This is a genomic window from Brasilonema sennae CENA114 (assembly GCF_006968745.1).
Classification (GTDB): domain Bacteria; phylum Cyanobacteriota; class Cyanobacteriia; order Cyanobacteriales; family Nostocaceae; genus Brasilonema; species Brasilonema sennae.
This window is the reverse complement of record NZ_CP030118.1, coordinates 634,387-1,095,759: the sequence shown is the minus strand read 5'-3', so window position 1 is coordinate 1,095,759 and position 461,373 is coordinate 634,387. Positions and strand designations below refer to the sequence as shown.

The window sequence follows — 461,373 nt, the reverse complement described above, 5'->3', positions numbered from 1 at the left end:
CGTTACTTTCAAGCAAGGTGATCAAGTTCAAGAAATTACCTCAAAAACTATATTATGGGCAGCAGGTGTGAAAGGTTCCGCTTTGGGGCAAGTTTTAGCAAACCGCACAGGTGTAGAGTGCGATCGCTCCGGACGTGTCATTGTAGAACCAGACTTGACGATAAAGGGTTATAAAAACATCTTTGTCATCGGAGATTTAGGCAACTTCTCTCATCAAGATGGAAAACCCTTACCTGGTGTTGCACCCGTAGCCAAACAAGAAGGAGAGTATGTAGCTAAACTCATTAAAAAACGCCTTCAAGGTAAAACGCTACCACAATTTCGTTACAATGACGTAGGTAGTTTGGCGATGATTGGCAAAAATTTAGCTGTTGTAGATTTAAGCTTCATCAAACTCCAAGGTTTCCTTGCTTGGATATTTTGGTTAGTCGTTCATATCTACTTCTTAATCGAGTTCGACACTAAATTACTAGTAGTATTTCAGTGGGCATGGAATTATCTGACTCGTAGTCGTCGCTCTAGATTGATTACAGGCAGAGAAGCTTTTGAAGATGCGAAAACTGTTACCAACGATGTTCCTTCGACCACTAGAAAAATGCAAGACACTTACAAGGTAGGAGTTTGAAAAGTACGTTCGATTTATTTGTGCCGACTTACTTATAGCAATCCTATTTGATTTGTGTGAAAGTGGCTGCGCGTAGCGCATAAATTGAGAGACACAGATCCCCGACAACTTTTAAGAAGTCGGGGATCTTGTTGTTTACAAATGATTTCGGACTGCTATATTTTATTAATGATTTACGGCGGGTTTGTCAGCCTGACTTTTCACGTCATGTGGAAAAACCAACGCAAAACCTAACCCCCCAGCCCCCTTCCCACCTCTCCCTAACCCTCTCCTAAAAGGAGAGGGAAGCGGAAAAACTTTTTTTGCGGGAAGGGGGAGAATTCAAAGCCTCTCTCCGCGCTGACGCGCCGCTTCGCTAATGCAGGAGAGAGGAATGGAAGCGAGGTTTTCCAGATCCCGTGAAAAGTAAGGTTTGTCGGTTGGATTCACAGTGACGGATTAAACCAGGCGTTAACTGGCATCATAAGAAACCTTACTTAAGGGAGTAGTACTTAGTGGCTCGTGGTCAGAAAAAAACCGAACAGAAAAACGGCAATGGGGCGACTTTAGGCTTTGAGCAAGCCCTTTGGGCATCTGCGGATAAGCAGCGGGGTCACATGGACGCAGCAGAGTATAAGCACGTCGTCTTGGGGTTGATTTTTCTTAAGTATATTTCCGATGCTTTCGGTGAAGTTTACGACATCCTGGCAAAGCAACCTTACGCTGATCCGGAAGATCGCGACGAGTACACAGCAGAAAATGTTTTCTGGGTTCCCAAAGAAGCACGATGGTCATTTTTACAAGCTAACGCCAAACAACCCACCATTGGGAAACTGCTAGATGAGGCAATGGATGCAATTGAGAAGGAGAACCCATCGCTCAAAGGCGTGTTACCTAAGGATTACAATAAGCCAGCTTTAGATAAACAACTGCTGGGAGAAATCATTGACCTGATTGCCAAAATTGGGTTAGGAGATGAAGCCAGCCGTTCTAAGGATGTTTTGGGGCGAGTTTACGAGTATTTTCTGGGACAGTTCGCCACTGCGGAAGGAAAGAGAGGCGGACAATTTTATACACCGCGTTGTGTGGTGCAGCTGTTAGTGGAAATGATTGAACCCTACAAAGGGCGAATTTATGACCCCTGTTGCGGTTCTGGGGGAATGTTTGTGCAGTCGGAGAAGTTTGTCGAAGCGCATGGGGGAAAGATTGGCGATATTTCTATCTATGGGCAAGAGTCAAACCCGACAACTTGGAAGCTGTGCAAGATGAATTTGGCAATTCGCGGCATTGATGGGAATATTGGCGATCGCAATGCTGATACTTTCCACAACGACTTGCACAAAGACCTCAAAGCTGATTTTATCCTAGCTAATCCCCCATTTAATATGAGCGATTGGGGCGGGGAGAGGTTGCGAGAAGATACCCGTTGGAAATATGGCACACCACCCGTAGGTAATGCTAACTACGGTTGGGTACAGCAGATGATTCACCATTTGTCAAGTAACGGCATTGCTGGTTTTGTGTTGGCGAATGGTTCGATGAGTTCTAACTCTTCGGGAGAGGGTGATATCCGCAAAACCATTATTGATGCGGATTTGGTCGATTGTATGGTGGCATTGCCAGGGCAGTTATTTTACAACACCCAGATTCCGGCTTGTCTGTGGTTTTTTGCGCGGAATAAGAAAAATGGCAAGTTTCGTAACCGGACTGGGGAGACATTATTTATCGATGCACGGAAGATGGGAGTTTTACTTGACCGAGTACATCGGGAATTGACAGATGAGGAAATAAAGCGGATTGCTCAAACTTACCATGCTTGGCGGGGTGAAAAGGAAGCGGGTAAGTATGAAGATATCCCCGGTTTTTGTAAGAGTGCCAAGTTAGATGAGATTGTCTCACATGGTTATGTTCTCACGCCTGGGCGATATGTGGGAGCAGAGGAAGTTGAGGATGATGATGAGGCGTTTGAGGAGAAGATGTTGCATTTGACTAAAAAATTAGAGCAGCAGTTTATTGAAAGTGCCAAGCTAGAGGCAATAATTAAAGAGAATTTACGCGGGTTGGGGTATGGCGGATAAGTTATCACCAATGGATGGCTATGATGACTTTTTACGGGATTTAAAAGAACGCATACGCAGCGCCCAAGTAAAAGCAGCTTTGTCTGTAAACCGTGAGTTAGTGTTACTTTATTGGCAAATCGGGCGCGAAATTATCGTCAGACAGCAGCAGCAGGGATGGGGTGCAAAAGTTATCGAACGTCTCGCCAGAGATTTAAAAGCAGCTTTCCCAGATATGAAGGGATTCTCGCGTACAAACCTGCTTTATATGAGAGCCTTTGCAGAAGCTTACCCCGATCAACAAATTGTCCAACAAGTTGTTGGACAAATACCTTGGGGGCATAATGTCCGTATTTTGGATGCTGTCAAAGATTCTTCAGCAAAGCTATGGTATGTACAAAAAACTATAGAAAATGGCTGGAGTAGAAATATATTAATGCATCAGACTAGTTTTGATTTGTGCAGCAGTCTGCTGCACAAATTATTGATGATAAATCTGCCACAGGTTGTGGCAGAAATTTCTTATTTGAATGATAGCTATGTTCTCACGCCGGGGCGATATGTGGGGGCAGAGGAAGTTGAAGATGATGAGGTGTTTGAGGAGAAGATATTGCATTTGACGAAGAAGTTAGGGCAGCAGTTTGAGGAGTCGGCAAGGTTGGAAACTGCTATTAGAGAAAATTTGCGGAGACTGGGGTATGGCAAGTGAGTTTTTGTGGACAACAATACGGGATGTATGCTCTGTTGGAGATGGTGCCCATTCCAAAGTTACTCGTCAAACTTTTGGTATTCCGTATTTAACATCTAAAAATATAGGCTCCGGTAATCTCAAACTAGATGATGTTGATTTTATAAGTGAAGAAGACTTTGAAAAACTATTTTCTAAAAAGTCGAAAGCAACACGTAGACTTCAAACTGGGGATGTCTTAATAGGTATTATTGGAACTTTTGGAAACGCATATAGATATAAAGATACAGACTATTTTGGTGTATCAAGTTCAGTAGCCATTTTACGACCAGATCAATCAGTCCTACATCCAGATTTTTTGTACTACGTAGTAACTAGTAATTTGTTTAAACAAGCACACTCTGCTTACAAAAGTGGTTCTGTTCAAGGATACACAAATATCCCAACTATAAAATGCTTGCCTATTCCTCTTCCTCCCCTGCCTGAACAAAAAGCGATCGCCCAAATCCTCTCCTCTCTCGACGACAAAATCGAACTAAACCGGGAGATGAACCAAACGCTGGAAGCGATCGCACGGGCAATCTTTAATTCCTGGTTTAAAGATGATAGCTTTCCTGACACCTGGCAAATACTGCCATTAGAAGACTGTATGGCTGCAATAATTGATTACCGAGGAAAAACCCCTACAAAAACTTTATCTGGTATTCCTTTAATTACAGCCAAAATTGTTAAAGACGGGCGAATTAACGAACCACAGGAATATATTGCACCCAAAAATTATGATTTGTGGATGCGTCGGGGATTTCCAGAACGTGGTGATGTTCTGATGACAACGGAAGCTCCACTAGGAGAAATTGCACAACTTGATGGGCGAAAAGTTGCACTTGCTCAACGTTTAATAACACTTCGGGGTAAGCCTGGAGTTATGGATAATACTTATTTAAAATTTTTAATGCTGTCATCGTTCGTACAAGAACAACTTCATGCTAGAGCTACTGGTACAACTGTTCTTGGTATACGCCAAAGTGAATTGCGTAAGGTTGATTTAGTTATTCCACCTTTTTTTGAACAACAAAAAATTAGTCAACCTCTTAGAATTATCGAAGATAAAATTGGCGCGAATGAGCAAGAATCACAGACACTCGCATCTATCCGCGACACCCTACTACCCAAACTCCTATCAGGCGAAATCCGTGTCAAAGAAGCTGAGAAAGTATTAGAGGCGGCGACATGACCAGGGTTTATTTAGATATAAGTATTTATAACCGCCCCTTTGATGACCAAACACAGCCAAAAATATTTCTAGAAACACAAGCGGTCATCTTAATTTTACAAATGGTCGAAGCAAAATTAATAGAATTAGTTAGTTCTTCAGTTCTAGAATATGAAAATAGCCGTAACCCGTTTCCTGTAAACCAACAGTCAATGGAGCGATACTTACAAATAGCTACATTGAGAGTATTACTAGATGAAAACATTAGAGCGAGAGCAAAACAACTAGAACAACAAGGGATTAAAGCCATTGATGCTCTCCACGTTGCTTGTGCCGAAGCTTCTCAAAGTGATTATTTTATCACTTGCGATAAGAGATTAATCAATCGCTCTCAAAGCTTAACACTTAAAACAATCAACCCTACTGATTTTATTTTGGATATAGAAGATGACAATTAAAGTTATTAATGAACAGCAAAATTTACAAGAAGTAATACAAGTTCTACTCACACATCTAGAGCCATCCAAAGTGATGAAATTCTGGGCTGCTTGTAAATTAGGCGAAGGTGATTATTTACAACTAAAAGAAAAACTGTTTGTTCAGGAGGATGTTGATAGTTTGTATGAAAAAATTAAAGCTTATCAAGACGATGAGTGATAAGTTACAATTTTTAGATGTGGTTGCCCTAAATAATTCTATTTCCCCCCTTCCCTAGCAGGGAAGGGGGCAGGGGGGTTAGGTTCCTTATGCCAAAATAGATACCAACAGCAAGTTTCAAAGGACTCATAACGGTGTCAGGAAAATTAACCGAAGGCGATGTAGAAGCCGCTACTCTCGAATGGTTTGAACAATTAAACTACACTACCCTCAACGCCTCGGAAATTGCCCCTGGTGAACCCAACGCGGAACGCCAAGACTACGCCGATGTTGTCCTCATTAACCGTCTGCGTTCTTCCCTAGAAACAATTAACCCTCAAATTCCCGCCGACGCAATAGAAGAAGCCATTCGCAAACTTACCCGCACTGACACACCTAATTTATTTGAAAACAATCGCCGCTTCCACAAATTGCTCACCGATGGGGTAAATGTTGAATACCAAACATCAGAAAGAATTGTCTACGACCAAGTTAAATTAATCGACTTTACCAACCCAGACAATAACGACTGGCTGGTAGTTAATCAATTTACTGTTATTGAAAATAAAAAAGAACGCCGTCCTGATGTTGTAGTCTTCATCAACGGCTTACCTTTAGCTGCAATTGAACTCAAAAATCCAGTCACCGAAAACGCCACAATTAAAGGCGCATTTAACCAACTCCAAACCTATAAACAAGATATCCCTAGTTTATTTCCCTACAACGAAATATTAGTAGTTTCCGACGGCACAGAAGCCAGAGTCGGAACCCTCACCGCCGACTGGGAACGCTTCATGCCTTGGCGCACAATTGATGGAGAAGACATCGCCCCTAAAAAAACCGCAGAACTGGAAGTTTTAATTAAAGGTATCTTTGAAAAACACCGTTTTCTCGACTTACTGCAACACTTCATTGTTTTTGAAGTAGACGGTAGCGACATTACCAAAAAAATGGCAGGATACCACCAATTCCATGCAGTCAATAAAGCCATTGAACGCACTGTGATAGCCACATCACCCGTAGGTGATAAACGTGTGGGTGTGGTGTGGCACACTCAAGGTAGCGGTAAGAGTTTAACAATGGCATTCTACGCCGGAAAAATTATCCAGAATCCAGAAATGGCAAACCCCACTCTGGTAATTCTCACAGATCGCAACGATTTAGACGACCAATTATTTAATACCTTTGCTTACTGTTCTGACTTACTGCGCCAGAACCCAGTCCAAGCGCAAGATAGGGAAAATTTAACAGAACTTCTACAAGTGTCCTCTGGTGGCGTTGTCTTTACCACCATTCAGAAATTCGCACCAGAACCAAGGCAACAATACCCCGAACTTTCTCCCCGTCGCAACATCGTTGTGATTGCTGATGAAGCACACCGTAGCCAATATGGATTAGAGGCGCGTGTAGTCACAACTCAAGATGAAAGCAACACGTATATAGCTTATGGCTTTGCGAAACATTTAAGAGATGCTTTACCTAACGCCTCATTTATTGGCTTTACAGGAACTCCCATAGAATCAACTGATATTAATACACCAGCAATATTTGGTGAATATATTGATATTTACGATATTCAAAGAGCAGTTGAAGATGAAGCCACTGTCCGCATTTACTATGAAGGACGCATGGCAAGATTGGAACTATCAGAATCAGAACGTCCTCATATTGACCCAGAATTTGAAGAAGTCACCGAAGGTGAGGAACAGTCAACCAGAGAACAGTTAAAAACCAAATGGGCAAAATTAGCAGCTTTGGTAGGAGCAGAAAAACGCATTGCCCTAGTTGCAAAAGACATTGTAGAACATTTTGAACGTCGCCAAGAAATTATCGACGGGAAGGCAATGATTGTCTGCATGAGTCGTCAAATTTGCGTAAATTTGTACGATGCAATTATCAAAATTCGCCCTGATTGGCATCATCTCGACGACGACAAAGGAAACCTGAAAGTTGTAATGACAGGTTCCGCAGCAGATCCTCTAGAATTTCAACCCCATATCCGCAATAAATCCAGACGTAAAGCACTAGCAAAGCGATTTAAAAATGAACATGACCCGATGAAATTGGTAATTGTCCGGGATATGTGGCTAACAGGATTTGATGCGCCATGTTTGCACAGTATCTACATAGATAAACCAATGCGTGGTCATGGTTTAATGCAAGCTATAGCCAGAGTTAACCGCGTCTTCAAAGACAAACCAGGCGGTTTAGTTGTGGACTACTTGGGTATTGCTGACCAACTCAGATCAGCTCTGAGAGATTATACTGCTGACAGCCAAGGTCAAACAGGCATTCCTCAAGAACAAGCGATCGCTCTCATGCTATCAAAATACGAAAACGTCACAGCACTGTTAGACGGTTTCGACTATTCGCTGTTCTTTACAGGTACTGCAACCCAGCGTGTCTCCATCATCCCCGCCGCAATGGATCATATTCTCGGACTGGAAGATGGACAACAGCAGTTTATCCAAGTTGTGAATGAATTAGCCAAAGCTTTTGCATTGTGCAGTTCCAGTGATGAAGCCATAGAAATTCGGGATGAAGTCGGTTTATTTCAGGCAATCCGCGCTGCCTTCGTGAAACATACCACAACTGGGGGTAAAAGTCCCGAAGATGTAGATACTGCAATTCGCCAAATTGTCTCTAACGCCGTTGCGAGTAATGAGGTGCTAGATATTTTCGCTGCTGCTGGGGTGAAGAATCCTGATATTTCCATCCTCTCCGATGAATTTTTAGCAGATGTCCGCCAATTACCCCAACGTCACCTAGCTTTAGAACTGCTGCGGAAATTAATCAACGACGAAATCAAAACGCGATCGCATCGTAACTTGGTACAGTCCCGTTCCTTTGCCGAAATGCTAGAACACACAATTCAACGTTACCAGAACCGGGCTATTGAAACCGCCCAAGTGATGAGCGAATTAATTGCACTAGCAAAAGAAATCCGGGAAGCGACAAAGCGAGGCGAAAATCTGGGGTTATCTGAAGATGAACTCGCTTTTTACGATGCCCTGGATTTAACTGATACCTCAGTCCAAGCATTAGGCGATGATACCCTCAAAGCGATCGCTCGTGACCTAATAGATACAGTTCGCCGCAACGTTACTATTGACTGGACACAGAAAGAAAGCGTCAAAGCCAATCTCCGGCGCTTAGTCAAGCGCTTACTGCGGAAATACGGCTATCCACCAGAAAAGCAAGAGAAGGCGATGGTGACAGTCCTGCAACAAGCAGAGTTACTGTGTAAGGATTGGGCTGCGTGAGGGGGCGTTCTGCACGCAGCGCAGCAGTGAACCTATCGCTACTCACCAAGGGCTATGAAAGACCGATAAAGCTTCACGACATTAATCTGTTAACGACGACAAATAATCTCGTTATTCGACAATAACTATTCCAAATTTTGCAGTCCCATAGCAATCTTGCTGTGCTTTTCAATTTGCCCCATCACTTGTTTTGCCCGTGCAATCACAACCTTAGGTAAACCCGCCAACCTTCCCGCTTCAATTCCGTAAGACTTATCAGCACCTCCTGGTTGGACTTGGTGCAAAAAGATAATTTGGTCAGCTAACTCCTTCACCGTCACTTGGTAATTAGCAATATTTGGCAATAGCGAAGCCAATTCATTTAACTCATGGTAGTGCGTCGCAAAAATCGTCCGCGCCAGAATCTCCGTTGCAATGTACTCCGCCACAGCCCAAGCAATAGAAAGACCATCAAACGTTGCGGTTCCCCTGCCAATCTCATCCAACAACACGAGTGATCTCGACGTTGCATGGTTGAGAATATTCGCCGTCTCATTCATCTCCACCATAAAAGTCGATTGACCCGTCGCCAAGTCATCTACTGCACCTACACGAGTAAAAATGCGATCGCACACTCCCAACCTAGCAGACCCAGCAGGCACAAAACTACCAATCTGCGCCATCAGCTGAATTAACCCCACCTGACGCAAATAACAACTCTTACCACTCGCATTCGGACCAGTAAGGATAATCAAATCAGGATGGGGCGAGTCAGGGAGTGAGGGAATGAGAGAACTTTCCTTCCCTCCTCTTTCTCCTTGTCTCTTTCTTCCCTTCTCCTCTTCCTCCTCTGCGTTCTCTGCGCCTCTGCGGTTCGTTTCCCCTCCTAATGACGTCGAATTCGGCACAAAGAAACCCGCAGGCAAAGACTGTTCCACCACCGGATGACGTCCATCCACAATATTAATTTCTCGTCCCTCCACCATCTCCGGACGACAATAACCTTGATAAACCGCCAACTCAGCCAACCCACACAACACATCCGCCGCTGCTACCGCACGGGAAATATTGCGAATAACTTCCGCTTCTCCCCCCACTTCTTCCCGCAACGCCACAAAAATCTCATATTCCAACTGATTCAAATCATCTCGCGCCGTGAGAATCCGCGCTTCCCGTTCTTTCAACTCTGGCGTGATGTAGCGTTCTTCATTCACCAGCGTTTGCTTGCGTATATAATTAGACGGAACTTGGTCAGCTTTTGCACGAGAAATGCTGATGTAATAACCAAAAGTTTTGTTAAATCCCACTTTCAGCGTCGGAATTCCCGTCTTTGCTCTCTCGTCAACTTCCAAATTGGCAATCCATTTTTGGTCGTCTTCGACAGTTGCACGTCTTTCGTCCAATTGAGTATTTATCCCAGAGCGAATCAACCCGCCTTCTTTGATATGTATAGGTGGTGACTCCACCAGATGAGCGCGAATTTTCTGTGCCAATTCTTCTAAAACAGGTGGTACCTTCTGCAATGCTTTGAGAAATGGAGAATGAGCACTAGCCACCAAGCGGGATAATTCTGGTAAACGAGAGAGTGAGTCTGCCAAAGCAACTAAATCTCTTGCATGAGCAGTACCAGAACCTGCCCGTCCCGTCAGCCGTTCTAAGTCATAAATTTGACGTAACAACTGCCGTAGTTCTTGACGAAGAGTTGTATTTTCTACCAATTCTTGGATAGTGTCTTGCCGGGAACGAATACCCTTAACATCTAGTAACGGTTGCAATAACCACCGTCGTAACGCACGACTGCCCATCGCTGTACTGGTTCTATCCAAAGCCCATAAAAGCGAACCAACAAAACTACCATCGCGGACTGTTTGCGTAATTTCTAGGTTACGTCGAGTTTGATAATCAACAATTAAAAAGTCAGTGAGGGTATAGGTGCGTAACAACTGTAAAGGAATCGCGTTTTCTTTTTGTGTATCTTCTAAATATTCCAGCAACCCACCTGCAGCGCGGACGGCTAGGGGGAGTTGGTCACAGCCAAGTCCTTCTAAGGAGCGCACTTTAAATTTTTGCAACAATCTTGCTCTTGCTTCTGCTTGAGAGAAGGGAATTTGCGATCGCAAACAATAACAAAAAGATGGTGGCAAACATTCAGGTAAATGTTCCGATTTTTCTCCTGCACGCAGCAGTAAACTTCTCAAGTCTGGTGCGTTCGTCGGAACGAGGACTTCCGCAGGCTGCAAGCGCATCAGTTCCTGTGTCAAATGCTCTAAATTGCTACCTTGCGTAGTGAGGAATTCACCAGTAGAAATATCTGCATAAGCCAAACCCCAATGCTCTCCAGCAATCACCACAGCCGCAAGGTAATTATTGCGACTTGACTTGAGCATTCCTTCTTCTAGCAAAGTTCCAGGGGTGAGGATACGGGTAACTTCCCGCCGCACCAATCGACCAGCCGCTTCAGCAGCATCTTCCACTTGGTCGCAAATAACAACCGCATACCCTTTTTCCACCAATTGCGTCGCGTGGCGTTCCCAGGCGTGATGCGGTACACCACTCATCGCCACCCGTCCGACGTCCCCTACAAGCTTACTGGTGAGGGAGAGTTCTAATTCCTGCGCCAAAGTCACAGCATCTTCAAAGTAGCATTCAAAGAAATCTCCCACTCGATACAGTAGCATCGCGTGAGGATACTTATCCTTGATATCCACATAATGCTGGAACATTTGAGTCAGCTTACTGCGATCCACCAGCCGATGGTCAGCGTGAGGTGCAGTTGGGTTACTGGGTTGGGTTGTTTGGGATGCAGAGTAAGAAGCGCTCATTGATGTCTACCAATACACATGGCAACCTGCCAATATCCGATGATACCTTGATATCGAGGATACTCTCAAATTGTTCAAGGTTTTTAACTCTTCGACGACTTTGCCTAGGAATCTGGATAAGAACTGCTGGTTGGTCAGCTTTCATCAATTGTTTCAACAACAGACAAAGCGACTGCTGTGGATGCACTCGCGATTTTATTCAACCAGCCTGCCCAGAGGGCATACTTTAAATTAAGCGAATACTCATGCTGAGTGTCAAAAGCGATTAGTGAGTGGCGGTTTGATATCCTCCAGTGAACGTGAATGCCAAAGTCCTTCGAGTATGTCCTTCAGACTACGATAGCCGTCAGGCGTGGCGTCAGCCATAGATAGCCAGTTCCCTGGTAACTGTTTACTGTTCATTGATTTGGGGGAAATTTCTAAGTTTCAGATTTTTCTTTGCGGAATGAACTAATCAGCCAGTGGTTCTAAGCATACAAACACATTGAGAAAGAACAATGACCATTACAAATGAAGCTGCTTCTGCTCAACTTAACAAGCCTGTTCTCAAGGAAGGTTCAAAAGGTGACGCTGTTAAAGAACTGCAAAAACTGTTATTAAAATCGGGTGCTTTTGTATCTCTCAATGACGAGGGTGCTTGTGTATTTCCTGGTGAAGAAGTTGTTGACGGTGTATTTGGTTCCAAGACAAAAAATGCGGTTATACTCTTCCAAGGTAAGGTGTTTCTTCTACAAGATGGAATTGTTGCAGATAAAACTTGGCGAGCACTTTTTAAAAATGCGCCAGTTGATATGCCTATCCTGAAGAAAGATAGCAAGGGAGAACTTGTAAAGAAGGTTCAAGAAAGATTAGCACTCGGCGACTTTTACGAGGGTAAAATTGACGGTAATTTTGGTAATAATACAGAAAAAGCAGTCAAAGCTTTGCAAAAGCGCACAGGGTTAACTGTGGATGGAGTGATTGGCGAACGCACCTGGTTTGAATTAAGCAAGATTAATACAATCTTCTGTTAATTCATTCGCGGTCAAAGACCCAATTTCTTTGAGAAATTGGGTCTTTTTAATTGTGGAACTTCTAGAAACTAACACCAAGTTTGTACAACTCGACCTGTCAATTGCTGTCCCAGCCAAAATGTATTACTAGAAAGTGTATGTAGATTTTGCTTTTCGACTTTCCAGTTTTGCTGGGGATCAAATAAAGTGAGTTCGGCTTTTTGATCTGGCGCGATCGCACTTATTCTCTGTTGTAAACACTCCGCCGGACGAGTACTAAAAGCTTTCCACAATTCTAATGCTGTAAATTCTCCTGTTTCTACTAGATGCTGCCATAAAAGGGGTAATGCTAACTCGTAACCAATTGCCCCTGGTGGAGCTTCGGCAAAGGCAACGGTTTTCTCTTCGTAGGTGTACGGTCTGTGGTCTATGGCTATTGCATCTATAACACCTGTGCGTACTGCTTGCCGTAACGCTGCTACGTCATTAGAAGTCCCCAAAGGTGGTTCTAAACGCAGGTTCGTATTATTATAGCTTTGAATTTTTTGCATGTCAAGTAAAAGGTGCATCCAAGTGGTACTGACGGTAATCGGTACACCTCTGGCTTTAGCGGATGCAATCAGTTCGACACTGCGAGCAGTGGAAACACGCATGATATGTACTGGCGTATTTGTGGCGGTGACTAATTCCAACAAAGCGGCGATCGCAGAGGTTTCCGCACTAGAAGGTATAAAAGGCAGGCCAAAACGGATAGCATCTCGACCTTCCCGGATGACGCCATTTCCCATCAATTGGCGATCGCAACACCAAAATGCAACTGGTTTCCTCAAAGGTTGGATATATTCCAACACCCGACGTACCAGCCCAAAATTTTCCCAAGGCTGACTATCAGTAAAGCCAACCACTCCAACTGCAGCCAAGTTTGCCAATTCAGTCATTTGCTTGCCAGCAACATCCAAACTAATTGCACCCCAGACATTGACTTGGGGAGAAGACAATGAGGACAAGGGAGAATTTTGCTTCTCCCTGATTTCTACACCAGTCACCTGCTCTGGTAAATCTTCCCGGAGTTTACGCTCACCCTGGCGCTGGCTTTTCATGTGGCTCATCACCTCCAACTCCCCTCCTCGCTTCTGCAGCTGTGCTACCACAGCCGGATTATCAATCACTGGGGATGTATCGGGTAAGATACTAATTCGTGTGAAGCCCCCAGCAGCAGCAGCTTGTAAGAGAGACTGGAGGGTTTCGCGTTCTTCAAATCCTGGTTCTCCAGAGTGGCTATACAAATCTACCAACCCTGGTCCTAATATCAACCCTTGACAATCTCTGACACGGGTGTTGTCCGGCACATCAGATCTGTGATGCATCACAGATCTGATATAGCCATCCTCAATAAGGACATCAGCAATTTGGTCAGTTCCAGAAACAGGGTTGATAACCCTTACTTGTTGTAGCAGTTCACTTGCCATTTTAGCTACCAGCTATCAAATCTCAGCTATCACCTTTTTAACTTTTTTATTTTGTTAACTGTGCGTTTGTGTTACATAACCCAAGAATCAACTAACAGCAAAAGGCTGACATATTATACATTACAATGCCCCTGCCGCAGTTTTATCAAGTACGCCACCGCCTAAGTGAGCGGTGATGTTCATCGCTTGCAATACTGGTTTCCCATTTTTTCCTAGGGCGTAGTCAATAACACTTACTGCACCGTTACCCTGACGAAAATTCCAAAAATGTTCTGATGATAAACCCAGAACGTGACACAGCAGAGTTTTGTTAGTCGCATCATGAGCAACAACTAATCCGATTTTGAGTTCATTTGCCAATGCAGTTTGAACAATAGACTCCCACGCTGCGACACTACGTTCCCACACTTGTTGCAAGTTTTCTCCTTCTGGCATTTGGACTTGCGCTGGTGTTGTGCGCCAGCGATCCAACTCTCCTGGAAATTCCTGCTCTATTTCTTTTTCTAATTTTCCTTCCCAAAGTCCGTGACTAATTTCCCTTAAACCATCCAGCAATTCCAAATTGACATCAGTATGGTACTGCAAAATAATTTCTGCAGTTTCTTTAGGACGCACCATTGTGCTACTGACTGCAAAATCAATTTCTACGTCTTTGAGAAACTGAGCAGCTTTTTGTGCCTGCTGTCTACCATTGTCGTTGAGAGGAACATCAATTTGCCCCTGAAATCTGGTTTGGCGGTTCCACTCAGTTTCTCCGTGACGCACCAGCAACAACCTTACACCTTTGTGATTTGGGCGCAAGGAGGGTAGAAGATCTCCTAAATGTTGCGTCTGATTCAGAGATTCTAGTTGGACAGGTTCTCCCAATCCTCCAGAAAAATTAAGTACACTGATGCAACAGTTAGATTGTTGTATGGAATGGTAACGTTCTGGAGGAATTTCCAGTGCCGTGCCCAAAAGAGCACGATTAATGCCATTATGCCCCACAACAAGTATTGTTTCGTTTTGATGGCGAGCTAAAACTTCTTGCCAAAACTGCCGCGCCTGTTCATACAAAGCCACAACAGGAAAATGTTCTGTTGTTTGCTCACCGTCTTTTACAGACATCCGCAGTAGCTGGGGAGTTTCCTGCCAAATGCGGTAGTCTTCACGAAACTTCTCTTTAACTTCAGCAGAAAGCATTCCCTGCCATAAAGGCAGGTCAATTTCCATCAACAGATCAGAAGTTTGGGGAATAGCAGACTGCTCAGTATGAATTGTCAACTCACGGTGAATAATATCTACTGTATCTTTTGCACGTTGCAAAGGACTGCTATATATTGCGTTAAATAGGAAATTACTGAGGGCTTTGCCTACTTGAGTAGAATCACTACGACCTTTTTCAGTTAATCTAGAAGCATCCGAGCGTCCTTGTACGCGTTTTTCGGTATTATAAGTACTTTGACCGTGGCGCACGATAATTACACGAGTCACGTTTTACCCTCCTGTATCTAAAGGAATCATTCTACTGTAAAGTGTTAGCAGAATAATCTCTTGACAGAAGTCTACTTCATGTGTTTATTACTCTTGTAATTAGCTGAAAATGAAGAACCCTCCAAGCTTATAGGCATTTTCGCCCAAAATTTGGAGGGGATCTGAGTCTTTCGCATTTTTATGGAGATTTTACCCAAATATTTCCGTAAAATAACAAGAAAACTCATTATTTCTACTAATTTCCATCTCTATCTAAGTCAACCTGTACTTTCACCCCATCATTGCTGTAAAACGAGTCATCTCCTTGGGGGAAAAGCAGATTGTTTGGAGTTGTTAACGGTTCTCTACGGCGTAATTCGACTTGATCGCCCAGTTGCAAAACTTCACCTGGAGATACAGTTTCTGCATAATTTTTTTGTGGGACATTATTTTGAGAATTTAGTCCTGTAAAAAATCTTGCGAAATCACCTTGGGCTGTTCTATTATTTACGCCAGTTAAAGAATTTCCTTGAATTGTGTAATTCCCAGTTTTTGAGTTTGATGGGACTGAGGACTGTGCGTAAACTTTGGTTTGTAATCCACCAGTTGCTGCCACTATAGCTAAGGCAGCGAATATCTTGATATTCATTGTTTTTCCCCAAACTTTATATTATTTTTAGGACAAAATTGTATAAGAAAGCTCTTTTACTCTGATTAGAGAGTAAACTTGACAAACAAAAGGTACTGGAATATACACTTGTTAAAGTTGAGAAAATGCTGTTATTGCCAGAAAGCTGAACGAAAGTAAGACATTTTTCATGGTTTCTGGTTGAAAACCCATTACGGCTCTTGACAGTTTTCTCTTAAAATTTCCTGGTCAATTGGGTTAGATAGCTAGTTTTCATCATTGCTGTTATCTCCAATCACAAATCAATAACTATTTTTCTAGGTTATTAAATATTTGTAAATTTTTCATCTCATTTGAGAGATATGTCTACAAGCATAGTTGAGATTTGCTAGTTTTCAAGAAGAAAAACTTTATGGACAAAAAGAAGAAACCGCGAAGCACGCGATCGTTGAACTGGTTAGCAGGCGCTCTGTATGTTTTTTGCTTGGTGTCTATCTCCCCTACCAAGGCTGGATCACTAGCGGACACCTCTACCCTGCAACGGAACTTGGAAGTTGTTGCAAAGGGGTCTGATGGTCGGGTTGGAATCTGTGCAGAGCAGATAAAATCGGGCGTCATTACCTGCGTCAACGGTGACCAACGTTTCTCGCTTCAGAGTGTTATGAAGTTGGTCGTTGCTGCTGCCGTGATGGATGCAATTGATCGTGGCCAGATGCGTCTTGAGGATGTTGTAACTGTCCGCAAGAACGATCTAAGCCTTTATGTCCAGCCGATTGCCGATCTTGTTGCAGAACGTGGAGAAGTAAAGACAACTGTCGCCGATTTGATCTCTGGTGCAGTTATCGAGAGCGATAGTGCCGCGACAGATCTTCTTTTTGCGCGGGTTGGCGGTGCGGAAGGTATTAGGACGTTTTTGAAAACGAAGAGGATTTCAGGTCTTAGCGTGGATAGGGACGAGAAACACCTCCAAACTGAGATTGTCGGTTTGATTTGGCGGCCTGAGTATGTTGATGCAAATGTACTTGAGAAAGCGATAAAAGCTGTACCGTCCGGTCGTCGCGATGCGTCTTTTGCTGCGTACTTGAAAGACAAGCGTGATACGGCGACGCCACGAGGAATGGTGAGCTTTCTAAGTGCTCTTGCCACCGGGAAACTCCTTTCAGCCAAATCAACTGCGCATCTGTTAAAAGTGATGCAGGAAACCGTAACCTTTCCAGATCGCTTGAAAGCAGGGGTGCCGGAAGGCTGGACACTTGGCCATAAAACAGGAACTAGCCTTACCTGGAGGGGCGTTACTGCGGTGACCAATGATGTCGGAATACTAACCGCACCGGACGGCGGTACGATCTCAGTTGCTGTTTTTGTGGCAGAGTCACGGCGATCCTCAAAGGAGCGTGCAAAAGTCATCGCAGCGACAGCTAAAACGATTACGAGTTCTTATCGCTAAAATCTCTTGGCAAAAATGCTGCACCATCTCGGTTACGCGATGTGCATTGACTTCTGACTTTTGGATTTTCCTTAAAACACACTTATTCCTTGCTTGAATGATATAGTACGAAAAAAAACCAGCAATGTCCTTTGATACCCAACTGCTACCCCGCATCAATGCCAAATCAATGCGGGAAAATGGTAAACAATATTACGTGGATGCTCAGGGAAATCGCTTCCCTAGTGTGACGACAATACTTAACGCCACCAAACCGCAAGAAGACCGTGATCGGCTGTTAAATTGGAAAGCACGTGTTGGAGGTGAAGAAGCCACACGAATTACAACAGGAGCCAGTCGTCGAGGAACACAAACCCACAAACAAATTGAACGCTCTCTGCTGGGAGAAAACCCTATTTGTCCTGAAGCGAGTCGTCCTTATTGGGAAAGCATCAAACCTGTTTTAGAAGAAATTGATACAGTCAAACTTGTGGAAGGCTCAGTCTTTCACTACAACATGAGCTATTCCGGCAAAGTAGATTGTGTTGCAAGTTATAAAGGTATTCCCTGTATTTGCGAGTGGAAAACAGCAGATAAACCTAAAGGTTCAATTGAGCGTTTATATGAACATCCTCTGCAATTAACAGCTTACCTAGGAGCAGTTAATCAGTGTTATCAAGAGTATAGTATTGACCTAAATCATGCTTTATTGGTTGTAGCAATACCAAACACAGAAGCTGAGGTATTTTGGTTTGAGCCAGAAGTCATGAAAGATTACTGGAAGCAATGGGAACAACGAGTTGCTGAGTATTGGAAACGTAGAAACAGTTGGAGTCGCTAAAGCAGAGTTCACACATTGACTATACAACGAAATCCAATATGACAAGTTGAGGTATCTACTGTTTCTGGATGACGTGCGGCTGGTCGATAACGCTGGCAGTAGTTAGGGGCACACAGAAAGGAACCACCTTTGAGTACCTTTCTAGGTATTTGAGATGGTGTATTTGGATCAAAGCTCTCTTGTTGGGTTCCACCTCTGGGGTTGACTGGAATACAGCAAGATTTAGTCTTATTTTCCGGGTGAGAGTCTCGATACCAATCAGTTGTCCACTCCCAAACGTTGCCGATCATATCGTACAAACCATAACCATTTGCAGGATACGAGCCGACAGATTCTGGTCCAGGAGAGCGCCGCTTTAGGTTTTGCCAAGGAAACTCACCGGACCAAGTGTTAGCCATGCGCTTACCTTTAGGAGCAAATTCATTTCCCCAGGAGTAGACAGCACCCTCCAGCCCACCGCGAGCCGCAAATTCCCACTGTGCTTCCGTCGGTAACAATTTACCAGCCCAAGCTGCGTAAGCTTCAGCATCTTCATAGGCAATATGTACCACAGGATAATTTTCTCGCCCTTTGATAGAACTTCCAGGTCCGGCTGGATGTCGCCAGTTTGCACCTGGTACATAAACCCACCAGCTACAAGTTTGTAAATTCACTGGATGTTTCGGCTGCTGAAATACAGCCGAACCTGGTACTAAAAGTTCCGGTATCGCTCCAGGATAATCTTCTGGCTTTGGTGGACGTTCTGCTACTGTCACGTAACCAGTTGCTTTCACAAAACGTTGAAACTGCTTGTTAGTAACACCATAACGATCCATCCAAAAGCCATCTACACGGACAAGATGGGCTGGACTTTCCTCTGGGTAATGGTGGTCAGACCCCATCACAAAAGCGCCACCTGGTATCCAGACGATATCTTTATCAGGTGCTTTACCAGGACGCTTAATCGCGATTTGCCTGTCAGATTTACCAGATGAAACCTCTTGATGTACTGTACGTTCCTGCATGAATGACTTTTCCTTAAGCTGGGTAAGGCAGAACTTGTTCGTTCCATTCCTCAAAGCGATCGCGCAACCGCTGCAACACTTTAGGATTGTTATCTTTGAGGTCAGTTTGTTCGCCTTCGTCATTGGCAAGATTAAACAGATATTCGTTCTCTCCCTGGCGCAAGTACTTCCAATCCCCGCTTCGGACTGCTGCTTGAAGAGTCCCTGAAGGACGCCCAGCGATATTGGATTTGTAGCGCCAGAACAGCGTTCGAGGGGAAACAGGTTTTTTACCCAGAAGGACAGGGAGCAAATTCCGACCATCAAGTGGATAGTTGGGGTCGGGTGAAGTACCTGTTGCTGTCAGAATTGTTGCTGTCAAGTCAAACGTGATAAGAACTTGGCTGTTCACTTGGTTGGGTTGAATCACTCCCGGCCACCGGATTAAAGTGGGAACTCGTATACCACCTTCATACAAACCACCCTTTCTCCCTTGAAAAGGTCCAATATCAGAGTACCTCTCACCCCCGTTATCACTGACAAAAATAACTATGGTGTTATCAGCCTGCCCAGACTCCTTTAAAGCTTGCAAGACTTTACCAACTCCGTCGTCTAGACTTTTTAGGATTGCAGCGTAAGTTTCTTTTGACCCTCCGGCAGTGAAAGCATTTGAATTGTAGAAAGTTCGACTCAACTCTTCATCATTTGGTCCTTCCCAAGGCCAATGGGGCGCATTGTAATGAAGGCTTAGGTAAAACGGTTGATTGCGGGGTCTTTTGAGGAATTCAACAGCACGCTCAGTATACAAGTCTGTAGCATAACCAGGTTTTTCTACAGGCACCTCACCTTCATAGAAGTCAAGTTTTCCACTTCCATCTTTGTGGGTAAAGTAGTCGATCGCCCCACTATAATTTCCAAAAAACTCATCAAAACCACTCTTAAGTGGACCGTAATCGGGAAGAAAGCCAGTGTGCCATTTACCAACCAATGCTGTCTGGTAACCATTGGCTTTTAAAAGGGAAGCGATTGTTGGGTGTTCCGGCGGTAATCCTACAGTCTCGCCTCCAGCTAAAGGTTCTTGAAGACCAACTGGCAATCGCGCTGGATAACGACCTGTAAAAAAGCCGATCCGTGTTGGCGTGCAAACAGTTTGCGCTGCATAGGCATTGGTGAAGCGTGTACCTTCCCTTGCCAACTGGTCTAAATTTGGCGTCTGATAGGTTTTTCCATAAATACCAATGTCGCCCCAGCCCAAGTCATCCGTCAAAATGAACAGTATGTTCGGACGCTTTCGTTTGGCAGCGACAGCAGAAAACACACTTGAGCCTCCTAATGTCAAGACTGTGCTGGCAAGTGCAGTCCCCACAAACTGACGACGACCAATTGCTGGTAGTTTGCGTTTATTCATTGATTTCTCCTGATCAGTTTTTGATTACCTAGGTTAAGCATGGTGATTCGAGCCTGAGTGATGAAACTTCAGACTTGTTGGACACACATTTGTGACCTATAGGCTACAAATTGATTGGTGCTATGTCCCTGCTAATATTCCGGTAATAAGCTCGATTAACAGTATTTTAACTACAGACATAATTGCACATATAGAATGCGCAAAGCAAGTATTTTTATAACAAATTGTGTAGAAGATGACAGGAAAATAAATTAGTAGCCTTCACTCCTATTTTCAAGTTAGGCTGAAGTGGATTCCGTTTTAGGAAAAATTGCCTTTCAAGCCCTTGCAGCAATTTTTCTCTGAAGGTAGAGATATATCCATTGACAGAAAACAGAAATAATAGGAATATAAGCGCCGGTCAAGTCAATAGTAAGCTGCTTGACCATCAAAGGTCAGAGGTTAAAGACGAATGGGGCGATACGAAAGGCGACCAGATAACCCACGAGAAAAAGGCGATCCATATGGGACAGCAGAAACTGCTTTACGAGCTGTCACTGAGGAATTGCAAATCCTCCAACGGAATTTGCTTAGATCCTTACAGGAAGATACCAAGCGGTTGCAAGCAGAAAAAGACCGCTTAACTCAAGACATTAGACGGCTGGAAGAGGAAAAAGAACATCTTCAACAGGCGTATCAAATTAATGAGCAGCAAACGTTGATTCGTCAATTGTCACAAGTATTAGCTAATCATATATCAACGCAGCTGCAATCTTCTTTGGAAACTTTAGCTACCCAAGCTATGGAGCGTGTTTCCCAACCAGTGGGAAGTTCTGAATTCACACAAACCACAAGTCGCTCCACAAGTGAAGCAAATGAGTATGCCCAAAAACTTCTGGGTTCTTTGGATGACACCCTCACTATTACCTTTAACTCACTGCAGCAGGAGTTGAAAAACTATCAAGGCGGTCTTTCTCAACAGTTATCCCGAATGATAGTCCAACAAAGGGAAGGCGAAGCAATTTTAATAGAATTAGTGAATTCTCTGCGTAGAGAACTGGAACAAACACCACAAAATTCTACAATTGCAGCAGTTCCCCCTCCTGAGATTGAACAAATTCTACAACAGCAACAGCTGACTTCTGAGGAAGTACCAACAAAGTTGCAAAGAGAAATTCCTCCAGAAACTACAGTTTTACCTAGGAGTTTACCCCAGGAAGAAACCCCTGCTTGGAATTCTCTTTCCCAAAGTATAGTCTCGCCAAGCGAAACAACTCAGTCTCCTCCTGTGTCAGAAGAACCAACTCCGGTAGCATCTCCAAGACGCAGCGAAACAACTCAGTCTCGACAGGTGTTAGAAGAACCAACTCCGGTAGCATCTCCAAGACGCGCCGTTTTAGAGCCAGAAACATCTCCTCCACCAGAACCACAACTCACACCAAGGCAGAGGGGAATTTCTTCTTTACAAATCACAGGAATTATGCTGCTAGCATTGTCAACAGTCGCAACAGCGCTGTACAACGTAGCTATTAAGGTAATTTTCCTGCCTGGCTCCCAAATTTTGGGTGTGTTTGATGCACAACGCCTGATATCACCAAATTTGGGTAATTCACTTTTCATTTTGATGCTCAGGATGCTGGTGGTTCTACCGCTAATGTTGCTTTTGGCTCCCATGCTACATTCACGAGTATGGCAAGATCTGCAATACCTGGGTGACTCAGTTCGAGGGAACTCCAGTAATCCGAGTACAAAACGAGTGTTGATACTGTCAATTGTCAGTGGATGCTTTTTGTTTCTCTCTCAGGTACTCATCTACCTTGCTATCGGTCAAATTCCGACTGGGATGGCGATCGCACTTTTCTTTGTCTATCCAATTATCAACGGACTGGTGTCATGGTTTTTGTTCCGCGATCGCCTAACTTTATTTAGTTCTGGCGCTATAGCTGTTATTGGCATGGGTGAATTATTCGTTTTAGGAAGTTCTAACAGTAGTGTCATTGGTAATACTCGTATCGGCAGCATTGCAGCAATTGCTGCAGGAGGTGCTTTTGCTGTGTACCTCCTAGTTTCCCGCATGTGTGCAGCTAAAGTGCATCCAGTGTCTCTTACGTTAATTAACTTTGCTACGATGTTGCTGTTGTCTGTCTTCGGTTTGATACTGCCTTTACCCACAAGTTGGAACTTGCAACTAAACCGTGGTTACCTGCTAGAACTTGTTTTATGTGCTTTCCTATTGGGTGTACTAACGCTCTTCAGCTATTTGTTCAATAATTTTGGAATTCGTAAAATTGGTGCCTCACGCTCAGCAATTATCGGTGCCAGTATCCCTGCTCTAACGGTCATTTTTGCTGGGTTGATTCTTCAGGAAACCTTGCAACTTGAGCAAGTTTTGGGAGTGCTGCTGGTTAGCTTTGGAGCAGGAGCTCTGTGTTTTGAGAAAATCCGCAGGACTAAGCCTTTTCATCAGTCTTCGTAGTGAATGAGTCCCCGTCCTAATACGGTTCGGTTAAACCGAACCGTATTGGGCAGGTGGATAGTGTGCTTCACAATTGTTGAAAAGCGCTGTAAGAAGGAGTCATACCATTTCTTTTTTGGTAAGCTACATATAATGGTGGTTAAAATTATTAGGCTTGGAATATGGTTAGGGTTTGCCAACTAAACATAAAGGAGACAGGGGAAGAACTTCATACCCTTTTAAATCAGCAAAAAACAGCCATAGGTTTTCAAAAAGTGCAAACGTTGTACTTGTTCAAAACTGGTCAGCTAAAAACAATCAAAGATATAGCTGTAGCAATCGGTTCCCACCGAGTAACTGTACAAAATTGGTTACATAAATACCGCCAAGCTGGGATTTTAGGACTGTTGGAGGTGCGTCACGGTGGAGGTAGGCAAAAGATTATTCCTCCAGAAGCGATCGCCGTTTTAGAAGAACGCCTAAAAGACCCAAACAACGGCTTTAAAAGCTATGGTGAAATTCACAAGTGGTTGCAAGAATTTTACGGCGTAAAGGTTGATTATAAAACGGTCTATGCAACAGTACGTTATCAGCTAAAAGCAAAACTTAAAGTCCCTCGACGCCAAAGTGTGAAAAAAGACTCGCAGTTAGCAATTTCCTTTAAAAAAAACTGCCTTTCGTCCTCAAAGTCATTCAATGGTTAAAACAGTATTGTCCTGAAGCTACAAAATCTTTAGCGTCAGTTCGCTATTGGTGTCAAGACGAAACTCGTTTGGGATTAAAAACCATTGAGAGACGACGGATTACAGGTTTGGGGGTGAAGCCTATCGGCACAGTGAGCGTGGGACTTTAAAGCATTTTATATCTATGGGGTAATTGAACCAAGAACAGGGGTTGGGTGAAACCATGACAAAACCGGACAACCTTCCCCCACGAGTACTCTTGAAGCTCCCACAGATATCTGTGGTGGGGGCAAAAAAGGCGTTGATTCTCAATTACTCGTACTTGTTGACAGATCAACCCGCCTTTTTTGCCAAGGTTGTCCGGTTTTGTCTAGGAAAAATGTAGCGGAAAGTTTTTTCTTAGAGTTTTCTCATCTAGATACCGATTGCTTTCAAATTTATTTGAATAAATTATCAGAGCAATATCCAGAACAACTGAATATTATTCAACTAGATAATGGTAGCTTTCACACTACCAAAGCTCTGCAGGTTCCTCCGAATATTATTTTCTTATTTCAACCACCTCACAGCCCAGAACTGAATCCGATAGAGAGGCTCTGGCAGTATATTAAAAACCACGATTTGTTGGGGGATTTACGACAATTTAGAACAGCTGCGATCGCATACAAGAACGGTGTTAAATAACCGCACTCCAGAAGTGATAGCTTCTTTGACTGGATGGGACTACATTCTTCAAGCGCTAAATGTAGCCACTATTTAGAGAAATGGTATTAACTCGTGGGACAACGAACCAACCCAATCTAAAATCTAAAATCGCAAATCTAAAATTGACGGATTGAGGAATTAATTCCGTCCTAGAAGGACGGGGCTTGTACCGACCAACCCCCAATCTAAAATCTAAAATTTAAAATCTAAAATCGTCCCGGTCAGGAAATTCTCGTGCGCAGTGCTGGCTCCTCGTGGCGACTGACGCCTCTATTCTTCTGAGGTAAGTGTCCTACATAACCTAACCATCTGTCGCATTATTTTTTGAAATCAGTATTACCCATTATGGCAGCACGGGAAGCTTAACCGAGCAGTTCTTGAACTCCGGAGAAAAAAAGGAAATCTTATACCGCAAACCCACTAAGCATTTAGTTAATAAACAGTTAGCTCTAAATTCTGAACTTTAGTGCTAAATCCGGAAAATTTACAAAAAAGTTTGTCTTTTACACATTTCATTTATGTACTGTTAGCAATTTAATACTTATTACAAGGAGGGTTTCATTCAGAATTTTGTCTTGTTAAGACTGAGGGGTTAAACCCCACACCCTTTTCTTCCACTTATTAAGATATACATTTATGTTGTTTGCTCCTAAAAATGCCTACAAGTACTAACAAGTCAAGCATTTATTAGACAAATAAGTTGTTAATTTGTACCTTTTGTTGATTTTTTTTTGAAAATCTGAGTTACATTTATACCATAAATTAGACTTTTTATTTAATAAAAAATATTTAAATATATTTAATACTATAAATCAATTGTCATATATATTGTTTCAAAAAAATACTTGAATATTTTGTATCTTGTCTAACATTACTCTCTCAGCCAGATTGATAAAATTAACAAAAATTGTCGAAACAGGAAGGTAGTTTGAACCTTGGATTATCTTTTCAACGTAAGGTCAGCGATTTTCCCGAAAAGAAGTTGCTTTTACACCCAAAACATAACTATCAGTTTTGAGCAGCATAGCAATTTGCAAAGAGCCGCACCACCTGTTATTGTGTCAACTTTATTACCAAGGCAGGTGAAACACTGAAACCTGGATTCTATGGGGATCTATATTGAGGCAGGCTAAAACTGTAGGGAAGATATCGAATAAATGCGGTTCGGGAGTAACTCGCTTACAATTATCTTGCTCTACCTAGTACTACCTAAATTCGGAAGAACCCTTCGCAAGTCAGGGTAAACCCCACGAAAGTTACCTTTGTTTAAAAGATACATCATCCATTAGCCGTACGTACTAGCTAGTTGTTGAACTGAAACAATCCCTTCAAAGCAGGGATTCTCCTTGAAACCATGCCTTCTTTGTCGGAACTAATTTTCTATTGTGTTGGTTCAAGCCTCTAGAGGAAAGGTGCGCTTACGAAATGGTTGGCAGTTTATCCTGCGTATATGCTCTATATGATACCTGCGATTAAGTGACAGAAATTTTCGGTTTTTTCCTAAGGGAATTCTACATATAGAGTGCAAGCTCGGATTTTTTGCTTGAAAACACGCATGAATTACCAACGATGACTACCATCAACACTCATACTTAACGCATAATAGATGATCTAAGGGAAACACATTACCCTAACGTGGGTGTATACTACTTACTTTCCATTGACTGACAATTTTGTAAACGTGCTATTCAACTGTTTGTAATATGAGTAACGACGTAGATCTGATCAAACGTCTCGGCCCCAGTGCAATGGATCAGATCATGCTATATCTAGCTTTTAGCGCTATGCGCACAAGTGGGCATAGGCATGGGGCATTTTTAGATGCAGCAGCAACGGCTGCAAAGTGTGCAATTTACATGACCTATCTGGAACAGGGACAAAACCTGCGAATGACAGGGCATTTGCACCACCTTGAGCCGAAACGAGTCAAAATCATTGTTGAGGAAGTTAGACAAGCGCTAACTGAGGGTAAATTACTGAAGATGCTCGGTTCTCAAGAACCGGGCTATCTGATTCAGTTGCCTTATGTATGGATGGAAAAACATCCTTGGCAACCAGGACGATCGCGCGTTCCAGGGACAAATCTGACATCAGAAGAGAAAAAACATATTGAGCAAAAACTGCCATCTAATCTACCAGATGCTCAGTTAATCACTTCTTTTGAATTTTTGGAGTTAATCGAATTTCTGCACAAGCGCTCTCAGGATGATTTGCCTCCAGAACATCGTATGGAACTGAGTGAAGCATTGGCAGAACACATCAAGCGCCGTCTGCTCTACTCTGGTACGGTGACACGCATTGATTCACCTTGGGGAATGCCTTTCTATGCTCTGACTCGTCCTTTTTATGCTCCAGTTGATGAGCAAGAGCGGACTTACATCATGGTCGAAGATACTGCCCGGTATTTTCGGATGATGAGAGATTGGGCAGAACGCAGACCAAACACAATGCGTGTTTTGGAAGAGCTAGATATCCCACCAGAGCGATTTGAGAGAGCTATGGAAGAATTGGATGAAATTATCCGTGCTTGGGCAGATAGATATCACCAAGACGGAGGAGTTCCGATGATTCTACAAATGGTGTTTGGCAAGAAAGAAGACTAAAAGCCTGTTAACAGTTAACAGTTAGCAGTATAAAGTTGACTGATAGCCCTTCGGGTATGTCCTTCGGACACGCTACTTTGTAAGTCCCAAAGGGACACGCTTACGCGTTCGCTCGATTCGTGCGCTTGCGCTTACGCAGTCGCCTCTGTCGGGAGATCCTCTGCGAAGTTGCCACAACGCTTAAAGTCGCGCAAGGCACAACTCTTGGCAGCGCTGTCTCACTGATAACTGATAACTGTTAGTAGAGCTTATCTGTTACTGGGATTTACCGGGATTTGAGATGGTTGAGATGGGATTGGATTAACCTCAAAAGTTGGTCTAAAATCCGTAGGTTGCCGATTTGACGGAATAAAAGAAGGCAAAAAGCCGCTAACTTTGTCGCTGGCGTCGATACAACTCTCCATTGCTTGAGTCGGGGTAAAATCTATTTCAGCACGCAAACCGACTACACATTGAGCAAAACGTACAGGTAACAAGCTACGACCACAATAATTTAAAACTTCCAGACCAACGGCTTCACGAGTGTAGCGGCTGATACCAACAACACAACTCCCTAGCTCTTCAGGACGCCGTGCTTGCCGACAACTTGCTAGGGCTTCAGATGCTGCAATTTGTGTTTGTCGTCCAATTCCGGTCACACAGGCAGACAAGTCCCCAGGACGTACCGCTTCAGCACAAGCTTGTGACGCTGTTTGTGCTGCAACACCCACACTCAAAAGTCGTCCAGCACATAAACGAAAATCATTTGTGTATGTAGTTGTGACAGCCAACCCTGATGAAGTCATTGCAAACCATCCAGCCACAGCAAACATTGGTGTGGCTAGCCCTGCAGTGACTCTAAAAATAACTGCTTTTAAGGCGTCTGCGCTTGCTTCAAGATGCTGTGCAGTATGTCCGGATCTGTGCCCAAGCGTGTGGGTATCTTTACTTTTTCTCTTGCCTAACATTATTTTTCCTTCTCCAAACACCCAAAGGTATGCTACCTCATGATAAAAGCCCACTTTGATGCTTGCAATACAGAGCAGCGAAGATGAGGGAGTGAGGGAGTGAGAAACTGGGGGGGAGTGAGGAAGTTAAAGACCATTTCTGAGCTTTCCTGTTTGGGTCCTCATCATTCAATGCCTGATATCACAATCTTATTTAGGACTGCTATATAATTGTATGTCTGGGTAAAGTTAAGCAAGATAAAATTTAGGAAGCTCATGTCCCGATACAGAGGACCACGCCTTAGGGTTGTACGTCGCTTAGGCGACTTACCAGGATTAACTCGTAAAAGCGCTAGACGCGCCTATCCGCCAGGGCAACATGGTCAGAACCGCAAAAAACGTTCTGAATACGCCATCCGGTTGGAAGAAAAGCAAAAACTCCGTTTTAACTACGGTGTGACGGAAAAGCAATTGCTGCGTTATATACGCAAAGCGAGACGCGTTACCGGTTCTACTGGACAAGTGCTGCTACAATTGCTAGAAATGCGCTTGGATAATACTGTTTTCCGCATGGGTATGGCTCCCACTATTCCGGCGGCTCGCCAACTGGTGAATCACGGTCATGTTACAGTTAATGGTCGCGCTGTCAATATTGCCAGTTACCAATGCCGTCCTGGAGAGGAAATTGCCGTCAGAAACCGGGAGGGTTCACGGAAGTTGGTCGAAGCTAACTTACAATACCCTGGTTTGGCAAACTTACCTAACCATCTGGAGTTTGACAAAAACAAGTTGGTTGGCAAAGTCAACAGCGTTATTGAGCGCGAGTGGGTGGCGCTACAAATTAACGAACTGCTTGTGGTGGAATACTACTCACGTCAAGCGTAAAAAAGGCAAAAGGCAAAAGGCAAAAGTAAAAAGAAAAGATTTCTTTCTTTTTACTTTTGCCTTGCGGAAGGTTATCCACCAATTTGTGACATGGTGCGAGTATAAACACCAGTCGCTGTACCTGAATAACGTTGCTTAAAGTTAATATCTGGCTTAATTGCCAATAAGTTCCTAACCTGCTCCCGCAATTCGATAGTGCTGATACCTGCACGCAGAGCAGTTTTTAAGTCAATTTGATCAGTTTCATTTAATAAACAGGGACGCAGCCAGCCATCAGCGGAAAGACGCATCCGGTTGCAGCGATCGCAAAAACACTCCGACATCTGACTGATAAATCCCAGTGTCCCTTTCGCTCCCGGAATCTGAAACACATCAGCAGGTCCATTACCACGAACTTGGGATTCTGTCAATCCCCAACGTTCGCGGATGCGTTGGCGTAACTCTTCTGAAGATATCCAACTGCGATCGCCAAACAACTGCGAATTACCAATTGGCATAAACTCAATAAATCGCACGTGCCATTGTTTATCAATCGTCAACGCCGCAAGATCCAGAACTTCGTGGTCGTTGACACCAGGAATGACCACCACATTTAGCTTCAACGGGTCAAATCCTAGGCGATAAGCCGCATGAATCCCCTGCCAAACTTGTTCCCAGCGTGGACGACCGCGATTACCAATAATTTGGTCAAAGGTATCGGGATCAAGGGAATCTAAGCTAATATTGACGCGTCGCAAACCAGCATCATACAGGTTTTGCGCCATTGGAGCGAGTAAAAAGCCGTTTGTTGTCATTGAGAGGTCTTGAGTTTGGGGGAGAGAGGCTATTGCTTTCACCAATTCCACCACACGGGGACGCAGTAAAGGTTCTCCCCCAGTCAAACGAAACCTAGTAAATCCAACGGGGATAAACACTTCTTCAATCAGGATCAGCAGTTCTTTATCAGTCAACAACTGCTGCTTGAGGATATAGTCAAGTTCCGCTCCCTCTGGCATACAGTATTGACAGCGGAAGTTACAGCGGTCTATTAAACTTATGCGGAGGTAATCTACCTGGTTCATGGTTTTATAGAATTATCTTATCGTCTAATTACACGAGATGATGTTTTTGTCAAGCTGTACAAGTTTGCTTTACGAATTTTATTTATATTCTTTTAAGGTAGCGTGTACTAAATGTCTTTGCGAAATAGCAATCCTAAATCATTAATTGGATAGAGGAGATTTTCGCTCGAACTTTGTGCTGATGTTGTATATACAAAATTGGTATATTCATTGTGTGGATATTTGGAAGAGATTGAGTGATACAACCGCAATCAAGTGAATCGGCAAACCGAAACCGCGATGTAACCATCAACATCCCGGCGTACCAAGCACAACGTGATTTAATTGACCGTGCAGCAGAAGCGTTTGTCTAATTTGTATCCACAAATAATGTGATCACAGTTAACATCTAGATCAATAATTCTATTTTCCTAAATGCGCTGGTTCAACCAAGACAGAAAATGAAACAAACAAAACAACTCACCGCAATCATTGAGCGCGAAGGAGACGGCTATGTATCTCTGTGTCCTGAACTTGATATTGCAAGCCAAGGTAGGACAATTGAGGAAGCACGGGATAATCTGGTTGAGGCGTTAGAACTCTTCTTTGAAACAGCAGCCCCCTCTGAAATCCAAGAACGACTGCATACAGAAGTTTTTGTGACACGCCTAGAGGTAAGCCTTGGGTAAGCTGCGTATTCTTTCTGGTGGGGAAGTTTGCAAAATTCTAGAGCAGCATGGCTTTGTACAGGTACGTCAGCGTGGTAGTCATATTATTATGCAACTGCAAACAGAAGACTCAACAATAACTGTTCCTGTCCCTGATCACGATGAGCTACGTACTGGCACTTTACGGTCTATTATTCGCCAGTCAGGACTTGCTCGCACCCTTTTTGAAGTGGACTAACTAATGCCAATGTGGCGTTTGCGTAGCGCCTGCTTTGCAGCATCGCCCCTAGATGCTTTGCACCATCGCACTACTGCATTAACAGCCAAAAGAAGTGCCATCGCTCCCCACCATCGCACTCCTTTCAACTTTATCTCCTGATTCTTCCTCTCTAATTTCCTCGCAAAGCTGGTTGTATGCGAGATATCTCAACTGCGCGGTTTAATTTAAGTCCGTTAACTTTGTTCCAGCCAGAATGCAAAGCGAGAACATAATAATTACCGCCAATATTGCCGATAATTGCGCCGCCAGAAGCCCCGCCTTTAGTATCGCAGTTGTGGTACAGTAAGTTATCTTTTTGCCGGAGAATGCTGCATCCCAAGTGAACGCCAGCAGTCATGCTTTCTCCAGCTGTAAATTCTTGATATTCCTTTTGCTTGGAGTTAGGAAAATCAGCAGAATAACCAACCAGAGCAAATTTTTGAATATCCCCTACAAGGTCGAAAGATGGTAAAGATTTCAAAGGGATAACACCGTATTTTTTCCCAAGAGGTCTGTCAAGTTTGATAATAGCCCAGTCATCTACATAATCTGCCATTGTCCCGCTTTTGAAGTATGTTCCAGGCGTAACAGTGGTTGCGTAAGCGATATCATTTTTATCGCGTACTTGACCGTTAATTAAATTTGGTAGAAAGGCCATCCCCCGACTAAGTTTACCAGTTTCAGGATTAACTACGCAGTGAGAATTAGTCAACACCAAATTATCAGCTATCAGCGTACCCGTGCAACTGTAGCCTTGACCGTCAGCATCTATCCCTTCGATTTTACCAGTTGAGTATGCCGTGGGTTGCAAAAAGTAGGTAGCGGTATTGGCTAAGTTGTGGGTTAGTTGCCCAGGTATAGTTCGCATCGAAATCAAATGCATTTAATGTGTCTGACTGGGGCACTAGTTTCATAATTTCCTCAGCCTCTTTCCGCGTTCCTTCGAGTCGCGGAATATTGCCCATGTCTATGTCTCTAGTTGCCCGCGTTAAGGCAGACTTGTCTAGATCAAGTGCGGAAGATGTATTCTGGGATGCCCCACGCTGGTTATTGTTTTTGAGAGAACGGTTTTGGGTAACTCTTGTAAAACGTTTATCTTTGTTGCTAAACACTGGATCAGCAAGAATGGCTAGGGACTTTGGTGCTTTTTGCCGTCCTTTTAGTTCTTGCCGGAGAATGTCAATGGTTGTAGCGGAAGGTAAACTAACTATTTCGTGGTTGAGTAGCAATGGTTGGTAATTTTCTGCGCTAACAGATGATTTTGGCACTGTCAGCACAGTGAAAGGAATGTATTGCAATGCACCATCAGCAACAATTAGCAAGCGTTTTTGACCCAAATCTTTTGCAACAGGAGCAAGAATGAGTTGACTAAGTTGATCGGCGGCTTTTGCTGTTTGTTCTGGGGAAACTTTATTCATCCCAGGGTCTCGTAAGAGTTTGCGTAACTCCTCTACTTTTTGCTCTATTTCTTTGCGTCCTGGGAGTTTGTAGCTTTGCATAGAATTTGGAGTCACCGCCCAAAGGTAGCTGCGTTCTTCACCGAGAGAATATTGCAATAGCAGCGTGTCCTTATCTAGCTGTTGCTGAATTTGTGGCAAAGTCAGGGGGTTGGGATACTTTAAATTTGCGTATTTTGGGCTAGTGGTGCGGATTTTTACTTGCAGTTCCTGGTATTGGTTGAGGAGATTTTCAATTTCTGTTTTCAGGGCTGCGGCTTGGCGTTCGTTTGCTTCGGTATTAGACAATGATAATAACCGTTTCTGTCGCGCTTCCAAACGAAACTGTAAGCGGCGTTCTTCTGCTAACAGCTGCGAGTTAGCACCTTTGCGGATATTAGCATTAGCTTCAGTTAAAAGTTCGATCAAACCACGAGCGCGGGAGCGTTCGCTGATGTGCAGTGCAAGAGCATCATATCCTTTTGATGGATTCTTTTTGTGCAACTGCATCAACAGGTCAATGTAGAATTTGTAATAACCTTGCACTGAGGCAAAGTAGGAAGTTCGCAAGTCTTGGTTGACAACTTTCGTGCGTAAATCTTCGATAATTTCAATAGCAGCTGAGATTTGTTTGAGGGATTGTTCTAAGTTGCCTCGGTTACGTTCTAGGGAAGCTATGTTACTAAGAGTAGTAGCTTCTGCACCCCTGTCGCCCACCGCACGAAGCAGTGGAAGTGCTTGGTTGTAGAATTCAAGTGCTTTTTGTTTTTCTCCTAAAGCGGAGTAAACTAGCCCGATATTGTTGAGTGTTGTAGCTTCTCCACCCCTGTCGCCCACCGCACGAAACAGTGGAAGTGCTTGGTTGTAAAATTCAAGTGCTTTTTGTTTTTCTCCTAAAGTGTCGTAAACTCGCCCGATATTGTTGAGTGTTCTAGCTTCTCCACGCCTGTCGCCCACCGCACGAAACAGTGGAAGTGCTTGATTGTAAAATTCAAGTGCTTTTTGTTTTTCTCCTAAAGCGGAGTAAACTCCCCCGATATTATTGAGTGTTGTAGCTTCTCCACCCCTGTCGCCCACCGCACGAAACAGTGGAAGTGCTTGGTTGTAAAATTCAAGTGCTTTTTGTTTTTCTCCTAAAGTGTCGTAAACTCGCCCGATATTGTTGAGTGTTGTAGCTTCTCCACCCCTGTCGCCCACCGCACGAAACAGTGGAAGTGCTTGGTTGTAAAATTCAAGTGCTTTTTGTTTTTCTCCTAAAGTGTCGTAAACTCGCCCGATATTGTTGAGTGTTGTAGCTTCTCCACCCCTGTCGCCCACCGCACGAAACAGTGGAAGTGCTTGGTTGTAAAATTCAAGTGCTTTTTGTTTTTCTCCTAAAGTGTCGTAAACTCGCCCGATATTGTTGAGTGTTGTAGCTTCTCCACCCCTGTCGCCCACCGCACGAAACAGTGGAAGTGCTTGGTTGTAAAATTCAAGTGCTTTTTGTTTTTCTCCTAAAGTGTCGTAAACTCGCCCGATACTAAGAGAAGTAAGAGCTTGTTTTGCTTCATCCCCCACTTTCTGCCACAGTTGCAAAGCTACTTCCCATTTTTTAATCGCCTGTCTTAATGACTCTGCGCTACCTTCTTTGAAAAATGCAAGCCCTTCATCAAAAGCTTTTTGTGCTGCAGCACGAGTTGCATCTTGCGAATTTGTTACTGGCTGTTGTGCTATCTGCAAATTTGTGCTTCTAAATGTCGCCTCCACTGAGTCAGATAACAAAACCACACCCATCAACACAGCTAAACTATAACGAGAAAAATTGGAAAATGAGCAGCAAAAAATACATCGAAGCTTTTCACTTATGTTCATCTTAAAGCCTTAATAATTTATCAATAGCAGTGATGTGAATGCAAACGCAAATCCTGATATTTGTTGTTTCTTTAATTGTTTGAGAGATTCTCCGGCGAATGTAATGTTGATTGTACGACGCTCATTAACGCAAGCTAATATTGGTTTCTGTTTTCGTAACAAAATTATCAATAACCTTCAGAACATCAAGCTAATTGCAGTTTTGATGTAGCGAAAGCAGAACCCAACAAGTTGATTGATTTTCGCTTGGGTAAAGAAATGAAATGGGGAAAATAAAATAGGGATAAAAAATATAATCATTGGGAGGCAGCAGCCCACAGAAGTGCATTCCCATGCTGAGCATGGGAACGAGAGAAAACCGCCCCACCCCTTGGTAAGGGGTTGAAACCTTGGCAAGATCTTCTTCTGCAACTTAACCCAGACAGCAACTAAAATTGACATATCCCTATTCTGGTTGCTAAAGTGTCTGACTCTCTGCCGTTGCGCGAAAAGTATCTCGCCTTAATCGACGAAATTGTCCAAACCACGCTCAAGGGCAAGATTAGCTCTCAAGAGCAGGTTTATCAAATGTTGCTCAAAGGTGTGACTGCTGATACGGGGGAAGTTTTTGAACTGGTTTTGAGCGATCGCCTTAATTCCACTCAGCAACAAGTAGACACGGAAAAAGATGAACTCAAGCAAGCCAAAGCAACCCGGAGTCTGCGGGCAATCAAAACCATTCAAAGTCAATGGCAACGCGCTCAACAGCAAAATAAAACTACAGAAGCCATTGTCTCAGCATTTAGAGAAGTGACGACAGCCGAAGTCGGAAGTCGTCTGGCTGCATTCTTAGGTGCTATCGACTTCAACCGCAAGAATCCACTGAATTTGCAACAAATCCAGCAAGTGTCAAAATCCTTACAACAATTTGCCCAAGCTGATTCGGATTTCCAGGAAATATCAGATGGTATAAACCGTGGCATTATTGGTTGGCAGCGACTGCAAGACCACTTAGTCAGTTGGATGTACGAGCAAAGCCGGGAATCACTAGGATTTGGTGGTGTACCTGGAGAACGTGGTCCTTGGGCAACTTGGGCAAAGCAAGTGAATAGCGAGTTTCCTAAAGCACTGTTTCGCTACTTAGCTTTGGAGAAGTCTGCAATTGAATTTGCACAACAGCATACCAGTGTCAGCCTGCGTGATTGGGTGGAGATGGCAGTCATTTTGCAGTACTTGCAACGGGGCTTAATCAACTGGTTTGACCAACAGCCTTACAATGTTAAAGCAGGCTCTAAGTTGTCGATTTCGACTTTCTTGACGTTTGCAGTGATTTGGAGTCAACTAGCAAGTGGCTTTGGTAGTGCTGCATCAATATACAGCGCTGGTTGTTCTCAAGTGATGGTGCAAATTCTGCGAACCTTTGCACAGCGTTCATACTTTCCCTTGTACGGCGGAATTTTTGCTTCTTTTTCTGGGAAGTACTTACGAGATGCGCTGAATTATTTGGATGAACCGTTGCGTCAAGTGGAAGGAACTCAAGAAAAAGCACGAATTTTGACACTTTTAGGCTCTTCTCAACGAGCATTCGGGCAATATAAGCGTTCTGTGCAATTTCATCAACAAGCTTTGGAGATAGCACGCAGTGCAGGCGATCGCGTTTGTGAAATTGCCAATCTCAACCACCTCAGCCGTACCCACGTTGCCCAAAAAATGTATCCTGAAGCAATTGACTTTAGCCAACGCGCCTTAATACTGAGTCGGCAAACAGGCGATCGCACAGGCGAAGCAAATGCCTTGGTAAACTTGGGATACAGCGAAGTTATGCAAGCCCAGCAACTGGAACAACTAGAACCAGAAGTTTATGAGACAGCAATTAACTACTTGCAACAAGGTTTAACACTCTCGGAACGGCTGGGCGATGTTCAAAGTAAAGCTTTGTGTTTCAGTAGTTTGGGTGTAGCCTATGTCATCATCGAGCAACCTCAAACAGCAATTAAATATTTAGAAGACGGCTTTCAAGCAGCACAAATTTCTGGTGATTTGTATCTTCAAGGTTTGAACTTATCTAATTTAGGCGAAGCTTATTATTATTTACCAGACCAAGAAAAAGCAATTTATGCTGGTTGTTTGGGAATGTATTTATTAAACCAAATCGCTTCAAATGAATGGCAAAAATCTGCGGGTTGGCTCATAATTTTACAAGGACAAATAGGGGAAGAATCTTTCAGAAATTTATTGCAGAAAAATCGTTCTAAAATAATTGCTGTCATTGGTGTAGATGGGTATGATTACATTCCACAACTGTTGGAGGAATATAGGAATCCGAAGAACTGATTTGTCAAAAATTAAAGGTGTAATACCCTTTCACAAAAATCCTGATACATTTGACATCCCCTACATCCCCTACTCCCCCTACATCCCCTACTCCCCCTACTCCCCTTTTTTTACTACTTCACCAGCATATTCGCACACAAAATCCCAGACGCTGCTACTGCAGGTACACCAATTCCTGGCGTAGTGCTATCACCGACGCGATATAATCCCTGTATTGGTGTGTGTGATCCCGGAAACATGCCCTGTCCCGCTTGAATAGCCGGACCATAAGTTCCCTGATACCTTCGTAGATAATAAGCATGGGTTAAGGGTGTGCCAATAAGTTCCAACACAACACGCTCTCTGATATCTGGAATAATTTGCTCTAAGGCACGATATAAAGTTTGCGCTTTCTGTTGCTTCTTGTGTTCATATTCGTCGTTCCGTTCCCATCCCGCATATGGTTCTAGGGTGTAAGCGTGAACCACATGATGTCCCTCTGGGGCAAGTGTTGCATCCCACACACTAGGAATTGAGATCATGCAAGTATTTCCCGGTACTGTGATATCCTTGTCACTGTCGTGAACGACGACATGATGTCCTGTTAAGTTTTCCAAACCATCTGCACGAATACCTAAATGTAAATGCATAAAGCTATCAACTGGTGGTGTATTCAATGCAGCTTTGCTAAAAGACGAGGGCAAATCCTCAGGACGTAACAGTTTGGTGTAAGTGTCCCAAATACTGGCATTGGAAATCACAATGGGTGCTTTGAGGATTTCACCTTTTGTCAACTGGACACCAAGAACTTTGCGATTCTCAACTAAGATTTGCTCTACATGATGTCCCAAAAGCAACTGACTACCCCAACGTTCCAAGCCCCGCACCAAAGCCTTGACAATAGCCGCACTCCCACCCACAGGATACTCAACCCCAGCACGGGAGCGTTCACCTAACACAAAAGCTACTTCTGGAGCAATCGTGCCATGTGCTTTTAAACCAGATAGTAAAAAGCATTCTAGGTCGATAAGTCGCCGTATCCACGGGTCTTGTACTGTTGCATCCATCACAGAACCGACAGATGCTTGAACAAGAGGCAAATGAGGTACCATCTTTAACAAAGAGGGTAAGTAACGTCCGATTAATATGGGAATCACCTGCCAATCTGCTCGTAAAGCTAGGGTAGGAATACCTTTCATCGCGTCGTACAATGGTAACAAGCGTTCCTCAAAGCGCTTGAGTTCCTTCGCTCCTTGGGGCGTAATTTTCGCAATTTCTTCACGAGTTAGGTCAGCGTTACTATAAACAGGTAAACTCGCTTCAGGAAAATGGTAGAGTCCAAGGGGGTCGTAAGGTACAGATTCTAAAGATTCGCCCAAAACGTCAAGAACTTGTTTGACGGGATTCAAACTTCCGGTACTTGTCAGACCACAATAGAATGAGGGACCGGAATCAAATTCAAATCCCCGTCGTCTGAAGGTATGAGCAGCACCCCCAGGGATTGTATGGCTTTCACAGACAATTACTCGCTTACCGTAACGAGCAAGTAATGCAGCAGCTGTTAACCCGCCAATACCACTACCGATAACAATGACATCACTATCCTGCATTTTTGTTATTTGTCCGCTGCTTTGCGAAGTCCAGGGTCAAGAGTTCAAAATTTAGAGTAACTTATTTTAACTAATGACTAATGTCTAATGACTAATGACTAATGACTGAACCTTTGATTGAACTAAAAGGCGTTTCTAAATCCTTTGGTAGCAATAAGGTTTTAGATAACGTGGATTTGACGATTTACCGAGGCGAAGCACTAGGAATTATCGGTCCTAGTGGAACTGGTAAATCAACAATTTTACGGGTGATTGCTGGGTTAACAGCTCTTGATTCTGGGGACGTTTTTATTAAAGGTGTGCACCGAGAAGGATTGATTGAAGATGGGACAGATCCACTTGGTATTGGTATGGTGTTTCAGCAAGCGGCGTTGTTCGATTCTTTAACGGTGGAGGAGAATGTGGGTTTTTCACTTTATCAATACTCAAAACTGCGGCGTTCTCGGATTCAAGAACTTGTTCATGAGAAATTGGAGATGGTGGGGTTATCAGAAATAGGCGATCGCTACCCAGCCGAACTATCTGGAGGTATGCGAAAACGAGTCAGCTTTGCTCGTGCTATTATGTCTAACCCCGATAATCCCAAATCAGCTCCAGAAGTTTTACTGTACGATGAACCAACAGCCGGACTTGATCCCATTGCTTCTACTGTGATAGAAGATTTGATTCGGCAGTTGCAATGTATACAGGGAAGCTGTAATACCTACGCTATTGTCACTCATCAACAAAGCACTATTCGTCGCACAGCTGACAAGGTGGTGTTTCTCTACGAAGGTAAAGTGCAATGGGAAGGTAGTGTCAGTGAAATAGATACTACAGACGATCCTTTGATTCGACAATTTATTAGTGGAAATGTTTCTGGACCAATTCACATTGCTGGTTAGAGTAATTTTGGATTTGGGATTTTAGATAGAAGAAAAACCTACAACCTCAAATCTACAATCTAAAATCCATAGCTGAGGAAAAAGAAAATGCGAGGTTTATTAACAAGCCGCTTCGCCTCTGCGCGAACTTTTCGAGAAGGTTCTGTTGGGTTGTTGCTTTTGTTGGGACTGGGAGTGTTTGGGTTAATCATATTATGGCTAACTAAATTTAGTCTTGATCGTAATTCATACAAAGCTATTGTGGAATTTGCGAATGCAGGCGGTATTCAAAAAGGAGCACCAGTCCGGTACAGGGGTGTAAAAGTAGGCACCATTTCTGCCATTCGACCAGGAGCAAATAACGTTGAGGTGGAAATTGAAATTACCAAACCCAAGCTGATTATGCCTAGCAATGTCTCAGTTGAAGCTAATCAGTCTGGATTGATTGGCGAAAACATTCTTGACATCACACCCAAAACGGAGCTCCCTCCTGGATCTGTAGTAGGCAAACCCTTAGATAAAAATTGTAACCCTCAAATTATTGTCTGTAATAATTCTCGCTTAAAAGGTCAGATTGGAATCAGTACAGATGAACTTATTCGTTCAAGCACTCAGTTAGCAACTGTATACAGTGACCAGAAATTCTACAGTAATGTGAATAGAGCTGTAGAAAATACTGCTGTTGCTGCTGCAAATATTGCTGAGTTAAGTCGTAACTTCACTGTTTTAAGCAAAAACCTTCAACAACAACTAAACTCCTTTTCAGCGACGACTAATACAGTTCAAAAAGCAACAACTCAACTGAGTGCATCCAGTACTAAAACTCTGAGTCAATTCGGTAATACTGCAGACCAATTTAGTTCCACCGCAAAAGAACTTCGTTTAACAAACACTCAAGTTAGTAAGCTGATTAATAATCTTGATAATCTAGTTACTAGCAACCGCTCTTCACTTGTTGCAGCCTTAAACAATATCACCGAAACTAGCAATCAATTACGTAAAACAGTTAGCAGTCTTTCACCTGCTGTTAATCGTGTAACTCAAGGAGAATTAATCAAAAATTTAGAAACTTTGTCTGCAAATGCTGCACAAGCTTCTGCTAATTTGCGCCAAATCTCCAACAGCCTCAACAACCCTAATAACGTGGTGGTTCTGCAACAAACTTTAGATTCTGCACGGGTGACATTTGAAAACACCCAAAAGATTACATCTGATTTAGATGAGTTGACAGGAGATCCAGCTTTTCGGAAAAATTTACGACAACTTGTTAATGGTTTAAGTAGCTTGGTCTCCTCCACACAGCAGATACAAGAGCACACACAAATTGCTAGTACTCTAGACTCAGTCAAAGCTGTTGTTAACAATTCTAATGTGGCAATTTCCGTACCCAAGACAAACCAAGAGCAGACGTCATTTAGTATGCCATTGACAGTTACCAAAAGTGCTGAGAAAACGTTTCAACCTAGCACTATTACTGTGACGAATTCCACCCCAAGCACTCGTCAACAGCAGATGATGTTCGATCTCTCACCTGGTGCAGCCAAAAGTGCTGAGAAAACCTTTCAGCCTACTACTATTACTGTGACGAATTCCACCCCAAGCACTCGTCAACAGCAGATGATGTTTGATCTCTCACCTGGTGCGACTAAAAGTGCCAAGAAAACGTTTGAGCCTACTACTATTACTGTGACGAATTCCACACCAAGCACTCGTCAACAATCAGTTGATACTAAGAGTGCTAGTAAGCAGCCTCAACCTACTAGTGTTGAGGTGACTCCCTCTTTAGCTCAAGAAAACCTGTTGAGGAAATTGAGGGAACATCGTCAGCAGGAGAAGTTGGGAGAGTAGAGGACAAACCTAGGAAAATCCCAGAACTTGGAGGTTTTTCCAATTCTTGCCAGTACTAATTCCAATCTTCTTCTTCTTTTTTCCCGCGACTTTTGTAAATACCCCCACGACTGTGTAAGGCGCGTGTTTTCTCAAAAAGTTCCTCTTCGCTTAGATTCCACTGCACCAGAATCTTATCCAAATCGCTTTGAATATCTCTTGCACCAGGAAAACTGGAATAGCGAATTCGCAATCTAGCTAATTCTGCTAAATTATAATCAGTTGCCTCACCAACCAATAAATTCTCAATGATGGGGCGATCGCGATTGTACAACGGGTGCTGTTGGTCTTTATTAGCTTTACTCATCACAGATTCTAGGTTCTCTACGGGGAGTTGTAAGTGAAGCGCTCTTTGTTGTAATATAAACTACTACTCACCATTAACTCCTGACTACTAATTATTATCCGTCTGTTCGCTTGTATTCGCGCTCCTGACGGGTAACACGCCTAAACTCTTACGGCTCTCACTACTGTCACTCGACTTTAAATAAAGATACATTATCTATAAGAAAGTACACAAAAATTCAGGTGAGGGTGAATCTTAGATAGTGATGAGTGCGAATTGTGTGCTGAGTGACGAGAACCGAGTGCTAAATAAAATGTATCAAACTAGCACCCGCCATTCACATTCCTCAGAACTACCGTCAAGCTTCATTCTCTATACTACTGAAATCACCTTTAGCCCAAGCAGCAAGGGAGCACAAACCCAATATGTTTGAACACTTCACATCCGAAGCCATTAAAGTTATTATGCTAGCCCAGGAAGAGGCGCGCCGCCTGGGACACAATTTCGTAGGGACGGAGCAAATTCTCCTCGGGCTGATTGGAGAAGGATCAGGGGTTGCTGCCAAAGTGCTGACCGACTTGGGCGTTACCCTCAAAGATGCACGTCGCGAAGTCGAAAGAATTATAGGTCGGGGTTCTGGTTTTGTACCCCCGGAAATTCCTTTTACTCCCAAGGTGAAAAGTTTATTTGAGCAAGGCTTTAAGGAAGCTCGCAGCCTGGGAAATAATTATATAGGTACTGAACACTTACTCTTGGGATTGACTGAAGCTGGTGAGGGTGTCGCCGCTAAAGTCCTGCAAAATTTGGGGCTTGATTTGTCGCAAATCCGTACTGCAGTGATTCGTCAGTTGGGTGAGGCGACATCTGTTTCCGGTTCCCGTGGCGGCGGTTCAAAACGTACCCAAAATTTAACTTTAGAGGAATTTGGTAGAAATCTTACCAAACAAGCGCAAGAAGGCAATCTCGACCCTGTTGTCGGTCGTGAGAAGGAAATTGAGCGTGCTGTCCAGATTTTGGGACGCCGCACTAAGAATAATCCTGTGCTGATTGGGGAACCAGGTGTTGGTAAAACAGCGATCGCCGAAGGTCTTGCCCAACGCATTGTAAACCAAGATGTTCCCGACATTCTACAAGACAAACAAGTCATCAGCCTCGACATGGGGTCACTAGTGGCTGGTACTCGCTTCCGTGGCGATTTTGAAGAACGCCTCAAGAAAATCATGGATGAAATCCGCACAGCGGGTAATATCATCCTGGTGATAGATGAAGTTCACACTTTGGTTGGTGCAGGTGGCACAGAAGGTGGTATGGATGCAGCTAACATCCTGAAACCCGCATTGGCACGAGGTGAACTCCAGTGTATTGGCGCAACCACTCTTGATGAGTACCGTCAACACATTGAGCGCGATGCAGCCCTAGAGCGTCGTTTCCAACCGATTATGATCGGTGAACCATCGGTTGAAGAAACCATCCAGATATTATACGGGTTGCGCTCTGCTTACGAGCAGCACCACAAAGTTCAAATCTCTGATGCGGCTGTTGTTGCTGCAGCTAACTTGTCAGATCGCTACATTAGCGATCGCTTCTTACCTGATAAAGCCATTGACTTGATTGATGAAGCAGGTTCTCGTGTTCACCTACGGAACTCTATCAAGTCCGAAGATCGCGAACTCAAGCGCGAATTGGCGCTAGTGACTAAGCAAAAACAGGAAGCTGTTAAAACTCAGGACTTTGATAAAGCTGGTAAACTGCGCGATCAAGAGTTGGAACTCGAAACAAAATTGCGCCTTGCACAAGATGCTCAATCTGTCAATAGCCCAATTGTTGATGAGGAAGATATTGCTCAGATTGTCGCTTCTTGGACTGGTGTCCCAGTCAACAAGTTGACTGAATCGGAATCAGAGATGCTGCTGCACTTAGAAGACACTCTTCACCAGCGTCTCATCGGTCAAGAGCAAGCAGTGACTGCAGTTTCTAAATCCATCCGTCGCGCTAGAGTTGGGTTAAAGAATCCTAACCGACCGATTGCAAGCTTTATCTTCTCTGGTCCCACAGGAGTTGGTAAGACAGAACTAGCTAAAGCATTGGCTTCTTACTTCTTTGGTGCTGAAGATGCGATGATTCGTGTGGATATGTCCGAATTCATGGAACGCCACACCGTTTCTAAGCTGATTGGTTCACCTCCTGGTTTCGTTGGATACGACGAAGGCGGACAACTGACTGAAGCAGTACGGCGCAAACCCTATACGGTAGTGCTTTTCGACGAAATCGAAAAAGCGCATCCCGATGTGTTCAATATGCTGCTGCAAATCTTGGATGACGGTCGTCTTACTGATGCGAAAGGTCGGACTGTGGACTTCAAGAACACGCTGATTATCATGACCTCTAACATCGGTTCTAAGGTGATTGAAAAAGGTGGCGGCGGTTTGGGCTTCCAGTTTAGCGAAGATGAAGCTGAGGCGACTTACAACCGCATCAAAATGCTGGTGAATGAAGAACTGAAATCATACTTCCGTCCAGAATTCCTCAACCGTCTTGATGAGATTATTGTCTTCACTCAACTTAAGAAAGATGAAGTTAAGCAAATTGCTGATATAATGCTGCGCGAAGTAGGAAGCCGCTTGACTGAGAAGGGAATAAGTTTGGAAGTGAGCGATCGCTTCAAAGACCGTGTACTACAAGAAGGCTACAACCCCAGCTACGGCGCAAGACCGTTACGTCGGGCGATTATGCGCCTCTTGGAAGATTCTCTGGCTGAAGCCATGCTTTCAGGTGAGATTACAGAAGGTGACACAGCTATTGTGGATGTGGACGATGACGGTCAAGTCAAAGTCAACAAGTCTGAGAAGCGAGAGCTGTTACTGGCAAATCTTGGCTAAGATTCGGTAAAATATCGCTTTTTGGAGTCACATTCTGAATAGATGCGCTTTTGAATTGACTCTGTATACACATCTGGTGTAGGGTGGGCATGGGTTATGCTCACCCTATTCTTGTCAAGATGACTTTTTTGCCAAAGAAGATGTTCAGGCATCAGAAGCTCAAGATTAGATTGCCAAATGTACGAACCGTTGCGCTTGTTTATTCAGGAAATTTCTCCTAACTTCAAAATTGACTGGATACTGGTTGAACCTCTTTTAGAGTCAAGAAAGCTTAATAAGGGAGAGTTCCTGTTTCGAGAGGGTGATATTTGTGAGTTTGTTGGTTTGACGCTAAAAGGCTGTCTAAGAATGTTTTTTCTAAAAGACGGCAAAGAACTGACGTTGTTTTTTCATCCTGAAAATCATACCTTAGGTGACTACGAAAGTTTCCGGCTGCAACGTCCCGCTTGTTTTTCCTGTCAGGCGATTGAAGATTCACAAGTGTTAATTGTGAATCAACAGGTTATTCAAGCCTTAGAGTCAGCGCCGGATGGTCAGAAGTTATTGCGGCTGATAGTAGAATATTTAGCTTTTCGGTTGCGTGATCGCCTAATGTCTTTGTACCGGGATACTCCTGAACAGCGTTATCTTCACCTACTCAAGACTGAGCCACATCTATTAGAGCGCATTCCGCAACACTATCTTGCGTCGCATCTTGGTATTGAACCGGAATCGCTAAGCCGTTTGAAGCGGAGAGTTTATCACAGGGGTATTTCTTAACCCAAGTCAATGCAGGGGGTGATATGCGCCTTGTAGTATGAGACTGCCGCAACAGAGATACATTATGGAAATTAACTCCAAAGCACCAGCTATTTCTCGACATGAAATTATGATTAACGCCTCAAGCGAGACGATATGGCAGACCCTTACTGACATCAATCATTGGAATGTTTGGTATCCGAATATTTCAGAGTCCAAACTAGAAGGACTGCTTGAGCCTGGTTCTGTATTTCGTTGGAAATCAGGTGGGACTGCTATTCTATCAACACTACAAGAAGTTGAACCATCACGTCGAATTAGCTGGACAGGTAAGGCAATAGGCACGCAAGCCATTCACATATGGATACTTGAACCGCATGAAAAAGGTGTGCTCGTCAGAACTGAGGAATCATTTGAAGGTTGGTTGGTACGTCTGTTAAGAGGCATGATGCAACAGATGCTTGATACGTCGCTTCAAACATGGTTACAACATCTCAAACAGAAGGTTGAACAGGCAGCCTAACAACTGTGTTGCTGCGGGTCGTAATTTGCCAGTACATGAAATTGCAGAGGGTGATCCCAATCGGGGATTTTGATCAGCACTTCATCGTGATACTCATAGTCCAAAATCTTCAGCCAAAGATTGGGATGCACCTCAATGTCTCGTACATAACCTGTACCAAGCTGCCTAGGTATTTGACCAACAAATTCATGAGGTTCTGGATTTTGCAAAGTATTTTGGTCAGCTTCTGCCCATAGTTCCAGCTCTTCTTTCATGGTTAGGGTAATGGTCATAGTTAGAATTAAATAATAAAATTTATCATTTATCAAAAAGTATACAGTAAGGGCGATCATCGCCCCTAATCTCATCCAACAATGTAATACTGAATCTGCGTTCATCAAGTTAAAAACTTGATTGGTTAGCGTTGCTGAATGAGAGTTTTATATTAGACATCTCCGAAAAAGAATGTAGAGACGTTACATGTAACGTCTCTACAAGGGTTTCAGGTAACGCATCATTAATTTCTGGAGATGTCTCTTTCTAAGTTTTGCAAAAAAGGTACAAGAGTCATTCATACTGCTATTAAGCAGTGGCGATCTTTTAGAGTTGCGCGCTAAGACAAACTCATTCCCCTGAAAAACTAGCCTTGAAAACAGACAGTATTTTTTATCGTATCTTCCAGAGCATCCCTAGCACTTTCTTTGAACTGATTAACCAACCACCACAATTAGCTCAGGCTTACCAATTTTCTTCAGTAGAAGTCAAACAACTGGCATTTAGAATCGATGGTGTTTTCTTACCAAACGCAGCAGAACTACTTACCCATCTATTTTGTGGAGGTGCAATTTCAACCAGACAAAAAATTCTACTCACGTTTATTCACAGAAATCTTTAACTATCTCAATCAAACTGAATTAACTAATACTCTTGCTAGTGTGATCATCTTTCCTAACCGTAGTGTTGACAATGGAGATACACAAAGATACGCAGAATTATTTAATTCACCCAGAGTGAGTCGTGTCTATCTTGATGAATTAAGCTCAATAGGGACATCATCAATCGGGATTGATACAGTTAAACTAATCATCGAACCAGAATCAACAGCGACAATAAAAGCTACACAGATAGTAAACAGCGCTCGAAAAGAAATTAGAGATGCCGCCCAACAGAGGGAAATTATAGAATTGATAGAGACGATATTAATTTATAAATTGCCGCGCTTGAGCCGGGAGGAGATCGGAAAAATGTTCGGATTAAGCGAGTTAAAACAAACTAGATTTTACCAAGAAGTTTTTGCAGAAGGCAAAGAAGAAGGCAAAGAAGAAGGGAAGTTGGAAACGCTACCCCAGTTATTGGCGTTGGGGTTGAGTATTGAGCAGATAGCCCAAGCGTTAGGTTTGGACGAACAAGTTGTTAGGCAAGCTGCACAAACGAAATCGTAAGCATTATCAACTCTCAGCTACCGTTGTTATGGATTTTACCGCAATATGCGTACGACGACTTGTGCAAGCCTGCTGCAACATTTGAACTAATATTCTAAGTTGTAAACTGGGAGCCAACAAGCATTGTACCGATACCAACATCAGTGAAGATTTCCAGTAGCAGTGCGTGTGGAATGCGACCATCAATGATATGAGCTGCACGGACTCCTTGGGCCAGCGATCGCACACAACAATTAACTTTAGGAATCATCCCACCACTAACAACACCTGTTGTAATCAACTCGCGTGCTTCTTGAATGTCTACTCTTTGAATCAGGGTAGAAGGATCTTTATAATCTTTGAGAATTCCCCTGGTATCCGTCAGCAAAATCAACTTTTCCGCCCCTATTGCTGCTGCTATCTCTCCTGCAACAGTATCTGCATTAATATTGTAAGGTTGTCCTGTCTCGTCTGCTGCAACGCTAGACACGACAGGAATATAGCCATTATTAACTAGTGTTTCCAAGATTTTGGTATCGACAGAGCAAACTTCTCCCACAAAACCGATACCTTCTTCACCTTGAGGTCTAGCCCTGATTAAGTTACCATCTTTGCCGCACATTCCCACTGCTGAACCACCAGCTTTGCTAATCAAGGTAACTATTTCTTTATTAACTCGACCAACTAACACCATTTCCACAACATCCATTGTAGGAGCATCAGTCACTCGCAAACCATTTTTAAATTGGGCTTCGATTCCCAGTTTACCCAGCCAACTATTAATTTCTGGTCCACCGCCATGCACCACAATTGGTCGTAAACCAACACAAGATAGGAATACGATGTCACGGATGACTTTATCTTTAAGATTACTATCTTTCATTGCCGCGCCACCGTATTTGACGACAATGGTTCGACCACTAAATTGTTGAATATAGGGTAGTGCTTCGCTTAGCACTTCTACCCGGCTGGCGGCATCCTGCTTGATCATGTACTCAGTTTCGCTGACCATCATGGGAAGCTATTGTATAGATATTGCGGTTTTAGTTTCGCTCAAGAAAATCCTAATATTATAGTTAAAGTATTATCTACCTACAAAATTAAAATTTTCATATTTACTAAAAATTGTTAACTTTTATGATTATTCAGTAGACAAAACTCCAGGTTTAAGAACGCTAGGAATTTGCTCTATAATTTTTGTGGCAATTTCTTCTGGGGTTTCTCCTTCGTTTACGGTAATTCGCAAATCTGCTTGTCGGTAAAGATGTTGTCTTTGTTCCAGGAGAAATTGCAGCTTTGCCTTGCGGTCAACATTTTGCAGCAGTGGTCTTGTTGTATCTTCTGCTAATCGAGCGCAAAGTATTTCCACTGATGCATCCAGCCAGACAATTAAACCATGGTGTAGGTAACTCCAGTTTTGTTGCTGTACGACAATACCTCCACCTGTTGCGATGACAAGCTTGGTGAAAGCACAAACTTGTGAGAGTACCTGACTTTCCAATTGGCGAAACGCTGGTTCTCCAAGTTCGGCAAATAATTCAGTTATCGATTTTCCACCGCCAGCCTTCTCTACACAAGTGTCAATATCAACAAATCCGTAACCCAAATGCTGCCCTAATAAGCGTCCTACAGTCGTTTTGCCAACGCCCATCATGCCAATTAGGTACAGATTAACGCCTTTTAACAAGTCAATAGTCATGTTTGTTTGTAGTTGCGCTTCAGCATTAAGACGAACTACTTCTGACTCTACTTTAAATCTATTTTTAGCTTCTGTAAATTCCTTGTCTACTTTATTGAAACGACATACCATCACTACCGTTATTTATTTCAAGTTGCTGAACCAAAAAATATAATTATTATTTATAAAAAATTAGCTTTTAAATGCAATGAACTTATATCATTTTAGTAATATTTGTTAGGTTACTTGCCTATTGTTACTTGCGTATTTTTGGGCTTATATACAAATTCAATAAATCTTGATTGAAACTTTATCGTGATTATGTCGGTCAACATATACGAGCGTGACTACCACTGAACGGTACACTTGTGTGTACGAAATAAGACCATACTTATCACGACACTACATTGGTGTCACACGAATGAGTTGCACTAACTTGTAGTCAACAAACCAGTGTTTTCGATCAAGGTGTAAAAGATGACAACATTTCATAACAAATACAAAAAATATCTCTTAACTAAGCCGTTGAGGCACAAAGCCATTGCATATTTTATCAAGAACAACCTGATTAAATAACTGTGCCATAACTGTGGTCGTTTGAGGTTTCAACCATGATTCGGATTCGAGATGTTGTGCAAAAAGCTTTAGCAACTGGCTATTTGACCGTTGAGGCAGAAAATGAATTGCGACAGCTGCTGACAACCCGGTATGATCTTGAAGATTTAAATGCTTTCATGACCTTGCAGGAAGCTGCCATGACCGGAAAAGTTAAGCAGGAGTCACGTGGGGGATGTGGAATTTAATAGGTAGTATTCTATTCTACTCAACGACGGGGACGCTTGTCTTGATCTTCAATATCCTCATCGAGAAATCCCCAATCATCATCCTGAGCTTGATTGGTTTGAGCTTGATTGGTCGTTGGTGGTTGATAAGGGGGGATAATAACTCGATAATCAGCATCGTAAACGGATTCAGTTTTCCCGACGCCAGAATTTTTCGGTTCGCGGTAGCTGTAGGAGTAAGCTGAATCTGACTTGTTAGTGCTTGATGGTTGTTGTTGAGGTTCATAAGTCTTAGAGTCCCTCACCTGTGTGTTTTGAGAATTGGGTGTAGGTGCTTGTTCTTTTTTTTCTTCAAAGTCCCAATCATCTGTGCTGTTATCTGTTTCCCAATCATTAAGTGGATCACTATTTCGTGTTGACTCACTTTTACGACTTGATGATGAAGGAGAAGGACGAGGTGTTGGTTCTTCCTTAGGAGTTTGACTCTTTGCTGTGGAAGTTGTGGCTGTTCTGACTGGGGTTTGACGTTGTTGTCCCGCGAAAAAGTTAGAGAAGTTAAATAAGCTTGTGACGAATACAGTGGTAAAAGCACCCGCTGTAGTACTGAATAAAATCCAAATCGCCAGTGGTAATGCTTTAGATTTCATTCCCAAAAATACCAATGGGAGGACAGGTGACAAGTTTTGCACCACTAAAAGCGTTAGTCCTCCTAACACGGTCATTAACAAAAATAAACGAAATACAGCCATAGTTGTTTAGTCATTAGTCATTAGTCATTAGTCATTAGTCATTAGTGAGACCAGTGCTGCGGGAGGGTTTCCCTCCGCAGGCATCTGGTGAGTCCAGCGCTGCGGGAGGGTTTCCCTCCGCAGGCGACTGGCGAACCCGAAGGGCGAACCCGAAGGGTCATGAGCCATTAGTCAAATTTTGACTTTTGACCTTTACGGGGAAGATCTCCTGTCTCGCTGTGATAGCCCTGCGGGTAACTCAATAGCCCTATCTCCCCTATTTTGACTAATCTTGACGACCTTGCCATCTTTGAATAGGTATACAATCGATATCTAGTTGATCCAATGCACGGGCAACCACAAAATCAACTAAATCCTCAATGGTTTTGGGATTGTGATACCAGGCAGGAATGGCAGGAACAATTCTGGCTCCGGCTTCGGCTAAAGTCGTTAAATTACGAAGGTGAATTAAGCTAAAGGGAGTTTCACGAGGAACGAGAATCAATTTTCGTCCCTCCTTAAGTTGGACATCCGCTGCTCGTTCGAGTAAGTCGGAACTTAAACCAGCTGCCAGTTTGGCTACAGTAGCCATACTGCATGGCATCACAATCATTCCTAGAGTGCGAAAGGAACCACTGGCAATGTTTGCCCCAACATTACTCCAAGAATGACAACATAGTTTGCCGATCCCTTCGACTCCGGTTTGCTGTCGCCAAAATTGCTCTTGTTGAGTCGGTTCTGGTGGCATACGAATATTCTGCTCAGATTGCCAAACCATGTAAGTTGACTTGGAAGCAACTAATTCAACTGCATACTCAGCTTCTAGCAGAAATTTAAGAGCACGAACCGCGTAAATCAGACCAGATGCACCTGATACGCCTAAAATGAGTGGTTTTGTATGAATTGACACGTATTTTTATAGCAAGACTTACTGGAGATTGGAAATTAGGAATGTTGTTACTTCTTAATTGTTAGTTGTTAATTATTAAGTAGTTCAATAGTGCGGAGTGCAACCCAAGGGGTGTTAGTGGGAATTGAGATCCCCACTAATTTTTTCCCCTAGGCGCGACGCCACAATAAGTGTGTTCGCGTAGCGTCTTTGTCAGGAAAGGGAAACAAGGACTATGGCACAAAGTGCTACGCTACGCGCTTGCTGTACTGGCTCACGCCACATGCCTCAACGCTTAAAGTCGCGGACGGCAGTGGCTCCCCTATTGCCTTATCCCCCATACTCTTAGTTTTTGACAAAATATCAAAAACCAAAAACACAAAATTTTTTGAATCAGCGTAAAATGGGTGCCCGTAGCGGCTCAGGGCATATTTTGAATTCCGTAAAGCGGTGCTCGTCTTTTTATTCCTCCTCAGGATACAGGTCTAACTCATCAGGCTCAATAGTTTCATGTGATAAGTAAAGGTTTGTATCTTCTCCATTCGAGAAGCTGACATCTTTACCAAAAACTGGCATGCCATCGCTGCCAACAGTGACTAAATCGATTTGCTGGCGATAATAATCAACACTCTTAACCTGTACAGCTACGCGATCGCCTAATCTATAGGATGCACGATTTTTGCGACCAAATAACGCCTGCTGTCTGGCGCGATACTCATACCAATCGTCTTTGAGAGAACTGACGTGGACAAGTCCTTCTACTCGTAGAGGTACGCGAGGATTGCTAACTGAGTTTGACACAGTTGGTGGAACTTCAATTTCTACAAAGAACCCGTAGGACTGCACACCTGTGATCACACCAGTGAAAACTTCGCTGATACGCTGTTTCATCAGTGAGGCTCTTTGCAATCCTGCTAAATCGGCTTCTGCTTCTTGAACTTCTTTTTCTCTATCGTTGAGCTGAATAATCACCCTTGTCAAATCGCTTTGGAGTTCTTGTTGCAATTCTGGCGGTAGGACGTTCCAGTTGATTTCACCGTGGCTGTTTGAGTGGCGCAGGTTAACACGCTCTTTGACACGGGTGGTGCGGCGATCGCGTCCGTGTTCAAGTAATGTATAAAATACCCTTTGCATCAGTAAATCTGGGTAACGCCGCAAAGGAGAAGTGAAATGAACGTACTCTGGTAAAGACAAGCCAAAGTGAGGTCCTTTGGTTGTACTATACGTAGCTGGCTTGAGTGTATCTTGCAACAAATAGGTCAGAACTTGCTCGGATGCTGAATCTGCGAAAACTCTGGTCAACTGTTGATAGTCGAGGGGTTGGACATCTGTTTCTGGATCTAGTGACAATTCGACGCCCAAGTTAATTGCTAATTTCAGCATTTCTTGCACATCTTCGGCATCAGGTGCGCTTTGAACTCGCCAAATAGCTGGGATACCCAAAGCATTAAAGTGGGTTGCTATAAGTTGGTTAACCAGTAGCACAAACTCAGTTAACAAGGAGTGCACAGGTAAGTCATTCACCATCACACACCCCATAGCGCCTTCATCATAGTATGGGTTTTGGTTTGGTGGCAAATTTAACTGCAAGCACCCACGGTTCGATCGTACCTCTTTTAACAAGTAGCGCAAACTATCGAGTTGTTGCACCATCTCTACAAAGGAGGATGAGACTTTGGTTGACTCGTTTGTGAGAATTGCTTCTACTTGTTCTTCACTCAGTGAGGCGTCTACTTTGACAACGCTGGGTTGTACTTCCCATTCTCCAACTTGTCCTGATTTTGAATCAATTGTTATTAAGAATGAAATCGCTAAGCGATCGGTTTTAGGTACTAAAGCACAGCGTTCAGCAACACCTTCTGGCAACATTGACAGTACCAGTTCTCCCAGATAAACTGAGCGACCGCGCTTTAGTGCTTCTCGGTCTAGGGCTTCGTCTGGTTGAATAAAATGAGAAAGATCTGCAATATGAAAGCCCAACTGCCAATGTTCTTCGCTTGTTTTTTCCAAGGTGAAAGCATTTTCGACCATCGTTGAGTCATTACTGTTGCCAATAATACTCAATGTTAACAGAGGTCGCAAATCGAGGCGATTCTTTAAATCAGCTTTTAGCAGCTTTTTGGGTAATTTTGAGGCTGCTTCCTGTACGGATTCTGGAAAAGTACGAGAAAGATCATGCTTACAGGTGACTAAATCGATGTCCGCCGCCGCTTCAGCATCACTGCCAAGAATTTGTACTACCCGACCAAGTGGAGGATATTGTGCTAGTGGGTAACGTAGAACTTCCACATGAGCTAGGTGGTCAATTGCTTGTTCCAACTTAGCGCTGTTTAGTTGCAGTTTGAGTTCAAACAGTAATCTATCATCCAAAGGTACAGCACGAAATCCACTTTCTACTTGCTTAATCCGCGCTAGTAAAGTGTGATTGGAGCGTTCTAAGATTAACTTAACCTCTCCTTCTGGGGAGCGACGACGACTACCTTCTTTGAGAACTCTAACCAAAACGCGATCGCCATTCCAGGCGTTACTGAGATGACTTTCGCGGATGTAAATATCTTCGGAACCTTCCACGTCTTGAATTGCAAAGCAAAAGCCTTTACTGGAACAACGGAGTTTTGCTTCAATCAGCCCTTCTTCTGTGACTCGACGATATTTGCCACGTTCTTTGATTAAAACCCCGATTTTTTCCAGTATCTCTAAAGCAATATGAAGTTTTTGTAAACTAACTTCATCTTCACAACCAAGTTTCTTTTCCAAGAGTTTACGAGCCACCAATTTATCATCAGTGAAATTGGCGAGAAGTGTAGCGATTGAAAATTCCATGCAGTGAACCGGCCTTTGGTCAAAAGATCATTTTTTTTTTCTGGTTTTTTGCTCGTGTACCCTCACGACTACAAACACCCTTGGGCAAACGAATTGCCCAATCATAGAGGGCACTGCACGAACATTTCAGAGTGTTGATGTGTCCAAGCTCCTTGTTCAAGACTATCTTCCAAAGTACGCCCGTTTGAGATTTTGCCCCCTTGCTAATAACGTAACGGGTTTTTAAGTGACGTACGTTGCACAATTCTCCACGCTGCCCAAAAGCTCTCTTTAGGGAAACTGCAGGTGTTCGATTGTCTTGTGTGAAGGTACTTCTACGCCATGTAACTCTGATTTTTAACTAGGAGAAACTGCCGATATATCTAATTGACCCATATGTAGGATCGGAAACAATTAGCTCAGCAGTCCATAATAGGTGAGGATGAACCATTACTTCATTATTGTAGATATATAGCGCACTTACAGGAAATAGTTCCACATCACTAATTAGGTAATTAGTATAGCAGCAAGCATGAAATCGCTCTTCCTCAACAAGCACTCAGGAAAAATTTACCCCAAAAGCTCATGCTACAATCAGGGCACGGATGAAGTCAGTCGTCGGTCATCGGTTATCTGTAAGCAGGCGGATGAAACTCCTTAAGCGTTAGACTTGGCTAAATTAACTTGGAGTATAGTCCATAACAAAACCAGAGCTAAAGCTTGGAGTCACAAGTTGGGCGCAAACGTTTGTTTTACAGTCGCCTTTTCGGCGTAGAAATGTCAAAGATTTTAGATTGGTAGCAGTATTATGTTGGCTCAATTTCAGAGCAAATATCCCCAAGGCAGTCTTATTTCTGAATTAGTACAAATTTATCACGGTAAGTATATTGTCCGGGCAAGCGTACAAATTGATGGCGTGACACGCGCCACTGGAATGGCTGCAGCAGAAACAGTCGAGGAAGCAGAAGACCAAGCCAGGAATAGAGCGCTTGTCGTTTTGGGAATGAGTCATTCGCCAGATTCGGTTGTCATTTCCCCAGAACCAGTGAAGCAGGTTCAGCCAACTTTGACAACAACAAAATTAAATGAGTCTGCGTATCCCGCCGCTGTCAATACGTTTCCTCAAACACAAACAACCCCAACATCACCAGTCATCTCATCTGTTGTCAGTAAAAACGATATTAAAAATGAGGAGATAATTGAACGTTTTTCTACAACTGACAACCAGGAAACTCAGTTATTTGAGACGCCGTTCCAAAATTTGGAGATGATGTTTGGTAACCAAGCAGAAAATGATATGATGCCGGAGACTTCTGCTAGTAATGTGACACCGTTTCCATCACGCAGTTACAGTACTTCAATTGAGGATGTGCCAACTCAGACGACCACAGGTAAGAAAAAGAAGAAGAGCGAACCTGTGGATCAGTCCGACGATATCGCTAAAATTGGTCTTGAAATGCAGCGCCTAGGTTGGACAACAGAACAGGGGCGAGATTATTTGATTAAAGCTTATGGGAAGCGATCGCGTCATTTACTAACTGACGAAGAATTACACGATTTCCTCAGATATCTAGAATCTCAACCCACCCCTCCAGATCCATTAGCCGGATTTTGAAACAGTGAACAGTGAACAGTTATCAGTGAGCCAGCGCGAATGACGGCTTTCCCGACCTAGGCGACGGGCGTTCCCGAAGGGTTATCAGTAAATCACTGATATAGCTGTTGCCAGGTGTTTTAGGACAGAAACTGAACATAAAACTCAGACACTGAGAGAGTTTCAAGCCTGTTCCCTGTTAAGCGTTCCCTGTTCCCTGTTCCCTGTTCCCTGACTACACCATCGCCATTGGACGGCTACCAGCAGCGTGACGATCAATCACTTGGTCGATTAATCCATAATCCTTTGATTCCTCAGGCGACATAAAGAAGTCCCTTTCTGTATCCTCAGCAATTTTGTCATACGGCTGACCTGTGTGTTCGGCTAAATATTCATTTAGCTTGCGCTTGTGATAGAGGATTTCGCGCGCCTGAATTTCGATATCAGTCGCTTGTCCTTGAGCGCCACCCAAAGGTTGGTGAATCATAATCCGAGAATGAGGTAAACTCATCCGCTTACCTTTGGTTCCAGCGCTGAGAAGGAAAGCGCCCATACTCGCCGCCAATCCGGTACAAATTGTACAGACATTCGGGCGGATATGCTTCATAGTATCGAAGATCCCCATACCCGCTGTTACCGAACCTCCAGGAGAGTTTATGTACATATAAATGTCTTTCTCCGAGTCTTCTGCATCCAAGAACAGCAGCTGAGCAACAATCAAGTTAGCGACGTTGCTATCAATCGGCTGTCCCAAAAAAAGGATGCGCTCACGTAACAGCCGTGAGTAAATATCAAAGGCGCGTTCGCCACGACCTGATTGTTCAATAACGATAGGAATCATGCAGACTGCTTGTCACTAATTTACATACATTTTATCGATTGCAACGGCTGATTGTTTTCAAAGAACCACAAACCGAATTTTTAAAACGAACCAAGTTTTTATACGGAAGGTTTCAGTTTGTGACTTTTTCATAACATTGTCACCATTTTTACAGCCTTTTCCGGAATCTAACTACTTCTTGCGGTAGATAGATATATCAGGAGTCATCTTATTACATAAATTCTATTTGAGATGTCACCCACCAAAAGTTAGAGGAAGTCGCCATGTTAGAAAAATTTGTGCAAGCCGCCATCATTACCTTTTTACTCCACCTACTGGCAGGTCTTAGCCCAACAACTATCAAAACACAAGCGACACCATCTTTAAGTACGTTGTCAGCACCGATCGCCAGAACTCTGTCCAACAATCTTGAATAAGATGAATAATTCTTATTTCGTCTAAGATGAGAAAACTGTTAGCTTCTAAGGTTATAAAGATATATTAGTGCGGAGTGGTTTAAGGCTAGTAAGTGAATGTCTCTCAAACACAAGCTAGACTGAGCAAAGAAGGCTGTCATCAAGAATTTTATCATGACTAATCGTCTAGCTCAAGCTAAAAGCCTCTACCTCCGCAAACACGCCGAAAACCCTATTGATTGGTGGTCTTGGTGCGACGAAGCACTCGCAACGGCAAAGGCACAGAATAAACCGATATTTCTTTCGATTGGTTACTCCAGTTGCCACTGGTGTACTGTTATGGAAGGTGAAGCTTTTTCTAACCTAGCTATAGCCGAGTACATGAACGCCAACTTTCTTCCGATAAAAGTAGATAGAGAAGAAAGACCAGATATTGACAGCATCTATATGCAAGCTTTGCAGATGATGAGTGGTCAAGGGGGTTGGCCTTTAAACGTTTTTCTCACCCCAGATGATTTAATACCATTCTACGCTGGTACTTACTTCCCAGTTGAACCACGCTACGGTCGTCCTGGGTTTTTGCAAGTTCTGCAAGCAATTCGTCATTATTACGACACAGAAAAACAAGATTTAAGTGAACGCAAAGCAGCTATTGTTGAGTCACTCCTCACCTCTGCTGTATTACAGTCAGATGGGATCACAGAATCTCAAGATAAAGAATTGTTGCACAAAGGTTGGGAAACTTCAACCAGCATTATTACACCCAATCAATATGGTAACAGCTTCCCGATGATTCCCTACGCCGAACTCGCATTGAGGGGAAGTCGGTTCTTGTTCCCTGGCTCAGCCTGGGAACGATCGCAGTATGATGGCAATAAAGTTTGTACCCAGCGGGGACTAGACCTGGCATTGGGTGGAATTTATGATCATGTGGCTGGTGGATTTCATCGCTACACGGTTGACCACACTTGGACAGTACCGCACTTTGAAAAGATGCTCTACGACAACGGACAGATTGTAGAGTATTTGGCGAACTTGTGGAGCGCAGGTGTACAAGAAGCAGCTTTTGAAAGAGCTATCGCCACAACTGTCCAATGGCTGAAACGCGAAATGACAGCGCCATCTGGATACTTTTATGCAGCGCAAGACGCAGATAGTTTCACCACTCCCACAGAAGTAGAACCAGAAGAAGGCGCGTTTTACGTCTGGAGTTACAGCGAATTGCAACAACTTCTGACTCCCGAAGAACTAACAGAATTACAACAACAGTTTACAGTCACGCCTGACGGTAACTTTGAAAGTCAGAATGTGTTGCAAAGGCGTAACGCTGGAAAACTGAGTCAAACCCTCGAAAGCACACTCGCAAAACTGTTTGCTGTTCGCTACGGTGCTGCACCTGAGTCCGTGGAAACTTTCCCACCCGCACGCAATAACCAAGAAGCGAAAACAGAAAACTGGAAAGGACGCATTCCCGCAGTCACAGATACAAAGATGATTGTCGCCTGGAATAGCTTGATGATTTCCGGTTTAGCAAGGGCGTATGCAGTCTTCCAACAACCAGAGTATCTGGAACTTGCAGCGAAAGCGGCGAACTTTATCTTGGATAATCAGTTTGTCGATGGGCGTTTTTACCGATTGAATTATGAGGGACAAGTTACTGTCTTAGCTCAATCTGAAGATTACGCCTTTTTTATCAAAGCACTACTGGATTTACACAGCAGTTCTCCTGAGCAAAAAAACTGGTTGGAAAGAGCGATCGCAATCCAAGAAGACTTCCACGAATATCTGTGGAGTGTAGAACTCGGCGGATACCACAACACATCAAGCGACGCTAGTCAAGACTTGATTGTGCGAGAGCGCAGCTATGTAGATAACGCGACACCTTCGGCAAATGGAGTGGCGATCGCCAACCTTGTTCGGCTTGCTCTTGTCACCGACAATCTTCATTACTTGGATTTAGCCGAGCAAGGATTAAAAGCATTTAGAAGCGTGATGAGCCGTGCTCCCCAAGCTTGTCCCAGTTTGTTTACAGCCTTGGATTGGTATCGTAACTGTACCTTAATCCGCACGACAGCAGAGCAGATACACTCTATTAACTCCATGTATTTACCGAGTACTGCGTTCGTTGAGATATCGAAGTTACCAGAGGGAAGTATTGGGTTGGTTTGCCAAGGTTTGAAGTGTCTAGCACCAGCGGAAAGTTTGGAGAAGTTGTTGCAGCAAGTGCAGCAGAGTCAGGTGAGAGGGTGATGGCTAAGATATTGCACTATTCTTCATCAGCCAACTCACCCGCCCAGAACTAAAGTTCCGGGCTAATAGGCAAAGTCGGTTAAAACCGACTAAAAGCATTAACAGACTTTGTTTTTAGTCCTCTTAAGAGGACTTTCACTATCAGCCAAGGGTTTACTAACCCTTGGCTGTTGTTTTTCCTCGTTCCCTGGCTCTGCCGGGGAATGCATAACTGTGGGCTGCTGCCTCAATATAATCATATGGAAATATTTAGTTTTTTCTTGTATTTTACATTCAGCAACACCCTGATCTCATTTATCCTGCCGCGACCAATCCTCAATATTTAACCCTGATACTTGAGAAAAATCTCGATCGATAGTTTCGCGTTACCACAACTGCATCATTCACCAAGGCAATTGCAGCAATTCGCATATCCTTCTGCAATCGCTGTTTCGATAACGTCGGATTTTCTTTTAGTGTTCGCTCAAACATTTCTCCTGCTTTCTCATCAAAATCCAACACTCTCACCCGTCCGAATAGAGCAACTGTCCGGCTCAACTTTCCATACAACCGCACAACATGTTCAACTTCCCGTGCACTATTGATTCGCACTACCCAACCATTAAACAATTCCTGAACTGTGACGATGGAAATCGCAACCTCCGCTCCCAGAACAGCCACCCGACGGCTTACCTGTGGATGCCGTTCCAATAGCAGCGACACATGATCCGTATCTAATAACCAAAGGCTCATGCTGTACCGTTTATATCCAACTCGCGCTCTGCCCGCAGTTGGGCCGCAAGTTCTGCAAACTCATTATCCCCCTCAAACATCCCAATAAATTCTGTCCAGGGATTATTTGTAACTTCTAGCGTCAAAACCTCAATATTCAAAAGCCTTACTCTCAGCTTCTCCTGTAGAGCGGCGATAGCTTCGCTGCTGCGCTCCGCGCAGATCGCCTCCTCACGGGTTTGAGCCAATGCCACACAATCAGGCAACTCTGGCACTGATGCCATAAAATACCCCGACTCAACCCGTTCAACCAGAACATGAAGGGACATTTTATTTAAACTTGGAATTGCTTGAAAATTCATAGACGGCGATACCAGGTTACCTTTGACCATAATAATGCCTCCGCCACCCTTATTATAAACTCGCCCACGAGTTCCAAACACTCAACGCCGAGTTGTAAATTCTCGCCCACGCGGAAATTACGGAGACTATGGGAGAAATCAAATCATCAACAGGTGTTCCACAGTTAATTAAACTCTTAGAACATGAAGACTTCTTAGTGCGTTCTAGTGTGGCATTTGCCTTAGGATAAATCAAATCATAAACGGCAATCCCACAGTTAATTAAACTCTTAGAAGATGAAGACTACTCAGTGCGTTCTAGTGCGGCAGATGCCTTAGGAGAAATCAAATCATCAGCGGCGGTTCCACAGTTAATTAAACTCTTAGAACATGAAGACTTCTTAGTGCGTTCTAATGCGGCAGATGCCATAGGAGAAATCAAATCATAAACGCCGGTTCCACTGTTAATTAAACTCTTAGAACATGAAGACTTCTTAGTGCGTTTTAATGCGGCAGATGCCATAGGAGAAATCAAATCATAAACGGCTGTGCCACAGTTAATTAAATTATTAGAAGATGAAAAATACTATGTGCGTTCTAGTGCGACAGATGCCTTAGGATAAATTAAATCAGAAGCGGCAATTCCACAGTTAATTAAACTCTTAGAAGATGAAGACTTCTCAGTGCGTTCTAGTGCGCCATCTGCTATAAAAAAAATCAAATCAGAAGCCGCGATTCCACAGTTAATTAAACTCTTAGAAGATGACCGTTTTGTAGCCGCTAATAATGGAAATACACTCTATAACGCCTTTCAAATACTTGAAGCAATTCAAGAACACGCTCGATACTACAAGCCAACTTTAATACAATCAGAAGCAACAATCAACGGCTACGAAAATAAGAATCATTCAATGGAACAAAAACGTATTTTACGAGTTGTTGTGGCATCACCCAATGATGTGAAGCCTGAAAGAGATATTTTACCCAATATAATTGATGAATTAAATCGTGGTATTGCCGCAGACAAGCATTTAATCCTAGAACTCTCCCGGTGGGAGACAGATACTTACCCAGGGTTTCATCCAGAGGGACCACAAGGTTTGATAGATCCTATATTAGATATTAAAAATTGCGACATTTTGATAGGAATTTTTTGGAAGCGATTTGGCACACCTGTCACAGATGCTCAATCTGGTACAGAACATGAATTTCTTTGTGCTTATGATTCTTGGAAAAAGAATGGTAGTCCTGAGATTATGTTCTACTTCTCTAAGAAAGCTTATACACCTCAATCAGAAGAAGAAGCACTGCAGTGAAGCAAAGTTCTAGGATTCAAGAAAAGATTTCCGCAAGAAGGCTTATCATGGAACTACAAAAGCAAGCCTGAGTTTGAAAAGTTCATTCGTAATCATTTAACACAACTGATTCGACAAAAGTGGGGCGATGGCAAGAATTTATAGAGTGGTCATTCTTTCTGTACCCCTTAGACTATCACGAGCAGTACACATCACCAAATCAAGGTAATATAATTTGGTATCAAGCTACATCATTCAACGGAAGTTTAGGAATTTGATTGTAAACCTCTGCATTCTCTTCAAGAGCTTGACGCAAATCGTATTGCGTTTGTAAATTCAACCAAAACTGAGCGCTGTTACCAAAATAGCGAGATAAACGCAAAGCTGTGTCTGCTGTAATACTGCGTTTTCCAGATAAAATTTCACTAATTCGTGTCTGAGCTACACCTATATCTTTGCTCAATCGATAAGGGGTGATATTGAGTGGCTCTAAAAATTCTAGCTGCAGGATTTCGCCAGGGTGGATATTTGGCAGACGGTTGTTGTTCATGATTATTTGTATGCGTCAGTGGTAATCTACTATTTCAACTTCCAAAGCATTGTTCTCATCTGTCCAAACAAAGCAGATTCGCCATTGATCGTTAATACGAATACTGTACTGTCCTTTTCTGTCGCCAACTAGCTTTTCTAAACGATTACCAGGTGGAAGGCGCAAATCGTTAATGGATGTTGCTGCGTCAAGGATAAGCAGTTTTCGTAAAGCAGTTTTTTGGATATTGGACGGATATTGAGAAGATGTAAAGCCCTCAAAGATAAGCTTTGTCTCTTCAGATTTAAAACTAACAATCACAATACTATCGCTATGCGTTACTATCGTCAAACGTTAGTATACACTTCAAGGTGAATAGGTAGCTACATAGCAATAAGTAACGCCCCACCATGACAGCGTTAAAATAAACCCATAAATAGCTGATACCATACAAGCCATGTCCCTCGCCAAGGAACTAGATTTTCCTCAAGACATCCCAGAAGATGTTATCCTTCCTCCAAGTGATTTATATAGCAACGAACCTCCCTTAGAAACAGAACTGCATTTAGAGCAAATAATTCTACTTTTCAAATGCTTGGAATGGTTGTGGCGAGACAGGACTGATTTTTACGCTGCTGGCAATCTGACTATTTATTACAGCTTAGAGCATTTTCAGTTATCAGTTATCAGTTATCAGTTATCAGGTAAGTGAATGCACCTTTCAAGCATAGTCTTAGCAGGCGGAAAAAGTTCTCGCATGGGACGGGATAAAGCATTGATTCCCATTCAAGGCGTACCTCTGTTGCAATTGGTTTGTCGAATTGCTGAAAGTTGTGCTGATACACTGTATGTAGTCACACCCTGGCAAGAACGCTATCAACGTTTGTTACCATCTACAGTTCAGTTTATCAAAGAAGTGCCTTTGTTTGGTGAAACTGGCAGTGAAAAACTACCTCACGGACCAATTATTGGATTTGCTCAAGCACTAGCGTATATACAAACAGATTGGGTGCTGCTGCTAGCTTGCGATTTACCTAAGTTGCGCGTTGAGGTGTTGCAAGAATGGGCGGCGACATTAGATAGTGTGGAGGGTGAGGCTATCGCTGCTCTAGTTCCTCAAGCTAAAGGATGGGAACCACTGTGCGGTTTTTATCGCCGTCGCTGTTTACCAAGTTTGGTGGAGTATATTAATCAAGGGGGGCGATCGTTTCAGGAGTGGCTGAAGCAACATCCCGTGCAAGCTTTGCCTTTACCAGATCCAGAAATGTTTTTTAACTGTAATACACAAGAAGACTTATTTCGACTCCAATCTCAGGTACAATAAGGGGTCATACCAAGTTGTGTTCAAAAACTTCACCCTATCCCCTCTCCTTTATAAGGAGAGGGGTGCCCGTCAGGGCGGGGTGAGGTGAGACAGCGCTGCAGGAGGGGAGCCAGTGCGTTGCGGTGAGACCAGTGCTGCAGGAGGGTTTCCCTCCGTAGGCATCTGGCGAACCCGAAGGGGGGTTCCCAAGGCAGCTTTTGGGGGGAAGCGGGGGAACATAACGTGCCGCCCCGTTGTAGCACCTGGCGTTCTCCCGACCTAGGCGACTGCGTTCGCGTAGCGTCTCCGCAGGAGATACCCGGAGGGTAACAGGTATGAATGCAACAGTGCATGTAGCTCGACTACACACTGAATATCTCTGTTATTTATAACTTACTTTCTCTAGCCTGTGTTGGCGACGATGAAACATACCTTATCAGTACTTGTCGAAGATGAAGCGGGAGTTCTTTCCCGTATTTCTAGCTTATTTGCCCGTCGCGGCTTTAACATAGAAAGCCTTGCCGTTGGTCCTGCTGAGAAATCAGGTATTTCTCGGATTACAATGGTAGTCCCTGGTGATGACCGTGTGATTGAACAACTCATCAAGCAACTATATAAGCTGATCAACGTTTTGAAAGTGCAGAACGTTACGGAAGTTCCTTGCGTGGAACGAGAATTGATGTTGCTTAAAGTGAATGCAACCAGCAGCACGCGTTCAGAAATTGTCGAACTGTCTCAAATTTTCCGGGCGAGAGTCGTGGACGTGGCAGAAGATTCTGTTACCCTCGAAGTTGTGGGAGATCCAGGTAAAATGGTGGCGATTGTACAAGTGCTGCAAAAATTTGGCTTAAAAGAAATCGCTCGCACCGGCAAAATTGCTTTAACTCGTGAGTCTGGTGTAAATACTGAGTTGCTGAAGTCTTTGGAAGCGAAGGTTTCCTGAGAAGGCGATTCGCGTACGTTACGCTTTGCAACATCGCCCCTTGTGGAGCTAAGAACTAGGAGCATCGGTTGTTTTGCGTGACTGTGTTCTTCCCAGAACAAACTGCCCCTAAAAGCTTTGGGGCAAAATAGCTCCTTTGAAGCTTCCAGAGGAAGGCATCCAAAGGTTCAGAAATAAAGCAATTGTAAAATTTTTTTGAAGCATAACCTACACGAGAACTATCCGACTCCTCAAGGGTGCGGGATAGTTGACTGTTGCTATTCAGTAAAAACCTTTTTTTTATTGTTCTTTACAGTTCTTTGACATAAAATTCAGTCAAATCACTGAGGACGTAATACAGCAAATGCCTGTTTAGCATACATCTGAGTCAAATTCTACGTAAATAACACGGTTATTAAATTTGATTTTTTATTAAAGTGGTGTTGATAACACAGTAAAGTGTTGTAAGTTAAACATATGGCTGTAATTAACAACAGCACTTTCAACCAGGGTTACAAGCAGTCAACAAGTAAATGATTCTCTTTTCTGGGAAGCTTAAATGCTTCAAGAGGTCAATTTACAATGGTAATTATATGACTACTTAGAGACACAAAGTTATTCTGTCTCTTAGAAGTAAACTTATGGGTCTTGCTCTACCTTAGACTCTGTTGATTTTTTAGTTAAGTCGCTTTGTTTCTTGTGTAATTGATTTAATACTAGGGTTTTTATCTTCACGTCTATCTACCCAGGGTTTTTTACATTTACGTCTACCTACAGACTACTCTTATTAGTCAGTGCAAACGAGCATGATAAATAGATCATAGATGCTGTTTAATCAATTCACTAGAAACAATTGTCTCAACACTTTTATATAAAAAGAAAAAATGAAGACATGATTCCTAGGCTTGTCATATCAGGAGTCATTGTAATTCAACAGCGCATTATTCATGCGCGGAGTTGGGCTTCGATGGTCTTTGCGATCTCAGTCCCTCCAACGTAACCTTTTTTGTCGTGCGTCCACTGATAAGAAGGTCGAATTGCGGAGATAGTGTCACTGAAATTAGAAACATTTAAGGGTGATCGAATTGCACAAAAGGTGTGAGCGAAATCGCAAACGTTCAAAGCAACGGGCTATTTATTGTCCAACTCATCAATGCCATCTCAACAGCATAAGTCAAAAGTATCCATTGTTTAGTGATCGGGCTGAACAACTACAGCAACGGGGAATTAGCAGACAAAAAGCCTTAATGTTAATGGCGAAAAAGACTGCAATTTCCCTAGAATGTGAATGGTTAGAAGCATTCTGGTGTGAGCAGTGTAATAAACCAAAGTGGTATCACCTCAAAAAGCAGGGTTGTATCTATCACGTATCAGTAGCATTGCCAGAACTTTGGCGACAAGCAGTGGGTGTCATGCATCTCGAAGGAAATCCTTCGGTTAGTGAGTTTACCCGCCGACACGCACGGAAAGCTGGATATAACAGCAAGGATTTCTGATTTCGAGGTTGAGCCAGTTGCGATCGCCCAAGCCGCGCGCCCTACGCCCGAGGCACAAAGTGCCTCCCCTGAACTTCGTTCAGGGAACCAAGCGTTGCAAGAGCGTGTCCGCAGGACTCAGCTTGGTTGGGCGTATACGGGCGATCGCAATTGAATGTATCACTAGGATTAATATCTGCCAATATGAATGATCTATCAAAATTTGAAGAAATTGATTTTCACAAATATTTGCAGGTTCTGCAACGACGCTGGATACCAGGGGCAGGAGTTTTTGGAGCAGTTGTTACCCTTGCATCCTTGAATGCACTCTCCTTGAAACCTACATATAAGGCAGAGGCAAATCTCCTGATTAAGACGAATCAAACTTCCTCACTAACAGGGTTGGGGGAAGCTATAGGAGCTATAGGACGGCTTGAATCTTTGGGTTTGACAAACAATCCGTTAGATACTCAGGCAAAAATAGTTGCATCTGTTCCAGTTATTGAGGAAACAATTCATTCACTTGCTCTCAAAGATGACAAAGGCAAAGAGCTTAAAATCCGAGATTTTACTAAAAGACTTAAGACAGAAAGTGTAAAAGGAACCGATATCCTGCAAATTTCCTATACAGATAAAAATCCTAACCTAGCTGCAGAAGTCGTCAACAAAGTTATCGAGATTTATATCAGGAATAATATAGAGGCGAATCGGGCTGAGACTGCCTCAGCTGGCAAGTTTATTAAGCAGCAGCTTCCCGATACTGAAGACGCCGTAAGAAGAGCAGAGACAGCTTTGCGTAGATTCAAAGAGAAAAATAAAGTAATCGTTCTGCAAGAAGAAGCCACTGCATCAGTCAATAGGATTTCCAAGTTAGAAGAGGAAATTTCTCAAGCCCAAGCTCAACTAGTTGATGTTACTGCTCAATCGCAAAAGTTACAGAATCAGGCGAAAATTAATTCCCAGCAAGCTGTAAACGTTGCACAGTTGAGTCAAATACCAGGAACTCAAAAACTACTGGAGCAGCTTCAGGAAGCTCAAAGCCAACTTGCGGTTGAGCAAACTCGTTTACAGCCAGAACACCCTACTATTATTAATTTGTCAGAAAAAATTGCTGCTCTTAAGAGCTTGCTACAACAGCGGACAGAGCAGGTTCTTGGCAGTAAACAGCAAGTTAGTATAAGTAATTTACAGATTGGAGAACTGCGACAAAAGCTAATTGAAGATTTTGCTCGCTCTGAGGCAAAGCGCGTCGGTTTAGAAAGACAAATTACTACACTCTCTAATGAGAGATCTGCCTACAAAGAACGAGCAAACATTTTGCCTCAGCTAGAACAGACACAGCGACAGCTTGAGCGGAGGCTCAAAGCTGCTCAAACGACTTACGAAACTCTTTTGACGAGACTGCAAGAAGTCCGGGTTGCAGAGAATCAAAATATTGGAAATGCTCGTGTCATCTCCGCTGCTTTGGTACCCGATCTACCATCTGGTTCTCAAAAAAAACTGATTATCGGCGGTGGAGCAGTTGCTGGTATCTTGCTTGGTGTAATTGCTGCCTTCAGTTTAGATGTAATCGACCGCTCAGTTAAGACGGTTAAAGAAGCGAGGGAATTATTCCAATACACCTTGCTGGGTGTTATTCCTTCAGTAACTAAGAGTGGCAAAAAGAGTAATTCTCTTCCCAAAGTGATTGGTAGGGACATTCCTCACTTTCCTGTGGGTGATGCGTACCAAATGTTGCAAGCGAACTTGAAGTTCTTGAGTTCGGATAAAAAGCCAAAAGCGATTGTGGTTACGAGTTCCGCCTCCAAAGAGGGAAAGTCTGAGGTGGCTGCAAATTTAGCTGTGGCAATGGCTCAAGTGGGGTGTCGGGTACTGTTGGTGGATGCGGATATGCGTCATCCAGTTCAGCATCATGTCTGGGAGATGACGAATGCAGTGGGTCTGTCTAATGTCATTGTTGAGCAACTTCCCATAGATAGAGCTGTGCAGGAAGTTATGCCCAACCTCTACGTTCTTCCCTCTGGAGTTTTGCCTCCTAACCCAGTAGCGCTGCTAGATTCCAAGCGGATGGCTGCATTAGTCGCCTCTTTTGCAGAAGAATACGACTTCGTCATTTTCGATACCCCAACCTTAGCAGGAACAGCGGATGCTGCTGTTTTAAGCAAGCTATCTGACGGCATCTTATTAGTAGTTCGTCCTGGGGTAAGTGACTATGGCAGTGCCAATGCGGCTAAAGAGTTTTTGAATCAGTCCGGTCAAAATGTTTTGGGCATGGTGATTAACGGGGTGAATGTGAAACGTGAACCTGACAGCTATTTCTATTACACGAAAGATTCGGCTGAGGCAGGTTTTGCACCTGGAAATTCTGTACTCACAGAAATAAATACATCAGGGTTTATACGAAAGGAGGATGTCTAATGCACAGGCTAGCTGTGTATTTACGCTCAAAAAGCAACGATTTTGACAAACTACAACAAATTTGATGCTACCTAAGTTCAAAATTCAGAAGTTATCACTTCTCAAATCTAACTCTGGGCTACGCGCGATTATTGCAAATACAGGTTGGCTATTTGCTGACCGCATTCTTCGCATGGGTGTAGGTCTTCTGGTTGGAGTCTGGATTGCACGCTATTTAGGAGTGCAGCAGTATGGTCTTTTAAACTATGCAATTGCCTTTGTCTCCCTGTTCAGTCCATTTGCCACCTTAGGGTTAGACAACGTGGTAGTTCGCGATCTTGTGAGAGACTCATCGCACAAGAAGCAAATTTTAGGGACAACTTTCTGGCTGAAACTACTTGGTGGAGTCGGCTCTGTATTGTTATCAGTTGGTTTCATCTGTTTGATACGTCAGGATGAAAACTCGACTGTCTGGTTAGTAGCGATTTTGGCAACCGCAGGAATTTTTCAGGCTTTGGACACAATTGACCTTTGGTTTCAGTCTCAAGTGCAATCAAAGTATACAGTAGTTGCTAAAAATACAGCTTTTGTAATCATTACTCTTATCAAAATTGCTTTACTCAAGATGCAGGCATCATTGATTGCTTTCGCCTGGGCGAGTTTGGCAGAGATTGGATTAGGTGCTGTGGGTTTAGCGATCACTTACAAAGTCAAGGGTCACTCACTGTGGGTGTGGCGTTGGAGTTTTCCTCTTGCTAAAGCTCTCCTCAAGGAAAGTTTACCTCACCTTTTTTCCGGTTTAGCCATTCTCATTTACATGAAAATTGATTTAATTATGCTAGGTCAAATGCTTGGGGATAATGCTGTAGGTATTTATTCAGCTGCCACTCGTATTTCTGAGGTTTGGTATTTTATTCCGACAGCGATTACTTCTTCAGTCTCTCCCTCAATTTATACAGCAAGGCAAACAAATGAAGATTTGTACTATCGGCGCATAGGGCAATTACTTCGTCTACTAGTGTTGCTTTCTCTAGCAATTGCCTTACCGATGACATTCTTGTCAGGAACAATAACTTCTATGCTGTTTGGTAATGCTTATGCAGGAGCAGGACCTATTTTGGCAATTCATATCTGGGCTGCATTGTTCGTCTTTATGGGGGTTGCCACATCACCTTGGTTTAATGCTGAGAGATTGGCTCACCTTTCTATGTACAGGATTATTATGGGAGCAATTATCAATGTGCTGTTGAATTTATTCCTTATTCCTTCCTACGCTGGAGTTGGTGCAGCAATTGCAACCGTAATTTCTTACGCCTATGCCTCATTTTTAAGCAATGCTATTCATCCTAGCACTCACAAAATCTTTCAGTATCAAATGAAATCTCTTTTCATAATGCGTTAATCAACTACCTTTTTTTACGCAAAGGATTATAACAAAAAGATTACTATAAAATTTAATCTGGAGTTAAAATAATATGAATGATCAATATCAAAATCGTGCAACTATTTCATCAATACTAAATGGAACACCGCGACCTTTATGGTCTGTAATGATTCCCAATTACAATAGTGCCAACTATCTGCGCCAAACACTAAAAAGTGTGTTAGACCAAGACCCTGGTCCTGACATTATGCAAATCGAGGTGATTGACGATCATTCAACCAAAGATGATCCAAAAGCAGTTGTTGAAGAAGTAGGTCGTGGACGAGTAGGTTTCTATCAACAGCCGCAGAATGTAGGTTTTATTAGAAATTTCGAGACTTGCTTGCAAAGAGCACGTGGTCAATTGATTCACCAGCTACATGGTGATGATTGTGTACAGGATGGTTTTTATCGGAAAATGCAACAAGTCTTTGAGCACAATCCAGAGATAGGTGCTGCCTTTTGCCGACATATTTACATAGATGCAGATGGACATTGGCATACTATTTCTCGCTTAGAAAAACCTGAAAGTGGTGTTTTAAGTAATTGGTTGGAGCAAATTGCTATAGAACAACGCATTGCTACACCATCAATAGTAGTTCGTCGTAGTGTTTATGAACATCTAGGAGGTTTTGACCGTCGAATCGTTTGCTGTGGTGAGGATTGGGAAATGTGGGTTCGCATTGCTGCTCACTATCCAGTAGCATATGAGCCTGAACCATTAGCGCTATATCGCTTCAAGCCTTTAGAGTCGTTAACTCCAAAGCGGATTCAGCAAATTATGCAGGATATGCGGATGGCTAGTGAAATTATCCAATCTTACTTGCCCAATTATCTTCCTCAGTCTACTGCTGCCAAACTATTGAATAAAGCCAGAAAAAATTATGCACTATGGTCTATTGAAAAAACAAGCCAAATGTTATCCAAAGGAGATATAGGTGCTGGATTTGAACTGTTTCATGAAGTCCTTAAGTGTCATAAATCATTTGAAACAGTTGTAAGAGCAATCCTGAAATTATTAAAATCTCAATTGATTCATACGTTGACCCAAACACGTAACTAAAATTTCGCTTTTTCTATTATTCATAATTTCCTGGTTATAGAAAATATTCTATTAAGTGAAATGCGAGATAAAAAGCTATTGTAGATTATATATCTGAAATTATACAAATAATCATATCAACTTTATTAATATGATTATTTGTATAATTTTAAGTACACTAATAAAGAAATAGGATGTAACCGTTTCTGGATCCCTATATATGTGTACCAATTTTGGGGAAGTTTTTCTGTAAAGCTCTTTGAAATAAAGTGAAACTAATGCATAATTTTCAACTAAAAACGCCCGTTGCTTTTCTCATTTTCAAGCGGACTGAATCTACGGAGAGAGTATTTGAAGCAATTCGCCAAGCAAAACCTCCTAAGCTTTTGGTGATTGCAGATGGACCTCGCACAGATCGACCTGGTGAAGCAGACAAGTGCGCTGCCACCCGAGCAATTATTGATCGCGTTGATTGGGACTGTGAAGTTTTGAAAAACTATTCCGACGTAAATATGGGGATGAAGAAGCGTGAAGCTAGCGGATTTGATTGGGTTTTTGAGACTGTTGAAGAAGCAATTATTCTCGAAGATGATACTTTGCCACATCCCACTTTTTTCAGATATTGTGAAGAGTTGCTACATTATTATCGCCATGACGAACGGATAATGCTCATTTCTGGAAACAACTTCCAGTTTGGGCGTAAACGTACAGAGTATAGCTATTACTTTTCCCGCTACCCCAATACTTGGGGCTGGGCGTCATGGAGACGAGCTTGGCAGCATTATGATATTGAAATGAAGCTTTGGCCAAAAATTCGAGATGGTGAATGGCTTAAATTTATATTAGAAGAACCTAAAACTGTGAAATTTTGGTTCAAAAAGTTTCAAGAAACCTATAAGGAAAAAATTAGTACTTGGGATTACCAGTGGATATTGACTTGTTGGGTTAATAATGGTTTTTCTATCGTTCCAGATGTTAATTTAGTTACCAATCTTGGTTTTGGTTCAGAAGCTACTAACACAAAAGATAGCACCAGCCCTTTCTCTAATATTCCTACACAAAAAATATGTTTACCCTTACAGCATCCACCATTTGTAATTCGTCATGTTCAAGCAGATTATTTCATCCAAAAGACTCATTATCAGTATCAGCCAAATATACTTTGGCGTGCTTTTAACAAAAGTAGAAAAATTATAAACAAGATGATGAAGTAATTCTTTAGTTTAGTAATTAGCAATCAAGTAACAAGGGAAAAGTTCGTAAACCTAATTCCCCATTTATGGAAGTTATTAAACCATGAAGGCTCTGATACTCAGCAATTCTGATATTTATGGTGGAGCTGCTCGTGCTACTTATCGACTGCATCAAGGTCTTCAGGATATTAATTTTAACTCTCAGATGCTAGTGCAAGTCAAAAACAGTGACGATCAAGCAGTCATTGGCTCACGAGCTGTATCTGGAATCGGACAAGTTGTCACTGGCTTGAGATTGGTTTTAGATCAACTACCTTTAAAGTTTTACGACAATCGCGTCAGTACTACTTTTTCACCTCAATGGCTTCCAGACACAATCCACTCTAAAATTGCTCGACTTGCTCCAGATATCATTAACTTACATTGGGTGAGTGCTGGTTACCTCCAGATTGAAACAATCGCTAAATTTAATAAACCTATAGTCTGGACATTTCACGATATGTGGGCATTTACTGGAGGATGCCACTACAATCAAGACTGCGATCGCTACACATTATCTTGCGGTGCTTGTCCTCAACTAAATAGCAGTAGAGACAGGGATTTATCTCGTTGGATATGGGAGCGTAAAGCCAAGGCATGGAAAAACTTAAATTTAACCATTGTCACTCCTAGCTCTTGGCTTGCTCAATGCGTCAAAGTAAGCTCTCTATTGAAGGAAAGGCGAGTTGAGGTGATTCCCTATGGTCTTGATACTCAAAAGTATAAACCAATCAACAAACAGGTTGCTCGATCGCTACTCAATTTGCCTCAAGATAAACAGCTTCTTCTTTTTGGGGCACTACAAGCAACCAGCGATAAAAGAAAGGGATTTCACCTATTGCAACCAGCACTTCATGAATTGAATGAATCTGAGTGGAAAGATAGACTGGAATTGGTTGTTTTTGGTTCTTCCAAGGCAGAAAGTTCCACTAACTTCGGTTTTAAGTCTCATTATTTGGGTATGTTAGGGGATGATTTGTCTTTAGCATTAGCATATTCAGCCGCAGATGTTTTCATTGCACCGTCAGATCAGGATAATTTGCCAAATACTGTGTTGGAGGCGGTCGCCTGTGGCACACCCTGTGTTGCTTTTGACATTGGCGGTATGCCAGATATGATTGAACACCAGAAAAATGGCTACTTAGCTCAACCTTATAAAATAGAAGATTTGGCTGGTGGAATTGCTTGGGTGCTAGAGAACACAGAGCGGCATCAGAAACTTTCTTACCGCGCCCGTGAGAAAGCAGAACAAGAATTTACCTTGGAAATCCAAGCACGTCGCTACTTATCTCTTTTTAAATCTCTTGTGATGGAATCTGAGGTATCAAAACACTGAATATTAGTAATTTTTTATCATCTTAATTACTAATAAATGCAAATGAACAATCAATTGATGAATCGCTGGGTGAGGAATTTAGAATTTGGAGTTTCCGTTATCTGGCTTCTGTATTTCATGGGTGTTAAGCTACCATCACCTTTCACCACGTTGCTGAATGCTTTAAGCTATCCAATTATTGCTATTTTGGTTATTTTACGATGGAAGCGTTTACCCTATGTTGCTACTAGAGATATACCTCTGTTGCTCTTTATTGGAACTACTCTGGCTTCTGTTTTATGGTCTGGCAATCAGAACATGACCTTAAAAGGTATTGGCGGTTTGTTGCGTATGTTGATGTTTGGGGCATACTTTGCAACTCGCTATAGCATTAAGGAGCAGATGAAAATCTTGTCTTGGGTGTTTGGCATAGCAGCAATTTTAAGTTTAGCACTTGCTTTAGTCATACCAAGTTACGGAATAGATAAAGAAGGATGGACAGGTATTTTTCCTTACAAAAACTTTTTAGGTTACACAATGAGTCTAGCAGCCATCCTTTTTTTGCTGACTGCTTTCAAAGAGCGAAGCCAAAACTGGTTTGCTTGGATCGGATTTGGTCTTGCGGTTAGCCTTATTATGCTAGCTCACAGTTCCGGTAGTTTAGTCAACATATTACTGTTAGTGTCACTAATCCCTCTTTATCAGCTTGTTAAACAGCACTATAAACTGCGGGTGATTTTTCTGGGCATAGTATGCGTTTTGGTGGGAGGTACAGCTTTATTTATTTTAGGTAATTTGGAAACTATCTTAGTTGATATTCTTGGAAAAAGTCTTGAATTGAACGGACGTACACCAATATGGACTTTAGCTATTGAGAAGGGAATGGAAAAACTTTGGCTAGGCTACGGGTATAACGCTTTCTGGAGTTCAGATGCTGGTATCTACATCATGATTAATACATGGTCTGGGTTACGTGAAACAGGCTTTAACTCTCATAACAGTTATTTAGAATTGTTTTTGAATTTAGGCTTTATAGGTTTGTTCCTGTATGCAATTAGTTTAGTAATTGTATTCATCAAAGCAGTTATTCTGTTACGTTCAACTCAACAAATAGAATTTATTTGGCATATTCAATTACTTATATTTCTTAGTGTAGCTAGTATGGCAGATACCAACTTCATTATGTCGGCTGCTAGTTCATATTGTTGCATTTATATCTCAACATCTCTATCAACTGCTATTGAATTTGAGAGAATTAGAAGAAAAAGCAACTTAAAAAAACTATATGCTCATTCAGGATAAGCTAATCGATAATCAAGGAGAAAAGATGTCAATACCTATAGCTTTTTTAATTTGCACAGAGCCTGGTCGTTTGGAAGGTCAATCTCTACTTTTAGCAGAAAGTATTCGTAAATATTGCGGCAACTTAAAAGATACACCTATATACAGTTTCCATCCCAGAATAGGTGAACCGATCTCTATCCAAACCCAGAAAGCATTTGAAACCTTGAAAGTTATTCATCAACAACTTCCCATAAATATAGATTTCCATGATTACTATTTGGCAAATAAGCCTTTGGTTTGCGCTTATGCAGAACAAACTATAGATGCAGACATTCTTGTCTTTCTAGATAGTGACAAATGCTTTTTCTCTGAGCCTAAAGAGTTTTTACTTCCACCTGGTTGTAATGTTGCTATACGTCCTGAGTATGGTAGAGGTATTGGCTCTACTGGGAGTCAAGATCCTCAAGATGAGTATTGGAAGAAACTGTATGAGGTGGTTGGTGTTAAGCGTGAGATATTTGTCAACACACCTATTGGCAACAAAAGAATTAGAGGATACTGGAATGCTGGATTGGTAGCTGTGAGAAGAAGTGCTGGTATCTTTAGCGCTTGGAAGGAAAATTTTGAGAAAGTAATGTACCTAAAGCTTAGCCCTACTCAGGGAAATTATTATGTTGAGCAATCAGTCTTATCTGCTACTTTATGTTCCTTTGAAGAGAACGTATTTAACTTACCTTTTTCTTATAATTACCCGTTGCCATTACATAACCGTTTATCTAAACAAGCACAAATAAACAGTTTTGATGAAATGGTGTCGATTCATTATTTTAATATGTTTTATTATCATGACTGGAAAAAACAGTTATTAAATTTAAAAAATCTTGAGACAAAATCAGAAAAATATCAATGGCTCTGCGAAGGAGTTATGAGACACAATATGCCATTTAAACCAGTTTTACATCGATATATATTGCAACTCAGAAAAATCGAAAAAAACCTGCATTTTTTTAAGATGAATATTCACTTAAGTGATTGGATAGAACGCGTAGCTCAACTCTAAAGTAACGGGAGCATCCCAATTTTGCAAAAATATGTTTGTCATTGCGAAGCGGAGTGAAGCAATCGCAAACTTTTGGAATTGCTTCGCTACCCTATGGCTGACGCCACGCCCCTAAGGGGGCGCGGAGCTAACGCGTCTACACTCCGTTACGCTCGCTGCGGACAATTAATCATCTGAGTTTGATATGACTTAAACATTTGGGATGCTTCCAAAGTAACTAGCTAACAGCAGATGAATGAAATATTAGTTGAATTTAAATTCGGAGTATGTTGGGGTTTGATGTAAAGGGAGAACTAATAACTTATGAAGCAGCCATTAGCAGTCATTATGACCTGTTATAACAGGCGCGATACAACTCTCGCCTGTCTGCGTGCATTGTATCAACAGACAAAGCCTTTTGATGTTTACTTAACTGATGATGGTAGTTCTGACGGCACTTCAGATGCGATTAAGGCTTCCTATCCACAAGTTCACATTCTTAAGGGTAATGGAAATTTGTTTTGGGTTGGAGGAATGAGACTCGCATTCGCTGAAGCTATGCAAAGGGGTTATGAGTATTATCTTTGGTTAAATGATGACACAATTCTTGAACCAGGCACCCTTGAGCATCTCTTAGCTATCTATAGAGGTTTATCCGAGCATGGTCATTCTAACTCCATAGTAGTAGGTTCAACAAAAGACCCACTAACAGGAAAACCTACGTACGGCGGTGCAGTAAGGTCAAAGCGTTGGTACTCCAATAAGTTTGAATTTTTAGAACCCTCTGAGCTTCTCCAAGAATGCGACACTATGTACGGTAATTGTGTGTTGATTTCACAGTTTGTAGCCAGAAAAGTAGGAAACTTAGACGCTGCATTTATTCATAGCTTTGGGGATCTTGATTATGGTCTAAGAGCGCGGAAATTAGGCTGTTCTATATGGGTTGCACCTGGTTATATCGGTACCTGTACCAAGAACTCAGTCCGCAATAGCTGGGCAGATACCGATTCACCTTTGTTAGAACGTTTGAAAAAGGTAGTTCAGGTTAAAGGATTTCCATTCAAACCCTGGACTGTATTTTGTAGTCGGCACTCTGGTCCATTCTGGCTCGCTTATTGGTTCTTACCTTATATACGTGCAGTAATAGGTTACAAAAATTTAGCAGCCTCTCCCACTTTTGCTGAGAAAACTTAAAAATGTAGCTCACCTTAATGCCTTATTAGCTTATTTGACAGCATAAGAACAGTGATTTAGGTACAGTAAAAACTGCGAAAGATAGCAAATGCTCAAACAAACAGAAAGATTAATAAAAGCTGTTGCAAAGGAAAGATTTTATCGCGTATTGAATAGCGTAAAGCTAATCAATACGCGACAGATTGACCAACTTATTTTAATGAATCAGTATCGACAACTGGCAGATGCAAAGGCTCTGCCAAAATTTCATGAAGTAGGCTTTCATACCTATTCACAAACTGATGAAGATGGTTTTTTGCTGTATATATTTTCTATTATTGGCACGACAAATAAAAAAGTAGTAGAAGTTTGTTGTGGAGATGGTGTTGAGTGTAATGCAGCAAATCTCATCATTAATCATGGTTGGAAAGGGCTGTTATTTGATGGAGATGCAGCACAGCTAAAAATCGGTAGGAAAATATATAACTTCATAAAAACTACAAGTAACAATCCTCCTCAACTGGTACAAGCCTGGATAACGGCTGAAAATGTCAATGAACTTATAGTTAATCACGGGTTTGAAGGTGAAATAGATCTTTTATCACTGGATTTAGACGGAATAGACTACTGGTTATGGAAGTCACTTAATTGTATTAAACCCAGAGTTGTTGTCCTTGAATACAACACTTATTGGGGAGCAGAAAAATCTGTTACTGTCCCCTATGACTCAAACTTTAGAGCTAAAGTGATTAACGGTGCATACTACTGTGGAGCATCGTTGAGAGCATTTGTTAATTTAGGTAATAAATTAGGTTATAGATTAGTTGGTTCAAATACAAGACAGTTCAATGCTTTCTTCATCAGGAATGATGTGGGTATAGATATTTTGCCAGAAGTAAGTGTTGATAGCTGTCTCTCATTGTATGACGATTGTTCAAAATCGCTCAATCAATATAACTTTCCATATATAGGTGAACTACCGTGGGAAGAAGTTTAAAAAATTTCAGTTTTCATTAGCTAGTTTTGCAAATCTATCCACAAATATGTTATGGGTAAACGCTTACTTCTCGTCTCTACTCTTGATTCAAGTCAACCATTCGGTGCCTTTACTAGACCGTTCTACCTTGGAGAATATCTGGTCAAATATTTTGAGGTTTGTCAGCTAGGTTTGGATTGTTCAGCAGTTAACTATGCACCTTCTGTATCTCTTGGCTCAAGAAGTTTGCGTTCATATGTTCAGGCTATTCAAAAGTGTATAGAGGAGTTCTGTCCTGATATCGTATACGCTCAAGAAACGCTACCTGGATTAGCTGCTCTAATTGCACTCACACTCACAAAACAGAAAAAATGCTCTCTTGTATTAGATTTTCATACTTTTTCTGCCTTTGAATACTGGAGCCGCTTGTCGTCTGTCGCAAATCCGTTCAAGGAATTTCTGCAATTTATTAAGACATACATTGCTCAGGGACTGCTGATCTTCTCTGGTAATCCAATTATTGCCGCCGGTGAATTAACTCCTCAACTCATCTCGCAGTGGTACGCTAAGAAGCCACACAATATTTACTGCATAGGTAATGGAGTTGCCGAAGACCTTCTGAATGCTCAGTTACCTCTAGCTATAGACCCTTACAAGGCACTACGACCTGCCAAGATAGCTGTTGTTGTGGCTCCCAAAACATTTCAGTTTCCCACTAACGACATGTCTGTATCTATGGCTATTGAAGTAGCTAAGTACCTTGAACATCAGCAAAAAGTACACTTTGTCGTTATTGGTCGTGATGCTAACGACATCAAGGAGGCACTACCATCGAACATAACTTTTGTTGGTTTTGTGCCAGAAAGAAAAGATTTTGTTGCTTATCTGAGGTATGCAGATGTAGGTCTTCTTCCATTTCCCAAACAGGCGGTTGCAGGTGGAGCTCGTAATAAAGCACTAGATTATTTCGCCAGTAGAAAATTGGTAGTATCAACACCTGAAGGCTTGAGAGGTTTAGAGGAATTTCATCATCTACAACATCTCTTAATAGCAGGATTCTCTGTCGAAGAATTTGCAAATGTAGTGCTTGATGCCGCCTTAAACCTGGAGAAATATCAGCCACTTACAGAAGCAGCGTATACATTGATTCGAGACAAATACTCTTGGAGTGCAAAAGCGCAGATAGTTGCTGAAGTTTTGATGCAAACAGTAAAGCATTAGCTACAACCAGCCAATTCATTACATAGTCACGCTCGGTAGCCCTGAAAGCGAAGTTTTGATCGTAGCTTCTGTCTTTTAGGGTGAATTTATTTTGTGGTTACTAAATAACAACCTAGGAGCAGCCTTTATGAAGGAAACATCATTAAAATTTCTTGGTGTTCAAGTCGATGCACTCTCCATCTCTGAACTCAACTCGTTAATTGCAGAATCGATTAAGCGAAATCAAAAGTGGATAATTGCCCATCACAACTTGCATAGCCTTCATATCTACCATCATGATCCTAAAATGCGCTCCTTCTATGCCTTGGCAGACTATGCGCATATTGACGGTATGCCTTTAATCCTTCTTGGGAGATTGCTTGGTTTTGCATTAAAGCGAGAGCAAAGAGTCACCTATGCTGACTGGGTATGGTCTCTAATGTCAGAGGCTGCTCAAAAGGGTTGGCGGGTGTTCTACCTTGGTTCAAAGCCAGGAGTTGCGGAACGAGGAGCGAGGATTTTGCGGGAGAAGTTTGCTTCTTTGCAGATTGCAACAGCCCACGGCTATATTGATATGCGAAAAGATAGCCAAGACAACCTTGCTACCTTGGCAGCCATAAAAGCTTATCAACCCCATGTGTTGATGGTGGGAATGGGCATGCCACGCCAAGAGTACTGGATTTTAAACAACCTAGAGCATATCCATGCCAATGCCATTTTGACTAGTGGTGCTTGCATGGACTATGTAGCTGGAGTGGTTCCAACTCCACCTCGCTGGATGGGAAAGTTAGGCTTGGAGTGGTCTTATCGCTTGTTAAGTGAGCCAAAAAGACTCTGGCGGCGGTATTTACTAGAGCCTTGGTTTGTAGCCAGACTATTCTTGCGAGAAATGTGGGCTTCTTACGATCAAGCAAGATAGAACTTTCAAGGATATAGATAAAACAGCACAGGTTTAATTGGTGCTTTAAATGTCAAAGAAGCGATCGCTACACCTGGTTAGCAACGTATGAGCCTCGCTCAGATGGTCTGCCAGTGCGTACCTTGCCACTAGACTCAAACTTCAAACCCAAGTTGGCATGGAATGCTATGGCAAGAGCGTTTGACCACGCTCCAAAACGTTGATTTTTTCACACAAAATTATTCTATTTTTTTCTCTTGGTGCAAGAGGGAGATGCTCCTGCGTTTATTCAACTTTCAAGCTGGCTTGCAATAATTCTATTTTATGAAGATTTTAGGAGCAACTTACAGCAATCCCAATCGCTTCGTCAAGCTACGATGTTTGACTAATCTGTTGAATCTCAAATTACCCCAGATCTATACATACAAAGGAAATGAGAATTATGTCTCATAGAAATATTTCACCTGGAGTGACTTTTAAACGAGACTTAAGGTCAGGAGACGTAAGAATACAGAGAGGAATAGCTATAAGATTACTACGAATAGTAACACTTGTATTACTAGATATTATTTTTCTCAGCTTAGCATGGAAGTTTGCAGTCTTTTATGGAACTTCATTAGACTCCCCTTGGACACAAAAAACATCTTTTCTACTACTAATTATCACAATTGAGATAGGCGTCATTGGAGTACAGGGTTTATATAAAGCTGGTATTCATCGTCGTAACTATTTTGGTCTAATCAAAGCCGTTTCGCTGTCAGAAGTTTTCCTCTTACTAATTGCTTTTCTTTACGAACCAGATAGCTATGTTTCGCGCTCAACTTTTATACTATTTTGGTTATCTTCCATAGCCCTTCTTTGTATTGGGCGGACTATTTTTGATGTGATAACTAAATTGATGCGTCAGAAAGGAGCAATTCGCTATCCCGTTTTTTTAATTGCTGAAACAGAAGCTCAAGAGGATTACATTAAGTTAATAGAACAAGAAAATTGCTACATAGTACAGGGGATTGCTGACTCTACCTGTCTTGATAAAGCTAACAGAGAAGTAACATTAGAATCTCTTCGCAATCAAGGGATAGTAGAGGCTTTTGTTTCTTGGAAGGCAGTTAAAAATCGTCTATATGTTTGCTGGCGTTTTCAGACAGCCGGCATTATCCTAAGAATACTCCCAACCGAGAGTATAGTTCGTTATCCTAAAACCATGTCATGGATCATTGGGATTGCTAAAATTCCCTGTCTGACAATTCCAATACCAATTATTGTAGGTAGTAGTTTTTGGGTAAAACGAAGTTTTGACCTATGTTGCTGCACTATTTTGTTAATCATTATTTTACCTGTCTATCTGGTGATTGCCTTGCTCATCAAGTTAGATTCTCCGGGTGCGGTCTTTTTCAGGCAAGAGCGTATTGGTCTGCATTCTAAGAAGTTCAAGATTTGGAAGTTTCGTACAATGGTTAGCAATGCGGAAAAAATGCAAAAAGACCTAGAAGCGAAGAATGAAATCAAAGATGGGGTTCTATTTAAAATGAAAGAAGACCCTCGCGTCACACGAGTTGGTAAATTCCTCCGCCGCTACAGTTTAGACGAATTACCGCAACTATTCAATGTTGTACTTGGGCAGATGAGTCTTGTTGGTCCCCGTCCTCTCCCCATTAGGGACGTAGAAAAGTTCCAGACATCTCACCTACTCCGACAAGAAGTTCTGCCTGGTATTACAGGATTGTGGCAAGTCTCTGGTCGCTCCAATATTGATAACTTTGAAGATGCAGTAAAATTAGATATTGTCTATATTGAGAATTGGTCTGTTTGGCTAGATTTGACAATTTTATTGAAAACTATCAAAGTTGTGATTTCAAAGACAGGTGCGTATTAACTATGAACGAATGGCAATAAGATAAGTAAGTCAACCTAATTAAATATAAAACGTTCTACCTGATAACTCCCTCGCTTTACTCTGGCTTGAATCTAGAGTTATTTTATTATGATTTACTATCCTTGTTGGATGTGTAACACGCAAGAAGGCACTACTAAACCAGAAGCAGTGAACACTGTAGAGTCACAGAAATGGAAAATTGGTAATCGCTGAAAAACGTTACTTGAGATAAATCAACAAATTCAATCCCGGAATTGTCCGAGACAGAGTCCACAAAAGTAGCGTGATGTAGAGTATACCCAAAATCCACTGATACCAGGCAAGTGTCGTGATGATGCCAGGAAGGTGTTCATCTCGCAAACGAATATCATTAAAGCCTAATTTCAGTAAGTTGTTAAGGCTAAAGTCGTAATAGTTAAGCCAATTCCAGCGGCGATTGCACAACAAAGGCAAATATCGCTCACGAAACATTTCATACCTAGGTATGACTGGCAAACGTCCAATCAGTAATCGTAACTGTCGCAAAGTTCCATCTTCTTTGAAGTAGGAAACGTCCATTAAGTTATGGTAGCGTCCTTGTTGGTAAAGTCGGAAGAATAAAGTTATTGGTAAGGGGACAATAATAACGAAAACACACCCTAGTGTGAGGCAAGGCTGTTCTCCACTCCAAAAGATAGCTAGGATACCAAAGAGTGAAAGAAGACTGAAACTACTTAGCATCCAAAAAGTTTCGTAACTTGTGGGAAGAATTGGTGCTGGAAGCAGGCGACGGAAACGATCAAGAAGCCAAAATAGGAATCCAAAGTAGGCGATCGCAATCAACCCCACACCAATCACCAACCAAAAATCTGTACCATACCCAGAAAGCAGCAGCAGTAAACTCAACATTAACCAATTCCGTGCTTGCAGCAACCAGTTAAATGGTGAAAGGGGTTCATCAACTATTAACAGTGAACTGACTCGCGTGTATGTGTCATAATCCATATCAGCCAAAGTGAGTAACTCAGTTTTGTGATGAAATAGTTGTTGAAAACGTTGGGTGGCGATCGCTGTTGCTTGAGTTTTTGAAAAACCCAGATTCATCAAACGTTCTTGGGAAGCAGTGTTTATATTCGTACCTATCAGACGACGGCTTAAATCTTCTAATTGCAAACGCTGCTTTTTATACTCAAACTCATTAGCATCACTGATTTGCTGTAACTGACGGAAATTTTCTCCTAAATTCCGCAAGACGCTTTGATTTCCTTGTAATCCAGATACCACAAGCTTTTTACCAATTTGACCTGGATTGCCTAAAATCTTTGCTTGGTTAGAGTTAAAAATGAGACTGGAGACATTCACATAAGCACTTTTTGCAAATCCAGCATCACTAAAATCTGCAGAGTTGATAATATTAGCACCTTGCAGATTGACATATTTGTTAAATTGTGTATTTACAAAAGTGACAGCTTGCTCAAATGTTGCTTCTACAAAAAAGAGAAACTGTCTGAACATAGCTTTTGTAAACTGTGCTTGAGCGCAAAAATGTGCATTAGAAAAATCAGCATTTCCTTGCCATTGTACACGACTAAATTTAGCCAATTGCTTAAAATCTACCTGAGTAAAATTGGCTATATCCTCAAAAGTGCTGTCTTGGAAATTCGCACTTTCCTGAAATTGCGCTTGCTTAAAATTAGCTTTCTCAAAAAATATACTACCTTGAAAGTGGCTTTCTTTCTTAAAAGTTGCACTGCCAAAGCTAACTGCACGGCTGAATCTTGTTTCAGTCCAATTTACCTGCTGATTAAAAATAGCACCTTGAGCATCCACAGGCTGAAGGAAAAATGTATTCGCAAACTGTACAGTTCCGTCGAAGTGAGTTTCCAGCAGTGTCAGCGAACCACGAAAAACACTGATTTCACTTGATAAAGGTAACTGAGTTGCTAAAAGCGACTTACAATCTTTAGAACTAGGAAAAGCCAAGGCAAGTGACTGCAAACAAATTTCGCGTAGACGTTCTAATTGTTCTTGTTCGGTTGAGATCAAAATGGGGGCGACCGCTTGAGTATACAAAGGCGTTCTCAAACTCAAATTACTACCAATAAAATCTCCCTGAATCAGAGAACGACTTAAGTCTAAACCCAAAGGTTTTGAGCCTGCTTTTTGCAATTCCTTTCGCAAAATTTGATAAAAATTATCTCGAAAGCTGGCATTTTCTGGTCCTAAATCTATCACCATTTTCCGTAAATCTACCACAACACTACCTTCACGAAGAATGGGTGTATGCAGCCGTTCTTGTAATAATTCTGGAGTTAAAGGAGTACGTTCTATTTGTGCAGGTGCACCCCATGCGGGTGAAGGTTGTAAAAACAACAACAGCGCACATAGACTCATCAACCAGCCAGCGGTTTTGAGCCAATTTACCCAGAAAACCTCGTTCCTGGGCTGCTGCCTGGTAATGCATTCAAAGAGGCTCCGCCTCGTCATAATATAAAAATGGAGGTAAAACCTCCGAGTTTTTATTCCCTGGTAGAACCAGAGAACGAGGAAATAAAAATTTCTCAAAAGAATGTTCGTATCATTTATCTTCTACTAGTAAGATAATTTTACCTGTTACAGACCCCGTTTCGAGCAAATGGTGAGCTTTTGCTGCTTCTTCTAGCGAAAAAGTATGACTAACTTGGATTTGCAATTTGCCTGCATCAATCCATTTCGCACACTGTTCTAAAATTTCTGCTTGATGTTGCTGCGCCTCTACAATTCCTTGCAACATTGGTATCAGCATGAATTCTAAACCAATACGAAGATTACGTTGTCTGGCAGATTTCCAAACGGTATTGGCATCTGGTTCTAGTATTGTGACTATATCGCCATAAACTCGCACTGCTGGAAAAGTTTTGTGCAAAGTCTCTGAACCTACGGTGTCAAAAGCTAAGTCTACACCTTCCCCATTTGTCCAATCGAGTGCGGCTTGCACAAAGTCTCTCTGTTTGTAAAAAATAACATGGTCTGCACCGAGCTTGTGAACAAAATCTGCTTTCTCTTGAGTACTTACAGTCGTGCAGACACTAGCACCTTTGAGCTTTGCCAATTGAATTGCTACATGCCCGACTCCACCAGCACCAGCATGAATTAATACTCTTTCTCCAGGTTCCAAGCGTCCCCGTTCGTATAAAGCTTCCCAGGCGGTGATTAACACTAACGGTGCTGCTGCTGCTTCTGCAAAGGATACAGAAGCGGGTTTACGAGCAACAAATCGCTCATCAATAGTTGTATACTCAGCATAATTGCCTTGGTGTGCGCCCAAGCCACCATTACAGAAATAGACTTCATCGCCGACGCGAAACTTCTGAACGCCAGCACCCACAGCCTCGACAACACCTGCACCATCACATCCTAAAATAGCGGGCATTTTATCGGGATAGAAAGTGCCACGTTTACGAAGTTTGGTGTCAATAGGGTTAATGCCTGCTGCTCGTAAGTGTACCAGAAGTTCAGTTTCTCCTAAACGAACGCCAGGGTTTTGTATATCCTGCAGTTGCAGAACTTCGGGATCGCCAGCTGCTGTCATTAAAACTGCTTTCATGATTTCTTCCTCTGTGCTAAAGGTAGTTGCACTTGACAATTTAGCGCAAAGGGGAGTGAGGGAGTGAGGGAACCAGAGAGTGACGGAGGGAGTGAGGGAGTGAGGGATAGGGTTTGACGTTTTTGTTCAAAGTTAAAAATATGCAGATTAAAAGCGCGACAGTTTATGAGCAATTCAAAATTCAAAATCTGCTCTACAAGTACGCTTGTTCTACAAAATTCATGTATTACTTTATATATAAAAATCGAAGCTTTATTACGGCTGTGGGTTGATGTATAGAAAGGATTATTAATCCTTTGATTATCCAACCTTAAGCATCTCTATATTTCCGAGAATAAAACATCTTCGTAAACCTCTGCGAGTGAACAGGAAAAATTTATACTCGTTAACTCTAAATCTTGATTAATTCTATAGCTGTAAAGCACCCATCTTCCTTCAGAATTGCGTCGAAAACAATCAACACGCTGGCGAGTTTGACGGATTTTGACATATTCTTGCAATGTTTCTAATTCTTGATAGTCACTAAATTTATCGCCCCGGTCAAAAGCTTCTGTCGATGGTGATAAAACTTCTATAATTAAGCTGGGATAGCGTTTGAAATATTCAAATTTTGTATCTCGTTGGTCGCAAGTTACCACGATATCAGGATAGTAGAAAATATTCAGTGTTTCAATGCGGGCTTTCATGTCAGCGACGTAAACACGACACCCTGTTCCTCGGATGTGATTTCTTAGCAGGGTAAGTAAGTTAGCTGTAATTGTTACATGGGCATCACTTGCACCGGACATTGCATAAATCTGCCCTTGAATATATTCATGTTTAATCGGGCTAGATTTTTCGGTTTCTAAGTACTGTTCTGGGGAAAGATAGGGATGAGATTGACTAAGAGTCATTGAATAACTCCAGTTATATAGCTGTGGTTTATCGTTGCTAGGGTTGTTTCTATTTTAAGTTGATCCTTTGATTTATTTTCCGCTTTGATTTTTGAGAATCACTTGTGGAAACTCTTAACAGCGAATAGGGAAAAAGGTTTACCTAGTTGAGCGAAAATCAAATAGGAGTCTTATAGTAACATAAAAAAATGGCTAGAATTATTTACGAAACTGAAAATAGCTTAGAAATAACACAACTCAGAGCAGAAGTTTTGTCAAAACGTAATTGTGGAGAGGTTTTGTTTGAAATCCAAAAAATAATTTCAGATGAAACTCTTGAAACCTCTAAAAACATGACTGCAATTCTTGATTTATTTGTGAGCCAATTCGGGTATTCTGGTCTTGGGGTGCGCTGGAAAGAAGTGAATCAAGAAGATGCGCAAAAAATCCTAAGTTTTATTATGACGAAAGATTTGGCTTACTCTGTGCAATTAATGAGCTTAGAAGAAGCAGAGAACATTATTGTTAAATTATTTGAATTTTTCCCAGAGCATTGCAAATTTTTCACCAATGCATCATTTCGGAACAATTACTCTGGCATCAGTGGATGGGATTCAATTACAAAAGCCACATTCGACACAGGGATTATTGTTGTCAGTGATAGACGAATTGGTATTCTCTGGGTTCAAGATGAAGATTAAGCAGAAGTCAGTGAAGAAGTGGGGAAGCACCCGAGCAGCGGGCAGGGGGAGGAGAGTATACTTCGATTGAACTCATAAAATTTTTAAAAATCTCACACGTGTAGAGATGTTGCATGCAACGTCTCTACATATAGTAGTCCTAAATGATTCATAAAATTCTTTGTTTCTTGTCTTGGCGACGCCAGTCGCCTCAAGTCGGGGAACCCGCCCAGGCGAAAGCGGCTCCTCTTTGCGTCTTGGCGGTTCGATAATTTTTACAACTCAAATAGGATTCCTATAGATGAGCGTTTGTGCAAATTATCTGATTTGAACCATATTGAAATGATCAATTCAAGAAAAGTTAGCATTGAAATGGTTAATAACTTGTTAATCAACAATTAATCAAACAATAAATGATTGATAACGTTATAACTATCAATTCCTATTTCAATGAGTAATGAGTTAAGCATTAACCCTGTTAAATATGTCTAAGTTAGCATTACCATTGAAGATAGCAGGAGGAGCCATCTTACTCCTTTCCTTTTTTTCATCTAGAGTAAATAGTGTTACTATTTCAGAGGGATTTGAGAACGGTACGAAAGGCAGTTATACAGCAGGTGATGTCACCCTGAGTACAGGCGTTTGGAATTTTAATGATGCCCTAATCGGTAATCTTTCAACGGATGTTAAGAGCGGAACACAATCTGCTCGCATTCGCAATAACGGCAAAGTGACGATGAAATTTGATCGTACGGGTGCTGGTACAGTTACTATCAAACATGCCAAGTTTGGTTCTGATGCTAGCACCACTTGGGAGTTGTGGTGTTCAACCAATAGCGGATCTTCATGGGCAAAAATAGGTTCGACAATTACCACAAGCTCTACATCACTTCAAACAGCAACTTTCGCTCCTAATCTTTCTGGAACAGTTCGCTGTGAAGTCCGCAAAACTGATGGAAGTTCAAACAGAACCAATATTGATGACATTGAAATTACCGATTATGGCTCTTCTCCTCCTTCTTCCTCTCTACCTCCCGGTTCTGTACCATTCTTTGACAATATCAACAACCCTGTCTCTGGTTTAGCTTACGGTAGCCCAGCCGATGTCACACCTCCCGCGCCAGTACCAAACAGCTTTGACACAGCAGTGACTAATCTTTGTGGAGCACCTGGTACAGTCGTCAGTCGTGCGGGTTTCCAGTCTATGATGCAGAACAACTCTACTGTCTTGGCAAATATCAAGCAATCTGTGGGAGGATATCTTAAACCAGGACGCACCACAGATGCAGCTTTCTTGGATGACTTGACTGATGTCTGGTTTAATGCGCAGGCTTTTGATCATATCTTTTGCGGGGAACCAGTTCAAGGCGGTTCAATTGGGGGACTCCACTTTGTCGCTCGTTATGTAGAGCTTCAGCAGAAGGGTTTAGCTGGGCGGTTAGACAACAATACATCCAGAGAAGAGGTTGTTCCCGGTACAATTTACACTATGGGCGTTGTGATGAAAGTTGGTAGTGGTACTGCTCAGTCTTCTATCAAAGGTTATCCCTACACCCTCAACGCTGAAGAGATTCTATCGAAAGCATCTCTAGGTTACAAGAACAACCCAAATACCACCTCGACTAACACGGTTTGTAATTTGAGCGTAACTGACGAGGGTAAAACATTTACAGCCATCTTTGTCAGGAGAGATGGCGGGATTCGCACTTTCTATCCTGATGCTACCCCCGATAGTAACCCCAATTGTACGCAGTAATGATGAAGTCTGGTTAATCGGCTATCTATCAAGAACCGCGCCTCGTACTGCGCTCGCTAGGGTGTCTCAGATCTTGCACCATAATTCTCGTCCGCCAAGAAATAAATTCTGAGGCTAAGAGTTTAAGTCCGTTTTAACGGACTTTGGCTATGAGCCTTGAACTTAAGTTCAAGGCGTACTAAAGTCAAGGTGCAACATCTCAGGTGTGAGGAGATTTCAACTCCGCATCCATCCCAAAAAAATAAAAGCCGTGAAACATTCAATTTCACGGCTTTTGTTGTAGTGTGAGGAGCTAAACTTTCTATCATCATAATGCTAACTGACGAGTATAAACACGCTCGTAACGATTTTGGTAACAGAAATTTTTCTGCCAGTATTCACAACCTTTCTCGCCTGTGGTGAACTCACACCCTTGCGTACCATCCTCAGATGGGGTGACTTTGTGTTTACACATCAAAAAATAAATAACCGTGGAAGCTGAGATTAGTCCACGGCTATAAATGTGGTGTGAGGAGACTTAACTTAGGATCATCATAAACTTATTCAACTCTTGGTTAGGCGCTCGTAACAGTTTTGGTAACGAGATTATTTTGAAGCCGCACAAATCAGTTGTTCAAGCCTTTCTCAGACAATCATGCAAGAAATTTACACCAAAGCGCCACCACAGCTCGAACCAGTACCAGCTGTACAGCCATAACAATAAGCTGCTGTCTGTACCTGATTTATCAAGTCCAAAGAACCAGTTTCTAGCAACTTGGCGACTGTCAGGTTTTCCCCGTCGCGAGTTTTTGCAGGTACATTCATCATTTGGTTGAAGTCGCAGTCATACACATTACCCAGATAATCAATTGAAATTTCATCGAGACACATCAAATGTTCAACTGTACCAGCATTGAAGTGAGATTCTAAAAACTGCAAATAAGGAGTATAGAGTTTCTTTCTTTCTAGAGACAGTTTTGTTCTCCCGACTGGTAAGTTGGTAATCGTAAATAGATTGTTAAAAGTAATATCAAAGTTCTCTTGTAAATATTGCTTGTAATCTCTTTCCAGCTTTGTTTGGTTTGGAGTTAGGGAAAATTTCTCATCTTTCGGTAATTGTGGATTATAGACTAAATCCACAATTAAATCTGGCTCTTTCCCATAACCTAGTTGATTCAGCCATTGCAGTGCTTTAATGGAGCCATCATACACACCAGCACCGCGCATTTTATCGACATTATCTGACAAATAGCAGGGCAGAGAAGCAACAACACGAACTTTATGTTTTGCAAAGTATTCTGGTAAATCAGCAAAGCCATCTTCAAAAAAGATAGTCAAATTAGACCGGACAATAACCTGTTTACCTGTTGCTCTTGCTGCTTCTACCAATGGTTTGAAACCATAATTCATTTCTGGTGCGCCACCAGTCAAATCAACAATTTGAATTTGAGGAAATCTCTGAATAATCTCAATCAATTGTTGGCAAGTTTCTGGAGAAAGTTCTTCTGTGCGTTTTGGTCCCGCTTCTACATGACAATGGCTACAAGCAAGGTTACAACGCTTACCTAAGTTAATTTGTAAAACTGTGATTTCTTTTTTTGTTAAAGGAGAGGCGAGTTTTTGTTTGAAAGGTGTGATTGCTGTTTGAATCATTGTCTCATTTCTATAGATAAAATATGTGTTTGATTTTGTCTATTATCTCGTTTATCTCGTTCCCATACAGAGCATGGGAACGAAAAACGAGGAAAGATAAAACACACGCTAAAATTAACAACATCCACCACCGTTATAATACCAAGTTGAATCAGTCATCATTATTTTATCTGGCATTAACGCTGCAAGTTTTGCTGCAGTTTTATCACACACTGATGCTGGTATTCCACGCTGAAGAATATGACCCGCATCATCATCAAAAAATGGTTCTGGACCAGCATAAATGGCTGTTTTTCCTGTAAAAACACAAGCGCCATCTTCAGGAATGATAACTTTGAAAGCGACAGAATCTAGACTTTCTAAAAGAAGATTCTCTTCTATGTCATAAGTTTGGGAATCGAGCAAACGGTAGGGGCGACGGGCGCGAATTTCGACTTGCCCAAAGCCTGCACTTATAATACGCTGAATATACTCTTCATAAGTGAGTGCGCCTGATAAACACATTGCTCGCAGTCGCTCATCTTTTTGCAGATGTTGTGGAATGGGACGAGTCGCAATTGGATCACTCATCTGCAATTTTCCACCTGGTTTTAACACCCGGTATGCTTCTTGCAAAGCACGAGTTAAATCTTCTGGTTCAAAGATATTGAAAAGGCAATTTTGGGCGACGATATCAACAGAATTATCACCAACAGGTAAGTTAAAGGCATCGCCTTCACGAATTTCTACAAAGCTGGTGTCAAACCAAGGATTTTCTTGAGCAGCAATTTCCAAGTTACGTACAGCAGCTTGACGCATTTCTGCTACTGGATCAACCGCAATAACAGCACCAGAACGCTGAGAAAAATAGGCAAATTGCAAAGCTTCTAAACCACCACCAACTCCAACATACAGTACCGTGGGTTGATTCCCGAGTTCGGTGGAATGAACAGTCGTCCCGCAACCATAGTTCATTTCCTGCATTTTCCGAGGAATTTTCAAGCCTGGTAATTGCAAGGGTGTGCTTTGCACACAACAAAGTCCGACTTGCGGTGTTTGGGCGACTTCACTGTAAAACTGCGCCGCTGTTTCAAGATAACTCATTGCACTCGCTGATGTTGACTACCGTCTTTAAGTGTAGCGGGAACTAAATCGGTAATTTCATATCAATTGGGTAATTTAATTATCTAGCAAATGCAGTATGGGGCGTTCAGATTATTCTCGTAGTGCGTAACCAACTCCACGCACAGTTTGAATGAGACGCTTTTCCTCATTCGCCTCCAATCTCAGCCGCAAGTCGCGAATGTAAAACTTATTGATGCTGTAAACCAGGTAGCATCCAGTCCAATATTACTAAATCTGGATGAGACTCTCGTGCAGTCGTTATAACCCTTTCACAACACAACAATCAAAATTGTGTTAAACTTTTTTCAAAAACTTGATTTATTTACGCCACCAAAAGAGCGATTATATTTGGCACTAGATGAAGCTAACAGATTATAAAGGTTCTTAAAATAAATCTTGCTATGTACAAAACCGCAGATGTTGCGGTTATAAAAAAGAGACATTGATGAATTCATTACCTAAATTCTGCCCTTGCTGCAAAATATGTTATGGGCTATCGGACGGAAAGTTGATTTTGAACCAGCAATGAATGAGGTGAAAGTAGAAGAAGCAAAGAGAAATGAAAACAAGTATTTATTAATGTTGTGCGGAATGTATTTGAAGCAATTCCATAAGCAGAGACTGTTAAATCGGAAATTGAGAGTAACACCAATTTCAATCAAGTCTGTTTTCATGTTGACAATGGCACTGAACCTATTTTTCCAGAGATTTTACCCGACCTAACCCAGCAATTTTACTCTACAAAATATTTTGACACTGGGTTCGGACTTGCTATTACCAAATACATTCTGGAAGTTGATAGTGGAGAGCTTTTGATAAAATAAAATCTTGCGCAAAGTACCACGAGCAGCGTGCAATCATCTATAGTAACTGCATAATATAACTAGCAGGCGTACTATTAGCAATAGGCTGTTACATCTTCACCACATTCATCAGCAAGATAACACAAAGCTTTGAAACGCAAGGTCACCACTTCTTCATAAAGAGGATTTAACTTACACATAGGCGGAATGTGAAATAGCTTGCGACCAAATAGTGTAATGTCACGTTCAAAAGGACATTGAGCAGGAATTAGTTTGCAGAGTGAATGAGCTAATTTTGCGTTATGAATTTCTATTGAATCAAGCCATTGACGAACAGGTTGCAGAAGGTCGTGTTGTGGGCGGACTTGAGTAAAGCTAGTCATAATGAATTACCATCACTTGATAGTTGCAAAGTTGGTCTTGTTTGTTGGGTTTGAACCCTTTCCTATATATCTATAGGGAGCAGTTGTCTGTCTTATGCAGTTCTTTTTTGTTCTCTTGTTTGGGAACACTCATTACTACAAACTCTAGCTACAGTGTTCCGGACGATTTCTTCGACATTTTTGTTGCACATAGAATTTTTCGTACTGAAGGCATTTGACATCCTCAGCTATATAAGCAAAACGTACCTTTTCAGTTCCAAATTCTTGGTTTTCTCTTAGTCCACGTAGGTAGTCAGACAGCGATCAGTTCAGAGTCCTTATTTCCCTCCAGAAGAAACAAGGACTCCGAATGATGGTAAAGCCGCGCGCGCGAATGACCAATGATTTCTTGATGGTACAAGCCTCCGCACCCGTCAGTGGAATCAATTCTTTAATCCGTCTTGAAAAGCTTTGAGTCTCCTCTGGAGACGCTGCGCGTATGCCTAACGGCACGCCTTACGGCGAACGCATGATTGCCTGCGCTTTGCGCTTACGGAGGAAACCTCCCTCCGGGTTCGCCAGTCCCCCAAACTCCTGCAAAGACGCACTCGCGTTCGTGACGGAAACCGCCCTATGCCCTGCGGGCACGCTGAGTCCCAAGGGGACACGCGCAAGGGACGCTAACGGGTTCGCCACTTTGCCAATCTCCTGCACCAGACGCACTCGCGTTCGTGACGGGAACCGCCCCTACGGGGTTCACCAGTCACCTGCGGAGGGAAACCCTCCCGCAGTGCTGGTTCACCAAGACGGCAAGTGGACTCACCAAGACGGGGGCTGGACTCACCGCTCAAACTTTTCGCAAAATCCAAAATTGTCTGACGGCTTTTGGTGCGCCAGTCCCTTTTAGGGTAAACTGGGTAAACTGACATCTGTTAAACGGCGATTAATGGAGCGCTACAAGTTGTATATACCAACTGCGAAGGTGACTACATTGATAAGCTAGATTAGTTAGCGATCGCCAATGGTTGCTCCTTCTCCTGCATCGCCATTAGCAGTAAAAATCTGGACAATCGTTGCTGAGTAACGTGACGTGCGCGTGTAGTTGAGTAGGTTTTTGAGTAGTGATACCCTCACCAACCACAGGATCTATTCGTTAAATACTCGCAATTTTGGATACGCTTGCCCAGATTTACCGTAGGTAAAAATGAAGGGGAGTTTACCCGTCAAGTGCTTACTAATGATCTATTGATTCCAGCCCTCGAATCAGTTCTCGAATCACATCTGTTGCAGGTCTTCCTGTTTCATCACAATACTTTTGAAGTTTTTCGGCTTCGGTTGATGCCAAATTTAGGGTCATTCGTTTGACTGCCCATTTTTTCTTGATAGCGATTTCTTGTGTCATTTGTCAGTTTAATAATTATTACTACGAATTGAAGTTGAAGGACTAGTTATGCACCTAGAAAACCTAAATTAAGTTAAATCAATCAACAGGGACTGAGTGTATAACCTGATTTAATACTGATTCTCCATAGCAAAGTATCTTCCCTTTGAAGGAATTCTCTGAAGAAGTTATGTATTGCCCTACACTCGAAAGCTGGTTTTTAGGTGGATATTATCATGCAGTTATAGGATAAAGTATGCCATAGGCTAAATATGTCATTTTGTCAATCAAACGAAACAATAATTACGATAATATTAGCAATAATCCCATTTCCAACCAAGAATTGCAAGTAAAGAGTTAAAATTACACTAAAAATCCTCCCCTGTCTTTATTTGGAGCGGACTTTCACACGACTCCCCATCCCTTCAACAAGAGTCTTGACCGGGACGATTTTAGATTTTAAATTTTAGATTTTAGATTGGGGGTTGGTCGGTACAAGCCCCGTCCTTCTAGGACGGAATTAATTCCTCAATCCGTCAATTTTAGATTTGCGATTTTAGATTTTAGATTGGGTTGGTTCGTTGTCCCACGAGTTAACTTAATCCGTCGATTTTAGATTAAAGAAAAGCCGATTAAAGAATTGAGGTTGGCTCAAAAAAGTCCCTTAATCCGGGAATTCTTCAATTCCTTAATCCAAAATTTAAAATCCAAAATCCAAAATTCGGGAATCCAAAATCCAAAATTCGAGTCACCTTTAGGGTGGAGTCAATCCAAAATCCCAAATCCCAAATCCAAAATTGGCTGACTATCGATCAATCCAAACCACTACTACCAGTAGTATGACTAGGAGCTTTATCTAGGCTGTAAAATCGCTCCAAATACGCAATTGGTGTTACAATAGTATACCATAAGTTTCAATAAGCACAGGGGTGTAAGGGAGCCAGTACTGTAGGAGGGTCTCCCTCCGTAGGTATCTGGCGTGAAAAAGGTGTTTCTGTCATATTTTGCTGGCTGCGAACCTGCTAGTTGGAGGCTCAGATCATAAATTTGAAGACTTGTTAAGTAATTAAGCTGAGTCCATATAATACCAAATCCAGGTCAGTAAGCCTCCGTTTTCTATGATAATCATCACAGCAAAATATACATTAGTATTTATTGATACATATTAATTAAATTTTTGATTCCTTGAAGTTTTATCTACTTTCCATAGTGAGTCATATTTTTGACTATAAACTTTATATAGTTTAGACTTATATTTTTTTTCGATTCCTTGACGCAAAGTGCTTGAAGGATTCAGTAAAAATACCTCAGTATAACCATTGGGAATTTTAGGAATATTTTTGTCCTTCATCAACAGAAATTGTACTTTTGGTTCTACAAGATAACTCAGAGAAAAGACCTTTCCAGGAAGCATTCCAAAAGAATCACTGATCACAAGCGGACGAGAAGCCTGATTGATGATTTTGGCGATTTGTGGATTCCCAGAACTAACACCCTTACTCAACCAAGTTTCTGCTTGAGAACTGACAGCACAAGAAAGCACACCACAGACAATAACTACTACAAATATTATTTGCCAAATTCTCCGGAGTGCGAGAATCCCATCATAGAGCTGATAAGCAAAGAAGTAAGCAACTGCTAGTTGAATTCCCAAATAAGAAGGAATTAAATACTCATATGCTATTGTCCGCGTTCCTCCAAAAAATAAATCTGGAAGCATCAAAGGTAGTGCTGGTACAGCCATCGATAACACGATGAATAACCAAATTTTTGGGTGAGTTGTACGACAAACAAAATAAATTGAATATCCAACTAAAATCAAAAAAATATAGGTTATGGAATAGCTGAAAGGATTTTCTAAGCCAAAGTCGAAATCAAAAAACATCTGACTTAGCTTGAGTAGCCAAGATTGAATTAAAGTAAATGGTGACAATTTACCTGTTGTTTCTGTTATTCCACGATGAAATTGCAACAGGTTGGTTAGAATAACTAAAATCCAAGGCGTAAAAGCTAAAAAGCTCAAAAGTGATGCTGTTGTATAAAGTCTGGCTGTTTTAGTCCAGCGAAATCCTGTGATTGTCATGACATAAATTCCATGAGCAACCGCAACAAATCCACTGAGCAAAGATGTATAAAGACTGAGCGCTAAAGCAAACGTGTAAACTGCCCATGTGACAGTGCGATGATCGCTTACTTGTGGTTTTGATTCTAATCGTAAAGCTCTTAGCAAAGAAGCGTTAGAGATTAATATTGTGACAACCCAAAGAATATATTCTCGTGCTTCTTGAGCGTAGATGAGATGAATTGGGGAGATTGCTGTGAGTGCGATCGCCAAAAAAGGTACTGAAAAAGGTACGTTAAATAATTCTCGACACAGCCAATAAACACAAGGAAATACCAACAAACTAATAATGACAGACAAACTTCTGATGGCTGTCACCGAAGTGCCAAAGATTTGTGCCCACAATCGTGCTATGACATAATAAAGCGGAGGATGGTGAGGGTCTTCAATCGCTAAAGATTTCAGTGTATCACCTAAATTTTTTTCAGGATTAAGACGCTGGAACTTAGCAAAAGCTTCTTTATTAACAACACGATTATTATAAATTTGCTGTCTGATTTCTGTCTTTGTATATCCAGAAATTCGCAATGAGGTGTAAGTTTCATCGTGTCCGTAAACTTTGCCATCAATATTGAAGAAGCGAAAAAACACACCCACCACTAACACCACGACAATGAGAAACCGCAACCAATTTGGAGCGAGTTTGATATGGCGCATAATTTGGTTTCTATTTTATAAGGAACCGCAGAGGACACACAAGGCAGAAAACTAAGAAAATTGAGCGAAGACAGCGTACGCTTACGCAAACACAACTCAATTAGGATTGCCATAGCTGGATGAAGTTGTGCATAACTTAGCAATAAGCACTTTACTATTATCTAGCCTGGAGAGAATTTAGCAAAGTTTTATTGATAATTTGACTAACGCTTGTTGAATTGTAAATTTGGTAACAGACGCACGGGAGGAACAACCATGACAGAAGAAAGCGTTTTTGAAGAAAGTAGTGGTAACGTTTTTGCTGATCTTGGCTTAGAGGATGCAGAAGAACTTTTTACCCGTGGCAAGATTGGGATTGTGGTACTTAACCTGTTAAAACAACGTAACCTGAAACAGCGGGAAATCAGCAAACTTCTTGGGATTCCCCAGCCAGAAGTATCGTATTTGATGAGAGGAGAGTTTCAATAGTTCAGTGAGGGTAAGCTGCTTATTTTCCTCAAGCGCCTCGATACCGAAATCACCCTGCACCTTCGCCCCCGTCATGCGGGAACTCAAATAGCAGAAACAGTGATATCGTTGTAGGGGTTTATTGTGACTTTAACCGTGTTCTGCTGCCAGTTCTGCCTTATCTAAACAAACAAAGCCTGCAGAAGCAGGCTTCGTCTGGTAGTTGAGATCAAAAAGTCTATTGAGAAACTAGAAAACAACTCTCAATTCGCATGACTCGCACTACTATAGCGAATTCTTGTTCCTGCCCACAGCAACTTCTCTCGCAGCGTCTGATAATACGAGTTGTTTTCCCGTAAAATGATAAACTTAGCCCGACAATCTGCCATCCGCACATCAACACGGTGTCCGGGCCAAATCGAAGTTGCTAACACCCCATCAGTCCACAACTTGGTACTTAAATCGTAATCACCCAAAGGCCAAATGCTGACGACAGAACCAGGGGGTAACACGAGGGGACGACTAGAAAGACTCATCGGACAGATGGGAGTGATAGTAATCGCCTCCATACCATCATGTATAATCGGACCATTCGCAGAAACGGTGTAACCCGTAGAACCAGTGGGAGTAGAAATAACTAACCCGTCCCCTTGGTATTGATCGACGATCTCACCATCAATTTCCATCTCTAGAATTGAGGTAATCATCCTATCAGCGGAAGCGGGTTTGACACACATTTCATTTAAAGCCAGGTAGCGTTCAGACACTGGTTCCAAATGTGTCCTATCTCCCTCAAAGACTGAGGCTTGCAACATCATCCGCCGCTGCACAGCGTAACGATCTTCTAAGAGTCGATCCCAAACTCGTTCGGTGTCTTGAAATTCGTCTACAGACTCGGTTAAAAACCCCAGATGACCTCCCACGTTCACTGCTAGTATTGGGACGCCAGCCGGGGCTAGATGTCTTGCACCAGTTAAAACAGTACCATCACCGCCAAGTACCACAGCCAAGTCAATGGGTTGTCCAGCTGAAGCCAAAAATACCGGATATGGGTTATCTTTGGGTCCACTTGGTCCCATCAAAACCTGGCATTGGCGATGTTCTAGTTGCTTTGCACAAATTTCTGCCCAGCGTTTACTTTGGGAATCTCGTGCTTTATAAGCAATAATGACCTGTTTGAGCTCCACAGAATTACCACTTCAGGAGATTAAACTGCTCCATATCAACAGTGTCGCGGTTACGATAAATGGCAAGCACGATCGCTAAACCTACCGCCGCCTCAGCTGCTGCTACGGTAATAACAAATACGGTAAATACCTGACCCTTTATTGCTACTGAGTCTAGGTAATTGGAAAATGCCATTAAGTTGAGATTAACGGCATTAAGCAGCAACTCAATCGACATCAGCACTCTGACAGCATTACGGCTAGTAATTAAGCCATAGATACCGATGCAGAACAAAGCTGCTGCAAGTAGTAAAAAGTATTGGAGCTGCATGAATGTTGGTGTTCCCCCATTGTCAGTTATCAGTTGTCAGTTATCAGTTATCAATGAACAGTGATAACTGTTTACTGAATATTGCGGCTTGATTCACCGATTGAGACCAATTCTCTAGGACGTTCTGGTAACGTCAAAACTTGCTGTTGTTCTGAAGAAATGGTCTGTTCAGGCAGATACTCGCGACGTGCCAAAATTATCGCGCCTACCATTGCTATTAACAGCAAAATGGAAGCGAGTTCAAAAGGCAATAAAAAGTCAGTGAAGAAATGTTGACCGATTAAAACAATAGTGTTGCTTGGAGGTATGTCAGTAGACAGTGACCAAGGAGTTGCTAACACCATCGTACTTAAAAGTGCAAACAATCCCAAACTGACTACACCTGTGAGTGCTTTGCGTACCCAAGCAGTGGGGAAGGGTGCAAAAGCTTGCCGCTTGTTTACCAGCATAATGGCAAACAAAATCAACACGTTCACTGCGCCAACATAAACTAGCAATTGCGCTGCTGCTACAAAGTCACCATTTAGCAATAGGTATAGTCCAGCAATGCTAACAAATACGCCTCCTAGCAAAAAGGCTGAATGGACGATGTTTTCAAACAGCACCACACCGAGTGCTGTTCCAATCAACATCACTGCCAGTATGCCAAATGAAACAATCTGTACTCCTTCCGCAAGATTCACCGTTTTTTGTCCTCACTTAAAAGTTAATAGTCAAAGGTCAAGAGTCAAAAACTATGCACTGTTGACTCTTGACTAATTACCTTTACTTTTCCTGCTCTACAAGGTCTTCTGGACGCGCACCAGGGCGAGGTGCATCAGCAGGCAAACCGTGGGGATCAGTAACACCCTTCGGTAAATAAACGAGCTCACGCAAAGGTGTGACCATTGGGTCTAAAGTGACCTTGTAGGGCAAACGACCAAGCGCCACGCTGTCATAGTTCAATTCATGGCGATCATAAGTAGAAAGTTCATAATCTTCTGTCATTGACAGACAGTTCGTGGGACAAAATTCCACGCAGTTACCACAGAAGATACAAACTCCAAAGTCGATGCTATAGTGTTTGAGTTTTTTCTTTTTGGTTGCCTTATCGAAATCCCAATCCACTACAGGCAGGTTGATCGGACAAACCCGAACACAAACTTCGCAGGCAATGCACTTATCAAACTCAAAGTGAATCCTACCGCGAAATCGTTCGCTAGGAATCAGTTTCTCGTAAGGGTACTGCACGGTGACTGGACGACGCCGCATATGGTCAAAGGTAACAGAAAGACCCTGACCTATATAGCGACCAGCTTGCACCGCTTCTTTGGCGTAATCACCAACTTGCTTAAGGAACTTCAACATATTGTGTCTCTCTCTTTTGAAGTTATCAGCGTCATTTGTCCTTCGTGCTAATGACTAACCACCAAAGGCAAAGGGAAAGGCAAGTTTCAGGGCTGCAGTTAGTAGCAAGTTAACCAAACCAACAGGCAGCAAGAACTTCCATCCTAAATCTAGCAATTGGTCAATACGAACACGTGGTACTGTCCAGCGCAACAGAATTGCTAGAAAGACCAGGAAGTATGCTTTGAGTACAGTCATGGTGATTCCCAAGGAGGCGGTTACAACCTGCAACACGGGATTTGTTTCACTGACTCCCAAAGTGCTCGCTATCAGGTTAATGGGAATCGGAAAATCCCAACCACCCAGATACAAAACTGATACTAGCAGGGCAGAAAGGACCAGGTTAACGTAGGAACTCAGGTAGAAAAGAGCGAATTTCATACCAGAGTATTCAGTCTGATAACCAGCAACCAGTTCTTCTTCTGCTTCGGGTAAGTCGAAGGGTAATCGTTCGCATTCGGCTAGGGCTGCTATCCAAAAGATGATAAACCCAGCTGGTTGACGCCATACGTTCCAGCCAAGAATGCCATAACCGGATTGCTGTTCCACGATGTCGATGGTGCTGAGGCTATTGGACATCATGGCGACCGCCAGCACTGCAAGTGCCAACGGAATCTCATAGCTAATTGACTGCGCTGCTGCCCGCAACCCTCCCAGGAGAGAGTATTTGTTGTTGGATGCATAACCAGCCATCAACAAGCCAATAGGTTGAATGCTAGATAAAGCAATCCACAAGAACACGCCCATCCCAACATCTGTAATCACCAGATTCTGTCCAAATGGCACAATCAGGTAGGACAGAAACACTGGCAACACTACGATAATTGGACCAAGGGTAAATAGTAAGGCGTCGGACTTAGCTGGTACCACGTCTTCTTTGAAAACCAGCTTCATACCATCTGCTACTGGAGCCAGCAAACCTAAAGGACCAATATATTCAGGACCAATCCGCTGCTGTGCGGCTGCAGAAATTTTCCGCTCTAACCAAACGCAGGTTAGGACACCGACTGTAGCACCAATAATCATTAGTATCATCGGCACTGGCATCCAAATTGACTTGGCTAGACCAGCGCTTAGTCCCAAATCCATGAGGGATTCTATAAAAGTTCCTTGCAGATCAATTCCTGAATTCATGTCTTTTGCTCTTCAAGTCCTTTAGATCATTGTCCTTTACAACTATCCACACTTGTTAATAACTGTAAATTCGCTCATTAATATTTCTGCCTAAATCATGCAAAATTTAAGATTTTTTGCAATTCCCATGCCTAGTATATCGTTGGATGGTTTTCGCCCCTTTATCCAGACGAGAATTTCTACTGATGGTAAGGATTGGGATTTACGAAGAAAACCCTTAGTGGTGGGAGTGTGGCAGTCAGGGAGTGAGGGAGTGTAGGAAAATTCTCTGCTTCCCTCATAATCCCCTGATCACTCTACCGCTGGTCGATGGGAGTGTAAGAAACGTCATGCTTACCGTCGTAAACTTGGGTAGGACGGAAAATCCGGTTTTCTTCTAGCTGTTCTTTCCAATGTGCTAACCAACCAGCTACACGGGCGATCGCAAATATTGGCGTAAACAGATCTGTAGGAATTCCCAACTTCCTATACACCAAACCAGAATAAAAGTCAACGTTGGGATAAATTCCTTTGTGACCGAGTTTTTCCTGCACCACCCTTTCCATTTCTACGGCAATGTCATAGTACTTGTCATGCCCAAACTTGGTAAACAGCTGTTCTGCCAAGTTCTGTAAAATCGTGGCGCGTGGGTCTTTCACTTTGTAGACACGATGTCCAAAACCCATAATCTTGGCTTTGCGTTCTAGACAATCTTCTATGTAGGGACGGACATTTTCTACAAAGCCAATGTCTTCCAACATCTCAACGACTTCTTCATTCGCTCCACCGTGTAGCGGTCCTCCTAACGTTCCCACCGCACTAGCTACCACTGCGTATGGATCAGTTAGAGTAGACGCTGTAACCCTTGCACTAAAGGTGGAGGCGTTCATTGTGTGTTCAGCGTGAAGTATCAAGCAGATATCAAAAATCCGCGCCGCCAATGGGTCTGGTACTTTCTCATTCAGCATGTACAGAAAGTTGCCAGAATAGTCTAAGTCCGCATGGGGACGTATTGCATCATTCCCATTTCGCATTAACTGGAACGCCGCCACCATTGTCGGAATCTTTGCTATGAGGCGAACGACAGCATCCCGAATGTAAGCAGGATTATTCAAGTCACGACGTGAATAAAACAAGCCTAATGCTGCGGCTGAGGCTTGGAGTGCATCCATCGGATGACCGCTTTCTGGAAAGCACTTCATCATGTCGCAAATGTGATATTTGATCCGTCTGTGAGAGTGAACTTCATCCTCAAATGCTGCGAGTTCTTTCGATGTAGGCAGCTCACCCCAAATTAGCAGATAAGCAGTTTCCAAAAATGTACTTTTTTCTGCTAGTTCCTCAATCCGGATGCCACGATATTCTAGTATTCCCTTTTGTCCGTCAACATTGCTAATACTGGATTGAGCGGCGGGAATGCCATCCAAACCAGGCTTATATTCGCACACCATCATGGCAACACCATCTGCTTTTTTTTTGAAAGATCTTTTCAGGCTAACTTACCAGAAATTGTTATCACCATAACAGTATCCGTTCTCCTAAAAATTCTTTCAGAAACGTTACTCTACTGTTAGAGCAAGTACTTGGGTGGCGTCAACCAAAACATCTGACTACGACCCAGAGGGGAGCCTTTTTCTGGTAGTTTTACCCCAATCATACCCGCTTTTTTCAAAACTAACGTTGCTTTTGCTTGTCCCCATAAAAGAATTTCTGCCCAAGCGCTCAAATCTGGTTCATGTCCAACCAAAGCAAGTTGGGTTTGGGGTGAATAATTTCTTGGACTCAACCAGTCTACAGCCCAATTTTCAATCCGACCATCTGGAGCGAGATAGGAACATTCCTCTACCTTAGAACTCAGCCCTGCGGCTATAAGAATTTCTGCTGTTTGGCGAGCTCGTATTAAGGGACTACTCGCAATCAAATCAAAATGCAAACCCAGCTTTCGCAATCGCTGGGCTACTTTCTCCGTTTTTTCTCGACCTTCTTTTGTCAGTGAGCGTTCCTCGTCTTTAAGATCTGGTCGCCTTTCTTCAGCTATACCATGACGGATTAAATACAGTTCCACGGCGGAATGTCCTTTGTGAGCGTAAGCTGTTTGGAGGCGAGGCAGTGCGAATAAATGCTCGTGGATGCAAGTGGTGTTTTACCCATACAGTGGAGGAAATATCCCAAGGATATTTAGTCCTTAGTCCTTTGTCTTTGGTTACTAAGGACTAAGGAATGGCAGGTGCTATAACGCGCTTAACCCGCGTTGTAGCACTGCCTCCTGATGATTCTACTCCGACTGTATAGGATTATCCTTCGGATTCACCAATCTTAAAAGCTTCTGCTTAATCTGAGAATCGAAAACTTCCCATTTCATCTTCGCATAAGCAGAATTTTCATTACCTCCTGATAAGAAACCCATCGGAATTTCAAACCCACCTGCGCTTGTCCGTCCACCGCCGAAAAAGCGTCCGCTGCTATCTTGACCGAAGGCTTCTTTAATGAACTCATCAGGATCGAGGGTTAGTTTGGTTGTTCTTAAAGAACCAATCACCACCTCTAGTTCTTCATCTTCATCGTGAACAATACCGTACACCAAAGCTGTGTGGACGTTTTCTTCTGTCACAATAAAATCTGCCGCTTGGGGTATTGCATCGCGGTCATCGTAGCGTAAGTAACCAACACCAGCAATAGAAAAGTTATTTTGCACGATGCGGTTTTTGAGCGATCGCTCTATAACATCCATGACTCGCTTAGAACGATTTGCCTGTAGAATTGCGTTCAGCAACTGCGCGTCATAAAATTTACTCAAATACGCTGCTGCCATAAAATCTTCTTCCTGTGCTTGCATCAGTCTATTAGTATCCGATCGCAAGCCATGCATCAAGGCAGTCGCGCATTTTACATGTTGATTTATACTGCTATCTAGAGTCAGTAGTCCGTACTGTAAGTATTGAGTGAAAATCGTTGCTGTTGCTCGTACAGAGGGACGAACATCAAAAAAATCTGATTTCATGTCACTCTGTAAACTGTGGTGGTCAATAACCGCCACTATTGGTATCCCTACCTCTTGAACAACAGGTACTAGCTGAGAAGTCGTTCCCTGGTTGTCTATAAGAACAAAACCTTGGTAAGAAGATAAGTCCTTGCTTTTTAGTGTTTGTATTGTCCAACGCTGCGCGGGTAAGCCTGTCAGCTTGACCAAAGCGATATTTTCTTGGTGGCTCAAAGCACCAGCGTAAACGATGTCACATTTTATGTCATATTGCTGAGCTATGAGCTGGTAAGCCCAAGCACACGATAAAGCGTCAGGATCTGGAAAATCTTGAAGAATAATTAACTGGCGTTCTTGTTTATGCGCAAGAAACGTGTTGTGCAGCTCTTCTGATTTTTGATTTACCAATGAATTGTTACGCAGACCCACAAAAGAACCATCACCTACGAATGTTGTACCTGAGTGTCTAGTGAGTGGAACTTCTGCTAAATCTTTGTTGTCTATTTCAAAATCGTTTGGAGTAGGATCACCCGTTAATGGCAAACTCGAAATCTGAGTCACAGAAGAATTAAAGTGCATACGAAACGTTTTTATAAGTGTGAGGCTCCTTTTTTTCATCAATAGATACTACAGTTTGTATTTCAACACTTCAGCCACACATTACGATCTTTGCAGAAATATCAGAGCATGACATATTATCTCTGAGCCTCTTTTTTTGTCAAGAACTTATCGTTGCTAACTTGGCAGGAAAACGCCTTTAATACCTACCCCTGATTTTTTGGTAGATTTAGAACGCACCCTGTTGTTTTTGGTGTTGATATGTGTTATTCTAGCAAAAGTGACCTTGGCAATTAAACCGCTTAACTGCTGCTTTTTTGTTAGCTTTTTAGGTTGAGATATGTAAAGCTCTGTAAACAAGCTCAAATATCAAGCAAAGCCAAAAAAACTGACAACTATCTGCCTTGTTTAGATTTTGCAGAAGGTGTCAGAGTCCTATAACGTATTTTTGCCATTCTTGGTGAGTACCACTTTTTAGGTGCTTGGTGACCTCAAAGTAAAGACTACTATAAGGTCGGCGTGGATTATGACGTAAGTTCATGTGAGCTTCGTTGGGTGTACGACTACCCTTTCTAACATTGCAGCGGACACATGCTGTAACAATATTTTCCCAGGTATCGCCGCCTCCACGTGATCGTGGAATGACATGATCCAAAGTTAAATCATCGCCTGTGTAACCGCAATACTGACAAGTGTGACTGTCGCGATGTAGTAGATTTCGACGAGTCAAAGGAATCTCCTTATAAGGAACGCGCACATAGTGGCGTAACCTTATGACTGTCGGAAGCGGAAAGTCTAAGTAGAGTTGCGTGTTATTAAACTCTACTCGCTCTGCTTTGCCTTTAATCAGTAACACGACAGCTCGCCGCCAGCTCGTGATATTGAGCGGTTCGTAAGAGGCGTTTAAAACTAAAACCTTCCCCATTGATAGGCGCTCAGGCTATTATTTTTACATATATTAACACAATTATATTCAGCTTTGGTGATGAAAAAAAATTATACTATCCCAATAGTAAAAACTACAAATAATAAAAAGTCAAGATCTAAAAAGAATTCTCCTTTTTACCTAATTCTCGTGTTCATGATCTTGTGCCAATTGCGAAATCAGAGGTAAACTTCTTGATTAATCACGATTAGGCTTCTAGGAGTGAGAATGATCTAAATGATTTAGAAGCCAAAGACTGGTGTGATAGGAGTCATTCAAGATGTTGAGCCACGAGCAAACGTCCAGTGTAACCTCTAATCAGGAGTCAAATACCTACCCCTGGTTATCCCAACGTGCTTGGGTGGAAATTAACTTGTCAGCATTGTCGTACAACGTCAAGCAGGTTTTAAGGATACTGTCAGCGCACACCCAACTGATGGCAGTGGTAAAAGCCGATGCTTATGGACATGGAGCAGTTACAGTCGCCCAAACTGCGTTAGAATCGGGAGCCAGTTGGTTAGGAGTCGCTACAGTTCCCGAAGGAATTCAATTGCGAGAAGCAGGAATTAAAGCTCCAATTTTGATACTAGGTGCAACCCATACCCCAGAGCAAATTCATGCGATCGCTCAATGGAAACTTCAACCAACACTAATATCTCCCAAACAAGCTTTAGTTTTTTCCAATACTCTAGAAGCCATCAATTGTAAGACTCCACTCCCTGTACACGTTAAATTAGACACGGGAATGTCCAGGTTAGGAACAAATTGGCAGGAGGCTGCTGAGTTTGTTCAGCTTGTGGAACGCTTACCTCATCTGACTATCGCTAGTATATATTCTCACTTAGCAACGGCAGATAGTCTGGACCCTACAACAATGAAACAACAGCAACAACGATTTGAGCAAGTGATTGCTCAACTAAGAACAGTAGGGATAGAACCGCCTTGTCTACATTTAGCAAATTCAGCTGCTACCTTGAGCGATAAAGCATTGCACTACCATATTGTGCGTGTGGGTTTAGCTGTATACGGACTTTACCCAGCTGATCATTTTCGCTTAAACATAGACTTGAAACCCGTTTTACAAGTCAAAGCACGAGTCACGCAAGTCAAAACCATTCCTCCTGGAACTGGCGTCAGCTACAGTCATCAATTTATTGCCTCAGATGAACTCCGTCTTGCTGTGGTGGGAATTGGTTACGCAGATGGAGTTCCTCGCAATCTTTCCAACAAAATGCAAGTCTTAATTCGCGGTCAACGGGTGTCGCAGATTGGCACAATTACAATGGATCAGTTGATGCTAGATGTGAGTGCATTACCAGATGTGCAAGAAGGCGAAGTCGTCACCCTACTTGGAACTGAGGGAAAAGAACAAATTACTGCTGAAGATTGGGCAAATCAGTTAAATACAATTTCTTGGGAAATTCTCTGCGGGTTTAAGCACCGTTTGCCTCGTGTTGCGATGACCTAGCTAATTCCGACACAAGCCCCTTAGCAGGTAGTTAAACAACTAACAACTAACCACGAAATAATTAAGCGTTAGATATTGCAAGACATAACTTTGTTATGATATAGTAGCTAACTGATGCGGATGTGGCGGAATTGGCAGACGCGCTAGATTTAGGTTCTAGTACCGCAAGGTGTGAAGGTTCAAGTCCTTTCATCCGCACTATAAAAGAATGGTAATTGAGTAATTATGTTCGCAGGTGTTTTTTATCACCCGTGTTATGTGTAAGTCTTAATTCTCCAATCCCCCTGATCAATTTTGAATTGATTAAGGGTGTTGGGGAATTGTTTTTTATGATCCCCTATGAATAGCCTGAGAGCGATCGCAAGGGAGCGCGGATCGCTAACCTATTGCCCTGAAGTGCTGTTAAGGTTTACGCTAAAACGTGTATTTTTTGGAGAGGCTAAGTATATTGTGAGATACGCCTCACCAATGCGTTCGCGAGAGTGTATGCCTGCTTCAGGCTAAGCGAACGCGAGTCCAACCAGGGTATCTTGTGGAGGAGATATATACAGTATTTGCCTCTATACACAAGGAATTTGTCCAAAAAGTCGGAAATATGTAGACTGCTAACTGAAAACATTAATTTATCAAAGTATAAAAATATCTAGCAAAAATAAAAGGTGATAATCCGTATCACTTTAAGGTTGATACAAATGGGCAGGATCTTGTGGAGGGTAGTCTCTTACCGGGGGAAATAATTGTAGAAAAATTATTTGTATCAAGCATTTCGTCAAATGATATGAGAGATTTTTTTGCTCTTTGTTTGGAGACTATAATTTTTCTTTAAAACGGCACTTGTCTTAAATGTCTTTTTTGTACTACAAAAGAATCTCTATAAGTAGAAATCGCTACAATGACAGTTGAGACAGTACACTATACACAACAGTCATTACAATTTTTTTTCATTCTTTCTCTTCTTGATCATTTAGTTATAATTCATACAAGTACATATGTCAAAGCTGTATTAAGAATGTGATTGGCAGATTTCACTTTTGGGGTATATAACAGACAGTGACACTGTTCTGTTACCCGGATATTTATGTTAACTTTACACACTTTACAAGTAAAAACACTGTCGTTTTAGCAAAATTTACCTGAGATTTACCTCGGTTCCAAAAACCGTATTATACTTAGGTACGAGTACTAAAGATAGCAGGGTTCCTCTGGCAATAAAAAGCAGTATTATCTCGGTTGGCATTAAACAAGGCTTACTTAGAGGTGATTTGCTTCATCTAGTCTTTACATTTTTTTAACTTGTTATGTAAAGATGTCTGCTAATCTCAGTATAAGTTAGTAAATTTAACTGGAATTTGCGAGTTATCTGAGGTTTTTTCTATCTTGATAGAAGGGTGCTGCCGCTGAGTTTTCCAACAAATCTTAAGGCTAGACTTTTGTACTTTTGATAACAAAAGCTATAAACCGTTTCAACGGACTTGTGGAAAACCCTGCATAAATTTAGCTCACACTAGCAAGAATTTAGCCTAAGTAAAAGCAAAATGAGCACAACTCCTCTAGGTAGCTACAAGTTTTTTCAGAAACTACATCCGCTATCTCTATTAGCACAATTAACAAGTCGGCGTGCTACAGGCTGCTTACAAGTATTTACAGAGTCGGCTTCTTGGTCAATCTATTTAGATGACGGTAAACTGGTTTATGCCTCTTCAGATAAAATGTTTGAACGGCTTGAAAATATTTTGGGGCGTTTGAGGCAGCAAACACATACTCTCAACAGTGCATCTCTTATGCGAGTAAGACTGATATTTGACCAAAATAAAGATCATCAGTCAACACCACAACCAGATTATCAGGCGATTTGCTGGTTAGTAAACGAAGAATACATCACTCCTCCCCAAGCCGCAGTTCTGATAGATGAATTGGCAAGAGAAGTACTGGAGTCATTTCTAATAGTAAAGCAAGGTAGTTATGAATTTAAGAGTGAAACTCTCTTAAATGAACTACCAAAGTTCTGTCGTTTGGACTTGAGATTACTTGTAGAAAATTGTCAAAAGCAGTTACGCCATCGCCAACAGACCCAATCAACCGTTGATAAGCAACTTGCCTCTCATTTCGAGTCTACCACTGAGGTTGCGCCAATGGGGCATCAAGTCAAGCTAGCAGAAGAATTGCCAAAACGGAATAATTTTGAAACGTCTGATATTAAGAACAACAAAGATTCTTACCAATCTCGTGAGAAGAGTGCATACACAGTTGCCTGTATAGATGACAGTCCAACAGTATTAAATTCTATCAAGCACTTTTTGGATGAAAGTACATTTTCTGTTGTGATGATCAACGATCCGGTTAAAGCTTTGATGCAAATTCTCCGCAGCAAACCTGACTTAATTTTGCTAGATGTAGAGATGCCAAATTTAGATGGGTATGAGCTATGTTCTTTGTTACGAAGGCATTCAGCTTTTAAAAATCTCCCTATTATTATGGTGACTGGCAGAACAGGATTGATAGACAGAGCAAAAGCAAAAATGGTAAGAGCCTCAGGCTATTTGACGAAGCCTTTTTCTCAATCAGATTTGTTGAAAATGGTGTTTAAACATATTGATAATTGAGGTAAATGTATAGGAAGAGTCACAAATTTTGATAAACACAATTTACTGATAAAGGAGACGTATAAGTGAGTATTACTTTACTTGGTACAATTTTGATTGTTGAAGATTCTCTAAGTGAATTGGAACTGATGAGCCATTATCTTGTAGAAAGTGGTTATAACGTTATTCAAGCCACTGGTGCAAAGGAAGCTTTAGAAAAAGCACAATCACAAAATCCAGACGTTATCGTTACCGATGTGGTTATGCCAGGAATGAGCGGTTTTGAGTTGTGTCGTTCTCTTAAGAGGAATCCGGTTACTCAAAAAGTGCCAATTGTTATTTGCAGTTCTAAAAATCAGGAGATTGACCGATTGTGGGCAATGAGACAAGGCGCTGATGCATACGTTACAAAGCCTTACACTCGGGAGCAGCTCCTACGAGCTATTAAATCAGTGGTCATTTGAATCAAATGAATAAATCCAAATTAGCACTTTCTATAAAACAAAATCAAAATAGCTTGGGGGATGGCTATCTTAGATTTAGGCTAAATAGACATACAGCTGCCACCCTGCCTATGAGGCACACGCAAGAAGCGATTGTTGTGCCACCTGAAACGATTTCATCGATGCCAAATATGCCTGCCTGTATCATAGGATTGATAAACTGGCGCAGTCGGATAGTTTGGGTGATCGATCTACCAAGGATGTTCAATCTTGAATATCTAGATAATAGGCAACGGATGTATAATGTGATAATTATCCGGGTAGATTCAGTCCTTTTAGGCTTAGTTGTACAAGAAATACAAGGTACAACTAAGTTTTTGCCTGATGAGATTCGCTCTCCCATGGGACAAGTTGCATCAAGCTTAACTCCCTATCTACGTGGTTGCGTTCTTCAACAAAAAGAAATGTTGCTTGTTTTAGATGCACAAGCAATTGTACAGTCTTCTATTCTCCGCTGTGATTAGAGTGTACTCAAAAGAAAACACTGATTTTTCATATGTTCATTCACCACCTTAGGAGAATATCTTTATGTTTAATAAAGCTGATGCAGCTAGGAAGAAGATTGATACTAAAAATGGATCATCTGTTTCTTCATCGGAAGATTTCACAGATGAAAGTAACCCTACAAAAGGATATACTGAAAGACGTGAGAAATATACACAATATCCTGCATCTTTAACTTTGAAGCGGTTAAGTTTAGGAACCAAAGCGACACTAGTTGCGATCGCCATTGGTACACTTCCAGTCTTAGCAATTGGAGCGCTTGCTTACTTAGTGGCCAGTAATTCCTTAACTAATAAAATTACTCAAATTCAGCAAGCAGAAGCCAATAGTCTGGCTGACAAAGTCAACCGTTTCATGATAGAACGGTATAACAATATTCAACTTATATCAAGTCTACCAATTTTTACAGATCCTAATTTTAGCAACACTTTTTCTCAAAAACAGAAACAAGAATTGCTGGATAAATTTGTAGATACTCACAAAGTAGATACTTACAAAGTCTATGATAGCATTGCTGTACTTAATTTAAATGGTGATGTTATTGCACAATCTCAGGGAAATTCAATTCCCAATCAAAGCAATAGTCAGGATTTTAAAGCAGTACGGCAAAACGACCGTTCTTATATCAGTCAACCAGAAGTCACAAAAAATACAGGAAATTCAACGGTTATTATCGCAGCACCTATTAAACGTAGCACAGGACAGACTCTTGCCATAGTCAAAGCTAGGATAGCTGTAAAAGCTCTAGATAATATCGTCAAAAATTATGCAGAATCAGGGCGTAAATACTATCTGACTGATGGTTCCGAAAAAATCTTCTTGGCAACGGATAATAAAGATATAACTAGAAGTGCCATAGCAACTTTTCCGAGCTTAGCACAACGGCAAGCACAAAAAAAAGACGATTCTTTTATTAGTGTTAATCAAGCTGATAACCAACAGCAACTTGTTAGCTACTCATCCAGAACGCAAGATGGATTGCCCAATTTGAACTGGCGATTCATTCTAGCAACAAATACAGCAACTGCATTTGAACCTCAAAGACAATTATTACTAACAGTTGCTGTCGGGACAGGATTGACAGCATTAATTGTCGCCCTGATTGCTGTGTGGTTAGCCAAACGAACCACACAACCAATTGTCAAAGCAACTACAGCAGTAGCAAAACTTGGGTTAGGAGAACTTGATACCCGTTTGGAGGTGCAATCAGAAGACGAACTCGGCATTTTGAGTCATAACATCAACCAAATGGCGTCGCAACTCCAAGCGCTAATCAAAGATCAAGAACTCGACACGCAAAGGGCAAAACTACTTACAGATATTACCCTACGTACTCGTAGAAGCCTAAAAGTTGAGGACATTTATAAAACAGCTGTTAGAGAAGTTCGTCAAGCAATGAAGACAGACAGGGTTATCATCTATAAATTCAACTTAGAAACCTTGGATGGAAATGTAGTCGCGGAATCGATCACAGCTGGTTTACCAAAAATGTTAGGCGTGGAAATCGACGACCCGTGTTTTCGAGAACGTCATGCAGAAAGTTATAAAGATGGTCGAGTGCGGGCAATATCCAACATCTATCAAGATGCTAGTCTGAGCAATGCAGCTTGTTACACCAAAATGTTGGAGAAATTTGCAGTCAAGGCAAATTTGGTAGCACCAATTATTATCGCGGGGCAATTGATAGGTTTGATGATTGCTCATCATTGTGACAGTCCCCGAAATTGGCAACAAACTGAGATAGATTTGTTTAGACAACTCGCCACTCAAGTTGGTTATGCTCTAGAGCAAGCCCAACTTCTTGAAGAGGTAGAAAAAGCACGGCAAGTAGCAGAAACAGTATCACAAGACGAACGCCAACAAAAAGAAACTCTACAAACGCAACTTCTGGAACTTCTTAGTGAAGTAGAAGGTGCAGCCAGTGGTGACTTAACAGTGCGTGCTGAAGTAACAGCAGGAGAAATTGGCACAGTTGCTGACTTTTTTAACTCTATCGTTGAAAGTTTGCGCTTGATTGTAACTCAAGTTCAACAAACTGCTACCCAGGTGAATCAGGCGATCTGGACAAACTCTGGAGCAATCGGTGAACTGACAGAGGAAGCACTGGTTCAAGCCGAAGAAATCAACCGCACACTCTATGCAGTTGATGACATGAGCCAATCGATTCAACAAGTCGCATATAGCGCCCAGCAAGCAGCGAGCATTGCCAATAGCGCCGCCCAAACTGCCAAAAAGAGCGGCGTAGCAATGGATATGACAGTCCAAAACATCTTGTATTTGCGTGAAACAGTCGGCGAAACCGCCAAGAAAGTCAAGCGCTTGGGAGAATCAACCCAACAAATCTCGCGTGTAGTAGCATTAATTAATCAGATTTCCATGCAAACCAACTTGCTGGCGATCAACGCTGGAATCGAAGCCGCACGTGCAGGAGAAGAAGGTCAAGGTTTTGCTGTTGTGGCAGAGGAAGTCGGGGAATTAGCAGCCCGCAGTGCCGCCGCCACCACAGAAATTGAACAAATAGTCGAGAACATCCAACGCGAAACAACTGAAGTTGTGCAAGCGATGGAGATGGGAACCACCACTGTTGTCGAAGGCACACGCATTGTCGAAGATGCCAAGCAAAATCTAGCTCAGATTTTGGAGATTTCACGTCAGATAGACGTTTTGGTGCAGTCGATTTCGACCGCCACAGCATCACAGGCGCAAACTTCGCAAACAGTCAGCCAATTGATGAAAGATATTGCTGCTAGCTCACAACGCACAAGCGATTCTTCTATGAGGGTTTCCCAATCATTGCACGAAACAGTGGAGATTTCCCAGCAATTGCAAGCGACTGTTGGTACTTTCAAGGTGAATTAGTCATCAGTTTTGTGTCTAACTCTACCGAAAGACGCCCTACACAGGCAGAACCAGGGTGAGGCACCGCTTTTTGGAAGGTAAGCTCGAAGATAGGCGACTGTCGTACATAGTTTCACTACTTGAGTAACTGCCGTGGCGTCCATGTCATTTGTGTCTAACTGATCAATGACTAATGAACGGCTGATGCTACAACGCGGGTGACCCGCAAGGGCGCACTGCCTCGTAAGTACTAATGACTCATGACTCATGACTGATAGCAAATATTATGTCACAAGACAAAGAATTAGAAATCCAGATGCAGTTTCTGGAGGAAGCGACTGATTACCTGAATACCCTCGAAGGGATATTGCTGGAACTCAATACCAACAGTCGTATTTCTCTAGAAAAAATCAATGCCGCACTTAGAGCTGCCCACTCAATTAAAGGTGGTGCAGGCATGATGGGATTTCGCGCCCTGAGTGATTTGGCTCACCGTCTGGAAGATTCCTTTAAAGTTTTAAAAACTAGAAAAAACTCTTTAGAAATTAACACGGAGTTACAAAGTTTATTGTTATCTGGAGTAGATTGGCTACGTCAGATAGTGGAATTTTTATCAGAAGGCAATGTTATAGAGGAGGAGTGGTTATCGACTTTCTGTTATCCAGTTTTTGAAGAACTGCATGCGCGTTTGGGTGATCCAACTCCTGAGGATGCAGCAACTATGCTGTCTCCCGAAGATGGGCAAGACATCATTCCTTTACTGTTTCAGACAGAAGTAGAAGGATGTTTGCAACGCTTAGAATCCGTGTTGGCAGATAGCGAACAACCTTGTTTAAAAGAAGAAGTTGCGATTATGGCAGCTGAGTTAGGTGGTTTGGGTGAAATGCTGCAATTACCAGCTTTTACTCAACTTTGCGAATCAGTGGCAAACCACTTAGAAGCAGCTCCTTCCTCTGAGATTGAAACAGTTGCCCGTGTGGCATTGGAAGCATGGCGGCGATCGCAAGCGTTGGTGATGACAAATCAACTAGATAGCTTACCAACAGAAATTCAGCTAGAGGATTTGGCTTTTGAAGCTGCAGCATATACTCAAACAGAACTGCTACAAGTAGAAGTAGCACCCCTGCTAGATCCAGAAACAGAAGTTTTTGAAACAGACATTCTGCAATCAGAGGAAACACAAGAAACTTGGTTGGATCGTCAAATCATTGCAGCTGATTTTGAAGCTTTAGAGGCAGCTTTTGCGGATGAGAGTAACGCTCAAGTTGAAGTGCCACAAAATCCGGAACCAGTTGTTGCTCAAGAAATTCCCACAACAAATTACAAATTTGTTGAACCGAAAGCCGAACAAACTGTTGGTAACAACAATAAGAGTGAACCTCAGGAAAATACAGTTCGAGTTCCTAGCAAGCAACTTGAGCAAATTAATGATTTGTTCGGGGAACTGATTATTCAACGCAACGGATTAAATCTACAACTTGAAAGGTTACGCAAACTGATTCGTAATTTGAATCAGCGAGTGCAAGTTCTCGGCAGGGAAAATCAGCAATTACGTACAGCTTATGACAGGATATCAACTCAGAGTGTAATGTCATCTAGTGTTCCATTCCTGGCATTGCCACCGAGTCAAAACGTGGACGATTTCATCGGATTTGGCGATGACAACCAGACACAACGCCGGTTTGATTCTCTAGAAATGGATAGCTATAACGAATTAAACCTGCTATCTCAAGAAGTGATGGAAACCATCGTTCAAGTCCAAGAAGTCACAAGTGACATTCAACTCGGTCTTGACGATACAGATTTATTTGCCCGCAAACTCACCAAAACATCCAAGCAGTTGCAAAGAAAGCTGACTCAAGTACGGATGCGTCCGCTATCTGATATTGTTGATCGCTTTCCCAGGGCTTTGCGCGACCTGTGTGTAGAGTACGGCAAAAACGTCCAACTGAAAATTGAGGGTGCTGGTGTCTTAATTGAACGTAACATCTTGGAGGCTTTAAATGAGCCTTTGATGCATATGTTGCGAAATGCCTTCGATCATGGTATGGAAGATCCAGAAACACGTCGCGCCTCCGGTAAGTCAGAACAAGGATTAATTGAGATTAAAGGCACACATCAAGACAATCGCACAATCATTACTCTCAGAGATGATGGACGTGGGATTCCATTAGACAAAATCCGTACTCGTGCTATAGCTATGGGGTTAGAGCCTAGTCTAATAGCACAAGCTACTGATGAAGAACTGCTATCGCTGATTTTTGAGCCAGGATTTAGCACCTCTGAGCAAGTCACAGCCTTGTCCGGTCGCGGTGTTGGTATGGATGTGGTTCGCAGTAACCTCAAACAAGTACGGGGAGATATCAAAGTTGATACGGTAGCAGGCAAAGGGACGACTTATACTATATCAGTGCCGTTTACACTGTCAGTAGCAAGAGTCCTACTAATAGAAAGCAACCGAATGCTTTTAGCATTTCCCACAGATGTGGTTTCAGAAATATTCTTGCTGAATCATGAGCAAGTGTTCACAATGGCAACCAGCGAAGTCCTTAATTGGCAAGGAAACATGTTACCGTTGGTTCGTCTGGGTCGGCATTTAGAGTTTAATTGCCCCCGCTACGACAACCCGAATTTAGAAACTCCCCCTGCAATTAATGCTGCTAGTATACTTATCGTCAACCAAGGCAATCAACCAGTGGCGGTGCAAGTAGATCGTTGTTGGGGTGAGCAAGAAGTTGCTATCCGTCAAGTTGAAGGAAATATACCTTTACCCAGTGGCTTTAACAACTGTACGATTCTGGGTGATGGTCGGGTAGTCCCACTGGTCAATGCCAGCGAGTTACTTTACTGGATTGTTACCAACCAACGCACGCCTAAAACAAATCAACTACCATCGCCAAGGTTAAAGACCGTTTTCCTGACGCCAGCTGATGACCAATCACTGCTGCCAATTAATGAAAAAGGTACCGTTTTAATTGTAGATGACTCAATTAATGTCCGGCGCTTCTTAGCCCTGACTCTAGAAAAAGGAGGGTATCAAGTAGAGCAAGCTAAAGATGGTCAAGATGCACTCGAAAAACTTCAGGGTGGTTTAAGAGTTCAGGCTGTTATTTGTGATATTGAAATGCCTCGTGTTGACGGTTATGGCTTTTTAGGTCGGATCAAATCAAATACTGACTTTAGAAATATACCAGTCGCTATGCTAACCTCTCGCAGTAGCGATAAACATCGTCAATTAGCAATGCAATTAGGTGCTAGAGCCTACTTCTCCAAACCCTACAATGAGCAAGAATTACTGAAAACTTTGGATGAAATCATTTTTCCTTTGGCAGGAGCTTCTAACTAAAAAATCATGCTGATTAAAGGTTATGTCAAGAGTTAACAAGAGATAGTGCGTTGCCAGCAGTGATTTTGGTGGGGGAGCAACTACCAATAAAGCGCTTTGCTGATTTGTCTTAAAATATCATATGTAGCAAATTACTCCAATCTAATACTGATATACTGGCAACCTTTCCTAACCTCTAATACTTGAATCTGAACAGTATGCCGTACCCCAAAAAACGCCATGTGAAACTTCATATTCTCAATAAAAATTACATGACGCCTATATTTTCGTACTTTATTGCGACTAAAGGTATATTAATAAGCCAAAGTCTATTTTGAAACTGGCTCTGTGACTAGGTTTTAAACACCTGAATTCTTACATTTTGTTAATTGTAAAAATAATTAGTATATTAAGAATAATTCACAGCTAATCCACCAAACCATTATTGCTTCACTTCCCAAAAAAGTAAAAAATTTATCTATCTGTAGATTGATCATAGATAATTTAATCTAAAAAAAGATTTCAGCCCACAGGACGATTCATCTTTGTGGTATTGAAAGTAGAAAAAGTATGAGGCTGAATCTTGACGAAATTGAAATGGTGGTTGCAATCAAGCTTTGAAAGACACAAGTACAGCTACTTTTTGACACTCTTGTTGGGCTAAGTTAAAGCAGAGGCTTTTCTTTAAAAGTTAAGATTGGTTTGCAACCACTGCTCAAAACTTTTTCGATAGATACCAAATCAGGTAAGCTATAGTGTATCGAAGATTCATGACAGGCTGCGTCTATAATGCTACCCTGCCAATGTTTAAAACTACGCGTGTATTTTGGATAACGATTACTTTGGAGGAGTTTCAATGAAGAATATTAGTTTTGGTTTATCTGTGTTGCGTCCCGTACGCTTTCTTATTGTTGTATTCACTTGTGCCTTGCTGATTTTCTCTAATGCGTTTCCTGCTGCTGCAATTGGTACCAAACAGAGCAGTCCGCAAAAAGCTACTGATCAGCTACTAGAAACTCAGAAGGAAACTGACAAAGCTACTGCAAAACCACCTCTTGGATTGGAAGAGACAACAAGAAAAGCAAACGAGGGACTGAACGAAGTTCAGGGAGCTGCAGATTTGAATAAAATGAATCGTCCTGAGAATTCCCAGAGTGCAGTTTCAGCAGAAGATAAAGTTGAGAGTTTTTTGGAAAAAATCACAGGTAAGAAGTAAGCAATATTTCTTACTTTCCATACCTTTTCATTAAACCAAGGTGTAGTTTTTAAAATTGGGTGTAACAAATAATTGTTGCTCAATGTTCTGGGGTTTTGAGCAATTCATTTTTGATTTCACCATTGGGTAGACATCTCGATTTGTATATTGAGATGTCTATTTATATTTAGTTAGAAAAAACAATCTTTCCTTAGATTGATGATGGTACGAGTTTAATTTGTAAAGGTTAATGAAGAAGCGAGCTAAGGGACTTAAAGTTATGCGCAAGTTAAACATTGGTTTGACAGATGAACAGCGTCAAGGTGTAATTGATCTGTTGAACAAAGATTTGGCAGATGCCTATCTTCTGTTAGTAAAAACTAAAAAGTTCCACTGGGACGTGGTCGGGCCTCAATTCCGCTCCCTTCACCAGCTTTGGGAAGAGCACTACCAAGTACTGACTGAAAATATCGATTCTGTAGCTGAACGGGTACGTGCTTTGGGCGGTTATCCTATTGGCACAATGGAAGGATTTCTCAAAGTTGCCAGTCTCAAGGAAGAAGGTGGTACCGTTCCCACAGCAACTGGTATGGTCAGTCGACTAGTGGAAGACCATGAGCAGGTAATTCGCAACTTGCGGGAGCATATAGATCAGTCGAGTGAGAAATTCCATGACGAGGGAACTGCTGACTTCCTAACTGGATTGATGGAAGGGCATGAACAGATGGCTTGGATGCTGCGCTCATTTATTGAAGGGCAAGAGCTACAGTCAGATGGTTCACAGGCAATAGGACAAACAAAAACTCCTGTAGGCGTGTAATTTGTGTTGGCAGATTTAGCACAAATCAGTGAAGAGTTTTGCGACGTATCGTCAGACAGCCTGCGGCTTTGAGGGCAGATTGTTAGATAGAGGTAAGATACGCTCGCTCCGTCCCTGAGTAATAATTGTTAAACCTAAGGTGTGAGTTTAAATTGGCAGATTGAGGTATGAATAAATTAAGAGCATCTACCCCTCAGTCTGTCAACTGGAAAAACAAAAAGGAGTCTTCAAGTGGTGGAAGCATATAAGGCAGAGCGTACTATCTCAGCTGTTTTTAAAGAACAGAAGCAAGTCGATGACGTTATTCGGCGTTTATTAGACCGGGGTGTGTCCAGAGACCATATTTCGGTTATGGGCAGAAATTTTCAATCAGAAACCCGAATTGCTGGTTTTATTAGCAAAAGAGATGTCATACTGGGAGGCTTGAGAAGCGGAGCAATCTTTGGTTCCTTATTCGGTTCCTTCCTCAGCTTGCTCACAGGTGTAGGCGTACTGTTTATTCCTTTTGTCGGTCCAATTGTCGCAGCAGGGCCGATTGGTGCAGTGCTGTTAGGAGCTGCAAGTGGTGCGATCGCCGGAAGTGCAGGCGCAGGTTTAGTATCTGTTTTGACCACATTGGGAATGCCAGAAGACAAAGCAGCAGTTTACCAAACCCGCTTAGAGGCTGGTGAGTTCTTACTGATGGCAGAAGTGCCTGGCGATCGCTCTGGAGAATACCAAATCCTGATTGAAAGTGCTGGTGGTGAAGAAGTCAACACAATTGAACAAGCGCTACCTCGTGCTTGTACTGCTGGCTGCAACGGTCCAGAGGATTTATCTCCAGAAATTCGCTCTCATCTTTCTGCTGAAGCTCAGAGTACATTCATTGAACGTTATAACACTGCAATAAAAGAGACAAATGATGAATCTAAGGCTGAACAAGCAGCCTGGGAAACTATTCATCAACAATATGATGAAGATGAAAATGGTGTCTGGTCAAAGGCAAAAACAACTGTTTAGCAAATAGTTATGAGTCATTAGTCATGAGTAAAATACTCTAGACTTTTGACTCTTGAGTTTAACCTACTTTTCAAGGTAATTTATAACTAGTCACTCTTATTGTTAACTGACCTTGGCGCGGATCACGCTTAAAGATAAACGCTCCTCGTTCTTTTTCACCACTAGATAAAAAGTCAATCTGTATATCCCCCGTTTCTTTTACTTCGCCGTTAATTTCCAACTGGGCCATAACCTGAACAGATTCGGCTGTTTCTCCTCCAGTATTAACTACCTCGAAAGGAATATAAAATTGTCCATCAGCTTCCCGAATTGTCTTGTTACTAACACCAAGGACAGGAGGTTGATGTTTTTCGTTGAGCCAAGTATAGCCTACCAAACTCACAATAACTGCCAGGATCAATGAAGCAGCACCGAAAGTTACCCATTCTGCAAGTGTTCTTTTCGGTTGCTGTTGTTCTTTTTTGTGATCATTAGATTCATTTGCTTGACTCATACTGCTAACCGTCCTGCTGCACCTCCGATACTCGCAGGTAATCCCAGCAGCAAAGTGTATTCCAGCCAAATTGTCCAGGGATCGCTAAAGGTTACCTTTTGAAAGAACCACAGCATAAAAGCTGCTGCTACTAGCGACACTAAGTATGCCATAATAGTTTCACTAGATGGTCTTTGAAAAATTCCTTGTTGCTGTCTGCGCTTTTGCTGATCTGAAAAACCTGCCTGAAACACAACGCCATAGGAAATAAGTATAGACGTCGCAATAATTGCCAAAAGCCAGAGCGGTGTTACCGCTGCTGCTAGCATAGGAATTTCGTCTGTTGGCGCGATGTTAAATGCAATGACAGTTGCACCAATCAAGGTTGCACCTACATCGGCAAAGGTAGCGTGTAACTCATCTGGTTTCCTTCGGCTTCCGTCGCTTGTTGAATCACCTATTCGCCCTTGCCCATCACCATCACGAGTGTCTCCTAATAACTGGTTTGCCAATGCCACGCCTAAGGTAAATGGTACACCTTCAAAGACGATTTTACCCAAAGCTTCCTTCATCGAAGTTTCAGGTGTTAGTTCTTGCATTAACAGCAGCATGAAGGCGGAGCAAACCAATCCAATTCCCATTGCTTCTATAGTATCTGTGAGTGATCCATAGGGTGGAGAGTTTCGTTTGCTTCTACGAAAACCTTCTGTCCGGTTCAGCAAGAAAACTACCAGAAACATCAAGGCGATCGCCAACATGATCATTGATGGTTTTGCCAGTGATCCTATCCACCAAACCTCCATTGTGTACAGCAAAGGGATACCAAATAAAAAGCCTCCACAAGCACCCCGAATAATGTCATTAATCTCGTTTTTCCAGACATTTTTCCGGCGCTTTCTTCCGATACTCATAGTTTGTTAGTCATAAATACTTGACTGAATATATCTAAAATACTCTTTTGGTATGAGATTTTAAAAAAAACTGCTTTTTGTGTATACCCAATATCTTTCTTAAGATAGGTACACATAAAAAGTAAGTCTGATATTCTATCTTATAGACGCACATAATACCTAAAACTAGAGGTGTCATATGAGTACTGAGGACAGAAGTGCTGAGAACAGAATAGAAGCAACAGCGAAAAATATCGAAGGTAAAATTCAAGAGGTAATTGGTAATATAACAGGAGACCCAAAACAAAAAGCTGAGGGTAAAGCAAAGCAAGCAGAAGCTCAAGTTAGACACACTGCTGAAAACATCAAAGACGAACTGAAGAAAAATTTATAGAATACTATATCCCTTTTGTCATCCAACTAGGTAACGTCGTTAATTAACTAAAGGTTTTACGAAGTCAAAAACTCCACTGTTTCATTTGCAGTGGAGTTTTTTAGTAATTTAAAACAAAAAAGGTTAGTCCTAATAAATTGGCTCTAACCATTGTTTTCACTGTCATTAATTTAAACAGCACTCCTACGAGTAATTAAGCCCCAAATGAAGATAGCAATCATTGCTCCAATCACAGCAACAACCAAACCAGGAATACTTAAGGTAGCTGCAGTTAGGGAAAGGGTTCCGGTTTGTAAAAAGGTAACGAGACTACCCCCAACAAAAGCTCCGACAATACCTAAGACAATTGTGGCGAGAATTCCACCACCTTGAGTACCAGGATAAATAGCCTTAGCTATTGCTCCAGCGATGATACCAAGAACTACCCAAGCAATAATGTTCATAACTCTATATTTCAAATTGATAACTATACTATATATGTTATCAATCTAAACTTGACTTGCTCTTCTATCGCAAGTGCAATAACTGTTCTATCGTAAGAGATAACTGTAAGAAATTCTAGTATAGGAATCAGGTTTGATGAGTGTGAAATTGTTTGCGTAGGGAGGGAACGCTTAACGCTTAACGCTTAACAGGAAAAAAGGCTCTTGAAGTGTACCTAGCTTCGTCAAAAATCAAATAGTAGTCCTAGATGACTTGCCTTTCGTTAAGACACTACATCTATTTCTTAAAGATCAGCCAATCTCATTGTATAGTGTAGAGCAATACAATGTTTTTTGTTTCAAAGAGTTTGTGCTCAACTTCAGGATCTAGATTGTTTCACGACTCAAGAAGATGAAACATAGCACGCACGTTAGAGGAAGTGCAAAGTAGACAGTGAAACTGTTTGAACCACTGTTAATCATTCAATCGCATGTTAGATTGTGAGTATGATTGGCAAAACTCTACAGTGCATTTCCTCTTGAAAGTAGGGTGCTGAGTGTGTGATTTAGACTGGGCTAATATGATAATTGACCGTAGATAATCCAAGATAGCGTATGCTTTATGCCACTAGACCGGAACGTAAAGCTCGAACTGCAGCTTGGGTACGATCATCGGCACAAAGTTTATTTAGGATGTTGCGAACGTGGGTTTTCACGGTACCAACTGTGATGTATAGTCTCTCAGCAATCTGTCCGTTACTACATCCTGCTACTATTAACTCTAGAATCTCCAGTTCTCGTTGTGTGAGTGGATAAGTTTCTAAAACTTGCTCGTATTCTGATGGCAGCGCTTCGATTTTGACAGTTTTAGGCAGTTCAGATGGCTGATTTTCTGGAATACCTTGCCGCATTTGCTGCAATACCACGTTGGCGATCGCCGGATCAATCCAGGAGTTCCCTGTGTGAGTTGCTTGAATTGCTTCGGTCAACTTATCTATACTTGTATCCTTCATATAATAAGAGTCAGCTCCAGCTGCAAAAGCCGCAAGTACTGCATCTTCTGAATGATCCATCGTTAAAACAAGGATTTTGGTTGCTGAATCACCCGTCTGTTTTTGGAACTCTCTAAATCTTCGGGTGAGTTCAATTCCATCAATATCGGGTAAACCAATATCCACAACAGCTACATCTGGCTTAGCTGTTTCCAAAAGTTTTAGTCCTTTTGTTCCATTTGGAGCTTCACCTATAACTCTAAGTGTGTTGCTCGACTGTAATGCAGCCTTTAGCCCCATTCTAGTCAGATCATGATCCTCAATTAAAACAATACTAATTTCACTCATAGTTACACTCTTTACTTTAGGAGATTGCATCTGTCAATATCTGACATTTTGCAGATTGTTTTTTTTATTTTCCAAAACCAAAGATAGATGATATTTTATCAAACTTGCATCCACCGATAGAAAGAAGGAGTTTTTTCTCTTCTTGCTATTTTATACAGACAAATATCTTGTTTGGGAAATATGGGTAATTTCTCAAAAAATTTCAAATATAGTCGGATAATTTTGCAAATGTCCACTAGTACTCCTTGTGATGATGGATCATCAATTGACTAGACGCATAAAACTTATGAGCTTTAACAACAGTTTGTATTTTTCCTGATCAGTAAGTTAGAGTTAGTTATTTGTTACCAGTCTAAAACGAATAAATAACAACAAATGATTTTTTTTATAAAATCATTGTTAAAGTTGATTGACAAAAAAAAGCCTTTTATGGACGAAAAATTCTAAGTATACTCAGTCAACAGCCACACTACCACCTGTTGGGTTGGGCAAACCCTCGACAAGGATGGACAACCCTTGTATTTTTGCGGCGTATCCTTTTAACTAGTTTGATTCAAATTTTTTGGTAAGGGCGCAAAAATACATCCAGATCTCGGGTTTTACGAGTAGACATTGTTGTCGGGTTGTCCATCCAAGGCTCATGGAAAATGAAGCGGCAGGCGAGTACGTCAAATGGAAGATCTCACCAACGGCTTGCTAGCAGAATCACGAGTTGGCAGCACCTAAACTCAATTGTCTTGTCATATATAGTTCTGACTAATGGCTGAAGGCAGGTGTTTGAGTGTCAATTTATAATTGTACTGAAAAATACTAAGTGCGTTATTAGACTACGGTTTTGTTCTGATTTCCACACAAACAATTATTGTTATGCCTGTGAGTCGTGTTTGTTGTTGTGCTTACTGCAATGACAAACCTACAGCATATCTCAAAAGTATCATTTTGTCAGAATCAAGTGGAGCAAAGTCAGATTAGTCCTGCCAATAGTTTTGTTTGTTCCTCTGGCTTCCCTTGAAGTCTGAGTAGCTACTCCCGGTGGTTAGAACTTCGGTGTGCGATGCAAACTTCTGTGAGGGTAACCCGAACCCAAATCGCTGGCGTTAGCGCTTTACGCACGCCAAGGGTGAATATCGTCAGATGTGCCAAGGCATCCCTAAGGACATAAATCCCAGTTTTGCGTTAAATTTTGAGATGCTGAGCGCCCGTACGCACTTACATTCACTGTGCTACCCCTACATATTTTGTAGGAAATAGGGCACGCTCTCGTCGCAAAGCATAACATTTTAGATTTCAAACGACATTTGATTACAGGCAAATAAGTTGCAATTCATTTAAATTGCATGTTTTCCATTAAGCTAACCTTTTGTCATTGATCGTTTGTCTTTACAGAATGAGTGAATGAATTTCAGCTCATCTGTCATCTTAAATTCTGGTGATTTATAGAAATAAACTGGAATATACGTAAAACAGATTGTATGAAATCAAAGAATATGTCAGCCAATTTTGGATTTTGGATTTGGGATTTTGGATTGACTCCACCCTAAAGGTGAGGAGCTTGAAGATGAGCGGATTTGGGATTGAAGAATTAATTTCGTCCTAAAAGGACGAGGCTTGTACCGACTAACCCCAATCTAAAATTTAAAATTTAAAATCTAAAATCTAAAATCATTTAGGTCAAACAAATGAATAACATACTACTTGTGGAGGATGACGAAGTTGATATTATGAATTTCAAACTAGCCTTCAAACAAATTAAGGTTACAAACCCACTTTTTGTTGCTGCCAATCAAATAGAACTACTAGCAATAAGAATTAATCGAAAAAATTCTGTAAAGTAACCTTGAATTTTGCTAGATTTGAATATGCTTGAAATGGGAGGGATAGAGCTACTTTAAAAATGACGTTGCCATCCTCTTTGGAAAACAACTTATGTGGTAGTTATGATAACTTCAAACTAGGATAAAGGGGTGTAGAGACTTCTAAGCTCAATGTATCGCGAGTTTCAATAGCTTTATTAATCTCATGACAACACTAAAGAAATATTGGACATTGTGCAAAATGCCATCAGTTACCAATTTTTTTCCGGAATTTGAAGTTTGAGATGAGTAATTAGTCGTTGCTAGTTATCAAATGTTGATTATGTTACATCCGACAGCAACCATAAAATATAAAATAATTTCAACGTTATACGTCTGCTGCCAAGACATAAGAAATCATAAGAATAAAAACAATTTATTTAATGGCGATGGCTAAAAACAATGAAAGAAAAACTAAAGATTTTAATTATAGATGATGATGAAGTAGACCGGATGGCAGTGCGTTGTATCCTCAGCAAAACAGGCGTTGAAATGGAAGTATCTGAGGTGGGTGACTTAAGAAGTGCGATCGCTATTTTGAGTGATACTTTGTATGATTGCGTCTTTCTCGACTATTGTTTACCAGACCAAGACGGTTTAAGTCTACTCCAAAACCTGCGTTTAAACAATATCGAAGTGCCTGTTATCGTTTTGACAAGTGATGAAGATGAACAGATAGCAGTTGAATTGATGAAAGCAGGTGCTGCTGATTATATATCCAAGTCATCGAGTTTGTCATCAGAAATTTTGCTAAAGCTTTTGCGCAATGCGATCCGCGTTCACCGAGCAGAAATGCAAGTCGCCTTAGTGAATCAACAACTGCACCAAAGCAATGAACTTCTGATTCGTCAAAACCAGGAACTAGAAGTACAGCGACAACATATAGAGTTACAAAACATCAGACTCATCGAAGCATCACACCTCAAGTCGCAGTTTCTAGCAACAATATCTCATGAGTTACGGACTCCGATGAATGCGATCATTGGGTTTTCTCAGCTATTGTTACGTCCTAAGTTTGGTCAACTAACACATCAGCAAAAAGATATGCTAGAGCGTATCCTCAGTAATGCTAAGCACTTGCTGATGCTGCTGAACCAAGTTATTGACTTTTCTAAGCTAGAGGCAGGAAGGTTAGATTTCAAACCAGAAATATTTGATTTATCAAAGGTGGTCAATGCTACTGTGGAAGAGATGCGTTCTCTAGCACAGGAGAAAAATCTGTCTTTATTCATTCAAATGGACTTGCAAAACTCTTTGATGTTCAATGATCCAACACGTATACGGCAGATTTTAACCAACCTGCTTTCAAACGCCATCAAGTTTACAGAGTCTGGCTGTATAAAAGTTGAAGTGAAGGAACTGCCAGAACTAAAAGTGGAGATTGCAGTTCATGATACTGGCATAGGTATTGCTCCTGCGGATTTACAAAAGATTTTTGAACCGTTTCGCCAAGTGGATCAAAGTCTGACTCGCAAATATTCTGGTACAGGTGTGGGTTTGCCAATGATCAAAGCGTTGCTGCAAACGATGGGTGGTAACATCAGCGTGGAAAGTCAGTTGAATAATCATTCAGTCTTTCGGATTCAACTACCACGTCATATATCATCCTCAAGCCAAGAAGCTTCAGATGGAACATCAAACTTTACTCATGCTTCAGCCAGAAAACATTTTTGGAGACAGCAAGCAATTCCTTGTTTTGCTACTGAAGGTGCACACAGTAACAGTAGAGATAATTAACGTTCTCCCCCAAACTTAAGTTTGGGGGATGGTTGGGCTGATCCAGCCTATGTACAGGTTTAGCTTGTTAAAATAAATGGTTATGCTAGCACAAGACAATTCTCAAGTCGAATATATACTTGCTGTTGATGATAATCCCGATAATCTGATCTTACTTGAAACAATTTTAGAGAGTGAAGGGTATAAAGTTGAGTTAATCTCCAATGGTATGCATGCTCTGGAGCAAATTGCCCAAGATCCACCAGACTTAATTTTACTAGATGTCATGATGCCAGAAATGGATGGCTATGAAGTGACACGCCGCATTCGTCAAAATCGAGAAATATCATACATTCCTATACTGTTGATAACAGCCTACCATGATGCGAGTGTTGTCGAAGGCTTAGATGCAGGAGCAGATGATTTTATTCGCAAACCATTCGATCATGAAGAGTTACTGGCAAGAGTACGATCAATGCTACGCCTCAAGCACAGTATTGATGAACAACGAAAAATGGCACGCCAACGAGAGGACTTTGTTTCACGTCTGACTCACGATTTGCGAACCCCGCTAGTAGCCGCAGATCGGATGCTTCATTTGTTTCATCAAGAACTCTTTTGTGCTATTTCGCCAGACATGAAAGAGGCGATATTCGCCATGATTCGCAGCAACCAGAACTTGTTGGAAATGGTGAACAACCTCCTAGAAGTCTACCGCTTTGAGGCAGGTAAAAAAAATCTGCAACTTGAAACCTGCAATCTGCGGCAAATCGTAGAAGAAATTGTTCAAGAACTCACTCCTCTGGTGCTTGAGAAGGGGTTAACTATCAATATAGACTCTAGCAACTTAGATCAAAAAGACGAAACAGCAGGTGTGGTTAAAGGCGATCGCTCAGAATTACGACGAGTCACAGCCAATTTAGTTGGAAATGCCATTAAATTTACAGATACAGGAAGTGTCAACATTCGTGTATCTGAAACACCTGTCGGACCTGAAGGTAATACTTGGGTGATCATTGAAGTCCAAGATACAGGATTTGGCATCGCTCCGGAAGATCAAGCAACAATTTTTGAGCGGTTTCGTCAGGGTAAAAATAAGCGTGCTGGCAGTGGCTTGGGATTGCATCTGTCGCAGCGTATCATTGAATCACATAAGGGAACAATTGACGTTTTTTCTGAACTTGGTAAAGGCAGTCTATTTACTGTACGTCTGCCGAAATAAGCTTCACAGGACTTACGCAAAATCACGTAGTTGTGTCATTGCGACATCAGGAAGTAATCTCACAATCAAGTTCATTAGTAACTCGTGCGTAAGTCCTAGTTAAGCTATTTTCATTTCTAAGTTGCTTACTCCCTGTGATGTGCGATCGCACTTTACGGGGATATATATTAAGTTTTATGCCGATAGGTTGACAAAACTTTACATTAACAGCGATGGGAAATACTGCATTTGGAAGGTGATTTTTAGAAATTTTGACCAATATAATGTTCTCAATAGTTCGGGATTCCCGAGTTTACTAGATTTTCTAGTAAAGTTATACTACTATTGACAACTCAAAGAGTAAAGAGTGAATGTCCCTAGTTTGTCAACCCCAAATCTGAGTGACGCCTGAGAAGTTAAGTAACTAATAGCTTATAACATCACTTTTTGACTTGTCGCTGGTGGTCTAAATCTCTTGGAAAAACAATAAGCACATGACTACACCTACACCTACTCGCGGTCAAGTAGAAAGAACTTTAGCACAACGTATTCAAGCCTTGTATCGTGACCAGCTCGGTCATCAGCCTAGCAAAATCACTTGTCAACTATCGGATCAGAATGTCGTAATTATCATAGAAAATTCTATCACTAAACCAGAAAAATTGCTGCTTAAAACAGGTAACCAAGAATTAGCCGAGGAAGTTCGCTCAGATTTGGATGATGCAATTGGGCCACAACTCAAGGCATTGATTGAAGAAACTTTGAATGTTACAGTGATAGAACTCTTAAGTGATGCTACGTTAGAGACTGGTCGTACTGGCATTATTGCTATTTTGACAGATTCACCGACTATCCGCATTGCGACATCTGACTCTAACAAACTTAGTACAAAAACTTCATTTGATATTAAGTAACACTCCAAAGTCAGCGTGATCTGCTTAATCTTGACAGAGATTATAAGCTGAAGCTGGATTCAACTCTTTACATAGGTAATGGCTAACAAGAGCTTCTAAATCCTCTATCATGTAGGGTTTACTGATGTAGTCGTTAAAACCTGCACTCAAAATGCGTTCTCTATCGTCTGTACTCGCTAATGCTGTGACCGCAATAACTACAATATGACTGGTTAGAGGTTCTTGTTTTAGAGAACGCACTATATCCATGCCACTAAGACCTGGTAATAAAATATCTAGCAGTATGATGTCTGGCTGATATTCTTTTGCAACAAGTAATGTTGTTAAACCATCGTTTTGACGAATAAGCTCACAACCTAGCGACTCAAGAGTATAACTCAATAGCAGTAGGTTATCCTCATTATCTTCCACCGCTAATATTAAGGGTGGTTGAGAATTGTGCTTTTTCTGATGACTGAATAATTGTGCCTGCTTCATGTCTTCTCCAGAAGATTCATCTAAAACTCATCATCTGTCTTGAGAAAATAAACGAGGCACTCCGTAAGCGGTTATCTAGCGCTCACATTAGACTGGCTCGTGTCTCAACTGTACCAAGTTGATTATCTTTACTCACTTAATGAACTTTAAGGAAAAAATACCTCAAGCTTAAGAAGTGAGAATACACTTCCTCATTATAGGCAAAATGGAAAATATGATAGCTAGTAAACTTATAGGCACTAAATATATTTAACAATTATTTAATGTGATACCCGGAAATATACATGTCTGCATTGCTGTATATGATACAAAGTTCATCACATTATTTAGTAAGTATTGGGTTATAAGCGTATGGGTGTAGGCGGCAAAGTGTTACACCTTTAAGCTTGTCATTTTTTGTGATTGTATAAAAATAAAAACTTTTTCTAGAGCCTTGACATACTTTGTAGTAAATATGTAGTATAAAAGTGTCAAGAAACAAAAATAGAAAATTTATAAACTAGATTAGCCTAGTACCTCGGGCGCGCAAATAAAGCTACCATACCCAAGGCGATTGCCTAGCGTCTACAAGGAGGAGCAAAAAGCTTATGATGTAAGCATGCGTGTTAGCGCACCGTGCCGTAGCCAGCGAATGCGTGAATTCCGCCGCCAAGCACTAATCTCTTCTCAGGGTACAGTTCCTTTCAAGTGAGAAACAATGACTGTAGCAACTTACACGTAAGTAGTTTATATTACGATAAAACTTTTGCCAAATCTCCTATATCAGGAGATGACAACTCCACCACTGCTGGACAACTGACAATATGGACTTTGAATACTATAGAAATGACGAAGGCGCTCCTGCTAATAGTAACCGTCAAAGTTTACTAGCAAGTGGCTGGCGACCATTCCATAGAGAGTTGGACTGGGAGTTTGTGTGGCAACTGTTGTGTCACGACAGGCAAGAATTTACGCAAAAAAGTTTTAATTTAGCAAGTAATTTCGCTGAGATATTAGGACGTCATAATTATACTTGGTGGGCTAATTTATTAAGTGTTGTCTCTGATAATACTCGTTATGAAGTAGAAAAATATTGGAATTACATCACACCCGATCCTCTGTCACCAGACTATCGTTACAAAGATATTTTAAGTACCGAAACGCCTATCGTGCAATTTGTCAGCCGCAACAGCATTCCAATTGATTATGTTCTGAATCGTCTTCAAGAAATTACTGTATTGCGCGTTTTAGATGTATTGGGATGTCCTCACATAATCACACAATATTATTTGGAACGAGATTTTTATTTTCCCGTTGAAAAATTTGTAAACTGGGAGCGTTTGGACGTTCTTAACACCGTTTATGCTTATTGGTCAAAAAATGACGTTTGGTTACAAATAAACTCTTTTGACAGAGGACGACGACAGTATACTTTATTAGCAAAAAATCTCGCTCCACTCGTTAACAAAGCGACACATGATTTAGCAATTATGCTGAGTGGATATCAAACTCGTGTGGGTAAACTTTATAGTCAGTTTCCGATTCGGAGTTTTCCTGAAGATATTCAAAACTTTACTGATTTAGTACAACAGGCAATTCTCAATCAGAAGCAGTTAGCAGTTTTGGTACATGGAGAACCAGGTACAGGTAAAACCGCATGGACACAAGCAGTTGCTAAAGAGATTTTAGTACCTTTAGGGTATGTGATTTTTATTTTGGATCATGATGCGATCGCCAACTTTGTCCCACCCACATATCTAGAAAGAATTTGCATCATTATTAACGAGGCAGATAACTTAGCACAAAATCGTGCTACCGAAGTAGCGCAGTACAATAACAAAACCGAACATATATTGAGTTTACTAGACGGCACGCTGTACCAAAGTGTTATTGATGATTCTGGTATTCATATACAGCAGCAGTTAGTTGTGTTGATGACTTGTAACACCACAGAAAGATTAGATCCAGCAATGCTACGTAAGGGGAGAGTGGATTTAATGTGCGAGTTTACGCAACGATTTGTTTGAAGATGGTTTTTGATGATTGGATTAGCAAGCAAATTCTTGAGTGGTAAATATCTGGAATTTGTCTCGAAGGTTTTGTATAAACTATGAAGTGAGTGTCTTCCTAGACAATAACCCAATACCGTTGCTGTTAAGGATTATTTTTGATTTCACACGTGTAGAGACGTTGCCCTTCGGGTATCTCCTTCGGAGACGCTTCGCGAACGCCAGTCGCCTGCTGAGGGAAACCCTCCCGCAGCGCTGGACTCACATGCAACGTCTCTACAGAGGTTATCATTCTTGCTCCACTCGCAATGATATACCTTGAAATTTTTACGCCGACTTAACTTAGCAGTTTGCAGTTGGATGAATACGCCATTGTATGAACTCAGGTAGGCAATGCCCACCCTACCAAAATATGTATTTCAATAAGTTTCAAAGCAATAAAACCATGAAAATTCAACAACTGATTTTAGAAGCACTTAACCTTCCTACGAACGCTATTACCTATCATGTTAGTCAGGAATTAGCAGCGTTTTATCCTAAAAAAGCGTTGCTGGAAGCGAGCGATTCTGCATTTGATGTCCAAAGTTACGCCCAGGCAAACTTCTGTACTATTAAGTATGACACCTCTATCTACAACCAAATTATTTCTGGTTGGGATGGCATGGAAAACAAAATTTACAATTCGACTGAAAATGCCAGCTTTGAGGTGACATGGGAAGAACAGAAACTCGATATCCTACTCATAAGTTTTCAGGAGGGTTATTGTAAAACCAGATATCACTGGATTTTGGCTGAAAGTAAAGATATCGCTCAAAAGTTTTTTGCCGCAGTTTGTGAGTGGAACTCCGAAATCAGAAGTGAAATTTTAGTGTTTGAAGAAGGCTATTGGTCGAAAAATGAAGAGTTGTTTGAGTCTATTCAGAACGCGACTTTTGATAATCTGATTTTGCCAAGCACTCTTAAACAAGAACTTCAAGATGACTTGACAAACTTTTTTGCTTTGCGAGAAACTTACGAAGCTTACGGTTTACCTTGGAAGCGAGGAATTTTATTTATTGGCTCTCCAGGAAATGGCAAGACTCACGCAGTCAAAGCTTTGATTAATAAAATGCAGCAGCCTTGCTTATACGTCAAAAGCTTCAAATCGGAGTATAGTAATCCTCACCACAATATTCGTCAAGTCTTTCGGCAAGCACGACAGTCTGCACCCTGTCTTTTAGTCTTAGAAGATCTTGATTCTTTAGTAGAAGGAGAAAATCGTTCGTTCTTTTTGAATGAACTTGATGGTTTTGCCACAAATCTTGGAATAGTCATATTAGCCACAACTAACCATCCAGATCGTATAGATCCAGCAATTTTAAATCGTCCTAGTCGTTTTGACCGTAAATATTACTTTGAGTTGCCAGCTTTGTCAGAACGCTTAGCCTATATCAACTTGTGGAACGACAGATTTAAACCGACAATGCGCTTGTCTGAAGCCACAATCTCTCAAATTGCCGAGATGACAAATGGCTTCTCCTTCGCTTACCTCAAAGAACTATTTGTCTCATCTATGATGCTTTGGATGCAAGGGATGGAAGCAGGTGGAATCGATAAAAGCATGATTTCACTAGTTGCTGTTTTGCGACAACAAATGAGCAGTGCAACTGGTGAAAACACAGCCGCAGTAAGTACAGCATAATTCTGTCACCACCACAACTGATGTTGATGAAAATTAATCGTTTTGAAGATGTAAGTCAATTTTACGAGCAAGTGAAAGACTACTTGCTCAATCACGAAGCATTGCATAACGTGCAGCTTGCACTTTGCAACAGTTTGATTCAAAATCCCGAACACTTCGACGAAAAGCCCTATTTGACAACTGTTGAAGTAGACGGAGATGTTATTGCTGTGGCGATGAGAACACCTGGGCGAAAATTGCTGTTGTCAAAGATAGAGGATTTTGGGAGTATAGAGGCGATCGCCCAAGACATACGCCACACTCAAGAATTATTGTCAGGAGTCAATGCTCCCACTGCTGAGGCAAAAGCTTTCGTGGAAGCTTGGCATTCCTTAACTGGTCAATCCTACCATCTAAAAATGGCTCTGCGTGCTTTTCAATTGGAACAAGTGCAGCCGATTCCCAAAACAACAGGTGAGTTACGTTTGGCGACACAAAGCTATCGCCAACTTCTCATCCCTTGGTATGAAGCCTTTGCACTGGAAGCCTTGGGCACTGTTGAGTCAGAAGCTGAACGCAAAGTAGAGCGCCTTTTGGATCGAGGTATTGCTTACATTTGGGAAGATGAAATCCCTGTTTCAATGGCGTGCCATGTTCGTGTAATGCCCAACGGTGCAGCGGTGGGTTTAGTTTACACACCACCAGAACACCGCAGAAAAGGTTACGCTAGTGCTTGTGTGGCGGCTTTGAGCCAAACTTTACTGAATCAAGGGCATCGATATTGCTGCTTGTTCACTGATTTGGCAAACCCGACTTCTAATCACATTTACCAGGCGATCGGCTACCAGCCTGTAGGTGATTTGTCTGAATACTCGTTCACTGAAAACAAAGCCGTCAATGTCACAGCATAATTCCGTCACCATCACTGATGTAGAAGCCGCCGCCAAGCGTTTAGCTGGTGTTGCTCACCGCACCCCAGTTCTCACTTCCAGAACTGTTAACGATCGCACCAACGCTCAAGTGTTTTTCAAGTGCGAGAACTTCCAGCGCACCGGATCTTTCAAATTTAGAGGTGCATACAATGCACTATCACAGTTGTCTGAAGAACAAAAGCAAAAAGGCGTCTTGACTTTTTCTTCTGGGAATCATGCTCAAGCAACAGCACTTGCTGGACAACTGCTAAATATTCCTATTACTATCGCGATGCCTGAGGATGCTCCAGCCGTCAAGTTATCTGCGACTCGTGGGTATGGCGGTGAGGTGGTTTTGTATAACCGCAAGCAAACCAACAGAGAAGAATTAGCCCAAACTCTATTAACTGAGCGAGGAGGTGTGATGATTCCTCCTTACGACCATCCTCACATCGTAGCCGGACAAGGTACAGCTGCCAAAGAACTTATTGAGGAAGTTGGTGAACTAGACTTGCTGCTCGTTTGTTGCGGTGGTGGTGGATTACTTTCTGGTTCCGCCATTGCAACCAAAGCCGTATTACCCAAGTGTCGGGTGATAGGAGTAGAACCAGAACTTGCTGACGATGCGACACGTTCCTTTCACACCAAAACTCTACAAACTGTCAATAATCCAGAAACCATTGCTGACGGTGCTCGTACCCCTTATTTAGGTAAAATAACTTTGCCACTGGTGCTACATTATGTCGATGATATGGTCACGGTATCAGAAGAAGCGATTCTACGCACCATGTTCTTTTTGTGGGAACGCCTCAAAATTGTTATTGAACCGACTGGGGTGTTAGCCGCAGCGGCTTTGTTGGAAGGAGTGGTGAAAGTACCGGGGGCTAGGGTTGGTGTAATTATTAGCGGTGGAAATGTGGATTTGGGGAAAGTCGGGCAATTGTTTCTGAACTAGGGGTGTAAGGGGGTGAGGGTATAAGGGGGACTCGGGGTCCCCTCTGGGGATAGGGGGAGAGGGGATGTAATTAGTGGGTGCACCAAACTAAGGGTGTAAAAGGATATGCCCTAAGGGCATTGTACCCCAGAGTTTCGGGGGTATGGTGCACAAAAACATCATCCCTTCTTACCCCTTACACCCCTACACCCTACACCCCTACACCCTTAGCTTTAGTGAACTAATTATTCAATAATATGGAAGTAATAGGCAGCTACAAGGAAATTGATAGCCAGTAGTAACACTGCCCAACCTACACGAAAGGTATAAGGAGCTTTAGCTCCACTTTTAGCAACGTCTTCGCCTACTTTTGCAGCAGTAGCATTAGCAGCAGCTGTCTTAGCATTAGCAGTCATTGTGTTCTCTCCTATTTAAAGACTTCTTAACAAATACCAAAGAGCTGTCATATATTGGCAGATTCTTCAAGAATATTTTTGTAGACTTTGCAGCACAAATCAGCAAAAATAAACAAAATGTAGCACAAAGTCTTTTTTAGGATGGTTTAATGGTGGGTACTTTACTCCTCGACGCCTGCGTGATAAGAACTGCGAACTAGAGGACCAGAACGAACATGGCTAAATCCCATTTCTTGTGCTGTATTGCCTAATTGATCGAATTCTTCAGGTGTCCAATATTTTTGGACGGGCAAATGTTCCAAGGAAGGACGCATATACTGACCGATTGTGATGCGATCGCACCCCACTTTGCGAAGATCCACCATTGCCTCAACAACTTCCTCAACTGTTTCCCCGTGTCCCAGCATCAACCCTGACTTGGTGGGAATGCAAGAGTCGATTTCTTTAACAACTTGCAACACAAAAAGCGAGCGATCGTATTTCGCTCCTCGGCGGACTGGTCCTTGTAACCGTTGGACCGTCTCAATATTGTGATTAAAACAGGCTGGTTTCGCCTTCACTACCTTATATATACGCTCACGTTGACCTTGTTGTCCAGCACCCGCACCACCCCAGAAATCTGGTGTCAATACCTCAATTTGAGTTTCTGGGTTTAGCTGTCGGATAGTTTGCATTGTCTTGACAAAATGACCTGCTCCTTGATCTGGCAAGTCATCTCGTGCTACAGAAGTCAGCACAACATAACGTAATCCTAAAAGCTGCACTGCTTGTGCCACTTTTTGCGGTTCTTCAGAGTCAAGAGGCATGGGTGCATGACCTTTATCGACTTGACAAAATGCACAAGCTCTGGTGCAGGTTGCACCCATAAGTAAGAAAGTTGCAGTTTTTTGAGAGTAACACTCCCCTCGGTTCGGACACCGTCCCTCTTCGCAAATCGTGTGAATTTGGTGCTGCTTGATAATACGCTGTACTGTAGAAAGTTCGCTGGCTTTACCTATTGAACGACGCAACCACGTAGGCATTGCCCTGATCTGAGATTTCAGTTCGGCTTTTTGTGAAGAAGTCATAAGCATTTAACTGATGGGGAGTTTGAAGGGCTATAAGTCCCGCATTATAACGGTACTCCGTTTAGTGCCGGGATACATCGGTCCCTCATGGAAAAAAGAGGTATGGCGCGGAGCTTACGGTGAAGAAGTTAAAAGTTATATTAAATACAATTTAATGTTCTTTATCCGAGAATTTACTCTCCCCTAAATTAAGAAAAGATTGAGTATAGTGTGTTAATTGGCGAAACCACTCTCTCAACCTAAAGTATTTATTACACCAAACACTCGTGGGAACTCATAAAATTCTAGTTATCGATGACACTACAGTTGTCCGGGTAAAAGTACGGGAAATGTTACCACAAGGCAACTTCCAGGTATTGGAAGCAAGAGATGGTCTTGAAGGATTGAATCTTATCCGTCAAGAAAAACTCAGCCTGATTCTGCTGGATTTTGTGCTACCTAAAGTGAGTGGCTGGGAAGTTTTTCAGGAGATTCAATCCCAGCCAGATCTAAAAAAAATTCCTCTGCTCATTATGTCTGGTCGTAAACAAGAGGTGATGGAAAAAATCCCAGAACCCTTTGAGTATTTTGAATTTATCGAAAAGCCTTTTGACCAAAAGCAACTTATTGACGCTGTCAAATCAGCAATGAAAAAGGCTAAACAGCCACGTCAAGAACCAGTTGAGCTTTTAACAGTATCTACTACTATTGAAAAAACGGAAACTTCCAGTCAGGAGACATCAACTACTGACATTCAAATATTAAATCAAAAAATCGCCAGCATGCAAACAGAAATAGATAGTCTAAATAAACAGCTAGCTAAAGTTATGAGGTTTCTTCAACAGAGAATTAAATAATAAAAAATACTTAGAGGATGTTTGAAAAGTCATTGGCGAATATAATTCGCTACTACACAAGCAAAGTCCCTTCGGGTATCTGCTGCACGCCTACGCTACTTTGTAAGTCCCAAAGGGACACGCTTACGCGAAGGCTCAAGCCGCATGCGCTTGCGCTTACGCAGTCGCCGTGAGAGCGCAAACCCTCCTGTAGCGCTGTCTCACCACCTACGTGGACTAATGAAAAATAAGGGGTTTAGTGAACCTGCGGAGGCAGGTTTTGTCTGTGTCGCTGCGATTTCTAATCGCCAGGATATATGAAAATAAACTTTTAAAACATTCTCTTAGAAAAGTATCGTCACTTTTTGAGCTCGCTGTGGAATGTGATGCACAAGATTTTGTTGGTAGTTGCGCTTATGCACAACTACCAAAACACGACTAACTTACTGGTTGTTCATTGCACTTACTTGAGTGGTCACAACTGCTGTCGGTTGCAAAATTGAAGTATGAGCGATGGAATTGTTAGCCAGAGTAAATATGGGATTTGACAAGATTCCAGCGATGGAAGTAGCGACTAATGTCGCGATCAACCCCACCTGTAAAGGTCTATATCCCGGCAAATTCCAACTTACTTCTGGATAATTCTTCACTACCTCAGACATTTCATGAGTTTCTTTAACGACCATCATCCTAACTACGCGGATGTAGTAGTAGATGGAGACGACAGTGGTGACTAAGCCCAGTAAAACTAACCAGTACAGTCCAGCCTGCCAACCTGCCCAGAACAGGTAAATCTTACCGAAAAATCCGGCTAGTGGTGGAATACCACCCAAGGACAGTAGGGAAATACTTAACCCCAGTGTCAGGAGTGGATCTTTGTGATACAAACCAGAGTATTCCACAATTTGGTCAGTTCCTGTGCGCAGGGAGAACAGAATCACGCAGGTAAAGCCGCATAAATTCATGAACAGGTAGACCAGCAGATAAAATACCATGCTGGCATATCCTGCTTGTGTGCCTGCAACTAAGCCAATCATGACGAAGCCGGCTTGACCGATGGAAGAATACGCCAGCATCCGTTTCATGCTGGTTTGAGCAAGGGCGACGACGTTACCCAATATCATACTCAGGACCGCAAGGGCGGTGAAAACAAACTTCCATTCGTCAGCAACCAGAGGGAAGGCTGTTGTCAGCAAGCGAATCGCTAAAGCAAACCCAGCTGCTTTGGAACCAACTGATAAAAACGCAATCACTGGCGTGGGTGCGCCTTCATAAACGTCTGGTGTCCATTGGTGGAAAGGTGCAGCGGAGATTTTGAAGCCAATACCTGCAATTACGAAAACTAAAGCAATCACTAAACCTAGAGATTGACCAAAACCAGATATGGCAATTTCGCTTGCGATCGCACTCAGTTCGGTTTCTCCACCTGATAAACCGTACAACAGCGAAACTCCATACAAAAACACTGCTGTACTCGAAGCACCAATCAACAGATATTTCAGCGCTGCTTCGTTAGAGCGGGGGTCACGCTTGGTGTAACCTGTGAGCAAATAAGAGGAAATACTCAGGCATTCTAGAGAGATGAAAATCATCACCAACTCACTAGCCCCTGATAGGAACATTCCTCCCAGAGTAGCAGTTAGCAAAATCGCGATGAATTCGGCTAAAGCGGTACCACTTTGTTCAATGTAGCGAATCGACATCAAAATGGTGACAGCGGCAGTTAATGCTATGAGAGCGCGAAAGACGATACTCAGATCGTCACCATTAAAGGCACCGCCAAAAGAGATCGGATTTATATTTTCCCATTCAAACAACAGGGCGACGACAGAAGCAAGTAAACCTGCAATTGCTAGATATCCAATCCAGCGTGAGGACGTCCGCCCTAAAATCAAATCAACAATCAAAACTCCCAAGAGGGTGACAATCACAATCCCCTCTGGCAGAATTGTTCCAGCGTTCAGCTGCGATGCGAGATTAGCAAAATCCATGAGCTGTATTGGTTTTGGCTATCAGACATAATGGTCTAACTGTGTTCATTCTATTGTCTTTTACTCGCGTTGCATTCACTCATGTATCAGGTGAGTGGCACCATCAGATTAAATTATGTTTAAGTTTAGTCAGCGCGATTGAAAAAATTGTTCTCATAAAATTAAGCAGACCAGCCATAGACTAATCTGCTTGCATACAAAGTGGTGGCAACAGTTTTTTATAAACTGTTCATTCCGTTAGATATTAAGTTTCGCTTTGCAAATGCTTTTTGTGCCTATTGGCGACAGACCGTGAAGCTTGATTCATCAATCATTTCAGCCCTTAATAGCGTCCCTTACCAGAATATCCACCGTTGCTTCGGTTCCCCCAGTTACCACCACCAGAGCGACCATCTTTTTCCTCACGTGGCCTTGCTTTATTGACTTTCAGCACACGATCCATCCACTCAGCACCATCTAGAGCTTCAATGGCTTTGTCCTCCGCTTGTTCTGAGTCCATTTCTACGAAACCAAAACCACGTAGGCGACCAGTTTCCCGGTCAGTGGGCAATTGAACTCGCTTTACGGTACCATACTCAGAAAAGACTTTGCTGAGGTCTTCTTGGGTAACGCTGTAGGATAGGTTACCTACGTAAATTGACATGAAATTCTCCAGAGTCCGATAGAAACAGATGTATATCCGGAGAGCCGCTTGCAGTTTTTCATCATGACAAGGTTTGAATCGCCGAATTTACCTCTTCAGACCTAATTTTATCACAACTGTATTTAAAAAAAGGTTAAATCTATTCTTTTGTGTTGATTTCAAATATTCTCTTTTACTATATTGTATGTATCAGCCATCACTTACTTAAATACTTCTTAGGACAGATGACTATATGACATTTTTATGTAATTTCTCTTTGAGAAAGTGAATGAATACATAGCAAGAAGAAGCAAGGTATTGTAAGCTTAATTTTTGTTTTTAAGAATTTATTGGAATTTAAACTAATTTGACTTATAAAGCCGCCAAACCCCTATTCAGAGAGCTTTTTCTAATTTATAGGCTTGTTCTGATTCCGAAATATAAAATGTTTGTAACATTTGGGCTGAATTAAAGTTTAGTCTCAACTCCTGCGAATTTAGATTTACACAAAAAATTCTTGTGAATGAAGAAAAACTGAAAGTAGAAGTCGCTCCACCAAGTCAGCTTATACCCTTTCACAAAAATGCTGATACATTTGACTCCCCCAACTTGCCCAACTTGCCCAACTTGCCCAACTTGCCCAACTCCCCCACTTACCTATATGTATCAATTTTCAAGTGAAACGGTATTAGGGGCTTGCCGCAGAGTAGAACACGTAGACGCCCTCCGGTGGGGTGCTTTACGTAGAGTATAAATGAGAGTTTGAGAAAGTTTTTGCGTAAATCCTATAAAATAACGTCACCAAGACAAAATGCTTCTATCGTTTTTTGTCTAGGAAGTTAATTCATACCCCGGATTACAAATGGTGTTAAATTTGATTTCATTTTGGCATAATCGACACAAATCTAGTTGTTATGTAATTCTATAACAATTCAACTTGAGGGATTTTGAAAACAGTAGTCGCCAATTATGCCGATCATAAGTTAAAGATTGAAATAACTAGAAACTCACACACCCACTGTCCCTACCTTCCATCTGGGAGGTAATTGTGCTAAGCATCGGCGACTTTCGCCATTGCGGGCAGTTTGTGTAAGGATAAAATCACAGATCGCTCAGCGTGAGGTTTTAGCTTAACCGATACGCTCTTAACGATTTAATTGACTGTTTAGCTTAGCAGCTATTCTTTGTTTGAAATTTCCATGTCAACTCTTGTCATCGTCGAATCTCCGACCAAAGCTCGTACCATTCGCAACTACCTGCCAAGAGACTACCGGGTGGAAGCGTCTATGGGTCATGTACGTGACCTTCCTCAATCAGCAACTGAAATTCCCGCCAATGTCAAGGGGGAGAAATGGGCACAACTCGGGGTAAATGTAGACGCCGACTTTGAACCGCTGTATGTCGTCCCTAAAGATAAAAAGAAAGTTGTCACTCAGCTCAAAGACGCCCTTAAAGATGTAGATGAACTGATTCTGGCAACGGATGAAGACCGGGAAGGTGAAAGCATCAGTTGGCATTTATACCAGTTGCTCAAGCCAAAAGTTCCTACAAAGCGGATGGTGTTTCACGAAATTACCTCTGACGCCATCAAGAAAGCCTTGAAAAACTGCCGCAATATTGACGAACAGCTAGTTCGTGCTCAAGAAACGCGGCGGATTTTGGATAGACTTGTGGGCTATACCCTGTCTCCCCTGCTGTGGAAAAAAATCGCTTGGGGACTATCTGCTGGACGTGTACAGTCTGTTGCTGTGCGGCTGTTGGTCAACCGGGAACGTCAACGCCGTGCTTTCCGCCAAGGTTCTTACTGGGACTTGAAAGCAACGTTAAATCCCCCTGATTCTCCCAAAGCACAATCATTTACTTCCCAACTGGTAACACTGGGAGGAACAAGGCTGGCGAATGGCGGTGATTTTGATGCCGCCACAGGGAAAATCCCCTCAGATCGCAATGTTATCTTGCTCAATCAAGAGCAAGCACAAGCCCTGAAAGAACGTCTAACAGGAAAAACTTGGAAAGTCACAGACCTTGAGGAACGTCCTGTTACGCGTAAACCCGCGCCACCTTTTACCACCTCGACTCTACAGCAGGAATCTAACCGCAAACTGCGCCTTAGCGCACGGGACACAATGCGAGTTGCCCAGAATTTGTACGAACAAGGATATATTACCTATATGCGTACAGATTCGGTGCATTTGTCGGATCAGGCGATCGCCGCCGCCCGTGACAGTGTAGACAAACTTTACGGCAAAGATTACCTCAGTCCTCAACCGAGGCAATACACCACCAAATCCAAAGGCGCACAAGAAGCCCACGAGGCAATTCGCCCCGCAGGTAGTACCTTCCGCACTCCCCAAGAAACAGGCTTAAGCGGTCGGGAGTACCAAGTGTACGACCTGATTTGGAAGCGTACCGTCGCCAGCCAAATGGCAGACTCTCGCCAAACTCAAATTATCATGCAACTGCTCGTGGAAGATGCTGGTTTTCGCTCTTCTGGCAAACGCATCGACTTTCCGGGATTCTTGCGCGCTTATGTGGAAGGTTCTGACGATCCAGAGGCGGCGCTGGAAGACCAAGAAGTCATCTTGCCTAATCTCAAAGTGGGGGATAGTCCCAAATGCACTGATTTAGAAGCAGTTGGTCACGAAACCCAACCTCCAGCAAGATACACCGAAGCAACCTTAGTGAAAACTCTCGAAAGCGAAGGCATTGGGCGTCCCAGCACCTACGCTAGCATCATTGGCACCATTATTGATAAAGGTTATGCCCAATTGGTGAGTAATGCTCTGGTACCCACCTTTACTGCTTTTGCCGTCACAGAACTGTTGGAAAAATATTTTCCTGATGTTGTTGATCCCAGCTTTACCTCTAAGATGGAGCAAACCCTGGATGACATTTCCACAGGTGAAGCTCAGTGGTTACCCTACCTCAAGGAATTCTATTTGGGAGACAAAGGTTTAGAAACCTTGGTAAAGGAACAGGAAAGCCAAATAGATGCCAATGTTGCCCGGACAGTGGAACTAGAAAACCTAGATGCCAAAGTCCGCATTGGTAAGTATGGTGCTTATATAGAAAAAGAGAATGGTGATGGTGTTGTCACCGCTTCCATTCCCAAAGACCTGACTCCTGCTGATCTTGACCCCGAAAAGGTAGAAACACTGCTGCGGCAAAAAATTGTCGGCCCAGACGAACTAGGTATTCATCCAGAAACGGGTGAAACAATTTACGTCAAAATCGGTCCTTACGGTCCCTACGTACAATTAGGAGATAAAACAGAGGAAAACTCAAAACCCAAACAAGCTTCCTTACCCAAAGGAATAACGTCAGAAAATGTCACCCTTGAGACAGCTATTGGTCTTTTGTCACTACCGCGAACACTGGGGGTTCATCCACAAACAGGCGCTCAAATCCAAGCCAATTTAGGACGCTTTGGACCTTACGTTGTTCATAATCAAACTGGTGAAAAAGATTACCGTTCCCTGAAAGCTAGTGATGACATATTGACAATTTCCTTAGGGCGTGCATTGGAACTGTTGTCTGAACCGAAAAAAGGACGCAGCACCAGAAACAGTAAGTCAAAGGCGGCTGAACGGGAATTAGGTGCTCACCCAGAAGATGGTGAACCAGTTAATATCTACAATGGCCCCTACGGGCCTTACATTAAGCACGGCAAAACTAATGTGAGCATTCCAGAAGGTATATCCGTAAGCGATGTGACTCTTGCTTCAGCCCTGGAGTGGTTAGCATCCAAAGCATCAACAGCAAAATCGACTCGGAAAACTACAACGAAATCAAGCAGTTCTAGCTCTAAATCAAGGACTAAATCGTCAACTACCACCGCAAAAAAAACAAAAAAGGCTAGTTAAGCTAAGAGGTTGACATCATCGAGTCGTATGAACGTTACGAGCTAAATGTTTGATGAATGGCGATCGCATGATTGCGCGGGCTTTGCCCCATCGCGGAGCGCGCCCTACGCCCCAAAGGGGCGCAGCGACTTTGCCCCAAATCTTCGATTTGGGGAGGGGGTTTCCTCCAGAAACCCCCGCTCGCGTGTACGGGCGATCGCTACTCATATAGCGCGAAAATGTTTGATGACACACAAAGAGCGCCCCAAAGGGGCGCTCGCCCTCAGAATCCAGCATAAAGGCGTTAATTATGTACAGAAGAAGGATAAATGCTTTTGTTTACAAGCGCTTGCCAACTTTAAATACACAAAAACAAAAGAATTCATAAAAATGAAAAAATCTTGAACTCCCTTAAGTTCTATACCCATCAAACCTTCCTTAGTAAGATGCGGTCTGTAACAGGGATGATATGATACTCTAAAATGTAGAAGAGAAAACAACATCAAATTGTCACGTATTCACAGAGTGTAAACTATCATAGTATTAAGCTGAGGGTGCAAAAATACTCTGGTTTCTCCGTGAAAAATTATAAACATAGTTGGTAGTATCTCGGGAGCGGTCAGTTCAATGGACTATATAGAAAAGGTGCTAGAAAAGCTAAAGGATTTGGCACGCAAGCTCATAGAAGCTCTTTTGGGACCAGAAGCGGAACCGGAACCAGAACTGATTCCGATTCCAGTTGATGATCGTTCACGCCGTCGATAAGAAGCTAACCGTGCTAGATTTAACCGATCGCCCCATAAGTATTCTGGTACTGCATGGACCAAACCTGAATTTACTGGGACAGCGAGAGCCGGGCATATATGGTTCGTTGACATTGGCTGAAATTGATCGCTCCTTAGAACAAGAAGGAGAAAAATTACAGGCAAAAATCTCTCATCTACAATCAAATTATGAAGGCGCTCTAGTAGATGCGATTCATCAAGCAGTAGGGAAACACCAGGGAATTTTAATCAACGCAGGGGCATACACTCACACGAGTGTAGCTTTGCGGGATGCGATCGCTGGTGTTAATTTACCTACAGTTGAAGTACACCTAAGCAACATCTACCAGCGGGAAGAGTTTCGCCATCATTCATACATAGCCCCAGTAGCCATAGGACAGATTAGTGGTTTTGGGGCACAAAGTTATTTATTAGGGTTGCAGGCATTAGTGCATTATATAAGAAAGTAAAAAAATAAAAAAGTTGTTTTGACTTTTCACTTTCTTTGTGATATGCGCTATTCTCTCGCAAGTCGGTTTAAAGGCACAATACTCGGGGCAATTATTGGAGAACAAATAGCTTTCAGTCGTAGCAAGCAGTTACAGAGTGCCGGGACGTTGAAAGTACCATCATTGCACTGGAGTAACATGGCTATTTTATATGCTGAAAGTTTGATTTCTTTAGGTAGATTAGAGACACAAAATTGGCAAAAACCTCAACAACAAGAGTTTACGAACTTGAAAAATAGCTATGGAGCTATTCTCGCCACATTGCCAGTGGCGCTATTTTTTCATGACAATACAGTAAAACTGCGACAAAACTTACTGCTGGCGACGGAAATTTGGCAGGATGATCCAGTCGTACGAGATGGAACACTAGCAGTGGGCTATGCGATCGCGAGATCTCTGACAGAAAAACTCTCTCCACAAACCCTAATTTCTCAGACTATCTCTTTTGTTGGGGAAACGCAGACAAACTTGCCACAACAATTATTAGAAGTGAATAATTTGTTAGAACATGGTGCGGGGTTAAAAACGGTACAAAGCGAGTTGGGTAAGGAAGAAAAGTTAAGTAACATCATTGCCTTGGCTTTTTACTGCTTTGTTGGTACCATAGAAGACTTTCGTCTTTCAATTTTGCGATCAATTCAAGATAGTTATAGCTATTCGGCAATAGGTGCCATGACTGGTGCTTTATCAGGAGCATACAACAGTGCAGTTGGTATTCCTGTTACTTGGCAACTTATGCTTCTACAACAGAGACCTGCACAAGACAGCAAACTAGCTGACTCTTCTAAGATGGTAGAATTAGCTAACGCAATTATGGCTGTATGGTCAGGAGTATATAACCTTGCTTCGCATCCAGATCAAGTCAAAGAAGAAAGTGGTGCTATGACACCTCCTCTATTGTCTTTACAGGCAACAGCAGCTCCTCACGTCATTCGGTTACGTTAACATTTTTTCATCGCCAAATGTGACTGATTCCAAAATATCAAAGGCTACAAAGTGATTTAAACTCGAATCAATCAACTAACTTTTCATTCTAGTATTAAAAAGAAAATCTCAATTTCATCTGTGTAGGTAGCTATAGTGGCAAATCGGCTTCAAGTATATTCCCGTCCTAGATTGTCTTGTATTAAGTTATCAAAGTAAGTAACTGCGGTCATTGGTGATGAAAACGCAGCAATTTTTTCAGTCCTTGACTCAGAAGCTGACTTTCTGGCGGCGACAGTACAAAGTGCGACATTGTCATACTACATCATCAAAAACAAGCCGAAAAGACGGATACCGATCAGCAAGAGTGTCACGCTCAATTGACAAATCACTCAAAGATAAAAATGGTATTGACGCAGTGAGTTCGCGCTGGGTGAAAGTCAGGCGCTCATGCATTGTTTTCGTGATCACAGTTGTCTGCATAACAGCGGTTATGGGGCAAAAGTTATACAACCAACCACAGTTGCAAGTGGGGACTGTTGCGCCACAGACAATCAGAGCACCAGCTACTGCGAAAATCGAAAATAAGAAAAAAACAGCCCAAAAGCGCCAAGCTGCAACAAAAAGTTCCTTACCAGTTCTCATGGTGGATGAACGCATCAACGCAGAAATTGAGCAAAATTTACAAGAGATTTTGCAAGAGGGGAACGAAATTCGTGCAACAATTGGCTCTTTTCCTTTTTTTGACACTTTGGTTTTATCCGTCTCTACCCAGCGTTACCTGCGTTCGTGTTCTCATTGGGAATGGCAAGCACTGCTCTTAGCTGTAGAAAATACTGACAAGAAAAAATCGACGATGTTGCTTCAAAAGCCGACAAGTCAAAGAGAACAGAAGGATGCGACAACACGGAGAAATGAGAATACAAGACAAGTTTCTGCTTTTGCCTCACCCTATCAGACTGCTTCCATAACAAAAAAAGCTTCTGGTAGTCAAATGCAAGCCTCATCCCCAACATCACAACAACCCTCTGTTTCAGGTTCTTACGCACCTAACACTCAAGACTTAAAAGCAAATGATTTGTTCCAAAACATTGGTTTTGCACAAGCAGTGGCGGAATTACAAGCATACCGCCTCATAAGTTCCAAGCAACATTTTTCTTCCGTAATCGCTCAGATTACAAAAACACGGCAGGGATACGCTCAAGCAAAATCTAAACTGACAGATTTGGTGATTGCCAAACCAGAGATAGTATACGATGAAGCTTCTATTCTCAACTTGTCAGATGAAGATTGGACAAAAATAAAAATAGAAGTCCAGCAAGGTTTAGAGCGAATTCTTACCCAAGGCATTTCACCGGGACTACCACAAAATATCCTACAAAATACAGTCAGTATACAAGTGCAGACGTTCGTACCGAAAGATGCCGAACCCTTAGCAAGTAGACTTTTGTTAGCTGTACTTAAGCCAAATCTGAAAACAGATCAATTACAAACGCAGCTTAGAAGTGCAAAGATAGCTGCTCAAGTAGAACCTGTGACTACTACTGTTTATAAAGGTGAGGTGATTGTCCGTCAACAACAGAAGGTGAGTGCGTGGAATTTTGACGTACTAGAGCATTATCACCTGATTCAGCGTGAGATTTCTTGGCTGGGATTGATACAGTTAGGGAGTCTTGTCAGCGCGTGTGTTGGTGTTTTTGCAATCGTAGAACAGCGGATCAAGCACTCCATTCGGCAAAGGGATCGCCTATTGGTATTGCTGCTAAGCCTAAGTGTACCATTGGTAATTATGATGGGTACACCTTACACCACCTGGAGTGCTGTTGGGTTATTGTTAGGTAGCTTTTATGGACCAACTTTGGGCGTGACTGTTGTAGGATTGCTGTCACTACTGCTACCCATCAGTCTAGAAATAAGTCTAATTGGTCTTGTCGCCGGTGTATCAGGAGGACTTTTAGGCTGTTGCGTTGCACAACGGCTGCGATCGCGTGAAGAATTAGCACTTCTGAGTGTTGCGATCGCCTTAACACAAGGCGGTGTCTACTTAATCATCAAACTTTTGCTCACTGCTGTATTCGGAGTTCCAGTCCACTATCTTGTACTAGAAAAAGCAGGATTATTTGCTTTATCCGGCTTAGTATGGAGCATAGTGGGCATGGGGTTGAGTGCTTATTTAGAAAAACTATTTGACTTAGTCACTCCAATTCGCCTAGCAGAACTGGCAAACCCTAATCGCCTTTTATTGAAAAAACTTGCGACTGAAACTCCTGGGACTTTTCAGCATACCCTTTTTGTCGCGACTCTTGCCGAAGCTGCTGCCAAACAGCTAGGATGCAACGTCGAACTTGTTAGGGCTGGTACATTATACCACGATATCGGCAAAATACACGACCCAATGGCATTTATTGAAAATCAAATGGGGAGACCGAATAAACACGATACAGAAATTAACGATCCTTGGATGAGTGCGTACATTATCAAAAAGCACGTGAGTGAAGGATTGGCGATCGCCCGCAAGCACAGTTTGCCTTCTTTAGTTCAAGCTTTTATTCCAGAACATCAGGGAACAATGCAAATTTCCTATTTCTATCACCAAGCAAAGCAAATGGCGCTCTTAGATCCAAGTTTAAAAGTAAACGAGGCAGATTTCCGCTACGATGGTCCGATACCCCAGTCACGGGAAACAGCAATCGTTATGTTGGCAGATTCTTGTGAAGCGGCGCTGCGATCGCTCACAGACGCCAAACCAGAACAAGCCTTAGCAATGCTGAACAACATCCTCCGCGCCAGATGGCAAGACAATCAAATGGTAGATTCAGGCTTAACACGAGAGGAAATGACCCAAATTGCCGAAATTTTCGTGCAAGTTTGGCAGCAATTCCATCATAAACGCATTGCTTACCCGAAGTTAAGTGTAGCAAAAGAAGGAACGCTTAACAGTGAACAGTCAACAGTCAACAGTAAACAGTGAACGCTTAACAGTGAACAATTGATCACTGGTAACTGGTAACTGATAACTGATAACTGATAAAAATGTACCTAGTTTCACAAAAATCAAATAGGATTGTTATATAAAAAAATCACGCATTTGCTCATTTAAAAGAAAGAAAACCAGTAATAAAAAGTAGTCTAGTTCTTAATAGCTTATGCTTGTGTTTGTCATACCCCTGAAAAGTCCGCAAGCCTCTAAATCTTGGGAACTTGTAACCAAGTTATTTGAAAGATGCATCAAATCAGTTTGCCATCAAACTTCCTCAAATTATCGGGTTATTGTTGTTTGCCACCAAAAGCCAAAAATTGAATTTGATCATCCCCATCTTACATATATCGAAGTTGATTTTCCACCTGCAATTAACGAGCCAGATACCTTCTCTAGAGGGCATACCGACAAAGGGCGAAAAATTTTGAAGGGATTAATCCATGCTCAAGAATTTTCCCCATCTTATACTATGACTGTGGATGCTGACGATTGTGTCAGCAAGTATTTAGCAGAATTTGTTAATCAAAATCATCAGAATAATGGTTGGTTTATAAATAAAGGTTACAAATATCAAAACGAAAGTGATGTTATATATGTCAAAAGAAGAAACTTTTATAAAATGTGTGGCTCTTGTAATATTCTCAGGTACGACTTAAATAATCTACCTGAGAATCCAGAATATAACCGTGGATATGGTTACTATAAATTTTATATAGATCATGAAAAAGTCCGAGAAACTTTGGCGAAAGATGGAAATCATCTTCAGCCATTACCGTTTCCTGGTGCAGTTTATATTATTGCCACCGGAGAAAATCTTTATTATGGAACAAGCCAGTTAACATTTAGCATATTTAACCGTAAAACCTTAAACCCATCAATTCGCGAAGAATTTAATTTGTACCCGTTGAATTTATAGGAATCCAGTTTGGTTATGTTCGCACTTCCTGGCGTCTTTCCTGCGGAAACCCCCTCTCTGGCACTACCTCTCCCCAGTCCTGCCTCCGTTACAAACATGGATACAAACCTTTTTTCCTTGATGGGCACTCGATCCACCTATGTTCAAAGTAGCTTGCCGTTGGCATAGGATTTTCCTCTGCGTCACACCGTTCGGCGATCGCGCTCTAGGCGTTGCTCTTACACCCCTAGTTCTTGACTGACTGCAATTTTTGGATAAATAAGACACACACAGAGATTCTCAAGAATCATTTAGGACTGCTATATTCAAAATAATATGTAAAAAAAACATCTATAGCTAGTGACTTTATGCGCATATCTACAGCAACGCCATGCTGACAGCAAAGTTAAAATCCAACAAATACAAAAAAGCAAAAAAACAGAAGGGTCAGGAAACTCCAACTCTTAGCCTCAAAGAACGTTTAGCCCAAAAGCGTAAAGCTGCACAACAGCGCAAAGAATTCACCAATTTTTTAACGACTGCTGCTTTTGGCGGTATCTTCTTTGGCATTCTCATGGCTTTTGTTGGTGGAATTAAGGCAGCAGTTCCAGGTTTATTGGGAATTGTGACTATCGCTTTGTCTTACAAATATCCCCGCCAGGCCCTTTTTGCTTTTCTTATTTACGTGCCGTTTGCGGGTACTATTACTTACTACCTCGGCAATAGTCCCATACTCCAATTAGCAAAAGACTCGTTTTATATTCCAGCGCTGATTGGACTTTGGCAAATGTGTCGAAAACAGCGATTACCCCTAATCGTTCCCCAAGCTATTAAAACTCCACTGTTTATTTTGTTAGGTATATGTTTACTAACACTAGTATTTGTTAATGGAGCGCAGCAGCTTAACCCATCTTTAACTCAATTATTAAACGATACAACAACAGAAATACCCATAGGCGTGGGGATACTCGGTTTAAAAGTCTTGTTGGGCTATGTACCCTTGATTGGTTGCGCTTACTATCTCATTCGCAATCAGCGGGATTTCCTATTTTTATCGCGCCTGCAAATTGTGCTTATATTAGCGTGCTGTGCGATGGGATTAATTCAATACGTATTACTATCGAAGGGGATATGTCAAGGCACAAGATTCTTAGAAGGGGCGGCCCAATTTAAAGCATCAATCGAAGCGCGATGTTACTTTGGTGGTTCTCTGATTTATAGTCCCGATCAAGGGATAATTCGTCTACCAGGAACTTTTGTTGCGCCTTGGCAGTGGGGATGGTTTTTGATTTCCAGTATCTTTTTTGCCTTTGCTTCCGGCTTTAGTGATCCTTCTAGAATCTGGCGGATTCTAAGTTTAAGCTCTATGGCAGCAGTTATGATTAATGCAATTGTCTCCGGGCAAAGGATAGCCTTAGCATTGGTACCTCTGTGCTTCGTAGTTTTGCTATTGCTGACTGGTCAAATTCGCAACCTCAAACGGTTTCTGCCCATAGGAGTGGGACTGGCGATGATTTTGGGATTTGCGATCGTGAGAAACCCTGAGATTTTCCAAGAAAGGACAGCAAGTCTGAATGAACGTTGGGAAGCTTCCCCACCCCTAGAATTTATCACGCAGCAATTTGCGAACGTTTGGAGAAATTTAGAACCACTAGGACATGGGTTAGGGCGTGCCACTAACTCTGCTCGTGTGCTAGGTAGCACCAGACTAATAGAAACTTACTATCCTAAAATAATATATGAAATTGGACCGTTGGGATTACTGGGATTTTTAGCTTTAGTCACGACTTTAACAATCGTGTGTTTCCAGACTTATCGTTCCATCAGAAATCCTAATCTCCGCAGTTACGCAGCTGCTTTGTGGGTGTTCATATTATTTATTAGTTACAACACCTACTATTATCCTCTTGATGTCGATCCAATTGCTGTCTATTACTGGTTCTTTGCTGGAGTGCTGTTAAAATTACCAGAAATAGACAAGCAAGAAAGACTCCAACAAGCGCAGGTAAAAAAGAAACAGGGTAAGAAGAATAGGGGGAAGGGAGTGAGGGAGAGAGGGATAGAGGAAGCAGGGGAGAATAGTTTTTGACTACTCCCTTTCCGCCACAAGAATACCTAATTTAACGAACCGCCAAGACGAGCCAGCGCCGTGCGGGGGTTCCCCCCCGTTGAGGCGACTGGCGTGCCAAGGACGCCAAGAAAATCAAAAAGAAGATAGGTAATCTTGCACCGGCAAGAGAGTAATGACTAATGACTAATGACTAATGACTGATGACTATTAATATGAATTTACCTTTAATTTCTGTTATTGTCCCGACGTACTGTCGTGAAGAGCCACTGCGCGATAGTCTTGCTGATGTTTTGAAACAGGACTACCCAAATTATGAAGTTTTGGTTGTAGATCAAACTCCAAAACATCAATCAGAAACGGAAGCTTACTTAGAAGAGTTAGCCGAAACTAACAAAATAAAGTGGTTTCGTTTGAATTGGGCAAGTTTGCCTGGGGCGCGAAATTATGCAGTGCGACGTGCAGCAGGTGAAATCATTTTATTTATTGATGATGATGTGCAATTAACCCCTGGATTTTTAGCAGCCCATGCGAAAAACTATTTAGAAAAACCAGAAGTGGGGGCTATTGCTGGACGGGTATTTGACAGAATGAAATTAGGTGACTCTGGGGGAAATTTACAGATTTCATATCTTCCTCCCCAGGCAATGGATCCAGGAATTGCTTGGTATTATATCGATTTGGTACATACAATTAAGCCCCAAGAAGTTCTAACAGCAAGGGGTTGTAATATGTCCTTTCGTCGCGAAATTTTTACCAAATACGGTTTGAAATTTGATGAAAGGTTTCGTGGTAGTGCAGTGCGAGAAGAATCTGATTTTTGTTTAAGGTTGCGGCAAACAGGATATAAAATTTGGTATGACCCAGAAGCAGATTTGGTACATTTAGGAGAAGAGACGGGAGGTTGCCATGATATTAGTATGCGCTCTCTCCAATACCAACTCACTTTTTACCACAACCATTTCTTAATGGGGCTGAAAAACCTCACCACTACTCAAGCTTTACGGCTTTATGCTCGTTTATTTGACTGTCATGTCCTTGGACATCCTCCTTGCAACAAAAGCGGTTCACCCATCAAAATTGTGACTCGTGGCGTTTTCTTCTTTTTGGGGTTTTTAAAAGCCTTGGGTACTGTCATTCAATCAATTTGGAATGATGGTCAAATTTACACTCACATGGATGAGCAAGTTAAGATTATTTAACCGCAGATTGACGGCGATCGGTGCAGATAGATGATAAATTTATCTGCGTTAATTCGCGGGGATCTGCAGTTAAAAAGAAAAAATGAGAACTTATGAGATATCAATGAAGATTTTAGTAGCAAGCCACACTTATATTGTAGACCTTAACTGTGAAAAACTACGCCTTCTCTCTCAACTAGAACCGGAAATTGAAGTCACAGTTGTCGTTCCCAAAAAGTGGAAACCGGGCGGTGTTCAAAATAAAATCATTGAAACTCAATACCGTGAGGAAGGCAAGTTTCGTATTATTCCAATTTCTAACTTGAGTCAAAATCATCAAGGACTCCTGACATTTGGCGCTGATTTGATAGCTTTGTTGTCAGATTTTCGTCCCCAGATTATCCAGGTAGAACAAGGTTCTAAGGGATTAGCTTATACTGAGACGATTACTTTAAATCGGCTTTTAGGACTCAAGGCAAAAAATGTCTTTTTCACCTGGTGGAATTTACCATATAACCTGAAATTTCCAGTTTCTTTATTAGAGAAATATAATCTCAGCCACAGTCATGGCATTATTTCGGGTAACCAAGATGGTGCCGAGATATTACGAGAACATGGATACAAAGGTTCCATCAAAGTTATGCCTCAACTGGGTGTTGACGAAACTCTGTTTACTCCCACACCACAACCAGAATTAGGAAGTAAATTAGGAATTCAACCAGATGATTTTGTTGTGGGATTTGTTGGACGCTTTGTTCCAGAAAAGGGATTACTGACTCTGATAAATGCTTTAGCTAGTTTGAGAGATAAATCTTGGAAAGTTTTGCTTTTGGGACGTGGTTCGTTAAAGTCAGAGTTAATGAACAAAGCAGCAGAATATAATATTCAAGACAAAATCATCTTGGTAGAAAGCGTTCCACATGATGAAGTTCCAAAATATATCAATTTAATGAGTACTTTAGTCCTGCCATCAGAAACAAACTACAGTCTCAAAAATATAACTTCTGCTGGCTGGAAAGAACAATTTGGTCATGTACTCATAGAAGCAATGGCTTGCAAAGTCCCTGTTATTGGTTCTAATTCTGGTGAAATTCCTTATGTGATTGGTGATGCTGGATTAATATTTCCGGAAGGAGATCCGAAAGGGCTGGCTGATTGCATACTCCAATTAATGGAAAAACCTGAAGTTGCTAAGAATTTAGGTGAAATGGGTTATGAAAAAGTAATGACTCAGTATACGAATAAAGCTTTAGCAAAACAGCAATTGGAGTTTTATAAAGAACTTATAACTATATAGAAATCCGGTTTTATTTGGTGAACTAACAAAGTCAGGGCGCTTAACAGGGAACAGGGAACGAGGAGTGCCAACTTTCCGTGCTTTTGTCTAAAGTCCAGCATTAATAATTTCAGCTAAATGTGTATACTATCGGACAAAAAGACAAGACAGCATTGTTTATCATCAATCATTAAGTGTGCAGGTAACACTTAGCTTGTGATGGCTTGGTAGTCGCTCTATCGGATGCCTCAGCAGCGTCAGAAACTGATTTTTTACGAAATCAAATTGCCAAAGCTTTCGGTGTCAAAGCTGGGTTTGGTGTGCCAATTCTTTTTAACTGCCAAGTGCAGTTGGTTTTGGTCTTTTTTATAGTACAAACCCGTCAGCCATACAAACGACTGGTTGAATGCATAATAGCAGCGACAATGCAAGTAAAAAATGTGTTGTCGCACTTCCTAATCTGAAATGAATTTATTGGGACATATACAAAAGCCGATATTTCTTTTGGATTCTTCCTTCGTATCCTCGAAATTCCATAAATGGAGAAAATTTTGTCACTGACAATTCAAACCACGGAGTCTAACCCCATAGTTGAAGGCTTTGCCCAAACTCGTCAACTCACTTACCAGCAAACAATTCTCTGTTCAGTAGTAATCGGGATTGCTGGAGGGTTGGTTGCAACGGCTTACTACTATGTGCTAGAAGCCTGCTTGCATTTTGTATGGCATACCTTACCGGACTTTATCACCCCAAAATTTCCAATTGGGTTTTCACCTCAGAACTATATCTGGATTGTGACTACAATTGGTGGCTTGCTGGTTGGTTTAACCCTCCGCTTTATGGGACTTCCTGGTGAAGTTTCAATGGTAGTTGACAAAGTACACGATCCAGGGCTGATTGAGATCCGTCAAACCCCAGCAATGATTGTTGCCTCTTTATTCTCTATCACTGCAGGGGGTAGTGCGGGACCTGAAGCGCCCTTGGTACAAATCATTGGTAGTTTTGGTGGTTGGCTAGGTAAAAAGCTTAAAGTGACGCTAGTTTCAGCCCGCGTATTGACTTTTTGTGGTATGAGTGCTGCCCTTGGTGCCTTCTTTGGTGCGCCTGTTGGTGGTGCCCTCTTCGCTTTGGAAATTCCTCATCGACGAGGACTGGAATACTATGAAGCACTCATTCCCGCTATCTTGAGCGCAATTCTCAGCTTTTTTGTGTTTCGACTGAATACGGGGCTGGAGATTGGTGCCATATACCACTTTGGGGCTGTTCCTACACTTGAGTTGATAAATCTGGTTGAGGGCGCAATCCTTGGAGTCTTAGGTGCGTTAGTTGCCATTCTCTTTGTTGTTCTTTTCCGCAGCATCGGACACTTTAGCGAGCACATTCGCCACCATATCATTCTGCTTGCCACGCTAGGAGGCTTATCAATTGGGCTGATTGCTTTGGTGTTTCCTCAAACTCTGTTTTTTGGTGAAAAAGAAATTGAAACTATCGTAGAGACAGGTTCACAGCTTGGGATGACGATGTTGCTGATGATTGCCTTTGCTAAGATGCTGGCTATCTGTTGCACCCTCCACTCCGGTTTCCGAGGAGGATTCATTTTCCCTTTATTTTATGTTGGCGCAGCAGTAGGCTTTGCTGTCTCTCTGGGTGTTCCACAAATCCATCCAACAATTGCCATGATCTGCATGATGGCAGCGGTAAATGTGGCAATTACAAAAACACCAATCAGCACGACGGTGATTTTGAGCGTACTTTCTGGCACGGCAATGATACCAGTGATTGCTATTGCTAGTTTTGTCAGCTTCCTCTTGACTATACAAGTTTCTTTGATTAAGACTCAGCGATCGCGCAGTTTTCTAGAATAAAATTTGTGACAACCTAGCATTTTCAGTCAATCATGTCATTAAACTGAATATACGTAATATATGTAAAGTTTTGTCTTGGGCAAGGGTAAAGGTTAAGAAAACCTACTCTTGCCCAAACCTATTATGCAAGTTCTACAGATTATTCCCTCAATTTCACTGATTTACGGTGGTCCTAGTCAAATGATACTAGGACTCGCTCCCGCATTGGCACGGCAAGGAGTGGAAGTTACTGTTCTCACTACTGACAGCAATGGTGATTCTGGGCAAAAACCTTTGGATGTTCCCTTAAGTTGTCCCATCGAACAGGATGGCTATAAGATAATTTATTTTCGTTGTGCCCCTTTTCGTCGCTATAAATTTTCTGTTGACTTACTCAGGTGGTTAAATCGTCATGCAAGTGAGTTTAATTTAGCCCATATTCATGCTCTATTTTCCCCTGTTAGTAGTTTTGCCGCGACTATTTGTCACAGACAAAAACTACCTTACATTTTGCGTCCTCTGGGAACTTTAGATCCTGCTGATTTACGTAAAAAAAAGCAACTGAAACAGCTTTATGCTGCAATTTTAGAACGTCCAAATTTAGCTGCTGCAGCCGCAATTCACTTTACTAGCACTCAGGAAGCCAAGGTGTCAGAAAGATTTGGAGTTTCAACCCGAGATTTGGTGATTCCCTTGGGTGTGAAGCCTATTAAGAGAGTAGGGGAAGCAGAAACAGAAGAGGTGTGTCGTCAGTTAGGTATACCAGAAGATGTGCCTCTAGTGCTGTTTATGTCCCGGATTGATCCAAAAAAAGGTTTGAATCTACTGCTTCCAGCGTTAGAGGCGCTTTTAGCTGAAGGATTAAATTTTCACTTTGTCCTAGCTGGGACTAATCCTCAAGATCCAAGTTATGAAGAAAAGATAAAATTACAAATACAAGCTTCTGAGTTGCGATCGCACTCCACAATCACTGGCTTTGTCACTGGTGAATTAAAATCTACTCTTCTACAAGCTGCTGATATCTTCGTCTTGCCATCCTATTACGAAAATTTTGGTATTGCTGTAGCTGAAGCGATGGCTGCTGGAACACCAGTAGTAATATCAGACCAAGTGCACATTTGTCAAGAAGTGCGTGATAGCGAGTCCGGATGGGTGGGCGCAACAGATGTGTCAGAATTCACTAACATGCTTCGTATAGCATTACAAAATCCTTCGGAACGCCAACGGCGGGGATTGTGTGCTAAAGAGTATGCTCTGAAAAATTATAGTTGGGATGCGATCGCTCATCAAACCCTTGAGGCGTATAATCAAATATTGTCCCACTTAGACGTAAAATAGGAAATCTGTTTGTGCAAACTTGCACAACTTACAATTTTGTTTCATGAGGTTAAACCCCAATCGGCAAACCGGGGTTTTGTGTCATCATGGCAAGATAAAATACATATGGCTTTTTGAACCACAGGGAATGTGACATGGCTCTCCATTTAGGCGACACAGTACCAAACTTTACCCAAGCCTCCTCCACAGGAGACATAGACTTTTACGAATGGGCTGGCGACAGCTGGGTTGTGCTGTTCTCTCACCCCGCAGATTATACACCTGTTTGTACAACAGAGTTAGGGCGAGTGGCTAAGCTAAAGCCAGAATTTGACAAACGCAATGTCAAAGCGATCGCTCTCAGTGTTGATGATGTTGAATCTCACAAAGGATGGATTGGAGATATTGAGGAAACTCAAAGCACCAACCTCAACTATCCAATTTTGGCAGACGCGGATCGTAAAGTTTCTGATCTTTACGACATGATTCACCCGAATGCTAATGCATTGCTGACTGTACGTACAGTCTTCATCATCGATCCCAACAAGAAACTACGTCTGAGCTTAACTTATCCCCCCAGCACAGGACGCAACTTTGATGAAATTCTTCGGGTGATTGACTCGCTGCAGTTGACAGATAACCACAGCGTAGCGACACCAGCTGATTGGAAAGATGGCGATGACTGCGTGATTGTTCCTTCGCTCAAAGATCCAGAAGTGCTCAAGGAGAAGTTTCCTAAGGGATATGAGGAAGTCAAGCCTTATCTGCGGATGACTCCTCAACCTAATAAGTAACACGCGCGTTGCATTCATAACTTACACCTCACCCCTCTCCTTTATAAGGAGAGGGGCAGGGGGTGAGGTAAAATCCGGTAGCATCTGAGTGAGAAAAAACCGCACCAGAGCGAATTTTCGGTGTGGATGTTCCTCCCGCAAAGTTCGCGGTGGGCGCAGAGGAGCCAGTGCGTTGCGGTGAGACCAGTGCTGCAGGAGGGTTTCCCTCCGTAGGCATCTGGCGTTCGCCGTAAGGCGTGCGCTTTGCGCATACCCGAAGGGGGGTTCCCAAGGCAGCTTTTGGGGGGAAGCGGGGGAACATAACGTGCCGCCCCGTTGTAGCACCTGGCGTGACACAGAGAAAGAGGAAGGAGAAATAATTCCGATACAAACGGATTTGATATGAGGTAAAATCCGGAAATAATTTTAGACAAGTGCTGTGTATCCATAGCTATCACCTCACCCCGCCCTGACGGGCACCCCTCTCGTTATAAAGGAGAGGGGCAAACAGATGCGAGATTTCCTGTCTCTACAGCGTTTTTGCGCGAGAATAAAAGCTAGTTGGGTAGGCAATTAGAGAAAATAACTATGCTTTCATCTGCTATTTTTTTACGGATGCCATCAGATTTGCAAATGACAGATGAGCAGTTTTTTGAGTTCTGTCAGGTTAATCGAGATTTACGTATTGAACGTGACAAATTTGGTGAGATTTCAATTATGCCTCCGACTGGTTCAGAGACAGGTAACCGTAATTTTAACGTAGCTCTCCAGTTGGGAATTTGGTCAGAGCAGAATGAAACAGGTATTTGTTTTGACTCTAGTACAGGATTTAAGCTATCAACTGGTGCAGATAGATCGCCTGATGCTTCCTGGATGAAACTTGAACGGTGGAATGCTCTAAGTTCAGAACAACAGCAAAGGTTCGCTCCAATTTGTCCAGATTTTGTTGTAGAACTCCGCTCATCTTCTGATAATCTTCAGCCTTTAAAAGACAAAATGGAAGAATATATGAGAGAGCCAGGGATACAGTTAGGTTGGTTGATTGATCGCAAGCACCGCAAAGTTTATATTTATCGTCCTGGAATGTCAGAGGAATGTTTGGATAATCCTGTTACTGTCAGTGGTGAGTCAGTTTTGCCAGGGTTTGTTTTGAATATGAGTAAGGTTTGGTAGTCAAAGCCTTTCAGGCTGTAACCTTGCTAAGGCACTGTAATGAATCGTCAAAAAATATTACAAATTCAGTATTAGGGCGTACAACCCTGTTATTAATACTTTCATCCACAATTTTATTCGTTCTGTAGTGCTTTTCATTCTTCTGGAACGACAAACCCATGTAGGGGTGCAGCATCAAGGTAAACGCATCTTATAGTCTTGACAAAAATATTAATCAGTGCATCAACTGGAAAACAAGAATTAGTGCTTGACAGGTTTTTTAGGGGTTAAGGCGATGCTACAAGCTTGCCGCAGAGCATCTACGTTGAGAAAATTGTCAAGAACCGAGCAAATACTGCGATTATTTTGGGTTTTATTGACATTTCAAGGTTCTTGTTGACAAAAAGCATTTGCTTTGGGAAAGATCAGACCTTGCATCATTCTCAATAATCGGGAGGCAGAGCCTCCCAACCCTCGTTCCCAGGCTCAGCCTGGGAACGAGATATCGAGGCTCTGCCTCGTTGTTGATACTAGTGCAAGATCTGGGAAACCAAAAGCTTTGTGCACCTACAGTCAACTTGTGAGTAAAAAATTATTTCTAAAATGATGCATCTCGGATGAAAAAGTTATCGCTGTTTGTATTCACCTTACCTCTAGCAACCATAGCAACTATTGCGCCACTCAGCTTCGCAGTTGCACAACAAGTAACTTCTGATGGAACTGTATCCACGACAGTTACCACTCCTGATGGCAAAATTTTCAATATTGATGACGGAACTCGAAGGGGAGGAAATCTTTTTCACAGCTTCAAAGAATTTTCTGTACCCACAGGTGGTTCGGCTAATTTCAATAATGCACTTGATATACAAAACATCATCGGTCGGGTGACGGGTGGTTCTGTTTCTAATATTGATGGTTTGATTAGAACACTGGGCAAGGCAAACTTATTTTTACTCAATCCAGCCGGGATCATTTTTGGACCAAATGCCCAATTAAATATTGGTGGTTCATTTTTTGGGACTACAGCGAATAGTTTTCTATTTGACAATAATTTTGAGTTTAGTGCGACTAACCCACAAGCACCGCCGTTGTTAACTATCAATGTTCCGATTGGGTTGGGATTTCGGAATAATCCTCAAAATATCACCACTCAATCTGCTCTTCTTGGTGTTCCTCAAGGAAACTCTTTAGCACTGGTAGGCGGTAACGTCAGCTTAAATGGTGGGCAAGTGTTAGCACCAGGAGGAAGAATTGAGTTAGGAGGATTATCTACAGCAGGAACAGTTGGACTCAATAGTGATGGGAGTTTGAGTTTTCCTGTGGGAGTGCAACGAGGTGATGTCTCGCTGAGTAATGAGGCTTTTGTAGATGTACGTGCTGGCGGTGGAGGCAGTATAGCGGTTAATGCCCGCAACCTAGATATTTCGGCAGGAAGTAGGATTTCTGCTGGGATTGCTAAAGGATTGACGGCAGATAGCTCAACAGCAGGAGATATTACGCTCAATGCAACTGGAGTGGTAACACTAAATCAGGACAGCCGAGTTACCAATGTGGTGGCTGTAGATGCTACGGGTAATGCAGGTAACATTAATATTCAGGCTGGTGAAATTACTATAAATAATCAGGCTAGGTATCCTGATGCGAAGAATCCTTTTCCTGCAGCACTAGATACTAGTATCCAAGGACAGGGACGTCCCGGAAACATCTCACTTGAAGCAAATGGATCGATCACTTTAATCGGGCAGGATGTCAGTCAGCAGGATCTGGTAATCTCCACCTCCAATGACATATCCCAACTGGGAGCCGGAAATATATCACTCAAGGCAAATGGTTCTATTTTTTTATCAAATGCTGCTATATATGCCCCCAGTGGCACGGGAGATGGAGGAAACATCTTACTAGTTGGCAATAACTCTGTGTCCTTAGCTAAGAATAGCTCGCTTTTTACCGCCTCCACTCAAGGAGTGAATTCTGGAAATATCATTGTCCAATCCGTAGGTCCTGTCTCTATTGAAAATAGCTTGCTTGCCAGCACCGGAGATTATGGAGGTGATATTAAAATAGGCGGGCGGTCTGTTTCTGTAACTGCTGGGACAGAAGTGAGCGCTAGATCGTTTAACGGGCAAAAATCTGGCAATATTGAGATCTCTGCCCCCGATTATGTCGAAATCTCAGGCAAGTCTCCAGCTCCACGCCCATTCAACGATCGCTCACAAAGCATAATATACAGTTCATTACTGACGACCAGTGAGCAAGGAACTATGGGACAGAGCGGTGACATTAGAATTAATACTGGTGTTTTACGTGTATCCGATGGCGCACAATTAAGGGCAGAAAGTGCAGGTAGCTTACGTGGTGGCAATATAAATGTTAATGCCAATGTAGTAGAACTGACTGGTGGTGGACAACTTCTCACCAGTGCCTTTAGCGGAGGCAATGCAGGTGATATCAACCTCCAAGTAAGTGACCGCATTACCATCAATGGCAGTAATCCTAGCAAAGTTGATCTGTTTAACCAAATAGCTGATGGTAAGATTTGGGTGGGACTTCTTTATGCTCCTGAAATAGCTCAAGGAGATGGTAGGACTCAGGCAAGGTTCGTACTTGGTAATGATAATCCGGCTAGTGGGATTTTTGCCAGCACATCTGTTGCTTCCACAGGTCAGGGTGGCAACGTTAAGATTGCGACAGGAAAGTTGCAACTCCAAGATGGTGCGAAAATCAGTGTCAATAGTGATGGTCAAGGAAATGCTGGAAACATTACTTTAGGAGTCCGAGACTTCTTACTCTTGCGTCGCGGTAGTGAAATCTCAACGACTGCGGGTAGGGGTACTGATGGAGATGGCGGCAATATCACGATTAACTCTCCATTAATCGTTGCTTTTCCCTTAGAAAATAGTGACATCACTGCCAATGCTTTCAACGGTAGGGGAGGGAAAATCACAATTAGAACTCAAGGTCTGTTTGGAATCCAGCCTCGCTCCCAATTAACGCCTGAAAGCGACATCACTGCATTTTCGCAACAAAACCCATCCTTAAGTGGGACTATCAACATTATCACTCCAGATATTGACCCCAGCCGTGGGTTGTTTGAATTGACACAAACTGCCATCGACCCCGCACAACAAATTGCCCAAAATCCATGCACAAAAGGTTTTGGTAGTACTTTCACAATCACTGGACGTGGCGGACTCCCAACTGATCCCACAAAAATTCTCAGTAGCGATAATGTGCGCGTTGATTTGGTTGAGCCTGTTGTTAGTACAGTGAATTCAACAAATACAATTCAAAAGCAGCCATCTCAACAGCCACCTGTCAAAAAGATAATACCTGTTCAAGGATGGATATATAACGAAAAAGGTCAGGTGGTGCTGGTAGCTTATGACCCCACCAAGACTGGCCCACAACGCTCCTCACCTGCACCAAATAGTAGTTGTGCTGCAATGAGATAGATACGTTCTTGATACAGGTCTGGCTTTACCTCACCTAGGTTTTGTCTGTTGCCAAACCTTCCTTCCCCTTATCAAGGGCAGGGCTATTTCATTCCACAAGGGCAAGAAGTTTGTCAATCTCATTACAGAGAAATCTATATGAGCAATTGTGATTTCTGTAGCCTTGCTAAGGCACTGTTGCTCATCGTCAAAAATTTTAATATTCAGTATTAGCGCGTACTAAAGATGTTATAAATACTTTCATCCACAATTTGATTCGTTCTGTTGTACTTTTCATTCTTCACAGAACGAAAAATCATATGTAGGGGTACAGTATTGCTTTGTGCCCCTAGAGTCAACTTGTGATTGATAAGAGTCTTTGTCAAAAATTCTTCATATACTGCATCTGGCATGAAAAAGATATCCCTGTTTCTGTTAACTTTACCCCTATCCGCCTTAGCAACTCTTGCGCCACTCGCCATTGCAGTTGCACAACAAGTGACTTCTGATGGAACTGTGTCCACGACAGTTACCACTCCTGATGGCAGAAATTTCAATATTGATGACGGGACTCGAAGGGGAGGAAATCTTTTTCACAGCTTCAAAGAATTTTCTGTACCCACAGGTGGTTCGGCTAATTTCAATAATGCACTTGATATACAAAACATCATCGGTCGGGTGACGGGTGGTTCTGTTTCTAATATTGATGGTTTGATTAGAACACTGGGCAAGGCGAACTTATTTTTACTCAATCCGGCAGGAATTATTTTTGGACCAAATGCGAGTTTGCAAATTGGTGGTTCATTTTTAGGGAGTACGGCGCATAGTTTTCTGTTTGACAATAACTTTGAGTTTAGTGCTACTAACCCACAAGCACCGCCGTTGTTAACTATCAATGTTCCGATTGGGTTGGGATTTAGGAATAATCCTCAAAATATCACGAGTCAATCTGCTGGTCTTGAGGTTCCTCAAGGAAACTCTTTAGCACTAGTAGGCGGTAACGTCAGCTTAAATGGTGGGGGACTGATAGCACAAGGAGGAAGAATTGAGTTAGGAGGATTATCTGCTGCTGGGACGGTGGGACTTAGTGGTGATGGGAGTTTGAGTTTCCCTGTGGGAGTGCAACGAGCTGATGTGTCGCTGAGTAATCGTGCGATCGCTTATGTTCAGGGAGGCGGGGGAGGCAATATTGCAGTTAATGCCCGGAATTTAGACCTTTTGGGAGGAAGTCGTCTTTTTGCGGGGATAGAGTCAGGATTAGGAACACCAGGCGCTCAAGCAGGTGATATTAAAATTGATGCTACAGATAGGGTGAAAATTGAAGGAACTACTAGTGCTTATAGTGCAATCTTTAACCTTACAGGCTTTGGCTCGAACAGTTCCAACATCAAACAATCAGGAAACGCAGGAAATATAGTCATCAACACAGGAACTCTGGAAGGAAACGGCAATATTTATATACTTTCTAGCACTAACGGAGAAGGAAATGCAGGAAAGATAACTATCACAGCTAAGGATAAAGTCTCCTTAACAGGCGAATCTGCGAATAGGTTCGCTTCTGTGGGTGGTTCTGTTGGCTCATTAAGTACAGGCAATGGTCCTGACGTTGTAATCGATACGCCCTCCCTCTCTTTATTCAACGCCGCTATATCCACTTCCACTTTCGGACAAGGGAATACAGGTAATATCCAACTCAAAGTTTCTGAATCTATTTCTCTAGGTGGTAGCTCCCAGTTGGGAGCTAATACCTTTGGTAGAGGAAATGCAGGCAATATAGTTATTGATGCTCCTAATGCTGCTGTTTCCTTTGATGGGACAAACACTTCAGTAAGTACTTTTGTAGATGAAACCAGTACAGGCATTGGTGGTGATATTACAATCAAAGCACGTAATCTCTCTGCAACCAATGGTGCTTCATTGTTCACCACTACCTTCGGACGAGCAGAGGCTGGTAGATTAGCCAATGCGGGAAATATTCAAATTAATGTCTTGGAGGATATTTCTTTCAAAGGAGGTTCTCAGTTTAGCTCTAACACTTTCGGACAGGGGAATGCAGGCAATGTGACTGTTTCTGCAGGTGGGAAAATCTCCTTTGATGGAAGAATCGGTAACTCCATAGGTGGTATTTTCAGTCTCGTAGGCATAGGAGCAGAAGGTAATGCAGGCAATATCAACATCTCGGGGCAATCGGTTTCTTTAACCAATGACGCTGGAGTAAATAGCAGCAGTGCTGGGCAGGGGAATGCAGGCAATATCACAATTCAGGCTCAAGATACTATCTCTGTTGCTAATAGCCTGATCACAAATAATGTGGGAAGCCTTCAAGGACAGCCAGCGAAGGGCAATGTTGGTAATATTGTGCTCGACGCTAAAGAAATTTCTTTAAAGGATACAGCACAACTACAAGCTGGTTTATATTCCGGTGCACAGGGAAATCCGGGAGTTGTATCTGTACGGGCTACCGACTCCATTTCTTTTGTGGGAAAAGACAGTGGTATTTTCACTGATGTAGAATCTGGGGCAGTTGGTAATGGTAGCGATATCCAAATCTTGGCACCGTCGGTTTCTTTAAAAAATGGAGCTGCACTCAAAGCCAGCAACGCTGGACAGGGGAATGGTGGAAATATCGCGATTACGGCAGACTCACTCTTGTTTGATAACAGTACTGCCGCGAGTAGGGTGGAAAAGAGTGGTGTCGGTAACGCAGGCAATATCGAATTCAGGATTGGATCGCTCTCGGTGAATAATGGTGGTCAAGTGAGTACTGCTAGCCTCGGAAAGGGAAATGCAGGGAATGTCATCATTAATGCCACTGGTAATGTCGCTTTTGATGGCTTGGATAACAACGGATTCCCGAGTGCCGTTTTTAGTAGTGTGAATCCGGGGGCTGTGGGGAACGCAGGTAGTATTGACATCAACGCGCGATCGCTCTCTTTAACCAATGACAGTAGAATCTCTACCAGTAACACTGGCACTGGCGCAGCAGGCAATATAAAAGTTACCACTGCCAAAGACATTCGGCTGGACAACCAAGCATCTATTTACGCGAACACAAATGGGGGACAGGGCAACATTACCCTGAATTCAGGCGACTTAATCTTGCGCCGTAACAGCAACATCACTACCAACGCCACAGGAACAGCAACGGGAGGGAACATCAGCATTAACACTGGCAACTTGGTAGCCCTGGAAAATAGCAAAATTACCGCCAATGCCCAACAAGGTTATGGTGGCAATATCTTCATCACAACAAAGGGCGGCAGATTTCTTTCCCCAGACAGCGTCATCTCAGCCATTTCTGAAGCTGGTCCGCAGTTCAATGGCATTGTGCAATTTAATACCCCAGAAGTTGACCCCAGCCGTGGATTATTTGAATTGACAGAAACTGTGATCGATCCCGCACAGCAGATAGCCCAAAATCCATGTGCCAAAGGTTTTGGTAGCACGTTTACCCTCACAGGACGTGGCGGACTTCCAACTGACCCCCAAAAAGTCCTCAGTAGTGACAATGTGCGCGTTGATTTAATTCAGCCTATAACCAGGACAGTAAATTCAACAAGTACAACCTATAAGCAGCCATCTCAACAGCCAAGAGTCAAAAAGATAGTACCCGCTCAAGGTTGGATATATAACGAAAAAGGTCAGGTGGTGCTGGTCGGTTATGATCCTACCAAGACTGGTGTACAACGGGAACAGCCTGCGCCTAATAGTAGTTGTGCTGCAGTGAGATAGATACATTATTGTGAACTCTGTAGCCTTGTTAAGGCACTGTTGTTCATCGTCAAAAATATTAAAAAATTCAGTATTAGCGCGTACTAAAGATGCTATAAATACTTACATCCACAATTTGATTCGTTCTGTTGTGCTTTTCATTCTTCTGGAACGAAAAATCATATGTAGGGGTACAGTATTGCTTTGTGCCCCTAGAGTCAACTTGTGATTGATAAGAGTCTTTGTCAACGGTTCGACTTCGCTCACCGTTGAAAAATTATTTATAAAATGCATATTGTATGAAAAAGATATCCCTGTTTCTGTTAACTTTACCCCTAGCAACCTTAGCAACTCTTGCGCCACTCGCCATTGCAGTTGCACAGCAAGTAACTTCTGATGGAACTGTATCCACCACTGTCATTTGTTAACTATCAATGTTCCGATTGGATTGGGATTTAGGAATAATCCTCAAAATATCACAAGTCAATCTGCTGGTCTTGAGGTTCCTCAAGGAAACTCTGTAGCACTGGTAGGCGGTAACGTCAACTTAAATGGCGGGATACTGTTCGCACCAGCAGGACGAGTTGAGTTAGGAGGATTATCTGCGGCGGGAACGGTGGGACTTAATGGTGATGGAAGTTTGAGTTTTCCTGTGGGAGTGCAACGTGCTGATGTCTCGCTGACTAATCGTGTGATCGCTTACGTTAGCGCAGGTGGCGGCGGCAATATTGCAGTGAATGCCAGAAATTTAGAGCTTTCGGGAGGAAGTCTTCTTTTTGCAGGAATACAAACTGGTTTAGGAACACCAGGCGCTCAAGCAGGCGATATTAAAATTGATGCAAAAGATACTGTTTCTTTAGATGGAAGCGGAGTAGCTAATTTTGTACAAGAGGGAGGCTTGGGCAACGCAGGTAACATTCAAATCACGACTCAAAATCTAACTCTCAAGAATAGAGCTGTGTTGAGTACCGGTACCTCCGGCACAGGCAATGGGGGTATTTTGACAATTAATGCCAAAGGTAGCATTTCCTTGGACAACAGTCCAATAAGGAGCAGCGTAGAATCAACAGGTGTGGGCAATGCAGGTGACATCAATATCACCACTGGTTCTCTAGATCTCAAAAATGGCTCTCAAATTATTGGTGGCACCTTCGGCACAGGAAATGGTGGTATCGTCAAGATTAATGCCAGCGATACCATCTCTGTAGATGGTCGAAACAGCGGTGGAGCTTACAGTGCCATTGGCTCTCGTGTGGAACCTAGCGCTAAGAAGGGTGATGCAGGTAGTGTTCAAATCACGACAAAAGACTTAACTTTGGGCAATGGGAATTTTGTCAGTGCTAAAACTTTCAGTCTTGGTAATGCAGGCAGTGTAGAAATTAATGCCAAAGGTTCTGTTTTGGTTGATGGAGGTGAAATTACCAGCACTGTAGAAGAAAAAGGTGTAGGCAACGCAGGTGGCGTTCAATTAACAACCACGAACCTAACTCTCAAAAATGGCGCAGTAGTGTCTACGAATACACTTGGTGAAGGAAGTGCAGGTAACGTGTTTATCAAAGCCAGTAATGCCTCCTTAGAAGGAAACTTCTCCTTAGGGGGCAATAATACTCGTATCTCCGCCGTTGTACGAGAAGATGCCACAAAAGCCATTAGTCCTGGAAACATCAGCATCATCACAGACAAGCTCTCACTCACAAATGGTGCTCAAGTAGTTGCCAGCACTGCTGGACAGGGGAATGCAGGCAATATCGTTATCACAGCTGGTGAGATTTCGTTTGCAGGAATAGCTACTGATGGCGAAGACAATTATCCCAGTGGCGTTTTCAGTACGGTGAGAGACACAGGCAGAGGTAATGGCGGAGAAATCCGTATTAGTGCAGACAAACTCTCACTCACTGATGGCGCTCGACTTTCTGCCAGTACTTCTGGACAAGGGAATGCCGGAAAGGTAAAGCTTGAGATTCGCAACGGCGTTACAATTGCGGGAGTCAATGATGGTACCAGCAGTGGTATCTTCAATAATGTCAACACCGGAGGTGTGGGTAATGCGGGTGGCGTTGAGATTACCACAGACAACTTCTCACTCACCAATGGCGCTCGACTGTCTACCAGTACTTCTGGACAGGGAAATGGAGGTAATATAACGATTAATGCTAGGGATACTGTTTCCTTGGCAGGAGATGGCACTTCGATCATAACTGATGTCAACCAAGTAGATGCTGAACAAATCAAGCGCAATGGCGGAAACATCAGTATCACCACAGACAAACTCTCACTCACCAATGGTGCTCAACTTTCTGCCAGCACTGGTGGACTAGGAGATGCAGGTAATGTTATCGTTTCCGCTCGTGAGGTTTCGTTTGCAGGAATAAGTAGCGATGGCGAAGACAATTATCCCAGTGGCATTTTCAGTAGGGTGGAAGACACAGGCATAGGTAATGGCGGAGAAATCCGTATTAGCGCAGACAAACTCTCACTCACTGATGGCGCTCTACTTTCTACCAGCACTTTTGGACAAGGGAATGCCGGAAAGGTAAAGCTTGATATTCGCAACGGCATCACAATTACAGGAGTCAATGATGGTACCCGCAGTGGCATCTTCAGTAATGTTAACACTGGGGCTGTGGGTAATGCAGGTGGGATTGATATTAATGCGCGATCGCTCTCTCTAACCAATGGCGGTAGAATCTCTACCACTAACACTAACACTGGCACTGGCGCTGCAGGTAACATCAACATCACAACTGCTAAGGACATCCGATTAGACAACCAGGCATTAATTACCGCCAACACAAATGGGGGAGAGGGCAACATTACCCTGAATTCAGGCGACTTAATCTTGCGCCGCAAGAGCAGCATCACTACTAACGCCACAGGTACAGCAACGGGAGGCAACATTACCATCAACACTGGTAACTTGGTAGCCTTAGAAAATAGCAAAATTACCGCCAATGCTGAACAAGGTTATGGAGGCAATATCTTCATAACAACCACCGGCGGCAGATTTCTTTCACCAGACAGCGTCATCTCAGCCACTTCTGAAGCAGGTCCGCAGTTCAATGGAATTGTGCAATTTAACACACAGCTAACTGACCCCACTCGTGGATTATTTGAATTGTCAGAAGCTGTCATCGACCCCGCTCAGCAGGTTGCCCAAAATCCCTGTTCCAAAGGTTTTGGTAGTAGCTTTACGATCACAGGACGTGGCGGACTTCCAACTGATCCCCAAAAAGTCCTCAGTAGTGACAATGTGCGCGTTGATTTAATTCAGCCTGTCACCAGGACAGTGAATTCAACAAGTACAACCTATAAGCAGCCATCTCAACAGCCTACTGTCAAAAAGATAGTACCCGTTCAAGGATGGATATATAACGAAAAAGGTCAGGTGGTGCTGGTCGGTTATGATCCTACCAAGGTTGGTGTACAACGGGAACAGCCTGCACCTAATAGTAGTTGTGCTGCAGTGAAGTAGATGTGTGGGGTGGCTAAGTTTAAATGTAATATCAAGTTCGCCTAATTAGTTACGATAAAACGACCTCACCCCCAGCCCCTCTCCTTGGTAAGGAGAGGGGAGCGTTTGCGAGAGTCAAATGCGGGGTGAGGTGACGACTGTATTGCACCGAAGTGAGAACCGCTATGATCATTCTGCTAAACTTTTAACTAAAGATAACTGATGTTAGCAACAAAGGCACAAGGAAAGTTTTCATGAATTCCGTTAAAACGGACTCTTGTTAGTCTTTCAGTCCGTTTTAACGGACTTGGCTTATTAGCCTTGAACTTCAGTTCAAGGCGTACTCAGGTCGAGGTGCAAGATCTGAGGTCAAAAACGGATGAGGTAGGAGTATATCAAATGTGTACATTCCTCTCAGATTTCACCTCTTTCTCTCCCTTTTCCCCTCTCCTTACTAACTACGATGTACACACCGGAACGCTCAAAACCTCACCCTCGCTTTTAGCTGCGCTAAAATCTTTCCCTCTCCTTACTAAGGAGAGGGATGCCCGACAGGGCAGGGTGAGGTTTACGATCGCTGTTCGACTTTAGCCACCTCCAACATGGTTTTTAAAACCGAATCCGGATTGAGACTCATAGAGTCAATCCCCTGTTCAACTAAGAACTGGGCAAACTCCGGGTAATCGCTGGGTGCTTGTCCACAAATGCCGATTTTACGATTGTGCTTTTTGGCAGCGGCGATCGCCAACTTCACCATCCGCTTAACACTCTCACTGCGTTCATCAAATAACCGCGCCACTAACCCGGAATCTCTATCTAACCCAAGTGTCAATTGAGTTAAGTCATTGGAACCAATTGAGAATCCGTCAAAAACTTCTGCAAACTCATCAGCCAGCATGACGTTGCTGGGTAACTCGCACATCACATAAACTTGCAAGTCATTCACACCCTGCTGCAAACCATTTTTTGCCATTTCTGCCAAAACGAGACGCCCTTCATCGGGAGTACGACAAAACGGAATCATTACGATCACATTTGTCAACCCCATTTCATCCCTAACTCGCTTGAGGGCGTGACATTCTAGAGCAAAAGCTTCTCTGTAACCTTGATCATAGTAACGCGCTGCGCCTCGCCACCCCAGCATCGGATTTTCTTCTTCAGGTTCAAACTGTCTACCACCCAACAAGTTCGCGTACTCGTTACTCTTAAAATCGGACATCCTGACGACAACTGGTTTGGGATAAAACGCCGCAGCAATTCTACCAATACCTTGAGCTAATTTTTCAACAAAATACTGGGGTTTGTCGTCATAAAGTGCAGTGATTTCAGAAATTTTAGCTTTGACATATTGATCATTTATTTCGTCATGATGAATCAGCGCCATTGGATGAGTTTGGATATGATTGGCGATGATAAACTCAGTTCTCGCCAAACCAACCCCATCATTGGGGATCGCAGACAAACTGAATGCTTCTGAAGGGTTACCCACATTCATGAGAATCTGGGTACGGGTGCGGGGTAAGTCTTCAAGGGGAACTTCTTCGACTTCAAAGGGCAATAACCCAGCATAAACTCGTCCTTCTTCCCCTTCCGCGCAAGAAATCGTGATTTCTTGACCATTTTTCAGAATTTTTGTAGCGTTACCACATCCCACAATTGCAGGTACACCCAATTCTCGCGCAATAATCGCCGCGTGACAGGTGCGTCCACCTTGGTTGGTGATAATCGCACTTGCTCTTTTCATTATCGGTTCCCAGTCGGGGTCAGTTCTATCTGTGACCAAGATTTCCCCTGCTTTGAACTGTTCGATTTTATGCACATCTGTAATCAGGTGCGCTTTACCTTGACTGATGGCTTCCCCAATCGCACGTCCGGTGAGTAGAATATCGGGTGATGAGGAGGATTTTGCTTTCTCATCTGCCTGATCTGTCTTTAAGAAGCGATAAGTCCGCAATACATTCTCCGTCTTCTGAGACTGCACAGTTTCTGGACGGGCTTGCACAACAAACAATTCGTTGGTAATACCATCTTTCGCCCATTCGATGTCCATTGGGGTGTAAGTGTCGTTGACTGTGGAATAATGCTCTTCAATCAAACACGCCCAACGAGCTAGTTGTAAAATCTCATCATCAGTCAGAGCGAATTTGCCTCTTTCACTTTCAGGAACTAGGACGTTTTTCGTAAATTTCGAGCCGTCATCATAAATCATTCTTAATTCTTTACTACCCAATTTTTTATCGACAATTGGGCGAAAATTTTCTTTAAGAGTTGGTTTAAAAACGTAGTATTCGTCTGGGTTGACAGATCCTTGGACAACGTTTTCTCCTAAACCGTATGCCGCGCTAATCAGTGCAGCATCCTTGAAACCTGTTTCTGTTTCAATGGAGAACATGACTCCAGAAGATGCTAAATCGGAACGTACCATTTTTTGCACGCCAACAGCGAGGGCTACACTGAAGTGGTCAAATCCCTTGGTGTGGCGGTAGGAAATTGCCCTGTCTGTAAATATGGAAGCAAAGCATTTGTGACAAGCGCCCAAAACACTTTCTATACCAGTCACGTTGAGGTAACTTTCTTGCTGTCCGGCAAAACTGGCGTCGGGGAGGTCTTCTGCGGTAGCACTTGAGCGCACTGCTACGTCTGTGTCTGGGTTGTATCGCTCACACAAAGTTTGGTATCCTTTAACAATCGCCTCCCTTAGCTCTTTTGGAAAGGGTGTGTGTAACAGGAGCGATCGCGCCTTTTTCGCACGTTCTCGTAAATTTTTTACATCTTCTACATCCAAGTCAGAAAACAGTTTGCGCAGTTTTTCTTCTAGCCCAGCACCTTCAATAAAATAGCGATAAGCGTAAGCTGTAGTCGCAAACCCAATCGGAACATTAATGCCTTTTGGTGTCAATTGTTGAATCATCTCACCTAAAGATGCATTCTTCCCACCAACTATCGGTATGTCGGTAATGCCCACCTCATCAAACCACAGGACGAGCGATCGCTCTTTGGAGGATGAGTGCAATAAAGTCTCTTTTGCTACTGTATCCATCTGTATTGACCTCCTGATTTTGATGCCCTGATTGTTCGACGACGATTGCTTGCCTCTACGTAAGGTATATCACATTCAATCGTAGACGATTTTATAGTTTCTTTAGATTTTGCAAAACAGATTTGCGTTTATATCTATCAGCTAACGCAATTAAGATGTGGTAGAAGTTCACACAGGCGATAAAGTCCGCAGAGCAGTAACTTGATATAAGATAAGAATGCGTTTTACTCGCTTTAGTTCGTCAACTCAAAATTGACGGGTTGAGGCTGACACGGGGACACGGTGAGACAAGGACGCGGAGAATGTTAACTCAGCAGGCGTTACCTTGACAGACTACTACAAGAGTAAAAATATAAATTTTGCAAAGGTTAAATCTACATTGGCGGTTGAGATATAGTAGTTCTGATTTAGCGTTTGAGTACACCTCATAAAAAACCTTTTTGTGAAAATAGAACAACAGGAGACTCACTGATTGCTAAACTACCCATTGATACTAGATTTGTGTTATCACTAGCGAACCATTTTAGGAAGGAGCAGTCGTGGGCAAGTACGACAAGTTTTTTAACTCAAAAAAAACATTACAAGAATCAATCAGTCCAGAAGAAGCAGTTGCGGCGATCGCGGTTGTCACAGCTGCTGCTGATTCTTCATTAGAAGAACTAGATCCAGATCTTTTGGCGGATATCCTCTGGGGACTTGAGATTTTTGAGGAATACTCAGATGATGAATTATTAGAAACGCTGGATAAAGTCGTAGCCATTGCAGAAGAAAGTCAGATAGGAGCACTATTTAACAGTGCAAAAGGTTCTCTGACAGGCGAGTTAGTACTAGATGCTTATGCTGCGGGAGTCAGCGTACTTGTAGACGAAGAGGAAGTGCGTATACCCAAAGGAAAAACGACTTTACTCAAAAAGCTCCAAGAAGCTTTGGGAATTAACGATAAAGATGCGAAAGAAGTGATAGATGAGGTGATCGCCGCCTTTGAAGAGATAGAAGATGAAGACTTGCTAGAAGACGAGGATGAGACAGGATTTGACGAAGACTTAAACCCAAACGTCTATGAATCACCCTCAGGTAATTTTATCGTTCTAATTCCTGTAAATTCTGAACAAGGTGGTAGAGTTGAAACTCAAGAAAGCTCAGTCAGCTTTTCTGATGATTCTGGCAGATTGTTAAGAATCGATTACTTTCCTATCTCCTCAAAACAGACTGAGGAAATGGATTCTGTGGGACACCAAGAATATCTGCGTTCATTTCTCCTGAGTAAGTATGTGCCTCAAACAATTGTTGCTAATTTACCAGATTCTCAGGTAAAGCATACTGAATATCTGGAAGACATCTTAGAAGGGGCTTACTTCGTATTAGTTGATATGCCCCAAGGTTCAACAGTTACGAAAACAGGAAACAACGGTACTGCAACTAAGTTGAATGCATACCGTGGTGTTTTAGCATTTAGCTATGGTGATCTTTTGTATATCGTCAGCAGTCAGCACAGCTTTTTTGACAAAGAAAAACCAAGTTCTCTTGAACAGGAAGCTGAGGATATCAAGCAGAATGTTTTAGGTTTCGTTGATACTATTGAGTTTCTTTAAGCTTAACGAGCTTTTACCAATTTTCACTACAGGGGTAGACGCGTGATGGTTTCTACCCCTGTTGTTTATTCAGCCAAGCAATTAAATCTTCTGCGGTGGAGAAATCCAACAACACCTCAGCTAAATCTTCTAATTGATTGAGCCTGAGTTGACGAATACGTTCTTGTAACTCAGGCTCAACTATACCAATTCGCCGGTTGAGTAGGCGCATAATGACTGCCAGTTCTCCTTCCTGTCTACCTTCCTGTCTACCTTCCTGTCTACCTTCCTGTCTACCTTCCTGCCTACCTTCCTGTCTACCTTCCTGTCTACCTTCCTGTCTACCTTCTTGCCTTCCTTCCTGTCTACCTTGTTGTCTTCCTCGTCGTATCCCTTCTTCCATCCAGCCAGTGACAATTTCCATAACAACCTCCTGTTGAACTGGTTCAAACTTCGCAATCTCTGTTTTAAAAATCTCTTCCTCTTGAGCATTTAGCTTTAGGTAAGTATCAATAAATCCAGAAATCATTTTTGTCCGTGCAGGATCAAGTCGCAAAGTAGCTAACAGCCGCAAACATTCCGACTTAACTCTAGGGCGTTCTTCTGGGGCTATGTTCATTTTAGCCATAAGCGCACTGGCTACGGGATTTTCTTGTCGCAAGAAATTTCGCCAATTTAAACGATTTAACTGTAATACTGCGTAATTAAGTTCTAAAACGACTTTGTCGGGAAATTCCACTCTATATACACTTGGTTGAGGCGTACGTGGAGAATCAAAGGAAAAAATGACAATTGGGTACACAGGAAGCGCAAATTTTTCAAACAATCGAGCAAAATAACGAAACATTCGTCGCCCAAAATCTGCTTGTGAATAAGCTTGGTTTTCTATACGGGGGTCTTACACGTAAAAAAATTGGGCAGCCTTATTACAACGAGTACGCGTCTTGCCCCACAGATCAACAGACAAAGGCTGCCCAATTTTTTAGGGGCGGCAGCTTTCGGGTAAGAAGCTTCTTACCCGAAACGTGCCTTGACAATGCGTCATGAATCAGAAAAAATGACTCTTGCTCTCTAAATCGAGCCTTAACGACTAAATCAGCTTCATACTGCTCACCTGCAGTGATATCAGTAAAAATTTCCTTGTCCAAAAATTCTAAACAATCAGATTCTAAATAAGCAATAACTTCGGGGAAAAATAGCTCTAAAAATTCCACAAAAAATGTGGTCAGCAGTTCCTTAAACAAGCGATCATGATCAATCATGTCAAAATCGCTCCACCCATTAACCGCTCATACCGATACTTCAACTCTTCCTTCATCAAATACCAACGTTCCAAAGTTGGATCTATCTCTATCACCTTCTCAGCGGCTTGTCGCGCCAAAATTAACACTTCTTCATCTTCCACCAAGCTCGCCAAAGTAAAATCTGGTATACCTGATTGACGAGTCCCCAAAACTTGCCCAGGACCACGAAAACGCATATCCATTTCCGAGATGAAAAAGCCATCCTGAGATTGTTCTAAAACCCTCAGACGTTGCTGTGCATCTGAACTTTTGGAACTACTCAGTAAAAGACAATAGGACTTAGCCGCACCTCGACCAACACGTCCCCGGAGTTGGTGCAACTGAGATAAGCCAAACCTCTCTGCATTTTCAATGAGCATAACTGTTGCATTCGGCACATCGACTCCAACCTCTACAACAGTCGTAGAAACCAAAATTTGAGTTTCGTTATCGCGGAACTTCGTAATAGCTTCGTCCTTTTCCGCTGAACTCATCCGACCATGAAGCAGCCCCACCTGAAACTCTGGAAAGATGCTTTCCTGTAACTTTTTATGCTCTTCTACTGCCGATCGCAAATCCAACTTTTCTGATTCTTCCACCAATGGCAAAACCACATAAGTTTGTCGTCCTTGGGCAATTTCCCGGCGAATAAGCTCATAAGCATGGCTACGTTGCTGATTTATGAGCACAGTCGTCTGAATCGTTTGCCTTCCTGGTGGTAATTCATCAATCTGACTCACATCCAAATCCCCGTGTATTGTCAGCGCTAAAGTTCGAGGAATCGGAGTTGCCGTCATAGTTAATACATGAGGTTGCTCGCCTTTTTGTTGCAAACGCGCCCGTTGTTCCACCCCAAAACGGTGTTGCTCATCTATCACAACTAAACCCAATCGCATAAAGTTGACAGGGTCTTGAATTAAGGCATGAGTTCCCACTAAAAGCGGCAATTCACCCGTTTCTAACTGGGCGTGAATTTGTCGTCTTTTGGCAATCTTAGTAGAACCTGTCAGTAATTCCACTGGTAAATGCAGGAGGTTAAACCAACTCACTAACTTGCGATAATGCTGTTCTGCCAAAACCTCTGTGGGAGCCATCAGTGCTGCTTGATACCCAGATTGAAGAGCAGCAAGGATAGCAATTACAGCAACAACAGTTTTACCAGAACCCACATCCCCTTGCACCAAACGATTCATCGGTGCAGGTTTTTGCAAGTCGTTGAGAATTTCGTTAATGACTCGTTGCTGTGCGTTAGTCAGTTTAAACGGCAGTATTTCGGAGAATTTTTCCAGTAATTGACCTTTTGGGGCAAGAATCGCACTGGTTTGAGTTTCCTTGGCTTTCTGTTGACGTTGGAGTAACCCAAGTTGCAGGTAGAAAAATTCATCGAAAACGAGGCGGCGACGGGCAGCTTGCAAACTATCGCTGTCTGGAGGAAAGTGGATATTATGAATTGCTTCCTTCAATTCCATCAAATTATACTTATCTCGCAGACCGCTAGGCAGTGGATCTTTGAGATGGACAGTGGCAGGTAAAGCAGCAATAACTGCTTGTCGTACCAAATCCGCCCCCACTCCCTCTGTCAGTGGATAAATAGGGACTATCCTACCAATTATTAAAGACTCAATTGTATCTCCTGCATGTCCCAAAACCTCCAATTCTGGGTCTTCCAACGTGAGACCATATTTACTTTCTTTCACCAACCCGCATGCTGCTACAATACTGCCATTCGGGTAGCGACGCTTAAAACTTTCCTGCCAAGCACGACTGCTATAGCGTGTACCAGCAAAAAATCGGCTGATTTTGAGCTGACCCGTCTGATCACGCAGCAGCACTTCTAAAATCGTCAATTTGTTGTTTTTGGGAGTTGTAAAGCAGTTACAGCGCTTTACTGTTGCGACTATTGTCACCGTCTCCCCCGCCACCAACTCTTGAATATTCACCTGACGAGCATAGTCAATATGGTCACGAGGATAATAGTAAAGTAAGTCGCGTACAGTGTATAAACCAAGACGTGCTAAATTAGCAGATTTTCTAATGCCTATTTCTGGTAAGTCACTCAGCTTTTGGTCTAGATTGGGAGCAAGGTTCCGACTGACTTCACCAACAATTGGAGATTTTGAGAGTGGGGAATATCCAGAAGAATTTTCTTTTGCTCTCCAACTCCCCTGCTGTTCTGCTTCCCTGGCTTTCCCTGCTTCCCCTTCTCCTTCAACCACTTGCTGAACTTGGTACAGATATCTACGAGTTTCTGCGACTAAGTGTTGTCTATCTTCCAGTTCCAGATTGGGATAATTAGCAAATTCAGCTGCCAATTCTTGCCAGCGACGACGTTCAATACCAGGTAAGTCTATGGGGAATTTGCCAAAAGTCAGGGTAAGAAACTCACTGAAGCGGTATTGTTTACCCAGTAAATCAGCAAAGCCTTTTTCTGCTTCTATTGCCAAAGCTTTCTGTAATCGTATCCAATCTGGTTTGTCAGTAGTCATTACTCATTAGTCAGTAGTCATTAGTCATTTGTCATTTGACTTCGGACAAAGAACAGATCATTAATCCTCAGACCAAATAGCACGCCATGCTGCTTCAGCTTGGGCAACTGAACGTTCCCGCTGTTTTTTGTGATACTCCTGTCCTCGTCTACGAAGCTGAAGTAAGACACTGTGAATCTGCTTGCGATAAGACGAGAGTGTCGGATCAGCAAACTCAATTTCCCCAAGCCGCAGATTAAGAGCCATGATTTGTGTCAAATTAGAGTCTTCTGATTGCGGTTCATTGTCAATTTCAACAACCAAGTTTAGTAGATTGGGTGGCCCTGGCATCACTTCACCAGAAGCTTCTGATGCAGCTGCTGTAGCTGCTTCTAAAATCGGTTCTGGTAATTTTTTAGGTAAAATCCCTGCTTTTTGTAAGCGAAGATTAGCCTCACGAGAAACTCTTTTGAGCTTTTCTTGTGTGAGTCTCTCTATATTCTGTTGCCATTTTACTAGTTCTACAGGGTTAGAGGTGTTTGGAAAAGACGACACGCTTTGCAGCGAGGATAAAGAGAACAAAGTTGAGGGGGTTAGGGAAGTTGGGGGAGTTGAGGAGGTTAGGGAAGTTGGGGGAGTTAGGGAAGTTGGGGGAGTTGGGGAAGTTGGTGAAGTGGTTAGGGGAGTTAGGGAAGTGGGAGAAGTGGGTAGAGTTACGGGAGTATAAGACGAGGGTTGATCTGTTTGCTTATCCTCATCAATTTCCTCGTCTTCGTTGTGTTGTTCCTCTTGTTCCGTCTTGAGAAGGGCTTGCAACTGCTGGGCTGTTTGTTGACCCAACTTACGAATAGCTTGTTGCAATTGTTGTCGCTGATTCAATGACAAACTCAAAAAAGTTTCAGGATACCCTTGGGTACACAAATGATAAGTCGCCAGAATCAACTGCCTCTGTACAGTTTGACCCAAGGCAGCGAGATAATTTATGTAGGCGCTTCGGAGTTCTTTTGCGATCGCCTGTATTGCTTCCTCTAATGCTAATATCTCTCGTTCAATTTGCTCGATTGCTTTCGCCATATCTTCTTGCTATCATGCATCTGAACCTTATTATGGTACAAATGTATTTATAATTTTTCAAAAATCACCCAAAGAACTTTGGAATTTTGGGTTTTTGGATATGAATTTTGGATTGAGACTAAGATACACACTTTAATCTATAGTAACGTTGACTCAATGTGTTGAAAACCTGATATCTCGTTGAGTTTGAATGAAAAACAGGTCAGCTAAACTTGCTTGACCTGTTAAGTTAAATAGTCTTGTGTCACCTATCTTTTGCCGATAACTAATGATAAATGACTCAATTATTTGCTGCCCATTTGTGCTGCTACTTCTTCTGCAAAGTTACTTTCTTGCTTTTCAATGCCTTCCCCGAGGATATAGCGAATGAAGCGACGAACTTGAACACTATCGCCTAGTTTTGACGCGTTTTGCTTAATCAATTCTTCTACCGTGATACTCTGATCGCGAATATAAGGTTGATCTAGCAAACTCATTTCTTGTAGACGTTTTTCAATTCGTCCTTGAACAATCTTTTCTTTGATGTTCTGTGGCTTGTTTGCCAAGTCATCCCGCCCCATTTCAATATCCTTTTCTTTTTGGGCAACCTCAGCGGGAATTTCGTCTACGTTCACGTACTCAACGTTTGGGCAAGCCGCAACTTGCATGGCTACACTCCGCGTGAGAGTTTGAAACTCGCTACGATCGCTCACTGAATCGTTTTGATTGTTTAGTTCGACTAACACACCAACCCGACCACCAGTGTGGATGTAGCTGTCTACTATCCCTTTTGTGCCTGTGGAGAGTGCATATTTGGCGAAGCGACGCAGTTGGATATTTTCACCAAGTTGACCACTCATTTGCTTGATGAAATCTTCTACGTTAACACTTTCATCTTCAATGTAAGGTTGAGCAAGCATTGCCTCAACATTTTCAGCAGTCGTTGCTTGCTTCGCCAGATTTTGAACCAGGGCTTTGAAAGCTTCGTTACGGGCAACAAAATCAGTTTGGCAGTTGACTTCTATGAGTACACCAACCTCACCTCCGGGTTGAATGTATGTATCCACCAAACCTTCTGCCGCAATACGTCCTGCGCCCTTATCGGCTTTAGCGATGCCCTTTTGTCGCAGCCACTCAATGGCTTTTTGTATGTCACCGTCAGTTTCTTTTAGTGCCTTCTTGCAGTCCATCATACCAGCACCGGTTGTCTGACGTAGCTCTTGGACGAGTTTTGCAGATATTTCCGCCATGTTGCCTTAATTCCTACTTCATTGACAGTTTTAATTATTCTCAAATAAAATCTTGAGTTCTGAATTTTAACAAAGTCCTGAGCCATGAGTTGTGAGTACTCAATCAAAAGAACTCACCCTCCGGGTGTGCGCAGAGCGCACGCCTTACGGCGAACGGCAGTTTGCTTATGCCGGGGAACCCTAGTCGAGCAACTGCCTCACAATTTAGCACTAACTTAGGATTATACCTACAGCTAGAAACTCATAAATAGAAAGTACCACTAAGTACCGAGTACTATTATTTTACTCGGCACTCGGCACTCACACTCAAAACTCAGCAGGCAATTATTCTTCTTCTTCGTCGTTGGGAATTCCCAAGCCAGAGTAATCGCCTTCACCTTCCTCGTAGTCGTAGTCTTCCTCTGCGCCGTCGTAATCTTCGTAATCTTCTGAATCCAATTGACCGTGACGACCTTCATAAATGGCGTCCGCCAATTTGCCTACAATCAACTTAATTGACCGGATGGCGTCATCATTTGCTGGGATGGGAATATCAACCACATCTGGGTCACAATTAGTATCCAGCATGGACACAATCGGAATTGACAACTTTTGGCATTCTTGGACTGCGTTATACTCCCGCCGTTGGTCTACAATCACGACCACATCGGGTACTTTGCGCATAGCTTTAATTCCACCCAGGTATTTCTGAAGCTTCGTCATTTCCCGACGTAACATTGAGGCTTCTTTTTTTGGCAGCAAATCGAGAGCGCCATTTTCTTCCCGACGTTCCAAATCTTTGAGGCGATCTACGCGGGTTTTGATAGTTGCCCAGTTAGTGAGCATTCCACCCAACCAACGCTGGTTAATGTAGTAAGAACCACAACGGGCGGCTTCTTGGGCAACGATTCCTGCTGCTTGGCGCTTGGTACCAACAAACAAGAATTTCTTGCCAGCCTCAGCTTGTGACCTCATGTACGCATAAGCTTCTTCCATCAACTGGGCAGTCTGCACCAAGTCGATGATGTGTACTCCATTACGAGCAGTGTAAATGTATGGAGACATTTTCGGGTTCCATCTGCGGGTTTGATGCCCAAAGTGAACCCCAGACTCCATCATTTGAGCCAATGAAACAACAGCCATCTTTTTTACTCCTATTCGGGTTAAACCTCCATTCAGGCGTATTTCCAAAACCAGGAAACACCCGACGTACTCCTGAATGTGCGAGATTAATTAACCATACTAAGGTAACATAGTTGTGCCAGCTATTGGAAAATTAAAAAAGTTGAGAAAATACGACATTTAAAAGAGGAAATTACTACATCTGTACAAGCACAAAGCCGATGTCCCAGAGTTTCTTTTCAAGTTGCCTTTTGCATTTGGGAATAAGCTTGATAAACACCCTTGACGTTGTACCAGTTAAGAAAAATTCGAGCAGCTTCTAAAGCTAACTGTGGTTTTCCTAAATCAATTAGCCATTGCAAAAATGGTGCCATTGTACGTTCGTTGAGGATGCCATTCAATGATAAAATTCCCCAAAGTAAGCGATGTAACCAAGTCATTTGAATCATCATTCGCACTTCCCAAGTAGGATGCTTTTGATAAAACAACACTCCCATGCGTCCACGCTGAATTTCTTTGTCAATCAAGTTGGGCACTTGTTGTAAGTTAAAGGGTGGATGCCAGTGATAGCCAACAGCATCTGGACATTTGATAAGTTTTAACCCAAGACTTTTGAGTCTAACACCCAGCTCTAAATCTTCCCAACCATAAAGTTGAAAACCAGTGTCAAAAAGTCCAGCTTTCTCTAACCAATGCTTGGGGATGGCTACATTTCCTGTGGCAAAAAAAGCTGCGGAAAAATCTGTTATTTTGTACGGTTCAGAAGTGGGGTTGTCAAAATTACAAGTATTAATGACTGCACCATAGGTAAAGAAGCGATCGCTCCCCAATTTCTCCTTTCCTTCCACCAGTGCCGATTCATGGGCTTGCAGGAAATTCTTCGTAACAACTAAATCACTATCAACAAAAATAATAGTGTCCCCTAATGCCTTTTCTACTCCCAAATTTCGGGCGGCTGCTGGTCCTGCGTGGTTTTGATGAAACGTTTTCACATGGGGAAATTCGCCTTTGTGCGCTTTCAACCACTCTAACGTGCCATCATCAGATCCATCGTCCACCAAGACAATTTCGTAACCAGTCATTGAACTTGACGCACTCAGTTGCTGCGTCTCCAAAGCCCTAAGACACTTTTCCAAAATTGGCTTACGATTGTAAGTCGGAATAACAACACTAAAAAACACAGTCTCACCCACAACAGTAAATAATTCAAAATCACCGAAGTTCAGATCGCCGGAAGCCGGCGCTCTGACTTCTCTCAAAGTTCAAAGTTCAAAATAAGAAAACGAGCGTGCTCGTCTACCTCCAGGATAGGACAATAACGACTACAGCACTGTTCCCTAAAGCGAAACCACCTCAGTCCTTCTCGGTTTTGAGGTGGTTTCAATGAATTTTATGGTGCTACAACTTGCAGCTTTTTTAGTTGAAAGTCTTTTTACGATGGTGTTTGCGCAACAAAAAACCTGCTCCAAGTACACCCAAGCCGATTAGTGCTGGAGTGGCTGTTGGTTCTGGAACCGCCCGAGGAGTCCGCAAGGAGAATTTCAGGATAGCGTTACCAATAGAAGGAACCCCTGGGGGAGCAAGTGCGTCCTCCTCAGTAAAATCTATTTTGCCTGTAGCGTTTTGGAATATGCCCGTTCCATTGGTAATAGTTATAGTACCACTACCTTTAATTGTGCCTGCGATCGGGTTAATTTCAGCGCTGTCATTCGCTAGTCCAAATAACTTATTGGCACCATCACCGTAGTATATGTCGCCAAGTGTTTTGCCTTCTATGCCAAATACGGTTGGATCTGAATTGAATCTGGTAAATGTGTTGGCTCCACGAGACTCAGATTGTCCATAAGTATTGCTAATAAATTTAGTCAATCCGTAAGGAGCATCAGCATTTTCCCCTGTGATGGTTGCCCTGAGAATGTTCTGTTCTGGTAGGAACGGGTTAATCTCGACTGATGTCTTATAGTTAGTAGTAAATTCATAGGTATTATAGGTAGCCTGTGCGCTCGCCCTTTGCACATTTAACCCGAAACCACTGAAAGCTAAAGCTACTGGTATAAACCATTTGATGTGTGAACGGAGCATAATTTACCGTATATTCTATGTTAATAGGACACTGAGTATAAACAAATAATTTGTCTTAATTCATAGTACGTAATAATTAGGAAAGTCGTAATAAATTTGTTATAAAGCAGTCGTAAAGTCATTGTGAAATTGAGTTAAACAAAAAATGTGCTATTTAATACACCACAGGAAACGTACTGCAATACAAAACGTCAGTTGTTTAATGATGCCCACGGTAAGCTAATTTGTGGATATTATTAATGCTAAAAATCTCATTTACATGGAGTTATTTGGGTCATGCTTTTAGAGCAAGATTGCAACTGTAGGTGTTTAGATAATTCGGTCAAAACAAATCAAAACAGTCGAAAAACTCAGCTTTTATCAATCACTGTTTGTTTACTTGCTGGGTTTTTTGTTGCTGAGTGGAGTGTCGGTTTGTGGAGTGGAAGTTTATCTCTACGGGCAGATGCAGAACATATTCTTTGTGACATAGTGGCTTTGGGAATATCGCTGTTTGCCAGTTGGTTAGTACAGCAACCTGCAGCTGCGAGGGCAACATTTGGACATCGCCGTATTGAAATTATGGCGGCTTTGGTAAATGGGTTAAGTTTGCTTGTGATTGCTATTTTCATTTGTTGGGAAGCAATTCACCGCTTTCAAAGTCCACAAGAAATTTCAGGCTTGCCCATGTTAGCGGTAGCCATGTTAGGTTTAATCATCAATTTGCTCAATATAACTTTGCTGCATCCCCACTCTCACGATGATCTCAATCTACGGGGTGCTGTGCTTCATATTATCGCTGATACTGCGAGTTCTGTGGGTGTGATGGTTGCTGCTATTGTGATTCACTTCTGGAATTGGTTATGGGCAGATACAGCTATTAGCTTAGTAGTTGCAGGCTTTATGATCTTAAGTGCTTTGCCACTTGTCCAAGAAAGTCTCTCAATTCTTTTGGAGTATGCACCAAAATCTATTAACCCTGCTGATGTAGAAGTTTTTCTGAAATCTTTTCCTGATGTTTTGCAGGTGGAAAAACTCTATATTTGGAGAATAAGCAGAGAACAGATCATGCTTTGTGCTCATCTGAGTGTGGATTGTGCGACGGTTGAACAACGCGATCGCCTACTTGGGCAACTACAAACTCATCTAGAGCAAACTTTTGGGATCAATCAGATAACTTTACAACTCACTCACCCCAAGTCTTTAGCAGTAATGCCAATTCATCCTTTGTTCAAGCAAGATTTAATTTCAATGCTATCCCTAGAAAAGAAATAATGACAATAAATGATTTGGATCACATCACAGATTGATCTAAATTATTGAAAATATAGACACATTATGATAATGTCATTTAGTTGAAAAATAAACGTAAATAGGTTAGATAGTAATGACTCATTGTTGAGTTTTGCTATTGGAGAGACAAATGGGTCGCGCGAAAAAAGTTGTTTTGGCTTATTCTGGTGGTGTAGATACCTCTGTGTGCATTCCTTACCTCAAGCATGAATGGGGTGTGGAAGAAGTGATCACCTTAGCAGCAGATTTAGGACAGGGGGATGAATTAGAACCTGTCAGAGAAAAAGCCCTGAAATCGGGTGCCAGTGAATCGCTGGTGGTGGATGTTAAAGAAGACTTTGTGAAAGACTACGCTTTTCGCGCAATTCAAGCAAACGCTCTTTATGAAAATCGCTATCCTTTAAGTACTGCCCTTGCTCGTCCGTTGATTACCAAAGCATTAGTCGAAGCGGCAGAAAAATATGGTGCTGATGCGATCGCCCACGGATGCACTGGTAAGGGAAATGACCAAGTACGTTTTGATGTCTCAGCTGCCGCGCTTAACCCCAATCTCAAAATTCTTGCCCCAGCGCGAGAATGGGGAATGAGTCGCGAGGAAACTATCGCCTACGGGGAACGGTATGGCATTCCCTCGCCAGTGAAGAAAAAGTCTCCCTACAGCATTGATCGTAACTTGCTCGGTCGGAGTATTGAAGCAGGTCCTCTGGAAGACCCGAATGTGGAACCACCAGAAGAAATTTATTTGATGACGAAGGCGATCGCCGACACTCCCGACAAACCAGAGTATGTTGAAATTGGATTTTCCAGAGGAGTTCCTACCACTCTGAATGGCGAATTCATCAACCCAGTTGATTTGATTCAACAACTCAACCAGGTAGTTGGGAATCACGGTGTTGGACGCATCGACATGGTAGAAAACCGCTTGGTAGGTATCAAATCGCGGGAAATTTATGAAACTCCCGCTTTGCTCGTGTTAATTCAGGCACACCGTGATTTAGAAAGCCTGACTTTGACAGCAGATATTAGCCACTATAAGCGTGGAATTGAGGAGACTTACAGCCAATTAATTTACAACGGTCTGTGGTACAGTCCCTTAAAAGGTGCACTCGATGCCTTTATTCAAAAGACACAAGAGCAAGTGTCTGGAACTGTGCGGGTGAAACTATTCAAAGGCAACGCTACCATAGTTGGGCGTATTTCAGAAAATTCCCTCTACACCCCTGACTTGGCAACCTACGGTGCTGAAGATACATTTGACCATAAGGCAGCAGAAGGTTTTATTTACGTTTGGGGATTACCAACACGCATTTGGTCACAGCAGCAAAACGCTAAATAAATTAGGCTTTGTAGGGGCTGTATGCCCATTAAACCTGTAAAAATCTGGGCGAGAGTTGAACTCTCGCCCAGATTTTTCTAGATTTGACCGAACCCCCAAAGTGGAGTGCAAGTTGCGTGCAAGTCAGGAGTTGATTTATCTGTGTTAACCTGTGTTCATCTGTGGTTCCAAATATTGGAATATCACTTTTGCAAAAGGTTGACTATTGACTAAGAACTAGTGACCAATGAATAAAAAGTGGTTTCGGATTGGCATCGTGGGTGTATTCTTGCTGTCACTCGCCTTGCGATTTTGGGGATTGGGAAGATTTAACACCTTTGTCTTTGACGAAGTTTATTACGCTAAATTTGGTAATAATTACCTTACCCATACACCATTTTTTGATGGTCATCCACCACTAGGTAAGTATATGATTGCACTGGGGATTTGGATTGGTAGCCATATTCCCTTCTGGCAAGATGAGGTGAATGGGTTTACTGGTTCAGTCATGTCACCCGTGACTTACCGTTGGATGAATGCCTTTTCTGGTTCATTTATCCCTATAATAGTCGCTGCCATTGCCTATCAGATAAGTTATCGTCGTGGTTTTGCTTTAGTTGCTGGTTTGTTCACAGCTTGCGACGGCATATTTCTTGTAGAATCTCGCTATGCTCTGATCAACCAGTATATTGTGATCTTTGGATTGCTGGGACAGTGGTTTTTTTTATTGGCATTAGCAAAACAAAGACAACAACGCAGTTTTTGGTTAATACTTTCTGGCATAGCTTTTGGTGCATCAGCCGCTACCAAATGGAATGGTTTGTGGTTTTTGCTAGGGACTTACCTCATCTGGATATTAGCTTGGGGAATTCGTTGGTGGCAATCTTCTAGCTTTCTTGACAACGATACTAACCCTCAAATCCAAAAGGCATTTGTTTCTCATCCTCCCGACATAATCAGTGGAAGAAAACGTAATAAAAGATTTTCTTCTTTATCTTCCTTCGCTTCCTTAAGTGAGTATAACTCTGGCTTATCTGGAAAAAAAAGATATAGAATTTTTCCTGGCAATATTAGCTTGCAATCTTCCAATAATAATGGGCAGGTCAATCTAACCCCATTGCAGAAATTAACTCAACTTAATTTAATTCACATTGTTATTTATTTCGGTTTACTCCCTTTAATAGTTTACAGTTTGATTTGGATACCTCATTTACTCTTAAATACAAAATTTGGATTTCTAGAACTACACCAGCAAATTTTGCTGTTTCATGAACGTCTTGGTGGTAATACTCCTAAGGTCCATCCTTACTGTGCTGCTTGGTATAAATGGCCCTTGATCACTCGACCAATGGCGTATTTTTACCAAACAGCACAAAACCTTAAGGAACCACCACCTGTTATGGGACCTCCTTTGCCTGCAGGTGCTGGGAAAATTATTTATGATGTCCATGCAATGGGCAATCCGTTTTTGTGGTGGTTTGGCGTTGCGGCGCTTTTATTTTTAGTTGGAATGTTGGTGTGGCGATTCCTCATTCCTTTGGTCAGGCAAAAACGCTTTTCTCCTCCAAGGAAACTGAGTGTTGATACTTGGATTGCCTTATACATAGTGACCAATTATATTGCTAATTTACTGCCTTGGGTGGGAGTAAATCGTTGCGTTTTTATCTACCATTACATGACGGCTGTAGTGTTCGCATTTTTAGCGATCGCTTGGCTTGTTGATCAGTGCTTACGTAGTTATCATATTCCACTCCGCGCTGTTGGTATCACCATTACCTTTATTATTGTGAGTGCTTTTGTTTTTTGGATGCCTATTTATTTAGGTTTACCTCTTTCAAATTTTGAATATAGACCAATGCGGATGTGGTTTAATTCTTGGATTTAGAATTATAGGAATCCTATATGAGTTCTGAGAATTATCGTCTTGGCGGTTCGTTAAATTAGGTATTCTTCTGGCGGTAAGAGAGTAAGATCACTCCCCAAAAAGTGGACGCGATAGTGCGGAATTCAACCCGCGATCGCTAGTGTTGACCACATCTTCTTGATGCCTACTTGTATCAACATTAAAGTGAAAGGGTATAAGGAGGTAACAAATGGAAAATATATCTTACTCATCTGACTCTTCAGTAGCGTCACCTGTTTTTCCTAAGTGTGTACGTGTTTGCCAAAATCGCACTTGTCGCAAGCAAGGTGCAGCCAAGGTGTTAGCGGCTTTTGAAGCATCACCAACTCCTGAAGTGACTGTCACTGGTAGTACCTGTTTGGGACAATGCGGTAATGGACCAATGGTGTTAGTGCTACCTGAGATGGTTTGGTACAGTGGTGTTCACCCAAGTGAAGTACCTCTACTGGTAGAACAGCACTTACGCAGTGGTCAAAGAGTGACAAAGATGCTCTATCATCGGTTTCATCCGCAGGGATAATGTTGATTTTTAACAATTTATAGCGATTATAGAGATCTGTACTTTTTTTGACCGAACCAGGACATCTCATTATGAATATTCAGCAGCTACGCCAGTCTTTGAAACTTAAGTGGGTAAGTTACTACTACAAGAATCGTTCGTGGCTGGAAAAAATGCGAGTTTGGGGAACTTACGATGCTCAACGTCGCCCTTCCTCTGGTTTTATTTTGGCAGCTTTGTCTGCTTTAGAACCACAGCTTGAAGAAGTTTTACCCTTGATTTGCGAACTCAACAACGATCCTGATCAGATTGTTGTTGCTTTGGGTCTTAACTTTAATCCTGAGGAGGAATTACACCTTATAGAATCGGCTGATTCTGTAAGTGAAAGCGAGGTTAACTGTGAGTCTGTTCTCCAGAAGTTGCCTGAGTATGAGCTTGTGAGTCCCAGTGTAGTTGCCACAGCAAAAGAAGACAACAGCAAATTTGTACCATCTGTTGCAGTGAGTACCGCAGTTCCTTTTCAAACACTCAATGAGTGTAAATATTTGACTTTTGCTGGAATTGCTAATGAGGAGAAAAGTCAAAGTTATACCAACTTGCAATCTAAGGTAGCACCTGTGATTGCAAGCAGAACGAAGTCGCGGGAAGCAATCTCTCTCGACGAGGCACTACAACAGAGCGCAAAGTGGTATCAACCAGTACAATCTGTTGAAGTTGCTAGCACTCAGAAGGAAAGCAACTCTACGGCTTTGATGACAGTTGCTAGCACTCAGGTGGAAAGCAAAAGCCAGTTTATACCTTTGGTTGCATTTTCAAAAACCGAAATTGAAAGCAAAAGTCAATCCGTGCCATCTGTTAGCCGTGCTACACGCAAAAAAAGTAAAAGCAAACCCAAATCATTGCCTGCTGTTGCTTCTGATGGGCCAAGTAAAAGCAAACCTGTATCATCGACTGCTGTCATTCCAAGGAAAGTGGAAAGCAAAGCTGTTTCATCTCTTCCCCTCGCTAACAAGGTGGAAAGCAAAAGTAGGCTTGTGACAACTCCACACAAAAATCCTGGTCATCAAGTTAACCCACCACCTGCTAAGATTACTCGTTTGGCTAATTGGATAGATGACTCTTGCCAAGGTATCGGATGGGATAGAGAATAAACACGTTTTGTTCCATGAAATGACTCATCAAAACTGCGGGTAGTCGTGAGAAACGAACGGGATTTCTACGACTTCGCCCTCAACTTCTCCTACATGGACTTTCAAACCTGCACCACCAGCCTTGGTGCGGATGTAGCCAAGCCCAAAGTGACTATCAAGGGTTTTGGTGTAACTCGTCAGTTTGCCAAGTTTTTCATCCCCAATGGTGATCACACTTCCTGGTTCAGCATAACCACTTAATTTAATTCCATAAAGGTGCTGTTTAACACCTTTGTATGTGTTGAGTCGGGCGATGGTTTCTTGTCCGATATAACATCCTTTATTAAAAGAAATAGTCTGCCATAAACCCGCTTCCAAGGGGTTGTATTCCTCGGTGAGTTCTTGCTCTGGGGCGGGACGTCCTTGTAATATTCGTAACTTATCCCAAGTCGAATCGCTGATTGGAACTGCCCCAGCTTCCAGAATTTTGCTCCAAACTTCTTGTTTACTAGAAGCAGGCAAAATCAGAGTATAGCCAGGGGAAGCCAAACCACTACCAACGCCTATCAAACTTCCACTAACTGAAGGGATGGAAATGTGATTACCATAAGCTTCACCGATAATTGCTGCAGCCCCCAGCTTTTCTACAACAGCATCACTTTGTGGTCCAATAAGGCTAATGGTGGCAGTTTCGTCAGTCACATCCGTGAGTTGTACCTTGTCAGCAAAGAAGATGTAGCGATCTAGCCATTGCATGAGAAACTCGCGACGGTTTGGCGAAACCAGCAACAACACGGCATCTTCCAGGATGTATGCTGTTGCCAAGTCAAGAGTCCGGGCGGTAGAATTCACAAAAACCGTATCACAGCCTTGTCCTGGCTTGAGGCTTTGGATGTCGTTTGTGCTTTGGTTGTGCAAAAAGCGGAGGCGATCGCCATCAGAAACTTTGATCCGTCCCCAAAAAGAGCGATCAATACACAAAACTCCCTCTTGTGCTGCTTGGATTGCTGCTGCGTCGTTGGTGTCAATGGCAGATGTAGACATAGTTATATCTTCACAGTTTGCCGCTAAGTTGTGAGCATTGAAAATCTTAGCAAATATGGGTTTGCGGGTTCAATCCATTTGTGGGTTGGGGTAGAGAAGTTGCTGGATATTAACCTAACGAGTTGTTTGGGCTTGAATTTCTTGAATAATTTTTAAAACTTCTTCTTCTGATTGTATGTGCCGTGCTAGAACTTGAGCAGTTGATTCAAGCAACCGTTCAGAAAATAATTTTGCTAAATCTTGCCGTAAACCTTGTCCGATATAAAACTTCATTAAAGCTTCAGGTGACATATCTTTACTATTAGCTACTTTTTTTAGCGATTCCAACGTGTCTGTTGGTATTCTTATCGATACTGTTTCTGCTGCACGCGATCGCAAATGTAGTTCTAGTTCTTCTTCAGGTTTGTTCATATAACTTTCTTTCAGCGCGAGTTGCTGGACGAGCAGAAATGATGCGTGTTCGCCTTCCACGTTCTACGTAGACTACTAATAATAAACGTTGAGCAAGAGAATACCCTATGATGAAATCACGTTGCTCATGATTAGCGGTTGCATCACCCGTTTGGTAAAAAGGGTCAAAGAAAACCTCAGCAGCTTCTTCAAATGTAACACTATGTTTTTCGATGTTGCTTCGAGCTTTGTTTTCGTCCCATTCAAACTCTATGCCTTGCAGTCGATAAACAGTATCCATTTATAAATGACTTTGGTTGTGCAAGAAGCGGAGGCGATCGCCATCAGAAACTTTGATCCGTCCCCAAAAAGAGCGATCAATACACAAAACTCCCTCTTGTACCGCTTGGATAGCTGCTGCGTCGTTGGTGTCAATGGCAGATGTAGACATAGTTATATCTTCACAGTTTGCCGCAATGGTTGTGAGCATTGAAAATCTTAGCAAATAAGGGTTTGCAGGTTCAATGGCTATGCTCTTGAATTGCTTGCTGAATCTGTTGAATTAGAGGTTCTAGTTGCTGTCGCTGTTCCTTTTCTGGACGAGTGATAGGCACCAGGGCAAGTCCTTGTTGCAGGTACTCTCTAGCTGAATCAAATCTACCAGCTTTAACTTCTAATTCGGCTAAACTAACACAGGCAGGAAGATTAATTTTTTGTTGCACAGAGTTCTGAAAACACTTATGGGCTTCGTAGCTGTTTTCCATAGTATCCCGTTGGAAACAGCCAAATTCATACCATAAATGACCATTTTTCTCTCTGTCAAACTCAATTGCTTTTAGAAAGTGATTGATGGCTAGAGGGTAAAACTTTTGTCCTTTCACTTGATAGCACTGAGCCATGTACAAGTGAGCAAGGGGATGTTTAGGGTTTTCAGCCAGAATCGGCTTGAGATAGTTAATGGCTTTGTACCATTCTGATGGCTGACGCAGGACTAGGAGACGGGCATAGCTTAAAGATGCAAATTGAATAGCTTTCTGCATATGATTACCATGCTTTATCATGTGCCTCTTTGCTGAATCGATAACTCTTCGATAAATAGCTTCCGCTGTATCTAAGTCACCATAATCTCGAAAAAAGTTAGCAGCATAGACATAATTTTGCCACTTAGATACGTGCAGTCGAGACTGTCTAAAGAAATCAGCCAATTGATAGCAAGTTTCATAATCCAAATAATCTCGGAAGTAGCCAAAAATAAGAAAGATGATACTTATAGTGTCTGGATACTGCTGCAAGGCAAGATTGATAGCTTCTTGAATGAGACTTGGCTGGGCATGGTGATAAAGGACAGGCAGAAATGCAGACCATAGACTTTCCTCTACTATTTTTTGCTGACTTAACCACTGCCACTGTTGATTAATGATAGGTTCAACGTCTATGATTTCCTTTCCTGCCTTTCCAACAAAACTTAGGTATTGGGTGCGAACATCACCAGCTTGTGGATGTAGTTGCAGCCAAGTGGCAGTTTCAAGAATCGCCTGTTGCTGCTGTTCGGGTTTGCCACACTGCCCAATCAGCCCCAGGTATTGGGTGCGAACATTGGAATCCTCAGGATGCAGTTGCAGCCAAGTGGCGGTGTCAGCGATCGCCTGTTGCTTTTGTTCGGGTTTGCCACACTGCCCAATCAGCGCTAGGTATTTAGTGCGAACATTGGAATCCTCTGGATGTACTTGCAGCCAAGTGGCGGTGTCAGCGATCGCCTGTTGCTGTTGTTCGGGTTTGCCACACTGCCCAATCAGCCCCAGGTAGTGTCTGCGAACATAGGAATCCTCTGGATATTGTTGTAGCCAAGTGGCAGTGTCAGCGATCGCCTGTTGTTTGTCTTGTGCTGTTCCATATCTCTCAATCAACCCCAGATATTTGGTGCGAACATCCCAATCATCTGGATGCTGTTGTAGCCAAGTGGTAGTTTGAGCGATCGCCTGTTGTTTGTCTTGTGCTGTTCCATATCTCTCAATCAACCCCAGATATTTGGTGCGAACATCCCAATCATCTGGATGCTGTTGTAGCCAAGTGGTAGTTTGAGCGATCGCCTGTTGTTTGTCTTGTGCTGTTCCATATCTCTCAATCAACCCCAGATATTTGGTGCGAACATCCCAATCATCTGGATGCTGTTGTAGCCAAGTGGTAGTTTGAGCGATCGCCTGTTGTTTGTCTTGTGCTGTTCCATATCTCTCAATCAACCCCAGATATTTGGTGCGAACATCCCAATCATCTGGATGCTGTTGTAGCCAAGTGGTAGTTTGAGCGATCGCCTGTTGTTTGTCTTGTGCTGTTCCATATCTCTCAATCAACCCCAGATATTTGGTGCGAACATCCCAATCATCTGGATGCTGTTGTAGCCAAGTGGTAGTTTGAGCGATCGCCTGTTGTTTGTCTTGTGCTGTTCCATATCTCTCAATCAACCCCAGATATTTGGTGCGAACATCCCAATCATCTGGATGCTGTTGTAGCCAAGTGGTAATTTGAGCGATCGCCTGTTGTTTGTCTTGTGCTGTTCCATATCTCTCAATCAACTCCAGATATTTGGTGCGAACATGCCAATCATCTGGATGCTGTTGTAGCCAAGTGGTAGTTTGAGCGATCGCTTCTTGTTTGTGTTGTGCTGTTCCACATTTGTCAATCAGCGCTAGGTATTTGACGCGAACATCCCTATCATCTGGATGCAGTTGCAGCCAAGTGGCAGTGTTGGTGATCGCCTTTTGTTTGTCTTGTGCTGTTCCACATTTTTCAATCAACTTTAGATATTTGTTACGAACATCCCTATCATCTGGATGCTGTTTTAGCCAAGTAGCGGTGTCAGCGATCGCCTCTTTCTTCTGTTCTTCATTTCCAAACTTTTCTATCACTGACAGCCAATATACCCACTCACTGAAACTTTGTGGAGTAGTTGATATAGTCTGTTCTAGACAGCAATCGCGCTCAGCAAGTAAACCCACTGCTTCAAATATCTTTGCAAAAAGCGATAAATGAAAAACCCTACTCCCTTGCTGTAAAGATTGGATCTGGTCTGGGTAGTCCTTCAAAATCTGATGGACAAGACTTGCTTGATCATTAACAGCCAATAATCTTAGCCCATGACAAGCCCAGCGTTTGTGGGTTTTATTCGTTGTGTCTATAGCCTGAATTGCAGCTCTTAAATATTCTTTTAAGCAGGTGGAAGAATAAGGTTGATTTTCACCTTTGTTGCGTCGGTTTCTCTCAGTCATTGCTGTTTTAGCAATCAATTCGTGAATCGTTGCTAGTCCTTCAAATCCACCTTTAGATACCAGGTTGACCAATCCCTTTAATTCTGCGTCTATGGCAAATTCAACAACATTCTGAACTGCTTTTTTAGAATATTCTGGCAAACACAAGGGCAAGATTTCGGGGGGTGCGGTGATGCCGTATTGATAGAAGCTGCAAATGACTCCGAAAACTTCATATACTGGATAGCGTTCCTCGCTGGGCAAGCGTTTTATGACATCGGCAATGATTAAGTCAAAGGGTTTACCTTCAGATAGCTGCAACATTAATACCAGCATGGAAGCATCATTCATGAGTTCTTCCCGCTCTTTCTTTGTCTTGCTGTCTAATGTGCGTTTAACTGTTTCGTCTTCGCATACTTTAGCTATAATTCGCTTTTTTTCTTCTTGGTTTGGTAGTTTGACATCCCAAGTTTTAATTTCATATCCCAAACCATCTAAGTTTTCATGCTTATCTTCGTTGAAGCGAGTAGTTCCTATCAGCGTAAAGGGAAAATGTGATTTATCTTCGTCTAGTTCACACTGGCGAAATAAGTCATCGGCTATTACATAAAAGTGTTTCTTGCCAATCTTCTCTGAAAACTCCTCTAATTGTTCCCGCCAGTCTGGGTCTTCGGACTGAGTTTTCTCTAAAATCAGATGCCCTTGAAGAAATAATTGATAAACTAACCAGCGCATTATCGCCGTTTTGCCAGCACCTGGTTCACCCCGAATGAGCATTAGGGAAATGCCAGGAAATTGTGCCATTTTTTTAGCAAGATTTAGCGCCTCATCTTGCCCATCTCGTTCAATATAGTTTCCGTGGATTATTAATGACCAAGTTGCTACCCGTAGTTTGAGAATTTGTGCTTCTGGGGTTTTATTTTCATTGTCAAAGAATTTCTGATCCAACACCTTAAAACCGGAAGGAACATACTGTCGCGTCTCTCTCCACGGATCTTTGATGGCGTGTGGATTTTTAGCAATGATAATTTGTCCTTCTTTACCCAATTCCCATTGCTGTGGTGTCTGCTCTGGCTTTTCTTTTCCTATACGTTGATAGACATATTGATATAAATCAACACTGGAAATGAAACCATCTCCATCTATGTCAGCTTCTCCGGTTTTTAGTCCCTGTACCAAGGCGCGGGTGAAGTAAGAAAGCCGCAAGCCTTCTTCATCAGCTTCTTTTTCCTCATAAGATCGCTGCGCTGCTCTAGAAGAAGTCAATACCACTCTCCCGCGCCCTTGAAGAAATTTATCTTCTATAGCAGTACTTTGAGATCCCTTTACTCCTGGCTGTGCAAATGATCCACTGTGGCAGCAGTCTAGCAGTAATACTTGCCCTGATGCCTTTTTTTCTTTGATACTACGGCTCATGATCCCAATAATAAATTGAGATGAAACCGCAGTGGATGCCAAGCGGTTACGTTTGGTGTTGCGAGTTACTAAATAGAGGTTATCATCATCGTCCCTAAACCCATGACCAGAAAAATAGAGGAGCAGTAAATCGCTCTTTTGTTCGTCACCAAAGAAGTCGTCAATTTCTTGTTCTACTTCATGGCGAGATTTGTTTAGTAAAACTTCAACCTCGAAATTACCAATAGCTGGATCTGCTAAAACTTCTGCCAAAGCTTTAGCGTCTTGAGGTGGCGCATACAGTGCTTGCCAGTGAGTGTCTTCAAATTCGTTATTAGCAATGATTAGGGCACGGCGTTTCCCAGTCATTAGCAATTATGGTTTTGTGTGACTGCTAATCCAAGCATCGATTATGCGACGTTGTTCTTTAGAGGAAATGCCCGTCATTTGTAACTTGTCGCCATTTTTCTCCTCTATGGTTACACTTGTGTCACGGGTTAGCCAGGTTTCTATCGTCTTGATTAAAGTTGTAACTACACCGCCTGCTGCAAAAAGCGTCACAATGAGTGTCGTTGTTATGGGTTCACCCTTTGCACCTTTTGATACTTTTTCCTCACTGAGGAAATCGACGGATTCTACATCTAGTTCTAAAAGTCTTTTTCGTAATTGCCGAGTTAATTGCTCCAGTTCTTCGTTATCAGCTTCTGTCCCAGCATCAATATTGAGTTTTAGTTGTATTTTTTCTTCTGTCATGCCATTAATCCAGAAATGACTCGTTGAATATGTGTGTTTAATGCAAAGCCTGATAAGCTATCGCCAAGTTTGTGCAAAATGTCAACCAGTAAAATAACTATATATAAATTATACATAAACTTTTTTGGGATGACCATTTGAGTGCGATCGCGCGCAGCGCAGACGCCTAAAAGCGTATCGCTCTACTTCCCCTCATAATCCGTGCAAGGGGCTTTATTCGGGTAGCTCACATCTTGCACCAAGAATTTTTGATGTGTTTTTATGAGTCAATATTAAACGGAAAACCTTGATTTAGCGATAAAAACCAATAAAAATTAGGTAGCGAATTCGCACATCTTTTTACATTGCCTGGGTTTGTACTTAGAGGTGCAAGATATCAGGTAGCGCCAGAATTCCATTCTGAGCCGCTTTTTTTGTAAATTCAGATCTTGGAAACCTGAGGACATTTTTTACCGTCTTTTGTCTCAGATGGCAAAGAAAGTCCTCAGAACTGTTTTAGCAAAGTTACTCAGGTAAATTTGCAAACACCTGTTCAACTAATTCCTGCGCTTTAGTATCCAAGTTTTGCCAGTCTACATCATCGTTTTCGTCGATTAAATCAGTATCAATGTCAACTGTCTCATCCCCGGAAATGTAGTTGCGAAAACAGACTCGGTAACACAATTCCCATAAATCGATACTGATTTGTTGCTCTTGACGGTGTAGATACAAATGATATCCTGGATGGGGAATTGGCAAACGGGAGAGTGTTTCTCTGATTTCCAAAGCCTGCTCCGGTGTCGCGGCTTCTAGCTCTTGCAGGAGGTTGGTTACTATTGCTTTCGTCTCATCAGTAGTGCCAGTAGGCCAAATCAGGACATCTTGATAAGTTCCCGTCCAAGAAGATACATCAAGCAGCTTGCGAATATGATCGACAACGCGAATGAAAGCAGGTTGCATGAGCAGTTCCGCCTGATCCCATGCTGCTGAGTTGTTAATTTTAGGTGGCATTGGAATTGACTAGGGTTATTGAAACAAAAATTAACAATTGTGTATTTATTAAAAAACTGTGTTTTACATTTAAATCTTTTCTCAAGATAGCGGATTTCATTGAGAAATTATTGGAGATATTTATTACCCTCTCTAAAATTGGGTGTTATCGCTGGGGAGTGAATATGATAGGCAAGCTACTAGACCATCGTTACCGACTGAATAAAGTCCTGGCTACAGGAGGATTTGGTGAAACTTACATCGCCCAAGATACAAAACGACCAGGCAATCCGGTTTGCGTTGTCAAACACCTTAAGCCTGCCAATTCTGAAGCGAAAATGTTTGACACCGCCAAGCGTCTGTTCCAAGGTGAAGCTGAAACCTTAGAATATTTGGGCAATCATGACCAAATTCCTCGGCTTTTGGCTTATTTCGACGAACATCAAGAGTTTTATTTAGTACAAGAATTTATTGAAGGGCATCCTCTGGGTGACGAGTTAGTTCCCAATCAGCGGTGGAGTGAAAGCCAAGTTATTGAATTGCTGGTGGAAGTTCTGGACATCCTGAAATTTGTCCACGGACAAGGCGTGATTCATCGCGATATCAAGCCAGATAATATCATCCGTCGCGCTTCAAATAAAAAACTCGTCCTCGTGGATTTTGGAGCCGTCAAACAATTGCGAGGATCTGGTGGATATGGTGGGCGATCGCAAATGTTTACAGTTCATCACTCTGCGACTGTAGCCATTGGGACTCCTGGCTATATGCCCACGGAACAAGGTCAAGGCAAACCCCGTCCCAACAGTGATATGTACGCTCTCGGCATTATCGCTATTCAGGCGTTAACGGGAATAGCGCCAGTAGATTTTCAGGAAGATCCTAACACTGGGGAAATCCTCTGGGAGCATTTAGTTTCCGTAAGCGATGCTTTGGAAGCCGTGTTAACCAAAATGGTGCATTATCATTTCAAAGACCGCTTTCAAAGTGCATCAGAAGCACTACAAGCATTACAGCCACTTTCCTTCACCAGCTACACACCCAGCGAATATACAAATACAACTTCTAACCATCAACCAAGTAAGTCCTCATCTGCCTTATCTCCACTGTCTCGACAAAAAACGATCGCCGTTGCCCCGGCAAATCCTGTTCTCCAACTAGCACCACCAACTCCCAAATCTCCCTCCAAAGGTTCTAGTGGACCAGATCTATTACAGTTTGTGATTATAGGAATTTTGGTTGCTGGTGCTGCTGCTGTCAGCCCTGGTGTATTTAAAAATGTTCAAAGTTTTGCTTCTACTTTTGCTATTAATAATGACACGCTCTCAGCCGAAAACTGTTTAGCTGTTGTTCAGGAAAATTCTAATATCCGTTCTGAGCCTACTTCTATTAATGATGATTCTATTATCAAAACTGTTAAGAAAGATGCCAAGTTTGAGGTAACAAGCAGACGAACAAAACGCGGTTGGGTAGAGATTAAACTTGACTCTACACAAACAGGTTGGGCAAACTCAGAAATTATCAAAAACAACGAACAATGGGTTTCTTGCCTACGAGACAAGGGAACTGCAATCAAAACAGTTGATGATAATGACCTAATTGTCGCTCACCCTGCACCCAAGCCAAAAGCAGAACCTCTAGTTAATGCACCAACGTCATCATCACCTGAGTCAGAACAATCACAAACATCAAAAAGTTTATCCGCAGATAAATCAACGCCCGCCACTGTACAAGGCGGTTCCACCAAGGTAGTGGAAGAAGCAAAACAGAAGTACGAATCAGGAGATTTACAAGGTGCGATCGCCCTGTTAAAAACAATGACTGCAAATCCTACTGCTGTCAAACAGACAACAGAAATGATATCCCAATGGCAACAAGATTGGTCTAAAGCCGAATCTTTATTCAAAGACCTTGACACAGCCCTTGGTGATGGACAATGGGATAAAGTATTAGCTTATAAAGACCATCCGGAAAAACTACCCAATATTCAATACTGGCGAAACAAAGTAGAGCCATTAGTTCAACAAGCTGCTGCCAATTTAGCAAAACAACAGTTTCCTCAACTAGGCAATCCTACCAACCTATACAAAGCCAAACTGGAACCTCAAAATTCCAGTGAGGATTATGAACTTAACATGATGAATGATTTCGATAACATCGAAACTCCAGAACTACAGGAAACTCCCCAAAATCATCAGTAATCAAATTTATCAATAAACTTTGACTTGTTACTGATAGTTTTTGGTTAGCAGTTAGTAGTTAGTTATTAGCAAAAAACTAATAACTAACTACTAACATTTATTTCACAATTACCAATTAACACTCAATCTATTTGTAGATGCATTGCAGGTTTTGACACTCTCCGAACTAAGCAAACTTCGCGCTTAGCTTGTTCACTTAAAAAGTTCAGAGATTCTTGAAGGGTTCAAGTTTGAACTTTCAATGGTGCTGGCAAAAACACCCTACACACTCAAACTAACTGCCGCTAAGCGCTAGCATTGTGCTTACTTTCGTTTTCACTTTCAGAGTCCACAAAATAAAAAATATAACTACTCCCCAACCTGCCATTACTTGCCCTTTAAGTATTCGCGCGTTGGTCGATATCTCGGTTGCCGGGATTTCTCCGTACTAGGTTGCTTCGTCGTAGACGTGGTTATTCTTACTCGCATCAAAGAGCATTCTATCACGGCAGTTAAAACTGCCGTTCGCTTCTACTCAGGTCTTAAGACACTGAGCTTGTCAGCTTCTCGGAACCGGGTTTTCTGTCAAGCTATTTTTTCGTTGGTGTGGGAGCTATTGGTGCGGGAGGAATTGGCCGCTCTAGACCTGCGTTGAAGAAGTAAACTCGGTCACAGTATTGGCTTGGACTACTACAAACAGCCTCTATGGCAACGTTGCTGGCATTATTAACATCAAGCGTTAATGAAGCTTGCTGTGTAGGACCAACAGCACGTGTTTGTACTGGGTTCCCATCTAAATAAACCCTAACGTCAACACTTGGACTTCTGGTATCATTGTCACGCATTCCAAAACCCAAATTCAAAGTTTGAAACCCAGGTTTAGTGCTTTTTTCTGGCCTAATGTTACAAGTTATTGAGGCAGAGCGGTTGCCAGGTCCGAGGTAAAACCTGCTAGTATAAACTGCTCTCCCTATAGAAACATCAAGATCCTGCTTATTAACGCTGCCAAGTCCACCATTAACGCATTTAGTATTCAGCAGAGAGACAGGACGTGGGACTCGTTGTGCTTGAGCAATTTTTCCTCCAAAGGATAATAAAGAGGACAATAGTAAGGCACCAGTGAGCACCGAACTGATAAGCTGAGTTGTTTGCATTGGGATTTAAGAATCTAGTTTTCAGGCAAAAGACGAAAACAAAATAAAATAATAATAGCTAATTAAGCGTACAAAGACGGGATGAAATATGACGAGGCAGCGCCGCTTGGAAGTTCCTGGGCGTAAAGTGCACGCTTCGTGGTAAAATTCGTCGCTATGGTTTGCCTGCTATGACTGAGTTGGGTGAAGTGCCTGTTGTCCCAATGAATACAGCTACAGCGCGTTCAGATATGCCACATATAAAGATTTATAACCCATCTTCCGCCCCCTCAACTGTCTGTTAGAAGTTTTTACTGTTTTAAAGATGCAAAGATGCTATCTAAAATACTGAACGTACTGAAAAAGTGTATTTCAAACAACATTTTCCCCAGCATCAAGGCATAATTACAGCAGCAATTCAGGAGTCAGGAGGAGACAGTGGGGTGGTGAGGCAGTCCGGTCTTCGGGGTGTCCCCCATGAGAGACTGGTGTTCATAAGTAAAAAGGGCTGATAAGTCTGCCTTTTAGACCTCAGTATTGTCCTTCATCTACTTGCAATGTGCTGTAATTATTCTACAAACGTATTTGTAAGTAATTATGCTGTGTAATAGTTCAAGGTGCGGAATCTGGATTATACAACTGTATTTTGTATTAATACGACTGAACTATGCTCGATAGTAAAAATTAAGACGCCGTGTTCCTAGAATTCAGCGCCCTTATTGCCTTCTAGATCCATAGCATTCTCTCAGGCGCTTGTAACCTTGATAACTCCAAAACAAGAACGCTATGGTGAAAATAGTTTTTAGTCTGAGTAGCACAAATTGGTAGACTAATCTAACAGCCTATGATTAATCAGTATAGGGGTTTATGACTCAGCGTTAACTCTTAACCACTGAAACTTTTAATACATATCATCGTATTCTTGTGCTTCAACTCGTCTTTCGGTACGAGGAGGGAGGAACTCAGCGCGACGTACAGGAGCAAGCGGTGGAGTAGGACCGTTATAGGGATGAATAACTTGTACGGTACGACTGGGACGCTCTTTTGGTGAAAATAAAGCCAAGACACCAGCGACCACAATACCGCCACCTATCGTCAGAGTTATGCCTCCTACTGCCCAAACAGCAGGAGAAGACCACCAGCGATTTTCAGCAGACTGGTGCTGTTGTAACTGGGCTGCATTTTGTTGTTGGTTTTGCTGATTTAATTGGACTTGGTAGTTATAAACTTGTTGGATTTGGGACTGGAGTTGTTGAACTTGGGTTTTGAGACCATTGTTTTCATTCTTGAGTCCTTCATTTTCCATCTTCAGTCGTTCCGCCTGTACGCGCATTTCTTCGTTGTTTGGATTGACTGGCGCTGGATTAGGATATGGCTGCCCAGGATAATTTGCAGTTGGCGGTATCATTGCTGAAGGTGCTACCACAGCTGGTTGTAGTTGTGAGCCAACTGTGTAGTTAGGTAAAGAGCTTCCTCCTGCACCTTTTAGCAACACGAGAGCCGCTAGCCCAGCGACGGCGACTCCGCCGATAAATGCCATGCTCTCACTCATCGCCTTTTCCTCTAGACTGGCACGAAACTACAATGATTAATATCTGACACTCTCTCACACTCATAATAAAACTTTTACCCTACTGCTTACATCATACATACCCAAATTATCGGTCATGGAATAGAATCGTTTTTTACCATCTGACCACTCGATATCTGCTTTATATATTCAAGACGATATCGATGAAATTGTCTACCAAGGAAAGTAACAAAACCCCCTTGTTAAACTTTTTTAATCTACTTCACTTAACTTAACCAGGCTTAACTTATTAAGCATATATCAAGTTGTTGTGATCGCTGCTTTTAGACAAATTATTTTGTCCGCTTGGCGATTTGCTGATCAAGTCCGCTCATCTACTGACAGGATCATTTATGCCATAAATAACATGACTACAATAACAGTAGGTTTGATTGAATGCAAAAAACTTAGGAGCAACTTGAACCCACCCCAGCCAATGCTTAAGTCTGGCGACTTGAAAGGGGGCTGCGCTCAACATTGTCTATTTAAAACGATGATACACCAACGCTCGATAGTTATGACTAGGAGCTACTACGCCGGTAGTAGCTCCTAGTCAAGGACAAAGAACAAATTTACACCTGGGATTGTTCTTGTTCTATTTCGGCTTGAATTTTTGCGAGTTCTTCGGGAGTAAGTTCTTCCAAGCGCTTTTGCAAATAGGCTTCTTCGTATTGTTCCCGTTGTTTGTGGTAGGTCATTTTTTTTCCCACCGCACGGAAAGCATAGGTAAACAACCAGCCAATCAAACCAATAAATAATAAGACTTGGCTCCAAATACCAGCTTTCGAGCTATCTATGCCTACCAAGTTCAGTAAGACATACGCCAAGCCGCCTACAACAAAAATGCCAAAGCCAATTCCGATAGCGTCAATGCGTCGCATGAGAGTTATGACCTACCAATTTCGTTAAACTTCAATTTGTCGGCGTCGGGGTCGCAAGTTTACAAACGGCGACAGGAGCAACAAACCTGGAAAGAAGAAGAATACCAAAAAGTACATGAAGGCACGTTCCAGAGAGCTAGCCACATACCACCGTAAGTTTAAGTAAAACAGGACAGCGGCTGGTACGACCAAAAGATAAGCTCCAGCTAAAATCAGATACAGTAGCGCTACAACCATAATTTCTTGGTTTTCAGTAGAAAACGACCTGTTGGTGGATCTGTTTTCCATGATAGGCTGAATGCCTTGGCTGTTGGAAGTATTGTTGCCCTAGTAGAGGAATCAAGATTGAATAATTTAAAGATAAAAAAAATTGTTTCCATCTTTGCTTTTATTTTTTGATCTATTTTCAAAACATTATGCTATAGTAAACAACCAGTGCAGTACAACGCACACGAGAAATGCTTGAGGAAGGATCTCTAATGGTGAGCGCGCTGCTTTCACGGTAAGTCAAAGGTGAGCGACTAGCAAATCAAAAGGATGCGGCAACGAAAGTAAGAGGCAAGTTAGGAAAACCTAAAACCTCAATTTCGACTCAACAATCTCAAATTTTCCAGTGTAAAAGTGCAAAATTGGACAAATAACGCATTTAATGCTGGAATAGATGAGGAGGTTTTTTCTGACCTCCATAAAACAACTGACTCCCAAACATGTCAGGGGGTGTGGCGGAATGGTAGACGCTACGGACTTAGATAACTGAGCCTTGATGGAGAAATCCAGCAAGTGACTGCTCTCAAATTCAGGGAAACCTAAATCTGATCACAGATACGGCAATCCTGAGCCAAGCCAAATTTGTCTTTTGTCCTTCGTTTTTAGTTAATTGTTACTAGCAAATGACTAACGACAAATGATAAATGACTAATGCGGAAGGTGCAGAGACTCGACGGGAGCTACCCTAACGTAAAGTCGAGGGTAAAGGGAGAGTCCAATTCTCAAAGCCTTATCGGGTTATTTAACCTACTAGGCAGTAGTGAAAGCTGCGAGAGAATGAAAATCCGTTGACCCTAAACGGTCGTGTGGGTTCAAGTCCCTCCACCCCCATTTATAAATTCAAAGTTAAAAATTCAAAATTCAAAGTTCAGAATTCAGAATATTCCCTAGGGACAGGCTAGACATAGTTCGTAGCTTATCTCTCGGGAGGTCTTAAATTCAGAATTTAAAAAGAATTCAAGAATAAAATGGTGCTGGCTCCTCAAAACTGAGGACTATGAGAGGCGTTCGTCAAGCCAGGAGAAGCCAGCACCAGCAGTTTCCGCAAAAATGCTTACGAGACGATATAGAGCAGTTGCGCCCAGAACTACCGCAGTTGGAAAATGTTGCTGCAAGAGCGCGATCGCTGTGGCTTCAAACACGCCTAACCCACCAGGTGCTCCTGGAACCACTAACCCTAGTAACCACGCAAAACTAAAAGCACCAACTAATAAAGGAATTTGACTAAAGTTTAAAGGACTCAAGGCAAATAAAGTTAATATAAACCCTGCGCTGCGTAGTCCCAAAAAGCCCAATTCCCCTATCAAAGGTCCTAGGGGATATCGTTCTAGACTCCAGGGAACGGCTTGCTGAGTGTTGGAAGCAGACTTTTTTACCTTTATACGCTGTAAGAGGTGAGTCGCTCTGTTCAAAAATTTGGGATGTAAAACACAAAGTACTCCTAACAAACCCAGTAGTTGTAGGATGAGTTGAATGATAGTAATTTTTTCGGTTAGAAACTGGCTAGTGAGTAGAACAACAATTAAAGCAGCTGCTGCCATCAGTAGAGGTTCTAGCACTACACTAAGGGTTGCTGCACCAGGAGAAACATTTGCATTTTTTGCTGCTATAATTCTTCCGTAGTAATGCCATATATTACCTGGTATGTACTTAGCAAGATTTGTTTTGAGGTAAACTTGAATAAACTCAAAAGAGTGGACAGGTTGATTTAACTCTCGAAGAACCCAAGTCCATACCCAACCTGCCCAAGTGTGTGCTAGCAATGTCACACCTGTGGCGATCAAAAGAATTGCCCATCCTGCTGCATCAATATGGATGGTAGCTACTTCTCGCCAGTTATCTTTAAAGGCTTTTACTAGAAAAAATAAGGTTCCACCTAAAATTAGCCAGCGTAAAGTTTGCTTGATCATTTTGGTTATTTAATTTATATATTTGCTCACCTACTTAGCTACATCAAATCATATGGTATGTCAATCATATATACCAGTATTTTCGGCAAACTTTTTAAAAGCTTTCGTTGATACATGTAGCTCTTTTGACTATATTTTATATAACTTATAAAAGCACTTCTTTTTTTAATTTATAAGTTTCTCACTACTATTTTATTTATTAAATTATAAAATAAACTATACATTCTGATGATTTAGCAGGTATCTTCTATCCTAACAATTAGTTTCACTTCATTTAATAAACAATTATTTTGCAGCTAAAAGCATTCTAGTTTTTTAGATTACTTTGCATATTTTTTAACTAAGATATTAAGACATTAAATTATACAATATTAACGGCAGCAACTCAGAGGCTAATTATAATAACTTATATACCTCTAAAGTTATAAAAAATCTAACAAAAATGAAAATAAAAAATGTGACTTTTGCTAGAGGCATTGTTTGTTTTTCTCTTTGTAATCTTATGAAGAAAATATTGATCAAATATTAAGAAAATATTTTCTTGTTTGTAGTTGATGGGAGAAATTGGTGAATGGTTTAACTTATTTTATAAAAAAACTGCGACTGCGCCAGATTGTGATAGTGTTTTTAGCTGGGGTGTTGTTGATAGTAAGCACCGCTTGTGGTAATGCAGCAAATACTCAGGGTGCAAATCCAGAGAATCCTGCTGTGCAAGCAGGTGGTGCAAATAATCCTTATAAAGGAGAAGGGGATAAATACACCGAGCAGAAGATGTCTAATTCTGGACGAGACCAAGCAAGCTCACTGCTTAATTCACAATTGCTAATCGCTTCTGGTGTCAACACACAAGGGCAAGGCAGATTAAGCAGCTGATAGACCTGAATTGAAACCCAATTCAGTAGTCAACAAATAAAAATGGTTTTTTGGATTTAGATGTGAAGTAAATCCAAGATGCACAAGTACCGAGTTAATTCTTGGTTAATGTTAAACTTTGTCATACAAGCAAAAGGAGTCGCACTGTGAAAAAAATCGTTGCATTGTTCAAAAACATTCGCCCGATCAAACTTATAACAGTTTTTGTGGCCGGAATGATACTGTTTATTACACAAGCTTGTAGTTCTGTAGCTGCAACAAGTCCTCGTCAAACTGTAGGAGAACAATCTGCACCTCCTAATTCTGAAACATACGTTCCAAAGGGAGCCAATGTAAATTCTGGCTATGAAGGCGGGATGAATAACTTTAGCGATCTTGATCCCAGAACCAGTGACGGTAAATTCAAAGCTGAGGCTGAGGCTCTCAAAGAAAACGCGGAAAAAAACATCCAGAACAGCTCGAGTAACGCAGCAGAAAATATTCGCCGCGTAGCTGAAGATACAGGAAAAGTAGGCAAAAATATTCAGAAAGAAACTGAAAAGATCACAGAAAAACTTCAGAGTGGGGCTGAGAACTTTGCTGAAGGTACCAAGCGAGGTATTGAAAATATCAAAGAAAACACCAGCGATGCTGCTCAGGGTACAGCGAAAACTGTTCAACGTTCTGCTGAAAACACAAAGATAAGTGCTCAACGTGCGGCAGAAGATGCTGGCAATGCAGTGGACAAAAAGTTAACAGATGCCAAGACCACTGCTGATGAGAAAACTCAAGAGGCGGCCCAAAACACTGGTAACATCTTGGAAAAGGCTGGTAATGCGATCAAAGACGCTGTTAATTAACAATCAATAGCCTGTTGTTATCTGCTCACACGCTTCCAGTCTATCAGCAGATAAACCAAGCCCGCCTATGCGGGCTTTTTTGCTGTAGTGTTAAATACACTAAAGAAATTGATCCCCAATAGCTATTTCTGTTTGCGCGTACCAATTCTGTAGCCCTAGCCGCTGAATTTCTCGCCAAGGAATATTGTGTTTTCGCGCAAGTTCTGCACAGTCTTCATATTCTGGTTGGACGTTAGTTATCGCTTTTTCGTTTGCTTGTCCTGTCCATGCTACCTTGACGCGCACAACACCGTATTCAGTTTCCACTTGTTGAATTTCTCGTTGGAGAGTGGTGCGTTGCTGAGTTGAGCGACGAATTCCTAAAGTGGTGGTTTCGCGAAACAAAACAGCTTCACAGCTGTGTAGATTTTCGGGATGACAAATCACACTCAGCAAAATTCCTGGGCGAGATTTTTTCATGCCTACAGACTGGGTAAAGACATCTAAAGCACCTGCGGCAAATAATGCCTCAAACACATAACCTATAGCCTGTGGACTTAAGTCATCAATTTGGGTTTCTAAAACACAGACAGTTTCCAAAGCTGGACTGGTATCACTAGCAATGGATTTTGTAGCGGATGAATTATCTGTCAAACTCACAGTTGATTTATCTGTGATATTCGTTGCCTGATTTATTGGCAAATTTGTTGCTTCACCTAGCCACAGACGTAGAATATTGGGAATAGGTAAATGAATCGAACCAGCACCCAGTCCTACTTGTTTGATGGTCATTGGGGGTGGAGAACCAAAGTCTACGGCAAGAGTTGTTGCGATCGCAGCTCCTGTTGGTGTGACCATTTCCCGTTCGATACCGTTACTATAGACTGGACAGCCGCGCATTTCCCATAACTTCAAGACTGCTGGTACTGGTACAGCCATCTGACCGTGCGCAGCTCGAACTGTTCCCCCACCAGTAGGTAGCGGCGAGCAGAACAATAAAGGTAATCCTTGATCATTGCTCTCGATACCCAACCAATCTAAACCCAAACAAGTGCCAACAATATCGACAATGGCATCAACAGCACCCACTTCATGAAAATGAACTTTTTCGGGCGCAACACCATGTACTGCCCCTTCTGCGATTGCTAGCTGCCTGAATACTGCCAAACTCCAGGCTTCTGCTCGTGATGGTAACTCAGCTTTTTGAATCATCCGCTCAATTTCTGGCAAGTGGCGTCCGTGGTGGTGATTGTGTTCATGGTGGTGGTGATGATGGTGGTCTACTAAATGCACATGAACTTTGGTAGCCTGTTGAGTGTTACGGTGAACAAGTTCTGCTCTCAGTTGATACTCATGCTCAATCCCTAACCCGTTGAGTTTTTGAGTTAAATACTCTAAAGGAACACCCAAACTAACCACAGATCCCAGGCACATATCACCGGAAATTCCTGTCGGACATTGAAGATACGCAATTTTAGTCATAATGAGTCAAACAATTTTGGATTTTAGATTTTGGATTTTGGATTAGGAATTTTGGATTTTGGATTAACATCTCGGCTCCGCTCAACGTTCACAATGGATTTCACGGACGATTTCGGGGGATTGTACCCAAGATTTCATTCTAAGTTTTGCGTTCTAAGTGCTTTTTTGCGTCATTAATTATTAATTGTTTGTTAGTTGCGAGTTGTTAAGTGCTAAAAATACCACTAACGATTAACTACTGGCCTTTTTTTTATTTCTATGGCAAAAATTTTCCAAGTTCATCCTGATAATCCCCAAGTCCGGCGTATAGAGGAAATACAAGCACAACTGCAACGTGGCGCAGTGATGCTTTATCCTACGGATACAGTTTATGCTATTGGTTGTGATTTAAATGCTAAATCAGCAGTGGAGCGAGTAAGACAAATAAAACAGTTGGCAAATGATAAACCACTGACATTTTTATGTCCCTCGCTTTCTAATGTAGCCACTTATGCTTATGTGAGCGATAATGCTTATCGGATGATGAAAAGCTTAATCCCAGGACCGTATACGTTTTTGTTACCTGCTACAAAGTTAGTGCCACGACTGGTACAAAATCCGAAGCGGAAGACCACTGGAATTAGAGTGCCAAATCATACTATGTGTATAGCTTTATTGTCAGCGCTGGCAAACCCAATTATTTCGACTTCAGCACATTTACCACCTAATGATGATATAGATGATGAGTATAATGACAAAGAAGCACAAACTTACCTATCCCGAATAGAATTATTTGACCGTTTGGACAAATTGGTAGATGTGATTGTGGACACTGGCGAGGAACCCAAGTATGAAGTTTCTACTATATTAGATATGACAGGAGAAATACCAACGATAGTGCGGCAGGGTTTAGGCTGGGAAAAAGTCGCTGCATGGGTATAAAAGTATAAATATTTAACTTCACGCCCCCAGTTGTCAATTCCATAAAACAGAGTAGAAATGACTCCAGTTTTTAGATTGTCATACCTACAACATTGGAACTAGGTATGATTTGAAGTGTTAAAAATCTTGGTGCAGTAAGGGTTTGGGGTACTTGGGGAGCATGGCGGATATCCATGTATCTGTCGCTTTTTAGTGGTTTGTAAAAAAACCGACACACCGCTAATACTGTAACTTTTTCAGTTGTTTTACAGTCATATTGTGTGAACAATGCTGACGGCAACTCTTGATGGGTAAAAACCATGAAAGAGATTTGCTTACTGGGGCGTGCCTTGGTAGTGCTGTCTGAGTATTGTTGTACGGTGCAATACCAATTCGAGAATTGTCATGAAACCAAATCTTCCCAACCTACCCATATCCACACCTTCTTTAAATCACCACGTTTCGACGGAACAATTGCAAGTTTGTAATAGTGATGCTTTGGTGCAACTGCTGTGCAACGAAATGCAACCTCAGGTGAAAACAACATCTACGTCGGTGCAAGCTATAGCAAAGCGCATAGCAAAAGAAGTGGAACGCATCTGCAGCAAAAGTTCGCGCATCCAAACATCAGGACAAATTAAGTCTTGGCTGTTAAACTTGGCAAGACATCGTTCGCAAAAATGCCTGCGTTACTACCAATTGGGTTCAAAAAAAGGTCGTGTAGAATTACATAGCCAATTGGGGGCGATGGTTTACCGCCACATTATCATATCAAGTTCTGATTTAGGGTTTGAAGCTCGTTACAACTTGATTGAAGATTTCCTACAAGCATTTTATCTAGAAGCTATAAAAGCTTTCCGGCGTGAAAACGAACTTCCGGAAGATTATACCCCACGTACTCAACTGGAACTGGCAGAATATATGGCGTTTACAGAACAATATGCCAAACGTCGCATTAATCTGCCTAGCGGTAATCAACAGTTGGTTATATTACGTGCTCAAAGTTTTGCTCGTCGTTTACCTCAAGAAACAACAGTAGATATTGAACAGGCTGTTGAATCTGCTAAAACCGAAGAAGCAGAATCTTATCAGCGTCACTCAGCAGTTCAACAAGTTCGCTCTGTGATGACAGCACAATCTCAGTTTGATCCTGCTGAAGATTCTGAGCGCGATCGCGTCATCTCAGAATTAGTAAAATATTTAGAAGCTCACGGTCAAGCTGACTGCATAGATTATCTATCCTTAAAACTGCAGGATCTCTCAGCACCAGAAATTGACCAAATTCTCGGTTTAACCACCCGCCAGCGCGATTATCTACAACAGCGTTTTAAGTATCATGTAGAAAAGTTTGCCAAGCAACACCAGTGGCAGTTGGTACATCAATGGTTAGGCGCAGGGCTAGAACAGAAATTGGGTTTATCCTCCCAACAGTGGGAAGTCTTTGTGAGCCAACTTTCGGAACAGCAGCAGCAAATTTTGCAGCTCAAAACTGCAAAACAAAGTGATCAAGCAATCGCCAGAACAATCAAATGTACTCCCAAACAGCTACAAAAACGCTGGACTCAAATGTTAGAAATTGCATGGACTATCCGCAACGGTAGCACAGGAATGCAGGCAGGCTAAAGTTATAGTGAATTGTATCAACCAAGAAGCTAGTCTTATTCAATTTTCTAGAGTTTATCCTATTTGTTTAATGTTAAACATAGATAGTTTCTTCCTTCTTTTAACTCAAAATCTGCTGTTCTCCTTCCCTTCTCTTTTCTCTATCTGTTTCAGAAGAGAAGGGTAATGTGGAACAAAGGAAGAGTCGCAGATTAGAAAAATTATCAAGTGTTGCAGCAAAAAGTGAATTAATCTTAAAATAGAAGCTATAATCTACAGTCAATTCTTCATTCTCCAGAGCTAGAGAGCAATGACTCAAGGTGGCAGAGCAAATCAGTCTGGCAACGTCTTGGAAAAAACTGTAGAAGGAACTTTGTTAGGGCATGGGTATGAGCTAGTCGGTTCTAATCTCGTAAAGAAGAAGCGTTTAGGACATCTTATAAACTGCACGAGTTTTCCAAAACGATACGCAAGACAAGTTTACATAGGATCAGGGATTTATGGTACTGATATTTATGTAGACTTTTACATCATTGGTTCAGTAACAATTCCTTCTGGTTTTATTATTGAATGTAAATGGCAGCAAATTAGTGGCTCTGTTGATGAAAAACTTCCTTATGTTAATTTGAATATCCAAAATTGCTATCCTGCACCCGCGATTGTTTTGATTGACGGAGGAGGAATGAAACCAGGCTCAATTATCTGGTTAAAAAACCAGGTAGCTGATAACCCCAATTTATTAGCTGTACATAATTTAAGTACTTTTATTGCTTGGACTAACAATCATCTCTAATACGAAGTAATTAACAGTTCGTTAATGACGCCACGTTTTTTGGCATTAGAGTTGATTGATCTCCCAGCTAGCACAGTATGTATATGAAATTCTTTATAAAGATCGCGAATAAATGAAGTGTCTGAATTAGATAACATCACCTTGACGCCACGTTTGGCGAGTTCTCCAAAGACTTCTCTTAGTTGATTTTGCTCTTTTTCATGAAAACTATAACGACTATATGATGTAAAATTACTGGTACTACTGACTGGATAATAAGGTGGATCAAAGTAGACAAAATCATCTTCATTTATAGCATCATCTAGCACATGTTCAAAGCTTCTTACTTTTATTTCTGCTGACTGCAAAGCAAGTGATGCTAAACGTAAGCTAGATGAATCACAAATATTAGGTTTTTTGTATCTGCCCATTGGTACATTAAATTTGCCTTTGGAGTTTTCTCTGTAAAGACCGTTAAAACAAGTTTTGTTCAAATATATTAAACGAGCTGCTTTTTTTACTTCACTATCCTCAACAGTAGTTCGCATTTGATAGTAATAATCTTTATTGTGTTGCTTTTCATGATATTGGAGAATATTAATTAATTCATATAAATGATTTTTGACGCAATTATAAGTATTAATGAGTTCTGAATTAATATCAGTTAAAAATGCTTCCTTCGGTCTGTTGTACAGATAGAAAAAAACTGCTCCCCCTCCTATAAATGGCTCATAATAATTTTGGAAATCATTAGGAAAAAAGGTATGATATGTTGGTATTAGTCTGCTTTTGCCACCAGCCCATTTTAAAAACGGACGTGGTAAATCTTCTTTAGAAACTTGACTTAACATTTCACAAATTAGAATCAATATAATTGTAATCTTTTTGCTCTTTATCTATAATTATATCCTAGTTAAGTAGAACCACCAAATTAAACATAAAATAAGTGGTATCAGAAAGCCGGTTTATTCAATAAACCGGCTTTCTAAATTTTACGTTTTTTTATCCGGCTCTACTTCTTTTAAGTATCAAAAATAAATGTTAAATGAACCGCGAAGACGCAAAGTTCGCTAAGAAAAGAAAGAAAAGAAAAGAGAAGAGTGGTAATTATTCAAATTGGTGTTTTTTTGATGAAATTAAGTAGATAAAGTTTTAAAAACGTAGAAGAAAGTCTTTGCGATGACTTCGCTTAACAGAGTTCCGATGGCAGCGGACATTTTATCTTTCCTTAAGTTGAGCAACTGAGTAATTCTCTCATGTCAGATTACAATGAGAACAAATAAACCAATCAAAAAAAACGTGTCGTCTATAATAAGGTAGTCTAAATCTAGATGTTTGACGGATTCTGGAATAATATTTCTCGCTACGCTCGCTACTTCATTACAATACTTTTGGGTGTGCTTTTGAATGCTTATGCGCCTTTGATACCTCTTTTTAAACGCCCACTCACTTTAATACCTATTTTGGGCTTCTTTTTAGGCGCTCTGGTTTTTATTAGTCTCACGCTGCGTGCGATGCTTGGTTTTAGTACAATTTAGACTATGACTTTGGTGGGAAGTTCACTCCCCTAATAAAGTCGTATTTATGTAATGTGTAGTAGATCCTCTGTGAGGAGACGAATTTTATGGCTACAGATCGCCGCGTTTCCCGCGTTGCTGAGCTAATTAAACGGGAAGTTAGCCAAATGTTACTCAACGGTATCAAGGATGATCGTGTGGGGACAGGAATGGTGAGTGTTACTGACGTTGATGTATCGGGAGATTTGCAACATGCGAAAATCTACGTCAGTATTTATGGCACAGAGGAGGCCAAAGCAGAAACAATGGCTGGGTTAAAGTCAGCGACAGGTTACGTCCGCAGTGAACTGGGTGCACGAGTCCGTCTGCGTCGTACACCAGAGGTAGTGTTTCTAGAAGATCGATCTATAGAACGCGGTACAAAGGTGCTGTCGCTGTTAAACAAGCTTGAGCTAGAACGTCAGCTAGAAAATCCGGCAGAAGAAAACAAAAATAACTTCATTAAAGAATGAAGATTTATGTCTGGAGGATTAAGTAACGTAAACAACAATTAATTAACGTACATCAGCTAAACATTTAACAGACACGACTTGTCGTGTCTGTTTTAATTTGCTTAATGCAAAGCTCACTGAGAGGGCAGTTACAACAATTTACAGGTTAAAGACTACGTTTGAGTCAGGAAATCAAGAGGTTAAGGAGTGAAATAAATTGAAAACGCTGTAAATATATACTCTTTGTATTTGGTTGTCTATTTGGAATCAAAATCTTGCATTCTTGTGATTTAAGTCTGACTGAAAGATTCTGCTTTTTGCTAAAAATGGTGCAATATCTCAGTTTATACCTATTCCAAAAGGCTGAGTACTTTACAAAACTAAATATTGGTAAGTCCTGAGAGTGTCAGCTGTGGGGTTTCGGGTGTAGTGCAAATTCTTTTCCCTACATCTAACATAGGGACAATATCTCTCGGCTGGTGCAACTTGACCCTTGAAGTCGATTTTTGCGTAGCAAACTCCCTTAGTGGCATTTTCACTTGACATGCCATGTACTTTGGAAACAAAGCCATTGGTTTTTGCTTAGCAAACTAAGATAGCTGTCGGTACTCTTGCTTGTTGTGTTGGGTTTTCTGTTTTTAAATTTTGTATTGTAACTGCCTATGCTGCCCGATATAGACAAACTCTCCCTGCCTGAACAGGTGGCTCAGATGATCGTTGTTCGTGCCTCCGGCTTTTTATTTGATCATCAAATTCAGTATCCTGTCTGGGAACCACCAGCAGCGACACTCCAACACTGGGTGCAAGACTTGGGGGTTGGTGGAGTGATTTTACTGGGGGGAAGTGCTGGGGAATTAGCTATCAGGACACAACAATTGCAAAAATGGGCGAAAACTCCTCTACTGATCGCTGCTGATATTGAAGAAGGTGTTGGACAGCGGTTTAGTGGCTCAACTTGGTTTCCGCCACCAATGGCGTTAGCCTCTATCTTCCGCAAGGACCAAAAGTTGGGTTTGGATTATGCCCAAAAAATGGGAGCTATCACTGCACAAGAAGCTTTAGCCATTGGGATTAACTGGGTACTCGCTCCTGTGGTGGATGTGAACAATAATCCTGATAACCCTGTGATTAATGTTCGCGCTTTTGGCGAAACGCCTGATGAGGTTAGTCAGTTGGCTTGCGCTTTTATTCGTGGTGCAAAGACTCATCCTGTGCTGACAACGGCGAAGCATTTCCCAGGACATGGGGACACGGCTGTTGATTCTCATCTGGATTTGCCTGTGATCCCGCACTCGCTACAGCGACTGGCAGAAGTGGAATTACCACCTTTTGCGGCGGCGATCGCCTCCGGTGTGGATACAGTCATGAGCGCTCACTTATTAATACCTAGTTTAGATCCACAATTACCAGCAACCTTGTCACACAAGATATTAACAGGGTTGTTGCGGCAAAAATTAGGCTTTTCAGGCTTGATAACTACAGATGCTTTGGTTATGGGTGCTATTGCCAACCGCTATGGGGCAACTGAAGCTGTTGTGATGGCATTGCTTGCTGGTGCTGATATTTTACTCATGCCTGTTGATCCTGAAGAGGCTATCAGTGCTGTATGTACCGCTGTTGAAAGTGGTCGGATTTCGCGATCACGCATTCGCGAGTCTGTTGAGCGCATTTGGCAAGCAAAGAGCAAAGTCTCTTGTGAACCAGTCACGACTACAGGTTTTATCGAGCGCACCGCCCAAAAGGATTCTCTTGAGATTGTTGGTGAGATTTTGCAGCAAAGCCAAATCATTCACGGCTCTGCGTTAGCATTAGAGCAACTCATAGATGTCATAAAACTTAATAATAAGCAAAAAGTGAATTTATACAATATAATCATTGTTGATGAAATCATAAATTGTGCTTTTTTAGACAAAAATGCACCAGTAATTACACTTACTAACCAGGTGGGATATAAAATCCAAATTGTTGATTCTCAAACTCAAAACACTAGTAACTTGGAGGAAAATCATCCGACTTTACTACAAGTCTTTATCAGAGGAAATCCATTTCGTGGTAGTGCAGGACTCACTAAGGCAGCAGAAGACTTATTTAAGAAATTGTTAACAACCAAGGGCTTACAAGCTTTTGTCTTATACGGTAGCCCATATGTATGGCAACAGTTTATACCTTTACTTCCGATGGATATTCCTGGTGTATTTTCTTATGGGCAAATGCCAGCAGCACAAGACCGCGCTCTACGCACCCTCTTTGGTATGTAGACAATCTGTCTTGTTAAAACATCTTGCCTTGCCAAACCGTGCTTTTTGGTAGGCAACAACTATCTCAACAACGTCAGCAAGATGAATCAACTCTCCTAATGTGTTAATATGCAATACAATTTAAGCAAATGTCATGACTCGTTGATTTTCGTAACATTTCTTCATATAATTTTAGGATGTATAGCGTCAAAATGAAAATAGTTCCGTATATAAAACTACAAAACCCCGACGACTAGTTTTTCATATCTATCAGCCTTTGTTCCTAAGGGATTTTGGGAAATCAATTAAGTGTTAAATTGTGAGCAAAAACCATGAGTGTGAATACGGTGCCTTCTATCAGTTACTATTCTCTAGATGTGATACAAGATGAAGCACGCCGACTGGTGCAAAAGGGCTTGGTAAGCAGACAGCAGCCGATTTATACCTTGTGCCAATACATCCCGGCTAGAGAGTGGGTATGTATTGAATGTGAATTAGAAAAGTGTGATTTCTTGCTGCGCGATCGCATTGCCGATCTGATTGGTCGGGAACAGTGGGAAAACGACTAATCAGTTTTTCATTTTTGATTCTGGAATGGGATATAGAAATTGATAAAAAGGGATTTAACCCTCAATTTGAAATGTAATCTCTGCTTTTTATGAACCTTTTCCAGTCCAAAATCTCAAATATCCCATCTTCCATCGATACAAAAGTGTTTTCTGGAGATTTTTAATCTACATCGGCTTTGCAACCACTTGTCAAAGTAGCCCTAGAAGTGTCGTTGCACTTTGGGTGTAGATATTTTAGGGTGTTAATGCCTTTAGACGTGTGAATTCCGGAGCAGTTCAATTTTATAAACTGCTCCGGAAATTTTGTATCTCTCTTAAGAAAGGGGTGTAAGGGTGTAAGGGTGTAGGGGAGCCACTGCCCTTCGGGTATCTCCTGCACCAAACGCTACTTTGTAAGTCCCAAAGGGACACGCTTACGCGTATCTCCTACGGAGACGCTGCGCGAACGCTCGATTCGTGCGCTTGCGCTTACGCAGTCGCCTAGGTATCTGGCGTGAAAAGAGTGTTTTTTCCATTAGTAGCCGGGGGTGCGCCGCCAGTTTAACTCTGAAGAAACACGCTTAACAGGGAACTCTTAACAGGGAGAGGAAGAATCAATCGACGTTAACTCTTATTTTTCCCGAATATCATTCGCACCTACCATTATCCGACTTGTTCGAGATACTGGTTGATATCTTCTATGACGCGCGTCAGTTCGGCTTCTGTTGTCAAGCGAATAGTTGCATCGCGGACGGTTAGCAGGACTTTGGCTGCAAAAGGAGTAGACCAGATATTGGGATTACAAAAAATTTCTAAAAATACCTCTCCCGTGTAACGATATTCCATTGGACGCTGGGGACTAGGTTTACCACCAGGAGTGGTTTTAGCAGCAACAGCTTTAAGGCTTTGCATCAATTGATCCAGCGCTGCTTTGAATTCTCGTGCTGCTTGAGGTGAAAAACTAAAAGAGACGGAACCTTCTACTAAGTTCAGTGTCAGACGATTTTCGGACATGAGTTACTGATAAAAACTTCTATAGCAATCGTAAATGATTCCTGAACACTCATTTGGGGAGATCAGGGAAGGAGAGTTCGTGCTTGAACAAACAGAGTGAACCTGATACGGATAGTATGCAATTTGATTTTCTATGCGTCTACTGTTTCTTGATAATATGCTTGATGAAAAATAGTAAAGTGCTTTTTTTTGCTTTCATGACAGTAAAAATACAAGGTTTAAAATCAAGAAAACAACAAACGAAAAATTACTAAGAGAACTTTCCAACGAAGAGTTACTCGAAGTATAGATAGATGAGCAACTCATTCGCCATAACTTAGCTTGAAATGACCGCAATACACTCTATCTCTACCAACACGTCCTTGGGTAAACGCGATACCTGTACACACGCACGCGCAGGCGCTGTCGCCTCATCAAAATACTTTGCATATACCGCATTTACCGCGGCAAAATCATTCATATCCGCCAAGAACACAGTTGTTTTCACCACATTCTCAAAACTCGCCCCAGCAGATGTGAGAATTGCTTCTAAATTTGCCATCACCTGTTGAGTCTGCCCAGTCACATCCCCTTCACCAACAATCTTTCCCGTACTGGGATCAAGAGAAATTTGCCCAGCGACAAAAATCATTTCACCAGACGCGACAATCGCTTGATTATACGGTCCCACAGGTGCAGGTGCCTTATCAGTACGAATAACCCTTCTACTCATTTCTCTTCTTCGCGCCCTTCGCGTCTTCGTGGTTTAACAGTTAATCCAACCTGGGACGTATCCCATAATGCCGATATCGCCAATAATCCCGCAAAATTCTATCATGGTCAAAGCATAAATTCACTGGCACACGCCAAGACTCAAAAATTCCCATAGCCTTAGCATCATCCCCTGCTTTGGGTTCACCTGTTGCAGTTGCCAAAAACACAACGCTGAGTGTGTGCTTGCGGGGATCGCGGCTGGGATCAGAATACACATGAAATTGTTCAACCAACTCCACCTGCAAGCTAGTTTCTTCCAAAGCCTCGCGCTGTGCAGCTATCTCAACAGATTCTCCGTAATCTACAAAACCACCGGGGATAGCCCAACCTAAAGGGGGATTATGTCGCTCAATTAACACTATTGGTCGATGAGGACGGTCAATCAATTCGATGATGATATCAACTGTTGGAGCAGGATTTCGGTAAGTCATGAGTTATTAGTCATTAATTGTTAGTCAAGAACTAGGAGTGTAGGGGATAAGGGTGTAAGGGATACAATTATTGAGGGCTTGTATCCGAGAGTTTTGGGGGCACTAGCTCCCCCATACCCTTAGTTTCGGTCATTTAACCAAAGGCAAAGGACAATCAATGTCAGGTTACTGGATGCATCCCCAGTTACTAGTTCTGTGATAGATTCAATGCGATGCTCCCAGAAGGAGCTGCCCAGAGGTAGCATCGTGCATTTGTTCGCTCATTAATAATAGGTTCAGTATGCCTTTTCCTAGATCCAGCGGTATTTTGCTACATCCCACTTCCTTTCCCAGCCGATTTGGCATTGGGGATTTAGGAATCCAAGCTTATGAGTTCATTGATTTTCTCAGAGAAAGCGGCCAACAATTTTGGCAAGTGCTACCTCTAGGACCAACTGGGTATGGTAACTCTCCTTACGCTTCTTATTCAGCAATGGCTGGAAATCCGCTGCTGATTAGTCCAGAAAAATTGGTAGAACTGGGTATGCTATCTGAGGAGGACTTTGCTAATTTACCAGTTTTTCAAGAATCTAAGGTAGATTACGACAAGGTCATACCCATTAAAATCGAACTGTTAAAAAAAGCCTGCGAGAATTTTAAAGATAGGGCAACACCCTTGCAGCAGAAGGAATTTGCTGGTTTTTGTGATAGCAAAGCCTATTGGCTAGAGGATTATGCCTTGTTTATGGCGCTCAAAGATTCCCATAATGGAACAAGTTGGCATACTTGGGACCGAGAACTTGCCAAGCGTCAACCGGAAGCAATAGAACAGGCACAACGGCAGTTGAGTACGGAAATTTTTTATTACAAGTTTACCCAATACGAATTTTTCCGCGAGTGGTCCCAACTCAAAACCTATGCCAATATGAGCGGTATTCAAATTATTGGCGATATTCCTATCTACGTAGCCCATGACAGTGCTGACGTGTGGTCCCATCCCCATATTTTTTGCTTGGACGAACAGACGGGAGAAGCAGCACTGATGGCGGGAGTTCCACCAGATTACTTCAGCGCCACTGGTCAATTATGGGGTAACCCCATTTATAACTGGGAGGGATTGAAAAACCAGGACTTTAGCTGGTGGATAGGACGCTTTGAGGCGATGCTGGATTATCTAGATGTAATCCGTATTGACCACTTCCGAGGATTTGAAGCTTACTGGGCTGTTAAAAAAGGGGAACAAACAGCCATGAATGGAGAATGGATCAAAGCCCCTGGAGAAGAATTGTTTGAGACAATTAAACAGCGATTAGGTAAGCTACCTGTGATGGCGGAGGACTTGGGAGTCATTACGCCAGAAGTAGAAGCGCTGCGAGATAAGTATGAATTTCCTGGAATGAAAATTTTGCAGTTTGGCTTTGGTTCTGACGCTGCTAACCCATTTTTACCTTTCAACTATTCACCCAATTGTATCGTTTACACCGGAACTCACGACAACGACACAACCGTAAACTGGTTCAATACAGCCTCAGAAGAGGAAAGGCAAAACTTGTTGCTTTTCTTGGGTTGTCAAAGTCCTGAAGGGATTCATTGGGATTTGATTCGACTTGCGATGACTTGTGTGGCGAATCAAGCAATTATTCCGTTACAGGATCTTTTGGGCTTAGGAGGTGAAGCGCGGATGAACTTCCCTAGTAAAGCCGAAGGTAACTGGGAGTGGTGCTATCAAGCGAATGCTTTGACTAAGGAATTAAGCGATCGCCTACAAAATCTCACTAAGTTATGTGGACGTGCGCCGCAACCTAAGTGAGGAGATAGCAAACCCAAGAGGGAGTGAAGGATATTTTCCCCCACTCTCTCCCTTTCCTTAAGATCTAGTATTAGCTGCGATCGTCACTTCTTTGACTGTACCCGGTTCTCCGAATTGCTTAGCTTGTTGCTTGTTAACACTCATCAACACGCTACCCGCATTACCTGCTTTAACAGTCAGTTGTCCCTGAGCCATCCAAGTACGTTGAGTCCCCTGTGGGAGTTCACCTTCGTACTGGAGTTTGCCATCGGCTACCACTTTTATCCAAGATGTCTGTTTCAATGTAACACCAATTTGCACCTGCTGCGGTTCTATGGCGTTGTCAGGTAATTTACTGACAGCTTGAACAAGTTGTACTTTTTGATTTTGGGTGGTTTGTTGTTGTGCTAGGGGCTGTGTTTGTTCTTTCTGGTTATTTTGGCTATAAGTTGCTTGTAATGTTGTTGCGTTGAGTAACTTAGACAAACCAGTGACGGAGCAAAAAATTAAAAATACGTATAGCACATAAAGATGGACAGGGCGTAATTGACTCCCTGATGTCCTTTTCCAACCTAAGTTTTGGCTGAACTGGTCTATATCTGTAGGAAAGGTAGTGGAAAACTCTGCGCCATTCAACCCTAGTGCATCAGCAAATTGCCGTATCAAACCCTGAGTGTAAATTGGCTCTGGGAGTTTAGTCAAATCACCTTGTTCTATCGCCTCTAATAGTCGTTGGGGAATTTTGGTCAAAAGCACCATTTCCTCTAGGGATAAACCCTGTCCCAAGCGTAACGCCAACAGTTGAGCACCCATTTGGGCGAGAATTTCGGCTCTTTGTTGCTCGAATGAAGGTATAGATTCATCCTTGTCTTTCTTTGTTTGCCACGTCATATACTGTTAAACTCCTTAACCACACTGAATCTTTAATAGGAAACTGCTGCAATTGCTTTTTTTAAAAAAAGAATTTCAAACTCCTCTAGATGGCGATACTCACCTTCACCTAAGTGACCTTTTCCAGGCGTTTGCAATTGAATAGAACCAATAGCAGTGCGATGTAGTTCAATAACTGGGTATCCCAATTGTTGAGCAACACGGCGAATCTGACGATTTCTCCCCTCCTTCAAAATAATTTCTAAGCAGCAAGAAGAAGCAAACTTTTCTATGATTCGTACTTGTGCTGGTCGCGTTCTTGTCTCATCCAAGACCACACCCTGACGCCACATCTGTAGAACTTCTTGTGGAGGATGTCCTTTGACCAAAACACGGTATGTCTTAGAAATACTATGACTAGGATGAGTTAGACCAAAAGTGAGGTCTCCATCGTTTGTAAGTATTAATGCTCCTGTAGAATCTATATCTAACCGACCTACTGGGTGAATACCTTGACCGGAACTTATTTGTTTAGGAAGTAAGTCTAATACAGTAGGTCTTCCATTTGGATCATCACAAGTAGTCAGCACCCCAAGTGGTTTGTGCAGTAACAGGTAAATGAAAGCTGGGCGCTGTAGGACAGACAGTTGCTTTCCATCAACCGTGATAGTATCTGTTTGAGGATCAGCCTTTTGACCCAAATGTGCCAATTCACCATTGATGAGCACGCGTGAGTGCCTGATCATCTCTTCAGCTTCACGACGTGAGGCTATACCCCATTGAGAAAGAATTTTTTGTAACCGTGCCTGCATGTGTAAATTACTGATGATCAATCAAAATGTTAATCAGCAAATAATATCTCTACATTTTGTCATGAGTTTCCCAAAACGCTACACTAACATACCGTAAAAATTCCTGGTATCTCTCTATTTGGATAATCATAAGCAAAATAGTTCAATGCAAGAGTCTCATTTACACTCGAAAAAATCACACAAGACACGTATTGTCACAAATGTGTTGACAGCAGCACTCAAGCTGTGGTTGAAAACTCAAGTGAGCCAAGTCTCTCAACTGGAAGTCGAAATCAAAGCCAGCGATCGCCAACTTCTGTCTGGTTGCATTCCTTGGGTATCTGTTTTTGCCAGTCATGCTGTATATCGAGGTCTCCATCTTACACAAATTCAACTAGTTGCAGAAAATATTCGTATCAATATTGGCTCAGTACTCAAAGGACAACCACTACGACTATTAGAAACAGTACCAGTAGTTGGCGAGCTGATCCAATCACAGGAGGATCTCAATGCGTCTGTGTCATCTACCTTGTTATCGACTGGTTTATATGAGGTTATGGTTGAACTTTTTCCAGAACACCAGTTTAAATCCAAGTCCATAACTTGGAAAAAAATTGACCTTGAGCAGAGTAAAGCAACACTCTTCGCTATTTTGGCAGACGAAGGCGAGCCTACTCATTTAGATATTAGTATGAGTCCGCAGCTAATTAGCACACAGGAATTGCTACTCTCATCAATCCAAGTCAAAAGCGATATAGGAGCCCTGCTTGAGCCTAGTCACAAAGAACTTTCTTTCAATCTGGGATCGGATGTTGATATCCAAGAGTTAACTCTTATCCCAGGAAAGTTAATATGTCGCGGAAGGATTAACGTCAACCCCTGATGATTAAAAATAAAAAATTAAATCAGTTAATCTTTATGTGTAATTATAGATTTAGCCACAACAATTAGCTAGAAAATTTTTGGTTAATCTGAGTACAGTTTTTTTCATTCCGTAGCAGCGTGGTTTCGGTTGGGATTAGCGGACCTTAACCAACAATCGCTACGAACTTGTGCCATTCTGTACTCAGTGATCAGCGCCCTGGAAATTTTTGAGAGTAGTTTCTTTAGTTATGAGAAGCTACTCGATGATCATCATCAAAGTATGAGTTCATCAGCTGTTCATCCAAAAACCACAAATGCTTGTCAATGACGCTAGAGATTTCGGCGTAGACGTACGCTGTCTCAGCATCCCCCAAAATAGCGGTGCGGTCAATATTCTCCCACAGCAAAGAGGCATAGATGGATAGACGCTCTGCTAGGGATGCTATGTGTTCTTGACTTTGTGTAAGATGAAAGGGGTATTCAGGTAAAACTGAATGTTTGACAGCAGATCGAGCTGTTCCTCTGGCTAAACCACCAAGAACTGTTATTCTCTGGGCAAGCATATCAATATACAACTCTAGTTCAATTGCAATTTCGTGAAATAATTCGTGTGAAGGATGAAAGTTCATGCTTTTCACATTCCAACGGGCTTGCCTGAACTGAGTCTTGAGATCAATAGTAGTTGCCAGCGTTTGGTTGAGGATGTCAATCAGTTGCGCTTGAACTTCTAAAGTTGTACTATGGCGAATAGTATCAGGGCGAGTACAGCGAAGCTTACAATTGTCGCTCATACGCTCTCCTTTATTTCTCCAGATAAGAAAAGGACGTAGTGGTAAAACGTCCAGTAAGCAGTTTTTTGCAAACGTCTCTTTGGAGATGCACCGCAACACTCATCACTCTGATTCGATTTCTCCCAATCCCTTGAATTTGGCAGGACTATCTGTGGGCACCACAACAAGAAATGCGGGGGATAAGGGAGGATTTTATCCCCCAGCCTCCAACTTTTATCGCAAGAGTTGTTAAATGAACAAACTTGCCGAATTTGAGTGGCAATAAATGAGTCCTGTGTTTCCAACGGGAGCTATTAGGAGAATCTTTTGGATCGAATACCACTAGTCGAGATTAATAGGGACATTGATGTTTATTTAAAGGTATATAAAATCCTGATTCCTGCTGTCTAGATGATTCTTGCTATTTTGTGATATTCTTGCTAACTTTTTGCACGAATTTCTTTGGGTGTTACTCCCATTACGCGCTTGAAGTGACGGGTGAATTGACTTTGGTCAGCAAAACCTACTTGTGACGCGACTTCAGAAATTTTTTGTTTATTCTGTAGCAGCAGCATCCTAGCACGCTCAATGCGGCAGTGCATCACATATTGGTAGGGAGAAAGCCCAGTAGACTGCTTGAACAAGCGGCAGAAGTGGTACTGACTTATACCTGCTTCTTTTGCCATGATGTCAAGGAGTAAATTATCTGCTAAATTGTCGATAATAAATTCAATGACTCGCTGTAGTTTATATTTCGGCAATCCTCCTTGATATTCTGGAAATTTGTGCTTAGCCGCAGAGTAATGCTGCAAGAGATGAGCTGATAGCGCAGTCGCCATTGATTCAGCATAAAGACGGCTAGGCGACCTATCTGATTCCAGTGCTGTCTTAAGGGCAAGCCCAATTTGATAAATTAAGGGATCAGGCTTGGAAAAGTGTGGTATAATCTCCACAACATCTTGATTCACTAAGTCACCAGCAATATTTGAGACAAACTCAGAATTTAAACATAAAGCAATAAATTCCGACTCTTGAGAAGAAGATACCTTGTGGATGGTTTGGGGAGGAATAATCGCCACATCGCCAGGGATAGGACTTTCAGTTTTGTGGCAATCACCAAGCGATCGCTCCAAATGTGATTGACTACGCACACGAATAGCAAGTGTATAATGGGATGCATAATGTTCAGGGCTTTCATACTCTGGTTGAAGGTGATACTCCAGATATAAGTTTTCCCATCTAGCATGGTGGCTAGATAACACAGGTCGTCTAGGAAGTATACGCCTGCGACCTTCTACTCTAGTTGCATCAATGGCTAAAGCTTTCTGTGTTGGCATTAATTTCACCTGATCTGTTGGGCTTTTGCTATTAATCGTGCTAAAAATGTGTTGGCTATAGCTTGTAAGCTGTGCCGCATTTGATTTGTATACGGCTATTGGCTAGACTTTTTGCAACGACTGGTTTTTTTCCTTGCACATTCTGAATTGATTAGTAACTTGGTGTTGGTAAATCTAACTTTTTGGGCAAGTCTTGAGTTAGCGTTACTCTCTACAAGAAATACGCTTAACAGGTGAGAGAAGCCCCTCCTGCATTGTGCTGCTCTGACTAATGACTCATAACAAGAAAATTAGCAGTTTAAATGTATGAGATCTGACAAACAAAATTGCAACCGTTTTCTTCTTAAACGCAAGATAACGGAAATATCTCCTTTGCTAATAAATTTGGCTCAAGGCTAGATACCGACAATATCTTGTTGCTTTTAGTAATGGTCATGATTACTATTGGCACAACATACGACTGCTGCTTTGGAATTCACGCATTCGCTGATCACTGTTCACGCAGGTTACCCGTTAGGTGCAGCCGTGCTGTAGGGATAGGGCATAGATTGGAGTCTCCTCCAAAGATGCTGCTTTGTATGCCTACGGCACGCCTTACGCAAGAGCGCATGATTGCGTGCGCTTTGCGCTTACGGAGATTTCCTCCGCAAGGGCAAACCTCTCTCAAAATTCAAAAAGCTTGTATTACAAGCTTTTCGTGGATTTTGAATAGTAGTTTTTTTTTGGCGATCTCTAGTAGGAAGAAATTAAAGTAATTGTTGCAAATACTAATTTAGCTATAAATTCCACATTCAGCACCTTGAACAAGAACACAGCATAATTACTTAGTTTTAGCTATTTGCATAGTAATAAATAATAATGCTATACTTAATTAAATGTTCTTTAAAATACACTTCATTAGTGAGTTGAGTATTTTAAGTAGTATCCTTGCATCTTTAAAAACAGTAAAAACCGATGGTGGCAGTTGAGGGTGCATTTATAGGGGATAAATATATTTACAAAATTTACAAATAGTAAAGATGAAAATTATGAGAGGCAGTATCTGCTGAGGGGACATACGAACGAGTGTTATGCAAGCTTGGGTTTTTTAGTGACTCTCAGGTAAAAAAACTGTTCATTTTGAACAATTATAAGGAAATATATCAACGTAGTTGTGTTGATTGTCGAGAAAGCTATGCTAAGAGCTTAGCTGCCAAAAGCTCAAATCGCTTTGATCCAAAGCACAGGACAAGCAAAGTTTTCTTGTTAGGTTTTTCAATTGTGAGGAATAAACTGTGAAACAGCTTCACGCTAGTGCTAGTAGTTTTGTATTAGGTGCAGCTGCAATGATTGTTTTGGCAGATCAACCAGTATGGGCACAGACTACTCAAATTACTGGAGTGCAGCTAAGTCCAGTTGATGCTGGAATTAACGTCATATTGAAAACTGCTTTGGCTTCGCGCCCACAAATTGTTACAACAAAAATTACGACAAAAAAAGGTAACGCTTTAGTCGTAGGTATTATTAACACTCAATTACGTTTACCAAAAGGAAATACTTTCCGTCAAGATAATCCAGCTTCCGGAATTGCTTCAGTGACAATTCATCAGCTTGATGCCAATAGCATTCAGGTGATAGTTACCGGAACCAGCAGCGCCCCCAACAGTGAACCCGTGGTGCGACAGCAGAATAACATTATTCTGGGCTTTACCTCAACACAGCCAAGACAGGCGAGGACGACTACGCCACAAACAGTACCAATACAAACTGCGTCCCCTGTTTCTCCCTCACCTCAACCTACGCAACCAGCAGCACCAGGTTTAGATACGAACCAAACTTCGCCTATCTTGCCAAAAGCGATCGCACCACCTGTAGGTGATATTGCTATCTCCAATCTCGATGCTTCTTTTAGCAACATTGACTTGGGAACTCAAGAACGGGTGTCTCGCTTGGTATTGCGAGAAGCCCCGGTACGTGAGGTTTTGTCACTGCTGACTCGTGCTGCTGGTCTTAACCTGGCTTTCACGGGAACACAGACATCAGAACAAGCTTCTTCTGGACAGCAAAGTACTACTAGGAGTGATGGACCAACAATCTCGCTGGATATAGAAAACGAGTCAGTTCAAGATGTTTTTAACTATGTCTTGCGTCTGAGTGGTCTTGAAGCAAACCGCAGAGGACGGACAATTTTTGTTGGAACGAAACTGCCTAATGCCGTTCGTGATGTAATTGTACGTAGTGTGCGACTCAATCAGGCAAAGGTGGACACAGCATTAAACTTTTTGGTTGGTTTAGGGGCAGAAAGTGCAGTCAGCCGCGAACGTCAAGTGACTAGTGTTAGTGCTGTACCTGTGGGTGGTACTGTCAACCCCCTCACCCAAAGTCAGACGACAACAGAAACCAAAATTGAACGTTTAAGTCTTGATGACTCCAAATATTCAACACCCTTACTCCGAGGTTTACAAGCACTAGGAGACGAACGCACTAATTCCATTACTTTAATTGGTTCTCCCAGGCAAGTTGAAATGGCGACATCTCAACTAACTCAGCTTGATATCCGCCGTCGGCAAGTTGTCGTTAACGTCAAAATTGTCGATGTTAATTTACTGAACACAAAAGACTTTAACACTAGCTTTTCGTTTGGCATTGGTAACAACTTCTTTACTAATGATGGCGGTGCAGCAGTTCTCAATTTTGGCGGTTCTAGACCAGCTACGAGTTCTGAAGTGAGTGGAAGTGTATCTAGTTCTCCAACAATCAAAAACCCATTGCCAGAAAATCCGCTTAAGTTTCCTAGACGTTTGCTTGTTAACTTACAAGCTCAAGTACAAAATGGTAACGCCAAGATTTTGACTGACCCCACCTTAATTGTTCAAGAAGGTCAAAGCGCAAGTATTAACCTGACTCAGGAAGTAGTAGGTAATATAAAAAGGCAAATCGTTCGCGATCAGAATTTTGCCACAGAAACAATTGCAGCGGATAAAGAACAAGTAGGTTTAACCCTGGCTGTTAAAATTGAACGGATTGATGACAATGGTTTTGTATCTCTCTCAGTAGCTCCCACTATTGCAGCTCCTCAGGCTCCAGCTGAAATTAACTTAGGTTCGAGTGGTAGCCAAAGAATATTTTTAGTTTCTAAGCGTGCTCTTAATTCTGGCTTAATTCGTCTGCGTGATGGTCAGACATTAATTCTCAGTGGTATTATTCAAGATTCAGAGCGAGTAAGTGTCTCTAAGGTTCCTATATTGGGTGATATTCCGCTTCTTGGTTCACTCTTTAGAAGAACAAACAAAACTAACGAACGTAATGAGGTGATTGTATTGCTAACGCCTCAGATTGTAGATGATTCAGAGCGCTCCTCTTTTGGCTATAATTACAGCCCTAGCCCTGAAGTGCGGCAAATGCTAGAACGTAGTGGTTTACAGCTGCCCAAGCGTTAAGGCTTTGAAAAAGTGGGAGTAGAACTTGTGAGCGACGGTGTACACACAAGTCATAGAATCATCCAAAAATCTGGGAAAACCTCACCCTGCCCTATCGGGCATCCCTCACGCCAGGTGCTACAACGGTCAAAGCTCGCCGGGGGAAGCTTCCCCCGGCAGACTTTGGGGGAACCCCAACGCCAGATGCCTGCGACGGGAAACCCGTCTTCAGCACTGGCTCCGCAACGCACTGGCTCTCCTTATCAAGGAGAGGGAAAGATTTTTGCGTCATTAAAAGCAAAGGTGGATGACATAGATGGAGAGTGTGTCACCTCTAGTAACTATAGAGGGAAAGATTTTTGCGTCATTAAAAGCAAAGGTGGTGAGGTTTAATATTTTATTTGAGATACTTACTTATTTCTCGTAAAAATACAACCATTACGAGCGATAATAGTATATAGAGGTAAAAGTACTTGAAATGTTGTTAACCACTTCTGCTTGTTGTGCTGTTAGTCTGATTCAACAACAAGAGCAAAACAATTATAACCATAAAACGCAGTCTGGACAAATGCAATGTATTGATACTCCACTTGACAACTGCAAGAGTATGTCTAAAAATTGCACTGTTGTGGAAAATGGTCGTGTCGTTGTTAAACCAGCACAAATACAATTGTAATACCAATTCTTAATTCAATCCGCTGCCCTGACATTCTTGGTGATAAAACCCACACATGAGTAACGAACAACAACTCAGTCTCTTCGAGGATTCAAGTATTGACTCGAATGACCAAAAAGAGCTGATTCCTAAAGACGCGAAAATTCCCATTCCGACTGGAACCTATGCCAATATGACGGAATTGGCACAGCATTGCAACCAGTGTCACCGTTGTGGATTGGGAAAGACACGTACTCATGCTGTTGTTGGAAGGGGTAATCTTAAAGCACCAATTATGGTTGTGGGGGAAGCACCAGGTCAAACTGAAGATGAAACTGGCTTACCCTTTGTTGGCAAAGCAGGACAGCTGTTAGAGAAAATTTTGGCATCAGTAAAATTAGACACTGAAACTGACGTTTATATCTGTAATATCAACAAGTGTAGACCTCCTGATAACCGAGTTCCTACCATTGAAGAAATGGACGCTTGCAAGCCTTATTTATTGGAACAAATTCGCCTGGTTGATCCAAAAATTATTCTTTTTGTAGGTGCAACGGCTGTTAAAGGGTTAACTGGTGATAAGCGCGCAATTTCCAAAATTCGTGGAGAGTGGATGGAGTGGGATGGGCGTTTGTGTATGCCAATTTTTCACCCGTCTTATTTGCTACGTAACCAATCCCGTGAAGTCGGCAAGCCTAAGTGGTTAACGTGGCAGGATATACAAGCAGTGCGTGCTAAGTTTGATGAAATCCATAAAAACCAGTAGCTGGTAAGTATTTGGTGTTTGAGCAAAAGTTTGGCAGAAAATCCGGAATGCTGTCGCTTCAATTGGTAGCTAAATAACCATCCTCCATCTATCAGGTATTCCCCAATCTGGCGCAGATGGTTGAGCATACAGTCACGCACTATTGCAAAGGAGAAGGCTTATGTTGAAATGGTTATTCATGGAAGATGATGAAAGCATTAAGAAACGCAAAACCCATAAGCGTTCTAGTGGTAGCAGCGACAGCAGTGGGTACACTGGCGATGCTGGAGGACATGACGGTGCTAGCAGCGACAGTGGTTGGTTCGGTGGCGACGCTGGGGGACATGACAGCGGTAGCAACTATGACTCTGGTGGCGGTTGCGACAGTGGAGGCGGTGATGGCGGTGGCGGCGGTTGTGATGGTGGCGGCTTTTGAGACGAACCTTTCAAACTCCGAGAACGCACACGCACACTTCCGGCTTGACAATCTCGTAACCAAGCAACAACTGCTTGAGCAACGACACCATCACTACTATCTCGCGGCGGTGTCGGTGGCTGATTCTTGGGAAACGAACCAATTTGGGAAAACATCATCACAAAACGCCAATCACTTTTTGTTTTTGTGAGAAACAGCCAGTGGAATTCCTGTAATTGAACTGGTTTGCCTGCAGTATATTGTCGCTCTAAAGTCGTAAAAAAAACTTGCTCTACTTTTTCGGAAGCAGTTTTTACTGAATCTGCCGTGTATCCACTAGGATCAAGAGGTAGCGGTGTAAACTCAGGTCTTCCCGCCACTACCATATAACTATAAACGTCAGTTGCCCTGCTCAAGCGACGGGCGCGTTGACTTGCTCTATTCGCATAATTTGGTAAATCTTGCAAGAGTTGAGTCGTTAGTGTTTCTAGATTTTGGTTTGAGCAAGAAAACCTATTAGGATCAATCGGTTTCCCCTCCGATTGGGTGGAGGGGTTGGGAGTGATTTTTTTAGCTTGTACTGGGGTATCTAGAGCATTTGATAATAGCCAGAAGACACAACAAAGAAGCCACAAGCTTTTATTTTTGTTTTTCACTCCTGAGTTCATGTCACCGCCACTAATTCCTCACAAATCCTTTTCCAAGCTAACTCTGGATCAGCCGCTGCGGTGATAGGACGCCCAATGACGAGGTAATTTGCTCCTGCAGCCAAAGCTTGTGCAGGAGTGAGCGATCGCGCCTGATCACCTTTTTGCGCCCAAGTTGGACGTACCCCCGGACAAACCAGCAAAAAATCATCTCCACAACTTTGTCGCAGTTGCGCCACCTCAACAGGAGAGCAAACAGCCCCATCTAAACCCATCTCTTGAGCCATTAGAGCCATCTCCAAAGTATATTCTGGTAATTCTAGAGGTATTTTCAACTCAAACGCCAACTGTCTGGAAGAAAGACTCGTCAACAGCGTAATCGCAATTAACTTAGGCGGTTTCACACCCGCATCTGCTGCTCCTGCTTGTACCGCTTCAGCTGCTGCTTTCAAAGCTTCTTTACCACACGTAGCATGAAGTGTCAATAAATCAACGCCATAACGAGCAGCCGCACGACAAGCACCAGCGACAGTGTTGGGGATATCGTGAAACTTCAAATCCAAGAAAATACGTTTCTGCCGAGATTTTAGCACCTCCAGAATTTTTGGTCCTGTGCTTGTAAATAACTCCAAGCCCACCTTAAAGAAAGTGACTGACTCAAGCTGTTCGATAAGGGCGATCGCCGCTTGTTCATCCGCTACATCCAGAGGTAGGATTATTTGCTCTTGGGCGTTCATCAGCTTTTCTCCTCTACGGTATCAGTCGGACAAACTTGTTTTTTCCCAGCTGCAAAACACGTCCTTGCAATTCACTCTTGTCAGTGAAAGTGGTTTCAATATCGGTGATGCGATCGCCATCTAAGCGCACCCCACCTTCTTGAATTTTGCGTTTACCTTCCCCGCCACTTTTGCACAAGCCACTGACATTCAGCAGGTATGACAGCTTTGCTGGAAACTGCACATCAGCGAGGGAAAACTCTGGGACGTCACCCGCCTCAATCTCCTTGATAGCTTGTTCACCGTGATATTGTCTCACAATTTCTTGTGCTAGGAGTTTTTGGCGATCGCGTGGATTTTCCGGTAGCTGCTCCAATGACAAATCCGTAAGTAGTGTAAAATAATCTTTCAGCAGATTGTCAGGAACTTGTTGCAGCTTTTGGTACTTTTGAGTTTGGTGTTCTAACAAACCCACATAATTACCTAAAGACTTAGACATTTTTTGTACACCATCTAAGCCAATTAAAATTGGCAGCAGTACTCCGTACTGTGGTTTTTGCCCAAAATGGCGTTGTAAATCCCGCCCGACAGCAAGATTAAATTTTTGGTCTGTCCCTCCTAATTCCACATCTGCCTCAATAGCAACAGAATCATAGCCCTGCATCAGGGGGTACAGGAACTCATGAAGGAAAATAGGATTCTCTTTTTTATAGCGCTCAGCAAAACCCTCCTTAGCGAGCATCTGCCCTACTGTCATTGTCGAGAGTAACTCCAAAATTTTGCCCAGGTTCAACTTGGAGAGCCATTCTGAGTTGTAACGTATCTCCAACCTGCCTGGTGTATCAAAATCTAAAATAGGTCGCACCTGCTCAAGGTAAGTCTGGGCGTTTCGCGCCACATCTTCTTCCGTAAGTTGGCGACGTACCTCAGATTTTCCTGTCGGATCACCAATGCGAGCAGTAAAATCGCCAATAATCAGTACTGCCGTATGACCAGCATCTTGAAACGCTCGTAGTTTTCGTACTGGTATACTGTGACCGAGATGAATATCGCTACCCGTTGGATCAATTCCCAATTTCACCCTTAGAGGTCGCTCAGTTGTTGCTAAACGCTTTTCTAAACTTTCAACGTGAGTATCAGAATCAGTCGGTTGTGGGAAAATTTCAACAATACCACGACGCAGCCAAGAAAAATCCTGCGTCATACTACTAGGAGATTGACTGTTAACTATGCTTTGCACTATCAAAGTAGGATTGGTTATGGTCACTGACAATTTGTATGACTTTCGTTTGCCAAACTAATATCATTGCAAAAAATTAACCGCCTTGCTTGATCCAAGACATTACACTATATATTTACTAGTGAGGAAGTAAAACCACCGTGTCGTCAAGGACTTTTGAAGATAAGCAGCCACAACCTCGAGCGTCTGGCTCAGGTTTTGAGTTTCTTAAAGGAGTCGGCCAGGTAGCTGGCGGTACTCTACTTTCCGCCACGATGCTGACAAGTTCTATTGTAGCGGGAGGACTCGTTGGCTTAGCGGTGAGTTTCCGCAACTTGCCAGATGTAAGACAGTTACGCAGCTTCTTGCCATCAGAAACAACTTATATCTATGACATCAAAGGTAAACTGTTAACGAGTATTCACGGAGAAGCCAACCGTGAAGTAATGCCATTAGATAGAATTTCTCCAGATCTCAAGCGAGCAGTATTAGCGAGTGAAGATAGCGACTTCTACTATCACCACGGAATTAATCCCAAAGGCGTTGGACGTGCAGTAGTCACCAACTGGTCAGCAGGCGGCGTGCGAGAGGGTGGTTCAACCATCTCCATGCAGTTAGTGAAAAACTTATTCTTGTCTCACAAGCGTGCCTTTACCCGTAAAATAGCCGAGGCAGTACTGGCAATTCGCTTGGAGCAAATTCTTACCAAAGACCAAATTTTAGAAATGTACCTCAACCAAGTTTATTGGGGTCATAACAACTATGGTGTACAAACAGCAGCACGCAGTTACTTTAACAAGTCAGCAGAAAATTTAAACTTGGCTGAGTCAGCGATGATGGCTGGTTTAATCCAAGCGCCGGAAGACTATAGCCCCTTCATTCACATGAATAAGGCAAAAGAGCAGCAGAAAATAGTTTTAGGTCGAATGAAGGAATTGGGCTGGATTACACAGGAAGAGTACGATAAAGCCCTCAAACAACCAATCAAACTCGGTAAAATTAAGTCTTTCCAAGGAAGCGCCTTGCCTTACGTGACAAACGCTGTAGCGCACGAAATCGCCAAAAAGTTTGGTCGTGAGGCGCTGCTTAAGGGTGGAATGCGAATTCAAACCACGGTTGATACCAAGTTCCAAAACATGGCGGAGGAGACTGTCAAAAATTGGCATGATATTTTGAGGGGGCAAGGGTTATCTAGAAACCAAATTGCTCTGGTTGCCATTGATCCCCGTACACATTTTGTCAAAGCTCTGGTAGGTGGCGTAGATTCTAAAACCAGTGAGTTTAACCGTGCAACTCAAGCTTTACGGCAACCTGGCTCTGCTTTTAAACCGTTTGTTTACTACACTGCCTTTGCAACTGGTAGGTACGGTCCAGAGACAACAGTCTACGATACCCCTGTGGGTTATCGAGATGGTGACGGATGGTACTACCCACGCAACTACGATGGTGGGTATGGGGGAGCAATGTCAATCCGCTATGCGTTGATGCAATCTCGTAACGTTCCCGTCATTAAGCTTGGTAAAGCTGTGGGAATGAATAAGGTTGTCGAAACCTGCCGCACCTTAGGTATTATGAGTCCCATGGAACCAGTCACTTCTCTGCCATTGGGTGCTATTGGTGTCACGCCGTTGGAGATGGCAGGTGCTTATGCTACCTTTGCCAACTATGGCTGGCAGTCTCCAACGACAATTATTGCCCGTGTGACAGATAGTGGTGGTAACATATTACTTGACAACACCCCTAAACCCGTACAAGCTCTCGATCCGTGGGCATCAGCAGCAACTATTGATATCATGCGCGCTGTCATTAATGGAGGCACTGGTAAACATGCTGCAATAGATCGCCCAGCAGCTGGTAAGACAGGAACAACTTCCTCTGAGAAAGATATTTGGTTTGTCGGAACCGTACCTCAATTAACAACTGCTGTTTGGGTTGGTCGAGATGATAACAGAAGTTTAGCTAGTGGTGCGACGGGCGGGACTATGGTTGCTCCAATTTGGCGCAATTTTATGATGAAGGCGCTTAAGGATGTACCTGTGGAGCAATTCAAGTCGCCTTACCAGTTTCCTCGACCTAAATCAAATTAAAGTTAAGAAAGTTAACATAGTTAACATTGAGGAGTTTGGTGTCAATTCCAAACTCTTCATTTTTGCTTTCAATAAAACATGCTTAACAGGCAACGCCTAAAGCGTCAGCGGCTCGACTGAGCGGAAGCTTTAGGCGTCGTTCGCGTAGCGTCTCCGTTCGGCCTCAAGCCGTGCCCGTATGCGCAAAGCGCACGCCCAGAGGGCGAACGCGCAGCGTGTCCCTTTGGGACTCAGGGCTCAGGAGATAGCTTCGCCGAACGTCCGAACGGGAGCAGGGGAGAATCAATGACATCAGTAATATGACATGCAAAAAGGGGATATTCAGAGAAAAATATTACACTGCTATAACAAAATGGTACTCGCTACCAAACTCAACGAAAAGTAGCCCAAAGTGAACGGCAACAGCGTTAACAAATTGCAGCTAAGTTGAGAGAACTGGGAATTACCCTAATCGATATTAAAAACTTCAGTGAGGTATTTGCTCACGGCAATGAGGGCAGGCTTTCCACACGATCGCACGAAGTTTTATGATTGTTGTTCTAGTTCCTTTTTCATCCGCTGTAGAGTGAGATCCATTTGGTCAAACATTTGTTGCGGAGTTACACCAAACTGACTTAACTGTGTCTTAAGTTGCTCTACAGTCATTTGTGCCATGAAATCTTCTGATAGCTCAAAACGCTTCATAAAAACCCGATAGCGATCCATCATGGCTTCCATCTGCTCAATAAACAGCTTTTTGCCATCGCGGTCAAATTTGCCATAGTTACCGCCAAGTTTGATAAGTGCTTGATAGTCTTCAAACAGTTGCTTGGCTTCTTGCTGAATTATGTCAGAATCAAAAAATCCCATCTTGATTACACCCCACTGAGTGTTCAGACTCAGTAGCTCTCTAAATTGATGCCCTTTGCTTATTATAGTTTAGGGACATAATCTAGAAAAGAAACTTCGGTTTGAGTACGGTTTGTTACCGCAATTTCAACACTTGACTTGCGCAACTTAAAATTGAAAACTCCAAGTTCATACAAGGTAATGCGACTTCCTTGCTATGCTTCTTGTTTCCCCTGTGCTCGCGTCCTCCCCATTTGTATTAATCTTAAAATCAAACGGTATTAGGCGTGGGGCAGGCATAGTCTTTGTCGGAGTAGTTCATCAGATAGGATTCAGTTACTATAACAGCAATGCTGAGTTTATTATGGTGCTTTAGTTATGTTTAATCAACGAAAAAGCCGGAGCATTGCCGCTATTTTAGCTTTGTCTGGTACAGTGACAATTTCCGGATTACATAAGTTTTATCTAGGACAGCCACTTTGGGGTGTGCTTTATGTGTTGCTTTCTTGGACACCCATTCCCAAGGTAGCGAGTGCTATTGAAGGAGTTTGGTTTTTAGCGCAAGACGAAGAAGCTTTTGACCGTCATTTTAATTTAGGTAAATCAGCCATCAAAAACTCACAGTTCGCCAGCAATCAAGTTAGTACGGTTGCTCAAGGCTTACGGGAGTTAGAAAGTTTACGTCAAGATGGATTGATTTCTGAGTATGAATTTGAGCAAAAGCGCCGCCAGTTGCTAGAGCATATTTCCTAAACCAAGGAACACTATGAAAAATTGGCTACCTTTAAACTCTAAGTTACAAAAACTACGCTATAAGTTACAGAACGACCCATATTATCGACTACAATCAGCAGAAGAAATTGCGATCGCCGCCCAATTTGGTATCCACATTGATGCCAATCAAGCAACTGTTGATGATTGGTTACGGCTACCAGGGTTATCGATTCACCAAGCGCGATCGCTTGTACAACTTTCTCGCGCTGGTGTCAAATTTTACTGTATTGAAGATATTGCCGCAGCCTTAAGTTTACCAGTACAAAGGCTAGAGCCACTCAAGCCAATTCTGAATTTCAGTTATTACGATGATGAATCTTTAGTTCTTGGTAGCCATAAAATCAACCCTAACACGGCAACAATTGAAACTCTAACAAAAGTGCCATTTATTGATTTATCCCTGGCGCAAGCAGTAGTTGAAAATCGCAGTTTAGCGGGAGCTTATCTTAACTTAGTTGATTTTCAGCAAAGGTTAAATCTTTCGGGTGAGACTATTACCCAGCTTATGTACTACCTACGATTTTAATCTAGACGTAGCGATGCTACGTCTTTACAATTAAATCACCCCAATCCTATTAAAAGGCCAAAAGCGGAACACTGCCCGACCAATAATATTTTCTTTGGGTAAAAACCCCCAGTAACGGGAATCGTTACTATCGTTGCGGTTATCTCCCATAACAAAGAATTCGCCAGGAGGAACTTGCCGCTCTTTCATTGGTAAAATTGGTGGCTCAGCTATATAATCTTCTTGTATTGGTTGCCCATCAATGTAAACCTTTCCACCTGCGATACTCACTTTCTTTCCAGGAGTGCCAATAATACGCTTAATGAAAGCTTGGTCTTTGGGATATCCTCGATGTTGTAATTCTTCTGGTGGCTGAAAAACAACGATATCGCCAAATTGTGGAGGATGAAACAAAGAAGAAATTTTTTCCACAACCAGGCGATCGCCCTTATACAACGTTGGTAACATCGAGTCCGAGGGAATGTAGCGGGGTTCTGCAACAAAAGTCCTAATTAAGAGTGCTAAGCATAAGGCGATCGCAATCAAGATAAGATTTTCCCGTAAAGTTCGCCATCCTCGCGACGATTCTGGGGATTCTTTAGCATCACTTTTCTGATGAGTCATAGAGAGCTGATTAATAAGTTAGACGAATTCTAGATTATTTTGACCCTAAAAGGACGTTTGTAACGGCTTAGGAAGAAACTTCCAGATTGTAATGCTGACAGAGGGTTTTGAGTTTTTCTTTGACGAGCGATACGCGTAGCGTCAAGCCTCCGGCTTATCGCACTGAATCAGGCGACACCACTACACAATCTTCCCCATACCGCAGTACTTTTGGATCTGGTTTGGACTAAAGTTTAGTCAACCGACGACGTTGAGAAACTTACTTTGAGTTTGGCGATACTGTCAATGCTTTGTTTCAATATCATATAACTGACAAAGGTTACGGAGTTTATGCTTAAAGCGATCGCGCATACTTTCAGGTGACACAATCACGCATTCATCCCAATAACGCGCAACTTCCCTAATCAGCCAAAAAGGATTTGCAACTCGCCGTACCACTTGACGCACATCTCCAATGATTTCATCACCAACGTCATCATCTTTGGGTTGATAGCTTTTTTTCAACCAACCATAAAAGTGTAATTGCACTTCTAGATAATCTAGTTTCCCTCGCCAATTTCGATTAATAGGTACAGCTGACTTAATGCTGTTATAGGTTAAACAGCGGTTGTGCCAAAGTTCTGGCAATTCGGGAATATCATTTTCTACATCATGGGTTTCTTCGCACCAGATGAGGAGGTAAAAGCGGTTATCAAAGGAGCGAGGTTCCGCATGACGAACTGTGTATTCCAGTTCTTGACCTTGAGAATTCCGGTAGAGAATGTAAAACGGCTGTTGCTTTTTCATCCAATCTTCAATTTGAATTCGCCACCCTTGAGTAGATTGGCTAATTTGTTTCATGAGAGACTGACGCAAGGGCGGTTCGAGATTACCTCGCTCTAGTAAAAGTGCAAGTACAGTTTGAGCTTCTCCAATACGACCTATATCATTTAAGGCTTTTATTGCTTGTTGCAAAGCGTTAACCTGGTTGGAATCAAGAGTAAAGGGCTTACCAAGTTCCAACGTTTGTTCAGCAATGGCTACTATTAGGCCGGAAATACTGGGTTCTTTTCCCCATAGAATATCAAGGCTACGGGCGATTTCCTCAAGCTTTTCAAGCGTTTGATAGAAAAAGCTAAAGAAGTGCTTTCAACATGGAAGAGTAAGCGAGGCGTTTCTGTGCATTTATCTGATGAAGAATTAGCAAGTGTAATGACTGATGTCGATAATCATTGGTCAGAAGAAGAACGGGATAAATTTTTAAAGCGCTTAAGTCAATCTTACGAACTTTTCCGTCAAGTTCCTGCTGAGTCTAAAAAAGGCAAAAGCAAAGGTAAAAAAGCAGCAGTTGAAGTAGAGAGTTAGGTTATGTTAACAATTCCTTTTCAGCAGGCAAAGCTTGTGGAGTTGCTGTGTTTAGAACCAATCTTTTTTGCCTCCAGGGAGTTGTCGGATACCTACTACACTGAGGGGACGATTGGGAATTATGCTTTAACCTATGCTTTGGGTTTGGTTAATTCCCCTTATCGTCTCCAAGGACAGGCTACAGGACGACCTACCTACAAAGAAGATTTTGCGGCGATCGCACAAACATTCTATATATTACCCGCCTCACCTACTCATGGTCGAGTGACTTTCCGGTTTGAACGTTTCAATGCCCTTTCTGATGCTTATTGGTACGCGATGACTAATAACCGAGTCGCCACAGCACGTGAAGATTTACCATTACAACGCCAAGGGAAAAAACCCAATTCCTTTAGACCAAGTAATTTTCCCCAGACAGGACGATTGCGGATGATTGAACGTGGTAATAAATTCCAAACTTTAGTTTTTGGCAATTATGAATTACCTGACTACATTCGTGTTGGTAAATTTTTAAGCAAAGTTAGAGTCAATATTCTAGAGACATTTGATGTCATTCCATTACCAGAAGGAAATTACCAAACTCGCGCTTACTTGAACGTTGCTGATTTACCACCACAGACTGAAATATTGTCTTTTGATTTAATTTCTATGCCTCCAGCACCAATACTTAAAAATCTTCATTTCCGGGGTGCTGCTTGGCAAGTGGGTGAAATAGTTGTGCCAGCAGGTTTACAATTTTGTGGTAGAGGCAGAATCAATGGTTAATCAAAGATTAGTTACTAAACTTGAACCTCGTAGTATTTTCGCCTGTGCATCATTACCCGATGAACTTTCATTCATGAACAATGCACTTCAACATCAAGTTGAGGTTTTTGAAAAATCTCGCGATGTTGATATTATCCTTGATTTAGCACCGACAGGTACAGGTAAAACAAAAGCGGGATTCACAGTTTTATTGCACCAACCTACGAAAAGTGCTATCTACATTGCCCCGACTAATGCTTTGGTAGAACAGCAACGTGAAGCCGCAGAGAAGTTTGTAAAAGAAGCTGGTTTACCTCATGTCATTAAATCTGCTTCGGCAAGAGAAATTAGAACATGGTCTGATGATAAAGTGGGTAAGCGACCAGGAGAGAAACTATATAACGTTTTGCGAAATCCTGCAACTATATTTTCGGAAGTAGGAGCAAATAAACCAATTATATTAGTGACAAACCCTGATATTTTTTACTACGCTACTTTCTTCGCTTACAATAAGCTAGATAGAAGTAATATCGCCAGTAGTTTTTACACCAAGTTTGGGACAGTCATTTTTGATGAATTTCATCTATATGATGCTAAACAGTTAGTAGGGTTGCTGTTCTATCTCGCTTATTCCCATCTTTTTGGCTTTTTTAAGTATGGAAGACGGGTTGTTTTACTAACAGCTACACCAGAACCAGCTTGTGAATTAGCACTGCAAAGTTTAGAAAAGCAGGCTGTGAGAATAGCCAGAATAGATGGAGAGACTGGTAATGGTAAAAGTTTACCATCTCAAACAACAGTCAATCTAGAATTAAGACCACAACCTGATACTAGGGAGGAGTGGCTAGCAGAGTTAGCGTTTGAAGTTGTCCAACGGTTTCGCGAAAGACCTAAAGAAAATGGTGCAGTCATTCTGGATTCTCTAGATAGTATTAATCGTCTCAAAGAGTTGTTGGACAAGCAAGGACTGACTGATTATATCGGACGCATGACTGGTCCTGCACCTTTTAAAGATAGACAACGGGCAATGGAGTGTCAAATAATTTTGGCAACTAGCACTGTAGATGTTGGATTTAACTTTGAAAGAAATCCTGCACCAACACGACAAAATTTAGATTGGTTGATTTTTTCAGCCCGTAATCGTGCTGCATTTTGGCAAAGAATTGGTAGAGTCGGACGTGTTTTGGGTAAATGTGAGACTAACATAAACTCAGAAGCGATAGCTTATTTACCAGCTATAGCTTGGGAAGAAGGTTTAGCCTCCCTCGATATATCTGGAGGACGTATTGCACTTGAACAAACATTGAAGAATCTTCCTTGTTTAGAGAAACCATTCTTGCTTGCATACTGGCGTTCGGAAGCGTTTTTAGAAATTGCTCGTCCATTATTAGAACTTGAAGAAGCATTTCAGGATATAGCAGGTGCAGAACTCATCCCACAGCTTTTTGAAACAATAAAATCAACTTTAGGAGGAAACCGTACTTGGGATGACTGTCGCTTTAGGATAAAAGTTTTACGAGGTGCTGAGAACCTTAGTAAAGCTTCGCTTAAAGATGTCCAAAACAAATGGAAATTTACTCCTGGTGGTCAAGCTTTTGTGAGAACTTACATTAAAGCTAAATACCCTGAAGATTGGGATGACTTACAAGCAGGACGTGTGAGTTTAGATGACTATGAACGACTATTCAAACAAGATGAGGAAGCGGCAAAGGATTTAAAAGAATTTGCAGAGATTTTCAGTACCAGCTATGCACCATTATTCTCTTTCAGAAATACTTTCTTTGAAAGTCTCCCAATTCGCGATCCTCATGGTTATCTCTTAGATGAATCAGAAGAAACACGCCTCGATCCTATTCATCTCTTACGTCACTACGAATTTGTTCCAAATGGAGAACTTATAGAAGTCACTAGTCGTGCCAAGGAAAATTATGAACTGGTTTTTCGTCTGAGTTATCCTGATACTTGGCAAGAATTTGTCAATACAGAACTCAATAAACTGACTGCTTTCAAAAATTGCCGTATTGAACGACGTTTAGGAGTAGGAGGAGCAATACGACCTACGCCCTTGATTCAAGTGCTAGAAAAACATCTCATACCAGGGATGATTATAGCTGAAAAAGAGAACCAATATATCATCTTCCAAATGCGAAAAGAAGGAATTGTTTCATATCCTATTGTCATTCAATGTAGCAATGCCCAAAAAGAATACAGATTTTTACCTGGGATTGCAGGAATCTTAACAATGGCAATGAAGGGTAAACAATTGCGTCTTCCAGATGATGAACCCTTTATAGTTTAATAACTCTCAATTATGCCCCACAGCCTCGTCCTTAACCTCATCCCCCAATCTCCCATCTACCCCGAATTCCTCACAGGTAGACACTACCACGCCCTATTCCTCACCCTCATCAGTTCAGTCGATAAAGATTTAGGAGACTATTTACACACATCCAACGCCGATAAACCCTTCACCCTTTCCCCCTTACAAATACAACGAAATCATAAAAGCCACCAATACAAACACAATACCTTGCAATTTTCCCATCAACGCCCAATTCCCCCAGGTACATCCTGTTGGTGGCGTATCTCGCTATTAGACGACACACTCTTTAGCAAGCTGACTCCACTGTGGCTCAATCTTAACCCCGAACACCCTTGGCATTTGGGTTCCGCAGACTTGTATATTACTAGCATCTTTGGTACACCCCAATCAACACAACCTTGGGCAAATGCTTGTAGTTATACGCAATTGTACGAGCAAGCAAGTCAGGGCGATCGCACTCTCAACCTCACCCTCGCCACACCCGTCGCCTTCCGCCAAGGAGGATACGACACCGTTTTGCCAAATCGAGAATGTGTCTTCAACAGTCTTCTCAGTCGCTGGAACAAATATAGTGGGATTGAATTTTCCAACATCCCCATCGAGTCAATTTATCCAAGTTTTTGTAACATCCATACAGAAGTTATTCGTAACTATGACACCAAATTTGTTGGTTGTGTTGGCGAAATAAGTTATCGGATTTTAGGAGATATTGAACCAATTGCAATTAAACAAATAAATGCCCTTGCTGACTTTGCTTTATATGCAGGAGTTGGACGTAAAACAACAATGGGTATGGGTATGACACGTCGCCTCTCATCAAACGTTGAAAATTATGAATGAGACAGAATATATTCCTATTGCTTCCTTAAATCAATATGCCTATTGTCCACATCGCTGCTGGCGAATGTTTTGTACCGGAGAATTTATTGATAACCAATACACAATTGAAGGGACAAGTTTACATGAACGCGTCCACACATTAGGGGAAGGACATCGTGAATCAACCTGGCAAGTTCGAGCAATTTGGCTCAAATCAGACAAATACAAACTTATCGGTAAATCTGATTTAATTGAATCAGAAAACGGTGAGTTGTATCCAGTTGAATACAAGCGAGGACGTAAGGGTGAATGGGATAACGATGAGTTACAAGTTTGTGCCCAAGCTTTATGTCTAGAAGAAATCACAGGACAAACAGTTACCACTGGCTATGTTTATTACGCACACTCACATCAACGTCAATTTGTAGAAATAACAGAAGAATTGCGTCAAAGTACAGTCGCCACAATTGAAGCTGTTCAAATGCTTCTACTAACAGGTACTATGCCAAAAGCTATCAAGACAAAGCGCTGCACAGGATGCAGTTTGTACACACGGTGCTTACCAGAAGTTGTGGACAAAGTAGGACGGTATCAAGAAGCTTCTTAATCCAGAGATTTGACATTTAGCATCACTTTCAATGAGCCTCGTAATTGATCGCCTCGGAATTAATTCCGAGGCTCAAAGACCAAGTCTACTAAAGTAGACTAAAAAGCTTATGTAGTCATCTTTAGATGACTTTGACTATGAGCCTGGGATTGAAATCCTAGGCGGACGAGACTTTTGACTGATTCCTTTCACCTCAATTTCTAACACTAACTATGAGCACACTTTACGTTACACAAGACGACGCATTTATCGGCAAAATCGATGAGCGACTGCACGTAAAATACGAGAAAAAGACAATATTAGATGTCCCGCTTATCAAAATTGACGGTGTCGTAGTATTAGGACGCGCCACAGTTTCACCATCTGCTATCAATGAATTATTGCAGCGTCAAATTCCCCTAACATTTCTGACAGGATCTGGTGGTTATTTAGGACGTTTAGAACCAGAAGTCACCAAAAATATTTTTGTACGTAAAGCGCAATGGCAAGCCGCAGGCAATACACCTCAAGCAATTCATCTCGTCCAAGGGTTTGTACGTGGTAAACTCAAGAATTACCGTAACACCCTTGTTCGTCGTCAACGTGAATCCAACGATCTAGATTTATCTGGTGCTATTGAACGTTTAGATAATGTCATTGCACCCATCGACACAACTCAAAACATTGATTCTTTACGCGGGTTGGAAGGTGCTGGTAGCGCTGCTTACTTTGGCTGCTTTAATGAAATGATTCGCAATACACAATTCACCTTTACCAAGCGCGTTCGTCGTCCACCCACCGATCCAGTGAATTCTTTACTCAGCTTTGGTTATTCCTTATTGCGTCATGATGTCCAAAGTGCAGTTAATATTGTTGGGTTTGATCCATATTTGGGATATTTACATTGCGATCGCTATGGTAGACCATCACTAGCATTAGACTTAATGGAAGAATTCCGTCCCCTCGTGGTAGATGCAGTTGTGTTGTCTACGTTAAACAAGCAATTGTTGAAAGTTGAAGATTTTGTCACAGAACCTTTGAGTCATGCTGTTTCCCTCACCAACGAACCAAGAAAAACATTTCTGCGCCTATACGAACAAAAGAAATTATCCGAATTTAAGCATCCCGTTTTGGGACGCAAATGCACTTACCAGGAAGCTTTTGCACTGCAAGCCCGGTTACTGGCTAAATACTTAATGGGCGAAATCGAGAAATATCCACCGTTGGTTTTGAAGTAAGCGTTGAAGTCATCAGTTATCAGTCATCAGTCATCAGTTATCAGTTATCAGTTACCAGCTCATCTTGGCTTGATAACTGTTCACTGTTCACTGTTCACTGTTCAGTGATTCGGTTAATTTGCCAATGAATGTTGTTGTGTCCTACGATATCTCTGAAGACAAGCGCCGTACAAAAATCCACAAAGTCCTCAAGTCTTATGGGCAGTGGGTGCAGTATAGTGTATTTGAGTGTCAGCTGAGCGATACTCAATATGCCAAGTTGCGATCGCGCTTACACAAACTTATCAAGCCTGATACCGATAGTATCAAGTTTTATTTTCTGTGCGCTTGCTGTTTTGGTAAAGTCGAACGTATCGACGGCGAACCACCCCGTGATGAGACGATTTTTTTTGCCGAATGCGCGGATGGGTAGGTGTACAAAAAGAGGTTTCAAAAAAAATGGCTGGATTGCTTACAGGACGAGGATTTCAAGGAAAAATTATTTATAACCATCCGCGCTCCTTGCCTAGACTGGATTTCAGCCATTCGCTGTAAATTGATTTAGTTTTTTTCATGCTATCATTAGATCATCCGCGCTTTGGAACCTTGAAAACTTTATATGGTGCAGTTTTCTGACTGCTGCAGTTGAAATTTCTCTTACTCCCTATTAGGGATTGAAACAACATCACAAATTCATCTCCACTATTTAGCTGAGACAGTTGAAATTTCTCTTACTCCCTATTAGGGATTGAAACAAACGCCAATTTAAAGCGCTCATCCCCACGGTATTATTTGTTGAAATTTCTCTTACTCCCTATTAGGGATTGAAACTGTTTAGTAGTTAAAGAAGCGTACAGATCCTGGGTGTTGAAATTTCTCTTACTCCCTATTAGGGATTGAAACTTGTCATATATCTCTACAATAATTTCCGTGAGAATGGGGGTTGAAATTTCTCTTACTCCCTATTAGGGATTGAAACATATTCAAGATATGCCACTTAAAGAACGGATTTAGTTGAAATTTCTCTTACTCCCTATTAGGGATTGAAACGAAATTTCATCTGGGTAGGCTTTTGCAAAATCAAGTTGAAATTTCTCTTACTCCCTATTAGGGATTGAAACAGTTGTAGTAAGTCTTGTAGGTCGGTGGGGGTACTGTTGAAATTTCTCTTACTCCCTATTAGGGATTGAAACTACTTCCCTGAACTTGATATAGATACCGTACTTAGGTTGAAATTTCTCTTACTCCCTATTAGGGATTGAAACTAAAGCTAAAATGACTCGCAGTCTGGCTGGAAACGTTGAAATTTCTCTTACTCCCTATTAGGGATTGAAACTGAGTTTGCCGAAATAACTCCTACGGGAACTTGGGTTGAAATTTCTCTTACTCCCTATTAGGGATTGAAACAGGAGAGTTATTCTCCAATGGCAGCATGACCTGAAGGTTGAAATTTCTCTTACTCCCTATTAGGGATTGAAACTGTTGCTTAACCCTTTTACCATTCTCGTTGTAATGTTGAAATTTCTCTTACTCCCTATTAGGGATTGAAACGTATCTGTAGACGCTGTGGAAATATCAGTAATGACGTTGAAATTTCTCTTACTCCCTATTAGGGATTGAAACAAAAAGTGTATCCGGCATTGCCAAGTCTCTCACAGGGTTGAAATTTCTCTTACTCCCTATTAGGGATTGAAACTCTTCTATTAACTCTAGAACTCTTGCTTCATCCGTTGAAATTTCTCTTACTCCCTATTAGGGATTGAAACAAGTTCCTCAGGGCTAAGTCGACGACCGGTGGACTGTTGAAATTTCTCTTACTCCCTATTAGGGATTGAAACAGTTTGAAACAGTTGGCTCAACAGGTGGCTACTGCGCGTTGAAATTTCTCTTACTCCCTATTAGGGATTGAAACGAAGTATTCGTTGTTGTTGAACACTTCTTCCATGTGTTGAAATTTCTCTTACTCCCTATTAGGGATTGAAACTATTAGCATCAAAGGTAGTCATTGATACATCATTGTTGAAATTTCTCTTACTCCCTATTAGGGATTGAAACTGTTATTGAAGGGTATTGCAACGTCATTGGTTCAAAGTTGAAATTTCTCTTACTCCCTATTAGGGATTGAAACAGGAATGGAACGTTGCATGGGATAACAATACGATTTGGTTGAAATTTCTCTTACTCCCTATTAGGGATTGAAACATCAAAGCCTTGACCGTCTGACCTATCAGGAGTAGTTGAAATTTCTCTTACTCCCTATTAGGGATTGAAACCTGATTTCGATAAAGCTGCTTTATCGAAATTTTCATCGTTGAAATTTCTCTTACTCCCTATTAGGGATTGAAACATAATGGTCGCACCACACTCATAAACGGAGATATGTTGAAATTTCTCTTACTCCCTATTAGGGATTGAAACCGGAAGCGATCGCAGCAAAACTCCTTCACCAATCGGTTGAAATTTCTCTTACTCCCTATTAGGGATTGAAACAGATTGACATTAGTGGCGAAGTCATTGCTATAGAAGTTGAAATTTCTCTTACTCCCTATTAGGGATTGAAACTTTTAAATCCCTTTTCCAATTAAATAAATCGGTATTGTTGAAATTTCTCTTACTCCCTATTAGGGATTGAAACGAATGCGATCGTTATTGACCCCAATGGTATCTCGTTGAAATTTCTCTTACTCCCTATTAGGGATTGAAACCGCGTACGGGAGAATTACTCGGTCTGTGTTGCGTGGAGGTTGAAATTTCTCTTACTCCCTATTAGGGATTGAAACAATATCGCAATCGCTCTTCAGCAACTGCATTACAACTCGTTGAAATTTCTCTTACTCCCTATTAGGGATTGAAACACTAATGACATAGCTTTTATTTCCTTACTTGAATGGTTGAAATTTCTCTTACTCCCTATTAGGGATTGAAACATCTGTATTTCAAGTTTTGATAAAAAGCATTAAACTGTTTTATCTCTTACTCTGTGCCCTCTGCGCCTCTGCGGTTAAAAATACTATATTCAACTTCCGGCCATTTTCATCGTGCTATATTCAGCTTCATCTATTGCAGTTCGCCATACATCGTAAGCTTGTGTGCTCAAATGAAGCCCGTCTGTCGTCAGTTCTAAACGTAAGTTACCCTGAAAATCTGCAAACCAATCATAAAGATTTAAATAATAAACCCCTTCTTGTCTTGCAATCAGGGAGAGTTGCTCATTGAGATGACGAATGCGAGTATTAGAAATTGTAGATAAACGAGTTGGCAAAATCGATTGAAGAAAAATTATGGTTTTTGGGTGAGTGTGTCGCAACTTGCGAACAATTTCGCGGTGATTGTGTAAGATGATTTCATCTGTCGTACCCTTTCGCAAATCATTAATTCCAACCATGATATAAATGAAATCTGGTCTGGTTTCCCTAAAAACAGATACCCTTCTTAAAACACCAGCGCAAGTATCTCCAGATATTCCCTGATTCAACCACAATTTATCTACAGGCAATTTTTCTTGAGGAAACCACAAACTTAAAGAATCACCCACTAAAATTCCCAGGCGATTATCGCTTTGACTTTGAGTCATTGCTTTGGCTTCCATCGCCAATAAGTTTTTCCAATCCTCGTATGTGAGTTGAGTCTTCCTCGTAGATATCAACGATAACTCTGTCCTGTCTTTTGGTAAGCTTGGATAAATCTGACCCGCTTTGAGTGCGGCTAATCTTGCGTAGTAAAGTTGTTTTCCAGATGTAATTTTGTAGTCAGCTACTTGAGTTTTTGAACTACCATATGATTCTATATGCTTTGTCAACAAAGAGTGACTCAATTCTGATGGATTTATTCCAGCACTAAAGAATACTTTATTAGTGATATTTTGCTTCAAAATATATTTTAAGTTCAAAACGACTCTGCTATTTTCTGAATAAACATTCGACAGATGCACAAGACTTAATGCTGGTATTGTCATTCCTGTCAACAGACTCACTGTCAACAGACAAAGATTTCTCGTCTTTACGTTTTTCATCCCCGCACCGCTTTTTCTCACAGACAGCATTAACTTGTTGAATTTAAGAAAGTTTTTTAAATAACTGTTTGATTATTTTTCATTGATATACATATTTCTGTAAAGCATTTCGAGATGATGTTTACCATCTCTTCAAAATTTTTCCATATTGCTTCTAGCAGTTTTCATTTTTCTTGAAAACTGCCCACATGATTAAATATAGTTACTCATCCGAAACAGGACTTACGCAACGCAAAGAATGTCCGCAGCGTACCGTTAGGCATAGGGGCACGAGCAGAAAAATTTACAAATCTTCAAATCTGTATCGACTACCGATAATATAATCCTCATTGATTTCAAAAGAAATCCATCGACGTTGTAACATTTGTGCAACAAAACCCGTTGTGTTAGAACCCGCGAAGGGAGAAACCATTCTATATATTTTTCTACACTTTCGTTGCCGTATTCTTTCTTACGTGTGAGTGCAAATGGAGGTGAGGTGAGGATTAAGTTAATACTGCTATCCTTAAGATATGTAAGTAATTTTAGGCTTTCACCTATATAAGTAAGTCGCACAATAAAACCAAACTGTGTTAAGAAAAGTAAACAAAGCTCAAACCTTTTCTCTCCCTGCTCCCTGCCTTATTTAAACGATAATTATTTACGCCGACCTACTTATATTGCAATACGGTTCAGTTAAGACTCGATCCTCCCTAACCCTCCTTAAAAAGGAGGGAATTAAGCCCCCCTTTTTAAGGGGAGCCAGTGCGTTGGGGAGCCACTGCCCTTCGGGTTCGCAGTCGCCTACGGAGGGAGACCCTCCTGCAGCGCTGTCTCACCGTGCGCGGGTTCCCCGCGTTGAGGCATGTGGCATGAGCCAGTACTGGAGGAGGGTTTCCCGACAGAGGTATCTGGCGTTCGGGTTTCCCGACTTGTAGCACCTGGCGTGGGTTGGGGGGATCAACAGAATTCAACACTGCTAACTGAACCGTATTGACTTATATTGCTCCATTTTCTTGAGAGTAGTAAGGTGTCAAATCTAATGTTTTTTGTGGTGTTTGCTGTTATTGTGTGAAGAGTTAGAACGTTATTCAATTAGGGCGTAAGCAGACTTATAGAAAGATTGGTTGAAAATTTTCTGCACGTTTACAAGGATGTGAACTTCCGCAGATGAAATCTCACCATTTTTTGTATGGCAGAAATTTTCCAGACATGATGACTTTTACGCGATCGCCTTTAGAATCTTCTTCTTTTTCAATATTCAAAGTAAAGTCTATGGCGCTCATAATCCCATCACCAAACTTCTCGTGAATCACCTCTTTGATCGGCATTCCATAAACCTGCATAATTTCGTAGAAACGATAAATAAGCGGGTCTGTGGGAACAATAGGTCCCAAACCTTTGACAGGGTATTCACTTAATTCCCTAACATAAATCGTATCAAGCCCTAATGCTTCAACCAATAACTTCGCTTCTTCCTCAGAAGCACTAGCTTGACGGTAGAAAACAGATGCAATCCACACTTCGTCACGTCCCAAAATCTTTTCTAAATCAGCAAAGGTTAGTCCTTTTTCTTTTTTTGCCGCCAAAAGCGCTTGAGTTATTTCTGGGATAGACACTGGATAACTCCTGAAATGAATTGTTACTTTTTTGTGACAAACGTTTGTAGCATTTTCACTGCATTATAGTCTCATATTGGCTAAAAGACATCAAAAAAACATTGCTAAATAGAGACATAAAAAATTATGAGTTAGGAAGTTTTCATGAAAAATGCCTAACTCATAACTTACAAATATAACAATTCCAAATGAATTGTGAACTGATTCGGTGAACTACCTTAACCTAGCGATGATGTCATACTAATGCTGGTACAGGAATCGTGATGTGAGAATATAGGGGGAAGCGATCGCACAACGCTTTTACTCGTCGCCGACAATCTTCAGCAATGTCTGCTGAATCTGGATTTAATAAGCGATCAGCAATAATATTGCCAATCTCCGTAAACTCTTCGACTCCCAAGCCACGCGTTGTCATAGCTGGAGAACCCAACCTCAAACCACTAGTCACAAATGGTGACTCTGGGTCAAACGGTACTGTATTCTTGTTGGCAGTAATATTCACACCACTAACCAACTGATCCGCTTGCTTACCCGTCATACCAATCGACCGTAAGTCTACTAGCATTAGATGATTATCAGTTCCATTTGACACCAACTTTAAACCTCGGTCTTGAAGTTGGGTAGCCAAGGCACGAGCATTGTCAATCACCTGAGCAGAATATGCTTTAAACTCTGGCTTGAGGGCTTCAGCGAAAGCAACTGCTTTTGCAGCAATCACATGTTCGAGTGGTCCACCCTGATTACCAGGGAAAACCGATTTATCAAGCTTTTTACCCAGTTCTGGATCGCGGGTTAAGATTAAGCCAGCCCTGGGACCACGTAGAGTTTTGTGTGTTGTTGTAGTTACAACATCACAATAGGGAATGGGGTCGGGGTGAAGACCACTAGCAACCAATCCGGCGATGTGGGCTATATCTGCCAGTAAGTACGCACCGACTTCATCAGCAATACTACGGAATTTTTCAAAATCAATTATGCGAGGATATGCAGAATAACCACAAATCAAAAGCTTTGGACGCTCCCTAAGCGCCAGCTCTCGAATTTGGTCATAGTCTAGTTCTTCTGTTTGCTGATTAACACCGTAGTGGCAAGCCTGGAACCACTTACCAGATACGTTGACAGGTGAACCGTGCGTCAGGTGTCCCCCGTGAGACAAATCCATCCCCATGAATTTATCACCTGGTTCCAGCAGCGTCAAAAACACTGCAAAATTTGCCTGTGCGCCAGAATGCGGTTGTACATTGGCATGAGCAGCACCAAACAACTGTTTAGCACGGTCAATAGCCAGTTGTTCAATTTTGTCTACGAACTCACAACCACCATAGTAACGTTTACCAGGCAATCCCTCAGCATACTTGTTTGTCAGTACGGAACCTTGAGCCGCTAGGACAGCAGCCGAGGTAAAGTTCTCACTAGCAATCAACTCCAAGTGATCGCGTTGACGCTGTAGTTCTTGGTTGATTAACTCCGCTACCGCAGGATCGGAGGAGGCAAGAAAATCTGAGTTAGTCAAAGTCACTAATCGTTATCCTTATGGAAATTTGCACAATAGTCGGTAACTGTCTAGAGGTATGAGTTTATGGTCTAAGAGTTCTTGACTAATGACTCATCATTCATGACATTTATTTAGCCCGACTTACTCAATTATCGCCTGTCCATTCAAACAGTGAACAGTTAACAGTGAACAGTTAAGAAGTTACTTGACATCTCCCCCTTTTAGAAAAAGGGGGATTCTAGACTGTTGCTGCTCCGAGGGCTAAAAGCCCATCTGCGCAGCGTCTACGATATGATTGACTTAAGCGATAAAACAAGTCATATCGTTGTGGCAGTGCCAATACTGCCCTACCTACCTCGACCAGGCTAACGCCTAGCTGTGTAGCTACTTTTCGTGCAATGTTCGCTGCACCGTTGCAATCTGCATTAATTAACAAACCCGTGGCTGTTTTATACAACCCACGTTCTACTCTTCTACCCGATGGCTTCCAATCCTTGGGTTTTTCACCAAACTTGTGGAGACTATCGCCATCTAGAAAAGATGCTTTGCTTGTGTACGCTTCTTCGACCACAGTACAAACGATTCCGTATTCACTCGCCAGTTGTTTTAGCCGCGCAATCAATCGTCCTGTAGGGATGGGTACAAAGTTTTGATTATTGACTTTGGCCATATCAGAACCAACTTTGTGCCCGTCATTCCATCCGATAATGATGTTGCCAATCTTGTCGTTCAAACAGCGATTGACAATGAACCGCGCTGCCTTATTAATCGCATCACGCATTTGGTTGTTGCGTTTACGTTGCACTCGGTTGAGATTGGAGTCCCAGTAGAAATCAGGCTTTCCCTGTTTATACTTCGCAACCAAGCGACAATAACCTTGATTCATCGCTTTAAGCTTGCGACCATCAATAATAAAACTTTTCCCGCGTGTTGAAACGCCCGTTAGCCAGTTTGTTCCTCCGTGGTCGAATGACCAAGCATGACTGTAGTCAAGGTTTGGATTGACTTTAATTGGTTTTTTTTCATCATCAATAACCCAGTCAATCATAAATTCCCCAAGACATGGGCGGATTGTCACTTGTTTGACCCAATCAGAATCAATAAAATCAGGTAGTTTCAACTTGATTTCTATAATAAGTTCTGGTTTTGTTTGTTTGCTGATTGATGGCTTGAAGTACCCATCTTTAAAACTGAGGGCTTGACGTGGAAACGTGACTGCGGCTAATCCTCCTTTTTTGCGGTACTTAGGTAAAGACGGGCGGTCAACTTCTCCCTTGTAATAAGCTTTTACAAGTCCGTTGTAACTTGTGATTGACTCACCGACTGACTTTAAAGTTTGTTGAGCTGCCTGCGCTGCCAGACCTTTGTAGTGCGGGTTGTCTTTAAGAACTTTGTCCAATTCCGGATAAGAACTGTTGCACTGGTAAGTTTTCCAACTGCAACGCAACTCATCAGCGCGCCAGTAAGTTGTGTATGCATTATCCATTTCTTGAAGACGTGTATAATGCGTTTGCCGAATGTGGTAAACAGCACAGTTAATCAAACTACTTGCGTGTTGACACTGGTCTAACCAAAATGCATTTTCTTCCGAAGTAAATCTTGCTCTGACTGGGATAGTCCTGTACAACTAGCATCACCCTATTGTTGTTAATTATCATAGCTACTACAGGCATCAACAACATTATTCCGGAAATATGGCTAAACTATCAAGCAAAGATTATGAGTATCGGCGCACTGAAAATTCAATATCGTCAATCAATTATCATTTTGTATTTGTACCTAAACGAAGAAAGCCTATACTAGTTCAGGATGTGGCGAAACGGCTACAAGAAATTATCTTTGAACTAGTGACAGAACACGGATGGAAGATGATTGCGCTGGAAATCATGCCAGACCATGTTCACTTTTTCATTAATGCTCCCACTAATGAGTCAGCGGCAGATATTGCAAGGTGGGTAAAAGCAAGAGCGTCTCACCACTTGAGAAAAGAATTTCCTGAATTAAAAAAGCTACCCGCTTTGTGGACTCCTACCTATTTTGTGGCGACAACAGGTCAAGTCAGTACTGAGGTAGTCAAAAAGTATATTGAAAATCAACGCGGAAAGTAGAGAAACGCCGGGTTAAAACCCGTCGAGTCGGATTTCATCCCCGCAGCTATTGCCTAGGGGTTCTCATCCTCCCGCTTGCAGCCTGATAGGGGAATTTCACACGCCACATCTGGGGCGTCGGCACAGCCGCCCTACACAAGACTTGGGCGTGATCTCAGTCGAACGCTCAGTCGAGCCGCTGAGCGCTCACACCCCTACACCCTTAGCCTTGATCAAAAAATTCAAAAATTAATTTATGTATTACTTTTGACTACAAAGCAAAACAAGCAACGTACAATAAACTAAACTCAATATATAAATTTTGATGAGATTGTCATGATCCACATTCTTCCAAAGTGAGCATGGGAGGTTGGGCAAAGACAGACAAAAATGTAACAGATGTAACAACGTCCAGCAAAACGGACGAATCATCCGCTACAGCATTTATTGCCATCCTTACCAGTTTTCTCCCCCTGGGTATATGTGGATCATCCTCAGGACTGATAGGAGAAATAGGATGCTAGTAATTCTCATGGATAACCAAATTTTTGCTCCTCAACAGGTATGCCAATCTTGTTTACTTGCTGACGGAAGTGGTCAACCCCGGTGGCGTCAAGGTAAACTCTATTGTGGTCAAGCTATTCGCAAACTGACTGAACAGCAGCCAGACCAGTTTGAGTGTCTTATGGGTTTTCGAGTTGCTAATATTGAATGACCAACAACTATGCTTAATGGTAGAGACTTTATCCTCTACCTAATTAACTGCGTTATCCTTGGCATAGTAACATCAACATTTAACAACGGGAGAAATCAAGATGGCTTGGCGCGGAGGTACCACAACTCAAGACCGCCTTTTGTCTTGCTTGCCTTATCTTTTACCTTTTATTGAAGTTAGTAGTTTTGCTAAGCTGCCTTTGTTGCGATCGCTCTACATACCTTTTATTCCTCTGATTCAACTGTATTATGGGATACCATTTGCCAGTCTAATAATTTTCTTTGCTTTGTTTCTTCTTGTAGTAAGAAACGAAAAAGTTCAACACTTTATCCGCTTCCATACCTTGCAAGCTCTTTTGCTGTCTATATTTGCTTATTTGTGCGGGGCAGTTTTAGACCTTATAGGTATTGTGCAACAGGGTGCGTCAATACCAGAACCTTTGTTTCAAAGTGTGATGTTTACCTTGATTTTCGTAGCAGTTGTCGGTGCATCAATATATAGTATTGTTCAAGCCGTAAGAGGACTCTACGCTGAGATTCCCTTTATCTCTGAAGCTGCTTACAGTGGAACTCGTGACTAGAATAGTCAAAAATTAAGACTCTGGCTTAGAGAAACGATACCCAACTCCCCGTACACTCTCAATCCAAGCCGTTCCACTAATCGGGTCAATCTTTTTGCGAATCCTTTGGATACATACATCAACGACGTTGGTATTGGGGTTGAAATCATAACCCCAGACATGTTCCAGGATTTGCATACGGGTAAAGACTCGTCCAGGAGAGCGCATCAGGTATTCCAGAAGATTAAATTCGCGGGTGGTGAGTTCCACTACCTGTTGATTGCAGGTGACTTCCCGCGTGATACGATCCAATTTGAGCGAGCCGACAGACAACAGGTTTTGGCGATATTCCTGTGGAGTCCCTCCGTTAACGCTTATACTCCGACGCACTACAGCATGAATGCGGGCAACCAACTCCTCAACAAAAAATGGTTTGGCTATATAGTCGTCCGCCCCAAGATTTAAACCTTCAAGTCGATCATCTAGTTCATTGCGAGCAGTTAACAAAATCACTGGCACATTACGCCCTTCTCGTCGCAGGTGTTTAAGGATAAACAGCCCATCCTTCCCTGGAACCATGATGTCCAGCACGATTACATCATACTCATTTTCCATTGCCCTGATGTATCCATCATCACCGTTGTCGCAATAATCAACGACAATTCCCTGTTCCTTCAGTCCAGCTCGGACGAAGCTTGCTATTCTTGATTCATCTTCGACGAACAGGATATGCATGGTTTTTTGATGGTCATTCAAAACTTTGATGTTTTGAACTATCTATTGAGCAAATTAAAGATTAAAAATTTCCACCAAAGCCAGAAGAGCCAGATTTTTTATCGATTACAAAATTGTAATTCAAACAAGGGGCAAGCTGTCATCTTGGATTGATGTAATTGAAAGTATAGACGAATTATAAGTAATTAGGCGGACATGATATGACTGGCGTTAAGCTAGCTGCGCCTCCGGCAATCGCCCCTCAACTCGACTCAATGAGCGATCATTCCGCACTTGGTGGTGTTGAATCAGTGGCGGATCTCAATCTCCCATTGATTGCATTCTGATTTGTGTTCAAAGTAGCGTGTCCGTAGGACATATTCTGTCTTCTGACTTCTTCTTCAATTACTGCGTTACGGAGTGACTAAAATGGCTGCAACAATGATTTGGATGGAATCGATTACGAAAAGTTATCGTTTAGACAACACGGAAGTTCCGATTCTCAAGGGAATTGACTTATCCATTGAAGAAGGCGAATACGTGGCGATTATGGGAATGTCTGGTTCCGGGAAGTCTACCTTGATGAATATTCTCGGTTGCCTTGATCGTCCAACCGCTGGATACTATATTCTGGAGGGACGCAATTTAAGCACATTGGCGAATGATGAACTCGCTTACATTCGTAATCGACGCATTGGCTTTGTGTTTCAACAGTTCAATTTGTTGGCACGTTCCACCGCGCTTGAGAATGTTATGCTACCGATGGTTTATGCCAACGTGCCAAAGTCGAAACGACGCCAACGGGCAATTCAAGCTTTGACTAGGGTAGGACTAGCACAGCGCTTACATAACCGTCCTAGCCAACTTTCAGGGGGACAACAACAGCGAGTTGCGATCGCGCGTGCTCTTGTCAACAATCCCGCTCTTGTACTCGCAGACGAACCCACCGGAGCTTTAGATACCAAAACATCCCAAGATGTCATGGACTTACTGACTGATTTAAATAACCAAGGCATCACTATAGTTATCGTGACTCACGAACCCGATGTTGCTGCTCAAACCAAACGCACAATTCATGTCAGAGATGGCTTAGTCGTGACATAAGGTTGTGTTGCAAAAAATGGTAGTGCTCTGGTGGAAGTACTGAAAAACATGAATTAATAAAGAACTCATTACTGACTTGTTCTAAAAACAGGCAAGTTTGTTGATGCCAATTGCTCTAATAGCTTTGTAGCAAGAGTTGGTGCATCATAGTGACTCATCTCAGTTTTTAAGTTCTCTGCCCTTTGTTTATATTGAGATGAACTAATAATTTTCATGACAGCATCTCGAATTTGTTTAGCTGTAGGTGTACTTGTTTTGAGGTCAATTCCCACACCGGCCCATTGCACTCGCGCACAAATTTCTGGCTTCTCTTCTGTCTGACCAGCAGTAACCATTGGTACACCATTTGCTAAGGCAATTTGTACACCATTGAACCCACCGTTTGTCACCATGACATCAACATAAGGCAAAAGATGCGCGTGAGGAAGAAATTTTTCCACTCTGACATTATCAGGAATTGAAGTGAGTTGTAAATTTTCTACTGGTTGTCCTCCTGTTGTCACAACCAGTAATACATCCTCATTTGCAAAAGCCTGAATTGTGGGGATAATTAAATCTCCTGCCTCAGTTGCAACTGTACCTTGTGTGACATGAATAATAGGTTTTCCACATTTAAGATCATCCCACCAAGGTGGAGGCGTAAAGTCTGATGAAGCACTAGGCAAAAAGGTTCCGATGAAATGGACTTGAGGCGCAATGTCGCTCTTGGGATACTCAAAAGATGGTGTCGTGCCTTGTAAATAAAGAAATGGTGACAGTGCAGCAGTGAAAAAATCTTGCGACTTGGGTGGTAACCCAACTTTCGCTCGAACACTGTCGAGATGAACCCTCACATCACGCATTAAAACATTTTTTGATAACCAATTTAAAAATGTATTTCGTAATCTTCCGAGAGTTGAATTATTTGGCTGCATTCCAAGTCCAAAAGGTGCCACATCACGACTACTAAAAGGTAATGCTGACATTCCAAATGCTGCCCACGGCAAGTCAGTTTTTTCATGTAACCAGGACATACCAAGAAAGAAGACATCACACAACAAAACCTCAGCTGGATATTCGCGCAATATTTGAGTTAAATCCTCCAGTTGTGTAACTGCTGAATCAATAAAGCCGTGCTTGAGATAAAACTTAAACTGATCTAATCCCTTGAGTGCATCTTTTTGCTCTAACCAAGATTGGGGAATGGTGCTGGAGTCGCTCAAATCTATGCCTGTGCGAATTGGAACATGATGTGCGCCAGTAGCTTCAATCTTATCCTTAAATCCAATTCCTGTATACCACCATACTTCGTGACTACTTTCTACAAGCTTTCGAGCAATTGGTAAAGCGGGGTTAACGTGTCCGGTTGCAGCAATTGTACCAATTAGAAAACGAGCCATATAGCTAATAAAAGTTGATTATTTTAGAATATTCGTGCAAATTTCTAATGTTTTAAGCAGGTGTTAAGCGTACCCGTAGTTTATTCTGGGCTTTAGGAGGAACTAGCACGGGCGCAACAGCAGAATACTCTGGCGTTATCACCCAATGATATTTACGTAGCAATGAAGCCAGAAAAATCTTGATTTCCATCAACGCAAATTCTCGACCGATGCAAACGTGGGCACCACCACCAAAACCAAGCAACGAGAACGGTACTTTTTTATCTTCTTCGCGTGGTGGCGCAAAGCGATCTGGGTCAAATTCTTCTGGATTTGTATATATAGAAGACAGCCGATGCGTCACAAATTGCGAAATAATAATCGTCCAACCTGGGGGAATTTGATATCCTGCAAATTCAATCTCCTTAACCACACCCCGCACAATTAAAGAAGTTGGTGGGTAGAGTCGCTCAATCTCTTTCAAAAAATGAGTCATTTGCGGCAATTGTCGCAGTTGCTCAACATTTAAATCACCACTTCCAACAACTTGTTCAAGTTCGCAGCGCAGGCGTTGGCACCACTGGGGACGCGCCGCCAACTCGAACATTGCCCAAGATAATACACCCGCCGTTGTAAAGTGCGAAGCATTTACTAAATGCACTACTTCATCCATAATTTGCTCATCAGGTAATGTCTTCCCTTCTGTATCAACGGCTGCTAAAAATAACCCCAAGGCATCCTGTGAAGCAAGCAGTCTTAACGCTTGTCGTCTTTGGGCAATGATTAAGAGGAGTTGTCGTTTCAACTTTTGGCGTGCAATTTGTCCCTTTCCAAATGTGGTGAATGGTAGATTTAGCCGAAATAGCGTTAACGAAGCTTTTAGCTGTGCTTCATACCATTGCTCAATTTCGTCAATTTCCTGATTTTGAGGTATGCCTAATAACAGTCGCACCCCAACCAGCAAAGTCATCCTTCGCAACGCATCCATTAGAGGAACTTCACCCTGAGTCGCCAAGGTTTTAAGGCTGGCTTGCACAATTTCCTGCATTGTTTGAAAGTAACTAGCTATTGCTGTACTATGAAATGCAGGCATCATTAGCCGGCGCGTGTTTGAGTGTTCTTGTCCATCTTGAATCATCAAGGTTCGCCCGAAGGGAGGCTCTACAAAATATCGCCAACCCAAATACGAAGACAAGCAGTCTGCTTGCTCAACAAGCACGAGTCTGTTTGCTTGGGCACCAATCAAAACGGCACACTTTTGACCCAAAAGTCGCATTTTAAAGGCAGAACCGTACTTTTGCCACTTTTGCAGCAAACAGTACCCTTCACTTGCAGCAAATTGAAGATCACTCAAAATTGGCACGCCGAAATCACCCGGCATTTCCAGAGCCGATTTAAGTCGTTGCATAGCCTAGGTTCAATTAATTAAAAATTTATTTCATAAATATCAGCATGAAACACTCATAGCTTGTCTGTCAAGAGTGAATTAAATTTTTAGTTCATTTTTTCGTAAAAAAGCTTAGATGCTTGTAAAATCTATCTATAGAGGCTTGTCTGTTGCAAAGAAAATTAATTTTTTACTGTCGTGGGTGGAACAGCAAATACCAAATCTTCATCTAAAACCAAACGAGCGATACGTGATGCAGAGGCGACAAAGCAGCAGATTCTTGATGCTGCGGAGGTTGAGTTTGCCAAGCTAGGACTGTTTGGGGCGCGAACTGAGGCGATCGCAAACAGCGCAAAAGTAGCGCCCAGAATGATTTACTACTACTTCCAAAGTAAAGAAGGATTATACCAAGCGGTGTTGCAACGTCCTGCAACCCAATTCCAACAAATACTAGAGCAGCTAAATTTGGAGCAGTTACCAGCACCAGAAGCGCTAAGAATATTTTTGCAAACTATAATCGCTTATGAAATTTCCCACCGCTACCGAGGGATGTTGTTATTTCAAGAAGCGAATCAAAATCAAGGAAAGTATTTCCAGTTAACAAGTTGGCAAGAACCAATTGGATACATAACTCAAATTTTAGAAAAGGGGATGCAAGAAGGAGTTTTCTGTAAGTTAGATCCATATATGACAACACTTACTATCGCTGGCGTATGCGTTTTTTATGCTAATGCCTACGAAAACCTCAAACATCTGACCCCTGATGTCGAATTGCTAAGTTCTGAAATGATTGAGCAGTATACTCAAGCGGCTGTCAATTTGGTTTTAAAGGGTGTACTTTCTCAGTAAGGTGAAAGCTCTTATCAACTGTTCCCAACCCTCCTAACCCGAAACAGTCGCGATTTTGTCTTAGCGCGAAAAGTTTAGCATCTACCTTTTGTTTTCCTTTACCCTGGCGTGTCATTCAGTACTAGCTCTGATTTTAGTGTGTCTGATTTTGTAGGATTTCCCTATCTCTAACGGTATTTTCTAAACGACCAATACCTTCAATTTCCACACGAACCCGATCGCCAGGATTTAACGGTCCTACCCCTAATGGTGTACCTGTTAGTACAATGTCCCCTGGTAGTAGTGTCATCACCTGAGATATATAGGAGACGAGAAAATCTGGGGGAAACACCATCTGGTCAATACAGGCAGATTGTACAGGAGTTGGGTTCTCATTCAAAAAAGTCTGTAATCTGGCTCCAGGGTTGATTTCTCGGACAATCCAAGGTCCCAAAGGGCAGAACGTATCGAAACCCTTGGCTCGCGTCCATTGACTATCCCGTTTTTGTAAATCCCGTGCTGTCACGTCATTAGCAATGGTATAACCCCAAATCTTTGTTTGAGCCTCCTCTGGTGTACACTTAATGGTGCGATCGCCAATCACTAGCGCTAGTTCTCCTTCATAGTCCACTCGCTGCGAGTGCGGTGGATACTGAATTTCTTCCTGTGAAGCGATGATAGATGTAGGCGGCTTGAGAAACAGCAAAGGCTCGGCGGGTACTTCTGTTCCCATTTCTGCTGCGTGCTCTGCATAGTTCTTACCTACCGCTACAATTTTGGAAGGAGCGCAGGGAGCCAAGATTTGATAACTTTCTGGATCCAAAATTAAATCGGTGAGTTGCCCTTGTAGCCAAGGTGCAGCATCTAGCACATGTACCTTAAAAGACAGTTGTAGCAAGCCATAGTATACTTGCCCTTCTAGATTTTGAACTCGCACATACCGCTGCGCCATAACCATTGATTAGTATCCTTTTGTGCAATCGAACTGCCAGTGTGCAATGTTTCAATGAGCGATTTAGCTGCTACATAAAAATGAAAAGCTGGTAAGATTATAAAACCTGAGGGGAGAGTACTAAAACCCGTATCTTTTACCAAAGATAAAGATATAGTAGTTGGCAGACAGATCCCCCAAGCAATCCGTCGTATAGCTCACTCAGAAAAAGGATAAACAATTCCTAAAAGTGAGCAAGTATCCCGGCAACCCCATTGCACGAGAGAACGTCAAAAAGTTCCTTGCTGCTTTGTAATGTTGATTGGTGTTGGTATCGTCAATCGCGAGTGTCAATACAAGTTAACATCGGCAGCCATATAGTCCATGAGGAGATTAAAATCATGCAAATCGTTTACGAAACAATGTACATCCTCCGTCCTGATTTAACTGATGAACAGGTAGAGCAAGCGACCGCTAAATATGAGAACTTGCTGCGGGAACACGGAGCAGACAATTTCGAGATTCAAAATCGAGGTAAACGTCGTCTTGCTTATGAAATTAATAGGCAAAGAGATGGCATCTACATACAAATGAATTACACTGGACCTGGCAACATGATTGCTATTATGGAGCGCTCTATGCGTCTAAGCGAAGAAGTGATTCGCTACCTGACTATCAAGCAAGAGGTCAAAGAAGCACAACAAGCTCAGGCAACAATCCCCGCTGCCTAAAAGCTTTTGATTCATTAATTCTTCACGCGGCTCTGTTGCCCTCAAGTTTGATACTCAAGCCAGAGGAAACGAGCCGCGTCAGTGTATTTCAAGTATCTAGGATTTTTTTTACACAATCTTAAAGTAATGGTATAATAGTTAGCGCCTCAAGCTACCGTATAGACAAATAAAATGAAGCGGATTTCACAAAATAATCTCGCTAATTTTACTTATAAAAATATGTCTTACAAATGTCTAATTGCCGCAGTAGTACATGAAAAACGAAAAGTTCTGAATGGGAGGGCTAAGCCACTGTGAGTCAAAATGATACCTCGATTCAAGACCTCTATGCAGAAGCCTCGAACCTACGCCAAGAATTGCAGTTTCGGGATCAGCTAGTACAACAATTGTCTCAAGAACTCTTCCGATTGGTTAAGGGCAACACTAACTTTATGCCCCAAAGCGAAGCGTCTGAACGTTATGACACTCAACTGCAAGAATTACGAGAACAATTACAAGCTGTAGAGCAGCAGGTAAGTTTTTATCAAGAGCAAATCTCAGCACGTGACGGTGAGATTTATCAACTGCGGCAGTCTGTGCAAGAACTGAGCGATCGCAGTCGGATGCTTGAGCAAGTCGTACAAGAGTTGCCTCAAATCTATCGTCGTAAATTCGAGGAGCGCATGACTCCTGTCAGAGAAAAAGTAGCAATTCTACAACGCGATAATCGCCAACTCCAGGCAGAACTTCAGAGCGTAAGTTACCGTCTGGCGCTGAAAACCCGTACCGATTCTCACGGTGGGATAGATTTGCCAAATTTTCCTCGGGTAGCCTCCCCTCAAAATAATATTTCTACAAGCAATGCGTAAAGTCTTAGTAGTAATCGAATCCGATGGGAGAGAAATCATACAATCTCCCACCGTAAGCAGGATGTTGTCTGCAATAGAGATGGCGATTGCTGAAGACGCGACGCAAGCAACCTCTGTACAAGTGGTTGCAGTGAGGCAGCGCGGACGCCACATGCCTCTGTCGGGAAACCCTCCTATGCCCTACGGGCAGGCTCGCCCCGAAGGGGCAAAGCTCGCCGGGGGGATACTCCCTCCGGCAGACTTTGGCGCTACGCAAACGCCAACAGTACTGGCTCCCCAGGAGCGACGGGCGAACCCCGAAGGGGTGAATAATCTGACTTGTATTGACCAAATAGAAGAATTCCAGCCCTGGGATTTACAAGCCTCGAACGAATTGCAGGAGATTATTTATTGCCCTTTAACCCTCTGTTTGCCTGAAAATCTGGTAGTGCCGTTTGAAGGAATTATTAAAGCTTGTCGGGATATTCCTGGGTTACGTCACAAATTAACACAACACACACAAGTAGCCATTGGCAATGGTAGTTCTTGGTTGCCAGTGGTGTTAACGGCTTATGGACCTCTCTATGGTGAGGCTATTACTTTAGCAGATGAATTCAATGGGAAAAAGTTACCAGACAATTTACTGGCGTCTGACTTAACTTATTACCAGCCCCTGCATTTATCAGATGTGTTGCGTCAAAGCTTGTATCACATGGCACATAATCTCCTGCAACTTTTATTAGCACCACCGGCGACATATTTGATACAGTTTGGACTGGAAAAAAGTGAAATTTGTTTTGACCGTCTTTGGCCATTTCCCACTGCACCTGCTTTGGCTAGCGTTGGTGTTCAAAAGCCAGATTTATTCACTTGCCATTGGTATTGCCTGACAGCAAAGCCAATACTCGACTTGAACATCATTCCCATCGCCCAATCTGGTTTCAGGCGACTGTAACTAAACTTTTTTCTTGAACAACGGTGAAAATGTCTTCGTAAGTGTGAAACATTTCAAATACTGAATCTAGTTGAGTCAGTTCCAAAACTAACCTAACCGGATCTTGAACATTGCAAAGAACGAAACGACAACCGCTTTGACGTGCCAACTTTAAGCTTTTGACTAGGGAAACTAACCCAGAACTATCCATGAAATCAACTTTGGCTAGGTCAAGAACCCAGAGTTGATTAGGCTGAGGAACTATGGCGGACATCTTTTCGCTAAGAGCAATACCACCCTGTAAGTCTATACGTCCTTCGGGTTTAAACAAAACAACTTGACAATTTGATGTGATAGTCATGAATCTTACTGGGTAGTTGAAATATTTTACAAATGCAAAAAACAGACACAACTGCTGATTTTCTCTTCTCAGTAAAAAATGCTGCTTAATTCAGTTTCCTAGAAACTGGCAGCGATTGGGTTAAGACAGAGAATTTCAGTATTTATGCCGTATAATTTGTCCTGACTTTACCCAATATAGGCATAACCATATGATAAATTCGGTAACAACCGTATCTTTTACCAAATTTTTACAATTTCCTCATGAAAATATAAATTTTATATAAAAAGAAATTGTGTGAGGCTAGTAAGTGTACGCATGTGGTATTTTAAGCACCAAGAGTGAAAAATCAATAGTTGCTATAGTAACTATTGATTTTTGTCTATGAGTCCAGAATTTTGTAGAACGACGCAATTGACACCTAGCCCACAAAAGAGTCAACATAGAATAAAAGTAAAATTTTGTAAAGATAACGGAGCTGGATGTCTCTTGAATTTATATCACTAGAAAACATCCAGAAAGTTGCTCATGAATATGGATATTGGGCAATTTTTTTGGGAATATTGTTGGAGAATTTAGGGATTCCTCTTCCAGGTGAAACCGTCACTTTGGTTGGGGGGTTTCTTGCTGGCAGTAAGGAACTTAGTTACTGGCTAGTCCTCAGTGACGCCATTGCAGGTGCTGTTGTGGGAGGTATCTGTGGTTATTGGATTGGTAGAACTGGCGGCTGGTCTTTGCTTGTGCGCCTAGGTAGATTGTTTAGAGTTTCTGAAGCTAGACTTTTGATTATAAGAGAACAATTTAGCGAGAATGCTTCTAAAGCAGTGTTTTTTGGGCGCTTTCTGGCTTTGCTGCGAATTTTTGCCGCACCACTTGCTGGAATTGTTGAGATGCCCTTTGGCAAATTCATGATATACAACATCGCAGGAGCTATCGCATGGGCTAGTGTTATGGTGACACTTGCTTTCTTTGCTGGAAGAATTGTTTCCCTGGAACAGTTGGTTGCTTGGGTTAGTCAATTTGCAATTTTAGCATTGCTGATTCTAGCTGCTGTGATTGCTGTCCCCATATGGTTGGAGTCACGGCAAAACGAAGGTGAGGAGATCGGCAGATGAGGAGCCACTGCCTTGGGGACAATAAACTCCACTGCGGTTACCCTCCGTAGCTGAGTAGTATCGGCAATGCCCTCCTTGTAGTAAGTGGAGTACCAGGCTGCGTTGCTGTGAGGCAGTGCGTTGGGGAGCCACTGCCGTGCGCGGGTTAAGCGCGTTGAGGCATGTGGCGTGAGCCAGTACTTGATGAGGGTTTCCCTCACGCTTGTTCTGGCGTCCGGGTTTCCCGACAGTAGCGCAACTGCCTAATTAGTTCGGGGTAGATCCAACTCTAAACCGACGTTTACCGCCTCCTTCGACTGGATTCTCGTTATACCCTTTCACCAAAATCCTGATACATTTCACTTCCCCCTTCGGGTATCTCCTGCACGCCTACGCTACTTTGTAAGTCCCAAAGGGACACGCTTACGCGTATCTCCTGCACAGACGCTGCTTTGTAAGTCCCAAAGGGACACGCTTGCGCTTAGGCTTGATTCGTGCGCTTGCGCTTACGCAGTCGCCTGGCTGTCGGGAAACCCTACCAAGAGCGCTGTCTCACCTATTCCCCGTACTCCCCCTACTCCCCCTACTTGCCCATATGTATCAACGTTAAAGTGAAACGGTATTAGGCGTTGGGTTCGCTTGATGTACGCAAATTGCTATGAAGTTGTTGAGTTTTCTGTTCTTATTCCAAAAGACTAGATATTGCACCCATTAAATCTACAGGGTTAACTGGCTTGGGCAAGAAAATGTGAAATCCTGCCTCCAGTGCTTCAAGTTTGTCTTCTTCTCTGCTATAAGCAGTGAGTGCAACTGCGGGAATCTTCTGGGTTTGCCCCACCTCCTTAAGCCTGACTTGACGAATCAAAGCATGACCACTCGCTTGTGGCATTCCAATGTCACTAATGAGTACATCACATTTGAATTCTTCCAAAACTTGTAAAGCTGCATTGGTGGATTGAACAGCGGTCACTTTTGCGCCTGCGCCTTGCAAAATTTCTTCCAGTAGTTCCAAATTATCAGTATCATCATCGACCACAAGGATTTGTACGTCATTTAGCTGTGAGTGATGATAAGTTTTTTCGGGACGAACTTTTGGCTGTTGTGTATTCACTTCTATAAGTGGCAGCTTGACAGTAAAGGTTGCTCCTTTCCCTTTTCCTTGACTTTCTGCTGTCACTGTGCCACCTTGCAATTCCACGAGATGCCGAACAATCGCTAATCCCAAACCAAGTCCATTATTGGAACGTGTCATTGTGCTATCAGCTTGACGAAAGTGTTCAAACACATAAGGTAGAAACTCAGAATTGATGCCCTCACCAGTATCGCTGACTTGAATGACTGCCCAGAACCCAGGGCGTTGCCAAAAGTTGTCTGAACCGAAGTTTCCTCCGTTTATAAATTCAGGAGGTTCTGAGCCTTGAGGAGCCAATGCGTTGGAGTGAAGCAGCCCTGCAGGTGGATTTCCCCCCCTTGGGGACTGTGTTCGCGTAGGGTATTTGGAGGAAATCCCAAGGGAGCTTGGAAGTAGGCACTCTTCCGTTTCCCCCCAACCCTTGGGAATGGAAAGCCCCAAGTCTTTTAACTCCGACTTTAGTCGGTTCAAGTCGCGCAATTCATCCAGGCTGCCTCTTCCATAGGAAGCTCCAAGCTCTGGGTTGTCGTAAGTAGCATAGGATTCGTGTTGTTGAGTTTTGAGTAGTGAGTCACAAGAGTTTGACTCAGCGCTAATTGACAGCCTCACTTGCACTCGTCCTTCCACTGGGGTGAACTTTATTGCATTGGAAAGTAAATTCCAAGCAATTTGATACAAGCGATTTTCATCTCCCATCACTACCGCGACTGAGCACTCTAGTACGGATTCCAAAGTAATTGATTTTTCTTGTGCTGATAACTTTATTGTATTGAGCGCGTTCTCAATCACACTGACTAAATTGATAGGAGATATAGATAGCTGCATTTGCCCTCGCATTAAGCGAGATGTATCAAGAATATCATCTATTAACTGGTTCTGTTGAAGGGCACTGCGTTCAATAATTTCTAAACTATGATTTCTAGCTGCTTCATCAAAGTTACGGCTACGCAGTAACTGTGCCCAACCCAAAATTGCGTTTAAAGGAGTGCGAAGTTCGTGGGAGACAATCGCAAGAAATTCATCTTTTAAGCGATTTGCTCGCTCCAGTTCTTCTTCCCGCTGCTTGCGCTCAGTGATGTCCAACACCACTCCAATCATGCGCACAAGCTGACCTGTATCATCATAAAAAAAATTACCTTTACCTAAGATCCAATGAACGCTTCCATCAGACCAAAGAACGCGAAATTCATTGCTGTAGTCAGTTTTTGTATTTATGGCAGAAGTAATAGCTTCAGAAACTTGTTCTCTGTCTTCTGGATGAACGCAGGAAAGAAATCCTTCATAACTTCCTAGAAAGCTTCCTGGTGGTAAACCAAATAATTGTTCATGATTTTTAGACCAAATTACTTGATTTTTTGGTACGTTCCAGTCCCAAGTGCCCAGATGAGCAGCTTCCATTGCCAGGTCTAAACGCTCTTCACTGATTCGTAATTGCTCAACAGCAACAGCATACTCGTCAAGTGATGTCTGCTTTTCTAAACTTTCTTTAACAGCAATGACAAGCAGCTCTAGCCTTCCCTTTAAGACATAATCACTTAGCCCAGACTTCATCCCTAAGACAGCAATTTCTTCGTTGCCGCTATCAGTGTACATAATCACAGGACTGTTTGGATATTTAATTTTAATGGTTTTTAAAACCTCTAAGCCATTAGTCCACTGTAGAGAGTAGTCAGTAATTGCAATATCAAAATCACCTACTGCTAGCGCTTCCTCAAAACTCTTAGCATGAATAATTGAGGTAACTTCTATAGAAGAAAACTCTTGCTTGAGTTGCGGTGTTATCGACAAGTGCACATCAAAGTTGTTATCGATTAGGAGTATGCGAAGCATGATATTTGCTATCCATAAGACTTAACTTAGAAAATTAAGTGTAAATTTTAGTTGACTAGTGAGGTCTCACACCTTTTATATCATCTCCTGTAAAATATCTAGAACTCTCAGCTAATATTGAAGATATCAACAATTTTTTTGTCAGTAATTACACGTATAAAGATGGCACTATTGTTTTCTAAATGGTGACAAATGGGACAAATTGGTGAGAACAATGTTTATCAAAATTTCAGCACTATACTGCTGCTGCACTTTAGGATTAACACTAGACTGCACTGACTGGTTGACGTTTGAAAATTTTTGAGTGTGTAGGGCTAAAGTCTGAATCTTAGAACAAAGACCTCTCTAAAATCAGTATAGGGTCAACAAGGCCTCACGCCTGATGACCAAAAGCATAGTCTCCACCAAGAAGTTCAAACATGGATATCAGAAACGGCTTTGTAGATACTGTAGGTCATACACCACTTATTCGTTTAAACAGCTTTAGTGACGAAACTGGGTGTGAAATTCTTGGTAAAGCAGAATTTCTCAACCCTGGTGGTTCAGTTAAAGATCGGGCAGCACTTTATATTATTCAAGATGCCGAAGAAAAAGGTTTACTAAAACCTGGTGGCACAGTCGTAGAAGGAACAGCTGGTAATACTGGTATTGGATTGGCACATATATGCAACGCCAAAGGTTATAAATGCCTGATTATAATTCCTGACACTCAATCCCAAGAGAAGATGGATGCTTTGAGGGCATTAGGTGCAGAAGTTCGCCCTGTACCTGCTGTACCCTATAAAGACCCTAATAATTACGTCAAACTCTCTGGTAGAGTAGCTGGCGAAATGGAAAATGCTATTTGGGCAAATCAGTTTGATAACTTAGCAAACCGCCAGGCCCATTACCAAACAACAGGACCAGAAATTTGGGCACAGACAGATGGTAAAGTTGACGCTTGGGTCGCTTCAACAGGGACTGGTGGAACTTTTGCTGGTGTAGCAATGTATTTGAAAGAAAAAAATCCAGCAATTAAGTGTGTTGTAGCTGACCCAAAAGGTAGCGGACTTTACAGCTACATTAAAACAGGCGAAATCAATATTGAAGGTAATTCTATTACTGAAGGCATTGGCAATAGTCGTATTACCGCCAATATGGAAGGCGCGCCTAGCGATGATGCTGTCCAGATTGATGACAGGGAAGCCATAAAGGTTGTTTATCAGTTACTACGGAAGGATGGCTTATTTATGGGTGGTTCTACAGGTATAAATGTTGCTGCTGCTGTTGCTTTAGCAAAACAAATGGGACCAGGACACACCATTGTTACTATCTTATGTGACAGCGGTTCCCGTTACCAGTCCCGCATCTTCAACCATGAATGGTTAGAATCTAAAGGTCTTTCTCCAGATTAGTCAGCCCCTGGGAAAGAATTCTACATTCAACACACCCCATCCAACTCTTCGAGTATGGATGAGGATTCTCGCCGTTCATCTGAGTGTTTCAAATAAAGCACGATAAACAGGTTCACCTTTGTTGATTGTTCCTATCTCCCGTTCTGTGGAAACTGGTAGCGGATTTTCTGCTAGCCATTCTCCTGTACCAAGTCTTTGAAAAGCGGGATGATTTGTAAAGCGATCGCACATCTCAACCGCCACAAACTCAATATCCGATTGCAAAAATACAATACCCCCAGGTATGAGAAATTCTGCTAGTTCTGTAACTAATTCTGGTTGCACGACTCGCCGTTTTGCATGGCGGTTTTTAAACCAGGGATCGGGAAATTGAATTGTGACGCGTTGTAGACTTGCTTTAGGTAGGGAAGAGAAAAGCGATCGCAATGAGTTATTCACATTGCAAAACACATAATGGAGATTTGTTAGTCCCAACTCATCCCGCCACTTGTTCGCCTCCACCACCAGAGGTTCCCGAATTTCTAAACCCAAGAAATTCCAGTCTGGTTCAATTTTCGCCATACTTAACAAAAAGCGTCCTCGTGCAGCTCCAATATCCAGATGTAAGGGCGCTTTTGGCTTGGCGTACACTTTTTCCCAGTCTAGGGGATCGATCAGTGTTTGATACTTTTGCGCAAGCGGATTAACGTGTTGACGGACTCTAACAAATGCCAAAATTGACTCTCCTTTTCACCAAACCCAATATCAGTTAACCAAAAACAACCAACAAAATATGGTTATTCCTGATTGTCTCTTAAGCTGTCGGGTTCTGTAAGGATGCGCCGCACCTCATTTTGGGAGTGTTCAATCGCCTCGCGGACACGACGGATTGTGTTTTGATCATCTCGGTTAAGGGCATTTCGTAAGCCGCCCCATACTGTCCGCATCAAGTGTTGTAATTCGTCCTCCAGAAAACCGATTTCGGCTCGAATGGCGGCAGATGTATCGGGTTCAGTAAATCGCGCCCAAAAAGCATTCACTTCCTGCGCGTGGGCCTCCAACTCGGTTCGACCAGTCTCAGTTAGATGATAGACGCGCCGCGCGGCTTCTTGATCGGCACGCACTAGCCCCATATCTTCTAGATATTGCAGGGTTGGATAGACTGTGCCAGGGCTAGGGGCGTACTGTCCAGACGATCGCTCTTCCAGCGCTTTGATAATCTCATACCCGTGTTTGGGTTCGTTGCGCAGTGGTTTGAGTCGAGAGGAGCTATTATGCTCCGTCCCTCTCAGTTAGATCCGGACGTGCCCGTTTCCGTGCATCCGGCTCCCGATGTTCTAAGGTTTCCCCTTGCTCATGTGGATGTAGTTGTGACAACTTTGATGTATGGCTAGAAGATTGTTTGCTTTCCAGTTCTGGTGGTTACCATCTACATGATGTAGGTGGATTGTTTCACCTGGTAGCATCTTCATGCCGCAGTGACCACATGCATGGTTTTGCCGTTTTAAGGCTTTAGAGGTTTCGCCATCGTAGAGCTTGCTGTTACGCTCGCTCCAGTACTGGATGTCTCCGTCGTACGGTGATTTGTTACCTTTGACCATGACATATTTTCTTTCGGAGCAAGAAACTGCTGGGAATGCTTTGTTAGTCAGCGTTGCGCATGACCATCTGTCATTCTTTGTTTCTTTGTTGAATACCTTGAATGCTTTGCGTCTGGTGAACCATAGTGAGAACCGTGCTCCATCCATTTTGCAGAAGCGGTGGTAATTCCTCCATCCTCTAACCAAGGGGGCTAATTTCTCAGCTTTTACCTCGGAACCATAATTAGAGCAGTTGACGATAGTTTTTACTTTTTGACGGAATTTCTTGAAGTTCTCCAGCGAGGGAGTGCTTCTTACTTTCCCGTTGTTCTGTACCTTGAAGTGCCAGCCTAAAAAGTCGAAACCATCTGTCGATGCGGTTATCTTGGTTTTCTTCTCACTGATTTTCATTCCTCTTTCTGCTAGGAATTGGCTTATCTTTTCAAGTATTTCTTTTGCATTATCTTTGGGTTTAAGAAAAATTACCATGTCGTCAGCGTAGCGGACGGTTGGTTCTATTATCTTGTTAGGAGATGTCCTATCGGTTATCTTTGACCCTTGGTTGTGATACCTGTGGACACTTTCTATTCCATTGAGTGCAATATTAGCTAGTAGGGGACTTACCACACCACCTTGGGGGGTTCCTTGTTCTGGAAAGTTGGGATGTATTCCGGCTTTTAGGCATCGAAAGATACCAATTTTCATCCCTTTTGGTGCTATCAAGTTATCCATGATAGTTGTGTGGCTTATCCGGTCGAAGCATTTTTCGATATCGAGTTCTATTACTCGCTTTTCTATTCCATTTGCGTAGGAGTTTAGGCTGTTGAGGACTTGTCTCTGTGCATCATGTGCTGAGCGTCCTGTTCTGAATCCATAGCTCCGTGCATGGAATGTTGCTTCATGTGCTGGTTCTAGAGCAAACTTTGCAAGGCATTGCCATGCTCTGTCTGTGATAGTGGGGACTTTTAAAGTCCGGAATGTTCCGTCCTTTTTAGGTATCGGGATTTCCCGTAATCTGTTATGATGCCAATTAGAGTAATTGAGCTTGAGGTGTTCCTCAAGTGCAAGGCGTTCTTCAAAGTTGAGGGACGCTTTGCCATCAATACCCGCAGTCCTCTTACCAGCATTAAGCTGAGTTACTTGACGTATAGCCAATAGCCGTGCAGCTTTGGATTTCAGAATCAGTTTCTGAAGTGACCGCGCTTTCCGCATGTCTCCTGCTTTAACTGCTTTGAACACTCTAACTTGTAGGCGGAATAAATTGCGCCGGAATTTCTTCCAGGGTAATTTGCTCCAAGATTCACTAGTATTGCTACTGTGTCTAATCATGCTCTGACTCCTAAGAATGTTTTCTGAACACCTTACAGCAATTACGCCGTATCCTACCCGTGTTAGGAGGTTTACACCTCTCGTCTGGTTTACCTGAGTTTTCGACCTTTCTCAAGACTCCTAACCCGTTTTTCTTCGTTCCCTAGATTAGATTGTTTTGTGTATTTTAGGTGTAACCACTTCAACCGTTAGAACCCCTTGTTCTTGTCGCTTGCTGGACTAACATCGACGGGGTTTTGTCTCTAACGAAGTCAGGGGTTTTTATGTTATGCCCTGCTTTACTTTGGGTTGCTTTTTTAGGTTCTGTCTCACCTTGTACACTCCCTGTTAGCGCCAGTGTCAGCCCATAACTGCCGTCTGATTGCGCCCTGCTTCCAGCTTCACTCTGCAAAATTCCGAGTTTGCTCGGTGTGGACAGGTAAGGAGTCACTCCTGAACTTGGAGGATAGGGCTTTCACCTACATCTTTTGTCTAGAGTTCAGTCAAAAATGATTGACTGGATATCTTATTTTGCGGATTTTAACCGTGATTCAGATATCAACGAATCGCACCGTCCAGAAGTAGGTAACGCGCCTCACCACGCCGGACTTTGCCCTCTCCTCTTCTGGGAGGTCCTCCTCTTCCGGCTCTGCGTCCGCCTTCTCCTCTATGAGGATGGTATCCGCGTCTGTAATCATCATGTTCGCCCTCTGGATTGGGAGGTCCTCCTCTTCCGGCTCTGCGTCCACCTTCTTCTCTATAAGGATAGTGTCCGTGTCTGTGCTCATCATGTTCGCCCTGTGGCTCATGTGATCTTATTCGGTCATGCATACGATAATTTTCTCTTTTGTTCAACATATTTTTATAGTGTCGCGATATATCGACAATGTCAAGTATGTTTGTCCCCTGCAACGGAATTTTTAGACGACAGAGGCACAGCAATATATCAGATATGATATAAAGATGGCATGGAACAATCAAGTAAACCTTTGGTTTGGCTGCACGGTGAGGTAAAAACTCCACCTTTCAGTCAAGAAGCGCGGATAGAAGCAGGCGTTTTGCTTAGGCAATTACAGGAAGGCGAAAATCTTGAACTACCTCATTCGCGACCGATGTCAAGTATCGGAGCACACTGTCATGAACTGCGTATTCGAGATGCAGACAAAAACTGGAGAATTATCTACCGAATAGATGATGATGGAATCTTGATTGTTGAAGTCTTTAACAAAACGACGAGAGCAACACCCAAAAACGTGATTGAGATTTGCAAAAAGCGACTTAGCAACTATGACACTGACTAACGGGAGTAATGTTATGGATCAAGCAAAGAGAGAACGCTTAGAATCTAAAGGCTGGAAGATTGGGACAGTCTCAGATTTTTTGGAGTTAACACCGGAAGAAACTATTTTTGTCGAAATTAAGTTAGCTCTGAGTCGAAGCTTAAAGGAACGTCGGCAACAACTGATGACTCAAGCTGAACTTGCCTCCAAAATTAGCTCTAGCCAGCCCCGGATTGCAAAAGCTGAAAATGGAGATGCTTCAGTCTCAATCGAGCTATTAATTCGGGCAATGCTCGCAACAGGTGCAACCCCTCAAGACATTGGACAGGTGATTGCTAATGTCAGTTGACGCTGCCAAAGTGCTTTGTATATTTTTTCTTGGATACTCGCAACACACCAGAAAAATCGCCAATATTTCGCTCAAATTCTGCCTTTTTGTTGATCAACAAGAAAAACTGACAGATTTTGTGTACAAATGTTAAGCGAGATCATTGCCAAGCAGCGTAGCGAAGCAAGGGTTATACTCTTTCTAAAAAGAGTTTTTACACCCCACTTTTGAGATTGTCATAAAATCAATGATTTCAAATTTTCGCTTTGCTGTGGTCAGCGACTTGCACCTTGCGCTTTCCCATACAATCTGGAATCATCCCAGTCGTTTTCATTTGGTGGAAGTTAGTATTCCTGCGTTTGAAAGTGTACTAGAACATTTAACACAACTTAATATAGATTTTCTTTTGCTTCCAGGAGATTTAACCCAGCACGGTGAACCAGAAAATCATGCTTGGTTGCAAGAACGCTTAGCACAGCTTCCCTTTCCTACTTATGTTGTTCCTGGTAATCATGATGTTCCAGTTGTGAAGGCGAATGAGCAATCCATTGCGATCTCAGATTTTCCGCACTATTACCGTAAGTTTGGCTACGAGGATACTGACCAACTTTACTACACTTGTCAGTTACTGCCAGGTGTTAGGCTCATCGGTTTGAATTCTAACTGTTTTGACGACGAAGGACAGCAGATAGGACGTTTAGATACTCAACAGCTACGGTGGTTAGAAGAAGTTTTAGCTGGGACTGGTGATGAATTTGTCTTAGTCATGGTGCATCACAATGTTGTTGAACACCTGCCTAATCAATCACGCCATCCAATGGCAAATCGCTATATGTTAGGAAATGCAACAGAACTATTACAAATTCTAAAGCGGTACGGCGTTCGGCTGGTGTTCACAGGACACTTACACGTTCAAGATGTTGCTGATTCAGATGGTGTATACGATATAACAACAGGTTCTTTAGTGAGCTATCCTCATCCTTACCGGATATTAGAGTGTCATCAGGATAATCACGGTCAGCAATGGTTGCAAATTTTATCATATCGCGTCAGTTCAGTGCCTGATTTCCCGAACTTGCAACAGACATCTAAGAAGTGGATGGGCGATCGCAGTTTTCCCTTTCTCGTCAAGTTCCTAACTCTGCCTCCTTTAAACCTGCCAATGTCGCAGGCAACAGAATTAGCTCCCAGTTTACGCGAGTTTTGGGCAGATATGGCGAATGGGGATGCTGTGTTTGATTATCCCAACTTTCCACCAGAACTGCGTCGCTACTTTGAGAAGTATGGTGCGATCGCCCCTAGTGGAACTCCATCCTTCATCGATAACAACACTACATTGTTACTTTAGTGGACAGGTAAAATCTCTAACTTATTCCTGAGTTGCGATTGCACGGCAAATTCCAAAGACAGAGGTATAATTGTGTAGCAAAGTACTGCCACCTACAGGACCGATTTCACCGCCACAAAAGAAGCCGGCTATTGGAATATCTTTGAGATAACGCCTAAAAAGCTCAGAATCGAAATTAGGTTTTCGGTAGAGTCCTTCACCACGTCCCACACAGGAAAACATCAGCGCACCAACTGCAGACGGCTGTGCAACTTGTTTTGTGTTATAACTTTCTAAAAGGAATTCCAAGTCTTCAGCAGAAGTTTCAGCGTCGCGCAGGTGAAATTGTAGGCGTTGTCCTGGTCGAATATAGTCTGCGATCGCAATTGCCCCGGCTGTTGGATCGACTCCGAGGATGCTACGAATCAAAAAGTCTCCCTGGTGCAAATCTTGCTTGAATCCATCCATCGCCAAACCAACAAATAAAGAATGTTGTGCCAAGATTCGGTCTTCTTCACTTAAATTGGCAATCAGATCTCGCAAGACAACCAGTGGTTTTCGCTCATCGAGTTCGAGAATGATATTGCGATCGCTTTTTGTAACTTGGTGCAGTTTCCCAATCGGTCGGCATCCTTGTGCCACAATCGTTTCCAAGACAATATTACCACTCAAAGCGACGCCAATTATTCCATCTTTATACACTTTGTCATTGTAGAATAAGGCGATACGACCTCCCAAACCGCCGCCACTTGCTTGTCCTCCTATGGTGACCGATCCAGGATAAGCAAAGTCTATCCCTTGTAATAAATCGTTAATTCCAGATGAAAACGAGCCAGACAACAATATGAACTGTGGCGCAGGTGTTGATGGTATACCAATCAAATCAATCCAATCATCTGGCGGACTATCTAGATCAGGTAATTCTTCAGGAACAATATGAAAACCTTTAACACTCACTTCAGGCAGATGCGCTAAGGTCAAACTCAAGGCTGGTTCTGCTTCCAACTCTTGGGTTTGTCCACGCCCAGTTGTCCCAATCACACCACCACCGCTACAACCAATAAGCACAGGTACAGAAAGTCGCTCAGCAAGTAAGGGTAAAAGCCGGGAATACTCACTCGTAAAAGCAGACGAAATAAATACCAGCCCTAAATCAGCAGGTGCTGTTAACGACGAGACAGCTTGTTGTACTACATCTTCAATAGCTGCTTCCAAAGAAGGACGGGTTGATAAGGCGTTTGCCCACTGTATTTGGTCTGCCATGAGTTTTCCACTTTTTTTTCGAGGCTAATCGGTTTTTATTTTTATCCTATCAAGAACCGACGATAGGACTCCTACTAAGCAGATGGTGGAGTTTGGCACCAGCCATAGGTTAGGCGATGTGGTGAACTGCCGAGCAAAATAAATTGTATAATTTATATTGATAGCCAAAATCCAAAATCTTAAAAGATAAAGACGAATACAAAATTATTAATACGGTTTACTGTAATAGTTATACTGGGTAGGCTGAAAACCCCTGAGAAGCAGGTACGTAGTACCGTTCTTCGTACTATGCCCGAAGGGGCACGCTGCGCGAACAGGCAGGGGACGCCACATGCCTCAACGGGGACGGCAGGTGCTCTTGGGGGAGACCAACGCCAGACACCTCTGTCGGGAAACCCTCCTGCATGGCTAGCGCTCCCCAAGACCGCACTGCAGGAGGGAACCCCCCGCACGGCAGTGGCTCATGAAAGCCACTCTTGCTGGGTTTAGCCTGCCGTCAGAAATGAAGGGACAACTACTCGTGTTATGCGACAATACTATTAATGGTCAATGACCCACCCGAGACGATGGAGACATACAGCCTAACACCAAAGTTTGCAATATTTTGCAACGGCGAGGAAAAATCGGTAGACCGGGAAAAGAGGACGGGGCAATGGCAAACATCCCTTGAATCACAAAACATAAGAATTCCTTTTTGGTTTTCGATACATACGGCGGTGGGGCTCATCGTTTCAGTCTGTGGAGCGAACGTAAGACCAAATCTCCTTCGGGAGTGGAGGCAGTTGCTAAGAAGCAGAAACCCTAAGTCGTGAGTCTTAGGAATCCCCGCGCATTTATGCAAAGCTCGCCGCTTGGGTTGCTTCCCCCGGCAGACTTTGCGCCGGGGAGGATGTCAAGGAGGACATTCCCTCACTTACTGGTGAGACGACTTTTGGTCAATTACAGTAAAATGGAAACTATAGTGCAAAAACTGTCATTTTTGAATTTTTTCTATACTTGTATTGAAAACACAACAAGACTAGGAACATGAGCAACAACATACAAGACGCAATCGAACAAGAACGTGAACAAGTTCGTGCCACCTGCGATACCTCAGGTAAAGACTCTCCTGAGTGCGCCGCAGCTTGGGACGCATTAGAAGAACTACAAGCCGAGGCCTCCCACCAAAAGTCAAATCAAAAAACCAAAAACTCTCTTGAAAAGTACTGTGATGATAATCCAGATGCAGATGAGTGCAGAATTTACGATGATTAAAAAGTGATTCGTCTAGCAGTTTGTTTATGGTGCGTTTGCAAATAACCAGAATGAGTTTACTGGCTATCTTGCATCTTCAACACCCCTCATTGTACAAAATCTCACTCCAACCTCATTCCATTTTCTGTAGAAAACTGGAAATGTGTGTAGCGAGTGAGATTTTCATATCATCCTTTATTTAGATAAAGGGCTGGGAATGGCTGTTTCTTTCTAAAGAAAAAAGCACAAGGTTTATGGGTAATATCATATACTGATTGACTATTGACTATACTTGTTGATTTCTCATAAAAAAATTATGAATAATGAACTCTGGTTTCGTCCCTTTGTTTGGATGGATTACCGATTAGCAGTATTATTCGCAGTGATTATCCCGATCATTCTGTTAATTTGGGCATATGTAGAAAAAGCTGAAGGAATACAACGCTTGCTCACGATTTACTGGCGAGTCGCAAGTTTATTGACAATTACCGTGTACTTAATGATTGCGGGCTTTGGAGTAAGTTTTATTTCAGGACTGATTGGTCTGATTTTGATTCCTATTTCTCTGTGGTTCTGGGTGGATCTCAACGATGAAATAGAATATCAGTCAAATGGCCCTTTAAAGCTGCTTTTTACCTCCTGGCGTTGGGCTACGACTGTGTATTGTATTTTGAGCGCAATTGCCTTTATACCTTTTGTGGGTTGTGGTTTTTCCTCAAGTCCGATCGCAACTCCTTATTGTCGCGTTTGGCTTGAAGCTCCATTACTCTTCAAAGATTATTTCCATCCCAACTCCAAACCTGCCTTTCTCGGCTTTCTGGGTATCGTTGGTTTAATTATTTATGTGCTTTACTTAAGTTACTTCGTCGTCGTTAAACTAGGTAAGCAGGGACGCTCAGCAACACCGCAGTAGCTTGAAAAACACAGGGAACAGAGAATAGGGAACAGGGAAGAAGGGAGATTATGTTTCTTTCATTGATAGCACTTACGCAAAACAGATCCCCCAACCCCCTTTCCAAGGCGGCTTTTAAGATTCCATCCTTTCCAAGGGGAGCCAGTGCGTTGGGGAGCCAGTACTGCAGGAGGTGAGACCAGTGCTGCGGGAGGGTCTCCCTCCGCAGGCATCTGGCGAACCCGAAGGGGTTTCCCGACAGAGGTATCTGGCATCCGGCGCAGCCGACTTGTTCGCATGATTGCGTCTCCCCTTGGGAGATAGCACCTGGCGTGCGCTAGCGGGGATCGAGGTTTTGAGTTTTCAGTGCGTAAGTCCTGATTCATAAAGGGTGGTGCGGCGCCCGTGAGGCTGCTTATCAGAAACATTAATGACACGTCATTTTTAAAATGAACAATTCTATCAGCAAGCGCTTGGAACAATATACTGTCAAACGTCCCCAAGAAGTCCTGCTCGTAAGTGTGGAAATTGCGGGTGAGGAAGACCAAATTGCAATTTTTAAAGGCTTTTCTAGCTCTTTGACGCGCCCAACTGCCTTTGATCCCGATGTTCCGGTGCTGCAAGATGAAGCAAAAATTATCAAAATTGACCGCGTAGCCAGTCCTTATAATCCGGAAGCACCCCGCTACATCCAACAAGGACTTTCTTGGGACAATATGCAAGTCCTGTTGTCACAAATGGGAGTTTGATAATAGCAAAATTATGTTAATTTATTATAAATAATCTTAAGATTCACCAATCAGGCTATAATATTTTACCAATCTAAGGTAAGTTTTTTTTCTTAATACCATTTACACATAACTATCGGCTAAGCAGACGCATTCAAAGTCGCGTGTGCAGAGGGTTTCTATTACCATCACAGCCTGACAACGCAGAGAAATGGTATTGTTTTTAACCTGATAAGCCACAATTTCTTCTTACACTCACACCTTCCCTGCCATGAACACTGCGGTGACTCTACCAACAGAACAAGCGCCTGAAAAAGTTGAATCTTTAAAGCCGCTTAATCGCCAAATGATTGTTATTCTCGATTTTGGTTCTCAGTATTCTGAACTGATTGCCCGCCGAATTCGTGAAACCCAAGTATATTCTGAAGTCCTTTCTTATCGCACTACAGCTGAACAACTACGTCAACTCAATCCTAAGGGGATTATCCTTTCTGGAGGTCCCAATTCAGTTTATGACAATGGTGCTCCCCGGTGTCACCCAGAAATCTGGAATATGGGACTTCCGATTTTAGGTGTGTGCTACGGTATGCAACTTATGGTGCAACAGCTAGGCGGGGAAGTGGCAAAGGCTGACCGAGGTGAGTATGGTAAAGCGTCACTCTACATAGATGATCCCACAGATTTGCTCACCAATGTTGAAGATGGTACGACGATGTGGATGAGCCACGCAGACTCTATCACTCAGATGCCAGAACAATTTGAATTACTGGCACATACGGAAAATACTCCGTGTGCAGCTATTGCTCATCACGACAAGAAACTTTACGGCGTCCAATTCCATCCAGAAGTAGTGCATTCTGTTGGTGGTATAGCTTTAATCCGTAACTTTGTGTACCATATCTGCGAGTGTGAACCGACTTGGACAACTGCTGCTTTTGTCGAACAAGCCATTCGAGAAATTCGCGCGAGAGTTGGCGAGAAACGTGTGCTGTTGGCGCTTTCTGGAGGAGTCGATTCTTCTACCTTGGCATTCTTGCTGCATAAAGCTATTGGGGATCAGTTGACTTGTGTTTTTATCGACCAAGGCTTTATGCGAAAATATGAGCCTGAACGACTGATCAAACTGTTCCAAGAACAATTTCACATTCCGGTAGAATATGTCAACGCTAGGGAACGGTTCCTTTCTTCACTATCTGGCATTACTGACCCCGAAGAAAAACGTCGTATGATTGGGTACGAGTTTATCAGTACTTTTGAGGAAACATCCAGACGCCTCGGACCTTTTGATTATCTCGCTCAAGGCACGCTTTATCCAGACGTGATTGAATCTGCTAACACCAATGTTGACCCTCAAACTGGAGAACGGGTAGCAGTGAAAATCAAAAGCCATCACAACGTTGGTGGATTGCCCAAAGACTTGCGATTCAAACTGGTAGAACCGTTACGGAAACTGTTTAAAGATGAAGTCCGTAAAGTAGGACGTGCTATTGGTTTACCAGAAGAAATTGTCCAACGGCATCCTTTTCCTGGACCGGGTTTAGCGATTCGCATTCTAGGCGAAATTACTGCCGAAAGGTTAAATATTTTACGAGATGCAGACTTAATTGTGCGCCAAGAAATTAACAAACGTGATTTGTATCACGATTACTGGCAAGCATTTGCTGTTTTACTACCAATTCGCAGTGTAGGTGTTATGGGCGACCAACGTACTTATGCTTTCCCCATCGTTTTGCGGATTGTCACCAGTGAAGATGGTATGACTGCTGACTGGGCGCGTGTGCCTTATGATGTCTTAGAAGTGATTTCTAACCGGATTGTGAATGAAGTCAAAGGTGTTAACCGAGTGGTTTATGACATCACCTCCAAGCCACCTGGAACTATTGAGTGGGAGTAATTTCAAAGGTAGGGTGGGCATTGCCCACCCAGCCCTTTCAACGCGAACAAATGAACTAGTGAGTCATTCCAATGACACAAGTTGCAGATGAGTAGGAAAATAGATATTTTCGACCAATTTTAGCGTGTGTTAACTCTGAGAGTTATGAGTGGAGTTGAGACTAAAAATCGGCGATCGCCATCGACAGTAGAAACTTCGCTTAGGCGTGAGCAAAAGGTGTGATGAGCGAACAAGCGGAAATGCTCGAGTTGTCTCCAGGAGGCACGAGGGGGGCTGCGCCCTCCCTCAGGACTCCCCCCGTTGCCTGTCGCTGAGCGACCGCCGCTATCAAAATAGCGAGTGAAGCGGCATCGCCTGTCGTGGCGGTCACTCACCCTTCGGGTTCGCAGTCGCTACAACGGGGGGAACCCCCGCAACGCGCTGCGAACCGCTTCGCTGCGACAGGCTCAAAAAAAGATTACTTATCTCAATAGATATCTAAAAGGCGTGCAGTCGAAACATGACGATGTCTATGATCAACAATTAAAGGTTGGCGTTTTTTCTTCGGACTTCTTATGGCTTTGAGAAAACGTTTGAGATTCACGCCAGTCGCCAGCTGTTGTAAAAGTTGTCCCATTTGGTCTAAAGAATATGTCCTGAATATTTCCCACTGCTGGGATGGAATAGCAATCATCATCCCGCGATATGTGCCTTGAATTTCATCTACTAAGTAGAAATCAGACAAACCTGCATCAATTTTGGCGATGCCATGTACGCTTCCTAAGGCGGCTTTTAGAGTGGCGAGAATGTTGTATGTTACTAACGCCATCGAAAACGAGAACAGGGCAGCTTTAGGATAGGCTAACGTTTGAATTTCGGCGTTAAAATTTTCAGTTACGGTTTGAAAAAGGGTTTCTAGACTCCAACGATTACGATATAACTCGGCTATTTTTGCCGCATCAGCGTGGCTTAAGGGTAAGTTTGTCAAAATCGCTATTTCCCATTCTTTGTCTCGTGTTGGCACAAACAACTTCAGCACAACTCGTCGGCATTTTAAACGATTTCCCTCGTAACAAATTTCGATGCACTGCTCAAAAAGATTTCCTGTATCGGTTTGACCCAAAGCTCTTAAGGTGCTCAGTTCTGTCCAACCTAAAGACCCATGTTGCCGAATCACAAAGAAAGCTTTTTGCTGTGCAATCGTCCACAGAAACTTGGCTGTGCAAAAATTCCGGTCTCCAGTCCAAACATCGTTTGGTTGTACACCAGACAGCACATTATCAAATAAACTCCGCTCATTTGCATGACCATCTTGACAAAGAATAATATCTATTACCAGTTTTGATAGTGGATCTAATACAACTATTGCTTTACCTGGCAAAGCTTTAGCTGCAAATAAACGAATTGCATCTAATCGATGGTCTGTAGCAGCCAAACAAGTCCCATCTACAATTTTATGCCGATATCCTGGTAGTGGATTTGGCTGTTCTCCACCCATGATTTCAATTAGCACTCGCAAATCGCTCGCTGTTTCTCTTACCAATGCTTGACTCACACTCAGTTCTACACCGCAGAGCTTTTTATATAGTGCTGTGGTGCTCACAATCAGGTTTGTTGCTCTGGCTTTATAGGCGGCATGAACCGATTTTTGAATTCCACACACCACCAAACTCATCAAATCTACTTGGCTGGAAAATAGTAATTCTTGCTGGTGCTGTACTTTCGCGTGAGTTTCAAATAATTTATCCATCCGTTCCGGGGCAAATACACGCTCCATTAATCCTCGTGCCATTACACTTACTGGACTTTCTTGGACAAATTGTTCAAAAATGGAGCGTAGCATCTTGACACCCAAACTCGCCCTTATATCTTGAGGATACATCGAAGTTGTACCTCAGATTCCTGACTGGCACAGGGTTTTAGATTTCAAAATCCTAGTTCATTTGTTCGCGTTGAAAGGGCTGCCAATAACAACCCCAACTCTGGTGGTGATATTGTGATGGGCTTACCACCACCATTGATGATTCGTTCAACCGCCCCCTGGAGAATTTCAAAACAAGCTATACCTAAAAAAGCAGAAATTCCCAACGCCCCTACTGCTTCAAATTTTAAATGTCCGTATGGATGATCTCACATCTTGCACCTGGAAATATGAATGTCAAAACCACAACTACGTGCGAGGGGAGCTAAGCGTTCAATATCAAGTAAAAGAAGAGACACGACTATTTGGGTAAAAATTGATTCTAAGGCAGTTTGTGCAGCCTGACCCCAATCAGGTGGTGATCCAGACTGAATATGAAGATAAGTCCAATGAGCAATGAGGTAGGCAGTCAGAGAAAGAATCAGCCAGCGATACATGCCAAGGAGAGAACCCTGTCCAAAACGGTGCAAACCAAAACGTTCGCGAAGCGTGACCCTTTGGGTCATTGCTTTGCGGTTTTAAACCATCCCTCAATTTGCCAACGACGCTTACCCCACCACTTGAGAGTAGAAGCTTTAATGGGACGAGTAGACAAGACAAAACGTTTTTCAAGCTTGCCCTTATCGCGCTTTAAGTAATACCAAGATACGGTAACGGGAAACTTTAAACCAACCAAACGGACTTGTTGTCCCTGTTTGTGTAAATGTCTTAAAACTCTTCCATCAACTAATTTACGGTTAATAGCCACACCTGTAACCGCATGATATTTCAACTTGCGTACACCATGAAGAAATTCCACGCTCCCAAAAGCCGTATCAACCAAAATATTCACCCGAAAGCGTTCAGTTAAAGATTTAGGTAAACGCTTAACTAACCTGAGTCCTAGTTGAGCGGGTGAAGGTGTACCCTTACCTCTCCAAACACGGAAGTTCCAAGGTATGCGCCACTTTCCGACAACTAAATAAACTACTACTATATGCAGACCACGTTTACCGTTATAAACTCTTATTAAATCCTCAAAGTTTTTAAATTTACCCCGTTTTTCAAGAGTCGTTAGGTCAATGATAACCTGTAAAAATGGTTTACGTCCTTTCCCTTCTGCTGAAAAAACCTTTAAGCTCGTCTCTAATACATGGTTACGAACAATACGAATCATATCCCTTGTTGACCAAGGATTGATATTTAAAAACCGACTCAATGCACTCGGAGATTTGGTTTGAGAGTGTTCAGGTAAGGGATGCCCTTGCGCTTCCAAAAATCATCCCAGCATTGCATCAAGATTATCTTTTTGGTATTGCGTCGGCATTAACTCTTTGAGATTGTATACTAGCTTTTGGGCGTAGGTAAGCATTGTTCTTGCTATAAAAAATTCGATATTTCACGCCCTTTCTCTCATATTTTCTGCTATCAAAGCAAATTCCGTTTTTGAAATTAAAGTTAGCGCTGGCGCTCCGCGCTCGCCGTAGGCGATCGCACTACAGGATGACGCAAATAGTCATCCCTACATCTTGTATTTTTGGAAGCTTTTTATGTAAAATTACGGCTACTTTAAGTTTCTTTATCACTCTTATGTACTTAAATTATTGATTCATCTTCTGTTATATTTTTGTACTCCTTATTTGCCTTTTACGGGTTTGTTCGGTTAGGTGCAAGATGTGAGTGATCCCGATCTGGTCTTGGGGAAGAAAACCGACTGGCAATTAATCCTAATATATTGTTGGCGCTATCAGTCACACTATGTAAAGCGTCAGCTGTCAAACTCAGAGAACCTGTCAAGTTTCCGACGACAGCTTTTAACACCATGACGAATATATTCAGCAGTAAAGTAATAATTAAAACCTTTCGTACCGTAGTGCGGTTATCCTGAATCATAAAGTATTTTTTTATCAACTTAGATAAATCTAAGTTTAAAACGAGATGTGTCAAAAATCTTTCAAATCCTTACGTGGTAAGGATTTACTTTCTTATTACATCAATAAATAATATAGTTTTCTTGAGAAGATTTTTAGCTAATCTTGAATTTATTCCTCTAATAATTAGCTATAGCTTTTTTCTGGAATTATATTTTTTTGCATTAAAAGTCATTAAAATCTTAATATCTTAATAGGAGTAAGAGAACTTTCAACCTTGAGCGTACCTGCGATTTGCAAGGGAATAGTCTTGTTTCAATCCCTAATAGGGAGTAAGAGAAATTTCAACAACATTTCAGGTTCGTCACCAGTTGTGGTTGATGCTGTAGCTGTTTCAATCCCTAATAGGGAGTAAGAGAAATTTCAACGATGACTCTGATTTTGAGACTTCTCGCTGGGTTGTGTTTCAATCCCTAATAGGGAGTAAGAGAAATTTCAACTCCAGAGTACTTAAGTGTGCTCTATACAATTTCAAAAGAAGTTTCAATCCCTAATAGGGAGTAAGAGAAATTTCAACACCGATTGCTATCTGTTTGTCTACATTATTAAGTTTCAATCCCTAATAGGGAGTAAGAGAAATTTCAACTAAAAATACAGGAATTGCCAGTAGCTGGATTACGCGGGTTTCAATCCCTAATAGGGAGTAAGAGAAATTTCAACTTGTCCGAGAAATACCAAGAAGCGACAAGACCAAAGTTTCAATCCCTAATAGGGAGTAAGAGAAATTTCAACCAGCGCTCCTGAAGGTGTGGAAAGAATCATCCCAGGTTTCAATCCCTAATAGGGAGTAAGAGAAATTTCAACTCACAGATATTCGGAACTTTAAGGAAGTAGACGCAGTTCAAGTTTCAATCCCTAATAGGGAGTAAGAGAAATTTCAACTTCCGACGAGGATAGGTGTCGCTTGGTGTTTGTTTCAATCCCTAATAGGGAGTAAGAGAAATTTCAACAACGCTCTATTTTTTCGGGAGATATTTTGGATAGGCTAGTTTCAATCCCTAATAGGGAGTAAGAGAAATTTCAACGTTCTCGGCTAAAAAATGTCATTTTTATTAATTGGTTTCAATCCCTAATAGGGAGTAAGAGAAATTTCAACGCTGGAATATCTGGTGATGCGCGATCGCTATGAAGTTTCAATCCCTAATAGGGAGTAAGAGAAATTTCAACAGAAGCGATCGCCCGGAAAATTACACGGTAGCAGGTTTCAATCCCTAATAGGGAGTAAGAGAAATTTCAACGTTTTAGTTCGGGTTCCAAAGTTCCAGAATCAGGTTTCAATCCCTAATAGGGAGTAAGAGAAATTTCAACCTTGAGTTCGGTCTTGTAAGCTTGCTTCTGTTGAGTTTCAATCCCTAATAGGGAGTAAGAGAAATTTCAACCTTGCTTCGTACTGTCTTTTGAATTTGTCATTGATGTTTCAATCCCTAATAGGGAGTAAGAGAAATTTCAACTAGGGCTGATCGATTTAAGTTGTTAGCTGGGTTGCTGGTTTCAATCCCTAATAGGGAGTAAGAGAAATTTCAACCTTCCTGTTCTTTGCGACGTCAATATGCCCATGTTGTTTCAATCCCTAATAGGGAGTAAGAGAAATTTCAACGATCGCTTGGTTGATCATGGTCTGCTTGAGTTATGTTTCAATCCCTAATAGGGAGTAAGAGAAATTTCAACCTAAATGGTGAGGTGGTGGAGGTGCGGTTGTTTATTTGTTTCAATCCCTAATAGGGAGTAAGAGAAATTTCAACAAGTTTCTTGGGAAGTACTTCAGAGACCTTTAGACGTTTCAATCCCTAATAGGGAGTAAGAGAAATTTCAACAAGCTGTACAATTCCATCGTGCATCAACCAGACGTGTTTCAATCCCTAATAGGGAGTAAGAGAAATTTCAACTGTTAGTCGTTGGTGGGACTACACTCAAGATAAGTTTCAATCCCTAATAGGGAGTAAGAGAAATTTCAACAATTGTCTCTAAAACGCTGGCGTCTTTTATCTTGTAAGTTTCAATCCCTAATAGGGAGTAAGAGAAATTTCAACCCACTTAAGGTTACCCTGCGTACATCAGTGTTACCTATGTTTCAATCCCTAATAGGGAGTAAGAGAAATTTCAACTATTTATTGAGGTTGTAGCCCTCTTTGATTCTTGGGTTTCAATCCCTAATAGGGAGTAAGAGAAATTTCAACCGACCGGGCTAAAAGTTCCCAGAACAGGCTGGGTAGTAGAGTTTCAATCCCTAATAGGGAGTAAGAGAAATTTCAACTGGGTTGGGTTTATTCCTTCCCCAGGGTTTTGTCATTTGTTTCAATCCCTAATAGGGAGTAAGAGAAATTTCAACCCACTAAGAGACACTTCACCGGACGGGTTTATGGTGTTTCAATCCCTAATAGGGAGTAAGAGAAATTTCAACCAACTCTTCAGTCATTAGCCCTTCATAATGAGGTATTAAAGTTTCAATCCCTAATAGGGAGTAAGAGAAATTTCAACAATGGTATTGTCCCCAGTCAGGTACAGAAGTATTTAGTTTCAATCCCTAATAGGGAGTAAGAGAAATTTCAACATACTTGAGTCTAGAGCGTTAGGTATAGTATGAAGACGTTTCAATCCCTAATAGGGAGTAAGAGAAATTTCAACCACCAATTTTGTCAAATTCACTGTGTGCAAAAATTTTTCTAGTTTCAATCCCTAATAGGGAGTAAGAGAAATTTCAACGTAGAGCTTAACCGTAGACTGGGAAACTCGTCCGATTCGTTTCAATCCCTAATAGGGAGTAAGAGAAATTTCAACATGGTAATATGCTGAAGCCGCCGCCAAATATTGACTTAAAGTTTCAATCCCTAATAGGGAGTAAGAGAAATTTCAACAATTAAATGATGCGTTAGGCGTAGGGATAGATTTGTTTCAATCCCTAATAGGGAGTAAGAGAAATTTCAACACAAATATCAGAAAAAAAACAAACTTCAATGAATAAGTTTCAATCCCTAATAGGGAGTAAGAGAAATTTCAACGCCTGATGTACCAAAAACATTGGGGAATAATTCACCTGTTTCAATCCCTAATAGGGAGTAAGAGAAATTTCAACTTTAGCTGATCTCATCAAAGAACTTTCCAACCTTGTTTCAATCCCTAATAGGGAGTAAGAGAAATTTCAACTGCGGCACTCAGAAAACTGCACCATATAAAGTTTTCAAGGTTCAAAAGCGCGGATGCTCTGATCATAACATGCAAAAAAGTAAATTAATTGACAGGTAAATCGCTGAAATCCAGTCAGGGCAAAGAGCGCGGATGGTTATAAAATAATTTTCTCCGAAATCCTTGTCCTGTAAGCCATCCAAGCATTTTTTTCTAAACCCATTTTTCTACACCTACCCATCCGCGCCATCGGCTAAAAAAATCATCTTATTGCAAGGTTATTAACCACCCATCATTACAAAAACAGCAGCCACACAGCATGGAATTACATAGAATTCGCCGTAGGTTGGGCTTCTTGATAAATAATTTCCTGAAACTGAATCACGTCTCTAAGTGGATCAGCATGAAGGACTTTCACTAACATCTGTTCGCCCAAATTCACAGAACGTTTAAATAACATTGGCAACTGCAAGCCTAAATCTTCTAACAAAATCAGGGCTAAGCCACTATCTTCTCTCAACCACATCAGCACTGTTGTTTCCCAAATTTCATCAGGCTGACGGCGCAAATATTCTAAAGCCCAATATCTATTCGTTTGCCGTTCTACCATTGTCACCTCTTGGGTGATTGAAGATACGGTCATCATGACTTGTTTTAACTGTTCCGCTGAAAAGGGCAACACTTCACCACGTAGGTGTGCTTTCAGTTGAAAGTGAGTCAGCAAATCACTATACCGACGGATGGGAGAAGTGGCTTGGGTGTAAGTGTCTAAACCTAAACCAGAATGACGCACGGGGGTTATGCTCATTTCGCTCTTAGGCATACAACGACGCATCGCGCAAGCCCGGACAAATCCTGCTGGCAGTTGTAGCAGTTCTTGCTCCGGAGGTAACTCCGGCTGTGGTTGACCGCGAAAGGGCAGGGGTATGTTATACTTTTGACCGTAACGAGCAGCAACTTCGCCAGCAACAATCATCATCTCAGCGACCAATTGCCGTGATGTGGAGTCTTGTAATATATCGATGCTGATATTGTCGCCTTTGACTTTAATCATTGCCTCGGGCATGTTGATGCTGATTGCTCCTTGAGAATACCGCCAAGTTTTACGTCGTCGTGCCCAATTGGCGATCGCCGCAATTTCTGATTCTGCCTGCACGCCCAAATCCAACACTTCGTCAACATCTTCGTAAGTCAGGCGATAGGTTGGTTTAATGAAACTTGGATGGATGGTGTAATCTTCTACTGCCCCGCTGTCATCTAAAATAATTCCAAAACTCAAGGCATAACAGATTTTTCCCTGCACCAAGCTCATTGGTCCTGTTGCCAGAATTTCAGGGAACATAGGAACCATGCCTGTCGGCAAATATACTGTACTGCCTCGCTTTCTTGCGTCTAAATCTAACTCATCTTCTGGTATCAACCAGCGTGTCGGATCAGCAATATGCACCCACAACCGTTCTCTGCCATCGCCAAGCAATTCCCAACTTAGACCATCATCTATCTCGGTTGTACTTTCGTCATCGATTGTGTACACCTTAAGATGAGTCAAATCCAGGCGGTTGACGTCTCTGTCTGGTGGATGTGATTCCAATCGCTGTTGCGACACTTCTAATACCTTGCTAGCGAACTGTACCGGAATTGACGAACGACGTAAAAATAAGTTTTCATAAGGACTCCAACAACCCAAATCCACTAACAGTTGAAATGCTCCTTGGGGGGTTGCGGGACGTCCCAGCATATTCATCGTTTCCAAAACCAATGCTGGGGGAGGATAAGCACGAGCTAGGGAGTCATAGTTTAACCCGACACGTACTATATCAGCAACTAACGCTGCATATTTTTCTATGGCTTCTAGGCGGTGGCGATCATAGCGTTGCCATTCTACTGGTTCACCTTTGAGCGCCTGTTCTACTCTAGCCAGAAATTCCTGCTGTCCTTTAGCTTTGAGTGCCTCTATTTCTAGTTGGTGTTTGCGTTCTGCGACTTGAGCTGCACTTCGCGGCTCGTAAGCGTCTCCCTTCTGTTTGAAGTAAATTTTATCATCTGATAATAAAAGATACGCAGCGTAGCAATAAGGTGCTTGTGATTCAGAAAACAGTAAATTTGCCATCTCACAAGGCGTTACTGTTTCCCCACCTTCTACGAGTAATTCCCAAGCTACTTCTAGACTGGAGGGGTCTAAATAAGGCTTAACTTCCTCTAAGAATCCGGAGATTTGTGAAGGTTTGTACGTTTCCCCAGTCACTGCGTAAGTTATTTGCCGAGGTGCGAGACTGTGGGATTGACCACGTTCATCTACTACAAACAAACGAGTTTTGCCGTCTGGGCGGTCTACTACACCCAAACGGCGATCGCTACCAAGTCGAAATTCAACTAGCGTCCCCTTCTCCACAAGCCTCGCAATGATTTATATTCAGAATTTTTATTTGAGATTTTAGTTAGGAGTTAGGAGTTAGGAGTCAATTACTCATTACTCTTAACTCATCACTCTTAACTATTATTAGCCTTCAGCATTGATAAACGGCAACAATGCCATAATACGAGCACGTTTAATTGATAAAGTCAACTCTCGCTGTTGCTGAGATGTCAGTCCTGTAATTCGTCGAGGTAATATCTTGCCTCGCTCAGTGATAAACTTACGCAGCAAATCAACATCTTTGTAATCAATTGGTTCTCCCGGCTTAATCGGGGATAAACGACGGCGGTAATAGCTCATTGTTACTTAATTTCCTTGTGAACGGTATGTTTGTTGCAGTGCGGGCAGAACTTTTTGAGTTCTAGTCGATTGGTGGTGTTTCGACGATTCTTTGTGCTTGTATAACGCGAAACTCCAGGAGACCGCTTATCTGAATTCGTACGACACTCAGTACATTCGAGTGTGATTATTATCCGGGCACCTTTACTCTTGGCCATAATCTTACAAAAAGTGGATTTGGAGGAGAATCAGCAGTTATCAGTTACCAGTTACCAGTTATTTAGTTATGAGTTATCACAGAGGTCAAGAAATCGCTTCTTCTGTTCCCTGTTCCCTGTTCCCTGTTCCCTATTCCCTGTTTCCTGTTCCCTGTTCCCTGATTTAACACAAATAACAATTATCTCATATTTCGCCGCCTTTTTTCAACTAACCGCTTAATTTTTATGTCAAGAGAATAGCCGCGACGCGACGAAACGACCATAGTCTTGGCATAGCGGTCATGCAAAGCTTGCCGCAGTTGGGTATCAGAAAAAGCTGCACCACAGTCTATTGCCAAGGGAACAAATAGCAGTATAGCAGTGGGATTACGTATGATGTTACTCAGAGCGATCGAAACCAGAAGTGCCCCAAGTCCGATTATTCCTTCTCGCTTCAAAAGAGATTGTAAATCAGGAACTCTACCTCGTTCGATTTCTAATACCTTGATATCAAAAGCATAGTGCCCTAAACTTTGCCCTTGATTGTTGTAAGGTACAATAACCCGTAAAATTACCCAAGCAATAGTAAAAACTAGTATCTGAAGAATTTGCACACCGACTTGAGAACTTCCCAATAAGGAACTCACTGTCCAGACACAAAGAAAATCAATGCCTGATGCCATTCCTCTTCGCCCAAAATCAACTTTAGGATAGTGTTTGGGAGGAACTTGTTCAATAGACATATTTAAGATGCGTATTTAGAGGAAGTTTGGAGGTTGGTTTTGTTTTTCCCTCTAGTTTAATGTTAAAGTTACTTACGCATTCTTTCCGGCAGAGAGCCGATGAGATTTGTGCTTCAAACTTTGTAAATCTGAACCACTTTCAATAAGTTCTAAGGACTGCAAACTTTGATGATTCAATGAAAGCTTGACTGTAAATGTTGTCCCTACTCCCACTTGGCTTTCTAAGTCGATCTGACCTTGATGCAGTTCAACACACTTTTTAACTATCGATAGTCCCAGTCCTGTTCCTGGAATAGTACCTACATTGCTGGCACGATGGAAAGTTTCAAACAAAAGTTGTTGGTCTTTGATAGGGATACCAATACCAGAATCTTGGATTTGGAACGTGATAGTATCATCTTGACAAATTACATCAAATCGAATTACTCCTCCTTGAGGAGAATACTTGATGGCATTGGAAAGTAAATTAGTCAAAATGTAACGCAATAAATTTTCATCTACCAGAACTGGAGTACGTTTTCCCTGAAACCTAAAAATAATTTGGTGTTTTCCACTAGCACTTAATTGTAAAGTTTGTGTAAGTTCGCTACAGAAATGTTCTAAATCTTGCAGTGTAGGTTCGTATTGTAGTTTGCCTGCATCACTTCTGCCCCAAAATAAAACTTCATCTAATAATTGCTGCATCTGACGTATGGCAGTTTGAATTTTGCCAAAGTATTTACTTCTTTGCGGGTCAGACAACTGATGGTTATATGATTCGAGTAGTTCTACTGCTGTGCGAATCACGGACATTGGATTGCGAAACTCATGGGAGACCATCGAAACAAAGTTAGATTTCATTTCGTTGAGTTCCCGTTCCTGTTGCCATGCTTTGATCATCTCTGCTTCAGCGCGTTTTTGCTCGCTAACATCACAAGCTTCGACAATCAGTAGCACCACTTTTCCAGTTTCATCTTTTAACGGTCTGACGGAAAAGTCAATCCACTGGATAAAATCGTTTGCGCTGCGTAATTGCAATTCATGGCGGAGAAACTCACCATCAGCAGCTTTGGCAATAATACTTTTCAACCACCCTGGATTTAGAGAAGATAAATTCCAGCTTTCAAGACTCCACAACGGTTTGCCAACACAATCTTGTTGAGTACGCCACAAATTCAGGGCAGATTGGTTCATTTCCACAATCATCCCCTTACAACTAAGTAGCACTATTGATTGAGATGTTTGTTCAAAAACTCCCTGCAAGCGATGCTGACATTCTCGTAGTTCATTCAGAATTTGTCGCCGCTCGATAGCATATCGAATAACATGTTCTAGTAAATTTGGCGTAATTTGTCCTTTTACCAGATAATCTTGTACACTATTAGCCACTGCTTGTAAAGCAATGTTTTCATCGTCAAACTCCGTTAGCACCACTGTTGGGATGTTTGGTGCTGTAGTAGAAAATTTTGCCAAAGTGTTCAATCCTTGAGAATCCGGTAGAGAAAGGTCTAACAAAACTAGATCAAAAACGTTTTTGCTACAGGCTTTGAGCGCATCATTGAGACGCTCCAAATGTACCACACGCCATTTTTCCTTACCTAAATGCCAAAGTGTTTGCTGCAACAACTTGGCATCGGTGGGATTATCTTCTACTAAAAGAATGCTAATTGATGCCTTATTCATAAAATTAAGTTATTTTACTGCTGTGATGTGAACTTGGGATAGTTCTTCGCAGCGAAATATAATGACGACGTTATTATGATGTTGAACTATATGTATGAATTGTGCTGTGTCAGTAGTCACTGTTGCTAAGGGGTTATCGGTAATAATGGCATTGCTTTATACAATCTTTATGGAAACTTTATTTAAAAATGGCTCCTTACCAGCCGCAGTATAAAATAATAATCAGTGACAAAAAGTTTTGAGACTGTAACTAATCCGGCTATTGACCAGCAAGTAGTAAACTAATTGCTGCATCTACATTGACCTTTTCACAATGTAACTCATGTCGTCTTAAGGTGACGAGTCCAGACGCTCTTAGTATTTTGATTGTTTTAGTTTTGTGTTTGGAAAGTTTCTTGGTTAGGTTATTACGAGGACGATATTATGCTATCAGTTAGCGATGCAGAAAATATTATTTTCAATCTAGTACAACCGCTGAATACTCAACAAGATACAGAATTGGTTGATTTGTTATCAACAGGTGATACTCTTTTGGATTTGTCCCCTTGGAGCGATGGCTTCTCTACCAGACGCGCAAGGGACGCTGCTGCGCTCCGCGCAGATCGCATTTTAGCATCACAGGTGACTAGTGAACTGGATTTTCCCCACTGGGACAACTCAGCAATGGATGGCTATGCAGTGCGGTATGAAGATGTGTACAACTGTAACGAGGACAAGCCAGCAGTTTTAGAGATTGTTGAAGAAATTCCTGCTGGGGTTCAACCGAAATCTACTATTCAATCAGGGCAAGCGGCGCGAATTTTTACAGGTGCAGTCATGCCTACGGGTACTGATACAGTTGTGATGCAAGAAAGAACACGTCGGGAAGGAAACCGTGTGATTATCCTTACAGCTCCAAAACTGCAAGAATTTGTGAGAAAACGGGGAATGTACTACCGAGCGGGGGAACAATTACTACCACCAGGTATTCTGTTGAAGGCTTCAGAAATTGCTGTATTAGCTGCATTTCAATGTACCCAACTGAAGGTTTTTCGCCGTCCCCGTGTTGCTATTTTCTCTACAGGAGATGAACTGGTTACACCTGACAAACCATTGCAACCTGGTCAAATTGTAGATTCAAACCGGTATGCCTTGGCAACTTTAATTCGACAAAGTGGTGCTGAGCCTATAATGTTAGGAATTGTTAAGGATAAACCAGAAGCGCTCAAGGAAGCTATTGCTTACGCTATAGCTCATGCTGATATCGTTATCTCTTCGGGGGGTGTCTCTGTGGGAGATTATGATTATGTTGAGCAAATTTTAGAGTCACTGGGAGGCAAAATTCACGTTCGTGATATTGCCACTAAACCTGGTAAACCCCTGACAGTTGCCACATTTGAAAACGATGTACGTCCAATTGTGTACTTTGGTTTACCAGGAAACCCCGTTGCTGCTTTGGTGACTTTTTGGCGATTTGTACAACCAGCTATCAAAAAACTTTCAGGACTTGCTCAAGGTTGGGAACCAGTATATATCAAAGCGCTGGCGCGTCAGGAGTTGTGTTCAGGTGGTAAGCGCGAAACTTATGTTTGGGGTCAGTTGTCCGTCAAAAATGGAGTTTACGAATTTCAGCCAGCAGGTGGTCTTCAAAATTCTGGCAACTTAATTAATTTAGCTCAAACCAATGGCTTAGCGGTTCTACCTGTGGGTACGACACTTATTGCTGCAAAAGAACAAGTGCAAGTCTTACAGATAGGGTCTTGAGACTTCCACAGCTTTGTTAGGATACTTAGCTACACCACAATATTTACGGTAATTCACGCGGGAAGTTGAATTACTGTAAGACCTTTGACGCTTCAGGTGAAGGATTTTGAATTTTAGGAATAGGAGCAATCATTTGCACAGACCAGTAGCTAAAAACCATGAAAATCAAACCAGATACTACGCCCAACATTAAGCCAGTGAGTAAAGTCAGTTTTCCTGGAGAAATACAAATAGTCTGATCGTTTTCTGATGATGGATTAAGAGTTGACTCCTGTGTTGGTGTGTAGAGTTTGGTTACTAACTCCACTATCTCTTGTTCTGAAATATTGTTTGTTTGGTTGTTTAAAAGTGGTGCGGATAGGTTGTTCTCAAAAACTTGGTTAACATTCTGCTCAGGAAAGGAGTTTTGGTACTCGGATCTTACATTTTGTGGTAGAAGAGTAGAAGCCCACTGTTGTGTTGACGTGTAAAAATCAGTGAGTGGCGCAAGCGCTTCTAATGCTTCTTTTGCCGAGTTATATCGGTCTCTAAAGTGGTGACATACCATCTTATTGAGTACTAAAGCAAGCTTCTCATTAACTTGAGCTAACTCTTGCCAAAGAATTTCACCTGTATTGCGGTCTTCAGGTAGTTGTGTCGGATGCACTCCTGTTAGTGCTTGGATAGCAATCATACCTAGGGCATAGATATCACTATTAGGACGTGGTTTGCCTCGTTGTTGCTCATGGGGCATATAGCCTGGTGTACCGATCGCAATGGTTGTATATTCAAGGGGAATGAAGTTTGAAGTTTTTCCTTGATTTATAATCAATTGATTCCAAATTGGCTTGACCGCACCAAAATCAATCAGGACTAACCGATTGTCTTGCTTTCGTCTAAGAATATTACTGGGCTTGACATCTCTGTGGATCAGTCCGCAACTGTGGACAAAATTCAGGATACTCAAGACCTCCCACAGTAGTTGAAAAACTTTGCTTTGGGACCAGCGATCACCAGGTGGCAATTCTACACTGAGGGCATGCCCTTCAATGAACTGTTGCACCAAGTAGAATTCAAGATTGTCTTCAAAATGAGCTAAAAGATGAGGAACCAGGTCATAGTTGTCCAGTTTTTTCAGGGCTTCTACTTCTCGGCTAAAAAGTTTTCTACGTATTTCTACTGAAATTGGAAACTGACTACTAGGTAAGAAATGTTTTACGACACAGGTGGGATAATCCGGGAGGTGGGTATCTTGAACCAAGTAGGTTTGACCGAATAGACTTTTACCTAAAATTTGAACAACCTGGTAACGCTCCCCTTGTAACTTGGTTAACATGTTACGACATACCTGACGGTTGCATTAACTCATTTTACCTAAAAAATCTTTATTGAGCAAAATTATACACGTTTTGCATTCATATTCATCACCTTACCTCACCCCCCGCAAGGGGGTGAGGTTTTGGAACTTAAGTTTCTGTTAGAAATATGCTTTTTACCAAGTCGGCTTTACCTAAATTCGCCAAACCCGTATTTCAACCTCACAAACAGTGCATTTAGTAGTTTCCAGAGGTTTAGTGCCACTAAACCAATGCCAACAAAAGTAAAATCAAATCAACACGAAAGTTATCCAATGGTCTCCAAATTGTTTGTGATTCTTAAGAATAAGGATCGAGAATAGCAAGCAGGTGAAGCCAGCACCACACTTTTACCTAAAGTTCAGGGGCAAAAAGGAATTGATCTGGCTGGGTTGATGGTGCTTTGTTACACCTGCTTAAGTATGGAGAATATGCATAATCGCAGAAACTGTCAAATTTCACCCTACAAAAGCTGGGGCACATTCCAATCAGGACGTAACTCTGCGGCCTGACGCAAATAGGCATGGTAAATTGGGGTGGAGGTCGGGAGATAGGCGTGAACTAAAAACCGGATGCAACGTTTTAAGCTGCCATCAACTTGCATTTCCTGTACATCTAACATAGGTACACTGTCCCAGTAGGGGCGTGAACGTGCAATTGCAGCAGGAAAAGTAGCATTTAAATCCTTTGTTACGGAGAAAGTCACACTAATAATATCTGTTGGATGCAATTGATTCCGTTTTTCTAGTTCATCTAGTAATTCAATTACAGCTTCTCGCATTGCTTCAACCGTATTTTCTGGGACAGTCGTTGCTCCGCGAATAGCCCGCATTCGCCACTCCACTCAAAAATCCTCCTTATTATGAAAGGTCATTAGTCAAATGACCAATGACAAAAAACAAATCACGATTTATGGTCTATACAACCATAGGGGTAAACCACTGGTAGACACCTCGAATTCGACCCAACCGAAACCAGCCCCAAGTCCTGAAGAAGCTTGACGGCTTCCTGGCAAAATGCGGCTCAACAGAGGTTTGGGTTCTTCAAAGGTGTAAACGGGGGCTTTTTCCGGGTCAAGACCAGCCAGCTCCGCAGCCCAACGCCGAGCATCTTCTTCCGTTCCCAGACGATCTACAATACCTAACTCTAAGGCTTGCTGTCCAGTGAAAATTCGACCGTCTGCGAAACTTCTCACAGTTTCTACTGCCAGGGAACGTGCGTCAGCTACTGTCTGAACAAACTGCTGGTAACTTGTATCAATTAATTCTTGCAAAATGCTTTGTTCCGGTTCTGTTAGTTCCCGATCAAACGCCAAAATGTCTTTGTAAGGACCAGACTTTATAACTTTAAAGGAAACACCTACTTTTTGCAACAGACGTTCCAAGTTATTACCACGCAAAATCACACCAATACTACCTGTAATCGTACCAGGGTTAGCCATGACGTGTTGCGCTCCCATGCCTACGTAGACTCCACCAGAAGCAGAAATGTTACCAAAACTAGCAACTATTTTTACTTTCTCGCGCAACCGCTTCAAAGCACTGTAGATTTCTTGAGAATCTCCTACTGTCCCACCAGGACTGTCTATCCGTAGCAGTAAAGCCGGAAATTTTCTTTCTTCTAAAGTTTTTAGGGCTTCTAGTACTCGCTTGCGAGTCGCACCGGCAATGACACCCGTCATTTCAATACGAGCAATTTGTTTACGAAAATTGGGCTTAAAAGGCCAAACCATGAGCAGTAAAAAAACCTCCTAACAAACTTAATCATAAAACGTTAAGCGCTCAAACCACTTGCTTTCCCTATGTTAAGAAAAACAAGCAAGTCGTATACATTATTAAATTTAATAAAAATTTAATAATGTATGTAGATATTGACCTGCTATGATACTTAAGTAAAGAAAAAAAAAGTAAAAAATACTTCAAGCAGTAGAAGACAACAAAAGTTTTTTCTCTTCCCCGAAAGATATAAGCATATATACTTAGAAAAATACTACAGCCTACCCTACAAAGGGTAAGTAGCTTAATATTTATTAGATTGACTTGAACATAGCGCAATGCAATATTAACCTGCAGCATCTGCAAGCTTAACAATTAAAAGGTGTATTTAGCGTATGAGTATATGTAGTGTAGTGGCATTCAACATAAATCATCGCAGTTGATTTATGGCAATTGCGAGTGACGCAGCACTACCAGCGTATGAATTATTGAGAAGTCTAGTTCCTAATCCATCAAGACACAGAACAAAATACAAAGGCAGAAGTAAGTAAAACAGAATAAATCTATCGCAGCATTTGATACCTGTAATAAGCATAAGTATCAAACAGCGCTCCGACAAAACTGCAAGTTGAACAGATAACAAATAATCCTCCAACAGGGGTGCCACTGCCAAATACAGAGAGAAACTCAGTAATTAGACTGGAAACAACTTCTGTAACCTCTTGTAAGCCAGGAATATAACCAGCCAGGGATAAGGCGAATAACACGCCACCAAACAATAACATGGGAGTGACGAAGCTAAAAATAATCGATAGCACCAGTGATCGCAGAAAGTTCATCATAATAGTCATTGGGATAAGCTCCTTAAGTTCACAAGGCAGACAAATTTAGTCTAGTCAGTTGTCACCTTCTACAATAAGCGCGATCGCCCCGGCTCAGACGATAGTTCAAAAATCTTAAGTTTTTATTAAAGTATATACACAATCTCCCCAGGATATGTGGCTAAATGCAAACAGGGTTTGACACAGCCCAAACCCTGAAAAATCAACCTTTAATCATGTCGTTGCAGCTTTTGCCCTAGTGATAAGGCCGCTTGCTAAAGCTTAAATTTCTGAGATTTGCTTTAAACTAAGTTAATCTTTCACGAAAGCAGAGGACTGAGGCAGTGAGGGAGCAGAATAATTTATGACTCATGACCCTTCGGGTTCGCCAGATGCCTGGCTGTCGGGAAACCCTCCCGCAGCACTGGTCTGACTTCTGACTCATAACCTCTTAGAAAAGTGAGATTTTACGAGATCCTGTTAAGCGTTAAGCCTTCCCTACAACTGCCACCAAGTCTGATAACTAGCTCTGGAATTCGCTATGATGGCGGCAGTTACAGAGTTGAGCTTCAACATTGAGTGAAACAACATCCAAATCTGGTTTCGGAGTATGGACTCAGCGATTGCTGGCAGCAATTTTCTTGGCTGGACAAGTCATAGTTCACCTGTTACGGGGGAGAATCAATCGGCGCAATACGCTAGAGCAAATGGCAGCAGTCGGTCCAGATTCCCTGTTTATTGCCCTAGTAACGGCTGTTTTTGTTGGTGCAGTATTTACTATTCAGGTGGCGCGGGAGTTTATTAACTTTGGCGCAGGAAACTCAGTTGGCGGAGTGCTGGCGGTAGCGCTAACACGCGAACTCTCGCCTGTTTTGACAGCTGTGGTTTTAGCAGGACGAGTAGGTTCAGCGTTTGCAGCAGAAATCGCCACAATGCGAGTTACTGAACAAATTGATGCTCTTTTAATGTTAAAAACTGATCCAATTGATTACTTGGTTATCCCTCGTGTACTTGCATGCTGCTTAATGTTACCAATTTTAACGCTCTTATCTCTGGTAACAGGTATGCTAGGGGGATTAATTATTGCAATAAATATATATAATTTGTCGGAAAATGTGTTTCTAGACTCAGCCCGCAGCTTTATTGGCATTTGGGACATTGTGAGCGCCATGATTAAAGCGTGTTGCTTTGGAATTTTAATAGCCGTCATTGGGTGCAGTTGGGGTTTAACGACAACCGGAGGAGCAAAAGGAGTCGGACAATCAACCACAACCGCTGTTGTCACTGCTTTGTTAATTATATTTGTTAGCAATTTCTTTCTTTCTTGGATTATGTTCCAAGGAAGTGGCAGTGCATCATTGCAAGGGTTGTAGACCAGTTACCAGTTACCAGTTACCAGTTATCAGTTAACAGATATTTCAACCTTCTTCGGTTTTAAGAGTTAAGCGTTCCCTGATTGGAGTGAGGATTTATAGTCCTTAGTCTATACACTAGCTCCTAGAATAGAAATAATGTTTACTAAGGAAACAGGAGTTTTGACTGTGACGACTTCATATACGTCTAACCCCGCATCTACCACCGTCGAGCTCAAGTCTAGTTACAATATACCCTTGGTGTTAGTGGTTGCAGCAATCCCAATGCTGATTGTACAACCTTGGGTGGCAGGCTTGATGGGTCTTTTTGGCTTGTTTCTCATGTTTCAAGCTGTCACACTGCGTCTGTTATTTACTCCTACCGATTTGGATATTTACAGAGGTGAAAAATTAATTCGGCGCTTTCCCTACCGGGAATGGCAAAACTGGCGGATATTCTGGAATCGGGTTCCTATTCTGTTTTACTTTAAAGAAGTTAAAAGTATTCACTTTCTGCCGATTTTATTTGATCCTAATACTCTCAAAACTTGCTTAGAACAACGCTGTCCGCGCATTTAGTCCCAAGAGCAAGTTTGCAAATGACTCAGAACAGAGGACTCATTGCTCAGAACTATTTTGGACTTAAGACTTTGATAGCAAGTAAATTATATATTGCTGAAAGCTATTTATTCGCGTCATAGGAATGACACTGTTGTTTATGAACCCAGAGGAATTTCAAACACCACAACCAACTGATGAGTCGTTCAAGCACAAAGAACAACCCAAAGTTAAACAACCAGAAAACTCTAAAGTTGAGTCAGTGGTGGAAATAGCAGCGCAAAACTCCAAAGTTGACACACAGAATAAGCCGCTGTCGTCGTCTTCTGCTGTGTCTCATTCAGGCGCAGCAGAGCAAAATCTTATAGATGAGTTAACGCCAGAGTCAACTGCCGAGGTTGTGACGCTTTTAGAAGAGGAAATTACCGCGCTGGGATCACAAGTAGAATCAGAACCACAAAATTATCGTCAACAAGAGGAACTCACACAACGAGTTGCACAGTTGCAAAGCCAAAAACAAGCGCTGAAAGAAGAAATAGCAAATTTGCAAGCCTCTTACAAAACTCTTTACAGCCAGTTGGGCGAAACTCAAATGACGATGACGCAACTGGTGCAAGAGGCGCTTTCTGGGCTAGAACAACGTAAAGCAGCGCTGCAAATTTCTGTAGAACAGTTGGAACGGCGTCAAGAACGGATTCGCAATGAGATGCGAACCACTTTTGCAGGCACTTCTCAAGACTTAGCAATTCGGGTACAAGGTTTTAAAGACTACCTCACAGGTAGTTTACAAGATCTGGCAGCAGCAGCAGAACAGTTGCAACTCGTGCCAAAACCGAAACCAGAACCAGAAAAGCTAGAAGTAAAAGAGGTCAAGCAAGCCCAAGCGCAAAGCGCAACACCACAATTTGCTCAACAGCAGTTTCAAGATACGACAAAACAAGTGCGCCGTTTGATTGATCAGTATCGCGCGAAACCAGATTATTATGGTCCACCGTGGCAACTGCGTCGCACTTTTGAACCAGTTCATGCAGAACGAGTTTCTAACTGGTTTTTTAGCCAAGGAGGACGAGGTGCTTTGCGGACGACGGGCAGTCGGTTGCAGAATATTCTTATTGCCTCAGCAGTGATTTCGATATTACACCAATTGTATAGCGATCGCCTCCGCACTTTAGTATTAGCAAATACACCAGAACGCTTGGGTGAATGGCGACGAGGTTTACAGGACTGCTTAGGAATTGGTCGTCCAGATTTTGGACCAGACAAGGGTATGGTATTATTTGAAACTCCAGAAGCTTTAGCACAAAAAGCAGACCGACTCGTAAAAGCCAATCAACTACCTTTGATTTTGATTGATGATTCTGAAGAGCAAATTAGTTTGGGACTCTTGCAGTTTCCTTTGTGGTTAGCCTTTGCTCCTGACCCCAAAATGATGAGAAATTATGATGATGACTATTAATGAGTCATTAGTCATTAGTCATTCTTCTTGACTTTTTTGAATTTTGAATTTTGAATTTTGAATTTTGAATTGTTTATGGCTATTTGGTTAAGTTTGTGCGGAGCAGTTTTGGTGTTAGCTTATCTCGTGGGTTCTACACCCACTGGATACACTGTAGCTAAGCGATTGAAAGGTATTGATCTCAGGGAAGTTGGTTCCGGTTCAACTGGTGCAACTAATGTGCTGAGAACTCTGGGAAAAGGGCCAGGGGCTTTTGTTTTAATGATAGATTGCTTGAAGGGAGTGTTAGCGATCGCTCTGGTTTGGTGGTTGTTCAACTTTGCCCCGAGTCAAAATCTTATTCCTTCAGAAGTTAATCCGCAATTGTGGCAACCTTGGATGGTGATTTTATCTGGGTTAGCTGCCATACTTGGACATAGTAAATCAATTTTTCTCGGTTTTGCTGGTGGTAAATCTGTTGCAACTGGTTTAGGTATTTTACTGGCGATGAATTGGCAGGTTGGTTTAGCTACGTTTGGCGTTTTTGCTATTGTCGTGGCTATATCGCGGATGGTCTCTTTGAGTTCGATCACTGCAGCTATTGGCGTTTCTCTTTTTATGGTGCTTGTGCATCAACCTTTACCTTACATCCTCTTTGGTGTTGTTGGTGGCTTGTATGTTATTTTGCGACACAGTAGCAATATTGGGCGTATACTTGCAGGCACTGAACCAAAATTAGGGCAGAACTTACAGTTGGAAGCGGTAGAAAGTGTAAACTCAGCAAGTTAGCTGATGTAGGTTAGTTCTCAGATTTTGGTATTCTCTAACATCTAAGCAAATTGACACTCCCCGATCGCTCACCAGACGGGGATTCTTGGTTAGTTGACTCGCCGTTAGACGACAGGGTTTTCAGCCTACTTTCTTATAAAACTGTCAGCCATTGAATCCAAAATGGCGTAGAGCTATCTGCGTGGAGCGCAGATCGCGTAAGCGCAAAGCGCACGCTAAGAGAGTTCGCGCAGCGTCTGAGCAGGAGATACAAAGCAGCGTCTCGTAGAGAAGCTATCGCTCCTCACAAAAGTGTCAAAGCAACTTGTGAAACTTAGGTTTTTAAAAAACCAACCAGATTTTGTAAAAACGAAGTACTTATCTTGAATGTTTCTGAGTTTTTGGATTTTTTGAATCCGAAAACAGAGGAATTGTCCGAGTTAGAATTCATCGGATCATTTGTTTTATTAACTATAAACTCTGCTACGGAAACTTCTTCTACCAAACCCACAAGCATGAGCCGGAAAGCAGCTTGCTGAACTATGGTTATTGGTTGGTTGAGTTGAGATGCGATCGCACTTAAAGAAATACTACCATCAGCCAATTCCCACACTTGCCACTCTAATGTATTCAAGTGTATCTGGGGTTTGTCATCAGTTTTACTTCTAATTCCAGAACTCACATCTGGGAGTACCTCAGCAAGCATGTTCCAGTTTTTTAACCCTCTGACAGCCATAAGAGCCACTTCTAGTGTTCTCAAGCTGAGTCCTGTCATCTCCTGCAAAGGCAAATTTGCCTTAGTATCTAGTTTAAAAACTCCCTTTTGGATTTCAAAAAGCTCTCGAATTTGGTGTAATTGGCTGGCGAATAATGAATTTAGCTGTTCAATACTTAATATTCCTTGAGTTTTTAATAGTGATCCCAGCGGTAGTGTTGCTGCTGTTTGCGTCCAAACTTCTTCAATAATTTGCTGGTTTACCCAGCCCCGTTGTGTCATCTTGTAAGATAAACCTTGACCATTTAAGTGATTAGCTGCAGCAACAATACAGCCTAATCGAAACCAAATGTAGTAGTAATGGGATTTAGAACCTGGTATATGAATGTCTGGTAAAGTACAAACCGTTAAACAACCGGATTTACGCCCTTGATCAATCAGTTGAAACAATTCAGCCAAGGAAAAATCCGTAAAAGAACTAGATATGCTCATCCGTGCAAATACTATAAAAGAGTCAAATTATACAAACAAACCACCCTGATATTTTTTTAGCCACTATGTTTGATAGGGAGCATCCTAGTTTTGAAAAAAGACGAGTAATGGCGGCAGCTTTTGGGGGGAAGCGGGGGAACATAACGTGCCTTGGAGCATCTTACTCCATACTTGTAGCAGTAGCCGGCTGTCCGGTCTGCACTACAAGATGAAATCAATTTACACTCTTTGATACTTCCTGTTTTATACTTGCTTTTATGAAAAAACTTAAAAGAGATATACCTGCAAAAAGATCGAGTTTCAATAGTCCATTGCAGTCAAAAATGACTATTGACAAATTACGACTATCATGAACAGTTTGACAACTCAAATAGAATTGTTATTCCGATTTTATAATAACAAAGAAATGGAGTGAAATCTTGAATTTTTCGATATTTGAGTTAACTTTTATGAATAAATAGCAATTAAATTTTTAATTGAATAAGTTATGACTCTATTGAAAGTTGATATATTGGCAAAATTTTCTCATGATGTATGTTATGAATGTAATTTGGAGTTTTTGCTTGATTTTTGTATTCCTGGTATTTCAAGCTGAGGCTCAAGCCGGAGAGTTATCTGAACGTTTGGCACATTTTCCCGAATGGGAAAAATTAACTTCCGTGCGACCTGCTGTGGGAGATTTGGTTTATCCTAACTGGATGATGGGTTCTTGGCAGGTGAAAAGTACGCTGATAGATTTAGTCGCACCGTTAGCTCCTGATATCGTCACACCAGGATTTGAGGGTAATCGTGAATATCTCAACAAACCTGTCAGTTTTGAAGTGCGATTTGTTCGGGAAACAACGCCTCATTCTGGATTGAAAATCATCCCCCGAACAACTAGCAAATCAGAAGTCGTGGCAGATAGAGCTTTTAATGGCTTGAATTTGGCACGCTCATATTTAGGTAACAGCGTGTTATCAGTCAAAGTCGATCCAAATTCTCCTAATCGTCAGATTACGTTTTTACGTGGTGAGCGTCAGCTTGTTTCTATTGTTACAGCACGTGCTACAGAAACAACGCCAGATGGTAAATTCATCACAACAGAATTATTTCAACAACTGTTTAAAGGTGGTGGGCGTCCTTATTTCAATACTGTGGAATCTACGACTGCATATCGCAAACTGAACCAGTTAAATCCTACCATAGAGGCAGATCAAGTCACTGCTATTTATTTGTCGCCTCAAGATCCAAATTACTTTGCCGCTCTTTCTCAACCAGTTGCACTTTATCGCTATCACTTGGAATTTTTCGCCCAATAGTCACCGATGAAGAAATACGCTTAACAGGGAACGCTTAACAGGGAATAGGGAACGCTTAACTCTTAACAGAGAGCAGGAGGAAAGAATTAGAGATGAATCATTTGTATCAGGTCCGATCGTGAAATGGTATTGAAATCAATAACTCCTCGCAACTCAACTCCTTCTAAAGGATGATTTACCATTCTTAACTATTGACTGCAATGTAGTATAATTGTAGTATAAGCTTTCAGGAGTTATAGACTAGCGCTCCAAGGGCAGGTGCATCATGGCAAATTTTCGAGATATTCTCAACTATTTCCGTCCCTACTGGTCGCTAAGTATTTTCAGTATCGCAGCAACCAGCATTTACGAGGTTATTGATTTGGTTGTTCCTTATGGGATTGGGCAAATTTTAAACGTTTTGTCTAATCAACCATTAGATAAACCACTTGAAGGAGTGATTGCCACAATCTCAAAGCTAACCAATAACCCAGTCAATAAACCTCTAGAGTTGGGTGTATTGCTGAGTTTAATTTTTCTTGTCACCGTGTTGAAAGCGCCGACTCAGCCTTGGCTAACGACTTGGTTTCACTGGGATATAGCCTTAAGAGCACGTCGTGATCAGAACCAAAAAGCGATTGAGAAAATTCTTACTCTACCACTAGAATTTTATGATGAAAACAACCCCGGACGCATTGCCGGACGAGTCGCAAGAGGTGTCACCAACCACACCTGGAGTTATCCTGAGATTTCTGGACAGTTGATTCCCAAACTGTTCCGCGTATTGGGAATTTTTGTGTTCATCTGGTTTGTTGACTGGCGAGTTGCGGTTCTCTATCTCATTTCCTTTGTCATTATCCTAAGCTTTACCTTAAGAAAATTGCAGCAATTGATTTGGCGCGAAAACCGCCTGGATAAATACATGGAAGATACCGAAAGTCGGACTTCCGAAATCATCTCCAATATCAAAACAGTCAAAGCATTTGCTACTGAAGCAAAAGAACTACAACGGCAAAAACGACGCTTGATTCGTGAACTGAGGGTGATTGAAACTCGTATCCACAAAGGTTATGTCAAGCTCAATACCTGGCAAAAAACTATGATTCAGTTTTGTGTTTTTACAGTGCTAGGTTTGACGTTGGTGGAGACAGTAAAAGGTCAAATTTCCCTAGGTCACTTTGTCATGACTTTAACTCTTTCCAGCATGGCTTATGCCGAGTTGGAACCTATCAGCGTCCTAGCGGAGGTTTTTGCCCGTCGCTATCCTTCAATGATGCGGTTTCACGAGTTCCTCAAAGTCCCAATCAGAGTCGATGGAGTTGGACTTTTAGAAGAGCGAAACATTGCAAATAATCCTTACCAATTTACAGGGAAAGTCGAGTTTTCACACGTCAGTTTTGGATATCAATCTGAACGTCCAGTTTTGGAAGATATCAATCTTTTGATAGAGCCATATCAAACAGTAGCGTTAGTCGGTCGTTCTGGTTCTGGTAAGTCTACCTTAGTGAAGCTGCTTTTGCAGTACTTTGAACCTCAACAAGGTCAAATTCTGATTGACGGTCAAGATATTCGCAGCCTTGATGTCGGAAGCTATAGACGAAGACTGGCTATAGTTCACCAAGAAGTCGATGTTTTCAACGGAACCTTGCTGGATAACCTGAGATACGGGAAGCCTGATGCTAGTTTTAAGCAGGTTCAAGAAGCCTGTAGAATCTCCAGACTAGATGAAGTCATACAGCACCTACCTGAAGGCTATTACACAGTAGTCGGTGAGAGGGGTGTGAGGTTGTCTGGTGGACAAAGACAGCGCTTAGGAATTGCTAGGGCATTAGTTATGGAACCAGACGTGCTGATTTTTGACGAAGCGACTTCCAGCTTAGACTACGAGTCAGAGCGTTCTATTCAACTAGCAATGCGCTCAATTCTGGGAACCCGTACTACAATCATCATTGCCCACCGTCTGAGTACAGTACGGGAAGCAGATAAAATTGTGGTTCTGGATAAGGGCAGGATTGTAGAAATAGGTAACCACGACGAACTCTTGCGCCACAAAGGAATTTACCGCCGCTTGCACTCACTGCAAGAAACAGGTGAACTCGTAAGCTAGGGCACAGGTTGTAGGGTATGGGATGGCTTAACTGTGCCCTATGACTTTTTTTTCAAAAAGAGCTTGCAATTTAAAAGTATTGTGATAACATAAGAAGTCGTGGACAACATGGGTCGATGTCCGAGTGGCTAAAGGAGGCGGACTGTAAATCCGCTGGCTAACGCCTACGCTAGTTCGAATCTAGCTCGGCCCATCTCAAATCTCAATATTATGTGTTGAGTATTGAGTCTGCGAAAAGCTAACGAATCTGTGAGTAGTCAATACTCATTTCTCAAAACTAAACGTTGCCCGTGTGGCTCAGTGGTAGAGCACACCCTTGGTAAGGGTGAGGTCACGAGTTCAATCCTCGTCACGGGCTTTCTATAAAATCACATCCTTCGGCAGCAGTTGTGTACATCAACTAATTATTTGTCACTGTTAACAGATTGATGTCACTTTTAACAAGTTAGTGTCAGTGTTAACAGAATAATTGTCACTTTACCAGACTTCCACGCTTAATCGACAAATAATTACTAGTTTTAACGAATTAAATGTCAACATTGCTGAGTTCATTCTCTAATTCTACTTTCAACGAAGAAGATTGAACTCGTGACCTCTTTCAACCCACCTATATTTAAAGAATATATTGGAATTTTGAGCCTAGCTTGCGGAACATAGTAATGCTCTTTTAACCTGCCCCTATGCGGAAGGTTTGTTGTAACCATGCGCGTTTAAACAACAGAATCAAGACAGCTTCTCTTTCAACCTGCCTCAAGCTAGGAGAGGCGTTGAAACGGTTTGTGAGCGTGATTTCCTCTTTTCTTTGAATGGACTTTCAACCCACCTCTTGCTAGGAGGGGCGTTGAAACTCAGGTGTGCAACGTTTGCCAGCTTCAAAAGCATAGCTTTCAACCCGCCTCAAGCTAGTAGTCCACCAAGGAAACTTTGCAGGGTTAAACTGAAGGATATAACCGCTCAAGTTTGTTCCGTGCATCTGTAGTTTGAAAGCGCCAGTTTACACTTGCCCGTTCTTGATTACGTTGTTTTTCCCAAGCGAGAATTTAAGATTTTAACATTTGTGCTTGTGGAATTCGTCGCTCTAAGCATTGACGGGACAAAACGGATAATTCAATCTCTACTTGATTTAACGCTCCTTGCGTGTTTTGGCGTATAGTGGAATTCCAGTTTTTGAACAATCCGGCGTGCTTCTTGTGGCTCAAAAACTTCATACAAGGCGGCAGGATTGTGAATATTAAGGTTATCGACTACCAAGCGAATAACATCAGCTTTTGGGCAGTAAACATCAACTAAATCCTTCATTTGCTTTGCGAAATCTACTTTTGTACGCCGTTGCGTAACTTCAATATGCCGCCATCCTGCCAAAGGTTGGAAATACGCAAATATATTAACACTACCGTTACGCTTATACTCGTAATCATAACGCTCGGGCTGGTCGGGTTCGGGAGGTAATGGTTGTCTAATCTCCTCTACAAGTTGATATGGGGTCTCATCAAAACAAATTACTGGGCGCTTGGGGTCATAAGGCTCGTTGTATAAATCTAATACATCTTCCATCCGCAAAACATACTCTGCATTCACTTCTGGAATACACCATTGCTCTCTCAACCACGGTTTGATTTCGTTTTTTTTAGAGTTTGACGCACTGTTTCGTCAGAAATAGAATCGACAACACCAAGGCTTATGAGTTGGTCTGCTAAAAGCTGCATTGTCCAACGCGTTCGTCCTTCAGGTGCAGTCGAACAGGCTGTAGCAACAAGAAAGGCTTCTTGCTTACCGTCAAGTTTACGAGGCTTCGGGGGATGAGGGCGGTCTTGAAGTGTATACTCCAATCCCCCAAGCACAAATTTTTCACGCGTGCGCTCGACAGTTGAAACATTAATTCGTAGGGTAGAAGCGATCACGTTATCTGAATAACCCTCACTCGCCATTAGAAGAATGTTCGCGCGGGTGATGCTTCGTGCCTTATGCTTACCTGTTTTAGTTAGCGATCGCAGTTGGGAAATCTCAGTCTCATTTAAGTCCACTATGTATTTTTTCACGATTATACCACCTTCTAAACCGTGGAAGTAGCTTATCAATAATCGGTATCACCCTGCAAAATTAGTTTGGTGGACTACTAGGAGGGGCGTTGAAACAAAGAATCGACGGTAAATTTCGTGCCAAATTTCTTGACTTTCAACCCGCCTCAAGCGTCGAGGGGCGTTGAAACCTCAAGGTGGGCTGACGTTCCAAAATAGACCATTTGTCCTTTCAACCCGCCTCAAGCGTCGAGGGGCGTTGAAACTTCCCTCTTATTCAGAGGAGAGGGAATGTCCGGATGCTTTCAACCCGCCTCAAGCGTCGAGGGGCGTTGAAACAGGGATGGGCGATTCTCATTTTCTTTCTCTCAAAGACTTTCAACCCGCCTCAAGCGTCGAGGGGCGTTGAAACATCTGCTTTTGAAAATCTTCACTAACAAAATCATGCAACTTTCAACCCGCCTCAAGCGTCGAGGGGCGTTGAAACCCCGCGCCTAAAACCCTTTATTTATCAAGACTTCTAGAAGCACTTTTGGCAAACCAACCAAAATCACTCGCTACTTGAAACTTAAAAAAGTAAATCAAGTGACAGATAACAACCTAGAAACCTTGCCAACAAACAGATTTGAAGATTTGGCAGCAACCCCAGGGAAATTGACTCCGCTTCGATTCGCCAAAAAAATAATTAAGGTGGGTTCCTCCTTGCTCGGAGGTGATTCAGTAGCCACCCTTCGGGTTCGCCACTTTGCCGGAAAGAAAATCTCCCCGGCAAGTGGACTCACCACTGCGGTAAACCCGCACCTCTATTACTGGGGGCGCACCTGATTCCTATCCACAAGGGATAGCAGCTTCAAGGTGGGCAGCTACCAGGGTCAGAAAGCAAAACTGTTTGACAACAGTCAAACTAACCCACATTTACACAGTACAGAGGCTTGTAACAAGCATGAACTGCGGCGCTATTACTAACTCTTATTTTATTTTCAAGGTTCGGTATTTTGTCAATCAGGTTTTTTGACGGGAATGGTAAGCTGCGATCACTAATTCTTTCGCTTTCTGGTGTGGACTACCTCGAATCGGCTGTATTGCAGACTCTATGACAATTCCAGCTTTAGCTGCTTGACTTTGAACGCTAGAAATCAATCTGCCGTAGCTCCACTGATGGACGCTAACTCGGTACTCTTTGGCATACTTTTGTTGAACTTCTATTAAGTCTGATTTTTGTTCGGCTTTGGCTTGAATCTCACTCTGAACTTGCTCCCGCATATCGCTCAACTTGGGGAGAACGATACTTCCCGCAGAGTAAGTTTGGGCGATCGCCACAATTTCAGACGCCAGTAATCTGTCTACATACTGTCCTAACTCTGATTCTCCAAATTGATTCGGTGCAGCAAGCGTTTGGGCGATTTGGCGTTTGTGGGATAAGGAGTGCTTTTGCTTTTGTTGTCGGTTTAAAAGTTTGTAATTGTTGCCTAATAGCTGTTTAATACTGCGGTAGATAAGGACTTTACCTGTTGTGGCATCCACTACCGCTACTGTTGCAGGTTTTTCTAAACCGAGGCTTACACCCACAAGAACGTGGGATTGACCTTTGTGTAAAGGTTTACTTGGACGCGGAAACGGATTGCTGATTCTTGCTAAGGTGGAGTTTTTGCGTTTAATATGGGCTAGCTGTTTCTCATTTAGGTCGCCTTTTTCCTTTGTTTTAGTAATGGTTTTGGCAATTTCTTCTGCTTTTTCTTGTCTAACCAGTCCTGTTCCTTCATCTGTCCACAGACGGGTATCTACACAACAGTAGAGACTCAAGCGGTGAATGTTCCAAGGTACGGCTGCCGCCGCGCTACCGCGAACACGTTTACCTTCCTCTTGGAACCAAGTAATGCGTCCGCTACGGAGGGTGAATAAGCTACTAGAGTGTTGGTTTTTACTTTCATGCTTAATCTGTTGGTCTTCTAGAAAGCGTTGAAACCAGTGCAGATAACGTTGGTCGCAATAAACCTCAAATGTATGCTCGCTCAATCCATTGAATTTTACACAGATGCGTCCTTGGTGGTTTTTAAACCAAGTCATATCTTCGTTGGTTTCGTAAGCAATTGGAAATGGCACAGAACTTGATTGCCTTAAAAGACTGTCTTGCCAAGATATGAATTGTGCTTGATTGTTAGGAACTTGATGAGTAGCGACGAATAGAGTGTCTAACCATTTGGTATCAGTTAAATCTCGACCTTTGGGAATTCGAGCTTCTAGCTGTTCTCGGAGGCGTTCAATCTGAATTTCAATCTTGCGGTGACGTTGAGCAAATTTTTCCGGGTCTTCTTCTTTATCACTGACTTTACAGCCATTTTTGAGCAAATAACTAATAGCGCAACGAGTTAAAATGTCTTCTGTATCGCGGTAAGCCTGAAATAAAGTTGCAGATAAACTGCGATTGTTGTCTGAATTTTGAGATTTTCTGGTCTTTTTGACTGTATTACCTTTTTTCTCCTTAGCTTCCACTAGAGCAGACTGTGGACTCAATTGAGCCAAGATTTCATTAGCTTTTATACGAAGGCTGTCTAAAGTAACACCACTGGCTTCTACCAATTGTTCATCACTTCTAAGCATTTCTAGCCAGCGAGTTTTGCCTTCTAGTTTGTACTGTAACCGCTTCATCAGTGCCAACCAAGAAAAGTAGATGTAATTCACTGTGGCAATCGCACTTGCATAAAACCGTGCTGGTTGACTGATAAAACGAGGGTCAGTTTTCAAAGGTTGGCACAATTCTTTGACAATACCAGTCGGGTGTTTACCCTTTTGTCGCCAAGTCTCAAAGTCTTGATGTTGAGGCACATTGAGCAACAGTTCGTTAATCAGTGGCGTGTTTTTCTCTGCCATTAGCTTCCATAGCTGTTGGCGGGTAGATTCGCTTGCTACTAAACGACACTGAATAGTAATCTGGCTCATACGCTTACTAACATATATGTACACTAATAACATAAATGTTTGATTCGCCGCTGTGTCTACAATGATTTCATGCAAGAAACGTTTTTTACGAGTAAACAGGCGGCTGAAATCACAGGCTGCACCTTGCGTCAACTCCAGTACTGGCGTGAAAAGGGTGTCGTTGTTCCCGTTATCAGTGAGACGGGAACAGGGCGTAGTATTTATTACTCAAAAGCTAATATAGTTGAACTGGCAGCAATGGCATATTTACTGTCTACGGGGTTAAGTTTTGAACTAGCCAGTGAAACCCTTAAAAAGCTGAAAGACCAAGAGCCGGATTTGTTTAATTCAGGTAAGGGAAGGCGTTTTATGTTGCTATGGGATGGGAAAAAACGAACGCTTTTACTTATGGAGTTTGACCGAGAAAAGGCGATCACATCTCTAGATGAAGGTAAATCTGTGATTCCTGTATGGTTGGACGTAATTTATCAGCAGTTGGCGGTTAAGGAGCGAAAATCTTGCAGCGAAGTAAATAACTATGAGCAATGAAGCTAATACCTGTCGTAAGTATGTTGAGCCAAAGTTAGAGGACGCGGGGTGGGAGACACAACCGCTACGGGATGATAACGTTGACACTTATCGTTACTTTGGTAATCCTCTTTATACTTATGCTGTGTTCTTTGAGGGTTAAGGCACTTACAAGAAAAAAAATACCCAACGCAAGTCCTACGCCCTTCGGGCGCTTGACGACCTCCACGCGCCAACTCGTACACCAACTAGTTATTGAAGGTTGGGTATTTTTTTATTTGGATCTCCCTAAATGACTTACTTCTGGAACTAGTAGAAAAGTCTACACATGATACACGGAAACTAGAAACGCTAAAGCTTTTAAATTTCAAAATTCCAGTCCCACCTATCCCGGAACAACGCCGCATCGTCGCCTACCTTGATGAACTTCAAGCCAAGGTAGACACAATAAAACGACTGAGAGAAGAAGCTATGAAAGAACTTGATTCACTGCTACCTTCCATACTTGATAAAGCATTTAAAGGAGAGTTCTGATTAGCTAAAGTAGACTAAAGGCTCACCAGCCGCTAACTGATGAGCCTTTAGCAGTGAATCAGGACAGCCCGTAGAGCTTACTGGTTCTTGTGTTTAGTTGGATCAACTAGTCTGTACCGCTGGTTAGCTTCTGGAGTAGGGGGTAGTGGATTACCTTGCGTGGAGGTAATCTCATGCCCCTTACTACCACCACGCGGACCAGTTACTTCGTACTGTCCACTGGTAGGAGTTTTATCACCAGGTTTATACAGTTTGTCGTCCATTAAAAAAACCTCCTTTCTAGAAATACGACTCAATACTAACACTGTGTTCTACAAAAATGGCTATTTTGTAGAATATAGTTGTCAAAAAGGTAGTTAAGAAATATTAAGTTTTAGATAATTTCAAGAATTTGGTACAATATGAGACTAGCTAAAACCTATGGAGGTTAAAAACTAAATTCTAGAAAGCAAGGGGAAGGCAAGCTGCTATGAGCCAGATGATGGGTTTCACAAGAAAAGAGACAATGCAGTTGACAGGCTGCACATCTAGCCGACTTGCTTATCTAGAAAAAGTAGGTCTAATTATTCCTTACAGATATGGAACGAACAGCGGAAGACCTACTGTGGTTTTTAGTTGGGAGCAGCTTTTAGAAATTCGTGCTATCCGAAATTTAAGACAAGAAGATGTCTCTTTGCAGACAGTCAGAAAAATAATCGAATTTTTAGACCAAAGTGAATACGACAACAGGTTGAGAAATAAACAGTTAGTTGTTGTCGAAGATGAAGTCTTTTGGATAGAGCAAGACTGGTCTGACTTTGGCGCTAATATGCCTACAGCTTTAAAAGTTGCCAGCAAAAAAAATAAGGGAATAGGTCAGTATGTTTTACTGGTAATACCACCATTGATCGATATTGTTAAGGACATTTGGGAAGCGGCTCAAAATTCAAGAGTAATAGACTTTCAAAGCTTTAAAGAAAGGGCAAAAGCTGTACCAGCATAGAATGGGTTCTCAAACGAGCTTTTGATATCCAACCATCTCAACAAAGTTCAGAAAACACCGGTGACACCATCCATCCATCCACAACGCCGGAACCTTAAACCTTGCCCCGCAGTTAGGACACTCAGACAGCAAGCTTAAATTGTGGCTCGCGCATCCCTGCGTCACCTTAAACTGCCACTTAATTTTATGACAAGGTGACTGGGCATAACAAGCCGCACACAACCGAATTGGCTCTATTTTCATCCCCACTCCAGCAGGTGGCAACATCTGCTCTAACCTATCGGCATCAACCCCCACCACAGTAGCTAACGCCTCCAACTGCTGACGAGAAGGAGGAGGATTAAAGCGAAACTTTTCCCAACGTGCGATCGCTCCCCCAAGTCCCGCAGCTTTACCTAACCCAGTAGGCGTTAATTCATTTGCCCGTCGAAAGCGTCCCAAAAAATGACTCAAACTTTCCCCTTCCAATGGTTCAACTTGAAACAACCAGGGTTTAATATCTTCCGCTTCCATCACTTATATTCAGTAGCAACTTCCTTCAAAGTTTCTAAGTCAATCTTTTGTAGTCCGTTTTTCAAAGCCCGAATCGCAGACTCTCGCAAAATCATATCCATCAAACCGATATAGCCACCCGTCGCTTCTCCCAAAGTCTTCAACATCGTCTTACTCGAAAGATTGGAAGCAACTGGTAACTTTAAAATTTGCTTCTCCCAAATATCCACCGTCCGCTTAAAATCTTCCCCCGACATTTTCCCAAAACGGTACCCCCATCCGTATAAAAATGTTGCGGCAAACCAGAAGTACCCCATTCTTCATTAAGTGCATATTCTGAACTATATTGCTTGGGCAAAATTGCATGACGCAGCGCTAAAGCCACAACAGTCGAACTTGGTGCATCGTAGCCCAAGTTAATCCCCATAATGCAGCGCGAATAACTATCAATAACCGTTGTTAACCAAGGACGACTAAGAATTTTGCCTGAGCTGTCTACTAATAAAACATCAACTAGGGTGTGGTCGCATTGCCAAACTTGGTTACTATGTTCTACTTGTAAATCTTTCCCATCACGGGTTTTCACTGATAGCCGCGAACCACGCCAACCGGGAGAGCGAATACTTTTAGCTTTCTCCTCCTTATCAATTAAGGGTTTCAAAACACGGTAGACCGTCATGTGGGAAGGAGGCTTCACCCCTAGTTCATCTGCTCTCGCCTTAACTCTAACGGCTACCTGTTGGCGAGTCATTCTTTTACTGCCTTTATTACCCTCCTTATAGGTCTTCAAAATAAACTCTTGCCAGTTTTCATCGACTCGGTGCTTTCCTTTGTCAGCTCGTTGACCTTGAACTAGCCCAACTAAACCTTCTTGCTCCCACTTATCAATTAGACGCCTAACTGTGCGTACTGATTTGCCAAGTTTTTCTGCTGCTTCCTTGAGCCGTTCAGCGTATGTAGTGCGATCGCCTGCTGAGAGCAAACTTTGAATCACCTCCATTTTCAACTTCGCCTCATCCGAAAGTTCCGACACAATGACATTTGCTTCGGTGAGAGTGCTATTTGAGTTTGCAGGTGTTTTAGAAGAAGGAGCTTCCTGCATATACATATTTGTTTAATTGAAACACATATGTATATTATAACTACGCAGACTATGCAGAGTGACATTTAATCTGTTAAGTTTTCCAAAACTCGGTAATTTTTCTTGTCCCTGTAAAGTGACAGTTAAATTGTTAAAATTCGGCTATTAGACATTTAATTTGTTAATCGGGATTAACAGAGGTTGTGAGAAGTCTAATAATCAAAAACCTGCCATAACCTTGATTACAGCAGGATTTCAGTTATTTGCACGTTATGTGACAATATTTTGTTAAATTGACAAATAATTAGTTAATGTACAAGTTGTGTACAACCAACTACCCCGCTGCTTGAAAATTGTGCGATGTCTATTTACATCCCTAAGTACGTCTGGCAAAAGATGGTGTAACGATTGAATGCGTGACTTCCCCAAGTCAATTTTTCTTCGGCGAACCAGTCCCTAATATATCTAATAACGCTTTTCGATAAATCTTTATACCTTCAGCATTGAGATGGTCGCCATCACTCGTTAAATTGTCTTTTAAAACATTATTTTCATATAAAGGTTGTACACCGGATGATTCAACTGGCACATTTTCTGTTGTTGCAACTTGATTCATCACAGTATTTATTTCTTCCACTTTAGCCAATGGGGCTGAGACACTCGGATCAATACTCGCAGCAACTGTTGAGTAGAAAGCAGGAATCAGAAAAATTTCTTTAGTTCCCATTGCTCTGACTAAGGAAATAGCTTCTTTGAGTTTTTCGGTAAATAACTCATTGCTAAGTCCATACCAAGCATCATTTCCACCAATAGCAATTATAGTTTTTTGGCACTTCACATTAGCAGGAGCTAAAAGTTTCAGTTGTTCAACTAACGAAATTGCACTCAATCCATTTAAGGCAAAATTAAAAGTCCCCTCACCAAGAGAATTCCCGAGTTCAGCAGAAACAGAATCTCCAAATAAGCAACCTGAGAATTGCTTACCTTGGCTTGCTAGTATCTGATACTGGGTTTCGATTTGCCATATAGGTGTAGAACTGAGATTATCTTTTGGTGGTACATTAGGTGAATTTGAAGAAAAATTGGATTTCTTCATAATTTCTAATGCTGCAGGCACATCCACGACTAGTTTGTCACTGGGATAGGCTTCTAGAAAGCTGATGATTCCAAGACCTTCTTTTGAATTTGTTCCCAGGATAACAGCAGCTCTTAATGCCTGTATTCCAGCTTGATCACGACGTGCAATGCCCTTGGAAACCACAGCTAAAAGTCTTTTGCCAAGTTGTGTGTCTAGTAGCTTATCCACAGCCACAATATCAAGAGACATTTTTACCTGAAGAGCCTGTTGTAACATCTGTTGCTGTTTAGGATCCAAGTAATTCAGGAAAGATTTGAGTTCGGAAGAAACCTGCTGAGTTTCGGCATACGTACGTAAATCTTCCACAGGAAGTGACTGCTCAAAAAATCCATACCGGATCACAAATTTTTCAGCAGCAAAACTAGAAGATGAACTAAAAAGACTATCAAAAGTTAAAAATACTGCACAGCCTGATATACACAACAGAAAACGGCACAAAAACTTAATTGCTAAAGATATTTGCAATGACATGAATGATTTTTCCAGGTTTTGAAAAAATTTCGCTTACAGTTCTTTTCAGGTTTCATGAAAATGATGATTTGGCAATTTCACTCCTGAGAAAGAGTGGAAGATGACAAATCCTGCTTGGCAGAAGTAGAGGGGTTTGCCTGCTGCTTCTGAATAATAGCTTGCCGAAAACCCAGCACAACCAAAATATTAGCAAGTGTCAAGAAAAATTCTGCGCTTCCGTGCAGCCAATCAACATTTGCCAAAGACTTTCCATAATGCACTTGAGCATAAATCCCCGCTGGAATGGTGACGGCGACAAAGACAAGAGTACCGTAGAAACCATACAGTGCCAAACGGGGCATTTGCGGACTGCGGCTGAGAAACCACAAGAAACCCAAGTAGGGAAACAGGGAAAGGGCAAACAGGGTTTCTTTTGAAATCATTGCTTTGATTCTATAGTTTTGGTGGAGATGGGATTATTTGCAGTTTCGGCAGACTTAGTGGAACGCCAAATCCACACTGCAGCAGCCCAAAGGGTAAAATTACCCAATAAAGTCATACTAGCTTGCAGTGTTACCAACCATTCTAGAGATTCTGGGTTATCAAAATAGTGCCAAGTGCAAGCACACATGGCGCTGACCAGAGCAGGTAACATAGCAAAAGACAATCCCCACCAAGTACGGTTACCAGTGACTTCACCGTATTTCCAAATTAACCAAATAGCGGCAATCCACTCAATAACACTAGATACGTGAATAATCCAAGTCGGAATCGAAAGAGCGTTCATAAAAGTCAAAAAGTCAAGAGTCAAAAGTCATAAATTAAAAATCAGAAGAAAAATGCGGGTACTACTGTCTGGATATTACGGTAAAGGAAATGGTGGCGACGAAGCTTTGTTAGCAACGCTTTTACAGATGCTACCACCATCAGTCACACCTGTGGTTCTCTCTGGCAATCCAGAAGAAACTAACAGTCGCTATGGTGTGGAAGCGTGCGATCGCATGGCACCTTTCACCGTACTACAAGCTTTGCGCTCCTGTGATGCCTTTATTTGGGGTGGTGGTAGCTTAATTCAAGATACAACCAGTGCCGTGAGTCCATTTTATTATGGGCTAATCATGACATTAGCTCAAAAAATGGGCTTAAAAACCATTGCTTGGGGACAAGGAATTGGTCCTTTGAGGCGTTCTGTCACGCGTTGGTTAGCACAGCAAAATTTTGGTGGTTGTACAAAAGTGAGTGTGCGCGATCGCGCTTCTGCTGCATTACTCACTGATTGGCAAATTCCTTTTATCTTAGCTCCTGATCCAGTTTGGGCGCTACAAAGCAAACCAGTTCCTGGACTTTGGGATTTACCCGCCCCCAGAGTGGCGGTGACTTTGCGAAATCACCCCCAGTTAACCCAAACACGCCTTGCTAACCTAACTCGCGCACTGGTTGATTTTCAAAAAGCCACACAAACCTTTATATTATTGTTGCCATTTCAAAAGAGTGAAGATTTAGAGATCGCCCAAGCGATTCAACCGCAACTTAAAGATGTTAGCAAAATTTTGTGCTTGGAAGAACCGGAACTTTTAAAAGGAGTGTTTCGCGGTGTGGAAATGGCAATTGGAATGCGCCTGCATAGTTTGATTATGGCAGCAAGTGAAGGTTGTCGCTGCTTTGCGTTGAGTTACGATCCCAAGGTAAATCGATTGATGGAAGATGTGGATATGCCTGGTTGGGATTTGGCTAATTTGCCAGATGATCCTAATTTCATTAGCACAACATGGATGGAACATTACGCCAATGGCGATCCATTGTCAGCAGAAAAAATTCAGTATTTAGTCGATAGAGCGCTGATTCACCGTGAAGTGTTAAGGGAAGCGTTAATTGATGATTAATGCTTTTGTTTAACTAAATATTCGGGCAATAGGACAAGTGAACCTTGGTAAGAGTGGTGAACTTAATTCGTCATTGATAACTAACGTTGCTACCAGCACCAGTGTAGCTTGCTGCCGTCGATAAACCTGAATTTGCTGCAACTGCCAATCAACAATCCAGTATTCTTGGACGCCTTGAGTAGCGTAAAGCTTCAGCTTCACTTGTTTATCGCGTCGTTCGTTGTTGTCGCCAGGAGAAAGTACCTCAACCACTAACTCTGGTGCTGCAGTGAGGTGTCCTGCATCATCTATCACCAATGCTAGCCGTTCATTGCTAATCCACACCACATCAGGAATGACGTTATCAGCATCAGTAAAAATAATACCAGCTGCCGTGACAGCTTTTCCCAAACCAGATTGGCGAGACCACAGTTTCAACTCTGTACAAATATTGTCAGCAGCTTGTTGATGTTCCCAATGTGGTGCATGTGTCACAAATAACTCTCCGTCTACAATTTCATAGCGCTTGCCGTTATCTGGGAACAGCTCTAAATCAGCAGTTGTCCAGCGTACCTGGTTAGTCGTAGTCTGGCTCATATGGGCATCTTCTGAAGTCTGTTTTTCTAATGTACCAACAGCAAACAACCCTTAACCCAAATAGCGGCAGAATTATTAAAGTTATTGTCTCTGTAAACTCTGAATACATGGTAGTGTACTCATAAGTCTCTGCCTCAATCACTAACTCTAAACAACGAGCTGCGATAAGCCCGCTTGCTGACTTGTTGTCCGTATCGCTTTGTTTTGCTCATGAGTTAACGAAGCCACATCATCCACCACGAACTCTGAATGCATTAACCCTAAGCTAGCTGGTCAAGCGGTTTTTTATTTCTAAAGTTCAGGAAAAGTAGGAAAAGCTGAAAAAGTAGACAGAACAAACAGCAGTTCAACAAAAAAAAGAAAAAGAGTAATAAAAATAACCAGAGAATAATATAAATTACTGTTTTTTTTTCTGTTTTGTGTTACATAAATTATAAGTGAATATACGCTGTTCCACCTTATACAGTTAGCAGAGGAGTCTCTATGCGTTTTTCCCAGGTTCCAGCAATTCTTGCGGGCACAATAGCCGCTTTTGTATCAATTGCACCCGTACGGGCAGAGGCTGCAACTTATCAGGTGCAGTCTGGAGTCACTAGCGTCTATCATGACCTGAGTTATCTCAGCAGTATCGGGCTAAACTTGACAGGCACGGATAATACAGTGCAACCAATTAATAGTAATTTTTTGGTTGGCTTCAACATTACCCCAGCCACAAACTTCACGTTCAGCGACGCGAATGGTTTGACTCCACTTTTAGGTACAATCGAACACACTGGTACTGTTACCTTCAATAACCAAGTTACTGTTGGTAACTTTTCAGTTGGTTACGACCCGACACGTGCCACCAACAATACCAGCGGTCTTTTTCTAAAAGATACAGTGTCTCTAAATACAGTTTTGTTTGATTTGAGCACTCCAGAAAAATTGGCTTTTGATGGCAAAGACTTAACCCTAAGTAATGTTAAATTGCTGTTTTCTCCAGAATTTGCTGGTATACTTCGCAACCCTAGCTTAGCTGGTGGCTTGGGTGGAATAGTACAGGTTGATGCTAAAGTTGTTCGAGTTGCTACCGTACCTGAAGGAGCAAGTGTACTTGCAATTTTGTCACTCAGTGCGGTTGTTTTGACAACTAAGCGTAGTAAACTGCTTATCCATTAACACTCAAGAACATTATCTTAACTATTTCGTTTTCACCCACTGCTATAACGCTTTCGCATTATAGCAGTGGGTCTTTCGTTGAAATAACTTACCTGAGATCTTGCACCTCACCGATAGTATGCCTTGAACTCAAGTTCAAGGCTAATAACCCAAGTCCGTTAAAACGGAACGGCACATGCGTCTCCCCTTGGGAGAAGCAATCATGCGAACAAGTCGGGAAACCCGAACGCCCTAGTGGGAACGGCCACGCCTTACGGTGAGTCCAGCGCTGCGGGAGGGTCTCCCGACAGCCAGGCGACTGGCGAACCCGGAGGGCTATCGGGTATCTCCTGCACAGACGCTACTTTGTAAGTCCCAAAGGGACACGCTTACGCGTATCTCCGTAGGAGACGCTGCGCGAACGCTCGATTCGTGCGCTTGCGCTTACGCCCAAGCCGCGTGCGCTTTGCGCTTACGCAGTCGCCTCTGTCGGGAGACCCTCCAAAGAGCGCTGTCTCACCAGATACCTCTGTCGGGAAACCCTCATCAAGTACTGGCTCAACGGACAGGTGCGCGACTGTCGGGAAACCCGCCCACGGCACTGTCCTCCCCAACGCAGTGCCTCCTCAAAAACTTATCCAGTCCGTTTTAACGGACTTGAACTTTGAGCCAAGAAATTTATTTCTTGGCGGACGAAAGTTATGGTGCAAGATCTGAGTTACAGTATATTGGAAAGATTCATCAGTTATGAGTGCTTGAGTAGAGACGTAATACCGTTTAAATTTGGCCCAAAGAGTTATTAGGCATTTTATGAAATAGTATTAGATAGACGTGCTTGCAATTTTTATCTTGTTTATCACAAAGAAAATATAGATAAAAAAAAATTCCCCTGTGAAAATGGAAGCAAACAACAGAGGAATTGATATGACGTGGATGTTTTCTCAACTATTAATAATATTTAGTTAATGTCAACGAATATTTAACCACCTATTGATGGATATGATTATTAAGTTTTTGTGTGACGAGCGCTACAATGTATTTTTTAGCACATAAATACTTAACATTAACTCATTCTCACAGAGGAGGTTAGGGATAAACACAATTAATTACTCTGCAGATAGAAGAGTATTGTATTTACGTTGTATTTTGCTAATGGGTGAAGCATATAAAACCATTTTATTAGTCGAAGATGAGCCGGATACAAGATTTCTGATCTTAGCCTCATTTGAATTCGCTAATTTACCACTATCTTTTCAAGTCGTTGAAAATGGGCAAGAAGCTGTAAATTACTTGTCGGGTAAAGAGTCTTACGCTGACAGAGAGTGTTATCCACTACCAGTGATGATAATGACAAATATCAGGCTGCCCTACATGTCTGGTTTTGACTTACTTGAATGGGTTAAGCAGCATTCCAAGCTGAGACATTTACCAGTTCTGGTTATGAGTATCTCCGACGATCCAGATGATCTGGTTCAAGCCGCTAGCTTAGGCGCTTGCTCCTACTTTGTTAAAACATCATCTTATAATGATTTGATAGATATTGTGGCGAAACAAGTATTGTAGATATTTAAGCAGAAGTAACGCTAACAATACCAGACCACTGCACTTTTTTCTGCTTTTCTCGGCGGTAAGAAAAGAAATACTCTGGAGTTTGATAAGTACAATAAGGGGCGATTGCCGGAGGCGCAGCTACGTTTAACGCCAACGCTGAAACTAGCAATCCGGTGGAGCGCAGTGTTAGACTGAAACACGCATTTACGGAAATAAACCTAAACGAATCCATAATTGTCGTGCTGCTACTTGAGAAGAGCTATTTATCTGCAAATACTCCACAGTGACTATTCCAATAGAAGTGATGCCCATAACCGTACCAAACTCCACAATGGCTTGGAAATGCTCATCCCATCGGTTTTGTCTTGGATGAAAGAAACGAGCTTGAGTATTTGAATTAGGTTGAATGCCACTGATGGGAGTTCCTTTACGGAGATTACATGAGCGACATGCAAGGGCTAAATTGGACTCATCATCTGCACCTTGTCTAGAAAGCGGGATAATGTGTTCGACTTCAAACGGAAAGTTGAATATGAGTTCAGGTGCATGACAGTATTCACAACGATGATTCGCTCGTTCTGCAACCACTGTGTAATAAGAATTCATTGACTCAATTGCTGCATTAATGCGGCTGTCCGGGCTGTTGCAGCTCTCAGTTCAGTATCAACGAGAGTATCTAGCTCTGCTTGTTGCTCTGGCGGCAACGCTTGTCCTTGATCTCGTGCTGTCCGCCATAGACTCATCAACTCTGATAACCGTTTTTGTTGATCTGTACTGAAGAACGGATCGGGACGAAAACTTTGAATAACGAGCAGCGCACTGAACTCAGTTTCACCTAACTGAGCCGTCAACCCATCTAGGGCTTGCCCCGCAGTTTTGCCAACCGATTGCTTGTTACCCGCAATAGCGCGATAAGACTTTTCACCGTTTGGATTAGAGATTGGCAAAATAGCTACTGTAGTCATTGTTCCAATTGGGATTCGCTTGCCTCAAATTATAACCCTAAGCAATATCGCTCTGTGAACTGAGGTACGTAGCTTTGATTCAAAATTGATCGCCCCAAACATAACATGGTTGTGAACTCAGCGCGATTATGCCACATCTGTTTCACACTTTGACTCCAAGTACGCTCTTGCTTCTAATCTCAAGGGTAGCGTTTTCAGAGTGGTATTTGATCCACTTTTGTCGAAGAGCTTCATCAGCAAAACTCATAGCGAAATCACCATCACGATGAACTTGGAACAATTGTTCCGATAAGACTAAATCCTCGTTTTTTCTGAATGCTTCTGCCAGTTCTTTAAAGTGTAAAGGTGAATGCGCGACATATGATTCTTTTAAGGTGATTGAGTCACCAGTAGTGTGACATTGCAATATTTCTACCCCCTGAAAAGTTTTTTCTCGATAAGCATTGACATAACTATCTGCAGCCTCTCTACATGCCATGAGAAAATGACTTGTCACTGATGGAGGACTTTCAATACATACTTTGTAACTGAAGTTATCGATTGAACGATCTATACGTTGAAACCAGAAACCTCTCGACTTTCCACGATTGACTACATTTTCTTGTATCCAGATGCTTTCTATACCATCACCAATTTTCTCGTAGGAATCGGGATGATTATTGAGAAGCGACCTGATAAATTGGAAGTGTTCAGGAGACAAGAGTTCGTTTAGCTCGTATGCGTATAAAATTTTTTGAACATATTCTTTTAGTTCTTTTTGCGTTTCAAACTCTTTGTCCAGGATTTGAGTTTTTTTCCTTCTAGCCATTTTCAATCTAAGGTCACTTTGAGTTGAGAGAGAGCTTTTTTTAAATTGTGGGCTGTGCTGGACGAGGGGTACGCAGTCCTCTAGATTTTTGATGCGCTGTTACAGATGAGATGGGCGTCTCACTGATAACAATTGGTGAGTTCCAGACACTCACAGGTAATTGCTAACAATACCCGACCACTGCACTTTTTTCTGCTTTTCTCGGCGGTAAGAAAAGAAATACTCTGGAGTTTGATAAGTACAATAAGGGGCGATCGCCATCTGTTCCGGACTAATCCCCAACTGTTCAAGTTGTAAAGTATTCACCCGCCGCACATCCAACCGTACCCGTTCTGGATTTGGATCGCTGAGTAAAGGTGAATTTGGTAGCTTGTACAATGCAGCTACAATTGTTTTTTCGTCGTTATGTGGTATAATTGTTGCTCCAACTTCAGCTGCAACTTGTTCTGAGACTTGATAAACTTCACCTGCGATCGCTGGTCCCATCGCTATTCGCAAATCTTGAAGTTTGCTACCTTGTGCTTGCATTCGGGCGATCGCTTGCGGTACTATCTTGAGCGCAGTGCCACGCCAACCCGCATGAACAGCTGCAACTTGTCCTGTTTTCTCATCAGCAATTAGTACAGGCGTGCAGTCAGCCGTAGCCACCCATACTGCTTGCAGAGGCTGATTGGATATTAACCCATCTCCTGATACAAGGGCATCATCACCTTCTCCATCGACCTTGTCACCACCTTCAGCTAAAAGAGCGACAATTTCTTTTGGAGTCAGGACAGTATTGCCATGTACCTGTTTTAAGCGATAAGCTGATGCTTCTGGATGCAGCACCTTTGTGAGTTCTGACGGATAACTAGGTGAAAACTGCTGAGTAAAAAAGCCATGATGCCAGGGTTCCAATAGACTACAGGTTAGATAGGGTAACCCTTCCCATGTGCGCCAGTGCCAAGCGTGCATCTTTAACCAAACCTAAAAACAAACATCAATAGCAGTCAATTTATCCTAGCACTAGAAAATTTAGGTAAACTGCTATGGCATTGGATCAACAAAAGTTGGAAACTGCTCTACAAGTAGGGCGCAACAGTCCTTATTTACAATTTTCGCTACATCTTTTTGAAACTGTTTCTTCAACTAACCAAATCCTTTGGGACTTACTCGCCCAAGGCGCTGAACCAGGATGTGTTGTGATTGCGACTGAGCAAACAGCAGGAAGAGGACAATGGGGTCGTCAATGGATATCATCAGCTGGGGGATTATATCTTTCAGTGGCTATTGCAAACGGTAATAAAGCAGCAGAAAATACGACTGCTTTTTGCCTCCCCAAACTATATGCTACCAACAGCTACCAACTCACCCTGGCTACTGCTTGGGGAATTGCTCAACAATTGCGAAACTGCGACGTTCCTGTTGGTATTAAATGGCCTAATGATTTAATCTTAGTCAGCCGAAAGCTTGGCGGTATTTTGACGGAAACCAAAATACACAAGGGTGTCATCACTCAAGCAGTGATTGGTGTAGGGTTAAATTGGGCAAACCCTGTACCAGAAACCGGAATTAATCTCCAAATGTGGCAAGCAAATCAGCAGACCAAATTCGTCTCGTGTTTGGAAACGCTTATTTCTACAGTTTTAATTGGAATCGAATCTGGTATACAGTGCTTGTTGCAAGAAGGAATCAATATACTAATATATCGTTATCTAGAGTTGCTGATGAACATAGGTGAGAAAGTCTATGTTAACAACACTGTAGGTACTATCATTGGCGTGGCAAATACTGGGGAGCTTCGGGTTCGTATGGAAACATCGGAACACAAATCAGTAAAAATATCAGAAATTTACCTTCAGCCCGGTACAATCAGTTTGGGTTACTGTCATTCATCTGATTAACCAATTGACCCTTCGGCTCCGCTCAGGGTCAAAGCTGAGCGGAGCCGAAGCTTTGACATTCCCACGCCTAAAAGGGCGATGGGATTCTTGTTTCATTCAATGTACTAACCGTAATTAGATCAGATTTGGTTCCGAATACTCACTCATGAGTATACCCAACACAGCAACAGCGAATGAGACTCGAAACCTATACTCACACCGAATGCGAGTATAGGTAGTTCATGCTCTACAATACACAAAACATCAAAAAAACAATGACGCAGCGCAATAACTCTGCTGAGAACCGTTTGCATCAATTGTGGCAGCAATGTCTGTCAACAAGACGCTTTGCGTCTACGCTCCCAGCACAAAGTCTCGCTTGGCTTGGCAGCATAGGGCTGCTGAGTAATGGTGGTTTGGTCTTTGCTCAAACTGAATCCGCAATCGATAATATTGTTCCCACTACTGAAAACTCTCAACCAGCATCATCGGCGAATAGAGTCAAAAGAGAAACTTTTGAACACAAAGATAGTAGTCCCGCAGTAGAAGGGACGAAATCACAATCCGACGAATTTTCTCAACGCCGAGTTAGACTCAGACAAAGACTCTCTCAGGCAAAAAGACCAAGTCCTGCTGTCGCTCTGCGGAATTACAAACGTCGTGCACAAGATTCACCAACAGGGGTTGCTATCAGAAAATTCAAACCTCGTGCGGAAGTTTCTGTACGTACCGAAAGTGTGACAAACTGGAGAGCAAGGTTACAGAGAAGACCATCTGTAGATATTCCACAATTCAACATAAGTCTGAGCAAGGAACAACCTCAACAACAGGTTTCCCAAGAGAACAACTCACCTGTTCGACGCCGCCTTGCACACTGGAGGGAACTTTTGCAACCCACCGCCTCCTCTAGTAATGACTCCACCCCAAAAGATTACAACAACGCTTATATCGATCCAGGCGAATACAACGTTGGTGCTACCAATAGGTATCAGGCACCGAATTCTGTAGTAGTTACACAACAGTCTAATACTGAATTACCCCAAAAGAAAGCAAGTTGGATTAGAAAAAGTAAACCTGCCACACTAGCAACTGTTCCGCCCGTCAAGCATGTTGAGACAAAAGAACAAAACTCTCTGCAACGTCCCACTCATAGGAGCGTTTCTCGTGCGGTGACTCCTGTAAGGCATCGCAGTTCTCAAACAGCTTATAGAAGTGTGAGTAAGGATACATATCACCCGAATCGGTTTATCCCCGACTTTTCCTCTCCGACAACAGTGAGTTCTGTACCGATCGCACCACTAGGTGGTACCTTAAGCGCACCAATGACTGCAGAAAATCTTGCTCCTCGCCCCAGTAATGTCACATACGACATTCCACTAGCAGCAGTATTGCCGCAAGTAAACTACGGTGAAGTCTATGGTGGTAAACTCGCAAGTGGTCCGGGATTGATGTATCCCCTTTCTATCCCCTCTGCAATTACTTCTTTGTTTGGTTGGCGAACTCATCCCATTACAGGCGATCGCAGTTTCCACTCTGGTACAGACATCGGCGCAGCGATGGGAACACCTGTTTTGGCAGCCTACCCTGGTAAAGTAGAGAGTGCTGATTGGTTGGGCGGCTACGGTATGACAGTGATACTTAACCACAGCAACGCCCAACAAACTCTTTACGGTCATATGTCAGAAATCTTTGTTCAGCCAGGTCAATGGGTGCAAAAGGGAACCGTTATTGGACAAGTTGGTAGCACTGGTTTGTCCACAGGTCCCCACTTGCACTTTGAGGTGCGCCAGCTCACACCTGAAGGATGGGTTGCGACTGATCCAGGCGCTCGATTAGAGTACGCTCTTGGTCAATTAATGCAATCGTTACATACATCTCAGACTCCTCAAGAACCAGGTAGCTAGTACCGCGCTCGTCCCAAGGGGACACGCTGCGCGAACGCGGAATTCAAAATTCGTCTTGAAAAGTTTTGCGCCGGGAAACCCCTTCGGGTATCTCCTGCACAGACGCTACTTTGTAAGTCCCAAAGGGACACGCTTACGCGTATCTCCTACGGAGACGCTGCGCGAACGCTCGATTCGTGCGCTTGCGCTTACGCCCAAGCCGCGTGCGCTTGCGCTTACGCCCAAGCCGCGTGCGCTTGCGCTTACGCAGTCGCCTCTGTCGGGAGAGCCGTCATTCGCGCTGTCTCACCGGACGCGCAAACTTTTCGCAAAATTCAAAAATCTTAGATCATAAGCTTTTCGTTGATTTTGAATGAGTGCTTTATTTGCGCGCCCGTGTACTAGAAGAGTGTGGGAGTCAAGGAGTGAAGGAGTCAAGCAAGAGAGTCATTAAGCATTAACTTTTTTCTTGCTTTGTCCCTCGCTCCTTTTTCTCCTTGTTTGTTTTTACTTACAAATACCCGTGTTCAACTAAGAATCCAGCTGTGATGTCATTTGGAATTGTCTGTGTAGCTTCTTCCAGATCCGGATTGCCAAAACAAAGGAATTTTTCGACGTATTTGCCAAGAATATCTCCCTCTAAATTCACCCAACTACCCGGACTGATGTGTTGGAGATTAGTTTCTTTGTAAGTGACGGGAATCACTGCTACTTTAAACTGTGATAGTTCAGGCTGATAATCGGCTACTGTTAGGCTGATGCCATTTATAGCAATACTTCCTTTAGAAACTATATAGCGGGCGATCGCACCTGGAGCGGTAAAAATCAATTCCCAAGAGGTTTGTGTCGCTTGTGCTGACACAAGTTGACCAATACCGTCCACGTGTCCCATAACGAAATGACCGCCGACTTTACCCCCCACTTTTAGGGATGCTTCTAAGTTAACGTACCTCTGTTGTGTTTCTTCTTGTCCTAGTGTTGTACGGCGCAAGGTTTCTGGTGAAGCCGTAGCAATAAATCCATCTTTTAAAATTTTTTCTACCGTTAGGCAGATGCCATCTACAGCAACGCTGTCACCCGTCGCTAAATCTTGCATAATGACATTAGATGGCTGAGTCACACAAGTGATTTGCCACGAATCCCCATCCAGAGGTTTTACTGTTCCTAATGCTTGGATTATTCCTGTAAACACGGCTTTTTTGCAAAACTAACTCTATTTTATTGCTTATTTTTGCCCAAAAGCAGCCAGTAATTCTCACAAATATTGATTTTCTTTCAGTATAATTTCAGACTAAATCTTATGTCAAAAGTTCAAAAAATTTATATTTATGACTGCGCACATCTAGGAAAGTAGATTATTGTCGAATTAGGCTTGTTTGACTTACTCTGGTGTTCACATCCATTTAGGAGTTTAATAGAAGCAATTATAGAGAATGAAGACTTATGTTTATCTTAACCCCAAAATCATGACAACACAAGTACTATTTGTTACACATAACTTTAGCGCCCAAAGGATTTTAGAGGCTTAGCCAATGCTTGAAATGAAAGTTGCTGGCATAGCATTAGATGCCATAACCCGTAGCCCGATTGTACTGTTGAAAGATGCTTCAGACCGCCGTGCATTACCAATTTACATTGGTCAAGAACAAGCGAGGGCAATTATGGGCGCACTGGAGAATCAAAAACCTCCAAGACCCCTAACCCATGACCTGATGGTGAATATGTTGGATGCATGGAACATAGTTTTGGAACGGATCATCATTCATTCGTTACAAAAAGATACATTTTATGCAGCTTTAATTGTGAAGCAAGGCGAAGTCAAGAAAGAAATAGACGCGCGTCCTAGTGATGCGATCGCGATCGCCCTCCGTACAAATACTCCTATTTGGGTCATGGAAGAAGTTATTGCGGATGCTTCTATCCCTGTAGATCGGGATGCAGATGAAGCCGAACAGCAAGCCTTTCGGGAATTTATTTCTAATCTGCGACCTGAAGATTTGATTAAGCGCTTTGGTAATGGCGAAACATAAATGAGATATAAACAATGAGTTATGAGTGACTTGCTTAAACTCTTAACTCCGAACTCTGTTAAAAATGAAATACCGACGTTTTGGAAAAACGAATCTACGCTTGTCTGTTTTTTCCTTGGGGACAATGCGCTACTTAGCTTCAGAGGAAAATGCATGGCAAACCATCCACAAAGCTATAGTGTTGGGGATTAATCATTTAGAAACTGCTAGAGGATACGGAAAGAGTGAGCAGTATCTTGGTGAAGCAATTTCCGTTGGGTTACCAGTTAAGCGTTGCCAAGTTCACATCACCACTAAAATTCCACCAACAGCGGATGCTGACACTATGCGTCGGTATATCGATGAATCTCTGGAACGATTAAAGTTGGATTATCTAGATTGCCTAGGGATTCACGGTTTAAACACATGGGAACATCTTGACTGGGTAAAAGCCAAGGGTGGCTGTATGCAGGCGGTGCAGGAAGCTATTGCTGATGGTCGGGTACGACACGTTGGTTTTTCTACCCACGCGCCTTTAGAGATTATCTTGGCTGCAATAGATACAGATTTATTTGAATTTGTCAATCTGCATTATTACTATTTCTTTCAACGCAACGCAGAGGCAATTCAGAAAGCATTTGAGAAAGATATGGGTGTGTTTATTATTTCTCCTGCTGATAAGGGAGGACGCCTGTATACGCCACCCCAAACTTTGAAAGATTTATGTGATCCTCTTTCACCCTTAGAGTTAAACTATCGGTTTTTACTAAATGATTCTCGAATCACGACTCTTAGCGTCGGACCCGCAAACCCAGATGAATTAACAGAACCCTTGCGGGTTGCAGATTGTGATCACAAGCTTACCCCAGAGGAAATAACCGTCTTTCAACGTTTGGAAAATCATCAAAAAACTGTTTTAGGAACAGACAAATGCAGCCAGTGCTATGCGTGCTTACCGTGCCCAGAAAATATCAACATTCCAGAAGTGTTGCGACTACGCAATCTTGCAGTTGCATATGACATGGATGATTTTGGGCAATATCGCTACAGAATGTTTGAAAATGCTGGTCACTGGTTCGGTGGAATGAAAGCTAGCCGTTGTACAGAATGCGGTGACTGTCTCCCCCGGTGTCCCCAAGAGTTGGATATACCAGCTTTGTTACAAGATACTCATAGTAGGCTAAATGGATCATCAGGACGACGATTGTGGGGTTAATTATTCTACCACAAGTTGGGGGGTTTGTATCCTTTTATAATTGCTGAGTTCTGCGTTCTGGAGAATGCAAGGGCGCTGCCCGTTCTGAGTTCTCTGTTCGGTCAGTTCTATGACTTGCTCAAAGTCAAAATTTTCAACCAAAACTTTTAAAGTCTCAATCATATCTACTTTGTCTGCTGGAATTTGTTCCATAAGTTGAAAAATGAGCAAATCGTTGCCAGCAGAAGCAGCATTTTGAAGCTGTTGTATCCACTCGCTAGGCATAGTTTCCATCACAGAAATTAAGTTAGGAGAATTGGTAACAACCTTACAAGTAGGTGGAGTGATCTCTGTATTTGTTGTATTTTCTGGATCAAGAAATTGCACGCCCAAATATTTGCTTATTTTTCCGACAATATCTTGTTCTTGAAAGGGTTTACTTAAAATATCATCACAGCCAGCACTCAAAATTTTGTATTTTTCTTCTTGAAAAGCGTTTGTTGTTGTAGCAATGATGATGGTTTGATGAGAATGCTGGGGTGTGTTCCTTTCCTTTTCTTTGATCAAGCTAGTTGCCTCATAGCCATCCATCAACGGCATCCGTGTATCCATAAAAATTAAGTGCGGGTGCCATATTTCCCAGAGAGTGACAGCATCTTGACCATTACTGGCTTCGTGTACTTGAAAGCCTTGTTTGTCCAGCAGCTTGACCAATAGCATACGGTTGGTTAGCTGGTCATCGACAACTAAAATCCGATAAGCGGGTTGCTCAGAAGCTAAGCGAATGACTTTGTAACTGGTGAACTCAGGAGTTTGTGTTTTCGTTTCTGTTGCCTCCTCCACAGGGATAGAAAAGCTAAACTGAGTTCCAACCCCCAAAGTACTGCTAACCTTGATTTGTCCTCCCATCATTTGCACAAACTTATGACTGATGGATAAACCCAAGCCAGTACCTCCACCAGATTTTAACCCTGTTGCAGTTTGTTCAAAGGCTTGAAATAATTTATGGAATTCATTGGGATGAATGCCACAACCAGTGTCTGTTACCTCAAACAGGAGATGAGGTGTGGTGGTGACATTCTCTGCACATTTGTTTGTCTGGGCTTGCTCGACTGACACCCGAAGAGTGACACTTCCTTTTTCGGTAAATTTAGTGGCATTGTCCAGTAAGTTAATTAAAACTTGACGCAATTTTCCTTCGTCAGTTGTGATATATTGCGGGACTTGAAGGGTACGCTCAAATACCAGGTTTAAGCCTTTAGATTCAGCTTTGAGTTTGAGCATTCCCTCTAAACTCTCAAGCAGGTAAAATAAATCAAACTTATTCTCATTAAATGTCATACCTCCTGCTTCGATTTTAGACATGTCTAAAACGTCGTTAATTAACTCCAACAGATGTTCGCCGCTACGATTAATGATACTCAGGTATTTCTGATGCTCTGCTTTGAGGGAACTGTCGCGGTTCATCAGTTGGGTAAAGCCAAGAATCGCGTTGAGTGGTGTTCTCAGCTCGTGGGTCATATGTGCTAAAAATTCGCTTTTAGCTTGATTTGCTTTATCAGCGACTTCTTTAGCTTGTTTGAGTTCGCTAGATTGTTTTTGCGTTTGTGCTAACAATTGTGCCTGTTGAATTGCTACTCCCAACTGTGCTCCGATCTGAAGGACGATTTTGATTTCTGTTTCTTTCCATTGACGAGGAGCAGAATTTTCATACGTTGCTAGGAAGCCCCAAAGTTGATTGCTGCAAAAGATTGGAACTATGATATACGCGCGTGCTTGAAATTGTTCTAACAATTCAACGTAACAAGAGTCAAATCCAGCTTTGTAAATATCCGGAACGCACCGATAACTTGTGCCAGAATGAAAATCACCGCCCTGGGTGTCGTACAGATAGGTGTCTTGTATGATCTGACGTAGATCTTGTTGTAATTCTTTAATCACACAATCGATTTGGTTAACCGCGACTTGTGTGACTTGGGATTGATTATTTTGTAACCTGATAAGTGCTTTCCAACCTTGTGCTACTGACTCACAGATAATTTCTCCACTCCAGTCAGGATGAAAGCGATAAACCAGGACGCGATCGCAGCTTAAAACTTGTCGCAACTCTTGTGTTGTTGCACGGAAAATTTGGTCAATTTCCAAAGTTTGACGCATGCGTTGAATCACAAAAGAAATTGCTCTTTCTCGTTCTGCACTCTTAGCAAGCAATTCTTCTGCTAGTTTACGTTCTAGTTCAGCCCCTGCGCGAGCAGCAAAAATTTTCAAACAGGACTCTTTGCTTAAATCAATCTCTAGAGGCTTAACATCCATCACCACCAAATAACCGATAGTCTCGCCGTTTGAGTTGACTAGAGGAAGCAAATAGCTGTGAAGATTCAACTGGGCGGCATCTTTTTCTTTAAGTAAAAGTCTTGATAACTCATCGTCACAATGGCAGCAACATGTTCCATCAAAGACGACTTTACAGTGTTCGTGGCTAATAGTAGCTATGTCGTACTTGAAGTTTTGATCAAAATCAACACTATTCCAGAATGCTAGGGTACCAAGTTGAGTTTTCGTTTCCGTAATAAATTCACTTACAAAGACATAAGGAACTTGTAACAGTTTTGCAATATAGCGTACGCATGAGCGAAAGAATTCATCACCAGTTGTATAAGCTGTTCCCTCAACAATTAATTGCAGTGTGGCTTCAACTTGCTTTCTTTGAGTGATATCACTAAAAGTGCAGACAACCCTTTCTACACGATTATCATTTCCGATCTGGGGGTCTGCATTAACTAGCAGCCAACGTTGATTTAGGCTTTTTGGATCCTCAATTCCCACGACCATATTCTGAATGGGTTTTTGTAGAGCGATTGCTTTCTGTACGGGGAATTCTTCTTCACAAAGACGTGTTCCATCTTCACGCAACAACAACCAACCAGCACCAAATACTTGATGCTGTTTATCCTGGAGATTTTGATTTAGGAGATTGTTTGCGGCTTGATTGCTGCTCAGGATTTTAGCATTGCTATTGAGTAATAAAACTCCCACTTGCATCTTTTGGATCAGCATCCGAAAGCGTTTTTCACTCTCTTCTAAAGCCTTTTGTTGTAATAACTGATCTGTTAAAGATTGGTCGAAGAAAGAAGTTAATAAGGCTAAAGTTAAGATGAATAATGTCGCAACTCCGATAGCAATAGCCAACCACAACTGATTAATTACCGGAGATTGCAGTATTGATAAATGTTTATGGGGCATAAAGTGAGTTGCCCACATTCCTGTATAGTGCATTCCACTGATGGCAATTCCCATTAAAAAGGCACTGCCAACCTTCTGCCATTTCGCCCCTTTCAACTCTTGATTTTTTTTCAGTCGAAATGCCAGCCAAAGAGCCGCGAAAGAGGCAATGATGGCAATGATCACTGATAAACTGACTAACTTTAAGTTATAGTCGAGCTTTGCTTGAAGTCGCATAGCTGCCATGCCCGTGTAGTGCATTGAAGCAATGGCTAGTCCCATGCAAACCCCACCACCAATTAAAACTGCTGTTGAAATAGAACGGCTCAACAACGATAAAGCTATGCTAGAAGCAAGCACCGCAAACAGCAGAGACAGCAGAGTCATCCACAGATCGTAACTCACAGGCACAGGTAATTCAAAAGCGATCATGGCAATAAAGTGCATTGACCAAATGCCCATTCCCATTGCGATCGCTCCCCCCAACAGCCAGAGCAAACGCTTGTTCCAACCAAGCTGGACTCTTTTTGATAAGTCTAAAGCTGTGTATGAAGAAATAACTGCGATCGCAAAAGAAAGTCCGACTAATTCTAATTTATATGTGCCTGTTAATTCGCTATACATATTTTTTCTGCGTCTACCCAACAGACTACTCAAATGTGAACTGACTCTTTTTTTAGAAAGTACAATACTGCCACTCTCGGAAGATGCAGCAACATGGCTTCCAATAAGCAAATGAGTCATATCCACAAGCTACAATCTTTAGCTCATTTTATAGTCCACATCTCTACTCTTAAGTAAAGAATGTAAATTTTATAGTTAATTTTAAGTGAGCAAGGGATAAGCAAATTATTTCTTGATGATAAAAAATCAGCAAGATTACGTATTTTGTTCATTCTGTACTAATCTTCTCGCTAACTTCAAGAGCATTGAGTTGATCGAGTATTGACCAAATGTACTGTAACATTGCTTCTAAACCAGTACCTGTAACAGCCGAGATCAGGAAAACAGGAGAGTAACAAAGGTGATTTAATTGCGTTGCCAGCGCTTCCAAATCCTTTGTTTCCCTATCAACAGCATCAATTTTGTTCAGCGCCAAAACTTGCGGACGTTCTGCCAAACCCCGTCCATATACTTGCAATTCTTGTTGAATTATGTTAAAATCACCAATCACATCTTCACTGGTTACATCAATAAGGTGTAGCAGTACACGTGTGCGCTCAATGTGACGTAAGAAATCGTGTCCTAGACCGGCTCCTTGGGAAGCACCTTCAATAAGTCCGGGAATATCAGCAAAAACTGTGCCATCTCCAGTGGGTTTGCGCACGACACCCAAATTTGGAATCAAAGTTGTGAAGGGGTAGTCGGCAATTTTGGGACGTGCAGCGGATAAAGCTGAAATCAAAGTCGATTTTCCGGCATTAGGTAACCCAATAATCCCAACTTCCGCCAAAAGTTTCAACTCCAGACGCAGTGATTTGATTTCCCCTGCTAATCCAGGTAGAGCATACTCAGGGGCGCGGTTACGGTTACTCAAGAAATACTTATTTCCCAGTCCACCCTTACCACCTTCAGCAACGAGCAAAGTTTGTCCTGGTTCGACTAAGTCTCCGATGATATCATCAGTTTCGGCATTATAAGCAACGGTTCCGCAGGGAACTTCAATAATCAAATCCTTGCCATTTGCCCCTGTACAATTATTTGGTCCACCACGAGAACCGTTTTCTGCCTTAAAGAGGTGGTTGTATCTAAAGTCAAGCAAAGTTTGCAGGTTTTCTTTAGCAACGAACAACACGCTTCCGCCTTTTCCCCCATTTCCACCAGAGGGACCACCTGCGGGGACGTACTTTTCTCTGCGGAAGGCGACAATACCATCGCCTCCGTTTCCTGCTTCTACTTCAATTTTTGCTTGATCGATGAATTGCATAGTTAGTTAGTCATTAGTTATTTACTCATAATGACTAAATATACGGCGAAATGTCCTCACCACAGTCATCAGCAAGATAAGATAGAGCGCGAAAACGCAAGCCAACAAGTTGTTCATAAAGTGGGTTGAGTTTGCATAATGGCGGAATGTGAACAACTTTACGTTTAAACAGCTTGACATCACGCTCAAAAGGACACTGTGAAGGTATCATCTTACATAGAAAACGAGCCACTCTGGGGTCATGAATATCTAGCTTGTCAAGCCAGTTGCGCATGGGGCGCAGTGCATCAATTTGACGCTTTGTGGGTGCAGCTTGTAAAGGAACTGGAGTCGCAACAGAATCCTGCGGCTGTGGGGGTTCGAGTGTGTGGCGCAGGGCTTCTAACAGGTTCTCTGGTTGTTCTAAGGCTTTGCATAACTGGTGCAGCAGATAGTCTTCGCTGGAGGAATATATACCGTCTGCGATCGCAACTAACACTGCTGTCCGTAAGAAATTTTCTGCTGTTTTTGTACCTTTGCCCAAAATTGCAGCTAATTCCTCTGGTTCTATTGGGTCAAATGGCTCTATCTTGATGCCAGGAGCGAGTTCATCTTCAGTGATGGTGGTAATTAATTCTTGTTCTTGAGCATCGAAGTCACCATCAGCCCAAGCTATGGTGAGGAGTCCACGTAGCCAAGCGGCAATTTGTTCGCTGGTATAAGGAGATTTCACGGCACTTGTCATAAACTGACGCCTAAAGCAACTCTCAAGTCTATACTAACCTGTGCTAGATGAGAAAGTATGGTGCTTGTTGGCAAAACTTTTTAGGCTCTTGATTGCTGGAGAACACTGTTGTTAGTGATTTTTTCCATCATTCTGTTGTGTTTTACTAAGTATTTCACACTCAGCGTTATCTTACGCTACAATTTCATCTAAAGTACTAATAAGAAACTTTATTATTAAATAATGAAGTGAGTTAGTAGAGGTATTTATGATTAAAACCAAGGTTGACTTAGGTATCGTACAAGAAACACTACTCATCCCACTTTGGGGAAGGGCGTCTGAACTACAGCAAACCGAGCCGATCATCTGTGATCCCAAATCGGCTGAGATTCTTGAGGCAATTGATTACGATTTTGATAAATTTGCTCCTGCTAAAAACTCTCAGATAGGTGTTTGTCTGCGAGGGATGATTCTTGACAATTGGGTACGCACCTACCTCAAGCAGTATCCGCAAGGTTCGGTTGTCGAGATTGGTGCTGGACTGAATACGCGCTTTGAACGAGTGGATAACGGTGAAGTACGGTGGTTTGATTTAGATTTACCAGACTCAATGTTACTACGGAAGCAATTTTTTGAGGAAACCGAACGCCGTAAATTTATCACTGCTTCTGCTTTAGAGACAGACTGGATAGAAAGTGTAAAAGCAGTTAGTACAGAACCTTGCTTGTTTGTAGCAGAAGGAGTCTTGATGTATTTTAACGAACAGCAAGTCAAGCAGTTGTTTACTAATCTTTTAGAGCATTTTCCTGGTTCTTGCTTTGCCTTTGATTGTGTGTCGCAGTTTTGGATAAAAAATCAAAAAAGACATGGTGCGCTTAAGTACACTTCGGCAAAGATGTTTTGGGGTATCTCAGATATTCGCCAGATTCAAGATTGGGATTCCCGATATCAAGTGATGGAAGCTTGTGGGTTTGCAGATCTACCAGCTAAATATTTGCAGCGTTTTCCCTTAATATTTCGCTTGCTGTTTTCGTATATTCCTCTGCTACGAAATTCCTATCGCTTAGCTTTAATGAAATTAGGTTGAATTCAAAATATTTCAAGTTTACACAAGGGCAAAGATATAGCAGTTCTGACAGAACGTGCTTCTACTAAGAAGTAGAGGACAAGACTTGTGAAATTTAATTAAGCTATAAGCTGTAGCTTTCAGCTGTTTGGGTGTTAGGATTAATAGCCAACCTACTCCATCCCTCAAAAGGCAGAATGCTGAAAGCTGCAAGCTAGTAGCGATTAAATGACGGAGATGGATGTAGTGCAAGCGATAAACACAGAAGCCAAACAGCGCGTTCAAGAACTGCGACAATTACTACAAAAGGCGAGCTTAGCCTACTACGTCCTTGATTCTCCCATTATGGAGGACGCAGTTTATGACCAGTTATATCGAGAATTGCAACAACTGGAAAATCAGTATCCAGAATTGGTTGCACCTGATAGCCCCACTCAACGGGTAGGAGAGAAACCAGCAACTCAATTTCTCTCAGTTCGCCACAATGTTCCACTCTATAGTTTAGAAAATGCGTTTAACATTGACGAGTTAAAGGCATGGGAAGGGCGCTGGCGGCGACAAGCACCTAACGTAGGAGAGGTGGAGTATGTCTGCGAACTGAAAATTGATGGTTCTGCCTTAGCGTTGACATATGAAAATGGTATTCTCACCAGAGGTGCAACTAGGGGTGACGGAGTTATGGGTGAAGACATCACCCAAAATGTGCGGACTATTCGCTCAATTCCCTTGCGCTTGAATGTAGAGACATTACGTGAAAACTCTCTTCCAGAGAGGATAGAGGTGCGAGGTGAAGCGTTTTTACCTTTGGAAGTGTTTAAACAAATCAATGAGGAAAGGCAAAAAGTCGGTGAAGCAGTCTTTGCTAATCCTCGAAACGCTGCTGCTGGAACCCTCAGACAATTAGACTCCCGAACTGTAGCCCGACGACGGTTAGATTTCTTTGCCTACACGCTACATATTCCTGGTAGAGATGATGCTAGTATCGCTAATACTCAGTGGGAAGCTCTGGAATTGTTACAAAAGTTGGGGTTTCGCGTCAACCCTAACCATAAGCTTTGTCCTTCTCTGGAAGATGTTGCACAGTATTATGGATACTGGGACACCGAAAGGCTGAATTTGCCTTACATGACAGATGGGGTGGTGGTAAAGCTGAATTCTTTTAAGCTGCAGGAACAACTGGGGTTTACGCAAAAGTTTCCCCGTTGGGCGATCGCCCTAAAATATGCAGCAGAAGAAGCACCCACCCGTGTAGAAAATATTGCTGTCAACGTGGGAAGAACGGGGGCGCTGACTCCTCTTGCTCAAATGCACCCTGTGCAACTCGCAGGGACAACGGTTTCTCGTGCTACCCTACATAATGCTGACCGTATTGCTCAATTAGATATCCGGATTGGTGATACAGTTATTGTCCGTAAAGCTGGGGAAATTATTCCAGAAGTCGTGCGGGTTCTTAAAGAACTCCGTCCTGAGAATGCTCAAAGCTTTGTTATGCCTTCCCATTGTCCGGTTTGCTCAAGTGCAGTGGTTCGGGAGATGGGAGAAGCGGTGACTCGCTGCGTTAATATTTCTTGTCCAGCTATCCTGAAGGGGGCGATCGAACATTGGGTGAGTCGCGATGCTTTGGATATCAAGGGTATGGGCGAAAAACTGGTGCATCAACTTGTGGATAAAGGAGTGGTGCATTCTGTTGCCGATGTGTACAACTTGACAGAAGAAAAGTTATGTGCATTGGAGCGGATGGGGAAAAAGTTGGCACAGAAGTTGGTGGAGGCGATCGCCCAATCAAAAAACCAACCTTGGTCACGCGTGTTGTATGGTTTGGGTATTCGTCACGTTGGTAGCGTGAATGCTCAATTGTTGACACAGAAGTTTCCCACGGTGGAACAGTTGGCGCAAGCTTCACAAGCAGATATTGAAACTGTTCACGGTATCGGTGAGGAAATTGCTCAGTCTGTACACCAGTGGTTCCACATCAGTGCAAATCAAAGTTTGATTTCTCGGTTGAAAGATGCTGGGTTGCAATTTGCTGGTGCTGTGGAGGAAACTGCGGTGAGTCAGAGTCATCAAAAGTTTGCTGGGAAAACTTTTGTGATTACTGGTACGCTTCCTACTTTGAAGCGGGATGAGGCGAAGGAGTTGATTCAGAAGGCTGGTGGAAAGGTGACGGATTCTGTGAGTAAGAAAACAGATTTTTTGGTTGTGGGTGAAGAGGCGGGTTCTAAGTTGGTAAAGGCGCAAGAGTTGGGTGTTCGTCAGTTGAGTGAAGGGGAGTTGTTGGAGTTGTTGGAGGATTAACGAACCGCAGAGGCGCAGAGAACGCAGAGGAGGAGAGTAAACATTCATTGACGCAAATTATAGCCGTCAGCGATGACACTCTGGCGGGCAAGCCACTCGTCATGCAATAAGGCGTAGATATACTCGTCTTGCCATTCGCCTTTGATGAATTGGCTTTGCCGTAAATGCCCTTCACGCCTCATGCCAAGACGTTCCATAAGCCGAAAGGATGCTGTATTACGTGTGTCGCAGATCGAGGTGATTCGGTGTAACTTGCGGTGTGCAAAGCCATAGGTGAGTAATACTTGTGCCGCCTCTGTTGCATAACCATGTCCCTGATAACTCGGGTGAAGTGACCACCCGATTTCGCCCTTACTTTGCGCTTTTGGCAATAGGTTCATGCTAACCTCGCCAATCATTTTGGCGTCGCCTATATGCTGAATGGCAAACGCGATATAACCGCCCTCATCGCCAATTTCCACTACTGCTTGTCGGGTAAGAAAGCCCATTCCTCGCTCTTCGGTAAGTGGTTCTATAGGCGTATATCGTAAAACCTCAGGGTGAGTTTGATATGTCAGAAAATCAAGCAAATCTGTCTGTGCCATACGGCGTATAATTAACCGTTTTGTTACCACTGGTTCCATACTTTTCTTCACCTATTTCCGCAAGGAGGCTCGCGCCAAATCAAAGATTATGGCGTCGAGACGGCAGGCGCTACAAGTCGGGAAACCCGCCCAACGCGCTACCTCAGGAATTGTGGGTTAAAAACGCAACATCCCCCGACTAATAGCAACCGTAGGTAGTTTACTTACAGCATCATCAGCGACCAATTCAAGCTAAGACATGATCAAAGAAGTCGTTGGATGAATAGTGGTTTAATAGCGTTCGCGCAGGGTGTCCCCTTGCGACTCAGCGTGCCGTAGGCATAGCCCCCGGATTCATCCGTGGAGAAGAAAAGCATTTTCGCGCACCTGTTACCTCCGGATTCATCCGTGGGGATATTCTGAATTCTGACTCCTTCTCACACAGCTTGTTGTATTAATCGCCGATAATTCCACCCCACGTGAGTGGACCAACAACCCCTACCGTATTAGAGTCTATCTCACCAGACTTTTGTGTTTTAATGACGGCTGCTTTTGTGTTTGAACCAAATATACCGTCTATGGCACCGGTATAAACATCGTCAGATTTTAAACCTTCCTGGAGTTGTTTCACGACTTCGCCCTTTTCGCCTTCTCTCAAAAATTCTCCTGGTTGTTTCGGCCAATCAGAGCGAGGACGTAAAGCCTCCCACGTTTTTCCCCCTACAATCCCATCAGCAGTAAGCTTTCTACTCTGCTGAAACTTTACCACTGCAGCTTTAGTTTTAGAACCAAACGACCCGTCTGTTACACCTGGATCAAACTCGTTCTTTCCATCTCTAAATTTCAGTATAAACTGCAAATCTATGACTTCTGGTCCCGTAGAGCCTTCCTTGAGAACTGATACTACCATGTGCCCCCCAGTTATTGGCGAAAGTTGTAAATTTACTCAGCTATTATACGTATATTTTTATGTATTTAATAATTTAAAAAAGATTAAGATCAGTCACGATGTTCTAAACCTGTTACGTATGGAGTCGTCGCCCTACTTTTCAACTCAGCAATGAAGCTTAATTAGCAGTGATTTGATGACGTCTGAGACTACATTGCTCAGTACACTCAACGGGCTGCTGATAACCTCCTTATTGCGTGGCTTTGAAAAGTTTCCGGTACTCGCAAAGTTTCGTAGAAGTCACATAAATTTAAGCAACAATGACATATTTACTGAATTGGTATTATATAGATCCTGGTTCTGCCTGAAAGGACAGATGTGTCAAAACGCCCGTGCTCAATACCACATCTACGGCTACGCCTATCACAAACGCTATCAGGGGTTGCCTGCTGATCGATAAATTTTCTGCATATCTAGGCAAATCTTGGAATTTTTGCCAAGATTTTTCCAAAATTTTGCAGATGGAGGTGTATAATACAATTACGCTTGATTAGTGCGGGATGCAAAAGTAACTCAGGCATGAAACCCTTGAAACACTTGGCACAAACTAATAACAAAAAATTGAATATTTTTTTAAGTCTCGTACTGAAATTCATTTCAGTATCTCTAACTGGGGATTAGAGGTCAAGGAACCCGCGCCACGAGGCAAGGGAACCAAGCTCCAAAGGCACTTGTTATTGAGCGAACTTACACCGTAGAGTTGGACTTGCTTATATTTACGAATTTATACGTAGATATGCGTAGGTTTTTAGAAGCGGTTATCATCCTGCCACTTGCACCTGATAGAACTTCCATTTACATCATCACCAATCAATTCAACCTCAAAAACTTCTGCAAAGCACTTTGCCACATGAGCGCGTACCTCCAATAAAGAAATATCAGGAATCCACTGAGCTAAACTACCCACAGGTTTATCAGCAATACCACAGGGTACAATACGCTCAAATCCGCTCATGTCAGGACAAACATTTAATGCAAAGCCGTGCATGGTTATCCAACGGCTGACTTTAATACCGATCGCAGCAACTTTGCGCCCTTCTAACCAAACACCAGTAAAACCAGGATTGCGTTCTCCTTGTAAGCCATACATTTTGAGTGTACGAATTAAGACTTCTTCTAGTTGACGCAAGTACCAATGTAAGTCTTTATGGTAATGTTGCAAATTTAAAATTGGGTATCCTACCAGTTGACCGGGACAATGGTATGTGACTTCGCCACCTCGTTCAACTCGATGCACTTCATAGGTACTTGTCGTCTGGTCAAATTTGAGAAATTCTGAATTGGCTCCTTGCCCCAAAGTGTAGACAGGCGGATGTTCTAGCAAGATTAGCACATCTTCCAGGCTTGGGTTTTGAATGCGCTCAGCTAGAAGGGTGCGCTGCCATATCAGCGCCTCTGAGTATGGTATCACTACTTGGTTATATAGCAAACATCGATTGTTGTGCAAAGACATGTTACAAACAAAGAAAAAATCAACCAGAATACAGAGCAAAATGTATCTCTTGTAACCAATAGGGTGTGAAAAATGTCAAGCTATGCAAAGGATTTTAAAGGAAAGTCAAGGAATTGGTTTTCCAAAATACAAGATGCTAATTTTGAATATATAACCTCAATGGAGTTGGGAGGAATTCTCACAAAAGAACTGTCACACCAACAAAAAAGAAATAAGTCTACTGGGTGATGACGCCTAAACAATGGTTGACAGAAAATACAAAATTAAGAATTGCAAAAAGACTTGTGTATTTTAGGAAAAACGATTAAGGCTTCACCAAGCAAAAAACCAAAGAAATCTGCGTAATCTCTGATTGCTTTTCAACCGATTGGAATCACAGCAGAGGTTCGTGAGGTAAAGATGGGCGAAACCTCACAAAAACTTAGATGTAGTCAGTCTAAATCCGTTGACGATAGATTCTGGCGGCAATCATAGATCTTACCGCATTTCCTTGTCATCCGAAACAAAATTCACAAAAAAACATAGAGCGGGAGAGTTTACATGAAGCTTGTCATCCACAGCAAAAATATTGAAATCACCGATGCGATTAGGGATTATGTGCATCAAAAAATTGAAAAGGCGGCAAGTCATTATCAAAACATCACCCATGAAGTGGATGTGCATTTGAGCGTAGCTCGTAATCCCCGAATTAATCCCAGGCAGGCGGCTGAAGTCACTATTTATGCCAATGGCAGTGTTATTCGTGCTGAGGAGAGTAGCGAGAACCTCTACGCCAGTATAGATTTGGTGTCAGACAAAATTGCCCGTCGGCTGCGTAAATATAAAGAGCGGCGTCAAGAGAAGAAAACACACGCCCAAGAAACAATTGAAGGAGTTGTTCAAGAGGCAGTCGTCACAGATTTAATTGGCGATCGCACTCCAGAACTACCTGAAGAAGTGGTCCGTTGTAAATATTTTGCCATGCCTCCGATGACTATGGCAGAAGCATTAGAACATCTGCAATTGGTAGGACACGACTTTTATATGTTCCACAATGTGGATACTGGCGAAATCAATGTGATTTACGAACGCAATCACGGCGGTTATGGCGTGATTCAACCACGTCATACTAATAATGGTCATACCAACGGCAAGAACGGCAAGACAAGCAATGGTGAGGTTGGTATGCCGGAGAAATCTTTCCACAAGTAAGATCTAAGAGCAAGTAAGGTGAGTGGAGCGATCGCACTTTAGGCGATCGCTCCACTTACCCTATTTTAAAATCTAGCTTTCTTCATCATCCAGGACTTATTAAGCTGTTTGCAGTTGTTGCAACGTTTTGATTGCTTCCTCGACGTGACCTTTGAAGTTAAACATTGAGTCAAAGACATACTGTACAACTCCTTGGTTATCAATAACATAACTCACCCGACCGGGAATCAAACCGAAGGCTGTAGTTGCGCCGTATTGCTTACGCACTTGGTCGCCTTTATCGCTTAAAAGGGTAAAAGGTAGTTGGTACTTGGCGGCAAATTTCTGGTGAGACTCGGGTGAGTCACCACTCACACCAATGACTTCTGCGCCTGCTGTTTTAAAGACTTCGTACTGGTCGCGAAAAGCGCACGACTGAGTTGTACATCCTGGTGTGTCGTCCTTGGGGTAAAAGTACAGGACGACTGGTTTGCCACGAAAATCTTCCAGGCTCACAGGTGTACCGTTCTGGGACGGTAATGTAAAATTGGGGGCTGTGTCTCCTACTTTTACTGGCATAGATTTCAATTCAATTTCAAAATTTCAATTAAAAATTGCATATGGGCAAAAGATACCTAATGCAAAATTTGTGTTAACAAAATTTTAACTTGTATTTCATTCTACGAATTTATCTTGATTATCTATACAAAGCGGAGTAGTTTGTATTATTCAATGCAAAATTCCGCTTATGGGTCGTCTCACTTCACTTGATGTTTTTCGCGGCATCACTATCGCAGCCATGATTCTTGTTAACATGGCGGGTGTTGCCGACGAATCAAAAGTCTACCCTCCATTACTCCATGCAGATTGGCACGGCTGTACCCCAACTGATTTAGTCTTTCCTTTCTTCTTGTTTATCGTTGGTGTGGCGATGACTTTCTCCTTGTCAAAGTACACTGGCGACAATAAACCCACAGCGCCTGTTTACTTGCGTATTTTGCGTCGCGCTGCGATTTTATTCGCTTTAGGATTATTACTCAATGGTTTTTGGAATAAAGGTCCTTGGACTTTTGATTTGAGTAGTATCCGCATTATGGGAGTGTTGCAACGCATTAGCTTGACATATCTCCTTGCTTCTGTTGCTGTCCTTAAACTCCCACGTAAAGGACAATGGATACTGGCAGGAGTGTTACTCATCGGCTACTGGTTAGCAATGATGTATGTACCCGTTCCCGGTTATGGCGCTGGAGTGCTGACGCGAGAGGGAAATTTCGGTGCTTATATAGACCGTTTAATTATTCCTCAAGCACATCTTTACAAGGGTGATGGTTTTAAAAATTTAGGAGATCCAGAGGGACTTTTTGGCACTATTCCCGCTATTGTGAGTGTATTGGCTGGATATTTCGCTGGACAATGGATACGCGCTCAGCCAGTTAAATCTCGTACAAGCATAGGTTTAGTATTATTTGGTATTGGTTGCTTAATTATTGGTTGGGCATGGGGCTGGACATTCCCGATTAACAAAAAGCTATGGACGAGTTCTTATGTAATTTTTACTAGTGGTTGGGCATTATTGTTACTTGCAGCTTGTTATGAACTTATTGAAGTGCGGCGGGTACGGCGTTGGGATAAACCTTTTGAAGTGCTGGGATTAAATGCAATTTCCCTTTTTGTTGCTTCTGTACTGCTGATTAAAATCTTGGTGAGAACTAAAGTTGGTTCTGGGGAAAATGCTCCCAACACTTATGATTGGATTTACCAGAATGTATTCGCATCTTGGGCTGGTGCGATGAATGGTTCTTTACTTTTCGCCATTGTCACTGTGTTACTTTGGGTGGCGATCGCCTATGTGATGTATCAGCGGCGATGGTTTTTCAAAGTCTAAACTCCGTTAAGTCCTACCTTGTTTATAATTAAGCACCCAAGACAATCATTGTGGAAGGATTGAGGCTGAAGTTGCGGCAATTTCATCTGTTTTCAGGATTGATTAAAATAGATTTTGGTTGATTAGCATCAAATAGAGAAGCAGATAATAGAATAATCGGTTTGTTTGTTAGGTTTTCTCCATAATGAACCATTCCAGCAGGTTCAACTAAAGAATCTCCTACTGTAAGCTGTATAGTTTTCCCTTTTTGAAGAATCAATTGTGTGCCATTAGCTTTCGTTACTTTAGCCTCTCCTTGCACAACAGTATAAGTTAAAGTTCCCGCTTCTACTCGTTCAATCTGCATTCCCGGATGAATATGAGTAGGGAGTTTTGTTCTTGGTGCGATTGTATAGCGTACAAGCTCAAGAATCTGCTTTTGATCTTGAGTCGGATAACCACTCGCTAAAACTTCACGCCTAACAGATTGAGTGTAAGTATTGGGTGAGGGGCTTTCTTGGCTGTTAACAACTACACTGCCAAAAGCCAGGATAGCTAAGGGGAGAATCACAGACGCTTTTCTCATCTTAAAAGTTTTTTGTTGGGGTAATTTCATAAATATTAATTTTCCTTAATATCTCTGATACAAATGGTACTAAAGAAAGCTGAAACACTTGTGATTGAAGCAGTTTGCAATTGCTTACGTAATTCATACCGGGGTTTTGTTTGATTCGGGCGTAACTATAGTTTTGTGTTTTTTCATTTTATAGATGTATCGATCAAATCTTCTCTTTAGCTGGTGTGGCGATTCCGCGCCTAACCAGATTCCCCTCAAGTTCTTTGATGAATTTAAAGTCTTCCTCCACCAAAGGCTGACTTGAACTTCCAAATGATTCTTCACATGCCAAAGGTTTCTTCTCAAGGAAAGCAAATGCTTGCCGAAATTGACGGGGAACAGCTTCAATTGCCGAATCAAAGTGACAGGAAATAATTCGCCCAAAATCCCAAGTTGCAACTTTGTCAGCCCAGTTGAGTACTTGTCTCGGTGCTTGGGGAAAAATGAAGATTTGCAGAATCGGTGCGACAAATGGACGCCCATTTCCTCGTAGGGTATCGAATGAGTGCTTCCAGTTCTGTTTCCAGCGAAATGGAAATAAACCAAAGTACGCCTTTGGTGAGTGGTTTGGTGCTTGAAAAGTATCGCGAAACGTCTGCACCATTCCAGTTACCTCTAGCATACTGGGACGAAAGTAAACTGCAAATAAACAAATGCGTTGCCATCCTTTGCGGCGGTTTGCTTGATTGTCCTCGATCGCCTCGAAGGCATTTTCTCTAGCGTGAAACAGCAAGGGATATGGATCTAATTGAGCGATCGCCGGTGGTTCTTCTGGTACAGATAAAACAGAATCAGTTACAAGCACAGTCCGCGATCGCCTGTGGAAAACCGCTACTTCCGCAAAAGAACCCCGTCCCAAGTTGATGTCCAACACTGCATAATCAAACTCATCACCAAAGGGCGCTTGTTTGCTGTCCTCTGGCAGCACTTGGGTTCGTTTTTGAGGAAAGCCAAGCCAACTCAACGGTAGGTTGAACGGCAAACTCCACTGATGCGGGGCAATGAAAACCTGTGCGTTTGGAAAGCGTCTGGCAAAGGGACCAACGAAAACTTTGTGCTCCAAACCAGAACTCGTTGGCAGAATGATATACTTAACTTCACCGTGAACAGCCACCAACTCGTTCACCAAGCGCACACACTCAGTCGTCGGAGCAACAGGGGCATAGACAAGTAGACCCCCTGCCCAGAGCTTTACGACGGTCATACGAATCGGTACGATAGTGTAGAGGATGCCTTGAAGTTGATCGAATGTCCAGATAGTGTCCTTAACTATTTCCCTACGAAGTGTCCGCCGCTTGTTGTAGGGGTAGAGTGGTACAGCAGGCCAAAACGGCCATGACCAATCTCTTGGATGTTCTTGTGGCTGTACCTTCTTTTGACGTTCCTGTGAATTCATCATCCTTCTACCCCTGGAGTGTTTCTTTCCAATTTTTAGCATTGGAAAGGTTTTTGCTTGTCAAGAAGTGTTTGTCGATAATTATGTTGTGGCAGGGCAAGACCTGCTCTGGTTTCATATAATTGAGTTTGCATCCCTTCAGGTTATGTAGTTTATCGAGAACCTGTATGACCATCGCTAAACAGATTTACGAACTCGTCAAATCTCTTCCTCAAGACCAAGCCAGCGAGATTCTCACTTTTGCTGAATCTATTCGTGCTAAATATCTAAATTCTAATCAACCCAGTAGTACAGTCGCTCCAGTACCTTGGGCTGAACTGGTTTATTCCTTAGCTGGAAGTTGGGGAGAGGACTTTCCTACGTTGGAAAACATTCGTGATAATTCGGGGCAGGACATCCTACGGGAGAGGCTCTAAATGTACGTTTTGGATACCAACACCCTGATCTACTACTTCAAAGGTCAAGGACAGGTTGCTCAAAATCTTGCCAATGTCTCTCCCCAAGAAATAGTCATTTCCACAATCGTTTTCTTTGAATTACAAGTCGGTATCGCCAAATCTAACTCACCTGCAAAACGCACCCAACAACTTCAGCAACTGTTGAGCCGAGTTAACCTGGTGTCGTTTGAGCAAGCTCATGCTTTGGCTGCGGCAACCATTCGTGCTCAATTAGAGCAACAAGGTACACCCATAGGTTCGCTCGATATTTTGATTGCTGGGACAGCCATAGCACTTCAGGCAACTCTCGTCACTCATAATGTCAACGAGTTTTCCAGGGTTGCAGGACTTGTGCTCGCAGATTGGTATTTATAATTATGCTGGTGCTCCTAATGCTTTATGCATTGATGTGGGGAACGTACGAACATAAATGTATGATTAGTGGAAAAGACGTTGCAATGCAACGTCTCTACGTACTATGCACCCACAGCTTCTTTCGCAGCGTACATCACTTCCAGAGTAATTTGAGTCATATTCCGCTCGCGAGCAAATTTCTCGGTGTTGCGCTTGACTTTACCACGCACAAAGCCAGGAACCTTGTTCAATTCTGCTTGAGCATCCTTAGTCCATCCCAAATCAGAATCAGCAGAAATGCCCTTGGTAATGACTTCCTTGGTATCATGTCCGCCGAAGATTTCCAACAGGTGGTCTTCCATTCCTAAGGTAAAGGAATTGTAGACCAAATCGGCAATCTGATTTGTTCCTTCGTAACCCATGAATGGTTTGTAACCGATGGGGAAGTTCTGGATGTGAATGGGTGCAGCAATCACACCGCAGGGGATATCCAGACGCTTACCAACGTGGCGTTCCATTTGGGTACCGAAGATCGCAGAAGGTTCGACGCGGGCGATCGCATCCCCAATTGCCCCATGATCCTCGGTGATCAGCACTTCATCACAATACTCGCTCACCTGCTGGCTGAACCACTCCGCATCGTATTTGCAGTAAGTTCCAGCCCAGACAACGTGAATGCCCATTTCTCGTGCCAGAATCTTAGTCATAGCAGCTGCGTGAGTGCTATCACCAAACACAACGGCTTTCTTACCAGTCAAGTTTTGACAGTCAATCGAACGAGAAAACCATGCAGCCTGTGATACATACAGAGTTTGCTGGTTGATAAACTCTTCGTAATCAACATCCGCCCCTTGAGCATTAATTATCTGCTGAATTTTACGGATACAACGAGCCGTTTCTACGACACCCATTGGTGTGATATCTACGGTTGGGATTCCGAATTGTTCTTCAAGGTAACGAGCTGCCATCACACCAAGTTCCCGGTAAGGGACAAGGTTAAACCAGGCGCGGGGCAGGTTCTTCAACTCGTGAACGGAAGCACCTTCTGGAATCACAGCATTCACCTCAATACCCAAGTCAGCCATCAACCGCTTGAGTTCTGTGCAGTCGTGCTGGTTATGGAAACCGAGGGTAGAAATACCGATGATGTTGACAGAAGGCTTTTCGGTTTTACCTTCAGGCAGTTGGCCTTTCTTGCGGGCTTTCTCGATGTAGTATTGGACGATTTGTTGGAGAGTGCGATCGGCAGCTTGGAGTTCATTCACGCGGTAGTGGTTCACGTCTGCCAGTAGCACATCCGCTTTCGCCTCCAGAGATGCCCTTTCCACAAAGTTTGCTAAGTCTTCTTGTAAAATGCTGGAAGTACAGGTGGGAGTTAACACAATCAAGTCTGGGTGTTCTTCCGCGTCTTTGCGGGTGATATTGTCCACCACTTTTTCTTGCGAACCCCGTGCCAAAACGTTGCGATCAACAATACTGGCTGTCACTGGCGTGAAGTTCCTTTCCCGTTCTAGCATAGAGCGCATAACGTTGAAGTAGTCATCACCCAAGGGCGCGTGCATGATCGCATGAACATTTTTAAAGGAACTGGCAACCCGCAGAGTACCAATGTGGGCGGGACCTGCATACATCCAGTAAGCCAATTTCATCTTTGATGTTCTCCCTTTGTATGAAATGAACTATAGCAATCCTATATGAGTTGTGAGAATTATCGTTCGCGCAGCGTGTCCGGAGGACATACCGCCAAGACGCCAAGGACGCCAAGAAAGAGAAGAGAAAATCTTACAAATAATTTAGGACTGCTATATATCTGATAATAAGAGCACTACGAGTGCTTGTTTTTTTTATCGTTTCTGATTTTCGCAGAACTTGTAGCCCTAAGAAATGGGATTTAACAGAATTGTAATAGAGGTGCGATCGTCCGATCGCTCAAACCTGCTGACTAATTGGGATTGGGCTTCTGACTTCAACAACATTTCTGTTGTAAAAGTGATAAGAATCTTAACTTTTAAGCAAATTTATAATGGAGCAATAATTCACATGATAGCCTTTGCAAATCAGCCCATCCCAGTAATACTAGATACAGACGGTGGTGTTGATGATGCCTTAGCTCTGATTATGGCATTGAATTCACCCCAATTAGACCTGAAAGCAGTCACCGTTGTCGCTGGCAATGTTAACGTAGATCTGGCTACTAATAATGTGTTGCGTGTACTGAGTATTGTTGAACCCGAAATTTCACCCATCGTTGCCAAAGGCTGTGAAAAACCATTGGTGAGACCTCCGTTCAATGCAGCGGGGATTCATGGTGCAGACGGTTTGGGTGAATTAGATCAGTTCTTAGAAGCTGATGGTACACCTCGCTATCCTAAACTTGCTATTGAGCCATCTACAGAGAATGCAATTGAGTTGCTTCTCAAAACAGCTCAAGAGTACGGCGACAGTCTAATCATTATTGCTTTAGGACCACTCACGAATCTGGCAACAGCGATTCAGAAAGATGGCGCAACCATGAAAAAAATCGGACGGATTGTGATCATGGGTGGGGCTGTGACTGTACCCGGAAATATTACAGCAGCGGCTGAATTTAACTTTTTTGTCGATCCCCATGCTGCTCAAATTGTGATGGAATCAGGAATTCCCCTCACCCTGGTTGGTTTAGATGTGACGATGAAAGCCCCTATAGCACGTCAAGTTGTTGAAGATAATTTACAGCGTCGTCCTTCTAAAGTCACCCAGTTTATTGTCGATTGCACTGGAATGTATATGGCTTTCCACCGTGACAACGAAAACTTTCACGGATGTTATCTACACGATCCTTTAGCTGTGGCGGTTGCGATTGATCCGAGTTTGGTAACAACAGAATCGCTATATATGATGGTTGAAACTGAAGGAAGATTCACCAGTGGAATGTCACTAGGTGATCGGCGCGATCGCAGAAGTGAGAAAACCAATCCGCCCAATGTAGAGGCTTGCTTAGAGGTGGATACTGAACGCTTTTTACAGCTATTCGATCAACTTGTTTGAGGAATATTTGCTTCTTTAGTATGAAAGGTAATTTTGGAGAGGCAAAGCCTCCCCAACCTATTCCTAAGCAAAGCGTGGGAACGAGAAATCTTCACCAATCATGCAGATACTAAGCGTCGCAAAGATTCAGAACGACGTTTTGCCGTGGCGTTATTTGGCTGAATTTTCAGGGCGTCTTCATAAGCTTGCAGGGCTTGAGCATTTAATTTTTTTCGCTCATATGCATGACCAAGATTATTCATTCCTACCACATAATCAGGTTTGATTTTCAGAGCTTCTTTATACTGACGTATGGCGATGTCAAACTGTTCTTGAGCAAAGTAAGCATAGCCTAACCCGTTGTAAATATAGGCTATATTTTCTTCTTCTTTTTCGCCTTCTTCCCTTTCTTCTTCAGCAGCTTTGATAGCTTTTTGAAAGAGAGTTATCGCTTGGGAAAATAGTTTTTTCTCAGAATAAATACTGGCTAACTCGTAATATTCTTGAGTGGTACCGCTTTCTTTGGTCAGTTTTTTTCGCAACCTTGACATGGAACCTTCAACTCTACGACTTTTGAAGACCTGGCGGAAAACACTGACAACTGCAATTAAGAGCAGACCGACTAAAACTGACAGATAAATAGTTGCTAGATCGTTATCCATTGTATTTAGTAAAATTTTCTTCTTATCTATATATCAGCTTATATGAAACAATGAGAATTATGAATTATGAATACTAAAAAATTTCATTTATAATTTCTAACTGAGAAGTTCCCAATTTAGCGTAATCCCCAATATGTAGCGCGTTGTTTGAGCCACCCAGAATTAATATAACGGGCAATGGCTTGGTTAACCTTTCTTCGTAATGGATCGTACTGCAATCCTTTAGGCATGACTACAGATAACGGTTGAGTTGATAGCTTAGCTGAGAGTAACCGATATTGGGGATATTGTTGCACCCAACCACTTAAAACACTAGCATCTGCAGCAAAGGCATCTGCTGAGTTATTTTCTAACAGCGCCAAGGCTGCTTGATAAGAATCTACTCCCACTAACTCGGCGTTTGGTATATAATAGCGCACATCGGCAATAGTGCTGGAATTGTTGAGCACGGCAACTTTCCGTTTTTCCAAATCACTTAATCTTTTGAATAATGTGTTTTTTGTGACTAATACAGTGCCATCGAAGTAGTAAGGAACACTGAAGCTGACTAAGCGAGAACGTGAGGCAGTTGCTGTAACTCTGGCGATCGCCAGATCAACTTTATGATCCAAGACTGCGGATAGGCGATCGCCATTAGCAACAGGTTGTAGTTTCACCGCATCAGCTTTACCAAGTAAGTCTGCTGCCAATGCCTTAGCTAAATCAATTTCTAAGCCTTGTAAATTACCGTTTGTATCTCTAAATCCTAAGGGAGGCAAGTTATCTTTGACTGCAATTCTGATATAGCCCCGCCGCTGAATTTCGGGCATTTCTTCTGCGGCAGATGCTGATAGTTGTGTATCTGCGACTGTGACAATGGAAAAAGTCAAGAACAAAAAAATGACAGCGGATATGAGCAGATGTAACCAACAACCTGCTTTCGATCTGTTACATCCGATATCCATCTGTTTGCACCTTTATCCTTTAGGTTGGCTTGCCAATTGCGCTACTTTGTCGAAGCTTGCTGGATCAAGAATTGCTAATTGTGCCAACATTTTGCGGTTGAGTTGGACATCAGCTTTTTTCAGATTCCCGATCAACTGGCTGTAACTCAAACCATGTTGGCGTGCAGCGGCGTTGATGCGGGTGATCCAGAGGCGGCGGAAATCGCGCTTACGTTTTTTGCGATCTACATAGGCGTTCCGCAGCGCCTTCATGACTCTTTGATTCGCCGTTCTAAACAGAGTTGAGTGAGAACCGCGAAAACCTTTAGCGAGTTTGAGAATTTTTTTGCGGCGTTTGCGAGCAACGTTACCGCGTTTTACCCGTGTCATATTGTTTTAGTTCCTGAACAAGTTACAAATAAGGGAGCATGAGGCGCACGTTTTCTGCATCGCGCTCATCGACAACTGCCATTTTCGACATATTACGTTTCTTATCAGAGCTTTTGTGCTCTAGCAGGTGGTTTTTGAACGCTTTGCGACGTACAATTTTACCGCTACCTGTAGCGCGGAATCTTTTTGCCGCTGCTTTACGAGTTTTGAGTTTAGGCATGGACTGGCTTTGATTGGACACAATCCATCATTATAAACTAAGAATTTAGAAACAAACGGCATCAGGCGCTGGCAAACGTTTTTTTGTTAAATAAAAAACTTCACAGTATCGAGAGCCATTTAAGAATCCGGGAATGTGGATTAACGCAAGACTATTTTGTGGCGGCACAACTACTAGTAGGCGCTGGCTGCTCGCGTTGTGGACCAGTCTTAGTAGGATCATAACCAACGAGCACCACTTGACCTTTTTCGTTATATATCCAACCTTGAGCAGGTATTATCTGTTTGACAGGTGGCTTTTGAGATGGCTGCTTTTGTGTTCCACTTGTTGAACTTACCGAACTGGCGACAGGCTGAATTAAATCAACGCGCACATTGTCACTACTAAGGATTTTATTTGGGTCAGTTGGAAGTCCGCCACGTCCGGTGATGGTGAAAGTACTACCAAAACCTTTTATGCAGGGATTTTGGGCAACCTGCTGTGCCGGATCAACCACAGTTTCTGTCAATTCAAATAACCCTTGGGTGGGGTCAAGATCGATAGTGGTTACCGTGACTGTTCCAGTAGCGACAATATCACTTTCTGACGTCTGTTGTGGCTGATACTCAATACCAAAAATTCCTCCTGGTTTTGATATATTAACTTGAACATTACTTCCCGCAGTACGTCCAAAGCCAGTAGCAGTGATATCACTATTTTCTTGAGGAAAAGCGACTAACAGTTTTGTATTGATGTTAATATTGCCGTCCCGTCCATCACTTCCAGGAGTACCACTGATAGCGGATATCAGGCTATTACGGCGTAATAGCAGTAAATCTCGTGCTTGCAGTATAATATCGCCTCCGAAACCGTTTGCAGAGTTAGCAGTGAGCTTCCCTTGATTATCAAGCTTGATAGAATTGGCTATGACTTCTAGGTTGCCTGCGTTACCGCTTCCCAGATTGCTTACGGTTCCTTCTGCTCCATTAAGGACATTGAAGCGTCCAGCAACAACTGTCAAATTTCCTCCATTTCCCACAGCCCCAGTTTCTACAGCACTGGATGCACCACTGGGAACACCATTACTACCAACTCCATCAAAGACAACAGCATCGCGGGCTTGAATCGTGATATTGCCTGCATCTCCCCTTCCGCCTAGTTGGTTGTTAGACGCTCCACGAACTGAGGTTAGCAGTTGAGCACCATCTTTGAGGGAGAGCGAAGCAGCGCTGATGTCGATATTGCCACCTTTGCCCAATCCTCCTGATTCCACAGTGCTGAAGATACGTCCATTAACAAGCTCAACAGAACCCGATGCTCGCACCGACACATTGCCTGCATTCCCTTGTCCTCTGGCGCTGGTGACCAGTTGAGCGCCATCAGTTAAAGAGAACGAGCCAGAGGAAATAGTAATATTGCCCCCATTACCTACTCCCGTTATTCCTCCCTGGTTAAAAATTCCACTGGAAAATCCGTCCTTTACCCCAGCAATCGTCACTTTACCTGTGACATCAACAGTGACATTCCCTGCATCCCCTGTTCCAAAAGTGCTGGCGGCTAGTTGAGCACCATCTTTAAGTGAGAGCAAAGCTGCTTGGATATTGATATTTCCCCCCTTGCCCACACCTGCTGCTCCCACAGTGCTGGAGATGTAGCTGTTGACAAGAGAAACAGAATCGGAGGCTCGCACCAACACGCTACCTGCATTTCCTTCTCCGTTGATACTAGCACTTAAAGAACCCTCATTCTTGAGGGTTAGGTTTGTGGTTGTTAATTGAACACCACCTGCGTTGCCTTCACCTGTTGAAAACACACCACTGCTAATGTCACCTCCATCTACTAAAACAGAACCATTGGCATTGATGACTACACTTCCAGCATTGCCTTGACCAAAAGTACCGGCACTGACAAAATTCCCATTGCCCAGAGTTAAGTTTTTTGTCGTGATTTGAATGCCACCTGCATCACCCTTTGCACTACGTTCCACACGAGAGCCAATAGCGCTGTAAGTTCCACTACTGTTTCGACCATCTACGGAGATGGTATCGCTAGCATTAATCTTGACGATGCCACCATTTCCTTGACCGAAAGTACTACTAAGGATTTGAGAGCCATTTTTGAGAACTAAAGAACCAGTTGTGATATCGATACCACCAGCATTGCTCACACCTGTTGGTTGTACACTACTGGTTATGAAACTGTTATCCAAGGAAATGATATCTTTGGCGTTAACTGTCAAAACACCCCCATTACCTATGCCAAATGTTCTGGCACTCAAAAAAGCGCTATTCTTGAGAGTTAAGTTTGTGGTTGTTAATTGAACATCACCAGCATCGCCCATACCCGTTGATTGTTGGTTGCTGCTAATGCTACCCCCATCTACCGAAACAGAACCACTGGCATTGATGACTACACTTCCTGCATTGCCTTGACCAAAAATACTGGCACTGATAAAACTCCCGTTGCCCAAAGTTAAGTCTTTTGTTGTAATTTGAACGCTACCTGCGTTACCCTTAGCGTTAAATTCCACATAACTACCAATGGCGCTGTAAAATCCACTACTGTCTTGACCATCCAAGGAAATAGTATCGCTAGCATTGATCTTAACGATGCCACCATTTCCTGTGCCGAAGGTACCACCAAAGATTTGAGAGCCATTTTTGAGAACTACAGAACCAGTCGTGATATCAATGTTACCTGCATTGCCCACATATGTTCGTTGTACACTACTGGTTATTAAGCTGTTATCCAACAAGGAAATAGTACCTTTGGCATCAATTTTTATATCGCCTGCCTGAGCTTCTGAAGTTCCAAAACCTGACAATATCCCTGAGAAAAGACGACTTCCTCCTGATAGCTCTAAATTTCTGGCATTAACTGCAATATTGCCAGTGTCTCTACCAGCTACATAAGCGATCGCACCATTTGTCAGCGATACATCCGCTCTTTGCACTCCCACAGGAAAACTCAAGCTCCCATCACCATTGATTCCCACCGTCCCAGGAACAGATAATCCTCCTAACTCAACTCGTCCTCCTGGTGCAAACAGTATTCCATTATCTAAGCTGACATTACCACCCACCAGTGTTAGGGAATTTCCTTCTGGAACAGTAAGACCAACAACATTACCACTATCATTAACAGCCCTAGACTGATTGCTGATATTTTTGAAATTCTCCCGATAGCTCAACCCAACCGGAGCAGTTATCGTTAACAATGGCGGTGCTTGGGGATTCGTCGCACTAAACTCAAACCCATTCTTAAATATCAAACTATTTGCCGTACTTCCCAAAAATGAACCACCCACATCCAACCGGGCATTTGGTCCAAAGATAATTCCATTCGGGTTGATTAAAAACAAGTTAGCATTGCCCAACACACCCAAAACACCCTGAATGTTCGAGACATTCCCCCCAGTCACTCTGGTGAGTATGTTTGCAATTCCCCCTGGATTCGAAAAATAAGCCCCTCTACCAGCGTTTATATTAAATTGCTGAAAACTGTGGAACAGGTTGTCCCCACGAATTGCGCCCCCATCAATTCTGTCGCTAGGGATGCCCTTAATCTCAACATTGGGAGCAACAACAGAATTTTCTGCACCGAGACTGTTATCGGGAGTGATTTGTGCTCTGGCGACGGTAAGGTAGCTAAGGCTTGCTAGGGTTGCAAGGGGCAAGCAGAAGAAAAATAATGAGTAACGCACCTAATTTTATACCTTAAAAAATATTGTTAAGAGAAGTCGTCAAATGACGGTTATTGAATACTTTTACCACGTTGGGAGACAAAGTTACTTAATTATTGTAAATATAGGAAATAATTGGGCGATTAGAAATCGCTACTACACAAACAAAGTCCACCTACGTGGACTTCATAAAATAACCCGCGCAGGCGGGTTTCGTCTGTATAGCCGCGATTTCTAATCGCCAATATTAAATCAAATTTTACTTTTACATTGGATGTAAAATCTGCGTATTTTCTCACGATTCAATTCGGATTGCTATAGATTATTTCTCTTTTATTAATCATAGCGATCGCCCTACCAAATATACAAAAGCGAGAACAGAATCACCCAAATCCCATCAACAAAGTGCCAGAACAAAGTTGTTGCACTCACACCAAAGTGACCTTTGTTATAATTACCCCGAATAAAAGAACGAATCACCATCAGTATCTGTAGAAGCACACCCACGAGAACGTGCAAACCGTGGAAGCCAGTCAGCACGTAGAATGTCCCCCCAACGAGTCCGGTAGTCAGCCTGAAGTTGAGCTGACTCCACTCAATTGCTTGAGCGATCAAGAAGTAGGTTCCCATAGCTGAAGTGATCAGCCATAACAAACGAAATCTGCGAATTTTGCGACGCTTCAGAGCATTTTCTGCCAATTGAATGACTATGCTACTGGAAAGGAGCACTAATGTGTTAAAAATCGTAAAACCAGATAATTCTGGTCCCGAGACACCAGGTGGTAGCCAGTTGGGAGTCGTCAACCGCAGAGCAATATATGTAAAGAAAAAACTTAGGAAGACGATGCTTTCCGACAGCAGGAAGACGGTAAAACCAAATAGCGTTTTGCCATGTTCGTCATCAGGTTTCCCCCCACCTATCGGTATGAACCGGTGCAGCCAAATCGGTAGATATCGCCGCAACTTATAGAAGTGGATAGGACTTTCATCTAATATTTCTTCTAATAAATGAATAGGATTTTCCATGATTGCTTCTTAGATAAAATTGCAGCTATTCTTGAATGACAGCTTCTGGCGTCGGTTCGGATCTATCGTTGTAGTGGTAGGGCGGTTCGTTTACAACTGGAATTTCCTCGAAGTTCTCCTTTGGAGGCGGTGAAGAAGTTTTCCATTCCAACCCTGTGGCATGCCAGGGATTATCAGATGCTTTAGAGCCTTGTAGTAAAGAACTTATCATATTTGCAATAAAGGGCAACGTCGCCATCCCAAGCAAGAACGCCCCAACGCTAACAATAACATTCCATCCTTGATAGCGTGGATCGTAGGAGGAAACTCGGCGCAGCATACCCTGTAAACCTAATGCATGCATGGGGAAAAAAGTCAAGTTGGCACCGATGAAAGTTAATAAGAAATGTACCTTGCCCCAGCCCTCGGCGTACATCTTTCCGGTTATCTTAGGAAACCAGAAGTAAATTGCGGCAAAAATTGCCATCGTGATGGTATTGTGGACGACATAGTGGAAGTGACCCACCACGAAGTAAGTGTTGTTGACGTGAATATCAAATGGCACTGAACTGAGCATAACGCCAGTGACACCACCGAAAATAAACATCACTACACCTCCCAAGGCAAACAGCACTGGTGTCAAAAGATGCAGCCTGCCGTTCCAGACTGTAGCAGTCCAAGCGAACACTTTGACACCAGTAGGTATAGCGACCAACATTGAGGAGGCCATGAAGAGTATCCGCATCCAGTCAGGGGTGGCACTGGTGAACATATGGTGTACCCATACGAAAGTGCTCACTATAGCAATTCCAAATGAGGCGATCGCTACTGACCGATAACCAAACAACGGATTACGGGAAAACGCTGGAAGAATCTCCGAGAAAATACCGAAAGCGGGTAGCGCCATAACGTAAACCGCTGGATGGGAATAGAACCAAAACAGGTGCTGGTAGATGATTGGGTCCCCATTTTGCGACGATTTGAAGAAATTTGTCCCGAAACTGAGGTCAAAAAACAGTAGTATCAATGCGCCGGTGAGGGAGGGCAGGCAAAATAGTTGCAGCATCTGCGCACTCAGAACTGTCCAGACGAATATCGGCATACGGAAGAACGTCATACCTGGGGCGCGCATCCAAACAATGGTGGTGATGAAGTTGATGCCCCCTAAAATTGATGAGATGCCCAGCAGTATGACACTCAAAATCCAAATAAATTGGCCATTGACTAACTTATCCGATAAGTTCTGGAGACTAATGGGTGGGTAAGACCACCAGCCAGCTTGCGCAGGACCACCAGGTAGTAAGAAGCTTGAGAGTAGTAGTATACCTGCTGGGGGAATGATCCAGAAGGCGATCGCATTGAGGAGTGGAAAAGCCATATCCCTTGCCCCAATCATCAGCGGTACTAAGTAGTTGGCAAGACCTGCCATGAACGGGATAATCCACAAAAAGATCATCACCGTGCCGTGTAGCGTGAATAACCCATTGTAAAGGGAGCGATCGACCAGATTTGATTCGGGCGTCACCAGTTCGCCACGAATAATCATAGCCAACAGCCCGCCGAACAAGAAGAAAATGAAAGTCGTCACCATGTACTGGACACCGATGACTTTATGGTCTTTGCTAAAGCCCAAGTAATCGCGCCAGTTAGGCTTTTCGGACTCGCTAGCCCTACCCATATCTTCAATAGAGTTATTTGTCATCTTCTTTTTCAACTAGGAGGATTTATATCAACCAGTTATCAGTTATCAGTTATCAGTGTTTTTTGGCAACTGTTCGCTGTTAACTGTTAACTGTTAACTGTTTTAAGTTCGATTCTTAACAGTTGACTTACGGGCAGCAGCCTGGGAAAGCCGTATCATCAGATAGCCCAAAAACGGAGCGCAACGGATTGTTCTGGGAGAAATCAGAACGCGTAATTATATCCATCCATTGAGTGGAGTTTGCTGAACTTGTTGAGTTGTCCACCTATTCTCTGCTTGTTTATACGGATCTCTAAACGGGATGCTGATTGAACTACTATGCGACCAGTTGTTGTGCCGTCAATAAAACGAGCAATATCGCCAGTCTTCCAACCATGCTGATAACGCTGCTTAGGTTTGGCGCAGGGAAATCCGAATTTGTTCGTCCGTGTCATTTGTCGTCCGGAACCGACACCCGTTGATTTAATCATCATTGCCTGTTTGGTCTTTAGAATAACTCCTAAGCCAGATTCACCAACACAACAAGCATCGATCCAGTGATCTTTATCGAAACCGTTTTTTATCCGGTTGTATTTAGTACGACCACCAGTACTGGTAGCGATATTTAATCCAGAAATCTTTTTCAAAGATTGGTACAATTTCCATCTTGTTGAGTTAACAGCTGCTGCATCTTTTAATGGTGCTAATCGTACTACTTTTATCTGACGAAGTAAATCCGGCTTCTTTTTTAGGAAGTCTTCAATAGACTTACTCCCTTTTTTTTGATTACAACGAACACAAGTAATGGTCAAGTTACTAATTCTATCGCTGCCACCATTGGACTTTGGGTGAATATGTTCAACCTGCAATGGGACATCTTGCTTGCCACAATAGACACAATTTCTGCCCCACTTGGCTAACAGGTATTCTTTGACTTCATAACCAAAAAGTTTACCTTGCTGGTATTCCTGACCGGTTATTTCTGGGTTTTGCAAAGCTTGAGTGTCAAACCTTACTAATTCCATTACAATACCCGTTACTGGAACATATCTACAAAGTCTTTTTACCCATGTCTCAATTGTTAAGACGCGGTGCATCAGACTTGGAGGAAGCCACATTTGGGTGCGTTTTCTGTTCAAAAAACGTGCTTTTCTGTACCGAGTCTTTCTATTTCTCCTTGACTTCCTAACAGCAGATCTAGACTCTAAATCTGATTTGATTTCTGCGCCTCTATGCTCAAGATTTGCACCCCATACAACTTCGCCATCTTGTACTAAAGCCAGTCCCGTTACTTTGCTACCAGGGTCGATTTTTAACTCTACTGGTCTTAATACGGGATTCTCTACAACAGTTTTTAGTATGAGGGTAAAGGGATACATTCTTATAACTGCCGCTTTTCCACGCATCAGCAGGGTTCTTGCTCGCTTGGGGCGAATTGGGTTTAGTGGTTGCTTGTTTACATCAATAATGAAAACGTAGTTTTGCATTTTATTCCTGTTAGGAACTCATTGGTAATGTTTGCCTCGATCAGTTAATCTCTCGGTACTTTCTCAATAACACTGACGACGCTAATGAACAAATTCGTCTGTTTAATTATTGAGTTGTAGAGCCTGGGACTGGCTTGAATCTAAGTTAATTCGACATCCCAAGGTACGAACTTTAACACTTGTGAGATAACGGCTACTCTTACTTAAGGAGTGATCTGGAGTTGCCCGTATTGCTACGGATTGTTACGGTTTGTACCGTTTAGCAGCAACCCACTGGTTATAAGCTTCGGGAGAGTCAACGTAAACATCCGCCTGCATCAAGGCGAAGTCAGTACCACTGAATTGGGAATCACTCAGCCGATACTTGCCTTCACGAGTGGGTGATAACACAATCTCAATTTTGCGGTTGGGGACAATGTCCTGCTTCAAACGGAACTCAGGGACATAAAAACCGTGGATAACGTCCTCCGAATGCAGAGTTAAGGCAGTACGCTGATTAAGCGGCAGATGCAATTCGTTACTGGTAACATTTCCTGGATAACGGAAAGACCAAACCCACTGCTTAGCGATTACTTCAATATTTTGAGAAGCAGGTTTGGGGTTTTCGCTAACTGTGACGGCGTAAGCAGGTTCTTCTATAGGTATGTGCAGGTGTACCACTTGTGTTAAACCAAGGATATCCAATTCCTGATAAATTTTATAGCTTTGGATTGCAAGCCACAACACAAGTACAGTCGGAGCCACTGTCCAGAGAATCTCTAGCCTCGCATCATTCCTAACGGGATGACCATGACTCCAGTCTCCTCTGGGGGCACGGCAAGTAATCATCGAAAACACTATCATACCAGTCAGTCCCAGGAAGATGAACGTTCCTATTGATGCTAGGAAGCTAAAGATCTCATCAACCCGTTTCGCTTCTGCTGTTGCTTGAGGAGGCATCCAAGAGTACGCCTGCTGTCCAACCCAACCGCTGGCAATAAGAATTACTGCTATAAAAGCAGCCAATAGCAGTATGTTTAAAATTTTCCTCATAACAAGCCCCTACACCCTTACTTGAGCAGTACGTTAGGATTTTTTCCTTGTCGCAGCAAATTTCCAGCCGTATTATGAATTCCAAAATCACCGCCCAAGTGTGCCCCTAGCGTTCCGTGGACATAAAGGATACCCATTAGCGCAATGCCCACTAACAAATAGCTCCATTGCACCTGCCGAGTTGCATCCTTACGCCAGCGGTAGCGCTGCAATCCTCTCCACACAGTCATAGCAACGATCGCTGCTAACAATAAAATACCACCAACACCGTGCAAAAGCATGGTTGAACCAGCTCCCAATCCCCAAGGACTTTTCACATCAGTTGGTGGATTTGCAAGCAGAATCTCGAAAAAACCTGCTGCAACGGTAAAAAATGTAATCGCCGTACAAGCTAGCAAGTTGTACCAGCCCACATCAAAGAAGCCCGAACGAATAACAGGCAGAGTCAAAAATCTCAGGATTGGTTTTTCTAAGGGAAAAAGTGTGCCTGCAATATCAAATAATATACCGATAATGAATAGACCGAGGGTGAGATGCACTAAATTTGGATGTATTGGAATCTGGTAGGGTAATCCGTTGGCACCCAGCTTGAACCACAACTGGTCAATAAGTTGCGAGTTCATTTTAAAATCCCCTGCTTTGCTGCTTCAACGACTGGTTCCACATGCAACCCATAAACCCAAACTAGTTTGCTTCCTAAATATACCTGCAAAGAAACTAAGCAAATCAAAAATGTGGCAGCACCGAGGTAAGCAACTGGCATCTTCAGTGGATCTCGGGCGCGAATGGCAAAGCGCCATGCTGTGATAGCCACAAGGATAGCTGCCAGTGACCAGCCGGTTATTGTGTGTGAATTTAGTATTGGCTGGACTGCTTGATAGGGTTGGGCTAAACCAGCTTCAAACTGACCAAAGATGACGGCTAGGAAAATGGCGATCGCCGCAACAAAGATATTCCAAAAACTCACTTCAAACAAACGGTGGTTGCGAGTAAAATAGCCCACCACATCGCAAAAAAAGGAAAAAAACACCATCGCAATCACGAAATGAACGATGACGGGATGGATGGGATCGGGATATGGTAGGTTATCACTATTGAGAGGCAAAGCAGGCATTGCTTTCTCCTTTGGTGGATTCTAAATTCTTTTGAAATTATTATTTCTTATTTTTGTCCTCATCTCCTAACATTTTGAGTAATTTTCTTGCAACTAAAACACCTACGACTGCACCACCAACTAACTCAGCTGTCTGCACAACTTTCTTGTTCGCAGTGTTAGGATCAACGTGGTGGCGAAAAATCTGTTCATCTAGCCATTCTTTCGTTGCTTTGAAGTTGTGAACTGGCGTTGGCAGTAGCTCTAAATAAGTTCCTTGACGAATTAAGTGAGCGGCTTCGCCTGTGACTTCAAAAGCGTCGAAAATGTTAGCCGCAGCTTCATTTAACCCAAGTTTTAGCAGAGTACCGCGTAAGCTAACCTTAGCAGTTTTCGGTTCCTTTTCTAAAGCAATGGCTTTAAGGTTGTGGGCAATTGTAGCTCCTAGCTGATATGCAACTTGTGCAGTAGCGGGCATTGATGTATCCTCTACAAAAGCACAATCACCACCTGCAAAAACTTCTGGGAAATCAAACAATTGTAAGGTTTTGGTGACTTTTAATCGACCGTGCTTGTCTCGGTGTTCATCTGAGATTGGCAAGTTTTTGATTAGCGGATTAGTCGCAGTGCCAGCTGTCCAAATTGTAGTGTTTGTTGGCAGCGTAACAGACTTGCCATCGCGCTTATACTCAAGTGTGTTGGGACTAATACCTGTGACTTCTGCCCCCAACAGCATCTCTACTGGTACGGTGCGTTTTTGCAATTGCGTTTCAGCAGTTTCACGTAATTTGCTGTTGACATCGCCCTTAAGAATTTCGTTGCCGTGGTTAATAAGTACTACTCGAATCTCTTGAGGATTGCCTCTGAGTGCTGCATACCAATTCGGTAACAAATCGGCTAAAGTGGCTGCCATTTCCACACCTGAAGCACCACCACCAACGACTGCAAATGTAAGTAATTTTCGACGTTGTTCTGGATCTTCGGTTTGGGCGGCTTTTCGCAAACAGTCATGCAAATGTCGGTCGATAGCGATCGCATCTTTTTCGGTCCAAAAAGGTAGAGCATACTCTTTTGCCCCCTCGACGCCAAAGTAGCCACTTACACTACCTAAAGCTAATACCAAATTGCTGTAATCGTAGCAGGTTCCTGAAGTTAACTTAACTTGTCGTTGATGCAAGTCAATTGATTCCACTGTATCTTGAACAAAAATCACACCGCTTCCTTTGAGCAATTCTGTAAAACGCGGCAATACCTGAAAGGCATCCATCTCACCACTAAAATACTCATACAGTAATGGCTTAAAGCAAAAGCGTTCGTTGCTATCAATTAAGATCACAGAGCGAGGATAGTGTTCGTGGGCAAGCTGCAACGCTGTAAAAAGCCCAGTAAAGCCACCGCCTAAAACAACTGTTTGATAAACTGGATTATTCATAAAACAATTTTTCTCCATTCTTTTGTTCGCAGATACGTTGATTGATAAACTGCTCTGCTATAACGTTAAAAAGAAAACAATCAAAATCACACTGAGGGTAACAGCGAATAAGATAGCGTATTCGACTCTGCGACTAAAATATCCAATCACAGCAATCAGGGCGATCACAAAAGCGAAAATGCCTAGATATTGTCCCTTTTGTAAGCCTTTAGCAATCAAAGGATCATTTTGAGTACCTGGTGGCGGAGTTTCTTGAATTCTGCCTTCATACTGTTTTTGGGGTTGCAACTCTTGCGTTGGTAAAGCCATAAAATTATTTCCTACAAAAAACTAACCAACTTACCATTCTTTAAATAGTGCCTATTTTACCTGCATCCTGTGAATTCCATGATGACTGACTATAACAGTCCCATATGAATCTAATCGTCAATACACTTAAGAATGCAAAGGTATTATTAGACAACGCAATTTTTTTTCATACTCATATGTTTGTACTAGACACTGTTGTTTTATATTTTTATAAGACCACATATCATGTTTATTTTTTATTGATAAGAAACCATAAAAATACTATCTAAAGAGTGATTTTTGGAAGACATTAAAAAGTAAACTTGATTATCTTACAGTATAATATATTTTGATTTATTCCTATCGCCGCAGAAAAGTCACATATTTGCCATATAAAATTCATAGATTGAAACACTCTTTACCAAGTGTTAAACAATCAGATTCAGAATACAAGTGCGGCGGGTAACGTCTGTAGTAAGGTTTTTTTACAGCGTTGATAGCAGAAAGCCCATCTCAAGTAAAATTGGGATTGTTTAGTATATTGAAATATTTCACTCTCCTATGCAACCATCCAAGCTTCAACCAACGGCTACTATTCTCAAAGCCGAGTGGAATGACTTGATTGTCGAGTACGCTTGTTTGGAAGTGGTCGGAAATTTTGACTTTGCGATGCCTAAAGACGCTATCAGTGTAGCATTTTCTCCCCATGAGCGTGTTGCTTGGTAGGTGGATGGGGGTCAAACACAAACCACCGCCTTGCCTCCTGGAAGCGTGTTTGTATATTCATCCCGTGAGTTTGTATGGCATCGCCGGGAAAAGGAGGGCAAATATGTGAATATAATGCTATATCAGCGCTTGCTCAACCAACTGGCAGCCGAGAACGGACTTTCTACTCCCATCGAGTTGGAACACCGCGTGATTTTTCCAGATCCAACTATCATGCATATCGCACAGTTATTGAAATCAGAGGTGATCAGTGGCGGTTTGGCGGGCAACTTGTATGTCAAGTAGCTGCGAAACTTACTAGCAGTGCATCTGCTGCGGAACTACAGTGGAGTAGTGCGGTGGGCGGCTCTGCCGACTTGTAGCATCTGGCGTGTCTCCCCAAGTGAAGCAACTGCCGTAAGCGCAAAGCGCACGCCAAGGGCGAACGCGTAAGCGCAAGCGCACGAATCGAGCGTTCGCGCAGCGTCTCCTACGGAGATACGCGTAGCGTGTCCGTTCGGCTTTGCCGTGCCCGTTCGCGCAGCGTGTCCCTTTGGGACTCAGGGCTCAGGACTCAGCGTCTCCGTTCGCGAGTGCGTGCCCGCAGGGCTTAGGAGATACCCGTAAGGGCAAGGGGTATGGAACGTACCTCTATAGATGCTGATGAGTCAACCTCTACTTGTTGTCGAAGCTATGGCGTTCCGCCACGCTTCGCTATCAAGCAAGTTGCTCAAGTGAAGCGTCACAAACAGCTAGCTCAGCCGAAGGCGGCTAGCTTGTAGTTCATGAGAATTTAGCTGAAGAATTGGCGTTAAGCGAAGCTCTGCCGTAGGCGATCGCCAATCTAGCCGCACTTGTGCCAATGAGTCAGTTTCATTTTGCGCGTACCTTGAAGATGCAGGTAGGAGAAGCGCCACACCGCCACATTCTGCAACGGCGAAAAAGTGTCTAAATATGACAATCCTAAACATCTCGCTAAACATGAGAAGAACCTCAAGCGCAAACAGCAAAAGTTAGCGTGTAAACACAAAGGAAGTAATTCAAGGTACAAATATAGAAAAGTTGTTGCCAAAGTATACGAACGAGTTAGCAATTCGCGGCAAGATTTTCTTCATAAACTTAGTTATAAGTTAGTCAGCGATAGCCAAGCTGTCATAGTGGAGAATCTTCATGTCAAAGGCATGGTATGCGCAGAGCGCACGCTACGCGAACGTAATCACAAGTTAGCAAAAGCAATATCTGATTGTGGATGGGGAACTTTTACTAACTTTTTAGCCTACAAGCTAGAACGTAAAGGTGCAAAGTTGGTTGAAATAGACCGATGGTTTCCTAGTTTCAAACTCTGCTCTAATTGTTTCTATCAAGTGAGCGAGATGCCGCTAGATGTGAGGGGGCGTTGCAGAATAGAAATATGAATCATGCGTTAAGCGTAGCTCTGCCCTAGGCAATCGCCTCAAGCTTGCGGGCGCTATGCCGTATTTTAGATAATGTATTACCAATCGAATGGAATACTTAAGCATTTTCTCTGACTTAGAGTAACAAAAGGTTTTGCGATGTAGTCGCGCAAGATAGTGCTTTAAACGACTGTTTTCTCCTTCCACTCAAGTCAATTAAGTTTTACTAACGATGTGGTCTTCATTGTTAATAAAACAAGGATAAACTGGATAACCGTCTGTAACGTAAAAATAAGAATGCCAACACCTGATTGTCAACAAAAAAAGTTTAAAAGTTTCTGAACTTCTATCCCCGAAAACCCAAGCTATAATTCCCGTAACGCTGTGGTTTACTGCTGTTCACACCCATATTTTGTTTGTTTTTACCGATGAAAGTCTCAAGTTCATCAACTTCTGTAACTTCTGGAATTTCACTCCTATAAGGTGTATCCGGTAAGGCGCTACCAACTTCTCTAACCCAATTTATAACAGTAGTATGGTGTACTTTTTTGACTCTTTCTATTGCCCGAAAACCAGAACCATTAACATACATTTCTAAGCACTCGCGCTTAATATCCTCTGTATATCCTTTCTGATTATAAAACTCAATGAACTGACGTTTACAGTTTACGCAAATGTATTTTTTTTACCTCTTTGTCTTCCATTCTTACGAATGTGACTTGATGCACACCTTGGGCATTTCATGGCGATACGCCTTCGGCGTCTGCGCTCTGCGCAATCGCTCTAATTCATATTTCTATTCTGCAACGCCAGTTTATTTATTCGATTGTCACTATTCTCATAACGCATTGCTTGCAGCAATTGTAACTTGAGGAAGAATTCAGAATTCACAAATGTTGTTTAAATTCGCTAACAACATCATTTACCTCCCAATACTCGCACTATTGATGCGTTCTTTTAAAAAGGAAGCGGTAGCCGTCAGCTAACGCTTCCTCATCTCCCCTAACGTATCTCAATTAGACGAAGAGATACGGTTTGAGTAGAAGCCTGCGTTGGTATAAGTTGTGGTAATCGTATAAGCAAAGTTACTACCCTGTGCAAATGCAAATGCACCCGCGTTTGCCTGGGAAAGAGAATATTGAAATCCACCTTGAACTTCTTTTGCTTGTTGAGCAACCATTTCTATGTGAGATAGATCTTTGATCATCATGATATTGTTCTCCTGAAAATTGCTAGTTCATTCGTCTAAGTTGGTGTCAACATAACAAAAAAGCTATTAGACCTCTCCAAAAATGGCTATGAAACCAATACCCCGCGCTTGCACTAAAAATCATTTTTGGAGAGGTCTATTGAAGAAAACCACCTGTTTTATGGGGCTTCTATTCAATAGCTTCTTGAACAAAAACTTAGTAAAACAAGCTTCAAGAAGTACGTGCACTCGCATAGGAAGTGGTGTAAGTAGGTCCATTAGCAGCAGCACCAGCAGCAGCACTAGCAACAGCGTATTTATATCCATAGTCAATGCTATAGCTATACTTACCAGTTGCAGGGTTAAAGGAATAAGATACGTTGTAACCTGAACCGGAATCAGAGGCAGCATAGGTTGATACACTGCTTGTAGGTGTGCTGAAACTCTGTTGAACTACTTGAAGTCCCCCATGCACTTGAGTATCACTCGAAAGTTCAGTTTCACAAAAGCTTAGGTCAACTATTTTTAATCGACTCATAATCTCTCCTTTTCCTCGCAGACATATCGCTGAAAGTTGCTTAACAACTTTCAGCGATACTTAGTATTTGTTTAAAATGCCTCTGAGCAAAGTTTTCAGCCAATGCGCCAACAACTTGCATATTTTTTCGTGATCACTGTCAGCGTATCACTCGTCATTAGTGAGCCAGCGGGGACGCCACATGCCTCTGTCGGGAGACCCCTATGGCGAACCCGTAAGGCTCATGAGTCAGACAAAGGACTAATCACTAAGGACAATCCAAAGAGTCAATATGCAAGTTCAATGCGTAACAGCTTAGTTATGAAGCAGTGGAGCTAGAGTATGAGCTTGAGCTAGCACTATTGGGGTAGGAGTAGTAGTAGGGGTAGTAGTAGTAAGGGTAGCCAGAAGTCGCACTTGTATAAGTGTTGGTACTTGTAGCAGCGAAATTGCTACCGTTAGCATAAGCACCAGATGATGCACTAGATGTTGCAAATCCACCTTGAACTTGATGATTGTCTGCAGTGGTTTCGAGGTGAGAAAGGTCTGCGATAATCATATGATTCTCCTAGAATTTACTAGTTTTGATCGGAAACTTCTTTGTAATCAAAACTCTCTGTTTGATTACATCTATAAACATAACACTTCTGCCAGAGAAAAACATAAAGTAACGATGAAGATGGATTATTTTCATTTAGATAAACATTTTATTTCATCAACTTTTATCTATTCAAGTAATAAAAGGATATCAGGACAAAATTCTGTGTTTCTTTATTTTTGAAACTCAGTTCATTCGGATTATAATTCAAAAAAATCAACCTAAAGCAAAATGAATTATTGATTTCATTTCAGAAAAAACTTCTTGTTTGTTTATGTTATGGGGTTGAAATTTTTTGCATGAATAGTTCGCCAAGTTTGATTTGCGCTAAATAACCTCCAATATCTCCTAATTTTGGGGTGAAGAACTAATAGCTAAAGTCAAGCCTGCATTAACACATCCTCTGATGCTTGAAGATGAGCGTCGGAATCTAACATGGTCAAGATTTCTATTGATTGAATTTGTTGTTTCAACCAATGATCAAACAATTCTTGCTGAATTTGGTCACGTAAGTGCTGATCCAAGATAGGTTGAACCATTTCTTCTAGCCAAATCAAATAAACTCCTTTGGAGGTTGATATCGGCTTGATAACAGACGGCGGAGCGGCTGCAAATACAGCGGCTGCAATCTCTGGTCGAAAATCTGTACGACGTCGCATTCCTTGATATCCTCCAGCACGTCGAAGTTCAGGCTGTTGAATATATTCACGAGCAATTTCTTGGAAAGTAATTTCGCCTGACTGTAGAGAATAAAACAGTTCTAGAGCTAAATCTCTGTCATCCAAGATGACTTCATAGGTGACAGCAGCAACGTAATTGAGTTGGTTTTCATAAAAGAACCGTTCCACCTGCGTAGCAAACAGGTGATTAGCTAACTTAGTAGCAAGTACGTTGTTATGAATCAATTCTTCAAACTCAGCCAGACAGAGATGATGTTTTTTTAGCCAGTCCCAAGTGTCTTGAGCTTTGACAAGTTTTTTCGCAAAGCGTAATTTATCTCCTTCCTGTTGAAGTTCTTCTTCCGAGACTTGAATCCCTGCCTGTTGGGCCGCCGATGCAATAATTTTTTGGCTTGCTACAGCATAGACAACATCAGGCATTTGGCAAGAAAGTTTCAGACTGCGAACCAAGTCTGCACCGCAAATGATCAAACGTTTTGACACGACACGATTCTCCTAAAAATTTGAAATTTTGGCGTTGGAGAATGGAAGCATGAAATAGGGTTGTTCTGATTTGACTCCTCGTTGATTTATCTGAGGTTGGCTGGGGATTTACGCAGCTTCTCAAGGAAATATACATTTCTTTACATCATCCCCTAATTCAGCAACGCCAAAATTTGAGACTGGTAACGTTAAAACAGTTATCAGTGAACAGTGATCAATTGCTTGATCACTGTTCACTGTTAAAGTTGACTTTTGACTAAACCTCTAAACCACCTTTGTGCAATTTCTGAAATGGATCTAAGATAAAGTGGATGACACGTCGTCGGCGGATAACCACCTCAGCTGTTGCAGTCTGTCCAGGAGTGAGTTGAATAGGTTTGTTGCCATTGTGGATATACTGCTTATCCAAAGTGATTTCTAACTCAAAGTTTTCTACACTCCCTTGAGGTGTTTGGCTAACTTTGGAGTCTGGAGAAATCCAATTGACTTTTCCTGACACGATGCCATACTCACCGAAAGGATAAGCATCAAACTTGGCTTTGACAGGCATACCCGCTTTTAAGAAGCCACTATGCTGATTAGGCATCACAGCCTTGAGTACTAAACCACGATTTAATTGTGCAATTTGAGCAACTCTCTGACCTGGTTGTAGTACAGCTCCTGGCTTGGTAGTCGGGAATTCAAAAATCACACCATCAACGGGCGATCGCAGCACTCGTTGCTGCAGTTGAATCTTGTAAGATATCATCTGGCTTCCTGTTTGGCCAATTTCAGAGTGTAGGGAGTTGATTTGTGATTGCAGTTGTTTGAGTTCTTCTTCAATTTTGAGTTGTGCAAGTTCACCTGTATGAACCAGGCTTTGATAATTGCGTTGTTCTTCTTTGAAACGGAGTTCAGCTTGCTCGATTTGTGATCTCGCTTGCTGAATCGTCCTTTGATAACTGCTTTGTTGCTCTTTTAAGCTGAACTGAGCTTGAGCAATATCAGACTGAGCTTGTACAAGGTGTTCGTAGTTTTCCTTTGCAGACTGTTGGATTTCCTCAAAACGCTCTTGTGGCATAACACCATCTTGATAGGCTTTTTTATAGCGTGGGACTTTTTGTTGAGAGGCTTGAAAACGAACTTCTGCTAATTTATAAGCTGCCTTACTAGAATCAAGAGCTTGCTGCACCTGGTCTACTTTCGCCAGTTTTTCCTCATTCTGTAAGTTATAGACGGCTTTGAGAGCATCTAAATTTTGTCGCGCCTGATCTACTTGGGACTGCTTTGCTAAGAGTTGAGCTTGGTTTTGTTGTTGCTGAGTTTGCACAGAAAGCGTCAATTGATTTTTGACTAGCTGTAGGCTTTCTCGGCGATTTTTTAGTCCGTCCAACTTTGTTTGAACCTGCTTGAATTCAGTTTTGAGAACCTGTGAGTCCAGTTCCAGTAGAACCTGACCTGATTTTACGGTGTCGCCTTCTTTGACGTTGACAGCAGTCACACTTCCACCAACTGGACTATCTAATTTTTGGGTTGCACCTTTGGGTTCAAGACGTCCTCTAGCACTTTCTGTCTCATCCACCTTTGAGAACATCGCCCAAGGTAAAACAGTAATTGCAAAGATTAATAACAAGTACAGCGAAGAACGTGTCCAGGCTCTAGGTAAAGCATCTAACAGTTCTTCTGTTCCGAAATACCAATTTTCTTGTGCCTGATCTATTGGTTCTGCTTGATCTGTTGACTCAATAGATTCGGATACTTCTTCCGAAGGAATGTAGCTTTTATGCTTATCCGACTCCAGTTTGGTAAGTGGATCTGGACGATGACGAGGTGTATTTGCCATAGTTTTCGGCTTTAAGTTCGTCAAATCAATGAATGGTCATGGTGTGCAAACAAGTTGGTTTCTGGTTTGCAGAAGCCTGTATGTAGGGTTGTGGTTAAGTTCTTGGCGCTATCTACACAGTCTGAGTTTGCCACGAAGAACTATATATTGATATGCTGCAATAGTGTCTGTTGTTTTGCAAAAACACTTTGTGAATGCTGGTTCCAGGATTTTTGCTTCCTGCGCTTGCCTTGCTTGCCTTAATCTGGTAATTTTAGCTTTGTCGAGTACTAGATTTGTTGAGCGTAAAGTACACTGTGGTTGAAAAACTGGTTGCTCATCCCAATTTTTTGTGGGCTATAAATCTATTATCTAAGCTTGTTAAAGCTTGCCGTTGAATTGTCCGGTGTAACATAGCATTTTTTTGCTGCACCCTATTGTTTTCAATTTTACTTTAGTAAAAATAATTTTAAAAAGAAAATTCCGGGAAATTCTCAAAACTACTTTTATCTTAATAAAAAAATATAATACTTCATTAAAAAAGCACAACTTCTTAAGTTTAATCAGGCTTTGACTCTAGATAGGCTGCATGTAACAAAAGCTCCTTCCTGGGAGAGAGTCGTAGTTACTATTACTATCATATAGTGTCGTTACTGTTACGAATGAAATCTCAGTAAAATTCTAACACCTAAGGATTTGATTAAGTAACAGACGAAACAACAAACAGTTTTGAGTCTGGTATTTGAGCAAGGAATAATGTTATAGGTTTAGAAAACCGAATCAAAGCAACAGCTAAGAACATTGAGGGCAAAATTTAAGAAGTTGTAGGTGACATCACTGGCAATACACAAAACCAACTGGAGGGGAAAGCTAAGCAAGCCGAGGCGCGCGTTCGTCACGTGGAACCTGAAAGATAAACTTAAACAGATGAAAAATAAACGAGGGCAGAGGGTTTGAATAATTAAAATACTAGGGCTAAAACAGTAGAGTCTAAGAGTGTTCCAGCCATAATCTATTGCTGTTAGAAAATACACTTTCACCAACACATGCATCTGTTGGTGAGAGATATTGTGGTTGATTTTTTATACAGGCCATTCGATGCTTTGAATCGGTTGAATTGGAGTTGTCATAACTCACTGAGTTTTTCTTACGTGGATAGTTATTTTGTGATTTGAATTTTGGAGCAAAGGAGCCATGTCATGCCAAGACTAGTGGGTCGGCGTTCTAACGCAAGTTTATACGTCTTATCTGTTTTTATTGTTGCGATCGCAATAGTAGGAGTACTTCAGTACTCTGGTGTCATTAATATTCAGAACTTGGTTGAGCAGACGAAAGTCAGGTTTCACAAGAGTAGCCTGCCGAATACGTTTGGTATTGCTAATTTACATGATAAACAAATAAGTGCCAAGAGGTTTGAAGATGCGTAAAGGAATCGATTTAATCGGTAAGGCTGTCATTACATACGACACCGGAGAACAAATTGAGCGGGTTCAAGATTTAATTTTCGATCAAGACAGCCATTCGCTTCTGGGACTACTTGTGGATGAGGGAGGGTTATTTCGTGCTACCCGCGTCATTCCATTCACTAGTATACAAGCAATTGGTCCTAATGCAGTCGTTGTACCATCCAAAAAGGCGATTGTGAAACTCAGGGCTGTGCCTGAAATCAGGGCGATAATGAAGCGCAATAATGTGCTTAAGGCAACCCGGATTTTCACAGTAAATGGGCGCGATCTAGGTGCTATGGTTGACCTTTACTTTGACGAGCAGACAGGCTCTGTTGAAGGCTATGAAGTCTCTGGCGGTTTGTTTGCAGATGCCTACTCTGGTCGCTCGTTTCTTCCTGCTCCTCAAACCCTGAAAATCGGTGAAGATGTGGCATTTGTACCAGTAGAAACAGCCGACGTATGGATGCAGGAGCAAGTTGGCGGTATTAAGGGGGCTGTTCAGGCTGCTGGTGATGGCTTGCAAGTCACGACTGCTATAGCTGGTCAGAAGCTTCAGGAAGCGACTCAGACTGCAACAGAAAAATTGCAAGAAACAACAGAGGCTGTTGGTAAGCGACTACAAGATGTTAATCAGGCAACTGTTACCTCTATTACGAATGCGATTGTTGATCCGGCTGCACAGAAAGCCTTCGTGATTAGTAAAGTTGCAGAGCAAAATGTGGTTGCTGCGGATGGAACACTATTAGTTATGCAGGGACAGGCAGTTACCTTCTTGATTGCACATGAGGCTGAGCGCCTTGGTATGCTTGATCAACTCTACCGGGCAACAGGAGGTCCTGTTGTCGAGGTGCTAAGCCGCAAGATACAACAGACAGCCAACACAACCAGCGCACAATTCCAAGAAATTGCAGACACTACCAGTCAAAAGTTACAACAGGGTGCTGACATTGCGAATGAAAAACTACGAGAAATGACTCGTACCGCCGCTGCTAAGTTAACAAATGCAGTGGTTGATCCAGAAGAACAGAAGGCACTTATCATTAACAGAGTAGTTGAGTGTGATGTCATTGCACCAGATGGAACGTTGCTGATTGCTCAAGGTCAGTTAGTCACATTAGAGATTGCTGATGAAGCTGAGCGTCAAGGTGTGCTGGATCAACTGTTTCGCGCAGCAGGAGGTAGCTTATCAAGCGAGTTGAGCAACTTAACAAATAACTTCCTTGCAGGTCATGTGGTTGAACAAGCGTTAGGTCGGCGTGTACATCATATCGTTCAGACTAATGAAGCATTAGTCGTGGCTGCGCCGGGACAAATTGTCACGCCGGAAGTGATCAAACGGGCGCAGACTTATCAACTTGAGCAGACTTTACTCAATGCTGTTGGTTTAAGCTCAACTGAAGCCGCTTATGCCAATGCCAACAAAACATTTGCAGAGGCGAGTGATCTCGTCGTGGATGGTGTCATTCAAATACGGGACAATGCAAGTACTCTGTTAGTAGTGCTCAAAGAAAGGTTTGAATATTTACGTAAACATGCACTTCAAGTCCTAGAAGAACAACGGATGAAGCAAGCCTTGGGACGTCCAGTGAATCGAATTATCCTTGACCACAAGGATAACATCATTCTCAGTCCTGGTGATGTCATCACTCATCGTGCGATTGAACTTGCTCGTCAGGCTGATGTACTTGATATCTTATTTAGTTCTGTATGGAAGACTTCTGAACTTGCAGCTACCGTACTATTGAACTCATCGCCAAAGGCTGAGGTCAAAACAATTCAAAATTCAAAATTCAAAGTTCAAAATTAAGAATCCCAGGGCAAACGCATCTTAATTAGTCTTGACAAAAAGCTTAATTAGTGTGTTAACGGACAAACAAGAATTTATTGTTTGATTGGTTTTTCAGGGGTTAAGCGATACGCCCTTGGCGTCTGCGCTCCGCGCAATCGCTTAACATATTGTCAATAAACGGGCATTAATGCGATTAGTTTGGGGTTTATTGACATTTAGAGGCTCTTGTTGACAAGATGCGTTTGCCCTGTTAAGAATCCCCATCGATTTGGGGGCTTGAAACATTGAGTAGGGTGGGCATTATGCCCACCCTTTTATTTAACTTTTAAGCCCCCCGCTGATTTTGGGATCTAATACCAGTTGTGAACCGGATTCGTTGACATGGTATGTCCAAGATTGTCTGCCAACTTGGATAACAGCTTCCCAGCCTTTAATGGGGTTATATTCTTTGGTGCAAATTTCGCCAAATTTGAATTCGCAGGGATTACCAAAGGTTTTGGGTATGGCTTTGCTAACTTTTAGGTTAGAAGTTGGTATTCTGGAACGCTTGGAGGCATCCCGTAAAATTGTATCTTCGATTTCTTTTGGGAGTGCGCTTGATTGTGATGTACTCACTTTTGGATCTAATACCAGTTGTGAGCCGGATTCGCTAACGTGGTAAGTCCAAGAATTATCTCCCACGCGAACAACCACTTCCCAACCTTTAATAGGGTTGAATTCCCTGGTACACACTTCTCCAAATTTGAAGATGCAAGGATTACTGAAGGTTTTTGCTGTAGCTTCGGTAATTTGTAATTCACGAATTGGTACGCCGGAACGATTGGATGCATCACGCTTAATTGCATTTTCTATCCGTCTTGGCAGATCGTTTGAGTTCTGGTTTGTGGTTTGGGATATTTGAATGGTACTGTAGCTTGAGTTCTGGTTTGTAGTTTGGGATATTTGAACGCTGCTATAACTGCTCTGTATCTGCTCCTCTTCCCCAGAAGCAGCAGCAGGATAGTTTCCAACCACTCCGAGTCCACTTGAGAACAGACTCGTTAAGGTTAAAGTCAACAAAATTCCTTTCGGGGACTTGAGGATTTTGTTAAGTGCAGGATATAGTTTGTTTATGTCTTTCATAGAACACCTTGAAGATTGAATCAATCAAATCGCGACTGAGGGTAATGCCCCTAGCGCGGTTTTTGTCTGTTTTGCTTTCGCTCTATGATTAGAGACTACAAACCCAAGTTTCAAAGTTTCGGCTGATGTGCCGGTTTTGTTTCTGTCTTCTGCTGCATTCCTCCATTCCAAATGAAGCGATTACTAAAGCGATTAATGGTGCAAACACCGATCATAAGCGAGTTTCCTTTGATATGATGGCTTGCCTGGATGACGACTGGAAAGTTAAAAGAGCGCAGGAGTTAGCAGATATGGGAGCGAGCTTAGTCAGTTGTCATACGGGTTAGAGTGAACAAGCGGCTGGAAAGAACCCAAATGTACTGATTAGAAAATTGTCTGAACAACTGAAATATACCTCTACTCAAGTCATCGCTATGGGAGGACTCAAGCCCAGCAATCTAAAAGACTTGAAACCGTATGTTGAGCAGATTTTTGCGATCGCTGTAGGAAGTGCGATTACCAGAAGCAAAGATCCAACGTTGCGATAAGCGAAGCTTAACGGCTAAAGCCGTATCGCACAGTTCCAACTCGAAATGAATCAATTAAATTCACGTCCACTTTCTAATGCTCCGTGGGCTGCGATCAAACGATAACAACAACAGCTAGTACCATTAACCAGGATGAGGAAAAATCTATGCTCATATAAAAGTTGGGTAACGTTTATACTCTACCTAACCGAAATCTCTGTCACATTTTCTTTTGATATTGTATCATTCATAACAAAAAAAACAAGAAATTGTATTATTAAAGACAAATAATAAAAATTATCTATTATTCTAAATTATACAACTAGATATAAGCGAATCGTCGCTATGGCAACATTTTCCTAGTAAAATACCAGTTAAGCTACCAGTTAAGCTTAAAATTACTGGTGTATGGGCTTGAAAGTATTAGTATTATCTATATTAGTTGGTAATAACTTGCATTTGTTGCCCAGTTCAGTTACATTCAAGATGAATACCAAGTTTCAGTTCTTGATCTTTTCATCAAGAACTAAAACTTGGTGGATACCTGAGTAAGACATTCGGAGAGGAAACATGTTAAATCAATTTGAAAAAAATGCTCAAAAGCATTCCCGTTCCAGCAAAATTCAAGTTGAAATCAAAGAATTGGCTCAGCCACTCAGCAAAAATACGACTGCTCAGTTAAATACTGATGCGGATGGCAGTGACTTAAATACTGATGCGGATGGTAGTGATTTGAGCAGCTAATAGTTGCTAATTATCCCACTAGATTTAAACGCTAAGGAGTAGGTGCAATGACACCCCTACTCCGATTTATAATTGATTTTCATTATTTTTTTGTAAATTTATTGAGAAAAATTATAAATTAATCATGTTTAGAGATATACTAAAGCCATATAATGTTGAAGAGTTTTTCAAAAAGAATTGGACAAGCGAAGCAGTGTTTATCTCTAGTGGAGACGAAACGAAATTTGCTAACTTGTTTTCTTGGGAAAAACTCACAGATCTTTTGAACTTTCATCAGTTCAAATACCCTGACCTCCGTTTAGCATTAGATGAAAAAGTCTTGGATGAAAGTGCAAATGCTAATATCATCCAGCGATGCCAAGAAGGTGCAACTCTAATCCTCAACGGAGTACATAAGCTAATTCCAGAACTGGCTACTTTCGCCGAGCAAATCAAATATGATTTTGGATGTGGCGTACAAGTAAATGCCTATTGTTCCTGGCCAAAAAGACAGGGTTTTTCTTCTCACTATGACACCCATGAAGTCTTTATTTTACAAATAGATGGTACAAAGCAATGGTATGTATTTCGTGACACTATAAAGTATCCTTTAGCGGAACAGAAATCATCTTCTTTCTCGCCTCCAGAAGAAGAAGCTTATTTAATTTGCACTCTCAAACCGGGAGATGTTCTTTATATTCCTCGCGGTCATTGGCATTATGCAGTTGCTGTTGATCAACCATCACTGCATTTGACTTTAGGGGTGCATTGCAAAACGGGTGTTGATTTTCTGGAATGGATAGTGAACGAACTGCGTCAGCAGGAAGAATGGCGCAAAAGTCTGCCATTACGTGTAGAGACAGCGGCTGCACAGGGCTATGTAGATAGCTTAATTGAAAAATTAAGTAAACATATTGCTCATAGCGATCTTTATGATGATTATATCAGTTATATCGAGAGCTTCGACAAAGCGATCGCTCGCTACTCTTTACCTTATCAAGCTGGATTTAATATCTTTGAACAAGGGACACAAACCAAGTTCAAAAGTGCCAAGTTTCAGCGATTTAGAATTACCGAACTGCCTGATGGCAGTGGCTACAAAATTGTTGTAGCTGGAAAAGAAGTATCTCTAAAAGGGGTACCTCTCTCTCTTGTGGATAATTTATTCACGGGAGAAATATTTACAGGGAATGATGTGCTCAATTGGTTACCAGATTATGATTGGGAAATTGATATTGTTCCTCTTTTATCTAGCCTGGTCACTGAAGGCATCATTTTTGTTCATACCTCTACGTAATATCCTCATTAATCTCAAAAAAACACTTACTACGACATAAATGAATACTTTGTTTTGTTCTGATAATTCACGCCAAATAGGAGAAGACATTATTGGCAGCGCCACCAATAACGAGACTTACATATTGGTTGAGTGCCCTACTCCCTGGACATCAGAAGCCTTCAATTCTAAATGGGTTCCAGAGAATTTGAAGCTTTTAGTTGAAAAGTGTAAGTCGGCTAAAATTCCGGTAAGATTCCTTTTAATTGCTAATAACTCATCACATAAGGTAGACAGTACAACTGTATTAATTTATCAGAAAAAAGAAGGATTTAGTAACGGATACCACAAACAAGAGTTTCATCTGGCACATATTGAGCAAGCAGCAGGAGTTGTCAGAAAATGGTTATCTGGTCACTCTAGTAATTATGAAGTCAAAAGCAGTGCAACCAGGGATATTTTAGTATGTACCCACGGTAGCCATGATCTTTGCTGTGCTAGGTATGGTAATCCCTTTTATTGCCAAGCTGTAGCGATGTGTGATAACTTGTGCTTGGACAATGTTCGGATTTGGAAATCAAGTCACTTTGGTGGACATCGATTTGCACCAACAATAATAGACTTGCCAGAAGGAAGATTCTATGGTGCCCTCGATCAAGATTCATTTCGGTCGATTTTGACGCGAACTGGTGATATCAACTGTTTGAATAAAGTTTATCGAGGTTGGGGAATTCTGCCAACTTCTATTCAGGTTTTGGAAAGAGAACTCATCCTCCAGTATGGATGGGATTGGTTTGATTACAAAGTTGCAGGCAGAATCATTGAGCAAAGTTCAGATAACACTACAATTCTAGCTGAACTAACTGTTGAAAAACCTGATTGTTCTCTTGACACTTACCAAGCTAAGCTTGTGAAAAATGAGAGTGAGAGTGTTGTGCTGCGGGGTTCTTGCAATGCCAAGAAAGAGTCATTGTTCGTTAAATACTCTGTAGCTAATCTCTCGGTTTTCTCTGAGACTGTTGCAGCTTGTATTGCATAAAAATATGACTCACATTCAAATAATCAAATGGCTCCCCTAGTTCGCAGAATCCTAGTCGCTTGTAAAAGTTGACAGCCTCAATTCGTGACATTAATCTTAAAGTATTAAGATTTTTTTCTGGGGCTATTTCTATCAATTTTTCCATGAGTTTTGTACCAATGCCTTGACGGCGAAACTCAGGTAAGACAGCGAGATAAGCAATACTTCCCAATTCTTTTGACAGTAAGCGCAGTCTCGCTGAACCAATCACTTTGTGATCACAAACAGCAACTAGATGAAAAGCGCTATCTTCATGCTTGTCTTTTTCTGTTCCTTTGTCCATTCCTAAAGGTCCTCTCAAAACAAGCCACCTTTGGTGGAACATATCATCTAGTTCTTGTTTATCTTTGACGGGACGCACCTCGATGTTTTGCATTGAAATAAAAGGGGTGTAAGTGTAGTAGTGTAGGGTGGGCACTGCCAGTCAGATCCTGCCTACTATATTAGGGTTTTAGTAGCAGTGCCCACCCTACGTGTGTTTCTACCTCTGCACAATACCAGATATTTGTCAATGCGTAAGTTCTAGTTTCGTACACTTTTGGGAAACTGCCGCTTTAGTGCTGGAAATACCGGACAAGGGGTTTGTTCTTGTAAGTTTTCTGGTTTACTCCAGGTGAAAGGAGCTTTTTTTGCAGCAGACATCCATAACAGACGCTTTGCTCGTGTCATAGCAACATAGAGTAAGCGGTATTCTTCAGCTGTTTTGAGGTGTTTTGCTTGTTCCCAAGCTGTGGTGATGCTGGGTAAGGTAGATTGACCGTGTAGAGCAGCGCGAATTTGGGCGCGAGCAACTTCTGATAAAGTAAAGTTACCCAGAAACTGGCTTTGAGGAGGAACCCAAAATCTACCAGGAATTAAGTTTTCATGGAGAAAAGGCATGAAAACGTAGTCCCAATCTAGCCCTTTTGCTTTGTGCATGGTGATGATTGTCAGTTGACCGTTACGGGTGTATCGTTTTTCTAAGTCTTCTGTTTCTACTGGTTCAAAGCGTTCGGAACTGACGATTTCACTTAATACATTCAGCATTGAACCCATCGAAGTATTACCAGCTATTTGCTGGATGACTCTTTCTGCGAGTTTGTCGGCTGTTGCGAGTTCTGCTTGCTCATATTTTAATGTTAGGGCGATGAATGAAATTAACTGGTACAAAGGTAGTTCTAAACGAGCACGAAGTAAACTTCGACAAAGATGAGCAGCTTTTTGGACTGGTTGTGGTTGAGGTGAAGCTAAAGGAGTAGGATACAAAAATTCTTCTGGTAAAGTTGCAAGGGCGTTGAAATCCTGGGTTTCAATCAAACGCCGTTGTAGAAGAACTTCTAATGTTCTTTTGAGGTAGTCGGGAGAGTGGGGGCGATCGCAAAATTGTAAAAGTGCTAAAACTTCTTCTGGTACATGAGAATGGCGATCGCGCTCCCCCACATCATACACAGGAATGTTATGCTCTTTACACACAGAACTCAGCGCTTGTGCCAACCACCGTCCCTGACGATGTTCCCGTACTAAAATCGCTGCACTAATATTGTCGGGTTCTTGAGAAAATAACTCTACAATCCTCTGGGACAGCAACTCGACGGTGTGATGAATGTCACGTGGTGTGTACAGTTCCAATCCTAGTCCCACAGCTTGGGGATTGACATCAGCTTCACGGTGATTAGGTTCAACGGGGCGAATTCTTTGGAAACGAAAAGGAGTGGGAGGAGTCTGGGAAAATTCTTTGTTGATCTGTGTTTCCCTGTTATTATCCTCTTGTTGTGTGGTTTTCACGTAAAGACTATTTACCCACTCTAAGACAAAGTTGGCGGCGTCGATGATAATTTTCGTGCTACGACCAGCTTGATCCATTGTTACTAATCGTTGCTGGGCGTCGCAATCTTTGCAGAATTGCCGAAAATAAATCGGATCGGCTGGGGTAAAGCTTGAGTTAATCGCTTGGTTTGGATCACCAACGCGAATCATATTTGGTGGTTCGTCAAGATTATCGGCGTCTTTGGCGAGAATTGTTAATAGCTTTGTTTGCAAGGGACTCGAATCTTGGGCTTCGTCTTCAAAGACGGCGAAAACTTTATTTTGCTCGATTTTACGGGCGTTGTCGTTTTCCAAAACACGCAGGGCGGCTAAAATCATGTCGTCGTAGTCAATGAAGTCACGCGATCGCATCAAATTCTGATATTGCTCGTACAACCCAGCAGCAATACTTAAGATGTTATATTCGTCTGTGCCTTGTTTGCCAGTGGTTTTTTTGCCAAATTCACGCAAATCTTCTGGTAATAAACCAGAACTCTTTGCTTCATGAATAACTATAGTTGCTAGTTCTGGCAAGACTTCTGTCCGCAATACCGACTGTCGCCGCAGTCTTTCTGTTTCTTCGCCGTCAAATTGAATACCTTCTAATAACCGAGAATAGCGCCCCGGAGCGGTGGCAATCCATTGCTCTACAGCAGTCCTAATAAATCTATGACTTTGATTTGGTGTAATTAAAGTGACGTTATCTAATTCTAAACCTGATAAATTAGGATAACGGCTAGCTATGTTCAACGCCAGACCATGTAATGTATTGACACTAAAGCCAGTTTGGGGTAGTGATAATTCTTTTAAGTATTCGCGGATTTTGATTTTAATATTAGCAGCAGCTGAGCGAGTAAAAGTAACAACAATCAGTTGACGACGGATGTTTCGACGTGATTGGGCAGATTGTTCATACTGATGGGCGATCGCAATTGCAGCTGCTGCAGCCATTCCGGTAGATTTGCCAGCACCAGGAACTGCTGACACAGCTAGTGAACCGGAGTTCCAGTCAGCCATACGCTGCTGTCCTTGGCGCAGGGTATTACGGATATTTGCTATGCCTGTCTCTTGTGGGGAAGGTACAGGTAATGTAGATTCTATAGATTGAGATTCTTTAGGCACTGATTTTTAATATAAGCGTCTTAACCTAATAAGATTTTAGATTTTGAACCGTAGATGGAAGCAGACGAATGCAGATAATGTTTAGATTTTTCTCTGCGTGCATCCGTGTGCATCTGCGGTTGTAATTTTAGAAGTAATGGCTAATCGTAAATTTTATCTACATTATCTGGCTTTGGTTGGGGCGATCGCCCTCGGTGCAATTTTACGCTTTTGGAATTTGGATCTTAAACCTCTGTGGATGGATGAGGTGATTACTGCGATTTTCAGCTTGGGCAAAAGCTACAACGATTTGCCTTTGGAAGTGGTGTTACCTCTAGAACGCGTTAGCGAGATTTTTACTCTTCAACCGGGGGTGAGTTGTTCTGAAATTGCTAAGAATATTGCGAGTCAGTCTACTCATCCGCCGCTGTTTTTTTGTGGGATGTACAGTTGGTTGAAGTGGTTGAGTCCTTTGGGAAGTGTGTGGGTTGCGAAGTTGCGATCGCCTGCAGCGTTTTTTGGTGTGTGTGAAATTATAGCAATTTACTACGTTAATCGTATTGCCTTTTTTCGGTCTGCCGGGATAATCGCAGCAGTTTTTATGGCTGTTTCCCCTCTGGCTGTTTACCTTTCCCAAGAAGCAAGACATTACACTTTGCCGATGTTCCTCATCACTTTAGGTTTACTTGGGCTGGTGCAAATTGTCAAAGATATTGAAAAGCGGCAAAAAGTGAGATTGTGGGTTTTGCTGGGATGGGCAATCATTAACAGTATTGGTTTTTATGTTCATTACTTTTGTATTCTTGCTTTTATTGCTCAAGTTGCTACGCTACTAGTGCTGATGTGTTGGCGAAGAGGAAATCTTCTCAACAAGCGCCAAATTTGGCTAGCACTCATTGTATCTGTGAGTTTTGTTGCAGTTAGCTTCCTGCCCTGGTTACCAGTTGTTTTGAATAACTATAACCGTTCTGAAACCAGTTGGCTTGATCCTCCGCAAAATATTTCCCCAGTTTATCAAACTCTGATTACGTGGCTGCTGATGGTGATTTCTCTTCCTGTGGAAAAGCAGCCACTTGCAATTGCAGTTTTATCTGGGTTGTTAATGCTTTTGTTTGGTATTTGGGTGGGTTGGCAAGTTTACAAAGGTTTAAAGCAGCTATGGTGTAAACAATCAACGCATTTAGCGACACTCACGCTGCTTAGTTTCTCTGTGTGCGTGTTATTGGAATTCTTTGCGATCGCCTACTTCTTGGGAAAAGATATTACTGCTGTTCCCCGCTATCACTTTGTTTATTATCCCAGCTTTTGTGCCCTAATTGCTGCAAGTTTCGCTCAAATCAACAAGAAAGAAAAAAGAAGACATTTCATTTTCAATCAGAAGTCTTCATGTTTCATCATTTTATTCGTCGGATTTTTTAGTTGTGTTCTTCTTGTTTTCAACTTAGTATTTCAAAAACCATTTGAGCCGGAACAAGTGGCGCGAAATATGAATCAAAATCCTTCCATTCCTCTTTTGATGGTAGTGGGATACAGAGATTACCAAGATCTGGCGTTAGGCTTAAGTTTCGCTTTAGCATTAGAACCACTTAGGGAAGCAGAAAAATATTCCTCCTCTGATGTTGCTTTCTTCAAGCAATCACCAGACTTTGCTCCTGTCTTGCAAAAACTTTCCCAACTTCCTCCACCAACTGCAACTGATCTTAGTTTATGGCTTGTTGGTCCAGGTAGAAAACGCAAAGACTATCCGCAGCAGATAACACTTTCCCAGAAAATGACTTGCACTATAGATTCTTTGCAGCACTATCGGATTGGTGTTCCTTATCAATTGTATCGTTGTGGAGTTTCAATTCCTGATAAGACTTTGTAAAAAATCTAGATCGCGTGGTGCGGGTGAATGCGGATAACCTCAATCGCATTATGCGACTCGGATGACAAATGATAAAGGACTACTTTCACAAGTTTGCAGCGCATGTTGAATGCGCCGCAGCCTATGAGCTAATTATCACCAGTTTCTGAATTATCCAATGCCTTGTCTTGTGTAGGAACAACAATATCAGGAGAATCAAATTGCTTTGGTTGCGCAATAGATGGCTGTTCTGGTACAACAACAGGAGAATTCTTGAACTGGTTGACTGGTTGCGATGATTCAGACGCACCACGATAAGATGGTCTGTTATTTACTGAAGATTCTGAGGAGGTTTTGCGAGATTCGCGGATTGCTCGTAGTCGCTCTGTCAGTGAAGGTGATGAAGTAGTCTTAGGCTCAGTTTTAGTAGTAGATCCAGAAGCTTCCTGTTGTGAGTCTTGTCGGTATCGGCGACGTTGGAATTTTCTGGAGTCGGTTTGGGACGATTCTTTGCTCACATTGCTGTTATCGTCCGATTCGTTTGTAACATTCCTTCTATAGGATCTCCGATAAGATTGTCTTGTCACATTGCTGTTATCAGGAGTATCGTCAGCTGAAACACGACGGATACGCCGACGGCGTGTTGAAGTAGAAGTAGATGCAGATTTCACTTGCGAGGAAGTATTATCTTCTTTCTGTTGAGTACTAGTTTGTTGAGTTGTATTAGTTTCTTTAATAACAGGCGATGGTGTTAGGATGACTGTAGGTTTCGCCTCGTTAGGATCATTCTTTTCGACAACAGTTTGTGGTTGTGGAACTGATGAGCTTGGTCTAGTTTTAGTCAACAAACTTGTGATACCAAAACCACCTGTAATACCCAAAAGAGCTATACCCGTTGCTATCAGTGCTTTAGGTGATGAGGTAATTTTTTTAAATATGGCATTACCTGAAGGTGGTGCGGTTGGCGTGCTCACAGATGCTACTTGTTGTGGCACATTTGGCACATCTGGCACATTTGGCACATCTGGCACATCTGGGTATGGCTGATTAGATAAATTGATAGTTGGTACTACTGATGTCACAAGCAATTGGTGTACACCACTTTGAGTGTCAGGTAATAGCAGTAACCACTCTGCTACTGTTTGCGGACGAAAGCGAGCGTCAGTAGCCATACCACGAATGATTGCTTGATTGACAGCAGCACTCAAATGGGGTTGTAAGTCTCGGGGGGAAGGCATTTGCTCGCGATCGCGCAGAAGTGCTGGTATAGGCACTTGTGCTGTCAATAATGCATACAGTGTTGCTGCTAAACCATAAACATCAGTTGCAGGACTGCGGGTTGCTTGCGACAGATACTGCTCAATTGGTGAATAACCCTCAGAAACAATACCCGTGTGAGTTTGCTTGACACCATTGTGAAATTCCCGTGCAATCCCAAAATCAATCAGTATTACCTCTTGCGTTCCTTCACGAAGAATGATATTATCTGGTTTCACATCCCTATGAAGCAAGCCATTTTGGTGTACAACCTGCAACGCACCTGCTATTTGCTTAATGTAATGAATTGCTTTATCCTCTGGCAAAGGTATCCCTGGCATGACATATGCCTCAGCCAAAGTTTCACCAGGAATATATTCCATCACCATGTAGGGTAGTCTGTCTTCGACAAAAAAGTCGCTTACCCGGACAATATTCGGATGGATACAAGTTGCTAATCGTCTTGCTTCGTCTTGAAATTGACGCTCAAACTTAACATAATCAGGATGCTGTCGCAGCTTTTCATTGAGAGTTTTAATCACCACGACCTGATTGAGGAAATTGTGAGTTGCTTTGAACGTAATGCCAAAGCCACCTCGACCGATTTCCTGGTTAATGGTGTACTTACCACTCTGCAATGTTTTAGTACTTAGCATAGAGAGTCCTGATTAGTAAATATGTTAGTACTGCTTTTTTTATAGAAAACCGGGAACTATAAAAGTTCCGGTTTTGACTCCTGAGTCTAACCCGAATTTTGAGGAATATCAAACCATGTTCAATACTTAACCCACACAACAGTTTTATTTTTCTTTTGTTATTCCTTATAGTATCCTTATCACTTAAAATTATCCACTTTTAAAAGCGCTGACCAATACCAAAATGAACGCGGCTTTCTCCCTGGTCATTCAGCCCAAAGTCAGCCCGAATTAAGCCTAGAGGTGAGTCAAAGCGGACTCCAGCACCGTAACCAAAACCAGTACCAGGTTTATCACGAACTCCTGCAGGGTTACCCAACACAGACTCACCAGAACCTAAGTCTGAGGCAAAATCAGCAAAGAAGACACCTCCCAATGCTTGGACAATCGGAAAGCGATATTCTGCCGACGCCAACACATAAGTGCGACCACTAGCAACATCACCCTCACCATAACCACGTACTGAATTGACACCACCTAAGTTGAAACTTTCATAAGGTGGTAAATCACCAAGGACAGTACCAGCTTGGACATTCAAGGCGAAGACTTGTGGTTTTTTGGATTCAAATAACTTTACGGGCATAAATTGGCTATAGTCTGCCTTTACGCGGTTCATAGAAATTTGTCCTTCCCCAAGAGGGATGGATTGTTCGGCACTGAGTTTGAGAATAGAACCATTGGTTGGATTGAAGGGATTATCTCGCTGGTCTTTGGTGGCGCTTAAGGATACAGTTGTCAGGTCATCAATACCAGTCCCGCTAAAAGATAGAGGATTTCCCTTTTCATCAGTTGGGGTAACTTTACCATCGCGATCGCGAAGACTAACACGAGTATAGTTTAAGCCTAAAGAAGTATTCCAACCATCAATCGGGCGCTGCAAGCTAACACCACCCCCAACTCGACCTTCCCGGATTCTATCGCCATTTGCAAATTTGATGTCACCATCAAAAGTTTCAGAAAGTCCCCGCTTGCGGAACGCACTCACACTATAACCAAAGGCGTCTGGATTGGTTTCCCGGTAGGGACTTGTAAATTTAGTATCAAATTGAAAGTCACGCGCACCAACTTCAAGATTAAAACCGAAAATATCGTTAACGCCACCAACATTTTGATCTCGGTAAGTTAATGTACCAACTATCCCTTGATCGGCGTTATAATTACCACCCAAATTAATAGAACGCGCCCCTATTTCCTTAAGTTCGTAAACGACATCCAGTTTTGTCGCATCTCCTTCAAAAGCAACATTGACATTCTGAAATAATCCTGTCTTATACAGTTGCTGTAAATCTTGTTTGACTAAGTTTTCTTGATAAACTTGTCCTGGCTTAAACTTAAGCTGTTGCTGCAAGAAATCTGTTTTTGTACGTCCTTGGACTGGTTTATCCTTGCTATCAACTGTTTTGCCTTCTTCGTTCACAAAACGAAACTTGATATTGTTGACAACACCTTCAGCAACATTCAAAGTCAGGATTCCTTCAGCGCTGGGCCGAATCGATATAACTCTTGCAACTTTATAACCTTTGTCAGCGTACCATTTATTAATATCTTGGACTACTTGTTTGAGACCACTGGGACTGATGACTTTTCCTATTTGAGGTTGAAAGCGTTCCCTGGCGACTTCATAAGTTAACACGTTTGCCCCGGAAAGTTGTAGAGAACGCACAACAACTGGTTGTACTTGGTACTCTACATTTAAGCCAGTTGGCGTAGAACGGCTATTAACACGAGCATCCGTAAATAAACCAGTCTCCAAAATTGCTTTAACATCTTTTTGTAACTGACTTTGACTGATTTGTGCACCGACTTGAGTGTTGATGACACTGCGAATCGCCTGCTGCAATTCCTCATTCGCACCGACGATGTTCACTTGTGCAGCAGTGACTCCTAAGTTATTACCACTAGCTGGAGATGAGCCAGATGAGCCAGATGAGCCAGATGAGCCAGATGAAAAAGTTACTTCCCTTGTCTGCTCCTCCTTTTCAGTAGTTATCACCACCGGTTTACCACCAGTAGTACTTTGCACGTTGCCAGATTTCTGAGAGAATTGTCCAATGACTACTGTCTCTGGGGGTGCGATCGTTTCTATCTTAGCTGGCGCTTCTTCGGTCACTGGCACCACTACGTTATCAGGTTTATCAGCTTGCTCAGAAGTATTAGAGGGTGCAGCAAATGCTTGCTGATTAGCATTGCCAGCTGCCAAAGTCACTAGAGTAAAAATTGCCGCAGAAGAAACTCGCATAATGATAGTAGCCTTATAAACTGGGAGTTAGTTCGTACTTTCGTACTGAGGTTTAGTAATGGGGACAGTACTAACTTCCAGCTGCATCGCCGATTTATTTATACCCCCATTCAATTCCTCTTGCGGCAAACGACAGTTATTTTAAAGTTTTTGTTTCTCATGAGTGATTTATCACCATCATCGCTAACCTCTGATATCGAAAAAAATACTCCAGGCTTACGGTTACTTGTTTTAAGCAACGGACATGGCGAGGATATTATTGCAGTCCGTATTTTGCAAGAACTTCAGCAACAACCCAACCCACCCGAAGTCTTTGCTTTGCCCTTGGTGGGACAAGGATACGCTTACCACGGGTTGGATATTCGCCTCATCGGTTCGGTACGTACAATGCCTTCGGGCGGTTTTATTTACATGGATGGACGCCAATTTGTACGCGATGTACAAGGTGGTTTGTTACAACTCACCGCCAGTCAAATGAACTCTATACGTCATTGGGTAAATACTCAGAAAAAATCAGGCCACAAGATAGCTATATTAGCAGTGGGCGATATTGTACCACTGATTTTTGCGCGGTTGAGTGGTGCTAACTACGGCTTCGTAGGCACAGCGAAATCTGAGTACTATGTGCGAGATGACGTGAATTTCTTAAAACGTAAAAAGAAAGGAGCATGGTGGGAAAGTTTTTCTGGCTCAATTTACCATCCTTGGGAACGTTGGTTGATGAGTCAGCAGCGTTGCAAAGCTGTGTTTCCCAGAGACTCGCTAACAGCAGAGATATTGAAAAAGTGGGCGATTCCGGCTTTTGATTTGGGTAACCCGATGATGGATGCTTTGGAACCAACAATTTCACGTCCAAGATTTTATGGTGCTCATATAGAAAAGCAAGAATTAGCTCGACCTTTAGTTGTGACTCTGCTTCCCGGTTCTCGTCCGCCAGAAGCATACGCTAACTGGCAGCAAATGATGATTGCTGTCTCTGCATTGATGGCGCTTTGGGAAGAGGAAAAGTTTGTGGGATATAGTTCTCAAACTCTTGTGTTCTTGGGTGCGATCGCCCCCAGTTTACACTTTGACAGTATACGCCTAATTCTCGAATCTCAAGGCTGGCAACCCCACGCTCAACCTCCAATCAAAATCCCCGACAAGGATTGCTTGACATTTAAGCAAAAAAATGCGTTCTTTATTTTATCGCAGAATGCTTATAACGACTGTTTGGATCAGGGAGATTTGGCGATCGCAATGGCAGGGACAGCAACAGAGCAATTTGTGGGTTTAGGCAAACCTGCGATTACTATCCCTGGACATGGTCCCCAATTTACCTATGCCTTTGCTGAAGCACAAAGCCGTCACTTGGGGTCATCTGTGATTTTAGTCGAAGAACCAGCAGAAGTTGCTAAGGTGGTGAAATCACTGTTTGCCAACCCAGACAAATTGCAAGCAATTGCAGAAAATGGTCTACGACGAATGGGTAAACCAGGTGCAGCCAAACGAATCGCTGAGTATTTGATGGAGTTGTTGTGGAATAAAGATTGATTTTTAATATCTGGTTCGGTTAATTAGTTATGATTTTCGCCCTGATCTGAACCTCACCCCGCCCTTACGGGCACCCCTCTCCTTATTAAGGAGAGGGGAGGTTTTGGCGTAAGCCAAAGCCGGGGTGAGGTAACACGCGCGTTGGATTCATGGGTGTGACCTCACCCCGCCCTAACGGGCACCCCTCTCCTTATTAAGGAGAGGGGAGGTTTTGGCGTAAGCCAAAGCCGGGGTGAGGTAAAGCCCGAATCGTGGGTGGTATGACAACACTTTGTCACAAAAAATTACAAACAAGCATTAAGAGCCTACAAACCTGATATTAGTACTACTGAGGCATCATTTTGCTTATTGTAAAGTCTTTTTTCCAACCTCATATTCAATATTTGTAAAATCCTGAGGATAAAACCGGTGCATCACCCATTATTTTTCCTTACCTTACCCCTTGCAACCGTATTCAGCTTGACCTATCTTAGCGTAGCAAAAGCACAAATCACTCCTGATAACAGTCTCGGTGCCCAACCTTCAGTAGTTACTCCCAACGTCCAAATTAACGGCACCCCTAGCGACAGGATTGATGGAGGCGCAATTCGTGGGGACAACCTGTTTCACAGTTTTCAGGAATTTAATGTAAATGCTAATAGAGGAGCTTATTTTTCCAATCCAGCAGGAATTGCAAACATACTCACCAGAGTGACTGGGGGGAATATCTCGAACATTCAGGGTGTTTTGGGTGTGTTGGGCAAAGCGAACCTATTTTTGATTAACCCGAATGGAATTCTGTTTGGACCAAATGCCCGATTGGATGTGGGTGGTTCTTTTTTGGGAAGTACGGCAAATAGTTTGATATTTAAGAATGGATTTGAGTTTAGTGCGACGAATCCGCAAGCACCACCATTGTTAACTATAACTGCTCCGGTTGGGTTGAGCTATCGGGAGAATTTCAAAAATATCACCACTCAATCCACGACAACTCAATATCCTATTCTTGAAGTACCTGAAGGACAAACTTTAGCATTGGTAGGTGGTAACGTCATCTTAGATCGTCCTGATTTGCTTGCACCAGGAGGACGAGTTGAGTTAGGAGGATTATCTGCTCCTGGGACGGTAGGACTCAATAGTGATGGAAGTTTGAGTTTTCCTGTGGGAGTCCAAAGAGGTGATGTATCGCTGACGAATGAGGCGAGGGTTGATGTTAGTTCAGGCGGAGGCGGTAGTATTGCAGTCAATGCTCGCAATTTAGATATTTCGGGAGGAAGTATTCTTAGGGCTGGAATAGGAAGTGGTTTGGGGACAGTTGGCAGTCAGGCGGGAGATATTACGCTGGATGCTACAGGAAATATAAAAATTGTAGGGAGCTATGTATTCAATAATGTGCGATCCCAAGGAGTGGGCAATGGTGGCAACATCAATATTACAACTGGTTCCTTGTCTTTAACCGATGGTGCTCAACTGAATGCCAGCACCTTGGGACTAGGAAATACAGGCAATGTGTCGGTACGAGCGTTAGGTGCTGTTGAGCTTGCAAACACTGCTTATATCTTCAGCACTGTGGAAGCAGGTGGTGTGGGCAAAGGCGGCAATATCGACATCAGGGCAGCAACACTATCTCTTAAAGATGGTGCTCAGCTGGCAACCATAGTTGGTCAAGCATCTGACACTCAACCAGCTGGAAGGGGGAATGCAGGGAATGTCACTGTTGATGTCACAGGTCCTGTGACGATTGCCGGGGTCAAGGACGGATTTCGCAGTGGGATTTTCAGCAATGTGAGAACAGGGGCGACGGGCAATGGGGGAAATATTGCTATTTCCTCTGGTTCCTTCTCTTTAAGTGATGGCACTCAGTTGAGCACCATCACCTATGGACAAGGAAATGCAGGCAATGTGTCAGTGCGAGCGTCCGATGCAGTTTTGCTTGTCAATGCGGACATCTTCAGCACTGTGGAAGCAGGAGCAGTGGGCAAAGGTGGCAATATCAACATCCAAGGGGCTTCACTTTCCCTTAAAGATGGCGCTCGACTTGATGCCAGCACTCGTGGACTGGGGGATGCAGGCAATGTCACTATTTTCTCTTCCCGAAGTGTCTCATTTGAAGGTGTTGGTAGCAATGGTTCACCCAGTGGTGTATTTAGTACAGTACAGCCAACAGCAACGGGTGATAGCGGTAGTATAAGGCTACAGACAGGAACGCTTTCAGTTACTAATGGTGCTGCAATCATTGCCAGTACGTTAGGAAAAGGGAATGCAGGCAATGTCAATATTACAGCCAGCGATACAATCTCTTTTGATGGAATTGGTAGCGATGGTTCTCCTAGTGGCATATCCAGTTCAGTAGGTTCTGGGGTAGTTGGTGGAGGTGGTGGTATCAAGATTGAACGGCAAGAGGTCAATGGTGTGCAAAAAGGCGTAATTGAGCCGCAAGTTCGCTTCAGTATAACCATTGAGCCGTTTCGCAATGCTTCTTTTCCTGATGCCGTTGGTAACAGTGGAAACATAGATATCACAACAAGGTCGCTTTCAGTCACCAATGGTGCAAGACTAACTACTAGCACTTTTGGACGCGGAGATGCGGGTAATATAGCAATTCGAGCCAGCGACAAAATCTCGTTTGATGGAGTTAGTAGCCGTGATGGTTCTCCTAGTGGTGCATTTAGTGCAGTGGATTCTAGCTTTTTCGGGAGAGGAGGGGATTTAAACATTACAACAGGGTTGCTTTCAGTCACCAATGGTGCTCAGTTAGTAACAAGTACTCTGAAAAAAGGCAACGCAGGCAATATTACACTCAATGCCCGCGATGCGGTTTTTGATGGAGTTAATAGTAAAGGCTCTCCCAGTGGCGTGTTTGCTGCAGTAGATACCAATGCAGAAGGAAAAGGCGGCGACATCACCATAAAAGCAGAATCAGTTTCACTCACCAAAGGTGCTCAACTGGCTGCTAACAGTCGTGGGCGAGGGGATGCAGGCAAGATCACAATTACAGCCAGCGACACTGCTTTATTTCAAGGAATCGGTAGCAATGGCGTTCCCAGTCGTGCATCTAGTGCAGTAGAAACTGGGGCTGTCGGAAATGGAGGAAATTTGACAGTTGTTGCTGGACGCTTCAATGTCCTTAATGGGGCAGAGGGAACCGTAAGCAATCTGGGAAGCGGTAATGCAGGCAACCTAACAGTGAGAGCTAATTCTATCAATCTTGATGATCAAGGGAAACTCACTGCTAACTCTGCAAACGGTATTGGAGGTGATATTATACTGCAAGCACGAGATTTACTGCTACTACGCCGTAATAGCCTCATATCCGCCATTAGTGGTACTTCAGGAAGTGCTGGACAGGACGGCAATATTAACATCAACACTCAACTTTTAGTCGCCTTCCCTCAAGAAAATAGTGATATCACTGCTACTGGCTTTGGGCGTACTGCGGGGAGTAATGTTCAAGTTAATATATCAAAACCAGGAGGAATCTTTGGTATTGAGTATCAGCCACAATTCACCCCAAATAGTGATATTGTCGCTACTGGAACAGTCACGGTCACCAGTATCGATCTTGACCCTACCCAAGGGTTATTTGAATTAACAGAAACTGTGGTTGATCCGGCACAGCAGGTTGCTCTAAATCCGTGTATCAAAGGTTTTGGTAGCACTTTCACCATCACCGGACGCGGCGGACTGCCAACTGATCCAAATAAAATCCTCAGTAGTGACAATGTGCGTGTTGATTTAATTCAGCCTGTCCCAACTAAAGTAAGTTCAACAAGTACAAGACAAAAGCAGCCATCTCAAAAGCCACCTGTCAAACAGATAATACCAGCACAGGGTTGGATATATAACGAAAAAGGTCAGGTGGTGCTGGTTGGTTATGATCCTACTAAGACTGGCCCACAGCGTGAGCAGCCAGCGCCTAATAGTAGCTGTGCTGCAGTGAAATAAGATATGTAGAACGTTTAAGCGCTACAGGTGGAATCGTGAAGCCAGCAGATAAAAAGCCTGGGTATTGGGAGATTCTTCCATGACGGGGACGAACAGTGACAAACAACTGTCGAGAATAGTTTTAAAAGGTTTCAAGTCTATTGCTGAGTGTGACCTTGAACTCTCCAGGCTTAACGTTTTGATTGGAGCTAATGGGGCGGGAAAATCCAATTTTATTGGCTTTTTCCGTATGATACAGCAGTTGGTTGACCAAAACCTGCAAGTTTTTGTCAGCCGCCAGGGCAGTCCCGATGCGCTATTACACTTTGGGCGAAAAACAACGGAACAATTGGAGTTTCAGTTATACTTCGGCAATAACGGGTACTTCGCTACGCTAGAACCAACCCAGGACAATCGCCTGATGTTCGCCAGGGAATCCTTCTGGTGGAACATGAGTGGTGAACGTGAAATAGGTAAAGGGCATTTCGAGACAAAGGCTTTTGTCGATACCGGGACAGGAATTAACGAATATGTTTTATCTGCCATGCAGCAGTGGCGAGTGTACCATTTTCATGACACCAGCGACAGTGCTTATATAAAACAGCCGCACGGTATCAATGACAATGCTTACCTGCGTCCTGATGCCCGTAATCTTGCATCCTTTCTGTATCTGTTGCGTGACGGCTACCCAGCATCTTATCAGAAAATCGTTAAAACTATCCGACTTGTTGCCCCTTTCTTTCGAGACTTTTACCTGCGTCCTTCCCCACAAAATAAGGAGGTTATTGAACTGGAATGGTTTGAGCAGGGGCAGGATGTTCCATTTAAGGCACATTTGCTTTCGGATGGCACATTGCGTTTCATGTGTCTGGCAATCGTTTTCCTGCAACCGGAAGAGCTTCAACCTGAAACAATTCTAGTTGATGAGCCAGAACTGGGTCTCCACCCGTATGCTACCACTGTCCTGGCATCATTGATACGTACCACTACCAAACAGGTGATTGTTTCAACCCAATCCGTAGAACTGCTGAATGAATTTGATGCAAGTGATGTGATTGTTGTAGACCGCGATCAACAAGGGAAATCATTGCTTCGCAGGCTGAATAAGCACGATTTGCAGGAGTGGCTTGAGGACTATAGCCTGGGCGAGCTTTGGAAGAAGAACGTCCTGGGCGGGAGACCTTCACCGAGTCCCTATGCAACGGCACGCTACGCTATCGGGCACCCCTCTCCTTTATAAGGAGAGGGGAGGTTTTGGCGTAAGCCAAAGCCGGGGTGAGGTAACACGCGGGTTGGATTGATGGGTATTAAGTAGTCGTCAGAAATTCCGTACACCAATTAAGATATGTAGAATGTTTAAGTGCTTTGATTCGGTCTTGATTTAACCTCACCCCGCCCTATGCCTAACGGCACGCTACGCTATCGGGCACCCCTCTCCTTATAAAGGAGAGGGGAGGTTTTGGCGTAAGCCAAAGCCAGGGTGAGGTAACACGCGGGTTGCGTTCATGATCGCTACTTAATTTCTCAAATCGTACCTTTGAACAAACCTTTGGGACGAACAAGCAACACTAAAATCATGAGCAACAGTGCTACGCCTTGTTTATACTGAGCACCCAGCAATACAGTACTCGTTTCTTGGGCAATACCAATGATAAAAGCTCCTGCGATCGCACCGTAAGGGTTGCCAATTCCTCCTAAAATCACTGAGGCAAATAAAGGTAAAATCAAATACCATCCCATATTTGGTCGCACGGCTCCAATTAAGCCGTACATACTTCCACCCAAGGATGTCAGAGTACCAGCAATCACCCAAGTCCATAAAATAATTTTGTCTACATTAATACCAGAAACCCGAGCTAAATCTAAATCGTCGGCAACTGCTCGCATTCCCTTGCCGATTTTGGTGTTTTGTAAAATGTAGTGTAATGCAACAATTGCTGCAACAGCTAGGAACAAAACCAACAATTGATTTTGGGGTACTCTCACACCCAGAATATCCATAGCCGGAACCACGGGCAAATCGTAAGTTTTGTTACTACCGCCCCAGATAAGGATAATGCCATTACGAAGAAATAAGGCAAGCCCGATAGAGATAATAATAAGAGTGGTGGAAGTAGCACGGATAGAACGCATATGAGACCATAGCAACTTTTCCGACAACAGCATTGCTGCTACTGTGCCAATTGCAGCTATTACCATAGACAGCCAAATATTAACACCAAAGCTATTAACAAGCAGCGTCAAATAAGCTCCCAACGTTAAAAAGTCACCGTGAGCAAAGTTAGATAACCGTAAAATTCCGTAGGTGAGAGTAAGTCCGACAGATGCTAAAGCAATAATGCTACCCAAAGCAATACCGTTAACAATTAATTGAGCGAATTGTGCATTCATAGTTTTGACATCTAAAATTCATAACTTGTATAGCAGGAAATAGGGAACGCTTAACAGGGAACGCTTAACAGGGAATACGGAACGCTTAACAGTGAACAGTGACAACTGATAACTGATCGCTGGTAACTGGTAACTGGTAACTGGTAACTGGTAACTGCTGTATCTTTTTCCCTTATTCCTTTATCGCCCACCTAAAATGGAATTGATGGAGGGCGATATCATTTGGACAAGATTGGAGATGATGCTAACAGAAAAACTTGAAAAATTAAAAGCATTGTTTGTAGAAATGGAGCAGGCTTTGATAGCTTACTCTGGCGGAGTGGATAGCACTTTGGTTGCCAAGGTGGCTTATGATGTTTTAGGCGATCGCGCTTTGGCTGTCACAGCTATGTCTCCCTCACTGTTAAGCGAAGAGTTGGAAGACGCCTCCTTGCAAGCAGCGACGATTGGGATTCGTCATCAAATTATTCAAACACATGAGATGGAAAATCCCAATTACACTTCCAACCCTGTGAACCGCTGTTACTTTTGCAAAAGTGAACTGCACGACACCCTCAAACCCTTAGCGATTGAATTGGGTTATCCGTATGTGGTGGATGGAGTCAACGCTGATGACTTACATGATTATCGCCCAGGAATTCAGGCTGCAAAAGAAAGAGGTGCGCGATCGCCCTTAGCAGAAATCGGTATCACCAAAGCGCAAGTCCGCCAAATTTCCCAAGAACTCGGTTTACCTTGGTGGGAGAAACCTGCGCAACCATGTCTGAGTTCACGCTTTCCCTACGGCGAAGAGATTACCGTTGCTAAGTTACAACGAGTCGGTAGGGCAGAAATTTATTTACGCAAGTTGGGTTACCAGAATTTGCGGGTACGTTCTGAGGGAGATACAGCACGAATTGAATTACCGCCACAACAAATCAAAGAGTTTGTTTTAAAAACTGATTTGCAATCAATTGTTTCTGCATTTCAAGAGTTTGGTTTTCTTTACGTGACATTAGATTTGGAAGGTTATCGTAGCGGGAAGTTAAATCAAGTTTTGAATCGAGAAGTTGCGAGTGTGAAATGATATTTTTTTGACATCTTCGAGCAATCTCGTCCGTCCAGTAATTTCTGTAGGGTGGGCACTGCTTACCGTTTGCACCAAACTCCTATTCTTACGTTTTCGGCAGTGCCCACCTTGAGGTTATCGAGAATGGTGCAAGATATAATCTAGGCGATCGCACAAAGCTTGCTAATCGAGATTGGCAACAAAATCCTCTAATGAGTATCCTGACAAGAGAACGAACGGGAGAGAAAAATGACTCAACCCTTACGCAAACTAGTAACATTTGAAGAATTTGCAAAGTGGAAACCAGAGGATGGGCGTTATGAACTGCATGATGGAGTTATTGTTAAAATGCCGCAACCACTAGGAGAACATGAGGAAATTATCCTATTCTTAGTTGAGAAACTCACTTTGGAATATAGTCGCCTCAATCTAGCCTATGGCATCCCCAAAACCGTGCTAGTCAAACCACCTGAAAATGAATCAGCTTATTCACCAGATGTGCTGATACTAAACCGTTCTAATTTGGTAAATGAACCTCTGTGGAAAAAGGAATCAACCGTTATTCAAGCCGCATCAATTCCTTTAGTTGTCGAAGTTGTTAGTACAAACTGGCGTGATGATTACTATAAAAAATTGGCTGATTATGAACAAATTGGCATTCCTGAATACTGGATTATAGACTATCTTGCTCTCGGCGCGAGGAAGTTTATCGGTAATCCCAAACAACCAACCATCTCTATTTACAACCTAGTTGAAGGTGAGTACCAGGTTAATCAGTTTCGGGGTGATGAGCGCATTCAGTCTCTAACATTTTCAGAGTTAAACTTAACTGCACAACAAATTTTTGAAGCTACCACCAGTCCTTATGCTTGACATTTTCACCCTTATCCTCTCCTCCCCTTGTTGTCCTCCTCAAGCCTGCTAATTGTGTTAAATAGTTAACTTTGATTTCTTAAGAAACACCTTCTCCATTAGAATCCTTTTGAGAAGAGAAACAACTATTTAAAATTTATGAAACATAATTGGCGTTCGCCCTCTTGGGTTGACTCCTTTGGAGCATTGCGTAGCATCCTTAAAGCGTATTGGCTCTTTTTTATCACTTCACCCCTATGCGCCATTGGGGGTTTGACTTCTATAAACACCGTCACAGCCCAACAAGTGACTTCTGATGGAACTGCATCCACCACAGTTATCGTCACTCCTGATGGCAAAAATTTCAACATCAATGACGGAACAACAAGAGGAACAAACCTTTTTCACAGCTTCAAAGAATTTTCTGTTCCTAATGGTGGTTCGGCAACCTTCAACAATGCAGCAAATATACAAAACATTATCAGTCGGGTGACAGGTGGTTCTGTTTCTAATATTGACGGTTTGATAAGGACACTTAACCCAGCTAACTTATTTTTACTCAATCCAGCAGGGATTATTTTTGGACCAAATGCCAGTTTGAATATTGGTGGTTCATTTTTGGGGACTACGGCGAATAGTTTCCTATTCGACAATGGGCTTGAGTTTAGTGCAACCAATCCGCAAGCACCGCCACTGTTAACTATAAATGTTCCGATTGGCTTGGGATTTCGGGATAATCCCCAAAATATCACCACAAAATCCACGACAACTGAATATCCTATTCTTCAGGTAAACCCTGGAAATTCTTTAGCATTGGTAGGTGGTAATGTCAACTTAGATGGTTCTTTTCTGCGTGCACTCGGAGGACGAGTTGAGTTAGGAGGCTTATCTGCAGCCGGGACGGTGGGACTCAATGGTGATGGAAGCTTGAGTTTTCCTGTGGGAGTGCAAAGAGCGGATGTATCGCTTACTAATGAAGCTTTTCTGGATGTACGTGCTGGTGGAGGGGGTAGTATAGCAGTCAACGCCCGAAATTTAGATATTTCCGGAGGAAGTGGCTTGTATGCGGGAATAAGACAAGGTTTCGGGTTAGTTGGTAGTCAGGCGGGAAATGTTGACATCGATGCTACAGGGTCAGTGAAACTCTCTGGAAGTAGCATTTACAACTTTGTGCCATTTGGAGGAACGGGCAATAGCGGCAACATCAATATTAAAGCAGAGTCGGTTTCTTTAAGTGATGGCTTTGTGCAAGCTAGCAATGCTGGGCAGGGTAATGCTGGCAATATCAGGGTAGAAGCAAAAGATACTGTCTCCCTTGCGAACAGAAGCTTGATCTTAAGCAATATCGGAAATAGTCAGAGACAACCAGCCAAAGGCAAAGTTGGCAATATTCAAATCGAAGGCAGGACAGTTTCCTTAACCGAGAGATCTCAACTGCAAGCTGGCTTATATTCCAATGCTGAGGGAGATCCTGGTATTGTATCTATAAAAGCTACGGACTCTGTTTCATTTACAGGTACAAATACTGGCATCACTGGTATTTTTACGGATGTAGAGCCTGGGTCAATAGGCGATGGCAGCAAGATTCAAATTTCAACGGGATCCACGGGGTCAGTTTCTTTAACTGATGGCGCTCTACTGACTGCCAGCAATGGCGGACGAGGAAACGGTGGAGACATAACTATCGATACAGGAAGCTTTAGCAACAAAAATGGATCTGTAGTGTCAACGAGTACGTATGGTCAAGACAATGGAAAAGCTGGCAACTTATTCATTAAAGCCAATGATTTAGTAGAAGTTTTAGGCACAGGACAACCTGGAGAAACCAGTTTTCTGGATGCTAGTGTACAAACAGGAGGCATAGGAAAGGGTGGAGACTTAACCATCGAGACGAAAAAGTTGGTTGTTAGAAACGCCCAAGTAGGTGCTGTGAATTCTGGCAAAGGAGAAGGTGGCAATCTTACTGTTCGTGCTTCCGACTCAGTAGAACTGAGCGGAAAAGTCTTTTCAATCAACTCAAATAATCCTAATGAGCCAATTAGGAATCCTGCTGGCTTGTTTTCTCAGATCAACTTACAAGGTGAGGGTAAAGGCGGTAATCTGACTATTGAAACCAACCGTTTAAGTGTCAGTGATGGCGCTAAAGTGCAAGTTGCTACCTTTGGTAAAGGTGATGCTGGCAATTTATTGATTCGCGCCTCAGATATCGATGTCTATGAAACAGCTAATGCGAACTTCTTCCCCGGAGGTATATTTGCAGGTGTTCAAGTAGACGAAGATCAAACGAGAACTCCACCCAAAGGCTTTGGAGGAAGTGTGACGATTGAAACTGACCGCTTGCGAGTCAGAGATGGAGCGAGAGTATCAACAAGTACTGAAGGTGACGGCAATGCAGGTACATTGGTAATTCGTGCCAAGGAATCTGTAGAAGTCTCTGGTAAATTACTTAATCCAAACGGTAGGTTTTATAACGACACATCCGAGAGTCAAATTAGTGCCGCAGCGACCTCAACAAGCACAGGTAGTGGCGGAAGCGTGAGCATTGAAACTCCAAAGTTGATTGTCAGGGATGGTGGTACGGTAACCGTGAGGAGTGACAACACAAAGCCCGCAGGTAACTTAGAAATCAACGCAAACTCTATCAACTTAGACAATCAAGGAAGTATCACAGCTACAACCAAATCAGGTAACGGTGGCGACATCACTTTAGGAGTCGGAGACTTATTACTCTTACGCCGCAACAGTAATATCTCCACCAGTGCAGGTACTATTGGTGCTGGTGGAAATGGCGGCAACATCACAATTAACTCTCCATTAATCGTCGCCTTCCCTAGTGAAAATAGTGATATCACTGCCAATGCTTTCAGCGGTAGCGGTGGAAACATCACAATCATAACTCAAGGTGTGTTTGGAATCCAGCCTCGCTCCCAATCAACGCCTGAAAGTGACATAACCGCATTTTCGCAACAAAACCCATCCTTAAATGGAACTATCAACATTATCACCCCAGATATTGACCCCACTCGTGGGTTGTTTGAATTATCAGAAACTGTCATCGACCCCGCACAGCGGGTTGCTCAAAATCCCTGTGTAAAAGGTTTTGGTAGCAGTTTCACTATCACCGGACGTGGCGGACTTCCAACTGATCCAAATAAAATCCTCAGTAGTAATAATGTGCGGGTTGATTTAATTAAGCCTGTGACAAGTACCGTGAGTTCAACAACTGCAACACAAAAGCAACCATCTCAAAAGCCACCTGTCAAACAGATAATACCAGCCCGAGGTTGGATATATAACGAAAAAGGTCAGGTAGTGCTGGTAGGTTATGATCCCACCAAAACTGGTCCACAACGTGAGCAACCAGCACCTACTAGTAACTGTGCTGCAGTGAGATAGTTGAAAAAAATGCAACACATGGATCAGACCCCTCCCCAACCCTCCCCGAACTCGCGGGGCTATCGTGTATACACATTTCTAGCGAAACCTCACCCTCGCTTGAATAGGCGCTAAAATCTTTACCTCTCCTTGCTAAGGAGAGGGATGCCCGATAGGGCAGGGTGAGGTTCCAACACCACGAGACAATCACACGCCTGTTCCCTGATATAAATAATATTACTGACAAACATAGTTAAAAAAAGTAGTATAAAGTATTGCTACTTAGAAAGAACTGTGTATGAGAAATTTCTTCATGGCTGCTGCAGGAGGAGTGTTCCTTGCGTTTGCAGTAATAAGTCAAGCGGTGGAAGCAACAGTGACACCAAAACTGGGGTCAGATTTCTCTAATTTTTATTCAATAACAGATCTTGGTTCTATCGAACAAATTCCACCTGCTTATGGTGGAATAACATTTCAGCCAGGAGAACCCAATACGCTGTTAATCAGCGGTTTGGCTGATACCCCGGATGCAGGAATTTATGCAGTTGAAGTCAGCCGTGAGAGTAACAACCACATCACTGGTTTTGGTATCCCATCCTTTTTGACACAAGCCCCCGGAATCAGCACAGGAGGAATTGATGCTGGTTTAGCTTATAGCCCCAAAGCTGATGTGTTGTTCTATACCTCCTATCCTGACAACAGCATTGGTCAAATAAAGCCTGGTAGCAGTAGTCCTAATAAACAAATTGATCTAAACACTCTTGGCTTTGCTGCTTCCACTGGTGCATTAAACTTTGTCCCTGAAGGATTTGCTGGAGCTGGTCGGCTTAAAATTACTTCTTATACGAGTAATATCTTTTATGACACAACTATCACTCCAGATAGCTCAGGTACATATGATATTGCTACGCCCACCAGAAGTGTTCAGCTTGATGGTGGACTGGATGGTTTTTTCTACGTAAAAGCAGGAAATCCTGGGTTTTTTGAAGATAGTCTGGTAATTGAAGAATATGATAACAGCAGCGTTTCTGCTTATACGATAGATGGAAATGGAGATGCGATCGCCAACAGCCGTCGAAATTTTATCACCGGACTTGGCTTTCACTCGCCAACATCTCTAACTGGAGTGATGGGAGCAACTATTGATCCGGTGACGGGAGACTTTATATTCTCTACATTTTATGAAGGAGACCCTTCAGCAAGTAAAATATATGCAGTGACAAGAGGAACCAAATCAACTTCAGTCCCTGAACCTCAAGGCGTAACTTTATTGGTGAGTATGTTCGTTTTAAGTTTAGGCTTACTCCGGGATAAAATAAAAAATTAAAAAAGAATTCACCAAGTCAGAATGGGCTGCGCTTTTGCACTCTACACGAGTCAGAATCCATTAAATGGGGATTGAAACCGCAGGGGAAACGCACCTTAAACCCCTTTACTCAATCGAGCATTCCACAGAATTCATGCCCTCATTCTGGGTTATGACTCCTGAGTTGTTTGTGTTAAATTTCAAATTATTAACTGTGTCTTGAAATCTCACTGAACCAAAATCTAAAGCGCATAGTTATTTGCTATTCTGTTGATTTGATACACTTTTTTAGTTATTTATATATCGTGCTTTTTATATCATCATAATAATGATTTTAAAGAAAAGATATTCGATGTAAATCCTATAGAATTTTTACTCAGTTAGGTACACTGTTATCAGTTATCAGTTATCAGTTACCAGTTACCAGTGATCAATTGTTCACTGTTAAGCGTTCCCTAGCTCAACTAGAACAAAGCAAACCGGATTCCTATATATGCTTAGAGAGCAGCTTGAAGATATTGAAATTCAATTGTTATTAGAAGGCATACATCGTTATTACGGATTTGATTTTAGGAATTATGCCTTAGCCTCACTCAAACGACGAATTTGGAAAATTATTCGAGCCGAAAGTTTAACCAGTATTTCTGGACTGCAAGAAAAAGTTCTCCATGATCCCGAATGTATGGAGAGATTTCTGTGTAGCCTCTCGGTTAATGTAACGACTATGTTTCGTGACCCCAACTTTTTTTTGATGTTTCGGAAAAAAGTTGTACCAATCTTACGAACTTATCCTTTCATTCGCGTTTGGCATGCGGGATGTTCTAGTGGTGAAGAAGTTTATTCTCTGGCAATTTTACTCCAGGAAGAGGGACTTTATCATCGTTGTAGATTGTATGCAACTGATATCAATGAGATGGTTTTAAAAAAAGCGAAAGCTGGAATTTATCCATTAGATGCAATGCAATATTATACTCAAAATTATTTGCAAGCAGGTGGAAAAAAAGCTTTCTCCGAATATTATACATCAGCCTATGAACATGCTATTTTTTCTTCGTATCTTAAAGAGAATATAATTTTTTCACAACATAATTTAGTCATAGATAATTCTTTCAACGAATTTAACATTATTTTATGTCGAAATGTATTAATTTACTTTAATAGATTTTTACAACAACGAGTCTTTAATCTTTTTCATGAAAGCCTTGTTCAGTTCGGTATTTTGGGTTTAGGACGCCAGGAAACAATGAAGTTCACTCCGCATGAACAAGACTATGAGCAATTAGAAGGTGGAGAAAAGTTTTACCGTAGAATTCGATAGTTGTTGATAATTGCCATAAACTACTAATTATTAACGAGTTATCACTCACGACTCATGACAATTCAATTCATTGCTATTGGTACATCCTTAGGAGGGTTAGAAGCCCTTGAAGTTTTACTCGCTGGATTGCCAAAAAACTTCCCAGTACCTGTAGCTATTGTTCAGCATCGTCACAAATCTTCAGATGATAAATTGAGAGTCGCGTTACAGGAGTACAGTGCTTTAGTTGTCACCGAGCCGCAAGATAAAGAAGAAATTGTGCCTGGTTACATATATCTAGCTCCAGCAGATTATCATTTGATGATAGAAGTAACAAGTGATGCGGTTCGTGAGCCAAGCTTTTCCTTATGTGTGGATGCTGCTGTGACTTATGCACGCCCGTCAATAGATGTGCTATTTGAAACCGCAGCCGATACTTATGCCGAAAGGTTAATTGCAGTTCTCTTGACAGGAGCTAATCATGATGGAATGCAAGGGATGAGAAAAATTAAAGCACGGGGCGGCAAAACTGTGGTGCAGGAACCTTCAACAGCAGCTTGTCCAATAATGCCTGAAGCGGCGATCGCCGCTGGAGTTGCAGATAAAGTTCTACCTTTGGCAGATATTGCCCCTTACTTAGTTAAAATGTGTAATTTTTGAGAAAGTCCTTGGCTAATTCTTCATACAAAAAGCTCTTAACTGCAGTCAGAAGGAATAACTAAATTTCTAACTTAAGATAGTGTCAATAAAATAAGCGCAAACGTCACAGTCAATAGGAAGACGTGAAAACGTTTTCATCTATTTCCCAAAGCATACAGATAGAAATGCCATTTGAACCGAAAGTTAACGTTTTGTTGGTAGATGACCATCCAGAAAATTTATTAGCCTTAGAGGCGATTTTAGGTAGTCAGCGTCAAAATGTGGTGAGGGCTACATCCGGCGCACAAGCACTGCGATGTTTGCTTAATCAGGACTTCGCGGTGATTCTGCTGGATGTGCAAATGCCTGACATGGATGGGTTCGAGACAGCTGCCCTAATTCGACAGCGAGAGCGATCGCGCCATACACCAATTATTTTTTTGACTGCATTTAGCACGAGTGATAACATGGTGTTTAAAGGATATTCTGTTGGTGCTGTAGACTACCTGTTCAAACCCATTCATGCAGAAATTTTAAAATCCAAGGTAGCCGCATTTGTTGATCTGTTTCAAAAAACTGTCGAAGTCAAGCGACAAGCGGCACAATTGGCACAGATGAATACCGAACTGAGAAAGCGCGAAGAGATGTTTCGCTCTTTGAGTGCTTGCTCGCCTGTAGGCATTTTTCTCACAGATACATTAGGTAAATGCACTTATATTAATCCACGATATCAAGCTATCTATGGGATGACACTGGAGGAGAGTTTAGGCGAGGGTTGGACACAAACAATTCATCCTGAAGATAGAGGGCGAGTGATTGCTGATTGGTATAATATATCAGAGCGACGACAGGAATACACAGCAGAATTTCGCATACTCACCTCGACAGGAATTCAGCGTTGGGTTCATATGTCCTCGTCGGCGATGCTTTCGGATCAAAGCGAAGTTATTGGATATATCGGCACGATAGAAGATATTACAGAGCGCAAACAAGCACAAGAAGAACACATTAACTTCATCCGCGAACAAGCAGCCCGACAAGAAGCTGAAACAGCAAACCGCCTTAAAGATGAGTTTTTAGCGACTCTTTCCCATGAACTTCGTACACCTTTAACTTCAATATTAGGTTGGTCTAAACTGCTGCGTCAGCGAAAGATGGATGAAAAAGCCATTACACGCGCTCTAGAAACGATTGAACGCAACGCTACTTTGCAGGCACAACTTATAGACGATATTCTAGATGTCTCACGGATTATGCGTGGCAAACTAAAGCTCAATCTCTGTCAACTTAATTTAACATCTGTGATTGCAACTGTTGTAGATAGCGTACGCTTAGAAGCTGATAAAAAAAATATTCAACTTGAGTATATTATTGAACACACTAACACACAGAACGAGGCAACAAGAAACACTATAGGAGATAGGGAAAATTTTCCCTCACTCTCTTCATCCCCAGAGGGGACTGCAAACTCCTCCACCTCTTTTGTCGTTTGTGGTGATCCAAACCGCTTACAGCAAATAGCTTGGAATTTACTGAGTAATGCCCTCAAGTTCACACCGAAAGACGGAAGAGTAGAGGTACGATTGTTACTCAGTGCTGAATCTTCCTCAGAAACACTTCAACCTCAGCAACACCACTCATCTGCGGCTAAAAGCTCCTTAGCACTTATTCGGGTGAGCGATACAGGTAGTGGTATCAGCCCAGATTTTCTTCCCTATGTTTTTGAGCGCTTTCGTCAAGCTGATGGTAGCATCACCAGACACCAAGGTGGATTGGGACTAGGACTAGCAATTGTACGTTCTCTGGTGGAAATGCATCGGGGAAGCGTTCATGCCGAAAGTCCAGGACTAGGACAAGGAGCCACTTTTACTGTGAAGCTACCGCTCATGGGTACTGGGAAAACGACAGAACAAGAGGAAGAAAAAGAAGACCAAGAGGGGACTACTAAACTCATAACCAACTACACGACTAAGTCAGAAAATACCTCTTGTAGTGCAGGGTGAACTAAGCGATGGTCTTGTACGTTCACACCTTTGGCTAATGCTTGGTTGTTTGTCAGTGCTTTTATCCCTGAATTTGCTAACTGCAAAACATAGGGTAAAGTGCTGTTATTTAATGCTTGGGTTGAAGTCCAAGGTACTGCCCCCGGCATGTTAGGAACACCATAATGCACCACACCCTCTTCGAGATAAACAGGATGAGTATGGGATGTGGGGTGTACAGTTTCCACGCAACCGCCTTGATCAACAGCAACATCGACTATCACAGAACCAGGATGCATTTGTTTTACTAAGTTGCGGGACACAAGGATGGGTGCTTTACGTCCTGGTATTAAAACAGCACCGATGAGCAAGTCGGCATCTTTGAGCGCAGCTTCAATATGGGCGGAGTTGCTGTAAAGCAGTTCGACTCTGGAACCAAACAAGGTTTCCAGATACGCGAGGCGCTCAACATTAACATCGAGAATTTGGACAGCAGCGCCCATACCCACAGCAATTTTCGCCGCTTCTGTACCAACAACACCGCCACCTAGAATCACGACTTTGCCTGGTTTAACTCCAGGTACACCGCCTAGCAAAACTCCTCTACCACCTTGCTGACGCTCTAGAAATCTTGCCCCAAATTGTACGGATAACCGACCTGCAATAATACTCATGGGACTCAGCAAAGGTAATTTGTTGTTCCCTGGTTGTTCTACAGTTTCATAGGCGATCGCCGTTACACCGCAATCAATCAGATGTTCGGTTAACTTTCGGTCAGCTGCTAAATGCAGATATGTAAACAAAATTTGCCCCTTCTGCAAAAACTTATACTCTGCAGACAATGGCTCTTTTACTTTGACAACAAGTTCGCACTTCCAAGCTTCGTCAGTGGTGGTGACTATTTTCGCGCCAGCGCTAATGTAGTCATCATCTGTAAATCCCGCCCCGATACCGGCTTGAGTCTCTACGAAAACTCTATGACCATTTTCTTGTAAGACTCGCACACTAGAAGGACTTAAGCCAACTCGAAACTCTAGGTCTTTTGTTTCTTTAGGAATACCAATTTCCATTTATCGCCTCTTATGGATTTTTGTATAGCTATAGTTTGTCAGTCTCATTCATTTTCTGTTGAATCAGAAACTACGAATTTTATAACTCGTATTGAAGTCGAAAGTATTGAAGTGCAAAGACTACACTCAGCTTTGAGAACACAGCGCTGTTTCACCCTCGAACAGAGGATACCTTTACAAGGGATTAACCTTTGGCACTCTACACTTGACTACTCTGGACAACTTAACTCTCTGTGATACCACCACTGTAGTTCAAACTTTTGCTCTTGACGATTACGAAACTGCTTCTACAATAAACTAAGATAAGAATCGTAAATAATTGTAAACAGTGACAATCCTGTAAAATAGCTCAGTTGTGTTGTTACTCAAATATCCAGTTTCAGATATCCACTTAAAAGTTCATTTGCCAAAAAGAGGTTTTCAATGATGATACAGCCAAGCGTAACTCCTAAGTTGGAAGAGCCGAAGTTCGGGTTTAATGAATATGCTGAGCGTTTGAATGGTCGAGCTGCAATGATTGGCTTCCTAATCATGGTGGTAATAGAATATGTTACCAACCAAGGAGTCTTATCATGGCTCGGTCTTAAGTAGGATTTTACCAACTTAGAAGTGACTCTTGTACCACAAAAATGACCAGAAGCTCAAACCAGCTGAATATCGCGGCTGGTTTTGACTTAATAAAACCTTTAATTGGGCGTTAATGGTAGTAGAACTGAACCGAACTATAATGAAATTGAGGCTCTATCACAAAAGCGTCAATCGCTCGCTTAGGTGCTCTCAAAAAATATAAATATATATCTAAAGGTGAACAGGAACAAAAAAGCTTGTGATGAATGCTGTATTTCCTCGTTTTTTGAAGTCAAGCTACCGTAAAGAACCACTGATCAGTGTACTGATTACAATGGGAGTCATAGATGCATTGATTGGTGGGTTTGACGATAGGTGGTCGTTGTTTGCTTTTGGCTTAGGGACAACAGGAGTGGCGCTAGCCTACAAATGGTGGCGGATTCAACAACGCCGCCCCTTACCTGATGAACCTGTTGTACAACATTACCTGCCTGAGCGATCGTCAAGTCCTGCTTTACCGATGCTGAGTGTTTCTAAGAAAAAGCCACCATATCGGTAGATTTTGGCTCTGAAATTTGAGTCATGATATTTATTATTGATTGTTGCTAAAAACAAATAAATATGGTATGCTTTGCTACCTATGCGCCAGTATGATCATTGATGGGCGGAAGTTTACCGCCTGTCAATATGGTACAGGCTGTCTTGAGATATTTAAAATATATGAATAATCACAATAAATTCCTCTTGCAAATCCAAAATGCAAAGCTTTATGGGCGTATAAAGGAATTTCAGTCTCAAATAACCAGTGCCAAGAATTTTGTGACACTCATGAGTGTAGCAGGTGCCGTTGCCATCACTTCGCTGATCCAAGTACCATCTGCAATCCCTGTTGAGTTTAAAGTGACACCAGTAGCTCAACCGACGACTAGTGTTGCGAATCCACAACTTCTTTACACATTCATACAGCATACCGGACCTATTAAATCTCTCGCCTTCACTCCAGATAGCCGAATTCTTCTTAGTGGTGGCAATGATAATGAAGGCATAATTCGCTTATGGGATACAATAACTGGCAGAAGGCTTGGAATTATTGATAGAGCACAAAAAGCTGCAGTAGAATCTATCGTGATTTCGCCAGATGGTCAAACTCTTGCCAGTTGCAGTGATGACAACACTATTAACCTTTGGAACCTCAAAAGCCGCAAATTTACTCGCTCCTTTGTGGAACATACAAGCAATGTACTATCTTTAGCTGTAACTCCAAATGGTAAAGTTCTTGTCAGTGGCGCATTAGATGGTATTCGGATGTGGGATTTGCTACAACAGCGCCCACTTGCGATTTTGACACGTTTTGATAACTCGATTAATACAGTGGCGATTAGTCCTGATGGTCAGACGCTGGCGAGTGGTGATAATATTGGCGTGATTAAGCTATGGGATTTGAGTAGTGGAAGATTAATCCGCACAATTCCAGGGGCGCATTATAATACAGTCACTAAAATAGTTTTTACTCCAGATGGAAGGACGTTTGTTAGTGCGAGTCGCGATCGCACAATTAAAGTCTGGAATGTTACCACTGGACAATCTGTTCGCACCCTGACAGGAGACAACAACTGGGTAAATGATATCGCCATCAACCCAAACGGACAAACTCTTGCCAGTGCTGCCAAAGATGGAATTAAGCTGTGGAATTTAACAACAGGCGAGTTGATAACCACACTTTATGGACATTCCGACTGGGCTAGCGTTGTAGCCTTTAGTCCTGATGGAACAAAGCTTGCTACTGGTGGATTTGATACAAGAGTTAATGTTTGGCTAGTTGGTCAGTAAATCACATAATCGTTCAACCATCAAAACTCAAAAAAGCTTTGATGGTTGAACTTCGGGGCTACTTGTTGGCGATCGCTTCGTTACTGGATAGCGACAGATCGCGTTACTTAGGTGTTATTGGCACCAGAGTAGAAGAGTTGATTATATGTCTTGAGGCCAGATTCTCCAAGGTTACCTGTTAAGGGTTGGAAAGCATCCGCGAATTTGGTGAAGAGGGAATTAACTAGATTATCACCAGCGTCTTTGATTCCCATCGACAATACCAAATTATCTAACTTACCGAGAAACTCACCAGCCGCAGTGTTGGATTTGTCAATAATCACAGACCAATTGCCATCACCAATAACTAGGCTGTTGCTGGTGAAGACATGGTTACCAGTACCAATGATTGTGTTATTACTACCGAAGTCCCAGTTACCGTTACCAATGGTTGTGTTGTTATTTCCGAAATCCCAGTTACCATTACCAAGAGTTACGTTGTCACTGGTTGACTCCCAGTACCAGTTGCCATTACCAATGGTTCTGTTGTTTTGACTAGACTCTAAATGCCAGTTGCCATTACCAATTGTTGCGTTGTTTTTAGTGGAGTCCCAATTCCAGTTAGCATTACCTACGCTTACATTGGATTGTCCATAGTTCCAGTTGGCATTACCTATGACAGCGTTGTTACTACCAAAGTCCTTATTGCCATAACCAATGGGTATGCCACCTTCAGGAGTATTAAAAATGTTGTCAGTGCCACTGAAGGGCAACAGACCACCAAGGACAGTGTACAAGACATCGGTGGGTGGTTGAACAGCCTGAGATCCACCTTGAGTGGCACTACCAGCAAATACGTTGCTGTACGGATCACCATTACTAATGTTTTGAGTACCAGTATTAATACTAGTATTTGCACTCAGTATGTCATTTTTATAGAGCGTCAATAAATCGGAAGGTGATTTCAGAGGCGTATTGTTACCACTGAACAGTTTTTTACCTGTAGCGGAGTTGACTGTTTTGGTGAAGTTTAATAGGTCATCTTGGACAATCCTTAAGATGTCGGAGGGTGAGCTACTTCCGCCAGCGCCTTTTAAGTCCTGACCAAAGAGGACTTGCACAATATCTATAGATGGTTGCTGAGGTATACTGCCAGGAGCAATAGCTGTGTTATTAGTAGGTACAAGCGGGTTGCTACCACCAGCAACCGAGGTACCAGCACTAGCACCCGAAGTACCAGACGCACTTGGCAAGGTCTGACTGTAGACGGATGTCAGCAAACTTTCAGCTGATTTAGGTATAGGGAAATTTGTACCATAAGCCTGTTTCAAGTAATCCAGAGCTGGCGCACTGGTAGTACTGAAGGGATTGTTTCCACCAGCAAATGGATTTCCACCACTGGAAGAAACAGTAATGCCACTCTGGGATATTTTGTAACTCAGTTTGTCCATGACTGAGTCAACCAACTGCTCGACAGTAAAATTTATCGCTTTTGAAAATCTTTCCGGTGTGTTTTCTTTACCGATGATCCATTGACTCTCACCAACAACTACGTTGCCAAGACTAGCGAAAGGTTGACCGCCACCACCAGCATACGGATTGTTTGCAGCACCAGCAAAGGTGTTGGTGCTGCCAGATCCTAAGCCGGTACTACTTGAGTTGCTAGTACCTAAGATGCTACCAAACGGGTTGCTGCTACCACCAACAGCGCTAGTACCCGAGCTGCTAGCAAACAAGTTGCTGCTGGCTAAGGTGTCAGTACCACTTGCAGATGAGTTGCTGTTACTGATTGGAGCCAGACTGCTAGCAGTAGGAGCAGAGGTGCTAGCAATAGGTACTGAGGTGCTAGCAGTAGGCACAGAGGTGCTAGCAGAATAAGTGTCAACCGGTAGGGAAGTGTCAACGGGTAAGGAACTGCCACCACTAGTTAGGGGATCTGAAACTGGTGGTACACTACCAGCCGAGTAGTTGCTAACACTAGCTACATCAGTAGCTGGGGGAAAAACTGAATTGGTGTCAGGATTAACGGTAGAAGTTGTCATAAAAAATAATCCTCCTAATTTTTAGGACTCAAACCTAGTACAATGTGGGAAATTAAATACATAAAGCCTGCCTTATTGCTTTAGTCTTTGGTTTTTTAAGTGCAGGCTATTTATTGACTAGTAACTCTTGGAATGTTGTTGGGTTGATCCTTTTACGGGTCAACCCAACATTTTTGACTTCAAACTGGGACGTTAAACAATCGGAGTGCTAGTACTAGCGATCGCATTGTTCCCAGAGTGCAATGAATCAATAGCTTGACTCAAAGTTGTGAGGTCATTCGCCAACAGTTGCAAGACTTCAGTTGATGATTGCGGAAGCTGACTGCCGACACCAGAATTCTGATTAGCAAGGTAGTCAGATAAGATATCAGCTTTTACCTGGTTCCAAATCTCAGAACGCGAAGGAAACACACTGCTACTACCAGTCACTGGACTGCTACCACTTAACACACTGCCACTACCAGTAACTATGTCGTTACCACTAGATGCACTGGCATTGCCATTTAAGAAGGGTGAGTCGCTGCCATAAACTGCATTCACCAAATCAACTACAGGTGCCAGAGGCTGATCGTCACTTGCATCGGCTTTGTCACTTCTATATTGGTTGACAATGTCAGTAAAGGTTGAGGTGTTTGTCCGGATCTTCTCCAAAAAATTGGATGATAACTGCGGAAAAACACTGTCACTACTAGCAGCAGAGTTAGTGTTAGAAGTTGCCATAACTAAAAATCCTCCTATCGTTAGAACAAAAATGTTGTTGAACTAGGAAAACTAAAGAAAGCAAGCTAGATCGGTCTCTAAGTTTCTTCTTTGGTTTCGTCACAGGAGATTAGTTTGGCTAGTAGGTCTTGGAATCATGTTGGGTTGCCTTAGGTATTGGTTAACCCAACAATTTTTTTAAGGTGAAACTCTAAGCAAACGGGATGGCACCACCACCAAACTGGTTGCCACCACCAAAGCTGCCGATGCTGCTAACATCAAAGCCGCCGCTGCCACCACCAAAGCCGCCGATGCTGTTAGGATCAAAGCCGCCAAACTGGTTGCCACCACCAAAGCCGCCAATGCTGCCACCACCGCCAGACGGGATGCTGTTAACATCAAAGCCGTCGGTGCTGCCGCCACCATTTACAGGTGATGTGCTACCCAAGCCGGAAACCTGGTTGACAACATTATTCGTCAGCTGCCATGACAACACATCTGTACTTTCGGTAGTAGGACCATTAGCCACGTATTGATCAATCAGGATTCTGTTCTGAAACGACAACGAATCGGTTGCGCTTGCAAAATCGATGCCACCTTGGCTGCCGCCACTGAACCCGCCAGCACTGCCACCAGAGGGAGCACCAGTCAACACGTCAGTGCCACCGCCACCAGAGGGAGCACTGCCACCACTAGTGCCAATAGCAGCCCAAGGGTTGCTACCACCAGTAAGCGGGCTACCAGAGGCATTCGGGTTACCAAAGTTAGTAAAGGGACTACCGCCACCAGCACCACTGGGAGCGCCACCGATGCTACCACCACCAGTAGCATTGCCAAAGCCTTGTAATACGTTCTCAGTAGAAGTGACTTCACTCAATCGACCCCAGGGAGATTGTTGCAGTACACTCCCGAGATCACCATTATTATTGTTATCAGTTGCCATTAAAGAGAATCCTCCTACTTATACGTTAAAAATTACGCAACCACAGGCATATAAAATCAGCAAAAAATAAGCCTGTTTTTTTAATTTTTTATTGCTCTGTTATTGCCAAAACTAGTAATTATTTATCTGGGCATTACAAATCAAGAATGGCTTTGTTTCGGAAATTCTCCAACGAATGTAGAGATCACTTAAGGAAAACTGTAATTAACGCTACTGTCTATACAAAAATAAGCAATTTTCATAAATTTATCAATCAAAATTCTTTTGATTGATTTGTCAATTTTTTAGATTTCTCTCTTTTCTTTTTCGTTTCATAAAATATAAAAAATATCAACAAAAAAATATATCGTTGGAAAGATGTTAAATACCAAAGATTAGATGTTTTTATGAGCAAGGTTAAAGGAAAAGAGGGAAAGGATGAATTTTTCCCTTTCCCCCTAACTCAAAAGTATTGGTACCTCTGTTACAAACACAAAATACTACACCCTACTTCCTACACCTGTCCTAAAGCTACTAAACTACGTTGATCGGGTATAGACCAACGATCAACGACTTTACCCAAAACTGACAATTCCTGAACCAATCTGTCAAACTTTTCAGGAGTCAGGGACTGAGGTCCGTCAGATAGAGCTTTAGCAGGATTTGGGTGAACTTCAATCATCAATGAATCTGCACCTGCTGCTAAAGCTGCCATTGCCATCGGTGTAACATACTCTGATTTTCCTGTACCATGACTAGGGTCAATCATGATGGGTAAATGTGTTAGCTGTCTCAACACAGGAATCACTGATAAATCTAGAGTGTTACGAACATATTTGGAATCAAAAGTTCTAATACCTCGTTCGCAAAGAATTACATTTGGGTTTCCTGCTGCCAGAATATATTCTGCTGCCATGAGCCACTCATCAATCGTGGCGGACATCCCGCGTTTGATCAGCACAGGCTTATCTTGAGCGCCCACTTTCTTTAGCAAGGAAAAGTTTTGCATGTTTCTGGCTCCTATCTGAATCACGTCAGCAACCCTAGCCAGTGCTGGTAAATCAGCAGCATCCATAAGTTCTGTGATGATCCCCAAACCAGTAGCTTCACGAGCTGCTGCTAACAAATCTAGAGCACTCTCACCATGTCCTTGAAATGCATAAGGCGAGGAGCGAGGTTTGTAAGCCCCGCCACGCAGAAACTTGGCTCCAGCCGCCTTAACGCGCTTTGCCGTTTCCACAATCATTTCTTCATTTTCAACAGAGCAAGGTCCAGCAACCAACACAACGGGATGTTCTTCACCGATGTGGACAGGACCATTTGGTGTGGGAACAACAACCTCACTGGCTTCTCCATGACGGAATTCTCGACTGACGCGCTTGAAAGGTTTCTGAATTCGTAGTACTTGCTCAATCCAAGGACTGTTATTCTGTATCTGCATTGGATCTAGGGTGGCAGTTTCACCAATTAAGCCTAAAACCACTTTGTTTTGTCCGACGCTTTTTTCTACAGTGACGCCCCAAGTGTTATGCAATTCTTGGCTGATGCGAGTAACTTCATCAGCAGGTGTACCATTTTTGACGACAATGATCATGGATTTTGGTTCTCTACTTTTTTTATATAAAGTAATAAGAGTTGCTACTGAAAAATAACCGCGTCTGGGATTTAGAACTTACGCACGAGTTACGAAAGAATAAGACTGTGAGATTGCTTGCTTGCTTCGCAACGGGTGCAACTACGTTTCCCTTACGTAAGTCCTGAAATTGTTATTTATCAATAGTCCCTAATATTTGGACAAAGACTAAGAATTCAGGATTTTAGCAACAGTTTGCACATCCTTGTCGCCTCTACCTGAGCAGTTTATGACAATCCGAGGACTACCATCTAACTGAGGACACAGCTTTGCTAAATAGGCGATCGCATGAGCGGTTTCCAAAGCTGGAATAATCCCTTCTAGTTGAGACAAAAGCTGCAACGCCTCCAAAGCTTCAGAATCGCTGACGCTGTAGTACTCCGCGCGACCAAGTTCCTTGAGATAGCTATGCTCAGGACCAACGCCTGGATAGTCCAAACCAGCACTAATCGAATGTGCTTCGATAACCTGACCATCATCATCTTGCAGTACATAGCTCATAGCGCCGTGCAACACGCCGATTCGTCCCAGTGTTAAAGTTGCTGCGTGCTTCTGGGTGTCAACACCTTCACCCGCTGCTTCAACTCCAATCAGGCGTACAGATGGCTCATCGACAAACTCATGGAACAGCCCAATCGCGTTGGAACCACCGCCAACACAAGCCAAGAGAATATCAGGTATTCCTCCCCATTTTTCTTGAGACTGAGCGCGAGTTTCTTTGCCAATCACAGCATGGAAGTCGCGTACTATCATCGGGTACGGATGGGGACCGGCAACAGAACCGAGGATGTAGTGAGTCGTTTCCACGTTTGTCACCCAGTCCCGAATCGCCTCGGAGGTTGCATCTTTGAGTGTTCCAGTACCCGCCTCCACTGGACGGACTTCAGCCCCCATCAGTTTCATCCGAAACACATTCAGGGCTTGGCGTTGCATATCCTGGACGCCCATGTAAATCACGCATTGTAGACCAAAGCGAGCGCACACGGTCGCAGTTGCTACCCCATGTTGACCAGCTCCGGTTTCAGCGATAATGCGCTGCTTACCCATGCGCTTTGCCAGCAACACCTGACCTAAAGCGTTATTAATTTTGTGAGCGCCTGTATGATTTAAATCTTCCCGCTTGAGATAGATTTGTGGTCCTGTGCCATCACTGTGAGCGTAGTGTGTAGTGAGACGCTCGGCAAAATATAAGGGAGTGGAGCGTCCCACATAGTCTTTGAGTAAATTTTGTAACTCTGCTTGGAAGCTTGGCTCGTTGCAGTATTGCTCATATGCTGTTTCCAATTCACTTAATGCGGGCATTAAGGTTTCAGGAACATACTTACCGCCGAACTTTCCGAATCTCCCCAAGGAGTCGGGTCTTGCAGTCGCCAATTCAACTTTATTATTGATATCTGAGATGCTAACCACTGGATATAACCTCTTACGTTCTAGTAACTTTTCAGGAGTCTTAATAACAGTTAACAGTGAACAGTTATCAGTTATCAGTTATCAGTCAAAAACAACTGTTTACTGATAACTGTATTATTGTATTGAACCAACTCTTTGAAGAGACGGTTGGGCAATTGCGGCTTTCAATTCTTGACAAAGTTGTTCAACAGCTTGCAGTCCTTCTGTGGGACTACCATTTGCTAATCTTTGAACAAAGGCACTACCAACAATGACGCCATCTGCACCCCAATCACTTACCTGACGCGCCTGTTCTGGTCCAGAGATGCCAAAGCCAACACCAATCGGTTTATCAGTTATGCTTCGCATCTGGCTTAGTAAGGTTTTGACGCGATCTTGTAGTTGGGAGCGAACACCAGTCACACCAGTCACACTCACAAGGTAGATAAATCCTTGGGATTGCTTGGCGATCGCCTCAATCCGCTCTTGAGAACTGGTAGGAGCGACAAGTAAAATCACTTCTATGCCAAATTCTGCGCCTGTGTTAATTAGATATTCTGCTTCTTCTAAAGGCAAGTCTGGTACGACTAATCCCCGTACTCCAACCTTGGCGAGTTGCCCCAGAAACGACTCAACACCCCGATTGAGAATCGGGTTGTAGTAAGTGAATAAAATGATCGGTGCTTGCAAGTTTGGACTCACATCGGCAACAATCTCTAACACATGCTCTAACTTAGTTCCCTTGTGCAACGCACGAGTAGCAGCCGCTTGGATCACAGGACCATCTGCTAGTGGATCAGAGTAAGGAACACCGAGTTCAATAAAGTCAGCACCATTGCTGTCTAAGATGCGTAAAGCTTCTTTTGTGGTTTGTAAGTCAGGATCTCCAGCTGTTATGAAGGGAATTAAAGCGCGCTGATTGCGGTCTCTTAAAGATTGAAAACGTTGGGAAATGGAACTCATCAGAATAATGCACCTAAGTAATGAGTATTGGTTTAGTAGTCAGTGTTGCCATCACCTACTACGAGTCAGCAACTTGCACAACAATCTTACCGCGTACACCTTCGCCCCCTTCCTCAAGTTTTTGATGAGCTTGGGCAATTTGACTTAGAGGAAACGTCATTCCAACCACAGGTTTGATTTGACCCCGTTCAATGAGCTTTCTCAAAGCTTCGAGTTTAGGGCGGGCATTTTCTAAGTGTACAAAGTGAACTGTAATATTTTTGAAAATAGCTGGGTTAAGGTCACCCTGTACGCCTGTGACTGTCACAGCGCGACCCTCAACTTTCGTTACTGTTAGGCTTTGGGCTAAAACTTCGCCTGGTACGGTAGAAAAAGTCACATCAACTCCTTCACCACCCGTTTCTTTCAAGATAATGTCGATAAAGTTTTCATTGCGGTAGTCAATAACTCTATCTGCACCGATAGACTTCACCAAATCAAAATCATAACTGCCGCAGGTTGTGTAAACATAAGCACCTGCTGCTTTGGCAATTTGGATAGCGAAGCAGCCTACACCCCCTGCACCACCATGAATCAATATGGTTTCGCCTACTTTAAGACTTGCTCTATCGAACAAAGCAGCCCATGCTGTACCGCCCGCCACCGGGACACTAGCCGCTTCTGTATGCGATAAATTGGCGGGTTTTTTGGTAAGAATCGACTCATTAGTGACATGATATTCAGTATTTGCACCCTGACCATCTATAAGTCCTATGGCGTAATAGACTTCGTCACCGACCTGAAAATCTCTGACGTTTTCTCCAATCGCCTCAACGACTCCTGAAACGTCGTAGCCGAGAATTGCAGGTAGTTTTATTTTTGATCCAAAGAGTCCTTGGCGTACTCCACAATCAGCAGGATTAACTGATGTTGCATAAACCTTGACCAAAACTTCGTTTTTACCTGGTATCGGTTTATCCACCTCGCGCTGAGCAAAAACTTCTGGACCTCCGAAGCCTGTTATCACCATAGCTTTCATGCCCGTTTTTCCTTTGTCACTACTGTGACGTGCTAGGAGTTTAGCAGACTACGCACAGCCTGCTGTAGATCAGCTTGTTTGACTAACGACTCTCCTACCAAAACGGCACGAACACCCGCTTGGGCGACAAATGATAAATCAGCAGGAGTATATAAACCAGACTCACTGACTATGGTAATACCAAAGCTTTGCAATTTTGAGCGTCGCTCTTCTACAAGTTGCTGAGTGAGTCTGATATCCACTGTAAAATCTTCTAGATTGCGATTATTGATCCCCACTAAGCGCAGATCGTCAAGTTTTAGCACTCGATCCAGTTCAGCTAAGGTATGAACTTCTACCAAAGCTTTCATTCCCAAATCGTGAATCACGCGCAAAAAGTCTTGAAGTGCTTCATCGCTAAGGATGGCAGCAATCAGCAGTACAGCGTCTGCGCCTGCAAGGCGTGCATAATAGATTTGGTAGATATCGATGATAAACTCTTTACACAGTAGTGGGAGTGCAACTTGCTGTCTGATATTACGCAGGTTATCAAAACTGCCTTGAAAGAACTTAGAGTCAGTCAAAACAGATAGACAAGCTGCACCACCTTGCTCATAAGCTTGGGCGATCGCCACTGGATCAAAGTCAGCCCGGAGAACTCCACGACTCGGCGAAGCTTTCTTAACCTCTGCAATCAGGCTTGGTTGATGGGGATTTTGCTTTAAAGCCGTTAGGAAATCTCGTACACTCGGAGCAGCATTTAACTGCTGTTGCAAAGTCGCTACTGGCAGTTCTTGCCGCATTTGTGCGACCTCTTGCTTTTTGTACCACACAATCTCTTCGAGAATGTGGCGTGGACGGACATTAGCAGTAGCGACTGAGTTACTCATATGCTGCTTACCAGATGAGGGAGTAATTTTAACCAATGACTATTGACTCTTGAGTTTGGGTGTATGCACGCACTACGTTTTGAATGATTGCCAGACCAAGTTCTCCTGCCAGAGTCATAATGGATTCTGGATGAAATTGCACAGCTGCTATAAGAAGTGTTTGATGCTCAATTGCCATGATCACATGGTCATTAGAAATGGCTGTTACCTTCAGTTGTGCTGGCAATTTTTCCGGTAAGGCAAACAAGGAATGGTATCTACCTACAGAAAATGATTCTGGCAAACCCTTGAACAGGACAGAATTTGAATCGTTGACAAAAATCCGTGAAGACTTGCCATGTTGAGGATAGTTGAGAACTCCCAGTTCTCCACCAAACGATTCAACAATCCCTTGCAGTCCTAGACAGACTCCAAAAAGTGGAATTTGCCGACGTAAGCAAGCCTGGACAGTTTCTGGAACACGAAAATCATTCGGTCTACCAGGACCAGGAGATAGAACAACTAAGTCTGGACGTTCTGTGTCAAACAGCGATTCTGAGAAGCCATGACGTAGTGTTGTGACTGTAGCACCGGTTTGGCGGATGTAATTTGCGAGTGTGTGAACAAATGAATCTTCGTAGTCGATGAGTAAGATGCGCTTACTAGGTTCAACATCTTGGATGCAGGCGCTCAATTTTGTTAGCTGAGATTCTTCTGATTTTTTCTCCTGCTTCGCGCGACGAATTGTCTCAAATAAAGCCGCAGCTTTAGTCATTGTTTCTTGTTCTTCTGCTGATGGCAAGGAGTCATAAAGAATTGTAGCGCCAACTCTCACCTCGGCGATTGAGTCTTTTAACCGAATTGTCCGCAAAATCAATCCGGTGTTAAAATCGCCGTTGAAGTTTAAGTAACCAACAGCTCCACCATACCAACGTCGAGCACTACGCTCATGGTTTTCGATAAACTGGATTGCTGAGCGTTTGGGTGCGCCTGTGACTGTGACTGCCCAAGTATGGCTCAAAAAGGCATCCAAAGCATCAAATTCTGGTCTTAATAATCCCTCCACATGATCCACTGTGTGAATCAAGTGGCTATACAATTCTATTTGACGACGACCAATCACTTGTACCGAGCCTGGTTCGCAAATCCGTGATTTGTCATTACGATCCACGTCTGTACACATGGTCAGTTCGGCTTCTTCCTTACCAGAGTTGAGGAGTTGACGAATCTGCTCAGCATCATCTAGAGCATCTTGTCCTCGGGTAATTGTCCCACTGATTGGGCAAGTCTCTACACGCCTACCTTCGACTCGCACAAACATTTCTGGAGATGCGCCGATCAGATACTCTCCACCTAAGTTAAATATAAACCCATAGGGACTGGGATTGATTTGCTGTAGTGTTTGGAATAGTTTGCTCGGTGGTTCTTCACAGGATTCAAAAAAGCTTTGACTGGGAACAACTTCAAATAAGTCTCCCCGACGAAAGTAATCTAGTGCGACTTCTACTTGATTTGCATACTCTCCTGATTTATGGTCAGAAGCTAGAACGGGAACATGGCGCTCTCCTTTATAATCAACCGAGTCACCTGTTCGTGGAAGATTTTTGGTACTACCATGCGCTGTTTCAAAGTCGTACTGTATACGGTATGATCGTTGCGAGTAGTAGTCAACAATGAGTAGTTCATCTGGTAAATACAGTACTAAATCCCGTTGATCTGTGGGACGCTCTAAACGCCTGGGAATGGGTTCAAACTGGAATACCAAGTCATATCCAAATGCTCCATACAGTCCTAGATGCTCGTCTTCATCACTAGAGAAAGCATGGAGGATATCGCGGATAAGTGTAAATGCAGAAGGTTGTTTACTGCGCTCTTCTTCTACAAAGAGTTGCACCGCTGGCTTGACAAAACCCTTAATGTCATCATTCTCTAATTCAACCTCTTGAAGTTGAGAATGCGCCGACAATCGCGTAAAAATAACTGGTAGAAGCACTTTGCCTCTATTGTTGAGCGCTCTGATCGTGAAAGTGTTCTCACGTGTTGTCACCTCCAGTGGTGGATTGACAAATCCAATCGCCCACCTTTTATATCTCCCAGGATACTCGTAGCTACTTTTGAGTAAACCTCCACGCTGAGAGTCCAGGTGAAACAAAATTTCGTCCAGAGTTGTGTCCGTTTGTACTTCACTGATTGAGCGAAATATATTTATACCGCCAACAGTTGTATAGGAGTGAGAATCAACAATCATGCGCTATTTCTCTGAAGTAGTCATTAGTCATTAGTCAAAAGTCAAAATTTTGACTGATGACTTATGGCTATTGTGTATTGAAGCTATGTCAATGAGCTATTTTAATGCTACAAAAATAAGACAAAATCTGAAGAGCAAAAAATAGCATAGACAACTTGTCCCTAAGTGTATGTTATTGTATTTCTCTATTCAAATAAAAAATAATCAAAAGAAAACGAACAGAGAAACCTGTTACAATACGAAATTAAATTTTATTAGGTAACAAGCTTATACTGTCAACTTTTTAGTGGTAACTACCTAGTGTCAACAGTCAAAACCTCAAGCAAAGTTTTAGATTTGAATGCTACTTGGTATGAGATTAGCCTATCTAAATGTTTAGGGATGAGATATGAACAATTTTTGGATAGATGTGTCAAATTTTTGGCTTATACTATCGTTAATAGATTTAATTGCTAAAAGTATAAAAGTGTATTCTGTCGCTTCTACCCAAAGTTAGAAAAATTTTGAAAATTTTTATTGAAGGTGTCTAAGAATTAATTGACAAACATCTCTGGCTGCTATTGATTCAGACTCAAGTAAGTCAGTTTTGCGAGTCATAAATAATGGTCTATTGGCAGCAGGAGCAGTGACACAACCATGAGAGCCACGCACTAGAGTAGCATCTAAGGGAATAACATCCATTAAGTAGCGAAAACCAAGCTGTTTTTTCAGCAGTTTTAAACCAATTTTGAACTGGGGAAATTTAATATCAGGATCAATGAATAATTCCACAGGATCATAACCAGGCTTACGATGAATATCAACTGTTCTGGCAAAATCAGGGGCACGATTGTCATCAAGCCAGTAGTAATATGTAAACCAAGCATCTGAGTTTGCGATCGCCACTAATTCTCCTGACCTTTGATGATTCAGACCGTAAGCTGGCTTTTCGTCTTCGCCTAAAACTTGAGCAACACCCTGGGTGTCTTCTAAGAGCGATCGCACTTTAGGAATATAAAACGGGTCATTCACATAAACATGAGCAATTTGATGGTCTGCTACGGCAAAAGCCTTACTTGATCCGGGGTCAAGCAGTTCTCGCCCCAATTCCTCACGCACGGCTAGCAAACCATTTTCCCGGAGTATCCGATTGAGGTGGACGGGTTGGGATACGGGTGTAATGCCATATTCTGACAAAACAATGACTTGAGCACCTCGATTTTCGTAGTACTGAATCAAATCGCCGCAAACAGCATCAATTTCTTGTAAATCCTTAGTAACTCGGTTGTCCTCAGGACCAAACTTTTGTAAGCAATAATCCAGATGAGGCAGGTAAATTAGAGTCAGCGTGGGGTTGCAGCGTTCTTCTACCCACTTGGCGCTGTTAGCGATCCACTGAGTAGAAGCAATGGATGTGTTGGGACCCCAGAAATTGAACAGAGGAAACTGACCTAGTTCAGCTTGGAGGGGCGTTCTCCATTCATGAGGCTGTGTATAAATATCGGGAATTTTTCTCCCATCAGCCGGATACATTGGTCGGGGAGTCACTGTGTAGTCCGCCGATGAGTACATGTTGTACCACCAAAACAAATTGGCGCAGGTAAAAGATGGGTCTAACGAGCGTGCTATGTCCCACACTTTAGGACTGTGAACAAGTTTGTTAGACTGTCGCCAAAATTTTACTTCACACTCATCGCGAAAGTACCATCCATTAGCAACAATGCCATGTTCATTCGGCATTTTGCCTGTGAGATAAGTTGCTTGAACTGCGCAGGTGACAGCAGGTAACACGGGGGCGATCGCACTGACTTTCCCAGAAGCCGCCCAACGTGACAGCGACGGTGTATGTTCCCCTAACAGGCTAGGTGACAATCCTACGACGTTGAGAACAACAGTTTTATTCATAATCTGATGTAAATAAATTTGTTATCTATTCAGCAAGGTGCATTACCAATAACGCTAACGCACCCACGTATCTTTTCTTTACAAATAGCTCTTAACTGAGAACTGGCGCAATTCCGAGTAAACCACTAATACTTGTACAAAATAGTATTGAAATTTGCTAGTATACAAGTCCTAGTTTCTTCAGCCCATTTTAATGGACTTGGCCTATTAGCCTGGGACTTACAGTCCTAGGCGGACGAGAACCCAATGACTTTGACATTTGTTTGACGAGGTGCAAGATGTCAGTTAATAGCTTATCAACTCTAAAGGCTGGTTATTGATTAACATTTTGGATAACACCCACTCATACTCTCGTTGAATTGATGCTAGTAAATCTAGTTTCATCTCAGTCGGCAGCACTTCCCAAGTATAAGTTTCAATTTCCAGGTGGCTACAGGCATGATTGATTTGTAGCAAGTCTAACACGGTAGAAATGTCGTCTTGAGTAGATTGGAGGTGCTGGTAATCGTGGATAAAAATCGGGACATGAAAGTGAATCCGCCATTCACGGTCTGTGGTATTCTCTAAATCTGGTAAAGCCTTTTCCAAATCTGTATAATGACGTAAGCGTCCTGTCCTTTCGCGGGCTATTACTTGATGTAAGTACGTAGACTCAGCAAAAGGAAGTAACCGCTTTTTCACTAAAGAGCGCTGTTCTATATCGTTGGGTATGTTCACTTGCAACGCAGCACTGATTTGAATTTTACCAACTTGAATTCCTGCTGCTTGAAATTGCTTGAAAACCGAAACTGGGTTTTCATACTCCACAGCAAAGTGGCACGTATCATAACAAACACGGACGTGTTCTAGTATGAGAGCTTCAGCTGCTTCTAAAGAAATCCCCAGATGCTTTGTTAAATATTTTCCCCCAATAGGCAACAAGTGCGTCTGGAAATAATCAACGACTTCGGCGGCATTTTCTATCAATCCATCTGGTTCTGGTTCCAAATCTATGTGCAGGAGTTTTCCTGTTTCGGTTCGGATGCGTGCCATTTGTGCCACAACCTGTGCTAAGTTGAGGCTGGCGCTGCTTGTCAAGGATGTCAGAAAAAGTTGATTTCCCTTGAACCAAGGCTTATATGACAACGGTAGTGTAGAAATGCTACCCTCCATATCGGCGGGCAAGAGTTGTGCCAGGATATTTACCAGTCGTAGGGTATACTCCAATCGCTCCTGCTTAGACCAGTCTGGTGCATAAACTTGGTCTTTAACAACCTGCCAATGAAATCCACCGAAGGGAAAACCATTTAAGGTAAACACGTATAAGTCAAGTTCCGTTAACCATGACTGAAACTCGGCTAAGGCGTTTCCTTGTAGCAGTTCTCTGGTTGCGACATCCGCCAAACGCAATCCAATACCATAGGGTTTTTCTCGGGCTAGCTGTGCTTTGAGTGCAGGAATGTATTGCTTTAAGTTGGCAAAGACTTTGCTCCATTCTTCACCAGGATGAATATTCGTGCAGTAGGTTAGGTGAAAGTTGTGATTTGTTTCTATTTTCATATCTCTCAAGAAACACAGGGAACAGGGAATAGAGAATAGGCAACAGGCAACAGGGTGAATGGTGTTTGTTTCATATGTTGCTAGTGGTTTTCTACCAAACCGTGAGAGGCTTACATCACACATTCCCAACCTGAGGCTGGTAAGGAAGAATTGTAAAACTCACCCAACAACCAAGTTGCTTGCCGAAATAGAGAAATATCTACCTGGTGAACCTCTATACCCTTACCAAGACCTTGCAATAGCGTGAGGGTTAATTCACCGCCCAGGTGTTCGCGAAACTCACTCAACCCCCGGAATAAGCAACGCGGATGTTCCAGTTCTGTTATTTTTTCAGACAGTTCTGGTACGTACAATACAAAGTTTAATGACAACAAAGTATTTAATATCCGCTGCCACTCTAACCGAGACAGCAGCCCTATCAGGTAAGAATAAGTACTGTCTAAAGCAATGCCGATCGCCACTGCTTCCCCATGACGTAATCTATGGTTTGTCAGCTGCTCAAGTTTATGTGCTGCCCAATGACCAAAATCCAATGGACGAGATGAACCCACTTCAAAGGGATCACCATTGTTAGCAATATGATCCATATGCAATTGAGCACAACGGTAGATGAGTTGTTGCATGGAGTTCATGTCTCGACAGATGAGCGCGTCAGCGTGGGTACTGATGTACTCAAAGAAGTCAGCATCCTTGATCAGCGCGACTTTTACTGCTTCTGCGATTCCAGAACGCCAGTCACGGTCATTTAGGGAAGTTAAGAAGCTAAAATCATTTAAAACTGCATAGGGTGGGGCGAAAGTGCCAAGAAAATTCTTTTTGCCAAAGGCGTTAATTCCGTTCTTGACTCCTACAGCAGAATCATTTTGTGCCAACACTGTTGTCGGAATACGAATCAGACGAATTCCTCGATGTGCTGTTGCTGCTGCATATCCAACTAAGTCTAATACAGCACCACCACCAATTCCTAATATGTAGGAGTGGCGGCAAAGCCCCACTTCATCTATTATTTGGTGAATTTTTGAGAGTTCATTTGGATCGTTTTTGGCTGCTTCTCCTGCTGTGATGATGATGGGATCGGCAACAAGTTTAAGTCTATCTGGATGGCGATCGCAATAAGCAGCAATTTGCTTGAGTAGCGTCCGTCGAGACTCCAACAATCCTGAATCTACAACTGCTAAGACTTTTTTTGGTCCTACTTCCCCATCGGCAGCAATCACTTGTGCCAGCAGGGAATTTTTCAGATCAAACACATTATTGGTGAAGTGCACCTTGTACTGGAAGGTGACTGAGAAACTTTGCCGGATGGGTTGCAAATTAAGTGTAGCCTTTTGCTTGATGTCAATTACCATATTTTTGGGGATATTTCTAGAAGCGCGGCACGATTTAAAGCTTGAAGGAACATCTGGCTTGAGTGTGAATTGTTAAGCTTGACTTTGTCGTTGATAACGTAAAAAGGTACGCTAGTGATGCCATTCAATCGAGCAAATGTTGATTCGGCTAGAACCCTATCGGCAAGAGCGTTATCGTTCAATTGCAGTCGTAACTTAGTAGAATCCATACCAACTTTTGTGCCGATAGCAACAATCACCTCAAGTTCACCGAGGTTCAAACCCTCTTCAAAGTAAGCCTTGTAAACTGCTTGCACAACATCGTTTTTTATGTCATCTGCTGCTAAAGCAATCAATTGATGGCAAAGGATAGTGTTGACAGCTAAATGAATCTTGTTAAAATCTAATTTGACTCCTGCTGCATGACCAACGTTTTGCACGTGGTCAAATAGGCTCTCTATTGCTTGCGGTTCTATACCTTTTCTCTGTTGCATATAGCTACGAAATTCGTAACCAGCAGAAGGTAATGGAGTTGTCTAGAAGAAATGGGTGCCACCGAATTTTAACCGTTTGTTGATATTGTGCCAAAGCATCAAAAAGATGCTTCTGACCGATTCGGCACCACGGGCATACCGTGAGACAGCGCTGCAGGAGGGTTTCCCTCCGTAGGCGACTGCGAACCCGAAGGGTATCGTGATAGATGTCGATCAGCATAGTTTTCGTGACTCAGGTTGGCAGAAGTAATGCTTTGTTCGTGAAAAAAGCTTTGAGCAGTTTCAAATTCCTGGATGATTGCAGTTCGATCTTTCTGTGCGACTAAGCTTGCCAAGCGCTGATAAGTATCGGCTAATTTAGCAATGGCATGACATCTATCTTGTGTAGCCAGCATAATGTCTACACATAAGTGTGGGCTTTGAGTAAACAAACGCTTAATGATGTCTATTTCTTGACGGTAGCTTGGACTTGACATGCACAAACTGCGCTCTATGTCAATTTCTTCTTGTGCTAAGAAAACACCAACGCTAAATCGGGAGAAGTGCCTTGTTGCCTGAATAATCACCATCATGTAGTCATGTTCTTCAGGTGTTGAGACTATCACTTCCCCACCCTGACTTTTAATAAAGTCTAATAACCACTCAAATGAATCGTCGTTGCGACCTGGACAAGCCACGACCTTTTGTTCGGCAAAGGATTTGACATTTGGGCCAAACATGGGATGTAATCCCATAACCGGACCACGATGGTATTCAAGCATCGCTGACATCGGCTCAGTTTTGAGACTTGTGATGTCACAAAGTGCTGTGGTTGGTGCAAGATATTGGACCGCACGCTTTATAACATCTGTTGTCCATTGAATTGGAACACAGACGATCACAAGTTCAGCACAACTGAGGAGCTTATCTGCATATTCCCAGTCTTCATTTTCGAGAATATTGACATTGTGACCAGCTGCTGTCAGTTGCTGGGTAAAGAATCTACCCATTCTGCCACGTCCACCGATGATGGTGATTTTCCGGGGTGTTATCTGTGTAGACGAATATGAGGCAACAGTGGAAAGGGCTGCATAACAACTGTTAACTAAATTAAGCCAAACTGATTCAGGAACACCAGCTTGAGCAAGTGAGGAGGCGAGAGTTGCCAGTTGTTCTTCTATAGGTGAAATTTCTGATGCTGTTAAAAGTGTATGGCGTTCGCGTAGCGCGCCCTGTTGCCCAACCGCACTCCGTGCGGTTGCCTCAAAGTTCGGCTTTGAGGAAGCCTGTTCTGGAAGAACAGGCGCTTGCACATACGGGCGATCGCCATTGCTCCCAAGGGCAAGGCTTGCTGTGTGAGTATCGCGCAGCAGATCATACAGGCTTTGATCTGTTTGCTTAAACAATTCTTGAGTCATAGGTTTTTAGAACAAATCAACAGATGCAAACCACACAAAAACGCTTTAACGTCAAGAGTGACTGATGACTAATCAAAAGTAGGTGCTACCACGGGAAACACCGTCCTCGGGTATGGGCAAAGCGCACGCCATAAGGCTAACACCAGTCGCCTAGTAACGGGAAAGCCGTCATTTGCGCCCTTATTCACCTAGGGCGCACTGCCTCGTAGTCAGAATAAGTTAAATATCAATAATCGATTCGCTAGAGGTCAATTTTGGTAACATACCTAAAGAAGGAGATTCGCAGCTTGTAGCAACAACTTCGCTAAATAGGGCTTCGTACTCAGCTAAGGCTTGCTCAAACGAATAGTGTTCTACAGCAAACAGCCTTCCAAAGTAACCCAGTTTTGCAACTTTCTTTGGATTGTTATATAAATCCACGATTCCTTCTGCTAGCGCTTCTGGTGATTCTGGTGCGACAACTATGCCGCCGCCACTATTACGCACTGCCCGTGCTGCTGTACCAGAGACGGGAACTGAGGCGACAATTGGACGACCACTAGCCAACAACAGTGGGATTTTGGAAGGCATATTGAAGGAGATGACATTGCGCTTTTGCACCACCAAACCCACATCTGCCGCTGCTAGCATTTCGGGTAATTTTTCTCGCGGCATCAAAGGTACAAGCAACACGTTGTCAGCCCCACATTTTTGACAATATGCCTCCAATCTTTTCAATGCTTTTTCTTCCCCAGCAATAACAAACACGATTTGTGGTATGTGACGCAGCCTAGATGCAGCTTCGATGACTGTTTCCAATCCTTGTGTTAAGGCAATGTTGCCGGAGTAAAGCACAACAAATTTATCTTGGAGTTGATTAGCGATGCGAAATGGGTTGCTCTTTTTTGGTAAGGGGCGGATAAAATTCACATTCACCCAATTGGGAATGCAAACAATTTTTTGAGATGGAACTCCCTTGTCAACTAAATTCTCAACAAACCCATCGGCAATCACGCTAATAGTGTGTGCGCTACGATATGCAAATTGTTCGATCGCCCTCAATGCGCGAATCATCAATTTGTTTTTAATTAGCCCCATGCGCACAGCGGCTTCTGGTAATATATCTTGTACATTTAGTATGACTGGACAGTTATGTAACCAACCAAGTAGCGTTGCTGGTAAGGAGACCAATAGTGGTGGTACTGTCAGGAGAATAACATCAGCTTGCCAACCGTTGAGAGCTTGTGGCAAGCTTGTAAACACAAAGCTCAACTCCAAGAGCAATCTATCTATCAGGTTTGGTTTAGATTTAATCCGTAAATAACTACGCTGGATAGTCACGCCGTTTTTTTGTTCGGTCATGTACCACTTGCCTCGATACTCTTGGTAGATCTCCCGTTGGGGATAGTTAGGCATTCCTGTAATCACTCGCACTTGGTGACCTTGCTTTACCAGTCCTTCTGCCAGCTCGGTCATTAAAGGGGCAATTCCGATTGGCTCTGGATGATAGTTGTAAGAATAAATGAGAATCCGCATTATCCGTTTCTTTGTTGGGTAAGGTCAAATCGAAGGTGTGAGTTTTGTCGTTTTCTTACAAGATGCACGGTGAGTCGCGGTATGAGGCTAAGCTGAGTAGTATAAATCCAGCATATTCTCTAATGTTTACTCCTGATATAAGCTCTAAGATAGAATTTTAACGTGTGCCTCAAGTAACAGCAAATATTTGTGACAAAGCGATTGAAATTGGTAACAGAATCAGAACCAGTAATCCATATGGCAAGCTAGCAAAACCAGCAGCGACTGCGGCGTCTAAAACTATGAGTGACAAGACTCCTGCACGTACTGCTGTGCGGATGTTTTCTGGAGAAGGTTTGCTCACTGCCTTGATAAAAGGTAGTAACACTCGCACAGCTAGCAACACAATAAATGGCAAAACTGCAAGCAGGTGATAATTCTCTAAAAAACTCAATCCTAACAGTCCAGCTAGAACTGTGCTAATTAGCACAAGTGTGAACACACCCGTAGTACTCTTACCTCCATGAACTTCACCTCGACTAAGAGTTGTTACCGCAGCGATGTAAACAATGGGAATCAGCGCTAAAAACCAGTAGTTTGATACCATTGGTGAAACTGCGCTCACACCAAGCATGAGGTTGCCACCGCGACAAACCCCCATGTTGAGCGGCCCAAAAATCGGGTGATGTTTGCTATATGCATCGTAGAGGATCGCAGCAGCAGCAATGCCACAAGCCAGAGTAGCACTCAACCAGGTAACTTGAGAGGCTGCTAGTATGCCAATACTCAAAAGTAAACTTCCTAGAATAGATGCTGTCAATTGAGATGCTCTACCGCTGGGAATAGGTCGTTCAGGTCTTTCTACAGTGTCTATTTCAGCATCAAAGACATCATTAAAAACAATACCACCCCCATATAAACCTGTTGTTGCTAGAAGCAACCATGCAAGTGATATCAAATCAGAGGAAGATGGGGCAATAAAGACAATGCATCCGGAGGCTGCGAAGCCAGCTAGAATATCTGCCCACGCGGTAACGATGTTAGCAGGTCGTAGTAACTGGAGATATGCCCAAAAGCGAGAAGAATTTAAGGTTGCAGCGTTCATAGCAAGCAGGTGGAGGAGGAAAAGATTGACTTTTTACTCGATCAATGCATACTCACGAGTCGGAGACTCAATGACGGGTTTTTGTCCCCGAAGTACCGAGTTACCACTAAATAGCTGTCGCTGGTCGATGGGGGATGGGTTGAGCCAGTCTGACTCCTGCATTTGACCGCTTTGGCTGTAAGCAGCAAGTGCATTTTCATAACAGACAGCTCGTATATGCGCTTCTATAATTCCCCTTTCTCGCATGAGGTGGGCAGTCTTAGGAACTGCGAGTGGATCGCTGACACCCCAATCAGCACTGCTGTCTACGATGATGCGATCACATCCGTACTGGCGTACAACCTCAACCATGCGGGCATTCCCCATTTTGGTATTGGGGTAAATTGTAAAAGCTGCCCAAAAGCCCCGATCTAAAACTTCCTGCACAGTTTCTTCGTTGTTGTGATCCACAATCACTTTTGATGGATCTAAGCCATGCTCGATACAAACATCCATACTGTGACTGGTGCCTGCTTTTTTATTACGGTGAGGTGTGTGAATCATCACCAGCATATCTAGTTCTCTTGCGAGTTCTAGCTGCAAGCGAAAGTATTTGTCTTCTTGTGGAGTCATGTCATCGTAACCAATCTCACCAATGGCTACAACTCCTTCTTTGCAAGCGTATAAAGGCAAAAGTTCCATGACTTGCTCTGCCAACAATTCATTATTGGCTTCTTTGGAGTTCAAGCCAATCGTACAGTAGTGTTTAATACCAAATTGCGCCGCACGGAATCGCTCCCACCCCACTAAGCTGCTAAAGTAATCTTGGAATGAACCAACGCTGGTACGAGGTTGTCCAAACCAGAAAGCAGGTTCAATAACAGCGACAATGCCAGAGTCCCGCATGTTTTGGTAATCGTCGGTTGTGCGGGAACTCATGTGAATGTGAGGATCTATATACATCATGGGAGTAGTGTTCATTTTTACAAAAATAGTTATAAACTTGTAGTAAGCGCTAGAGCGGTGACTACGAAATAATTAAGCTCTTCCAAGTCAAATGCCCTGCTTGAATTTCGGCTTGTATGTTTGGATAACGGGCAAGGAGTGTTTGAGCAGCTGGTAAAGGACACTCAGCAATGGCGATCGCCGCCCCTGCTTGTTGAACCGGATCGGGGTCTTGTATTGCTCGCTCCAAATCAGCTAACATTGCATTGTCGGCAAATCGCCCCACCAGTCGCCAGAGTTCAGGAGATACTGTACGCTTTGCTGCCCAACGTTCATGGGCATAATCAACTAGCATTCTAGCTAGTTCTGGATTTGCACGCTGGTCAAGCCCTTGAATCAGATGTAAAGGGCTGCCCACGAATAGGGCTTTCAACACCATCTGATTCCAAGCAAGGTCACCCAAATACTGTGCTGGATAGGAATTTCCCAAAGCCACAGCGTTGAAGACTGCGGTCATATTACTGCGAACTCCCTCAGCGGCACGATTACGAAATTTTTCTGGGTAACGCAAAAGTGGTAATGCTTGGTAAAGTGCGACTAACTCTCCTACATCAGCAGCTGTAAAAACTCGCTCTAAGGTTTCTAAATACTTCTGCTCATTATCCTGTGGTAAAGCCAGTACCAGTAAGATGCGAGCAGCTTGATCTACACTCCAATGACTGGGAAACCAACCTGTCCGGGCAGAACAGGCTGCTTCTAGTTCTGTTTTTGTCAGCTGTAAATCATTTTTGCCTGTATAACGAGGCACAGCGCTAAAAGCACTAAAAAATACTAACGTATTGACGGCGGTTTTGATTTGCTCTATCTTCTGTTCTAGCCAGGTAAGAGCTTGACTATTAAGGCGTTGCTTCAACCAATTATGCAGTAATTCATTAGCACTAATTGTTGTTTTTTCTAAATAACTTGCAAAAACCATTACTTTATAAGTATTTAGTTATGTAAAAGAACCAGAATTTTTAGGAATACGTTCCCAAGCTGTAGCCTGGGAACGAGGCGAAAAAAATTAAGGTTGAAGAAGTACAAAATTCGGAGTGTCTAAACAGCAGCTTTTTCTGGTTCCTCTAAACTGAGGGTTGCTTTTTGCTGCTTTTTCCGCAATGTGCTGGCAGTAGCGCCAATTCCCAACAAGCCTAAACCTAATAGTGAAGCAGGTTCAGGTACTTTGGTTGCGCCATCCTTAACGACGTTCAACACTTGAACGCGACCTTGGAAGAAATCGCCTACATACAGCTTGTTATCTTTGAGGGTTGTGCCACCTGTCCAATTAAATCTGCCTGGAGTGAGGTCAAGGGGATTGCCAAAGGGACCGTCAGTTAATCCTGGAGGCGGTACAGGGTTGCCTGATGCATCGAGGGCTGGTTGACCGTAGGAAGTCAGGAACTTACCGTTTTTATCGAAAACCTGAACACGGCTATTGATAGAATCAGCTACATAGACATTCTCTTGGTCGTCCACTTCGATGCCAATTGGCTGAAGAAGCTGTCCAGGTCCGCTACCTACGGAACCAAATGCGTACAGAGGTTTACCATTTGGATCGAGTACCTGAACGCGGTTGTTATATTGGTCAGCTACATAGATATTTCCACTAACTGGGGAAATTCTCGTACCGGCTACACCTTGGAATTCTCCAAGTCCAGTGCCAGTGGTGCCACCAATGACACCAATTTGCTGTCCGTCTGGTGTGAATTTAAGGATCCTTTCACCGTTAAAATCACCAACGTACACGTTGCCAGTTTTGTCAAATGTCACACCAGATGGCCCAAAGAACAATCTACCTGGTACCAGAGGGGTAAATTCTCCATTTGCAAAGGATCTTATAAAGTTACCCTGAGAATCGAATTGATTGATGCGGTTGTTGTAAACATCACCTGCATACAAATCCCCTGTGACTGGATTAAAGTCTACAGTTGTTGGCTCGTCAAACTGTCCGGGTCCTGTGCCACCAGAGCCAATTGCTCCAATATACTCACCACTAGGACTAAATTTTTCAATTTTGTTACCGAGGTTGTAGTTAGGAGTACCATCCGGGTTAACACCGCGACCGTTACTTACAAGGGTATTCCCTTGATCATCCACCGCTATACCTTGGGGAACAAACAGCTGCCCAGGACCGAAACCAGGACTACCAATAGAGCGATCGTACTGTAAGCTTAACGCCATAGCTTGGGCTGCAGCAGCCGCTACGAGAAAGCCGGCACCGATGAAGGCAAGTGACAAATTCTTGACTAATCCCATAGTGAATCTTCTGTGTTATGAGTTATACTTTTACCTAGGTTTATGTCGTTCCCGGATCTAGTCTGGGAACTTCATTCAATATTGTGTTGCTGTCTTTTTGAAAGACAGCTTTCTATTTGAGGTAGTAGCCTATTTCTTGGGGATTCTTTGGCATAATTCCAAGAAACAAACAAGAAATTAGATAGTTTCTACCTTATGCAACAGATCTTCTTGGCGCTTGCGCTTCATTGCTTTTACGCCTACAGCAGTAGCCAGTAATAAACCAATCACAGAAGCGGGTTCAGGAACTTTTGTCGCACCACCAGAAGATCTAGGATCAATCTTGATCAGTTGTCCTCCTCGTTCCCCTGCTACGAGTCTGGCACGATTTGAGATGTATAAATCGCCATCAGGACCGAAAACTAATCCAGAAGCTGCTTCTAGTCCATCACCACTCCAAATAGTTTGGCGAGTTCCATCCTTAGCTATTTTGATTACAGAACCACTGATATCACCAGTGATAACACCACCCTGTTGAATGCCCTTCCATTCTGACTGATTGATGTGTTGCAATGCATACAAATTGCCCTCAGAGTCGTATGTCACGCCAGTCAGCTGTGTAAAGCCATCAGCAAGGACTTGTGTTTGCAAAGTATCGGGGTCAACTTTAAGGATACGTGCTTCATTTTCTGGATAAGGAAAATAAGTGTATTCGCTTAGGGTTAAGCTGCCATCAGGAGCAACTGCGATACCTGTAGGCACTGATTGGTTTGATACCGGAAGACCATTGGAAGCACGACTATAACCTGGGGGTAGTGGTGCGCCTCCTGTTGGGTCTGTTGTCCCCTCAGGAAGAGTTGGGAATTGGTCTGTACTTAGTGATATTACTTTTTGAGGTATGGCTGCTACGTTCTTAATACCGCTGCCGTCTAGTCCTACAGAATAGATCGAGTTGCCACCCCCATCAACGACGTAAGCAGTATCACCCTTAATTGCAAAAGCATAGGGGTTGTTAATCAAATCTGTGCCATCAGGATTATATTTAGCTTCGTAAGCTGCAAAATCGGCAAGACTTGTCAACGAACCGGTGTTTAAATCTACTTTGTATAATTGTCCAAGTAAAGGGCTTTGTAACTTGGTGTCGCGCGAGTTCGGATCGCCAGCTAAGCCATACAAAAGATAAGCGTTGCCTTTGGAATCAAATTTGAAGTCGGCAGGACCGGCAGCTTGTTCGCCAGAGGGGACTAACGCTATGGACGGAAGATTTGAGAGCACAGTTGTTTTTGTACCGTCCTTAGCAATTTTGACAACGCTACCAGTATTACCAGAACATAAAGGAATATATTGCGCGCTGGGTGATGGTATGCAGTTTACTCCGCCGTTTCCATCGCCCCCTCTACCACTCTCTGTTAGGTAAATACTGCCGTCAGGAGCAAAGTCAAGATTCCGTGGGTTATTAAGACCGTCAGCTACTACTGACAGCGATGCTGCTCGCGCAGCTTGTGTTCCACAAGTAGCAGCGACACAAACAGAGAAAAGAAGAGCAAATGACTTGAATTTCATACTTGTAAAAATGGAGTTGTGAAATGTCGTAGGGTGTTAGAGATGAACAGTCCCAATAAGTGGGATGTGAAAATTAAGCATCTGCCGCAATAGTCCCTACCGATAGAGAGGAACTGGCGTTGCTCCGGCTTGAAATTTTTACCAAAGTGGTAGGAGCCTCGCTCTTGTGTTGTGTAGAGGCTCTTATAAGTTGGTTATGACTCTATAGCATGTTCATTCAACAGACATTGAATGAACACAATGATCAATGATGATCAATTCTTATGATTTGCCCTTTTCCTGGCAAACTGCCTCGATTGATTAGATAAAGCGCACCCTCAGGACCAATAGTCAGTGCACTAGGAGCCTCTAATCCATCACCACTGAGAATAGTTGTGCGAGTCCCATCAGGAGTGATTTTGATCAGACTTCCATCCAGCTTTCCTTTCCAGCCTGACTGATTCATGTGCTGCAATGCATACAAGTTGCCTTGATCATCGAAAGCCAGATCAATCAGTTGCGTAAAGCCATCAGCATAGACTGATAGTTGACCATCAGCATCCACTCGGTAGATTTTTGCTTCACCTTCTGGAAAAGGAAAACCAGTGAATGTAGTGACGTAATAAGCACCATCTGGACCTTTGGCGATTCCTGTAGGTACAGATTGAATCGTTATTTGGGATGGTGTTGCATTACGGTAAGCACTGGGAGGTGGCACGTGTCCCCGGTCAAAATTTTGGGAGTTAGAACCAGGGAATATTGGATTAGTAACAGGTTGGTGGGGAAGTACAGCGATTGCGTCCAAATGACTTCCATCGGTGCCTACACTCAGCAAATCGTTTGCACCCGGATCAACAATAACAATCTTGTCGCCATCTATTAGAAAAGCCAGAGGATTACTGACGACATCGCCTCCATCAGGGTTATGAGTCAGTTCGTAGTTGGCTATATCGGCAACAGTAGTCCACGAATTCGTATCGAAATCGGGAGTGATAATTTTTCCTAAGTCGGAATCACTAAATGTGCTGTCGCGTAGGGCTGGATTTGCAGCGTACCCGACCAGAACATAAGGCTTACCTGTAGTATCAAACTTTATATCGTGAGGACCGGCGGCTCCAGTGCCATCTGCAAATGCCAGGGAAGGGAGTCCAGTGACTATAGGTTTTATTGTATCATTCTCTACTTTTAATATAGCACCTGTTGTGCCATAAAGTAAAGAACCTTGACCACTTGGTGATGGAACGTTAGCGCCATCTCCCCCCGTACCAGCCTCTGTAATATAGAGACTACCGTCAGAACCAAAGCTTAGACCTTTGGGATTATCAAGACCGTCGGCAAGTACCGTAAAAGACGTAACAGTAATTTGTTCCAGTTTCATGTGTCACAACACAGGTCGGCTTTAAATTTTCTATGTAGAAGCTCGCATTGTTAACAACAAGCACTGACAGCGTTTTCACCCTGACTATATAAATTTATTTTTTTATTAATTAATTATTCATTGTTAGTAGTTAGTTGTTTTATTAACCACTAACTACTAATAAGTCACTACTTAGCCTGCGGCATATAGCTCAAACCTTGAGCTAATGTATCAAGGTTGCCAGCTTTGCCTTCCAAGATACGCTTGATATTCAAGCTCTCAGAGCCAAAGTCTTCGATTTGGAGTTTACCGTGAGGCAATTGCTCACCTGTCTTCCAGAATGTAATCCGATGCTGGATGAAACCAGGAGCCTCCGGATCACCGAAAGCATGGGAGGTTGGGATCAGCAGCACCGGAGAGCGTTGATAAAATCCGTAGTCTGGATAGAAGAATTCGTGTTCCAGCAAGTACGATTCGTTAACAGGTTGCAGCCGCTGAGTCACTTTGACCTTTTGGTCATATTCATCGCGGAACTCTCCAGACTGACCAGAAATTTCGCCATCTGCTCGCAGTAGGTGTGCCCAATCATCCATGTTTTTGAGGTCTGACAAATACTCAATCCCCATCTCTATTGGGGCATTAACATAGACGGTGTCGGTATCAACGTAATAACGCCCTTTTGCGGCGGCGCTAAGACCAGCTTTGCGTTCCAAATTACCTTTGAGAGAACGACACTCGGAAGTGTGTACCGTGTGAATTCCCTCCATGATCAAGGGACTGCGCCGCTTGGGATCGACGAAACTGATCCAGTGTAAGTACACGCCCTTTTCATCCGTTCCCGGTTCAACGTACTCGGCAGGAAAAAGCAGGACAGGATAAACCTGATAATATTTCTGATACTCTAACCCGCAGTGCCATTCAATGCCGTAAAAATCTGGATGATCGAGTCTTTTGACGTGATAGTAGAGCTTTTTCTGATAACCAGACGCAGTTCCGAGCCAGGTATCTTCGTCAACTTGCTCTTCCATGCGGCTATAAAGCGTCCACTCATTTAAATTTTTGAGACTGCAAAGGTATTCATAGGCAGTCTCTGGAGTGGTCGCAATATATGCTGATGTTGCAAATGTATTTCTTTCCGTTACCATTTGTGACTCCTTTACGCCACAGCCATAGTTTTTAGATATTTAGCTTTCAGGATTCTGTCTTCTGCCAACTGCTTAGAAGCATCGTTGGTAGTGATACCCTGCTTTTGTGCTATATCAAAAATTTCAGTTAGCGTATCGTAAATATTAGTTACTTGTTGTAAGGCTCTTTGTTCGTTGTAGCCAATCATTTCGTTGTAGACGTTTATTAGCCCTCCAGCATTAATAACATAGTCTGGACAATAAAGAATTTCTTTTGCCGCCAGCATTTGACCGTGGAGTACTTCAACTCCTAACTGATTGTTGGCACAACCAGCAACAATTGAAGCTTTGATGTCAGGAATCGTTTCACTATTAAGAATTCCGCCTAAAGCACAAGGAGAAAATACATCGACATCTAGAGAGTAAATTTCATCTGGCTCTACAACAGTAGCACCAAAAAGATGTTTGACTTGCTCTGTTTTCTGTGTACTTATATCGCTAACAAATAGTTTTGCCCCATGTTCATGCAAATGTTGGCAAAGATTTTGACCAACATTTCCCAAACCTTGAACTGCGACCCTCAAGCCTTTGAGGTTTTGAGTTTGCAAACGAAACTCAACAGCGGCTTTTATTCCCAGGAAAACTCCCCATGCTGTCACCGGAGCAGGTCCTCCAGACCTTTCTTCTACCCCCACAACATATTGAGTTTCTTGGTTGATAATTCTGACATCTTCGGGGGTCAAATTCACATCTTGACCTGTAATAAATCGTCCTTTTAGACTTTCTACAAAACGTCCGTAGGCTCTAAACAGATCTTCTGTCTTATTTTCTGGATTAGCAATAATAACAGCTTTGCCTCCACCAACCGGAATGTTAGCACAAGCAGCCTTGTAAGTCATACCACGGCTTAGACGAAGAGCATCTTTTAACGCAGCAGCCTCACTGGCATAAGGCCACAATCGTGTCGCCCCCATTGCAGGTCCTAAACTCGTATCATGAATGGCAATAATTGCCTTAATATCTGGGTCTTTCCCATGACAGAACAAAATCTGCTCATGACCCATTTGTGTAACAGTTTCAAAAAGATTCACCACTATCTCCTCGCTCACCTATATATCACCTATGTGTTTGTAGTAAACAGTCTTTGCTATTACCACAAATGACAGCACATTGCAAGTAAATGAAGTACAGTACTGAGGTCTAAAAGGCAGACACAAAGCCCTTTTTACTTTGGTAGCTGAGCTTTGTCGTATGCGCAAAGCGCACGCTAAGAGCGAACGCTTAGCGTCTCCGGAGGAGATAGCTCTGACTTGTGACTCCTGACTCAGGAATTGCTGCTGTAATTAGGCATTGGGAAATGATACTTGTGGAAATAACACCTGCAATTCGGTCTTTTGGGCTGGAGTTGACTTGATTCCTTGTAATGCCAGACCTGCGTTGCGTCCTTTGGAGGGTGCGCGTCTATCTGGGTTAATCACGACATCGACAACGATTGGACCAGTGGCTGCCATTGCTTGCTCTAAGGCTGAGAAAACATCCATTTCTTTGCTGATGCGGATTCCTTCGGCTCCCATACCGCGAGCTATCACAGCAAAATTTGCTTGCGGAATTGATGCATCAGCACCTTTGAGTCCCAACATTTCCATGCCTTGGTGGCTCATGTTGTAGCGAGCATCGTTGAGAACAATCCAGACGGCAGGAATTTGGTATTTCACAGCTGTGTTAATTTCATTATTCATCAGCATTGCCCCATCCCCAACGATGGCGACTGCTTTGCTATTGCGTGCGGCTGCTGCTCCGATAACTCCCGCTGCAGCATGACCCATAGCCCCAACTCCGGTACTGATGCGGTAACGATTTGCGCTTGCAAATTGCAGTAAATGTGTTGACCAAAGAAACGAGTTACCACACTCCGCCATCACTATGGCATCGCTGTTATCGATGATTACCTTTTGAATCGCTTCCATCAACACCTCTGGTCTGACTGGAGAGTCTGAACCTGGTTGAATTGTCTGACCTTCAGGACGAGGTAACAAAGATGTAACTGGCGTACTGGTTACAAACTCATCGTCAAATTGCAACAGCGCTTGTAAAAATGCTTTGATGTCTGATTGGACAGCAAAGGTTTCCGCTTCTGGATACGCGACTCCTGGAACTGTTGGGTCGATATCGACGTGCACGAATCCTCCTGGGGGAACCAGTGCTTGATTCCAGAAGCAAGTCGGTTCGCTCAAACGCGTTCCCAGTACAAGTGTTCGTAAAGGTGTTTGCTGTTGCATGTAGGTCATAACGGAACCATGACCTCCCAAGCCTGTAACCCCAACAAATTGAGGATGATCCTCGGGAAAAATACCTTTCCCACGGGGTGAACACATAACTGCTGCCCCGGTTATCTCGGCGAATTGGAGAATTTCTTCTGCTGCACCACGGGCACCAAAACCTACCCAAATGGCAAACGGTCCTTCTGATAGCAATTGTGTACATTTAACAATTGTTTCTTGATGTGGCACTACCAAAGAACAATTAATTCCTTGGAACAAAAGCGTCCTATCAAGCGGACTTGTTTGCACAGCGGTGGGAATGCTCAAATGGGCGACAAAGCCTCCTGGTTGTGACATACCCAGAGCCAGTTTGCGAAAAATCTGTGGCAGTTGTGCAGCACTCTCCACAGTAGTAGCATAGTTAAACAGCGCTCCTGAGGTAAAAATTCCCTCAGTTGGCAGAGTGTCGCTGCTGGTTTCCTGTATTGCCCACCGTCCGCGCTGTGGTGAGGAGGTGCAAGCTGATAGCAAAATGACTTTCGCACCCTCACCTCTAGCAGCAAATAATCCAGTCAGAGCATTGGTTATGCCTGGTCCTGCAGTAGTAAATACTACGGTGGGACGACCACTAGCAAAGTACGCTTCAGTTGCTGCAAAAGCAGCTCCAGCCTCATGACGACAGTTCATCACTTGTAAGAGGCTATTGGATAGCGATCCCCAAAGACCTGCCATCGCACCCCCATTGACACCAAAGGCGCAGCTGACTCCCAAATCTTCCATCATGTTGGCGATCGCATCTGAAACTGTCAGCGATCGCTTTTGTAAAACTTCTGCACTTTTGGAGTGACCATTGGAATTACCATTTGTCTGCTCTTTGGGAGAGTCAATTGGTTGGTACACCTCGTGTTGGTGAGTGTCGGCTTGAGAATTTGTCTGAGTAAAATTTTGACTCATTGTGTCTACATGTTCCCTGATTGTTGGAGAGGCTACCAATTTGCTTTCTCAGGCTGCACTTGCACACACAGCCTAGCCTTAAGTATCCCTCATGTCCCTATTTTTTCTACATTTTCACGACCCAGTTTGACGAACCCTGGCAAAGACGAGTTGTCGTTTTTTCGTCAGTAAAAAACTTGTTGCGAAGAAGTTAAACAATTGAGGCTGTGCTTATGGAAACAAGACTACAAAAGCTAGATACTTTACTGCAATGAAAAATCTTTTGATTAGGTTGTCAGATTTTTCGTTTGTACTAAATATGATATGTATAACTATCGAAACGACTTTTCTCTACCTTTTGGTAGTTTACAGTATGTTATTTTGTTAAATCTTTTACATGTGCTAATTATTACCCAAAAATCAAGTGATCTGAGAAAAACTCAGGATAAGCGGTGGATAAAATCACCACAAAAAAGAGTTGCTGTTTTTCTTAAGAAAAATTTAATGTTTTGGCTGTTCCTACTCGATATTTGAAATAAATTGTAGTCATTTTGCCACCAAACTTTCTTTAATTAGAAATTTACTGATCAAAAACACTCATTTCGGTTGTACTATAATCTGTCTCAAGATAGATGAGTATTGGTAGATACATATTTTTGACTTTTTATGGTATATCTTTTGACAGATGATATTATAAAATATTTTGTAGTTGAATTCATAAAAGAGTAAATCAAAACAAATTAAGTTGACTAAAAGCAATTCAGCCATGAAAATTTAGAAATTTGTTTGCTCTTTATTCAGATGAACCAATTTAGACGGTTTGAGAGAAAGAATTTACCACTTCAAGCGAGGTATCGCACTTCTCTATCGGAGGTTCAGCCAACTTCGTCGGTAATTTCTTAGCTGAAGACCACTTACTTGTAAAAAGGTGCTTTTAAGTACATAACTTAATACTGGTTTAGGAGCAATCGACTGATTTTTGCAACTAATGAGCCAACAGAAATCCTTAAGCTAATAGCACTCTTGGCTAGTTACAAGATTAAAAAGCAAATGTTAAACAGAAAACAAAAGGTAATAACTAATACGTAATATAGAGCAAGTTAGTTTTTGTAAGCGTCTTTAACATATGGTTTCAAGTTGTGTCAAGTAAGTAGTTATATTTCATACAAAGAAAAATTAATAATCATAACTTTATTGTAAATTTATATTAATTTTTCAAAAGATTTGATAAAGTTATGTAGTCCAGAAGATAAAACGTAACAGCAAATTTATGAAATTTCGATTTAGAAGTCTATAAACCCTTAAAGTTCAAAATTATACAGTGGGGTAGCAAAGGGTGATGAGTTTTGGTGGGTCTATGTTATTTGATAGTGATTATCAATTAGTAATCGAACCTGAAGAGGAATTGAAGCTGGCACAATTTCTTATTAATCAAGTTGCAGATGCTGCTTTTTACGTGGGGTTGAATGCACAAATTATCTACGTCAATGATGCCATGTGCCGTATAAGTGAGTATTCCCGTGAGGAACTACTCCGAATGAAAGTGGAAGATATAGATGTAGATTTTTCGGCACAAGATTGGTCAGAAAAATGGGCAGCACTCAAGCAACAAGGTTCTCTCACCTTTCAATCTAGATATCAAACAAAAACAAGTCGAGTCTTTCTAGTAGAAATCAACCTTACTTATATAGAGTATCAAGGCAAAGAATTTGCCTGTGCCTTTGCTCGTAGTAGTAGTAATGAATTAGTAGGCTTTAACGTACAACAGTATCTTGACAGAACCTCTGATCCAAAACAAGAGTTCGAGCAAGAAGTTATTGAATATCAAAGAACACAAACCGAACTAAAAACATCTCTTTCCCTACTTAGTTCAACGTTGGAATCCACTGCAAATGGCATACTTGCAGTCAACATTGAAGGAGAAATCCTTTGCTACAATCAGAAATTTATGGAGATGTGGCAACTTTGTCCAAACTCAGTGAGCCTGTCTAAGAAATGTCACCGAGCAAAAAGCTTTTTTGAGAACAAAGTTAAATATCCAGAGATTTTTATTCAGGCTGTTTGGGAAATGCCTATTCAATCAGATAAAGAAAGCTATGACTTGGTGGAATTGAAGGATGGCAGAGTCTTCGCACATTACTCTGAGCCACAACGGCTTGGAGACAAAATTATCGGTAGAGTATGGAGTATCTGGGACGTAACTGAGTCTCTAAAAACACAAGAAGCGCTTAAACTCAATGAAGCCAGATTTCGTACTTTGGCAGAAACTACAGAAGCGAGTATTTTTCTAATTAGCGACGGGCGCATTTGCTACGCCAATTCTGCAGCAGAGATCCTCACTGGCTATCCAAAAAAAGAATTGTTCAATAACTTTGATATCAACCGACTTATTACAAGCAAAAAGCTTAGGCAGGTTCACAAGCAGAATGGAGCAGGCTACAGTGAATATCAGGAGATGCAGATTAGAACCAAAAATGGTGTGGAGCGCTGGCTAGCCTGTACAGTGGGAGTACTGGATGGAGTGCTGGATTTCGCAAATAAGTCAGTCGAATTACTGACAGCGATTGATATTACAGATTATAAGCAGGCAGAATCAGAGCTTCATCAAGCTCTTGAGCAAGCAAAACGACTAAGTGAACTCAGAGAACGCTTTGTCTCTATGTTTTGCCATCAATTCCGCACTCCGCTCAACATTGTCTCATTTTCTGCTGATTTACTCAGACGTCATATTCACCAATGGACTGAAGAAAAAAATCGTTCGTATCTGGATTTGATTCAAGTTGCTGTTCAGCAAATTAGTGAATTATTAGATGAAATTCTATTATACGGTCAGGCGGAATCTGCAAGACTGGAGTGTCAGCCAAGACAACTCAACCTGGAGAGGTTTTGCACAGATATCGTAGCACAGCTACAGATAGCAAACGGTAACCAAAAAGCTATTAAATTTCTTAGCCAAGGTGACTGTTCTACTGGTTATTTAGATCCAAAACTGCTACACCATATATTAACTAACTTACTCTCGAATGCTATCAAGTATTCACCAAGTAATAGCGCGGTGACTTTTAGACTTTGCTGTGAAAAAGAAAAAACAATTTTTCAGATTAAAGATTCAGGTATTGGTATTCCGGTAGTAGATCAACAACAAATATTCGAGCCATTTTATCGTGGCAGCAATATTGACAGTATACCTGGAACTGGATTGGGCTTATCGATTGTAAAAACTCTCCTAGATCTACATGGCGGTGAAATCACCGTGGAAAGTGTGGTTGGTTTTGGCACGACTTTTACTGTCAATCTACCATCGCTTAGCTCTTAACTCTTAGCTAAAAGACATCAAATCTACCAATTGGACATGATAAACAAATCGCCAAAAAAAATACTAATTATTGAAGATAATGCCATGAGCCGTAAAATGTTTTTAGACGGTCTTGAGGCGGAAGGTTTCGACACGATAGATGCTGAAAATGGTACTACTGGCATCCAAAAAGCACAAGAGCATCTACCTGATTTAGTGATTTGCGATATTATGATGCCGGATATGGATGGCTTTGAGGTTCTCAGAACGCTCCGTCAAGATCCTGTGACTGCAATTATACCCTTTATTTTTCTCACTGGTAGCGCCGGTAACGAATCTCTTCGCAAAGGCATGGAATTGGGAGCAGATGACTATATTACCAAGCCTTGTACAGTACAGCAGTTACTGAAAGCCATAGCAGTCAGATTAGAAAAGCAGACAAAACTTATGGAGCACTGGTACACTGTTTGCTGCCAGAATTTTTCAGCACCAGTCGTAACAGACACAACTTCATCAGTGGACTCAGAATCTATCTTTCCTTCCATACCGCAACTCAAAGAAGTTTTCGACTATATAGAGGCAAATTATGACCAAGGTATCACTTTGTGTGACGTAGCTGAAGCAGTTGGTTACTCTTCGGCTTACTTGACTAACAGAGTTGGAAAAATTACAGGAGAAACAGTCAACAACTGGATTGTCAAGCGCCGGATGTCAGCAGCACGTTCTTTACTCCAAGATACTAACCAAACAATCGAGCAAATTGCTTTAGCACTCGGCTATCAAAATGCGTGTCATTTTTCCCGCCAGTTTCGTCAACATCACGGTATCCCTCCTCAAACTTGGAGAAAAGAGCATCAACTGATTCGCAATAGCAAAGTCGAAGATTATAAAACTTCACTAAATCTATAGGACTCTGATTTCATTTTTGAAAACATACTGAGACTGAAAAGCCCCTTTTCTCAAGGTTTTATCTGAAATTTTATTCATAAATCAGGCAGGGTTCCTATATAACACTTGTAAATCATAACCCTACCTTGCCGGCTACGCATGAACGTGAAAAACAAAACAAGATCCTCCACAACTCTTAGAAGTGGGGGATGTGTGTTTTTCATCTCGGCAGAGATAAGCATAGCTTCCACATTCCGCTGGTTAATTAACAAAAGAAGTAAAGATCGTTACAAGTTTACTGATGTCTTAACCTTTTGCTATCTACTTCTTAATGTAACTAAGATAATTTGATGGTGCTGAATAGAAATTAATACAAATAGCGATGGTAATAATTTGAGAATCTGCCCTTCTTTATAGAAGGAATGCGCAATTTTGTTATTTGTAAATCGCTAATTGTCCCAAATCTAAAGCTTGTCTTTGCAGTTGATGCTTATTCAGACGAATATTATGGTAACCACTAACACAGTCCCCTTTTCACAGTTCAATGCTTCTTCTAACGACAGCGCCGAAGGTGAGTTAGTCATTGATCGACTGTTCCCACTGGTGAGTACTTACGACTCTAGCTTACCTGGTGGTTTACCGAGTTCTGACCATCGCTTGGTATGGGCTGATTTACAGGTACCACCCACAGAACCAGGTAAGACAATTCCAAATGTAGACTTTTTAGGACAAACAATCTTCCCCACCGGCTTTGTCCCCAATGGTACTGCTGGAACCCTGGATGGAAAACAAACTCCCGTTGGCGGACTGTCGGGAGTGACATATGATGCAGCAAATAATCGCTTCTATACTATCTCAGATGACCGCTCCCAAATTGCTCCCGCCCGCTTCTACACATTTACCCTAGAAACTCCCTCTCCTCAAAAAACTGACTTGAGTGTCGCATTCACAGATGTAACTACCCTCAAGGATGAGAATGGAAAAGAGTTCCTACTCAACAGTCTCGATCCTGAAGGCATTGCTTTAACCAAAAATAATACGGTATTCATTTCTTCTGAAGGAGAGGTTAACGTCAGTGCAGGTCGAGTGACAAATCCTTTCGTCAATGAATTTTCTTTAACCACAGGACAGCAAGTACGTTCTTTACCTGTTCCCAGCAAGTTTCTTCCCGTCGTGGAAGATACTAATGGAAACGGTGTTGTCGATGCTGGTGATACTCAACTATCAGGTGTTCGCAACAACTTGGCATTTGAGAGTCTCACCATTACGCCTAACCAAAAGACCTTATACACAGCAACAGAAAACGCTCTGTTCCAAGATGGTCTTACTGCTACACTCACCGATGGAAGCCGTTCTCGTATTCTGCAATATAACTTGGTAAGCGGACAGCCAGAAAAGGAATATCTTTATAATACTGATGCTATCGCCACTTCACCAAACCCCACCACTGGTTCAGGTGATAATGGCTTAGTAGATTTACTCGCACTTGATAACCGAGGTACACTACTAGCATTAGAGCGCTCTTTCTCTGCAGGGGTTGGAAATACCATCAAAATCTACGAAGTCAGCTTGCAAGGAGCAACTGATATCAAGTCTTACGATTCTCTTAATAATCTCAGTGCTGAACAACTAGCAGATATTAAACCTGCCGAGAAGCGTTTACTGTTAAACCTGAACTCACTCAACTTACCTACAGGTACAGATAATATTGAAGGCATTGCCTTTGGTTCAAAACTGGATGATGGTCGTCAGTCGATCGTTTTGGTGAGTGACAACAACTTTAGCCAGACTCAATTTACTCAAATTCTCGCTTTGGATGCAGACTTAGTTCCTACTGTAGCACCTACTGTAGAAACCCGTCCTGACTTGTTGAATGACCCAAATTTACCACGTGACCAACGCGCCGATGCGGATGACCCCGCTATCTACGTAAATTCCTCTAATCCAGAACAAAGCTTAGTACTCACAGCAGTCAAAAATGCAGGTTTACGAGTTTATGACTTGTCTGGTAACCTGTTACAAGAATTTAACCCAGGTAATATCCGTTACAACAATATTGACCTGCAATATGGCTTTAAGTTAGGCGGTGATTCTGTTGATATTGCCGTGGCCACAGACCGAAACAACGATAAACTGGCTATCTTCAAAATCAATCCCTCTGCCAAAGCCTCCGGTCAATACCTGGAAGATATCACAGATAGTAGCATTGGTACTTTATTCCAATCCTTACCCTTTGAACCTCCCTACTCACCATCATCGCGGAGTGCTTATGGTATAGCTTTGTACCATAGTCCAGTAACAGATGATTACTACGTCTTTGCCAATCGCAGAGAAACTGGAGATGTTGGACAGTACAAATTGATTGACGCAGGTAATGGTAAGATTGGTGCTGAGAGAGTACGTAATTTTACAGTACCCACGACGGCTGGACGTGATGCCCAACTTGAGGGAACCGTGGCAGACCAAGAACTTGGCTTCCTCTACATTGGTCAGGAAGATGTAGGAATTTGGAAGTATCAAGCAGAACCAAACGGCGGGGCAACTGGTACGTTGATTGATAAAGTTAAAGACTTAGGCGGCAGCTATGTGGAAGACGATGTGGAAGGACTTTCCATCTATTATGGTAAAGATGGCACAGGTTACCTGCTAGCTTCTAGCCAAGGTGACAGCACCTTTGCAGTTTATAATCGTCAGGGTCAAAATGACTTCGTGGGTCGTTTTGGTGTTGGTAACAATGGAACAATTGACAGCGTTCAAGAGTCAGATGGTGCGGATGTTACCAACGTACCATTGGGTGCCAACTTCCCCTATGGTGTGTTTATTACTCAGGATGGCAGAAATCTTCCTGCGAAGGTTGTCGATGGTGAAAACGTCAACACCAACTTTAAGTTTGTGCCTTGGGAGAACATTGCTTACGCCTTCCCCAACCCATTGACAATTGACATCAGCAGCTACAACCCCCGCACTCCTAATACTAACCTCTTCAATAGTGGTGCTGGCAGCGATATTATCCAATCATCTTCTGTTCTTGGGGTCGGTAATAACTTGACTGGTGATGTGACTTTGTGAGTACTTTTATGGTGCGGAGCTTACGGCGAAGAAGCTAACACAAAAAACGCGATTCTGGATTTTCATCAACTTTTGGTTGATGAACAAGTAGAATCAGCGTGATTATAGCCGTTTTCACTTGAGTGAAATATAGTGTGAGTAAATCCACTATATCAACGTGTATCGAAATGAAAACTTACTCTACCGAACTACGCCAAAAAATTATTGATGCTTACAACAATGAAGAAGGCTCTCAACGACAACTAGCAAAACGGTTTAGTGTAAGTTTAAGTTTCGTTCAGAGTGTGCTGAGGCGATTTCGCTTTTGTGACACAGTTGAAGCAAAGCTGCACTCAGGAGGTCACAAAACAATTCAAAGTTCAAAGTTCAAAATTCAAAATTAAGAATCTTTTTTTTGAATTTTGAATTTTGCATTTTGAATTTAAGCTCGAAGAGCGCGTGACCTACTTAATTACTCCTTTTTTGTTGATTTGTGGTGATGAAACCGAATTCCTAAAAAAATGTCATAAACAAATTCAAAAAAGTCTTTCTTTTGTAAAAGACCTATAGATTGATAGCAGCCTTTTTGATCTAAAAGAGGCTTCATGAGATAATATGTGGGCTGGTAATTATACCAGGGAATGGAAGGCCATAAATGATGAATTAAATGGTAATTCTGACCCATAATCAGGAGATTGAGAATTGGATGGGGATAGACGCGAGCATTTTTCCAGCGATCGCGTTCAGCAAAGGGACGATGAGGAAAATAATCAAAAAATAAACCGAGTGCTATCCCCACGATAAATGCTGGAATGAACCAAAAATTGAGAATGTAACCCAAAAAGTGATACTGAACTGAGATATAAACGATTGAAATCACAATCAAGCGACTGATAAACCATTCCAGTAGCTCATATTTACGCCAAAGTTGCCGTTTAAAGAAAAATACCTCGTGGTATAAAAAGCGAACCGCAATCAGCCAAAGTGGACCACCTGTGGAAACATAATGATCTGGGTCGTCTTCGGGATGGTTCACATGACCATGATGCTGCAAATGTACTCGTGTAAATACAGGAAAAGCAAAAGCTAGCATCAAAGCACTGCCATGTCCTAACATGGCGTTAATGACTCGGTTACGATGAGCAGACTGATGGCAGGCGTCGTGAATCACCGTTCCTGCAAGGTGCAAAGCAAGAGTGTTTGCACAAAAGCATAACCAGTGTGGCCATTGCCAGATCCAGTAACCAAAATTGGATAATACAAGAATTGCCACAGCTACTAAAAACATCAGCAGCGTCGGATTAAAATCACCCGGAGGCGCTAAAAATTCCTTTGGCGGAACTGTCAGTGGCTTCTTTGCCTCCGACGTCAGCATTATGAACCTCCTTGTTGCTTTAACGAGAGATAGTATTTAGATAATGCCACTTTTTTATAAGGAAAGTGAAGTTTTGCAATGCAAAATGACGGATAATAAATTTGCGTGTGGTGGGAAACAATGGAGTACTACGCTCGTAAGTATCGAGTATTGATCAAATCAACTGCAAGCCCACATTCCCCGACAGGTGAATGTGCGACAATTATTGATTGACTCACCAACAACAGACAACTGGTGCTCTTTGATTTAGGATAATTCCCAGAGTAGCTCCCTTGATTTAGCTTTTATGCAATTAAAAGATTCTGTACGCCGAACAAAAATTGTTGCTACGATTGGACCCGCCACCAGCAGCCCAGAAATGCTCAAAGCTATTATTGAAGCTGGTGCGACAACGTTGCGACTAAACTTCTCTCACGGTAGTCATGCTGATCATCAGCGTAATATTCGCCTCATTCGGCAAACCGCCTTTGAACTGAATCAACCGGTAGCTATCCTTCAAGACTTGCAAGGACCAAAAATTCGCTTAGGAAAGTTTGAAAACGGATCTATAGTGGTGGTGAAGGGCGATCGCTTCACCTTAACCAATCGTCCGGTTGTTGGTACACAAGATATTAGCTGCGTCACGTACGATTATTTAGCAGACGAAGTCCCCGCAGGAGCAAGAATTCTCCTTGATGATGGGCGTGTAGAAATGTTGGTAGAAGAGATTAACCGCGAAAAAGGAGATTTGCACTGTCGCGTTACTGTAGGAGGGGTACTTTCAAACAATAAAGGGGTGAACTTTCCCGGAGTTTACCTATCTGTCAAAGCAATGACCGAAAAAGACCGAGAAGATCTCATGTTCGGTTTGGATCAGGGTGTGGACTGGGTGGCACTTTCCTTTGTCCGCAATCCCCTAGACATGATAGAAATTAAAGAACTCATTTCCAGTACGGGCAAACAAGTACCAGTCATTGCCAAAATTGAGAAGCACGAAGCCATAGAACAAATGGAAGCTGTTCTGAGTTTGTGCGATGGCGTTATGGTGGCAAGAGGTGACTTGGGCGTAGAATTACCCGCAGAGGATGTTCCAGTACTACAAAAGCGGCTGATTGCAACCGCTAATCGCTTGGGAATTCCCATCATCACCGCCACCCAGATGTTAGACAGCATGGTTAACAACCCCCGTCCAACTCGTGCGGAAGTGTCCGATGTGGCAAATGCAATTTTAGACGGTACAGATGCGGTGATGCTCTCGAATGAAACCGCTGTCGGTAATTTCCCAGTAGAAGCTGTAGCAACGATGGCACGAATTGCCGAACGGATGGAACAAGAGGTGTGGCTGAACACAAACGCTAGTCAGGCGAAAGATACCAAACATTCCATTCCTAATGCCATCAGCCAAGCTGTCGGTCAAATTGCAGAACAGCTAGGAGCCGCAGCAATTATGACTCTCACCCAATCAGGAGCAACAGCGCGCAATGTCTCCAAGTTTCGTCCCAAAACACCAATCCTAGCAGTAACACCTCATGTGAATGTCGCCCGACAGTTGCAACTTGTGTGGGGAGTCAAGCCGTTGTTGATGTTAGAACTCCCTTCCACAGGTCAGACATTCCAAGCAGCTATTAACGTTGCTCAAGAAAGAGAACTCTTGTCTGAGGGAGATTTGGTCGTGATGACTGCTGGGACTCTCCAAGGGATTTCTGGATCTACAGATTTGATTAAGGTTGAAGTTGTGACGGCGGTACTCGGTCAGGGGATTGGACTGGGACAAGGTTCTGTCAGTGGTCGCGCCCGGGTCGTCCATACTGGCATTGATGCTAGTAACTTTAATTACGGAGATATTTTGGTTGCCTCAGGTACGAGTGCTGATTTTGTTGAGGCAATTCGCAAAGCTGGCGGTATTATTACTGAGGAAGAAAGTCTAACTAGTCACGCAGCCGTCATTGGCTTACGTCTTGGGGTGCCAGTTATCGTTGGCGTCAAAAAGGCAACTCAAGTGATTCGGGATGGAACAATTTTAACAATGGATATGCAACGCGGTTTGGTTTACTCGGGGGCAATGGGGCAATAAACCGCCATAGGAAATATCAAGTATCATTTGCACAGAAAGCGATCCTTCTGGATCGCAGCTTTGCTAAGGCCGTCCTCCACTGCTGTGTGAGTTTTCAAATAATCCCGCACCCACTCACAGCCGTATTTCACTAAATCCCTGTGGAGAATCTGTTGTAAATCCCACACAATCGCCGTTTGGTCATAGCTGCCAGATGCCAAGGTTTTGCCATCCGGACTGAAAACAAGAGCTGCCACACCTCCGTTGTGCCCACTGAGGGTTGCAAGCAAAGTGCCCTTTAGTGTCCAAATCTTGATCGTGTTGTCCATAACGCCTGCGGCAATTGTTTGCCCATCCGGACTGAAGGCAACTTTCGTTAAGCCAACGCTTACCCCTTCAAAAGCTTGAACGAGTTTACCGTTGCGATTCCACAGCAGCAGTTGACCATCGCGTCCGGCAGAGACGATGTGTTGGCTATCGGGGCTGATAGCAACTCCCCAAATGGCACTCTTGTGTCTTTTGAGGGTTTTGTCAAGCTGGAGGGCTTGGTGGTTAACATCTTTCCAAGTCCATAGCTTGATTGTACCGTCAGCGCTGGCGGAGGCAATGAACTGACCATCCGGACTAAAAACAAGATCCCAAATGCGCGCAGAATGTGCCTGGATTGTTTGACTCAGTTGAAAGTTAAAAGAAGCGTTACTTTGCCAGAGTTTGATGGTACGGTCCTCACCTCCCGACACTAGAAATTGCCCATTAGGGCTATACGCTAGTGATAAGATTGCATTATTGTGACCGCGCAGAATCGCAGTTTTGTTATTCGCAAGGTTGAGGAGTTTTATATCGCTACTGGCAGTTGCTAATGCAAGAGTCTGCCCATCTGGACTAAAGACACCATCATACAACTGACTCCTATCTAACACAACGGTCTTAACTAAAGAGCCATCTGCTCGCCATAACTTAATTTCTTGCCCCGCAACACTAGCAAGGAGAGACTCATTGGATCGGGTGCCCGGAGCATAAACAACTCGCCAAACCACATCTTGATGACCGTACAGGCGATGTAAAAAAGGCGAGTCTTTCCAGAGCTTGACTGTACCGTCATAGCTGCTAGAGGCAATCATCTGACCATCAGAACTGAATGCAATTGCTTGAACCTGCGAGCGATGCCCGAGTAAGGTTCTTCGCAGAGTGCCGTCTGGCCACCAAAGTTTCACGGTTTTATCACCACTTGCTGAGGCAATAGTCTGCCCCTGACGGCTAAACACCACTTGATTAACTTCTGCTGTGTGCCCCACAAAAGTTTTGAGTAACTTTCCTTCCCGGCTCCACAGCCTGACAAGCTTGTCAGCGCTGCCAGTGACCAGGGTTTGCCCATCGGGGCTGAAGGCTATCGCCCAAACTGTTGCCTTGCTTACTGGTATGGTTCGGATCAGGTTACCCTCTCGGCTCCAGAACTTAATGGTACCATCCACACTACAAGATGCCATAATCTCTCCATCGGGACTAAACGCAAATCTCCAAACGGCTGCCTTATGTCCCTTTAGCGTTTTGATCAAGGTGCCATCTAACTTCCACAACTTTATTGTTTGATCCCCACTGGCAGATGCAATTATCTGTCCATCCGGGCTAAATGATACTTGCCAAACACCAGCCGTGTGTCCTTTCATTGTTGCCAATGGGGTACCATCCACTGACCAAAGTTGCACCACGCCATCTAGCCCAGCCGCAGCAACCCGTTGGCTATCCGGGCTGAATTGAACACTATATATGCCAGCATTTATGGTAAGATTGTGGGGTAAGATGTGAACTAGGGTTCCATCACGTTTCCAAAGCCGAACGGTTCGGTCTGTACCACCGCTAGCAATCCACTTTCCATCCTTGCTCAGGTCAACGGCTAAGGCTCCTCCCTCGTGCGCTACTATACTATTTACCTCATCTGCACCATAGATTGCTTGTTCTAGCACGTTGCGCGTTTGCTGATCTAGCGCCGATTTTGTTGATGGATCGAGTAGCCAGAGGCGTTGAAATTTTGTGCGTGCTTGAATCGCTTGCACCAACGCATCAAGATGCTGGTTTGAGGTAAAGTTTGCGTTGGAGGCAACGGCAGTTACCCGAACTTCATTTAAAGCAGATTCACGGTAGGCAATAAGCGTTATTACTCCTAACACCGTAGAAACTATCAGAGCTAGACTCACTACTGCCAGTAATTGCCTCTGACGACGGGCACTTTTTCGCTCACTCGCTAATCGTGCTTCTGCTTCTCTCAACCGCTCAGCTTTCAGTCTTTGCTCAGTTTCCCGACGTTCCAGTTCCTGGCTGGCGGCTAAAAATCGATAGTCCAAATCGCTGAGGCTTTTGCGCCCAATCCAGTCTAAAACTTCTTGTAACGCTCGCCCCCGCAGCAGACGTGATTCATCTTGATAACCAGATGCTACCCATGCATTGAATGCTTGAGAGTAAGGACGCAGATTGTCTAACTGCCTTACGACCCATTCAGAATCGAAGACACTGCGGTAGATGGGATTTTTTATTTTCAGATAGCCGTTGTGTTTCTCGACTAATCCGGATAGTAAAAGTTCTGTCTGTTCTCGACTATCATCGGTAAGTACGCCAGATGTTTGATTCTCTTGTGCTTGCAATACCTGCTGATATAAACCCAATAACCGTCCTGCCCGCTGTTCGTTGAAAAGGAGGCGATCGCGAATCGTGCGCAGGTGTTCCGGTTCGTCTTTTGATTCCCAGTGTTGGATGATGTGCGATCGCACTAATTTTTCTACCCAATCTGCCGCACTTGCTGGCGGTAAATCAATTATTCTGCTTGATGTATCTAATGCTGTTCGGACAATCAACTGACAAAGCTTTTGAGTCAGAAACGGTTGTCCCCCACTCCAGTAAATAATCTCTCGCAGCACGGCTTCGCTTTGGCTGACGACTTCCTCTAACCCTTTGAGCAATGGTGTTGCTTCATGTGGTTGAAAGCCACACAACTCAATCGCTGTCCCAATGTTAAACGGTGTCCGGCGTTTGTCGGCAATCAGATCAGATGGACTGGCTACTCCAAACAGTGCAAATCCCAAGCGTTGGAATTTCGAGTCATGTGCCTGCTGATTATAGCAATGACGAATCCAAGCAAAAAAGTCACTGACAGGAAAACTCAAACTCAAGAAACTGTCAATTTCATCAATAAAGATGAGAATCCGTTCGTTTTGAACATTTGGCAGCAAAACTTCTTCAACAAACTGGTCTAGTTTTTGCACTGGGGAAATACCCGCGCAGCTTTCCCACCATTGCTTAAAGTTGACGTGTTCTGCCAGATTTAAGTCGTAAAACAAGCCGACGATGATACCTTTGTACCATTGTTCCAGTGTGGTATTTTCGCTACCCAATCGGGTGACATCCAAGTAAGCACAGCTATGCCCTTCTTTTCTGAGGCGAGAACTTGTGCGTTGTAATAAGGATGACTTGCCCATCTGGCGAGAATTTAAGACATAACAAAAATCGCCAGCTTTCAGGCTGGCATAAAGTTTTTCGTCTGCTTGACGGATAACGTAGTTAGGATCGTCACTGCGGAGACTGCCACCAACCTGGTATCTCATCTCAAAGTGTGATTGCAAAATCGTAATTTAACACAAGTATTAGGAATTTGTAGATATATCTGACTTAATAATTTATCACTTTTATAACTACATGATTTGCCTGTTTGTAGCTTAACTGTCTTAACTGTCTTAACTGTCTTAACTGTAGGTTATTAAAATCTTTTTAATTATCTGCTTAACTGTCTTATGTGTCCTTGTGTTTCCACTATAAAAGCGAGATTCTGTATATACGGAGTTAAGGCAACTTCTACTCACAGCTTTGTACAACTAATGTTTCACCACAGAAACATTGTCGGGTATAGAAACACTGATTGAGGTTAGTGAAAGCGATCGCTCGTTTAGCTCTTATGAGCTGAAGCAATCAAAGACAACTCAGACAACTAATAGCAAAAGAGATGAAAATCTGAAGAAAAAAGCCATAGTTCTAGACATAACCGGAGGTTTAATTAAAGTAGGATTTGCTGGAGAGAATGCACCTAGTGTGGTCTTTCCTACTCTTATAGGTTGTCCTAAGTATGTTTGAGCGGTTGCTTGACCGACTGGAGAAGACAGTACGCTCCCTTGCGCCCTCAGGAATCACAGTTAAAGTCGTCGCCCCTCCCCAGAGGAAAGATTTCGCTTGGATTGGCGGCTCAATGCTAGCATCTTTAACGACGTTTGAAGCCATGTGGTTCACTAAGGAAGAGTAATCATCCATTAGGATGCTCCCTGATAACTGATAATTGATAACTGTTAACTGGTTAAATTCGAGTTGTCGCTGTCACTAATTGTTTTTCAAAGTAAGCGCGGTAGAGTTCGCAACGCGGGAGAATGTGATCGCCCTCTAAGCGAATTAATCCCAAACTTTCAAGTTTATAAGTTTCAATAGGATTAACATAAATAGCTTGCTTTGCCGTTACTAGTTCAGCATAAGTCTTAGCCAACTCAGGATTTTCTTGTAGTTTTATCCAGTGTCGCCATAAATGATAACGGTAAATGCCACCGTTGGCTTGAGCTTCCTCTATCAGTTCTTCTAAAGTCATTTCCTGACAACGAATATAATACAGAGCAAGCTGAATGAGTGCCGGATGACCTCCCACAAGTGATATTAGTGAGCCAGATTCTTTACCAGTACTCCAGTCTAGCCCATATGCTTTAGCTAACTCTTTTACCTGCGGGTGAGTAAATTCCACAAGACGAATGGGTAGTCCAATATTAAATGGAGAGCGGTTGATATCCAGGGTGACATACTCTTGTGTAGAGTAAACCACTACTAACCTCAACTTTTGCCAATTGAGATTTTGTCGTGCTTCCTCGCACCACGAACGCAACAACGCAAAAAACTCGTCACAAATCTGAGGATGTTCAAAAAAGCGGTCAACTTCGTTAAATACCAAAACCACTGGACTTTGACTTTGTTTGAGCAAATAATTTTGGAAGTAAAAGCTGCTATTCAACTTACAACCAACTTCCTCATCCCATCTGTCATTCAAGTTGGGATCCATGCCTAATTCTGTTGCTACTCGCCAGCAAAGACAACGTAACAGCTTATTTAAGTCAGTCAGACAGTCGGAATCAATTTGGTTGCAATTCAGATTCACTGTGCGATACCCAAGCTTATGTGCAAAGGCTAATAGCCGCAGCACGAGAGAACTCTTACCCATCTGTCTGGCGGCGCGAATCCGAATCACGCAGCCCGGTTGAGTGATTTCCTGATAAACTAGTTCCTCTATTGGGGGACGTTCGATATACAAAGGAGAATCCAAAGGGACAGGACCATCCGGGTATGACCAAAGATTTTTAAGTTGCTCACGCCCAAACTTAACAAATGAGTCTATGGATAAAGACTGGGACGATCTTAGGTCCAGTGTATCTGACGAGAGCGAAAGCGCTTGCGAAGTTTCACTGCTGTCGTGTTCATTTTCATTCAGAATTGTATAGTCTTGCTCATGTAATTCCAGGTTAAAAGCGCTAAAGCATAGTTTTAGAGTTTTTTGGTCTACACCTGTGTGCAAAGACCACAATCGGCTTAGTGTTTTGGTAGAAACATTCATGCGATCGCTCAGTTCGTCTAAAGTTAGGTGATCGCCGTGATTCTCCACCCTTTCTACAGCCATAATGGCTTCTTGTAGCCGATTCAGTCCAGCAGGAGTCAGCAAAATTCCGCGTTTTCTATGAGTCTTAGATTGCTTCATGTCAGTAATTCTCCCCCTTTTTTATACATTCGGAGAATATTTTTACGCCTGTTGTGAACTTTAAGCAAAATCATATATTAGGGGAAGACACACTGTATGTTTGTCATTTTTATGGCCTTGTTGCAAAGCTATCTCAAAATCAGGGTTAGAAATTATTTTCTGACCACAATTCAAAAACAAGCTTATTAACTGGCTATTTTTTATTTTCTTGAGTATCTTCTCATTTTTTAACCAGTTCTTAAAATGTTACTAAACTGTTTTATTTTGTATTTTTTTATACTTTTCTGTAAAATACTATTAAGCAGCTATTAAACTCTTGATGAAGTGATTTCATTTCATCGGATTTTGTCAAAAATTCGGCTCATAACCAGCCAAAAGGTATATCTGGTAAGGGTAAAATTGATGATTTGCTTGTCCTGCAAATACTGATTTTGAGGCGTTTTTATCTATATTGATGTATTTAGGACTTAGGCATTAACAAAAAGTTGACCAATGGGTTTTAAAGGTAGCGTGATAAAACTTCGACAGTAGCAAGTCCTGTTTTTTCCCAACTGAATTGACTAGCCCTATTGATGCTTTGAGTTGAAAGATGTTGACGTAATACCGAATCAGTTGCAATTGTTTCCATAGCTTGAGTCATTTCCTCAATATTATAAGGATTGATGAGAAGACCAGCGTCACCAGCCACTTCTGGTAAAGATGAGAGATTGGAGGTGATCACAGGAGTACCGCAAGCCATTGCTTCGAGAACTGGGAAACCAAAACCCTCCCAAAGACTAGGAAAGACGAGGGCGATCGCACCACTAATAATTTTGGGTAATTCACTGTAGGGAACATAGTTGAGGAATTGAACTTTATCGGTGATCTTCAATTCCTGAACTTGGGTTTGCAACAAAGGAGTAAAGCGTTTATCTTGTGGTCCTGCTAAC

At 42.5% G+C, this 461,373-nt stretch carries 392 protein-coding genes, 3 tRNA genes, 16 pseudogenes and 3 CRISPR repeat arrays (2 of these 414 cut by a window edge); of the genes and pseudogenes, 202 read left to right on the top strand and 209 right to left on the bottom strand.

The window, feature by feature from the left end; translation table 11 throughout:
• The 7 genes from DP114_RS04645 to DP114_RS04615 all read left to right on the top strand — a co-directional run.
• On the top strand, window positions 1–625 hold the end of the coding sequence (locus tag DP114_RS04645; protein WP_171975563.1) for an NAD(P)/FAD-dependent oxidoreductase. The gene continues 743 nt to the left of window position 1, outside the view; the window shows 625 of its 1,368 coding nt (coding positions 744–1,368); the start codon falls outside the window, past its left edge; the stop codon is at window positions 623–625.
• A 494-nt stretch (window positions 626–1,119) separates the two neighbouring features.
• Window positions 1,120–2,682 (top strand): class I SAM-dependent DNA methyltransferase, encoded by a 1,563-nt coding sequence (locus DP114_RS04640; protein ID WP_246163053.1) that lies wholly within the window; start codon window positions 1,120–1,122, stop codon window positions 2,680–2,682.
• Window positions 2,672–3,370 carry a DUF1016 N-terminal domain-containing protein gene (locus DP114_RS34700; protein WP_246163052.1) on the top strand — a complete coding sequence of 233 codons (699 nt, stop codon included), beginning with the start codon at window positions 2,672–2,674 and terminating at the stop codon, window positions 3,368–3,370. The genes DP114_RS04640 and DP114_RS34700 overlap by 11 nt, the downstream gene beginning before the upstream one ends.
• Complete coding sequence (locus tag DP114_RS04630; protein WP_169263613.1) at window positions 3,360–4,583, top strand: restriction endonuclease subunit S; 1,224 nt, start codon at window positions 3,360–3,362, stop codon at window positions 4,581–4,583. Before DP114_RS34700 ends, DP114_RS04630 begins: the two co-directional genes overlap by 11 nt.
• The gene (locus tag DP114_RS04625) at window positions 4,580–5,020 is read left to right on the top strand and encodes a PIN domain-containing protein (RefSeq protein WP_169263614.1); all 441 of its coding nucleotides are present in this window, start codon (window positions 4,580–4,582) and stop codon (window positions 5,018–5,020) included. The genes DP114_RS04630 and DP114_RS04625 overlap by 4 nt, the downstream gene beginning before the upstream one ends.
• Window positions 5,010–5,219 (top strand): hypothetical protein, encoded by a 210-nt coding sequence (locus DP114_RS04620; RefSeq protein WP_169263615.1) that lies wholly within the window; start codon window positions 5,010–5,012, stop codon window positions 5,217–5,219. Before DP114_RS04625 ends, DP114_RS04620 begins: the two co-directional genes overlap by 11 nt.
• A gap of 134 nt (window positions 5,220–5,353) precedes the next feature.
• The gene (locus tag DP114_RS04615) at window positions 5,354–8,461 is read left to right on the top strand and encodes a type I restriction endonuclease subunit R (RefSeq protein WP_171975562.1); all 3,108 of its coding nucleotides are present in this window, start codon (window positions 5,354–5,356) and stop codon (window positions 8,459–8,461) included.
• Window positions 8,462–8,586: 125 nt separating this feature from the next.
• Here DP114_RS04615 and mutS read toward each other — a convergent pair whose 3' ends face one another.
• A complete protein-coding gene (gene mutS, locus DP114_RS04610; RefSeq protein WP_171975561.1) occupies window positions 8,587–11,262 on the bottom strand; it encodes a DNA mismatch repair protein MutS in 2,676 nt (891 codons plus the stop codon).
• Window positions 11,263–11,517: 255 nt separating this feature from the next.
• A complete protein-coding gene (locus DP114_RS04605; protein ID WP_169263618.1) occupies window positions 11,518–11,664 on the bottom strand; it encodes a hypothetical protein in 147 nt (48 codons plus the stop codon).
• A 95-nt stretch (window positions 11,665–11,759) separates the two neighbouring features.
• Between DP114_RS04605 and DP114_RS04600 the strand changes: the two genes are divergently transcribed.
• Complete coding sequence (locus DP114_RS04600) at window positions 11,760–12,275, top strand: peptidoglycan-binding domain-containing protein (RefSeq protein WP_169263619.1); 516 nt, start codon at window positions 11,760–11,762, stop codon at window positions 12,273–12,275.
• Between the two features lie 68 nt (window positions 12,276–12,343).
• Here the strand turns inward: DP114_RS04600 and DP114_RS04595 are convergent, their stop codons facing one another.
• From DP114_RS04595 to DP114_RS04585, 3 genes are all read right to left on the bottom strand, one after another.
• Complete coding sequence (locus DP114_RS04595) at window positions 12,344–13,723, bottom strand: dihydroorotase (protein WP_171975560.1); 1,380 nt, start codon at window positions 13,721–13,723, stop codon at window positions 12,344–12,346.
• A 120-nt stretch (window positions 13,724–13,843) separates the two neighbouring features.
• Window positions 13,844–15,196, bottom strand: coding sequence for a histidine phosphatase family protein (locus tag DP114_RS04590; protein WP_171975559.1), 1,353 nt, complete (start codon window positions 15,194–15,196; stop codon window positions 13,844–13,846).
• Between the two features lie 235 nt (window positions 15,197–15,431).
• Entirely contained in the window at window positions 15,432–15,824 is a 393-nt protein-coding gene (locus DP114_RS04585) for a hypothetical protein (RefSeq protein WP_171975558.1), read from the bottom strand.
• 391 nt (window positions 15,825–16,215) lie between these two features.
• Between DP114_RS04585 and bla the strand changes: the two genes are divergently transcribed.
• Window positions 16,216–17,250 carry a class A beta-lactamase gene (gene bla / locus DP114_RS04580; RefSeq protein ID WP_169263623.1) on the top strand — a complete coding sequence of 345 codons (1,035 nt, stop codon included), beginning with the start codon at window positions 16,216–16,218 and terminating at the stop codon, window positions 17,248–17,250.
• Window positions 17,251–17,374: 124 nt separating this feature from the next.
• A complete protein-coding gene (locus DP114_RS04575) occupies window positions 17,375–18,070 on the top strand; it encodes a PD-(D/E)XK nuclease family protein (protein WP_171975557.1) in 696 nt (231 codons plus the stop codon).
• 8 nt (window positions 18,071–18,078) lie between these two features.
• On the opposite strand, the gene DP114_RS04570 is transcribed toward DP114_RS04575, so the two are convergent.
• Window positions 18,079–19,074 carry a formylglycine-generating enzyme family protein gene (locus DP114_RS04570; RefSeq protein ID WP_171975556.1) on the bottom strand — a complete coding sequence of 332 codons (996 nt, stop codon included), beginning with the start codon at window positions 19,072–19,074 and terminating at the stop codon, window positions 18,079–18,081.
• A gap of 13 nt (window positions 19,075–19,087) precedes the next feature.
• On the bottom strand, window positions 19,088–20,461 hold the full coding sequence (locus DP114_RS04565; protein ID WP_171975555.1) for a sulfatase: 1,374 nt from the start codon (window positions 20,459–20,461) through the stop codon (window positions 19,088–19,090).
• 451 nt (window positions 20,462–20,912) lie between these two features.
• On the opposite strand from DP114_RS04565, the gene DP114_RS04560 reads away from it, so the two are divergent.
• The 4 genes from DP114_RS04560 to hetR all read left to right on the top strand — a co-directional run bounded on the left by DP114_RS04560 (window position 20,913) and on the right by hetR (window position 26,886).
• Complete coding sequence (locus DP114_RS04560) at window positions 20,913–22,916, top strand: EamA family transporter (RefSeq protein ID WP_172195161.1); 2,004 nt, start codon at window positions 20,913–20,915, stop codon at window positions 22,914–22,916.
• Between the two features lie 161 nt (window positions 22,917–23,077).
• A complete protein-coding gene (locus DP114_RS04555) occupies window positions 23,078–23,599 on the top strand; it encodes a helix-turn-helix domain-containing protein (protein WP_172195159.1) in 522 nt (173 codons plus the stop codon).
• 345 nt (window positions 23,600–23,944) lie between these two features.
• Window positions 23,945–24,262 (top strand): transposase, encoded by a 318-nt coding sequence (locus DP114_RS04550; RefSeq protein ID WP_171975552.1) that lies wholly within the window; start codon window positions 23,945–23,947, stop codon window positions 24,260–24,262.
• 1,724 nt (window positions 24,263–25,986) lie between these two features.
• Window positions 25,987–26,886: a heterocyst differentiation master regulator HetR gene (gene hetR / locus DP114_RS04545; RefSeq protein ID WP_169263630.1), complete on the top strand. Its 900-nt coding sequence runs from the start codon at window positions 25,987–25,989 to the stop codon at window positions 26,884–26,886.
• A gap of 248 nt (window positions 26,887–27,134) precedes the next feature.
• On the opposite strand, the gene DP114_RS04540 is transcribed toward hetR, so the two are convergent.
• A complete protein-coding gene (locus DP114_RS04540) occupies window positions 27,135–27,833 on the bottom strand; it encodes a hypothetical protein (protein ID WP_171975551.1) in 699 nt (232 codons plus the stop codon).
• A gap of 255 nt (window positions 27,834–28,088) precedes the next feature.
• Between DP114_RS04540 and rpsD the strand changes: the two genes are divergently transcribed.
• Entirely contained in the window at window positions 28,089–28,697 is a 609-nt protein-coding gene (gene rpsD / locus DP114_RS04535) for a 30S ribosomal protein S4 (protein ID WP_171975550.1), read from the top strand.
• Window positions 28,698–28,768: 71 nt separating this feature from the next.
• On the opposite strand, the gene moaA is transcribed toward rpsD, so the two are convergent.
• Window positions 28,769–29,758 (bottom strand): GTP 3',8-cyclase MoaA, encoded by a 990-nt coding sequence (moaA, locus tag DP114_RS04530; RefSeq protein ID WP_171975549.1) that lies wholly within the window; start codon window positions 29,756–29,758, stop codon window positions 28,769–28,771.
• 440 nt (window positions 29,759–30,198) lie between these two features.
• Here moaA and DP114_RS04525 point away from each other — a divergent pair, with 440 nt between their 5' ends.
• Together DP114_RS04525 and DP114_RS04520 are read left to right on the top strand one after the other, a co-directional pair.
• Window positions 30,199–30,426: a type II toxin-antitoxin system HicB family antitoxin gene (locus DP114_RS04525; protein WP_169263634.1), complete on the top strand. Its 228-nt coding sequence runs from the start codon at window positions 30,199–30,201 to the stop codon at window positions 30,424–30,426.
• Window positions 30,419–30,643: a type II toxin-antitoxin system HicA family toxin gene (locus DP114_RS04520; protein ID WP_169263635.1), complete on the top strand. Its 225-nt coding sequence runs from the start codon at window positions 30,419–30,421 to the stop codon at window positions 30,641–30,643. The genes DP114_RS04525 and DP114_RS04520 overlap by 8 nt, the downstream gene beginning before the upstream one ends.
• On the opposite strand, the gene DP114_RS35680 is transcribed toward DP114_RS04520, so the two are convergent.
• Genes DP114_RS35680 through DP114_RS04510 form a run of 3 tightly spaced genes read right to left on the bottom strand, consistent with a single transcriptional unit; the run spans window position 30,640 to window position 33,951 of the window.
• Entirely contained in the window at window positions 30,640–30,771 is a 132-nt protein-coding gene (locus DP114_RS35680) for a hypothetical protein (RefSeq protein WP_256379341.1), read from the bottom strand. The genes DP114_RS04520 and DP114_RS35680 overlap by 4 nt on opposite strands.
• A gap of 23 nt (window positions 30,772–30,794) precedes the next feature.
• Window positions 30,795–31,532: a trypsin-like serine peptidase gene (locus tag DP114_RS04515; protein WP_169263637.1), complete on the bottom strand. Its 738-nt coding sequence runs from the start codon at window positions 31,530–31,532 to the stop codon at window positions 30,795–30,797.
• Window positions 31,447–33,951: a CHAT domain-containing protein gene (locus tag DP114_RS04510; protein ID WP_172195155.1), complete on the bottom strand. Its 2,505-nt coding sequence runs from the start codon at window positions 33,949–33,951 to the stop codon at window positions 31,447–31,449. The genes DP114_RS04515 and DP114_RS04510 overlap by 86 nt, the downstream gene beginning before the upstream one ends.
• 462 nt (window positions 33,952–34,413) lie before the next feature.
• Between DP114_RS04510 and DP114_RS04505 the strand changes: the two genes are divergently transcribed.
• Window positions 34,414–36,264, top strand: a complete 1,851-nt coding sequence (locus DP114_RS04505; protein ID WP_171975547.1) for a tetratricopeptide repeat protein — start codon at window positions 34,414–34,416, stop codon at window positions 36,262–36,264.
• 113 nt (window positions 36,265–36,377) lie between these two features.
• Here the strand turns inward: DP114_RS04505 and DP114_RS04500 are convergent.
• Window positions 36,378–37,865, bottom strand: a pseudogene (locus DP114_RS04500) (phytoene desaturase family protein); the annotation flags it as partial.
• 89 nt (window positions 37,866–37,954) lie between these two features.
• Between DP114_RS04500 and DP114_RS04495 the strand changes: the two are divergent.
• Together DP114_RS04495 and DP114_RS04490 are read left to right on the top strand one after the other, a co-directional pair.
• Window positions 37,955–38,737: an ABC transporter ATP-binding protein gene (locus tag DP114_RS04495; RefSeq protein WP_171975545.1), complete on the top strand. Its 783-nt coding sequence runs from the start codon at window positions 37,955–37,957 to the stop codon at window positions 38,735–38,737.
• Window positions 38,738–38,824: 87 nt separating this feature from the next.
• Window positions 38,825–40,564: an MlaD family protein gene (locus DP114_RS04490; RefSeq protein WP_171975544.1), complete on the top strand. Its 1,740-nt coding sequence runs from the start codon at window positions 38,825–38,827 to the stop codon at window positions 40,562–40,564.
• A gap of 55 nt (window positions 40,565–40,619) precedes the next feature.
• Here DP114_RS04490 and DP114_RS04485 read toward each other — a convergent pair whose 3' ends face one another.
• A complete protein-coding gene (locus tag DP114_RS04485) occupies window positions 40,620–40,910 on the bottom strand; it encodes a DUF3288 family protein (protein WP_169263643.1) in 291 nt (96 codons plus the stop codon).
• 404 nt (window positions 40,911–41,314) lie between these two features.
• Between DP114_RS04485 and DP114_RS04480 the strand changes: the two genes are divergently transcribed.
• The 3 genes from DP114_RS04480 to DP114_RS04470 all read left to right on the top strand — a co-directional run bounded on the left by DP114_RS04480 (window position 41,315) and on the right by DP114_RS04470 (window position 45,029).
• Window positions 41,315–43,768, top strand: coding sequence for an ATP-dependent Clp protease ATP-binding subunit (locus DP114_RS04480; protein ID WP_171975543.1), 2,454 nt, complete (start codon window positions 41,315–41,317; stop codon window positions 43,766–43,768).
• Between the two features lie 177 nt (window positions 43,769–43,945).
• Window positions 43,946–44,527 (top strand): Crp/Fnr family transcriptional regulator, encoded by a 582-nt coding sequence (locus DP114_RS04475; RefSeq protein ID WP_169263645.1) that lies wholly within the window; start codon window positions 43,946–43,948, stop codon window positions 44,525–44,527.
• Between the two features lie 64 nt (window positions 44,528–44,591).
• Window positions 44,592–45,029: an SRPBCC family protein gene (locus DP114_RS04470; RefSeq protein ID WP_169263646.1), complete on the top strand. Its 438-nt coding sequence runs from the start codon at window positions 44,592–44,594 to the stop codon at window positions 45,027–45,029.
• On the opposite strand, the gene DP114_RS04465 is transcribed toward DP114_RS04470, so the two are convergent.
• Window positions 45,026–45,301, bottom strand: a complete 276-nt coding sequence (locus DP114_RS04465) for a hypothetical protein (protein WP_171975542.1) — start codon at window positions 45,299–45,301, stop codon at window positions 45,026–45,028. The genes DP114_RS04470 and DP114_RS04465 overlap by 4 nt on opposite strands.
• 353 nt (window positions 45,302–45,654) lie before the next feature.
• Between DP114_RS04465 and DP114_RS04460 the strand changes: the two are divergent.
• Window positions 45,655–46,450, top strand: a pseudogene (locus tag DP114_RS04460) (Rpn family recombination-promoting nuclease/putative transposase).
• Window positions 46,451–46,544: 94 nt separating this feature from the next.
• Here DP114_RS04460 and argB read toward each other — a convergent pair.
• Both argB and DP114_RS04450 read right to left on the bottom strand, forming a co-directional pair.
• Window positions 46,545–47,441, bottom strand: a complete 897-nt coding sequence (gene argB, locus DP114_RS04455; protein ID WP_169263661.1) for an acetylglutamate kinase — start codon at window positions 47,439–47,441, stop codon at window positions 46,545–46,547.
• Between the two features lie 129 nt (window positions 47,442–47,570).
• Window positions 47,571–48,128 (bottom strand): shikimate kinase, encoded by a 558-nt coding sequence (locus DP114_RS04450; RefSeq protein WP_169263662.1) that lies wholly within the window; start codon window positions 48,126–48,128, stop codon window positions 47,571–47,573.
• Window positions 48,129–48,718: 590 nt separating this feature from the next.
• On the opposite strand from DP114_RS04450, the gene DP114_RS04445 reads away from it, so the two are divergent.
• Window positions 48,719–48,910: a hypothetical protein gene (locus DP114_RS04445; protein WP_169263648.1), complete on the top strand. Its 192-nt coding sequence runs from the start codon at window positions 48,719–48,721 to the stop codon at window positions 48,908–48,910.
• Window positions 48,911–48,930: 20 nt separating this feature from the next.
• Here the strand turns inward: DP114_RS04445 and DP114_RS04440 are convergent, their stop codons facing one another.
• From DP114_RS04440 to DP114_RS04425, 4 genes are all read right to left on the bottom strand, one after another.
• Window positions 48,931–49,638 (bottom strand): LapA family protein, encoded by a 708-nt coding sequence (locus DP114_RS04440; protein WP_171975541.1) that lies wholly within the window; start codon window positions 49,636–49,638, stop codon window positions 48,931–48,933.
• Window positions 49,639–49,665: 27 nt separating this feature from the next.
• Window positions 49,666–49,806 carry a hypothetical protein gene (locus DP114_RS04435; protein ID WP_171975120.1) on the bottom strand — a complete coding sequence of 47 codons (141 nt, stop codon included), beginning with the start codon at window positions 49,804–49,806 and terminating at the stop codon, window positions 49,666–49,668.
• Window positions 49,807–49,903: 97 nt separating this feature from the next.
• Window positions 49,904–50,527, bottom strand: coding sequence for a flavin prenyltransferase UbiX (locus DP114_RS04430; RefSeq protein ID WP_169263650.1), 624 nt, complete (start codon window positions 50,525–50,527; stop codon window positions 49,904–49,906).
• A gap of 441 nt (window positions 50,528–50,968) precedes the next feature.
• Window positions 50,969–53,329, bottom strand: coding sequence for a ribonuclease R family protein (locus DP114_RS04425; protein WP_171975540.1), 2,361 nt, complete (start codon window positions 53,327–53,329; stop codon window positions 50,969–50,971).
• A 787-nt stretch (window positions 53,330–54,116) separates the two neighbouring features.
• On the opposite strand from DP114_RS04425, the gene DP114_RS04420 reads away from it, so the two are divergent.
• Entirely contained in the window at window positions 54,117–54,923 is an 807-nt protein-coding gene (locus DP114_RS04420) for a hypothetical protein (protein ID WP_169263652.1), read from the top strand.
• A gap of 214 nt (window positions 54,924–55,137) precedes the next feature.
• Here DP114_RS04420 and clpP read toward each other — a convergent pair whose 3' ends face one another.
• A complete protein-coding gene (gene clpP, locus DP114_RS04415; RefSeq protein WP_169263653.1) occupies window positions 55,138–55,743 on the bottom strand; it encodes an ATP-dependent Clp endopeptidase proteolytic subunit ClpP in 606 nt (201 codons plus the stop codon).
• 263 nt (window positions 55,744–56,006) lie between these two features.
• On the opposite strand from clpP, the gene DP114_RS04410 reads away from it, so the two are divergent.
• Entirely contained in the window at window positions 56,007–56,159 is a 153-nt protein-coding gene (locus tag DP114_RS04410) for a hypothetical protein (RefSeq protein ID WP_169263654.1), read from the top strand.
• 153 nt (window positions 56,160–56,312) lie between these two features.
• Window positions 56,313–58,388, top strand: coding sequence for a thioredoxin domain-containing protein (locus tag DP114_RS04405; RefSeq protein ID WP_171975539.1), 2,076 nt, complete (start codon window positions 56,313–56,315; stop codon window positions 58,386–58,388).
• Window positions 58,389–58,703: 315 nt separating this feature from the next.
• Here the strand turns inward: DP114_RS04405 and DP114_RS04400 are convergent, their stop codons facing one another.
• Window positions 58,704–59,120, bottom strand: a complete 417-nt coding sequence (locus DP114_RS04400) for a type II toxin-antitoxin system VapC family toxin (RefSeq protein ID WP_246163051.1) — start codon at window positions 59,118–59,120, stop codon at window positions 58,704–58,706.
• A complete protein-coding gene (locus DP114_RS04395; RefSeq protein WP_246163050.1) occupies window positions 59,117–59,491 on the bottom strand; it encodes a type II toxin-antitoxin system HicB family antitoxin in 375 nt (124 codons plus the stop codon). Before DP114_RS04395 ends, DP114_RS04400 begins: the two co-directional genes overlap by 4 nt.
• Before the next feature lie 98 nt (window positions 59,492–59,589).
• Between DP114_RS04395 and DP114_RS34695 the strand changes: the two genes are divergently transcribed.
• The 4 genes from DP114_RS34695 (at window position 59,590) to DP114_RS34675 (ending at window position 60,756) form a co-directional block, all read left to right on the top strand.
• Window positions 59,590–59,691: a HEAT repeat domain-containing protein gene (locus DP114_RS34695; protein ID WP_246163049.1), complete on the top strand. Its 102-nt coding sequence runs from the start codon at window positions 59,590–59,592 to the stop codon at window positions 59,689–59,691.
• A gap of 18 nt (window positions 59,692–59,709) precedes the next feature.
• A complete protein-coding gene (locus DP114_RS34685) occupies window positions 59,710–59,889 on the top strand; it encodes a HEAT repeat domain-containing protein (protein ID WP_256379388.1) in 180 nt (59 codons plus the stop codon).
• A gap of 12 nt (window positions 59,890–59,901) precedes the next feature.
• Window positions 59,902–59,982 carry a HEAT repeat domain-containing protein gene (locus tag DP114_RS34680; RefSeq protein ID WP_318284513.1) on the top strand — a complete coding sequence of 27 codons (81 nt, stop codon included), beginning with the start codon at window positions 59,902–59,904 and terminating at the stop codon, window positions 59,980–59,982.
• Between the two features lie 81 nt (window positions 59,983–60,063).
• Window positions 60,064–60,756 carry a HEAT repeat domain-containing protein gene (locus tag DP114_RS34675; protein WP_305764696.1) on the top strand — a complete coding sequence of 231 codons (693 nt, stop codon included), beginning with the start codon at window positions 60,064–60,066 and terminating at the stop codon, window positions 60,754–60,756.
• Window positions 60,757–60,976: 220 nt separating this feature from the next.
• Here DP114_RS34675 and DP114_RS04385 read toward each other — a convergent pair whose 3' ends face one another.
• Complete coding sequence (locus tag DP114_RS04385; protein WP_169263656.1) at window positions 60,977–61,285, bottom strand: HigA family addiction module antitoxin; 309 nt, start codon at window positions 61,283–61,285, stop codon at window positions 60,977–60,979.
• 15 nt (window positions 61,286–61,300) lie between these two features.
• The gene (locus DP114_RS04380) at window positions 61,301–61,615 is read right to left on the bottom strand and encodes a type II toxin-antitoxin system RelE/ParE family toxin (protein ID WP_211178306.1); all 315 of its coding nucleotides are present in this window, start codon (window positions 61,613–61,615) and stop codon (window positions 61,301–61,303) included.
• A gap of 106 nt (window positions 61,616–61,721) precedes the next feature.
• Between DP114_RS04380 and DP114_RS04375 the strand changes: the two are divergent.
• The 17 genes and pseudogenes from DP114_RS04375 to DP114_RS04300 all read left to right on the top strand — a co-directional run.
• Window positions 61,722–61,925: pseudogene (locus DP114_RS04375) on the top strand (Uma2 family endonuclease); the annotation flags it as partial.
• A gap of 51 nt (window positions 61,926–61,976) precedes the next feature.
• Window positions 61,977–62,588, top strand: a complete 612-nt coding sequence (locus DP114_RS04370) for a molybdenum cofactor guanylyltransferase (RefSeq protein WP_171975538.1) — start codon at window positions 61,977–61,979, stop codon at window positions 62,586–62,588.
• Between the two features lie 400 nt (window positions 62,589–62,988).
• The gene (ilvN, locus tag DP114_RS04365; RefSeq protein WP_171975537.1) at window positions 62,989–63,510 is read left to right on the top strand and encodes an acetolactate synthase small subunit; all 522 of its coding nucleotides are present in this window, start codon (window positions 62,989–62,991) and stop codon (window positions 63,508–63,510) included.
• Between the two features lie 1,064 nt (window positions 63,511–64,574).
• A complete protein-coding gene (locus tag DP114_RS04360) occupies window positions 64,575–64,985 on the top strand; it encodes a hypothetical protein (protein WP_169264645.1) in 411 nt (136 codons plus the stop codon).
• A 183-nt stretch (window positions 64,986–65,168) separates the two neighbouring features.
• On the top strand, window positions 65,169–67,382 hold the full coding sequence (locus tag DP114_RS04355) for a GumC family protein (protein WP_171975536.1): 2,214 nt from the start codon (window positions 65,169–65,171) through the stop codon (window positions 67,380–67,382).
• A 64-nt stretch (window positions 67,383–67,446) separates the two neighbouring features.
• Window positions 67,447–68,763 (top strand): flippase, encoded by a 1,317-nt coding sequence (locus DP114_RS04350; protein ID WP_171975535.1) that lies wholly within the window; start codon window positions 67,447–67,449, stop codon window positions 68,761–68,763.
• A 73-nt stretch (window positions 68,764–68,836) separates the two neighbouring features.
• Window positions 68,837–69,847, top strand: a complete 1,011-nt coding sequence (locus DP114_RS04345; RefSeq protein ID WP_169264648.1) for a glycosyltransferase family 2 protein — start codon at window positions 68,837–68,839, stop codon at window positions 69,845–69,847.
• 257 nt (window positions 69,848–70,104) lie between these two features.
• Window positions 70,105–71,040 (top strand): glycosyltransferase family protein, encoded by a 936-nt coding sequence (locus DP114_RS04340; RefSeq protein WP_171975534.1) that lies wholly within the window; start codon window positions 70,105–70,107, stop codon window positions 71,038–71,040.
• A gap of 82 nt (window positions 71,041–71,122) precedes the next feature.
• A complete protein-coding gene (locus DP114_RS04335) occupies window positions 71,123–72,394 on the top strand; it encodes a glycosyltransferase family 4 protein (protein ID WP_171975533.1) in 1,272 nt (423 codons plus the stop codon).
• 42 nt (window positions 72,395–72,436) lie between these two features.
• A complete protein-coding gene (locus tag DP114_RS04330) occupies window positions 72,437–73,675 on the top strand; it encodes an O-antigen ligase family protein (RefSeq protein WP_171975532.1) in 1,239 nt (412 codons plus the stop codon).
• A complete protein-coding gene (locus DP114_RS04325) occupies window positions 73,659–74,717 on the top strand; it encodes a hypothetical protein (RefSeq protein WP_246163046.1) in 1,059 nt (352 codons plus the stop codon). The genes DP114_RS04330 and DP114_RS04325 overlap by 17 nt, the downstream gene beginning before the upstream one ends.
• A 303-nt stretch (window positions 74,718–75,020) precedes the next feature.
• Window positions 75,021–75,890, top strand: a complete 870-nt coding sequence (locus DP114_RS04320) for a glycosyltransferase family 2 protein (protein WP_171975531.1) — start codon at window positions 75,021–75,023, stop codon at window positions 75,888–75,890.
• A gap of 88 nt (window positions 75,891–75,978) precedes the next feature.
• The gene (locus DP114_RS04315; RefSeq protein ID WP_169264654.1) at window positions 75,979–76,866 is read left to right on the top strand and encodes a hypothetical protein; all 888 of its coding nucleotides are present in this window, start codon (window positions 75,979–75,981) and stop codon (window positions 76,864–76,866) included.
• A gap of 51 nt (window positions 76,867–76,917) precedes the next feature.
• Window positions 76,918–78,066 (top strand): glycosyltransferase family 4 protein, encoded by a 1,149-nt coding sequence (locus DP114_RS04310; protein WP_171975530.1) that lies wholly within the window; start codon window positions 76,918–76,920, stop codon window positions 78,064–78,066.
• Between the two features lie 127 nt (window positions 78,067–78,193).
• Window positions 78,194–78,964, top strand: coding sequence for a WecB/TagA/CpsF family glycosyltransferase (locus DP114_RS04305; RefSeq protein WP_171975529.1), 771 nt, complete (start codon window positions 78,194–78,196; stop codon window positions 78,962–78,964).
• A gap of 59 nt (window positions 78,965–79,023) precedes the next feature.
• Window positions 79,024–79,167 (top strand): annotated as a pseudogene (locus DP114_RS34670) (endo-1,4-beta-xylanase); the annotation flags it as partial.
• Between the two features lie 218 nt (window positions 79,168–79,385).
• Window positions 79,386–80,819 carry a sugar transferase gene (locus DP114_RS04300; protein ID WP_171975528.1) on the top strand — a complete coding sequence of 478 codons (1,434 nt, stop codon included), beginning with the start codon at window positions 79,386–79,388 and terminating at the stop codon, window positions 80,817–80,819.
• A gap of 219 nt (window positions 80,820–81,038) precedes the next feature.
• Here DP114_RS04300 and DP114_RS04295 read toward each other — a convergent pair whose 3' ends face one another.
• The 3 genes from DP114_RS04295 to DP114_RS04285 all read right to left on the bottom strand — a co-directional run bounded on the left by DP114_RS04295 (window position 81,039) and on the right by DP114_RS04285 (window position 85,277).
• Window positions 81,039–83,192 carry a pentapeptide repeat-containing protein gene (locus DP114_RS04295; RefSeq protein ID WP_171978114.1) on the bottom strand — a complete coding sequence of 718 codons (2,154 nt, stop codon included), beginning with the start codon at window positions 83,190–83,192 and terminating at the stop codon, window positions 81,039–81,041.
• A gap of 184 nt (window positions 83,193–83,376) precedes the next feature.
• The gene (locus tag DP114_RS04290; RefSeq protein ID WP_171975527.1) at window positions 83,377–84,384 is read right to left on the bottom strand and encodes a zinc-dependent alcohol dehydrogenase family protein; all 1,008 of its coding nucleotides are present in this window, start codon (window positions 84,382–84,384) and stop codon (window positions 83,377–83,379) included.
• Window positions 84,385–84,704: 320 nt separating this feature from the next.
• Window positions 84,705–85,277, bottom strand: a complete 573-nt coding sequence (locus DP114_RS04285) for a Uma2 family endonuclease (RefSeq protein WP_169264659.1) — start codon at window positions 85,275–85,277, stop codon at window positions 84,705–84,707.
• A 188-nt stretch (window positions 85,278–85,465) separates the two neighbouring features.
• Between DP114_RS04285 and DP114_RS04280 the strand changes: the two genes are divergently transcribed.
• Both DP114_RS04280 and DP114_RS04275 read left to right on the top strand, forming a co-directional pair.
• Entirely contained in the window at window positions 85,466–85,957 is a 492-nt protein-coding gene (locus DP114_RS04280) for a hypothetical protein (RefSeq protein WP_169264660.1), read from the top strand.
• A 463-nt stretch (window positions 85,958–86,420) separates the two neighbouring features.
• Window positions 86,421–87,692, top strand: coding sequence for an EndoU domain-containing protein (locus DP114_RS04275; protein ID WP_171975526.1), 1,272 nt, complete (start codon window positions 86,421–86,423; stop codon window positions 87,690–87,692).
• A gap of 307 nt (window positions 87,693–87,999) precedes the next feature.
• Here DP114_RS04275 and DP114_RS04270 read toward each other — a convergent pair whose 3' ends face one another.
• The 5 genes and pseudogenes from DP114_RS04270 to DP114_RS04250 form a co-directional block, all read right to left on the bottom strand.
• Window positions 88,000–88,146: a hypothetical protein gene (locus DP114_RS04270; RefSeq protein WP_171975525.1), complete on the bottom strand. Its 147-nt coding sequence runs from the start codon at window positions 88,144–88,146 to the stop codon at window positions 88,000–88,002.
• Between the two features lie 191 nt (window positions 88,147–88,337).
• Window positions 88,338–89,324 (bottom strand): arsenosugar biosynthesis radical SAM (seleno)protein ArsS, encoded by a 987-nt coding sequence (gene arsS / locus DP114_RS04265; protein WP_169264662.1) that lies wholly within the window; start codon window positions 89,322–89,324, stop codon window positions 88,338–88,340.
• 114 nt (window positions 89,325–89,438) lie between these two features.
• On the bottom strand, window positions 89,439–90,407 hold the full coding sequence (gene arsM, locus DP114_RS04260; protein ID WP_171975524.1) for an arsenosugar biosynthesis arsenite methyltransferase ArsM: 969 nt from the start codon (window positions 90,405–90,407) through the stop codon (window positions 89,439–89,441).
• Window positions 90,408–90,518: 111 nt separating this feature from the next.
• Window positions 90,519–90,626: pseudogene (locus DP114_RS04255) on the bottom strand (winged helix-turn-helix domain-containing protein); the annotation flags it as partial.
• 700 nt (window positions 90,627–91,326) lie between these two features.
• Window positions 91,327–91,614: a Mo-dependent nitrogenase C-terminal domain-containing protein gene (locus DP114_RS04250; RefSeq protein ID WP_169264664.1), complete on the bottom strand. Its 288-nt coding sequence runs from the start codon at window positions 91,612–91,614 to the stop codon at window positions 91,327–91,329.
• 478 nt (window positions 91,615–92,092) lie between these two features.
• On the opposite strand from DP114_RS04250, the gene DP114_RS04245 reads away from it, so the two are divergent.
• Window positions 92,093–92,500 (top strand): hypothetical protein, encoded by a 408-nt coding sequence (locus DP114_RS04245; RefSeq protein ID WP_172195153.1) that lies wholly within the window; start codon window positions 92,093–92,095, stop codon window positions 92,498–92,500.
• Window positions 92,501–92,601: 101 nt separating this feature from the next.
• Here the strand turns inward: DP114_RS04245 and DP114_RS35675 are convergent, their stop codons facing one another.
• From DP114_RS35675 to DP114_RS04235, 3 genes are all read right to left on the bottom strand, one after another.
• Window positions 92,602–92,730, bottom strand: coding sequence for a hypothetical protein (locus DP114_RS35675; RefSeq protein ID WP_256379340.1), 129 nt, complete (start codon window positions 92,728–92,730; stop codon window positions 92,602–92,604).
• 97 nt (window positions 92,731–92,827) lie between these two features.
• A complete protein-coding gene (locus DP114_RS04240; protein WP_169264666.1) occupies window positions 92,828–92,995 on the bottom strand; it encodes a CopG family transcriptional regulator in 168 nt (55 codons plus the stop codon).
• A gap of 1,144 nt (window positions 92,996–94,139) precedes the next feature.
• Window positions 94,140–95,753 carry a glycosyltransferase family 39 protein gene (locus tag DP114_RS04235; RefSeq protein ID WP_171975522.1) on the bottom strand — a complete coding sequence of 538 codons (1,614 nt, stop codon included), beginning with the start codon at window positions 95,751–95,753 and terminating at the stop codon, window positions 94,140–94,142.
• A 255-nt stretch (window positions 95,754–96,008) separates the two neighbouring features.
• Here DP114_RS04235 and DP114_RS04230 point away from each other — a divergent pair, with 255 nt between their 5' ends.
• Window positions 96,009–96,221, top strand: a complete 213-nt coding sequence (locus DP114_RS04230; protein ID WP_169264668.1) for a helix-turn-helix domain-containing protein — start codon at window positions 96,009–96,011, stop codon at window positions 96,219–96,221.
• Window positions 96,222–96,463: 242 nt separating this feature from the next.
• Here DP114_RS04230 and DP114_RS04225 read toward each other — a convergent pair whose 3' ends face one another.
• The 5 genes from DP114_RS04225 to nuoH form a co-directional block, all read right to left on the bottom strand.
• Window positions 96,464–97,387, bottom strand: coding sequence for an NAD(+) kinase (locus DP114_RS04225; protein WP_169264669.1), 924 nt, complete (start codon window positions 97,385–97,387; stop codon window positions 96,464–96,466).
• Between the two features lie 4 nt (window positions 97,388–97,391).
• Window positions 97,392–97,697, bottom strand: a complete 306-nt coding sequence (nuoK, locus tag DP114_RS04220) for an NADH-quinone oxidoreductase subunit NuoK (protein ID WP_169264670.1) — start codon at window positions 97,695–97,697, stop codon at window positions 97,392–97,394.
• 71 nt (window positions 97,698–97,768) lie between these two features.
• The gene (locus tag DP114_RS04215) at window positions 97,769–98,380 is read right to left on the bottom strand and encodes an NADH-quinone oxidoreductase subunit J (protein ID WP_169264671.1); all 612 of its coding nucleotides are present in this window, start codon (window positions 98,378–98,380) and stop codon (window positions 97,769–97,771) included.
• Between the two features lie 82 nt (window positions 98,381–98,462).
• Window positions 98,463–99,044: an NAD(P)H-quinone oxidoreductase subunit I gene (ndhI, locus tag DP114_RS04210; RefSeq protein ID WP_171975521.1), complete on the bottom strand. Its 582-nt coding sequence runs from the start codon at window positions 99,042–99,044 to the stop codon at window positions 98,463–98,465.
• A 54-nt stretch (window positions 99,045–99,098) separates the two neighbouring features.
• Window positions 99,099–100,217 carry an NADH-quinone oxidoreductase subunit NuoH gene (gene nuoH / locus DP114_RS04205; protein ID WP_169264673.1) on the bottom strand — a complete coding sequence of 373 codons (1,119 nt, stop codon included), beginning with the start codon at window positions 100,215–100,217 and terminating at the stop codon, window positions 99,099–99,101.
• A 97-nt stretch (window positions 100,218–100,314) separates the two neighbouring features.
• Here nuoH and DP114_RS04200 point away from each other — a divergent pair, with 97 nt between their 5' ends.
• Window positions 100,315–100,476, top strand: a complete 162-nt coding sequence (locus tag DP114_RS04200; RefSeq protein WP_169264674.1) for a hypothetical protein — start codon at window positions 100,315–100,317, stop codon at window positions 100,474–100,476.
• A gap of 37 nt (window positions 100,477–100,513) precedes the next feature.
• Here DP114_RS04200 and DP114_RS04195 read toward each other — a convergent pair whose 3' ends face one another.
• The 4 genes from DP114_RS04195 to DP114_RS04180 all read right to left on the bottom strand — a co-directional run bounded on the left by DP114_RS04195 (window position 100,514) and on the right by DP114_RS04180 (window position 104,659).
• On the bottom strand, window positions 100,514–101,650 hold the full coding sequence (locus DP114_RS04195) for a citrate synthase (RefSeq protein WP_171975520.1): 1,137 nt from the start codon (window positions 101,648–101,650) through the stop codon (window positions 100,514–100,516).
• Between the two features lie 116 nt (window positions 101,651–101,766).
• The gene (gene sixA / locus DP114_RS04190) at window positions 101,767–102,261 is read right to left on the bottom strand and encodes a phosphohistidine phosphatase SixA (protein WP_171975519.1); all 495 of its coding nucleotides are present in this window, start codon (window positions 102,259–102,261) and stop codon (window positions 101,767–101,769) included.
• Between the two features lie 210 nt (window positions 102,262–102,471).
• Entirely contained in the window at window positions 102,472–103,755 is a 1,284-nt protein-coding gene (locus tag DP114_RS04185) for a DHH family phosphoesterase (RefSeq protein WP_171975518.1), read from the bottom strand.
• A gap of 406 nt (window positions 103,756–104,161) precedes the next feature.
• A complete protein-coding gene (locus tag DP114_RS04180; protein ID WP_169264677.1) occupies window positions 104,162–104,659 on the bottom strand; it encodes an HNH endonuclease in 498 nt (165 codons plus the stop codon).
• A gap of 280 nt (window positions 104,660–104,939) precedes the next feature.
• On the opposite strand from DP114_RS04180, the gene alr reads away from it, so the two are divergent.
• The 10 genes from alr (at window position 104,940) to DP114_RS04130 (ending at window position 118,893) form a co-directional block, all read left to right on the top strand.
• Entirely contained in the window at window positions 104,940–106,127 is a 1,188-nt protein-coding gene (gene alr, locus DP114_RS04175) for an alanine racemase (RefSeq protein ID WP_171975517.1), read from the top strand.
• Between the two features lie 116 nt (window positions 106,128–106,243).
• Window positions 106,244–106,325: transfer RNA gene (locus DP114_RS04170), tRNA-Leu, on the top strand.
• 1,337 nt (window positions 106,326–107,662) lie between these two features.
• Window positions 107,663–108,730 carry a response regulator gene (locus tag DP114_RS04165; RefSeq protein WP_169264679.1) on the top strand — a complete coding sequence of 356 codons (1,068 nt, stop codon included), beginning with the start codon at window positions 107,663–107,665 and terminating at the stop codon, window positions 108,728–108,730.
• Window positions 108,731–108,795: 65 nt separating this feature from the next.
• Window positions 108,796–109,173, top strand: a complete 378-nt coding sequence (locus tag DP114_RS04160) for a response regulator transcription factor (RefSeq protein WP_169264680.1) — start codon at window positions 108,796–108,798, stop codon at window positions 109,171–109,173.
• Window positions 109,174–109,178: 5 nt separating this feature from the next.
• Complete coding sequence (locus DP114_RS04155) at window positions 109,179–109,676, top strand: chemotaxis protein CheW (protein WP_169264681.1); 498 nt, start codon at window positions 109,179–109,181, stop codon at window positions 109,674–109,676.
• Window positions 109,677–109,740: 64 nt separating this feature from the next.
• The gene (locus DP114_RS04150) at window positions 109,741–112,575 is read left to right on the top strand and encodes a methyl-accepting chemotaxis protein (protein ID WP_171975516.1); all 2,835 of its coding nucleotides are present in this window, start codon (window positions 109,741–109,743) and stop codon (window positions 112,573–112,575) included.
• Window positions 112,576–112,840: 265 nt separating this feature from the next.
• The gene (locus DP114_RS04145; protein WP_169264683.1) at window positions 112,841–115,900 is read left to right on the top strand and encodes a hybrid sensor histidine kinase/response regulator; all 3,060 of its coding nucleotides are present in this window, start codon (window positions 112,841–112,843) and stop codon (window positions 115,898–115,900) included.
• 835 nt (window positions 115,901–116,735) lie between these two features.
• Window positions 116,736–117,095: a hypothetical protein gene (locus DP114_RS04140; protein WP_171975515.1), complete on the top strand. Its 360-nt coding sequence runs from the start codon at window positions 116,736–116,738 to the stop codon at window positions 117,093–117,095.
• 259 nt (window positions 117,096–117,354) lie between these two features.
• A complete protein-coding gene (locus DP114_RS04135) occupies window positions 117,355–117,894 on the top strand; it encodes a Dps family protein (protein WP_171975514.1) in 540 nt (179 codons plus the stop codon).
• A gap of 231 nt (window positions 117,895–118,125) precedes the next feature.
• A complete protein-coding gene (locus DP114_RS04130; protein WP_169264686.1) occupies window positions 118,126–118,893 on the top strand; it encodes a ChaB family protein in 768 nt (255 codons plus the stop codon).
• A gap of 70 nt (window positions 118,894–118,963) precedes the next feature.
• Here DP114_RS04130 and DP114_RS04125 read toward each other — a convergent pair whose 3' ends face one another.
• A complete protein-coding gene (locus DP114_RS04125) occupies window positions 118,964–119,386 on the bottom strand; it encodes a TIGR02588 family protein (RefSeq protein WP_169264687.1) in 423 nt (140 codons plus the stop codon).
• Window positions 119,383–120,276: a TIGR02587 family membrane protein gene (locus DP114_RS04120; RefSeq protein ID WP_169264688.1), complete on the bottom strand. Its 894-nt coding sequence runs from the start codon at window positions 120,274–120,276 to the stop codon at window positions 119,383–119,385. The genes DP114_RS04125 and DP114_RS04120 overlap by 4 nt, the downstream gene beginning before the upstream one ends.
• A gap of 178 nt (window positions 120,277–120,454) precedes the next feature.
• Between DP114_RS04120 and DP114_RS04115 the strand changes: the two genes are divergently transcribed.
• Window positions 120,455–120,649, top strand: a complete 195-nt coding sequence (locus tag DP114_RS04115) for a CsbD family protein (RefSeq protein ID WP_169264689.1) — start codon at window positions 120,455–120,457, stop codon at window positions 120,647–120,649.
• Between the two features lie 170 nt (window positions 120,650–120,819).
• On the opposite strand, the gene DP114_RS04110 is transcribed toward DP114_RS04115, so the two are convergent.
• The gene (locus DP114_RS04110) at window positions 120,820–121,092 is read right to left on the bottom strand and encodes a GlsB/YeaQ/YmgE family stress response membrane protein (RefSeq protein ID WP_169264690.1); all 273 of its coding nucleotides are present in this window, start codon (window positions 121,090–121,092) and stop codon (window positions 120,820–120,822) included.
• A 599-nt stretch (window positions 121,093–121,691) separates the two neighbouring features.
• Window positions 121,692–122,411, bottom strand: a complete 720-nt coding sequence (locus DP114_RS04105) for a response regulator (RefSeq protein WP_169264691.1) — start codon at window positions 122,409–122,411, stop codon at window positions 121,692–121,694.
• A 1,679-nt stretch (window positions 122,412–124,090) separates the two neighbouring features.
• On the opposite strand from DP114_RS04105, the gene DP114_RS36010 reads away from it, so the two are divergent.
• The 4 genes from DP114_RS36010 (at window position 124,091) to DP114_RS04085 (ending at window position 128,095) form a co-directional block, all read left to right on the top strand.
• Complete coding sequence (locus tag DP114_RS36010) at window positions 124,091–124,246, top strand: response regulator (protein ID WP_322790692.1); 156 nt, start codon at window positions 124,091–124,093, stop codon at window positions 124,244–124,246.
• A gap of 420 nt (window positions 124,247–124,666) precedes the next feature.
• Window positions 124,667–126,001 carry an ATP-binding response regulator gene (locus DP114_RS04095; protein ID WP_171975513.1) on the top strand — a complete coding sequence of 445 codons (1,335 nt, stop codon included), beginning with the start codon at window positions 124,667–124,669 and terminating at the stop codon, window positions 125,999–126,001.
• Between the two features lie 82 nt (window positions 126,002–126,083).
• A complete protein-coding gene (locus tag DP114_RS04090; RefSeq protein WP_169267606.1) occupies window positions 126,084–127,202 on the top strand; it encodes a hybrid sensor histidine kinase/response regulator in 1,119 nt (372 codons plus the stop codon).
• Between the two features lie 473 nt (window positions 127,203–127,675).
• The gene (locus DP114_RS04085; RefSeq protein WP_171975512.1) at window positions 127,676–128,095 is read left to right on the top strand and encodes a Na-translocating system protein MpsC family protein; all 420 of its coding nucleotides are present in this window, start codon (window positions 127,676–127,678) and stop codon (window positions 128,093–128,095) included.
• Between the two features lie 24 nt (window positions 128,096–128,119).
• Here the strand turns inward: DP114_RS04085 and DP114_RS04080 are convergent, their stop codons facing one another.
• The gene (locus tag DP114_RS04080; protein ID WP_169267604.1) at window positions 128,120–128,572 is read right to left on the bottom strand and encodes a response regulator; all 453 of its coding nucleotides are present in this window, start codon (window positions 128,570–128,572) and stop codon (window positions 128,120–128,122) included.
• 803 nt (window positions 128,573–129,375) lie between these two features.
• Between DP114_RS04080 and DP114_RS04075 the strand changes: the two genes are divergently transcribed.
• Window positions 129,376–130,578 carry an AAA family ATPase gene (locus DP114_RS04075; RefSeq protein WP_171975511.1) on the top strand — a complete coding sequence of 401 codons (1,203 nt, stop codon included), beginning with the start codon at window positions 129,376–129,378 and terminating at the stop codon, window positions 130,576–130,578.
• A gap of 127 nt (window positions 130,579–130,705) precedes the next feature.
• On the opposite strand, the gene DP114_RS04070 is transcribed toward DP114_RS04075, so the two are convergent.
• Window positions 130,706–130,852: a hypothetical protein gene (locus tag DP114_RS04070; protein WP_169267602.1), complete on the bottom strand. Its 147-nt coding sequence runs from the start codon at window positions 130,850–130,852 to the stop codon at window positions 130,706–130,708.
• Window positions 130,853–131,005: 153 nt separating this feature from the next.
• On the opposite strand from DP114_RS04070, the gene DP114_RS04065 reads away from it, so the two are divergent.
• From DP114_RS04065 to DP114_RS04055, 3 genes are read left to right on the top strand one after another with little or no spacing between them, the layout of a single operon-like run.
• Complete coding sequence (locus tag DP114_RS04065) at window positions 131,006–132,241, top strand: AAA family ATPase (RefSeq protein ID WP_169267601.1); 1,236 nt, start codon at window positions 131,006–131,008, stop codon at window positions 132,239–132,241.
• Window positions 132,242–132,267: 26 nt separating this feature from the next.
• Complete coding sequence (locus DP114_RS04060; protein ID WP_171975510.1) at window positions 132,268–133,131, top strand: GNAT family N-acetyltransferase; 864 nt, start codon at window positions 132,268–132,270, stop codon at window positions 133,129–133,131.
• Window positions 133,118–134,086, top strand: a complete 969-nt coding sequence (locus tag DP114_RS04055) for a threo-3-hydroxy-L-aspartate ammonia-lyase (protein ID WP_171975509.1) — start codon at window positions 133,118–133,120, stop codon at window positions 134,084–134,086. Before DP114_RS04060 ends, DP114_RS04055 begins: the two co-directional genes overlap by 14 nt.
• Before the next feature lie 224 nt (window positions 134,087–134,310).
• Here the strand turns inward: DP114_RS04055 and psaX are convergent, their stop codons facing one another.
• Both psaX and lipA read right to left on the bottom strand, forming a co-directional pair.
• Window positions 134,311–134,481 (bottom strand): photosystem I protein PsaX, encoded by a 171-nt coding sequence (psaX, locus tag DP114_RS04050; RefSeq protein WP_169267598.1) that lies wholly within the window; start codon window positions 134,479–134,481, stop codon window positions 134,311–134,313.
• 161 nt (window positions 134,482–134,642) lie between these two features.
• Window positions 134,643–135,548, bottom strand: a complete 906-nt coding sequence (lipA, locus tag DP114_RS04045; protein WP_169267597.1) for a lipoyl synthase — start codon at window positions 135,546–135,548, stop codon at window positions 134,643–134,645.
• 266 nt (window positions 135,549–135,814) lie between these two features.
• On the opposite strand from lipA, the gene DP114_RS04040 reads away from it, so the two are divergent.
• Window positions 135,815–136,384 (top strand): response regulator, encoded by a 570-nt coding sequence (locus tag DP114_RS04040; protein WP_169267596.1) that lies wholly within the window; start codon window positions 135,815–135,817, stop codon window positions 136,382–136,384.
• Between the two features lie 422 nt (window positions 136,385–136,806).
• Here the strand turns inward: DP114_RS04040 and DP114_RS04035 are convergent, their stop codons facing one another.
• Entirely contained in the window at window positions 136,807–138,354 is a 1,548-nt protein-coding gene (locus DP114_RS04035) for an NAD(P)H-quinone oxidoreductase subunit N (protein ID WP_169267595.1), read from the bottom strand.
• 322 nt (window positions 138,355–138,676) lie between these two features.
• Window positions 138,677–138,997: an RNA recognition motif domain-containing protein gene (locus DP114_RS04030; protein WP_169267594.1), complete on the bottom strand. Its 321-nt coding sequence runs from the start codon at window positions 138,995–138,997 to the stop codon at window positions 138,677–138,679.
• A 1,178-nt stretch (window positions 138,998–140,175) separates the two neighbouring features.
• Here DP114_RS04030 and topA point away from each other — a divergent pair.
• Entirely contained in the window at window positions 140,176–142,839 is a 2,664-nt protein-coding gene (topA, locus tag DP114_RS04025; protein WP_171975508.1) for a type I DNA topoisomerase, read from the top strand.
• 15 nt (window positions 142,840–142,854) lie between these two features.
• Here the strand turns inward: topA and DP114_RS04020 are convergent, their stop codons facing one another.
• A complete protein-coding gene (locus tag DP114_RS04020; protein WP_169267592.1) occupies window positions 142,855–143,115 on the bottom strand; it encodes a hypothetical protein in 261 nt (86 codons plus the stop codon).
• Between the two features lie 330 nt (window positions 143,116–143,445).
• Between DP114_RS04020 and DP114_RS04015 the strand changes: the two genes are divergently transcribed.
• The 12 genes from DP114_RS04015 to DP114_RS03960 all read left to right on the top strand — a co-directional run bounded on the left by DP114_RS04015 (window position 143,446) and on the right by DP114_RS03960 (window position 157,370).
• A complete protein-coding gene (locus DP114_RS04015) occupies window positions 143,446–143,583 on the top strand; it encodes a hypothetical protein (RefSeq protein ID WP_169267591.1) in 138 nt (45 codons plus the stop codon).
• Entirely contained in the window at window positions 143,561–144,052 is a 492-nt protein-coding gene (gene aroQ, locus DP114_RS04010) for a type II 3-dehydroquinate dehydratase (protein WP_169267590.1), read from the top strand. Before DP114_RS04015 ends, aroQ begins: the two co-directional genes overlap by 23 nt.
• A 42-nt stretch (window positions 144,053–144,094) precedes the next feature.
• Window positions 144,095–145,036, top strand: a complete 942-nt coding sequence (locus DP114_RS04005) for an ADP-ribosylglycohydrolase family protein (RefSeq protein WP_171975507.1) — start codon at window positions 144,095–144,097, stop codon at window positions 145,034–145,036.
• Between the two features lie 217 nt (window positions 145,037–145,253).
• The gene (locus tag DP114_RS04000) at window positions 145,254–147,986 is read left to right on the top strand and encodes an HD family phosphohydrolase (protein WP_171975506.1); all 2,733 of its coding nucleotides are present in this window, start codon (window positions 145,254–145,256) and stop codon (window positions 147,984–147,986) included.
• Between the two features lie 175 nt (window positions 147,987–148,161).
• Window positions 148,162–148,911 carry a glycosyltransferase family 2 protein gene (locus tag DP114_RS03995; RefSeq protein ID WP_171975505.1) on the top strand — a complete coding sequence of 250 codons (750 nt, stop codon included), beginning with the start codon at window positions 148,162–148,164 and terminating at the stop codon, window positions 148,909–148,911.
• Window positions 148,912–149,281: 370 nt separating this feature from the next.
• The gene (gene hpsL, locus DP114_RS03990; RefSeq protein ID WP_171975504.1) at window positions 149,282–150,979 is read left to right on the top strand and encodes a hormogonium polysaccharide biosynthesis protein HpsL; all 1,698 of its coding nucleotides are present in this window, start codon (window positions 149,282–149,284) and stop codon (window positions 150,977–150,979) included.
• A gap of 194 nt (window positions 150,980–151,173) precedes the next feature.
• Entirely contained in the window at window positions 151,174–152,160 is a 987-nt protein-coding gene (hpsN, locus tag DP114_RS03985) for a hormogonium polysaccharide biosynthesis glycosyltransferase HpsN (protein ID WP_171978113.1), read from the top strand.
• A 103-nt stretch (window positions 152,161–152,263) separates the two neighbouring features.
• A complete protein-coding gene (gene hpsO, locus DP114_RS03980) occupies window positions 152,264–153,436 on the top strand; it encodes a hormogonium polysaccharide biosynthesis glycosyltransferase HpsO (protein WP_171975503.1) in 1,173 nt (390 codons plus the stop codon).
• 203 nt (window positions 153,437–153,639) lie between these two features.
• Entirely contained in the window at window positions 153,640–153,879 is a 240-nt protein-coding gene (locus tag DP114_RS03975) for a hypothetical protein (protein WP_169268273.1), read from the top strand.
• An 87-nt stretch (window positions 153,880–153,966) separates the two neighbouring features.
• Window positions 153,967–155,280 carry a chloride channel protein gene (locus DP114_RS03970; protein ID WP_211178725.1) on the top strand — a complete coding sequence of 438 codons (1,314 nt, stop codon included), beginning with the start codon at window positions 153,967–153,969 and terminating at the stop codon, window positions 155,278–155,280.
• 123 nt (window positions 155,281–155,403) lie between these two features.
• Entirely contained in the window at window positions 155,404–156,597 is a 1,194-nt protein-coding gene (gene hpsP / locus DP114_RS03965) for a hormogonium polysaccharide biosynthesis glycosyltransferase HpsP (protein WP_171975502.1), read from the top strand.
• A gap of 134 nt (window positions 156,598–156,731) precedes the next feature.
• Entirely contained in the window at window positions 156,732–157,370 is a 639-nt protein-coding gene (locus tag DP114_RS03960) for a peroxiredoxin (protein ID WP_171975501.1), read from the top strand.
• 28 nt (window positions 157,371–157,398) lie between these two features.
• Here the strand turns inward: DP114_RS03960 and DP114_RS34270 are convergent, their stop codons facing one another.
• A complete protein-coding gene (locus DP114_RS34270) occupies window positions 157,399–157,671 on the bottom strand; it encodes a hypothetical protein (RefSeq protein ID WP_216669967.1) in 273 nt (90 codons plus the stop codon).
• Between the two features lie 266 nt (window positions 157,672–157,937).
• Here DP114_RS34270 and DP114_RS03955 point away from each other — a divergent pair, with 266 nt between their 5' ends.
• From DP114_RS03955 to DP114_RS03940, 5 genes are all read left to right on the top strand, one after another.
• Window positions 157,938–158,522: a Uma2 family endonuclease gene (locus DP114_RS03955; protein WP_169268277.1), complete on the top strand. Its 585-nt coding sequence runs from the start codon at window positions 157,938–157,940 to the stop codon at window positions 158,520–158,522.
• A gap of 596 nt (window positions 158,523–159,118) precedes the next feature.
• Window positions 159,119–161,953, top strand: coding sequence for a two-partner secretion domain-containing protein (locus DP114_RS03950; RefSeq protein ID WP_171975500.1), 2,835 nt, complete (start codon window positions 159,119–159,121; stop codon window positions 161,951–161,953).
• A 390-nt stretch (window positions 161,954–162,343) separates the two neighbouring features.
• The gene (locus DP114_RS03945; protein ID WP_171975499.1) at window positions 162,344–165,664 is read left to right on the top strand and encodes a two-partner secretion domain-containing protein; all 3,321 of its coding nucleotides are present in this window, start codon (window positions 162,344–162,346) and stop codon (window positions 165,662–165,664) included.
• A 278-nt stretch (window positions 165,665–165,942) separates the two neighbouring features.
• Window positions 165,943–166,071, top strand: a complete 129-nt coding sequence (locus DP114_RS35670) for a hypothetical protein (RefSeq protein ID WP_256379339.1) — start codon at window positions 165,943–165,945, stop codon at window positions 166,069–166,071.
• Window positions 166,065–169,115, top strand: a complete 3,051-nt coding sequence (locus DP114_RS03940) for an S-layer family protein (RefSeq protein ID WP_171975498.1) — start codon at window positions 166,065–166,067, stop codon at window positions 169,113–169,115. The genes DP114_RS35670 and DP114_RS03940 overlap by 7 nt, the downstream gene beginning before the upstream one ends.
• Window positions 169,116–169,662: 547 nt before the next feature.
• On the opposite strand, the gene ppsA is transcribed toward DP114_RS03940, so the two are convergent.
• The gene (ppsA, locus tag DP114_RS03935) at window positions 169,663–172,134 is read right to left on the bottom strand and encodes a phosphoenolpyruvate synthase (protein ID WP_171975497.1); all 2,472 of its coding nucleotides are present in this window, start codon (window positions 172,132–172,134) and stop codon (window positions 169,663–169,665) included.
• Between the two features lie 539 nt (window positions 172,135–172,673).
• Here ppsA and DP114_RS03930 point away from each other — a divergent pair.
• Window positions 172,674–173,726 (top strand): tellurite resistance TerB family protein, encoded by a 1,053-nt coding sequence (locus tag DP114_RS03930; protein ID WP_169264882.1) that lies wholly within the window; start codon window positions 172,674–172,676, stop codon window positions 173,724–173,726.
• Window positions 173,727–173,778: 52 nt separating this feature from the next.
• Here DP114_RS03930 and DP114_RS03925 read toward each other — a convergent pair.
• From DP114_RS03925 to DP114_RS03890, 7 genes and pseudogenes are all read right to left on the bottom strand, one after another.
• Window positions 173,779–174,967, bottom strand: a pseudogene (locus DP114_RS03925) (Rpn family recombination-promoting nuclease/putative transposase).
• Window positions 174,964–177,474, bottom strand: a complete 2,511-nt coding sequence (gene recG, locus DP114_RS03915) for an ATP-dependent DNA helicase RecG (protein ID WP_171975496.1) — start codon at window positions 177,472–177,474, stop codon at window positions 174,964–174,966. The pseudogene DP114_RS03925 and the gene recG overlap by 4 nt, the downstream one beginning before the upstream one ends.
• A 60-nt stretch (window positions 177,475–177,534) precedes the next feature.
• Window positions 177,535–178,527: a primosomal protein gene (locus DP114_RS03910; RefSeq protein ID WP_169264884.1), complete on the bottom strand. Its 993-nt coding sequence runs from the start codon at window positions 178,525–178,527 to the stop codon at window positions 177,535–177,537.
• 284 nt (window positions 178,528–178,811) lie between these two features.
• Window positions 178,812–179,756, bottom strand: a complete 945-nt coding sequence (tsf, locus tag DP114_RS03905; RefSeq protein ID WP_169264885.1) for a translation elongation factor Ts — start codon at window positions 179,754–179,756, stop codon at window positions 178,812–178,814.
• 324 nt (window positions 179,757–180,080) lie between these two features.
• Complete coding sequence (gene rpsB, locus DP114_RS03900) at window positions 180,081–180,878, bottom strand: 30S ribosomal protein S2 (RefSeq protein ID WP_171975495.1); 798 nt, start codon at window positions 180,876–180,878, stop codon at window positions 180,081–180,083.
• A gap of 218 nt (window positions 180,879–181,096) precedes the next feature.
• Window positions 181,097–182,050: a glycosyltransferase family 2 protein gene (locus tag DP114_RS03895; RefSeq protein ID WP_171978112.1), complete on the bottom strand. Its 954-nt coding sequence runs from the start codon at window positions 182,048–182,050 to the stop codon at window positions 181,097–181,099.
• A gap of 223 nt (window positions 182,051–182,273) precedes the next feature.
• Window positions 182,274–182,939: a PEP-CTERM sorting domain-containing protein gene (locus DP114_RS03890; protein WP_211178419.1), complete on the bottom strand. Its 666-nt coding sequence runs from the start codon at window positions 182,937–182,939 to the stop codon at window positions 182,274–182,276.
• A gap of 276 nt (window positions 182,940–183,215) precedes the next feature.
• On the opposite strand from DP114_RS03890, the gene DP114_RS03885 reads away from it, so the two are divergent.
• The 5 genes from DP114_RS03885 (at window position 183,216) to DP114_RS36210 (ending at window position 189,079) form a co-directional block, all read left to right on the top strand.
• Window positions 183,216–184,193 (top strand): cation diffusion facilitator family transporter, encoded by a 978-nt coding sequence (locus DP114_RS03885; RefSeq protein WP_171975494.1) that lies wholly within the window; start codon window positions 183,216–183,218, stop codon window positions 184,191–184,193.
• Window positions 184,194–184,341: 148 nt separating this feature from the next.
• Window positions 184,342–185,547 (top strand): argininosuccinate synthase, encoded by a 1,206-nt coding sequence (locus DP114_RS03880; RefSeq protein WP_169264888.1) that lies wholly within the window; start codon window positions 184,342–184,344, stop codon window positions 185,545–185,547.
• 226 nt (window positions 185,548–185,773) lie between these two features.
• Window positions 185,774–187,411, top strand: a complete 1,638-nt coding sequence (locus DP114_RS03875; protein ID WP_171975493.1) for a dolichyl-phosphate-mannose--protein mannosyltransferase — start codon at window positions 185,774–185,776, stop codon at window positions 187,409–187,411.
• A 208-nt stretch (window positions 187,412–187,619) separates the two neighbouring features.
• On the top strand, window positions 187,620–187,949 hold the full coding sequence (locus DP114_RS03870; RefSeq protein WP_169264890.1) for a (2Fe-2S) ferredoxin domain-containing protein: 330 nt from the start codon (window positions 187,620–187,622) through the stop codon (window positions 187,947–187,949).
• 71 nt (window positions 187,950–188,020) lie between these two features.
• Window positions 188,021–189,079 carry a DUF5331 domain-containing protein gene (locus DP114_RS36210; protein WP_171975492.1) on the top strand — a complete coding sequence of 353 codons (1,059 nt, stop codon included), beginning with the start codon at window positions 188,021–188,023 and terminating at the stop codon, window positions 189,077–189,079.
• Between the two features lie 27 nt (window positions 189,080–189,106).
• On the opposite strand, the gene ygfZ is transcribed toward DP114_RS36210, so the two are convergent.
• The 7 genes and pseudogenes from ygfZ to DP114_RS03830 all read right to left on the bottom strand — a co-directional run bounded on the left by ygfZ (window position 189,107) and on the right by DP114_RS03830 (window position 196,875).
• Window positions 189,107–190,102: a CAF17-like 4Fe-4S cluster assembly/insertion protein YgfZ gene (ygfZ, locus tag DP114_RS03860; RefSeq protein WP_171975491.1), complete on the bottom strand. Its 996-nt coding sequence runs from the start codon at window positions 190,100–190,102 to the stop codon at window positions 189,107–189,109.
• A 114-nt stretch (window positions 190,103–190,216) separates the two neighbouring features.
• Window positions 190,217–190,513: a hypothetical protein gene (locus tag DP114_RS03855; protein ID WP_171975490.1), complete on the bottom strand. Its 297-nt coding sequence runs from the start codon at window positions 190,511–190,513 to the stop codon at window positions 190,217–190,219.
• On the bottom strand, window positions 190,500–190,793 hold the full coding sequence (locus DP114_RS03850; RefSeq protein WP_171975489.1) for a BrnT family toxin: 294 nt from the start codon (window positions 190,791–190,793) through the stop codon (window positions 190,500–190,502). The genes DP114_RS03855 and DP114_RS03850 overlap by 14 nt, the downstream gene beginning before the upstream one ends.
• A 9-nt stretch (window positions 190,794–190,802) precedes the next feature.
• Window positions 190,803–190,943: pseudogene (locus DP114_RS03845) on the bottom strand (CAF17-like 4Fe-4S cluster assembly/insertion protein YgfZ); the annotation flags it as partial.
• 70 nt (window positions 190,944–191,013) lie between these two features.
• A complete protein-coding gene (locus tag DP114_RS03840; protein WP_172195151.1) occupies window positions 191,014–195,501 on the bottom strand; it encodes a caspase, EACC1-associated type in 4,488 nt (1,495 codons plus the stop codon).
• A gap of 6 nt (window positions 195,502–195,507) precedes the next feature.
• Window positions 195,508–195,885, bottom strand: a complete 378-nt coding sequence (locus tag DP114_RS03835) for a hypothetical protein (protein WP_169264894.1) — start codon at window positions 195,883–195,885, stop codon at window positions 195,508–195,510.
• 504 nt (window positions 195,886–196,389) lie between these two features.
• On the bottom strand, window positions 196,390–196,875 hold the full coding sequence (locus DP114_RS03830) for a hypothetical protein (RefSeq protein WP_169264895.1): 486 nt from the start codon (window positions 196,873–196,875) through the stop codon (window positions 196,390–196,392).
• Window positions 196,876–197,039: 164 nt separating this feature from the next.
• Between DP114_RS03830 and DP114_RS03825 the strand changes: the two genes are divergently transcribed.
• Window positions 197,040–199,052: a serine/threonine protein kinase gene (locus DP114_RS03825; protein ID WP_171975487.1), complete on the top strand. Its 2,013-nt coding sequence runs from the start codon at window positions 197,040–197,042 to the stop codon at window positions 199,050–199,052.
• A 569-nt stretch (window positions 199,053–199,621) separates the two neighbouring features.
• On the opposite strand, the gene DP114_RS03820 is transcribed toward DP114_RS03825, so the two are convergent.
• From DP114_RS03820 to DP114_RS03800, 5 genes are all read right to left on the bottom strand, one after another.
• Window positions 199,622–200,185: a hypothetical protein gene (locus DP114_RS03820; protein ID WP_169264897.1), complete on the bottom strand. Its 564-nt coding sequence runs from the start codon at window positions 200,183–200,185 to the stop codon at window positions 199,622–199,624.
• An 880-nt stretch (window positions 200,186–201,065) separates the two neighbouring features.
• Window positions 201,066–201,716 carry a heterocyst differentiation related protein gene (locus DP114_RS03815; protein ID WP_169264898.1) on the bottom strand — a complete coding sequence of 217 codons (651 nt, stop codon included), beginning with the start codon at window positions 201,714–201,716 and terminating at the stop codon, window positions 201,066–201,068.
• Between the two features lie 590 nt (window positions 201,717–202,306).
• Window positions 202,307–202,615, bottom strand: a complete 309-nt coding sequence (locus DP114_RS03810; protein WP_169264899.1) for a DUF3007 family protein — start codon at window positions 202,613–202,615, stop codon at window positions 202,307–202,309.
• 24 nt (window positions 202,616–202,639) lie between these two features.
• Window positions 202,640–202,903, bottom strand: a complete 264-nt coding sequence (gene ndhL / locus DP114_RS03805) for an NAD(P)H-quinone oxidoreductase subunit L (protein WP_169264900.1) — start codon at window positions 202,901–202,903, stop codon at window positions 202,640–202,642.
• A 974-nt stretch (window positions 202,904–203,877) separates the two neighbouring features.
• Window positions 203,878–204,792, bottom strand: coding sequence for a lysylphosphatidylglycerol synthase transmembrane domain-containing protein (locus DP114_RS03800; RefSeq protein ID WP_171975486.1), 915 nt, complete (start codon window positions 204,790–204,792; stop codon window positions 203,878–203,880).
• A gap of 567 nt (window positions 204,793–205,359) precedes the next feature.
• On the opposite strand from DP114_RS03800, the pseudogene DP114_RS03795 reads away from it, so the two are divergent.
• Together DP114_RS03795 and DP114_RS03790 are read left to right on the top strand one after the other, a co-directional pair.
• Window positions 205,360–205,626, top strand: a pseudogene (locus tag DP114_RS03795) (DUF6658 family protein); the annotation flags it as partial.
• Between the two features lie 185 nt (window positions 205,627–205,811).
• Window positions 205,812–206,504: an apolipoprotein A1/A4/E family protein gene (locus DP114_RS03790; protein ID WP_216669966.1), complete on the top strand. Its 693-nt coding sequence runs from the start codon at window positions 205,812–205,814 to the stop codon at window positions 206,502–206,504.
• 99 nt (window positions 206,505–206,603) lie between these two features.
• On the opposite strand, the gene larC is transcribed toward DP114_RS03790, so the two are convergent.
• Window positions 206,604–207,965 carry a nickel pincer cofactor biosynthesis protein LarC gene (larC, locus tag DP114_RS03785; RefSeq protein WP_171975485.1) on the bottom strand — a complete coding sequence of 454 codons (1,362 nt, stop codon included), beginning with the start codon at window positions 207,963–207,965 and terminating at the stop codon, window positions 206,604–206,606.
• A gap of 258 nt (window positions 207,966–208,223) precedes the next feature.
• On the opposite strand from larC, the gene DP114_RS03780 reads away from it, so the two are divergent.
• Complete coding sequence (locus DP114_RS03780; protein WP_169264903.1) at window positions 208,224–208,886, top strand: L-threonylcarbamoyladenylate synthase; 663 nt, start codon at window positions 208,224–208,226, stop codon at window positions 208,884–208,886.
• Window positions 208,887–208,956: 70 nt separating this feature from the next.
• On the opposite strand, the gene DP114_RS03775 is transcribed toward DP114_RS03780, so the two are convergent.
• Complete coding sequence (locus DP114_RS03775) at window positions 208,957–209,187, bottom strand: hypothetical protein (protein ID WP_171975484.1); 231 nt, start codon at window positions 209,185–209,187, stop codon at window positions 208,957–208,959.
• 83 nt (window positions 209,188–209,270) lie between these two features.
• On the opposite strand from DP114_RS03775, the gene DP114_RS03770 reads away from it, so the two are divergent.
• Window positions 209,271–210,488 (top strand): HetZ-related protein, encoded by a 1,218-nt coding sequence (locus DP114_RS03770; RefSeq protein WP_171975483.1) that lies wholly within the window; start codon window positions 209,271–209,273, stop codon window positions 210,486–210,488.
• Between the two features lie 289 nt (window positions 210,489–210,777).
• The gene (locus tag DP114_RS03765; RefSeq protein WP_169264905.1) at window positions 210,778–211,260 is read left to right on the top strand and encodes a PD-(D/E)XK nuclease superfamily protein; all 483 of its coding nucleotides are present in this window, start codon (window positions 210,778–210,780) and stop codon (window positions 211,258–211,260) included.
• On the opposite strand, the gene DP114_RS03760 is transcribed toward DP114_RS03765, so the two are convergent.
• Window positions 211,257–212,090, bottom strand: a complete 834-nt coding sequence (locus DP114_RS03760; RefSeq protein WP_171975482.1) for a DNA adenine methylase — start codon at window positions 212,088–212,090, stop codon at window positions 211,257–211,259. The genes DP114_RS03765 and DP114_RS03760 overlap by 4 nt on opposite strands.
• Window positions 212,091–212,570: 480 nt before the next feature.
• Here DP114_RS03760 and DP114_RS03755 point away from each other — a divergent pair, with 480 nt between their 5' ends.
• From DP114_RS03755 to DP114_RS03740, 4 genes are all read left to right on the top strand, one after another.
• Window positions 212,571–212,777 (top strand): DUF751 family protein, encoded by a 207-nt coding sequence (locus DP114_RS03755; protein WP_169264907.1) that lies wholly within the window; start codon window positions 212,571–212,573, stop codon window positions 212,775–212,777.
• 86 nt (window positions 212,778–212,863) lie between these two features.
• The gene (gene rbfA, locus DP114_RS03750; RefSeq protein ID WP_169264908.1) at window positions 212,864–213,268 is read left to right on the top strand and encodes a 30S ribosome-binding factor RbfA; all 405 of its coding nucleotides are present in this window, start codon (window positions 212,864–212,866) and stop codon (window positions 213,266–213,268) included.
• Window positions 213,269–213,909: 641 nt separating this feature from the next.
• Window positions 213,910–215,505, top strand: coding sequence for a glycoside hydrolase family 3 N-terminal domain-containing protein (locus DP114_RS03745; RefSeq protein ID WP_171975481.1), 1,596 nt, complete (start codon window positions 213,910–213,912; stop codon window positions 215,503–215,505).
• Between the two features lie 311 nt (window positions 215,506–215,816).
• Window positions 215,817–216,053, top strand: a complete 237-nt coding sequence (locus DP114_RS03740; RefSeq protein WP_041040790.1) for a DUF4327 family protein — start codon at window positions 215,817–215,819, stop codon at window positions 216,051–216,053.
• Between the two features lie 642 nt (window positions 216,054–216,695).
• On the opposite strand, the gene DP114_RS03735 is transcribed toward DP114_RS03740, so the two are convergent.
• The 3 genes from DP114_RS03735 to DP114_RS03725 form a co-directional block, all read right to left on the bottom strand.
• The gene (locus DP114_RS03735; protein WP_169264910.1) at window positions 216,696–217,046 is read right to left on the bottom strand and encodes a hypothetical protein; all 351 of its coding nucleotides are present in this window, start codon (window positions 217,044–217,046) and stop codon (window positions 216,696–216,698) included.
• A 316-nt stretch (window positions 217,047–217,362) separates the two neighbouring features.
• Entirely contained in the window at window positions 217,363–217,758 is a 396-nt protein-coding gene (locus DP114_RS03730) for a RidA family protein (protein WP_169264911.1), read from the bottom strand.
• 40 nt (window positions 217,759–217,798) lie between these two features.
• On the bottom strand, window positions 217,799–218,230 hold the full coding sequence (locus DP114_RS03725; protein WP_169264912.1) for an NUDIX domain-containing protein: 432 nt from the start codon (window positions 218,228–218,230) through the stop codon (window positions 217,799–217,801).
• Window positions 218,231–218,510: 280 nt separating this feature from the next.
• Here DP114_RS03725 and malQ point away from each other — a divergent pair, with 280 nt between their 5' ends.
• Window positions 218,511–220,019: a 4-alpha-glucanotransferase gene (gene malQ, locus DP114_RS03720; protein ID WP_169264913.1), complete on the top strand. Its 1,509-nt coding sequence runs from the start codon at window positions 218,511–218,513 to the stop codon at window positions 220,017–220,019.
• Window positions 220,020–220,076: 57 nt separating this feature from the next.
• Here the strand turns inward: malQ and DP114_RS03715 are convergent, their stop codons facing one another.
• Window positions 220,077–220,889 carry a helix-turn-helix domain-containing protein gene (locus DP114_RS03715; RefSeq protein WP_169264914.1) on the bottom strand — a complete coding sequence of 271 codons (813 nt, stop codon included), beginning with the start codon at window positions 220,887–220,889 and terminating at the stop codon, window positions 220,077–220,079.
• A 32-nt stretch (window positions 220,890–220,921) separates the two neighbouring features.
• Window positions 220,922–221,680 (bottom strand): pseudouridine synthase, encoded by a 759-nt coding sequence (locus DP114_RS03710; RefSeq protein ID WP_169264915.1) that lies wholly within the window; start codon window positions 221,678–221,680, stop codon window positions 220,922–220,924.
• 145 nt (window positions 221,681–221,825) lie between these two features.
• Between DP114_RS03710 and DP114_RS03705 the strand changes: the two genes are divergently transcribed.
• The gene (locus DP114_RS03705; RefSeq protein WP_171975480.1) at window positions 221,826–222,542 is read left to right on the top strand and encodes an LmeA family phospholipid-binding protein; all 717 of its coding nucleotides are present in this window, start codon (window positions 221,826–221,828) and stop codon (window positions 222,540–222,542) included.
• A gap of 223 nt (window positions 222,543–222,765) precedes the next feature.
• Here the strand turns inward: DP114_RS03705 and dps are convergent, their stop codons facing one another.
• Together dps and DP114_RS03695 are read right to left on the bottom strand one after the other, a co-directional pair.
• On the bottom strand, window positions 222,766–223,314 hold the full coding sequence (dps, locus tag DP114_RS03700; RefSeq protein WP_171975479.1) for a DNA starvation/stationary phase protection protein Dps: 549 nt from the start codon (window positions 223,312–223,314) through the stop codon (window positions 222,766–222,768).
• 419 nt (window positions 223,315–223,733) lie between these two features.
• Complete coding sequence (locus DP114_RS03695) at window positions 223,734–224,630, bottom strand: helix-turn-helix domain-containing protein (protein WP_171975478.1); 897 nt, start codon at window positions 224,628–224,630, stop codon at window positions 223,734–223,736.
• Between the two features lie 1,274 nt (window positions 224,631–225,904).
• Between DP114_RS03695 and DP114_RS03690 the strand changes: the two genes are divergently transcribed.
• The 5 genes from DP114_RS03690 (at window position 225,905) to DP114_RS03670 (ending at window position 229,864) form a co-directional block, all read left to right on the top strand.
• Window positions 225,905–228,049 (top strand): type IV pilus secretin family protein, encoded by a 2,145-nt coding sequence (locus DP114_RS03690; RefSeq protein WP_171975477.1) that lies wholly within the window; start codon window positions 225,905–225,907, stop codon window positions 228,047–228,049.
• 27 nt (window positions 228,050–228,076) lie between these two features.
• Window positions 228,077–228,421 (top strand): hypothetical protein, encoded by a 345-nt coding sequence (locus DP114_RS03685; protein WP_171975476.1) that lies wholly within the window; start codon window positions 228,077–228,079, stop codon window positions 228,419–228,421.
• Between the two features lie 85 nt (window positions 228,422–228,506).
• On the top strand, window positions 228,507–228,704 hold the full coding sequence (locus DP114_RS03680; RefSeq protein WP_169267752.1) for a hypothetical protein: 198 nt from the start codon (window positions 228,507–228,509) through the stop codon (window positions 228,702–228,704).
• Between the two features lie 55 nt (window positions 228,705–228,759).
• On the top strand, window positions 228,760–229,449 hold the full coding sequence (locus DP114_RS03675; RefSeq protein WP_171975475.1) for a uracil-DNA glycosylase: 690 nt from the start codon (window positions 228,760–228,762) through the stop codon (window positions 229,447–229,449).
• 160 nt (window positions 229,450–229,609) lie between these two features.
• Entirely contained in the window at window positions 229,610–229,864 is a 255-nt protein-coding gene (locus DP114_RS03670; RefSeq protein WP_169267750.1) for a hypothetical protein, read from the top strand.
• Here the strand turns inward: DP114_RS03670 and DP114_RS03665 are convergent.
• From DP114_RS03665 to tyrS, 3 genes are read right to left on the bottom strand one after another with little or no spacing between them, the layout of a single operon-like run.
• Complete coding sequence (locus tag DP114_RS03665; RefSeq protein WP_171975474.1) at window positions 229,789–230,511, bottom strand: hypothetical protein; 723 nt, start codon at window positions 230,509–230,511, stop codon at window positions 229,789–229,791. The genes DP114_RS03670 and DP114_RS03665 overlap by 76 nt on opposite strands.
• Window positions 230,508–231,227: an orotidine-5'-phosphate decarboxylase gene (pyrF, locus tag DP114_RS03660; RefSeq protein WP_171975473.1), complete on the bottom strand. Its 720-nt coding sequence runs from the start codon at window positions 231,225–231,227 to the stop codon at window positions 230,508–230,510. The genes DP114_RS03665 and pyrF overlap by 4 nt, the downstream gene beginning before the upstream one ends.
• 13 nt (window positions 231,228–231,240) lie before the next feature.
• A complete protein-coding gene (tyrS, locus tag DP114_RS03655; protein WP_171978111.1) occupies window positions 231,241–232,410 on the bottom strand; it encodes a tyrosine--tRNA ligase in 1,170 nt (389 codons plus the stop codon).
• A 176-nt stretch (window positions 232,411–232,586) separates the two neighbouring features.
• Here tyrS and DP114_RS03650 point away from each other — a divergent pair, with 176 nt between their 5' ends.
• A complete protein-coding gene (locus DP114_RS03650) occupies window positions 232,587–234,512 on the top strand; it encodes a transglycosylase domain-containing protein (protein ID WP_169267756.1) in 1,926 nt (641 codons plus the stop codon).
• 525 nt (window positions 234,513–235,037) lie between these two features.
• Here the strand turns inward: DP114_RS03650 and DP114_RS03645 are convergent.
• Complete coding sequence (locus DP114_RS03645) at window positions 235,038–235,361, bottom strand: DUF1825 family protein (protein ID WP_169267757.1); 324 nt, start codon at window positions 235,359–235,361, stop codon at window positions 235,038–235,040.
• Between the two features lie 357 nt (window positions 235,362–235,718).
• On the opposite strand from DP114_RS03645, the gene DP114_RS03640 reads away from it, so the two are divergent.
• Window positions 235,719–236,093, top strand: a complete 375-nt coding sequence (locus tag DP114_RS03640) for an NINE protein (RefSeq protein ID WP_171975472.1) — start codon at window positions 235,719–235,721, stop codon at window positions 236,091–236,093.
• Between the two features lie 13 nt (window positions 236,094–236,106).
• Window positions 236,107–236,640 (top strand): ComEA family DNA-binding protein, encoded by a 534-nt coding sequence (locus DP114_RS03635; protein WP_171975471.1) that lies wholly within the window; start codon window positions 236,107–236,109, stop codon window positions 236,638–236,640.
• Between the two features lie 30 nt (window positions 236,641–236,670).
• Here DP114_RS03635 and lepB read toward each other — a convergent pair whose 3' ends face one another.
• Both lepB and DP114_RS03625 read right to left on the bottom strand, forming a co-directional pair.
• The gene (gene lepB / locus DP114_RS03630) at window positions 236,671–237,243 is read right to left on the bottom strand and encodes a signal peptidase I (RefSeq protein WP_169267760.1); all 573 of its coding nucleotides are present in this window, start codon (window positions 237,241–237,243) and stop codon (window positions 236,671–236,673) included.
• A gap of 282 nt (window positions 237,244–237,525) precedes the next feature.
• Entirely contained in the window at window positions 237,526–238,245 is a 720-nt protein-coding gene (locus DP114_RS03625; RefSeq protein ID WP_248277377.1) for a transcriptional regulator, read from the bottom strand.
• Between the two features lie 99 nt (window positions 238,246–238,344).
• Between DP114_RS03625 and DP114_RS03620 the strand changes: the two genes are divergently transcribed.
• The 7 genes from DP114_RS03620 to cas2 all read left to right on the top strand — a co-directional run bounded on the left by DP114_RS03620 (window position 238,345) and on the right by cas2 (window position 244,709).
• Window positions 238,345–238,587 carry a Clp protease/crotonase-like domain-containing protein gene (locus tag DP114_RS03620; protein WP_169267761.1) on the top strand — a complete coding sequence of 81 codons (243 nt, stop codon included), beginning with the start codon at window positions 238,345–238,347 and terminating at the stop codon, window positions 238,585–238,587.
• A gap of 3 nt (window positions 238,588–238,590) precedes the next feature.
• Entirely contained in the window at window positions 238,591–239,352 is a 762-nt protein-coding gene (cas5d, locus tag DP114_RS03615) for a type I-D CRISPR-associated protein Cas5/Csc1 (protein WP_169267762.1), read from the top strand.
• On the top strand, window positions 239,345–241,630 hold the full coding sequence (cas3, locus tag DP114_RS03610) for a type I-D CRISPR-associated helicase Cas3' (RefSeq protein ID WP_169267763.1): 2,286 nt from the start codon (window positions 239,345–239,347) through the stop codon (window positions 241,628–241,630). Before cas5d ends, cas3 begins: the two co-directional genes overlap by 8 nt.
• Window positions 241,631–241,642: 12 nt before the next feature.
• Entirely contained in the window at window positions 241,643–242,494 is an 852-nt protein-coding gene (cas6, locus tag DP114_RS03605) for a CRISPR-associated endoribonuclease Cas6 (protein ID WP_171975470.1), read from the top strand.
• Window positions 242,487–243,080 (top strand): CRISPR-associated protein Cas4, encoded by a 594-nt coding sequence (gene cas4 / locus DP114_RS03600; protein ID WP_171975469.1) that lies wholly within the window; start codon window positions 242,487–242,489, stop codon window positions 243,078–243,080. The genes cas6 and cas4 overlap by 8 nt, the downstream gene beginning before the upstream one ends.
• A 212-nt stretch (window positions 243,081–243,292) precedes the next feature.
• Window positions 243,293–244,297, top strand: a complete 1,005-nt coding sequence (cas1d, locus tag DP114_RS03595) for a type I-D CRISPR-associated endonuclease Cas1d (RefSeq protein ID WP_171975468.1) — start codon at window positions 243,293–243,295, stop codon at window positions 244,295–244,297.
• A gap of 124 nt (window positions 244,298–244,421) precedes the next feature.
• Entirely contained in the window at window positions 244,422–244,709 is a 288-nt protein-coding gene (cas2, locus tag DP114_RS03590) for a CRISPR-associated endonuclease Cas2 (RefSeq protein ID WP_171975467.1), read from the top strand.
• A 211-nt stretch (window positions 244,710–244,920) separates the two neighbouring features.
• Window positions 244,921–247,203: a CRISPR direct-repeat array (repeat unit 37 nt; unit sequence GTTGAAATTTCTCTTACTCCCTATTAGGGATTGAAAC).
• Between the two features lie 89 nt (window positions 247,204–247,292).
• Here cas2 and DP114_RS03585 read toward each other — a convergent pair.
• The 6 genes and pseudogenes from DP114_RS03585 to DP114_RS03565 form a co-directional block, all read right to left on the bottom strand.
• Entirely contained in the window at window positions 247,293–248,288 is a 996-nt protein-coding gene (locus tag DP114_RS03585; protein ID WP_169267768.1) for an SGNH/GDSL hydrolase family protein, read from the bottom strand.
• 283 nt (window positions 248,289–248,571) lie between these two features.
• Window positions 248,572–248,652 carry a hypothetical protein gene (locus tag DP114_RS36205; protein ID WP_318563999.1) on the bottom strand — a complete coding sequence of 27 codons (81 nt, stop codon included), beginning with the start codon at window positions 248,650–248,652 and terminating at the stop codon, window positions 248,572–248,574.
• A gap of 8 nt (window positions 248,653–248,660) precedes the next feature.
• Window positions 248,661–248,846, bottom strand: a pseudogene (locus tag DP114_RS34660) (site-specific DNA-methyltransferase); the annotation flags it as partial.
• A gap of 599 nt (window positions 248,847–249,445) precedes the next feature.
• On the bottom strand, window positions 249,446–249,886 hold the full coding sequence (gene cynS, locus DP114_RS03575; RefSeq protein ID WP_169268209.1) for a cyanase: 441 nt from the start codon (window positions 249,884–249,886) through the stop codon (window positions 249,446–249,448).
• 235 nt (window positions 249,887–250,121) lie between these two features.
• Window positions 250,122–251,405 (bottom strand): serine hydroxymethyltransferase, encoded by a 1,284-nt coding sequence (glyA, locus tag DP114_RS03570; RefSeq protein ID WP_169268208.1) that lies wholly within the window; start codon window positions 251,403–251,405, stop codon window positions 250,122–250,124.
• Between the two features lie 214 nt (window positions 251,406–251,619).
• Window positions 251,620–253,008, bottom strand: coding sequence for an RNA-guided endonuclease InsQ/TnpB family protein (locus DP114_RS03565; protein WP_171975466.1), 1,389 nt, complete (start codon window positions 253,006–253,008; stop codon window positions 251,620–251,622).
• 67 nt (window positions 253,009–253,075) lie between these two features.
• On the opposite strand from DP114_RS03565, the gene tnpA reads away from it, so the two are divergent.
• The 3 genes from tnpA to DP114_RS03550 all read left to right on the top strand — a co-directional run bounded on the left by tnpA (window position 253,076) and on the right by DP114_RS03550 (window position 254,763).
• Window positions 253,076–253,489: an IS200/IS605 family transposase gene (gene tnpA, locus DP114_RS03560; RefSeq protein ID WP_169268206.1), complete on the top strand. Its 414-nt coding sequence runs from the start codon at window positions 253,076–253,078 to the stop codon at window positions 253,487–253,489.
• Window positions 253,490–253,985: 496 nt separating this feature from the next.
• Window positions 253,986–254,183 (top strand): hypothetical protein, encoded by a 198-nt coding sequence (locus tag DP114_RS03555; protein WP_169268205.1) that lies wholly within the window; start codon window positions 253,986–253,988, stop codon window positions 254,181–254,183.
• A gap of 100 nt (window positions 254,184–254,283) precedes the next feature.
• Window positions 254,284–254,763: a Tic20 family protein gene (locus DP114_RS03550; RefSeq protein ID WP_169268204.1), complete on the top strand. Its 480-nt coding sequence runs from the start codon at window positions 254,284–254,286 to the stop codon at window positions 254,761–254,763.
• Between the two features lie 12 nt (window positions 254,764–254,775).
• Here the strand turns inward: DP114_RS03550 and DP114_RS03545 are convergent, their stop codons facing one another.
• On the bottom strand, window positions 254,776–255,477 hold the full coding sequence (locus DP114_RS03545; protein ID WP_169268203.1) for a response regulator transcription factor: 702 nt from the start codon (window positions 255,475–255,477) through the stop codon (window positions 254,776–254,778).
• Window positions 255,478–255,677: 200 nt separating this feature from the next.
• Between DP114_RS03545 and DP114_RS35665 the strand changes: the two genes are divergently transcribed.
• A complete protein-coding gene (locus DP114_RS35665; RefSeq protein ID WP_256379338.1) occupies window positions 255,678–255,803 on the top strand; it encodes a hypothetical protein in 126 nt (41 codons plus the stop codon).
• A 94-nt stretch (window positions 255,804–255,897) separates the two neighbouring features.
• A complete protein-coding gene (locus tag DP114_RS03540) occupies window positions 255,898–256,560 on the top strand; it encodes an ABC transporter ATP-binding protein (protein ID WP_169268211.1) in 663 nt (220 codons plus the stop codon).
• Between the two features lie 68 nt (window positions 256,561–256,628).
• Here the strand turns inward: DP114_RS03540 and DP114_RS03535 are convergent, their stop codons facing one another.
• Window positions 256,629–257,939 (bottom strand): glycosyltransferase, encoded by a 1,311-nt coding sequence (locus tag DP114_RS03535; protein ID WP_169268202.1) that lies wholly within the window; start codon window positions 257,937–257,939, stop codon window positions 256,629–256,631.
• A gap of 52 nt (window positions 257,940–257,991) precedes the next feature.
• Complete coding sequence (locus DP114_RS03530; protein WP_169268201.1) at window positions 257,992–259,326, bottom strand: cytochrome P450; 1,335 nt, start codon at window positions 259,324–259,326, stop codon at window positions 257,992–257,994.
• Window positions 259,327–259,503: 177 nt separating this feature from the next.
• Between DP114_RS03530 and DP114_RS03525 the strand changes: the two genes are divergently transcribed.
• Window positions 259,504–260,154 (top strand): TetR/AcrR family transcriptional regulator, encoded by a 651-nt coding sequence (locus tag DP114_RS03525; RefSeq protein WP_169268200.1) that lies wholly within the window; start codon window positions 259,504–259,506, stop codon window positions 260,152–260,154.
• 133 nt (window positions 260,155–260,287) lie between these two features.
• On the opposite strand, the gene DP114_RS03520 is transcribed toward DP114_RS03525, so the two are convergent.
• Window positions 260,288–261,085 carry a fumarylacetoacetate hydrolase family protein gene (locus DP114_RS03520; protein WP_169268210.1) on the bottom strand — a complete coding sequence of 266 codons (798 nt, stop codon included), beginning with the start codon at window positions 261,083–261,085 and terminating at the stop codon, window positions 260,288–260,290.
• Between the two features lie 380 nt (window positions 261,086–261,465).
• On the opposite strand from DP114_RS03520, the gene rpsF reads away from it, so the two are divergent.
• The 3 genes from rpsF (at window position 261,466) to DP114_RS03505 (ending at window position 263,577) form a co-directional block, all read left to right on the top strand.
• Entirely contained in the window at window positions 261,466–261,795 is a 330-nt protein-coding gene (gene rpsF, locus DP114_RS03515) for a 30S ribosomal protein S6 (protein WP_169268199.1), read from the top strand.
• Window positions 261,796–262,088: 293 nt separating this feature from the next.
• Window positions 262,089–262,643, top strand: a complete 555-nt coding sequence (locus DP114_RS03510) for an Npun_F5560 family protein (protein ID WP_169268198.1) — start codon at window positions 262,089–262,091, stop codon at window positions 262,641–262,643.
• Entirely contained in the window at window positions 262,636–263,577 is a 942-nt protein-coding gene (locus DP114_RS03505; RefSeq protein ID WP_169268197.1) for a hypothetical protein, read from the top strand. Before DP114_RS03510 ends, DP114_RS03505 begins: the two co-directional genes overlap by 8 nt.
• Here DP114_RS03505 and DP114_RS03500 read toward each other — a convergent pair.
• The gene (locus tag DP114_RS03500; protein ID WP_169268196.1) at window positions 263,564–263,917 is read right to left on the bottom strand and encodes an STAS domain-containing protein; all 354 of its coding nucleotides are present in this window, start codon (window positions 263,915–263,917) and stop codon (window positions 263,564–263,566) included. The two genes, DP114_RS03505 and DP114_RS03500, sit on opposite strands and share 14 nt — an antisense overlap.
• Before the next feature lie 461 nt (window positions 263,918–264,378).
• Here DP114_RS03500 and DP114_RS03495 point away from each other — a divergent pair, with 461 nt between their 5' ends.
• Entirely contained in the window at window positions 264,379–265,011 is a 633-nt protein-coding gene (locus DP114_RS03495) for a DedA family protein (protein WP_169268195.1), read from the top strand.
• A 661-nt stretch (window positions 265,012–265,672) separates the two neighbouring features.
• On the opposite strand, the gene DP114_RS03490 is transcribed toward DP114_RS03495, so the two are convergent.
• Window positions 265,673–267,952: a hybrid sensor histidine kinase/response regulator gene (locus tag DP114_RS03490; protein WP_169264541.1), complete on the bottom strand. Its 2,280-nt coding sequence runs from the start codon at window positions 267,950–267,952 to the stop codon at window positions 265,673–265,675.
• A gap of 419 nt (window positions 267,953–268,371) precedes the next feature.
• Between DP114_RS03490 and DP114_RS03485 the strand changes: the two genes are divergently transcribed.
• On the top strand, window positions 268,372–269,346 hold the full coding sequence (locus tag DP114_RS03485; protein WP_171975465.1) for a cysteine synthase A: 975 nt from the start codon (window positions 268,372–268,374) through the stop codon (window positions 269,344–269,346).
• 75 nt (window positions 269,347–269,421) lie between these two features.
• Here DP114_RS03485 and trmB read toward each other — a convergent pair whose 3' ends face one another.
• From trmB to DP114_RS03465, 4 genes are all read right to left on the bottom strand, one after another.
• On the bottom strand, window positions 269,422–270,060 hold the full coding sequence (gene trmB / locus DP114_RS03480) for a tRNA (guanosine(46)-N7)-methyltransferase TrmB (protein ID WP_171975464.1): 639 nt from the start codon (window positions 270,058–270,060) through the stop codon (window positions 269,422–269,424).
• A 62-nt stretch (window positions 270,061–270,122) separates the two neighbouring features.
• On the bottom strand, window positions 270,123–270,575 hold the full coding sequence (locus DP114_RS03475; protein ID WP_256379385.1) for a PadR family transcriptional regulator: 453 nt from the start codon (window positions 270,573–270,575) through the stop codon (window positions 270,123–270,125).
• 87 nt (window positions 270,576–270,662) lie between these two features.
• Window positions 270,663–272,234, bottom strand: coding sequence for a group II intron reverse transcriptase/maturase (locus tag DP114_RS03470; RefSeq protein WP_169268591.1), 1,572 nt, complete (start codon window positions 272,232–272,234; stop codon window positions 270,663–270,665).
• Window positions 272,235–272,764: 530 nt separating this feature from the next.
• Entirely contained in the window at window positions 272,765–273,022 is a 258-nt protein-coding gene (locus DP114_RS03465) for a hypothetical protein (RefSeq protein WP_216669965.1), read from the bottom strand.
• Window positions 273,023–273,181: 159 nt separating this feature from the next.
• On the opposite strand from DP114_RS03465, the gene DP114_RS03460 reads away from it, so the two are divergent.
• From DP114_RS03460 to DP114_RS03450, 3 genes are all read left to right on the top strand, one after another.
• Entirely contained in the window at window positions 273,182–273,514 is a 333-nt protein-coding gene (locus tag DP114_RS03460; protein ID WP_171975462.1) for a type II toxin-antitoxin system RelE/ParE family toxin, read from the top strand.
• Window positions 273,515–273,527: 13 nt separating this feature from the next.
• The gene (locus DP114_RS03455; RefSeq protein ID WP_169264546.1) at window positions 273,528–273,842 is read left to right on the top strand and encodes a helix-turn-helix domain-containing protein; all 315 of its coding nucleotides are present in this window, start codon (window positions 273,528–273,530) and stop codon (window positions 273,840–273,842) included.
• 226 nt (window positions 273,843–274,068) lie between these two features.
• Window positions 274,069–275,169, top strand: coding sequence for a metallophosphoesterase family protein (locus DP114_RS03450; protein ID WP_169264547.1), 1,101 nt, complete (start codon window positions 274,069–274,071; stop codon window positions 275,167–275,169).
• 21 nt (window positions 275,170–275,190) lie between these two features.
• Here DP114_RS03450 and DP114_RS03445 read toward each other — a convergent pair whose 3' ends face one another.
• Entirely contained in the window at window positions 275,191–276,411 is a 1,221-nt protein-coding gene (locus DP114_RS03445; RefSeq protein WP_171975461.1) for an FIST signal transduction protein, read from the bottom strand.
• Between the two features lie 1,026 nt (window positions 276,412–277,437).
• Between DP114_RS03445 and DP114_RS03440 the strand changes: the two genes are divergently transcribed.
• Together DP114_RS03440 and DP114_RS03435 are read left to right on the top strand one after the other, a co-directional pair.
• Entirely contained in the window at window positions 277,438–277,665 is a 228-nt protein-coding gene (locus tag DP114_RS03440) for a Calvin cycle protein CP12 (RefSeq protein ID WP_169264549.1), read from the top strand.
• Window positions 277,666–277,960: 295 nt separating this feature from the next.
• On the top strand, window positions 277,961–278,557 hold the full coding sequence (locus DP114_RS03435; protein WP_171975460.1) for a DUF3177 family protein: 597 nt from the start codon (window positions 277,961–277,963) through the stop codon (window positions 278,555–278,557).
• Window positions 278,558–278,616: 59 nt separating this feature from the next.
• Here DP114_RS03435 and DP114_RS03430 read toward each other — a convergent pair whose 3' ends face one another.
• A complete protein-coding gene (locus tag DP114_RS03430) occupies window positions 278,617–278,835 on the bottom strand; it encodes a hypothetical protein (RefSeq protein ID WP_171975459.1) in 219 nt (72 codons plus the stop codon).
• Between the two features lie 150 nt (window positions 278,836–278,985).
• Between DP114_RS03430 and DP114_RS03425 the strand changes: the two genes are divergently transcribed.
• Together DP114_RS03425 and guaA are read left to right on the top strand one after the other, a co-directional pair.
• Window positions 278,986–279,285: a DUF7734 family protein gene (locus DP114_RS03425; RefSeq protein WP_169266246.1), complete on the top strand. Its 300-nt coding sequence runs from the start codon at window positions 278,986–278,988 to the stop codon at window positions 279,283–279,285.
• Between the two features lie 250 nt (window positions 279,286–279,535).
• Complete coding sequence (guaA, locus tag DP114_RS03420; RefSeq protein WP_169266245.1) at window positions 279,536–281,158, top strand: glutamine-hydrolyzing GMP synthase; 1,623 nt, start codon at window positions 279,536–279,538, stop codon at window positions 281,156–281,158.
• Window positions 281,159–281,624: 466 nt separating this feature from the next.
• On the opposite strand, the gene DP114_RS03415 is transcribed toward guaA, so the two are convergent.
• From DP114_RS03415 to DP114_RS03375, 10 genes and pseudogenes are all read right to left on the bottom strand, one after another.
• Window positions 281,625–283,019, bottom strand: a complete 1,395-nt coding sequence (locus DP114_RS03415) for a transposase (RefSeq protein ID WP_246162595.1) — start codon at window positions 283,017–283,019, stop codon at window positions 281,625–281,627.
• A gap of 74 nt (window positions 283,020–283,093) precedes the next feature.
• Window positions 283,094–283,267 (bottom strand): annotated as a pseudogene (locus tag DP114_RS03410) (cation efflux transmembrane domain-containing protein); the annotation flags it as partial.
• Window positions 283,268–283,564, bottom strand: a complete 297-nt coding sequence (locus DP114_RS34265; protein ID WP_211178817.1) for a hypothetical protein — start codon at window positions 283,562–283,564, stop codon at window positions 283,268–283,270.
• Complete coding sequence (locus DP114_RS03405) at window positions 283,561–284,313, bottom strand: transposase (RefSeq protein WP_216669932.1); 753 nt, start codon at window positions 284,311–284,313, stop codon at window positions 283,561–283,563. The genes DP114_RS34265 and DP114_RS03405 overlap by 4 nt, the downstream gene beginning before the upstream one ends.
• Window positions 284,314–284,711: 398 nt before the next feature.
• A pseudogene (locus DP114_RS03400) lies at window positions 284,712–284,930 on the bottom strand (cation efflux transmembrane domain-containing protein); the annotation flags it as partial.
• Between the two features lie 290 nt (window positions 284,931–285,220).
• Window positions 285,221–288,112: direct repeats of the CRISPR family, unit length 37 nt; unit sequence GTTTCAATCCCTAATAGGGAGTAAGAGAAATTTCAAC.
• Between the two features lie 304 nt (window positions 288,113–288,416).
• The gene (locus DP114_RS03395) at window positions 288,417–290,483 is read right to left on the bottom strand and encodes a ribonuclease catalytic domain-containing protein (protein ID WP_171975458.1); all 2,067 of its coding nucleotides are present in this window, start codon (window positions 290,481–290,483) and stop codon (window positions 288,417–288,419) included.
• 108 nt (window positions 290,484–290,591) lie between these two features.
• Window positions 290,592–290,807: a 30S ribosomal protein S18 gene (gene rpsR, locus DP114_RS03390; protein ID WP_048869186.1), complete on the bottom strand. Its 216-nt coding sequence runs from the start codon at window positions 290,805–290,807 to the stop codon at window positions 290,592–290,594.
• A 2-nt stretch (window positions 290,808–290,809) separates the two neighbouring features.
• The gene (rpmG, locus tag DP114_RS03385) at window positions 290,810–291,004 is read right to left on the bottom strand and encodes a 50S ribosomal protein L33 (RefSeq protein ID WP_169266302.1); all 195 of its coding nucleotides are present in this window, start codon (window positions 291,002–291,004) and stop codon (window positions 290,810–290,812) included.
• Between the two features lie 179 nt (window positions 291,005–291,183).
• A complete protein-coding gene (locus tag DP114_RS03380; protein ID WP_169266301.1) occupies window positions 291,184–291,726 on the bottom strand; it encodes an RDD family protein in 543 nt (180 codons plus the stop codon).
• Between the two features lie 72 nt (window positions 291,727–291,798).
• Window positions 291,799–293,388 (bottom strand): hybrid sensor histidine kinase/response regulator, encoded by a 1,590-nt coding sequence (locus tag DP114_RS03375; protein WP_171975457.1) that lies wholly within the window; start codon window positions 293,386–293,388, stop codon window positions 291,799–291,801.
• Between the two features lie 423 nt (window positions 293,389–293,811).
• On the opposite strand from DP114_RS03375, the gene DP114_RS03370 reads away from it, so the two are divergent.
• On the top strand, window positions 293,812–295,131 hold the full coding sequence (locus tag DP114_RS03370; RefSeq protein ID WP_171975456.1) for a molybdopterin molybdotransferase MoeA: 1,320 nt from the start codon (window positions 293,812–293,814) through the stop codon (window positions 295,129–295,131).
• A 70-nt stretch (window positions 295,132–295,201) separates the two neighbouring features.
• Here the strand turns inward: DP114_RS03370 and DP114_RS03365 are convergent, their stop codons facing one another.
• The 4 genes from DP114_RS03365 to DP114_RS03350 all read right to left on the bottom strand — a co-directional run bounded on the left by DP114_RS03365 (window position 295,202) and on the right by DP114_RS03350 (window position 299,031).
• A complete protein-coding gene (locus DP114_RS03365) occupies window positions 295,202–296,446 on the bottom strand; it encodes a serine/threonine-protein kinase (RefSeq protein ID WP_171975455.1) in 1,245 nt (414 codons plus the stop codon).
• Window positions 296,447–296,928: 482 nt separating this feature from the next.
• Entirely contained in the window at window positions 296,929–297,297 is a 369-nt protein-coding gene (gene aroH / locus DP114_RS03360) for a chorismate mutase (RefSeq protein ID WP_171975454.1), read from the bottom strand.
• A 78-nt stretch (window positions 297,298–297,375) separates the two neighbouring features.
• Complete coding sequence (gene sppA / locus DP114_RS03355; RefSeq protein WP_169266296.1) at window positions 297,376–298,197, bottom strand: signal peptide peptidase SppA; 822 nt, start codon at window positions 298,195–298,197, stop codon at window positions 297,376–297,378.
• A gap of 546 nt (window positions 298,198–298,743) precedes the next feature.
• Complete coding sequence (locus tag DP114_RS03350; protein ID WP_169266295.1) at window positions 298,744–299,031, bottom strand: hypothetical protein; 288 nt, start codon at window positions 299,029–299,031, stop codon at window positions 298,744–298,746.
• A gap of 545 nt (window positions 299,032–299,576) precedes the next feature.
• Between DP114_RS03350 and DP114_RS03345 the strand changes: the two genes are divergently transcribed.
• The 4 genes from DP114_RS03345 (at window position 299,577) to plsY (ending at window position 303,135) form a co-directional block, all read left to right on the top strand.
• Window positions 299,577–300,374: an MlaE family lipid ABC transporter permease subunit gene (locus DP114_RS03345; RefSeq protein ID WP_169266294.1), complete on the top strand. Its 798-nt coding sequence runs from the start codon at window positions 299,577–299,579 to the stop codon at window positions 300,372–300,374.
• A gap of 138 nt (window positions 300,375–300,512) precedes the next feature.
• Window positions 300,513–300,932, top strand: coding sequence for a DUF3119 family protein (locus DP114_RS03340; RefSeq protein WP_169266293.1), 420 nt, complete (start codon window positions 300,513–300,515; stop codon window positions 300,930–300,932).
• Between the two features lie 139 nt (window positions 300,933–301,071).
• Window positions 301,072–302,367: a DUF3086 domain-containing protein gene (locus DP114_RS03335; RefSeq protein ID WP_171978108.1), complete on the top strand. Its 1,296-nt coding sequence runs from the start codon at window positions 301,072–301,074 to the stop codon at window positions 302,365–302,367.
• 75 nt (window positions 302,368–302,442) lie between these two features.
• Window positions 302,443–303,135 carry a glycerol-3-phosphate 1-O-acyltransferase PlsY gene (plsY, locus tag DP114_RS03330; RefSeq protein WP_171975453.1) on the top strand — a complete coding sequence of 231 codons (693 nt, stop codon included), beginning with the start codon at window positions 302,443–302,445 and terminating at the stop codon, window positions 303,133–303,135.
• Window positions 303,136–303,448: 313 nt separating this feature from the next.
• Here plsY and DP114_RS03325 read toward each other — a convergent pair whose 3' ends face one another.
• The gene (locus DP114_RS03325) at window positions 303,449–304,321 is read right to left on the bottom strand and encodes a DUF4388 domain-containing protein (RefSeq protein WP_169266291.1); all 873 of its coding nucleotides are present in this window, start codon (window positions 304,319–304,321) and stop codon (window positions 303,449–303,451) included.
• Window positions 304,322–304,860: 539 nt separating this feature from the next.
• Between DP114_RS03325 and DP114_RS03320 the strand changes: the two genes are divergently transcribed.
• The 4 genes from DP114_RS03320 to DP114_RS03305 all read left to right on the top strand — a co-directional run bounded on the left by DP114_RS03320 (window position 304,861) and on the right by DP114_RS03305 (window position 308,066).
• Complete coding sequence (locus DP114_RS03320) at window positions 304,861–305,622, top strand: DUF6816 family protein (RefSeq protein WP_171975452.1); 762 nt, start codon at window positions 304,861–304,863, stop codon at window positions 305,620–305,622.
• Between the two features lie 265 nt (window positions 305,623–305,887).
• A complete protein-coding gene (locus DP114_RS03315) occupies window positions 305,888–307,708 on the top strand; it encodes an ABC transporter ATP-binding protein (RefSeq protein WP_169266290.1) in 1,821 nt (606 codons plus the stop codon).
• A gap of 110 nt (window positions 307,709–307,818) precedes the next feature.
• Window positions 307,819–307,901: transfer RNA gene (locus tag DP114_RS03310), tRNA-Tyr, on the top strand.
• A gap of 93 nt (window positions 307,902–307,994) precedes the next feature.
• Window positions 307,995–308,066, top strand: a tRNA-Thr gene (locus DP114_RS03305).
• Between the two features lie 574 nt (window positions 308,067–308,640).
• On the opposite strand, the pseudogene DP114_RS03300 reads toward DP114_RS03305, so the two are convergent.
• Together DP114_RS03300 and cas12k are read right to left on the bottom strand one after the other, a co-directional pair.
• Window positions 308,641–309,750 (bottom strand): annotated as a pseudogene (locus tag DP114_RS03300) (IS630 family transposase).
• 130 nt (window positions 309,751–309,880) lie between these two features.
• Window positions 309,881–310,213: a CRISPR direct-repeat array (repeat unit 37 nt; unit sequence CTTTCAACCCGCCTCAAGCGTCGAGGGGCGTTGAAAC).
• A 515-nt stretch (window positions 310,214–310,728) separates the two neighbouring features.
• The gene (gene cas12k / locus DP114_RS03295) at window positions 310,729–312,666 is read right to left on the bottom strand and encodes a type V CRISPR-associated protein Cas12k (RefSeq protein ID WP_169266289.1); all 1,938 of its coding nucleotides are present in this window, start codon (window positions 312,664–312,666) and stop codon (window positions 310,729–310,731) included.
• A 69-nt stretch (window positions 312,667–312,735) separates the two neighbouring features.
• On the opposite strand from cas12k, the gene DP114_RS03290 reads away from it, so the two are divergent.
• From DP114_RS03290 to DP114_RS03280, 3 genes are all read left to right on the top strand, one after another.
• Entirely contained in the window at window positions 312,736–313,194 is a 459-nt protein-coding gene (locus tag DP114_RS03290) for a MerR family transcriptional regulator (RefSeq protein WP_169266288.1), read from the top strand.
• The gene (locus DP114_RS03285; RefSeq protein WP_169266277.1) at window positions 313,184–313,336 is read left to right on the top strand and encodes a hypothetical protein; all 153 of its coding nucleotides are present in this window, start codon (window positions 313,184–313,186) and stop codon (window positions 313,334–313,336) included. Before DP114_RS03290 ends, DP114_RS03285 begins: the two co-directional genes overlap by 11 nt.
• A gap of 92 nt (window positions 313,337–313,428) precedes the next feature.
• On the top strand, window positions 313,429–313,707 hold the full coding sequence (locus DP114_RS03280) for a restriction endonuclease subunit S (protein WP_171975450.1): 279 nt from the start codon (window positions 313,429–313,431) through the stop codon (window positions 313,705–313,707).
• 77 nt (window positions 313,708–313,784) lie between these two features.
• Here DP114_RS03280 and DP114_RS03275 read toward each other — a convergent pair whose 3' ends face one another.
• The gene (locus tag DP114_RS03275; RefSeq protein WP_169266286.1) at window positions 313,785–313,970 is read right to left on the bottom strand and encodes a hypothetical protein; all 186 of its coding nucleotides are present in this window, start codon (window positions 313,968–313,970) and stop codon (window positions 313,785–313,787) included.
• A gap of 206 nt (window positions 313,971–314,176) precedes the next feature.
• Between DP114_RS03275 and DP114_RS03270 the strand changes: the two genes are divergently transcribed.
• On the top strand, window positions 314,177–314,689 hold the full coding sequence (locus DP114_RS03270; protein ID WP_169266285.1) for a MerR family transcriptional regulator: 513 nt from the start codon (window positions 314,177–314,179) through the stop codon (window positions 314,687–314,689).
• 9 nt (window positions 314,690–314,698) lie between these two features.
• Here DP114_RS03270 and DP114_RS03265 read toward each other — a convergent pair whose 3' ends face one another.
• The 6 genes from DP114_RS03265 to DP114_RS03240 all read right to left on the bottom strand — a co-directional run bounded on the left by DP114_RS03265 (window position 314,699) and on the right by DP114_RS03240 (window position 318,637).
• A complete protein-coding gene (locus DP114_RS03265) occupies window positions 314,699–315,202 on the bottom strand; it encodes a TniQ family protein (RefSeq protein ID WP_169266284.1) in 504 nt (167 codons plus the stop codon).
• On the bottom strand, window positions 315,202–315,348 hold the full coding sequence (locus DP114_RS34655) for a hypothetical protein (RefSeq protein WP_246163044.1): 147 nt from the start codon (window positions 315,346–315,348) through the stop codon (window positions 315,202–315,204). The genes DP114_RS03265 and DP114_RS34655 overlap by 1 nt, the downstream gene beginning before the upstream one ends.
• 35 nt (window positions 315,349–315,383) lie before the next feature.
• Window positions 315,384–316,283, bottom strand: coding sequence for a helix-turn-helix domain-containing protein (locus DP114_RS03255; protein WP_246163043.1), 900 nt, complete (start codon window positions 316,281–316,283; stop codon window positions 315,384–315,386).
• Between the two features lie 409 nt (window positions 316,284–316,692).
• Entirely contained in the window at window positions 316,693–317,871 is a 1,179-nt protein-coding gene (locus tag DP114_RS03250; protein ID WP_171975449.1) for an alpha/beta hydrolase, read from the bottom strand.
• A gap of 77 nt (window positions 317,872–317,948) precedes the next feature.
• Window positions 317,949–318,293, bottom strand: coding sequence for a DUF3593 domain-containing protein (locus DP114_RS03245; protein WP_171975448.1), 345 nt, complete (start codon window positions 318,291–318,293; stop codon window positions 317,949–317,951).
• Window positions 318,290–318,637: a DUF2499 domain-containing protein gene (locus DP114_RS03240; RefSeq protein ID WP_171975447.1), complete on the bottom strand. Its 348-nt coding sequence runs from the start codon at window positions 318,635–318,637 to the stop codon at window positions 318,290–318,292. Before DP114_RS03240 ends, DP114_RS03245 begins: the two co-directional genes overlap by 4 nt.
• Window positions 318,638–318,689: 52 nt before the next feature.
• Between DP114_RS03240 and csaB the strand changes: the two genes are divergently transcribed.
• Window positions 318,690–319,733 carry a polysaccharide pyruvyl transferase CsaB gene (csaB, locus tag DP114_RS03235; RefSeq protein ID WP_171975446.1) on the top strand — a complete coding sequence of 348 codons (1,044 nt, stop codon included), beginning with the start codon at window positions 318,690–318,692 and terminating at the stop codon, window positions 319,731–319,733.
• 9 nt (window positions 319,734–319,742) lie between these two features.
• On the opposite strand, the gene DP114_RS03230 is transcribed toward csaB, so the two are convergent.
• The gene (locus DP114_RS03230; RefSeq protein WP_171975445.1) at window positions 319,743–320,309 is read right to left on the bottom strand and encodes a Uma2 family endonuclease; all 567 of its coding nucleotides are present in this window, start codon (window positions 320,307–320,309) and stop codon (window positions 319,743–319,745) included.
• 483 nt (window positions 320,310–320,792) lie between these two features.
• Between DP114_RS03230 and DP114_RS03225 the strand changes: the two genes are divergently transcribed.
• Both DP114_RS03225 and DP114_RS03220 read left to right on the top strand, forming a co-directional pair.
• Complete coding sequence (locus DP114_RS03225; protein WP_171975444.1) at window positions 320,793–321,467, top strand: hypothetical protein; 675 nt, start codon at window positions 320,793–320,795, stop codon at window positions 321,465–321,467.
• A gap of 1,131 nt (window positions 321,468–322,598) precedes the next feature.
• Window positions 322,599–323,009 carry a response regulator gene (locus DP114_RS03220; protein ID WP_171975443.1) on the top strand — a complete coding sequence of 137 codons (411 nt, stop codon included), beginning with the start codon at window positions 322,599–322,601 and terminating at the stop codon, window positions 323,007–323,009.
• Window positions 323,010–323,013: 4 nt separating this feature from the next.
• On the opposite strand, the pseudogene DP114_RS34650 reads toward DP114_RS03220, so the two are convergent.
• From DP114_RS34650 to pgeF, 5 genes and pseudogenes are all read right to left on the bottom strand, one after another.
• A pseudogene (locus DP114_RS34650) lies at window positions 323,014–323,124 on the bottom strand (peptidoglycan editing factor PgeF); the annotation flags it as partial.
• Window positions 323,125–323,201: 77 nt separating this feature from the next.
• Complete coding sequence (locus tag DP114_RS03215) at window positions 323,202–323,603, bottom strand: HNH endonuclease (RefSeq protein ID WP_171975442.1); 402 nt, start codon at window positions 323,601–323,603, stop codon at window positions 323,202–323,204.
• A complete protein-coding gene (locus DP114_RS03210; RefSeq protein WP_171975441.1) occupies window positions 323,600–323,962 on the bottom strand; it encodes a hypothetical protein in 363 nt (120 codons plus the stop codon). Before DP114_RS03210 ends, DP114_RS03215 begins: the two co-directional genes overlap by 4 nt.
• Before the next feature lie 142 nt (window positions 323,963–324,104).
• Window positions 324,105–324,770, bottom strand: coding sequence for a DCL family protein (locus DP114_RS03205; RefSeq protein WP_246163489.1), 666 nt, complete (start codon window positions 324,768–324,770; stop codon window positions 324,105–324,107).
• A gap of 150 nt (window positions 324,771–324,920) precedes the next feature.
• Window positions 324,921–325,724 carry a peptidoglycan editing factor PgeF gene (gene pgeF / locus DP114_RS03200; RefSeq protein WP_171975439.1) on the bottom strand — a complete coding sequence of 268 codons (804 nt, stop codon included), beginning with the start codon at window positions 325,722–325,724 and terminating at the stop codon, window positions 324,921–324,923.
• A gap of 74 nt (window positions 325,725–325,798) precedes the next feature.
• Between pgeF and DP114_RS03195 the strand changes: the two genes are divergently transcribed.
• Entirely contained in the window at window positions 325,799–326,653 is an 855-nt protein-coding gene (locus DP114_RS03195; protein WP_169268748.1) for a biotin--[acetyl-CoA-carboxylase] ligase, read from the top strand.
• Window positions 326,654–326,907: 254 nt separating this feature from the next.
• Window positions 326,908–328,536 (top strand): M23 family metallopeptidase, encoded by a 1,629-nt coding sequence (locus tag DP114_RS03190; protein WP_171975438.1) that lies wholly within the window; start codon window positions 326,908–326,910, stop codon window positions 328,534–328,536.
• Window positions 328,537–329,026: 490 nt separating this feature from the next.
• Here the strand turns inward: DP114_RS03190 and DP114_RS03185 are convergent, their stop codons facing one another.
• Window positions 329,027–329,707: a riboflavin synthase gene (locus DP114_RS03185; RefSeq protein WP_169267116.1), complete on the bottom strand. Its 681-nt coding sequence runs from the start codon at window positions 329,705–329,707 to the stop codon at window positions 329,027–329,029.
• A gap of 340 nt (window positions 329,708–330,047) precedes the next feature.
• Here DP114_RS03185 and DP114_RS03180 point away from each other — a divergent pair, with 340 nt between their 5' ends.
• Both DP114_RS03180 and DP114_RS03175 read left to right on the top strand, forming a co-directional pair.
• Window positions 330,048–330,545: a bifunctional nuclease family protein gene (locus DP114_RS03180; RefSeq protein ID WP_171975437.1), complete on the top strand. Its 498-nt coding sequence runs from the start codon at window positions 330,048–330,050 to the stop codon at window positions 330,543–330,545.
• Between the two features lie 64 nt (window positions 330,546–330,609).
• Window positions 330,610–331,740: an aldo/keto reductase gene (locus DP114_RS03175; RefSeq protein ID WP_171975436.1), complete on the top strand. Its 1,131-nt coding sequence runs from the start codon at window positions 330,610–330,612 to the stop codon at window positions 331,738–331,740.
• Here the strand turns inward: DP114_RS03175 and DP114_RS03170 are convergent, their stop codons facing one another.
• From DP114_RS03170 to DP114_RS03160, 3 genes are all read right to left on the bottom strand, one after another.
• Entirely contained in the window at window positions 331,741–335,565 is a 3,825-nt protein-coding gene (locus DP114_RS03170) for an MHYT domain-containing protein (protein ID WP_171975435.1), read from the bottom strand.
• A 268-nt stretch (window positions 335,566–335,833) separates the two neighbouring features.
• Window positions 335,834–336,868: a GTPase ObgE gene (obgE, locus tag DP114_RS03165; RefSeq protein ID WP_171975434.1), complete on the bottom strand. Its 1,035-nt coding sequence runs from the start codon at window positions 336,866–336,868 to the stop codon at window positions 335,834–335,836.
• Window positions 336,869–336,902: 34 nt separating this feature from the next.
• The gene (locus DP114_RS03160; RefSeq protein ID WP_171975433.1) at window positions 336,903–337,592 is read right to left on the bottom strand and encodes a Mo-dependent nitrogenase C-terminal domain-containing protein; all 690 of its coding nucleotides are present in this window, start codon (window positions 337,590–337,592) and stop codon (window positions 336,903–336,905) included.
• 247 nt (window positions 337,593–337,839) lie between these two features.
• Here DP114_RS03160 and DP114_RS03155 point away from each other — a divergent pair, with 247 nt between their 5' ends.
• Window positions 337,840–338,658, top strand: coding sequence for a class I SAM-dependent methyltransferase (locus DP114_RS03155; protein ID WP_171975432.1), 819 nt, complete (start codon window positions 337,840–337,842; stop codon window positions 338,656–338,658).
• 216 nt (window positions 338,659–338,874) lie between these two features.
• Window positions 338,875–340,932: an NAD-dependent DNA ligase LigA gene (gene ligA, locus DP114_RS03150; protein WP_246163486.1), complete on the top strand. Its 2,058-nt coding sequence runs from the start codon at window positions 338,875–338,877 to the stop codon at window positions 340,930–340,932.
• 44 nt (window positions 340,933–340,976) lie between these two features.
• Here ligA and DP114_RS03145 read toward each other — a convergent pair whose 3' ends face one another.
• From DP114_RS03145 to lipB, 3 genes are all read right to left on the bottom strand, one after another.
• Window positions 340,977–341,555, bottom strand: coding sequence for a GNAT family N-acetyltransferase (locus DP114_RS03145; protein ID WP_169267123.1), 579 nt, complete (start codon window positions 341,553–341,555; stop codon window positions 340,977–340,979).
• A 394-nt stretch (window positions 341,556–341,949) separates the two neighbouring features.
• Window positions 341,950–342,405, bottom strand: a complete 456-nt coding sequence (locus tag DP114_RS03140; RefSeq protein WP_171975431.1) for a peptidoglycan-binding domain-containing protein — start codon at window positions 342,403–342,405, stop codon at window positions 341,950–341,952.
• Between the two features lie 787 nt (window positions 342,406–343,192).
• Window positions 343,193–343,897 carry a lipoyl(octanoyl) transferase LipB gene (lipB, locus tag DP114_RS03135; RefSeq protein ID WP_171975430.1) on the bottom strand — a complete coding sequence of 235 codons (705 nt, stop codon included), beginning with the start codon at window positions 343,895–343,897 and terminating at the stop codon, window positions 343,193–343,195.
• A 540-nt stretch (window positions 343,898–344,437) separates the two neighbouring features.
• On the opposite strand from lipB, the gene hpf reads away from it, so the two are divergent.
• Window positions 344,438–345,088 carry a ribosome hibernation-promoting factor, HPF/YfiA family gene (gene hpf / locus DP114_RS03130; protein WP_171975429.1) on the top strand — a complete coding sequence of 217 codons (651 nt, stop codon included), beginning with the start codon at window positions 344,438–344,440 and terminating at the stop codon, window positions 345,086–345,088.
• Window positions 345,089–345,187: 99 nt separating this feature from the next.
• On the opposite strand, the gene DP114_RS03125 is transcribed toward hpf, so the two are convergent.
• Complete coding sequence (locus tag DP114_RS03125; RefSeq protein WP_169267127.1) at window positions 345,188–345,646, bottom strand: peroxiredoxin; 459 nt, start codon at window positions 345,644–345,646, stop codon at window positions 345,188–345,190.
• 169 nt (window positions 345,647–345,815) lie between these two features.
• Here DP114_RS03125 and DP114_RS03120 point away from each other — a divergent pair, with 169 nt between their 5' ends.
• Entirely contained in the window at window positions 345,816–346,952 is a 1,137-nt protein-coding gene (locus tag DP114_RS03120) for an acyltransferase family protein (RefSeq protein ID WP_171975428.1), read from the top strand.
• Window positions 346,953–347,034: 82 nt separating this feature from the next.
• On the opposite strand, the gene DP114_RS03115 is transcribed toward DP114_RS03120, so the two are convergent.
• Together DP114_RS03115 and DP114_RS03110 are read right to left on the bottom strand one after the other, a co-directional pair.
• On the bottom strand, window positions 347,035–347,547 hold the full coding sequence (locus DP114_RS03115) for a cupin domain-containing protein (RefSeq protein ID WP_211178625.1): 513 nt from the start codon (window positions 347,545–347,547) through the stop codon (window positions 347,035–347,037).
• A 163-nt stretch (window positions 347,548–347,710) separates the two neighbouring features.
• Window positions 347,711–348,943: a DUF4336 domain-containing protein gene (locus tag DP114_RS03110; protein ID WP_171978106.1), complete on the bottom strand. Its 1,233-nt coding sequence runs from the start codon at window positions 348,941–348,943 to the stop codon at window positions 347,711–347,713.
• Window positions 348,944–349,110: 167 nt separating this feature from the next.
• Here DP114_RS03110 and DP114_RS03105 point away from each other — a divergent pair, with 167 nt between their 5' ends.
• Window positions 349,111–349,359 carry a DUF2281 domain-containing protein gene (locus DP114_RS03105; RefSeq protein ID WP_169267130.1) on the top strand — a complete coding sequence of 83 codons (249 nt, stop codon included), beginning with the start codon at window positions 349,111–349,113 and terminating at the stop codon, window positions 349,357–349,359.
• The gene (locus DP114_RS03100) at window positions 349,360–349,755 is read left to right on the top strand and encodes a type II toxin-antitoxin system VapC family toxin (RefSeq protein WP_169267131.1); all 396 of its coding nucleotides are present in this window, start codon (window positions 349,360–349,362) and stop codon (window positions 349,753–349,755) included.
• Between the two features lie 101 nt (window positions 349,756–349,856).
• Here the strand turns inward: DP114_RS03100 and bchB are convergent, their stop codons facing one another.
• Entirely contained in the window at window positions 349,857–351,383 is a 1,527-nt protein-coding gene (gene bchB / locus DP114_RS03095) for a ferredoxin:protochlorophyllide reductase (ATP-dependent) subunit B (protein ID WP_171975427.1), read from the bottom strand.
• A 235-nt stretch (window positions 351,384–351,618) separates the two neighbouring features.
• Here bchB and DP114_RS03090 point away from each other — a divergent pair, with 235 nt between their 5' ends.
• The gene (locus DP114_RS03090) at window positions 351,619–352,761 is read left to right on the top strand and encodes a nucleoside hydrolase (protein WP_246163042.1); all 1,143 of its coding nucleotides are present in this window, start codon (window positions 351,619–351,621) and stop codon (window positions 352,759–352,761) included.
• A 98-nt stretch (window positions 352,762–352,859) separates the two neighbouring features.
• Here DP114_RS03090 and DP114_RS03085 read toward each other — a convergent pair whose 3' ends face one another.
• The 13 genes from DP114_RS03085 to DP114_RS03025 form a co-directional block, all read right to left on the bottom strand.
• Window positions 352,860–353,402 (bottom strand): tetratricopeptide repeat protein, encoded by a 543-nt coding sequence (locus tag DP114_RS03085; protein ID WP_171975426.1) that lies wholly within the window; start codon window positions 353,400–353,402, stop codon window positions 352,860–352,862.
• A gap of 116 nt (window positions 353,403–353,518) precedes the next feature.
• Entirely contained in the window at window positions 353,519–354,346 is an 828-nt protein-coding gene (locus DP114_RS03080; RefSeq protein WP_171975425.1) for a transporter substrate-binding domain-containing protein, read from the bottom strand.
• A gap of 12 nt (window positions 354,347–354,358) precedes the next feature.
• Window positions 354,359–354,715 (bottom strand): 50S ribosomal protein L20, encoded by a 357-nt coding sequence (gene rplT, locus DP114_RS03075; protein WP_169267136.1) that lies wholly within the window; start codon window positions 354,713–354,715, stop codon window positions 354,359–354,361.
• 22 nt (window positions 354,716–354,737) lie between these two features.
• Window positions 354,738–354,935: a 50S ribosomal protein L35 gene (gene rpmI / locus DP114_RS03070; RefSeq protein WP_169267140.1), complete on the bottom strand. Its 198-nt coding sequence runs from the start codon at window positions 354,933–354,935 to the stop codon at window positions 354,738–354,740.
• A gap of 151 nt (window positions 354,936–355,086) precedes the next feature.
• The gene (locus DP114_RS03065) at window positions 355,087–358,617 is read right to left on the bottom strand and encodes a two-partner secretion domain-containing protein (RefSeq protein ID WP_171975424.1); all 3,531 of its coding nucleotides are present in this window, start codon (window positions 358,615–358,617) and stop codon (window positions 355,087–355,089) included.
• A 333-nt stretch (window positions 358,618–358,950) separates the two neighbouring features.
• The gene (locus tag DP114_RS03060) at window positions 358,951–359,622 is read right to left on the bottom strand and encodes a cytochrome c oxidase subunit 3 (RefSeq protein WP_171975423.1); all 672 of its coding nucleotides are present in this window, start codon (window positions 359,620–359,622) and stop codon (window positions 358,951–358,953) included.
• 25 nt (window positions 359,623–359,647) lie between these two features.
• Window positions 359,648–361,303: a cytochrome c oxidase subunit I gene (gene ctaD / locus DP114_RS03055; RefSeq protein WP_171975422.1), complete on the bottom strand. Its 1,656-nt coding sequence runs from the start codon at window positions 361,301–361,303 to the stop codon at window positions 359,648–359,650.
• 203 nt (window positions 361,304–361,506) lie between these two features.
• Window positions 361,507–362,769, bottom strand: a complete 1,263-nt coding sequence (iscB, locus tag DP114_RS03050) for an RNA-guided endonuclease IscB (RefSeq protein ID WP_171975421.1) — start codon at window positions 362,767–362,769, stop codon at window positions 361,507–361,509.
• 243 nt (window positions 362,770–363,012) lie between these two features.
• Window positions 363,013–363,801: a cytochrome c oxidase subunit II gene (locus DP114_RS03045; protein WP_171975420.1), complete on the bottom strand. Its 789-nt coding sequence runs from the start codon at window positions 363,799–363,801 to the stop codon at window positions 363,013–363,015.
• A gap of 17 nt (window positions 363,802–363,818) precedes the next feature.
• Window positions 363,819–364,424 carry a DUF2231 domain-containing protein gene (locus DP114_RS03040; RefSeq protein ID WP_171975419.1) on the bottom strand — a complete coding sequence of 202 codons (606 nt, stop codon included), beginning with the start codon at window positions 364,422–364,424 and terminating at the stop codon, window positions 363,819–363,821.
• Window positions 364,421–364,915, bottom strand: a complete 495-nt coding sequence (locus DP114_RS03035; protein ID WP_171975418.1) for a DUF2231 domain-containing protein — start codon at window positions 364,913–364,915, stop codon at window positions 364,421–364,423. The genes DP114_RS03040 and DP114_RS03035 overlap by 4 nt, the downstream gene beginning before the upstream one ends.
• Window positions 364,916–364,955: 40 nt before the next feature.
• Window positions 364,956–366,326, bottom strand: coding sequence for an NAD(P)/FAD-dependent oxidoreductase (locus tag DP114_RS03030; RefSeq protein ID WP_169268554.1), 1,371 nt, complete (start codon window positions 366,324–366,326; stop codon window positions 364,956–364,958).
• Window positions 366,327–366,383: 57 nt separating this feature from the next.
• On the bottom strand, window positions 366,384–366,635 hold the full coding sequence (locus tag DP114_RS03025) for a hypothetical protein (protein ID WP_169268553.1): 252 nt from the start codon (window positions 366,633–366,635) through the stop codon (window positions 366,384–366,386).
• A gap of 540 nt (window positions 366,636–367,175) precedes the next feature.
• On the opposite strand from DP114_RS03025, the gene DP114_RS03020 reads away from it, so the two are divergent.
• The 3 genes from DP114_RS03020 (at window position 367,176) to DP114_RS03010 (ending at window position 368,101) form a co-directional block, all read left to right on the top strand.
• Entirely contained in the window at window positions 367,176–367,340 is a 165-nt protein-coding gene (locus DP114_RS03020) for a hypothetical protein (protein WP_171975417.1), read from the top strand.
• A gap of 105 nt (window positions 367,341–367,445) precedes the next feature.
• Entirely contained in the window at window positions 367,446–367,625 is a 180-nt protein-coding gene (locus DP114_RS03015) for a hypothetical protein (protein WP_171975416.1), read from the top strand.
• Window positions 367,626–367,957: 332 nt separating this feature from the next.
• Window positions 367,958–368,101, top strand: coding sequence for a hypothetical protein (locus DP114_RS03010; protein WP_169268861.1), 144 nt, complete (start codon window positions 367,958–367,960; stop codon window positions 368,099–368,101).
• Here DP114_RS03010 and DP114_RS03005 read toward each other — a convergent pair.
• Entirely contained in the window at window positions 368,072–368,302 is a 231-nt protein-coding gene (locus DP114_RS03005; RefSeq protein ID WP_171975415.1) for a hypothetical protein, read from the bottom strand. The two genes, DP114_RS03010 and DP114_RS03005, sit on opposite strands and share 30 nt — an antisense overlap.
• On the opposite strand from DP114_RS03005, the pseudogene DP114_RS03000 reads away from it, so the two are divergent.
• A pseudogene (locus DP114_RS03000) lies at window positions 368,246–368,710 on the top strand (RNA-guided endonuclease InsQ/TnpB family protein); the annotation flags it as partial. The gene DP114_RS03005 and the pseudogene DP114_RS03000 sit on opposite strands and share 57 nt — an antisense overlap.
• Here the strand turns inward: DP114_RS03000 and DP114_RS02995 are convergent.
• The 6 genes and pseudogenes from DP114_RS02995 to DP114_RS02970 all read right to left on the bottom strand — a co-directional run bounded on the left by DP114_RS02995 (window position 368,699) and on the right by DP114_RS02970 (window position 374,002).
• A pseudogene (locus tag DP114_RS02995) lies at window positions 368,699–369,457 on the bottom strand (IS1 family transposase). The pseudogenes DP114_RS03000 and DP114_RS02995 overlap by 12 nt on opposite strands.
• Window positions 369,458–369,725: 268 nt before the next feature.
• Window positions 369,726–369,923, bottom strand: coding sequence for a hypothetical protein (locus DP114_RS02990; RefSeq protein ID WP_171975414.1), 198 nt, complete (start codon window positions 369,921–369,923; stop codon window positions 369,726–369,728).
• 211 nt (window positions 369,924–370,134) lie between these two features.
• Window positions 370,135–370,440, bottom strand: a complete 306-nt coding sequence (locus DP114_RS02985; protein WP_171975413.1) for a hypothetical protein — start codon at window positions 370,438–370,440, stop codon at window positions 370,135–370,137.
• A 298-nt stretch (window positions 370,441–370,738) separates the two neighbouring features.
• On the bottom strand, window positions 370,739–370,978 hold the full coding sequence (locus DP114_RS02980; protein WP_169268858.1) for a hypothetical protein: 240 nt from the start codon (window positions 370,976–370,978) through the stop codon (window positions 370,739–370,741).
• Between the two features lie 419 nt (window positions 370,979–371,397).
• On the bottom strand, window positions 371,398–372,180 hold the full coding sequence (locus DP114_RS02975; protein WP_246163041.1) for a peptidylprolyl isomerase: 783 nt from the start codon (window positions 372,178–372,180) through the stop codon (window positions 371,398–371,400).
• Between the two features lie 256 nt (window positions 372,181–372,436).
• On the bottom strand, window positions 372,437–374,002 hold the full coding sequence (locus DP114_RS02970; RefSeq protein WP_171975412.1) for a putative HlyD family type I secretion protein: 1,566 nt from the start codon (window positions 374,000–374,002) through the stop codon (window positions 372,437–372,439).
• A 740-nt stretch (window positions 374,003–374,742) separates the two neighbouring features.
• Between DP114_RS02970 and DP114_RS34645 the strand changes: the two are divergent.
• The 3 genes and pseudogenes from DP114_RS34645 (at window position 374,743) to DP114_RS02960 (ending at window position 377,236) form a co-directional block, all read left to right on the top strand.
• Window positions 374,743–374,898: pseudogene (locus DP114_RS34645) on the top strand (CsbD family protein).
• 282 nt (window positions 374,899–375,180) lie between these two features.
• Entirely contained in the window at window positions 375,181–375,408 is a 228-nt protein-coding gene (locus tag DP114_RS02965; RefSeq protein ID WP_169267609.1) for a hypothetical protein, read from the top strand.
• Complete coding sequence (locus DP114_RS02960) at window positions 375,401–377,236, top strand: PRC-barrel domain-containing protein (RefSeq protein WP_171975411.1); 1,836 nt, start codon at window positions 375,401–375,403, stop codon at window positions 377,234–377,236. Before DP114_RS02965 ends, DP114_RS02960 begins: the two co-directional genes overlap by 8 nt.
• 300 nt (window positions 377,237–377,536) lie before the next feature.
• Here DP114_RS02960 and DP114_RS02955 read toward each other — a convergent pair whose 3' ends face one another.
• A complete protein-coding gene (locus DP114_RS02955; protein WP_169267611.1) occupies window positions 377,537–378,340 on the bottom strand; it encodes a hypothetical protein in 804 nt (267 codons plus the stop codon).
• Window positions 378,341–378,711: 371 nt separating this feature from the next.
• Between DP114_RS02955 and DP114_RS02950 the strand changes: the two genes are divergently transcribed.
• The 4 genes from DP114_RS02950 to DP114_RS02935 all read left to right on the top strand — a co-directional run bounded on the left by DP114_RS02950 (window position 378,712) and on the right by DP114_RS02935 (window position 381,884).
• Window positions 378,712–378,867 (top strand): hypothetical protein, encoded by a 156-nt coding sequence (locus DP114_RS02950; protein WP_169267613.1) that lies wholly within the window; start codon window positions 378,712–378,714, stop codon window positions 378,865–378,867.
• A gap of 549 nt (window positions 378,868–379,416) precedes the next feature.
• Window positions 379,417–379,590, top strand: coding sequence for a hypothetical protein (locus tag DP114_RS02945; RefSeq protein WP_169267614.1), 174 nt, complete (start codon window positions 379,417–379,419; stop codon window positions 379,588–379,590).
• Between the two features lie 124 nt (window positions 379,591–379,714).
• The gene (locus DP114_RS02940) at window positions 379,715–380,866 is read left to right on the top strand and encodes a cupin domain-containing protein (protein WP_171975410.1); all 1,152 of its coding nucleotides are present in this window, start codon (window positions 379,715–379,717) and stop codon (window positions 380,864–380,866) included.
• 40 nt (window positions 380,867–380,906) lie between these two features.
• Window positions 380,907–381,884 carry a sucrase ferredoxin gene (locus DP114_RS02935; RefSeq protein ID WP_171975409.1) on the top strand — a complete coding sequence of 326 codons (978 nt, stop codon included), beginning with the start codon at window positions 380,907–380,909 and terminating at the stop codon, window positions 381,882–381,884.
• Here DP114_RS02935 and DP114_RS02930 read toward each other — a convergent pair.
• Window positions 381,838–382,299 (bottom strand): GNAT family N-acetyltransferase, encoded by a 462-nt coding sequence (locus DP114_RS02930; protein WP_171975408.1) that lies wholly within the window; start codon window positions 382,297–382,299, stop codon window positions 381,838–381,840. The two genes, DP114_RS02935 and DP114_RS02930, sit on opposite strands and share 47 nt — an antisense overlap.
• Before the next feature lie 146 nt (window positions 382,300–382,445).
• Window positions 382,446–384,830: an ATP-dependent helicase gene (locus tag DP114_RS02925; RefSeq protein WP_171975407.1), complete on the bottom strand. Its 2,385-nt coding sequence runs from the start codon at window positions 384,828–384,830 to the stop codon at window positions 382,446–382,448.
• Window positions 384,831–384,966: 136 nt separating this feature from the next.
• Between DP114_RS02925 and DP114_RS02920 the strand changes: the two genes are divergently transcribed.
• Window positions 384,967–386,676, top strand: coding sequence for a glycosyltransferase family 39 protein (locus DP114_RS02920; protein ID WP_171975406.1), 1,710 nt, complete (start codon window positions 384,967–384,969; stop codon window positions 386,674–386,676).
• A gap of 128 nt (window positions 386,677–386,804) precedes the next feature.
• Here the strand turns inward: DP114_RS02920 and DP114_RS02915 are convergent, their stop codons facing one another.
• The gene (locus DP114_RS02915; protein WP_171975405.1) at window positions 386,805–388,568 is read right to left on the bottom strand and encodes a serine/threonine protein kinase; all 1,764 of its coding nucleotides are present in this window, start codon (window positions 388,566–388,568) and stop codon (window positions 386,805–386,807) included.
• Between the two features lie 199 nt (window positions 388,569–388,767).
• Window positions 388,768–390,846: a BamA/TamA family outer membrane protein gene (locus DP114_RS02910; RefSeq protein ID WP_171975404.1), complete on the bottom strand. Its 2,079-nt coding sequence runs from the start codon at window positions 390,844–390,846 to the stop codon at window positions 388,768–388,770.
• Between the two features lie 159 nt (window positions 390,847–391,005).
• Here DP114_RS02910 and DP114_RS02905 point away from each other — a divergent pair, with 159 nt between their 5' ends.
• The 3 genes from DP114_RS02905 to DP114_RS02895 all read left to right on the top strand — a co-directional run bounded on the left by DP114_RS02905 (window position 391,006) and on the right by DP114_RS02895 (window position 397,522).
• Entirely contained in the window at window positions 391,006–392,379 is a 1,374-nt protein-coding gene (locus DP114_RS02905; protein WP_171975403.1) for a lipid-A-disaccharide synthase-related protein, read from the top strand.
• Between the two features lie 408 nt (window positions 392,380–392,787).
• Window positions 392,788–396,303, top strand: coding sequence for a two-partner secretion domain-containing protein (locus tag DP114_RS02900; RefSeq protein WP_171975402.1), 3,516 nt, complete (start codon window positions 392,788–392,790; stop codon window positions 396,301–396,303).
• 79 nt (window positions 396,304–396,382) lie between these two features.
• Window positions 396,383–397,522 (top strand): AAA family ATPase, encoded by a 1,140-nt coding sequence (locus DP114_RS02895; protein WP_171975401.1) that lies wholly within the window; start codon window positions 396,383–396,385, stop codon window positions 397,520–397,522.
• A 284-nt stretch (window positions 397,523–397,806) separates the two neighbouring features.
• Here the strand turns inward: DP114_RS02895 and DP114_RS02890 are convergent, their stop codons facing one another.
• On the bottom strand, window positions 397,807–398,673 hold the full coding sequence (locus DP114_RS02890) for a branched-chain amino acid ABC transporter permease (RefSeq protein ID WP_171975400.1): 867 nt from the start codon (window positions 398,671–398,673) through the stop codon (window positions 397,807–397,809).
• 238 nt (window positions 398,674–398,911) lie between these two features.
• Between DP114_RS02890 and larE the strand changes: the two genes are divergently transcribed.
• The 7 genes from larE to DP114_RS02855 all read left to right on the top strand — a co-directional run bounded on the left by larE (window position 398,912) and on the right by DP114_RS02855 (window position 409,193).
• Window positions 398,912–399,739: an ATP-dependent sacrificial sulfur transferase LarE gene (gene larE / locus DP114_RS02885; RefSeq protein WP_171978104.1), complete on the top strand. Its 828-nt coding sequence runs from the start codon at window positions 398,912–398,914 to the stop codon at window positions 399,737–399,739.
• Between the two features lie 231 nt (window positions 399,740–399,970).
• Window positions 399,971–400,594 carry a Uma2 family endonuclease gene (locus tag DP114_RS02880; protein WP_171975399.1) on the top strand — a complete coding sequence of 208 codons (624 nt, stop codon included), beginning with the start codon at window positions 399,971–399,973 and terminating at the stop codon, window positions 400,592–400,594.
• A 138-nt stretch (window positions 400,595–400,732) separates the two neighbouring features.
• Complete coding sequence (locus DP114_RS02875) at window positions 400,733–403,969, top strand: two-partner secretion domain-containing protein (protein ID WP_171975398.1); 3,237 nt, start codon at window positions 400,733–400,735, stop codon at window positions 403,967–403,969.
• A 277-nt stretch (window positions 403,970–404,246) separates the two neighbouring features.
• Window positions 404,247–405,275 (top strand): hypothetical protein, encoded by a 1,029-nt coding sequence (locus DP114_RS02870; RefSeq protein ID WP_171975397.1) that lies wholly within the window; start codon window positions 404,247–404,249, stop codon window positions 405,273–405,275.
• A 472-nt stretch (window positions 405,276–405,747) separates the two neighbouring features.
• Window positions 405,748–406,572 (top strand): CheR family methyltransferase, encoded by an 825-nt coding sequence (locus tag DP114_RS02865; RefSeq protein WP_171975396.1) that lies wholly within the window; start codon window positions 405,748–405,750, stop codon window positions 406,570–406,572.
• 54 nt (window positions 406,573–406,626) lie between these two features.
• Complete coding sequence (locus tag DP114_RS02860; protein WP_169263030.1) at window positions 406,627–407,211, top strand: chemotaxis protein CheB; 585 nt, start codon at window positions 406,627–406,629, stop codon at window positions 407,209–407,211.
• A 164-nt stretch (window positions 407,212–407,375) separates the two neighbouring features.
• Complete coding sequence (locus DP114_RS02855) at window positions 407,376–409,193, top strand: hybrid sensor histidine kinase/response regulator (RefSeq protein WP_171978103.1); 1,818 nt, start codon at window positions 407,376–407,378, stop codon at window positions 409,191–409,193.
• On the opposite strand, the gene ald is transcribed toward DP114_RS02855, so the two are convergent.
• The gene (ald, locus tag DP114_RS02850; protein WP_171975395.1) at window positions 409,151–410,242 is read right to left on the bottom strand and encodes an alanine dehydrogenase; all 1,092 of its coding nucleotides are present in this window, start codon (window positions 410,240–410,242) and stop codon (window positions 409,151–409,153) included. The two genes, DP114_RS02855 and ald, sit on opposite strands and share 43 nt — an antisense overlap.
• A gap of 423 nt (window positions 410,243–410,665) precedes the next feature.
• Here ald and DP114_RS02845 point away from each other — a divergent pair, with 423 nt between their 5' ends.
• The 3 genes from DP114_RS02845 to DP114_RS02835 all read left to right on the top strand — a co-directional run bounded on the left by DP114_RS02845 (window position 410,666) and on the right by DP114_RS02835 (window position 412,639).
• Window positions 410,666–410,833 carry a chlorophyll a/b-binding protein gene (locus DP114_RS02845; RefSeq protein WP_169263032.1) on the top strand — a complete coding sequence of 56 codons (168 nt, stop codon included), beginning with the start codon at window positions 410,666–410,668 and terminating at the stop codon, window positions 410,831–410,833.
• A gap of 238 nt (window positions 410,834–411,071) precedes the next feature.
• On the top strand, window positions 411,072–411,368 hold the full coding sequence (locus DP114_RS02840; protein WP_171978101.1) for a hypothetical protein: 297 nt from the start codon (window positions 411,072–411,074) through the stop codon (window positions 411,366–411,368).
• Window positions 411,369–411,637: 269 nt separating this feature from the next.
• Window positions 411,638–412,639: a WD40 repeat domain-containing protein gene (locus DP114_RS02835; RefSeq protein WP_171978100.1), complete on the top strand. Its 1,002-nt coding sequence runs from the start codon at window positions 411,638–411,640 to the stop codon at window positions 412,637–412,639.
• 107 nt (window positions 412,640–412,746) lie between these two features.
• Here the strand turns inward: DP114_RS02835 and DP114_RS02830 are convergent, their stop codons facing one another.
• The 25 genes from DP114_RS02830 to scyA all read right to left on the bottom strand — a co-directional run bounded on the left by DP114_RS02830 (window position 412,747) and on the right by scyA (window position 444,057).
• Window positions 412,747–414,660, bottom strand: coding sequence for a RodZ family helix-turn-helix domain-containing protein (locus tag DP114_RS02830; RefSeq protein WP_171975394.1), 1,914 nt, complete (start codon window positions 414,658–414,660; stop codon window positions 412,747–412,749).
• A 192-nt stretch (window positions 414,661–414,852) separates the two neighbouring features.
• Window positions 414,853–415,380, bottom strand: a complete 528-nt coding sequence (locus DP114_RS02825; RefSeq protein ID WP_171975393.1) for a hypothetical protein — start codon at window positions 415,378–415,380, stop codon at window positions 414,853–414,855.
• A gap of 190 nt (window positions 415,381–415,570) precedes the next feature.
• On the bottom strand, window positions 415,571–416,302 hold the full coding sequence (locus DP114_RS02820) for a hypothetical protein (RefSeq protein WP_171975392.1): 732 nt from the start codon (window positions 416,300–416,302) through the stop codon (window positions 415,571–415,573).
• Window positions 416,303–416,795: 493 nt separating this feature from the next.
• Window positions 416,796–417,875 (bottom strand): 3-deoxy-7-phosphoheptulonate synthase, encoded by a 1,080-nt coding sequence (gene aroF, locus DP114_RS02815; RefSeq protein WP_169263037.1) that lies wholly within the window; start codon window positions 417,873–417,875, stop codon window positions 416,796–416,798.
• Between the two features lie 207 nt (window positions 417,876–418,082).
• The gene (gene trpB, locus DP114_RS02810) at window positions 418,083–419,324 is read right to left on the bottom strand and encodes a tryptophan synthase subunit beta (protein ID WP_171975391.1); all 1,242 of its coding nucleotides are present in this window, start codon (window positions 419,322–419,324) and stop codon (window positions 418,083–418,085) included.
• 114 nt (window positions 419,325–419,438) lie between these two features.
• A complete protein-coding gene (trpA, locus tag DP114_RS02805) occupies window positions 419,439–420,266 on the bottom strand; it encodes a tryptophan synthase subunit alpha (RefSeq protein ID WP_171975390.1) in 828 nt (275 codons plus the stop codon).
• A 58-nt stretch (window positions 420,267–420,324) separates the two neighbouring features.
• The gene (locus tag DP114_RS02800) at window positions 420,325–421,284 is read right to left on the bottom strand and encodes a zinc-dependent alcohol dehydrogenase family protein (RefSeq protein WP_171975389.1); all 960 of its coding nucleotides are present in this window, start codon (window positions 421,282–421,284) and stop codon (window positions 420,325–420,327) included.
• A 32-nt stretch (window positions 421,285–421,316) separates the two neighbouring features.
• Window positions 421,317–422,153, bottom strand: a complete 837-nt coding sequence (gene trpC, locus DP114_RS02795) for an indole-3-glycerol phosphate synthase TrpC (protein WP_171978099.1) — start codon at window positions 422,151–422,153, stop codon at window positions 421,317–421,319.
• Between the two features lie 28 nt (window positions 422,154–422,181).
• Window positions 422,182–424,380, bottom strand: a complete 2,199-nt coding sequence (locus DP114_RS02790; protein WP_171975388.1) for an anthranilate synthase — start codon at window positions 424,378–424,380, stop codon at window positions 422,182–422,184.
• A gap of 513 nt (window positions 424,381–424,893) precedes the next feature.
• Entirely contained in the window at window positions 424,894–426,264 is a 1,371-nt protein-coding gene (locus DP114_RS02785) for an alkaline phosphatase family protein (protein ID WP_171975387.1), read from the bottom strand.
• A 285-nt stretch (window positions 426,265–426,549) separates the two neighbouring features.
• Window positions 426,550–427,803 (bottom strand): metabolite traffic protein EboE, encoded by a 1,254-nt coding sequence (gene eboE / locus DP114_RS02780; RefSeq protein ID WP_171975386.1) that lies wholly within the window; start codon window positions 427,801–427,803, stop codon window positions 426,550–426,552.
• Between the two features lie 110 nt (window positions 427,804–427,913).
• Complete coding sequence (locus DP114_RS02775; protein ID WP_171975385.1) at window positions 427,914–429,152, bottom strand: 3-dehydroquinate synthase; 1,239 nt, start codon at window positions 429,150–429,152, stop codon at window positions 427,914–427,916.
• The gene (locus tag DP114_RS02770) at window positions 429,146–429,625 is read right to left on the bottom strand and encodes a DsbA family protein (protein ID WP_171975119.1); all 480 of its coding nucleotides are present in this window, start codon (window positions 429,623–429,625) and stop codon (window positions 429,146–429,148) included. The genes DP114_RS02775 and DP114_RS02770 overlap by 7 nt, the downstream gene beginning before the upstream one ends.
• A 4-nt stretch (window positions 429,626–429,629) precedes the next feature.
• Window positions 429,630–429,719 (bottom strand): hypothetical protein, encoded by a 90-nt coding sequence (locus DP114_RS35660; protein ID WP_256379334.1) that lies wholly within the window; start codon window positions 429,717–429,719, stop codon window positions 429,630–429,632.
• A gap of 4 nt (window positions 429,720–429,723) precedes the next feature.
• Window positions 429,724–431,022 carry a bifunctional chorismate mutase/prephenate dehydrogenase gene (gene tyrA / locus DP114_RS02765; RefSeq protein ID WP_246163040.1) on the bottom strand — a complete coding sequence of 433 codons (1,299 nt, stop codon included), beginning with the start codon at window positions 431,020–431,022 and terminating at the stop codon, window positions 429,724–429,726.
• A gap of 219 nt (window positions 431,023–431,241) precedes the next feature.
• A complete protein-coding gene (locus tag DP114_RS02760; RefSeq protein WP_171975384.1) occupies window positions 431,242–432,537 on the bottom strand; it encodes a glycosyltransferase family 4 protein in 1,296 nt (431 codons plus the stop codon).
• A 169-nt stretch (window positions 432,538–432,706) separates the two neighbouring features.
• Window positions 432,707–433,621, bottom strand: coding sequence for a UbiA-like protein EboC (eboC, locus tag DP114_RS02755; RefSeq protein WP_171975383.1), 915 nt, complete (start codon window positions 433,619–433,621; stop codon window positions 432,707–432,709).
• Window positions 433,622–433,654: 33 nt separating this feature from the next.
• Entirely contained in the window at window positions 433,655–434,581 is a 927-nt protein-coding gene (locus tag DP114_RS02750; protein WP_246163039.1) for a TatD family hydrolase, read from the bottom strand.
• Between the two features lie 46 nt (window positions 434,582–434,627).
• The gene (locus DP114_RS02745) at window positions 434,628–435,521 is read right to left on the bottom strand and encodes an EboA family metabolite traffic protein (protein ID WP_169263046.1); all 894 of its coding nucleotides are present in this window, start codon (window positions 435,519–435,521) and stop codon (window positions 434,628–434,630) included.
• Window positions 435,522–435,640: 119 nt separating this feature from the next.
• On the bottom strand, window positions 435,641–436,840 hold the full coding sequence (gene scyF / locus DP114_RS02740) for a scytonemin biosynthesis PEP-CTERM protein ScyF (protein ID WP_171975382.1): 1,200 nt from the start codon (window positions 436,838–436,840) through the stop codon (window positions 435,641–435,643).
• Window positions 436,841–437,017: 177 nt separating this feature from the next.
• A complete protein-coding gene (locus DP114_RS02735) occupies window positions 437,018–438,382 on the bottom strand; it encodes a ScyD/ScyE family protein (RefSeq protein ID WP_169263048.1) in 1,365 nt (454 codons plus the stop codon).
• A 244-nt stretch (window positions 438,383–438,626) separates the two neighbouring features.
• Window positions 438,627–439,739 (bottom strand): ScyD/ScyE family protein, encoded by a 1,113-nt coding sequence (locus tag DP114_RS02730; RefSeq protein WP_171975381.1) that lies wholly within the window; start codon window positions 439,737–439,739, stop codon window positions 438,627–438,629.
• A gap of 167 nt (window positions 439,740–439,906) precedes the next feature.
• Entirely contained in the window at window positions 439,907–440,863 is a 957-nt protein-coding gene (gene scyC / locus DP114_RS02725; RefSeq protein WP_169263050.1) for a scytonemin biosynthesis cyclase/decarboxylase ScyC, read from the bottom strand.
• 11 nt (window positions 440,864–440,874) lie between these two features.
• The gene (scyB, locus tag DP114_RS02720) at window positions 440,875–441,933 is read right to left on the bottom strand and encodes a tryptophan dehydrogenase ScyB (protein WP_169263110.1); all 1,059 of its coding nucleotides are present in this window, start codon (window positions 441,931–441,933) and stop codon (window positions 440,875–440,877) included.
• 252 nt (window positions 441,934–442,185) lie between these two features.
• Complete coding sequence (gene scyA / locus DP114_RS02715) at window positions 442,186–444,057, bottom strand: scytonemin biosynthesis protein ScyA (protein WP_171975380.1); 1,872 nt, start codon at window positions 444,055–444,057, stop codon at window positions 442,186–442,188.
• Between the two features lie 1,318 nt (window positions 444,058–445,375).
• Here scyA and DP114_RS02710 point away from each other — a divergent pair.
• The 4 genes from DP114_RS02710 (at window position 445,376) to DP114_RS02695 (ending at window position 451,671) form a co-directional block, all read left to right on the top strand.
• Complete coding sequence (locus tag DP114_RS02710) at window positions 445,376–447,352, top strand: scytonemin biosynthesis sensor histidine kinase (protein ID WP_171975379.1); 1,977 nt, start codon at window positions 445,376–445,378, stop codon at window positions 447,350–447,352.
• A 36-nt stretch (window positions 447,353–447,388) separates the two neighbouring features.
• A complete protein-coding gene (locus DP114_RS02705; protein ID WP_171975378.1) occupies window positions 447,389–448,240 on the top strand; it encodes a response regulator transcription factor in 852 nt (283 codons plus the stop codon).
• A gap of 486 nt (window positions 448,241–448,726) precedes the next feature.
• The gene (locus DP114_RS02700; protein WP_318284350.1) at window positions 448,727–451,288 is read left to right on the top strand and encodes a phytase; all 2,562 of its coding nucleotides are present in this window, start codon (window positions 448,727–448,729) and stop codon (window positions 451,286–451,288) included.
• A gap of 167 nt (window positions 451,289–451,455) precedes the next feature.
• Window positions 451,456–451,671 (top strand): transposase, encoded by a 216-nt coding sequence (locus tag DP114_RS02695; protein WP_169263055.1) that lies wholly within the window; start codon window positions 451,456–451,458, stop codon window positions 451,669–451,671.
• A 68-nt stretch (window positions 451,672–451,739) separates the two neighbouring features.
• On the opposite strand, the gene crtR is transcribed toward DP114_RS02695, so the two are convergent.
• Window positions 451,740–452,642 carry a beta-carotene hydroxylase gene (crtR, locus tag DP114_RS02690; protein WP_169263056.1) on the bottom strand — a complete coding sequence of 301 codons (903 nt, stop codon included), beginning with the start codon at window positions 452,640–452,642 and terminating at the stop codon, window positions 451,740–451,742.
• Window positions 452,643–452,928: 286 nt separating this feature from the next.
• Here crtR and pyk point away from each other — a divergent pair, with 286 nt between their 5' ends.
• Window positions 452,929–454,695, top strand: coding sequence for a pyruvate kinase (pyk, locus tag DP114_RS02685; RefSeq protein ID WP_169263057.1), 1,767 nt, complete (start codon window positions 452,929–452,931; stop codon window positions 454,693–454,695).
• Between the two features lie 23 nt (window positions 454,696–454,718).
• Here the strand turns inward: pyk and DP114_RS02680 are convergent, their stop codons facing one another.
• Window positions 454,719–458,270 carry a WD40 domain-containing protein gene (locus DP114_RS02680; RefSeq protein ID WP_171975376.1) on the bottom strand — a complete coding sequence of 1,184 codons (3,552 nt, stop codon included), beginning with the start codon at window positions 458,268–458,270 and terminating at the stop codon, window positions 454,719–454,721.
• 289 nt (window positions 458,271–458,559) lie between these two features.
• Between DP114_RS02680 and DP114_RS02675 the strand changes: the two genes are divergently transcribed.
• Window positions 458,560–458,793, top strand: a complete 234-nt coding sequence (locus DP114_RS02675; protein ID WP_169263059.1) for a hypothetical protein — start codon at window positions 458,560–458,562, stop codon at window positions 458,791–458,793.
• Window positions 458,786–458,959, top strand: coding sequence for a hypothetical protein (locus DP114_RS02670; RefSeq protein WP_169263060.1), 174 nt, complete (start codon window positions 458,786–458,788; stop codon window positions 458,957–458,959). The genes DP114_RS02675 and DP114_RS02670 overlap by 8 nt, the downstream gene beginning before the upstream one ends.
• Before the next feature lie 51 nt (window positions 458,960–459,010).
• On the opposite strand, the gene DP114_RS02665 is transcribed toward DP114_RS02670, so the two are convergent.
• Window positions 459,011–460,444 carry an AAA-like domain-containing protein gene (locus DP114_RS02665; protein ID WP_171975375.1) on the bottom strand — a complete coding sequence of 478 codons (1,434 nt, stop codon included), beginning with the start codon at window positions 460,442–460,444 and terminating at the stop codon, window positions 459,011–459,013.
• A 499-nt stretch (window positions 460,445–460,943) separates the two neighbouring features.
• A protein-coding gene (locus DP114_RS02660) for a glycosyltransferase family 4 protein (protein ID WP_171975374.1) crosses the window boundary here: on the bottom strand, window positions 460,944–461,373 show its 3' portion. Its footprint extends 665 nt past the window's final position; the window shows 430 of its 1,095 coding nt (coding positions 666–1,095); its start codon lies beyond the right edge, outside the window; its stop codon occupies window positions 460,944–460,946.

Coding starts and splice junctions, on each gene's coding strand:
- DP114_RS03910 (WP_169264884.1), bottom strand. CDS start 178,527: ATGGCGAAAGCAATCGAGCAAATTGAACGAGAGATATTAGCATTAGAG.
- DP114_RS03335 (WP_171978108.1), top strand. CDS start 301,072: ATGAACCCAGAGGAATTTCAAACACCACAACCAACTGATGAGTCGTTC.
- tyrA (WP_246163040.1), bottom strand. CDS start 431,022: ATGACTCAAGAATTGTTTAAGCAAACAGATCAAAGCCTGTATGATCTG.
- DP114_RS04370 (WP_171975538.1), top strand. CDS start 61,977: ATGCACCTTTCAAGCATAGTCTTAGCAGGCGGAAAAAGTTCTCGCATG.
- DP114_RS04035 (WP_169267595.1), bottom strand. CDS start 138,354: ATGGATTTTGCTAATCTCGCATCGCAGCTGAACGCTGGAACAATTCTG.
- DP114_RS04445 (WP_169263648.1), top strand. CDS start 48,719: ATGATTCGGATTCGAGATGTTGTGCAAAAAGCTTTAGCAACTGGCTAT.
- DP114_RS03835 (WP_169264894.1), bottom strand. CDS start 195,885: ATGACAGAAGAAAAAATACAACTAAAACTCAATATTGATGCTGGGACA.
- guaA (WP_169266245.1), top strand. CDS start 279,536: ATGAACACTGCGGTGACTCTACCAACAGAACAAGCGCCTGAAAAAGTT.
- DP114_RS04030 (WP_169267594.1), bottom strand. CDS start 138,997: ATGTCAATTTACGTAGGTAACCTATCCTACAGCGTTACCCAAGAAGAC.
- DP114_RS03890 (WP_211178419.1), bottom strand. CDS start 182,939: ATGCTCCGTTCACACATCAAATGGTTTATACCAGTAGCTTTAGCTTTC.
- DP114_RS03880 (WP_169264888.1), top strand. CDS start 184,342: ATGGGTCGCGCGAAAAAAGTTGTTTTGGCTTATTCTGGTGGTGTAGAT.
- DP114_RS03755 (WP_169264907.1), top strand. CDS start 212,571: ATGTTTGACGGATTCTGGAATAATATTTCTCGCTACGCTCGCTACTTC.
- DP114_RS04555 (WP_172195159.1), top strand. CDS start 23,078: ATGGTTAGGGTTTGCCAACTAAACATAAAGGAGACAGGGGAAGAACTT.
- DP114_RS34265 (WP_211178817.1), bottom strand. CDS start 283,564: ATGACCCAAAGGGTCACGCTTCGCGAACGTTTTGGTTTGCACCGTTTT.
- scyF (WP_171975382.1), bottom strand. CDS start 436,840: ATGGGATTAGTCAAGAATTTGTCACTTGCCTTCATCGGTGCCGGCTTT.
- DP114_RS04395 (WP_246163050.1), bottom strand. CDS start 59,491: ATGGTCAAAGGTAACCTGGTATCGCCGTCTATGAATTTTCAAGCAATT.
- rpsF (WP_169268199.1), top strand. CDS start 261,466: ATGCAAATCGTTTACGAAACAATGTACATCCTCCGTCCTGATTTAACT.
- DP114_RS02940 (WP_171975410.1), top strand. CDS start 379,715: ATGTTTAGAGATATACTAAAGCCATATAATGTTGAAGAGTTTTTCAAA.
- DP114_RS04110 (WP_169264690.1), bottom strand. CDS start 121,092: ATGAACATTATTGCTTGGGTAGTTCTTGGTATCATCGCTGGAGCAATA.
- DP114_RS04140 (WP_171975515.1), top strand. CDS start 116,736: ATGAAGAATATTAGTTTTGGTTTATCTGTGTTGCGTCCCGTACGCTTT.
- DP114_RS03635 (WP_171975471.1), top strand. CDS start 236,107: ATGAAAAATTGGCTACCTTTAAACTCTAAGTTACAAAAACTACGCTAT.
- scyA (WP_171975380.1), bottom strand. CDS start 444,057: ATGAGTCAAAATTTTACTCAGACAAATTCTCAAGCCGACACTCACCAA.
- DP114_RS04570 (WP_171975556.1), bottom strand. CDS start 19,074: ATGCAGGAACGTACAGTACATCAAGAGGTTTCATCTGGTAAATCTGAC.
- DP114_RS03505 (WP_169268197.1), top strand. CDS start 262,636: ATGCGTAAAGTCTTAGTAGTAATCGAATCCGATGGGAGAGAAATCATA.
- DP114_RS03840 (WP_172195151.1), bottom strand. CDS start 195,501: ATGACTGGGAAACGCCGTGCCCTAATCATTGCTAATAACGAATTTGAA.
- DP114_RS02695 (WP_169263055.1), top strand. CDS start 451,456: ATGAAAACTTACTCTACCGAACTACGCCAAAAAATTATTGATGCTTAC.
- DP114_RS04470 (WP_169263646.1), top strand. CDS start 44,592: ATGGAAATTAACTCCAAAGCACCAGCTATTTCTCGACATGAAATTATG.
- DP114_RS04230 (WP_169264668.1), top strand. CDS start 96,009: ATGACAGAAGAAAGCGTTTTTGAAGAAAGTAGTGGTAACGTTTTTGCT.
- DP114_RS04385 (WP_169263656.1), bottom strand. CDS start 61,285: ATGAACAACAACCGTCTGCCAAATATCCACCCTGGCGAAATCCTGCAG.
- DP114_RS04325 (WP_246163046.1), top strand. CDS start 73,659: ATGCTCATTCAGGATAAGCTAATCGATAATCAAGGAGAAAAGATGTCA.
- DP114_RS04240 (WP_169264666.1), bottom strand. CDS start 92,995: ATGACACAAGAAATCGCTATCAAGAAAAAATGGGCAGTCAAACGAATG.
- DP114_RS04195 (WP_171975520.1), bottom strand. CDS start 101,650: ATGATGGTGTGCGAATATAAGCCTGGTTTGGATGGCATTCCCGCCGCT.
- cas2 (WP_171975467.1), top strand. CDS start 244,422: ATGAATGTTGTTGTGTCCTACGATATCTCTGAAGACAAGCGCCGTACA.
- DP114_RS04000 (WP_171975506.1), top strand. CDS start 145,254: ATGAAAACGCAGCAATTTTTTCAGTCCTTGACTCAGAAGCTGACTTTC.
- DP114_RS03010 (WP_169268861.1), top strand. CDS start 367,958: ATGGAACGTACCTCTATAGATGCTGATGAGTCAACCTCTACTTGTTGT.
- DP114_RS03255 (WP_246163043.1), bottom strand. CDS start 316,283: ATGCAGGAAGCTCCTTCTTCTAAAACACCTGCAAACTCAAATAGCACT.
- DP114_RS04335 (WP_171975533.1), top strand. CDS start 71,123: ATGAAGGCTCTGATACTCAGCAATTCTGATATTTATGGTGGAGCTGCT.
- DP114_RS02770 (WP_171975119.1), bottom strand. CDS start 429,625: ATGCAACAGAGAAAAGGTATAGAACCGCAAGCAATAGAGAGCCTATTT.
- DP114_RS03885 (WP_171975494.1), top strand. CDS start 183,216: ATGCTTTTAGAGCAAGATTGCAACTGTAGGTGTTTAGATAATTCGGTC.
- DP114_RS02700 (WP_318284350.1), top strand. CDS start 448,727: ATGGTAACCACTAACACAGTCCCCTTTTCACAGTTCAATGCTTCTTCT.
- DP114_RS04150 (WP_171975516.1), top strand. CDS start 109,741: ATGTTTAATAAAGCTGATGCAGCTAGGAAGAAGATTGATACTAAAAAT.
- eboE (WP_171975386.1), bottom strand. CDS start 427,803: ATGAAAATAGAAACAAATCACAACTTTCACCTAACCTACTGCACGAAT.
- DP114_RS04310 (WP_171975530.1), top strand. CDS start 76,918: ATGGGTAAACGCTTACTTCTCGTCTCTACTCTTGATTCAAGTCAACCA.
- DP114_RS02915 (WP_171975405.1), bottom strand. CDS start 388,568: ATGCTAAGTACTAAAACATTGCAGAGTGGTAAGTACACCATTAACCAG.
- DP114_RS03120 (WP_171975428.1), top strand. CDS start 345,816: ATGGGTCGTCTCACTTCACTTGATGTTTTTCGCGGCATCACTATCGCA.
- DP114_RS04435 (WP_171975120.1), bottom strand. CDS start 49,806: ATGGCTCATGACCCTTCGGGTTCGCCCTTCGGGTTCGCCAGTCGCCTG.
- tsf (WP_169264885.1), bottom strand. CDS start 179,756: ATGGCGGAAATATCTGCAAAACTCGTCCAAGAGCTACGTCAGACAACC.
- DP114_RS03210 (WP_171975441.1), bottom strand. CDS start 323,962: ATGACTACAGTAGCTATTTTGCCAATCTCTAATCCAAACGGTGAAAAG.
- DP114_RS04420 (WP_169263652.1), top strand. CDS start 54,117: ATGTTGGCTCAATTTCAGAGCAAATATCCCCAAGGCAGTCTTATTTCT.
- rpsB (WP_171975495.1), bottom strand. CDS start 180,878: ATGGCTGTTGTTTCATTGGCTCAAATGATGGAGTCTGGGGTTCACTTT.
- iscB (WP_171975421.1), bottom strand. CDS start 362,769: ATGCAAAACTACGTTTTCATTATTGATGTAAACAAGCAACCACTAAAC.
- bla (WP_169263623.1), top strand. CDS start 16,216: ATGGACAAAAAGAAGAAACCGCGAAGCACGCGATCGTTGAACTGGTTA.
- DP114_RS04410 (WP_169263654.1), top strand. CDS start 56,007: ATGTTAGAAAAATTTGTGCAAGCCGCCATCATTACCTTTTTACTCCAC.
- DP114_RS03715 (WP_169264914.1), bottom strand. CDS start 220,889: ATGACGTGGCAAACAAAGAAAGACAAGGATGAATCTATACCTTCATTC.
- DP114_RS04600 (WP_169263619.1), top strand. CDS start 11,760: ATGACCATTACAAATGAAGCTGCTTCTGCTCAACTTAACAAGCCTGTT.
- DP114_RS03035 (WP_171975418.1), bottom strand. CDS start 364,915: ATGCCTGCTTTGCCTCTCAATAGTGATAACCTACCATATCCCGATCCC.
- DP114_RS03285 (WP_169266277.1), top strand. CDS start 313,184: ATGAGCAATGAAGCTAATACCTGTCGTAAGTATGTTGAGCCAAAGTTA.
- cas4 (WP_171975469.1), top strand. CDS start 242,487: ATGAATGAGACAGAATATATTCCTATTGCTTCCTTAAATCAATATGCC.
- DP114_RS04400 (WP_246163051.1), bottom strand. CDS start 59,120: ATGAGCCTTTGGTTATTAGATACGGATCATGTGTCGCTGCTATTGGAA.
- DP114_RS02905 (WP_171975403.1), top strand. CDS start 391,006: ATGAGTGATTTATCACCATCATCGCTAACCTCTGATATCGAAAAAAAT.
- tyrS (WP_171978111.1), bottom strand. CDS start 232,410: ATGACGCAGGATTTTTCTTGGCTGCGTCGTGGTATTGTTGAAATTTTC.
- DP114_RS03740 (WP_041040790.1), top strand. CDS start 215,817: ATGAGTGTGAATACGGTGCCTTCTATCAGTTACTATTCTCTAGATGTG.
- hetR (WP_169263630.1), top strand. CDS start 25,987: ATGAGTAACGACGTAGATCTGATCAAACGTCTCGGCCCCAGTGCAATG.
- csaB (WP_171975446.1), top strand. CDS start 318,690: ATGCGGGTACTACTGTCTGGATATTACGGTAAAGGAAATGGTGGCGAC.
- argB (WP_169263661.1), bottom strand. CDS start 47,441: ATGGTCAGCGAAACTGAGTACATGATCAAGCAGGATGCCGCCAGCCGG.
- cas5d (WP_169267762.1), top strand. CDS start 238,591: ATGTTAACAATTCCTTTTCAGCAGGCAAAGCTTGTGGAGTTGCTGTGT.
- aroF (WP_169263037.1), bottom strand. CDS start 417,875: ATGATCATTGTCGTCAAAAATGGTACACCTGCTGATGAAGTTACTCGC.
- DP114_RS04340 (WP_171975534.1), top strand. CDS start 70,105: ATGCATAATTTTCAACTAAAAACGCCCGTTGCTTTTCTCATTTTCAAG.
- DP114_RS04285 (WP_169264659.1), bottom strand. CDS start 85,277: ATGACTCTTAGTCAATCTCATCCCTATCTTTCCCCAGAACAGTACTTA.
- DP114_RS04155 (WP_169264681.1), top strand. CDS start 109,179: ATGAATAAATCCAAATTAGCACTTTCTATAAAACAAAATCAAAATAGC.
- DP114_RS36010 (WP_322790692.1), top strand. CDS start 124,091: ATGAATAACATACTACTTGTGGAGGATGACGAAGTTGATATTATGAAT.
- DP114_RS03695 (WP_171975478.1), bottom strand. CDS start 224,630: ATGCCAACACAGAAAGCTTTAGCCATTGATGCAACTAGAGTAGAAGGT.
- DP114_RS03955 (WP_169268277.1), top strand. CDS start 157,938: ATGCTTTCATCTGCTATTTTTTTACGGATGCCATCAGATTTGCAAATG.
- DP114_RS03850 (WP_171975489.1), bottom strand. CDS start 190,793: ATGGATACTGTTTATCGACTGCAAGGCATAGAGTTTGAATGGGACGAA.
- DP114_RS04510 (WP_172195155.1), bottom strand. CDS start 33,951: ATGAACATAAGTGAAAAGCTTCGATGTATTTTTTGCTGCTCATTTTCC.
- DP114_RS02735 (WP_169263048.1), bottom strand. CDS start 438,382: ATGAAATTCAAGTCATTTGCTCTTCTTTTCTCTGTTTGTGTCGCTGCT.
- DP114_RS03765 (WP_169264905.1), top strand. CDS start 210,778: ATGACTCAAGGTGGCAGAGCAAATCAGTCTGGCAACGTCTTGGAAAAA.
- DP114_RS04005 (WP_171975507.1), top strand. CDS start 144,095: ATGCGCTATTCTCTCGCAAGTCGGTTTAAAGGCACAATACTCGGGGCA.
- DP114_RS03705 (WP_171975480.1), top strand. CDS start 221,826: ATGCAAGAGTCTCATTTACACTCGAAAAAATCACACAAGACACGTATT.
- trpC (WP_171978099.1), bottom strand. CDS start 422,153: ATGAGTAACTCAGTCGCTACTGCTAATGTCCGTCCACGCCACATTCTC.
- DP114_RS03415 (WP_246162595.1), bottom strand. CDS start 283,019: ATGTATCCTCAAGATATAAGGGCGAGTTTGGGTGTCAAGATGCTACGC.
- DP114_RS04275 (WP_171975526.1), top strand. CDS start 86,421: ATGTCTAAGTTAGCATTACCATTGAAGATAGCAGGAGGAGCCATCTTA.
- tnpA (WP_169268206.1), top strand. CDS start 253,076: ATGGCTAAACTATCAAGCAAAGATTATGAGTATCGGCGCACTGAAAAT.
- DP114_RS34700 (WP_246163052.1), top strand. CDS start 2,672: ATGGCGGATAAGTTATCACCAATGGATGGCTATGATGACTTTTTACGG.
- DP114_RS04490 (WP_171975544.1), top strand. CDS start 38,825: ATGCGAGGTTTATTAACAAGCCGCTTCGCCTCTGCGCGAACTTTTCGA.
- cas12k (WP_169266289.1), bottom strand. CDS start 312,666: ATGAGCCAGATTACTATTCAGTGTCGTTTAGTAGCAAGCGAATCTACC.
- DP114_RS03530 (WP_169268201.1), bottom strand. CDS start 259,326: ATGCAACGACTTAAATCGGCTCTGGAAATGCCGGGTGATTTCGGCGTG.
- DP114_RS02880 (WP_171975399.1), top strand. CDS start 399,971: ATGACTCAACCCTTACGCAAACTAGTAACATTTGAAGAATTTGCAAAG.
- DP114_RS02830 (WP_171975394.1), bottom strand. CDS start 414,660: ATGACAACTTCTACCGTTAATCCTGACACCAATTCAGTTTTTCCCCCA.
- DP114_RS03340 (WP_169266293.1), top strand. CDS start 300,513: ATGTTTACTAAGGAAACAGGAGTTTTGACTGTGACGACTTCATATACG.
- DP114_RS04095 (WP_171975513.1), top strand. CDS start 124,667: ATGAAAGAAAAACTAAAGATTTTAATTATAGATGATGATGAAGTAGAC.
- pgeF (WP_171975439.1), bottom strand. CDS start 325,724: ATGCACGCTTGGCACTGGCGCACATGGGAAGGGTTACCCTATCTAACC.
- DP114_RS03520 (WP_169268210.1), bottom strand. CDS start 261,085: ATGGCGCAGCGGTATGTGCGAGTTCAAAATCTAGAAGGGCAAGTATAC.
- ndhL (WP_169264900.1), bottom strand. CDS start 202,903: ATGGAAAACAGATCCACCAACAGGTCGTTTTCTACTGAAAACCAAGAA.
- DP114_RS04540 (WP_171975551.1), bottom strand. CDS start 27,833: ATGTTAGGCAAGAGAAAAAGTAAAGATACCCACACGCTTGGGCACAGA.
- DP114_RS03180 (WP_171975437.1), top strand. CDS start 330,048: ATGCTTGAAATGAAAGTTGCTGGCATAGCATTAGATGCCATAACCCGT.
- DP114_RS04085 (WP_171975512.1), top strand. CDS start 127,676: ATGACTACACCTACACCTACTCGCGGTCAAGTAGAAAGAACTTTAGCA.
- DP114_RS03495 (WP_169268195.1), top strand. CDS start 264,379: ATGTCTCTTGAATTTATATCACTAGAAAACATCCAGAAAGTTGCTCAT.
- hpsO (WP_171975503.1), top strand. CDS start 152,264: ATGAAGATTTTAGTAGCAAGCCACACTTATATTGTAGACCTTAACTGT.
- DP114_RS03665 (WP_171975474.1), bottom strand. CDS start 230,511: ATGAACTCAGGAGTGAAAAACAAAAATAAAAGCTTGTGGCTTCTTTGT.
- DP114_RS04185 (WP_171975518.1), bottom strand. CDS start 103,755: ATGCACTTTAATTCTTCTGTGACTCAGATTTCGAGTTTGCCATTAACG.
- DP114_RS02910 (WP_171975404.1), bottom strand. CDS start 390,846: ATGCGAGTTTCTTCTGCGGCAATTTTTACTCTAGTGACTTTGGCAGCT.
- DP114_RS04630 (WP_169263613.1), top strand. CDS start 3,360: ATGGCAAGTGAGTTTTTGTGGACAACAATACGGGATGTATGCTCTGTT.
- DP114_RS36210 (WP_171975492.1), top strand. CDS start 188,021: ATGAATATTCAGCAGCTACGCCAGTCTTTGAAACTTAAGTGGGTAAGT.
- DP114_RS02665 (WP_171975375.1), bottom strand. CDS start 460,444: ATGAAGCAATCTAAGACTCATAGAAAACGCGGAATTTTGCTGACTCCT.
- DP114_RS03245 (WP_171975448.1), bottom strand. CDS start 318,293: ATGATTTCAAAAGAAACCCTGTTTGCCCTTTCCCTGTTTCCCTACTTG.
- DP114_RS03725 (WP_169264912.1), bottom strand. CDS start 218,230: ATGACTTACCGAAATCCTGCTCCAACAGTTGATATCATCATCGAATTG.
- rpmI (WP_169267140.1), bottom strand. CDS start 354,935: ATGCCTAAACTCAAAACTCGTAAAGCAGCGGCAAAAAGATTCCGCGCT.
- DP114_RS04105 (WP_169264691.1), bottom strand. CDS start 122,411: ATGAGTGAAATTAGTATTGTTTTAATTGAGGATCATGATCTGACTAGA.
- DP114_RS03060 (WP_171975423.1), bottom strand. CDS start 359,622: ATGGAAAATCCTATTCATTTATTAGAAGAAATATTAGATGAAAGTCCT.
- DP114_RS03780 (WP_169264903.1), top strand. CDS start 208,224: ATGGCAAAAATTTTCCAAGTTCATCCTGATAATCCCCAAGTCCGGCGT.
- DP114_RS03190 (WP_171975438.1), top strand. CDS start 326,908: ATGACGCAGCGCAATAACTCTGCTGAGAACCGTTTGCATCAATTGTGG.
- DP114_RS04575 (WP_171975557.1), top strand. CDS start 17,375: ATGTCCTTTGATACCCAACTGCTACCCCGCATCAATGCCAAATCAATG.
- rpsD (WP_171975550.1), top strand. CDS start 28,089: ATGTCCCGATACAGAGGACCACGCCTTAGGGTTGTACGTCGCTTAGGC.
- DP114_RS04480 (WP_171975543.1), top strand. CDS start 41,315: ATGTTTGAACACTTCACATCCGAAGCCATTAAAGTTATTATGCTAGCC.
- DP114_RS02820 (WP_171975392.1), bottom strand. CDS start 416,302: ATGGCAACTGATAACAATAATAATGGTGATCTCGGGAGTGTACTGCAA.
- DP114_RS03945 (WP_171975499.1), top strand. CDS start 162,344: ATGAAAAAGATATCCCTGTTTCTGTTAACTTTACCCCTATCCGCCTTA.
- DP114_RS03830 (WP_169264895.1), bottom strand. CDS start 196,875: ATGCCACCTAAAATTAACAACTCAGCAGCATGGGATCAGGCGGAACTG.
- DP114_RS03225 (WP_171975444.1), top strand. CDS start 320,793: ATGCGTTTTTCCCAGGTTCCAGCAATTCTTGCGGGCACAATAGCCGCT.
- DP114_RS02990 (WP_171975414.1), bottom strand. CDS start 369,923: ATGATGATCAAAGATCTATCTCACATAGAAATGGTTGCTCAACAAGCA.
- DP114_RS03760 (WP_171975482.1), bottom strand. CDS start 212,090: ATGTTAAGTCAAGTTTCTAAAGAAGATTTACCACGTCCGTTTTTAAAA.
- lipB (WP_171975430.1), bottom strand. CDS start 343,897: ATGTCTTTGCACAACAATCGATGTTTGCTATATAACCAAGTAGTGATA.
- DP114_RS02870 (WP_171975397.1), top strand. CDS start 404,247: ATGAGAAATTTCTTCATGGCTGCTGCAGGAGGAGTGTTCCTTGCGTTT.
- DP114_RS03855 (WP_171975490.1), bottom strand. CDS start 190,513: ATGAACAAACCTGAAGAAGAACTAGAACTACATTTGCGATCGCGTGCA.
- DP114_RS03710 (WP_169264915.1), bottom strand. CDS start 221,680: ATGCAGGCACGGTTACAAAAAATTCTTTCTCAATGGGGTATAGCCTCA.
- DP114_RS04345 (WP_169264648.1), top strand. CDS start 68,837: ATGAATGATCAATATCAAAATCGTGCAACTATTTCATCAATACTAAAT.
- rbfA (WP_169264908.1), top strand. CDS start 212,864: ATGGCTACAGATCGCCGCGTTTCCCGCGTTGCTGAGCTAATTAAACGG.
- DP114_RS02985 (WP_171975413.1), bottom strand. CDS start 370,440: ATGAGTCGATTAAAAATAGTTGACCTAAGCTTTTGTGAAACTGAACTT.
- DP114_RS02865 (WP_171975396.1), top strand. CDS start 405,748: ATGCTTAGAGAGCAGCTTGAAGATATTGAAATTCAATTGTTATTAGAA.
- ctaD (WP_171975422.1), bottom strand. CDS start 361,303: ATGACAAATAACTCTATTGAAGATATGGGTAGGGCTAGCGAGTCCGAA.
- DP114_RS02680 (WP_171975376.1), bottom strand. CDS start 458,270: ATGAGATACCAGGTTGGTGGCAGTCTCCGCAGTGACGATCCTAACTAC.
- DP114_RS04250 (WP_169264664.1), bottom strand. CDS start 91,614: ATGACTAGCTTTACTCAAGTCCGCCCACAACACGACCTTCTGCAACCT.
- DP114_RS03425 (WP_169266246.1), top strand. CDS start 278,986: ATGAACAATTCTATCAGCAAGCGCTTGGAACAATATACTGTCAAACGT.
- DP114_RS03545 (WP_169268203.1), bottom strand. CDS start 255,477: ATGCATATCCTGTTCGTCGAAGATGAATCAAGAATAGCAAGCTTCGTC.
- DP114_RS02775 (WP_171975385.1), bottom strand. CDS start 429,152: ATGGTAATTGACATCAAGCAAAAGGCTACACTTAATTTGCAACCCATC.
- DP114_RS03270 (WP_169266285.1), top strand. CDS start 314,177: ATGAGCCAGATGATGGGTTTCACAAGAAAAGAGACAATGCAGTTGACA.
- DP114_RS03870 (WP_169264890.1), top strand. CDS start 187,620: ATGGAAAATATATCTTACTCATCTGACTCTTCAGTAGCGTCACCTGTT.
- DP114_RS03540 (WP_169268211.1), top strand. CDS start 255,898: ATGATTTGGATGGAATCGATTACGAAAAGTTATCGTTTAGACAACACG.
- DP114_RS04425 (WP_171975540.1), bottom strand. CDS start 53,329: ATGGAATTTTCAATCGCTACACTTCTCGCCAATTTCACTGATGATAAA.
- DP114_RS03230 (WP_171975445.1), bottom strand. CDS start 320,309: ATGAGCCAGACTACGACTAACCAGGTACGCTGGACAACTGCTGATTTA.
- DP114_RS03085 (WP_171975426.1), bottom strand. CDS start 353,402: ATGGATAACGATCTAGCAACTATTTATCTGTCAGTTTTAGTCGGTCTG.
- aroQ (WP_169267590.1), top strand. CDS start 143,561: ATGATCGTTCACGCCGTCGATAAGAAGCTAACCGTGCTAGATTTAACC.
- DP114_RS02705 (WP_171975378.1), top strand. CDS start 447,389: ATGATAAACAAATCGCCAAAAAAAATACTAATTATTGAAGATAATGCC.
- DP114_RS04120 (WP_169264688.1), bottom strand. CDS start 120,276: ATGAGTATCGGAAGAAAGCGCCGGAAAAATGTCTGGAAAAACGAGATT.
- DP114_RS03195 (WP_169268748.1), top strand. CDS start 325,799: ATGGCATTGGATCAACAAAAGTTGGAAACTGCTCTACAAGTAGGGCGC.
- DP114_RS04180 (WP_169264677.1), bottom strand. CDS start 104,659: ATGGGGAAGGTTTTAGTTTTAAACGCCTCTTACGAACCGCTCAATATC.
- DP114_RS04070 (WP_169267602.1), bottom strand. CDS start 130,852: ATGATAACCTCTGTAGAGACGTTGCATGTGAGTCCAGCGCTGCGGGAG.
- DP114_RS04165 (WP_169264679.1), top strand. CDS start 107,663: ATGAGCACAACTCCTCTAGGTAGCTACAAGTTTTTTCAGAAACTACAT.
- DP114_RS04355 (WP_171975536.1), top strand. CDS start 65,169: ATGAATGATCTATCAAAATTTGAAGAAATTGATTTTCACAAATATTTG.
- DP114_RS03435 (WP_171975460.1), top strand. CDS start 277,961: ATGAATAATGAACTCTGGTTTCGTCCCTTTGTTTGGATGGATTACCGA.
- DP114_RS03170 (WP_171975435.1), bottom strand. CDS start 335,565: ATGTATAGCGAATTAACAGGCACATATAAATTAGAATTAGTCGGACTT.
- DP114_RS04315 (WP_169264654.1), top strand. CDS start 75,979: ATGCTCAAACAAACAGAAAGATTAATAAAAGCTGTTGCAAAGGAAAGA.
- DP114_RS02980 (WP_169268858.1), bottom strand. CDS start 370,978: ATGATTATCGCAGACCTTTCTCACCTCGAAACCACTGCAGACAATCAT.
- cas6 (WP_171975470.1), top strand. CDS start 241,643: ATGCCCCACAGCCTCGTCCTTAACCTCATCCCCCAATCTCCCATCTAC.
- DP114_RS03380 (WP_169266301.1), bottom strand. CDS start 291,726: ATGTCTATTGAACAAGTTCCTCCCAAACACTATCCTAAAGTTGATTTT.
- DP114_RS02860 (WP_169263030.1), top strand. CDS start 406,627: ATGACAATTCAATTCATTGCTATTGGTACATCCTTAGGAGGGTTAGAA.
- DP114_RS03550 (WP_169268204.1), top strand. CDS start 254,284: ATGGCTTGGCGCGGAGGTACCACAACTCAAGACCGCCTTTTGTCTTGC.
- DP114_RS03240 (WP_171975447.1), bottom strand. CDS start 318,637: ATGAACGCTCTTTCGATTCCGACTTGGATTATTCACGTATCTAGTGTT.
- DP114_RS03105 (WP_169267130.1), top strand. CDS start 349,111: ATGACCATCGCTAAACAGATTTACGAACTCGTCAAATCTCTTCCTCAA.
- DP114_RS04125 (WP_169264687.1), bottom strand. CDS start 119,386: ATGAGTCAAGCAAATGAATCTAATGATCACAAAAAAGAACAACAGCAA.
- DP114_RS03205 (WP_246163489.1), bottom strand. CDS start 324,770: ATGGCTAGAAGGAAAAAAACTCAAATCCTGGACAAAGAGTTTGAAACG.
- DP114_RS04135 (WP_171975514.1), top strand. CDS start 117,355: ATGCGCAAGTTAAACATTGGTTTGACAGATGAACAGCGTCAAGGTGTA.
- crtR (WP_169263056.1), bottom strand. CDS start 452,642: ATGCTGACGTCGGAGGCAAAGAAGCCACTGACAGTTCCGCCAAAGGAA.
- trpA (WP_171975390.1), bottom strand. CDS start 420,266: ATGAGTTCCATTTCCCAACGTTTTCAATCTTTAAGAGACCGCAATCAG.
- DP114_RS04015 (WP_169267591.1), top strand. CDS start 143,446: ATGGACTATATAGAAAAGGTGCTAGAAAAGCTAAAGGATTTGGCACGC.
- pyrF (WP_171975473.1), bottom strand. CDS start 231,227: ATGAACGCCCAAGAGCAAATAATCCTACCTCTGGATGTAGCGGATGAA.
- DP114_RS04625 (WP_169263614.1), top strand. CDS start 4,580: ATGACCAGGGTTTATTTAGATATAAGTATTTATAACCGCCCCTTTGAT.
- DP114_RS04060 (WP_171975510.1), top strand. CDS start 132,268: ATGAAAATTAATCGTTTTGAAGATGTAAGTCAATTTTACGAGCAAGTG.
- DP114_RS03220 (WP_171975443.1), top strand. CDS start 322,599: ATGGGTGAAGCATATAAAACCATTTTATTAGTCGAAGATGAGCCGGAT.
- arsS (WP_169264662.1), bottom strand. CDS start 89,324: ATGATTCAAACAGCAATCACACCTTTCAAACAAAAACTCGCCTCTCCT.
- DP114_RS03325 (WP_169266291.1), bottom strand. CDS start 304,321: ATGAGCATATCTAGTTCTTTTACGGATTTTTCCTTGGCTGAATTGTTT.
- ilvN (WP_171975537.1), top strand. CDS start 62,989: ATGAAACATACCTTATCAGTACTTGTCGAAGATGAAGCGGGAGTTCTT.
- topA (WP_171975508.1), top strand. CDS start 140,176: ATGTCAACTCTTGTCATCGTCGAATCTCCGACCAAAGCTCGTACCATT.
- DP114_RS04075 (WP_171975511.1), top strand. CDS start 129,376: ATGGACTTTGAATACTATAGAAATGACGAAGGCGCTCCTGCTAATAGT.
- DP114_RS03680 (WP_169267752.1), top strand. CDS start 228,507: ATGTTGTTAACCACTTCTGCTTGTTGTGCTGTTAGTCTGATTCAACAA.
- DP114_RS02920 (WP_171975406.1), top strand. CDS start 384,967: ATGGCTAATCGTAAATTTTATCTACATTATCTGGCTTTGGTTGGGGCG.
- DP114_RS02835 (WP_171978100.1), top strand. CDS start 411,638: ATGAGTGTAGCAGGTGCCGTTGCCATCACTTCGCTGATCCAAGTACCA.
- DP114_RS04080 (WP_169267604.1), bottom strand. CDS start 128,572: ATGAAGCAGGCACAATTATTCAGTCATCAGAAAAAGCACAATTCTCAA.
- DP114_RS03500 (WP_169268196.1), bottom strand. CDS start 263,917: ATGACTATCACATCAAATTGTCAAGTTGTTTTGTTTAAACCCGAAGGA.
- DP114_RS02970 (WP_171975412.1), bottom strand. CDS start 374,002: ATGGCAAATACACCTCGTCATCGTCCAGATCCACTTACCAAACTGGAG.
- DP114_RS04515 (WP_169263637.1), bottom strand. CDS start 31,532: ATGCGAACTATACCTGGGCAACTAACCCACAACTTAGCCAATACCGCT.
- DP114_RS03215 (WP_171975442.1), bottom strand. CDS start 323,603: ATGAATTCTTATTACACAGTGGTTGCAGAACGAGCGAATCATCGTTGT.
- aroH (WP_171975454.1), bottom strand. CDS start 297,297: ATGCGGGCTATTCGCGGAGCAACGACTGTCCCAGAAAATACGGTTGAA.
- DP114_RS02845 (WP_169263032.1), top strand. CDS start 410,666: ATGATGATACAGCCAAGCGTAACTCCTAAGTTGGAAGAGCCGAAGTTC.
- DP114_RS04090 (WP_169267606.1), top strand. CDS start 126,084: ATGCTAGCACAAGACAATTCTCAAGTCGAATATATACTTGCTGTTGAT.
- ligA (WP_246163486.1), top strand. CDS start 338,875: ATGGATGTAGTGCAAGCGATAAACACAGAAGCCAAACAGCGCGTTCAA.
- DP114_RS03455 (WP_169264546.1), top strand. CDS start 273,528: ATGGATCAAGCAAAGAGAGAACGCTTAGAATCTAAAGGCTGGAAGATT.
- DP114_RS04115 (WP_169264689.1), top strand. CDS start 120,455: ATGAGTACTGAGGACAGAAGTGCTGAGAACAGAATAGAAGCAACAGCG.
- alr (WP_171975517.1), top strand. CDS start 104,940: ATGTTGAGCCACGAGCAAACGTCCAGTGTAACCTCTAATCAGGAGTCA.
- DP114_RS02745 (WP_169263046.1), bottom strand. CDS start 435,521: ATGGTTTTTGCAAGTTATTTAGAAAAAACAACAATTAGTGCTAATGAA.
- DP114_RS02825 (WP_171975393.1), bottom strand. CDS start 415,380: ATGGCAACTTCTAACACTAACTCTGCTGCTAGTAGTGACAGTGTTTTT.
- DP114_RS04495 (WP_171975545.1), top strand. CDS start 37,955: ATGACTGAACCTTTGATTGAACTAAAAGGCGTTTCTAAATCCTTTGGT.
- DP114_RS03140 (WP_171975431.1), bottom strand. CDS start 342,405: ATGGTAGTATCAGTTCTCAAGGAAGGCTCTACGGGACCAGAAGTCATA.
- DP114_RS02875 (WP_171975398.1), top strand. CDS start 400,733: ATGAAACATAATTGGCGTTCGCCCTCTTGGGTTGACTCCTTTGGAGCA.
- dps (WP_171975479.1), bottom strand. CDS start 223,314: ATGAGCGACAATTGTAAGCTTCGCTGTACTCGCCCTGATACTATTCGC.
- DP114_RS03350 (WP_169266295.1), bottom strand. CDS start 299,031: ATGACTATTATGATGAACTTTCTGCGATCACTGGTGCTATCGATTATT.
- DP114_RS04270 (WP_171975525.1), bottom strand. CDS start 88,146: ATGTGTAAACACAAAGTCACCCCATCTGAGGATGGTACGCAAGGGTGT.
- DP114_RS04330 (WP_171975532.1), top strand. CDS start 72,437: ATGAACAATCAATTGATGAATCGCTGGGTGAGGAATTTAGAATTTGGA.
- DP114_RS03040 (WP_171975419.1), bottom strand. CDS start 364,424: ATGAACTCGCAACTTATTGACCAGTTGTGGTTCAAGCTGGGTGCCAAC.
- DP114_RS03100 (WP_169267131.1), top strand. CDS start 349,360: ATGTACGTTTTGGATACCAACACCCTGATCTACTACTTCAAAGGTCAA.
- DP114_RS04605 (WP_169263618.1), bottom strand. CDS start 11,664: ATGAACAGTAAACAGTTACCAGGGAACTGGCTATCTATGGCTGACGCC.
- DP114_RS03825 (WP_171975487.1), top strand. CDS start 197,040: ATGATAGGCAAGCTACTAGACCATCGTTACCGACTGAATAAAGTCCTG.
- sppA (WP_169266296.1), bottom strand. CDS start 298,197: ATGGTTTGGCCTTTTAAGCCCAATTTTCGTAAACAAATTGCTCGTATT.
- DP114_RS03585 (WP_169267768.1), bottom strand. CDS start 248,288: ATGAAAAACGTAAAGACGAGAAATCTTTGTCTGTTGACAGTGAGTCTG.
- DP114_RS02965 (WP_169267609.1), top strand. CDS start 375,181: ATGCCAAGACTAGTGGGTCGGCGTTCTAACGCAAGTTTATACGTCTTA.
- hpsP (WP_171975502.1), top strand. CDS start 155,404: ATGCAAGTTCTACAGATTATTCCCTCAATTTCACTGATTTACGGTGGT.
- ygfZ (WP_171975491.1), bottom strand. CDS start 190,102: ATGTCTACATCTGCCATTGACACCAACGACGCAGCAGCAATCCAAGCA.
- DP114_RS04475 (WP_169263645.1), top strand. CDS start 43,946: ATGTACGAACCGTTGCGCTTGTTTATTCAGGAAATTTCTCCTAACTTC.
- DP114_RS03250 (WP_171975449.1), bottom strand. CDS start 317,871: ATGTCATTGCAAATATCTTTAGCAATTAAGTTTTTGTGCCGTTTTCTG.
- DP114_RS02890 (WP_171975400.1), bottom strand. CDS start 398,673: ATGAATGCACAATTCGCTCAATTAATTGTTAACGGTATTGCTTTGGGT.
- clpP (WP_169263653.1), bottom strand. CDS start 55,743: ATGATTCCTATCGTTATTGAACAATCAGGTCGTGGCGAACGCGCCTTT.
- DP114_RS03460 (WP_171975462.1), top strand. CDS start 273,182: ATGGAACAATCAAGTAAACCTTTGGTTTGGCTGCACGGTGAGGTAAAA.
- DP114_RS03020 (WP_171975417.1), top strand. CDS start 367,176: ATGCAACCATCCAAGCTTCAACCAACGGCTACTATTCTCAAAGCCGAG.
- DP114_RS04350 (WP_171975535.1), top strand. CDS start 67,447: ATGCTACCTAAGTTCAAAATTCAGAAGTTATCACTTCTCAAATCTAAC.
- DP114_RS35670 (WP_256379339.1), top strand. CDS start 165,943: ATGAAAAAGATATCCCTGTTTCTGTTAACTTTACCCCTAGCAACCTTA.
- DP114_RS02935 (WP_171975409.1), top strand. CDS start 380,907: ATGAATACTTTGTTTTGTTCTGATAATTCACGCCAAATAGGAGAAGAC.
- DP114_RS03090 (WP_246163042.1), top strand. CDS start 351,619: ATGGGATTTAACAGAATTGTAATAGAGGTGCGATCGTCCGATCGCTCA.
- DP114_RS04525 (WP_169263634.1), top strand. CDS start 30,199: ATGAAACAAACAAAACAACTCACCGCAATCATTGAGCGCGAAGGAGAC.
- DP114_RS03315 (WP_169266290.1), top strand. CDS start 305,888: ATGGCAAATTTTCGAGATATTCTCAACTATTTCCGTCCCTACTGGTCG.
- DP114_RS03110 (WP_171978106.1), bottom strand. CDS start 348,943: ATGAATTCACAGGAACGTCAAAAGAAGGTACAGCCACAAGAACATCCA.
- DP114_RS03160 (WP_171975433.1), bottom strand. CDS start 337,592: ATGACAAGTGCCGTGAAATCTCCTTATACCAGCGAACAAATTGCCGCT.
- DP114_RS34270 (WP_216669967.1), bottom strand. CDS start 157,671: ATGTTCCCCCGCTTCCCCCCAAAAGCTGCCTTGGGAACCCCCCTTCGG.
- nuoK (WP_169264670.1), bottom strand. CDS start 97,697: ATGCAGCTCCAATACTTTTTACTACTTGCAGCAGCTTTGTTCTGCATC.
- DP114_RS04565 (WP_171975555.1), bottom strand. CDS start 20,461: ATGAATAAACGCAAACTACCAGCAATTGGTCGTCGTCAGTTTGTGGGG.
- DP114_RS03535 (WP_169268202.1), bottom strand. CDS start 257,939: ATGGCTCGTTTTCTAATTGGTACAATTGCTGCAACCGGACACGTTAAC.
- DP114_RS04055 (WP_171975509.1), top strand. CDS start 133,118: ATGTCACAGCATAATTCCGTCACCATCACTGATGTAGAAGCCGCCGCC.
- DP114_RS02760 (WP_171975384.1), bottom strand. CDS start 432,537: ATGCGGATTCTCATTTATTCTTACAACTATCATCCAGAGCCAATCGGA.
- DP114_RS03640 (WP_171975472.1), top strand. CDS start 235,719: ATGTTTAATCAACGAAAAAGCCGGAGCATTGCCGCTATTTTAGCTTTG.
- cas3 (WP_169267763.1), top strand. CDS start 239,345: ATGGTTAATCAAAGATTAGTTACTAAACTTGAACCTCGTAGTATTTTC.
- DP114_RS04295 (WP_171978114.1), bottom strand. CDS start 83,192: ATGAGTCTATGTGCGCTGTTGTTGTTTTTACAACCTTCACCCGCATGG.
- DP114_RS02955 (WP_169267611.1), bottom strand. CDS start 378,340: ATGAAAGACATAAACAAACTATATCCTGCACTTAACAAAATCCTCAAG.
- DP114_RS04405 (WP_171975539.1), top strand. CDS start 56,313: ATGACTAATCGTCTAGCTCAAGCTAAAAGCCTCTACCTCCGCAAACAC.
- DP114_RS03810 (WP_169264899.1), bottom strand. CDS start 202,615: ATGCGACGCATTGACGCTATCGGAATTGGCTTTGGCATTTTTGTTGTA.
- DP114_RS03995 (WP_171975505.1), top strand. CDS start 148,162: ATGCTTGTGTTTGTCATACCCCTGAAAAGTCCGCAAGCCTCTAAATCT.
- DP114_RS02670 (WP_169263060.1), top strand. CDS start 458,786: ATGTTTGAGCGGTTGCTTGACCGACTGGAGAAGACAGTACGCTCCCTT.
- DP114_RS03950 (WP_171975500.1), top strand. CDS start 159,119: ATGAAAAAGTTATCGCTGTTTGTATTCACCTTACCTCTAGCAACCATA.
- hpsL (WP_171975504.1), top strand. CDS start 149,282: ATGCTGACAGCAAAGTTAAAATCCAACAAATACAAAAAAGCAAAAAAA.
- DP114_RS03080 (WP_171975425.1), bottom strand. CDS start 354,346: ATGGATATCGGATGTAACAGATCGAAAGCAGGTTGTTGGTTACATCTG.
- DP114_RS03730 (WP_169264911.1), bottom strand. CDS start 217,758: ATGAGTAGAAGGGTTATTCGTACTGATAAGGCACCTGCACCTGTGGGA.
- arsM (WP_171975524.1), bottom strand. CDS start 90,407: ATGAGTTATCTTGAAACAGCGGCGCAGTTTTACAGTGAAGTCGCCCAA.
- DP114_RS04145 (WP_169264683.1), top strand. CDS start 112,841: ATGTCACAAGACAAAGAATTAGAAATCCAGATGCAGTTTCTGGAGGAA.
- rpmG (WP_169266302.1), bottom strand. CDS start 291,004: ATGGCCAAGAGTAAAGGTGCCCGGATAATAATCACACTCGAATGTACT.
- DP114_RS04280 (WP_169264660.1), top strand. CDS start 85,466: ATGGCTAGAATTATTTACGAAACTGAAAATAGCTTAGAAATAACACAA.
- DP114_RS04065 (WP_169267601.1), top strand. CDS start 131,006: ATGAAAATTCAACAACTGATTTTAGAAGCACTTAACCTTCCTACGAAC.
- DP114_RS04560 (WP_172195161.1), top strand. CDS start 20,913: ATGGGGCGATACGAAAGGCGACCAGATAACCCACGAGAAAAAGGCGAT.
- DP114_RS03770 (WP_171975483.1), top strand. CDS start 209,271: ATGAAACCAAATCTTCCCAACCTACCCATATCCACACCTTCTTTAAAT.
- DP114_RS03125 (WP_169267127.1), bottom strand. CDS start 345,646: ATGCCAGTAAAAGTAGGAGACACAGCCCCCAATTTTACATTACCGTCC.
- pyk (WP_169263057.1), top strand. CDS start 452,929: ATGCAATTAAAAGATTCTGTACGCCGAACAAAAATTGTTGCTACGATT.
- lepB (WP_169267760.1), bottom strand. CDS start 237,243: ATGACTCATCAGAAAAGTGATGCTAAAGAATCCCCAGAATCGTCGCGA.
- DP114_RS03155 (WP_171975432.1), top strand. CDS start 337,840: ATGATTAAAACCAAGGTTGACTTAGGTATCGTACAAGAAACACTACTC.
- cas1d (WP_171975468.1), top strand. CDS start 243,293: ATGAGCACACTTTACGTTACACAAGACGACGCATTTATCGGCAAAATC.
- DP114_RS03465 (WP_216669965.1), bottom strand. CDS start 273,022: ATGAGCCACAGGGCGAACATGATGAGCACAGACACGGACACTATCCTT.
- DP114_RS03775 (WP_171975484.1), bottom strand. CDS start 209,187: ATGGTTTTTACCCATCAAGAGTTGCCGTCAGCATTGTTCACACAATAT.
- DP114_RS03875 (WP_171975493.1), top strand. CDS start 185,774: ATGAATAAAAAGTGGTTTCGGATTGGCATCGTGGGTGTATTCTTGCTG.
- DP114_RS03115 (WP_211178625.1), bottom strand. CDS start 347,547: ATGAAATTACCCCAACAAAAAACTTTTAAGATGAGAAAAGCGTCTGTG.
- DP114_RS03290 (WP_169266288.1), top strand. CDS start 312,736: ATGCAAGAAACGTTTTTTACGAGTAAACAGGCGGCTGAAATCACAGGC.
- DP114_RS02800 (WP_171975389.1), bottom strand. CDS start 421,284: ATGAAAGCTATGGTGATAACAGGCTTCGGAGGTCCAGAAGTTTTTGCT.
- DP114_RS04485 (WP_169263643.1), bottom strand. CDS start 40,910: ATGAGTAAAGCTAATAAAGACCAACAGCACCCGTTGTACAATCGCGAT.
- DP114_RS03675 (WP_171975475.1), top strand. CDS start 228,760: ATGAGTAACGAACAACAACTCAGTCTCTTCGAGGATTCAAGTATTGAC.
- DP114_RS04620 (WP_169263615.1), top strand. CDS start 5,010: ATGACAATTAAAGTTATTAATGAACAGCAAAATTTACAAGAAGTAATA.
- DP114_RS34655 (WP_246163044.1), bottom strand. CDS start 315,348: ATGTTGAAGACTTTGGGAGAAGCGACGGGTGGCTATATCGGTTTGATG.
- DP114_RS03445 (WP_171975461.1), bottom strand. CDS start 276,411: ATGGCAGACCAAATACAGTGGGCAAACGCCTTATCAACCCGTCCTTCT.
- DP114_RS03045 (WP_171975420.1), bottom strand. CDS start 363,801: ATGAGGAAAATTTTAAACATACTGCTATTGGCTGCTTTTATAGCAGTA.
- DP114_RS03820 (WP_169264897.1), bottom strand. CDS start 200,185: ATGCAAACAACTCAGCTTATCAGTTCGGTGCTCACTGGTGCCTTACTA.
- DP114_RS02790 (WP_171975388.1), bottom strand. CDS start 424,380: ATGATTGTTGATTCTCACTCCTATACAACTGTTGGCGGTATAAATATA.
- DP114_RS02855 (WP_171978103.1), top strand. CDS start 407,376: ATGCCATTTGAACCGAAAGTTAACGTTTTGTTGGTAGATGACCATCCA.
- hpf (WP_171975429.1), top strand. CDS start 344,438: ATGAAGCTTGTCATCCACAGCAAAAATATTGAAATCACCGATGCGATT.
- DP114_RS03555 (WP_169268205.1), top strand. CDS start 253,986: ATGCTAGTAATTCTCATGGATAACCAAATTTTTGCTCCTCAACAGGTA.
- DP114_RS02710 (WP_171975379.1), top strand. CDS start 445,376: ATGAGTTTTGGTGGGTCTATGTTATTTGATAGTGATTATCAATTAGTA.
- DP114_RS04320 (WP_171975531.1), top strand. CDS start 75,021: ATGAAGCAGCCATTAGCAGTCATTATGACCTGTTATAACAGGCGCGAT.
- DP114_RS02730 (WP_171975381.1), bottom strand. CDS start 439,739: ATGAAACTGGAACAAATTACTGTTACGTCTTTTACGGTACTTGCCGAC.
- DP114_RS03320 (WP_171975452.1), top strand. CDS start 304,861: ATGAATGTAATTTGGAGTTTTTGCTTGATTTTTGTATTCCTGGTATTT.
- DP114_RS02895 (WP_171975401.1), top strand. CDS start 396,383: ATGACGGGGACGAACAGTGACAAACAACTGTCGAGAATAGTTTTAAAA.
- DP114_RS02840 (WP_171978101.1), top strand. CDS start 411,072: ATGAATGCTGTATTTCCTCGTTTTTTGAAGTCAAGCTACCGTAAAGAA.
- DP114_RS03005 (WP_171975415.1), bottom strand. CDS start 368,302: ATGTTTAGCGAGATGTTTAGGATTGTCATATTTAGACACTTTTTCGCC.
- bchB (WP_171975427.1), bottom strand. CDS start 351,383: ATGAAATTGGCTTACTGGATGTATGCAGGTCCCGCCCACATTGGTACT.
- DP114_RS04200 (WP_169264674.1), top strand. CDS start 100,315: ATGCAAAATTTAAGATTTTTTGCAATTCCCATGCCTAGTATATCGTTG.
- DP114_RS04595 (WP_171975560.1), bottom strand. CDS start 13,723: ATGGCAAGTGAACTGCTACAACAAGTAAGGGTTATCAACCCTGTTTCT.
- DP114_RS03370 (WP_171975456.1), top strand. CDS start 293,812: ATGCTATCAGTTAGCGATGCAGAAAATATTATTTTCAATCTAGTACAA.
- DP114_RS03025 (WP_169268553.1), bottom strand. CDS start 366,635: ATGGCTTTACCAACGCAAGAGTTGCAACCCCAAAAACAGTATGAAGGC.
- DP114_RS03745 (WP_171975481.1), top strand. CDS start 213,910: ATGCTGCCCGATATAGACAAACTCTCCCTGCCTGAACAGGTGGCTCAG.
- rplT (WP_169267136.1), bottom strand. CDS start 354,715: ATGACACGGGTAAAACGCGGTAACGTTGCTCGCAAACGCCGCAAAAAA.
- DP114_RS03490 (WP_169264541.1), bottom strand. CDS start 267,952: ATGCTTCGCATACTCCTAATCGATAACAACTTTGATGTGCACTTGTCG.
- hpsN (WP_171978113.1), top strand. CDS start 151,174: ATGAATTTACCTTTAATTTCTGTTATTGTCCCGACGTACTGTCGTGAA.
- DP114_RS03815 (WP_169264898.1), bottom strand. CDS start 201,716: ATGAGTGAGAGCATGGCATTTATCGGCGGAGTCGCCGTCGCTGGGCTA.
- eboC (WP_171975383.1), bottom strand. CDS start 433,621: ATGAACGCTGCAACCTTAAATTCTTCTCGCTTTTGGGCATATCTCCAG.
- DP114_RS03450 (WP_169264547.1), top strand. CDS start 274,069: ATGATTTCAAATTTTCGCTTTGCTGTGGTCAGCGACTTGCACCTTGCG.
- DP114_RS03440 (WP_169264549.1), top strand. CDS start 277,438: ATGAGCAACAACATACAAGACGCAATCGAACAAGAACGTGAACAAGTT.
- DP114_RS04450 (WP_169263662.1), bottom strand. CDS start 48,128: ATGACTATTGACTTGTTAAAAGGCGTTAATCTGTACCTAATTGGCATG.
- mutS (WP_171975561.1), bottom strand. CDS start 11,262: ATGAGCGCTTCTTACTCTGCATCCCAAACAACCCAACCCAGTAACCCA.
- DP114_RS03365 (WP_171975455.1), bottom strand. CDS start 296,446: ATGTTAACCAAGTTACAAGGGGAGCGTTACCAGGTTGTTCAAATTTTA.
- DP114_RS36205 (WP_318563999.1), bottom strand. CDS start 248,652: ATGTTACAACGTCGATGGATTTCTTTTGAAATCAATGAGGATTATATT.
- DP114_RS02930 (WP_171975408.1), bottom strand. CDS start 382,299: ATGCAAAACATCGAGGTGCGTCCCGTCAAAGATAAACAAGAACTAGAT.
- malQ (WP_169264913.1), top strand. CDS start 218,511: ATGCCTTTTCCTAGATCCAGCGGTATTTTGCTACATCCCACTTCCTTT.
- DP114_RS02750 (WP_246163039.1), bottom strand. CDS start 434,581: ATGAACACTACTCCCATGATGTATATAGATCCTCACATTCACATGAGT.
- lipA (WP_169267597.1), bottom strand. CDS start 135,548: ATGACTTCTTCACAAAAAGCCGAACTGAAATCTCAGATCAGGGCAATG.
- DP114_RS02960 (WP_171975411.1), top strand. CDS start 375,401: ATGCGTAAAGGAATCGATTTAATCGGTAAGGCTGTCATTACATACGAC.
- DP114_RS03960 (WP_171975501.1), top strand. CDS start 156,732: ATGGCTCTCCATTTAGGCGACACAGTACCAAACTTTACCCAAGCCTCC.
- DP114_RS04305 (WP_171975529.1), top strand. CDS start 78,194: ATGAAGGAAACATCATTAAAATTTCTTGGTGTTCAAGTCGATGCACTC.
- DP114_RS03265 (WP_169266284.1), bottom strand. CDS start 315,202: ATGGAAGCGGAAGATATTAAACCCTGGTTGTTTCAAGTTGAACCATTG.
- DP114_RS03030 (WP_169268554.1), bottom strand. CDS start 366,326: ATGAATAATCCAGTTTATCAAACAGTTGTTTTAGGCGGTGGCTTTACT.
- DP114_RS03670 (WP_169267750.1), top strand. CDS start 229,610: ATGTTGAAATGGTTATTCATGGAAGATGATGAAAGCATTAAGAAACGC.
- DP114_RS03275 (WP_169266286.1), bottom strand. CDS start 313,970: ATGGACGACAAACTGTATAAACCTGGTGATAAAACTCCTACCAGTGGA.
- DP114_RS03800 (WP_171975486.1), bottom strand. CDS start 204,792: ATGATCAAGCAAACTTTACGCTGGCTAATTTTAGGTGGAACCTTATTT.
- DP114_RS04290 (WP_171975527.1), bottom strand. CDS start 84,384: ATGAAAGCAGTTTTAATGACAGCAGCTGGCGATCCCGAAGTTCTGCAA.
- moaA (WP_171975549.1), bottom strand. CDS start 29,758: ATGAACCAGGTAGATTACCTCCGCATAAGTTTAATAGACCGCTGTAAC.
- obgE (WP_171975434.1), bottom strand. CDS start 336,868: ATGCAATTCATCGATCAAGCAAAAATTGAAGTAGAAGCAGGAAACGGA.
- DP114_RS03485 (WP_171975465.1), top strand. CDS start 268,372: ATGGATATCAGAAACGGCTTTGTAGATACTGTAGGTCATACACCACTT.
- rpsR (WP_048869186.1), bottom strand. CDS start 290,807: ATGAGCTATTACCGCCGTCGTTTATCCCCGATTAAGCCGGGAGAACCA.
- DP114_RS03145 (WP_169267123.1), bottom strand. CDS start 341,555: ATGGAACCAGTGGTAACAAAACGGTTAATTATACGCCGTATGGCACAG.
- DP114_RS34695 (WP_246163049.1), top strand. CDS start 59,590: ATGGGAGAAATCAAATCATCAACAGGTGTTCCACAGTTAATTAAACTC.
- DP114_RS03375 (WP_171975457.1), bottom strand. CDS start 293,388: ATGAATAAGGCATCAATTAGCATTCTTTTAGTAGAAGATAATCCCACC.
- DP114_RS04465 (WP_171975542.1), bottom strand. CDS start 45,301: ATGACCATTACCCTAACCATGAAAGAAGAGCTGGAACTATGGGCAGAA.
- DP114_RS04440 (WP_171975541.1), bottom strand. CDS start 49,638: ATGGCTGTATTTCGTTTATTTTTGTTAATGACCGTGTTAGGAGGACTA.
- nuoH (WP_169264673.1), bottom strand. CDS start 100,217: ATGAATTCAGGAATTGATCTGCAAGGAACTTTTATAGAATCCCTCATG.
- ndhI (WP_171975521.1), bottom strand. CDS start 99,044: ATGTTGAAGTTCCTTAAGCAAGTTGGTGATTACGCCAAAGAAGCGGTG.
- DP114_RS02945 (WP_169267614.1), top strand. CDS start 379,417: ATGTTAAATCAATTTGAAAAAAATGCTCAAAAGCATTCCCGTTCCAGC.
- DP114_RS04235 (WP_171975522.1), bottom strand. CDS start 95,753: ATGCGCCATATCAAACTCGCTCCAAATTGGTTGCGGTTTCTCATTGTC.
- DP114_RS03735 (WP_169264910.1), bottom strand. CDS start 217,046: ATGTCCGAAAATCGTCTGACACTGAACTTAGTAGAAGGTTCCGTCTCT.
- DP114_RS04585 (WP_171975558.1), bottom strand. CDS start 15,824: ATGAATATCAAGATATTCGCTGCCTTAGCTATAGTGGCAGCAACTGGT.
- plsY (WP_171975453.1), top strand. CDS start 302,443: ATGGCTATTTGGTTAAGTTTGTGCGGAGCAGTTTTGGTGTTAGCTTAT.
- DP114_RS03430 (WP_171975459.1), bottom strand. CDS start 278,835: ATGCGAACAAGTCGGCTGCGCCGGATGCCAGATACCTCTGTCGGGAAA.
- ppsA (WP_171975497.1), bottom strand. CDS start 172,134: ATGGATACAGTAGCAAAAGAGACTTTATTGCACTCATCCTCCAAAGAG.
- scyC (WP_169263050.1), bottom strand. CDS start 440,863: ATGGTAACGGAAAGAAATACATTTGCAACATCAGCATATATTGCGACC.
- DP114_RS03645 (WP_169267757.1), bottom strand. CDS start 235,361: ATGGGATTTTTTGATTCTGACATAATTCAGCAAGAAGCCAAGCAACTG.
- DP114_RS35665 (WP_256379338.1), top strand. CDS start 255,678: ATGACTGGCGTTAAGCTAGCTGCGCCTCCGGCAATCGCCCCTCAACTC.
- psaX (WP_169267598.1), bottom strand. CDS start 134,481: ATGACTGCTAATGCTAAGACAGCTGCTGCTAATGCTACTGCTGCAAAA.
- DP114_RS03470 (WP_169268591.1), bottom strand. CDS start 272,234: ATGATTAGACACAGTAGCAATACTAGTGAATCTTGGAGCAAATTACCC.
- DP114_RS04245 (WP_172195153.1), top strand. CDS start 92,093: ATGCCTAACGGCACGCCTTACGGCGAACGCATGATTGCCTGCGCTTTG.
- DP114_RS04020 (WP_169267592.1), bottom strand. CDS start 143,115: ATGCTGGATTCTGAGGGCGAGCGCCCCTTTGGGGCGCTCTTTGTGTGT.
- recG (WP_171975496.1), bottom strand. CDS start 177,474: ATGACTACTGACAAACCAGATTGGATACGATTACAGAAAGCTTTGGCA.
- DP114_RS02785 (WP_171975387.1), bottom strand. CDS start 426,264: ATGAATAAAACTGTTGTTCTCAACGTCGTAGGATTGTCACCTAGCCTG.
- larE (WP_171978104.1), top strand. CDS start 398,912: ATGATGCTAACAGAAAAACTTGAAAAATTAAAAGCATTGTTTGTAGAA.
- ald (WP_171975395.1), bottom strand. CDS start 410,242: ATGGAAATTGGTATTCCTAAAGAAACAAAAGACCTAGAGTTTCGAGTT.
- DP114_RS04300 (WP_171975528.1), top strand. CDS start 79,386: ATGTCTCATAGAAATATTTCACCTGGAGTGACTTTTAAACGAGACTTA.
- larC (WP_171975485.1), bottom strand. CDS start 207,965: ATGACTAAAATTGCGTATCTTCAATGTCCGACAGGAATTTCCGGTGAT.
- DP114_RS03175 (WP_171975436.1), top strand. CDS start 330,610: ATGAAATACCGACGTTTTGGAAAAACGAATCTACGCTTGTCTGTTTTT.